The sequence below is a fragment of the Pseudomonas sp. LBUM1644 genome (assembly GCF_059716195.1).
This window is the reverse complement of sequence record NZ_CP166812.1, coordinates 4,477,442-4,934,732: the sequence shown is the minus strand read 5'-3', so window position 1 is coordinate 4,934,732 and position 457,291 is coordinate 4,477,442. Positions and strand designations below refer to the sequence as shown.

The 457,291-nt window shown below is 58.8% G+C and carries 426 protein-coding genes, 10 tRNA genes, 3 rRNA genes, 6 pseudogenes and 2 riboswitches (2 of these 447 cut by a window edge); of the genes and pseudogenes, 326 read left to right on the top strand and 119 right to left on the bottom strand.

Going from position 1 to position 457,291, the window contains the following annotated elements:
* Positions 1–560, bottom strand: partial view of an alpha/beta hydrolase gene (locus ACA052_RS22590; RefSeq protein ID WP_497646863.1) — the 5' portion only. The gene continues 385 nt to the left of window position 1, outside the view; the window shows 560 of its 945 coding nt (coding positions 1–560); its start codon is at positions 558–560; its stop codon lies beyond the left edge, outside the window.
* Between the two features lie 238 nt (positions 561–798).
* Here ACA052_RS22590 and fadD2 point away from each other — a divergent pair, with 238 nt between their 5' ends.
* Both fadD2 and fadD1 read left to right on the top strand, forming a co-directional pair.
* Positions 799–2,487, top strand: a complete 1,689-nt coding sequence (fadD2, locus tag ACA052_RS22585) for a long-chain-fatty-acid--CoA ligase FadD2 (protein WP_497646862.1) — start codon at positions 799–801, stop codon at positions 2,485–2,487.
* A 359-nt stretch (positions 2,488–2,846) separates the two neighbouring features.
* A complete protein-coding gene (gene fadD1 / locus ACA052_RS22580; protein WP_497646861.1) occupies positions 2,847–4,547 on the top strand; it encodes a long-chain-fatty-acid--CoA ligase FadD1 in 1,701 nt (566 codons plus the stop codon).
* A 122-nt stretch (positions 4,548–4,669) separates the two neighbouring features.
* On the opposite strand, the gene ACA052_RS22575 is transcribed toward fadD1, so the two are convergent.
* Positions 4,670–5,047, bottom strand: coding sequence for a hypothetical protein (locus ACA052_RS22575; RefSeq protein ID WP_462004354.1), 378 nt, complete (start codon positions 5,045–5,047; stop codon positions 4,670–4,672).
* Positions 5,048–5,247: 200 nt separating this feature from the next.
* Here ACA052_RS22575 and ACA052_RS22570 point away from each other — a divergent pair, with 200 nt between their 5' ends.
* From ACA052_RS22570 to def, 3 genes are all read left to right on the top strand, one after another.
* Entirely contained in the window at positions 5,248–5,439 is a 192-nt protein-coding gene (locus tag ACA052_RS22570; RefSeq protein WP_003227408.1) for a CsbD family protein, read from the top strand.
* Between the two features lie 173 nt (positions 5,440–5,612).
* Positions 5,613–6,569 (top strand): YihY/virulence factor BrkB family protein, encoded by a 957-nt coding sequence (locus ACA052_RS22565; protein WP_497646860.1) that lies wholly within the window; start codon positions 5,613–5,615, stop codon positions 6,567–6,569.
* The gene (gene def / locus ACA052_RS22560; protein ID WP_497646859.1) at positions 6,566–7,105 is read left to right on the top strand and encodes a peptide deformylase; all 540 of its coding nucleotides are present in this window, start codon (positions 6,566–6,568) and stop codon (positions 7,103–7,105) included. The genes ACA052_RS22565 and def overlap by 4 nt, the downstream gene beginning before the upstream one ends.
* Before the next feature lie 73 nt (positions 7,106–7,178).
* Here the strand turns inward: def and ACA052_RS22555 are convergent, their stop codons facing one another.
* The gene (locus tag ACA052_RS22555) at positions 7,179–8,000 is read right to left on the bottom strand and encodes a class I SAM-dependent methyltransferase (RefSeq protein WP_497646858.1); all 822 of its coding nucleotides are present in this window, start codon (positions 7,998–8,000) and stop codon (positions 7,179–7,181) included.
* Positions 8,001–8,060: 60 nt separating this feature from the next.
* Complete coding sequence (locus ACA052_RS22550; protein WP_497646857.1) at positions 8,061–8,498, bottom strand: GNAT family N-acetyltransferase; 438 nt, start codon at positions 8,496–8,498, stop codon at positions 8,061–8,063.
* A gap of 409 nt (positions 8,499–8,907) precedes the next feature.
* Between ACA052_RS22550 and ACA052_RS22545 the strand changes: the two genes are divergently transcribed.
* The 6 genes and pseudogenes from ACA052_RS22545 (at position 8,908) to ACA052_RS22520 (ending at position 14,274) form a co-directional block, all read left to right on the top strand.
* Entirely contained in the window at positions 8,908–9,849 is a 942-nt protein-coding gene (locus ACA052_RS22545) for a fatty acid desaturase (protein ID WP_497646856.1), read from the top strand.
* Between the two features lie 58 nt (positions 9,850–9,907).
* On the top strand, positions 9,908–10,699 hold the full coding sequence (locus ACA052_RS22540; RefSeq protein WP_497646855.1) for a phosphate/phosphite/phosphonate ABC transporter substrate-binding protein: 792 nt from the start codon (positions 9,908–9,910) through the stop codon (positions 10,697–10,699).
* A gap of 245 nt (positions 10,700–10,944) precedes the next feature.
* A complete protein-coding gene (locus tag ACA052_RS22535; protein ID WP_497646854.1) occupies positions 10,945–11,478 on the top strand; it encodes a sigma-70 family RNA polymerase sigma factor in 534 nt (177 codons plus the stop codon).
* The gene (locus ACA052_RS22530) at positions 11,475–12,488 is read left to right on the top strand and encodes an ABC transporter substrate-binding protein (RefSeq protein WP_497646853.1); all 1,014 of its coding nucleotides are present in this window, start codon (positions 11,475–11,477) and stop codon (positions 12,486–12,488) included. Before ACA052_RS22535 ends, ACA052_RS22530 begins: the two co-directional genes overlap by 4 nt.
* Positions 12,489–12,954: 466 nt before the next feature.
* Positions 12,955–13,731: pseudogene (locus ACA052_RS22525) on the top strand (PAS domain-containing protein); the annotation flags it as partial.
* A 3-nt stretch (positions 13,732–13,734) separates the two neighbouring features.
* Positions 13,735–14,274 carry a methyl-accepting chemotaxis protein gene (locus ACA052_RS22520; RefSeq protein WP_497650380.1) on the top strand — a complete coding sequence of 180 codons (540 nt, stop codon included), beginning with the start codon at positions 13,735–13,737 and terminating at the stop codon, positions 14,272–14,274.
* 116 nt (positions 14,275–14,390) lie between these two features.
* Here ACA052_RS22520 and ACA052_RS22515 read toward each other — a convergent pair whose 3' ends face one another.
* The 4 genes from ACA052_RS22515 to ACA052_RS22500 form a co-directional block, all read right to left on the bottom strand.
* Positions 14,391–14,945: a hypothetical protein gene (locus tag ACA052_RS22515; protein ID WP_497646852.1), complete on the bottom strand. Its 555-nt coding sequence runs from the start codon at positions 14,943–14,945 to the stop codon at positions 14,391–14,393.
* 153 nt (positions 14,946–15,098) lie between these two features.
* Entirely contained in the window at positions 15,099–16,523 is a 1,425-nt protein-coding gene (locus ACA052_RS22510; RefSeq protein WP_497646851.1) for an MFS transporter, read from the bottom strand.
* 96 nt (positions 16,524–16,619) lie between these two features.
* Positions 16,620–17,252, bottom strand: coding sequence for a glutathione S-transferase family protein (locus ACA052_RS22505; protein WP_497646850.1), 633 nt, complete (start codon positions 17,250–17,252; stop codon positions 16,620–16,622).
* A gap of 138 nt (positions 17,253–17,390) precedes the next feature.
* Positions 17,391–17,879, bottom strand: coding sequence for a hypothetical protein (locus ACA052_RS22500; RefSeq protein WP_497646849.1), 489 nt, complete (start codon positions 17,877–17,879; stop codon positions 17,391–17,393).
* Positions 17,880–18,206: 327 nt separating this feature from the next.
* Here ACA052_RS22500 and ACA052_RS22495 point away from each other — a divergent pair, with 327 nt between their 5' ends.
* Positions 18,207–18,575, top strand: a complete 369-nt coding sequence (locus ACA052_RS22495) for a DUF6124 family protein (protein WP_497646848.1) — start codon at positions 18,207–18,209, stop codon at positions 18,573–18,575.
* 298 nt (positions 18,576–18,873) lie between these two features.
* Positions 18,874–19,932 carry an IS110 family RNA-guided transposase gene (locus ACA052_RS22490; protein ID WP_497650263.1) on the top strand — a complete coding sequence of 353 codons (1,059 nt, stop codon included), beginning with the start codon at positions 18,874–18,876 and terminating at the stop codon, positions 19,930–19,932.
* 480 nt (positions 19,933–20,412) lie between these two features.
* Here the strand turns inward: ACA052_RS22490 and gntR are convergent, their stop codons facing one another.
* Positions 20,413–21,444, bottom strand: a complete 1,032-nt coding sequence (gene gntR / locus ACA052_RS22485) for an HTH-type transcriptional regulator GntR (protein WP_497646847.1) — start codon at positions 21,442–21,444, stop codon at positions 20,413–20,415.
* Positions 21,445–21,659: 215 nt separating this feature from the next.
* On the opposite strand from gntR, the gene ACA052_RS22480 reads away from it, so the two are divergent.
* The gene (locus ACA052_RS22480; protein WP_497646846.1) at positions 21,660–22,193 is read left to right on the top strand and encodes a gluconokinase; all 534 of its coding nucleotides are present in this window, start codon (positions 21,660–21,662) and stop codon (positions 22,191–22,193) included.
* Between the two features lie 82 nt (positions 22,194–22,275).
* Positions 22,276–23,628, top strand: a complete 1,353-nt coding sequence (locus tag ACA052_RS22475; RefSeq protein WP_497646845.1) for a GntP family permease — start codon at positions 22,276–22,278, stop codon at positions 23,626–23,628.
* Positions 23,629–23,778: 150 nt separating this feature from the next.
* Here ACA052_RS22475 and alaC read toward each other — a convergent pair whose 3' ends face one another.
* The gene (alaC, locus tag ACA052_RS22470; RefSeq protein ID WP_497646844.1) at positions 23,779–24,987 is read right to left on the bottom strand and encodes an alanine transaminase; all 1,209 of its coding nucleotides are present in this window, start codon (positions 24,985–24,987) and stop codon (positions 23,779–23,781) included.
* Positions 24,988–25,125: 138 nt separating this feature from the next.
* Here alaC and ACA052_RS22465 point away from each other — a divergent pair, with 138 nt between their 5' ends.
* The 3 genes from ACA052_RS22465 to ACA052_RS22455 all read left to right on the top strand — a co-directional run bounded on the left by ACA052_RS22465 (position 25,126) and on the right by ACA052_RS22455 (position 26,874).
* The gene (locus tag ACA052_RS22465) at positions 25,126–25,788 is read left to right on the top strand and encodes a LysE family translocator (protein ID WP_497646843.1); all 663 of its coding nucleotides are present in this window, start codon (positions 25,126–25,128) and stop codon (positions 25,786–25,788) included.
* A 67-nt stretch (positions 25,789–25,855) separates the two neighbouring features.
* A complete protein-coding gene (locus ACA052_RS22460) occupies positions 25,856–26,344 on the top strand; it encodes a GyrI-like domain-containing protein (RefSeq protein ID WP_497646842.1) in 489 nt (162 codons plus the stop codon).
* 41 nt (positions 26,345–26,385) lie between these two features.
* Entirely contained in the window at positions 26,386–26,874 is a 489-nt protein-coding gene (locus tag ACA052_RS22455; RefSeq protein ID WP_497646841.1) for a GNAT family N-acetyltransferase, read from the top strand.
* Between the two features lie 106 nt (positions 26,875–26,980).
* Here ACA052_RS22455 and ACA052_RS22450 read toward each other — a convergent pair whose 3' ends face one another.
* A complete protein-coding gene (locus tag ACA052_RS22450; protein ID WP_497646840.1) occupies positions 26,981–27,466 on the bottom strand; it encodes a GNAT family N-acetyltransferase in 486 nt (161 codons plus the stop codon).
* A 141-nt stretch (positions 27,467–27,607) separates the two neighbouring features.
* Here ACA052_RS22450 and ACA052_RS22445 point away from each other — a divergent pair, with 141 nt between their 5' ends.
* The 3 genes from ACA052_RS22445 (at position 27,608) to ACA052_RS22435 (ending at position 29,735) form a co-directional block, all read left to right on the top strand.
* Positions 27,608–28,033 (top strand): YybH family protein, encoded by a 426-nt coding sequence (locus tag ACA052_RS22445; RefSeq protein ID WP_497646839.1) that lies wholly within the window; start codon positions 27,608–27,610, stop codon positions 28,031–28,033.
* A 67-nt stretch (positions 28,034–28,100) separates the two neighbouring features.
* The gene (locus ACA052_RS22440; protein WP_497646838.1) at positions 28,101–28,445 is read left to right on the top strand and encodes a YciI family protein; all 345 of its coding nucleotides are present in this window, start codon (positions 28,101–28,103) and stop codon (positions 28,443–28,445) included.
* Between the two features lie 57 nt (positions 28,446–28,502).
* Positions 28,503–29,735 (top strand): RNA polymerase sigma factor, encoded by a 1,233-nt coding sequence (locus ACA052_RS22435; protein ID WP_497646837.1) that lies wholly within the window; start codon positions 28,503–28,505, stop codon positions 29,733–29,735.
* 75 nt (positions 29,736–29,810) lie between these two features.
* Here the strand turns inward: ACA052_RS22435 and ACA052_RS22430 are convergent, their stop codons facing one another.
* Positions 29,811–30,665, bottom strand: coding sequence for a LysR family transcriptional regulator (locus tag ACA052_RS22430; protein WP_497646836.1), 855 nt, complete (start codon positions 30,663–30,665; stop codon positions 29,811–29,813).
* Between the two features lie 90 nt (positions 30,666–30,755).
* Here ACA052_RS22430 and ACA052_RS22425 point away from each other — a divergent pair, with 90 nt between their 5' ends.
* The gene (locus ACA052_RS22425) at positions 30,756–31,193 is read left to right on the top strand and encodes a multidrug/biocide efflux PACE transporter (protein ID WP_497646835.1); all 438 of its coding nucleotides are present in this window, start codon (positions 30,756–30,758) and stop codon (positions 31,191–31,193) included.
* A 91-nt stretch (positions 31,194–31,284) separates the two neighbouring features.
* On the opposite strand, the gene ACA052_RS22420 is transcribed toward ACA052_RS22425, so the two are convergent.
* Positions 31,285–32,199 (bottom strand): LysR family transcriptional regulator, encoded by a 915-nt coding sequence (locus ACA052_RS22420; protein WP_497646834.1) that lies wholly within the window; start codon positions 32,197–32,199, stop codon positions 31,285–31,287.
* Between the two features lie 113 nt (positions 32,200–32,312).
* Between ACA052_RS22420 and ACA052_RS22415 the strand changes: the two genes are divergently transcribed.
* Positions 32,313–33,167 (top strand): NmrA family NAD(P)-binding protein, encoded by an 855-nt coding sequence (locus ACA052_RS22415; RefSeq protein ID WP_497646833.1) that lies wholly within the window; start codon positions 32,313–32,315, stop codon positions 33,165–33,167.
* Positions 33,168–33,211: 44 nt separating this feature from the next.
* Here the strand turns inward: ACA052_RS22415 and ACA052_RS22410 are convergent.
* A pseudogene (locus tag ACA052_RS22410) lies at positions 33,212–33,337 on the bottom strand (short-chain dehydrogenase); the annotation flags it as partial.
* A gap of 31 nt (positions 33,338–33,368) precedes the next feature.
* Between ACA052_RS22410 and ACA052_RS22405 the strand changes: the two are divergent.
* Positions 33,369–33,464: pseudogene (locus ACA052_RS22405) on the top strand (LysR family transcriptional regulator); the annotation flags it as partial.
* A 111-nt stretch (positions 33,465–33,575) separates the two neighbouring features.
* Here the strand turns inward: ACA052_RS22405 and ACA052_RS22400 are convergent.
* The 4 genes from ACA052_RS22400 to ACA052_RS22385 all read right to left on the bottom strand — a co-directional run bounded on the left by ACA052_RS22400 (position 33,576) and on the right by ACA052_RS22385 (position 38,332).
* Positions 33,576–34,298 carry a TylF/MycF/NovP-related O-methyltransferase gene (locus tag ACA052_RS22400; RefSeq protein WP_054044827.1) on the bottom strand — a complete coding sequence of 241 codons (723 nt, stop codon included), beginning with the start codon at positions 34,296–34,298 and terminating at the stop codon, positions 33,576–33,578.
* Positions 34,295–35,161, bottom strand: coding sequence for a 2OG-Fe(II) oxygenase family protein (locus ACA052_RS22395; RefSeq protein WP_497646832.1), 867 nt, complete (start codon positions 35,159–35,161; stop codon positions 34,295–34,297). The genes ACA052_RS22400 and ACA052_RS22395 overlap by 4 nt, the downstream gene beginning before the upstream one ends.
* A 291-nt stretch (positions 35,162–35,452) precedes the next feature.
* Positions 35,453–37,069: an inorganic phosphate transporter gene (locus ACA052_RS22390; RefSeq protein WP_497646831.1), complete on the bottom strand. Its 1,617-nt coding sequence runs from the start codon at positions 37,067–37,069 to the stop codon at positions 35,453–35,455.
* Positions 37,070–37,309: 240 nt separating this feature from the next.
* Entirely contained in the window at positions 37,310–38,332 is a 1,023-nt protein-coding gene (locus ACA052_RS22385) for a transporter (protein WP_497646830.1), read from the bottom strand.
* A 379-nt stretch (positions 38,333–38,711) separates the two neighbouring features.
* On the opposite strand from ACA052_RS22385, the gene ACA052_RS22380 reads away from it, so the two are divergent.
* Both ACA052_RS22380 and ACA052_RS22375 read left to right on the top strand, forming a co-directional pair.
* Positions 38,712–40,334 carry a methyl-accepting chemotaxis protein gene (locus ACA052_RS22380; protein ID WP_497646829.1) on the top strand — a complete coding sequence of 541 codons (1,623 nt, stop codon included), beginning with the start codon at positions 38,712–38,714 and terminating at the stop codon, positions 40,332–40,334.
* 110 nt (positions 40,335–40,444) lie between these two features.
* Positions 40,445–40,882: a hypothetical protein gene (locus tag ACA052_RS22375; RefSeq protein WP_497646828.1), complete on the top strand. Its 438-nt coding sequence runs from the start codon at positions 40,445–40,447 to the stop codon at positions 40,880–40,882.
* On the opposite strand, the gene ACA052_RS22370 is transcribed toward ACA052_RS22375, so the two are convergent.
* The 3 genes from ACA052_RS22370 to ACA052_RS22360 all read right to left on the bottom strand — a co-directional run bounded on the left by ACA052_RS22370 (position 40,879) and on the right by ACA052_RS22360 (position 43,821).
* Positions 40,879–42,057 carry a GAF domain-containing sensor histidine kinase gene (locus ACA052_RS22370; protein WP_497646827.1) on the bottom strand — a complete coding sequence of 393 codons (1,179 nt, stop codon included), beginning with the start codon at positions 42,055–42,057 and terminating at the stop codon, positions 40,879–40,881. The two genes, ACA052_RS22375 and ACA052_RS22370, sit on opposite strands and share 4 nt — an antisense overlap.
* A 134-nt stretch (positions 42,058–42,191) precedes the next feature.
* Positions 42,192–42,500, bottom strand: coding sequence for a PepSY domain-containing protein (locus tag ACA052_RS22365; RefSeq protein ID WP_497646826.1), 309 nt, complete (start codon positions 42,498–42,500; stop codon positions 42,192–42,194).
* A gap of 193 nt (positions 42,501–42,693) precedes the next feature.
* Positions 42,694–43,821 (bottom strand): glycerophosphodiester phosphodiesterase, encoded by a 1,128-nt coding sequence (locus ACA052_RS22360; RefSeq protein WP_497646825.1) that lies wholly within the window; start codon positions 43,819–43,821, stop codon positions 42,694–42,696.
* 234 nt (positions 43,822–44,055) lie between these two features.
* On the opposite strand from ACA052_RS22360, the gene ACA052_RS22355 reads away from it, so the two are divergent.
* Positions 44,056–44,382 carry a DUF2025 family protein gene (locus ACA052_RS22355; protein WP_497646824.1) on the top strand — a complete coding sequence of 109 codons (327 nt, stop codon included), beginning with the start codon at positions 44,056–44,058 and terminating at the stop codon, positions 44,380–44,382.
* A 126-nt stretch (positions 44,383–44,508) separates the two neighbouring features.
* Here the strand turns inward: ACA052_RS22355 and ACA052_RS22350 are convergent, their stop codons facing one another.
* The 4 genes from ACA052_RS22350 to ACA052_RS22335 all read right to left on the bottom strand — a co-directional run bounded on the left by ACA052_RS22350 (position 44,509) and on the right by ACA052_RS22335 (position 46,909).
* On the bottom strand, positions 44,509–44,832 hold the full coding sequence (locus tag ACA052_RS22350) for an antibiotic biosynthesis monooxygenase family protein (RefSeq protein WP_497646823.1): 324 nt from the start codon (positions 44,830–44,832) through the stop codon (positions 44,509–44,511).
* Entirely contained in the window at positions 44,829–45,536 is a 708-nt protein-coding gene (locus ACA052_RS22345) for a CTP synthase C-terminal region-related (seleno)protein (protein WP_497646822.1), read from the bottom strand. Before ACA052_RS22345 ends, ACA052_RS22350 begins: the two co-directional genes overlap by 4 nt.
* Before the next feature lie 96 nt (positions 45,537–45,632).
* The gene (locus ACA052_RS22340) at positions 45,633–46,172 is read right to left on the bottom strand and encodes a DUF1003 domain-containing protein (RefSeq protein WP_497646821.1); all 540 of its coding nucleotides are present in this window, start codon (positions 46,170–46,172) and stop codon (positions 45,633–45,635) included.
* A gap of 125 nt (positions 46,173–46,297) precedes the next feature.
* Positions 46,298–46,909: a TetR/AcrR family transcriptional regulator gene (locus ACA052_RS22335; protein WP_497646820.1), complete on the bottom strand. Its 612-nt coding sequence runs from the start codon at positions 46,907–46,909 to the stop codon at positions 46,298–46,300.
* Between the two features lie 219 nt (positions 46,910–47,128).
* On the opposite strand from ACA052_RS22335, the gene ACA052_RS22330 reads away from it, so the two are divergent.
* Positions 47,129–48,181: an MBL fold metallo-hydrolase gene (locus tag ACA052_RS22330; RefSeq protein ID WP_497646819.1), complete on the top strand. Its 1,053-nt coding sequence runs from the start codon at positions 47,129–47,131 to the stop codon at positions 48,179–48,181.
* A 136-nt stretch (positions 48,182–48,317) separates the two neighbouring features.
* Positions 48,318–49,856 (top strand): amidase family protein, encoded by a 1,539-nt coding sequence (locus ACA052_RS22325; RefSeq protein WP_497646818.1) that lies wholly within the window; start codon positions 48,318–48,320, stop codon positions 49,854–49,856.
* A 263-nt stretch (positions 49,857–50,119) separates the two neighbouring features.
* Here ACA052_RS22325 and ACA052_RS22320 read toward each other — a convergent pair whose 3' ends face one another.
* A complete protein-coding gene (locus tag ACA052_RS22320; protein WP_497646817.1) occupies positions 50,120–50,437 on the bottom strand; it encodes a helix-turn-helix domain-containing protein in 318 nt (105 codons plus the stop codon).
* Between the two features lie 93 nt (positions 50,438–50,530).
* Complete coding sequence (locus ACA052_RS22315; protein WP_497646816.1) at positions 50,531–51,298, bottom strand: AraC family transcriptional regulator; 768 nt, start codon at positions 51,296–51,298, stop codon at positions 50,531–50,533.
* Positions 51,299–51,410: 112 nt separating this feature from the next.
* Between ACA052_RS22315 and ACA052_RS22310 the strand changes: the two genes are divergently transcribed.
* On the top strand, positions 51,411–52,226 hold the full coding sequence (locus ACA052_RS22310; RefSeq protein WP_497646815.1) for a sulfite exporter TauE/SafE family protein: 816 nt from the start codon (positions 51,411–51,413) through the stop codon (positions 52,224–52,226).
* A 1-nt stretch (position 52,227) separates the two neighbouring features.
* Here ACA052_RS22310 and ACA052_RS22305 read toward each other — a convergent pair whose 3' ends face one another.
* The gene (locus ACA052_RS22305; protein ID WP_497646814.1) at positions 52,228–53,208 is read right to left on the bottom strand and encodes a hypothetical protein; all 981 of its coding nucleotides are present in this window, start codon (positions 53,206–53,208) and stop codon (positions 52,228–52,230) included.
* 330 nt (positions 53,209–53,538) lie between these two features.
* Here ACA052_RS22305 and ACA052_RS22300 point away from each other — a divergent pair, with 330 nt between their 5' ends.
* Positions 53,539–54,636 (top strand): HNH endonuclease, encoded by a 1,098-nt coding sequence (locus tag ACA052_RS22300; RefSeq protein WP_497646813.1) that lies wholly within the window; start codon positions 53,539–53,541, stop codon positions 54,634–54,636.
* A gap of 177 nt (positions 54,637–54,813) precedes the next feature.
* On the opposite strand, the gene ACA052_RS22295 is transcribed toward ACA052_RS22300, so the two are convergent.
* The 4 genes from ACA052_RS22295 to ACA052_RS22280 form a co-directional block, all read right to left on the bottom strand.
* Positions 54,814–55,347 (bottom strand): BRO-N domain-containing protein, encoded by a 534-nt coding sequence (locus ACA052_RS22295; protein ID WP_497646812.1) that lies wholly within the window; start codon positions 55,345–55,347, stop codon positions 54,814–54,816.
* Between the two features lie 1,065 nt (positions 55,348–56,412).
* Complete coding sequence (locus ACA052_RS22290; RefSeq protein WP_045057829.1) at positions 56,413–57,663, bottom strand: ribonucleotide-diphosphate reductase subunit beta; 1,251 nt, start codon at positions 57,661–57,663, stop codon at positions 56,413–56,415.
* Between the two features lie 528 nt (positions 57,664–58,191).
* On the bottom strand, positions 58,192–58,428 hold the full coding sequence (locus ACA052_RS22285) for a hypothetical protein (protein WP_497646811.1): 237 nt from the start codon (positions 58,426–58,428) through the stop codon (positions 58,192–58,194).
* 84 nt (positions 58,429–58,512) lie between these two features.
* Positions 58,513–58,776: a DUF2790 domain-containing protein gene (locus tag ACA052_RS22280; protein WP_497646810.1), complete on the bottom strand. Its 264-nt coding sequence runs from the start codon at positions 58,774–58,776 to the stop codon at positions 58,513–58,515.
* Between the two features lie 472 nt (positions 58,777–59,248).
* Here ACA052_RS22280 and acs point away from each other — a divergent pair, with 472 nt between their 5' ends.
* The 7 genes from acs (at position 59,249) to argR (ending at position 67,172) form a co-directional block, all read left to right on the top strand.
* Positions 59,249–61,204, top strand: a complete 1,956-nt coding sequence (gene acs / locus ACA052_RS22275) for an acetate--CoA ligase (RefSeq protein WP_497646809.1) — start codon at positions 59,249–59,251, stop codon at positions 61,202–61,204.
* 638 nt (positions 61,205–61,842) lie between these two features.
* Positions 61,843–62,616, top strand: coding sequence for an ABC transporter substrate-binding protein (locus ACA052_RS22270; protein WP_497646808.1), 774 nt, complete (start codon positions 61,843–61,845; stop codon positions 62,614–62,616).
* 91 nt (positions 62,617–62,707) lie between these two features.
* Positions 62,708–63,397 carry an ABC transporter permease gene (locus ACA052_RS22265; protein WP_008154330.1) on the top strand — a complete coding sequence of 230 codons (690 nt, stop codon included), beginning with the start codon at positions 62,708–62,710 and terminating at the stop codon, positions 63,395–63,397.
* Positions 63,394–64,092, top strand: coding sequence for an ABC transporter permease (locus ACA052_RS22260; protein ID WP_438661118.1), 699 nt, complete (start codon positions 63,394–63,396; stop codon positions 64,090–64,092). Before ACA052_RS22265 ends, ACA052_RS22260 begins: the two co-directional genes overlap by 4 nt.
* 1 nt (position 64,093) lies before the next feature.
* Positions 64,094–65,206 (top strand): M14 family metallopeptidase, encoded by a 1,113-nt coding sequence (locus ACA052_RS22255; RefSeq protein ID WP_497646807.1) that lies wholly within the window; start codon positions 64,094–64,096, stop codon positions 65,204–65,206.
* Positions 65,207–65,233: 27 nt separating this feature from the next.
* Complete coding sequence (locus ACA052_RS22250; RefSeq protein ID WP_045057453.1) at positions 65,234–65,998, top strand: ABC transporter ATP-binding protein; 765 nt, start codon at positions 65,234–65,236, stop codon at positions 65,996–65,998.
* Between the two features lie 193 nt (positions 65,999–66,191).
* Positions 66,192–67,172, top strand: a complete 981-nt coding sequence (gene argR, locus ACA052_RS22245; protein ID WP_059404900.1) for a transcriptional regulator ArgR — start codon at positions 66,192–66,194, stop codon at positions 67,170–67,172.
* Between the two features lie 8 nt (positions 67,173–67,180).
* Here argR and ACA052_RS22240 read toward each other — a convergent pair whose 3' ends face one another.
* Entirely contained in the window at positions 67,181–71,896 is a 4,716-nt protein-coding gene (locus ACA052_RS22240; RefSeq protein ID WP_497646806.1) for a dermonecrotic toxin domain-containing protein, read from the bottom strand.
* Positions 71,897–72,182: 286 nt separating this feature from the next.
* Here ACA052_RS22240 and ACA052_RS22235 point away from each other — a divergent pair, with 286 nt between their 5' ends.
* The 7 genes from ACA052_RS22235 (at position 72,183) to astE (ending at position 80,013) form a co-directional block, all read left to right on the top strand.
* Complete coding sequence (locus ACA052_RS22235) at positions 72,183–73,403, top strand: aspartate aminotransferase family protein (RefSeq protein ID WP_497646805.1); 1,221 nt, start codon at positions 72,183–72,185, stop codon at positions 73,401–73,403.
* A gap of 196 nt (positions 73,404–73,599) precedes the next feature.
* Positions 73,600–74,619, top strand: coding sequence for an arginine/ornithine succinyltransferase subunit alpha (gene aruF / locus ACA052_RS22230; RefSeq protein WP_497646804.1), 1,020 nt, complete (start codon positions 73,600–73,602; stop codon positions 74,617–74,619).
* Between the two features lie 85 nt (positions 74,620–74,704).
* The gene (astA, locus tag ACA052_RS22225; RefSeq protein WP_497646803.1) at positions 74,705–75,730 is read left to right on the top strand and encodes an arginine N-succinyltransferase; all 1,026 of its coding nucleotides are present in this window, start codon (positions 74,705–74,707) and stop codon (positions 75,728–75,730) included.
* Positions 75,727–77,196, top strand: coding sequence for a succinylglutamate-semialdehyde dehydrogenase (gene astD, locus ACA052_RS22220; RefSeq protein ID WP_497650379.1), 1,470 nt, complete (start codon positions 75,727–75,729; stop codon positions 77,194–77,196). Before astA ends, astD begins: the two co-directional genes overlap by 4 nt.
* Positions 77,197–77,335: 139 nt before the next feature.
* Positions 77,336–78,682 (top strand): N-succinylarginine dihydrolase, encoded by a 1,347-nt coding sequence (gene astB, locus ACA052_RS22215; RefSeq protein WP_497646802.1) that lies wholly within the window; start codon positions 77,336–77,338, stop codon positions 78,680–78,682.
* A 20-nt stretch (positions 78,683–78,702) separates the two neighbouring features.
* A complete protein-coding gene (locus tag ACA052_RS22210) occupies positions 78,703–78,990 on the top strand; it encodes a hypothetical protein (protein WP_008033108.1) in 288 nt (95 codons plus the stop codon).
* Between the two features lie 12 nt (positions 78,991–79,002).
* Positions 79,003–80,013 carry a succinylglutamate desuccinylase gene (astE, locus tag ACA052_RS22205; RefSeq protein WP_497646801.1) on the top strand — a complete coding sequence of 337 codons (1,011 nt, stop codon included), beginning with the start codon at positions 79,003–79,005 and terminating at the stop codon, positions 80,011–80,013.
* Between the two features lie 131 nt (positions 80,014–80,144).
* Here astE and ACA052_RS22200 read toward each other — a convergent pair whose 3' ends face one another.
* Entirely contained in the window at positions 80,145–80,654 is a 510-nt protein-coding gene (locus tag ACA052_RS22200; protein WP_497646800.1) for a 6,7-dimethyl-8-ribityllumazine synthase, read from the bottom strand.
* A 102-nt stretch (positions 80,655–80,756) separates the two neighbouring features.
* Positions 80,757–80,928, bottom strand: a riboswitch (FMN riboswitch).
* A 196-nt stretch (positions 80,929–81,124) separates the two neighbouring features.
* Here ACA052_RS22200 and ltaE point away from each other — a divergent pair.
* The 7 genes from ltaE to ACA052_RS22165 all read left to right on the top strand — a co-directional run bounded on the left by ltaE (position 81,125) and on the right by ACA052_RS22165 (position 87,094).
* Positions 81,125–82,129, top strand: coding sequence for a low-specificity L-threonine aldolase (gene ltaE / locus ACA052_RS22195; RefSeq protein WP_497646799.1), 1,005 nt, complete (start codon positions 81,125–81,127; stop codon positions 82,127–82,129).
* Between the two features lie 146 nt (positions 82,130–82,275).
* Positions 82,276–84,900, top strand: coding sequence for an alanine--tRNA ligase (gene alaS, locus ACA052_RS22190; RefSeq protein ID WP_497646798.1), 2,625 nt, complete (start codon positions 82,276–82,278; stop codon positions 84,898–84,900).
* A 91-nt stretch (positions 84,901–84,991) separates the two neighbouring features.
* On the top strand, positions 84,992–86,233 hold the full coding sequence (locus tag ACA052_RS22185; RefSeq protein WP_497646797.1) for an aspartate kinase: 1,242 nt from the start codon (positions 84,992–84,994) through the stop codon (positions 86,231–86,233).
* 186 nt (positions 86,234–86,419) lie between these two features.
* On the top strand, positions 86,420–86,608 hold the full coding sequence (csrA, locus tag ACA052_RS22180; RefSeq protein ID WP_002554426.1) for a carbon storage regulator CsrA: 189 nt from the start codon (positions 86,420–86,422) through the stop codon (positions 86,606–86,608).
* 62 nt (positions 86,609–86,670) lie between these two features.
* Positions 86,671–86,761, top strand: a tRNA-Ser gene (locus ACA052_RS22175).
* A 108-nt stretch (positions 86,762–86,869) separates the two neighbouring features.
* Positions 86,870–86,946, top strand: a tRNA-Arg gene (locus ACA052_RS22170).
* Positions 86,947–87,017: 71 nt separating this feature from the next.
* Positions 87,018–87,094: transfer RNA gene (locus ACA052_RS22165), tRNA-Arg, on the top strand.
* A gap of 40 nt (positions 87,095–87,134) precedes the next feature.
* Here the strand turns inward: ACA052_RS22165 and ACA052_RS22160 are convergent.
* Complete coding sequence (locus tag ACA052_RS22160) at positions 87,135–87,632, bottom strand: cell envelope protein SmpA (RefSeq protein ID WP_497646796.1); 498 nt, start codon at positions 87,630–87,632, stop codon at positions 87,135–87,137.
* 320 nt (positions 87,633–87,952) lie between these two features.
* Here ACA052_RS22160 and mgtE point away from each other — a divergent pair, with 320 nt between their 5' ends.
* Positions 87,953–89,395 (top strand): magnesium transporter, encoded by a 1,443-nt coding sequence (gene mgtE / locus ACA052_RS22155; protein WP_497646795.1) that lies wholly within the window; start codon positions 87,953–87,955, stop codon positions 89,393–89,395.
* A 99-nt stretch (positions 89,396–89,494) separates the two neighbouring features.
* Here mgtE and ACA052_RS22150 read toward each other — a convergent pair whose 3' ends face one another.
* Positions 89,495–89,821 carry an Arc family DNA-binding protein gene (locus ACA052_RS22150; protein WP_497646794.1) on the bottom strand — a complete coding sequence of 109 codons (327 nt, stop codon included), beginning with the start codon at positions 89,819–89,821 and terminating at the stop codon, positions 89,495–89,497.
* Between the two features lie 110 nt (positions 89,822–89,931).
* Here ACA052_RS22150 and ACA052_RS22145 point away from each other — a divergent pair, with 110 nt between their 5' ends.
* Entirely contained in the window at positions 89,932–90,153 is a 222-nt protein-coding gene (locus ACA052_RS22145) for a hypothetical protein (RefSeq protein WP_497650418.1), read from the top strand.
* 53 nt (positions 90,154–90,206) lie between these two features.
* Positions 90,207–90,779, top strand: a complete 573-nt coding sequence (gene phnN / locus ACA052_RS22140) for a phosphonate metabolism protein/1,5-bisphosphokinase (PRPP-forming) PhnN (RefSeq protein ID WP_497646793.1) — start codon at positions 90,207–90,209, stop codon at positions 90,777–90,779.
* Here phnN and ACA052_RS22135 read toward each other — a convergent pair.
* Positions 90,754–90,933 carry a PA3371 family protein gene (locus ACA052_RS22135; RefSeq protein WP_497646792.1) on the bottom strand — a complete coding sequence of 60 codons (180 nt, stop codon included), beginning with the start codon at positions 90,931–90,933 and terminating at the stop codon, positions 90,754–90,756. The genes phnN and ACA052_RS22135 overlap by 26 nt on opposite strands.
* Positions 90,934–90,954: 21 nt before the next feature.
* Entirely contained in the window at positions 90,955–91,176 is a 222-nt protein-coding gene (locus ACA052_RS22130) for a hypothetical protein (RefSeq protein WP_497646791.1), read from the bottom strand.
* 292 nt (positions 91,177–91,468) lie between these two features.
* Here ACA052_RS22130 and ACA052_RS22125 point away from each other — a divergent pair.
* The 6 genes from ACA052_RS22125 (at position 91,469) to rrf (ending at position 97,459) form a co-directional block, all read left to right on the top strand.
* Positions 91,469–91,545, top strand: a tRNA-Arg gene (locus ACA052_RS22125).
* Between the two features lie 686 nt (positions 91,546–92,231).
* A 16S ribosomal RNA gene (locus ACA052_RS22120) occupies positions 92,232–93,768 on the top strand.
* A 123-nt stretch (positions 93,769–93,891) separates the two neighbouring features.
* A tRNA-Ile gene (locus ACA052_RS22115) sits at positions 93,892–93,968 on the top strand.
* A 9-nt stretch (positions 93,969–93,977) separates the two neighbouring features.
* Positions 93,978–94,053: transfer RNA gene (locus ACA052_RS22110), tRNA-Ala, on the top strand.
* 239 nt (positions 94,054–94,292) lie between these two features.
* Positions 94,293–97,184: ribosomal RNA gene (locus tag ACA052_RS22105) — 23S ribosomal RNA — on the top strand.
* A 159-nt stretch (positions 97,185–97,343) separates the two neighbouring features.
* A 5S ribosomal RNA gene (rrf, locus tag ACA052_RS22100) occupies positions 97,344–97,459 on the top strand.
* Together the 16S, 23S and 5S rRNA genes with 2 tRNA genes alongside form the textbook arrangement of a ribosomal RNA operon.
* Here rrf and ACA052_RS22095 read toward each other — a convergent pair.
* Positions 97,460–97,687, bottom strand: a complete 228-nt coding sequence (locus ACA052_RS22095; protein ID WP_497650417.1) for a hypothetical protein — start codon at positions 97,685–97,687, stop codon at positions 97,460–97,462.
* Between the two features lie 101 nt (positions 97,688–97,788).
* Between ACA052_RS22095 and ACA052_RS22090 the strand changes: the two genes are divergently transcribed.
* The 4 genes from ACA052_RS22090 to ACA052_RS22075 all read left to right on the top strand — a co-directional run bounded on the left by ACA052_RS22090 (position 97,789) and on the right by ACA052_RS22075 (position 103,077).
* Positions 97,789–99,393 (top strand): response regulator, encoded by a 1,605-nt coding sequence (locus tag ACA052_RS22090; protein WP_497646790.1) that lies wholly within the window; start codon positions 97,789–97,791, stop codon positions 99,391–99,393.
* Positions 99,390–100,082 carry a sensor histidine kinase gene (locus ACA052_RS22085; protein WP_497646789.1) on the top strand — a complete coding sequence of 231 codons (693 nt, stop codon included), beginning with the start codon at positions 99,390–99,392 and terminating at the stop codon, positions 100,080–100,082. The genes ACA052_RS22090 and ACA052_RS22085 overlap by 4 nt, the downstream gene beginning before the upstream one ends.
* Positions 100,083–100,389: 307 nt before the next feature.
* Positions 100,390–101,631, top strand: coding sequence for a glutamine synthetase family protein (locus ACA052_RS22080; protein ID WP_497650378.1), 1,242 nt, complete (start codon positions 100,390–100,392; stop codon positions 101,629–101,631).
* A gap of 69 nt (positions 101,632–101,700) precedes the next feature.
* The gene (locus ACA052_RS22075) at positions 101,701–103,077 is read left to right on the top strand and encodes an MFS transporter (RefSeq protein ID WP_497646788.1); all 1,377 of its coding nucleotides are present in this window, start codon (positions 101,701–101,703) and stop codon (positions 103,075–103,077) included.
* 64 nt (positions 103,078–103,141) lie between these two features.
* Here ACA052_RS22075 and ACA052_RS22070 read toward each other — a convergent pair whose 3' ends face one another.
* The 4 genes from ACA052_RS22070 to flgA form a co-directional block, all read right to left on the bottom strand.
* Positions 103,142–103,888 (bottom strand): flagellar brake protein, encoded by a 747-nt coding sequence (locus tag ACA052_RS22070; RefSeq protein ID WP_497646787.1) that lies wholly within the window; start codon positions 103,886–103,888, stop codon positions 103,142–103,144.
* 93 nt (positions 103,889–103,981) lie between these two features.
* Positions 103,982–104,449, bottom strand: a complete 468-nt coding sequence (locus tag ACA052_RS22065; RefSeq protein WP_497646786.1) for a flagella synthesis protein FlgN — start codon at positions 104,447–104,449, stop codon at positions 103,982–103,984.
* Positions 104,450–104,497: 48 nt separating this feature from the next.
* Positions 104,498–104,824 (bottom strand): flagellar biosynthesis anti-sigma factor FlgM, encoded by a 327-nt coding sequence (flgM, locus tag ACA052_RS22060; RefSeq protein WP_497646785.1) that lies wholly within the window; start codon positions 104,822–104,824, stop codon positions 104,498–104,500.
* A 166-nt stretch (positions 104,825–104,990) separates the two neighbouring features.
* Positions 104,991–105,752, bottom strand: coding sequence for a flagellar basal body P-ring formation chaperone FlgA (gene flgA / locus ACA052_RS22055; protein ID WP_497646784.1), 762 nt, complete (start codon positions 105,750–105,752; stop codon positions 104,991–104,993).
* 82 nt (positions 105,753–105,834) lie between these two features.
* Here flgA and ACA052_RS22050 point away from each other — a divergent pair, with 82 nt between their 5' ends.
* The 6 genes from ACA052_RS22050 (at position 105,835) to flgE (ending at position 110,952) form a co-directional block, all read left to right on the top strand.
* Positions 105,835–106,767 carry a chemotaxis protein CheV gene (locus ACA052_RS22050; protein ID WP_123432838.1) on the top strand — a complete coding sequence of 311 codons (933 nt, stop codon included), beginning with the start codon at positions 105,835–105,837 and terminating at the stop codon, positions 106,765–106,767.
* Positions 106,768–106,813: 46 nt separating this feature from the next.
* The gene (cheR, locus tag ACA052_RS22045; RefSeq protein ID WP_497646783.1) at positions 106,814–107,641 is read left to right on the top strand and encodes a protein-glutamate O-methyltransferase CheR; all 828 of its coding nucleotides are present in this window, start codon (positions 106,814–106,816) and stop codon (positions 107,639–107,641) included.
* A 338-nt stretch (positions 107,642–107,979) separates the two neighbouring features.
* A complete protein-coding gene (flgB, locus tag ACA052_RS22040) occupies positions 107,980–108,387 on the top strand; it encodes a flagellar basal body rod protein FlgB (protein WP_157714477.1) in 408 nt (135 codons plus the stop codon).
* A 3-nt stretch (positions 108,388–108,390) separates the two neighbouring features.
* Positions 108,391–108,834 (top strand): flagellar basal body rod protein FlgC, encoded by a 444-nt coding sequence (gene flgC, locus ACA052_RS22035; protein ID WP_497646782.1) that lies wholly within the window; start codon positions 108,391–108,393, stop codon positions 108,832–108,834.
* A gap of 15 nt (positions 108,835–108,849) precedes the next feature.
* Positions 108,850–109,572, top strand: coding sequence for a flagellar hook assembly protein FlgD (gene flgD, locus ACA052_RS22030; RefSeq protein ID WP_497646781.1), 723 nt, complete (start codon positions 108,850–108,852; stop codon positions 109,570–109,572).
* A 30-nt stretch (positions 109,573–109,602) separates the two neighbouring features.
* Entirely contained in the window at positions 109,603–110,952 is a 1,350-nt protein-coding gene (gene flgE / locus ACA052_RS22025) for a flagellar hook protein FlgE (RefSeq protein ID WP_497646780.1), read from the top strand.
* 210 nt (positions 110,953–111,162) lie between these two features.
* Here the strand turns inward: flgE and ACA052_RS22020 are convergent, their stop codons facing one another.
* A complete protein-coding gene (locus ACA052_RS22020) occupies positions 111,163–114,057 on the bottom strand; it encodes a ribonucleoside-diphosphate reductase subunit alpha (RefSeq protein WP_497646779.1) in 2,895 nt (964 codons plus the stop codon).
* 736 nt (positions 114,058–114,793) lie between these two features.
* On the opposite strand from ACA052_RS22020, the gene ACA052_RS22015 reads away from it, so the two are divergent.
* Together ACA052_RS22015 and ACA052_RS22010 are read left to right on the top strand one after the other, a co-directional pair.
* Positions 114,794–115,516 carry a response regulator gene (locus tag ACA052_RS22015; RefSeq protein WP_497646778.1) on the top strand — a complete coding sequence of 241 codons (723 nt, stop codon included), beginning with the start codon at positions 114,794–114,796 and terminating at the stop codon, positions 115,514–115,516.
* Complete coding sequence (locus ACA052_RS22010) at positions 115,513–117,123, top strand: ATP-binding protein (RefSeq protein ID WP_497646777.1); 1,611 nt, start codon at positions 115,513–115,515, stop codon at positions 117,121–117,123. The genes ACA052_RS22015 and ACA052_RS22010 overlap by 4 nt, the downstream gene beginning before the upstream one ends.
* A 165-nt stretch (positions 117,124–117,288) precedes the next feature.
* Here the strand turns inward: ACA052_RS22010 and ACA052_RS22005 are convergent, their stop codons facing one another.
* The gene (locus ACA052_RS22005; protein WP_497646776.1) at positions 117,289–118,014 is read right to left on the bottom strand and encodes a 4'-phosphopantetheinyl transferase family protein; all 726 of its coding nucleotides are present in this window, start codon (positions 118,012–118,014) and stop codon (positions 117,289–117,291) included.
* Between the two features lie 147 nt (positions 118,015–118,161).
* Positions 118,162–118,953, bottom strand: a complete 792-nt coding sequence (locus ACA052_RS22000) for a dienelactone hydrolase family protein (RefSeq protein WP_497646775.1) — start codon at positions 118,951–118,953, stop codon at positions 118,162–118,164.
* Between the two features lie 145 nt (positions 118,954–119,098).
* Here ACA052_RS22000 and ACA052_RS21995 point away from each other — a divergent pair, with 145 nt between their 5' ends.
* The 3 genes from ACA052_RS21995 (at position 119,099) to ACA052_RS21985 (ending at position 121,513) form a co-directional block, all read left to right on the top strand.
* Positions 119,099–119,404, top strand: a complete 306-nt coding sequence (locus ACA052_RS21995) for a hypothetical protein (RefSeq protein ID WP_497646774.1) — start codon at positions 119,099–119,101, stop codon at positions 119,402–119,404.
* 88 nt (positions 119,405–119,492) lie between these two features.
* Positions 119,493–120,170 (top strand): response regulator, encoded by a 678-nt coding sequence (locus tag ACA052_RS21990; RefSeq protein WP_008029360.1) that lies wholly within the window; start codon positions 119,493–119,495, stop codon positions 120,168–120,170.
* Complete coding sequence (locus ACA052_RS21985) at positions 120,167–121,513, top strand: ATP-binding protein (protein WP_497646773.1); 1,347 nt, start codon at positions 120,167–120,169, stop codon at positions 121,511–121,513. The genes ACA052_RS21990 and ACA052_RS21985 overlap by 4 nt, the downstream gene beginning before the upstream one ends.
* A gap of 83 nt (positions 121,514–121,596) precedes the next feature.
* Here ACA052_RS21985 and ACA052_RS21980 read toward each other — a convergent pair whose 3' ends face one another.
* Positions 121,597–122,610, bottom strand: coding sequence for an AraC family transcriptional regulator (locus ACA052_RS21980; protein ID WP_497646772.1), 1,014 nt, complete (start codon positions 122,608–122,610; stop codon positions 121,597–121,599).
* Positions 122,611–122,949: 339 nt separating this feature from the next.
* On the opposite strand from ACA052_RS21980, the gene ACA052_RS21975 reads away from it, so the two are divergent.
* Positions 122,950–124,284 (top strand): dicarboxylate/amino acid:cation symporter, encoded by a 1,335-nt coding sequence (locus ACA052_RS21975; RefSeq protein WP_497646771.1) that lies wholly within the window; start codon positions 122,950–122,952, stop codon positions 124,282–124,284.
* A 345-nt stretch (positions 124,285–124,629) separates the two neighbouring features.
* A complete protein-coding gene (locus tag ACA052_RS21970; protein WP_497646770.1) occupies positions 124,630–125,811 on the top strand; it encodes a CaiB/BaiF CoA transferase family protein in 1,182 nt (393 codons plus the stop codon).
* Between the two features lie 110 nt (positions 125,812–125,921).
* On the opposite strand, the gene ACA052_RS21965 is transcribed toward ACA052_RS21970, so the two are convergent.
* Together ACA052_RS21965 and ACA052_RS21960 are read right to left on the bottom strand one after the other, a co-directional pair.
* Positions 125,922–126,416 carry a SprT family zinc-dependent metalloprotease gene (locus ACA052_RS21965; RefSeq protein WP_046046499.1) on the bottom strand — a complete coding sequence of 165 codons (495 nt, stop codon included), beginning with the start codon at positions 126,414–126,416 and terminating at the stop codon, positions 125,922–125,924.
* A gap of 158 nt (positions 126,417–126,574) precedes the next feature.
* On the bottom strand, positions 126,575–127,177 hold the full coding sequence (locus ACA052_RS21960; protein WP_497646769.1) for a Yip1 family protein: 603 nt from the start codon (positions 127,175–127,177) through the stop codon (positions 126,575–126,577).
* 361 nt (positions 127,178–127,538) lie between these two features.
* Between ACA052_RS21960 and ttcA the strand changes: the two genes are divergently transcribed.
* Together ttcA and ACA052_RS21950 are read left to right on the top strand one after the other, a co-directional pair.
* The gene (ttcA, locus tag ACA052_RS21955) at positions 127,539–128,363 is read left to right on the top strand and encodes a tRNA 2-thiocytidine(32) synthetase TtcA (protein WP_497646768.1); all 825 of its coding nucleotides are present in this window, start codon (positions 127,539–127,541) and stop codon (positions 128,361–128,363) included.
* 173 nt (positions 128,364–128,536) lie between these two features.
* Positions 128,537–129,211: a DNA-3-methyladenine glycosylase I gene (locus ACA052_RS21950; protein ID WP_497646767.1), complete on the top strand. Its 675-nt coding sequence runs from the start codon at positions 128,537–128,539 to the stop codon at positions 129,209–129,211.
* A 96-nt stretch (positions 129,212–129,307) separates the two neighbouring features.
* Here ACA052_RS21950 and ACA052_RS21945 read toward each other — a convergent pair whose 3' ends face one another.
* Genes ACA052_RS21945 through arsC form a run of 3 tightly spaced genes read right to left on the bottom strand, consistent with a single transcriptional unit; the run spans position 129,308 to position 130,681 of the window.
* A complete protein-coding gene (locus ACA052_RS21945) occupies positions 129,308–129,733 on the bottom strand; it encodes a DUF2069 domain-containing protein (RefSeq protein ID WP_497646766.1) in 426 nt (141 codons plus the stop codon).
* A gap of 1 nt (position 129,734) precedes the next feature.
* Complete coding sequence (gene wrbA / locus ACA052_RS21940) at positions 129,735–130,331, bottom strand: NAD(P)H:quinone oxidoreductase (RefSeq protein ID WP_497646765.1); 597 nt, start codon at positions 130,329–130,331, stop codon at positions 129,735–129,737.
* Positions 130,328–130,681, bottom strand: a complete 354-nt coding sequence (gene arsC, locus ACA052_RS21935) for an arsenate reductase (glutaredoxin) (RefSeq protein WP_497646764.1) — start codon at positions 130,679–130,681, stop codon at positions 130,328–130,330. Before arsC ends, wrbA begins: the two co-directional genes overlap by 4 nt.
* A 114-nt stretch (positions 130,682–130,795) precedes the next feature.
* Between arsC and ACA052_RS21930 the strand changes: the two genes are divergently transcribed.
* Complete coding sequence (locus ACA052_RS21930; RefSeq protein ID WP_497646763.1) at positions 130,796–131,263, top strand: TlpA disulfide reductase family protein; 468 nt, start codon at positions 130,796–130,798, stop codon at positions 131,261–131,263.
* 92 nt (positions 131,264–131,355) lie between these two features.
* Here the strand turns inward: ACA052_RS21930 and ACA052_RS21925 are convergent, their stop codons facing one another.
* The 4 genes from ACA052_RS21925 to ACA052_RS21910 all read right to left on the bottom strand — a co-directional run bounded on the left by ACA052_RS21925 (position 131,356) and on the right by ACA052_RS21910 (position 136,174).
* Positions 131,356–131,760, bottom strand: a complete 405-nt coding sequence (locus ACA052_RS21925) for an META domain-containing protein (protein WP_497646762.1) — start codon at positions 131,758–131,760, stop codon at positions 131,356–131,358.
* The gene (locus ACA052_RS21920) at positions 131,760–132,194 is read right to left on the bottom strand and encodes a hypothetical protein (RefSeq protein WP_497646761.1); all 435 of its coding nucleotides are present in this window, start codon (positions 132,192–132,194) and stop codon (positions 131,760–131,762) included. The genes ACA052_RS21925 and ACA052_RS21920 overlap by 1 nt, the downstream gene beginning before the upstream one ends.
* Positions 132,195–132,271: 77 nt before the next feature.
* On the bottom strand, positions 132,272–133,264 hold the full coding sequence (locus ACA052_RS21915) for a 2-hydroxyacid dehydrogenase (RefSeq protein WP_497646760.1): 993 nt from the start codon (positions 133,262–133,264) through the stop codon (positions 132,272–132,274).
* A 156-nt stretch (positions 133,265–133,420) separates the two neighbouring features.
* Complete coding sequence (locus ACA052_RS21910) at positions 133,421–136,174, bottom strand: response regulator (protein ID WP_497646759.1); 2,754 nt, start codon at positions 136,172–136,174, stop codon at positions 133,421–133,423.
* Positions 136,175–136,387: 213 nt separating this feature from the next.
* Here ACA052_RS21910 and ACA052_RS21905 point away from each other — a divergent pair, with 213 nt between their 5' ends.
* The 9 genes from ACA052_RS21905 (at position 136,388) to ACA052_RS21865 (ending at position 147,204) form a co-directional block, all read left to right on the top strand.
* Positions 136,388–137,110 (top strand): response regulator transcription factor, encoded by a 723-nt coding sequence (locus tag ACA052_RS21905; RefSeq protein ID WP_497646758.1) that lies wholly within the window; start codon positions 136,388–136,390, stop codon positions 137,108–137,110.
* Positions 137,097–138,455, top strand: coding sequence for a sensor histidine kinase (locus tag ACA052_RS21900; RefSeq protein WP_497646757.1), 1,359 nt, complete (start codon positions 137,097–137,099; stop codon positions 138,453–138,455). The genes ACA052_RS21905 and ACA052_RS21900 overlap by 14 nt, the downstream gene beginning before the upstream one ends.
* Before the next feature lie 166 nt (positions 138,456–138,621).
* On the top strand, positions 138,622–139,143 hold the full coding sequence (locus ACA052_RS21895) for a hypothetical protein (RefSeq protein ID WP_497646756.1): 522 nt from the start codon (positions 138,622–138,624) through the stop codon (positions 139,141–139,143).
* Positions 139,144–139,931: 788 nt separating this feature from the next.
* A complete protein-coding gene (locus ACA052_RS21890; protein ID WP_497646755.1) occupies positions 139,932–140,954 on the top strand; it encodes a PDDEXK nuclease domain-containing protein in 1,023 nt (340 codons plus the stop codon).
* A 105-nt stretch (positions 140,955–141,059) separates the two neighbouring features.
* Positions 141,060–141,962, top strand: coding sequence for a cysteine synthase CysM (cysM, locus tag ACA052_RS21885; RefSeq protein WP_497646754.1), 903 nt, complete (start codon positions 141,060–141,062; stop codon positions 141,960–141,962).
* Positions 141,962–143,314, top strand: coding sequence for a 23S rRNA (uracil(1939)-C(5))-methyltransferase RlmD (gene rlmD / locus ACA052_RS21880; RefSeq protein WP_497646753.1), 1,353 nt, complete (start codon positions 141,962–141,964; stop codon positions 143,312–143,314). Before cysM ends, rlmD begins: the two co-directional genes overlap by 1 nt.
* 123 nt (positions 143,315–143,437) lie before the next feature.
* Entirely contained in the window at positions 143,438–145,681 is a 2,244-nt protein-coding gene (gene relA, locus ACA052_RS21875; protein ID WP_497646752.1) for a GTP diphosphokinase, read from the top strand.
* A gap of 118 nt (positions 145,682–145,799) precedes the next feature.
* Positions 145,800–146,633, top strand: a complete 834-nt coding sequence (gene mazG, locus ACA052_RS21870; protein WP_497646751.1) for a nucleoside triphosphate pyrophosphohydrolase — start codon at positions 145,800–145,802, stop codon at positions 146,631–146,633.
* Between the two features lie 28 nt (positions 146,634–146,661).
* Positions 146,662–147,204, top strand: coding sequence for a DUF2058 domain-containing protein (locus ACA052_RS21865; protein WP_497646750.1), 543 nt, complete (start codon positions 146,662–146,664; stop codon positions 147,202–147,204).
* 70 nt (positions 147,205–147,274) lie between these two features.
* On the opposite strand, the gene ACA052_RS21860 is transcribed toward ACA052_RS21865, so the two are convergent.
* The 5 genes from ACA052_RS21860 to ACA052_RS21840 form a co-directional block, all read right to left on the bottom strand.
* Positions 147,275–147,463 carry a hypothetical protein gene (locus ACA052_RS21860; RefSeq protein ID WP_090186910.1) on the bottom strand — a complete coding sequence of 63 codons (189 nt, stop codon included), beginning with the start codon at positions 147,461–147,463 and terminating at the stop codon, positions 147,275–147,277.
* Positions 147,464–147,844: 381 nt separating this feature from the next.
* The gene (gene fabB / locus ACA052_RS21855; RefSeq protein WP_123432803.1) at positions 147,845–149,065 is read right to left on the bottom strand and encodes a beta-ketoacyl-ACP synthase I; all 1,221 of its coding nucleotides are present in this window, start codon (positions 149,063–149,065) and stop codon (positions 147,845–147,847) included.
* Positions 149,066–149,076: 11 nt separating this feature from the next.
* Complete coding sequence (gene fabA / locus ACA052_RS21850; RefSeq protein WP_042560484.1) at positions 149,077–149,592, bottom strand: 3-hydroxyacyl-[acyl-carrier-protein] dehydratase FabA; 516 nt, start codon at positions 149,590–149,592, stop codon at positions 149,077–149,079.
* Between the two features lie 247 nt (positions 149,593–149,839).
* On the bottom strand, positions 149,840–151,741 hold the full coding sequence (locus ACA052_RS21845) for an ATP-binding protein (RefSeq protein ID WP_497646749.1): 1,902 nt from the start codon (positions 151,739–151,741) through the stop codon (positions 149,840–149,842).
* Positions 151,738–152,667, bottom strand: coding sequence for an ABC transporter substrate-binding protein (locus tag ACA052_RS21840; protein WP_497646748.1), 930 nt, complete (start codon positions 152,665–152,667; stop codon positions 151,738–151,740). The genes ACA052_RS21845 and ACA052_RS21840 overlap by 4 nt, the downstream gene beginning before the upstream one ends.
* Before the next feature lie 298 nt (positions 152,668–152,965).
* Between ACA052_RS21840 and ACA052_RS21835 the strand changes: the two genes are divergently transcribed.
* From ACA052_RS21835 to ACA052_RS21795, 9 genes are all read left to right on the top strand, one after another.
* Positions 152,966–153,991, top strand: a complete 1,026-nt coding sequence (locus ACA052_RS21835) for an NAD(P)H-dependent glycerol-3-phosphate dehydrogenase (protein WP_497646747.1) — start codon at positions 152,966–152,968, stop codon at positions 153,989–153,991.
* A 19-nt stretch (positions 153,992–154,010) separates the two neighbouring features.
* Entirely contained in the window at positions 154,011–154,358 is a 348-nt protein-coding gene (locus ACA052_RS21830) for a DUF4389 domain-containing protein (protein ID WP_497646746.1), read from the top strand.
* A complete protein-coding gene (sixA, locus tag ACA052_RS21825; RefSeq protein WP_497646745.1) occupies positions 154,355–154,807 on the top strand; it encodes a phosphohistidine phosphatase SixA in 453 nt (150 codons plus the stop codon). Before ACA052_RS21830 ends, sixA begins: the two co-directional genes overlap by 4 nt.
* Before the next feature lie 147 nt (positions 154,808–154,954).
* Positions 154,955–156,622, top strand: a complete 1,668-nt coding sequence (locus tag ACA052_RS21820; RefSeq protein ID WP_497646744.1) for an AMP-binding protein — start codon at positions 154,955–154,957, stop codon at positions 156,620–156,622.
* Positions 156,623–156,655: 33 nt separating this feature from the next.
* Positions 156,656–157,099, top strand: coding sequence for a hotdog fold thioesterase (locus ACA052_RS21815; RefSeq protein WP_497646743.1), 444 nt, complete (start codon positions 156,656–156,658; stop codon positions 157,097–157,099).
* Positions 157,100–157,351: 252 nt separating this feature from the next.
* Positions 157,352–158,158, top strand: a complete 807-nt coding sequence (locus ACA052_RS21810) for an alpha/beta fold hydrolase (protein ID WP_497646742.1) — start codon at positions 157,352–157,354, stop codon at positions 158,156–158,158.
* A complete protein-coding gene (locus ACA052_RS21805; protein ID WP_497646741.1) occupies positions 158,155–159,009 on the top strand; it encodes an alpha/beta hydrolase in 855 nt (284 codons plus the stop codon). The genes ACA052_RS21810 and ACA052_RS21805 overlap by 4 nt, the downstream gene beginning before the upstream one ends.
* Before the next feature lie 151 nt (positions 159,010–159,160).
* Positions 159,161–159,967 (top strand): DUF4892 domain-containing protein, encoded by an 807-nt coding sequence (locus ACA052_RS21800; RefSeq protein WP_497646740.1) that lies wholly within the window; start codon positions 159,161–159,163, stop codon positions 159,965–159,967.
* A 68-nt stretch (positions 159,968–160,035) separates the two neighbouring features.
* Positions 160,036–161,091, top strand: a complete 1,056-nt coding sequence (locus tag ACA052_RS21795; protein WP_497646739.1) for an AI-2E family transporter — start codon at positions 160,036–160,038, stop codon at positions 161,089–161,091.
* 111 nt (positions 161,092–161,202) lie between these two features.
* On the opposite strand, the gene xopAW is transcribed toward ACA052_RS21795, so the two are convergent.
* From xopAW to ACA052_RS21780, 3 genes are all read right to left on the bottom strand, one after another.
* On the bottom strand, positions 161,203–162,054 hold the full coding sequence (xopAW, locus tag ACA052_RS21790; protein ID WP_497646738.1) for a XopAW family type III secretion system calcium-binding effector: 852 nt from the start codon (positions 162,052–162,054) through the stop codon (positions 161,203–161,205).
* 247 nt (positions 162,055–162,301) lie between these two features.
* Positions 162,302–163,354 carry a sensor histidine kinase gene (locus tag ACA052_RS21785; protein WP_497646737.1) on the bottom strand — a complete coding sequence of 351 codons (1,053 nt, stop codon included), beginning with the start codon at positions 163,352–163,354 and terminating at the stop codon, positions 162,302–162,304.
* Positions 163,354–164,112, bottom strand: a complete 759-nt coding sequence (locus tag ACA052_RS21780) for a response regulator (RefSeq protein WP_497646736.1) — start codon at positions 164,110–164,112, stop codon at positions 163,354–163,356. Before ACA052_RS21780 ends, ACA052_RS21785 begins: the two co-directional genes overlap by 1 nt.
* A gap of 293 nt (positions 164,113–164,405) precedes the next feature.
* Between ACA052_RS21780 and pyrF the strand changes: the two genes are divergently transcribed.
* Complete coding sequence (pyrF, locus tag ACA052_RS21775) at positions 164,406–165,104, top strand: orotidine-5'-phosphate decarboxylase (RefSeq protein ID WP_497646735.1); 699 nt, start codon at positions 164,406–164,408, stop codon at positions 165,102–165,104.
* Positions 165,105–165,182: 78 nt separating this feature from the next.
* Here the strand turns inward: pyrF and ACA052_RS21770 are convergent, their stop codons facing one another.
* Positions 165,183–166,187 carry an NADP-dependent oxidoreductase gene (locus ACA052_RS21770; protein WP_497646734.1) on the bottom strand — a complete coding sequence of 335 codons (1,005 nt, stop codon included), beginning with the start codon at positions 166,185–166,187 and terminating at the stop codon, positions 165,183–165,185.
* Positions 166,188–166,423: 236 nt separating this feature from the next.
* Between ACA052_RS21770 and ACA052_RS21765 the strand changes: the two genes are divergently transcribed.
* From ACA052_RS21765 to ACA052_RS21750, 4 genes and pseudogenes are all read left to right on the top strand, one after another.
* Positions 166,424–167,185, top strand: a complete 762-nt coding sequence (locus ACA052_RS21765) for an SDR family oxidoreductase (protein ID WP_497646733.1) — start codon at positions 166,424–166,426, stop codon at positions 167,183–167,185.
* A 196-nt stretch (positions 167,186–167,381) separates the two neighbouring features.
* The gene (locus ACA052_RS21760; protein ID WP_497646732.1) at positions 167,382–168,758 is read left to right on the top strand and encodes an aminotransferase-like domain-containing protein; all 1,377 of its coding nucleotides are present in this window, start codon (positions 167,382–167,384) and stop codon (positions 168,756–168,758) included.
* A gap of 108 nt (positions 168,759–168,866) precedes the next feature.
* Positions 168,867–169,970 (top strand): annotated as a pseudogene (locus ACA052_RS21755) (HAMP domain-containing protein); the annotation flags it as partial.
* Positions 169,950–170,831 (top strand): methyl-accepting chemotaxis protein, encoded by an 882-nt coding sequence (locus ACA052_RS21750; protein ID WP_497650377.1) that lies wholly within the window; start codon positions 169,950–169,952, stop codon positions 170,829–170,831. The pseudogene ACA052_RS21755 and the gene ACA052_RS21750, both read left to right, overlap by 21 nt.
* Positions 170,832–171,425: 594 nt before the next feature.
* On the opposite strand, the gene ACA052_RS21745 is transcribed toward ACA052_RS21750, so the two are convergent.
* The gene (locus ACA052_RS21745) at positions 171,426–172,196 is read right to left on the bottom strand and encodes a hypothetical protein (RefSeq protein WP_497646731.1); all 771 of its coding nucleotides are present in this window, start codon (positions 172,194–172,196) and stop codon (positions 171,426–171,428) included.
* A 381-nt stretch (positions 172,197–172,577) separates the two neighbouring features.
* Here ACA052_RS21745 and ACA052_RS21740 point away from each other — a divergent pair.
* The 4 genes from ACA052_RS21740 to ACA052_RS21725 all read left to right on the top strand — a co-directional run bounded on the left by ACA052_RS21740 (position 172,578) and on the right by ACA052_RS21725 (position 172,991).
* A tRNA-Glu gene (locus ACA052_RS21740) sits at positions 172,578–172,653 on the top strand.
* Positions 172,654–172,655: 2 nt separating this feature from the next.
* Positions 172,656–172,731: transfer RNA gene (locus ACA052_RS21735), tRNA-Gly, on the top strand.
* Positions 172,732–172,836: 105 nt separating this feature from the next.
* Positions 172,837–172,912 (top strand) — tRNA-Glu (locus ACA052_RS21730).
* A gap of 3 nt (positions 172,913–172,915) precedes the next feature.
* Positions 172,916–172,991, top strand: a tRNA-Gly gene (locus ACA052_RS21725).
* A gap of 114 nt (positions 172,992–173,105) precedes the next feature.
* Here the strand turns inward: ACA052_RS21725 and ACA052_RS21720 are convergent.
* The 3 genes from ACA052_RS21720 to ACA052_RS21710 all read right to left on the bottom strand — a co-directional run bounded on the left by ACA052_RS21720 (position 173,106) and on the right by ACA052_RS21710 (position 175,229).
* Complete coding sequence (locus tag ACA052_RS21720) at positions 173,106–173,747, bottom strand: LysE family translocator (protein WP_497646730.1); 642 nt, start codon at positions 173,745–173,747, stop codon at positions 173,106–173,108.
* A 1-nt stretch (position 173,748) separates the two neighbouring features.
* Positions 173,749–174,519 carry a 2OG-Fe(II) oxygenase gene (locus ACA052_RS21715; RefSeq protein WP_497646729.1) on the bottom strand — a complete coding sequence of 257 codons (771 nt, stop codon included), beginning with the start codon at positions 174,517–174,519 and terminating at the stop codon, positions 173,749–173,751.
* A gap of 83 nt (positions 174,520–174,602) precedes the next feature.
* A complete protein-coding gene (locus tag ACA052_RS21710; RefSeq protein WP_497646728.1) occupies positions 174,603–175,229 on the bottom strand; it encodes an alanyl-tRNA editing protein in 627 nt (208 codons plus the stop codon).
* Positions 175,230–175,319: 90 nt separating this feature from the next.
* Here ACA052_RS21710 and ACA052_RS21705 point away from each other — a divergent pair, with 90 nt between their 5' ends.
* The gene (locus tag ACA052_RS21705; protein ID WP_497646727.1) at positions 175,320–176,309 is read left to right on the top strand and encodes a LysR family transcriptional regulator; all 990 of its coding nucleotides are present in this window, start codon (positions 175,320–175,322) and stop codon (positions 176,307–176,309) included.
* A 154-nt stretch (positions 176,310–176,463) separates the two neighbouring features.
* Here the strand turns inward: ACA052_RS21705 and ACA052_RS21700 are convergent, their stop codons facing one another.
* Together ACA052_RS21700 and ACA052_RS21695 are read right to left on the bottom strand one after the other, a co-directional pair.
* A complete protein-coding gene (locus ACA052_RS21700; protein WP_497646726.1) occupies positions 176,464–176,871 on the bottom strand; it encodes a PA2817 family protein in 408 nt (135 codons plus the stop codon).
* A gap of 74 nt (positions 176,872–176,945) precedes the next feature.
* Positions 176,946–179,393: an acyl-CoA dehydrogenase gene (locus ACA052_RS21695; protein WP_497646725.1), complete on the bottom strand. Its 2,448-nt coding sequence runs from the start codon at positions 179,391–179,393 to the stop codon at positions 176,946–176,948.
* 247 nt (positions 179,394–179,640) lie between these two features.
* Between ACA052_RS21695 and ACA052_RS21690 the strand changes: the two genes are divergently transcribed.
* The 4 genes from ACA052_RS21690 (at position 179,641) to ACA052_RS21675 (ending at position 182,809) form a co-directional block, all read left to right on the top strand.
* On the top strand, positions 179,641–180,300 hold the full coding sequence (locus ACA052_RS21690; protein WP_497646724.1) for a transglutaminase-like domain-containing protein: 660 nt from the start codon (positions 179,641–179,643) through the stop codon (positions 180,298–180,300).
* Positions 180,301–180,343: 43 nt separating this feature from the next.
* Positions 180,344–180,967: a glutathione S-transferase family protein gene (locus ACA052_RS21685; protein WP_497646723.1), complete on the top strand. Its 624-nt coding sequence runs from the start codon at positions 180,344–180,346 to the stop codon at positions 180,965–180,967.
* Between the two features lie 133 nt (positions 180,968–181,100).
* Positions 181,101–182,033 (top strand): ABC transporter ATP-binding protein, encoded by a 933-nt coding sequence (locus ACA052_RS21680; RefSeq protein WP_497646722.1) that lies wholly within the window; start codon positions 181,101–181,103, stop codon positions 182,031–182,033.
* Entirely contained in the window at positions 182,030–182,809 is a 780-nt protein-coding gene (locus ACA052_RS21675; protein WP_497646721.1) for an ABC transporter permease, read from the top strand. Before ACA052_RS21680 ends, ACA052_RS21675 begins: the two co-directional genes overlap by 4 nt.
* A gap of 822 nt (positions 182,810–183,631) precedes the next feature.
* On the opposite strand, the gene ACA052_RS21670 is transcribed toward ACA052_RS21675, so the two are convergent.
* Positions 183,632–184,147, bottom strand: a complete 516-nt coding sequence (locus tag ACA052_RS21670) for a DUF2062 domain-containing protein (protein WP_497646720.1) — start codon at positions 184,145–184,147, stop codon at positions 183,632–183,634.
* 136 nt (positions 184,148–184,283) lie between these two features.
* Here ACA052_RS21670 and ACA052_RS21665 point away from each other — a divergent pair, with 136 nt between their 5' ends.
* The 12 genes and pseudogenes from ACA052_RS21665 to ACA052_RS21610 all read left to right on the top strand — a co-directional run bounded on the left by ACA052_RS21665 (position 184,284) and on the right by ACA052_RS21610 (position 195,748).
* Positions 184,284–186,518, top strand: a complete 2,235-nt coding sequence (locus tag ACA052_RS21665; protein WP_497646719.1) for a DNA internalization-related competence protein ComEC/Rec2 — start codon at positions 184,284–184,286, stop codon at positions 186,516–186,518.
* Positions 186,519–186,616: 98 nt separating this feature from the next.
* Positions 186,617–187,252 (top strand): flagellar polar localization protein PocA, encoded by a 636-nt coding sequence (gene pocA / locus ACA052_RS21660; protein ID WP_497646718.1) that lies wholly within the window; start codon positions 186,617–186,619, stop codon positions 187,250–187,252.
* A complete protein-coding gene (pocB, locus tag ACA052_RS21655; protein ID WP_497646717.1) occupies positions 187,249–187,677 on the top strand; it encodes a flagellar polar localization protein PocB in 429 nt (142 codons plus the stop codon). The genes pocA and pocB overlap by 4 nt, the downstream gene beginning before the upstream one ends.
* The gene (gene lpxK, locus ACA052_RS21650; RefSeq protein WP_497646716.1) at positions 187,677–188,687 is read left to right on the top strand and encodes a tetraacyldisaccharide 4'-kinase; all 1,011 of its coding nucleotides are present in this window, start codon (positions 187,677–187,679) and stop codon (positions 188,685–188,687) included. Before pocB ends, lpxK begins: the two co-directional genes overlap by 1 nt.
* A 25-nt stretch (positions 188,688–188,712) precedes the next feature.
* Positions 188,713–188,898 (top strand): Trm112 family protein, encoded by a 186-nt coding sequence (locus tag ACA052_RS21645; protein ID WP_007945752.1) that lies wholly within the window; start codon positions 188,713–188,715, stop codon positions 188,896–188,898.
* Positions 188,895–189,659 carry a 3-deoxy-manno-octulosonate cytidylyltransferase gene (gene kdsB / locus ACA052_RS21640; protein ID WP_497646715.1) on the top strand — a complete coding sequence of 255 codons (765 nt, stop codon included), beginning with the start codon at positions 188,895–188,897 and terminating at the stop codon, positions 189,657–189,659. Before ACA052_RS21645 ends, kdsB begins: the two co-directional genes overlap by 4 nt.
* Positions 189,659–190,123, top strand: coding sequence for a low molecular weight protein-tyrosine-phosphatase (locus ACA052_RS21635; protein ID WP_497646714.1), 465 nt, complete (start codon positions 189,659–189,661; stop codon positions 190,121–190,123). The genes kdsB and ACA052_RS21635 overlap by 1 nt, the downstream gene beginning before the upstream one ends.
* Complete coding sequence (gene murB, locus ACA052_RS21630; RefSeq protein ID WP_497646713.1) at positions 190,120–191,139, top strand: UDP-N-acetylmuramate dehydrogenase; 1,020 nt, start codon at positions 190,120–190,122, stop codon at positions 191,137–191,139. Before ACA052_RS21635 ends, murB begins: the two co-directional genes overlap by 4 nt.
* A 242-nt stretch (positions 191,140–191,381) precedes the next feature.
* Positions 191,382–191,852: a (2Fe-2S)-binding protein gene (locus ACA052_RS21625; RefSeq protein WP_497646712.1), complete on the top strand. Its 471-nt coding sequence runs from the start codon at positions 191,382–191,384 to the stop codon at positions 191,850–191,852.
* Positions 191,849–194,178, top strand: a pseudogene (locus ACA052_RS21620) (xanthine dehydrogenase family protein molybdopterin-binding subunit). Before ACA052_RS21625 ends, ACA052_RS21620 begins: the two are co-directional and overlap by 4 nt.
* Positions 194,178–195,161 (top strand): XdhC family protein, encoded by a 984-nt coding sequence (locus ACA052_RS21615; RefSeq protein ID WP_497646711.1) that lies wholly within the window; start codon positions 194,178–194,180, stop codon positions 195,159–195,161. The pseudogene ACA052_RS21620 and the gene ACA052_RS21615 overlap by 1 nt, the downstream one beginning before the upstream one ends.
* Entirely contained in the window at positions 195,158–195,748 is a 591-nt protein-coding gene (locus tag ACA052_RS21610) for a nucleotidyltransferase family protein (RefSeq protein ID WP_497646710.1), read from the top strand. The genes ACA052_RS21615 and ACA052_RS21610 overlap by 4 nt, the downstream gene beginning before the upstream one ends.
* Positions 195,749–195,897: 149 nt before the next feature.
* Here the strand turns inward: ACA052_RS21610 and rne are convergent, their stop codons facing one another.
* Positions 195,898–199,104 carry a ribonuclease E gene (gene rne / locus ACA052_RS21605; RefSeq protein ID WP_497646709.1) on the bottom strand — a complete coding sequence of 1,069 codons (3,207 nt, stop codon included), beginning with the start codon at positions 199,102–199,104 and terminating at the stop codon, positions 195,898–195,900.
* Between the two features lie 701 nt (positions 199,105–199,805).
* Here rne and rluC point away from each other — a divergent pair.
* Genes rluC through sppA form a run of 3 tightly spaced genes read left to right on the top strand, consistent with a single transcriptional unit; the run spans position 199,806 to position 202,431 of the window.
* Positions 199,806–200,768: a 23S rRNA pseudouridine(955/2504/2580) synthase RluC gene (gene rluC, locus ACA052_RS21600; protein ID WP_497646708.1), complete on the top strand. Its 963-nt coding sequence runs from the start codon at positions 199,806–199,808 to the stop codon at positions 200,766–200,768.
* The gene (locus ACA052_RS21595) at positions 200,755–201,417 is read left to right on the top strand and encodes an HAD-IA family hydrolase (protein WP_497646707.1); all 663 of its coding nucleotides are present in this window, start codon (positions 200,755–200,757) and stop codon (positions 201,415–201,417) included. Before rluC ends, ACA052_RS21595 begins: the two co-directional genes overlap by 14 nt.
* Before the next feature lie 24 nt (positions 201,418–201,441).
* On the top strand, positions 201,442–202,431 hold the full coding sequence (sppA, locus tag ACA052_RS21590) for a signal peptide peptidase SppA (protein WP_497646706.1): 990 nt from the start codon (positions 201,442–201,444) through the stop codon (positions 202,429–202,431).
* A gap of 132 nt (positions 202,432–202,563) precedes the next feature.
* Here the strand turns inward: sppA and ACA052_RS21585 are convergent, their stop codons facing one another.
* Positions 202,564–203,142, bottom strand: coding sequence for a Maf family protein (locus ACA052_RS21585; protein WP_497646705.1), 579 nt, complete (start codon positions 203,140–203,142; stop codon positions 202,564–202,566).
* A gap of 105 nt (positions 203,143–203,247) precedes the next feature.
* Between ACA052_RS21585 and ACA052_RS21580 the strand changes: the two genes are divergently transcribed.
* From ACA052_RS21580 to ACA052_RS21450, 27 genes are all read left to right on the top strand, one after another.
* Positions 203,248–203,775 (top strand): YceD family protein, encoded by a 528-nt coding sequence (locus ACA052_RS21580; protein WP_497646704.1) that lies wholly within the window; start codon positions 203,248–203,250, stop codon positions 203,773–203,775.
* A 13-nt stretch (positions 203,776–203,788) separates the two neighbouring features.
* A complete protein-coding gene (rpmF, locus tag ACA052_RS21575) occupies positions 203,789–203,971 on the top strand; it encodes a 50S ribosomal protein L32 (protein ID WP_008152339.1) in 183 nt (60 codons plus the stop codon).
* A gap of 4 nt (positions 203,972–203,975) precedes the next feature.
* Positions 203,976–204,986, top strand: coding sequence for a phosphate acyltransferase PlsX (plsX, locus tag ACA052_RS21570; protein WP_497646703.1), 1,011 nt, complete (start codon positions 203,976–203,978; stop codon positions 204,984–204,986).
* A gap of 125 nt (positions 204,987–205,111) precedes the next feature.
* On the top strand, positions 205,112–206,050 hold the full coding sequence (fabD, locus tag ACA052_RS21565) for an ACP S-malonyltransferase (protein WP_497646702.1): 939 nt from the start codon (positions 205,112–205,114) through the stop codon (positions 206,048–206,050).
* A gap of 16 nt (positions 206,051–206,066) precedes the next feature.
* Positions 206,067–206,810 (top strand): 3-oxoacyl-ACP reductase FabG, encoded by a 744-nt coding sequence (fabG, locus tag ACA052_RS21560; protein WP_201113817.1) that lies wholly within the window; start codon positions 206,067–206,069, stop codon positions 206,808–206,810.
* Between the two features lie 191 nt (positions 206,811–207,001).
* Complete coding sequence (gene acpP / locus ACA052_RS21555; RefSeq protein WP_003442511.1) at positions 207,002–207,238, top strand: acyl carrier protein; 237 nt, start codon at positions 207,002–207,004, stop codon at positions 207,236–207,238.
* Between the two features lie 108 nt (positions 207,239–207,346).
* Positions 207,347–208,591: a beta-ketoacyl-ACP synthase II gene (gene fabF / locus ACA052_RS21550; protein ID WP_497646701.1), complete on the top strand. Its 1,245-nt coding sequence runs from the start codon at positions 207,347–207,349 to the stop codon at positions 208,589–208,591.
* Positions 208,591–209,406 carry an aminodeoxychorismate lyase gene (pabC, locus tag ACA052_RS21545; protein WP_497646700.1) on the top strand — a complete coding sequence of 272 codons (816 nt, stop codon included), beginning with the start codon at positions 208,591–208,593 and terminating at the stop codon, positions 209,404–209,406. Before fabF ends, pabC begins: the two co-directional genes overlap by 1 nt.
* Before the next feature lie 3 nt (positions 209,407–209,409).
* Entirely contained in the window at positions 209,410–210,603 is a 1,194-nt protein-coding gene (gene mltG, locus ACA052_RS21540; protein ID WP_497646699.1) for an endolytic transglycosylase MltG, read from the top strand.
* Between the two features lie 19 nt (positions 210,604–210,622).
* Positions 210,623–211,255, top strand: coding sequence for a dTMP kinase (tmk, locus tag ACA052_RS21535; protein WP_497646698.1), 633 nt, complete (start codon positions 210,623–210,625; stop codon positions 211,253–211,255).
* Complete coding sequence (locus tag ACA052_RS21530) at positions 211,248–212,234, top strand: DNA polymerase III subunit delta' (RefSeq protein ID WP_497646697.1); 987 nt, start codon at positions 211,248–211,250, stop codon at positions 212,232–212,234. Before tmk ends, ACA052_RS21530 begins: the two co-directional genes overlap by 8 nt.
* Before the next feature lie 42 nt (positions 212,235–212,276).
* Positions 212,277–212,633: a PilZ domain-containing protein gene (locus ACA052_RS21525; RefSeq protein WP_157711758.1), complete on the top strand. Its 357-nt coding sequence runs from the start codon at positions 212,277–212,279 to the stop codon at positions 212,631–212,633.
* A 14-nt stretch (positions 212,634–212,647) separates the two neighbouring features.
* Entirely contained in the window at positions 212,648–213,439 is a 792-nt protein-coding gene (locus ACA052_RS21520; protein ID WP_497646696.1) for a TatD family hydrolase, read from the top strand.
* 395 nt (positions 213,440–213,834) lie between these two features.
* Positions 213,835–214,473 (top strand): TetR/AcrR family transcriptional regulator, encoded by a 639-nt coding sequence (locus tag ACA052_RS21515; RefSeq protein WP_008152317.1) that lies wholly within the window; start codon positions 213,835–213,837, stop codon positions 214,471–214,473.
* Positions 214,474–214,611: 138 nt separating this feature from the next.
* Positions 214,612–215,580: a GTP 3',8-cyclase MoaA gene (locus tag ACA052_RS21510; protein WP_497646695.1), complete on the top strand. Its 969-nt coding sequence runs from the start codon at positions 214,612–214,614 to the stop codon at positions 215,578–215,580.
* 237 nt (positions 215,581–215,817) lie between these two features.
* Complete coding sequence (locus tag ACA052_RS21505; RefSeq protein WP_497646694.1) at positions 215,818–216,426, top strand: DUF4823 domain-containing protein; 609 nt, start codon at positions 215,818–215,820, stop codon at positions 216,424–216,426.
* A gap of 16 nt (positions 216,427–216,442) precedes the next feature.
* Entirely contained in the window at positions 216,443–217,003 is a 561-nt protein-coding gene (locus ACA052_RS21500) for a DUF1285 domain-containing protein (RefSeq protein WP_497646693.1), read from the top strand.
* Positions 217,004–217,158: 155 nt separating this feature from the next.
* A complete protein-coding gene (locus ACA052_RS21495) occupies positions 217,159–217,953 on the top strand; it encodes a FadR/GntR family transcriptional regulator (protein ID WP_497646692.1) in 795 nt (264 codons plus the stop codon).
* Between the two features lie 25 nt (positions 217,954–217,978).
* A complete protein-coding gene (locus ACA052_RS21490; RefSeq protein WP_497646691.1) occupies positions 217,979–218,854 on the top strand; it encodes an SMP-30/gluconolactonase/LRE family protein in 876 nt (291 codons plus the stop codon).
* A gap of 198 nt (positions 218,855–219,052) precedes the next feature.
* A complete protein-coding gene (locus ACA052_RS21485; RefSeq protein ID WP_497646690.1) occupies positions 219,053–219,871 on the top strand; it encodes an SDR family oxidoreductase in 819 nt (272 codons plus the stop codon).
* A gap of 124 nt (positions 219,872–219,995) precedes the next feature.
* Positions 219,996–221,000: a substrate-binding domain-containing protein gene (locus tag ACA052_RS21480; RefSeq protein ID WP_497646689.1), complete on the top strand. Its 1,005-nt coding sequence runs from the start codon at positions 219,996–219,998 to the stop codon at positions 220,998–221,000.
* Positions 221,001–221,066: 66 nt separating this feature from the next.
* A complete protein-coding gene (gene araG / locus ACA052_RS21475) occupies positions 221,067–222,611 on the top strand; it encodes an L-arabinose ABC transporter ATP-binding protein AraG (protein ID WP_497646688.1) in 1,545 nt (514 codons plus the stop codon).
* 9 nt (positions 222,612–222,620) lie between these two features.
* Complete coding sequence (gene araH, locus ACA052_RS21470) at positions 222,621–223,589, top strand: L-arabinose ABC transporter permease AraH (RefSeq protein ID WP_497646687.1); 969 nt, start codon at positions 222,621–222,623, stop codon at positions 223,587–223,589.
* A gap of 239 nt (positions 223,590–223,828) precedes the next feature.
* On the top strand, positions 223,829–224,542 hold the full coding sequence (locus tag ACA052_RS21465; RefSeq protein WP_497646686.1) for a GntR family transcriptional regulator: 714 nt from the start codon (positions 223,829–223,831) through the stop codon (positions 224,540–224,542).
* Entirely contained in the window at positions 224,539–225,537 is a 999-nt protein-coding gene (locus tag ACA052_RS21460; protein WP_497646685.1) for an ADP-ribosylglycohydrolase family protein, read from the top strand. Before ACA052_RS21465 ends, ACA052_RS21460 begins: the two co-directional genes overlap by 4 nt.
* Before the next feature lie 176 nt (positions 225,538–225,713).
* Positions 225,714–227,180: a purine-cytosine permease family protein gene (locus tag ACA052_RS21455; protein ID WP_497646684.1), complete on the top strand. Its 1,467-nt coding sequence runs from the start codon at positions 225,714–225,716 to the stop codon at positions 227,178–227,180.
* Complete coding sequence (locus tag ACA052_RS21450; RefSeq protein ID WP_497646683.1) at positions 227,173–228,102, top strand: PfkB family carbohydrate kinase; 930 nt, start codon at positions 227,173–227,175, stop codon at positions 228,100–228,102. Before ACA052_RS21455 ends, ACA052_RS21450 begins: the two co-directional genes overlap by 8 nt.
* Positions 228,103–228,273: 171 nt before the next feature.
* Here the strand turns inward: ACA052_RS21450 and ACA052_RS21445 are convergent, their stop codons facing one another.
* The 3 genes from ACA052_RS21445 to ACA052_RS21435 form a co-directional block, all read right to left on the bottom strand.
* Positions 228,274–228,528 (bottom strand): hypothetical protein, encoded by a 255-nt coding sequence (locus tag ACA052_RS21445; protein WP_497646682.1) that lies wholly within the window; start codon positions 228,526–228,528, stop codon positions 228,274–228,276.
* A 49-nt stretch (positions 228,529–228,577) separates the two neighbouring features.
* Positions 228,578–228,907 (bottom strand): hypothetical protein, encoded by a 330-nt coding sequence (locus tag ACA052_RS21440; protein WP_497646681.1) that lies wholly within the window; start codon positions 228,905–228,907, stop codon positions 228,578–228,580.
* Between the two features lie 83 nt (positions 228,908–228,990).
* Positions 228,991–230,196, bottom strand: coding sequence for an MFS transporter (locus ACA052_RS21435; RefSeq protein WP_497646680.1), 1,206 nt, complete (start codon positions 230,194–230,196; stop codon positions 228,991–228,993).
* A 332-nt stretch (positions 230,197–230,528) separates the two neighbouring features.
* Between ACA052_RS21435 and ACA052_RS21430 the strand changes: the two genes are divergently transcribed.
* The 6 genes from ACA052_RS21430 (at position 230,529) to ACA052_RS21405 (ending at position 236,380) form a co-directional block, all read left to right on the top strand.
* Positions 230,529–231,011 carry a GNAT family N-acetyltransferase gene (locus ACA052_RS21430; RefSeq protein WP_497646679.1) on the top strand — a complete coding sequence of 161 codons (483 nt, stop codon included), beginning with the start codon at positions 230,529–230,531 and terminating at the stop codon, positions 231,009–231,011.
* 192 nt (positions 231,012–231,203) lie between these two features.
* On the top strand, positions 231,204–232,196 hold the full coding sequence (locus tag ACA052_RS21425; RefSeq protein WP_497646678.1) for a 2-dehydro-3-deoxygalactonokinase: 993 nt from the start codon (positions 231,204–231,206) through the stop codon (positions 232,194–232,196).
* A gap of 19 nt (positions 232,197–232,215) precedes the next feature.
* Complete coding sequence (locus ACA052_RS21420; protein WP_084323000.1) at positions 232,216–232,836, top strand: 2-dehydro-3-deoxy-6-phosphogalactonate aldolase; 621 nt, start codon at positions 232,216–232,218, stop codon at positions 232,834–232,836.
* A gap of 47 nt (positions 232,837–232,883) precedes the next feature.
* Positions 232,884–234,032, top strand: a complete 1,149-nt coding sequence (gene dgoD, locus ACA052_RS21415; protein WP_007903915.1) for a galactonate dehydratase — start codon at positions 232,884–232,886, stop codon at positions 234,030–234,032.
* 173 nt (positions 234,033–234,205) lie between these two features.
* A complete protein-coding gene (locus ACA052_RS21410; protein WP_497646677.1) occupies positions 234,206–235,516 on the top strand; it encodes an MFS transporter in 1,311 nt (436 codons plus the stop codon).
* 60 nt (positions 235,517–235,576) lie between these two features.
* Entirely contained in the window at positions 235,577–236,380 is an 804-nt protein-coding gene (locus ACA052_RS21405) for an IclR family transcriptional regulator (RefSeq protein ID WP_497646676.1), read from the top strand.
* Here the strand turns inward: ACA052_RS21405 and ACA052_RS21400 are convergent, their stop codons facing one another.
* On the bottom strand, positions 236,381–237,433 hold the full coding sequence (locus ACA052_RS21400; RefSeq protein WP_497646675.1) for an NAD(P)-dependent alcohol dehydrogenase: 1,053 nt from the start codon (positions 237,431–237,433) through the stop codon (positions 236,381–236,383).
* 191 nt (positions 237,434–237,624) lie between these two features.
* On the opposite strand from ACA052_RS21400, the gene ACA052_RS21395 reads away from it, so the two are divergent.
* The gene (locus tag ACA052_RS21395; protein ID WP_497646674.1) at positions 237,625–238,515 is read left to right on the top strand and encodes an AraC family transcriptional regulator; all 891 of its coding nucleotides are present in this window, start codon (positions 237,625–237,627) and stop codon (positions 238,513–238,515) included.
* A 176-nt stretch (positions 238,516–238,691) separates the two neighbouring features.
* On the opposite strand, the gene ACA052_RS21390 is transcribed toward ACA052_RS21395, so the two are convergent.
* Positions 238,692–240,356 carry an electron transfer flavoprotein-ubiquinone oxidoreductase gene (locus ACA052_RS21390; RefSeq protein ID WP_497646673.1) on the bottom strand — a complete coding sequence of 555 codons (1,665 nt, stop codon included), beginning with the start codon at positions 240,354–240,356 and terminating at the stop codon, positions 238,692–238,694.
* Positions 240,357–240,899: 543 nt separating this feature from the next.
* On the opposite strand from ACA052_RS21390, the gene ACA052_RS21385 reads away from it, so the two are divergent.
* From ACA052_RS21385 to flhB, 60 genes are all read left to right on the top strand, one after another.
* Entirely contained in the window at positions 240,900–241,649 is a 750-nt protein-coding gene (locus ACA052_RS21385) for an electron transfer flavoprotein subunit beta/FixA family protein (RefSeq protein WP_007945693.1), read from the top strand.
* Positions 241,650–242,579 carry an electron transfer flavoprotein subunit alpha/FixB family protein gene (locus ACA052_RS21380; RefSeq protein WP_497646672.1) on the top strand — a complete coding sequence of 310 codons (930 nt, stop codon included), beginning with the start codon at positions 241,650–241,652 and terminating at the stop codon, positions 242,577–242,579.
* Positions 242,580–242,794: 215 nt separating this feature from the next.
* A complete protein-coding gene (locus tag ACA052_RS21375) occupies positions 242,795–243,619 on the top strand; it encodes a substrate-binding periplasmic protein (protein WP_497646671.1) in 825 nt (274 codons plus the stop codon).
* A gap of 9 nt (positions 243,620–243,628) precedes the next feature.
* Complete coding sequence (locus ACA052_RS21370) at positions 243,629–243,985, top strand: DUF4398 domain-containing protein (protein WP_497646670.1); 357 nt, start codon at positions 243,629–243,631, stop codon at positions 243,983–243,985.
* Entirely contained in the window at positions 243,982–244,794 is an 813-nt protein-coding gene (locus ACA052_RS21365) for an OmpA family protein (RefSeq protein WP_497646669.1), read from the top strand. Before ACA052_RS21370 ends, ACA052_RS21365 begins: the two co-directional genes overlap by 4 nt.
* 313 nt (positions 244,795–245,107) lie before the next feature.
* Positions 245,108–246,547 carry an aminotransferase-like domain-containing protein gene (locus ACA052_RS21360; protein ID WP_059406834.1) on the top strand — a complete coding sequence of 480 codons (1,440 nt, stop codon included), beginning with the start codon at positions 245,108–245,110 and terminating at the stop codon, positions 246,545–246,547.
* 89 nt (positions 246,548–246,636) lie between these two features.
* Positions 246,637–247,107: a translation initiation factor 2 gene (locus ACA052_RS21355; protein WP_497646668.1), complete on the top strand. Its 471-nt coding sequence runs from the start codon at positions 246,637–246,639 to the stop codon at positions 247,105–247,107.
* 165 nt (positions 247,108–247,272) lie between these two features.
* A complete protein-coding gene (locus ACA052_RS21350) occupies positions 247,273–247,527 on the top strand; it encodes a YkgJ family cysteine cluster protein (protein WP_497646667.1) in 255 nt (84 codons plus the stop codon).
* A 41-nt stretch (positions 247,528–247,568) separates the two neighbouring features.
* Positions 247,569–248,174, top strand: a complete 606-nt coding sequence (locus ACA052_RS21345; RefSeq protein ID WP_497646666.1) for an START domain-containing protein — start codon at positions 247,569–247,571, stop codon at positions 248,172–248,174.
* Between the two features lie 378 nt (positions 248,175–248,552).
* Positions 248,553–249,293: a flagellar basal body rod protein FlgF gene (locus ACA052_RS21340; RefSeq protein WP_497646665.1), complete on the top strand. Its 741-nt coding sequence runs from the start codon at positions 248,553–248,555 to the stop codon at positions 249,291–249,293.
* A gap of 45 nt (positions 249,294–249,338) precedes the next feature.
* Positions 249,339–250,124: a flagellar basal-body rod protein FlgG gene (gene flgG / locus ACA052_RS21335; protein ID WP_462044807.1), complete on the top strand. Its 786-nt coding sequence runs from the start codon at positions 249,339–249,341 to the stop codon at positions 250,122–250,124.
* A 52-nt stretch (positions 250,125–250,176) separates the two neighbouring features.
* The gene (gene flgH, locus ACA052_RS21330; RefSeq protein ID WP_497646664.1) at positions 250,177–250,872 is read left to right on the top strand and encodes a flagellar basal body L-ring protein FlgH; all 696 of its coding nucleotides are present in this window, start codon (positions 250,177–250,179) and stop codon (positions 250,870–250,872) included.
* A 27-nt stretch (positions 250,873–250,899) separates the two neighbouring features.
* A complete protein-coding gene (locus ACA052_RS21325) occupies positions 250,900–251,988 on the top strand; it encodes a flagellar basal body P-ring protein FlgI (protein WP_497650376.1) in 1,089 nt (362 codons plus the stop codon).
* An 11-nt stretch (positions 251,989–251,999) separates the two neighbouring features.
* Positions 252,000–253,298: a flagellar assembly peptidoglycan hydrolase FlgJ gene (gene flgJ / locus ACA052_RS21320; protein ID WP_497646663.1), complete on the top strand. Its 1,299-nt coding sequence runs from the start codon at positions 252,000–252,002 to the stop codon at positions 253,296–253,298.
* Between the two features lie 24 nt (positions 253,299–253,322).
* Positions 253,323–255,386 carry a flagellar hook-associated protein FlgK gene (flgK, locus tag ACA052_RS21315; protein WP_497646662.1) on the top strand — a complete coding sequence of 688 codons (2,064 nt, stop codon included), beginning with the start codon at positions 253,323–253,325 and terminating at the stop codon, positions 255,384–255,386.
* Between the two features lie 13 nt (positions 255,387–255,399).
* The gene (locus ACA052_RS21310) at positions 255,400–256,971 is read left to right on the top strand and encodes a flagellar hook-associated protein 3 (RefSeq protein ID WP_497646661.1); all 1,572 of its coding nucleotides are present in this window, start codon (positions 255,400–255,402) and stop codon (positions 256,969–256,971) included.
* Positions 256,972–257,085: 114 nt separating this feature from the next.
* Entirely contained in the window at positions 257,086–260,682 is a 3,597-nt protein-coding gene (locus tag ACA052_RS21305) for a glycosyltransferase (RefSeq protein ID WP_497646660.1), read from the top strand.
* Positions 260,683–260,979: 297 nt separating this feature from the next.
* Positions 260,980–261,753, top strand: a complete 774-nt coding sequence (rfbF, locus tag ACA052_RS21300) for a glucose-1-phosphate cytidylyltransferase (RefSeq protein ID WP_497646659.1) — start codon at positions 260,980–260,982, stop codon at positions 261,751–261,753.
* Positions 261,735–262,817 (top strand): CDP-glucose 4,6-dehydratase, encoded by a 1,083-nt coding sequence (rfbG, locus tag ACA052_RS21295; protein WP_497646658.1) that lies wholly within the window; start codon positions 261,735–261,737, stop codon positions 262,815–262,817. Before rfbF ends, rfbG begins: the two co-directional genes overlap by 19 nt.
* Positions 262,814–263,374 carry a dTDP-4-dehydrorhamnose 3,5-epimerase family protein gene (locus ACA052_RS21290; RefSeq protein ID WP_497646657.1) on the top strand — a complete coding sequence of 187 codons (561 nt, stop codon included), beginning with the start codon at positions 262,814–262,816 and terminating at the stop codon, positions 263,372–263,374. Before rfbG ends, ACA052_RS21290 begins: the two co-directional genes overlap by 4 nt.
* On the top strand, positions 263,371–264,597 hold the full coding sequence (locus ACA052_RS21285) for a methyltransferase domain-containing protein (RefSeq protein ID WP_497646656.1): 1,227 nt from the start codon (positions 263,371–263,373) through the stop codon (positions 264,595–264,597). Before ACA052_RS21290 ends, ACA052_RS21285 begins: the two co-directional genes overlap by 4 nt.
* The gene (locus tag ACA052_RS21280; RefSeq protein ID WP_497646655.1) at positions 264,594–265,451 is read left to right on the top strand and encodes an NAD-dependent epimerase/dehydratase family protein; all 858 of its coding nucleotides are present in this window, start codon (positions 264,594–264,596) and stop codon (positions 265,449–265,451) included. The genes ACA052_RS21285 and ACA052_RS21280 overlap by 4 nt, the downstream gene beginning before the upstream one ends.
* Entirely contained in the window at positions 265,441–266,511 is a 1,071-nt protein-coding gene (locus ACA052_RS21275) for a class I SAM-dependent methyltransferase (protein WP_497646654.1), read from the top strand. The genes ACA052_RS21280 and ACA052_RS21275 overlap by 11 nt, the downstream gene beginning before the upstream one ends.
* Before the next feature lie 18 nt (positions 266,512–266,529).
* Complete coding sequence (locus tag ACA052_RS21270) at positions 266,530–267,267, top strand: cephalosporin hydroxylase family protein (protein ID WP_497646653.1); 738 nt, start codon at positions 266,530–266,532, stop codon at positions 267,265–267,267.
* A 54-nt stretch (positions 267,268–267,321) separates the two neighbouring features.
* Positions 267,322–270,252, top strand: coding sequence for a TIGR00180 family glycosyltransferase (locus tag ACA052_RS21265; RefSeq protein ID WP_497646652.1), 2,931 nt, complete (start codon positions 267,322–267,324; stop codon positions 270,250–270,252).
* A gap of 30 nt (positions 270,253–270,282) precedes the next feature.
* Entirely contained in the window at positions 270,283–271,284 is a 1,002-nt protein-coding gene (gene pseB, locus ACA052_RS21260; protein ID WP_497646651.1) for a UDP-N-acetylglucosamine 4,6-dehydratase (inverting), read from the top strand.
* Entirely contained in the window at positions 271,281–272,438 is a 1,158-nt protein-coding gene (pseC, locus tag ACA052_RS21255) for a UDP-4-amino-4,6-dideoxy-N-acetyl-beta-L-altrosamine transaminase (protein ID WP_497646650.1), read from the top strand. The genes pseB and pseC overlap by 4 nt, the downstream gene beginning before the upstream one ends.
* A 136-nt stretch (positions 272,439–272,574) precedes the next feature.
* Positions 272,575–273,270, top strand: a complete 696-nt coding sequence (gene pseF / locus ACA052_RS21250) for a pseudaminic acid cytidylyltransferase (RefSeq protein ID WP_497646649.1) — start codon at positions 272,575–272,577, stop codon at positions 273,268–273,270.
* Entirely contained in the window at positions 273,267–274,772 is a 1,506-nt protein-coding gene (gene pseG / locus ACA052_RS21245; protein ID WP_497646648.1) for a UDP-2,4-diacetamido-2,4,6-trideoxy-beta-L-altropyranose hydrolase, read from the top strand. The genes pseF and pseG overlap by 4 nt, the downstream gene beginning before the upstream one ends.
* On the top strand, positions 274,765–275,817 hold the full coding sequence (gene pseI / locus ACA052_RS21240; protein ID WP_497646647.1) for a pseudaminic acid synthase: 1,053 nt from the start codon (positions 274,765–274,767) through the stop codon (positions 275,815–275,817). The genes pseG and pseI overlap by 8 nt, the downstream gene beginning before the upstream one ends.
* A 228-nt stretch (positions 275,818–276,045) precedes the next feature.
* Complete coding sequence (locus tag ACA052_RS21235) at positions 276,046–276,972, top strand: ketoacyl-ACP synthase III (protein WP_497646646.1); 927 nt, start codon at positions 276,046–276,048, stop codon at positions 276,970–276,972.
* 79 nt (positions 276,973–277,051) lie between these two features.
* A complete protein-coding gene (locus ACA052_RS21230; protein WP_497646645.1) occupies positions 277,052–278,344 on the top strand; it encodes a motility associated factor glycosyltransferase family protein in 1,293 nt (430 codons plus the stop codon).
* The gene (locus ACA052_RS21225) at positions 278,341–278,613 is read left to right on the top strand and encodes a hypothetical protein (RefSeq protein ID WP_497646644.1); all 273 of its coding nucleotides are present in this window, start codon (positions 278,341–278,343) and stop codon (positions 278,611–278,613) included. The genes ACA052_RS21230 and ACA052_RS21225 overlap by 4 nt, the downstream gene beginning before the upstream one ends.
* A 237-nt stretch (positions 278,614–278,850) precedes the next feature.
* Entirely contained in the window at positions 278,851–279,702 is an 852-nt protein-coding gene (locus ACA052_RS21220; protein ID WP_497646643.1) for a flagellin domain-containing protein, read from the top strand.
* A gap of 70 nt (positions 279,703–279,772) precedes the next feature.
* Positions 279,773–280,129: a flagellar protein FlaG gene (locus tag ACA052_RS21215; RefSeq protein WP_497650375.1), complete on the top strand. Its 357-nt coding sequence runs from the start codon at positions 279,773–279,775 to the stop codon at positions 280,127–280,129.
* Positions 280,130–280,212: 83 nt separating this feature from the next.
* Complete coding sequence (gene fliD, locus ACA052_RS21210) at positions 280,213–281,652, top strand: flagellar filament capping protein FliD (protein ID WP_497646642.1); 1,440 nt, start codon at positions 280,213–280,215, stop codon at positions 281,650–281,652.
* Positions 281,653–281,785: 133 nt separating this feature from the next.
* Positions 281,786–282,184: a flagellar export chaperone FliS gene (gene fliS / locus ACA052_RS21205; protein ID WP_497646641.1), complete on the top strand. Its 399-nt coding sequence runs from the start codon at positions 281,786–281,788 to the stop codon at positions 282,182–282,184.
* A gap of 10 nt (positions 282,185–282,194) precedes the next feature.
* A complete protein-coding gene (locus tag ACA052_RS21200; protein ID WP_497646640.1) occupies positions 282,195–282,491 on the top strand; it encodes a flagellar protein FliT in 297 nt (98 codons plus the stop codon).
* A 173-nt stretch (positions 282,492–282,664) separates the two neighbouring features.
* Positions 282,665–284,140: a sigma-54 dependent transcriptional regulator gene (locus tag ACA052_RS21195; RefSeq protein WP_497646639.1), complete on the top strand. Its 1,476-nt coding sequence runs from the start codon at positions 282,665–282,667 to the stop codon at positions 284,138–284,140.
* Between the two features lie 311 nt (positions 284,141–284,451).
* Positions 284,452–287,952, top strand: coding sequence for a glycosyltransferase (locus ACA052_RS21190; protein ID WP_497646638.1), 3,501 nt, complete (start codon positions 284,452–284,454; stop codon positions 287,950–287,952).
* Between the two features lie 121 nt (positions 287,953–288,073).
* On the top strand, positions 288,074–289,279 hold the full coding sequence (locus ACA052_RS21185) for a sensor histidine kinase (RefSeq protein WP_497646637.1): 1,206 nt from the start codon (positions 288,074–288,076) through the stop codon (positions 289,277–289,279).
* A gap of 5 nt (positions 289,280–289,284) precedes the next feature.
* Positions 289,285–290,670, top strand: a complete 1,386-nt coding sequence (locus ACA052_RS21180) for a sigma-54-dependent transcriptional regulator (RefSeq protein WP_497646636.1) — start codon at positions 289,285–289,287, stop codon at positions 290,668–290,670.
* 237 nt (positions 290,671–290,907) lie between these two features.
* On the top strand, positions 290,908–291,237 hold the full coding sequence (gene fliE / locus ACA052_RS21175) for a flagellar hook-basal body complex protein FliE (protein ID WP_008072611.1): 330 nt from the start codon (positions 290,908–290,910) through the stop codon (positions 291,235–291,237).
* A gap of 14 nt (positions 291,238–291,251) precedes the next feature.
* A complete protein-coding gene (gene fliF / locus ACA052_RS21170; RefSeq protein ID WP_497646635.1) occupies positions 291,252–293,039 on the top strand; it encodes a flagellar basal-body MS-ring/collar protein FliF in 1,788 nt (595 codons plus the stop codon).
* Positions 293,032–294,051: a flagellar motor switch protein FliG gene (gene fliG / locus ACA052_RS21165; protein ID WP_007894195.1), complete on the top strand. Its 1,020-nt coding sequence runs from the start codon at positions 293,032–293,034 to the stop codon at positions 294,049–294,051. Before fliF ends, fliG begins: the two co-directional genes overlap by 8 nt.
* 7 nt (positions 294,052–294,058) lie before the next feature.
* Complete coding sequence (gene fliH, locus ACA052_RS21160) at positions 294,059–294,868, top strand: flagellar assembly protein FliH (RefSeq protein WP_497646634.1); 810 nt, start codon at positions 294,059–294,061, stop codon at positions 294,866–294,868.
* Positions 294,858–296,216, top strand: a complete 1,359-nt coding sequence (fliI, locus tag ACA052_RS21155) for a flagellar protein export ATPase FliI (protein WP_497646633.1) — start codon at positions 294,858–294,860, stop codon at positions 296,214–296,216. The genes fliH and fliI overlap by 11 nt, the downstream gene beginning before the upstream one ends.
* A 6-nt stretch (positions 296,217–296,222) precedes the next feature.
* Positions 296,223–296,672, top strand: a complete 450-nt coding sequence (gene fliJ, locus ACA052_RS21150) for a flagellar export protein FliJ (RefSeq protein WP_497646632.1) — start codon at positions 296,223–296,225, stop codon at positions 296,670–296,672.
* Between the two features lie 146 nt (positions 296,673–296,818).
* Entirely contained in the window at positions 296,819–297,124 is a 306-nt protein-coding gene (locus ACA052_RS21145; protein WP_497646631.1) for an STAS domain-containing protein, read from the top strand.
* Between the two features lie 5 nt (positions 297,125–297,129).
* The gene (locus tag ACA052_RS21140; protein WP_497650374.1) at positions 297,130–298,836 is read left to right on the top strand and encodes an ATP-binding SpoIIE family protein phosphatase; all 1,707 of its coding nucleotides are present in this window, start codon (positions 297,130–297,132) and stop codon (positions 298,834–298,836) included.
* Between the two features lie 30 nt (positions 298,837–298,866).
* Entirely contained in the window at positions 298,867–299,232 is a 366-nt protein-coding gene (locus tag ACA052_RS21135; RefSeq protein WP_497646630.1) for an Hpt domain-containing protein, read from the top strand.
* An 86-nt stretch (positions 299,233–299,318) separates the two neighbouring features.
* Positions 299,319–300,710: a flagellar hook-length control protein FliK gene (locus ACA052_RS21130; protein ID WP_497646629.1), complete on the top strand. Its 1,392-nt coding sequence runs from the start codon at positions 299,319–299,321 to the stop codon at positions 300,708–300,710.
* 913 nt (positions 300,711–301,623) lie between these two features.
* On the top strand, positions 301,624–302,124 hold the full coding sequence (gene fliL, locus ACA052_RS21125) for a flagellar basal body-associated protein FliL (RefSeq protein WP_497646628.1): 501 nt from the start codon (positions 301,624–301,626) through the stop codon (positions 302,122–302,124).
* A 9-nt stretch (positions 302,125–302,133) separates the two neighbouring features.
* Positions 302,134–303,102, top strand: a complete 969-nt coding sequence (gene fliM, locus ACA052_RS21120) for a flagellar motor switch protein FliM (protein WP_497646627.1) — start codon at positions 302,134–302,136, stop codon at positions 303,100–303,102.
* Positions 303,103–303,164: 62 nt separating this feature from the next.
* A complete protein-coding gene (gene fliN / locus ACA052_RS21115) occupies positions 303,165–303,623 on the top strand; it encodes a flagellar motor switch protein FliN (RefSeq protein ID WP_497646626.1) in 459 nt (152 codons plus the stop codon).
* The gene (gene fliO / locus ACA052_RS21110) at positions 303,624–304,070 is read left to right on the top strand and encodes a flagellar biosynthetic protein FliO (protein WP_497646625.1); all 447 of its coding nucleotides are present in this window, start codon (positions 303,624–303,626) and stop codon (positions 304,068–304,070) included. It abuts the gene before it with no gap.
* Positions 304,070–304,828: a flagellar type III secretion system pore protein FliP gene (gene fliP / locus ACA052_RS21105; protein ID WP_497646624.1), complete on the top strand. Its 759-nt coding sequence runs from the start codon at positions 304,070–304,072 to the stop codon at positions 304,826–304,828. The genes fliO and fliP overlap by 1 nt, the downstream gene beginning before the upstream one ends.
* Positions 304,825–305,094 (top strand): flagellar biosynthesis protein FliQ, encoded by a 270-nt coding sequence (fliQ, locus tag ACA052_RS21100; RefSeq protein WP_007948918.1) that lies wholly within the window; start codon positions 304,825–304,827, stop codon positions 305,092–305,094. Before fliP ends, fliQ begins: the two co-directional genes overlap by 4 nt.
* A 3-nt stretch (positions 305,095–305,097) precedes the next feature.
* Positions 305,098–305,883, top strand: coding sequence for a flagellar biosynthetic protein FliR (gene fliR / locus ACA052_RS21095; RefSeq protein WP_497646623.1), 786 nt, complete (start codon positions 305,098–305,100; stop codon positions 305,881–305,883).
* 3 nt (positions 305,884–305,886) lie between these two features.
* Entirely contained in the window at positions 305,887–307,026 is a 1,140-nt protein-coding gene (flhB, locus tag ACA052_RS21090; protein WP_497646622.1) for a flagellar biosynthesis protein FlhB, read from the top strand.
* A 253-nt stretch (positions 307,027–307,279) separates the two neighbouring features.
* Here flhB and ACA052_RS21085 read toward each other — a convergent pair whose 3' ends face one another.
* Positions 307,280–308,338, bottom strand: coding sequence for an RHS repeat-associated core domain-containing protein (locus tag ACA052_RS21085; protein WP_497646621.1), 1,059 nt, complete (start codon positions 308,336–308,338; stop codon positions 307,280–307,282).
* Positions 308,339–308,830: 492 nt separating this feature from the next.
* Here ACA052_RS21085 and flhA point away from each other — a divergent pair, with 492 nt between their 5' ends.
* The 14 genes from flhA (at position 308,831) to ACA052_RS21015 (ending at position 323,264) form a co-directional block, all read left to right on the top strand.
* Entirely contained in the window at positions 308,831–310,960 is a 2,130-nt protein-coding gene (gene flhA / locus ACA052_RS21080; RefSeq protein WP_497646620.1) for a flagellar biosynthesis protein FlhA, read from the top strand.
* An 11-nt stretch (positions 310,961–310,971) separates the two neighbouring features.
* Positions 310,972–312,300, top strand: a complete 1,329-nt coding sequence (flhF, locus tag ACA052_RS21075) for a flagellar biosynthesis GTPase FlhF (RefSeq protein ID WP_497646619.1) — start codon at positions 310,972–310,974, stop codon at positions 312,298–312,300.
* A 116-nt stretch (positions 312,301–312,416) separates the two neighbouring features.
* A complete protein-coding gene (fleN, locus tag ACA052_RS21070; protein WP_008001746.1) occupies positions 312,417–313,247 on the top strand; it encodes a flagellar synthesis regulator FleN in 831 nt (276 codons plus the stop codon).
* Positions 313,244–313,984 carry an RNA polymerase sigma factor FliA gene (gene fliA, locus ACA052_RS21065; RefSeq protein ID WP_007894214.1) on the top strand — a complete coding sequence of 247 codons (741 nt, stop codon included), beginning with the start codon at positions 313,244–313,246 and terminating at the stop codon, positions 313,982–313,984. Before fleN ends, fliA begins: the two co-directional genes overlap by 4 nt.
* Before the next feature lie 167 nt (positions 313,985–314,151).
* Complete coding sequence (locus tag ACA052_RS21060) at positions 314,152–314,523, top strand: chemotaxis response regulator CheY (RefSeq protein WP_003183998.1); 372 nt, start codon at positions 314,152–314,154, stop codon at positions 314,521–314,523.
* 22 nt (positions 314,524–314,545) lie between these two features.
* Positions 314,546–315,334 carry a protein phosphatase CheZ gene (locus tag ACA052_RS21055; RefSeq protein ID WP_497646618.1) on the top strand — a complete coding sequence of 263 codons (789 nt, stop codon included), beginning with the start codon at positions 314,546–314,548 and terminating at the stop codon, positions 315,332–315,334.
* A gap of 47 nt (positions 315,335–315,381) precedes the next feature.
* On the top strand, positions 315,382–317,613 hold the full coding sequence (locus ACA052_RS21050) for a chemotaxis protein CheA (RefSeq protein ID WP_497646617.1): 2,232 nt from the start codon (positions 315,382–315,384) through the stop codon (positions 317,611–317,613).
* A gap of 49 nt (positions 317,614–317,662) precedes the next feature.
* The gene (locus ACA052_RS21045) at positions 317,663–318,808 is read left to right on the top strand and encodes a protein-glutamate methylesterase/protein-glutamine glutaminase (protein WP_497646616.1); all 1,146 of its coding nucleotides are present in this window, start codon (positions 317,663–317,665) and stop codon (positions 318,806–318,808) included.
* Complete coding sequence (locus ACA052_RS21040) at positions 318,808–319,548, top strand: flagellar motor protein (RefSeq protein ID WP_497646615.1); 741 nt, start codon at positions 318,808–318,810, stop codon at positions 319,546–319,548. The genes ACA052_RS21045 and ACA052_RS21040 overlap by 1 nt, the downstream gene beginning before the upstream one ends.
* 16 nt (positions 319,549–319,564) lie before the next feature.
* The gene (gene motD / locus ACA052_RS21035) at positions 319,565–320,455 is read left to right on the top strand and encodes a flagellar motor protein MotD (protein ID WP_497646614.1); all 891 of its coding nucleotides are present in this window, start codon (positions 319,565–319,567) and stop codon (positions 320,453–320,455) included.
* A 43-nt stretch (positions 320,456–320,498) separates the two neighbouring features.
* Positions 320,499–321,287 (top strand): ParA family protein, encoded by a 789-nt coding sequence (locus ACA052_RS21030; RefSeq protein WP_497646613.1) that lies wholly within the window; start codon positions 320,499–320,501, stop codon positions 321,285–321,287.
* A gap of 117 nt (positions 321,288–321,404) precedes the next feature.
* Positions 321,405–322,298 (top strand): CheW domain-containing protein, encoded by an 894-nt coding sequence (locus ACA052_RS21025; protein WP_497646612.1) that lies wholly within the window; start codon positions 321,405–321,407, stop codon positions 322,296–322,298.
* Positions 322,299–322,385: 87 nt separating this feature from the next.
* Complete coding sequence (locus tag ACA052_RS21020; protein ID WP_059407544.1) at positions 322,386–322,871, top strand: chemotaxis protein CheW; 486 nt, start codon at positions 322,386–322,388, stop codon at positions 322,869–322,871.
* The gene (locus ACA052_RS21015) at positions 322,872–323,264 is read left to right on the top strand and encodes a DUF2802 domain-containing protein (protein WP_497646611.1); all 393 of its coding nucleotides are present in this window, start codon (positions 322,872–322,874) and stop codon (positions 323,262–323,264) included.
* Positions 323,265–323,358: 94 nt separating this feature from the next.
* Here the strand turns inward: ACA052_RS21015 and ACA052_RS21010 are convergent.
* Positions 323,359–323,544 (bottom strand): annotated as a pseudogene (locus ACA052_RS21010) (EscU/YscU/HrcU family type III secretion system export apparatus switch protein); the annotation flags it as partial.
* A gap of 415 nt (positions 323,545–323,959) precedes the next feature.
* Here ACA052_RS21010 and ACA052_RS21005 point away from each other — a divergent pair.
* The 4 genes from ACA052_RS21005 (at position 323,960) to solA (ending at position 327,699) form a co-directional block, all read left to right on the top strand.
* Positions 323,960–324,775, top strand: coding sequence for a pyrroline-5-carboxylate reductase family protein (locus ACA052_RS21005; RefSeq protein ID WP_497646610.1), 816 nt, complete (start codon positions 323,960–323,962; stop codon positions 324,773–324,775).
* On the top strand, positions 324,772–325,626 hold the full coding sequence (locus tag ACA052_RS21000) for a methyltransferase (protein ID WP_497646609.1): 855 nt from the start codon (positions 324,772–324,774) through the stop codon (positions 325,624–325,626). The genes ACA052_RS21005 and ACA052_RS21000 overlap by 4 nt, the downstream gene beginning before the upstream one ends.
* Positions 325,627–325,832: 206 nt before the next feature.
* Entirely contained in the window at positions 325,833–326,549 is a 717-nt protein-coding gene (locus ACA052_RS20995; RefSeq protein WP_497646608.1) for an EamA family transporter, read from the top strand.
* Positions 326,539–327,699, top strand: a complete 1,161-nt coding sequence (gene solA, locus ACA052_RS20990) for an N-methyl-L-tryptophan oxidase (protein WP_497646607.1) — start codon at positions 326,539–326,541, stop codon at positions 327,697–327,699. The genes ACA052_RS20995 and solA overlap by 11 nt, the downstream gene beginning before the upstream one ends.
* Positions 327,700–327,857: 158 nt before the next feature.
* Here solA and ACA052_RS20985 read toward each other — a convergent pair whose 3' ends face one another.
* Together ACA052_RS20985 and fliK are read right to left on the bottom strand one after the other, a co-directional pair.
* Complete coding sequence (locus ACA052_RS20985) at positions 327,858–328,187, bottom strand: EscU/YscU/HrcU family type III secretion system export apparatus switch protein (protein WP_497646606.1); 330 nt, start codon at positions 328,185–328,187, stop codon at positions 327,858–327,860.
* Entirely contained in the window at positions 328,184–329,758 is a 1,575-nt protein-coding gene (gene fliK / locus ACA052_RS20980) for a flagellar hook-length control protein FliK (protein ID WP_497646605.1), read from the bottom strand. The genes ACA052_RS20985 and fliK overlap by 4 nt, the downstream gene beginning before the upstream one ends.
* A gap of 196 nt (positions 329,759–329,954) precedes the next feature.
* Between fliK and ccmA the strand changes: the two genes are divergently transcribed.
* From ccmA to ACA052_RS20930, 10 genes are all read left to right on the top strand, one after another.
* Positions 329,955–330,590 (top strand): cytochrome c biogenesis heme-transporting ATPase CcmA, encoded by a 636-nt coding sequence (ccmA, locus tag ACA052_RS20975; protein ID WP_497646604.1) that lies wholly within the window; start codon positions 329,955–329,957, stop codon positions 330,588–330,590.
* Positions 330,587–331,255 (top strand): heme exporter protein CcmB, encoded by a 669-nt coding sequence (gene ccmB, locus ACA052_RS20970; protein WP_059407539.1) that lies wholly within the window; start codon positions 330,587–330,589, stop codon positions 331,253–331,255. Before ccmA ends, ccmB begins: the two co-directional genes overlap by 4 nt.
* Before the next feature lie 76 nt (positions 331,256–331,331).
* Complete coding sequence (locus ACA052_RS20965) at positions 331,332–332,087, top strand: heme ABC transporter permease (RefSeq protein WP_262163940.1); 756 nt, start codon at positions 331,332–331,334, stop codon at positions 332,085–332,087.
* Positions 332,084–332,260, top strand: coding sequence for a heme exporter protein CcmD (gene ccmD, locus ACA052_RS20960; protein ID WP_008145547.1), 177 nt, complete (start codon positions 332,084–332,086; stop codon positions 332,258–332,260). The genes ACA052_RS20965 and ccmD overlap by 4 nt, the downstream gene beginning before the upstream one ends.
* The gene (gene ccmE / locus ACA052_RS20955) at positions 332,257–332,712 is read left to right on the top strand and encodes a cytochrome c maturation protein CcmE (RefSeq protein WP_008026817.1); all 456 of its coding nucleotides are present in this window, start codon (positions 332,257–332,259) and stop codon (positions 332,710–332,712) included. The genes ccmD and ccmE overlap by 4 nt, the downstream gene beginning before the upstream one ends.
* 3 nt (positions 332,713–332,715) lie before the next feature.
* Complete coding sequence (locus ACA052_RS20950) at positions 332,716–334,704, top strand: heme lyase CcmF/NrfE family subunit (RefSeq protein ID WP_497646603.1); 1,989 nt, start codon at positions 332,716–332,718, stop codon at positions 334,702–334,704.
* Complete coding sequence (locus tag ACA052_RS20945; RefSeq protein WP_497646602.1) at positions 334,701–335,237, top strand: DsbE family thiol:disulfide interchange protein; 537 nt, start codon at positions 334,701–334,703, stop codon at positions 335,235–335,237. Before ACA052_RS20950 ends, ACA052_RS20945 begins: the two co-directional genes overlap by 4 nt.
* Complete coding sequence (locus ACA052_RS20940) at positions 335,234–335,704, top strand: cytochrome c-type biogenesis protein (RefSeq protein ID WP_497646601.1); 471 nt, start codon at positions 335,234–335,236, stop codon at positions 335,702–335,704. Before ACA052_RS20945 ends, ACA052_RS20940 begins: the two co-directional genes overlap by 4 nt.
* Positions 335,701–336,903 (top strand): c-type cytochrome biogenesis protein CcmI, encoded by a 1,203-nt coding sequence (ccmI, locus tag ACA052_RS20935; protein ID WP_497646600.1) that lies wholly within the window; start codon positions 335,701–335,703, stop codon positions 336,901–336,903. The genes ACA052_RS20940 and ccmI overlap by 4 nt, the downstream gene beginning before the upstream one ends.
* Positions 336,904–336,917: 14 nt before the next feature.
* A complete protein-coding gene (locus ACA052_RS20930; protein WP_497646599.1) occupies positions 336,918–337,322 on the top strand; it encodes a hypothetical protein in 405 nt (134 codons plus the stop codon).
* Positions 337,323–337,379: 57 nt separating this feature from the next.
* On the opposite strand, the gene ACA052_RS20925 is transcribed toward ACA052_RS20930, so the two are convergent.
* The 4 genes from ACA052_RS20925 to ACA052_RS20910 form a co-directional block, all read right to left on the bottom strand.
* A complete protein-coding gene (locus tag ACA052_RS20925; RefSeq protein WP_497646598.1) occupies positions 337,380–337,955 on the bottom strand; it encodes a VapC50 family PIN domain-containing toxin in 576 nt (191 codons plus the stop codon).
* Positions 337,952–338,419 (bottom strand): helix-turn-helix domain-containing protein, encoded by a 468-nt coding sequence (locus ACA052_RS20920; protein WP_497646597.1) that lies wholly within the window; start codon positions 338,417–338,419, stop codon positions 337,952–337,954. Before ACA052_RS20920 ends, ACA052_RS20925 begins: the two co-directional genes overlap by 4 nt.
* 85 nt (positions 338,420–338,504) lie before the next feature.
* On the bottom strand, positions 338,505–339,392 hold the full coding sequence (locus ACA052_RS20915; protein ID WP_497646596.1) for a LysR family transcriptional regulator: 888 nt from the start codon (positions 339,390–339,392) through the stop codon (positions 338,505–338,507).
* A gap of 132 nt (positions 339,393–339,524) precedes the next feature.
* Complete coding sequence (locus tag ACA052_RS20910) at positions 339,525–340,244, bottom strand: SDR family oxidoreductase (RefSeq protein WP_497646595.1); 720 nt, start codon at positions 340,242–340,244, stop codon at positions 339,525–339,527.
* A gap of 253 nt (positions 340,245–340,497) precedes the next feature.
* On the opposite strand from ACA052_RS20910, the gene ACA052_RS20905 reads away from it, so the two are divergent.
* A complete protein-coding gene (locus ACA052_RS20905) occupies positions 340,498–340,710 on the top strand; it encodes a type II toxin-antitoxin system HicA family toxin (protein WP_497650373.1) in 213 nt (70 codons plus the stop codon).
* Complete coding sequence (locus tag ACA052_RS20900) at positions 340,710–341,114, top strand: type II toxin-antitoxin system HicB family antitoxin (protein ID WP_497646594.1); 405 nt, start codon at positions 340,710–340,712, stop codon at positions 341,112–341,114. Before ACA052_RS20905 ends, ACA052_RS20900 begins: the two co-directional genes overlap by 1 nt.
* Positions 341,115–341,197: 83 nt before the next feature.
* On the opposite strand, the gene ACA052_RS20895 is transcribed toward ACA052_RS20900, so the two are convergent.
* Positions 341,198–342,403 carry an MFS transporter gene (locus tag ACA052_RS20895; protein WP_497646593.1) on the bottom strand — a complete coding sequence of 402 codons (1,206 nt, stop codon included), beginning with the start codon at positions 342,401–342,403 and terminating at the stop codon, positions 341,198–341,200.
* 235 nt (positions 342,404–342,638) lie between these two features.
* Here ACA052_RS20895 and ACA052_RS20890 point away from each other — a divergent pair, with 235 nt between their 5' ends.
* Positions 342,639–343,268 (top strand): hypothetical protein, encoded by a 630-nt coding sequence (locus ACA052_RS20890; protein WP_497646592.1) that lies wholly within the window; start codon positions 342,639–342,641, stop codon positions 343,266–343,268.
* 204 nt (positions 343,269–343,472) lie between these two features.
* Here ACA052_RS20890 and ACA052_RS20885 read toward each other — a convergent pair whose 3' ends face one another.
* The 8 genes from ACA052_RS20885 to gcl form a co-directional block, all read right to left on the bottom strand.
* Entirely contained in the window at positions 343,473–344,468 is a 996-nt protein-coding gene (locus tag ACA052_RS20885; protein ID WP_497646591.1) for a sulfate ABC transporter substrate-binding protein, read from the bottom strand.
* A gap of 196 nt (positions 344,469–344,664) precedes the next feature.
* Positions 344,665–345,489: an ion transporter gene (locus ACA052_RS20880; protein ID WP_497646590.1), complete on the bottom strand. Its 825-nt coding sequence runs from the start codon at positions 345,487–345,489 to the stop codon at positions 344,665–344,667.
* A 21-nt stretch (positions 345,490–345,510) separates the two neighbouring features.
* Entirely contained in the window at positions 345,511–346,425 is a 915-nt protein-coding gene (locus ACA052_RS20875) for an urea transporter (protein WP_497646589.1), read from the bottom strand.
* Between the two features lie 150 nt (positions 346,426–346,575).
* Positions 346,576–347,991 (bottom strand): pyruvate kinase, encoded by a 1,416-nt coding sequence (gene pyk, locus ACA052_RS20870; protein WP_497646588.1) that lies wholly within the window; start codon positions 347,989–347,991, stop codon positions 346,576–346,578.
* On the bottom strand, positions 347,981–349,261 hold the full coding sequence (locus ACA052_RS20865) for a glycerate kinase type-2 family protein (protein WP_497646587.1): 1,281 nt from the start codon (positions 349,259–349,261) through the stop codon (positions 347,981–347,983). The genes pyk and ACA052_RS20865 overlap by 11 nt, the downstream gene beginning before the upstream one ends.
* Before the next feature lie 148 nt (positions 349,262–349,409).
* Complete coding sequence (locus tag ACA052_RS20860) at positions 349,410–350,300, bottom strand: 2-hydroxy-3-oxopropionate reductase (protein ID WP_497646586.1); 891 nt, start codon at positions 350,298–350,300, stop codon at positions 349,410–349,412.
* 121 nt (positions 350,301–350,421) lie between these two features.
* Positions 350,422–351,204 (bottom strand): hydroxypyruvate isomerase, encoded by a 783-nt coding sequence (gene hyi, locus ACA052_RS20855; RefSeq protein WP_497646585.1) that lies wholly within the window; start codon positions 351,202–351,204, stop codon positions 350,422–350,424.
* A gap of 137 nt (positions 351,205–351,341) precedes the next feature.
* Positions 351,342–353,117, bottom strand: a complete 1,776-nt coding sequence (gene gcl, locus ACA052_RS20850; protein ID WP_497646584.1) for a glyoxylate carboligase — start codon at positions 353,115–353,117, stop codon at positions 351,342–351,344.
* A gap of 267 nt (positions 353,118–353,384) precedes the next feature.
* On the opposite strand from gcl, the gene ACA052_RS20845 reads away from it, so the two are divergent.
* Positions 353,385–353,825, top strand: coding sequence for a GlcG/HbpS family heme-binding protein (locus ACA052_RS20845; RefSeq protein WP_497646583.1), 441 nt, complete (start codon positions 353,385–353,387; stop codon positions 353,823–353,825).
* Between the two features lie 195 nt (positions 353,826–354,020).
* Positions 354,021–354,479: an REP-associated tyrosine transposase gene (locus ACA052_RS20840; RefSeq protein ID WP_497646582.1), complete on the top strand. Its 459-nt coding sequence runs from the start codon at positions 354,021–354,023 to the stop codon at positions 354,477–354,479.
* 113 nt (positions 354,480–354,592) lie between these two features.
* On the opposite strand, the gene ACA052_RS20835 is transcribed toward ACA052_RS20840, so the two are convergent.
* The gene (locus ACA052_RS20835) at positions 354,593–355,198 is read right to left on the bottom strand and encodes a TetR/AcrR family transcriptional regulator (protein ID WP_497650372.1); all 606 of its coding nucleotides are present in this window, start codon (positions 355,196–355,198) and stop codon (positions 354,593–354,595) included.
* Positions 355,199–355,332: 134 nt separating this feature from the next.
* On the opposite strand from ACA052_RS20835, the gene ACA052_RS20830 reads away from it, so the two are divergent.
* The gene (locus ACA052_RS20830; RefSeq protein WP_497646581.1) at positions 355,333–356,247 is read left to right on the top strand and encodes a DUF808 domain-containing protein; all 915 of its coding nucleotides are present in this window, start codon (positions 355,333–355,335) and stop codon (positions 356,245–356,247) included.
* 154 nt (positions 356,248–356,401) lie between these two features.
* Here ACA052_RS20830 and ACA052_RS20825 read toward each other — a convergent pair whose 3' ends face one another.
* A complete protein-coding gene (locus tag ACA052_RS20825; RefSeq protein ID WP_497646580.1) occupies positions 356,402–357,190 on the bottom strand; it encodes an MlaA family lipoprotein in 789 nt (262 codons plus the stop codon).
* A complete protein-coding gene (locus tag ACA052_RS20820) occupies positions 357,183–358,481 on the bottom strand; it encodes a serine/threonine protein kinase (protein ID WP_497646579.1) in 1,299 nt (432 codons plus the stop codon). Before ACA052_RS20820 ends, ACA052_RS20825 begins: the two co-directional genes overlap by 8 nt.
* Before the next feature lie 224 nt (positions 358,482–358,705).
* Between ACA052_RS20820 and ACA052_RS20815 the strand changes: the two genes are divergently transcribed.
* Entirely contained in the window at positions 358,706–359,077 is a 372-nt protein-coding gene (locus ACA052_RS20815) for a hypothetical protein (RefSeq protein WP_497646578.1), read from the top strand.
* Positions 359,078–359,171: 94 nt separating this feature from the next.
* Here the strand turns inward: ACA052_RS20815 and ACA052_RS20810 are convergent, their stop codons facing one another.
* Positions 359,172–360,770 carry a glycoside hydrolase family 17 protein gene (locus ACA052_RS20810; RefSeq protein WP_497646577.1) on the bottom strand — a complete coding sequence of 533 codons (1,599 nt, stop codon included), beginning with the start codon at positions 360,768–360,770 and terminating at the stop codon, positions 359,172–359,174.
* Between the two features lie 301 nt (positions 360,771–361,071).
* Between ACA052_RS20810 and ACA052_RS20805 the strand changes: the two genes are divergently transcribed.
* The 3 genes from ACA052_RS20805 (at position 361,072) to ACA052_RS20795 (ending at position 364,185) form a co-directional block, all read left to right on the top strand.
* Positions 361,072–361,923, top strand: a complete 852-nt coding sequence (locus tag ACA052_RS20805; protein ID WP_497646576.1) for a glycine betaine ABC transporter substrate-binding protein — start codon at positions 361,072–361,074, stop codon at positions 361,921–361,923.
* A gap of 295 nt (positions 361,924–362,218) precedes the next feature.
* The gene (locus ACA052_RS20800; RefSeq protein ID WP_084320609.1) at positions 362,219–362,530 is read left to right on the top strand and encodes a DUF485 domain-containing protein; all 312 of its coding nucleotides are present in this window, start codon (positions 362,219–362,221) and stop codon (positions 362,528–362,530) included.
* Entirely contained in the window at positions 362,527–364,185 is a 1,659-nt protein-coding gene (locus ACA052_RS20795) for a cation acetate symporter (protein WP_497646575.1), read from the top strand. The genes ACA052_RS20800 and ACA052_RS20795 overlap by 4 nt, the downstream gene beginning before the upstream one ends.
* Before the next feature lie 449 nt (positions 364,186–364,634).
* On the opposite strand, the gene gltA is transcribed toward ACA052_RS20795, so the two are convergent.
* A complete protein-coding gene (gene gltA, locus ACA052_RS20790; RefSeq protein ID WP_003222994.1) occupies positions 364,635–365,924 on the bottom strand; it encodes a citrate synthase in 1,290 nt (429 codons plus the stop codon).
* Positions 365,925–366,287: 363 nt separating this feature from the next.
* Here gltA and sdhC point away from each other — a divergent pair, with 363 nt between their 5' ends.
* From sdhC to ACA052_RS20730, 12 genes are all read left to right on the top strand, one after another.
* Positions 366,288–366,662 carry a succinate dehydrogenase, cytochrome b556 subunit gene (gene sdhC / locus ACA052_RS20785; protein WP_497646574.1) on the top strand — a complete coding sequence of 125 codons (375 nt, stop codon included), beginning with the start codon at positions 366,288–366,290 and terminating at the stop codon, positions 366,660–366,662.
* Positions 366,656–367,024 carry a succinate dehydrogenase, hydrophobic membrane anchor protein gene (sdhD, locus tag ACA052_RS20780; RefSeq protein WP_059402221.1) on the top strand — a complete coding sequence of 123 codons (369 nt, stop codon included), beginning with the start codon at positions 366,656–366,658 and terminating at the stop codon, positions 367,022–367,024. The genes sdhC and sdhD overlap by 7 nt, the downstream gene beginning before the upstream one ends.
* 3 nt (positions 367,025–367,027) lie before the next feature.
* On the top strand, positions 367,028–368,803 hold the full coding sequence (gene sdhA, locus ACA052_RS20775) for a succinate dehydrogenase flavoprotein subunit (protein ID WP_090181632.1): 1,776 nt from the start codon (positions 367,028–367,030) through the stop codon (positions 368,801–368,803).
* Between the two features lie 11 nt (positions 368,804–368,814).
* Positions 368,815–369,519 (top strand): succinate dehydrogenase iron-sulfur subunit, encoded by a 705-nt coding sequence (locus ACA052_RS20770; RefSeq protein ID WP_010456852.1) that lies wholly within the window; start codon positions 368,815–368,817, stop codon positions 369,517–369,519.
* A gap of 261 nt (positions 369,520–369,780) precedes the next feature.
* A complete protein-coding gene (locus tag ACA052_RS20765) occupies positions 369,781–372,612 on the top strand; it encodes a 2-oxoglutarate dehydrogenase E1 component (RefSeq protein WP_497646573.1) in 2,832 nt (943 codons plus the stop codon).
* Positions 372,613–372,654: 42 nt separating this feature from the next.
* Entirely contained in the window at positions 372,655–373,875 is a 1,221-nt protein-coding gene (odhB, locus tag ACA052_RS20760; RefSeq protein ID WP_497646572.1) for a 2-oxoglutarate dehydrogenase complex dihydrolipoyllysine-residue succinyltransferase, read from the top strand.
* Between the two features lie 167 nt (positions 373,876–374,042).
* Complete coding sequence (gene lpdA, locus ACA052_RS20755) at positions 374,043–375,479, top strand: dihydrolipoyl dehydrogenase (protein WP_497646571.1); 1,437 nt, start codon at positions 374,043–374,045, stop codon at positions 375,477–375,479.
* Between the two features lie 196 nt (positions 375,480–375,675).
* Positions 375,676–376,842, top strand: coding sequence for an ADP-forming succinate--CoA ligase subunit beta (gene sucC / locus ACA052_RS20750; protein WP_008148602.1), 1,167 nt, complete (start codon positions 375,676–375,678; stop codon positions 376,840–376,842).
* Complete coding sequence (sucD, locus tag ACA052_RS20745; RefSeq protein ID WP_003210566.1) at positions 376,842–377,723, top strand: succinate--CoA ligase subunit alpha; 882 nt, start codon at positions 376,842–376,844, stop codon at positions 377,721–377,723. Before sucC ends, sucD begins: the two co-directional genes overlap by 1 nt.
* A 374-nt stretch (positions 377,724–378,097) precedes the next feature.
* Positions 378,098–379,411 (top strand): branched-chain amino acid transport system II carrier protein, encoded by a 1,314-nt coding sequence (gene brnQ / locus ACA052_RS20740; protein WP_497646570.1) that lies wholly within the window; start codon positions 378,098–378,100, stop codon positions 379,409–379,411.
* A 250-nt stretch (positions 379,412–379,661) separates the two neighbouring features.
* Positions 379,662–380,399, top strand: a complete 738-nt coding sequence (locus ACA052_RS20735; RefSeq protein ID WP_497646569.1) for a DUF599 domain-containing protein — start codon at positions 379,662–379,664, stop codon at positions 380,397–380,399.
* A complete protein-coding gene (locus ACA052_RS20730; protein WP_497646568.1) occupies positions 380,399–380,800 on the top strand; it encodes an MAPEG family protein in 402 nt (133 codons plus the stop codon). The genes ACA052_RS20735 and ACA052_RS20730 overlap by 1 nt, the downstream gene beginning before the upstream one ends.
* A gap of 67 nt (positions 380,801–380,867) precedes the next feature.
* On the opposite strand, the gene ACA052_RS20725 is transcribed toward ACA052_RS20730, so the two are convergent.
* Complete coding sequence (locus tag ACA052_RS20725; RefSeq protein ID WP_497646567.1) at positions 380,868–381,101, bottom strand: hypothetical protein; 234 nt, start codon at positions 381,099–381,101, stop codon at positions 380,868–380,870.
* Between the two features lie 158 nt (positions 381,102–381,259).
* On the opposite strand from ACA052_RS20725, the gene ACA052_RS20720 reads away from it, so the two are divergent.
* From ACA052_RS20720 to ACA052_RS20705, 4 genes are all read left to right on the top strand, one after another.
* On the top strand, positions 381,260–381,736 hold the full coding sequence (locus tag ACA052_RS20720; RefSeq protein WP_497646566.1) for a PaaI family thioesterase: 477 nt from the start codon (positions 381,260–381,262) through the stop codon (positions 381,734–381,736).
* Positions 381,733–382,200, top strand: a complete 468-nt coding sequence (locus ACA052_RS20715) for a PaaI family thioesterase (protein WP_497646565.1) — start codon at positions 381,733–381,735, stop codon at positions 382,198–382,200. The genes ACA052_RS20720 and ACA052_RS20715 overlap by 4 nt, the downstream gene beginning before the upstream one ends.
* A gap of 62 nt (positions 382,201–382,262) precedes the next feature.
* The gene (gene htpG, locus ACA052_RS20710) at positions 382,263–384,167 is read left to right on the top strand and encodes a molecular chaperone HtpG (RefSeq protein WP_497646564.1); all 1,905 of its coding nucleotides are present in this window, start codon (positions 382,263–382,265) and stop codon (positions 384,165–384,167) included.
* A 66-nt stretch (positions 384,168–384,233) separates the two neighbouring features.
* Positions 384,234–384,962, top strand: coding sequence for a dienelactone hydrolase family protein (locus ACA052_RS20705; protein ID WP_497646563.1), 729 nt, complete (start codon positions 384,234–384,236; stop codon positions 384,960–384,962).
* A 92-nt stretch (positions 384,963–385,054) separates the two neighbouring features.
* Here the strand turns inward: ACA052_RS20705 and ACA052_RS20700 are convergent, their stop codons facing one another.
* Together ACA052_RS20700 and ACA052_RS20695 are read right to left on the bottom strand one after the other, a co-directional pair.
* The gene (locus ACA052_RS20700; RefSeq protein WP_497646562.1) at positions 385,055–385,915 is read right to left on the bottom strand and encodes a pirin family protein; all 861 of its coding nucleotides are present in this window, start codon (positions 385,913–385,915) and stop codon (positions 385,055–385,057) included.
* Between the two features lie 61 nt (positions 385,916–385,976).
* Positions 385,977–386,393: an OsmC family protein gene (locus tag ACA052_RS20695; protein WP_497646561.1), complete on the bottom strand. Its 417-nt coding sequence runs from the start codon at positions 386,391–386,393 to the stop codon at positions 385,977–385,979.
* A 69-nt stretch (positions 386,394–386,462) separates the two neighbouring features.
* On the opposite strand from ACA052_RS20695, the gene ACA052_RS20690 reads away from it, so the two are divergent.
* The 3 genes from ACA052_RS20690 to ACA052_RS20680 are packed head-to-tail and all read left to right on the top strand — an operon-like array spanning position 386,463 to position 389,214.
* Complete coding sequence (locus tag ACA052_RS20690) at positions 386,463–386,609, top strand: hypothetical protein (protein WP_497646560.1); 147 nt, start codon at positions 386,463–386,465, stop codon at positions 386,607–386,609.
* Positions 386,610–386,662: 53 nt separating this feature from the next.
* Positions 386,663–388,039 (top strand): pyridoxal-phosphate dependent enzyme, encoded by a 1,377-nt coding sequence (locus ACA052_RS20685; RefSeq protein WP_497646559.1) that lies wholly within the window; start codon positions 386,663–386,665, stop codon positions 388,037–388,039.
* Complete coding sequence (locus tag ACA052_RS20680) at positions 388,036–389,214, top strand: trans-sulfuration enzyme family protein (RefSeq protein WP_497646558.1); 1,179 nt, start codon at positions 388,036–388,038, stop codon at positions 389,212–389,214. The genes ACA052_RS20685 and ACA052_RS20680 overlap by 4 nt, the downstream gene beginning before the upstream one ends.
* A 65-nt stretch (positions 389,215–389,279) precedes the next feature.
* Here ACA052_RS20680 and ACA052_RS20675 read toward each other — a convergent pair whose 3' ends face one another.
* The 3 genes from ACA052_RS20675 to purM are packed head-to-tail and all read right to left on the bottom strand — an operon-like array spanning position 389,280 to position 391,710.
* A complete protein-coding gene (locus tag ACA052_RS20675) occupies positions 389,280–389,993 on the bottom strand; it encodes a DUF3108 domain-containing protein (RefSeq protein ID WP_497646557.1) in 714 nt (237 codons plus the stop codon).
* An 8-nt stretch (positions 389,994–390,001) separates the two neighbouring features.
* On the bottom strand, positions 390,002–390,652 hold the full coding sequence (gene purN / locus ACA052_RS20670; RefSeq protein ID WP_497646556.1) for a phosphoribosylglycinamide formyltransferase: 651 nt from the start codon (positions 390,650–390,652) through the stop codon (positions 390,002–390,004).
* Positions 390,652–391,710, bottom strand: a complete 1,059-nt coding sequence (gene purM, locus ACA052_RS20665; protein ID WP_008148639.1) for a phosphoribosylformylglycinamidine cyclo-ligase — start codon at positions 391,708–391,710, stop codon at positions 390,652–390,654. Before purM ends, purN begins: the two co-directional genes overlap by 1 nt.
* Positions 391,711–392,093: 383 nt before the next feature.
* On the opposite strand from purM, the gene ACA052_RS20660 reads away from it, so the two are divergent.
* The 6 genes from ACA052_RS20660 to ACA052_RS20635 all read left to right on the top strand — a co-directional run bounded on the left by ACA052_RS20660 (position 392,094) and on the right by ACA052_RS20635 (position 397,417).
* The gene (locus ACA052_RS20660; protein ID WP_497646555.1) at positions 392,094–393,149 is read left to right on the top strand and encodes a DUF2066 domain-containing protein; all 1,056 of its coding nucleotides are present in this window, start codon (positions 392,094–392,096) and stop codon (positions 393,147–393,149) included.
* Between the two features lie 38 nt (positions 393,150–393,187).
* Positions 393,188–394,261: an AI-2E family transporter gene (locus ACA052_RS20655; RefSeq protein ID WP_497646554.1), complete on the top strand. Its 1,074-nt coding sequence runs from the start codon at positions 393,188–393,190 to the stop codon at positions 394,259–394,261.
* Between the two features lie 230 nt (positions 394,262–394,491).
* A complete protein-coding gene (gene hda / locus ACA052_RS20650) occupies positions 394,492–395,196 on the top strand; it encodes a DnaA regulatory inactivator Hda (RefSeq protein WP_157713295.1) in 705 nt (234 codons plus the stop codon).
* Positions 395,197–395,409: 213 nt separating this feature from the next.
* Entirely contained in the window at positions 395,410–396,045 is a 636-nt protein-coding gene (locus tag ACA052_RS20645) for a C40 family peptidase (protein ID WP_497646553.1), read from the top strand.
* A gap of 163 nt (positions 396,046–396,208) precedes the next feature.
* Positions 396,209–396,745 (top strand): C40 family peptidase, encoded by a 537-nt coding sequence (locus ACA052_RS20640; RefSeq protein WP_497646552.1) that lies wholly within the window; start codon positions 396,209–396,211, stop codon positions 396,743–396,745.
* An 18-nt stretch (positions 396,746–396,763) separates the two neighbouring features.
* On the top strand, positions 396,764–397,417 hold the full coding sequence (locus ACA052_RS20635; RefSeq protein WP_497646551.1) for an O-methyltransferase: 654 nt from the start codon (positions 396,764–396,766) through the stop codon (positions 397,415–397,417).
* 262 nt (positions 397,418–397,679) lie between these two features.
* Here ACA052_RS20635 and ACA052_RS20630 read toward each other — a convergent pair whose 3' ends face one another.
* Both ACA052_RS20630 and ACA052_RS20625 read right to left on the bottom strand, forming a co-directional pair.
* Entirely contained in the window at positions 397,680–398,993 is a 1,314-nt protein-coding gene (locus tag ACA052_RS20630; protein ID WP_497646550.1) for a PQQ-dependent sugar dehydrogenase, read from the bottom strand.
* A 66-nt stretch (positions 398,994–399,059) separates the two neighbouring features.
* Entirely contained in the window at positions 399,060–399,644 is a 585-nt protein-coding gene (locus ACA052_RS20625; RefSeq protein WP_497646549.1) for a hypothetical protein, read from the bottom strand.
* Between the two features lie 154 nt (positions 399,645–399,798).
* Positions 399,799–400,032, top strand: a riboswitch (cobalamin riboswitch).
* A gap of 82 nt (positions 400,033–400,114) precedes the next feature.
* On the opposite strand from ACA052_RS20625, the gene cobO reads away from it, so the two are divergent.
* The 14 genes from cobO (at position 400,115) to ACA052_RS20555 (ending at position 411,713) form a co-directional block, all read left to right on the top strand.
* A complete protein-coding gene (cobO, locus tag ACA052_RS20620; RefSeq protein ID WP_497646548.1) occupies positions 400,115–400,726 on the top strand; it encodes a cob(I)yrinic acid a,c-diamide adenosyltransferase in 612 nt (203 codons plus the stop codon).
* Positions 400,723–402,105 (top strand): cobyrinic acid a,c-diamide synthase CobB, encoded by a 1,383-nt coding sequence (locus ACA052_RS20615; RefSeq protein ID WP_497646547.1) that lies wholly within the window; start codon positions 400,723–400,725, stop codon positions 402,103–402,105. The genes cobO and ACA052_RS20615 overlap by 4 nt, the downstream gene beginning before the upstream one ends.
* Positions 402,102–402,752: a 5,6-dimethylbenzimidazole synthase gene (gene bluB, locus ACA052_RS20610; protein WP_497646546.1), complete on the top strand. Its 651-nt coding sequence runs from the start codon at positions 402,102–402,104 to the stop codon at positions 402,750–402,752. The genes ACA052_RS20615 and bluB overlap by 4 nt, the downstream gene beginning before the upstream one ends.
* Entirely contained in the window at positions 402,749–403,657 is a 909-nt protein-coding gene (cbiB, locus tag ACA052_RS20605) for an adenosylcobinamide-phosphate synthase CbiB (RefSeq protein WP_497646545.1), read from the top strand. The genes bluB and cbiB overlap by 4 nt, the downstream gene beginning before the upstream one ends.
* A complete protein-coding gene (gene cobD / locus ACA052_RS20600; protein ID WP_497646544.1) occupies positions 403,650–404,642 on the top strand; it encodes a threonine-phosphate decarboxylase CobD in 993 nt (330 codons plus the stop codon). Before cbiB ends, cobD begins: the two co-directional genes overlap by 8 nt.
* Complete coding sequence (locus tag ACA052_RS20595; RefSeq protein WP_497646543.1) at positions 404,639–406,090, top strand: cobyric acid synthase; 1,452 nt, start codon at positions 404,639–404,641, stop codon at positions 406,088–406,090. Before cobD ends, ACA052_RS20595 begins: the two co-directional genes overlap by 4 nt.
* Before the next feature lie 151 nt (positions 406,091–406,241).
* Entirely contained in the window at positions 406,242–406,763 is a 522-nt protein-coding gene (cobU, locus tag ACA052_RS20590) for a bifunctional adenosylcobinamide kinase/adenosylcobinamide-phosphate guanylyltransferase (RefSeq protein ID WP_497646542.1), read from the top strand.
* Positions 406,760–407,815: a nicotinate-nucleotide--dimethylbenzimidazole phosphoribosyltransferase gene (cobT, locus tag ACA052_RS20585; protein ID WP_497646541.1), complete on the top strand. Its 1,056-nt coding sequence runs from the start codon at positions 406,760–406,762 to the stop codon at positions 407,813–407,815. Before cobU ends, cobT begins: the two co-directional genes overlap by 4 nt.
* Positions 407,812–408,387, top strand: a complete 576-nt coding sequence (gene cobC / locus ACA052_RS20580; RefSeq protein WP_497646540.1) for an alpha-ribazole phosphatase family protein — start codon at positions 407,812–407,814, stop codon at positions 408,385–408,387. The genes cobT and cobC overlap by 4 nt, the downstream gene beginning before the upstream one ends.
* Before the next feature lie 2 nt (positions 408,388–408,389).
* Positions 408,390–409,121, top strand: coding sequence for an adenosylcobinamide-GDP ribazoletransferase (locus ACA052_RS20575; RefSeq protein ID WP_497646539.1), 732 nt, complete (start codon positions 408,390–408,392; stop codon positions 409,119–409,121).
* 185 nt (positions 409,122–409,306) lie between these two features.
* Positions 409,307–409,711 carry a MarR family winged helix-turn-helix transcriptional regulator gene (locus ACA052_RS20570; protein WP_497646538.1) on the top strand — a complete coding sequence of 135 codons (405 nt, stop codon included), beginning with the start codon at positions 409,307–409,309 and terminating at the stop codon, positions 409,709–409,711.
* 52 nt (positions 409,712–409,763) lie between these two features.
* Positions 409,764–410,972, top strand: a complete 1,209-nt coding sequence (locus ACA052_RS20565) for an MFS transporter (RefSeq protein WP_497646537.1) — start codon at positions 409,764–409,766, stop codon at positions 410,970–410,972.
* Complete coding sequence (locus tag ACA052_RS20560) at positions 410,969–411,091, top strand: hypothetical protein (RefSeq protein ID WP_497646536.1); 123 nt, start codon at positions 410,969–410,971, stop codon at positions 411,089–411,091. The genes ACA052_RS20565 and ACA052_RS20560 overlap by 4 nt, the downstream gene beginning before the upstream one ends.
* A 55-nt stretch (positions 411,092–411,146) precedes the next feature.
* Positions 411,147–411,713 carry a glutathione peroxidase gene (locus ACA052_RS20555; protein WP_497646535.1) on the top strand — a complete coding sequence of 189 codons (567 nt, stop codon included), beginning with the start codon at positions 411,147–411,149 and terminating at the stop codon, positions 411,711–411,713.
* A gap of 89 nt (positions 411,714–411,802) precedes the next feature.
* Here ACA052_RS20555 and ACA052_RS20550 read toward each other — a convergent pair whose 3' ends face one another.
* From ACA052_RS20550 to ACA052_RS20540, 3 genes are all read right to left on the bottom strand, one after another.
* Positions 411,803–413,086 (bottom strand): OmpP1/FadL family transporter, encoded by a 1,284-nt coding sequence (locus ACA052_RS20550; protein WP_497646534.1) that lies wholly within the window; start codon positions 413,084–413,086, stop codon positions 411,803–411,805.
* 146 nt (positions 413,087–413,232) lie between these two features.
* A complete protein-coding gene (locus ACA052_RS20545) occupies positions 413,233–413,715 on the bottom strand; it encodes a hypothetical protein (RefSeq protein WP_497646533.1) in 483 nt (160 codons plus the stop codon).
* Positions 413,716–413,992: 277 nt separating this feature from the next.
* Positions 413,993–414,217 carry a hypothetical protein gene (locus ACA052_RS20540; protein ID WP_157710856.1) on the bottom strand — a complete coding sequence of 75 codons (225 nt, stop codon included), beginning with the start codon at positions 414,215–414,217 and terminating at the stop codon, positions 413,993–413,995.
* A gap of 940 nt (positions 414,218–415,157) precedes the next feature.
* Between ACA052_RS20540 and ACA052_RS20535 the strand changes: the two genes are divergently transcribed.
* Both ACA052_RS20535 and ACA052_RS20530 read left to right on the top strand, forming a co-directional pair.
* Entirely contained in the window at positions 415,158–415,481 is a 324-nt protein-coding gene (locus tag ACA052_RS20535; protein ID WP_497646532.1) for a sel1 repeat family protein, read from the top strand.
* Between the two features lie 175 nt (positions 415,482–415,656).
* Positions 415,657–417,021 carry a DNA recombination protein RmuC gene (locus ACA052_RS20530; RefSeq protein ID WP_497650371.1) on the top strand — a complete coding sequence of 455 codons (1,365 nt, stop codon included), beginning with the start codon at positions 415,657–415,659 and terminating at the stop codon, positions 417,019–417,021.
* 90 nt (positions 417,022–417,111) lie between these two features.
* Here ACA052_RS20530 and ACA052_RS20525 read toward each other — a convergent pair whose 3' ends face one another.
* Both ACA052_RS20525 and ACA052_RS20520 read right to left on the bottom strand, forming a co-directional pair.
* Positions 417,112–420,582 carry a hybrid sensor histidine kinase/response regulator gene (locus tag ACA052_RS20525; protein ID WP_497646531.1) on the bottom strand — a complete coding sequence of 1,157 codons (3,471 nt, stop codon included), beginning with the start codon at positions 420,580–420,582 and terminating at the stop codon, positions 417,112–417,114.
* A gap of 240 nt (positions 420,583–420,822) precedes the next feature.
* Positions 420,823–421,362 carry a TetR/AcrR family transcriptional regulator gene (locus tag ACA052_RS20520; protein WP_497646530.1) on the bottom strand — a complete coding sequence of 180 codons (540 nt, stop codon included), beginning with the start codon at positions 421,360–421,362 and terminating at the stop codon, positions 420,823–420,825.
* Positions 421,363–421,453: 91 nt separating this feature from the next.
* On the opposite strand from ACA052_RS20520, the gene ACA052_RS20515 reads away from it, so the two are divergent.
* The 3 genes from ACA052_RS20515 to ACA052_RS20505 all read left to right on the top strand — a co-directional run bounded on the left by ACA052_RS20515 (position 421,454) and on the right by ACA052_RS20505 (position 425,860).
* On the top strand, positions 421,454–422,653 hold the full coding sequence (locus tag ACA052_RS20515) for an MFS transporter (RefSeq protein ID WP_497646529.1): 1,200 nt from the start codon (positions 421,454–421,456) through the stop codon (positions 422,651–422,653).
* A gap of 75 nt (positions 422,654–422,728) precedes the next feature.
* Positions 422,729–423,880 (top strand): TDT family transporter, encoded by a 1,152-nt coding sequence (locus tag ACA052_RS20510; protein ID WP_497646528.1) that lies wholly within the window; start codon positions 422,729–422,731, stop codon positions 423,878–423,880.
* A gap of 105 nt (positions 423,881–423,985) precedes the next feature.
* Entirely contained in the window at positions 423,986–425,860 is a 1,875-nt protein-coding gene (locus ACA052_RS20505) for an MFS transporter (protein WP_497646527.1), read from the top strand.
* 131 nt (positions 425,861–425,991) lie between these two features.
* Here the strand turns inward: ACA052_RS20505 and ACA052_RS20500 are convergent, their stop codons facing one another.
* The 5 genes from ACA052_RS20500 to ACA052_RS20480 form a co-directional block, all read right to left on the bottom strand.
* On the bottom strand, positions 425,992–426,918 hold the full coding sequence (locus ACA052_RS20500; protein WP_497646526.1) for a GGDEF domain-containing protein: 927 nt from the start codon (positions 426,916–426,918) through the stop codon (positions 425,992–425,994).
* A 374-nt stretch (positions 426,919–427,292) separates the two neighbouring features.
* Positions 427,293–428,033, bottom strand: coding sequence for a YciK family oxidoreductase (locus ACA052_RS20495; RefSeq protein WP_497646525.1), 741 nt, complete (start codon positions 428,031–428,033; stop codon positions 427,293–427,295).
* Between the two features lie 114 nt (positions 428,034–428,147).
* The gene (gene mupP, locus ACA052_RS20490; protein ID WP_497646524.1) at positions 428,148–428,819 is read right to left on the bottom strand and encodes an N-acetylmuramic acid 6-phosphate phosphatase MupP; all 672 of its coding nucleotides are present in this window, start codon (positions 428,817–428,819) and stop codon (positions 428,148–428,150) included.
* 4 nt (positions 428,820–428,823) lie between these two features.
* Positions 428,824–429,522: a bifunctional 2-polyprenyl-6-hydroxyphenol methylase/3-demethylubiquinol 3-O-methyltransferase UbiG gene (gene ubiG / locus ACA052_RS20485; RefSeq protein WP_033055822.1), complete on the bottom strand. Its 699-nt coding sequence runs from the start codon at positions 429,520–429,522 to the stop codon at positions 428,824–428,826.
* Between the two features lie 57 nt (positions 429,523–429,579).
* Positions 429,580–430,914, bottom strand: coding sequence for a TRZ/ATZ family hydrolase (locus tag ACA052_RS20480; protein ID WP_497646523.1), 1,335 nt, complete (start codon positions 430,912–430,914; stop codon positions 429,580–429,582).
* Between the two features lie 108 nt (positions 430,915–431,022).
* Here ACA052_RS20480 and mtnA point away from each other — a divergent pair, with 108 nt between their 5' ends.
* From mtnA to ACA052_RS20370, 22 genes are all read left to right on the top strand, one after another.
* Complete coding sequence (gene mtnA, locus ACA052_RS20475) at positions 431,023–432,099, top strand: S-methyl-5-thioribose-1-phosphate isomerase (RefSeq protein WP_497646522.1); 1,077 nt, start codon at positions 431,023–431,025, stop codon at positions 432,097–432,099.
* Positions 432,100–432,546: 447 nt separating this feature from the next.
* Positions 432,547–435,210 (top strand): DNA gyrase subunit A, encoded by a 2,664-nt coding sequence (gyrA, locus tag ACA052_RS20470; RefSeq protein WP_497646521.1) that lies wholly within the window; start codon positions 432,547–432,549, stop codon positions 435,208–435,210.
* A 368-nt stretch (positions 435,211–435,578) separates the two neighbouring features.
* The gene (serC, locus tag ACA052_RS20465) at positions 435,579–436,664 is read left to right on the top strand and encodes a 3-phosphoserine/phosphohydroxythreonine transaminase (protein ID WP_497646520.1); all 1,086 of its coding nucleotides are present in this window, start codon (positions 435,579–435,581) and stop codon (positions 436,662–436,664) included.
* Positions 436,664–437,758: a prephenate dehydratase gene (gene pheA, locus ACA052_RS20460; protein WP_028620536.1), complete on the top strand. Its 1,095-nt coding sequence runs from the start codon at positions 436,664–436,666 to the stop codon at positions 437,756–437,758. Before serC ends, pheA begins: the two co-directional genes overlap by 1 nt.
* A 10-nt stretch (positions 437,759–437,768) precedes the next feature.
* The gene (hisC, locus tag ACA052_RS20455; protein WP_497646519.1) at positions 437,769–438,881 is read left to right on the top strand and encodes a histidinol-phosphate transaminase; all 1,113 of its coding nucleotides are present in this window, start codon (positions 437,769–437,771) and stop codon (positions 438,879–438,881) included.
* A 25-nt stretch (positions 438,882–438,906) separates the two neighbouring features.
* A complete protein-coding gene (locus tag ACA052_RS20450; RefSeq protein ID WP_497650370.1) occupies positions 438,907–441,114 on the top strand; it encodes a bifunctional prephenate dehydrogenase/3-phosphoshikimate 1-carboxyvinyltransferase in 2,208 nt (735 codons plus the stop codon).
* On the top strand, positions 441,111–441,800 hold the full coding sequence (gene cmk, locus ACA052_RS20445) for a (d)CMP kinase (RefSeq protein WP_084322379.1): 690 nt from the start codon (positions 441,111–441,113) through the stop codon (positions 441,798–441,800). Before ACA052_RS20450 ends, cmk begins: the two co-directional genes overlap by 4 nt.
* 119 nt (positions 441,801–441,919) lie before the next feature.
* Positions 441,920–443,614 carry a 30S ribosomal protein S1 gene (rpsA, locus tag ACA052_RS20440; protein WP_497646518.1) on the top strand — a complete coding sequence of 565 codons (1,695 nt, stop codon included), beginning with the start codon at positions 441,920–441,922 and terminating at the stop codon, positions 443,612–443,614.
* A 417-nt stretch (positions 443,615–444,031) separates the two neighbouring features.
* On the top strand, positions 444,032–444,310 hold the full coding sequence (locus ACA052_RS20435; protein WP_497646517.1) for a hypothetical protein: 279 nt from the start codon (positions 444,032–444,034) through the stop codon (positions 444,308–444,310).
* Positions 444,311–444,461: 151 nt separating this feature from the next.
* Positions 444,462–444,758, top strand: coding sequence for an integration host factor subunit beta (gene ihfB, locus ACA052_RS20430; RefSeq protein WP_003369729.1), 297 nt, complete (start codon positions 444,462–444,464; stop codon positions 444,756–444,758).
* A gap of 27 nt (positions 444,759–444,785) precedes the next feature.
* Positions 444,786–445,025 (top strand): LapA family protein, encoded by a 240-nt coding sequence (locus ACA052_RS20425; RefSeq protein WP_497646516.1) that lies wholly within the window; start codon positions 444,786–444,788, stop codon positions 445,023–445,025.
* Between the two features lie 165 nt (positions 445,026–445,190).
* Positions 445,191–446,267, top strand: coding sequence for a dTDP-glucose 4,6-dehydratase (gene rfbB, locus ACA052_RS20420; RefSeq protein ID WP_497646515.1), 1,077 nt, complete (start codon positions 445,191–445,193; stop codon positions 446,265–446,267).
* Positions 446,264–447,157 carry a dTDP-4-dehydrorhamnose reductase gene (gene rfbD / locus ACA052_RS20415; protein ID WP_497646514.1) on the top strand — a complete coding sequence of 298 codons (894 nt, stop codon included), beginning with the start codon at positions 446,264–446,266 and terminating at the stop codon, positions 447,155–447,157. Before rfbB ends, rfbD begins: the two co-directional genes overlap by 4 nt.
* On the top strand, positions 447,154–448,044 hold the full coding sequence (gene rfbA, locus ACA052_RS20410; RefSeq protein WP_497646513.1) for a glucose-1-phosphate thymidylyltransferase RfbA: 891 nt from the start codon (positions 447,154–447,156) through the stop codon (positions 448,042–448,044). Before rfbD ends, rfbA begins: the two co-directional genes overlap by 4 nt.
* A 432-nt stretch (positions 448,045–448,476) precedes the next feature.
* Complete coding sequence (locus ACA052_RS20405; RefSeq protein ID WP_497646512.1) at positions 448,477–449,919, top strand: mannose-1-phosphate guanylyltransferase/mannose-6-phosphate isomerase; 1,443 nt, start codon at positions 448,477–448,479, stop codon at positions 449,917–449,919.
* A 126-nt stretch (positions 449,920–450,045) separates the two neighbouring features.
* Positions 450,046–451,407: a phosphohexomutase domain-containing protein gene (locus ACA052_RS20400; RefSeq protein WP_497646511.1), complete on the top strand. Its 1,362-nt coding sequence runs from the start codon at positions 450,046–450,048 to the stop codon at positions 451,405–451,407.
* A gap of 262 nt (positions 451,408–451,669) precedes the next feature.
* Positions 451,670–452,779, top strand: coding sequence for a GDP-mannose 4,6-dehydratase (gmd, locus tag ACA052_RS20395; protein ID WP_497646510.1), 1,110 nt, complete (start codon positions 451,670–451,672; stop codon positions 452,777–452,779).
* Complete coding sequence (locus tag ACA052_RS20390; protein WP_497646509.1) at positions 452,772–453,719, top strand: NAD-dependent epimerase/dehydratase family protein; 948 nt, start codon at positions 452,772–452,774, stop codon at positions 453,717–453,719. Before gmd ends, ACA052_RS20390 begins: the two co-directional genes overlap by 8 nt.
* Positions 453,716–454,933, top strand: coding sequence for a glycosyltransferase (locus tag ACA052_RS20385; protein WP_497646508.1), 1,218 nt, complete (start codon positions 453,716–453,718; stop codon positions 454,931–454,933). The genes ACA052_RS20390 and ACA052_RS20385 overlap by 4 nt, the downstream gene beginning before the upstream one ends.
* Positions 454,930–455,757 carry an ABC transporter permease gene (locus tag ACA052_RS20380; RefSeq protein ID WP_497646507.1) on the top strand — a complete coding sequence of 276 codons (828 nt, stop codon included), beginning with the start codon at positions 454,930–454,932 and terminating at the stop codon, positions 455,755–455,757. The genes ACA052_RS20385 and ACA052_RS20380 overlap by 4 nt, the downstream gene beginning before the upstream one ends.
* Positions 455,758–455,759: 2 nt before the next feature.
* The gene (locus ACA052_RS20375; RefSeq protein ID WP_497646506.1) at positions 455,760–456,467 is read left to right on the top strand and encodes an ABC transporter ATP-binding protein; all 708 of its coding nucleotides are present in this window, start codon (positions 455,760–455,762) and stop codon (positions 456,465–456,467) included.
* Between the two features lie 811 nt (positions 456,468–457,278).
* On the top strand, positions 457,279–457,291 hold the beginning of the coding sequence (locus tag ACA052_RS20370) for a class I SAM-dependent methyltransferase (RefSeq protein ID WP_497646505.1). It continues 989 nt past the right edge of the window; only the first 13 of its 1,002 coding nucleotides appear in the window; the start codon lies at positions 457,279–457,281; the stop codon falls past the right edge of the window.

The window sequence follows — 457,291 nt, the reverse complement described above, 5'->3', positions numbered from 1 at the left end:
CGGGTGCGTGCCGGCTTGAATTTGTTGTTGAACGAGCCGAACGACAACCATTCGATCAGCGCGCTGCGCCCCTTGGGTCCCTGGCGCAGCTTTTCGAGACGGGCGATTTGCCGCGCCGCACGGTAAAGCGTGATGGGTTGGAAGTTCGAACCGCTGAGCACAGCCCCATGCAGGCTGGCGCTGTGGTGCAGCAGGTAGGCCTGGGCAATGTAGCTGCCCATGCTGTGGCCCAATAGCACGATCGGCATGCCGGGATGCTGTTGGCCGATGTGCTGATTCAGGCTCGCCAGGTCGCCGACCACCTTGCACCAGCCATCATCGTCAGCGAAATGCCCCAGTGTCCCGTTTTCGGCAGTTTTGCCATGTCCACGCAGGTCCGGTGCATAAATGCCGTAGCCCTGATTGCAGAGTTTTTCTGCCAGGCGAGCGTAGCGACCGCTGTGTTCGGCCATGCCGTGGGCCAGCAGGATGACGGCCTTGAGCGGGCCAGCAGGCAGCCACTGGTTGACGAAGAGGCGGCTGCGGTCACTCGCGGTCAGCCAGAAAGTGTCGTGGATCATGGCGATTCCTTTGCATGCATGGGCACGGGCTGGTTGCATTGTATAGCGCATCCCGTCGCTGGCGTCTGATCAGGCCACGCCACGGCAGGAAGATTCACACGGTCAATGACGCCCATTGGCATATTTGCCTGATTCGCCATAGCTGCTAGTGTCCGTGAAGCTCCGCTTTTCTCTCCTGGTTTTTATAGGAAGGACAGAAAGCGGCCCCGGATAGGTTCAGGTAAAGAGGACAAGAACAATGCAACCTGATTTCTGGAATGACAAACGCCCGGCCGGCGTGCCCCTGGATATCGACGTTGGGGCCTACAAGTCGGTGATTGAGGTGTTCGAACGTTCCTGCAAGAAATTTGCTGATCGCCCGGCCTTCAGCAACATGGGCGTCACCCTGACCTACGCCGAACTGGAACGCTACAGCCTGGCGTTCGCCGGTTACCTGCAAGCCCACACCGATCTGGTGCCGGGGGATCGCATCGCGGTGCAGATGCCCAACGTCCTGCATTACCCGATTGCCGTGTTTGGCGCATTGCGCGCCGGGCTGATCGTCGTCAATACCAATCCGCTGTATACCGCGCGGGAGATGCGTCATCAGTTCAAGGATTCCGGTGCCCGGGCGCTGGTGTACCTGAACATGTTCGGCGCCAAAGTCCAGGAAGTGCTTCCCGACACCGACATTCAGTACCTGATCGAAGCCAGGATGGGCGACCTGATGCCGAGCGCCAAGGGTTGGCTGGTCAATACCCTGGTGAGCAAGGTCAAGAAAATGGTCCCTGCCTATAACTTGCCCCAGGCCATTTCCTTCAAGAGCGCGTTGCGTCAGGGCCGGGGCTTGGGTATCAAGCCGCTGAAAGTCGGCCTCGACGACATCGCGGTGCTGCAATACACCGGCGGCACGACTGGCCTGGCCAAGGGGGCGATGCTGACTCACGGCAACCTGGTGGCCAACATGCAGCAAGTGCGTGCGTGCCTGGAGCAGTTCGGCAAAGACGGCCAGCCATTGCTGCGCGAAGGGCAGGAGGTGATGATCGCGCCGCTGCCGCTGTACCATATCTATGCGTTCACCGCGAATTGCATGTGCATGATGGTCTCGGGCAACCACAACGTACTGATCACCAATCCGCGGGACATCGGTGGCTTCATCAAGGAATTGAAGAACTGGCGGTTCTCGGCACTGCTGGGGCTCAATACGCTGTTCGTCGCGCTGATGGACCATCCGGACTTCAAGACCCTGGATTTCTCCAGCCTCAAACTCACCAACTCTGGCGGCACTGCGCTGGTCAAGGCCACCGCCGAACGCTGGGAACAGCTCACCGGGTGCCGTATCACCGAAGGCTACGGCCTGACCGAAACCTCGCCGGTGGCCTGCACCAACCCGTACGGCGACCAGTCGCGACTCGGTACGGTCGGCCTGCCGGTGCCGGGTACTGCGCTGAAGGTCATCAATGACGAAGGCGTCGAGCAACCGTTGGGCGAGCGCGGCGAACTGTGCATCAAGGGCCCGCAGATCATGAAGGGCTACTGGCAGAAACCCGAAGCCACTGCCGAAGTGCTGGATGCCGAGGGCTGGTTCAAGTCCGGCGACATCGCGGTGATCGACCCGGACGGTTTTGTGCGCATCGTCGACCGCAAGAAGGACATGATCATTGTGTCGGGTTTCAACGTGTACCCGAACGAGATCGAAGACGTGGTGATGGCTCACCCGAAAGTCGCCAACTGCGCAGTGATCGGCGTGCCGGACGAGCGTTCGGGGGAAGCGGTGAAGTTGTTCGTGGTGGCCCGTGAATCGGGGGTCAGCCTTGAAGAACTGAAGGCGTACTGCAAGGAGAACTTCACGGCCTACAAAGTACCCAAGCACATTGTGTTGCGTGAGTCGTTGCCGATGACACCGGTGGGCAAGATCTTGCGGCGGGAGTTGCGGGATATTGCGTAACCGGTCGTAGACCGGGGCGGTCCCAAAAGATCGCAGCCTTCGGCAGCTCCTACAGGGGATCGCAATCCATGTAGGAGCTGCCGAAGGCTGCGATCTTTTGCTTTGAGTCCCCAATTTACGGGGCTTTCAAGGAGGTATAGATTTTTTACTCTAAAATGACCGTCTGCCATTCTTGAGTCACAAAAGTGACCGTAGAGGCCGCTTTTGGCCCTAGTCGACCCATAGCAAAGCTGCTACTCTCGGCGCGCTTTGTGACTTCTCGGCCTACGTAAAAAAGCCAGACTCACCTATTAAACAAACACCAATAATAATCGCATCAAATGCGGTATTGAATTCGCGTTGCTGAGGAGTGGGCTTCCATGATCGAAGACTTTTGGAAGGATAAGTACCCAGCTGGGATTGCTGCCGACATCAATCCAGACGAGTATCCGAATATTCAGGCAGTGTTGAAGCAGTCCTGCCAACGCTTCGCCGACAAGCCGGCATTCAGCAACCTGGGCAAGACACTCACCTACGGTGAACTGTATGAATTGTCGGGTGCTTTCGCCGCTTACCTGCAACAGCATACCGACTTGCAGCCGGGCGATCGAATCGCCGTGCAACTGCCCAACGTGTTGCAGTACCCGGTCGCCGTCTTCGGTGCTATCCGCGCCGGGCTGATCGTGGTCAACACCAACCCGCTGTACACCGCGCGGGAAATGGAACACCAATTCAACGACTCCGGTGCCAAAGCCCTGGTCTGCCTGGCCAACATGGCTCATCTGGCCCAGACCGTCGTGCCGAAAACCGGCGTCAAGCACGTCATCGTCACCGAAGTGGCCGACCTGCTGCCACCGCTCAAGCGCCTGCTGGTCAACAGCGTCATCAAGTACGTGAAGAAGATGGTCCCGGCGTATCACTTGCCCAAAGCCATCAAGTTCAACGACGTGTTGAGCAAAGGTCACGGCCAGCCAGTGGCTGAAGCCAACCCGGCCAGCAGCGACGTTGCGGTGTTGCAATACACCGGCGGCACCACCGGCGTAGCCAAGGGCGCAATGCTGACCCACCGCAACCTCGTGGCCAACATGCTGCAATGCAAGGCGCTGATGGGGTCCAATCTTCACGAAGGCTGCGAGATCCTGATCACGCCGCTGCCGCTGTACCACATTTATGCGTTCACCTTTCATTGCATGGCGATGATGCTGATCGGCAACCACAACATCCTGATCAGCAACCCGCGTGACTTGCCGGCGATGGTCAAGGAACTGTCGAAGTGGAAGTTCAGCGGCTTCGTCGGCCTGAACACGCTGTTTGTCGCTCTGTGCAATAACGAAGGCTTCCGCAAGCTGGATTTCTCGGCACTGAAGGTCACCCTGTCCGGTGGCATGGCCCTGCAACTGGCCGCGGCCGAGCGCTGGAAAGCGGTCACCGGTTGCGCCATCTGCGAAGGTTACGGCATGACCGAAACCAGCCCGGTGGCCACCGTGAATCCGATCCAGAACATCCAGATCGGCACTATCGGTATCCCGGTGCCGTCGACCCAGTGCAAAGTCATCGACGATGCCGGCGTGGAACAACCATTGGGTGCCATCGGCGAGTTGTGCGTGAAAGGTCCGCAGGTCATGAAGGGTTACTGGCAGCGTCAGGAAGCCACTGATGAAATCCTCGACAGCGAAGGCTGGTTGAAGACCGGTGACATCGCGCTGATCCAGGCGGATGGCTACATGCGCATCGTTGATCGCAAGAAAGACATGATCCTGGTGTCCGGTTTCAACGTGTACCCGAACGAACTCGAAGACGTGCTCGCGACCCTGCCGGGTGTGCTGCAATGTGCTGCCATCGGTATACCGGACGAGAAGTCGGGCGAAGCGATCAAGATCTTCATCGTCGCCAAGCCGGGCGTGACCCTGACCAAGGAGCAGGTGATGGAGCACATGCGTGCCAACGTCACCGGCTACAAGGTGCCGCGCTCGGTGGAATTCCGCGATGCGCTGCCGACTACCAACGTCGGCAAGATCCTGCGCCGCGAGCTGCGGGATGAAGAGCTGAAGAAGTTAGCCGCCAAGAAAGTCGGCGCCTGACCCACAAAAAGCCCCGCAGATGCGGGGCTTTTTGTTGAAGATCAAAAGATCGCAGCCTTCGGCAGCTCCTACATTGGAATGCGATCCCTGTAGGAGCTGCCGAAGGCTGCGATCTTTTGCTTTTAAAGTCGGAACTGCGCGAAATTGACGTTGGTGCCCGCCGGCCGCATGTCCTGCAGGTAGGAGTCCTTGTCGGCACTCAACTCCAGGCTCAAAGCAGCTTTACGCTTGCCTTCGTTGCGCACCACCAACCCTTCGAGCTTCTCGCGCAGGAACACCGTCGGCACTTTCAGGTGCAGCAGCTCGTCGGTGTCGGGGGTGTGCATCAGCAAGTGAATCCACTCGTACTGACCAACGGCCAGACGTGCCACCGGGATATCGAACCACCAGATGTTGCGGTTGCGGTTCAATTCGGTGAAGTGGCAGTTGTTGACGCCAAGCACAGCACCGCCGAGTTCCTGGTTTCTGCGGGCAATGGCCTGCTTTTTATCGAGTTTCATAACATTCCTACGGGATTGGATCTTCAGCGCCATGGCCTGAATACGTTGCGCATTCTCGGGGGTTGCTCGGCAAACATAAAGCCCAACCTGCCCGTATCGATGAAATGTCCTGCTGAAAATAAATGAAACTCCCTGCAAACGCCTCCGGTCAATCCTTGTGTAACGACTTTTCTCATTGATTTGTTCACAGGAGACACACCATGAGCAGCACTGGCGATAAAGTAAAAGGCATGGCCAACGAAGCTGTCGGCAACGTCAAGCAAGGCGTTGGCAAGGCGACTGACAACACCAAACTGCAAGCCGAAGGCAAAGTGCAGGAAAAGAAAGGCGAAGCCCAGCAAGCGGTCGGCAAAGCCAAGGACGCGATCAAGAAAGGCGTCGACAAGGCGTGATCCGGCCTGCAGTGAGCACAAGAAACGGCCATCCACGGATGGCCGTTTTTGTGTCAGCCTGAACTTGCGCACGGAAATTGTTTCAAAGTCGCCAAGTAGGCTACTTTGATGTAGGAAACGGCCCCTGAGTCGCCACGATTTCAACCCATTTTGCGGCGAAAGGAGACGCTCTAATGTTTTTCCCTCACATGAAAGGCTTGCGCCTGCACCGTGTCATGGTGCGCACGGTTACCGAGTTCGTCGACGACGAGATGTCGACCTATGCTTCGGCGCTGGCCTACCAGATGCTGTTCTCGCTATTCCCCTTCATTCTGTTCCTGATCGCCCTTATCGGTTTCCTGCACTTGCCGGACTTCTTCTCCTGGCTGCGCCTGCAGTCGGAACTTGTCCTGCCGCCCCAGGCGCTGGAGCAGGTGAACCCGGTCATCGACCAACTCCAGCAATCCAAGGGTGGTTTGCTGTCGATTGGTATCGTGATTGCGCTGTGGACTGCGTCAGCCGGTGTGCGGTTGATGATGAGCGCGATGAACGCCGCCTATGACGTGGTCGAAGGCCGGCCCGCGTGGAAGCGATTTCCGCTGTCGATTATCTACACGGTCGGCATCGCCGGCATGCTGTTGGTTGCCGCCGCGCTGATGGTGCTCGGGCCTCAGGTCATGGGCTGGATCGCCGCGCAAGTTGGCATGGAAGATTTCATCGTGACCCTCTGGACCATCGTGCGCTGGCCAGTGGTCGTGATTCTGCTGATGGTGGCCGTGGCGCTGATCTATTACGTCATGCCCGACGTCAAACAGGAGTTTCGCTTTATCACCCCAGGCTCAGTGCTGGCGGTGGTGGTGTGGATCCTCGCTTCCGTGGGCTTCGGCCTGTACGTCAAGGAGTTCGCCAACTACAACGCCATGTATGGCAGTATCGGCGCGATCATCGTGCTGTTGCTGTACTTCTATATTTCCGCCGCGGTGCTATTGCTCGGCGCCGAGATGAACGCGGTGATCGAACACATGTCGACCGAGGGCAAGAATGATGGTGAAAAAGTCCCGGGCGAACTCGACCACGAACCCAAACACCACGTTTCGGGACTGGGTCGGGACCACTCGATCAAGCCGACCACTGATGAAGTCATAAAATGATCCGTGAAATTCTTAAAATGGGCGATGAACGCCTGCTGCGTATCGCGCCGCCGGTGCCCGCCGAAATGTTCGACAGCCCCGAGTTGTGGCAACTGATCGACGACATGTTCCAGACCATGGAAAGCGTCGGCGGGGTTGGCCTTGCCGCGCCGCAGATCGGTGTCGACCTGCAACTGGTGATCTTCGGTTTCGAGCACAGCGAGCGCTATCCGGATGCTGAAGCGGTGCCGCAGACCATTCTGATCAATCCGCTGATTACACCGCTGAGCCCGACGCGGGAAGAGGGATTCGAAGGTTGCCTGTCGGTGCCCGGCCTGCGCGGCGCAGTGGATCGTTATCAGCAGATTCGCTATGAAGGTTTCGATCCCAAGGGCAATCCGATCGTGCGCATCGCCTCGGGGTTTCATGCGCGGGTGGTGCAGCACGAATGCGATCACCTGATCGGCCGGTTGTATCCGTCGCGGATTACCGACTTCAGCAAATTCGGCTTCACCGAAGTCATGTTTCCGGATCTTGATCCCAACGCCGACGATTGAAATCGTTAAAAGATCGCAGCCTTCGGCAGCTCCTACAGGAGTTGCCGAAGGCTGCGATCTTTTGATCCTGACTTTATTTCCCCGGTTTAACGAACCGCAACGTCATCCGGTCAGACTCGCCAATCGCCACATACTTTGCGCGATCCTTGTCCCCCAACGTCAACGCCGGCGGCAAGGTCCAGACGCCTTCCGGGTAGTCCTTGGTGTCCTTCGGATTGGCATTGATCTCGCTCTGACTCTCAAGCTTGAACCCTGCATCCGTCGCCAGCTTCACCACGTACTCGGTGGTCAGGTAGCCGCTGTGTTTGATGTCCTCCAGCGACGCCCCATCCTTGGCCCGGTGATCGACCACACCGAGCACACCGCCCGGTTTCAGTACCTTGAAGAACGCCTCGAACATCCGCGGTGAGGTGTCCGCCAGTACCCAATTGTGCACATTGCGAAAGGTCAGCACGGTGTCCGCCGAGCCAGGTTTGCCGAACACCGGGTTCTTGGGGTCGAACTCCTGCACCTGGGCCTTGGCGTATTGCGTGGGATCCGCAGCGAATTTGGCCTTGAGCTTTTCCTCGTTCTTGCGCGCGTAATCACTCACCGTCGGCGCCTGGACCGCGGCCACATACTGCCCATGCTCCTTGAGCAGCGGCGCTAGCAATTCGCTGTACCAGCCGTTGCCCGGGGTGATTTCAACAACGGTCTGCTTCGGCCCCAAACCAAAGAATTGCAGCGTCTGCTGCGGATGACGGTAGCCGTCGCGCGCGACGTTCTCCGGAGCTCGCCAAGGGCCTTTGAGCACCTTTGCGTATTGCTCGGCGGACACCGATAGGGTTTCGTCGGCCTGACTCATGGCAGGGGCCAGCAGAGCGGTAAGCGTCAAAGCCAGAAGAGCAGGTTTCATGAAGCATTCCTGAGAAGTCGAAGTCGATCCCGAGGCTAGCACGCAGCAATCAGCGGCCGATCACACATTATCGACGGACGACCTCACCAACGGTTCTAAGCCCATGGCGATCATCGGTTTGCTGCGCGCATAACGGGTCAGGCGTTCGACCATGGCGCACGGCATTGGCGGGTCGAAGGAAAACCCTCGGCGTTCATAAAAGCCACGCAAGTCCGGATGGCAAAACAACCAGACCGGGTGGTCGAGACCTTTTACCGCTTCGGTAATCAACGCCGCCGCAACCCCTTGTTCGCGGCAGGCCGGATCGACGAACAAACCGGTCAACCAATGTCCGCCAGAGACCGGTCGCAAACACAACGCAGCAATTATTTCGTCGCGGCGTGCGACCCACAGTTGAGCGTCGCGGACCGCTTTCATCGATGACTGGTGGGCGCGATAAAACTTGTTCATCAACGGCCACAAGGGCTCGGCGAGCAAGGTGTATTGGGGGTCGGGCATGGTCGTGGGCTGTCGGTGTGCAAAGCGGGCGATTATAAAAGAACGCGCGCGTGGGGATAGGTGTATACCTGATCTCACATCCCGTATGAGTGGAGTACGTATCATGGCCAAAGGCATGGATTCAAAGAAAGCAGCAAAGAAAAAACCGGCAAAAACCGCCGATGAAAAACGCGCAGACAAGAAGGCCAAGAAGGTGGATGTGTTCGGCCATTGAGCCTGATACCCCTGTAGGAGCTGCCGAAGGCTGCGATCTTTTGATCTTGATTTTTTCGGGATCGCTGAAACACAAGGTCAAAAGATCGCAGCCTGCGGCAGCTCCTACAGGGGGAGTTTGAAATAGAAAAATAATCTGCAAGATTTCCCGCGGCCATTGCACAGAAGGGGATTGGTCCCCGATCTGAGCAACGCCATGCCCTATTACTTCGATAATACCCACCGAGAAGAAATCGAAACCCTGCGTCGGCGCCTGACCGCGCGAACCGAATGGCCGACCTGGTTGCTGCTGGTCGGCGTGTATGTCGGCTGGTTCAGCATCGTGCTGAACAGTGATCGATTGGGCAGCGCGTGGAGTACCTTGCTGTTGATTCCGCTGGTGGTGCTCTGGTTGTCGGTGCAGCACGAATTGCTGCACGGGCACCCCACTCGCTGGCAATGGCTGAACAAAATCCTCGGCTACGCACCGTTCGCCGTCTGGTATCCCTACACCCTCTATCGCGACAGCCATTTGCTGCATCACCGCGACGAAGACCTGACCCTCCCCGGAATCGACCCGGAAAGCCGTTACCTGAGCGCCGAACAGTGGCAGGGCAGTTCGCTGTTCGAACAAAGCCTGCACTGGCTGAACAAAACCGTGCTTGGGCGCTTTTTTCTCGGTGCGCCTCTGGCCTTGCTGGGGCTGGCTCGGGAAGAGCTGCGGCGTCTGAAATCGGGCGATCGACAGGCCTGGCTGATGTGGTTGAGCCATGGTGCGCTGACGGTGTTGATGCTGACTTTCATCGCCCGCTACAGCGTGTTGCCGGTCTGGCATTACCTGTTGCTGATCAGCGTGCCGGCGCTGTCGATTGCCATGATTCGCTCCTACTATGAACACCGGCCGCATGCGCAACCGGAGCAACGCACCGTGCTCAATGAAGCCGCCTGGCCATGGCGCTGGTTGTTCCTGAACCTCAATCTGCACCTGGTGCATCACGACTTGCCAGGCCTGCCCTGGTTCGACTTGCCCCGCGCCTATCACGCGCGCCGTGAGCAGTGGCTGACACGCAGCGGCGGGTTTCTGGTGCAGGGTTATGGTCAGTTGTGGCGCGAACATGGGGTGCGGGCGATCGACAGCCCAAGGCATCCGTTTCACTGATTTTTTATGATCAACGCTAGCCCTTGTAGGAGCGAGCACTGTTGTTTGGGATATTTCGATGACTCAACACATCGCTGAATTACTGATGTACATCGCCCCCGAACCGATTCGTCAGGCCAACGAGCGTTGGCTGACGCGAATCCTCGAGCAATTGGGCATCATTCGTCGCAACGCCGAAAGCCTCTCGCTGATGGACCTGTGGCTGTCCCCGGATTTGCTGCTGACCCAAACCTGCGGCTATCCGTTGATGACCGCCTTGCGCGGCCAGGTCCGGGTGGTCGGTCGGCCTCGCTATGAACTGCCGGACAGCTGCGGCGGCAATCATTGCAGCCTGCTGCTGAGTCGCGCCGATGATCCGCGCCGGACCTTGCCCGCGTTTCGCGGCAGTCGTGGGGTGATCAACGGTGAAGACTCCAACAGCGGCATGAACCTGCTGCGCCAACGATTGGCGCCGTTGCATCACGACGGGCAGTTCTTCGCCCGTGTCGGTGTCAGTGGCAGCCACCGCGAAAGCCTGCGCTGGCTGCGTGAAGACAAGGCCGACCTCGCGGCCATCGACAGCGTGACCTTTGCATACCTCGCGCGGCACGCCGAAGAGGAAGTGTCGGGATTGCGTGTGGTGACGCGCAGTGCATTCGGCCCGACCTTGCCTTACATCACCGTTGCGACTGCCAGCGATGAACAGGTCGAGGCGCTGCGGCAGGTGATGAACGAGGCGTTGAGGGCGTTGCCAGACGTCGTGGAAATCCTGGGTTTGCGCGAGGTGCTGCCGGCCAGCGAGAGCGACTATCAGGTCATTCTCGATTATCAGCAGGAAGCTGAGGCGTTGGGGTTCGGGCGGTTGCGTTAGGTATTGGAAAAGATCGCAGCCTACGGCAGCTCCTACAGGGGTTAGTGCAACCCGATATTGATCCTGTAGGAGCTGCCGAAGGCTGCGATCTTGGCGATTAAATGAGCGCTGAAAATGGTTGACCGCTTATTCTTTTATATAATATAAAAATGCATTTTAAGTATTATTAAAGCATAAGTCTCCTTGCTAGGATTCGCCTCACCGGACCTCCGGACATTCAGCGACCCCTAACCCTTGGAGCCTCTATGTCCGGCACCGATTTATCCCATCGCAATGACGTGGGCGGATTGTTCCGTGCGCATTACCCCTGGCTGTGCGCTCGCTTGCGTCAGTTCCTGGGGGCCAATTCCGGCGTCGAAGACATTGCCGCCGAGACCTTCGTGCAGTTGCTCGAATCACCAGGATTGACCCCGATCCGCGAGCCTCGCGCCTTGCTCATCACCATCGCTCGCCGGCTGATCTATCGACTCTGGCGTCACCGCGATCTGGAACGTCAACACCTGGACCAACTGCAACACATTGATCAGCGGCCTGTGACCTCGCCAGAGGTTTTGCTGCAACTGACCCAGGCCTTGCATGGCCTCGACCTCACGCTGCAGCGGTTGCCGGGAAAAGTCCGGGCAACCTTCCTGTTGTCGCGAATCGACGGCCTGACGTACCCGCAAATCGCCGCCGAGCTGGGCATTTCCCAGCGTTCGGTCAGCGTCTACATGACCCGCTCCCAGGCGTTGTGCGCCCAGCACAGCGCCAATGAACCCTTGCACCAGAGGTCCGCATGAAATCAATCAAACACCTGCTCGGCAGTTTGCTGCTGGCCCTGAGCCTCGTGGCAAGCCACGCTCCCGCGGCGGAAAAGAACGCGCCCATTCACTTCGGCGACATCACGTGGGAGAGCGGCAGCCTGATCACCGAGATCCTGCGGTTGATCGTCGAGAAGGGTTACGGCTACCCGACCGACACACTGCCGGGCAGCACCGTCAGCCTCGAAGCGGCGCTGGCCAAGAACGACATTCAAGTGATCGGTGAAGAGTGGGCCGGGCGCAGTCCGGCCTGGGTCAAAGCGGCCTCGGAAGGCAAAGTGTTTGGCTTGGGCGACACGGTCAAAGGCGCCACCGAAGGCTGGTGGGTGCCGGAATACGTGATCAAGGGCGACCCGGAGCGCGGGATAAAACCCCTGGCACCGGAGTTGAAGTCCGTCGCTGACCTGGCGCGCTACAAGGACGTGTTTCGCGACCCCGAAGACCCAAGCCGCGGACGCTTTCTCAACAGCCCGACCGGCTGGACTTCGGAGATCGTCAACAGCCAGAAACTCAAGGCCTATGACCTGACCGCCAGTTTCGTCAACTTCCGCACAGGCTCCGGGGCGGCGCTGGATGCTGAAGTCGCTTCATCGATCCGTCGTGGCAAACCGGTGCTGTTTTACTACTGGTCACCGACACCGTTGTTGGGTCGTTTCAAACTGGTGAAGCTCGAAGAACCGCCATTCGACTCCGAGGCCTGGAAGACCCTGGCCGATGCCAACAATCCGAATCCCAAGGGAACCCGCTCGATGCCAGCCAGTTTGGCCATCGGTGTTTCCGCACCGTTCAAGACGCAATATCCGGATCTGGTGGCGTTCTTCGAGAAAGTTGATTTTCCGATCGATCTGCTGAACCAGACGCTGGCGCAGATGAGCGAAAAGCGCGAAAAACCGCGTCAGGTGGCGGAGACGTTTTTGCGGGATCAGCCGCAAATCTGGAAAGGTTGGGTGCCGGGGGAGGTGGCTAGCAAAGTGAGTGCAAGTCTGTAATTCAGCGGTGTCAGGAAAACGGCCTTCGCGGGCAAGCCTCGCTCCTACAAGGATTGCGCTAATCCGTAGGAGCGAGGCTGCCCGCGATGGTCTAAAGACTTACACCGGGCCTTGCTTAGCCAAGACGGCTGTCTATGCTCCTTCGTAACTAACTGTGTCGGCCGCTTGTGCAGACGACAGGGCGAGAGTGCGCAACCCAAGGCACCGTGCTTTACGACAGGGAGATGTTAGTTAAATGGACGTTACTTATCACAACGTTAGGGCTGGCCCGGCTCCGGGCTATCAAGAGAAGGATGTCTTGATAAGAGCGTCTCTCAATGGACTCTCCGATTGAACATCAGTTATCACCTGACAATGCCTCCAGTGGAGGTATGCGTGTGCCTGTTCCGTGGAACGTCGTGGTGGATACGTTGAAAGACCGAAGAACTTTCATCAATCAGAAGAACGCGCTTAGGGTGATACGACCATGTTTAACCTACATCACAAGGCTGACCTGCTGGAAATCGAACGATTCAACTGTGCGTTGACCGAGGCCAATGCGAAGTTGGCCGCTGTCAGCCGCTCGATGGCGATGATTGAGTTCACACCCGAAGGCATCGTGCTCGAGGCCAATGAAAATTTTTGCAACGTCATGGGTTACAGCGCCGAAGAAGTGCGTGGCAAACATCACCGTGTCTTCTGTGAAGAAGCGTTTTATCGCAGTGAGGAGTATGCGAAGTTGTGGCGTGACCTGGCGCGTGGCGAACCGGTCAGCGGTACGTTCCTGCGGTTGAACAAGAGTGGCAAAGAAGTCTGGCTCGAAGCCAGTTACATGCCGGTATTAGGCGCTGATCGCTTGGTCAAAAGCATCATCAAGGTTGCGTCGGACATCACCGCCAGAGTCAATAAAGAGCACGAAAACGAAAGCCTGCTCGCCGCCATCGGTCGCTCCATGGCCGTGATCGAATTCACTCCGGAAGGCAAGGTGATGACGGCCAACGAAAACTTCCTGAAAACCATGCACTACTCGCTCAACGAAGTGGTTGGCCAACACCACAGCCTGTTTTGCCATCGAGCCGAAGCCGATTCACAGGCTTACAAAGCCTTTTGGGCGTCACTCAATCGTGGTGAATACCACTCGCACCGTTTCGAGCGCAAAGATAAGTACGGCCATACGGTATTTCTGGAAGCTTCCTACAACCCATTGTTCGACGCCAAAGGCCGGCTGTACAAAGTGGTCAAGTTCGCCAGCGACATTACGAACCAGGTGACCACGCTGCAAACCGCCGCGGAATCGGCCCACAGCACTTCGGTGCAGAATGACGCCTGTGCGCAGAAAGGTTCGCAGGTGGTGCAGCAAACAGTGCAAATCATCCAGGACATTTCGAAAGATTTGAACGAAGCGGCGCTGAGTATCGACGCGGTCAGCAAACAGTCCGACATCATCGGCACCATCGTTCAGACCATTCGTGGCATTGCCGATCAAACCAACTTGCTGGCGCTCAACGCAGCGATAGAAGCGGCCAGGGCAGGGGAGCATGGGCGCGGTTTTGCGGTGGTGGCGGATGAAGTCCGCAGCCTCGCGGCACGCACCAGCCAGGCGACGCTGGAGATCGTTGAAGTGGTGCGCAAAAACCATGACTTGTCGCTGAGTGCCGTGTCGAGCATGCAGTCGAGCTTGAGTCGAACCGGTCTTGGCGTGGAGCTGGCAAACGAGGCGGGCGAGGTCATCCTGGAAATCCAGCAGGGCTCGCGGCACGTGGTGGACGCGATCAGCCAGTTCAGCTCGTCGTTGCAGTTGAACTGACTGATTTACTGTAGGCGCTGCCGCAGGCTGCGATCTTTCGATCTCGATTTTTTAAGATCAAAAGATCGCAGCCTGCGGCAGCTCCTACACAAGCAGAGCGTGTTGTTTCAGTTCGATTAGAGCGAGGCCAGGAACTTGTCGACCACCTGGCTGCTGCCTTTTTCACTGTCACTGCTGCTGTCTTGATTCTCGGTCTTCGCCAGCTTCAACTTGTCTTCCATACGCTGGGCGATCTCTTTGCCGACGGCCAGTTGTTGTTCCGGCGGCATTGCATTCACCTCCTCTTCCGTCAGCCCCATCTCTTGCAGAATGCTGTCGTGCAAGCGTTGCTCCGGCGATTTGCTCATGTAGTCCTTGAACTCGGTCATGGCCGAACTATCGCTGGACTTTGACGTACTCGAGGCATCGGTCGCTTGTAGCGTCACGCGGGTTTTGGCGAACGCTTCATCCACGTTGTCACTGATTTTGCTGGCGGCACTGACCTGTTGCGTGGCCTGTTTAGCAATGAGTGCCTCAATGCGCCCATCGCTTTTCACGGTTTGCCCCTGAAGCGTGTTTTGCAGGTTCTGCACGAGATTGGCTTGGAGGCCACTGGCGGCGTCTGCGGTCGGTTCGTCACCGGGGCGCTTGGGAAGTGGAGTCACTAACGTTTGTTTGGCACTGACCAACATGTTGAGTAGACCTTGTAGGTGTTTGCGGGTACAGCGGCTGGAGCAATTAGCGTGCCGTCGTCCAAACCCCCTGTTTCAGGGGGTTTGACGTCAGTTCAATGGAGTCGGCGGTAAACCCTTGCCGTTTGGCGGCAGTCGCGAACCGCCGCCGCTTCAGCGATGGGCGATGTTTTCCAGCGCCAGGTTGCGGGTGCGCGGGCCGAACCAGCCGATGGTCAGCATTACGATCAACATGCTGCTGACAATGAACGCCAACACCCCGGGCGTGCCAAAGTGTTCGAGGAAAATCCCGATCAGCAGACTGCTGAACACCGTCGACAACCGGCTGAAGGAATAACAGAACCCGACTGCCCGGGCGCGGATATTGGTGGGGAACAATTCGCTTTGGTAGGAGTGATAACTGAAGCTCAGCCACGCGTTGCAAAAGGTGATCATCACCCCGCAGAAGATCAGGCCGAAGGCGCTGGTCTGCAAGGCGAACAGCGTGCCGAACGTCATGGCGCCCAGTGCCGAGCCGACGATCTGCCACTTGTTCTCGAAGCGGTTGGCGAACTTCACGAACAACAGCGGCCCCAACGGGTAGGCGAGGGTGATGATGAACGCGTACATCAGGCTGTGCGTCACGCTCACGCCCTGGCCGGAAAGCAGTGCCGGCAGCCAGTTGCCAAAGCCGAAGAAACCGATGGCCTGGAACACGTGAAACACGATCAGCATCAACGCCCGACGACGGTACGGCGGCTGCCAGATATCAGCGAAACGCCCGGTGCCCTGAATATCCACCGCTGCCGGCTCCGGCTCATCCAGTGGCTTGCCTTGATCCTTCACGCAGCGCGCTTCAATGCCTTCAAGAATCTTGCTGGCCTCGTCGAACCGCCCATGCTGGGCCAGCCAACGCGGCGACTCCGGCAGGCGCTTGCGCAGCCACCAGATGAACAACGCGAACACCGCACTCGCCAACACCACCCAACGCCAGCCGGACACACCGAACGGCGCTTGCGGCACCAGCCACCACGACATCAACGCCACTGCCGGCACCGACAAAAACTGCACAAAAAAAGCGAAGGCAAACGCCGAACTGCGCATACGCTTGGGCACCAGTTCCGAGAGGTACGCGTCGATGGTCACCAATTCAATGCCCAACCCGATGCCCACCAGAAAGCGCATGCAGATAATGCCCAACGCCGAACTCTGGACCCCCATTGCGACAGTCGCGAGCGTGTACCAAATCAGCGCGAAGGTGAAGATTGCGCGTCGGCCGAAACGGTCGGCCATCGGGCTCAGAAGGCTGGCGCCGAGAAACAACCCGAGAAACGTCGCCGAGGCGAATGCCGCCTGATCGGAGAAACCGAAAACACCCTGGCTGCCGGTGGCGAAGATGCCGTCGCGAATCAGTCCCGGACTGATGTAGGCGGTCTGGAACAGGTCATAGAGCTCAAAAAAACCACCGATAGAGAGCAGCGCCACCAGTCGCCAGATCGTGGAGACGGCGGGGAGTCGGTCGATACGGGCGGAAATCTGTGCGGCGCGAACGGGGTCTATGCCGTCCGGTTCGGCGACGGAGGGACTGTGAGCAGACATATGCAGATCCATTTTTTATTGATGGAAGAGCTTAGCCTGCTATCGGATATCAATGTTTGTAAATCTCGGCGCCTGTCTCAGTAACGTGCAAGCCGCTCAAGCCAGGCCATTGCAGCCGTGCTTAAGGAATCCCGGACGTTGGGCCAACCGTTGGAAATATTCGTCGATGGCCGGGAAGTCGGGGCGCTCCATAGGCGTCATCAGCCAACGGTTGACCGACAGCCCGATGACAATGTCAGCCAGCGTGAAATGCGGCCCGGCAACATAGGCTTTAGTGACCGCGAGCTGATGCTCAAGGATCGCCATCTTCTGGTTCCAGCCTCGTACGCCGACGGCAATCCGGTGCGCGTCCTGGAATTCCGGGTCTTTGCGCACCAGCGCCGTGAAGGCGTAGCTCCATGACGGATTGAGTTCGGTGGCTTGCCAGTCCATCCACTGCTCGACCCGGGCGCGCGCTGCAGGATCGTGCGGCAGCAGATTGGTGTCTTGGTGTTTACCGGCCAGATAGCGGCAGATGGTGTTGGATTCCCACAGCACGCCGGCCTCGTCGATGAGCACCGGCACTTGCGCGTTGGGGTTGAGCCTGAGGAACTCCGGCGTGTGGGTCGACGCGTAACCGCTGCCCCAGTCTTCACGTTCGTAGGAAACGCCCAGCTCCTCGCACGTCCAAAGGACTTTTCGGACATTGATGGAAGAGGCTTTACCCAGGATCTTCAGTGCATGTTCCATTGAGCTACTCCGTTAGCGATTTGACGCTTCAGGAATCTAACAGAATGCCGGCCACACTAGGCGATCAGCGGGATGAGAATACCCTCAAGATTAGTTGAAAACCCACGAAGTGGCGTTTATCGAGTTGACGGGGCGTGCTTAACCGGGCGGTAACAGGTCGGTCCAGATTGGTGTAGAGCAAGCACTGGGAATGTGCTGATTGAGGAAGGGTTGCCTGAGTATCCAACCCTGAAGCTGTTGGTCGATGAATACCGGGGTGGGTTCAATGCACTCACCCTTGGGCGCAACCCTGACTTGATCCACCGAAACAAACAGTGGACCGGGCAGATCGAACACCGTCCTGGATCGGCTTTCAACGCCCGTGTCCTTTCTGGCAAAACATACATTTTTTCGGCCGGTGAGATCTGTGGTCATGACGCCAGCTTCTTCGACGCTTGCATGCCAAACGCTCATCACCACGGCTGGCCCTTGATTATTCGGGTGAGCGGCGAGACAGCTTTTGATCGCCGGCATGAAACGAGGATCGCTTAAAAAATCAATCCAGTCGTCCGGCTCTGAAGCCTGCACATGAATTGTCTGTCCTAGCGAGAACGCAAGCAGGGAGGCCAGGATGATGATCTTGCGCATGTGAGAATCCGCCGGGAATGGAGATTGCGGATTCTGCACTCGAGTCGTATGAGAGGGAGGGTAAAAGGTGTTTCGAAATACGGATAAGCGGAACCGTACTGCATTGTAGGAAGGGGCCGAAGGAAAGCGGTTTCAGCAGATTTCCAAAGGCTACAGTTTCTTGCGCCATTGCCTACAACTACGCCAGAATCCGCCGGCTTGTGCGTCTGGTCACCGGGTTCTATCGTCCCGTGTCGCTGCCAATTCAGCGATCGGGTCTAGCAGCCTGCGTACTTTAGATGCAGAGCGTCCACCGTTCGTGATCCGTTCACGTTATGGCGGCTGTGCGTGGGAAGACCTTCGGGTCTACCGGTTCTAGAGTCCCGGTCTGCTAGCCCGCGCACAGCTGCCACCTTACTTTCGCCTAGCAGCGAATCGTGGCAGCTCCATGACTCTAGGAGCAACGCCATGCTCAAACCAACCCCAACCCCCCCTCGTAAACCCAGCCCAATGTTCTTCATCGCTCCCGACATCAATAACGAAACACTGCTGGCGCACGCCTGCGAATCGCTGGCCTCGGCGAGTGTCATGACCAATGACTTTGCAACCTTTCTGGAAAATCCCCACCGCAATACCGCACTGGCAATTGCACAGATCATCATGCTGGCGGAACTGGCGGTGAACCGGGTGCTGGATAACCTCGATCCACAGGACTAAACACACCGCGCCCCTGTAGGAGCTGCCGGAGGCTGCGATCTTTTGATCTTGACCTTAAAAGCAAGATCAAAAGATCGCAGCCTTCGGCAGCTCCTACAGGGGGTGCGAGAGCGTCAGGTGCTTTCGCGCACCTTTTGCTCGATATCGGCATATCCACCATTCCGCAATATGTAATTGGATGGACTCGCCCAAGCCGAGGCGTCAATGCGCCACGGTGGCAGTCTAAACAGCCAACGACAGCGAGGGCGAGTCCATGAAAAATCATAGTTCGATTGATCAATCCCTGTCTTCTTCCGATTTGTCGGCCTGCACAACCTTAGCGGTCGATCTGGCCAAGCAGGTCTTTCAGGTCGCCGGCGAAGATGTCCTCGGCCAAGTGCGCTACGAGCAGCGGATCAAGTCTCGCGAGGCGTTTTATGAATTTCTCCAACAGTTGGCGCCTCATGTCGTGGTTTTGATGGAGACCGGTCCGGGTGCTCAAGCCTGGGCCCGGCAGCTGCAAAACCAAGGCAATCTGGCGCGGATTCTTCCAGCCGGTTTGGTGGCCACACATCGCAGCGGACCTAAAAATGATCGCAACGATGCGCTGGCAATTCTGCGGGCTGGTCGCGATGAAAAAATCTGCGCAGTACCGGTCAAAAGCGTTGCAGCGCTGGCAATGCAGGCGCTGCATCGCGCCCGTCAGGGCTATGTGCGTCGGCGCACGGCAGTCAGTAATCAGATGCGCGGCCTGCTGCTTGAGCACGGCGTGGCCTTGTCGCAGGGCGATGTTGCGATCAGCCAGAAAACTCCGCGGATACTGGAAGATGCTACCCAGCCAGTGCCGGGCCTGCTGCGTGAACTGATCGACGAATTGTTGGCCGAGTGGCGCCATTTGGGCGAGCGCATCAGCGTGCTGACGGGACGCCTGGAAGTGGCTGCCAACGCCGACATGACGGCGAAGCGACTGATGACTGTGCGCGGCATCGGCCCAGTCACGGCCACGGCACTGGTGGCCAAGGAAACCAAGCCTGAGCGATTTCCCAATGCCCGCAAGTTTGCCGCGTACTTTGGCATGGTGCCTGACCAGCACAGCAGCGGGGATACGGTCCGGCTGGGGGACATGACCAAGCGAGGTGATGTTTATTTACGCAGCCTGATGATCCAGGGAGCCCATGCGGTGCTGCAACAACTACGACCTGACTCCCAGCAACCCGATGACCTCCGTTTGTTGCGCTGGATGAGCCGGCTGGGCCGTAAGGAGGCTGCGATCAGGCTAGCCAACCGCAACCTGCGAATCGTCTGGGTGCTTTTACAGAATGACCAGACTTATCGTCGCCACGCTGGTGATGGCCAGCAAGCGACGATGAGCCACTGAGCAACAGAGTTCTGCCACCGAGGTACTAACTGTCCGACCCTTGCTGAAAAAAATTGACCCCAGGTAAGACCGGCGTGGATTGATGCCTAAGCTGCTACTGGCCTTCGAGGCCTGACTGTAATCGGCATACCACGAGCTTTTCCAATTTTGGCCAGAAGCCGACGACGGCTTCCACGAATAGGCCTGATACATAGATGCAACGGGGCGACGGTTTTTCAAAAGCGGGTAGACAGTGGGGGCGAGTCCATACATAGCAGCTGGCGAAGCCTGCGTTCGGCTGCGCAGCAGTCGTGAAATCAGCCGACGCGGTGATTCAGGAAGACCATACGCACAGGTTTTACGACTGCTGCGCAGCCGAACGCAGGCTCCGCCAGCTGCTACAGAGAGCGCATTTCGCGAGTCCTGCGCCACCTCAGGTTAATCGGGTGCTGGATAACCTCGACCCACAAGACTAAACGCACGCGATTAGATGCGAGGACGTCAGCTGCTTTCGCGCACCTTCAGCTCAAACCCCATGTCCTGCACCGGTTTCGCCACGGTGTTGCCGGCCAGCAAGGTCAGCATCAGTTCCGCCGAACGACGGCCAATGGCCTCGCGCGGGGTGCTGATACTGCTCAGGCGCGGCACCATGTGCGACGAGGCCGGCAGGTCGTTGAAACCGAGGATCGCCACTTGTTCGGGGATCTTGATCCCGCAGCGCATTGCCTCAAGCAATGCGCCCTGCGCCAGGTCGTCGTTGCCAAAGAAGATCGCATCGACATCGGGATGACTGGCGATCAGTTGCAGGAACAGCTCTCCGCCCAACCCGACGGAGGAGGCACGAGGCGTCAGCACTTCCAGGCCCGGGTCATACAAACCGGCCTTTTGCAGGGCTTTGCGGAAACCTTCGCCACGCAGCAACGTGCGTTGATCCAGTTGCGCGCCAATGTAGGCCAGGCGCTTGCGACCGCGCGACAGCAAATGCTCCGCGGCTGTTTCACCGGCAGCCAGTTGCGAAAAGCCCACGCAATTCACACCCGCCGCACTGTCCAGCTCCATCATGTACACGCACGGAATGTTGCTCGCCTCGATCATCCGCCGTGAGCTTTCTGTACGGTCAAACCCGGTCAGCAGCAAGCCGCGCGGCTGATACGCCATGTAATTGCGCAGCAGGTTTTCTTCTTCATCGCGTGAGTAATGGAAGTTGCCGATCAGCACTTCGAAGCCCTTGGGGCGCAACACCTGATGAATGGCTTCCAGCGTATCGATGAACAGCAAGTTGGACAGCGACGGCACCAGCACCACCACCGAATGGCTCTGCGCCGAGGCCAAAGCGCGGGCGGCGGGGTTGACCACGTAGTTGAGTTCAAGTGCTGCTTTCTGGACTTTTTCCGCCAGTTCGGTGGCCACCGTGCTGACGCCACGCAAGGCGCGGGAGGCGGTGATCGGGCTGACGCCGGCCAGTCGGGCGACTTCATTGAGGGTGGGACGGCCAGTGGTGCGAGTATTTTTATCGTTTTTAGGGGCGGTCATCGGGCGGCTTGCCAAACAAAATTCAAGGCACTAAGGTAGCGCTGTCCCGAAGCAGCTGCAAATGCGTAAGCGAGTTTTGCCTGAACCTCGCTTTTCGGCGTTGGGAACGAACATGCTGCAACCCACAAAAATGACAAGAAGGCGTCGGCAACTTCTGCTTTTGATCTAGTGTCATAACTGGCAAAGGTAGCGCTGTCTGCGCGCTGAGGTGTTACATGAATCATCCCATCACCGCCCTGGTCATCATGGGTGTTGCCGGTTGCGGCAAGACATGCGTCAGCGAAGCCCTGTGCGAGCTCAGCGGCGCAACGGCCATTGAAGGCGATACTTTCCACCCTGCCGCCAATATCGAAAAGATGAGCGCGGGTATCCCCCTGGACGACGACGACCGTGCCGGCTGGCTCGACAGCTTGTGCGATGAACTGCGCCGCGTCGACGCCACGGGCCAGCGCCCGGTGTTGACCTGCTCGGCCCTCAAACACATTTACCGCGAACGCCTGCGCAGTGCCTTGCCAGGCCTGGGCTTCGTATTCCTTGAACTCACGCCTGAAGTCGCCGCCGATCGTGTCTCCCATCGGCCGGGCCACTTCATGCCGTCGACATTGATCGACAGCCAGTTCGCAACCCTTGAATCACCGGTTGGCGAGCCCTTGACCCTGGCTCTGGACGCGTCGAACCACAGCGTCGACCAATTGGCGAAGCAGGCGCACATCTGGTGGCTGGCCCATGGCCTGAAACAAGCCGTATGAGTGCCGCTGAAAAAGATAGCGCTGTCCTGATGGCGCGCGAATTACCCGCTTTAATAACAACAACAACCAGGAGACACCCCTAATGTTTGGCATGTCCCACGAGACGTTCCTGCTGCTCGATGCAGTGGTCACGGTCATCGGGCTTATTGTCCTGATCACCAAGTTCAAGTTGCACCCGTTCATTGCCCTGATCATCGCCGCGGCCTTTCTCGGGCTGACCTCCGGCATGCCGATCGGCACCATCATCAAAGCGTTCCAGGACGGCTTCGGTGGCGTGCTGGGCTTCGTCGGGATCATCCTCGCGCTGGGCACGATGCTCGGCAAAATGATGGCCGAGTCGGGTGGGGCGGATCAAATTGCCCAGACCCTGATCCGGGCGTTCGGCAAGGATAAGGTGCAGTGGGCGATGATGTTCGCGGCCTTCCTGGTCGGCATTCCGCTGTTCTTCGAAATCGGTTTTGTCTTGCTGATCCCGCTGGTGTTCATCGTTGCCCGGCGTACGGGCGTGTCGATCATCAAGATCGGCATTCCGCTGCTGGCCGGCCTGTCCGCCGTGCACGGCCTGGTGCCACCGCACCCGGGCCCGTTGCTGGCCATCGGCGTGTTCGGTGCCGACATCGGTAAAACCATTCTGTACGGACTGATCGTTGCACTGCCGACGGCCATTATTGCCGGCCCGATCTACGGCACGTTCATTGCCAAATACATCCCCGGCCATCCTAATCAGGAGCTGGTGGATCAACTGGCGCGCGAGCCGGATTCTGCTGAACTGCCGAGCTTCGGCATCACCCTGATCACCGTGCTGCTGCCAGTGTTCCTGATGTTGCTCAAGACCTTTGCTGACGTGGTGCTTCCGGACGGCAATTTCTTGCGCACGTTCATGGACCTGGTCGGTCACCCGATTTCGGCACTGTTGCTGGCCTTGCTGCTGTCGCTGTACACCTTTGGCCACAAGCAAGGCATGGGTTCCAGCAAGATTCTGAAATTGCTCGACGCAAGCCTCGCGCCGACCGCCGCGATCATTCTGATCATTGGTGCCGGTGGTGGCTTCAAGCAGATGCTGGTGACCAGCGGCGTGGGTGACGTGATCGGCCACATGGCGGTGAACGCACAGATCTCACCGATCCTGCTGGCGTGGCTGGTGGCGGCAGTGATTCGTGTAGCGACCGGTTCGGCAACCGTGGCAACCATTACGGGCGCAGGCATTGTGGTGCCGGTGGTGGGGATGATTCCCGGTGTGAACCGCGAGCTGCTGGTGCTGGCGACCGGCGCCGGTTCGTTGATCCTGTCTCACGTCAACGACGCGGGTTTCTGGCTGGTGAAGCAGTACTTCAACATGACCGTGGCGGAAACCTTCAAGACCTGGACGGCGATGGAAACCATCCTGTCCATCGTTGCGTTGGGCTTTATCCTGCTGCTGTCGATGTTCGTCTGACACGATTGCCTGGCACAAAAAAACCGCAGCGATGCGGTTTTTTTGTGGCCTATTCCCCCTGTAGGAGCTGCCGCAGGCTGCGATCTTTTGATCTTGACCTTAAAGCAAGATCAAAAGATCGCAGCCTGCGGCAGCTCCTACAGGGAACGGTTATTTGGTCACTAGCCCATCCGCCCGGAACATCCCGCGAATCCCGCGCACGGCCTGACGAATCCGGTCCTGGTTTTCGATCAGTGCGAAGCGCACATGATCATCCCCATATTCCCCAAACCCGACACCCGGCGAGACGCAGACTTTCGCTTCGGCGAGCAGTTTCTTGGCGAACTCCAGAGAACCCAAATGCGCATACGCCTCAGGGATCTTGGCCCAGACGTACATCGCCGCTTTCGGGTTCTCAACCATCCAGCCCAGTTCATGCAGGCCTTTGACCAACACGTTGCGTCGCTGGCGGTACTGTTCGGCGATGTCCTTGACGCACTGCTGATCGCCTTCCAGCGCCGCAATCGCCGCGACTTGCAGTGGCGTGAAGGTGCCGTAGTCGTGGTAACTCTTGATCCGCGCCAGGGCGTTGACCAGCTCAGCGTTGCCGACCATGAAACCGATGCGCCAGCCGGCCATGTTGTAGCTCTTGGACAGGGTGAAAAACTCCACCGCGATATCCTTGGCGCCGGGCACCTGCATGATCGACGGGGCTTTCCAGCCGTCGTAGACGATGTCGGCGTAGGCCAGGTCATGCACCACCAGCACGTCGTACTGCTTGGCGAGGGCGATCACTCGCTCGAAGAAGTCGAGCTCCACGCACTGCGCGGTCGGGTTGGACGGGAAGCCGAGGATCATCATTTTCGGTTTCGGGATCGAGCCACGAATCGCTCGTTCCAGCTCGGCGAAGAAATCCACGCCTGGAATCAATGGCACCGAACGCACTTGGGCGCCGGCAATCACGGCGCCGTAGATGTGAATCGGGTAGCTCGGGTTGGGCACCAGTACCGTGTCGCCCTGATCGAGCGTCGCCAGCATCAGATGCGCCAGGCCTTCCTTGGAACCGATGGTGACAATGGCCTCGGTTTCCGGGTCGATGTCGACCTCGTAGCGATCCTTGTACCAGTTGGAAATCGCCCGGCGCAGGCGCGGAATACCCTTGGACGTCGAGTAACCGTGGGTGTCTTCGCGTTGGGCGACGGTGACGAGTTTTTCGACGATGTGCGGCGGCGTCGGGCCGTCGGGATTGCCCATGCTGAAGTCGATGATGTCTTCGCCACGACGACGGGCGGCCATCTTCAGCTCGGCAGTGATGTTGAATACGTAAGGAGGGAGTCGATCTATGCGCGCAAAGCGGCGCGGCGAACCTGGGTTAGCCATTGTTGCCTCGGTAACGTGAGCGCCCGGAACCGTCCGAGCGACGCTGGCCACTGCGGTGGCCTGTTGCGGAAGATAAGGGCTGGTATGGCAAACTGTCCAGCGACGATGTAAACAAATTTTTCCGAAGGAAATGTGTGGATGGAATTTACCAGTGGCTTCCTGCTGAGCCTTTCGCTGTGCCTGGATATCGGCGTGGCCAATATCGCGATGATCACGTTGGCCATGCAGCGCGGCTATTTCCAGGGGTTTGCGCTGGGATTGGGCACCTGTGTTGGCGACCTGATCTACGCGGTGCTGGCATTGGCCGGCATGACCGTTTTGCTGCAATACGAAAGCGTGCGCTGGGTGCTGTGGATCGGTGGTTCGGCGCTGCTGATTTATTTCGCGGCGAAGATGATCTATTCGGCGATTCACCACGAGGCGGTGTTGGCCCAGACCGCCGAAGCCGGCCACAACTCTCACCGCAAAGAGTTTTTCCGTGGCATTTTTCTCGCGATGTCGTCACCCAGCGCCATCCTCTGGTTCGCAGCGGTCGGTGGCACCCTGATTGCACGCTCCGGCACGTCAGGCCCGGTCAGTTCGGCGCTGTTCCTGAGCGGGTTCTTCTTCGCGGGGCTGCTCTGGAGTGCAGGCCTGTGCTTCGCCGCGAGCCATGGCGGCAAGTTGCTGGGCGACAAATTGCTGCGTTACTCGTACATGGCATCGGCAGCGATCTTCTGCTATTTCGCGGTGTACGTGATCCTATCGGGGTACAACGAGTTTGTCGGCGCGGGCGCCGTCGAGCAGTTGCACGCACTGTAGGTGGGCGAATCGGGTTTGGCTTCTATACTCCCAGCCAAACCCACTTTTTTGATCCAGGAGTCGAGTCATGGAAGAGCAAACAGGCGTCGAACCCACTGGGCCACGCTTCGAACACGGGCACTTCCTGCTGATTGCGGGGTTTGGTGGACGTTTTACCCAGCAAACCACGGCAAGCATTCCCGACCTCTGGGAACAATTCAAACCTCACATCGGTAATGTTCCGGGGCAGGTTGGCGAAGCGACTTACGGCATCTGCTGCAACCCCGACGGCAAGGGTGGTTTCGAATACATCGCCGGTGTCGAAATCAGCAAACTCGACGACTTGCCGGACAAGTACCGCTGGGTCGAGGTTCAACCGCAGAAATATGCAGTGTTCGAACACCAAGGCCCGCTGAAAACGTTGCCCGAGACCTTCCATTACATCTGGAAAACCTGGCTGCCACAGTCCGGTTTTCACGCAGCGGACGCTCCGGAGTTCGAACGCTATAGCGCAGACTTCAACCCGAAGCTCAACACCGGCGTATTGGAAATCTGGCTGCCGATCAAGGCGCAATAACTTATGATCGCCAGCCTTTCCATCGCTGATTCCGAGCTGCCATGAACACCGTCATCCGCCACGTCACGCCTGCTGATCTGGACCGTTGCTACGCCATCGAAACCGTCGCCTACGAAGGCGACGAAGCCGCTACCCGCGAGAAAATTGCCACCCGCATCGCCACGTGGCCCGAGGGCTTTATCGTGGCTGAAGTCGACGGCGTTGTAGCCGGGTTCATCAATTCCGGTGCGGCGTTTCAGGTGGAAATGTCGGACGAGGCGTTCAAGGAATTGATCGGCCACGACCCGGCCGGTCCGCACGTGGTGATCATGTCGGTGGTGGTGCATCCGGACTATCAGGGGCAAGGTTTGGCCAAGCGTCTGATGGGGGAGTTCATCGAGCGGATGCGTGCGCTGGGCAAGACCAGCATCCACCTGATGTGCAAAGAAAGGCACATCCCGCTCTACGCCGGGTTCGGTTTTGCCTACATCAAGCCATCAGCGTCCGACCATGGCGGCATGGCCTGGCACGAGATGACGCTAAACCTGTAAACCCGATCCCTGTAGGAGCTGCCGCAGGCTGCGATCTTTTGATTTTGCTTTTTTAAAAAACACCATCAAAAGATCGCAGCCTGCGGCAGCTCCTACAAGGTGCACTTCAGAAAACCAGGCCCATTCGCCGTTCATAGCCGATCCGGCCCTTGTACGCTTCGCCGCTGTCGACCCAGCCGAATTTTTCATAAAGCGCGATGGCTGCAGCATTGTCCGCATCCACCGACAATTCCAGCGCTTTTATTTCCGGAAACGCCTGACGCGCCACCTCGGGCAGCGCTTGCAGGCAGGCCTTGCCGTAGCCCTTGCCCTGGGCGTGCTGATCGACCTGCAGCGCATGCAGCGTGGCGCTGTGTTCATCGGCCCAGGCGGGTAATACCGGCGGGCGCTTGAGCAGCAGGAAAGCGACGGGGATGTCTTCGGCCAACAGGGCAAATCCTTTGACGCCAGGTCCCGGTTTGGACAACAGGCTGTGCAAGGCACCGTGGATGTCGCCGGAGAACCTGATTTGTTCTTTGTGCACTTCGATGGCCTCGACCTGCTGGCGCTGCAGCGCATTCAGGCTTTCGTAAGGCACGAGTCGGGTTGTCACTGGAGTGTCCTTTTTCCTACACAAATGAGTCTCGAATTCTAGCGAGTTTGTGTGCATGGATTATTTTTATTTCGGCTGTCGATTTGGCGTTTCACCAGGCGACTAAGGGTGTCTCACAACAAAAAAACACGGAGAACCACCATGAGCGCAACCACCGAAATCCAGACCTTGATCGACCGTTATCGCCAGGCAGTCATCGCCAAGGATGTCGAGAAAATCATGACGTTTTACGCCGACGACATCGTCTCGTACGACGCCGTCAAGGCCCTGCAATTCCGGGGCAAGGCCGCCTACCGCGCCCATTGGCAGGACTGCATGGAAATGTGCCAGGGCCCGCACAAGTTCGACTTTGACCACATGAACATCGTGGCCGACGAACACATCGCTTTCGCACACTGGCTGGCCCATTGCGGCGGCACCAACGACAAAGGCGAAACCCAGGCCTGCTGGATGCGCGTCACCGCCTGCTATCGTCGTGAGGCGGGACAATGGCGCATCGTCCACGAACACTGGTCGGCCCCGTTCGACATGGTGAGCGGGACCGCGCTGTTCAACCTGGAACCCTGATCGTCGGGAAATTCACCAAAGCGTCCGTCAGCAGCCATAGTTGATCAGTTCGATCCGGGAGAATCCCATGAAGTACTTATGCCTGGTCTACAGCAACGAACATGAGCTGCACAGCCAGCCTGACAGCCCCCATGATGCCGAGTGCATGGCCTACGCCGAGTCGATCCAGGGCAGCGGCCGGATGGTGGCGGCCGAGGCGCTCGAGTCGGTGCAGACCGCGACCACCGTGCGCATGCGTAACGGGAAAATGTCGATCACCGACGGACCGTTCGCCGAAACCAAGGAGCAGTTGGCCGGCTTCTACCTGATCGATGCCAAGGACCTGAACGAAGCAATCCAGCTCGCCGGCAACATTCCGGCGGCGCGCGTCGGCTGTGTCGAGGTGCGTCCGGTTCGCCAGTTGAATGCCTGAGTAAAATCACCACAGGAGAGCCCATGAATCCACAGCCATTGCAGGCATGCCTGACTGATGCCTGATGTGTCGGTAACGGCTCGGGTCGAGCAGGTTTACCGCGAAGATTCGCGGCGAATACTGGCGACCCTGATCCGCCTGCTCGGCGATTTCGATCTTGCCGAAGAGGCCTTGCACGAGGCGTTTTTCGTCGCAGTCGAGCGTTGGCAGCGGGACGGCGTGCCGGACAATCCGCGCACCTGGCTGGTGTCCACCGGGCGCTTCAAGGCGATCGATGTGTTGCGTCGGCGGGCGCGCTTCAGGGCGTCCCAGCCAATGCTGAACGCGCAACTGGAGACGCTCGAGCAGGCCGATTGGAGTGACGAAGACGTGGAAGATGATCGCCTGCGCCTGATCTTCACCTGCTGTCACCCGGCACTCGCGGCGGACGCCCAGGTACCGTTGACGCTGCGCGAAGTCTGCGACCTGACCACCGAGGAAATCGCCCGGGCGTTTCTCTCGGCACCGGCGACCATCGCCCAGCGCATCGTGCGCGCCAAAGCCAAGATTCGTGATGCAAAAATCCCTTATCAAGTGCCGACCCTGGCCGAATTGCCTGAACGTCTCGACAGCGTTCTGCGGGTGATTTACCTGGTGTTCAACGAAGGGTATTCGGCGTCCATCGGTGCTGAATTGACCCGGGAAGAGTTGACCCGCGAGGCGATTCGGCTCGGACGATTGCTCATGGAGCTGTTGCCTGAACCGGAGGTAATGGGGTTACTGGCGCTGATGCTGCTGCATGAATCGCGGCGCCCGGCGCGGGCCTCGTCGAGTGGTGAGCTGATTGTGCTGGATGAGCAGGACCGTTCGTTGTGGGATGCCGGGTTGATTGCCGAAGGCTGTGCGCTGATTGAACGGGCGCTGACGACGCAGCGATTCGGGCCGTACTGCCTGCAAGCGGCGATTGCCGCGGTGCATGCTGAGGCACCGACGGCGGGGGAGACAGACTGGGCGCAAATTGTCGGTTTGTATGAGGTGCTGCTGGTTGCGGTGCCTTCGCCGGTGATCGAGCTGAACCGTGCGGCAGCGATCTCCAAACGGGATGGGCCGTTGGCGGCGCTGACCTTGGTTGAAGGGATTCTGGGGCGGGGGGATTTGCTGGACTACCACCTGGCGCATTCGGCGCGGGCGGAATTCTGTCGGCAGCTGGGGCGGGTTGAAGAGGCGAGGGCAGCGTATGGGCGGGCGCTGGAGTTGACGCAGCAGGTGCCGGAGCGGCGGTTTATCGAGGCGCGGATCAGGGCTTTGTAGCAAAAAGATCGCAGCCTGCGGCAGCTCCTACAGGAGATCGCATGTAGGAGCTGCCGCAGGCTGCGATCTTTTGATCTACTCCAGCATCTTGTTCAATAGCCAACTCCCCGCCGGCCCCGGTGGATGCAGCCGCGACCACAGTGCATCGACAAACACCGGTTTTGGCCAGCCACGCACCTGCAGTTCCACCAACGTCCCGGTATCAAACCGTCCCACTAACCAACGCGGCAAAGGCGCCCAGCCAAACCCGCCCTGAGCCATTTCCAGCAGCATCAGATAACTCGGCGCCGACCACACTCGCCCTTTCGCCCGGCTTTCATACGGATTGACGATCGTCGCCAGGCGCAGCTCCCGATGTTGCTGCAGCACCTCCTGATCGATTCGGCTCAATGCGGCCAACGGATGTTCGCGGGACACAAACAAAGCGATTTCGGTCTTTTCCTCCACCGTCGAGCTGACCAGGTCCGGCGGATAAATATCCTGCATCTCGGCGAAGGCCACATGCGCCCGACCGCTTTGCACCAGCGCAATCAAGTCATCGCACTCGGCGATCAGGCATTCAAGTTCCAGGTCTGGATAACGCTGCTCGAACGCACTGAGCGCCGCTTCGAACCGGTCGGACTGATAGGTATCGGAAATTGCTACCGTCAGCTTCGGCTCAACCCCTTGCGACAGTTGGCTGGCGGTCATTTCCAGGCGGCTGGTGGCGGCCAGGATCTCTTCGGCCCGTTGCAACATCACGTGCCCCGCGGGGGTGAGGCTGGGCTTGCGGCTGCTGCGGTCGAAGAGGACCAGGTCCAGATCGATCTCAAGGCTGGCAACCGCGGCGCTGATGGTCGACTGACTGCGCCCCAGTTTGCGTGCCGCCGCGGAAAACGAGCCTTGCGTCGCCGCTTGCACAAACGCTTGCAACACTTCCTGAGAGGCCATGAACTATCGCCTTGATCGATGGTTATTGGTTATGAAGTATCGGTGTGAGGGCGGATCATGGCAACCACAGTCACTCAGAGGAGCCTGACCATGAGCGTCAACAAATCCATTACTGAACGTATTTTCCAGGCCATTGGTTTCGAACTGCTGGCCATCCTGATCTGTACGCCACTGCTGGCGTGGATCATGGACAAACCGATGCTCGACATGGGCATTGTCACCGTGGTGATCGCCGCACTGGCCCTGGCCTGGAACGTGGTGTTCAACGGCCTGTTCGACCGGGTGCTCAAGCGTTTCGAGATTGCGCATACCGCCTGGGTTCGGGTGATCCATGCGCTGCTGTTCGAAGGCGGACTGGTCGCGGTCGGCGTTCCACTGATTGCCTGGTGGCTGAACATCAGCCTGTGGCAGGCGTTCCTGCTGGATATCGGGGTGTTGCTGTTTTTCCTGCCGTACACCTACGTTTATCACTGGGTGTATGACGTGGTGCGCGAGCGGCTTGTCATGCGCAATGTTTGCGAAGGTTAAAAGCCAAAAGATCGCAGCCTGCGGCAGCTCCTACAATTGAAATGCGATCCCCTGTAGGAGCTGCCGCAGGCTGCGATCTTTTGATCCTGACCTACCGCGCAATACAAAGCTCACTGACAAAGTCCATGAACGCCCGCACCTTGGCCGCCGGTAAATGCCGCGAAGGGTACAAGGCATACAACGGAAAACGCTCGTCGGGCCAGTCAGGAAACAACTCCACCAAGCGTCCCTCCTTCAAGGCCGGCGCTATACCCAGGTCCAACACCTGGGCGATGGCCTGGCCGCTTTCGCAGACGCTGTGCAGCGTCCCGACATCATTGACCAGCAATCGGCAATGGGGCTGCACATGGAGCACCGGGCGCCCCGGCCGATGAAATTCCCAGCCGAACGGCCGAGCGGTTTGCGGATCACGAAACTGCATGCACACATGCCGGTCGTCTTCCATGTCCTGCGGTGTCAGCGGTCGACCGTGTTTCTTCAGATACGCCGGTGAGGCGAGCGTCAGTACCCGCACCTCCAATAGCTTGCGCGCGACCAATGACGAGGACGCCGGATGGCCGAAACGCACGGCGAGATCAAAGCCGTCCGCAACCATGTCGCCCAGTTGGTCGCGGGTTTGCAGCTCCAGGTACAGCTCGGGATAACGCGTCATGAATTGCCCCAGCGCCGGCCCCAGGATCAGCCGCGAAAAGTACGGGTCCATGTTGACCCGTAACCGTCCCCTGACCTGAACCGCACTGGTGGATACCGAATGGGCAGCCTCTTCGAGACTGGCGAGCAGCGGCGCGATTTCGCCGTAGAAACGCCGACCTTCATCGGTCAGGGTGACGGTTCGTGTGGTGCGGTCGAACAGGCGAATGCCCAGGCGCTTTTCCAACCGGGCAATGGCCCGGCTCACGCCCGATGGTGTCAACTCCAGGGCTTCGGCGGCCCGAACAAAACTGCCGCCATCAACCACCGCGCTGAATACACTCATGCCGCTGGCGAGATTGGCATCAAAGCTCATTAGTGATTCCAGATCATTTGTGCAATGACATTCATGCTATCGGAGAACCTGTGTATTTCGCTGAATATTCTCCCCATCGCGACCAACGTCGTCTTCGAGCAGGAGAACAGTTCATGTACGCAGTCATGGGAATTACCGGTCAGGTGGGCGGCGAAGTTGCCCGTACGTTGTTGGCCGCTGGCCACACCGTGCGCGCCGTGGTGCGCAGTGTCGATAAAGGCGCAGTGTGGGCGCAACGCGGGTGTGAAGTGGCCATCGCTGATATTGATGATCGTGCCGCAATGGCGCAGGCATTCACTGGGGTGGTGGGGGTTTTTGTGATGATGCCGTCGAACTTCGACCCTTCACCCGGCTTCCCCGAAGCCCGACAAGTGGTGGACAACATTCGTCAGGCACTTGAAACAGCGGGGCCTGGCAACGTGGTGTGTCTGTCAACCATTGGCGCCCAAGCCTCCCAGCCAAACTTGCTGAACCAGCTGCAATTGCTGGAACAGGCGCTGGCCACGCTGGAATCGCCCGTCACCTTTTTGCGCCCGGCCTGGTTCATGGAAAACGCCCAATGGGATGTCGAGCACGCGACGGGCTCAGGGATGATTCCGAGTTTCCTGCAACCACTGGATAAACCGGTGCCGATGATCGCCACGGCGGATGTCGGGCGGGTGGCTGCCGAATTGTTGCAGGAGGCAGCGCGAGGTCAACGCATCGTCGAACTGGAAGGTCCACAGCGCATCACCCCTCTGCAATTGGGCGCCGGTTTCAGCGAACTGCTGGGTAAACCGGTGCGGATGCAACACGTGCCGCGAGCGTCCTGGCAGGCGTTGTTCGAGAGCCAAGGCATGCGCAATCCACTGCCGCGCATGCAGATGATCGATGGGTTCAACGAAGGTTGGATCGAGTTTGAAGGCGAGCCACGCAAAGGCAGGGTGGAGTTGCTGGCGGTGTTGAAGGGACTGCTTTCTCGTCGTTGAAGCATGAACGGGCTGAAGATCAGCCCGTTCGAAACCGCTGCGATTTACAAAAACATCCCGCCCGACGCCTCAACCCGTTGCCCGTTGATCCACTGGCTACCCGGCGCCAGCAGCAGCGCAATCGCGGCGCCGATATCGTCCGGCTGGCCGACGCGGCCCAATGCGGTATTGCACGGTCGGAAGGTTTTTTTGTACGAGCAAGAGGTCTCGTTGCTCTACGCCCGGCAACGGCATTTGCCGCTGCGGGTGCGAGCGTTCATGGACTGGCTGGCACACATCATCCAGTCCACAACCTGAAAAACAACACACGTCCCCTGTAGGAGCGAGCTTGCTCGCGATGGTGTGTCAGGCGCATTGATGTCGACTGACACTCCTTCGCGAGCAAGCTCGCTCCTACAAAGTGATGTGTCAGACGTGGAAGTAGCCTACGCAGCTATCAAACGGCAAACGCTTCAGTTCGATCTTGTTCAGGTCGAGCACTTCGCGCAGGGCTTTAGTTTCGCCCGGGAAGTTGCGGTAAGCGACTTCGTCCAGCACCACGACCGCACCTTTTGGCATGTACGGCAGGAAAGTTTCCAGTGCGACTTTGGTCGATTCGTACAGGTCGGTGTCAAGGATCAGCATGGCCACGACCAGGTCCGGACGGGTCTTGACCCACTCAGGCACGGTCTTGACGATGTCGCCCTTGACCAGCTCGCAGCGCGGGATACGGTTGACCGGGCGCAGCAGGTCGTTGGCGTCGATCATGTCCTGGATCAGCGACTGGTCGGTGTCGGAGAACATGGTCTCGTTGACGTCGGCCGGGTCTTCTTTCTTGTCGATGCTTTGGAAGCCTTCGAAGGTGTCAAAGCCCACGATCGAACGGTTGATCGCGTACGGTTCGAGAATCATCGACAAGTGCATGTAGAGCATCAGCGAGTTGCCCTTGTACACGCCGCACTCGATGATCGCGCCCGGTACTTCGGCGACTTTCTTGAACAGCTCCATGCGCGACAGGGCAGCGGTCACGCCGATGCGGTTGGCGAACACGAACGGCGCGTCGGCTACATACTCGGCATCGACCCGTTTCAGGACGTTGGCACGGGTTTCGTTGTACTGGGCCTCTGCAGGCGTGATGCGACGCTTGGTCATGCTTCGATTCCTTGGAAATTAGAAAAGTCGTGGGCGTGGAAATAGTCTTTGAAGCCTGCGCCGACGTCCGGGCACGCGCTGTCGACGTTGATCGCGCCGCGCTTGTGCTTGAGGTCGTCGAGGTGCATCAGGCGGAAGTCCACGCTGAAGCGGGTTTGATTGGTGTGGTTGGCAACCGTGCCATGCAGGTGCGAGCCAGAGAAGATCAGCATTTCACCGGTGTTGCCGGCGACGCGCAGTTCAGACGCTGCATTGATCTCTTCCAGCGGCACCGGGTGCACGCGGACTTCCTCCTTGAGGTTGTCCTTGGCTTTGTGCCGCTGGTTGCTGATCCAGTCGTTGAGGCTCCATTCACTGGAGGTGTTCTTCACCGGCACGTCGAAGTAGCCGCCGTTGATCATCATGGTCTGGTCGGGGCGAATGGTATGCACCGGCATCCAGGTGTTGATCTGGCAATCGACGCTGCCGTACCACGTGTCGCGATGCGGCTTGTACGCGTAGCTGACACCGGCGTGCAGGTAGTCGTAGTTCGGCACCACGCGAATGCGCGGCACGTCGAAAATATACTCGTGCGGGTCAACGCCGATCTCGTCGATGAACGACAGGATCAGGTCCTTGGCGCGCTGGCTGTTGGTGAACTGGCCCTTGAGGCGCGTCACCAGTACCACGAATTCTTCCACCGGCATCAGCGTGTGCAGCGCCTGGTGATTAGTCTCGCCGTCGAAAGCGGCGGTGATGCTTTCCTGAGCGAACGCACACAGCTCTTTGGCGGCGCGCAGCTGAGTGTTCAGGAAAATATCGCCGGCGTAGATGGCTTCTTTGAAGTCAGCTTTGTGCTGAAGCTGATTGATATACAGATTCACGGTTCCTCTCCTGAATGCATCGAGTCTCTTAAGAATCGGCAACACGTTAACAAACTGAAGTGCGATCCGGCGGGTAGTGGATCAATAAAAGCGCAATCCCCTGAATTTGCGACGAAATGCTTTCTCCAGGCAAAAAAAATCCCGGCTCGCAAGGGCCGGGACTGGCCCCTGTAGGAGCTGCCGAAGGCTGCGATCCGTTGATCTTGCTTTTCAAGATCAAGATCAAAAGATCGCAGCCTGCGGCAGCTCCTACAGGGATCGGTGTTCGCCAAGCCACGCCTGGCCGTCGGATCAGAAGATTTGGGTGAACAGCCAATACAGGCTGCCCGACAACAGAATTGCCGCTGGCAAGGTCAGCACCCAGGCCATCAGCAGGTTGCGGATGGTCTTCATCTGCAACCCGCCACCGTTGGCGACCATGGTCCCGGCGACGCCCGAAGACAGCACGTGAGTGGTCGAGACCGGCAGCCCGAACATGTCAGCCGCGCCGATGGTCAGCATCGCGACGGTTTCCGCCGAGGCGCCTTGGGCGTAGGTCAGGTGCGTCTTGCCGATCTTCTCGCCGACCGTCACCACGATGCGCTTCCAGCCGACCATGGTGCCGAGCCCGAGCGCAATGGCCACGGCGATTTTCACCCACAGCGGAATGAACCGCGTCGAGTTGTCGATCTGCTGCTTGAACAGTTGCAGCTTGCCGCTGGTGTCGGCGTCGAAGTTGCCGACCTTGTTCTTGTCCATCAGGCGAATGGTTTCGCTGGTCAGGTACATGTCGTTACGCACGTTACCCACAGCCTCGGCCGGGACTTTGGACAGCGAGCCGTAGCCCTTGACCTGCGCGCCAATACTGCCGGTGAGGGCGGCCAGGGCCGGGACCAGCTGCGGCGTGGCTTCCTTGCTGCGCACGTACTCGGAGAGCACCGGACGCGGGTCGGCGGGTGACGGCTGCGGTGACACTTTCACCAGCGCCTGCTGGGTGACTTCGGCGACGGCGGCAAACTGCAGCGCCTGATCGGCCGGCATGGTGCGGTTCAGGGCGTAGGCCATTGGCAGCGTGCCGACCAGGATCAACATGATCAGGCCCATGCCTTTTTGACCGTCGTTGGAGCCGTGGGCAAACGAAACGCCGGTGCAGGTCACAATCAGCATGCCGCGAATCCACCACGGTGGCGGGGTGTTGCCTTCCGGCGCTTTATACAGCGAGCGGTTCTTGACGAAGGCACGCAAGGCCAGCAGCAACAGGGCGGCGAATCCGAAACCGACCAGCGGCGATAGCAGCAACGCATAACCGATCTTGGTCGCCTGCGCCCAATCCACGCCGCTGGTACCGTCGCGACCATGCATCAGGGCATTGGCCACGCCGACGCCGATGATCGAGCCGATCAGGGTGTGCGAGGAAGACGCCGGCAAGCCCAGCCACCAGGTGCCGAGGTTCCACAGGATCGCGGCGATCAGCAGGGCGAAGATCATCGCGAAACCGGCGGAAGAGCCGACTTGCAGAATCAGCTCCACCGGCAACAGCGCGATGATGCCAAACGCAACCGCGCCGCTCGAGAGCAGCACCCCCAGGAAGTTGAAGAATCCTGACCAGGCCACCGCGAAATTCGGTGGCATCGAGTTGGTGTAGATCACCGTGGCGACCGCGTTGGCGGTGTCGTGGAAACCGTTGACGAACTCGAAGCCCAGCGCAATCAGCAACGCCACGCCCAACAGCAGAAACGGTGTCCAGGTGGTCACCACCGTGCCGAGTTCGTGCATGTCGTGCATCAGGCTGTAGGCGGTGAACAACAGCCCGATGGCCAGCACGCCAAAAAAAATCACCAGGGTGAACAGGCCGGGTTTTTTATCGAACTGGGGTTTGCCGCTACGGGCGGGAGCCTGCGCTTCGGTGGTGTAGGAAGGAGTAGCCATGACGGACAATCCTGAGGAGGGAAGGAGTGTTGGTCATGATCGTTGCTGAATGTTACAGGGAGACTGCGTCAGGTCAGGGTTTAGGTTTTTTGTCGATCCGTTGATCTGAATCCAATGCCGTCCCCTGTAGGAGCGAGCTTGCTCGCGAAAGTCGGGAACGATAACGCGTAAAACCAGATACCCAGCGACGCCCTCGGGTTTTTCGCGAGCAAGCTCGCTCCTACAGAGGCGTGTGTCCGGTCAATAATCCTGACGCTTTCGAAACGCCCAGCGCCCGGCAATCACGGTGAACGTCGCCACCAGCGCCACCAGAATCCAGAACCCTTCCGGATCCCCCGAAAGCGGCACCCCGCCCACGTTCATCCCAAAGAAACCGGCGATGATGTTGATCGGCAATGCCAGCACCGTCACCACCGTCAGGGTGAACAGCGTCCGGTTGCTCTGCTCATTCAGGTTGGCGGCGATTTCTTCCTGCAACAGTTTGATCCGCTCTCCCAACGCCGTGAGGTCGTTGATGATCAGCGCAAACTCCTCGGTGGATTTACGCAGCTCCTTCACGTCTTCCTTTTGCAGCCACTGGGGCGGGCGATTGAGCAGGCGCAGCAACGAGCCCGGCTCCAGCGCCAGCAGCCGTTGCAGGCGCACCAGCACCCGGCGATTGGCACCCAGCTCCGCACGGTTGGTCGACAGCCGTGAAGACAGCAACTCATCCTCGATCTGATCCACGCTGAGGCTGGTCTTGCGCACGATCTGCGTCAGCACCTCGCCCTGATCGCGCAGCAAGTGCACCAGCAACTCCAGCGGCGAACGAAAACACTCGCCGGCTTTCACCGACGAACGCAGCTTGTCCACCGAGTGCAGCGGTTGCAGGCGCGCGCTGATGATCAGCCGACTGCGGGCGCACACCCACAGCGTCGATACATCGGAGGAAATCATGCTGCTGAGGTTGAACACCACATCGTTGACCACCGCCAGCAGCGCTGAATCCACATGCTCGATGCGCGTTGAGCGGGAGCCTTCGTGCAAGGCTTCGAAAAACTCATCCGGCAACTCCAGATTGCTTTTCATCCAGCGCTCGCACGCGGCGTGAGCCAGATTCAAATGCAGCCAGAGAAACTCGTCGCTGTCGGTAGGTGTTTGCAGGCATTGCAACGCCATCGCCGAATCAATCTCCCGCCCACGCTCGCCGGGACGAAAACTGAAACCGTAAAGCAGGCCGAACAGGTCCGGGTCGCGATGGCTTTGATCGATGCTGTGGTTCATGAGGTCTCGCAGAGGAGGTGCCAGATTCGGTGTCGGCTTCTGTAGGAGCTGCCGCAGTCTGCGATCTTTTGATCTTGATCTTTAAAAGCAAAAGATCGCAGCCTTCGGCAGCTCCTACAGGTCGCGGTGCGGTGGGGTTCGCAGGTTCACGTGAGCCGCATCATCGCAAGGAGTCTTGACGGTTTTGTGACAGATCAATGGCGGCCAAATAGTGGCCACGCCAGTGGTCGGAATTAATTCAAGAACCGCTCTGGCACGCCGATTACGCAGACGTTGACTTGCACGGCCTTGGCCCATAGCCAAGACCGCAGACAGGGATGTCCAGACACCTTTCACGCCTTGTTGCGGCGTGCCTCATCCCTGTCATGAGAATCACTCGATGCTGCAAAAATCCCTGAGAGCACAAATCCTCGCCTTGTTGAGCGGCAGCCTGTTGGCGATGTTGCTGATCGCCCTGGCCTGCTTTCATTTCCTGTCCAGCGGCGTTCAGAGCTACGCCAATCTGATCGATGGTCCGTTGCACACTTCACAGCTGATCGACGAAGCCAACCTGCAATTCAAGGTGCAGGTTCAGGAATGGAAAAACGTCCTGCTGCGCGGCAAGCAACCGGCCGACCTGGACAAATACTGGAAGCAGTTCGAAGACCGTCAGCGCGATGTACAAGGCATCCTCGGCGAACTGGCCACGCAGAAAGGCATCGAGCCGCAACTGAAAACCCGCATCGAACGCCTGCGTGACGAACACCGCCAGTTGGGCAGCGCTTACCAGAAGGGGCGCGATGCTTACGTGGCGGCGGGTTCCGATCCGACGGCCGGCGACACTGCGGTCAAAGGCGTGGACCGTGCGACCAGCGATCAGATGAGTGAGCTGGTCAGCGAGCTGCGCAAGCAGGGCGCCGAGCAGTCGACGCTGATCAGCGCCAGCGCCGACCGTACGGTGTTGCTGGGGATCATCGTGATGCTCGCCTCGGGCCTGTTGATTGGCCTGTTAAGCCTGTGGCTGGTCAACCGCAACCTGGTCGAACCGATTCGCAAACTGATCGAGTACGTGGCGCAATTGAGCCAGGGCAAGTTTGCCGAACGCGTGGCCAGCACCCGTCAGGACGAGTTGGGCAAGTTGGCGGTAGCGGCCAACACCCTGCGCGATTTCCTCGCCGAAACCTTCACCCGTTTGCAGCGCAGCGCCAAGGATCTGGATAGCGCCAGCGGTGAGCTGAATTCGATCGCCAGCCTGATGGCCTGCGGCACCAACGAGCAGTTCAACCGCACCGACCAGGTGGCCACGGCCATGAACGAAATGTCCGCCACCGCGCAGGAAGTCGCGCGTCACGCCGCCGATGCAGCGCGCGCGGCCGACGACGCCGACCAGTCCGCCCAGCAGGGCGAAAAAGTCATGCAGGGCACCATTCACACCATCACTCAAATGCGCGGCGAAATCGCCAACACCGCGACGGTCATTCGCCAGCTGGAAACCGACAGCGGACGCATCGGCAAGGTGCTGGAAGTGATTCGCGGCATCGCCGAACAGACCAACTTGCTGGCGCTCAACGCCGCCATTGAAGCGGCCCGTGCCGGTGAAGCCGGGCGCGGTTTTGCGGTGGTGGCCGACGAAGTCCGCAGCCTGGCCCAGCGCACGGCAGCGTCGATCATCGAGATCAACCAAATCATTCAAACCGTGCAAACCGGTGCGGTGGACGCGGCCCAGGCGATTGAAAGCGGCCAGTCGCGTAGCGAGGAAAGCGTGCAGCAAGTGACCGAGGCTGGCGCGATGCTGGAGCGCATCACCCATGCCGTGGAAGCGATACGCGACATGAACCGCCAGATCGCCACAGCCGCTGAGGAGCAGACCTCAGTGGCCGAAGACATCTCGCGTAACCTCACCGAAATCACCAGCATCGCCAGTACCAACCTGGACAACGTGCAACGAACCGAAGCGGCCAGCCACAACCTGAACGGGCTGTCGAGCCAGTTGAATGAAGTAACGGCACGGTTAAGCGCGTAATGGAAAGTGCTGTGTACCGGTTCGGGTACCGAGTCGGTACACAGTCGATCTCAAGTCCATGCAGCCAATGTCGATGACGGGTTAACCTGAACCCACATTGGAAAACAGCCATGGTCAGCATCACGTCGGTATCGATCGCCCAACCTCTCTCGACCGCTTCGAGCAAAGTCGCTGTCAGCGACAGCACCGAAGACACTTCCGTAACAGCAACCACTGACAGTTCCGGCGATAGCACCAAGGTGTCCGCCGGTGGCGCGCCTGCGTCGAGCGGCAGCGGCTCCAACAGCAGCGAAGAATCCGATTCGGTGAAGGAATTGCGAAAGCAGATCGCCGAGCTGCAAAAGCAAATGCAGGAGCAACAACAGCAACTGCAAGCAGCACAGGCTAAACAGGAAAGCGCCGATGCGAAGGCCGCCGACGTGGCAGCGGCCCAGTCGCAGATTGCGAGCACATCGGGGGCATTGCAGACAGCAACGGCGGCCCTGTTGCAGGCGTTGCAGGATTCCGATTCCAGCACGTCGGGTTCGCTGGTCAGTACGTCGGCTTAAACCGCGGCGGGCAGGCTGAAAGTAAACAGCGTGCCGTTTTGCACTGTCGATGCCACGTGCAGGCGGCCACCGTGGGACTGCGCAATCTGGCTGGCAATGTACAAGCCCAATCCCAGGCCGGCCTGCGGTGTATCGCGGGTCGGTCGCGAGTAGGGCTGGAACAGATGGGGCAGCACCGCTTCGGGAATCTGGCCCTGATTTTTTACCGCCAGCATCAACGCACCCTGATCGACCCGGGCGGTGATCTCCACTTCACCCTGTTCATCGCCGTGGGTAATGGCATTGGCCAGGAGGTTGGAGAGCAATTGCGCGACGCGCTCGCGATCGCACTGTACGCCCCGCAAATCGCTAATCGACGTGCGAATGGTTCGGTCGGGGTGCACGCTTTGTATTTCTGAAATCACATGCAGCAACGCCTCTTTGAGGTCCGGACATGGCGCGACGTTGACCGGGATGCCGTTGCCCAGGCGTCCACGAGCAAAGTCCAGCACGTCGTCGACCAGTTGCGCGGCGCGGTTGGCGCTGGTGAGAATGTGCCGCACTAGTTTATCGCTGGCCGGATTGGGGAATTTGCGCTGGAGCGTTTCAGCCGAGGCGCCGATGGCGAACAGCGGGTTGCGCAGGTCATGGCCAAGCACGGCGATAAACTGTTCACGCAGTTCGGCGGTTTCGCGTTCGTGCTGCAACGCCGCTTCGGTCTGTTGCTGGTTTTCTTCGGCTTCGATCTGCAGCGACAGCAAGCGGGCGAAGGATTCCATGGTGCTCTGGATGGCGCTGGCCTTGAGTTCGGCGGGGTTCGGATCGAGGGCGCAGATGGTGCCGAAAAAACGCCCGTCGGTACGGAATACCGGCACCGAGATATAGCTTTCGAACTTGTACAGGCGCGGGGTGTGGTGGTCGCGGTACAGCGGATCTTCACTGGCCTTGTCGATCACCACCGACACATGGGCGCTGCGAATTTCATGGCACAGGGTGGTGACCACATCCAGCTCACCGCCGACTTTGAGACCGAAATCCAGCTGGTCGAGCACGGCGCAGGCAGTCCACGAATCTTCGGTGACGCGAGCCACGGCGGCAAAACGCAGGCCGGTCATCTCCCGGATCACTTGCAGAATGGCGGGCACGGCGCTGATCCGACCGATCGTGGCGATGTCTGCTGCCGCTGTTTGCCTCATTTCAATGATTCTCTGCGTGAACACCGTGGGGGATTCTAGCGGGGTGGCGCCGTGTTGGCGCGACTACGTTATTTGAATCGGACACGCAAAAAAGCCGCACGATCCGAAAATCGTGCGGCTTTGTGGTGTGGGCGTCAATCGTCTAGTTTGTTTTTCAGGACTTCGCCGGTGGCGGCGTTCAAATCCACGTCGAATTCAACGCCTTTGGCATCTTTCAGTTCGACTTCGTATTCGTAGATGTTGGAGTGCTTGTCCAGGTCGCTGTCGGTAATCGTCGCACCCGGGTGCAACTTCAGCACGATCTGGTTCAACTCTTCCAACGACTTGATCTTGCCATCCTTGACCAACTGAGGGATCTGGTCGACCGGAACATCAGCGGCCTGGGCCAGGCCAGCGGTGAGGGTCAGGGCAGCAGCGGTGAACAGGGCAGTCAGGGTCTTCATGAGGTTCTTTCCTTGGGCGATCCGTTTAAGTGGGGCCAGATTAACTGTGGCAACTTAATTCAGGCTTAATTCCCGGAACCGTGTTGTTTTTAAAAGCTTCGCGGGCAAGCCTCGCTCCTACACGTCTTGTTTGTGATCAACATAATCCGGTAGGAGCGAGGCTTGCCCGCGAAGGCCGCACCAAGGTCCCGGATCAATACCCGTTATTCAGCAGCAACTGCGCAACAGTCCCCGCCGCCGGCCGCTTGTAGAACTTCAACAGTTCGCTGGCGCGGTTGGTAAAGATCCCATCAACCCCAGCGTCCATCACCTTCTGGTAATCCACCGCATCGTCAATGGTGTAGACGTGCACCAATAGCCCCTGATCATGGGTGAACTGGTTCATCCACGGTTTCACCAGGTCCGAGTAGCTCTGATCGCCGCCCTTGGTCAGCGCGGCAGAAGGGCCGGTGCCGATCGCGCCCCGGGCCTTGGCGTACTCGACCCATTGCTGGAATTCGGCTTTGCTCTTCGGTTGCTGTTTGGCGTAGTAAGTCGCTTTGTCCTTGTCGCCCGACTCGGCAAACGTCGCTTTGGATTCTGGCTCGATGCTGCCTTCACCGACCCACAACAGCAGGATTTTCGGCACTTGCGGCATTTCTTTCTGCAGCAATTCGAGGCTGCTCTTCTCGAAGGTTTGCAGCACCACTTTGCCTTTGCCCTGGCCAACGGCCAGATCGCTTTTCGCCAGTTTCGAACCGGCCGGGCTCAACCAGCCGCGATCCTGGAGTTTCTCCTTGAGATCCCGCTCGATGCCGGGAAACTGCTTCGGCTCTTTGGTTTCAATGTACAGCCCCGGCTTGTGCAACGGGTTGCCTTGGGCGATGTCGATGATTTCGTCGAGGGTCAGGATCTTCAGGCCGGCGTAGGAAGGGCGCGCGCGATCCGGGTAAGCCGTGTTGAACCAGCTGCCGGCATCCAGGGTTTTGAGTTCGGCTATCGTGAATTCGTTGGCCGGGCTGTCCTTGCGCTCGGGGAACCGGGTGGCCACATCCGTGGTGCGTTGCAGCGTGTTGTCGTGCAGGGCAAACAGCACGCCGTCCTTGCTGCGTTGCAGGTCCATTTCCAGGTAATCGGCGCCCAGATCGCGCGCCAGTTTGTAGGCGGCGGCGGTGGATTCAGGGGCATCGAACGAGGCGCCGCGGTGAGCGATGACCGCCGGATGCGGGATGCCGATGCGGGTCGCCAGCGCGGTCGGGCTTGGCTCACTGGTAGCCTGTGCCTGGCCGAGACCGAGCATCAGGCTCAGCAACAGGGCGCTCTTGGTGAAGGTTGCAGGCATGGTCGAGATCCTTTCGCAGAGTTTTCAAAGAGGTCTCTTTTAACAACTGAACGCCGCTCGCGCTATCGCCAGACCGACATAAACGTGTTTAAAGCGGATTTTTCCAGCGGTTTTGTGCGGTTCTTTGCAGTACTCTTGGCGTCGGCAGATTCCCCGACAGAGGGAATCCCGTTCGCTTTGCCCTGCGTGTAAACCATCGATCACCGGTCCTCTGCGACCTTTTGTGAGGTTTATATGCGCATCACTTCCGAGCTTATCTGTCAGGCCGCCGACCAACTCAAAGGCTTCGTCGGCCTCAATCGCAAGACCGGCCATTACCTTGTTCGTTTCAGCGAAGACGCCTTCGGCATGGACGTGGCGGACGACGGCATCATGGCTGCCAGTGAATTTGTCTGGGCTCTGGGACCGGAGCAGGCGATGACGCTCAGGCGTGAGTTGATTCAGTTGTTGCTGGACCAGAATATCGATGACCGGATCAACATCACCGAGCCGTTGCGGGTGTACATGAAGCGGCGGGAAGTGCCGGAGATTTCGGCGGTGCGCAGCCTTGTGCTGGTCTGAACTTTTGCGGTGACTGTGCCGGCCCCTTCGCGAGCAAGCCCGCTCCCACATTGGTTATGTGTCGATCACAAGACCCCTGTGGGAGCGGGCTTGCTCGCGAAGGCGGCCTCAAGCACACCACATCATTTACTGCTCGAACGCATACGCCCGCTCAACCTCGCACACCCGCGTATGACACGCCGAATACCACGTCGAACGCCCACGCTCACGGATCTCGCTGTGCTCCGGATGATTTTTCCACGCCAGAATCGCCGCCTCACTGGCCCAATAGGAAACCGTGATCCCAAGCCCATCCTCGCCCCGAGCCGACTCCACCCCGAGAAACCCCGGCTGCTCACGCGCCAGTTCCACCATGCGTTCGGCCGCCTCGGCGTAACCCTGATCACCCTCCGTACGCAGCGAGGTAAAAATCACCGCGTAATAAGGCGCTGACGGTGTTTTAGCGATCATGCCGGGTGCCTCGCACACGCAGCGACCAGCGCCTGGACAAGCGGCGGAACAATGCCTTTGAGCGCTGCACGCTCAGGCTGAAACAACGTCGCGACAAAAAACGGATGACCTTGCAGCTCCACCGCGCGCAAATCCCCCTGCGAATCGTGGCCCACGGCACACAGCTGTCGGGTCAATAACTCACGTTCAAACTCGGGATTCACACCGTAGCGGCAGCGATAGCCTTCGACAATCCCGGCGCTTTCGTACGCCTTGGCGATCAACGAGCCTTCAACCAGATGAATGCTGTCGACGGCCTCCACCAGTGAACACGTCAATGGTGTGAGCAGCGCGCGTGTCGCTTCAGGGTGGGTTTCACCATGCTCGGCATCATCCCAACCCAACACGTTTCGCGCGAACTCAAGCACCGCGTGTTGAAATCCGCCACACGTACCGAGGAACGGTCGCTGCTGTTCCCGGGCAAAACGAATCGCCCGCAGCGCGCCGTCCATATCGCGATAGGGACTGGCGGGCACACACCAGAAACCGTCGAAGTCGTGCAGTGTGCTACCGGAGTTGATGCGGTCAGTGGCCAGCCACTTGAACTGCACGTCCCTGTCGGCGTGCTTGGCGGCCATGTCGAGGGCGATGGGGATTGCTTGGTGGGCGGTGACTTGCGGGTCGTAGTCACCGATCAGGGCGATGCGGATTGCGTTGGCTTCCATGAGTGATCTCGATGCTTGTTGATTCCTGGTGTCCACTTATAGTTTGGCGTTAACGCACTCGCCATAGGCGCTGTCCTGACGTTGCCGTGAGGTAGATCAAGCCTTCGGCTGATCCATGCCCACAAAGTGGTGGTGCATTTCCGACGTCAGGTTTTCGATGCGCTCGGTCAAGGCCTTGGTCATTTCGGTGAGCCGGGTGTTCTGCTCGAGCAATTCCAGCAGCTGCGCGGAGTTCTGCGCCGCTTGAGCCTGACGTTCGCTGTTGGCCACGGCCAAGGCTTCGCGGTGTTGCGCATCGGCCTCGGACTGGGCTTTGTCCCGTGCCGCCTGACGGGTCTGGGCCAACAGGATCAGCGGTGCGGCGTAAGCCGATTGCAGGCTGAACGCCAGGTTGAGCAGGATGAACGGATACAAGTCGAAGTGCGCCACGCCAAACAGATTGAGGCAAACCCACAACACCACGATCAGCGTCTGCGCGCCGAGAAAGGTCGGCGTACCGAAGAACCGCGCAAAGGCCTCGGCGCGCAGGGCAAACTTGTCATTGCCGAAGGTCGGCGCCAGATGAGCGTGAGGGCGATGGAAACGCAAGTGGTCGACTGGGGCGGCGGGTTTGGTTTCGGTGGTCGAGGTGGTCATGATGCTCTCTGCATGGCGCGGGGACTGAGGCTCACTATAGCCCCAGCGCCAGTTTCATTCTGAAACACATTGCGCTGTCGTAATCAGAGCTCACCGGTGATCGGTAAAGCGGCGGACATTGTCATTTATCGCAGCTGGTAGCACGCCAGGAACATGTCCAGTGCCGAATCCACCACGGTGTTCTGCATGTCGGGCGACAGGCCCGGGAGCCCCATGGAGATCTGCGGCCAGAACGCAAAGGACTTGAGCATCCCCTGAATCTGTTGTGCGGCAAATTCCGGGTCGACAGGTTTCAAGCGGCCATCGGCCTGGGCGGCACGAATCCACACGGTCAGGCCCTCTTCGCGTTCGCCCATTCGAGCGACCATATTCTGCGCGCGCTCGGGCGAATGGATGGTGGCGGCGATGGCTACCCGCGCCAGGTCGAGAAAGTTGTCATCGCCCAGCATCTGCAATTTCGCCATCAACATCAGGCGCATCTGCTCGCGCAGTGGCAACTCAGGGCGGTAGGACGTTTCCTGTCCAGCCGTCACCCGCGCCCATAATTGATTGAGGATTTCGGCGAACAACTCCTCCTTGCTTGGGAAGTGGTTGTACACCGTGCGCTTCGACACGCCGGCGGTGGCTGCAATCTTGTCCATGCTGGTGATCTCGAAACCGTTGGCACGGAATTCGATAATCGCCGCCTGAATGATGGCTTCGCGTTTTCGGTCGGTCAGGCGCTGTGGAGCTGTCATAAGTACGCTTCGGCAGGAAAAAATGAAGATTTACACTCGGTAGTTTACTTGTAGTCCGCTTTGATGCAACCTAGAAACTACACTGTGCAGTGTAATGTTTTGTTAATCATGCGCGGTGAAGATCAGAAAGTCCGGCTAATGCGTGCGTGCGTGCTTTGGCCATTTATCGTCCCACCGTGAAGAACCGCAGCTTTGCGTTTCTTCTGGAGTCACTCAATCATGGTCACTGCAACTTCCCCAGCGGACAACGTCCGCGAACCTGAGTCTTCCCGTCAGGTAGAGGGGCACTTCAAAAACCATGCGCCGGTGCAGCGCGAAGGCTTTCGCAAAATGCTGCGCATCATGTGGAACATGATCTTCCACAAACCGCGTAGCACTCGCCCGACCGCGCCCGTCCCGGTGCAAACCCTGACGCAAGCGGCGTTGATCGCAGCGCCTAACCACAGCGTCTACCGCCTCGGCCACTCCACCGTATTGCTGAAACTGCGGGACAAATTCTGGATCACCGACCCGGTCTTTGCCGAACGCGCCTCACCGGTGCAATGGGCTGGCCCGAAACGCTTTCACCAGCCACCGATCAGCCTCGAAGCGTTACCGCCGATCGAAGCCGTGATCCTGTCCCATGATCACTACGACCACCTCGATTATCACGCCGTCCTCAAACTGGCGGACAAGGCCAAGTACTTCCTCACGCCGCTGGGCGTCGGCGATACCCTGATCAAATGGGGCATCGACGCCAGCAAAGTGCGCCAAATGGATTGGTGGCAGGGCACCGAAGTCGATGGCATTCAGTTTATCGCCACACCCTCGCAGCACTTTTCCGGTCGCGGCCTGTTCGATGGCAACAGCACGCTGTGGGCCTCTTGGGTGATGATCGACGGCGACACACGGATCTTCTTCAGCGGCGACAGCGGCTACTTCGACGGCTTCAAACGCATCGGCGAACAGTACGGCCCGTTCGACCTGACGCTCATGGAAACCGGCGCCTACAACGTCGAGTGGCCACATGTGCACATGCAGCCGGAGCAAACCCTGCAAGCGCACATTGACCTGAAAGGTCGGTGGTTGCTGCCGATTCATAACGGCACGTTCGATCTGTCGATGCACGCCTGGTACGAACCGTTTGACCGGATACTGGCACTGGCCTGGGAGCGGAATGTGTCGATCACTACGCCGCAAATGGGTGAGGCGTTTAACGTGATGCATCCGCAGCGGGGGAGTGCGTGGTGGTATGAGGTCGAGCAGCAGGTGTACCAACAGAGTGCCGGCTGAGCGGCTACAGACGGGGGCGAATATTCATACGTGATCTGGCGACAAGTGATGACGGACATTTCCGGCGGCGTCTGTAGGCTGGGAAAACGAGTGAGCTCAATCGCTCGCTATCCGTCATCACAAGGATCTTTATCACATGGATGTAACGTTAAACGGCTGCATGACGCGGCTGGCCCAGATAGTCCTGCTTTTCATTGCGAGCGAAGCGAGCGCAGCCCATGCGCAAACGCCGGTACCCGAGTCGAAGCTGGAATATTTAAGCGTCGATGAAATCAGCCAAAGAATGGAACGCAATCAGCTGAGTGCTGTAAGTCTCGTGCATCACCTGCAAAACCGGATTGAAGCGCTGGATAAACAGGGGCTGGCGATCAATGCGATCATCGAAATCAACCCGGATGCGTTAGCCATCGCCGAGTCGCTGGATCAAGAGCGACAACGAGGACACGTCCGGGGCCCCTTGCATGGCATTCCCGTATTACTCAAAGAGAATATCAATACCTCTGACCAGATGCAGACCAGCGCCGGTTCACTGGCCATGGTCGGTCAACCCGCCGCGCAGGATGCCTTCGTCGTGCAGCGACTCAGGGCGGCGGGGGCTGTGATTCTCGGAAAAACCAACCTCAGTGAATGGGCCAGTTTTCGCGACCCCGCCATTCCCGATGGTTGGAGCAGCCGCGGCGGGCAAACCAAAAATCCGCACGTGCTGAGCGTCACGCCTTGTGGTTCCAGTTCCGGCTCCGGCGCGGCCGTTGCCGCAGGTTTTGCACCGCTGGCAGTGGGAACCGAAACCGCCGGCTCGATTATTTGCCCGGCGTCCCTCAACGGTGTGGTAGGCCTCAAGCCTACCGTGGGTTTGCTCAGTCGCAGTGGCATCGTTCCGGTGAGTCTCAAGGTCGACACACCTGGACCCATGGCGCGCACCGTTCGCGAGGCTGCGTTGATGTTAAATGCGATGACGGGCAATGACGACGCTGAACCGATCAAAAAGCCTGGCGCCATCAGTACGGTGGACTACACGGCATTGCTGCTTCCGAACTCGCTGGTCGGGCGGCGCATTGGGATTCCGGCCAAGTTCGAGACCACCGGCGAGGCGGCACAGAGCGACCCTCTGTTTTCCCGGGCGCTGGAGGTCATGCAGGCCGCAGGGGCCACATTGATCCCCGTAGAGTTCAATGATCCTGCATCGCAAACCACGGAGCAGGTGGATAAGGCCTTCTGGATGGGTAGCAAGCGTGATCTTCCACGGTATCTGGCGACACGAACCGGTCTTGCAATCCAGAATCTGGAAGAACTTGTGCAATACAACGAGAAGTTTCCCGGCGCCGAGGGTTACGGGCAAACCACGCTGCGCGCGGCCAGCAACGTTGATTTTGACGAGCGCATTTACAACGAGTCTTGGCAAAAAATTCAACGTGAAAATGCGGCGGCCATCGATGATTTGCTGGTAGTGCATCAACTGGATGCGCTGGTATTGGATGTTGGCTCACCCGGTTTGAACGTCATACCGCTGGCAGGTTATCCCGGCATCATGATGCCTTCCGGTGTAGGCGATGACGGAGTGCCTACCTCGGTGTTTTTCTTCGGAACTCGCTGGAGCGAGGCGAAGCTTCTGGCGTTGGCTTATGGTTATGAACAAGCCTCCAATATGCGGCCAAAGCCTGCGTTCAAACCGTAACGACATCGAGTGCAAAGCATCGGGTTTTGTACTTCAGGTGAACACCACCTCAATTCGCTAACGCCAGTCAGTTAGGCCCTAACGCGATCTGTAGCAGCTGGCGAAGCCTGCGTTCGGCGGCGAAGCCGTCGTGAAATCAGCCGACGCGGTGCATCAGAAACACCTCAGTCACAGGTTTCACGACGGCTTCGCCGCCGAACGCAGGCTTCGCCAGCTGCTACAGAGATACACACGCCGGATGGCCATAATGCTGGAATGCTTCGTCACTCAACCATCGCAAAATCTGTCCGTCCCACATGATCAGGCGCCGCTCCTTTCATACTCATCCCCCGCCCCGGCGCAAACCCCGGGAAGAACACCAACCCCTCGGACTCAAATCGATACGCCAACGTCAGCCGGGTAACATCCGGCACATCGCGCTCGGCCTCAAACCGCTCGATCGCGTCGACCGAGACACCGGACTCCCGGGAAAGCTCATCAACACTCCAACCCAGCATCGCCCGGGCCTGGGCGCAATGCGCGGGGGTGAATTGGAAGAGGGCGATACGTTCCAGGGTGATTTTCATCGCATAAGAGGCCATGGTGTTCTCCGGGCTCGAGAGTGCTGATTCAAAAATTACTGTGTTTTTGTACAGTTGTTTTGCGCCCGGATCAAACTCATTTTTTGATTTGTTTTATTTCGCCCCTTCCAACCAGACGGACGGCGCCTGCCCCAGTACGCGACGAAACATCGTTGAGAATGCCGCTGGGCTGTCATAACCAAAATCCAGCGCAATCCGCGTTACCGGTTCACCCCCCACCAGCCGCGCAAGGGCCAGCACCACGCAAGCGCGCTGGCGCCACTGGCTGAAACTCAGGTCAGTTTGTTGACGAAACAGGCGATTGAACGTGCGCAAACTGATGTGCAATTGATCCGCCCATTGCTGCGGCGACTGATGAGCATCCGGCCGCTGCAAAAAGCCCTGGCACAACCCGAGAAGCCGCGCATCGACAGGCAGCGGAATGTGCAACGGCAGGTGAGCACTGCGCGCGAGTTCGTGCAGCAGCAAATCGACCAACGCCCCATCGCGCCCGGTCTCGTCGTACACCAGTGGGATCTCCACAGCTTCCATCAGCAAATGCCGCATCAACGGTGAAACGCTGATCACCTGACAACGGTTGCCCAAATCCACAGCCGTCGGCTCGATATACAGGCTGCGAGTGCTCACCCCGAGCATCAACACCTCATGCGCCACCCCCGCAGGAATCCACACCGCCCGCTGCGGCGGCACCACCCAATTGCCGTCGTGCGTGCTGACCTGCATCACCCCAGTCGCGCCGTACAACAGCTGCGCCCGCCGGTGTGTATGACGGGGTAGCACATGACCGTAGGAATAATCCGTACCGATCGCCACCACCGGCCGTGGCGTCTCATCCAGCAGATTTATCGAAACATTGCGCATCGAGCAGCTTCCAACGGTTGGCGTAAACGCAAACATTATTGGCTGACTTGCTGAAGCAGGCCAAGCCGCATCGCTCTATCGTCGACCGCTCTCAAACAACGGAAGGCGCGCGATGTTCTATCTCTTGCTGACACTCTTCGGCTGCACGACCGGCGTCACCGCCGTGCTGTTCGGCTTCGGCGGCGGATTCGTCGTGGTGCCATTGCTCTATCGCATGCTCATGGCCAGCCACAGTGCCGACGACCCGATTAGCCAATCGGCGATGCACATCGCCGTGGCTACTTCGACCTGCGTGATGATCGTCAACGCGCTGGTCGCCACCGGAAATCATCACCGCGCGGGTAATCTGATTCGCCATTACCTGTGGCCGTTGGGTGGGTTCATCGGTTTGGGGGCGGTGGTCGGCGCCGTGGCTGCGATGTGGGTGAGTGGCGAGATGATTCGGTATGCCTTCATCGCGTACCTGGGCGTGACCATTGTGGACTGCCTGTTCAGACGCGGATTTCTTACGCAGTCCAACAATGAAATCCCACGTCGATTGGGGAGGGCAGAAGTGTCGGGTGGCGGCGTAGGAATCGGCGCGGTCGCTACATTTCTGGGCGTAGGCGGCAGCGTCATGACCGTGCCGTTGTTGCGTCGCTGTGGGTTGAGCATGTCACAGGCGACGTCCATGGCTAATCCACTAAGCCTGCCGGTGGCGCTGGCCGGGACGGTGACTTACATGGCGATGGCTGGATTTACCGAATTTGATCTGGGCGCGTGGTTTATCGGCTATGTGGATCTGCTGGCGTTTGCGGTTTTGACGATGGGGTCGTTGCTGGGGATTCGATTGGCCACGCCGTGGATCGGACGGATACCGGACCGAATCCATGCACGGGTTTATGTTGGATTGCTGGTGTTAGTGATGATTAGCATGAGCCTGAATTGACCTACTTCGCCTCTAACCCCGGCACCTCACGAATAATAAAGTGATCCAGGTTCTCGATATTCGCACTGAACACCCCGAACGTCTGCTCGGGGTTTTTCTTGCTCGGCACCTGCTTCAACTCCGGCGTCACGCCATAAAAGAAGCAAAACAACTCGGCATCGCTGTCGATGGCGTGCTTGATCTCTTCCAGAAACGCTTTGCGCTTGCGGTAGTTCTCGATCAACTTCTTGCTCAGGTAAACATTGACCGAATAAGGCTTCTTCTTCGCCTCATCCGCCTGCTTGAACCAGACCTTCTGCTCGAAATCGATGCGAAAGCTCTGCGTGTAATCCTTGATCTCCTTGATCTTGCCCCAGTAAATCAGCCCCTTGTTGTCCGTCAGGTATTCGATCTTCTTGAAGAACGACCCATAAGGCGCCGTGTGCTCGCCAATCTTCAGCGGCATGCGCTTGAGCAGGTCCTTGTCTTCGAAGTTCGACACGAAGCACTCCACCGGGTGGGCGAAGATGCTGGTCTTGTCGGGTGCTGATTCGTGGCTCGGGTGCTCAGCGTCATTGGTTTTGGAAGAGGGTTTCAGATCTTCCCGTACCACATCCTCCGCCACCGCCGGGTTCGACGCCTTACGCACATACTGACGCCGGGTCAGCAACAACTCCGACGGAAAATGCTCCTCGCGGCTGTCATCCGTTTCCGCATCCACACCTGATGGCGAAGCCTTGAGGCTGACATAAGGACAATCCGCCACATGCCGGGTGCTGGGCGTGTTCTTGAAGTGCGGGGTGCGAACGTAATTCACGTTCTTGGCGTTGAACGTCGTCAACACATTCGCCCCATCAAACGCCAAACGACAGGCATCGTTGGGGCACTGGAAGTGCTCCTTGGCGGAATCGAACACCATGGTTTCGTCGAAATTCAAATCGCGAACGTCATAGATCGACAACTTGTCGTCGAGGCTGAGGCAGTAGGCGAGATCGAATTTCATGGTGGGCTCGGGTCCTTGAGGGGGAATGGTATTAATAGCGGGAGGCGGGGCGGGTTGCACTGAAAGTTTTCAACACACCGCAAAATCTGCGGCAACACACCAAACCTGTGGGAGCTAGCCTGCTCGCGAAAAACCTGAGAGCACCACTGAACATCTGCTCTACGCACCATCATTCACAACCGTCCACGGCACACCGCCAAGAGCAGGCTCGCCACGTCTATCGAAACTCTAGAAATAGTGGCTATACGCCCTGTTACGTATTGAAACCCTTTGGTACTTTGGCGGTGGTAGGACTTTTCCTACGGCAATTGTCGATAAAGGACAGCGCTCGTGGTGATCAAAGCGGTTTCGAAGGAACGAATAGACAAAGCGTTGCTGGAGTTTGACCGTAAATTTCGGAGTAAGCGCGAATGGCAGGGCTGGGAAAATAATCTAGCTCACCGTTACGCCATTCACGATTGCGGTGAACTGTATCCGGCAAAGAAAATCGTCTCTCTGGCTACAGGTATTGCCGTAGAAGAATTCTCAGGCGGACACCCGACCAACAGCTACCTAGAAAAGCGAGGCTTCACTATTGTGGAGTTGCCGCGTGGCGAGAGCGCGCCCGTATTGCAGTTCACGCCGGGTGCTGTTTACGATCGAAAAACTGAAATTAATGGACCGTTCGGGGGGAGCTTGCAAAGCGGCATTGCTCCGTCCGCTACCTACCCTGCAATATTTTTGTTCACTGGCGATAGTGGTGCGCAATATGGGTATACCGACGATTGGGACAACGGCGCCTATCTTTATACCGGTGAAGGACAAAGCGGACCGATGACTTTGATCCGAGGCAACCGATCGATTGCTAATCATGCCGAGGATGGCCGAGCGCTTCACTTGTTTAAATCCCTCGGCAAAAGTAAAGGCAACGAATACGTAGGTGAGTTTTCTTGCGCCGACATGTTTGAACGGACCCAGCCGGATGTGAACGGCCAGGATCGGACGGCGATTGTTTTTCGGTTAGTTCCTGTGGGCATTCCTGGTGAACTAATTGAAGCTGAAGAACAGTACGAAGACGAGGCTGACCTTTCCGGTTCTCTGGCTGCTGCGAGGTTGGCTGCGTTGGCTGCATGTAAGCCTAACAGCGGTGATTTAGAGCAATCTGCTCCGCGTAAGATCTATCAGCGCAGCCGAAAGGTTGCGCATTATGTGCTGATGCGTGCCGAGGGTGAATGTGAGAGCTGTGAGAAACCGGCTCCTTTTATGAAAAAGGATGGCACGCCCTACCTAGAGCCCCATCACGTAAACCGGCTCTCGGACGGTGGGTTAGATCATCCACGCTATGTAGGGGCTGTATGCCCAAGTTGCCATCGGGAAATTCATTCTGGAGTGCACGGGGCGTTGGTGAATGAGAGGTTGAAGCAGCGGTTGGAAGTAATTGAAAGCTGATTGAGTGGTGTGCCAAGGCAATTGGCCCTAAATCCCCAAAGCGCTCCAGGCGCTTTCTTTCTTCTTTACGCACATAACATCGCCGAGGTTTGAAAACCCTCGGGCGATGCTGAGTGGACTGTCTACGAAAATACCTACGGAGAACTGCGAAGCTTCTTTCTGTCGATCCTAAAAAGTCTAACCTACCGAATGCTTCGACGATTGAAAAGCCTCCAAAACCTTACGCCACCAAGGCTTAACTGCTGGAACGCGCCTTCGCGTTCGATTGAGCAACAAGTAAGGCATGACCCTCAGCCGAATCCAGCCATCATCCTGCCAATGCAACAGACTCAACGACATCTCCGGCCAATCCAACAAACTCAACATCGGTCGATCCGCATTCTTCGACGGCCCCGCATCGCGCAACGCCGGCACCACTTGATGAGTTAACCATTCACGCAACAACCGATTCCCCGGCGCATAGTGATAAACCAACAACGCATAGACGCCGGACTCGCTGAGCATCAACCGTTTTTCCGGTTGCCCGTGGTACTCAATTAACAACGTGTGCCGCTGATCTTCGTCGAGTTTGCTAACCACCCGATCACTCAAATGAAAACCCATCAACCGACCAAAATCGCAGGCGCAGAACCATGCTTGGTTTTCCAGGAGGAGGGCGTGAAGGACAAGGTTGTGGCGGGAGAAAGCCTTTGCAGAGAAGGGATCAGACATAGCTGATCTCCAGAGTTCCGAGAGTGTGGGGTCGATCATGTTTAGGCATATCCATTACCTCTACGTTTAGATTTTAGAGGGCCGGAACCCAACGTAGAGTGGACTTAAGAAATCCCAACGAGCTAAGCCATCACACACCGGAACGACAAATCACCGAAAGGTGATTGCGGATCTGAGTGATTGGCCAAGCTTTCTACGTTGGGCGTTTCTTAGGCACCTGCAATGGAGCTTAGAGGTGCTTTGAATGGGCATCAATGCGGAAGTATCTGGAACTGCTGTAGGAGTTTTTGCGGGGGCATCGAGATGAGCAAGAGTTTTCCTACCTAGAAAAAACCAAAATCAGATTCTGTCTTGATTTGCTGATTCATTAAAATTGTGAGTTTGGTAGTTCTTAGGATGAATGCGGGGCACAGTCGCCCCGCATCATCGTTTACGTTAGCGGTTGCTATCAGGTGTACGTTCTACCTGCACCCAGGTGTGCCCTGGTTGAGTGGTAGGCGGTAATGATGTTCGGTCTGGGACGGTTGCAAAATTATCCTTAAGACCGCCGCGAGGGCCTTGTTCCTGATAGATACCACCATTTTTTCCGGTGTTTACACCGGGCTTTTTACCACTTGCCATGAGAAATTCTCCTATTGGCAGTTTAAGCCCGATTCGTACGAAGGTAGGCGGGATTAGCCATTTCACGTCTTGCGCTTTTAGGCATTTCGTCCTAAAAATTTGTAGACGGATGATCTGGTCTGTACACTCCGCGTCCAACCTCAATCCTAATCGGGTTGAGATGCTTTCCTTGGGGTAGGCCTTCGAAACTTTCCCCCTTGGATCGCCGTTAAATCCCAGACCGCATGCGGTCTGGGTTTCTTATTTGCGTAAGAAACTACGCAAACTCGATTCTAAGAGCCGTCCTGGCTTGAGCAAAAAATCTATTATTCTTTGTGTGCTTTGTCGCTAATAACTTGCGCAAGATTGCGCTTTGTTCATTAGTAATTTACTTATCCAAATGAAACCGTTTCACAGTTAGATGAAACGGTTCAAATTTAGATGATGTTCATCGCAGTTTTGGATTTAATCCCAGCTCAACGCCCCACCAGTCTGATACTCAATAACCCGAGTCTCAAAGAAATTCTTCTCTTTCTTCAAGTCCATAATCTCGCTCATCCAAGGGAACGGGTTCGTAGTCCCTGGATACTCTTCCTTCAACCCAATCTGCGACAAACGACGGTTAGCGATGAACTTCAGATAATCCTCCATCATCGCCGCGTTCATGCCGAGTACGCCGCGAGGCATGGTGTCACGCGCGTATTCAATCTCCAGCTGAGTCCCCTGCAGAATCATCTGCGAAGCCTCTTCCTTCATCTCCGCATCCCACAAGTGCGGGTTTTCGATTTTGATCTGGTTGATCACGTCGATGCCGAAGTTCAGGTGCATGGACTCGTCGCGCAGGATGTATTGGAACTGCTCGGCGACGCCGGTCATTTTGTTGCGGCGGCCCATGGAGAGGATTTGGGTGAAGCCGCAGTAGAAGAAGATGCCTTCCAGGACGCAGTAGTAGGCGATCAGGTTGCGCAGCAGTTCTTTGTCGGTTTCGACGGTGCCGGTTTCGAACTTCGGATCGGAGATCGAGCGGGTGTATTTGAGGCCCCAGGTGGCTTTTTTCGCGACCGATGGGATCTCGTGGTACATGTTGAAGATCTCGCCTTCATCCATGGCCAACGATTCGATGCAGTACTGGTAGGCGTGGGTGTGGATCGCCTCTTCGAAGGCCTGGCGCAGGATGTACTGGCGGCATTCCGGGTTGGTGATCAGGCGGTACACGGCCAGCACCAGGTTGTTGGCAACCAGGGAGTCGGCGGTGGAGAAGAAGCCGAGGTTGCGCATGACGATGCGGCGCTCGTCGTCGGTCAGGCCTTCCGGGTCTTTCCAGAGGGCGATGTCGGCGGTCATGTTGACTTCTTGCGGCATCCAGTGGTTTGCGCAGCCGTCCAGGTATTTCTGCCAGGCCCAGTCGTACTTGAAGGGTACGAGTTGGTTGAGGTCGGCGCGGCAGTTGATCATGCGCTTTTCGTCGACGGCGACACGGGCGGAGGCGCCTTCGAGTTCGGCGAGGCCTTCGGCGACGTCGAGATTGTCCAGGGCCGCTTTGGCACGGGCGATTGCGGCTGAGTCCGACGCGGTGACGGCGCGAGCTTCTTGAGCGGCGACGCCACCAGCGGTGTCGAGTCGGTCCATGTTGGCTTCAGTCGCGTGGCCGGCGTTGGCGCCTTTTACCACGGTCTCGCCGCTGTCTTCTTTGTCGAATTCGTCCCAGCTCAGCATGACGTGTCGTCTCCTGCGTGAGGGCCAGATGCCCGTGTGAAAACTGATAGGTTGGTTTTTCACACGACCGGTCTGGCCGCGTTGGATCTAATGGAAATCGTTTTTTGCAGCGGTACAACGCAGGCAATAAACAGAATTTTGTACGGGTGTTCTGAGGCCACTGACGGGCGCAGACAATGCGAACAGCTTCTGCGTGGGCTTCAGACTGGCTTGTTCCCCCTGTAAGGGAATATTGCAGGCCCGATTAACGCCGCATTATAGGGAAATTTTCGGTCGCGTGGTGCGACGAAATGGCACTGAGAAGGGTAGGCAGGGGACGTTTTTAGGCAGGAGTGAGGGTTTACAGGGCTTTGGCTGGTATCGCGGGTGCAGAATTTTTTTTCATAAAATTTGGCGCTCGATTATTTTTGCTCAAAAAACAATCAAAAACCGCCTTTTCCACTACATGTTGTGTTTTGAATCGGTTTTCGGTAGCTCCAGACACAACTAAGCCCGACCAACGTCGGGCTTTGAAGTCGCGCTCATTTATCAGCTGAGACGAGCTGCACCCACGTGGTCCGCACCATCGGCAGCGACCTTGGCAGCACCGATGTGATCGGCGCCATCGGAAGCGAAGGACGCCGAACCGGTAGAGTCGTAACCGGCACAAGCGACAGGCGTTTCAGCGGTGAAAGCAGCCGAGCCGGTGCGATCGTAGCCATCGGCGGCGAAGGTGTTCGCGGCCAGGATAGACAGGGTCAGAGCGAGGATCAGTTTGGTTTTCATCGTATTGGCTCCAGGTTCGGCGCTTCATCTGCCTTAATTAGCGGGCGGATGGGTCGAACCTTGGGAAAGAGAGAGGGCGGGTGATTAGCCGTTAGAGCAGCCGTTACCCATGACGCTGTAGCGCAGAATGTGGCGTTGGCCTTTCGAGTCGTCGTATTCCATTGTTGCTGGTACAACTTCACACACATTCGGGACTTCGCTCATGGAGATAACTTTGGCGATGTCCAAGTGGGTGGAGTAAGTGTATTCCTCTACCGCGGGTTGTTGCTGTGCGACATCAGTCGGGACCTCGTCTGCCATGGCGGTTGCGCACAGGCTGGAGAGGGCCAGAACTAATAAAGCTTTCATTTCGTTTTTACCTTTTAGAGGTCGAGTGGGGTCACGCAACCTTTTTGGGGTTGCGTGTGGAACTTGATTACCGGTGTTTTGATTAACTGCCTTCGTGGGGGCTGCAACTTGGTTAATCAGGGTTTGCCTTGTTGGCGAGGCGGATTCTAGGCGCGGGGTCTGGATTCATATAGGTGGGCTTTTGATAAACACCTTTGACAGTTTTCGTAACAATCCCCCCAAACCGGCCTGTACACATCCCCTGTAGGAGCTGCCGAAGGCTGCGATCTTTTGATCTTCAAGACCGCCAAGATCAAAAGATCGCAGCCTGCGGCAGCTCCTACATTGGCCGTAGATACCGTGGTTGAGCGTTTCGGCGCGGTATAGCCACATTTTGTAGGGGCTTGTTACTACCATCGTCGAATGGTTCTATAGCCCCGGCCCGGCTACAACGGAGTCATACAAAAACAACTATTCCACCGAGGTAAGAAAGATGAGTGCGGCTTCTCTGTATCCCGTTCGTCCCGAGGTAGCAGCCAACACGCTGACCGACGAGGCAACCTACAAAGCCATGTACCAGCAGTCGGTCGTCAACCCGGACGGCTTCTGGCGTGAGCAAGCCAAGCGCCTCGACTGGATCAAGCCTTTCACCACGGTGAAGCAGACGTCCTTCGACGATCACCATGTCGACATCAAATGGTTCGCCGACGGCACCCTGAACGTTTCCTACAACTGCCTCGACCGTCATCTGGCCGAGCGCGGCGATCAAGTCGCGATCATTTGGGAAGGGGATGACCCTGCCGAAAGCCGCAACATCACCTACCGCGAGCTGCACGAGCAAGTCTGCAAGTTCGCCAACGCCTTGCGCGGCCAGGATGTTCACCGCGGCGACGTGGTGACTATCTATATGCCGATGATCCCCGAAGCCGTGGTCGCCATGCTGGCCTGCACCCGGATCGGCGCGATTCACTCGGTGGTGTTCGGTGGTTTCTCGCCGGAAGCCCTGGCGGGTCGCATCATCGACTGCAAATCCAAAGTGGTGATCACCGCTGACGAAGGCATTCGTGCCGGCAAGAAAATCCCGCTCAAGTCTAACGTCGATGACGCGCTGACCAACCCGGAAACCAGCAGCATCCAGAAAGTCATTGTGTGCAAGCGCACCGGTGGCAACATCAAGTGGAACCAGCATCGCGACATCTGGTACGAAGACCTGATGAAAGTGGCGGGCAGCGTTTGCGCGCCGAAAGAGATGGGCGCCGAAGAAGCGCTGTTCATCCTTTACACCTCCGGTTCCACCGGCAAGCCGAAGGGCGTGCAGCACACCACCGGCGGTTACCTGCTTTACGCCGCCATGACCCATGAGCGCGTGTTCGACTACCGTCCGGGCGAAATCTACTGGTGCACCGCCGACGTGGGTTGGGTCACCGGCCACACCTATATCGTCTATGGCCCGCTGGCCAACGGCGCGACCACCGTGTTGTTCGAAGGCGTGCCGAACTATCCGGACATCACCCGGGTGGCGAAGATCGTCGACAAGCACAAGGTCAACATCCTCTACACCGCGCCGACCGCGATCCGCGCGATGATGGCGTCGGGCAAGGCCGCTGTTGAAGGCGCTGATGGCAGCAGCTTGCGTCTGCTGGGTTCGGTCGGTGAGCCGATCAACCCGGAAGCGTGGGATTGGTACTACAAGAACGTCGGCCAATCTCGATGCCCGATCGTCGATACCTGGTGGCAGACCGAAACCGGCGGCAACATGATGAGCCCGTTGCCGGGCGCTCACGGTCTCAAGCCGGGTTCGGCGGCACGTCCGTTTTTCGGCGTGGTGCCAGCATTGGTGGACAACCTGGGCAACATCCTCGAGGGCGTTGCCGAGGGCAACCTGGTGATTCTCGATTCGTGGCCTGGCCAGGCGCGCACGCTGTATGGCGACCATGACCGTTTCGTCGACACCTACTTCAAGACGTTCCGTGGCATGTACTTCACCGGTGACGGTGCCCGTCGTGACGAAGACGGTTACTACTGGATTACCGGTCGTGTGGATGACGTGCTCAACGTGTCCGGCCACCGCATGGGCACCGCCGAGATCGAAAGCGCGATGGTTGCGCACCCGAAAGTCGCCGAGGCTGCCGTGGTTGGTGTGCCGCACGACATCAAGGGGCAAGGCATTTATGTCTACGTCACGTTGATCGGTGGTGAGGAACCGACCGAGCAATTACGCCTGGAACTGAAAAACTGGGTGCGCAAGGAGATCGGCCCAATTGCTTCGCCGGACGTGATCCAGTGGGCGCCGGGGCTGCCGAAAACGCGTTCGGGCAAGATCATGCGCCGGATTCTGCGCAAGATCGCTACGGCGGAATACGATGGGTTGGGTGATATCTCGACGCTGGCGGATCCGGGTGTGGTGCAGCATTTGATTGATACGCACAAGACGATGAACGTTGCATAAGTAGCGCTTCTTGAGTCATCAAAGCCCTGCCAGGTGGTGAGCCTGGTGGGGCTTTTTTATGAGCAACATCAAAAGATCGCAGCCTTCGGCAGCTCCTACAGGAGAATGCGTTTCCCTGTAGGAGCTGCCGAAGGCTGCGATCTTTTGATGTTCAACCAATATTTATCGGTTCACCTGTCAGCCGATTCCCACTGTTACCGCCGCCCTTCAAGTAACTGAATGTGTAACCGCTCGCTCGGATACGGGGCATTGGGAAACGCAAAGCCCTATCCTCGGGCTTCTCCACGCCCTCAAAAAAATAAGAACTAACGCTGCACTTGCCGGATTAGAAGGCTTTGCCAATAATAGGCCCGCAATTTGCAGCATAGATCGGTTAACTGTCTTTTGCCTTTGCATGAATTTGCAAGGCTGTCAACGTGCCCAAACGGCTTTCTCGGTGCATCTGTAATTTGTTGTCGCATTGAAGAAATATCGGCTTCGGGCCTGTCGTTAGAATGCCGATCACTCGCTCGTCGTTGTCCGTGTTGAAAACAACACGCGATTCCTAGGACGCAGCAACCGCTTTTCCGGTTCACCCATTCGCATATTGGGCTGTTGCTCACTCTGCCGTTTTAGCCCTTTACCGATGGAGTCCCAACATGAAGAAACTCGTGCTGCTCGGCGCCCTGGCACTGTCCGTGCTGTCCTTGCCAACCTTCGCCGATGAAAAGCCTCTGAAAATTGGTATCGAAGCGGCTTACCCTCCGTTCGCCTCCAAAGCGCCGGACGGCAGCATCGTTGGTTTCGACTACGACATCGGCAACGCTCTGTGCGAACAGATGCAGGTCAAGTGCGTGTGGGTCGAGCAAGAGTTCGACGGTCTGATCCCGGCACTCAAAGTGCGCAAGATCGACGCGATCCTGTCGTCCATGTCGATCACTGAAGATCGCAAGAAGTCCGTCGACTTCACCAACAAGTACTACAACACCCCGGCGCGCCTGGTCATGAAGGCTGGCACAGTTGTCAGCGACAACCTGACCGAGCTCAAGGGCAAGAACATCGGCGTGCAACGTGGTTCGATCCACGAGCGTTTCGCCCGCGAAGTCCTGGCCCCGCTGGGTGCCGAGATCAAGCCTTACGGTTCGCAGAACGAAATCTACCTCGACGTGGCCGCCGGTCGCCTCGACGGCACCGTGGCAGACGCTACGCTGCTGGATGACGGTTTCCTGAAAACCGACGCTGGCAAAGGTTTCGCTTTCGTCGGCCCGGCCTTCACCGACGTCAAATACTTCGGTGATGGCGTGGGTATCGCGGTTCGCAAAGGCGACGCGTTGAAAGACAAGATCAACGGTGCGATCGCTGCCATTCGCGAGAACGGCAAGTACAAGCAAATCCAGGACAAGTACTTCGCCTTCGATATCTACGGCAAGTAACACGTCCGAGCGACAAGTCCGAAATGGCGCAAGCAACAGGATCACTGAGGTTTGCGCCATTTTTTCATCCCAACTTTCGAGGACCTGAATCATGTTGAAAGGCTACGGGGCTGTCATCCTCGATGGCGCATGGCTGACGCTTCAGCTCGCCTTGTCGTCCATGGTCTTGGCCATTGTTCTGGGTCTGATCGGCGTTGCGCTGCGTCTGTCCCCAATCCGCTGGCTGGCCTGGCTGGGCGACCTGTATTCCACGGTGATCCGCGGGATTCCCGACCTGGTGCTGATCCTGCTGATTTTCTACGGTGGTCAGGACCTGCTCAACCGCGTCGCACCCATGCTTGGTTTTGACGATTACATCGACCTGAACCCGTTGGCCGCCGGTATCGGCACCCTGGGCTTCATCTTCGGTGCGTACCTGTCGGAAACGTTCCGCGGCGCCTTCATGGCAATCCCGAAGGGGCAGGCAGAAGCCGGCATGGCGTACGGCATGAGCAGTTTTCAGGTGTTCTTCCGGGTGTTGGTGCCGCAGATGATTCGCCTGGCGATTCCGGGTTTCACCAATAACTGGCTGGTACTCACCAAGGCCACCGCGCTGATTTCGGTGGTGGGTCTGCAAGACATGATGTTCAAGGCCAAGCAGGCGGCAGATGCCACCCGCGAGCCTTTCACCTTCTTCCTCGCAGTGGCGGCGATGTACCTGGTGATTACCAGCGTCTCGTTGCTGGCATTGCGTCACCTTGAGAAGCGCTACTCGGTAGGCGTAAGGGCGGCTGATCTATGATCTTCGACTACAACGTCATTTGGGAGGCCCTGCCGCTGTACTTCGGCGGTCTGGTAACCACCCTCAAATTGCTCGCGCTGTCGCTGTTTTTCGGCCTGCTGTGTGCCTTGCCGCTGGGCTTGATGCGCGTCTCGAAAAACGCTGTCGTCAACATGACGGCCTGGCTCTACACCTATGTGATCCGCGGCACGCCGATGCTGGTGCAGCTATTTTTGATCTACTACGGTCTGGCGCAATTCGAAGCGGTACGTGAAAGCTTCTTGTGGCCTTGGCTGTCCAGCGCCACGTTCTGTGCGTGCCTGGCCTTCGCCATCAACACCAGCGCCTATACCGCTGAAATCATCGCCGGCAGCCTGCGCGCTACGCCGAACGGTGAGATCGAAGCCGCCAAGGCGATGGGCATGTCGCGCTACAAAATGTACAAGCGCATCCTGCTGCCATCGGCCCTGCGCCGGGCGCTGCCGCAGTACAGCAACGAAGTGATCATGATGCTGCAGACCACCAGTCTGGCGTCCATCGTGACCCTGATCGACATAACCGGTGCCGCGCGCACGGTCAACGCCCAGTTCTACTTGCCGTTCGAAGCCTACATCACGGCAGGTGTGTTCTATCTCTGCCTGACCTTCATTCTGGTGAAACTGTTCAAACTGGCCGAGCGCCGCTGGCTGGGCTATCTGGCCCCGCGGAAGCATTGATATGGAACGCATCGATCATGCATTGCCGTGGAGCCATCTGGGCAGCGAACGTCAGATTTCCGTGTTCCGCTTCGGGAGTGGCGAGCGCAAGGCCTACATTCAGGCCAGCCTGCACGCCGATGAATTACCGGGGATGCGCGTAGCCTGGGAGCTGAAAAAGCGCCTGGCCGAACTCGAAGCCCAAGGCTTGCTCAACGGCGTGATCGAACTGGTGCCAGTGGCCAATCCACTGGGCCTCGGTCAACTGCTGCAAGGCAACCATCAAGGTCGTTTCGAGGCGGGCAGCGGCAAGAACTTCAACCGGGATTTCGTCGAGCTGAGCGCGCCGGTGGCCGCCGAACTTGATGGGCATCTGGGTGATGATCCTCACGCCAATATCCGGCTCATCCGTCAGGCTATGAGCGATCATCTGGCGGCGTTGCCAGAGGCGAGCAGTCAGTTGCAAGGCATGCAGCGCATCCTGCTCAGCCATGCCTGCACCGCCGACGTCGTGCTGGATCTGCATTGCGACGCCGAAGCGGCGCTGCACATGTACGCCTTGCCGCAACACTGGCCGCAATGGCGTTCGTTGGCCGCGCACCTGGACGTGAAGGTTGGCTTGCTGGCGGAAGATTCCGGCGGCAGCTCTTTCGACGAAGCCTGTTCGTTGCCGTGGTTGCGTCTGTCGCGTCAATTCCCGGAAGCGCAGATTCCACTGGCCTGCCTGGCGACTACCATTGAACTGGGCGGTCAGGCCGATACCGGTCGCGCGGATGCCGAAGCTTACGCCGAAGGCATTCTCGCGTTCCTCGCCGAGCAAGGCTTGATCAGCGGCGAATGGCCGAAACCTGCGCAAGACGCGTGCGAGGGCATGCCGTTCGAGGGCACCGAATTGCTGTTCGCGCCGCATCCTGGCGTGATCAGTTTCCTGCGTGAACCCGGTGAGTGGATCGAAGCCGGCGACGAAATTTTCGAAGTGATCGATCCGTTATCGGATCGGGTCAGCACGGTGTGTGCTGGTACGTCCGGGGTGCTGTTTGCCATTGAGCGGCTGCGTTATGCCCAACCCGGTTTCTGGCTGGCCAAGGTGGCGGGGCGCGAAGCGCTGCGTCACGGGCGCTTGCTCAACGACTGACTGACTGTTTTTGTGAGAACCGACCGCATGTACAAACTTGAAGTCCAAGACCTGCATAAACGCTATGGCAGTCACGAAGTGCTCAAGGGCGTGTCCCTGAAAGCGGCGGCTGGCGATGTGATCAGCATCATCGGCTCCAGTGGCTCCGGCAAAAGTACCTTCCTGCGTTGCATCAACCTGCTGGAGCAGCCGCATGCGGGCAGGATTCTTCTCAACAACGAAGAGCTGAAACTGGTGGCGAACAAGGACGGCGCAATGAAAGCCGCCGACCCGAAACAGCTGCAACGCATGCGTTCGCGTCTGTCGATGGTGTTCCAGCATTTCAACCTCTGGTCGCACATGACTGCGCTGGAAAACATCATGGAAGCGCCGGTCCACGTACTCGGCATGTCCAAGGCCGAAGCCCGCGAGAAAGCCGAGCACTACCTGAACAAGGTTGGCGTGGCGCATCGTAAAGATGCTTACCCGGGCCACATGTCCGGCGGCGAACAGCAGCGCGTGGCCATTGCCCGTGCGCTGGCGATGGAACCCGAGGTGATGCTGTTCGACGAACCGACCTCGGCACTCGACCCGGAACTGGTCGGCGACGTCCTGAAAGTGATGCAGGCCCTGGCCCTCGAAGGCCGGACCATGGTCGTGGTGACACACGAAATGGGCTTCGCCCGTGAAGTGTCGAACCAGCTGGTGTTCCTGCACAAAGGTATCGTCGAAGAAAGCGGCAACCCGCGTGAGGTGCTGGTGAACCCGCAATCCGAACGCCTGCAGCAGTTCCTGTCGGGCAGCCTGAAGTAAACCGAACTCCCGTTGTGCATCCCTGTAGGCGCTGTCGAGTGAGACGAGGCTGCGATCTTTTGATTTGAACAATCAAGGTCAAAAGATCGCAGCCTCGTTACACTCGACAGCTCCTACAGGGGGACTCGCGTTCATTTTCGGGCTAGCATTGGCCCATGCCTTCATCACTGTTCTTCGTTTCGGATTGCCCACAATGACTGCCCATCGAATTGGTTTCCTGATTTGGCCCAGCACTAAAGCACTGACGCTTGCGCTGGCTGAGGAGGCCTTGCGTGTTGCCCAGCGTGTGCATCCGGACGTGGTCTACGAACTCTCGTTCTTGCAGGCCGAACCACCGGCCGAAGGCGCCTGGCAATTGCCCGGTGAGCCGTGGGCCGGCAAGCTCGAAAACTTCCAGAAACTGTTCCTGCTCGCCGATGAGCCGCCGACCAGCCTCGCACCGGCACTCAGCAGTTCGTTGAAACAACTGGTGCGAGCCGGTTGTGTGATCGGCGGTTTGTCCGCCGGTGTCTACCCATTGGCGCAACTCGGCTTGCTCGACGGTTATCGCGCTGCCGTGCATTGGCGCTGGCAGGACGATTTTGCCGAGCGCTTCCCGAAAGTCATTGCCACCAGCCATCTATTCGACTGGGATCGTGATCGCCTGACTGCGTGCGGCGGCCTGTCGGTGCTCGACTTGTTGCTGGCGGTGCTGGCCCGTGATCACGGCGCCGAACTCGCTGGCGCAGTGTCCGAAGAACTGGTGGTCGAGCGCATTCGTGAGGGCGGCGAGCGTCAACGCATTCCGCTGCAGAATCGTCTCGGTTCCAGCCACCCGAAGCTCACCCAAGCGGTATTGCTGATGGAAGCCAATATCGAAGAACCGCTGACCACCGACGAAATCGCGCAGCACGTGTGCGTGTCCCGTCGGCAGCTGGAGCGGATCTTCAAGCAATACCTCAACCGTGTGCCGAGCCAGTACTACCTGGAATTGCGCCTGAACAAGGCCCGGCAGATGTTGATGCAAACCAGCAAGTCGATCATTCAGATCGGCCTGTCCTGTGGCTTCTCCTCGGGGCCGCACTTCTCCAGCGCCTATCGCAACTTCTTCGGTGCCACGCCGCGGGAAGATCGCAACCAGCGGCGCAGCAGCAGCCCGTTCGAGTTGTCGTCGGTGCCTTCGGAGCGTGGCTGAGGGCGGCTTTATTCGTCGACTTCAGAACCGTCTGTGGAAGAAATTTCCATTTCGCCTCGGTTGATCACCTCTTCGACACCGAAATCCACGCTCGTACGTTCGTAGTAGCTGATCAGCCGTAGCAGGCTTGCCTCGGAAAACGGGTTGCCTCTGAAGCTGATGTTCTCCGTGGTGGTCGTGGGTGCTTCCAATACATCAGCGGACACTTCAGTGATCGCGTTTGTGCTCAGGTCAGCCCAATCCAGTTCTTCCAGCTCGAACAGACCCCGAGGGATCTCCGTGATGCCCGTGTCATGCAGCAGCACGGTAGCGAGTTCCTTCATTTGGCTCAGGTCGGGCGCTTGCCCCAGCGGATTGAGGCCCAGGTCCAGGTAATCGAGCTTATCCATTGTCGCTAATGCATTGGCCGATTCCGCTGACAATGTGATTCGGCAGCCTGGCAGGGACAGTGATCGCAGACGACCCATTTTGAACACTGCGCCGGGAATGTTGCTCAGGTTGAAGTCACGCAGCCTCAGGCTTTTGAGATTGGGAAAACCCTCCAGGAAACGCCCGATACGTGTCACGCCAGCGACACCTGACAGGTCCAGTGCTGACACATGACTGAAGTCGGCATTCAGGGTTGGAAGCTCTCCATTTATTTCCGAGATGACCCTGAGCTCAAAGGTGGGCTCAAGCGCATTATTGAAATCATCCAGTTCGCTTTCATGCCGCCAGCACAGTTCTACCGCCTGTTTGAACTCGTCGCGGTTTGCATGCTCGACAAGCAGCTGCTGCGCATTGAAGGGTTCGCCGGTCAGCGGGTGTTGCTGTGGCAGGTCGGCGGTCCAGGCAGACAGATCGGTACCGAGTCGGGTGTATTCCGTTTCCAGGCGGCTCAACTCGATGCGGCCGTCGTCCAGTGTGCCGGGTAACTCATAGACGAATTCGCTGGCCTGCTCGACTTCCATGTGCGGGTACAGTGCCCGGACTCGCGCGGTATCTGCTTCGGGGGCATAGACACCCAAATCGTATGAGGTTTCGAAGTACTGTTGTTTGATGAGTTGGTGCTCTTTGGCGAGCAGCGGGTTATGCGAAAGGTGTATTCCGCGTTTGTCGTACACCGCGCTGTCGAACAGCCCGGCAGGCAGCTCCGTAATTCTGTTGTTCATCAGCATGAGCGTGTCGAGCTTCGGGTGTTTCAGGCTGTTGGCGGGGACTTCGCCCAGGCCGGTGTCACTCAGGTCCAAGTGCACGAGTTCGGGCATCGAACCAATGTCGGGTACCACCTCAAAAGGATTTTTGTAGAGGTCCAGCATCACCAGTTTTTTCAGCGAAGACAGCTTTGACCAAGTGACGTCGTCAAACGTGACAGCGCAATCGTTGAGTATCAGAGCGTCGAGATTCGCCATTTTCGGTATGGCGTCGGGCAGGGTGCCCAAGGAAAAGCGACGTAAGTCGAGGCGACGAAGGTCATTGAACCGTTGCAGAAAGCCGTGGATGCCTTGCTCCGCATGAGTACCTTCAAGGGCAACCAGTGAGACGTGAGCAAAGTCGGCCGTCAGTACCGGCAGATCGCCCAGAATCGGCTCCGCAAATCGCAGTGTATATCGGTCACTGTTGTCAGGTGAGTCCAGGTCTCTGTCCGATTGTCGGCGCCAGCTGCGCTGTATTTCTTGAGCCAGCAATCGGCGACTTTGTTGGACGGCCTGCCGATCCAGATCATTAAGCGGGAGTCCGGTTTCGGGGTGGACGGTGGGGGCATTCTTCAACCAGTTTTCGAGGTCAAGATGCAATCGCTCAAGTTCGCGGGCCAGGCGAGAAAGTTCTACGCGAGCGCCATCGGGGTGGCGCTGCAAATGGGCGACAACGGACTGCAGTTCTTCGCGGGTAAGGCTGGGATAAACCTCGAGAACCCGGTCGTTGAGTGTCGGTGTGTTGGATTGAATGCGGTTGTAACCCTCCGTTCCACCGGGCAGACGCATGGTGGTTGGGTCATAGAAGGGTTTTCGCTGGGGATTTTTTGCAAACAGTTTACGCAACGCCGGTTGATCCAGTGCGTGCTCTGCAACGCGCCGCTTGAGGGCCTGCGCGTTTTCGCGGGAAAGGCCCAGTGCATGGCGATCGGCTTCCGGCAGTGCTTGCAGTAGGGCGGTGTAAAAATCACCGGGCAGTTGACTGCTCTCGTGAATCTGATAAGTGCCATCGTCGGCGCGCACCAGTGTTTTAAGCGTCGGTGAATCGGCACGGCCAACGCTGTCGCGCAGCACGCCGTCAGGTGAATAATCCCTCACCTCGATGCGCAGGGTGTCCGGCCAGCCGGGCAGTGATTCCAGACGGTGTAACGCCAGACGATGGGTATCCAGGGTTTCCAGCGCATCGGAATAAAGTCCCTCGTAGGCGCGGCTCGCCCGTACCGCTCCCATGGCTTTTTGCGCCACGTCCATGAGGCGCCGGGGCACACGTCCATTGTGCAGTTGCAGCAGTTCGGAGCCTGTTGCATTGCTGACCAGTTCTTGCGCGACATCGGTGGGTAATCCCGGCACATCGGCGATCAGTCGCTGAGCGGCTCGATTGTCTGTTGCTTCAAGTGCCCGGTAGCGAGATTCGAACAGTAACCCGCGCTGTGTCAGGGCTTGATAGTGCTCGGGGTCTGCGCTGCCGATCTGTTCGCTGAGTGTCTGGATGTCCCGATCGATCTTGAAACGCTTGATCACGTCGGTCAGCAGTGACGGTGGGGGCAGGTTATCGACATGCATCTCGCGCAAGACGTTGTCGTGATAGCCGCTGATGCGCAGGATTTGCTCGCGCTCGACCGCATTGAATGACTCGACGCTATGGCCGATTCGACGCATGACGGTGTCCCGATCCCAGGTTAGCGGTCGCTCCAGCATGGTCTGCCAGGCGCCGTGGCCGTTGTGGCGCAGAGGCGGCTGATAAGCCTCGGCGCGCTCGGGATGCTGGATCTCGAATTGCCCGGTCTGGCTGTTGCGTTCTACGGCATAGCGCTTGCCTTCAATGGGCAGCAGTTTTTTGCCCTCATGCCGGTACAGACCGAGAAGGTCGGGTTTGGCCGTTGTAGGCAGGTTGGCGGAGTGCTCGTAGGGTGAAAGGTCCGGTTTCCAGTAGCGGGTTTTGCGGCCGGATGCCTTGACCGGGGTGAACCGGGCGAAAAACGCCAGCGTGTCCTCGGACAGCAAAGGCTTGAGTTCTCCAACGGCAATCATGCCTCCAACGACGAATGTCCCCAGTTGGACGGCCGACTCAACGACGCCCATCAAGTGCCCGAACGCTTCCTTTCTCAAGCCCTCGGCCCAGTCCACGATGCCTTCGAAGGTTTCGTCGAGTGCCTGGTAGGCCATGTAGGCCAGCATCAGCTCTCCCAAAAACGGTACAAAGGGCAGGGCCACGAACGCCGCCACTTCAAGGATTGTCGACGCGACTTTGCTGAAGGTGTCCCACAGCGCCCATCGTGCGTTTTGGTCGGCGCGCGCGGTGGAGACCGCGAGCGCGCTGGCGTCATTGAGGATTTTGTCCAGCTGTCGTTGATACAGGTGGTTCCACACACCCGCTATGAACGGGGTCATTGAAAATCTCAGGCTGGGCCTGTCGATGGGCGTCTCGCGCCAGCTCGGCAACGGGTCGCCCTGCATGTGTTGGTGCCAGGTCACAGCCTGCAAGCGGCGGTTGAGGTCGGCGAAAAAATGCCCGCGTTCCTGATGGTCAACGAACCGACTGAAGAATGTTTGATAGGCGGGCGAACGCAGCTTGCGGGTCAGCTCGGTCATGAACGCCAAGGTGTCCGGGTACTGCTTGAGCGGATGCTCCGGATCATCGGGGATGTAGGCGATGATCGGTGTGGGCTTGCTGGCGCGGCTAGCGTTGGTACCGAAAATGACAATGCCGGTCAGCGACGAAGACATCATTGTCAGGTCGTGGCAGTGGAGCCGCGCACCGTCCAGGGGAACGTCCGGTAGTCCTTCCAGTAATCGGTAAATCGAGTTGTAGGCGTTGTCATCAATGTCCCGTCGCGCGTGGCTCAGTCGCATCGCAGACTTGAAGGCGGCTTTGTGCGTTCGGAGCACATCCGGCTTCAGAACGGCGGCCACTACCCGGTTGGTCAGCCCCAGATTGTCTTTGAGATAGACGTTGTACTGGCCACCAATGTCCAACTCGCGGCACAAACGGACAAAACCCTGAATCGTTATTTTTCGGGAGACTGCCGGCAGCGTATCGAACTGGCCATTGGGCGACGGTTCGGTGATGAAGGTCGAATCGCGCTCGTAAGCCTGTGACTCGGCCTCCGATGCCTGAAAGTTGTGCAGCGCGGCATCCAGCAGTGACACCGTCCATGTCCGCGCGGCGCCGGACTTGATCGGGAATAAGGGAATGGATTGGGGGATGTATAGACGCAGGAAAGTGGTCTTGACGTCCAGGTCCAGGCCGAAGCGGCTTTTCAGCGCCTCACTCAAGAGCGGTTCGGCGAAGTCCCGGGCGTTCTGCAGTTTATCGAGCCTTGCCTCCAGGCGATTACGCTGGGTCCAGTGGTCCTCGCTGGCGGTTTTCAGTGCCAGCTGTTGTTGGCGGGTGGCTGTGGCATGCCAGTCCGGTACTTCCAACACAGCGCTTTTCAGTGCGCTGCGCGTAGCGGGCGATGCTTTCAAGACCCAGGCGGGCAGATTGTTGGACGCATGCTGGTAGTGAGCGTCTGGCTGAGCAATTAGCTCGGATTCATGTTTCGTCATTGCGCTAGTCCCTTAGCGTTTGGATGGAAGCCAAGGAAAACAAAGGACGAAGGTCGGTGTGCGGTACATATTTACCGCACTTCTCGACGAGCCTGCCTATAACCTGTGCCGCCAGTTAAACTGCGCCTTTGCGACCCTATATGTCGCATTGCCGTAAACCCGGCTGAAACCGGGGTTTGCGCTATAAGAAGTTGTCGCTTGGCGGCAAGGCCGGGCTGAAAACTGTCCTTACAATCCCCCCATCGCTCGCCAGTTTCAGGCGGGTGTTCCTCTTCAGGAGACTCCGATGTCCGTTGAGCACGCTGCGGTAGAACGCGCCGATTTCGACCAGGTAATGGTTCCCAACTATGCGCCTGCCGCATTCATTCCTGTGCGTGGCGCCGGTTCCCGCGTTTGGGACCAGTCTGGCCGCGAGCTGATTGACTTCGCCGGCGGCATTGCCGTTAACGTATTGGGCCATGCGCACCCGGCGCTGGTCGGTGCCTTGACCGAACAGGCGAACAAGCTGTGGCACGTGTCGAACGTGTTCACCAATGAGCCGGCCCTGCGCCTGGCGCATAAGCTGATCGATGCGACGTTTGCCGAGCGTGCGTTCTTCTGCAACTCCGGCGCCGAAGCCAACGAGGCCGCCTTCAAGCTGGCCCGTCGTGTCGGCTTCGATCGGTTTGGCAGCGAGAAGTACGAAATCATCGCCGCCCTGAACAGCTTCCACGGCCGCACCCTGTTCACCGTGAACGTCGGTGGCCAGTCGAAATACTCCGACGGCTTCGGTCCGAAAATCACCGGTATCACTCACGTACCGTTCAATGATCTGGCTGCGCTGAAAGCCGCCATTTCCGACAAGACCTGCGCTGTGGTGCTGGAGCCGATCCAGGGCGAGAGCGGTGTTATCCCGGCCGAACTTGAATACCTGCAAGGCGCCCGTGAACTGTGCACCGCGCACAACGCGCTGCTGATTTTCGACGAAGTGCAAACCGGCATGGGCCGCAGCGGCAAGCTGTTCGCTTACCAGCATTACGGCGTGACCCCGGACATCCTGACCAGCGCCAAGAGCCTGGGCGGCGGTTTCCCGATCGCGGCTATGCTGACCACCGAAGACCTGGCCAAACACCTGGTTGTCGGCACCCACGGCACCACGTATGGCGGCAACCCGCTGGCGTGCGCTGTCGCTGAAGCCGTGATCGACGTGGTCAATACCCCTGAAGTGCTGGCCGGCGTCAACGCCAAGCACGACAAGTTCAAGGCGCGCCTGGAGCAGATCGGCGAGAAATACGGCCTGTTCACCCAGGTCCGTGGCCTGGGCCTGTTGATCGGTTGCGTACTGAGCGATGCCTGGAAAGGCAAAGCCAAGGACATCTTCAACGCCGCTGAAAAAGAAGGCCTGATGATTCTGCAAGCCGGCCCGGACGTGGTGCGTTTCGCGCCAAGCCTGGTCGTTGAAGACGCCGATATCGATGCCGGCCTGGATCGTTTCGAGCGTGCTGCAGCGAAATTGACGCAAGCCTGATAGCCCCTTCGACGCCTGACCATTCAGGCGTCGAACCCAATTTTTATGCCAGCCCCGCTTTACTGTAGGAGCGAGCTTGCTCGCGATGGTGTGTCAGTCGACATCAATGTGGCTGACACACCATCGCGAGCAAGCTCGCTCCTACAAGGGGCCGGCTTATTTTCCTCAAAGAGTTTTACGAGAAAGGAGTGACACCATGCTGGTGATGCGCCCCGCGCAAATGGCTGATCTGGGCGAGGTACAGCGTCTGGCTGCGGACAGCCCGATTGGTGTCACTTCCTTGCCGGATGACGTTGAACGCCTGAGCGACAAGATTGCCGCGTCTGAAGCCTCGTTCGCCGCTGAAGTCAGCTTCAACGGTGAAGAGAGTTATTTCTTCGTCCTCGAAGACACTGCCACCGGCAAACTGGTCGGTTGCTCGGCGATCGTTGCCTCGGCTGGTTACTCGGAGCCGTTCTACAGTTTTCGCAATGAAACCTTCGTCCACGCTTCCCGCGAGCTGAAGATTCATAACAAGATCCACGTGCTCTCCCAGTGCCACGACCTGACCGGCAACAGCTTGCTGACCAGTTTCTACGTGCAACGCGAGTTGGTCGGTTCGCCTTGGGCGGAACTCAACTCCCGTGGGCGCCTGCTGTTCGTGGCCAGCCATCCGGAGCGTTTTGCCGATTCCGTGGTGACTGAGATCGTCGGCTACAGCGACGAAAATGGCGATTCACCGTTCTGGGATGCCATCGGTCGCAACTTCTTCGACCTCAACTACGCCGAAGCCGAACGTTTGTGCGGCTTGAAGAGCCGGACCTTCCTCGCCGAGCTGATGCCGCATTACCCGATTTACGTGCCACTGCTGCCGGACACCGCTCAAGAAGCGATGGGCCAGGTGCACCCCCGGGCGCAGATCACTTTCGACATCCTGATGCGCGAAGGCTTCGAGACCGATCACTACATCGATATTTTCGACGGCGGCCCAACCTTGCACGCGCGCGTCTCGGGGATCCGATCGATTGCCCAGAGCCGTGTGGTGCCGGTGAAAATCGGTGAGCCAGTCAAAGGTGTCGGTCGTCAGTACCTGGTGGCCAATGCGCAGTTGCAGGATTACCGCGCGGTATTGCTCGAGCTCGATTACGCGCCGGGCAAACCCGTGACCCTGGATCTGGAAACGGCCGAAGCCCTGGGCGTCGGTGAAGGTGCCAGCGTGCGCCTGGTAGCGGTTTGACGCCTGCGTTAGATCGCTAGAGAGCATTACCTGGAAAGCAGCGAAGTTTCGCGGGTGGCGTTGGCGGCCCGTTTGAGGAGATAGCATGATCGTTCGTCCCGTACGCAGCAGCGATTTACCCGCTCTGATCGACCTGGCCCGCAGCACCGGCACCGGCCTGACCACCTTGCCGGCCAATGAAGAGCGTCTGGCCCATCGGGTCGGTTGGGCCGAGAAGACCTTTCGCGGCGAAGCCGGGCGGGGCGATGCGGACTACCTGTTCGTGCTCGAAGATGATGACGGTCGTGTGGTGGGCATTTCCGCCATTGCTGGCGCTGTTGGCCTGCGTGAGCCGTGGTACAACTTCCGGGTCGGCCTGACCGTCAGCGCTTCGCAAGAGCTGAACATCTATCGCGAAATTCCGACGCTGTTCCTGGCCAACGACCTGACCGGAAACTCTGAACTGTGCTCGCTGTTCCTGCACGCCGATTACCGCACGGGCCTCAACGGCCGCATGCTGGCCAAGGCGCGGATGCTGTTCATCGCCGAGTTCCCGCAGCTGTTCGGCAACAAGATCATCGCCGAGATGCGCGGTGTGTCCGACGAAGCCGGGCGTTCGCCGTTCTGGGAGAGCCTCGGTCGGCACTTCTTCAAAATGGAATTCAGCCAGGCCGATTACCTGACGGGCGTAGGTAACAAGGCGTTCATCGCCGAGTTGATGCCGAAATTCCCGCTGTATACCTGCTTCCTGTCGCCGGACGCACGCAACGTCATTGGCCAGGTTCACCCGGACACCGAGCCCGCACTGGCCATGCTCAAGAGCGAAGGCTTCAGCTACCAAGGCTATGTCGACATCTTCGACGCCGGCCCTGCCGTGGAATGCGAAACCGGCAAGATCCGCGCGGTTCGCGACAGCCAGGCGCTGGTGCTGGCCATCGGCACACCGGGTGACGACGCTACGCCATTCCTGATTCACAACCGCAAGCGCGAAGACTGCCGGATGACTGCCGCGCCAGCACGCTTCGCCGCCGGCACGCTGGTGGTTGATCCACTGACCGCCAAACGCCTTCAACTCAACGCCGGCGATCAAGTACGCGCCGTTCCGTTGTCTGCTGCTCGGGAGTCGAAATAATGAATTCGCTATACATCGCAGGTGAATGGCTGGCCGGTCAGGGCGAAGCGTTCCAGTCGCTGAACCCGGTCACCCAGCAAGTAGTGTGGGCCGGTGAGGGCGCCACTGCCGCTCAGGTTGAATCCGCCGTGCAAGCCGCGCGTCAGGCATTCCCGGGCTGGGCCCGTCGCACCCTGGAAGAGCGCATCACCGTGCTGGAGGCTTTTGCCGCCGCGCTGAAAAATCACGCTGACGAACTGGCTCGTACCATCGGTGAAGAAACCGGCAAGCCACTGTGGGAAGCCGCGACTGAAGTGACCAGCATGGTCAACAAGATTGCGATCTCGGTGCAAAGCTACCGCGAACGCACGGGCGAGAAGAGCGGCCCATTGGGCGACGCCACCGCCGTGCTGCGCCACAAGCCGCACGGAGTGGTCGCGGTATTCGGCCCCTACAACTTCCCTGGTCACCTGCCGAACGGTCACATCGTTCCGGCACTGCTGGCCGGCAACAGTGTGCTGTTCAAACCAAGCGAACTGACCCCGAAAGTCGCCGAGTTGACGGTCAAGTGCTGGATCGAAGCCGGTTTGCCGGCTGGCGTATTGAATCTGCTGCAAGGCGCTCGCGAAACCGGTATCGCCCTGGCGGCGAACCCGGGCATCGACGGCTTGTTCTTTACCGGTTCCAGCCGCACCGGCAATCATCTGCACCAGCAATTCGCCGGTCGCCCGGACAAGATCCTCGCCCTGGAAATGGGCGGTAACAACCCGCTGGTAGTGGATCAGGTCGCAGACCTTGATGCTGCCGTTTACACCATCATCCAGTCGGCGTTCATTTCTGCTGGCCAGCGTTGCACTTGCGCGCGCCGCTTGCTGGTGCCGCAAGGTGCCTGGGGCGATACGCTACTGGCGCGCCTGGTAGCGGTCAGCTCGACGATTGAAGTCGGTGCCTTCGACCAACAACCGGCGCCGTTCATGGGCTCGGTGATTTCCCTCGGCGCTGCGAAAGCCTTGATGGACGCACAAGAGCATTTGCTGGCCAACGGCGCGGTCGCGCTGCTGGAAATGACTCAGCCTCAGGCGCAAGCCGCGTTGCTGACGCCAGGCATTCTGGACGTGACGGCCGTAGCCGATCGTCCTGACGAAGAGCTGTTCGGTCCACTGCTGCAAGTGATCCGCTACGCTGATTTTGAAGCGGCCATCGCGGAAGCCAACGATACCGACTATGGCCTGGCAGCAGGTTTGCTGTCGGACTCGGAAGCGCGATATCAGCAGTTCTGGCTGGAAAGCCGTGCCGGTATCGTCAACTGGAACAAGCAGCTGACCGGTGCTGCGAGCAGCGCGCCCTTCGGCGGCGTCGGTGCCTCGGGCAACCATCGCGCCAGCGCTTACTACGCCGCAGATTATTGCGCGTACCCGGTGGCCTCGCTGGAAACCCCGAGCCTGACCTTGCCAGCGACCCTGACGCCCGGCGTGCGGATGTCGTAAGACCGCTTTCGCGAGCAAGCTTCGCTCCTACAGGATTGTGCAAAACCTGTAGGAGCGAGGCTTGCCCGCGAAGGCCGCGACGCGGTCTCAAAGATAGTTACTGAAGCCTATAACAACAGATTCTCGTGGAGCCTCGCTGATGAAATCCTATGAAGTCAATTTTGACGGTCTAGTGGGGCCGACCCATAACTACGGCGGCCTGTCCTACGGCAACGTCGCGTCCCAGAGCAACAGCCAGCAATCTTCGAACCCGAAAGAAGCCGCGCTGCAAGGTCTGGCGAAAATGAAAGCGCTGATGGAAATGGGCTTTCAGCAAGGCGTTCTCGCCCCACAGGAACGTCCTGACGTGGCCGCACTGCGTCGCTTGGGTTTCAGCGGCACCGACGCCCAAGTCATCGAACAAGCCGCCAAAGACGCCATGCCGTTGCTGGTTGCCAGTTGCTCGGCGTCGAGCATGTGGGTAGCCAACGCCGCCACGGTCAGCCCGAGCGCCGACACCGCCGACGGTCGCGTGCATTTCACCGCCGCCAACCTCAACTGCAAATACCACCGCAGCATCGAACACCCGACCACCAGCCGCGTGCTGGGGGCGATGTTCGCTGATCAGAAGCACTTCGCGCACCACGCCGCTTTGCCGGCTGTCGCGCAGTTCGGTGACGAAGGCGCGGCCAACCACACCCGGTTCTGCCGTGAATACGGTGAAGCCGGCGTCGAGTTCTTCGTGTTCGGCCGCAGTGCGTTCGACACCCGTTACCCGGCGCCGCAGAAATACCCGGCGCGCCAAACCCTCGAAGCCTCGCAAGCGGTTGCGCGCCTGCATGGCTTGAGCGATGACGGCGTGGTCTACGCTCAGCAGAACCCGTCGGTGATCGATCAGGGCGTGTTCCACAACGACGTGATCGCGGTGGGTAACGGTGAGGTGCTGTTCTATCACGAGGACGCGTTCCTCGACACCGAGCAGATGCTGGCCGAACTGCAAGGCAAGCTCGCCAAAGTGGGCGGGAAATTTCAGTCGGTGTGCGTACCTCGTTCGGCGGTCACCGTCGAAGACGCCGTTCGTTCCTACCTGTTCAATAGTCAGTTGCTGACTCGTCCTGACGGTTCGATGCTGTTGATCGTGCCGGAAGAGTGCCGTGGCAACGAGCGTGTCTGGCAGTACCTGCAAGGCCTGACCAGCTCTGGCGGCCTGATTCAAGAGGTCAAGGTTTTCGATCTGAAACAAAGCATGCAGAACGGCGGTGGCCCGGCTTGCCTGCGCTTGCGTGTCGCGCTGAATGAAACCGAACTGGCGGCCGTCAACCCAGGCGTTATCATGACGGCTCCGTTGTACGGCACGCTGACCGAATGGGTCGACAAGCACTACCGCGACCGCATGACCGAAAACGATCTCGCGGACCCGCAATTGCTGCTTGAGTGCCGGACGGCACTGGATGAACTGACGCAAATCCTTAAACTGGGCGCGGTTTATCCCTTCCAGATCAATTGAACGTCGAGAGCGTAAAAAACATGAGCGATACCCTGCAGCTGATCCTTGAAGACACTGACGGCACGCAACTGGAAACTTCCTGCACCCGCGTCGCGGTCATTTGGCAAGGCAAAGAGCTGTGGATTCAGCATGACGGCCGCGGCCAACTGCTGATCGGCGTGGACGTCGAAGAAGGTGACGCTGAATACGCAAACCTGCTGCTGCGCCCATTGGCAACTAATCTGGTAAGTCTGCAACTGGAAATGGAACCGGCTGAAGTCGGTGACGAAGACCACGTGCACGGCCCGGATTGCGCACACGACCACTAAGGAAACCGCGCTATGCTCGCCCTCGGCAAACTGCTTGAACTGACCCTCGCCGGCCGCGAACCGGCGGAGAAGACTCAACTGACTGTCGAAGGCGTGCGCATGCGCTGGTTGAGCGAAGGTGCGCTGGAAGTCCGGCCACCTGAAGCTCGCGACAACGGCCTGGACCTGCTGCTGTCGGCCGGTATCCATGGTAACGAAACAGCGCCGATCGAGTTGCTCGACCGCCTGTTGCATGACATTGCCCGCGGAGATTTGAAGCCGCGTGCCCGTATTCTGTTCCTGTTCGGCAACCCCGAAGCGATTCGCAAAGGCGAGCGTTTCGTCGAGCAGGACGTCAATCGACTGTTCAATGGCCGTCACGAACAAACCAGCGGTTCAGAAGCCCTTCGCGCCTGTGAGCTGGAGCGGCTGGCGGCCAGTTTCTTCAGCCTGCCGGATCGCGAGCGTCTGCACTACGACTTGCACACGGCGATTCGTGGTTCAAAAATCGAGCAGTTCGCGCTGTATCCCTGGAAAGAAGGCCGTCAGCATTCCCGTCAGGAGTTGGCCCGCCTGCGCGCGGCCGGGATGGAAGCGGTGCTGTTGCAGAACAAACCGTCCATCGTTTTCAGCTCCTACACCTACGACAAACTGGGTGCCGAATCTTTTACCCTGGAGCTGGGCAAGGCACGGCCGTTCGGGCAGAACGCCGGGGTCAATGTCGAACGGCTGGAAACCCGCCTGAAGCAGATTATCGAAGGCAACGAGCCGGCCGTCACCGAAGCGGCGCTGGACGGTTTGCAGTTGTTCAGCGTGGCGCGGGAAATCATCAAGCACAGCGATAGCTTCCATCTGAACTTGCCAGCGGACATCGAGAACTTTTCGGAGTTGGAAGTGGGTTATCTGCTGGCCGAAGACATCGCCCAGACCCGCTGGATAATTGAGGAGAAGGGCACCCGGATCATTTTCCCGAACCCCAAGGTGAAGAATGGCCTGCGTGCCGGCATCCTGATCGTGCCGACCACTGACGAAAACCTCGCCTAACAAACGCCACCCCTGTAGGAGCTGCCGAAGGCTGCGATCTTTTGATCTTATTTAAAATCAAAAGATCGCAGCCTCGTTTCACTCGACAGCTCCTACAAGCGCCTACAAGCGCCTACAAGCTCAGGCTTGAATCAGACCGCTACTGCGCGGTGTTCATTACGGCGCAACGCCCGCATCTTGTGCAGCGTATCCGCGCAAGTCTTCGCCGCTTCCTGGCCCTTATGCACAAAGTGCTCGAAGAAAAATTTCTGATGCTCTTCGCCGGCATGGAAGTGGTGCGGGGTCAACACCACCGAGAAGACGGGCACTTCGGTTTCCAGTTGAACCTGCATCAGGCCGCTGATCACCGACTGGGCAACGAATTCGTGGCGATAGATGCCGCCGTCAACCACCAGGCCTGCGGCAACGATACCGGCATAACGACCGGACTTGGCCAGCAGCTTGGCGTGTAGCGGGATTTCAAAGGCGCCGCCGACTTCAAAGAAATCGATCTCCGATTCCTGATAGCCCTGAGCGATCATTTCGGCGACGAAGCCCTTACGGCTCTGATCGACGATTTCCTTGTGCCAGCAAGCCTGGATGAACGCAACGCGTTCGCCCTGATGGTTTTTGCTTTTGCTATCGATTGCGGTGGGTTGCATGTTCTGATTCCTGTTTATGTAAAAAACAGGGCTTATGAATCGAATGGGATTTAAGGGTGCGCACGCTCGCACGAATGCCTGCGGACGGCCCTTTGGCGCCAATCCCGTTCTCTCTTCATCCGGACTATGACCGTCGGCCCCGGGATCACACCGGGTCTGCTGACCTTGCCGCCGGACACTACCAAAGTCGAGTCTGACGCCAAGCGCTCGCGGGCTATGCGCGTTGCGCGCAATTACCGCCGGTGGGGAGTTGCACCCCGCCCTGAGAACGTTTTGCCGACAGATTGTCTGGCGGCGCAGCGTTTTTACCACATATTTCCGAGCTGTGCATCGCTGCTATCTGATGATTGCCATCGACTTTTTCGCTGGCTTGGGATGCCTTTTGCGACCCAAGGGTTGATTATTCGTCGTCATGACCGCAGTAATTCCTTCTTGAAAGGGATTTTCCCCTGCTTACCGAGGCCAGATTCATGAGCGTTATCGATCTTCGCAGCGACACTGTCACCCAACCGTCCGCCGGGATGCTCGACGCAATGGCCACAGCGGCCACCGGTGACGACGTTTACGGCGAGGATCCAACGGTCAACCATCTGGAAGCTGAACTGGCAAAACGACTGGGTTTTGCTGCCGCGCTCTTCGTCCCGACGGGCACCATGAGCAACCTGCTGGGCCTGATGGCCCACTGCGAACGCGGTGACGAGTACATCGTCGGTCAACAGGCCCACACCTATAAGTACGAAGGCGGCGGTGCGGCAGTGCTCGGTTCAATTCAGCCACAGCCACTGGAGGTGCAGGCCGATGGTTCGCTGGACCTGGCGCACGTCGCCGCTGCGATCAAACCGGACGACTTCCACTTCGCGCGTACCCGTTTGCTGGCGTTGGAAAACACCATGCAGGGCAAGGTCCTGCCATTGGATTACCTGGCCAAGGCACGCAGTTTTACCCGCGAGCATGGGCTGCAACTGCACCTGGACGGCGCGCGGCTGTACAACGCTGCCGTTAAACTGGGTGTTGATGCCCGGGAAATAACCCGGTATTTCGATTCCGTTTCGGTCTGCTTGTCCAAAGGCCTGGGCGCCCCCGTCGGTTCGGTGCTGTGTGGTTCGGCCGAGTTGATCGGCAAGGCAAGACGCCTGCGCAAAATGGTCGGCGGCGGCATGCGTCAGGTCGGCATTCTGGCGGCAGCAGGTCTGTATGCCCTGGATAACAACGTCCAGCGGCTGGCCGATGACCACGCCAATGCCCAGCTTCTGGCTGAAGGCTTGCGCGCGGCGGGCTATGAAGTCGAACCTGTACAGACCAACATGGTTTACGTGGCGATGGGCGATAAGGCCGACGCTATCAAGGCCTTCGCCGCTGAGCGGGGGATCAAGCTGAGCGCTGCCGCACGCCTGCGGATGGTCACGCATATGGACGTCAGCCGCGCGCAAATCGAGCAAGTCGTCGCGACATTCGTCGAGTTTTCTCGTAACTGATAGCGTTAGCGGTCCAATTGACCGTTTCTATCGTATAAACACGCTGTACCCCGCGCGCAGGGCCGATATAATGCGGCCCTTTGCCGTCGCTTCGTCTGTTGACGTTTCGCACAGGCCTTTGGCCGCAGCCTCCGTGGAAGAACCTAATGAAAAGCGCAGAAATCCGTGAAGCCTTCCTTCGCTTCTTCGAAGAGCAAGGCCACACCCGTGTAGCCTCCAGCTCTTTGATTCCGGGCAACGACCCAACCCTGCTGTTCACTAACGCGGGGATGAACCAATTCAAGGACTGTTTCCTGGGCCAGGAAAAGCGCGCGTACACCCGCGCTGTCAGCAGCCAGAAATGCGTGCGGGCTGGCGGTAAGCACAACGACCTGGAAAACGTCGGTTATACCGCTCGTCACCACACTTTCTTCGAAATGCTGGGTAACTTCAGCTTCGGTGACTACTTCAAGCGTGACGCGATCACCTACGCCTGGAACTTCCTGACCTCCGAGCAGTGGTTGAACCTGCCGAAGGAAAAGCTCTGGGTCACCGTCTACGCCAGCGATGACGAGGCGTACGACATCTGGACCAAGGAGATCGGGGTTCCGGCCGAGCGCATGGTTCGCATCGGCGACAACAAGGGCGCGCCATACGCCTCCGACAACTTCTGGACCATGGGCGATACCGGCCCGTGCGGTCCTTGCACCGAGATTTTCTACGATCACGGCGCCGACATCTGGGGCGGCCCACCGGGCTCGCCGGAAGAAGACGGCGATCGTTACATCGAAATCTGGAACAACGTATTCATGCAGTTCAACCGCACCGCCGATGGCGTGTTGCACCCGTTGCCAGCACCGTCGGTCGACACCGGCATGGGCCTGGAGCGGATCAGTGCCGTGCTGCAGCACGTTCACTCGAACTATGAAATCGACCTGTTCCAGAGCCTGCTGAACGCAGCGGCCAAGGCCATCGGTTGCACCAACGACGCACAGGCGTCGCTGAAAGTCGTGGCTGACCACATTCGTTCGTGCGGCTTCCTGATTGCCGACGGCGTGCTGCCGTCCAACGAAGGTCGTGGCTACGTGCTGCGCCGGATCATTCGTCGCGCCTGCCGTCACGGCAACAAACTGGGCGCCAAGGGCAGCTTCTTCTACCAGATCGTTGCGGCCCTGGTCGCCGAGATGGGCGAAGCGTTCCCTGAGCTGAAATCCCAACAGGCGCACATCGAGCGCGTCCTGAAAGCTGAGGAAGAGCAGTTCTCCAAAACCTTGGAGCACGGCCTGAAAATTCTCGAGCAGGATCTGTCCGAGCTCAAAGGTGACGTGGTTCCGGGCGACGTGGTGTTCAAACTCTACGACACCTACGGTTTCCCGATGGACCTGACCGGCGACATCGCTCGCGAGCGCAGCCTGTCCATCGACGAAGAAGGCTTCGAACGCGAAATGGAAGCCCAGCGCGTCCGTGCCCGTTCCGCCAGCTCTTTCGGCATGGACTACAACAGCCTGGTCAAGGTTGATGTCGCCACGGAATTTACCGGTTACAAAGCTACCAGCGGTTCGGCGAAAGTCGTTGCTCTCTATAAAGAAGGGCAGTCGGTAGACGTACTCAGCGAAGGCGAAGAGGGCGTTGTCGTTCTGAATCAGACACCGTTCTACGCGGAATCCGGTGGTCAGATTGGCGACTGCGGCTATCTGCAGGCCGGCAACAGCCGTTTCGACGTGCGCGACACCACCAAGACTGGCGGCGCGTTCCTGCACCACGGTGTGTTGGCCTCGGGCAGCCTGATCGTTGGTGCGCCGGTTGAAGCTCACGTCGAAGCCGATGTGCGTCACGCGACTTCGCTTAACCACTCGGCGACTCACTTGCTGCACGCCGCATTGCGTCAGGTGCTGGGTGAACACGTTCAGCAGAAAGGCTCGTTGGTCGACAGTCAGCGCCTGCGCTTTGACTTCAGCCACTTCGAAGCCATCAAGCCTGAGCAATTGAAGGCACTGGAAGACATCGTCAACGCCGAGATTCGCAAGAACTCCGCCGTTGAAACCGAAGAAACCGACATCGAGACCGCCAAGCAAAAAGGCGCCATGGCGCTGTTCGGCGAGAAATATGGCGATAACGTGCGCGTGCTGAGCATGGGCGGTGATTTCTCCGTCGAACTGTGCGGCGGTATTCACGCCAACCGTACCGGCGACATCGGCCTGCTGAAAATCATCAGCGAAGGCGGTGTGGCTTCCGGCGTACGTCGTATCGAAGCGGTCACAGGGGCTGCGGCATTAGCCTACTTGAACGCTGCCGAAGAACAACTCAAGGAAGCGGCCAATCTGGTCAAGGGCAGCCGCGATAACCTGATCGACAAGCTGTCGGCTGTGCTGGAGCGCAACCGTCTGCTGGAGAAGCAACTCGAGCAGTTGCAGGCCAAGGCAGCCAGTGCAGCGGGCGACGATCTGTCGGCTTCCGCTCTGGATGTCAAAGGTGTGAAAGTGCTGGCCGTGCGTCTGGACGGTCAGGATGGCAAGGCGCTGCTGGCGCTGGTCGATCAACTGAAAAACAAACTCGGTCGCGCAGTGATCCTGCTCGGCAGTGTCCATGAGGAAAAGGTCGTTCTGGTTGCAGGCGTAACCAAAGACCTGACTGGCCAACTCAAAGCCGGTGATTTGATGAAGCAAGCCGCTGCGGCAGTGGGCGGGAAGGGCGGTGGTCGTCCAGACATGGCGCAAGGCGGCGGTACCGACGCTGGCGCACTGGATGCCGCATTGGCCCTGACCGTTCCATTTGTAGAGCAGGGTCTATAAGGCAGTATGTTCGGCCCGCAGTCTAGTGGCGGGCCGGAATGCTGTTTGAGTGATTATTTGGGCGCCCGTCATGGGCAGAGGCGGCTTTGAAATGGCTTTGATCGTACAGAAATTTGGAGGCACCTCAGTCGGCACTGTCGAGAGAATCGGGCAGGTCGCCGACAAGGTTAAGAAATTCCGCGATGCCGGCGATGACCTGGTGGTTGTGCTGTCTGCAATGAGCGGCGAAACCAACCGTCTGATCGATCTGGCCAAGCAAATCAGTGGCGACGACCAACCGGTTCCGCGTGAGCTGGATGTGATCGTCTCCACCGGCGAGCAGGTGACGATTGCACTGTTGGCCATGGCGCTGATCAAGCGCGGCGTGCCAGCGGTGTCTTACACCGGCAATCAGGTACGGATTCTGACGGACAGCGCGCACAATAAAGCGCGTATCTTGCAGATTGATGACCAGAAGATTCGCGGTGATCTGAAGGCAGGTCGTGTGGTGGTTGTCGCCGGTTTCCAGGGCGTCGACGAGCACGGCAACATCACCACCCTCGGGCGTGGCGGTTCCGACACCACCGGCGTGGCCCTGGCAGCAGCCTTGAAGGCTGACGAATGCCAGATCTACACCGATGTCGACGGCGTCTACACCACCGACCCGCGTGTGGTGTCCGTGGCTCAGCGCCTGGACAAGATTACCTTCGAAGAGATGCTGGAAATGGCCAGCCTCGGTTCGAAGGTGTTGCAGATCCGTGCGGTCGAGTTCGCCGGCAAGTACAACGTTCCGCTGCGCGTACTGCACAGCTTCAAGGAGGGTCCGGGCACCCTCATTACTATTGATGAAGAGGAAACCATGGAACAGCCGATCATTTCCGGCATCGCTTTCAACCGCGATGAAGCCAAGCTGACCATCCGTGGCGTGCCAGACACCCCGGGCGTTGCGTTCAAGATTCTCGGTCCGATCAGCGGCGCGAACATCGAAGTCGACATGATCGTGCAGAATGTCGCGCACGATAACACCACCGACTTCACCTTCACCGTGCACCGCAATGACTTCCAGGCCGCACAAACCGTGCTGGAAAACACTGCTCGCGAGATCGGTGCCCGTGAAGTGGTTGGCGACATCAAGATCGCCAAGGTTTCGATCGTCGGCGTCGGCATGCGTTCTCACGCAGGCGTGGCCAGCCGTATGTTCGAATCCCTGGCCAAGGAAAGCATCAACATCCAGATGATCTCGACTTCGGAAATCAAAGTCTCCGTAGTGATCGAAGAGAAGTACCTGGAACTGGCTGTGCGCGCTCTGCACACAGCTTTCGAACTGGACGCGCCGGCCCGTCAGGGCGAGTGATGCGTTTGCCAAAGGGCGCGGTCTGACCGCGCCTTTTGTTTTTTGCAAGGCGCGACCCAGGAACTGTTCTTTTGCTCGCGCTGGTCAATACTCAGGCATGTAGGGCTGCGACCTTTCAGGTTGTAGGTCGAGTGCCTTTTTTTTGCAGACTGTTGTCCCTGAAATGAAATGCGTGAGGAGAAAGGTATGCTGATTCTGACTCGTCGGTGCGCAGAAAGCCTGATTATTGGTGATGGCGAAATCACTGTGACCGTGCTCGGCGTCAAAGGAAATCAAGTGCGTATCGGTGTCAACGCCCCGAAAGAGGTTGCTGTCCACCGTGAGGAAATCTACCTGCGTATAAAGAAAGAGAAGGACGAAGAACCAAGCCATTAATTTTTATCGTTTTTTATGTTTGCAAACGGGGAAAAGGTTGGTTAAGATACGCCCCGTGTTGCGGAGAGCTGGCCGAGTGGCCGAAGGCGCTCCCCTGCTAAGGGAGTACACCTCACAAGGGTGTCGGGGGTTCGAATCCCCCGTTCTCCGCCATTATTTGCGTAGTACGTTGTAATCTGGCTTCTTCGGTAAGTTGTTGAAATTACTAGAAAAAAGCGCTTTACAAAAAGATTCAACGGCCTATAATGCGCGGCAACAAATGCACTCGTAGCTCAGCTGGATAGAGTACTCGGCTACGAACCGAGCGGTCACAGGTTCGAATCCTGTCGAGTGCACCATTTAAGAGTTGTTTGCAGTAATGTGAATGACTTGGCTTCAACCAGTTGTGATCTGGTATAAAACCACAAATGCACTCGTAGCTCAGCTGGATAGAGTACTCGGCTACGAACCGAGCGGTCACAGGTTCGAATCCTGTCGAGTGCACCAAACACCAAAAAGCCCGCGTTTAACGCGGGCTTTTTGCCGTCTAGGATTTGGCTTTTCCTTTGGTGCATCCTCTCTCGTCGAACTCGACATGTGCGCTACGACCTCGCTTGGTGTCGTATCGATAGCTCGTGGCCGAATTCCGAATACTGACCTTGTCTGGCTTGCCCAAAGCGCTCTCGACGTCCTGCTGACTCATGCCGGCGACAACGCGCTGATTGATGATGGCTTCACGACGTTCCCGGGCGCTGATCAGGTTTCCACATTTATCCTCGCTCTGGCCGACCACGGTCGGCTCTCTCCTGTTGATTTTCTTGGCTGATGTTTCACGAATGTCGGCCTCTGGCATCAGGGCCGTCGTGCTGCCTGGAGTGAAAGTGCGTACCTCCTGAAGCGAAAGGCTTTCTCCAGGGCTACAGCTCAGCGTGGTGAAGGTAATGCGTCCGTCGACCGCTTCGCATCGGTGAATGTTCGTCGCAAGCGCCCAGGGTGGCGGGCAGAGTAGGGTAATCAGCAAAAAACAATGTGTTTTGGATAGCATCCAGCGTCCTCCATGACGGTCCATCTCCAGAGTAGCCCTTACATTTTTCGACTGCGGTGTGTTTTCTTTTCAGGATGAGTCGTCGCATTTTCATGTATCAGGACAGTGCTCAGGTTTGTCTCGCAAGCGCTTGTTTCAGCCATGATTTTTTAACATTTAAAAATGCTAGCCGGTGTATCATTGCGGCCGTCAGCCCCGCCGGGGCTTGTGGAATACCTCCATGGACTTACCCAGTAGTTACTCAGTAAACCGTTTTTCCAATCATGAATTGACTGATTGATCCTTCCGGCGTGCCCCGCTGCTGGGAGTGGAGTTCGCCTATGTCTGAAGTTGAAGTAAAGAAAACGCAAGAAAGCCTGCAGGACCGCCTCGCTCAAGTGATTGAGCTGTTGCAGCGCCAGCGGGTGGTTGAAGATCTGACTCACCGCCAGGAAGGTCCGCATCACGACCGGGTCGAAAACCTGGTCCACCGGCAGAACCTCGTCGAATTGCAACGCAAGCTCGATGACCTGCACTCCGCTGACGTCGCCTATATCCTTGAAGCCCTGCCGCTGGACGATCGTCTGTCGCTCTGGCAATTGGTCAAGGCTGATCGCGACGGCGACATTCTTCTCGAAGTATCCGACTCTGTTCGTGAAACCCTGATCGCCGACATGGACGATCACGAGCTCCTGGCTGCGGCCAAGGACATGGACGCCGACGAACTTGCTGACCTGGCCTCTGAGCTGCCGCGAGACGTTGTCCACGAGTTGATGGAAACCCTCGATGGTCAGCAGCGTGAGCGCGTGCGCTCTGCCTTGTCTTACGACGAGGAGCAGGTCGGTGCGCTGATGGACTTCGAGATGGTTACCATCCGCGAAGATGTCAGTCTTGAAGTGGTACTGCGCTATCTGCGTCGCCTGAAAGAATTGCCCGGCCACACCGACAAATTGTTTGTGGTCGATTATGACGGCGTACTCAAGGGCGTTTTGCCGATCAAACGTTTGCTGGTGAACGACCCGGAAAAACAAGTTTCGGAAGTCATGGCAAGCGACCCGGTTAGTTTTCATCCGGATGAGGATGCCTATGATGCTGCCCAGGCGTTCGAGCGTTATGACCTGATTTCGGCCCCTGTGGTCGACAAAAACGGCAAGCTGATCGGCCGTCTGACCATAGATGAGATGGTCGATCTGATTCGTGAAGAGAGCGAAAACGAAGTTCTCAACATGGCAGGTCTGCGTGAAGAGGAAGATATTTTCGCATCGGTCTGGAAATCCCTTCGCAACCGCTGGGCCTGGCTGGCGGTAAACCTGATTACTGCGTTTATCGCGTCACGGGTAATCGGACTGTTTGAAGGCTCGATCGAGAAGTTAGTGGCGCTCGCGGCATTAATGCCGATTGTGGCGGGTATTGGTGGCAACTCGGGTAACCAGACCATCACCATGATCGTTCGGGCGATGGCGCTGGATCAGGTGAGCACCGGCAATACTTCGCGCTTGATGCGTAAGGAGTTGGCGGTCGGCCTGATTAATGGCCTGGTCTGGGGCGGGGTGATCGGCGTTGTTGCCTACTTGCTATATGGCAGCTGGTCTCTGGGCGTGGTAATGACCGCCGCCATGACGCTCAACCTTTTGCTTGCTGCGCTGATGGGGGTTTTGATCCCGATGACCTTGGCACGACTCGGGCGTGACCCAGCAATGGGCGCCAGCGTGATGATCACCGCCATGACCGATAGCGGCGGGTTTTTCATATTCCTGGGGTTAGCAACCATCTTTCTGCTCTGATCGCTTTTTTTGAAAACCCGCCAATCGGCGGGTTTTTTTTGATCGAATTTCAGGCAAAAAAAAGCCAGCAATTACGCTGGCTTTGGATTTTCGGATGAATCAGGACGGGTCTGCGGCCAGTTCGGCGTCATGGGCAATCAGCGAAACAAGTGCGTTCTGCTGACGGTGAGAAAGTTGGCGAAAGCGTTGCAGCAGTTCTCGTTCGTGCAATGACAGCTCGGGGCTGTCCAGGCGCATGCTCAACTCTTCCCCCAACGCGCCTTCCTGAATGAGGCTCTGTTCAAGGCGCGCGATGATTTCGGAGTTCATGCTGCGATGATGATTGCGAGCCACCTCGGCAATGCGTTCACGCATTCCGTCTGGCAGACGTACGACGAACTTGTCAGCCGTACGGCTGGAATAAATTGCCTGTTTCAATGGGCGCATATATTTAACCGGTTAGTTCAGGGGAGCGGTTCTCGGGATTGGCCGCAGGATGTCTGATAGGACAAGCGCTCTGGCCAAATGTTCAACCTGAATTGATAGAGGCTCGCATCATGCCTCAAATTAGCCAGATCATTGGCGTCAATTCTGTGACAAATATTGAACTGGATAAAGGCGTTATGCCAGCACCAATTATCAGAAATGCGGACTGGTTTGAAAAGTCCGGCCTCGTCCGCATCACTGATCGCATCGCTCGCCCGACGGGTACTGCCTGCGCAGGCTTGAAGGTGCATGCTAAGCGGATTCGATCAATGTTCCTTACCTATACAGGATAGTGGCAAATGGCCGATTTACTAGGGGCAGACGTTCAGTGGAGGGCGAATTCAGGATGGATGGCAGGCTAATTTTTTTGATGGGGCCTTCCGGGTCTGGTAAGGACAGTCTTATTGACGCCGCTAGAGAACAATTGCGCGCACTTAATTGCGAAGTGGTACGTAGAGTCATCACTCGCTCGGCAGAGTCGGTGGGTGAGGATGCTATTGGCGTTTCCCGAGATGAGTTCGAGCGACGCAAGCTTGAGGGCTGCTTTGCGCTGTCCTGGAAAGCCAATGGTCTGGGTTATGGAATTCCGACTGAAATTGATCTATGGCTTAAAGGCGGCCGACATGTTCTGGTCAACGGCTCCCGTGGCCATTTTGCTGAAGCGATATCGCGGTATCCCACGTTATTGCCAGTTCTTTTGGTAGTCGAGAGCGATGTTCTGCGACAACGTATATCGCTGCGTGGGCGGGAAAGTTCTGCGGAGATTGATGCGAGGCTGCTGCGCAATGGGTTATTCACGGCGAACGCCACAATCGGCGGTACGAAGGTTTATCGGCTCGACAACTCGGGAGACCTCGCTGGCACGGTTACTAATCTGTTGGATTTGCTGAGGGTTAGCGCAGTACGGGATCGAACTTGATCCTGCGTCCTGCGACCAGCGCCAGTACGAATAACGCACCAAATACGCAGCAAGCGATCAGGGCGAGGGTACTAAGGGTGTCCCTGTCCATGGATAGATGAGTAATGCCGCTCAGTAAGGCAAGGATGAAAAATCCAGCGGCTGATTTGGACATGCTGCGCTCCTATGAAGTGATTCAAAATACCAGGTGCCCGGAAGTCTGAGTCGTCGGCGGGCTATCGTCACTGCTGACGAGAACTCGCTGTTCATTCATGACCGCCAGTTGTGGGGCTCGTTGTAGCTGGAGATAGTGCGGCATGCGTTGGGCAACCGGTTCTGCTCCGCTCTCAGGGGCAAAATGAAAGCCCAACAAAACCGTCAGGGCGATCGCATTTGAGAGTAAAAGGGCGCTATTCATCAGAGTTGGCCTCCGTTGTTCTTTGAGAACAGCTAAAGCAGCCTGTATGCCAAGAGCTTAACGTCTATTAAAGTCTTCAAAAACAATAGGTTAGGATATTTTTGTCGGGTGTCATCATTGCATTTTGCAATGATATCTTTTCCCAGAGGGTGCAATTTGCACGATTATCGCATTCGTGTGGCGATTAGGAGTGTGCCTACACTTAATAGCGCAACGGACGACATGACAAATGCAGGGTTGGCCGTTAACATGCACGCCGTCTATTGCCTTGCCGTCCTGGCAGGCGGCTTGTGTCTCAGTAGCTCAATTGGATAGAGCATCCCCCTCCTAAGGGGAAGGTTGGCAGTTCGAACCTGCCCTGGGACACCATTTTCATTCAGAATCTCCTACGTTACGGATACTTCCACTGGATCCTCATCGGGGTGTGGCGGAAGGGCGTAGGAGTGTTTCTGAAAGCAAAAAGCCCCGTATTACCCCTCTTCTCCGGCTGATCTCCTGTTAGTCAGGTGTCCTTTCGGTTTCGTCTATATAGATGCAGCGATTTTGAGATCCTGATAGAAAAGCAAAATCAGCGCTTGACGGCAGATTCTGAGCCTCTATAATTCGCCCCACTTCCGGCGCAGTCGAAACGGAAAACTCCTTGGTAAACAAAGAGTTACGCAGTTTTCGACAGTGAGTTGCTTCAGGTCATCGAAGCCGAAAGGGAGTTGAAAAAGAGGTGTTGACAGCAGCGAGTTACGCTGTAGAATTCGCCTCCCGCTGACGAGAGATCGAAAGCGCAAGTGGTTGAAGTTGCAGAGGAAACTTTGAAAACTTCGAAAAATAACCGCTTGACAGCAACAGAGGCTGCTGTAGAATGCGCGCCTCGGTTGAGACGAAAGATCTTAACCAACCGCTCTTTAACAACTGAATCAAGCAATTCGTGTGGGTGCTTGTGGAGTCAGACTGATAGTCAACAAGATTATCAGCATCACAAGTTACTCCGCGAGAAATCAAAGATGTAACCAACGATTGCTGAGCCAAGTTTAGGGTTTCTTAAAAACCCAAAGATGTTTGAACTGAAGAGTTTGATCATGGCTCAGATTGAACGCTGGCGGCAGGCCTAACACATGCAAGTCGAGCGGTAGAGAGAAGCTTGCTTCTCTTGAGAGCGGCGGACGGGTGAGTAATGCCTAGGAATCTGCCTGGTAGTGGGGGATAACGCTCGGAAACGGACGCTAATACCGCATACGTCCTACGGGAGAAAGCAGGGGACCTTCGGGCCTTGCGCTATCAGATGAGCCTAGGTCGGATTAGCTAGTTGGTGAGGTAATGGCTCACCAAGGCGACGATCCGTAACTGGTCTGAGAGGATGATCAGTCACACTGGAACTGAGACACGGTCCAGACTCCTACGGGAGGCAGCAGTGGGGAATATTGGACAATGGGCGAAAGCCTGATCCAGCCATGCCGCGTGTGTGAAGAAGGTCTTCGGATTGTAAAGCACTTTAAGTTGGGAGGAAGGGCAGTACATTAATACTGTGCTGTTTTGACGTTACCGACAGAATAAGCACCGGCTAACTCTGTGCCAGCAGCCGCGGTAATACAGAGGGTGCAAGCGTTAATCGGAATTACTGGGCGTAAAGCGCGCGTAGGTGGTTCGTTAAGTTGGATGTGAAATCCCCGGGCTCAACCTGGGAACTGCATTCAAAACTGTCGAGCTAGAGTATGGTAGAGGGTGGTGGAATTTCCTGTGTAGCGGTGAAATGCGTAGATATAGGAAGGAACACCAGTGGCGAAGGCGACCACCTGGACTGATACTGACACTGAGGTGCGAAAGCGTGGGGAGCAAACAGGATTAGATACCCTGGTAGTCCACGCCGTAAACGATGTCAACTAGCCGTTGGGAGCCTTGAGCTCTTAGTGGCGCAGCTAACGCATTAAGTTGACCGCCTGGGGAGTACGGCCGCAAGGTTAAAACTCAAATGAATTGACGGGGGCCCGCACAAGCGGTGGAGCATGTGGTTTAATTCGAAGCAACGCGAAGAACCTTACCAGGCCTTGACATCCAATGAACTTTCCAGAGATGGATTGGTGCCTTCGGGAACATTGAGACAGGTGCTGCATGGCTGTCGTCAGCTCGTGTCGTGAGATGTTGGGTTAAGTCCCGTAACGAGCGCAACCCTTGTCCTTAGTTACCAGCACGTAATGGTGGGCACTCTAAGGAGACTGCCGGTGACAAACCGGAGGAAGGTGGGGATGACGTCAAGTCATCATGGCCCTTACGGCCTGGGCTACACACGTGCTACAATGGTCGGTACAGAGGGTTGCCAAGCCGCGAGGTGGAGCTAATCCCAGAAAACCGATCGTAGTCCGGATCGCAGTCTGCAACTCGACTGCGTGAAGTCGGAATCGCTAGTAATCGCGAATCAGAATGTCGCGGTGAATACGTTCCCGGGCCTTGTACACACCGCCCGTCACACCATGGGAGTGGGTTGCACCAGAAGTAGCTAGTCTAACCTTCGGGAGGACGGTTACCACGGTGTGATTCATGACTGGGGTGAAGTCGTAACAAGGTAGCCGTAGGGGAACCTGCGGCTGGATCACCTCCTTAATCGACGACATCAGCTGCTCCATAAGTTCCCACACGAATTGCTTGATTCATTGAAGAAGACGATAGAAGCAGCTTTAAGCTCCAAGCTGATAGCTCAACGCTAACAGTTACGCGCTCGAAATTGGGTCTGTAGCTCAGTTGGTTAGAGCGCACCCCTGATAAGGGTGAGGTCGGCAGTTCGAATCTGCCCAGACCCACCAATTTTGTATGGGGCCATAGCTCAGCTGGGAGAGCGCCTGCCTTGCACGCAGGAGGTCAACGGTTCGATCCCGTTTGGCTCCACCATTAACTGCTTCTGCTGTTAGAGTTTAGAAATGAATATTCCAGCGTGAATATTGATTTCTAGTCTTTGATTAGATCGTTCTTTAAAAATTTGGGTATGTGATAGAAAGATAGACTGGACGTTACTTTCACTGGTAACGGATCAGGCTAAGGTAAAATTTGTGAGTTGCTCTTAATTGAGTATTATCGAATTTTCGGCGAATGTCGTCTTCACAGTATAACCAGATTGCTTGGGGTTATATGGTCAAGTGAAGAAGCGCATACGGTGGATGCCTTGGCAGTCAGAGGCGATGAAAGACGTGGTAGCCTGCGAAAAGCTTCGGGGAGTCGGCAAACAGACTTTGATCCGGAGATGTCTGAATGGGGGAACCCAGCCATCATAAGATGGTTATCTTAAGCTGAATACATAGGCTTAAGAGGCGAACCAGGGGAACTGAAACATCTAAGTACCCTGAGGAAAAGAAATCAACCGAGATTCCCTTAGTAGTGGCGAGCGAACGGGGACTAGCCCTTAAGTGGCTTTGAGATTAGCGGAACGTTCTGGAAAGTACGGCCATAGTGGGTGATAGCCCTGTACGCGAAAATCTCTTAGTCATGAAATCGAGTAGGACGGAGCACGAGAAACTTTGTCTGAATATGGGGGGACCATCCTCCAAGGCTAAATACTACTGACTGACCGATAGTGAACTAGTACCGTGAGGGAAAGGCGAAAAGAACCCCGGAGAGGGGAGTGAAATAGATCCTGAAACCGTATGCGTACAAGCAGTGGGAGCCCACTTTGTTGGGTGACTGCGTACCTTTTGTATAATGGGTCAGCGACTTATTTTCAGTGGCGAGCTTAACCGAATAGGGGAGGCGTAGCGAAAGCGAGTCTTAATAGGGCGTCTAGTCGCTGGGAATAGACCCGAAACCGGGCGATCTATCCATGGGCAGGTTGAAGGTTGGGTAACACTAACTGGAGGACCGAACCGACTACCGTTGAAAAGTTAGCGGATGACCTGTGGATCGGAGTGAAAGGCTAATCAAGCTCGGAGATAGCTGGTTCTCCTCGAAAGCTATTTAGGTAGCGCCTCATGTATCACTGTAGGGGGTAGAGCACTGTTTCGGCTAGGGGGTCATCCCGACTTACCAAACCGATGCAAACTCCGAATACCTACAAGTGCCGAGCATGGGAGACACACGGCGGGTGCTAACGTCCGTCGTGAAAAGGGAAACAACCCAGACCGTCAGCTAAGGTCCCAAAGTTATGGTTAAGTGGGAAACGATGTGGGAAGGCTTAGACAGCTAGGAGGTTGGCTTAGAAGCAGCCACCCTTTAAAGAAAGCGTAATAGCTCACTAGTCGAGTCGGCCTGCGCGGAAGATGTAACGGGGCTCAAACCATACACCGAAGCTACGGGTATCACTTAGGTGATGCGGTAGAGGAGCGTTCTGTAAGCCTGTGAAGGTGAGTTGAGAAGCTTGCTGGAGGTATCAGAAGTGCGAATGCTGACATGAGTAACGACAATGGGTGTGAAAAACACCCACGCCGAAAGACCAAGGTTTCCTGCGCAACGTTAATCGACGCAGGGTTAGTCGGTCCCTAAGGCGAGGCTGAAAAGCGTAGTCGATGGAAAACAGGTTAATATTCCTGTACTTCTGGTTATTGCGATGGAGGGACGGAGAAGGCTAGGCCAGCTTGGCGTTGGTTGTCCAAGTTTAAGGTGGTAGGCTGGAATCTTAGGTAAATCCGGGATTCTAAGGCCGAGAGCTGATGACGAGTTACCCTTTGGGTGACGAAGTGGTTGATGCCATGCTTCCAAGAAAAGCTTCTAAGCTTCAGGTAACCAGGAACCGTACCCCAAACCGACACAGGTGGTTGGGTAGAGAATACCAAGGCGCTTGAGAGAACTCGGGTGAAGGAACTAGGCAAAATGGCACCGTAACTTCGGGAGAAGGTGCGCCGGTGAGGGTGAAGCATTTACTGCGTAAGCCCATGCCGGTCGAAGATACCAGGCCGCTGCGACTGTTTATTAAAAACACAGCACTCTGCAAACACGAAAGTGGACGTATAGGGTGTGACGCCTGCCCGGTGCCGGAAGGTTAATTGATGGGGTTAGCTAACGCGAAGCTCTTGATCGAAGCCCCGGTAAACGGCGGCCGTAACTATAACGGTCCTAAGGTAGCGAAATTCCTTGTCGGGTAAGTTCCGACCTGCACGAATGGCGTAACGATGGCGGCGCTGTCTCCACCCGAGACTCAGTGAAATTGAAATCGCTGTGAAGATGCAGTGTATCCGCGGCTAGACGGAAAGACCCCGTGAACCTTTACTATAGCTTTGCACTGGACTTTGAATTTGCTTGTGTAGGATAGGTGGGAGGCTTTGAAGCGTGGACGCCAGTTCGCGTGGAGCCAACCTTGAAATACCACCCTGGCAACTTTGAGGTTCTAACTCAGGTCCGTTATCCGGATCGAGGACAGTGTATGGTGGGTAGTTTGACTGGGGCGGTCTCCTCCTAAAGAGTAACGGAGGAGTACGAAGGTGCGCTCAGACCGGTCGGAAATCGGTCGTAGAGTATAAAGGCAAAAGCGCGCTTGACTGCGAGACAGACACGTCGAGCAGGTACGAAAGTAGGTCTTAGTGATCCGGTGGTTCTGTATGGAAGGGCCATCGCTCAACGGATAAAAGGTACTCCGGGGATAACAGGCTGATACCGCCCAAGAGTTCATATCGACGGCGGTGTTTGGCACCTCGATGTCGGCTCATCACATCCTGGGGCTGAAGCCGGTCCCAAGGGTATGGCTGTTCGCCATTTAAAGTGGTACGCGAGCTGGGTTTAGAACGTCGTGAGACAGTTCGGTCCCTATCTGCCGTGGACGTTTGAGATTTGAGAGGGGCTGCTCCTAGTACGAGAGGACCGGAGTGGACGAACCTCTGGTGTTCCGGTTGTCACGCCAGTGGCATTGCCGGGTAGCTATGTTCGGAATAGATAACCGCTGAAAGCATCTAAGCGGGAAACTAGCCTCAAGATGAGATCTCACTGGGACCTTGAGTCCCCTGAAGGGCCGTCGAAGACTACGACGTTGATAGGTTGGGTGTGTAAGCGCTGTGAGGCGTTGAGCTAACCAATACTAATTGCCCGTGAGGCTTGACCATATAACACCCAAGCAATTTGTGAACTCGAAAGAGGCCAGATTGCGGTGTGTGAAGACGAAACGAACCGAAAGTTCGAGATACTCACAAAGCACCAAGATCTATCACATACCCATTCGCTGGAGCGTGATCCGCAAGGAGAACGACCTGGCTACCGAATTTCTTGACGACCATAGAGCATTGGAACCACCTGATCCCATCCCGAACTCAGCAGTGAAACGATGCATCGCCGATGGTAGTGTGGGGTTTCCCCATGTGAGAGTAGGTCATCGTCAAGATTAAATTCCGAAACCCCTATCTGCGTATGCAGGTAGGGGTTTTGTTTTGCCCGCAGGAAAGTTTGCCTGCGCCGGAGCGGCGGTGCCGGTCTTGGCGCGGAAGATCCGGTTGCGTTTATCCACCGGGGCAAACAGCTCGTGACAAGCGTCAGCACTTTCGGACCTCTCAAGGAACAGGAAGCCGCCAGGGCGCAGCGCGAAGTGGAACATCTGGAGGATTTCGCACATTTAGAGGGTGCTTGCGTAGCAGGAGTTCTCAAGGGAATGGTACTTCTGGCCGATAACCCGAACGGTCATGGTCTTCTACTTAATTTGCCTGGAAATCTTCGATGCTGTCGTATCACCAAAAGAGCTTTCTGATCGTCGACGATTTCTCGGATTTCCGCAGTTCCGTCAGGTCCATGCTCCGGGAGTTGGGCATCAAGGACGTCGATACCGCGGATACCGGTGAGCAGGCGCTGCGCATGTGCTCGCAAAAGTCTTACGATTTTATCCTGCAGGATTTTCACCTGGGGGATGGCAAGAAGAACGGCCAGCAGGTACTCGAAGACCTGATGATCGAAAAGCTCATCAGCCACGAGGCCGTATTCGTCATGGTCACCGCCGAGACGAGCCAGGCCATGGTGCTCAGCGCCCTGGAGCACGAACCTGATGCCTACCTGACGAAACCCTTCAACCGATCCGGCCTGGCCCAGCGCCTGGATCGGCTGGAGCAACGCAAGAACCTGCTCAAGCCTATCCTGCAAGCACTCGATCGGGGCAAGCCACTCGAGGTGCTCAACGCCTGCATCGAGTTGTGCAAGAAAGACATCCGATATTCACCGCTGTGCCTGCGTTATCGCGCGGACGCGTTGCGCGACTTGAATCAGAACGAAGCACTGGAGCGTCTGTACGACAGCATTATTGCTGACCGCCCTTTGCCGTGGGCGTTTGCCGGATTGGGCAAGTTGCTGTTCAAGCGCGGCCAGGTCAGTCAGGCCAAAGGCATTTACGAAAAAGCCCTTAAAGTGTTTCCGATGATGCCGGCGCTGTACGACGGTATGGCCGACGTGCTGGTCGTCGAGGGGGACACCAAGGCCGCCCAAAAAGTGTTGGAAGAGGCGATTCGCCTGTCGCCGCTGGCGGTTCGCCGGCAAGCGCTGCTGGGCAAACTGGCGATGTCCAACGAAGATTTCGAAACCGCCTCCAAGGCTTATCGCCAAGCCGTATCGCAGGGCGCGCAGTCACGTTTCAAGGACGCCGAAAGCAACTTGGGCCTGGCTCACGCGTTAATCAGCAAGGGCAGCGATAAAGGTCTGGATACCCGCACGCGACTGGAAATCAACACGACCCTCAGTATGGTGGCCAAGGAGAATCCGAGCGATCCAGGTTTGCAGATCCGTGCGCGGCTGATGAAAGCCACCAGTCTGCTGCTCAACGATGCTGAAACCGCCGAAAAGCTCACCGAACAGGCGATGATGCGCCTCGATGGCATGGAGCAATTCATGAGCCCCGAAGCGGCGCTGTTGGTGGCCAAGCAGTTGCAAATGCTCGGCCAGGCGAGCGCTGGAGCGTCTATGTTGAAAAGCTGTGCGGAAATTTATGGTGACGATCCTGTGGTGATGCAAGGGATCGCCAAATTGACCGATGACCCGGCGATTCTCAGTTCCAGCAACATGGCCGCCGACCTCAACCGTCAAGGCGTACGGGTGTACAAGTCCGGTAACTTGCCGGAGGCCCGCGCGGTATTTCGCAAAGCCCTGGCGATGCAGCCGAAAAACATCAGCATCGCGCTCAACATGGCGCAGTCGCTGCTCCATGGCACTGACACCCGTGTGCCTTCGGCCGAAATGGAAGAATGTAGGGCTTGCCTGAAACTGGTCGGCATGATGCCCGACACCGACGCGCGTTATCCGCGCTACCAAAAACTGAAAATCAAGGCGTTCGGTGGATGAGCCAGGACAACCCCGCATTGGATTTTTCGACGGTGATTGCCTCCACCGTGCACGACATGAAGAACTCGCTGGCCATGCTGATGCAGGCCCACAGCCAGTGGCTGGCACGTTTACCCGATCCTGAGCACCACAGTCCCGAGCAGGGCGTCATCGAGTACGAGTTCGCTCATCTCAATGGCATGCTGGTGCAGTTACTGGGCTTGTACAAACTGGGCGTCAACCAGATGCCGTTGCAGCCGGCTTACCACGAGCTGGACGATTTCATCGAAGCGCAACTGGCCTCCCATCAAGAGGTCTTTGCCAGCCGCGGGATCATCGCAACCTATGAAGTGGACCCGTTGAGCCCCCTGGGCTTTTTCGACCGGGAACTGGTCGCCTCGGTGCTGGGCAACAGCATCAACAATGCCATCCGTTACGCCCGCCACGCGCTGCTGATTACCGTCAGTGACGAGGCCGGGCAGTTGGTCTTGACCATCAACGATGATGGCGAGGGTTATTCGCCCGAGATGATCGAGCGTCAGGCTGATTACGTGCAGGGCATCAACCACAGCACGGGCAGTACCGGGCTGGGCTTGTACTTCGCCGGGCGGATTGCCGCGCTGCATCAGCGTAATGGTGTGGGCGGACGCACCGAAATCAGCAATGGCGGCTCTTTGGGCGGCGGAAAATTCAGCCTCTACCTCCCCTGACGAACACTTCCCCTATAGGAGCTGCCGCAGGCTGCGATCTTTTGATCTTGTTTTTAAAAAGCAACGTCAAAAGATCGCAGCCTGCGGCAGCTCCTACAGGGGGGGGGCGTGAATTCTTTGTGTGGGGTGCTTGATATTCCGAACACGCGGAGCCTATTTTGTACGCGTCGCCGTTCGCGGCTCGTACAACAACAAGGATTGCGTCATGACTACCGACGGCCAGGGCTCACTCGCGCAGCGATTGACGGGCATCAATGAGATCGAATGCGTCACGCCGGATTTGAATGGAGTACCCCGGGGCAAGGTGATGACCGCCGAGGGGTTCCTCGAAGGGCGGCGCTTGCAGATGGCGCGGGGTGTGCTGCTGCAATGCATCATGGGCGGATATCCGCCAGCGCGCTTTTACGGGAGTGATGATGGCGATCTCGCCCTCGTCCCCGATCCAGCGCAAATCCATCGCTTGCCCTGGAGCGAGCAGTCACGAGCTTTCGCCATTTGCGATGCAGATGAATTGACCGGTGAGAGCTCTCGTCTTTCGACACGCGGCCAACTCAAGGCCGTGATCGCCCGTTATGCCACGCTCGGTCTGTCACCCGTGGTGGCAACCGAGCTCGAATTCTTCATCTTTGCGCCCAATACCGACCCGACTCAACCGTTCGTGCCACCGGTCGGTCTGGATGGTCGCCGCGAGGAAGGTCATTCGGCATTCAGCGTCAGTTCCAACAACGGTTTGCGGCCGTTCTTCAGTGAAGTGTATGAATGCATGTCCGCACTGGGTTTGCCACGCGACACGTTCATGCACGAGATGGGTGTCAGCCAGTTCGAGATCAACCTGTTGCACGGCGATCCGTTGCTGTTGGCCGACCAGACGTTCCTGTTCAAACACCTGCTGAAAGAAGTCGCACTCAAGCACGGATTGACGGTGGTGTGCATGGCCAAGCCGCTGGCACATACACCGGGCAGTTCGATGCATATTCACCAGAGCATCGTCGACATCGGCACCGGCCGTAACGTGTTCAGCGACGAGGACGGCCAGCCGACCGCGACCTTCCGTCACTTCATCGGTGGCCTGCAGGCTGGCATGGCGGACTTCACCGCCCTCTTCGCGCCGAACGTGAACTCCTATCAGCGTCTGTGCCATCCGTTCGCCTCACCGAACAATGCCTGTTGGTCCCACGATAATCGCGCCGCCGGGTTGCGCATTCCCGCCAGTTCGCCGGCCGCTCGTCGGGTCGAAAACCGTTTGCCGGGCGCCGATGCCAACCCGTATCTGGCGATTGCAGCGAGCCTGGCAGCCGGGTTGTATGGCATCGTCAACGAACTGGAGCCGAGCGAGCCGATCCAGGGTGAATTCGAAGTGCCGGACAATCTTTCATTGCCGTGTACCTTGCATGCCGCCCTTGAGCGTCTGAAACGTAGCCAATTGGCGAAGGAACTGTTCGGCAAGGAGTTCATCGAAGGCTACGTCGCTTCGAAGACCATGGAGTTGACCAGTTTCTTCGATGAAATTACTCCCTGGGAGCGACGTGTCCTCGCCGCCCAGGCCTGACGAACCTTCGTCTTCGGGCTATCGTTTGATTAGTCCGTTTCTCACTGCAAGGAGCCGCTCGGAACGCCGATGCGCCAAATCTGGAAACCTTTTCGAGCGCTTTATTTTGCCTCGCTGATGATGTTGATCGGCTCTGGCTTGCTGAGTACTTACCTGGGCTTGCGCCTGGCGGCTGATCACGTCGACAGCCTGTGGGTCGGCGCGCTGATGGCGGCGAACTATTTCGGTCTCGTCCTGGGCGGCAAGATCGGTCACCGTTTGATTGCCCGGGTCGGGCATATTCGAGCCTACTCGGCCTGCGCGGGGATTGTCGGTGCAGCGGTGCTTGGTCACGGCCTGATCGACTGGCTGCCGGCCTGGATATTCCTGCGGGTCATCGTCGGCCTCGGCATGATGTGCCAGTACATGGTCATCGAAAGCTGGCTCAATGAGCAGGCCGAAGCCTCACAGCGCGGGGCGGTGTTCAGCGGCTATATGATCGCCTCGTACCTGGGGCTGGTGCTGGGTCAGCTGATTTTGGTCATGCACCCGGCGCTGGGCCTGGAACTGTTGATGCTGGTCGCGTTGTGCTTCGCGCTGTGCCTGGTGCCGGTGGCCCTGACTCGCCGGATTCACCCGGCACCGCTGCATCCCGCGCCGATGGAGCCGCGGTTCTTCATCAAGCGCGTGCCGCAGTCGTTGAGCACGGTGCTGGGGGCAGGGCTGATCATTGGTTCTTTTTACGGTCTGGCGCCGCTTTATGCCTCTCAGCAAGGGTTATCCACGGAGCAGGTCGGTCTGTTCATGGGTAGCTGCGTTTTCGCCGGGCTGATGGTGCAGTGGCCGTTGGGCTGGCTGTCCGACCGTTATGATCGGGCGTTGTTGATTCGCTGTTTTGCGACCGTCCTGGCCGTGGCTGCGTTGCCGTTGGCAATCATGCAACAGGTGTCACTGGAGATATTGTTCATCGCCGGGTTTGTGTGTTCGCTGGTCATGTTCTGCCTGTATCCGCTGGCGGTGGCCTTCTCCAATGACCACGTCGAAGGCGATCGTCGCGTGTCCCTGACCGCAATGCTGCTGGTGACCTACGGCGTCGGCGCCAGTATCGGGCCGTTGGTGGCCGGGGTGCTGATGAAGCTGTTCGGCAGTCATATGCTGTATGCGTTCTTCAGTTTTTTCGCGTTGGTGCTGGTGTGGCGGATCCGCCCGAAAGCGGTCACCAACCTGCATCAGGTCGACGACGCACCGCTGCATCACGTGGCCATGCCGGACAGTATGTCGAGTTCGCCGCTGGTGGCGTGCCTTGACCCGCGTGTCGACGAGCAAGTGGTACACGATCAGATGCAGAACCCGATCAACCCCGAGCCTGAGCCTGAGTCGGGACCCGAGTCAGAGCCCGACGCCGATTCGGATCCGAAAGACCCTGACGCGGGGCGCGAGCAAAGCTTTACCGAGGCGAGGCCCTGAATCCAGGGCATAAAAAAACGGGCAGTCACCGTAAGGGACTGCCCGTTTTCATTGAAGGATTTTATTACATGTCGTCTTTGTCAAAGCGCCGTGCTTCGCGCTGAAGCTGATAGACGAAGCGCTCGACCTGACGCTGTACCAGCCCGCTCATGTTGTGAAAGCGTACGCCGGCAAACGTCGTGGAGATTTTTTCTTCGAAGTGCAAGTACCGCAATTCGACCGGCGCCGTCATGTTGCCAAAAGGCAAGGAGGCCATGAAGCGGTCGTAGACCTGACCCAGTTGCAGGCGGCCAGTGATGTCACCTTCGAAGCGCAACTTGCAACCGGTCGCGGAAATGTCCAGCAGCTTGCCGCCGATAGGTGACTTGAGTTTCTCACCACCGATCTCGACATCGACCAGTTGCGCAAGCTTCAACGCAGCCCGGAAGGCATTGCGACGCTGGTGGTAGACGACTTCGTCGGGCAGAGGGCCCCGATAGCAGCGGGTGTTATTGGACTCGTCGATGCTCAGTGGCGCGTTGCTTTCCCAGGCAATGCGCACACCGTCATGAAACCCTTCAATCCGGAACGATTCGCCGGCCAGCAAATAGCGCTCGCCGTCGCGGGGCACCATTTCATCCAGGGCAATCATGTTGTTTTCACGGTCGACGTCTACCAGATAAGTCTGGAAGCGCTGGTTGCGCTCGTGGAACGTGATGATCAGCGGGTCATGGCTTTCCTGCAGCTGCCGCAGGTTGCCAGCGATTTCCATGGGCGTCGCGAGCACCTTGGGTGGCTGCGGAGTATCTTCCGCGGTTAAGGCATTAGACACGGTTCATCAATCTCCACACAAAATATGACTGCGGCTGGCCATCATATTGCCAGCATGTGACGCGTCTTGATAGGGCAAGCTCATCGGATGGACTTAAGCCTGACTGAGCGGGCGTGGCATGGCAAGCTTGGAGGTTGATCCACGGGCGTCGTAAAGCGCTGGCGGTTCGCCGCCGGTGAGGATTTTCAGCTGATTGGCCGTGGCGGCCTGCTGTACCAGGATCGATTGGCCATTGTTGACGTTGATGGCTTGGCACTGGGCCAAAAGTTGCGTGAGCACGTCGCTCTGCTCCAGCAGCTGGTCACCGATGCTCGAATGGCTGGCGAGTTGCTCCAGTCCATTGCGATTGGCAGGCAGACTCAGGCTGGCGAGAATTTCACTGCGCTTGCGGCCATGCTGCTCGAGCAAGATGATCAATGCCTGTTTCTGCGCCAGAATTTCTTCTAGCAGTTGCATCTCCCGACCGTGCAGCGCGAGTGACTCGGTCTGCAGCAACGCCAGCAATTGTTGCGCTGGAGCAAAGTCGTCGGTGATCAGTTGCAGTAAATTAGTGTCGTGCATGGCTGGCCTTGGGTTTTAAGCGTCCAAAAGCCTGGCGCCGGCCTTGGCCTAGCGCTGGGCTTCGAAGTTGAGCAGTTTGCTGGCTACACGGTTGCTGTCGACTTTATAGCTGCCATCGGCAATCGCTGCTTTCAACTCGGCCACGCGGGCGTTGTCGACGGCAGGCTGATCGCGCAGCTTGTCAGTGACCTTCTGCAACTGTTGAGCCTCATCGCTGAAATGTACCGATTCCCCGCTCTTGACGGTACTGGCCTGTTCGGCCGGGGTAGTCAGCGGCGCGGATTTGCCGGCTTCGGCAGTGTCCTTGGCAGCGCTGGTACGTGTACCACCGGTAAGTGACGAGGAGCTGTTCAACCGGCTGAAATCGATGACCATGATAAAAAACCTCTGGGTATTTGGACGCTTGCCATGTTTTCGGCCATACCCGGAAAAACTTTAGGCCCAATTATCAATGAGCTTGCGCGCGTCAACGCTTGCCCTGCATGGGGCACAGTTTAGGGAACAGTCGGTCTGTTCGCCACATCCACACCAACAGAAAGCCCTACATGGCCACTTCCACCTGACCCGGCGCGATGACTTGCGCCTTGATCACCCGTTGGGAGTTGAGGTTTTTCACCCGGATCTGTTCACGCAAACCGCCGTTGGACAATGCTTCCCCCGGCATGCGCACGCTGAGCGTACCACTGCGCGCGGTAATCACCACTTGGTCACCCTTGCTGATCACTTCCGCCTGTTCCATGTGCACCAAGGTAATGACTTGGTCGGCGACCATTGGTCGGGTCAATTTTTGCCCGATCGCCTGGTCGACCGACGTCAGGTAGCCCTGGCTGATCAGGCTGATGTCGCGCTCGCGCAGCGCCACGTCTTGAGGTTCGATAATGCCGGCGCGGCGCAGGGGGCGGGTGGTGGTCACAATGTCGCGAAACAGGCGCACTTGAGCGGGTACGAAGACCGTCCAGGGTGACGCCCCCTCGCAGCGAACCTTGACCGTAACCCGACCCAGTGGCTTGGCCGGACTCTCGAGGGTGGCTGTCAATTCCTTGTCGCACATGGGCATGCGCAGACGCGGATCAAGCTGGTTGACTTCGATTTCGTAACGGCCTTCCGTTTGACTCGTAGCCAGATAGTCCTCTACGGTGAATTCAAGAAAGCCCTGAGTGACGCCGATAAGCATGTCAGGCAAGGTAACCGCGTCAGCAAGGGCAGGGCTGCCAGCGTTGAACAGGCAAACGGCCGACATCGCGCAAAGCACTTTGCGCAAGTTTGATGTCAGGCGTCGAAAAAATGTCGGTTCTGTGTTCATAAGAGTTAAAAAGCAAGCGCCGTGCCGTTTAGTGATGAAGGTGCGTCGCAACACACTTAAGCGTTGGTGTAGGAGTCTGTGCATGGCTGGGGTAATGGATGCGGTAAACCAGCGCACGCAACTGGTGGGGCAGAATCGCCTTGAGCTGTTGTTGTTCCGTCTCGACGGCCAGCAGCTCTACGGGATCAATGTGTTCAAGGTTCGCGAGGTGCTGCAATGCCCCAAGCTGACCCTGATGCCCAAGTCCAGTCCTGTCGTGTGCGGTGTGGCAAACATCCGGGGGGCGACCATTCCGATTCTGGATCTGGCGATGGCGACCGGTTCCGGCGCGCTGAAGGATCAAAGCAATCCTTTCGTGATCATCACGGAGTACAACACCAAGACCCAGGGTTTCCTGGTGCGGTCGGTGGAACGTATCGTCAACATGAACTGGGAGGAGATTCATCCGCCACCCAAGGGCACGGGGCGCGACCATTACCTGACGGCTGTGACTCGGGTCGACAATCAGTTAGTCGAAATCATCGACGTCGAGAAAGTGCTGGCAGAAGTGGCGCCGACACCGGAAGCGATTTCGGTGGGCGTGGTGGATGTCGAAACCCAGCACAAGGCGCTGTCCCTGAAAGTATTGACGGTCGATGACTCGTCGGTGGCGCGCAAGCAAGTCACCCGTTGCCTGCAGACGGTCGGCGTCGAAGTGGTGGCGTTGAACGACGGCAAGCAAGCGCTGGATTACCTGCGCAAGCTGGTCGACGAGGGCAAGAAGCCGGAAGAAGAGTTCCTGATGATGATTTCCGACATTGAGATGCCGGAAATGGACGGGTACACCCTGACGGCCGAGATCCGCAACGACCCTCGCATGCAAAAGCTTCATATCATCCTGCATACTTCGTTGTCGGGCGTATTCAATCAGGCGATGGTCAAGAAAGTCGGAGCCGATGACTTCCTTGCCAAATTCCGTCCTGATGACCTGGCATCCCGGGTAGTCGACCGGATCAAAGCAGCAGACATCAGCTAGGGGCCTTCTGCTCCTGGTGATAAACACGATTTAAGAGGCGGCATCATTGTCTACGGGTAATTTGGATTTCGAACAATTCCGGGTATTTCTGGAAAAAGCCTGTGGCATTTTGCTCGGTGAAAACAAGCAGTACCTGGTCTCGAGCCGTCTCAACAAGCTGATGGAACAGCAGGGCATCAAGTCTTTGGGTGAGTTGGTCCAGCGCATCCAGACCCAGCCGCGCAGCGGTTTGCGCGAAATGGTGGTGGATGCCATGACCACCAATGAAACCCTGTGGTTTCGTGACACCTATCCGTTTGAAGTCTTGAAGAACAAGGTGTTGCCCGAAGCGATCAAGGCGGCCCCTGGCCAGCGTCTGCGGATCTGGTCGGCGGCGTGCTCATCGGGTCAGGAACCGTATTCGCTGTCGATGTCCATCGATGAGTTCGAACGGGTCAACCTGGGTCAGTTGAAGATGGGTGTGCAGATTGTTGCCACTGACCTGTCCGGCACCATGCTGACCAATTGCAAGACCGGCGAGTACGACAGCCTGGCGATCGGCCGGGGTCTGTCGCCCGAGCGCCTCCAGCGTTACTTCGACCCGAAAGGGCCGGGCCGCTGGGCAATCAAGGCACCGATCAAAAGTCGGGTGGACTTTCGTTCGTTCAACCTGCTGGACAGCTATGCCAGCCTCGGCAAGTTCGACATCGTGTTCTGCCGCAACGTATTGATCTACTTCTCTGCCGAGGTGAAGAAAGACATTCTGTTGCGCATCCACAGCACGTTGAAGCCGGGCGGGTATCTGTTCCTCGGCGCGTCCGAAGCGCTGAACGGTTTGCCGGACCACTACCAGATGGTCCAGTGCAGCCCGGGAATTATTTACCAGGCGAAGTGATGCAAGTGCGGCAGTCAAAAAAAAGCGGGAGCCCAAGGCTCCCGTTTTTTTTTGCCTGCCGCACTTGCATCACGTAGGAGCTGCCGCAGGCTGCGATCTTTTGATCTTGTATTTTTAAGAGCGAGATCAAGATCAAAAGATCGCAGCCTGCGGCAGCTTCTACAGGGAGGAGGGGAAAGCGGCAGAAAAGCGGCAGGCGGCGGAAAACGGTTGCCGCTTTTCTGGCATTGCCGCGTTGCCACCGCCCGCAAAGCCACGGTTTATGGGCTTTTTTGAATTGGCACGCCGCTTGCTATGTTCAACCTACGAAAAATCAGGTCACCCGAAGGTTTCCCGGCATGAGCATCAGTTTCGATAAAGCGCTCGGTATCCACGAACAAGCCCTGGGCTTCCGCGCTCAGCGTGCCGAAGTCCTGGCCAACAACATCGCCAACGCCGATACCCCGAACTACAAGGCTCGGGATCTGGACTTCTCGAAAGTGCTCGCCGAGCAGAACGAGAAAACCAAGAACGGTACTTTCGCCTTGAACATGACCAACAGCCGCCATATCGAAGCTGAAGGCCTGGGCAATGGCGACGAGTCGCTGCTGTATCGCACGCCGATGCAACCGTCGATCGACCAGAACACCGTGGACGCCCAACTGGAGCAGTCGAACTACGCGGAAAACGCGGTCAACTTCCAGGCCAGCTTCACCCTGCTCAACAGCAAATTCAAAGGGCTGGTGTCAGCCCTTCGCGGAGAGTAAGCCATGTCTCTATCCAGTGTTTTCAACATTGCCGGTAGCGGCATGAGTGCCCAGACCACTCGCTTGAACACCGTGGCCTCGAACATCGCCAACGCCGAAACCGTCTCGTCGAGCATCGACAAGACCTATCGTGCGCGGCACCCGGTGTTCGCCACCATGTTCCAGGGCGGCCAGAGCGGCGGCAGCGATTCGTTGTTCCAGAGCCAGGACGCGGCCGGTCAAGGCGTACAAGTGCTTGGCGTGGTCGAAGACCAGAGCAACCTTGAAGCGCGCTATGAGCCGAACCATCCGGCGGCCGACGCCAAGGGCTACGTCTACTACCCGAACGTCAACGTGGTGGAAGAAATGGCTGACATGATTTCCGCGAGCCGTTCGTTCCAGACCAACGCCGAAATGATGAACACCGCCAAAACCATGATGCAGAAGGTCCTGACCCTCGGTCAGTGATAAGGGGCGACTTTCATGAGTATTACCGATACCACCAGCAGCTTGAGCCTCAACGACATCCTGGCCAACTCCTCAGTCAAGACCAACACCAGCGCCGACGGCCTGGCGTCGGCGACCAACAGTGCCACGGGCAAACAGTCCCTGGGCAAGGACGCGTTCCTGCAATTGCTGGTCACCCAGCTGAAAAACCAGAACCCGCTCGAACCGCAGGACAACGGTGCGTTCGTCGCCCAGTTGGCGCAGTTCAGTAGTCTGGAAGGCATCACCACGCTCAACGACACGGTGAGCGGCATTGCCGGCAACTACAACTCGTCCCAGGCCTTGCAGGCTTCGTCGCTGGTGGGCCGTTCGGTCATCGCGCCGGGCGACAAGGCAGTGGTCGACACGTCCAAGAGCCTCAACGGCTCGGTCGTGGTGCCAGGTTCGGTGGCCGGGGTCACCCTCAAGATTGCGGACAAGGACGGCAAGGTTGTCCGCACCATCGATATGGGCAGTCAGTCCGCCGGCAATGCCAGTTTCATCTGGGACGGCAAGGACGATGCGGGCACCACCGCCGCACCGGGCACCTACACCTTTACTGCGTCGACCACCATCGACAGCCAGGCGGTATCGCTGGTCACCAATCTGCCGGCGACCGTCAACAGCGTCACCATCAGCCAGACGGGCGGTGAGCTGATGCTCAACCTGGCCGGGCTGGGCAGCATTGCCCTGTCCAAAGTTCAAACCATTGGTATATAGAGCCGACTAACCGGCACAAAGGAGTGGAATATGTCTTTCAATATCGGCCTTAGCGGTCTCTATGCAGCCAACAAACAACTGGACGTTACCGGCAACAACATCGCCAACGTCGCGACCACCGGTTTCAAGTCGTCCCGTGCAGAATTCGAAGACGTTTACTCGGCCACCAAGCTGGGCACCGGCAGCAAGACTGTTGGTAACGGCGTGCGTCTGGCCAACGTGTCCCAGCAGTTCACCCAGGGTGACATCAACAACACCGGTAACGTGCTGGACATGGGCATCAACGGCTCCGGCTTTTTCGTGCTGAACGACAGTGGTTCGCTGTCCTACACCCGTTCCGGTACGTTCAAGGTCGACAAGGACGGTTACATCACCAACACCGACTACTCTGCTCGTCTGCAAGGTTACGGTGTGGATTCCAATGGCAAGATCGTCAATGGCGTGTTGACCGACCTGCGTATCGACACCTCCAACCTGGCGCCGAAATCGACCAGCTCTGTGTCGTCGACCATCAACCTGAACTCCTCGGCGGATGTAATCGATCAGGCCGTGGTGGCCAACAAGTTCGATCCGACCAAGCCCGCGACCTTCACCAAGCAGTTCAGCACCCCGATTTTCGATACGCAGGGCAACCAGCACACCATGGATCAATTCATGGTCAAGACTGCAGGCAACACGTGGGATACCTACACCCTGATCGATGGTCGCAACCCGGATGGCAGCGACCCTGCTATTGCGGCTAATGCGCCGGTCCCTTCGACCATGACGTTCGACACGTCAGGTAAGCTGCTTTCGGTCAGCACACCGGCACCGGTCACTATTCCGCCGACCGTTCCGACACCTGCGCCTACCATCAGCAGCGATCTGAAGATCACCAACTGGACACCAGGCACTGTGACCGGCGGCGTCTGGACAGCCAACGGTGCGGCCGCCAACCCGGCAGGCGTGTCCATTGCCATGGCCAACACCACCCAGTTCAACGCCGACACCGCGCGTTCGATTCCTGCGCAGAATGGCTACGCTACCGGCCAGATCACTAACCTGACCATCGACGGCAGCGGTGTGTTGCTGGCCAACTTCAGCAACAACCAGACCAAGGCTATCGGCCAGATCTCCCTGGCGAGCTTTACCAACGAACAAGGCTTGCAGCCGGTTGGTGGCACCAGCTGGAAGGAAACCTACATTTCCGGCATCCCAGGCTACGATGCGCCGCAAACCGGCACTCTGGGCGAGATTCACTCCAACTCCCTGGAAGAGTCCAACGTCAACCTGACCAACGAACTGGTCGACCTGATCAAGGCGCAGAGCAACTACCAGGCGAACGCGAAGACCATCTCCACTCAAAGCACCATCATGCAGACCATCATTCAGATGACTTGATGTTGTTGGGTTGTAGCGCTTGACAAGAAGCCCCTCGAAAGAGGGGCTTTTTTGTGGTCAAAAGATCGCAGCCTTCGGCAGCTCCTACAGGTAATCGCATGCCCCTGTAGGAGCTGCCGAAGGCTGCGATCTTTTGATCTTAAAGAGAGGGCAAAAGAAAACCCCCGACAAGCCAGGGGGCTGTCGGGGGTTTGGTATTACCGGCTCAGCTTATTGGCAAGCTTCGCAATCCGGCTCGTCGATGGCGCAAGCCTTTGGCACTGGAGCAGGGCCGGCCGGTGCTGCCAGGACCGAGTCTTCACCGTGGTTGCCGCCGCTGGAAACAGCGTTCAGCTTGCCGGTGTTGATGGTCGACTTCTCGGTGCTGGTCGCGGCCAGGGCACGGAGGTAGTAAGTGGTTTTCAGGCCACGGTACCAGGCCATGCGGTAGGTCACGTCCAGCTTCTTGCCCGAAGCGCCAGCGATGTACAGGTTCAGCGACTGAGCCTGGTCGATCCACTTCTGGCGACGGCTTGCCGCGTCGACGATCCACTTGGTGTCCACTTCGAACGCGGTGGCGTAGAGCTCTTTGAGTTCTTGCGGGATGCGCTCGATCTGCTGCACCGAACCGTCGTAGTACTTCAGGTCGTTGATCATGACCGAGTCCCACAGGCCACGGGCTTTCAGGTCGCGAACCAGGTACGGGTTGATCACGGTGAATTCGCCCGACAGGTTCGATTTCACGTAGAGGTTCTGGTAGGTCGGTTCGATCGACTGCGATACGCCAGTGATGTTGGCGATGGTCGCGGTCGGTGCGATGGCCATGATGTTGGAGTTACGAATGCCTTTCTGTACACGGGCGCGAACCGGTGCCCAGTCCAGGGATTCGTTCAGGTCAACGTCGATGTACTTCTGGCCACGTTGCTCGATCAGGATCTGTTGCGAATCCAGCGGCAGGATGCCTTTGGACCACAGCGAACCCTGGAACGTCTCGTAGGCGCCACGCTCGTCAGCCAGGTCGCAGGAAGCCTGGATCGCGAAGTAGCTGACCGCTTCCATCGACTTGTCGGCGAACTCGACGGCAGCGTCGGAACCGTAAGGGATGTGCTGCAGGTACAAAGCGTCCTGGAAGCCCATGATGCCCAGGCCGACCGGACGGTGCTTGAAGTTGGAGTTCTTCGCTTGTGGCACCGAGTAGTAGTTGATGTCGATCACGTTATCGAGCATGCGGACTGCGGTGTTCACGGTGCGTTCCAGCTTGGCGGTGTCCAGCTTGCCGTTGACGATGTGGTTCGGCAGGTTGATCGAGCCCAGGTTGCAAACGGCGATCTCGTCCTTGTTGGTGTTCAAGGTGATCTCGGTGCACAGGTTCGAGCTGTGGACCACACCAACGTGCTGCTGCGGGCTACGCAGGTTGCACGGGTCTTTGAAGGTCAGCCATGGGTGGCCGGTTTCAAACAGCATGGACAGCATTTTGCGCCACAGGTCTTTGGCCTGGATGGTCTTGAACAGCTTGATCTTGCCCGGGTACTGGGACAGTGCTTCGTAGTACTCGTAACGCTCTTCGAAGGCTTTGCCGGTCAGGTCGTGCAGGTCCGGCACTTCGGAAGGCGAGAACAGGGTCCACGGACCATCATCGAAGACGCGCTTCATGAACAGGTCAGGGATCCAGTTGGCGGTGTTCATGTCGTGGGTACGACGACGATCATCGCCGGTGTTCTTGCGCAGCTCGATGAACTCTTCGATGTCCATGTGCCAGGTTTCCAGGTAGGCACAGACAGCGCCTTTGCGCTTGCCACCCTGGTTAACGGCGACGGCGGTGTCGTTCACCACTTTCAGGAACGGCACAACGCCTTGGGATTTGCCGTTGGTGCCCTTGATGTACGAGCCCAGCGCACGAACCGGCGTCCAGTCGTTGCCCAGGCCGCCCGCGAATTTCGACAACATGGCGTTGTCGTGGATCGCGTGGTAGATGCCCGACAGGTCATCCGGTACGGTGGTCAGGTAGCAGCTCGACAGCTGTGGACGCAGCGTGCCGGCGTTGAACAGGGTTGGGGTCGAGGACATGTAGTCGAAGGACGACAACAGGTTGTAGAACTCGATCGCACGGTCTTCCTTGTTCTTCTCTTCGATCGCCAGGCCCATGGCCACGCGCATGAAGAAAATCTGCGGCAGTTCGAAACGCACGCCATCCTTGTGGATGAAGTAACGGTCGTACAGGGTTTGCAGGCCCAGGTAAGTGAACTGCTGGTCGCGTTCGTGGTTGATCGCCTTGCCGAGTTTTTCCAGGTCGAAGGTGGCCAGGACCGGGTTCAGCAATTCGAATTCGATGCCCTTGGCGATGTACGAAGGCAGGGCCTTGGCGTACAGGTCGACCATTTCGTGGTGGGTCGCGCTTTCAGCGACTTCCAGGAAGCTCAAGCCTTCGGCACGCAGGGTGTCCATCAGCAGGCGGGCGGTGACGAACGAGTAGTTCGGCTCACGCTCGACCAGGGTACGGGCGGTCATCACCAGGGCGGTGTTGACGTCGGTCAGGGCCACGCCGTCGTACAGGTTTTTCAGGGTTTCGCGCTGGATCAGGTCGCCGTCGACTTCTTCCAGGCCTTCGCACGCTTCGGTGACGATGGTGTTCAGGCGACCCATGTCCAGCGGTGCAAAAGTGCCATCGGCGCGGGTGATGCGGATCGATGGGTGAGCGTTGACCGCTTCTTCTGCCGGGGCGTGGGCGGCGCGTTGTTTCGAACGGCCGTCGCGGTAGATCACGTAGTCGCGGGCTACTTTCTGCTCGCCGGCACGCATCAGGGCCAGTTCAACCTGGTCCTGGATTTCTTCGATGTGGATGGTGCCGCCCGATGGCATGCGACGCTTGAAGGTCGCGGTGACTTGTTCGGTCAGGCGGGCAACGGTGTCGTGGATTCGCGACGAAGCGGCAGCGGTGCCGCCTTCAACTGCGAGAAACGCTTTGGTGATGGCGACGGTGATTTTGTCATCGGTGTAAGGAACGACAGTGCCGTTACGCTTGATCACGCGCAGCTGGCCAGGCGCGGTGGCGGACAGATCCGAAGTCGAATCAGCGGCCTGCGGCAAGGTGCCCTGCGGGTTCTCGCGAGTTGTGTCGGTTTGCATGGGGGAGTGTCTCCACATTCTCTATGTTTGTTTGGGCACCATCACGGTGCCCACCGTTCCGTCCTGAAGCACTACAACCGGCAGGGCCGGGCATACCAACTTCGGGACAGATCAGGAAGGGGGCTATTGGGGCGCCGCTTCCATGCCGAAGTCTTTGGTCCCAGGCTTTGAGCCTGACACCGGGATCCTTTTGGGTGGCAGCAATTGACTGCAACACCCGTACCGTCAGCGCCGTTTTCGGCTCAAGAACAGTAGCCATCCGCACGCGCGGTTTGGTCTTTAGAAAATACGTTTGGTTCAACCGGACAGAGGCTAATAAAGCGCTTGAAATAGGTGTCCGGTTTGTGTTTGGTTTTTGGCTTAAAACCCTACATGTAGGGTTTTTTTGGCGCCGGGGTACAAGATAATGCGTTTTGGAGGGTGTTGCAACGTACTACCTGTGGATAAACCTGTGCGTAAATTGTGTGTGAAACAGGGAACCGGCGTGTAGGCCGCGACGCTGCTGGAGCGGACCGTTTTTCAGCGAATTTCAATGATTGAAAACAGCCGTGCGGATTTTTAAGGGCGCGAACCCTATCACAAAAAACAGCGCGTCCAAACGCATTTGCCGGCTTGTGTTCTCGGCGAGCGGCGTTTATACAATCGGCCCGTGTTTACGCATTCTTATCCTCCCCATTCATTACAAAAAGACGGGCGGATCCTTCCTTATTAGTGTTTGGCAATGTAGAGGTCACCCGTGGAGCAAGAAGCCTGGCAGGTATTGATTGTCGAGGACGACCAGCGACTGGCCGAACTGACGCGCGATTACCTGGAAGCCAATGGCCTGCGCGTTTCCATCGAAGGCAACGGCGCGCTCGCAGCGGCCCGCATCATCAAGGAGCAGCCGGACCTGGTGATCCTCGACCTCATGCTCCCCGGCGAAGACGGCCTGAGCATCTGCCGCAAGGTTCGCGACAAGTACGACGGCCCGATCCTGATGTTGACCGCCCGCACCGACGACACCGACCAGATCCTCGGCCTGGACCTGGGCGCTGACGACTATGTGTGTAAACCCGTTCGCCCACGCCTGCTGCTGGCGCGCATCCAGGCCCTGTTGCGACGCAGTGAAGCCCCGGAAGTGGCCCCGGAAAAACAGCGACGCCTGCAGTTTGGCCCGCTGGTGGTGGACAACGCGCTGCGTGAAGCGTGGCTGAACGATGCCGGCATCGAACTGACCAGCGCCGAGTTCGACCTGCTGTGGCTGCTGGTGGCGAATGCGGGGCGCATTCTGTCCCGGGAAGAAATATTCACCGCACTGCGCGGCATCGGTTATGACGGCCAGGACCGCTCCATCGACGTACGCATCTCGCGCATCCGGCCGAAGATCGGCGATGACCCGGACCATCCGCGACTGATCAAGACGGTTCGCAGCAAAGGTTATCTGTTCGTGCCTGAAGCCTGCGTAGACCCGTCGCTGTGAATTCGATCTTCCTGCGCATTTATGGCGGCATGTGCGCAGCGCTGGTGCTGGTGGCGGTGCTCGGTGTGCTGGCCTTGCACATGCTCAATCAGGTGCGCAGCGAGCAATACCGTGAACACCTGGCCCACGGCACGTTCTCGCTGATGGCCGACAACCTGCAACCGATGAACGAAACCGAGCGCCACCGTGCCTTGGTGGGGTGGGAACGCTTGCTGGGGATTCCGCTGGGTCTGAAAACCTTCGCCCAGACCGAGCTTGATGTCACGCAGCGCACCCGCGTGCTGCGCGGTCAGGCGCTGGTGGAGCAGACCGGTCCGCACGCGGCGGTGGTTTACCGGTTGGTCAGCGACAAGGAACAGCTTGTACTCACGGGGGAAGTCCAGCAGATCAGCGAGCAATTGGCCCGGGCGACCATTTACCTGCTGGCCGATGAGTTGGTGCGCGTCCCGGTGGCCGATCAGCCCAAGCGCCTGGCGCAATTGAAGCAAGACAAAGGGTTCGGGTTCGACTTGCGGCTGGTCACGGTCGACGAGGCGGACATGGACGAAGATCAGAGTCGCCGGGTGTCCGAGGGTGACACGGTGATGGCGCTGGGCAAGGGCGGCGATTCGATCCGGGTATTTGCCGGGATGGTCGGGACGCCCTGGGTCCTGGAAATCGGTCCGCTGTACCAGATGAATCCGTATCCGCCGGAATGGCTGGTGTTAATTGCGGCCCTCGGCCTGACCCTGATCGGTTTGATCGTCTACCTGTTGGTGCGTCAACTGGAGCGCCGATTGCGCGGGCTCGAAGCCGCGGCCACGCGCATTGCCAAAGGCAGCCTGGAAACCCGGGTACCGGCACGCGGCGCGGACTCGGTGGGGCGCCTGGCTTCGGCGTTCAACGGGATGGCCGAACACTTGCAGCAGTTGCTGGCGATTCAGCGCGAACTGGTGCGCGCCGTGTCCCACGAATTGCGCACCCCGGTGGCGCGCCTGCGTTTTGGCCTGGAGATGATCGGTTCGGCGACGACGCCGCAGGCGCTGGAGAAATACTGTGAAGGCATGGACCATGACATCGAGGATCTCGACCGACTGGTGGACGAAATGCTCACCTACGCGCGACTGGAGCAGGGTTCGCCGGCGCTGAATTTCCAGCGGATCGATCTGGATGCGCTGGTCAATCAAGTCATTGAGGAATTGGCGCCGCTTCGGGCCGACGTGACGGTCCAGCGCGGCTTATGCCTGTCGGCGGCCGATTGTGACGACGCGTGGGTCGAGGCCGAGCCGCGTTATTTACATCGGGCGATACAAAATCTGGTGAGCAACGCCATGCGTCACGCAACGTCCAGGGTGACCGTCAGTTATCAGGTGGGCCAGCAGCGCTGCCGGGTGGATATCGAGGATGACGGGCCGGGCGTGCCGGAGTTGGCGTGGGAGAAAATCTTCACGCCGTTCCTGCGCCTTGATGACAGCCGCACCCGCGCCTCGGGCGGGCATGGGCTGGGGTTGTCCATCGTGCGGCGGATCATCCATTGGCACGATGGGCGGGCGTTGATCAGCAAGAGCAAGAGTTTGGGCGGGGCGTGTTTTAGCTTGAGCTGGCCGAGGAATCAGGAGAAGCGTTGAGGCTTGGCACATAACCTGTAGCAGCTGCCGAAGGCTGCGTTCGGCTGCGAAGCAGACGCTTAATGATGCACCGCGGTGTTCCAGACAAACCCAGTGCGCAGGATTTACGACTGCTGCGTCCGAACGCGGCCCGAACCGAACGCAGGCTTCGCCAGCTGCTACAGGTCAGGCCTTGATACTGACCAGACTCAACAACTGCCCATCCTTCACCCCAAACTGTGCATCCAGCTCGGTACCGTCGCGCCATTCACTGGACAGGTCAGTGAGTAGTCGCAGGCGTACTTGACCGCTCTCGGCCCATTCCAGCACCTCGGCATGTTCAAAATAGAAGCGCTTCTGAACGATCGGGTACAGCGCCTTGAACAGGCTTTCCTTCACCGAAAACGTCAGCGTCACCAACAGCGCCAGCTGTTCACGGCGCCCGGCAGCCATGCGCTGCAACTCGGGCGGGGTGAGGATTTCCCCGGCCAGGCGTTCGGCCCGTTCAGGGTTGAGCAGGTTTTCCATGTCCATCCCCAATCCGCGCCAATGGCTTTTCTTCGCTACAATCGCCGCGGCCCGGCCGGTGCTGTGGGTGATCGAGCCGGCGATGTGCGACGGCCACACCGGCGCCCGGTCTTCGCCGATGGCCGGGCTGAAGTTCAGACCTTCCAGTTGTTGTAACGCGGCCCGCGCGCACACCCGTCCGGCGAGAAATTCCGCCTGGCGCTTGGCGACTGAGCGCTGGATGGTGGGCGGCGGCTCGATGGCGCTGCGCTGGAAATCGTCGCTGGCCAGTTGCGTGGTATCGAAGTGGGTACTCAGCAGCACCGCATCGGGCAGCACATGCGGTAGCGGCCAATGGGCATCGAGCGGGGTGCAGCAGGCGGGCAGGGCGGGGATGGGATTCATGTCGGGCATTTTGCCGGGTTGTCACGTGTGAGGGTAGTGTCAGTTGGACCGCGTAACGGCCTTCGCCGGCAAGCCTCGCTCCTACAGTTTCGATGCAGTCTGTACGAGCGAGGCTTGCCGGCGAAGGCCGTTACTCGGTCCAGAGTCTTAACCAAAAATCTTCTTGAAGAACGCCTTCATGTCCGCCCACGAACTTTCATCGGCGGCCTTGTTGTAACCAATGTCCGGCCCACCATGATCGCCATGGCTCAAACGATCCGCATCCGGATTGCTGAACCCGTGTTTGGCGCCGTCCAGGCTGACGAATTTATAGTCGGCGCCAGCCTTGTCCATCTCGGCCTTGAAGGCCGCGACGATTTCCGGGGTGATCATGCTGTCCTTGGCGCCATGTTCGACGAGGATTTTCGCTTTGACACTGCCCGGCGTAGCGGGGGTGTTGGTCGCCAGCGCACCGTGGAAACTCACCACGCCGGCCAGCGGCACGCCTTGGCGCGCCGCATTCAGGACCACGCCGCCGCCGAAGCAATAACCGATGGCCGCGAGTTTGTTCGGGTCGGTTTGCGGCTGTTTCTTCAGCAAGTCGAGCCCGGCCTGGAACCGTGCGCTGGCCGCGGTACTGTCCTTCAACACGGCCTGCATGAACGCCATGGCGTCCTTCGGATGCTCGGTGTTCTTGCCGTCACCATACATGTCGATGGCCAGCGCGCTGTAACCCAGCCCGGCAAGATCACGGGCCCGGCGCTTGGCGTAATCGTTCAGCCCCCAGAATTCATGCACCACCACGATACCGGGGCGCGGGCCTTTAATGGCGTCGTCGTAGGCGTAGTAGCCGATCATTTTGGTGCCGTCGGCACTTTGGTAGGGAATTTCCTGGGTCTTGATAGCGGCCTGGCTGAGGCCGCTCAATGCCAGGAACACAAGGGCGAGAAAAACACGCATGGTCGGTCTCCTGCGAGAAAGTCATCAACAGAGCCTAGTCGATTTGATTCAGCTCAGGTTCAGAGTGCGTTCAGGGTGAGTTCAGGGCCGGGTGCGTAACCTTGCCCGTACCCAAAAAGCACCTGGCGCATGAGGAAATTCCCTAATGACTGGCTTTAAAAACCTGCTTCTGGCTTTCACCGTCCTGAGCGCGAGTACCGCGGCGCTTGCTTCCGACGAGATTTTCGCCAGCCCTGCTCTTGGGAAGACCAGCGACAAGGTCAAAAAGTCCCACAGCCTGATTAGCTCGAACATTGAAGCCGTGGTTGACCATGACAGCGTCTGGGGCGCACGTCTGCGGCAACCCAACAGCGGGGGTAGTTACCAGGCCTCTTACGACAACGTGTCGGTCTCGCACAATGGCATTAAACTCCGTGAGGAAGACCTCATGGGTCGCTACGATCTTTCCTGACCGGAGGGTGGCAGCCAGCCGTTGCACTGTTGTTCATCGTGATACGCCGTTGTACCTCTGGAGATGATGATTTGCCCGGGAGAGCGTTATGAAACTGCTGGTCGTCGAAGATGAAGCGCTGTTGCGCCATCACCTGCAAACCCGCCTGACGGATAGCGGCCATGTGGTCGAGTCCGTGGCCAATGCCGAAGAGGCGCTGTACCAGACCGAGCAGTTCAACCATGACCTGGCGGTGATCGACCTCGGCCTGCCGGGCATGGGCGGGCTCGACCTGATCCGTCAGCTGCGCTCGCGGGGCAAGACGTTTCCGATCCTGATCCTCACCGCGCGTGGCAACTGGCAGGACAAGGTCGAAGGCCTGGCCGCCGGTGCCGACGATTACGTGGTCAAGCCGTTCCAGTTCGAGGAGCTCGATGCGCGCCTCAATGCGTTGCTGCGCCGCTCCAGCGGTTTTACCCAGTCGACCATTGTCGCCGGGCCGTTGTTGCTCGACCTCAATCGCAAGCAGGCGTCGCTCGATGAACAACCGCTGGCGCTGACCGCTTACGAGTACCGGATCCTTGAGTACCTGATGCGCCATCATCAGCAAGTGGTGGCTAAGGATCGCTTGATGGAACAACTCTACCCGGACGACGACGAACGTGACCCGAACGTCATCGAAGTATTGGTCGGCCGCCTGCGCCGCAAACTCGAAGGCCCCGCCGGGTTCAAGCCGATCGATACCGTGCGCGGCCTCGGCTACCTGTTCAACGAGCGCTGCACTTGATTCGTTCTCTTCGCGTTCGCTTGATGCTCGCCGCCACCCTCCTGGCGGTGTTGTTCATGCTGGCGTTGCTGCCGGCGATGCAGGGCGCGTTCAGCCTGGCGTTGCAGGATTCGATCGAGCAGCGCCTGGCGTCCGATGTCACGACGCTCATCTCCGCCGCCCGGGTGGAGAGCAACCACTTGCAGATGCCCGCGCAATTACCCGATGAGCGCTTCAACCTCACCGACAGCCGTTTGCTCGGCTACATCTACGACCGCGAAGGTCACTTGGTCTGGCGCTCGAAGGGCACCCAGGAAGAGCACATCAACTACACACCGCGTTATGACGGGCGCGGTAACGAGTTCGCGAGAATTCGCGAAGCCAATGGCCAGGAATTCTTCGTCTACGACGTCGAGGTCAAACTGCTCGGTGGCAAAAGTGCGGCGTTCAGCATCGTCGCGCTGCAACCGGTGCGCGAATACGAAGTTACCCTCGAAGGGTTGCGGGAAAATCTTTACCTGGGGTTTGGCGCCGCCTTGCTGGTGTTGCTCGCCTTGCTCTGGATCGGCCTGACGTGGGGCTTGCAGGCGTTGCGCCGGCTGAGTCAGGAACTCGACGAGATTGAAAGCGGCACCCGCGAAAGCCTCAGCGAGCAACACCCGCGCGAATTGCTGCGCCTGACCGGCTCTCTCAACCGCCTGTTGCACAGCGAACGCGAACAGCGCACCCGCTATCGCGATTCACTCGACGACCTGGCCCACAGCCTGAAAACCCCGTTGACCGTGTTGCAGGGCGTCAGCGAAGACATGGCGCAGCGCCCGGAAGATCGCGATCAAGCCTGGGTGCTGCAAACCCAGATCGAACGCATGAGCCAGCAGATCAGCTATCAATTGCAACGCGCCAGCCTGCGCAAAAGTGGCCTGGTGCGCCATCAGGTGCGCCTGCGGCCGGTGCTGCAAAGCCTTTGCGACACCCTGGACAAGGTCTATCGCGACAAACGCGTGAAGGTTGCTTTCGATCTGCCGGATCCGTGTTACGTGCCGATCGAGCAGGGCGCCTTGCTGGAGATGATGGGCAACCTGCTGGAAAACGCCTATCGGCTGTGCCTTGGCGAAGTGCGCATCAGCGTGCGTGAAACCCTCGCAGGCCTCGAGTTGTGCGTTGAGGACGATGGCCCCGGTGTGCCATCGGACCAGCGTGCGCGGATTCTCCAGCGGGGTGAACGGCTGGATCGTCAGCATCCGGGGCAGGGGATCGGGTTGGCGGTGGTCAAGGACATCATTGAGAGTTACAGCGCCAAACTGACCCTGGGCGATTCACCGATGGGCGGGGCGGCGTTCCGGATACATTTCCCGGTAGCTTGATAGAAAAGATCGCAGCCTTCGGCAGCTCCTACATGGATTGGCGTACACCTGTAGGAGCTGCCGAAGGCTGCGATCTTTTGATCCTAATTTTCCTGCGCGCGATAAGCCCCCGGCGTCAATCCAGTCCACTTCTTGAACGCCCGGTGAAACGCCGAAGGCTCGGAAAACCCCAATTGCTCGGCTATCTGTTGCAACGACAGATCCGCTCGTCCCAAGTGATAAATCGCAATATCCCGGCGCAACTGGTCCTTCAACTCCTGAAAACTCGAACCCTCTTCACGCAGATGCCGACGCAGCGTCTGCGGGCTGATGTGCAGGTGCGCGGCCACCGCTTCCAGGTCTGGCCAGCGTGAACTGTCGCGGCTGAGCAAGCGCCGCAACTGGCTGCTAAGGCTGTCGCCGTCATCGGGGCGCGACAACAGGTCGGCGGGCGAATGTTCTAGAAAATGCTTGAGGGTGCGCTCATCCTGTAACAACGGCATGTTCAGGTAGCGACTGTGAAACAGCAGGCTGCTCTGCGTCGTCGTGCTTTTTCCCGTGGAGAATTCCATCGGACAAGGGAACAGCAAATCGTATTCGGCGCCGTGTACAGGTTTCGGGTAGCTGAAGGTGGCCTGTTCCAGTCGAATCCGCTGGCCGATCAGCCAGCTGCCGAGGCGATGCCAGACCATCAGCTGGCTCTCGGTGAGGAAATGGTCCGGGTCCTGGAATTTCGAATCATCCAGGCTGAGGCGGATCATTTCGTCTTCCCGGGTCAGGGTCAGGCGCGGACCCTCAGGGAATAGGCTATAAAACAATAAGCCGCGATGAAGTGCCTTTTCGAGGGTACGGCAGTGAATCACGGCGTGACACATCATCGCGAAACTCCCGGTTTTGCTCGGGACCGGTCCAAACCCGAGGTACTCGTCGTCGAGTGCCAGCCACAAACCCTGGATCAATCGAGTGAACTGCTCCGGCGCAATTCGCGCACGCGGCTCCTCGAGCAACTCGGGGCTGATGCCGAGTTGTTGCAGCAGGTTTGAATAGTCATATCCCAGCCGGCGCGCTCCGCCGAGGACTGCACGGGCGAAATGACTGGCAATGGTGCGTTCGCGCATAGAAGGCAGGTCCGTCATTGAACGGCGGATAGTAGACGGGGTTGTCGGGCAGGAACAAGGCGGATATCCGCCAAATTGCAGGACGTGATTTGGGAGATGGGCGGAAATCCGCCAGTGTGCGGTAACCGTGGAGAGGCAAGGTAAAAGCTGTAACCCTTAATGTCAAAAGGCTTTCAGGCAATTCGGCAAAGGTGGCACGGGCCTTGCGATACAACGAGCAGATGCCTGCCGTCGCGCGGCTCGAAAAAACAAATCCCTCCAGAAGCAGGAGGGTTCGCAATTCAGGTGTCATGGACAACAGATGGATGTTGTCAGCGGGCACTCTTGAGGAACTTTGCAATGACTACTCGTCAGCCACTGTATAAATCCCTGTATTTCCAGGTGATCGTTGCCATCGCCATCGGCATCCTGGTCGGTCACTTCTATCCGCAGACTGGTGTGGCCCTCAAGCCGCTGGGTGACGGGTTCATCAAACTGATCAAAATGATCATCGCTCCGATCATCTTCTGCACCGTCGTCAGCGGTATCGCGGGCATGCAGAGCATGAAGTCGGTCGGCAAGACCGGCGGTTACGCGTTGCTCTACTTCGAAATCGTTTCGACCATCGCCTTGCTGGTGGGTCTGGTGGTGGTCAACGTCGTGCAGCCGGGTGCCGGCATGCACATCGATGTGGCCACTCTGGATGCCTCCAAAGTTGCTCAATATGTAGCGGCCGGTGCTGACCAAAGCGTCATTGGCTTCCTGCTGAACGTGATCCCCAACACCATCTTCGGCGCGTTCGCGACCGGCGATATCCTGCAAGTGCTGATGTTCTCGGTGATCTTCGGTTTCGCCCTGCATCGCCTGGGTGCCTACGGCAAGCCGATCCTGGACTTCATCGATCGCTTCGCCCACGTGATGTTCAACATCATCAACATGATCATGAAGCTCGCGCCACTCGGCGCCCTGGGCGCCATGGCCTTCACCATCGGTGCGTACGGTGTGGGTTCGCTGGTGCAACTGGGTCAGTTGATGGCCTGCTTCTACATCACTTGCCTGGTGTTCGTCCTCGTTGTGTTGGGCGGTATCGCTCGCGCTCACGGCTTCAGCGTGCTGAAAGTGATTCGCTACATCCGTGAAGAACTGCTGATCGTGCTGGGTACTTCCTCTTCGGAGTCGGTGCTGCCACGCATGCTGATCAAAATGGAACGCCTGGGCGCGAAGAAATCCGTGGTAGGCCTGGTGATTCCGACCGGTTACTCGTTCAACCTCGACGGTACGGCGATCTACCTGACCATGGCGGCCGTGTTCATCGCTCAGGCAACCGACACCCACATGGACATCACTCACCAGATCACCCTGCTGGTGGTGTTGCTGCTGTCGTCCAAAGGTGCTGCTGGCGTGACCGGTAGCGGCTTCATCGTACTGGCGGCCACCCTGTCCGCGGTGGGGCACTTGCCGGTTGCCGGTCTGGCGCTGATCCTCGGCATCGACCGTTTCATGTCCGAAGCCCGTGCGCTGACCAACCTGGTGGGTAACGCGGTTGCCACACTGGTGGTGGCCAAGTGGGTCAAGGAGCTGGACGTTGACGTGATGCACGCCGAGCTGGCTTCCGGCGGTCGCGGTATCTCCGACGAGCGCGTTGAAGACGACCTGGGTGTTGCCGAAGGCCCAACCCCGAGCAACGTCAAGTAAGATTCACCGAATGAAAAAAACCGTGCCGAAAGGAATATTGGGTAAAACACGCTTTATGTAGCAGCTGGCGCAGCCTGCGTCCGGCTGCGCAGCAGTCGTAAAATCAAGCGATGCGGTGTTTCAGGAAAACCCCGTATTCAGGTTTTACGACTGCTGCGCAGCCGGACGCAGGCTTCGCCAGCTGCTACAGACCGTGTTACGGCTTAACAGATCGACACTACCCGCTTCGGCGGGTTTTTTTTTGCCTGCGATTTGAGCGTAACGGTCAGCGTATCTGACGTATCAGGTGATTGCTGCCATGCCGTGCGCTGCCTAGTCTGGAGGCATCGCTCAAGGAGAACACCCATGCTCGGTCCACTGGCATCACTCAAGGTTCTGGATTTCTCGACACTGCTGCCGGGGCCGTTCGCCTCGTTATTGCTGGCGGACATGGGCGCCGAGGTGTTGCGCATCGAGTCGCCGACCCGCATGGACCTGCTGCGGGTGCTGCCTCCGCACGATCAGGGCGTCTCCGCCAGCCACGCCTGGCTCAATCGCAACAAGCGCAGCCTGGCCCTGGACCTCAAGCAGCCCGAGGCGCTGGAGGTGATCAAGCAACTGCTGCAGGACCACGACATTGTGCTGGAGCAGTTCCGTCCCGGGGTCATGGCGCGACTGGGCCTGGGCTATGAAGCGTTGAAGGCGATCAATCCGAAACTGATCTATGTCTCGATCACCGGTTATGGGCAGACCGGCCCGTACAAGGACCGCGCAGGCCATGACATCAATTATCTGGCGCTGGCGGGGCTGGCGAGCTATACCGGCCGCGCCGACAGTGGGCCATTGCCCTTGGGCATGCAGGTGGCGGACATCGCCGGAGGTTCGCTGCATGGCGTTATCGGACTGTTGGCGGCGGTGATCGCCCGGCAGCAGAGCGGGCAGGGGCAGCATCTGGACGTGAGCATGACCGACTGCGCGTTCAGCCTGAACGCCATGGCCGGCGCCGGGTATCTGGCCTGTGGTACGGAGCCGGGGCGGGAGGAACAGATGCTCAACGGCGGCAGCTTCTACGATTACTACCGTTCGCGTGATGGCCGGTGGTTGTCGGTGGGCAGCCTGGAGCCGGCGTTCATGCAGCCACTTTGCACGGCGCTGGGGCGCCCGGAACTGGCGGCCAAAGGCCTGTCACCCCAACTCGCCGAGCAACAGGTGCTGAAGAATGAGTTGAAAGCCGAATTCGAAAAACATGACTTTGCCCAGCTGTGCGAACTGTTTGCCGGGGTCGATGCCTGTGTTGAACCGGTGTTGAGTGTGGGCGAGGCCGTGCGGCATCCGCAGTTGAAGGCGCGGGAGGTGGTGACTGAAGTGCCTCGGGGTGATGGTTCTGCGCAGGCGCAGATAGCGTGTCCGTTGAAGTTTTCCGATGGGCTGCCCGAGCCTCGGCACATTGGCGCGGCGTTGGGGCTGCATACGGATCAGGTGTTGGGGGAGTTGGGGTTCAGTGCTGAGCGGATCGAGGAACTGCGGCGTGCCAAGGTGGTTGTGTAGCGCTTTCTCTGGCCTCTTCGCGGGCAAGCCTCGCTCCTACAGGGACGGCGCAAGTCCGTAGGAGCGAGGCTTGCCCGCGAAGGCTTCCTCAAAAACACCACAATTCTGACCTACTCGACCCGCATCTCCCCGCTAAACACCAACGTGCTGCGGCATCGGCGACACAAATACCGCCGCCCCTGCCGCACCAGCCCATGGCGCTGGGCTGAAAACGGGAAATCGCTGTCTACGCACGGGCACTTATAGATATAGCGCGTCACACTGCGGCGTTTGACGTCATACGTATGGCAACGATTGGGCGGCAGTTCATAGACACCGCGCATGATCAATTGCCATTCTTCGCCATGGGGCTGGATACGGTCGCCGAACAGCTGATGGGCGATCAGGTGCGCGACCTCATGGGCCACGGTTTGCTTGAGGAAGTCTTCAGTGTTTTCGCGGTACAACTGGGGATTGAAGCGCAGCAGGTTCTCGTGCAAATGCGCGACACCGGCTTTTTGGCCGCGCAGCTTGAGGCTCACCACGGGGCGTTTGAAAGGTCGTTTGAAAAAGGATTCGGCTAGCTGGTAACAGTCTTCGACGCGGGTATTGAGTTGCTCGGGCATGCTTGATGGATCTCCAGAGACGTCGAGTATGCCGCAACCCTCGGGCGTTGCGAATCGCTCAGGCGCCGAATGGTCGTCGCCCGGTTCTGCGCTGGACAGCAGAAGGCCGCCTTGCGGCGGCCTGTGCTGGCAGATCTGCTTTTTTGGTGAACGTGTCGCTAATTAGTATAGACCGGCCCCACGCCGAGTCCCCAGACAATCACCGTGAACGCCATGATGGCTACCAGCACCACCAGGCCGACGGCGAGCACCGAACTTGAAAACAGAAATCCCTCGTCAGATGGAATGTTCATGAAAGTGGGTAGCCCCACGTACAGCAGGTAAACCGTGTAGCAGATGGCCGCCGTCCCGACGATCATCCCTAGCCACATGTGTGGGTACAGTGCCGCGAGGCCGCCGACGAACAGCGGGGTCGCGGTATACGTCGCAAACGCTACGCAGCGCGCCAGACTTGGGTTGGCGTCATACGTGCGAGCCATCCAGTGGATGAACGCACCCATCACTGCAACACCGCCCAGCATCGCCACGTAAGACATGATCGTCATCCATAGCGCGCTTTCCTGCGTCAGCATCACCGGCGCTCGGCTGCCAATCACCCAACCGACCTGCGTGGTGCCGATAAACGCCGACACGGCGGGGATCGCCGCCAGAATCAGCGTGTGCGTCAGGTACATGTGGCTGATACTTTCCTCCTGATCGCCACGAATTTCTTTCCATTCCTGGTCTGGGTGGGTGAATAGCCCCACTACGTGATGGATCATGCCAGTCACTCCTCTTGTTTTTACCGTCGCCCCCCAGTGGAGCGCTTACGGGCCAAAGCGGCCAAGTAAGTAATAGGTCTGGATATGTATGTGACCTTATGTCGCAGTATAGAAAGGACTTACCCACGCAGGTGATAGGGGCTTAGAGCAAATCGCGCTGTAAACGCCCCTCGTAATCGCAGTTGTGTCTTATGTAGGAGCTGCCGAAGGCTGCGATCTTTTGATCTGGGCAATTTCAAGTGGCCCCGAAGATCAAGATTAAAAGATCGCAGCCTTCGGCAGCTCCTACAGGGGGCACTTCGCCGGCGGGGGAATTTTGCGTAAAATGCCGGCCTTTCGTCACACCTCACGGATTCGCGTCATGGGCACTCTTACGGTCAACCAGAACAAACTGCAAAAGCGCATTCGCCGTCAGGCCGGTGAGGCTATTGCCGATTTCAACATGATTGAAGACGGCGACAAGGTCATGGTCTGCCTTTCCGGTGGCAAAGACAGCTACACCCTGCTCGACGTGCTGATGCATTTGCAGAAGGTCGCCCCGATCAAATTCGAGATCGTGGCCGTGAACATGGACCAGAAACAGCCGGGGTTCCCCGAGCACGTGCTGCCGGCCTACCTCAAGGCGTTGGGTGTCGAGTATCACATCGTCGAGAAAGACACGTACTCGGTGGTCAAGGAGCTGATCCCGGAAGGCAAGACCACCTGCTCGCTGTGTTCACGCTTGCGTCGCGGCACGCTCTACACGTTTGCCGACGAAATCGGCGCGACCAAAATGGCCCTCGGTCATCACCGCGACGACATCGTCGAGACATTCTTCCTCAACATGTTCTTCAACGGTTCGCTTAAAGCGATGCCGCCGAAGCTGCGCGCCGACGATGGCCGTAACGTAGTGATCCGCCCGCTGGCCTACTGCAATGAGAAAGACATCCAGGCGTACTCGGACCTCAAGCAATTCCCGATCATCCCGTGCAACCTGTGTGGTTCCCAGGAAAACCTGCAGCGCCAAGTGGTCAAGGACATGCTGCAAGAGTGGGAACGCAAGACGCCGGGCCGCACCGAGAGCATTTTCCGCAGTTTGCAGAATGTGATCCCGTCGCAATTGGCGGACCGCAATCTGTTCGACTTCACCAACTTGCGTATCGACGAAACCGCCCTGTCGCGCTTCGTCAATGTCGTAAACCTCTGACCACAAATTAATGTGGGAGCAGGCTTGCTCAGGACCCTGTAGGAGCTGCCGAAGGCTGCGATCTTTTGATTTTGTTTCTTTTTCAAGATCAAAAGATCGCAGCCTTCGGCAGCTCCTACAGAACCCGGAGCGCGCTTGCTTCCACAGGTTTTTCGTTAACCTCAGGAGAGGGCATGCGTGATTACAAGTGGCTGCACGAGTACTGCCTGAACCGCTTCGGTTCAGCAGCTGAACTGGAAGCCCATCTGCCCGTTCCCAAGACCCCGGCTCAATTGCGCAAAATCAGTGATGATCGCTATCTCTCGACCATGGCCCTGCGCGTGTTCCGCGCCGGGCTCAAGCACAGTCTGGTGGATGCGAAATGGCCGGCGTTCGAAGAAGTGTTTTTCAAGTTCGATCCGGAAAAAGTCGTGCTGATGAGCGCCGAACACCTTGAGCGCCTGATGCAGGACGCGCGAATCATCCGTCATCTGGGCAAGCTCAAGAGTGTGCCGCGCAATGCGCAGTTCCTGCTGGATGTGGCGCACGAGCAAGGCAGTTTCGGCGCGTTGATCGCCGATTGGCCGGTGACCGATATCGTTGGGCTGTGGACGTTCTTGAAAAAGCGTGGCCATCAGTTGGGCGGGTTGTCGGCACCGCGCTTCTTGCGGATGGTCGGAAAGGACACGTTTGTTCCGAGCTACGACGTTGTGGCGGGTTTGAATGCACAGAAGATTGTCGACAAGGTGCCGACCAGTCAGCGAGATCTGGCGTTGGTGCAGGATGTGTTCAACCAGTGGCATGAACAGAGTGGTGGGCGGGCGATGAGCCAGATTTCGATGATGTTGGCTTATACCGTCAATCATTGATATTGGGGGTGACCCCAAAAGATCGCAGCCTGCGGCAGCTCCTACAGGGGAACGCATTCCAATGTAGGAGCTGCCGAAAGCTGCGATCTTTTTCTGTCAGGCGGCGGAGATCTCGCCTTCACCCGACAACTTGCGATTCAACTGAAACCGCCACCGCACAAACAACAGCGCCGAGCAGAACACCGCCAGGCTCGCGCCCATTTCCAGCAAGCCAAACAGCTGCCGGTTCGGGTCATACGCGGCCAGCGCGCCCTTGATGAAATACAGGTTCACCACAAAGCACATCCACGAATGCCCTCGCGCACTGCCGACAAGCATTCCTGGCGCTAACAACAGCAACGGCACCAGTTCGATCAGCAATATCACCCACGGCCGCGCACCATGCAGGTCGGCGACCACCAGGTAGTAGACGCAGAGCAATCCCACCAGACCGAGAAAGCACAGCAGACTGATGACGCGCATCGCCCGGACTCGCGGTTCGAGCCATTGGATGGAAGGCAAAATCTTCGGCTTCTTCGCCACGTCAGTTCCCCAGCTTTTGCGCGGTTTTTGCCAGTCGCAGACCCAAGGCACGACACAGTGCCACTTCGTGCTCGTTCAACCCGCTTTTGCCGTCGGCTCCGGCGTGATGGCTGGCGCCATAGGGCGTGCCACCGCCACGGGTTTCCAGCAACGCGGACTCGCTGTAAGGCAGGCCAGTGATCAGCATGCCGTGGTGCAGCAGCGGCAACATCATCGACAGCAGCGTGGTTTCCTGGCCGCCGTGCAGGCTGGCGGTGGAGGTGAAGACCCCGGCCGGTTTGCCGACGAGTGCGCCGGTCAGCCACAGGTTGCTGGTGCCATCGAGAAAGTACTTGAGCGGCGCCGCCATATTGCCGAAACGCGTCGGGCTGCCGAGGGCCAGGCCCGCGCAGTTTTTCAGGTCGTCAAGGCTGGCGTACAGCGCGCCTTCGTCCGGGATGTCCGGCGATACGGCTTCACACTCGGTAGAGATCGCCGGCACGGTGCGCAGGCGCGCTTCCATCCCGGCCTGCTCGACACCCCGGGCAATCTGCCGGGCCATTTCGTTGGTCGAGCCGCTACGGCTGTAATACAGAACCAGAACGTATGGCGCGGTCACGGCAGCAACTCCAGCACATTCTCCGGCGGACGGCCGATGATGGCTTTGTCGCCGACTTCGAGTATCGGTCGCTCCATGAGTTTGGGATGGGCGGCGATGGCGGCGATCAATTGCGCCTCGCTCAGGCTGCTGTCGGCCAGGTTGAGGGTTTTAAATTCCTCTTCGCCGGTGCGCAACAGTTGCCGGGCGCTGATGCCGAGTTTGGTCAGCAGGCTCTGGATTTGCGCCGCGTCCAGCGGGGTTTCCAGATAGCGGACCACCGTCGGGATCAGGCCACGGGCTTCGAGCAGTTCGAGCGCACCGCGGGATTTCGAGCAGCGCGGGTTGTGATAAAGCGTCAGATCGGTCATGTGCGGGTCGCATCTTGCGTAAGGTGGCGGCTATTCTAACTGTGCAGCGCGCAATCCAGAACCTTGGGAGGCGATGGGTCGCAGGCGCAATCATTTTTTGACAGGGATAACGACATGGCACGACGACTGGCAGCGGCATTGGCGATCATCGGCACGTTGATGCTGGGGGGCTGCGGCAACGACTATGGCATTGACCAGAACGGCCACAAAGTCGCCGCCGATCGACTGGATAAACAATGGCTGGTGCTCAATTACTGGGCCGAATGGTGTGGGCCATGCCGGACCGAGATCCCGCAGTTGAACGCGTTGGCCGATCAGCTCAAGGCCAAGAAGATCGGCGTGTTCGGGGTCAACTTTGACAATGTGCAGGGTGAAGAGCTGAAAAGCGCCAGCGACAAACTCGGCATCCAGTTCACCGTGCTTGCTTCGGACCCGGCGGAGCTTTTTGAATTGCCCCGCAGCGAGGCGCTGCCGGTGACTTACATCATCGATAACAAGGGCAAGGTGCGGGAACAGTTGATGGGCGAGCAGACAGCGGCGGGGGTGATGGCGAAGCTTGAGGCGTTGCAGGCTAAAAATTAAGTCAAAAGATCGCAGCCTTCGGCAGCTCCTACATGGATTGCCGAACACCTGTAGGAGCTGCCGCAGGCTGCGATTTTTTCAGGGCTGAACAATCAACCCTCTTCAAGCCACCAACGCAGCGGCTTGCCTTCCGCCGGCCAGAAGCGCATCTGGTCGATCGGCGAAATATCCCAGCGCTGTACAGCTTCCAGCGCTTGCAGGAAGCGTGTTTCCTGCTCCATCACTGCCGGGGCACACAGTTTGCGCGTGCTGCCGATTTTACCGAAGCTCAGCTTGTCGCCTTCGAGCGTGTACGGCGCGAACCAATGGTTGCAGCCGCCATTACCGTAGGCCCGACCGTCTTCGCCGAGGGTGACGGTCAGGTGGCTGTAGTCCATCAACGGACGTTCGCCGATCCACTCAAGAATGTAGCTGCGGTTCTGTTGCAATTGCACCGGCTCGGCGGCGCAGCCCAGCAGGCTGGCGCCGACCAAGGCGGTCAGAGCGAGGCGTTTCATCACGCAGGCTCCTGGCATTTCGGGCACAGGTGCTTCTCGCCGACGGTGGTCCAGCCCAACTCAGCGATCCGCGCGGTGGCGGCAGGCTTTTCAGCCTTGTTGCCGAGCTTGGCGTCGACCGCGAACTCGAAGCTCAACTCTTTGGCGCAGCTGTCGCAGTTGACTTTCCAGGTGTGGATCGCCAATTCGCCGAACACCGGGCCACTGGCCACCGCGACCCATTGACCGGGCGGGTTGATCAAGTGGCGCACCGTTTCGACGGTCAGGCGCATGGACAAGTCCTTGCTGCCTTTGAGGGTCACTACCAGCACGTCGTTATTACGAATCGAGCCGCCGTTGCCGGTGACTTGATAACGCCCCGGCACCAGGGCGCGGCATTCGGTGAGGGTGTGTTGCGGGTTCATCAGGCTGTAGCGGAAATCGTGTTCGACCATGGGTCCTCCAAATATGCGCGGCATGCTAGCACGGACATCAACGCAGCATGGCGCGGGCAGATGACCTTCGATCTGGTTCAGTTGTCCTTCACCAGATTCTCCGGCGCGCCCGCCGCCCAGGCTGCGATGTTGTGCAGGGTGGTCTGGGCAATGGCGCCCAGCGCTTCCCGGGTCAGGAACGCCTGGTGCGCCGTCACGATCACGTTCGGGAAGGTCAGCAGGCGCGCCAGCACATCGTCCTGTAGCGGCAAGTCGGAACGGTCCTCGAAGAACAGCTGCGCCTCTTCTTCATACACATCCAGTCCCAAATAACCGAGTTGGCCGTCCTTCAGCGCGTCGATCAGCGCCGGGGTGTCCACCAGACCGCCACGCCCAGTGTTGATCAACATCGCGCCGGGCTGCATGTGCGCCAGTGACTCGCGGTTGATCAAATGCTTGCTGTGCTCATTGAGCGGGCAGTGCAGGCTGATGATCTGCGACTCGGCCAGCAACTCCGGCAAACTCAGGTAACGGGCGCCGAGCGCCTCGACTTGCGGGTTGGGCCAGGGGTCATAGGCCAGCAACCGGCAGCCGAAGCCGTTCATGATTTTCGCGAAGGTCGCGCCGATCTGCCCGGTGCCGACCACGCCTACGGTCTTACCGACCAGGTCGAAGCCGGTCAATCCGTGGAGGCTGAAATCACCTTCGCGGGTACGGTTGTAGGCGCGATGCAGGCGGCGGTTAAGCGCCAGGATCAGCGCCACCGCATGTTCGGCCACGGCGTGCGGCGAATAGGCCGGGACCCGCACAATCGCCAGTCCCAGAAGCTTCGCCACCGCCAGGTCAACATGGTTGTAACCGGCCGAGCGCAAGGCGATCAGGCGAGTACCGCCGGCGGCCAGGCGTTCGAGCACCGGAGCGCTGAGGTCATCATTGATGAAGGCGCACACCACTTCGTGATACTCCGCCAGCGCCACCGTATCGAGGCTCAGTCGCGCCGATTGAAAGTGCAACTCGATGCCGGGCGGCAAGTCGGCGGCCAGAAAACTGTCACGGTCGTAGGTCTGGCTGCTGAAAAGAATCGTGCGCATGGTGTCCTCCTGGAAGTTTCAAACGTTCACGCTTTCATGCTTTTGTAGCAGCTGCCGAGGCACGAGGCTGCGTTGCGTGGCCGCAGGACCGCCCGACGGGGGCCGCTTCGCAGCCCAACGCAGCCTCGTGCCTCGGCAGCTGCTACAAAAATTACATCACGCATTAATACGAGCCTGGGCGGCCAGTCGGTTGATCGCCCGGTCGAGCTCTTCGAGGGCACTGTAGGCTCGCGGGTCCTGTTGCTTGAGCAAGGTTTCACTGCGCTGGCAGGCGGCGCGCAGTTGCGGCACGCCACAATATCGGGTCGCGCCGTGCAAGCGATGAACGCGCTCGATCAGCGCATTGTGATCGTCCGTATCGCGGGCAAAACGAATCGCTTCACGGTCGGCTTCCAGCGAGGCAAGCAACATCGCCAGCATGTCCGCCGCCAGATCGGCTTTGCCGGCGGCCAGGCGCAAACCTTCTTCGTGATCCAGTACCTGCAACTCCGGAGCGCCGATGTGGCTCTCGCCGGACCGCTCCGGCCCGTGATTACGTAGCGCGAGGCCGCTCCACTTCAGCACCACCTGCGCCAGTTGCCGCTCGCTGATCGGCTTGGTCAGGTAGTCGTCCATGCCGCTCTGCAGCAGCGCGCGTTTTTCGTTGGCCATGGCGTGAGCGGTGAGGGCGACGATCGGCAGTGGTGTGCAATGCCGCTCACTCTCCCACTGGCGGATCGCTTCGGTGCTCTGACGGCCGTCCATGCCAGGCATTTGCACGTCCATCAACACCAGGTCGAAGGTTTCGTTCTGCACCGCTTTGACGGCGGCGTAACCGCTTTCCACCGCGAGTACCTTGGCGCCCATATCTTCGAGAAGGGTTTGCACCAGCAGCAGGTTGGCCGGGTTGTCGTCGACACAAAGGACTTTCGGCGCACGGCTCGACACGGGTTCGGCGGGGTCGCTGCGTTGCTGGCGCGGGTTGACCAGATCGGACAAGGCGCGCCGCAGCTTGCGGGTACAGGCCGGTTTGGCCTGGAGCTGGCTGTGTGGGTTCGGTACCGAGAGATGAAACAGGGTCTGCTCGGTGGTCGGGCACAACACCAGCACTTTGCAGCCCAGGTGTTCGAGATCCCAGATGTGCTGATTAAGGCGTTCCGGCGGCATGTCGTTGCTGGTAATGCCGAGCACCGCCAGGTTAATCGCCTGGTCAGTCTGATGCGCGCCCATCACGCCATTGGCCAAGCTTTCCAGGGTATTGAACGGCGTCACTTCCAGGCCGCAGTCTTCCAATTGATGTTGCAATGCCTGACGCGCCAGTTCATGGTTTTCGACCACCGCTACCCGACGCCCGAGCAGCGGCGGGCCGGGCAGGTCTTCGGCGTCGTCGCGGGTCTTGGGCAAGCTGAGGCTGATCCAGAATTCCGAGCCTTCCCCCGGCGTGCTGTCAACGCCGATCTCGCCCCCCATCTGTTCGATCAACCGCTTGGAAATCACCAACCCCAGACCGGTGCCGCCGGGTTGCCGGGACAGCGAATTGTCGGCCTGGCTGAACGCCTGGAACAGCGCGCGCACGTCCTGGTTCGACAGGCCGATGCCGGTGTCCTGAATGCTGATGCGCAGTTGCACGCTGTCTTCATGTTCTTCTTCGAGCATGGCCCGGGCGACGATGGTGCCTTCACGGGTGAACTTGATTGCATTGCTCACCAGGTTGGTGAGGATCTGCTTGAGGCGCAGCGGATCGCCGACCAGCGACAGCGGCGTGTCGCGATACACCAGGCTCACCAGTTCCAGCTGCTTGGCGTGCGCGGCGGGGGCCAGAATGGTCAGCGTGTCCTGGAGCAAGTCGCGCAGGTTGAACGGAATATGGTCGAGCACCAGTTTGCCAGCCTCGATTTTCGAGAAATCGAGAATCTCGTTGATGATCCCCAGCAGGCTGTCGGCGGATTTTTCGATGGTACCCAGATAGTCGAGTTGGCGCGGGGTCAGTTCGCTTTTTTGCAGCAGGTGGGTGAAGCCGAGAATGCCGTTGAGCGGGGTGCGGATTTCATGGCTCATGTTGGCCAGGAACTCGGATTTGATCCGGCTCGCCTCCAGCGCTTCCTTGCGTGCGAGGTCCAGCTCGATGTTCTGGATTTCGATGGTTTCCAGATTTTGGCGCACATCCTCGGTGGCCTGATCAACACTGTGTTGCAATTCTTCCTGCGCGTTTTGCAGGGTGCTGGCCATGCGGTTGATGCCGGACGCCAGTTCATCCAGCTCCTGGCTGCCGAGGGGCGGCAGGCGGGTTTCCAGGTGACCATCTTTAAGCTGCGCCACCGCTTGCTTGATCTGGCTCAGCGGTCGATTGATGGTTCGGCCCATGCGCAACGCCAGCAATGCCGCTCCGCCAAGACCCGCGCCGATCAACAACAGGCTGGCGAACAGGCTGCGGTAACCGCGCAGCAGCATGCCGTTGTGGGACAGTTCAAGTTCGACCCAGCCCAGCAGGCGGTCGGCTTCATCGGGAATCAGGTCACCGGCCAGGTTGCGATGTTTGCCGAACACCGGCAGCAGGTAACGGGTCGCGTCATTGCCGCTGCGGCGCAACATCTGCGAGCTGTTGCCGACCGGTGCCTGGTTGAGCATCGTCGGGCCGGCATGGGCCAGCAACGTGCGGTCGGGGGCGAGGAACGACACGGCGCGTACGTCCGATTGTTCCAGCGATTGGGTGGCGATGCGCTCCAGCAATTCGTTGTTCTTGTGACCCATGGCCGGGGCCACCAGCGGTGCCAGTTGCTCGGCGATCATTTCGCCGCGCTGCATGAGTTGGGATTGCAGGTCGGATTGCTGCATCCAGGTGAAATAGCCGCCCAGGACCAACGCCATCAGGGTGGTCGGCAACAGGGTCAGCAACAGCACGCGGCCTTTAATTCCCAGTTTCTTGAGCACGCATCTCTCCTGCATCCAGCGATTAATGACCTGCACGTACATCCGGCACGCACCAGCACCGCAGTGTAGCGATTTGCATGCGGGCAATCTTCGTAAAATTGATGTCGTCATTCGTCGCTTGGCCCCGCACTTTTACCCGCCGGGCCATCCGTGGGTTGCCCATGGCGAAGCAATCTTGAATAATCAACAACTGAGAATTATTTGCAGATAGTCATGACTCCCATCTCTGTTGCTCATCCCCGGATTCTTTCCATCGAAGACGACCTCGTTCTGGGAGCTTATGTCCATGAGCATCTGGGGCGTTGCGGTTTTCAGGTGACCTGGTGCCAGAACGGCCAGGAAGGGCTGGACATCGCACGTGAGCAAGCCTTCGATGTGGTGTTGATGGATATCCTGCTGCCGGGGCTAAACGGGTTGAACATCCTGACCCAATTGCGTCAGAGCCATTCCACGCCGGTGGTGTTGATGTCGGCCCTCGGCGCCGAGGCGGACCGCATCAGCGGCTTTCGACTGGGCGCAGATGATTACCTGCCCAAACCCTTCAGCATGGTTGAGCTGCGGGTGCGCATCGAAGCGATCCTGCGACGGGTGGCGCTTGATCGTCGGCCAGCGCCGGTGCTGATCGAGCCTTTGACGGACAACCTGCGTTTTGATGATGAACTCTGCGACGTATTTTTTGGCGAGCAGGCTGCCAGCCTGACCCGCAGCGAGTACCGATTGCTGGAAACGCTGAACCGCAACGCTGATGAAGTGCTGAGCAAAGCCTTCCTTTATCAGCACGTTCTGCAACGCGGGTACGCGGCGCATGACCGCAGCCTGGATATGCACATCAGCCAGATCCGCCGCAAACTCAAGGCCATCGGCTACACCGAGCGGGAAGTGCGCACGGTGTGGGGCAAGGGTTACGTATTGAGTGCTGCCGATGAAATGGTCTGACCTGCCAGGCCGGCACTCGCTGTTCTGGAAGCTTGCCTGTTTGCTGGTGGCGTTCTGTCTGCTGATGATCTGGTTGAGTTGGTCCTGGGGTCGCTATATGGAAGAGCGCAACCAGTTCCTGTCGGATCAGGCTCGAGGCACGCTGACGGGGTATGCCGCCGAGGCTGAGCAGGCGTGGCGTCAGCGACAGAGCACGGGCGTCGATGCGTGGCTGCAAGGTATGAAGCAGCGTGAAACAGGTTGGGTGGGCGTCATTGGCGGTAATTTGCAGTCGTTGAGCAGCCAGCCGCTCACCAACAACGACATCGAGCACCTGACTTTCCTGCGTGGCCTCGATTGGCCGATCCACAAGCGAAACCTGCCGTGGATGCGCGTGCCGTTTCCCGGCGACCCGTCCGCCGGCAGCCTGGTCATTGAACTGCCAAAGCGCTTCGCGCCCGGGCAATACCGGGTGTTCTGGCGAGTGATCACCAACGGCGTGATTCCCGGACTTTTCACCTTATTGCTCTGCATCGGGCTGTATCGATTGCTGGTAGTCCCGCTCAATACCTTGCGCGAACAGGCCAATGCCTGGCGTGCAGATCAGTTGAATGTGCGGCTGTCGCACCGCACCACCAATCGTTCGGACGAATTGGGAGAACTGGGCAGGGCGTTCGACCACATGGCCGAGCGCCTGCAAAGCACCGTGGCCTTGCAACAACAATTGTTGCGCGATCTTTCCCACGAATTACGCACGCCACTAAGTCGCCTGCGGGTAGCCAGTGAAAGTGAGCAAAGCCTGGAGCAATTGCGCGAGCGCATTGGCCGCGAGGTCGATGGCATGCAACGGCTGGTGGAAGACACCCTGCAACTGGCCTGGCTCGACACCGAACGCACCCGGTTGCCGGATGAAGCGATCCAGGTCCAGGCGCTGTGGGAAATGCTCACGGAAAACGCCTGTTATGAAAGCTGTTGGCCGGAGGGGCAGTTGCAGTGTTCGGTGGATTCGTCCTGCTGGGTTCGCGGGCATCTCAATACGCTGGCCCAGGCGCTGGAAAACATCCTGCGTAATGCGATTCGACATTCTCCCGAGGGTGGTGTCGTGCATCTTGGCAGTCGGCGGGAGGGGGATTACTGGCATCTGTGGCTGGAAGATCAGGGTGGCGGGGTGGATGACGCGGATCTGGAGCGGATTTTCCTGCCATTTACTCGTCTTGACGGTTCGCGGCCGGGGGATGGCGGGTTTGGATTGGGCTTGAGTATCGCGAGGAATGCAGTGCGGCGGCAGGGCGGCAGTTTGAGTGCGGAGAATGGTGGGGAAGGTCTGCGGTTGAATATGCGTTTGGTGGCGGAATCGCCGGTTTAGTACTAAAAGAAGCACTGCGTAAATACATTCATACATCTTCATCGGATATATCCTACGAGGTGAGAAGTATTGAAGTAGGAAGTTTCTGAAAATAACATTGCACCCTCAAGCCTTTGAAGTGGCGGTCGATATTCAACTTGCGGCTACAACCCAAGGAGGAATGTCGATGAATGTATTAATAAGAATGCCCGTTTTATCAATGCAGGCTGATGCCTATTTTATTAAAAATCCTAACGAGATAACAAACACTCATACAATAACCAGTGCTCAAGATGCTGCTGATGTGTTGAGTTTGACAGGCGAATCTTCGATTGATGAGTTGAAGGGCTTGATAAGAGGGTGCGATTTTACATCGATAAGCACCAACGAACTCGTGACGGTCGGATTGAGACTTTATGAACTGGATCTAATAGATAAGCATGTGTTTGGTGCCTTTATATCTGGAAATATGGCGTTTGATAAATTTGGTCATCAGACTGAAAGAAACGTTAAATTCAATTCGATCGCCATGTTTAATCAGATGCTGGATGACAACAAAGTATACGCCCGCGCATGGCCTATATATGCCCAGCAAGAGTCATTCAAGTTCGTAACGAGAGAGTTGCTCGCCGTGAATCAGGTTGTAAACGCACTGGCCTATTTTGCCAATTCAGCTGAAAATGACTTGTCAGTCAATCTCAAAGTTTAAATCAACCGATGTCCGAAAAATGCCCGGACATCGGCGACCTATTCTTTATCGAGCGTAACGCACGGTTCCGGAATATTGCCTATTGACGGAAAGCGTATTTTTGTGACGGATTCGGTAAGTTCCAAGAGGCCCAAGTGTTGAAGCTGTATTGCCGTTGCCACCGGCGACTTTCGTCCAGATTGAACCTATTAGCCTGTCAATGTATAGGTCTGGTGGAGCGCCCGCGCCTATGGCAGCGATAGTGGCCGAAATATTGGCTTGGCGACACCCGTTTGCTCCCGTGATTGTAAAAGGCCCCTGTGCAATAACTTCGGAGGTGGGCGCTGTGTTGCCACTATAGGTATTGAGAATGCTTGTACACGCCGCAGAAGCCTGGCCTGCTGCGAGCATCAGGCTTGCGAAAGAAAGCGCAAGAAATGTCTTCATGTTTATGTTTTCCGTAAGTAACAACCGATTGGATAGCAGGGGCGTCCCCTTGTTGAACGCTGAGCGCATCACAAAAGACTATCCATGGAACCCGTTACGCACTAGTTCATGCCTGCGCTACGACTCGCGAGAAAAATCCGATGGTCGTGCATAGCATGCCTGCAATCTTTTCGCGGGCACGCCTCGTTCCTACAGATCGGCGGGTGCATTCCGTAGTTGCTCTCCCTCATCAATAACCTTTTTCAGATTTTGCCGGAGCGTTCGCTGCTTTCTGTATGACATTTGCCAAATGGTATCAGTGGCAATTTGAAGCCTCGTTGACCGTTTAAGCTCTGGCTTTTACTCGTATCAAGGAATTGGGCATGAATGCATCGAACTTTACCGGCAACGCCACCGACGACCGCTTCAATGAAATGCTTGCGCTGATTCACGGTGCCAGGCAACAGGCGATTCAGACGGTAAATACTCAACTGATCGAATTGTATTGGCAGGTCGGTGCCTACATCAGTTGCAAGCTTGAACGGGCTGAATGGGGCGATTCCGTGGTCAGTCAACTGGCCGAACATCTGGCTCTGAGTCAGCCGGGGTTACGTGGTTTTACCCGATCTAATTTGTTCCGCATGCGCCAGTTCTATGAGACTTACCACGCTGACGAGAAAGTCGCGCCACTGGTGCGACAATTATCCTGGTCGCACAACCTGATCATTTTCAGCCAGAGCAAACGCCCGGAAGAGAGGGAGTTCTATGTGCGTATGGCCGTTCAGGAAAAGTGGTCGAAGCGCGAATTGGAGCGCCAGTTCAAGACATCACTGTTCGAACGCAGCATGACCGAACCGGCAAAAGCCTCCGCAGCGCTGAAACAAACTCACCCTTCGGCGCTTGAGATATTCCGCGATGCCTACATGGTCGAGTTTCTAGACCTGCCCGGTGCCCACGCGGAAACTGATCTGCATAAGGGTTTGCTGGCACGCCTCAAGGAGTTCCTGATCGAGCTTGGCCGCGACTTCTGCTTTGTCGGTTCCGAATACCCCCTGCAGGTGGGCGGGCGGGATTTTGCGCTGGATCTGTTGTTCTTTCACCGTGGGCTCAACTGCCTCGTGGCCATTGAACTCAAGGTCGGTCGATTCGAGCCGGAGTATTTGGGCAAGCTGGACTTCTATCTGGAGGCGCTGGATCGCGATGAGTGCAAGCCCCACGAAAACCCTGCAATTGGTGTATTGCTCTGTGCCAACAAAGACGATGAGGTGGTCGAGTACGCCCTTAACCGCAGCCTTTCGCCAGCGTTGGTTGCTGAATATCAGGTCCAGCTTCCGGACAAACAGTTGCTTCAGGCCAAGCTGCATGAGTTTTATGCAATGAATGTCGTGCAAACAGAAGACTGCTGAGTTGGCTTATTCCCATAAGCCATAAGCACCGCACTTTGCGTGATATGGCCTGCGAACGTTTGCCGGTATGATAGGCGCCCCCGCAGTCTGGATTGCGAATACGCCATGACCTTGCAGTACCCAACCATCGCCGATTGCGTCGGCAACACTCCGCTGGTCCGTTTGCAGCGCCTGCCGGGCGCCACCAGCAATACCCTTTTGCTCAAGCTCGAAGGGAACAACCCGGCGGGTTCGGTCAAGGACCGGCCGGCGCTGTCGATGATCACCCGTGCCGAATTGCGCGGGCAGATTCACGCCGGCGATACGCTGATCGAAGCGACCTCGGGTAACACCGGGATTGCGCTGGCCATGGCCGCCGCAATCAAGGGTTACAAGATGATCCTGATCATGCCGGACAACTCCAGCGCCGAGCGCAAAGCCGCGATGACGGCCTATGGCGCCGAGCTGATTCTGGTGACCCAGGAAGAGGGCATGGAAGGTGCGCGCGACCTCGCTCAGCGAATGGAAGCCGAAGGCCGTGGCAAGGTGCTGGATCAGTTCGCCAACGGCGACAACCCGGAGGCGCACTACACCACCACCGGCCCGGAAATCTGGCATCAGACCGAGGGCACCATCACCCATTTCGTCAGTTCGATGGGCACTACCGGCACCATCATGGGCGTCTCGCGCTACTTGAAAGAGCAGAGTGACAACGTGCAGATCATCGGCCTGCAACCGATGGAAGGCTCGGCGATTCCGGGCATCCGTCGCTGGCCGCAGGAATACCTGCCGAAGATTTATCAAGCCGAACGCGTGGACCGGATCGTCGACATGGCGCAAAGCGAAGCCGAGGACGTGACCCGTCGCCTGGCTCGCGAAGAAGGGATATTCTGCGGCGTGTCCTCCGGCGGTGCGGTAGCAGCGATGCTGCGCTTGTCCCAAGAAGTTGAAAACGCGGTGATCGTCGCGATCATTTGCGACCGTGGCGACCGTTACTTGTCGACCGGCATATTCGACGCGCCCAACTGATGGCCAAGCATGAGAGAGGCCTGCGCTTCCAGCCCACCGGCGGCAGCAAGGTCCCGCAAATTCCGACCGGCAAAAAGCAGCGCCTGAGCATCGAGCGCCTGGCCAATGACGGTCGCGGTATCGCTTTTTTCGAAGGTCGCACCTGGTTTGTCATCGGCGCCCTGGCCGGTGAAGAAATCGAGGCGCGGGTTCTCGGCGCCCACGGCAAAGTGGTCGAGGCGCGCACCGAGCGAGTATTCACGGCCAGCGCACTGCGCCGCCCGGCGCCTTGCCCGCATGCCGGCCGTTGTGGCGGTTGCAGCGTGCAGCATCTGCCGCACAACGAACAACTCGCCCTGAAACAACGCATGCTTGCCGAGCAACTGTCGAAGGTCGCCGGTGTCGAACCCGAAGAGTGGGCAGCGCCATTGAGCGGTCCGGAATTCGGTTACCGCCGTCGCGCCCGTATCGCGGTGCGCTGGGACATGAAAGCGAAAAAACTCGAGGTCGGTTTCCGCGCGGCAGGCAGTCAGGACATCGTTGCGATCAACGAATGCCCGGTGCTGGTACAGCCGTTGCAACCGATCATGACCCGTCTGCCGGAAATGCTCCGTCGCTTGAGCAAGCCTCAGGCGCTGGGCCATGTGGAATTGTTCAGCGGTTCATCGCTGGCGGTATTGCTGCGGCACATGGCGCCGTTATCCGACGCCGACATGACGATTCTCAAGGATTTCTGCGCCTTCCATGAAGCCCAGTTGTGGCTGCACGGTGACGGTGAACCGCAACCCGTCGAGGCCGGTCAGTCGTTGGGTTATCGTCTTGAACAGTGGGATCTGGATCTGGCGTACCGGCCGGGAGATTTCATCCAGGTCAACGCTGGCGTTAATGAGGCAATGGTTGCCCAGGCGCTGGACTGGCTGAAACCGAACGCCGATGAACGCGTTCTCGATCTATTCTGTGGGTTAGGCAACTTTGCCTTGCCGTTGGCCAAGGCTGTTCGCGAAGTGGTGGCGGTGGAAGGTGTGCAGGCAATGGTCGAGCGGGCAGAAGCGAACGCTGCTGCTAACCATCTGCATAACGCACGGTTTTTTCAGGCCGATTTATCCCAGCCTTTGACCGATGCCGAATGGGCCCGCGAAGGCTTTTCTGCGGTACTCTTGGATCCACCGCGCGATGGCGCTTTCGAGGCCGTGCGCAAGTTGGCGTCCCTGGGTGCCAAACGGTTGGTGTATGTGTCGTGCAACCCGGCAACGCTGGCGCGCGATACGGTGGAATTGATCAAGCAGGGCTACCGGTTAAAACGTGCCGGGATTCTCGATATGTTTCCTCAAACGGCACATGTCGAAGCCATGGCGTTATTTGAAGCGAGCTAGGAAGGCTCGTCTGGTCCGACTGGCCCGCCCGTGCAGCCGCGCACCAGCCCAGCGTGGGCTCACGGGCAACGAAGGTCAGCGATTTTGACGCATTGAATCTGCGTCGTAGGGAAGGTAAGCAAGATGGTACAGGTGAGAGCACACCAGCCGATCAACACCGACGGCAGTATCAATCTCGAGGCTTGGCTCGATCACGCGGTCAGTGTCGATCTGGCACTGGATCGCGAAGCCTTGAAGGACGCGTGCGAGTTCGCTCGTACGTCCGAACAACAAGCCAATGCGGCGAAGAATCTATGGTCTGAAGGGACCTCGAGTTTCCGCACGGGCCTTGAGATCGCCGAGATTCTCGCCGACCTCAAACTCGATCAGGATTCGCTGGTCGCGGCAGTGTTGTACCGTGGCGTGCGCGAAGGCCAGATCCAATTGCCGGCCGTCAGCCAGCGCTTCGGTCCGGTGGTCGCCAAACTCATCGATGGCGTGCTGCGCATGGCGGCGATTAGCGCCAGCCTGAGCCCACGACAATCGCTGGTGCTAGGCACGCAGGGCCAGGTGGAAAACCTGCGCAAGATGTTGGTGGCCATGGTCGACGACGTGCGCGTCGCGCTGATCAAGCTGGCCGAGCGAACCTGCGCGATCCGTGCGGTGAAAACCGCCGACGACGAGAAGCGCAACCGCGTTGCCCGTGAAGTCTTCGACATCTACGCGCCGCTCGCCCACCGCCTCGGTATTGGCCACATCAAGTGGGAGCTGGAGGACTTGTCCTTCCGTTACCTCGAGCCCGATCAGTACAAGCAAATTGCCAAGTTGCTGCACGAGCGGCGTCTGGATCGCGAGCGCTTCATCGCCGATGTGATGAGCCAACTCAAGAATGAATTGCAGGCCACCGGCGTCGATGCCGATATCAGCGGCCGGGCCAAACACATCTATTCAATCTGGCGCAAAATGCAGCGCAAGGGTCTGGAATTCAGCCAGATCTACGACGTGCGCGCCGTTCGCGTGCTGGTGCCGGAAATGCGCGATTGCTACACCGCGCTCGGCATCGTCCACACCTTGTGGCGGCACATTCCGAAAGAATTCGACGACTACATCGCCAACCCGAAAGAGAACGGCTACCGCTCGTTGCACACGGCGGTCATCGGGCCTGAGGGCAAGGTGCTGGAAGTGCAGATCCGCACCCATGCCATGCACGAAGAAGCCGAGTTGGGCGTGTGCGCGCACTGGAAGTACAAGGGCACCGACGTTAAATCCGGCTCCAACCACTACGAAGAGAAAATCTCCTGGCTGCGTCAGGTGCTCGAGTGGCACGAAGAGTTGGGCGACATCGGCGGCCTGGCGGAACAGCTGCGGGTCGACATCGAGCCGGATCGGGTCTACATCTTCACTCCGGATGGCCACGCCATCGACTTGCCGAAAGGCTCGACGCCGCTGGATTTCGCCTACCGCGTGCACACCGAAATCGGTCACAACTGCCGTGGCGCGAAGATCAATGGGCGCATTGTGCCGCTCAACTATAGCCTGCAAACCGGTGAGCAGGTCGAGATCATCACCAGCAAGCACGGCACCCCGAGCCGCGACTGGCTGAACTCGAACCTGGGTTACGTCACCACCTCGCGAGCGCGGGCGAAGATCGTTCACTGGTTCAAACTGCAGGCTCGGGACCAGAACGTCGCGGCCGGTAAAACCCTGCTCGAACGCGAACTCACCCGTCTCGGCCTGCCAGCGGTAGATTTCGACAAGCTGGCCGAAAAGGCCAACATGAAGACCGCCGAGGACATGTTCGCCGCGTTGGGCGCCGGCGATTTGCGCCTGGCGCAACTGGTCAACCTGGCCCAGCAACTGGTCGAACCGGAACGCGGCAGCGAACAGCTGGAGCTGATCCCGCGCAAAGCCACCGGCTACAAGCCGGGCAAGCGCGGCGACATTCAGATCCAGGGCGTCGGCAACCTCATGACCCAGATGGCGGGCTGCTGCCAGCCGCTTCCGGGGGATGCGATCGTCGGTTACATCACCCAGGGCCGTGGCGTCAGTATTCACCGTCAGGACTGCGCCTCGGTGCTGCAACTGGGCGGTCGCGAGCCGGAACGGATTATCCAGGTCAGCTGGGGCCCGGTACCGGTGCTCACCTACCCGGTGGACATCATCATCCGCGCCTACGACCGGTCCGGTTTGCTGCGTGACGTGTCGCAGGTGCTGCTCAACGAGCGGATCAACGTGCTGGCGGTCAACACCCGCTCGAATAAGGAGGACAACACCGCGTTGATGTCCCTGACCATCGAGATTCCGGGGCTGGATGCGCTGGGGCGGCTGCTGGGGCGTATTTCCCAATTGCCGAACATCATCGAAACCCGGCGTAACCGCACCCCGTAAGTGGTGCCCCTGTGTAGGAGCTGCCGCAGGCTGCGATCTTTTGATCTTGTTTTATACAATCAAAAGAGCGCAGCCTGCGGCAGCTCCTACAGGGACCGGGTTTTAACGAGAGAATTTGATGTACAGCCTTGAAGACTTATTGCACCTGATGAACCGCCTGCGTGACCCGCAGTTTGGTTGCCCGTGGGACATCAAGCAAACCTACGCCACCATCGTCCCGCACACGCTCGAGGAAGCCTACGAAGTGGCCGACGCCATCGAGCGTGGCGACTTCGATCACTTGCAGGGTGAGTTGGGCGATTTACTGTTCCAGGTGGTTTATTACAGCCAACTGGCTCGGGAAGAAGGGCGCTTCGAATTTGCAGGCGTCATCGACGGCATTACTCGCAAGCTGATCCGCCGTCATCCTCACGTGTTCCCCACTGGCGACCTGTACGCACCGCTGGATGTTCCGCGCCTGAGTGAAGAGCAAGTCAAGCAACGCTGGGAAGAGATCAAGGCCGAAGAACGCGCCGAGAAGTCATCCGCGCCCGAGCAATTGTCGCTGCTTGATGACGTGCCCGCCGCATTGCCGGCGCTGTCTCGCTCGGCAAAATTGCAGAAGCGTGCAGGGCAGGTCGGTTTCGACTGGCCGGATGCCTTGCCGGTGCTGGACAAGGTCCGCGAAGAGCTCGATGAAGTGCTTGAAGCCATGGCCGATAGCGACTCGGTTGCGATTGCCGATGAAATCGGGGATCTGCTGTTTTCCGTGGTCAATCTGGCGCGTCATCTCAAGGTCGACCCGGAAACTGCATTGCGTGGCGCCAACAGCAAGTTCGAAAGACGCTTCCGTTTTATCGAACAGGCATTGCGCGACACCCACCGTCCCATGGAAGATTGCACCCTCGAAGAGTTGGACGCCCTGTGGGGCGAAGCCAAACGTCAGGAAAAGAATTTGCCCAGCTGCGGTTGAGCAGTGGCCTAAGTGAGAAATAAGCACCATGAGCATTTCCCTTCGCGACCAGTTGCTCAAAGCAGGGCTGGTCAACCAAAAGCAGGCCAAACAGGTCGGCAAAGAGAAGCAGAAGCAGCAGCGTCTGGTCCATAAAGGCCAGATCGAGCAGGACGACACCCAACAGCGTCTGGCGCAGGAAGCACTGGCCGAGAAGGTCAAACGTGACCAGGAACTGAACCGTCAGCAGCAAGAGAAGGTTGAAGCCAAGGCGCGCGCCGCGCAGGTCAAGCAGTTGATCGAAGTCTCGCGCCTGCCGAAGCTGACGACCGAGGACTACTACAACTTTGTCGACGACAAGAAGGTCAAGCGCCTCTCCGTCAACACACTGATGCGCAATAAGCTCAGCAATGGTTCGCTGGCGATCGTGCACCATGCCGGCGGCTACGAAGTGATCCCCCGTGAAGCGGCCCTGAAGATCCAGGAACGCGATCCACAGCGCATCGTGCAGTTGAACGTGCAGACGGAAGAAGCGGCTGCTGAAGATGATCCGTACGCGGCCTATCAGATCCCGGACGATCTGATGTGGTAAGCCGTTAGAGGCTGCAACAACGACAAACCCCGCTCATGGCGGGGTTTGTTGTTTTCAATGCTGTCATTGCTTATGCGGATCGGAGCTCTCGTTGCTGCTCCAGTTTTTCCAGTTCGGCCTTGTAGCTGTGGGCGTCGGTTTCGGAATGAAACATCCCCACCAGCATGTCCTGTTGGTGTACATCCCAGATCCGGATACCGGCGGCTACGCCTTCATGGGATTTATGTGAATCGTCGCGTTCAGTTACTTTTACAGTCATCTGCTAGCTCCAATCTCTTTGATATCTGCAGCAAGGCGTGTGCAGGTCTCTGTTATATGTTTGGTTAGCTTGCTAAGTAAATGACTGAGTTTGGTAACTAACAATTGCGAATTTTGCAACAGTGCTGCAGCCCGCCAAATACGCGACATTCGGTCGCAGGCCACTGAGTTTCATGACAAAAGCTTCATGTTCGGGCGCCACACAAACCCTGTAGGAGCTGCCGCAGGCTGCGATCTTTTGATCTTGATTTGTGATTTCTAAAGATCAAAAGATCAAAAGATCGCAGCCTGCGGCAGCTCCTACAGGGAAAATTTTCCCAGGCACAAAAAAACGCCCCGAACCAGTCGGGGCGTTTTTATGTGCGGCGTAGAACTGGGTGTATTACTTACCCGCCCAGCGCTTCAGTACCAGCGTGGCGTTGGTGCCGCCGAAGCCGAAGCTGTTGCTCATCACGGTGTTGATGGTGGCGTTTTCGCGAGTCTTGGTCAGGATCGGCATGTCTGCCACTTCCGGGTCCAGTTCGTCGATGTTGGCGGAACCCGCCATGAAGTTGCCTTCCATCATCAGCATGCAGTAGATCGCTTCGTGAACGCCGGCGGCGCCCAGGGAGTGACCCGACAGGCTCTTGGTGGAGCTGATGGCCGGAGCCTTATCGCCGAATACTTCACGCACACCTTTCATTTCCGCGACGTCGCCGACCGGAGTCGAAGTGCCGTGGGTGTTCAGGTAGTCGATCGGAGCGTCAACGGTGGACATGGCCATCTGCATGCAGCGGATGGCGCCTTCGCCGCTTGGCGCGACCATGTCGTAGCCGTCGGACGTTGCGCCGTAACCAACGATTTCGGCGTAGATCTTCGCGCCGCGAGCCAGAGCGTGTTCCAGCTCTTCGACCACGACCATGCCGCCACCGCCGGCGATGACGAAACCGTCACGCTTGGCGTCGTAGGCACGAGAAGCTTTTTCCGGGGTTTCGTTGTACTGGCTGGACAGCGCGCCCATGGCGTCGAACAGGAACGATTGGCTCCAATGCTCTTCTTCACCGCCGCCGGCGAACACGATGTCCTGCTTGCCCATCTGGATCTGTTCCATCGCGGTACCGATGCAGTGAGCACTGGTGGCGCAGGCGGAAGCGATGGAGTAGTTCAGGCCCTTGATCTTGAACGGGGTGGCCAGGCAAGCGGAAACGGTGCTGCTCATGGTCCGCGTAACGCGGTAGGGGCCAACGCGCTTCACGCCTTTCTCGCGCAGGATGTCCAGCGCTTCCATCTGGTTCAGCGTGGAGGCGCCACCGGAACCGGCGATCAGGCCGGTACGCGGGTTGGAGACTTGCTCATCGGTCAGACCGGAGTCGGTGATGGCGTCTTTCATGGCCAGGTAGGCGTAAGCCGCCGCGTGGCCGACGAAGCGATAGATCTTGCGATCGATCAGCTCTTCGAGGGGAAGGTCAATGGAGCCGGAAACCTGGCTACGCAGACCCATTTCGGCATATTCCGGGTTGAACCGGATGCCAGGGCGACTTGCACGCAGGTTAGCGGAGACGGTCTCTTTGTCATTGCCCAGGCACGAAACGATGCCCAGACCAGTGATAACGACGCGGCGCATGCGGATAACCCTTAGAAGTTTTCAGTGGAGGTGAACACGCCGACCCGGAGGCCTTCGGCGGTGTAGATTTCGCGGCCGTCGACACTGACCGAACCATCGGCAATGGCCAGGTTCAGCTTGCCCTTCAGCACGCGCTTGATCTGAATGTTATACGTAACTTTCTTGGCGGTCGGCAGGACCTGACCAAAGAACTTCACTTCGCCCGAACCCAGGGCGCGGCCGCGGCCCGGCAGACCTTGCCAGCCCAGGAAGAAGCCGACCAGTTGCCACATGGCGTCGAGGCCCAGGCAGCCAGGCATCACCGGATCACCCTCGAAGTGGCAGGCGAAGAACCACAGGTCCGGAGTGATATCCAGCTCGGCGACCAATTCACCTTTGCCATACTTGCCACCTTCTTCGCTGATATGGGTGATGCGATCCACCATCAGCATGTTCGGGGCGGGCAGTTGCGCGTTACCTGGGCCGAACAGCTCACCGCGACTGCAGCGCAGCAGGTCTTCCCGGGTAAAGGCGTTTTGTTTGGTCATGCGAGCTCCTCAATAATCCCATGCGGCAGGTGGGGCAAATCTTCCCGGCCGATCGAAGCGGTCATGCCTCGAGTCAGCAGCCTACTCATAGACTATTGCGTTGTGGTGAAAGTCACAGCACCAAGGACATGAATGTACACTTGTGCACTGAAATTATTATTCAAGCCCCTTTTCGGGCCTGTTCGGGTGCCTAAGACTGCCGCACTTTCGCCTTTCACGCCAGTCGCAGATGGTCGAAAGGCCTGCACTACTGCACCCAGCGCTGCAGAATTTGCTGCAGATCAGTGCGTTTGAAGGGCTTGGCCAGGTAATCGTTCATTCCCGCGGATAAACAGGCTTCGCGGTCGCCCTGCAAGGCATTGGCGGTCAGTGCGATGATCGGCAAATCTACACAACCGGGCAGTTGGCGAATCTGCCTCGTCGCCTCGTAGCCGTCGATAATCGGCAGTCGGCAGTCCATCAGAATCGCTTCGAAAATCAGGCTCTCGGCGCTGCGCACCGCCTGCGCGCCATCGGTGGCAACGCTGACAGTAAAGCCCAGACTGCGCAACATTGCTTCAATGACCGTCTGATTGACCGGGTTGTCCTCGACCAGCAGCACATTGCGCCCCTCACCATCGCCGCTGCCGGTCGGCGTGCGCGGCACCCGCACTGGCAGCGTCTGTTTATAGAGCGCCAGGGGGATTTCCAGGGTGAACACCGAGCCATGACCTTCTTCGCTCTGGGCACGTAAGGTGCCGCCCATGCGTTCGGCCAGGGTGCGGGCAATCGGCAGGCCCAGGCCGGTGCCGCCGTAACGCCTTGAAATAGAACTGTCGGCCTGCTGGAACGCGTTGAACATCAATTCCAGGCTCTCGGCCGAGATGCCGATCCCGCTGTCGCGCACGGTGCAGGTGAACCACAGCAACTCATGATCCAGCGACTGCCATTGCGGTTCGATGGAGACGAGACCCTTTTCGGTGAATTTCAGCGCGTTGCCGACCAGATTCACCAGGATCTGCCGGATCCGCGTCGGGTCGCCTTGCACCTGCAGCGCGCGCATGTCTTCGGGGAGCCGCAGTTGCAAATCGAGCCCGCGTTGTACCGCAGTGTGCTGGAACGCCTGGGCGCAACTGCTGATCAGGTCCGCGAGGTTGAACGGAATGTGCTCGAGTTCCAGTTCCGAACGCTCGATGCGCGAGAAGTCGAGAATGTCGTTGATGACTTTGAGCAGGTGTTCAGTGGACTCCGAAGCCAGTGCCGCATATTCGACCTGCTCCTCGGTCATCTCGGTGGTTTCCAGCAGCTGCAGCATGCCCAGCACTCCGTTCATCGGCGTGCGCAGTTCGTGGCTCATCATCGCCAGGAAATCCGACTTGGCGTTGTTGGCATTTTCTGCTTCCTCGCGGGTCTGGATCAACTGCGCCATCGCCTGGTGCTGTTCACGACTGGCTTGTTCGAGGCCGTGGGCAAGGTTGTTGATGTGTTGCGACAGCGCCCCCAGTTCGGTGTCATCGACGATTGGCAATGGGGTTTTGTAGTCACCTTCCTGAATCGCCTTGACCGCATTGCCGATGTCACGGATCGGCTGCGACAGGCTGCCGGCCAGGCGCCGGGCCACGAGAAAGGTAAACAGCAGGGCGAACAGCGCGAGAATCCCGGCCTTGAGCAGGATTTCCTGCTGGCGTTGATTGAACGCGTCATTGGACAGGCCGACGATCACCCGTCCCAGATAGTCCTCGGCGGGAGCAATAGTGGTGGCTTTGCTGTTCTGGAAAAAATCATTGTGCAGCTGGATTTGTTGCAACCGCACCGGGGCCTGGAACACTTCGACCTGTTGCGAACGGTTGTGGGTTTCCGACGGTTGCTCGACGTACACCAGAATCCGGTTGGCGCTGTCCTGCACTTCCAGAAAGCGCACGTTCGGCGTGGCCAGGGTGGCCTTGAGCAAACTGTCGAGGACCTCGTTGTTACCCGAGATCACCCCATATTCGGTGGCGGGTGCCAGTTGGTTGGCGATCAGCTGGCCGGTGTGGTTGAGTTCCTGGCGCAGGTCCTGAATGCGCACGAAGGTGAAGAAACTGATCAACAGCAACGTCAACAACAGGGCCGGGCCGAGGCTGATGATCTGAGTGCGCGTGTTGATGTCCCAACGGCGGCGGAAGGTCATGGGCGGCGTTCTCCTTCGGCCAACTGTGTAGCGACAGACGTTTCATTTATTGGCTCAATACCTAATGAACGCGCCACTTGCGCGTTGCCCAAGACTTTGAAGTGTTGCGGATAGTGGGCGCGCGGCCAGGTGGCCGGCGGCCGGTCGAGCAGTTCGTCGAGAGTCGCCAGCCAGTCGCTCTGATCGCTGTAGGTACTGGCCAGGCTGCCAGCCTTGACGAATCCGGCGTTGGGGCCGATGAGCGCCAGTTGCCGCGCGTAACTGCTGAGCAGCAGGTTTTTTGCGGTTTTCGGGTTGTACAGATCGGGGTCGTCAAGACCTAGCAACACATCGCTGTTTTTCAGCAAGTCCTGCAACGGCTTGCTGTCATTGGTGTTGTCCCAGCGCTCGGGGACGACTTCCAAGCCGAGGGGTTGGGCAGCCTGACGCAATTCTTTCAGCAGGAATTCACTGTGGCTGTCGTAGAGCACGCCGATCCGTCGGACCTGTGGCAGCAGGACTCGGGTCAGGCGCAATTGCCGGTCCAGCGGCGGATCGCTCCAGAGCAGGCTGAGGTATTGGGGCAAGGCAGTGCCGATATGTTGCCGGGCTTGCAGGCGACTGATGCGCAGCACCAACGTCGCCGGGCCTTGGTCGACTTGAAGGCGCCAGTCGAGGCTCGGCAGATCGAGCAGTATCAAGCGGCTGTCGGCCGGCAATTTGTCCGGTACAGGCAAGCTGCCCAATGACTGGTAGCGCACACTGTCGGATGGACGCAACTCGCTCAAGGCCTTGGCGAAAGATTGCACCCCGGGGCCGTCCTCGGCACCGATCAGCAGAATGTCTGCCGCGTTTGTCGGCAGGCTGCTCAACAAGCCGGCAAACAGCAGGCACACCACGGCCAGCTGGCGACCAAAGGTAGGTGTCTTGCCTATCCCGTTGCACATTTAGAATGCCAGCTCTGTGAGAAAGTCGTCAGCCAGCAACGACGAGCTGAAAACCAGCGCCAGTACCTGCGGCGAGCGGGTGGGAAGTGAGCCAAAAGACACGACACAGCCTTGATAGCGATTACCTGCCGCGCATGTTAACCGAGCCGGTCGACTTTTCCAGTCACGATGCCGGCATTTTCCTCGGTTTTGTTGGTCTTCTTTCTACAAGTGTCGGTAATTGTTGCGGGGGCTGGCCGCCACTGGGCCGCTCCGTATAATGCCGACATCGCCATTGGTATGGATTAACGGATTGCATATGACTGAACAGCGCCCAATTGCGGTCCTGGGAGGCGGAAGTTTTGGTACCGCCGTGGCAAATCTTCTGGCCGAGAACGGGCATCAGGTCCGGCAATGGATGCGTGATCCGGAACAGGCCGAGTCCATTCGGGTCAATCGCGAGAACCCGCGTTACCTTAAAGGCATCAAGATTCTTCCGGCCGTAGAGCCGGTCACTGACTTGCAAGCCACACTGGAAGCCTGCGACTTGTGCTTCGTCGCACTGCCCTCCAGCGCGTTGCGTTCGGTACTGGTCCCACATGCCGAGCGTTTGAGCGGTAAATTGCTGGTGAGCCTGACCAAAGGCATCGAAGCCCACACGTTCAAGCTGATGAGCGAGATCCTCGAAGAGATCGCCCCGCAAGCGCGCATCGGCGTGTTGTCCGGGCCGAACCTGGCCCGTGAAATCGCCGAACACGCGTTGACCGCCACGGTGGTCGCCAGCGAAGACGAAGAACTCTGCCAACGGGTCCAGGAGGCTTTGCACGGTCGGACCTTTCGGGTGTACGCCAGCGCCGACCGCTTCGGCGTCGAGTTGGGCGGGGCGCTGAAAAACGTGTACGCGATCATCGCCGGCATGGCGGTGGCGCTGGGCATGGGCGAAAACACCAAGAGCATGCTGATCACCCGGGCGCTGGCGGAAATGACCCGTTTCGCGGTGAATCAGGGCGCCAACCCGATGACGTTTCTTGGCCTGGCGGGCGTGGGCGATTTGATCGTCACTTGCTCCTCGCCGAAAAGCCGAAACTACCAGGTCGGGTTCGCCCTCGGTCAAGGCTTGAGCCTGGAAGATGCGGTGACGCGCCTGGGCGAAGTCGCCGAAGGCGTGAACACCCTCAAGGTGTTGAAAGCCAAGGCCCAGGAAGTCGGGGTGTACATGCCGCTGGTCGCCGGCCTGCACGCGATCCTGTTCGAAGGGCGCACGCTGAATCAGGTGATTGAGCTGTTGATGCGCGGCGAGCCGAAAACCGATGTCGACTTTATTTCTACCAGCGGTTTCAACTGATTATCAGGGAGCGCGAGACATGAACGATCCGAAAGTAGAAGCCAGTTACGAATCCATCCTGCTGCGCGTGCTGTGGATGATCGTCTTCCTGTTGGTCTGGCAGGTGGCGCAATTCATTCTCGGCGCCGTGGTACTGGTGCAGCTGGTCTATCGTTTGATTTATGGCGCCCCGAGCGCCAGCCTGATGAACTTCGGCGACAGCCTGAGCCAGTTCCTGGCGCAGATCGGTCGTTTCGGCACGTTCCACAGCGACCAGAAACCCTGGCCGTTCGCCGACTGGCCGACGCCGCGTACACCGGAAGGTGAAGCGCCGCACGTCGTGGCGCCCGCCCCGCATCCGGTCCGAGATGAGGAACCCAAGCTATGAAACTCTGGGTATTGCGTCATGGTGAAGCCGAACCATTCGGCTCGCGTCCCGACTCCGAGCGGGCACTGACCCCGCACGGTCGCGAAGAAGTGCTGAAAAGTGCGGCCAAGCTGATCGGTGAGCCTATTACAGCGATCTACGCCAGCCCCTATCTGCGAGCGCAACAGACCGCGCAACTGGTGCGGGAAGCCTTGGGCTTTCAGCCGGATATTCGCACTGTCGAATGGCTGACTCCCGGCTACAGCCCGCAATCGGTGTCAGAGCAATTGGTCTCTGTGGACCGCGCATTGCTGGTCAGTCACAACCCGCTGGTGGGCAATTTGCTGGGGTACCTGCAGCACGGTCATGTGCAACAACCGGAAGCGGTGAAAACCGCCGGCCTTGCCGAGCTTGAAGGTGATTTGCCGCTGGCCGGGGCGATGAAACTCAACGGTATCAAGCACCCGTAAAGCAAAAGATCGCAGCCTGCATGGCTCTCTGTAGGAGCTGCCGCAGGCTGCGATCTTTTGATCCTGGTTTTTCTATCAAATAATCGACCAAGCAACTGCTCGGTTGACTACGCTTGCTCCAGACCAATAAAAACAGGAGCGAGTTGTATGTCTGCTGCTTTTCGTTTGCCGCTGGACGTCTTTTATGAGCGTGAAGCCCGCCATCCCCGCCAGCGCTTCCTGGTCCAGCCCACGGGCGCTGGACAGGTCGAGACCCTGACCTGGGAAGACGTTGGTCACCAGGCGCGCTGCGCCGCGCACTGGCTGCGAGCGCGTGAATTGCCGCAGGGCAGCCACATTGCCCTGATCTCGAAAAACTGCGCCCATTGGATCATCGCCGACCTGGCGATCTGGATGGCCGGGCACGTCTCCGTGCCGCTGTACCCGAACCTGACAGCCGAGTCCGTGGCTCAAGTGCTCGAACACTCGGAGGCGGTGCTGGCGTTCATCGGCAAGCTCGACGACTGGCCTGGCATGTCCCGGGGTGTCAGCTCGGACCTGCCGACCATCAGCCTGCCGTTGCACCCTCAAGGCACTTTCGATTTCAGCTGGGCCGACCTGCAACGCAGCTCTCCAATCCAGGACAATCCCAAACCCGCCGCCGATCAATTGGCAACCATCATTTATACCTCCGGCACCACGGGCATGCCCAAAGGCGTGATGCACAGCTTCGGCACTCTGGGGTTTGCCACCACGCGTGGTACGCAGCTGTTTGGCCTCAACGAGTCGGATCGACTGCTGTCCTACCTGCCGCTGTGCCATGTCGCCGAGCGGATGTTCGTCGAGCTGGCGTCGATCTACACCGGGCAAAGCGTGTTCTTCGCCGAGAGCCTCGATACCTTCCTCACCGATTTGCAGCGTGCGCGGCCCACCGCGCTGTTCGGCGTGCCGCGGATCTGGACCAAGTTCCAGATGGGCGTCTTCAGCAAGATCCCGGCAAAGCGTCTCGACTTCCTGCTCGGCCTGCCCATTATCGGCAAGCGAGTCGGGCACAAGGTATTAGCCGGGCTTGGGCTCGATGCCTTGCGCATTGCCTTGTCCGGCGCCGCGCCGGTGCCGCAGACGTTGCTGCTCTGGTACCGCAAGCTGGGGCTGGATGTGCTGGAGGTCTATGGCATGACCGAAAGCTGCGGTTATTCACACATTGGCCTGCCGGGCCAGAACAAACCGGGGTGGATTGGCAAGCCATGTCCGGAAGTCGAGGTGCGGATCGCCGAGTCGGGCGAGGTGATGGTGCGTAGTGGCGCGACCATGCTCGGGTATTTCAAGGAACCTGGAAAAACCGCCGAAACCATCACCGCGGACGGTTTTCTGCACACCGGTGACAAGGGCGAGGAAGACGCCGAAGGCAACCTGCGCCTGACCGGACGGCTGAAGGAGATCTTCAAGACCAGCAAAGGTAAATACGTGGCTCCGGCGCCGATCGAAAATCGTCTGGCGGTGCATTCGCGGATTGAACAGGTGTGCGTGGTCGGCGATGGCTTGAGCGCGCCGCTGGGCTTGTGCGTGCTCTCGGCGATCGGGCAGCAGGACGCGGGCGGAACTGCGCGCGCCGGCCTGCATTCGAGCCTGGAGAAACTGCTGGAAGAGGTCAACGGCGCCCTCGACAAACATGAGCGGCTACGCCGGCTCGTTGTCGTCAAGGACAGTTGGGCTGTGGAAAACGGCTTTCTGACGCCGACCCTGAAGATCAAGCGCAATATGATCGAAGCGGCATACGGGGGGCGGTTCGAAGAATGGAGCGAGCGCAGTGAGGCGGTGCTGTGGCAGGATTGAGTCACGAACAAAACCCACAAAGGAATATCAGCGATGAGTCTGTGGCGCACCACTCCCAACATCGAGCAGTTGAACGCGATCCAGAAAAACACCATCGGTGAAGTGTTGGATATTCGCTTCGAAGCCTGCGATGAAGAATCCCTGGCCGCGAGCATGGTCATCGACCACCGTACTCACCAGCCCTATGGCTTGCTGCACGGCGGCGCCTCGGTGGTGCTGGCCGAAACCGTCGGCTCGATGGCCAGTTATTTGTGCATCGACGCCAGCAAGTTCTACTGCGTCGGTCTGGAAATCAACGCCAACCATTTGCGCGGCTTGCGCAGCGGGCGGGTAACAGCAGTGGCCAAGCCGATCCACATCGGTCGCACGACGCATGTCTGGGATATCCGCTTGACCAGTGATGAGGGCAAGGCCAGTTGTGTGTCGCGGTTAACCATGGCGGTCGTGCCGTTGGGTGAGAATCCACCTGCACGCTGAAACGCCATCCCTGTAGCAGCTGGCGCAGCCTGCGTCCGACTGCGCAGCAGTCGTAAAACCATTCACCGCAGTGGTTCAGAAAGATTGCGGTTGCGGTATTTACGACTGCTGCGCAGTCGGACGCAGGCTGCGCCAGCTGCTACACAGATATTCATTGGCCGGACTGTCATCATTCCTGTCAGTTACGGTCATTGCTGTAGGACGTCGTCTTACGGACAATCAAGCTTCGTTTTCGTTGATGGATCGACCGGTATGTCGCAACAGATATTTTTCGCCCACGCCAATGGATTCCCTTCGGGGACTTACGGCAAATTGTTCGCGGCGCTGGCGCCCGAGTATCAGGTGACGCATCTGGAGCAGCATGCGCATGACCCGCGTTTTCCGGCGGATGACAACTGGCACAACCTGGTGGATGAGCTGATTCATCACCTGAAACAGCAACCGGAACCCGTGTGGGGTGTCGGGCATTCCTTTGGCGGCGTACTGCATCTGCATGCGGCGTTGTGTTGTCCCGAACTGTACCGCGGCGTGGTAATGCTCGATTCGCCGGTACTGACCCGTGCCGATCAATGGGTCATCCGCGCCGCCAAGCGCTTTGGTTTCATCGACCGTCTGACCCCCGCTGGCCGCACATTGGGGCGCCGGGAAGAGTTTGCCGACCTGGAAGCCGCCCGGCTGTATTTCGCCGGCAAAACCTTGTTCCGTGGATTTGACCCGGAGTGCTTCGACGCGTACCTGCAACACGGTTTGCAAAAGGTGGGCGACAAGCTGCGCCTGCGCTTCGACCCGGCCACGGAAATCAGCATCTATCGCGGTGTTCCCCACATCAGTCCCGGTCGCGCGCGGCAGCTCAAAGTGCCGCTGGCGGTCGTGCGTGGGCACAAGAGCCGCGTGGTCATGCGTCATCACGCCAGCAGCGTCGGACGCATGCCGTTGGGTGAGTCCCTGACCATGCACGGTGGCCACATGTTTCCCCTCGAACGTCCACAAGACACCGCCACGCTCCTGAAAAATCTGTTCAGTCGCTGGGAAGGTCGTCGTCAGCAGGATTGCGCATGAGCCATGTCGTCGAAGAAGTTCGCCTGAGCCTGCCGCACATTGAGCTGGCGGCGCACTTGTTCGGCCCTGAAGACGGCCTGCCGGTCATCGCGTTACATGGCTGGCTCGACAACGCCAACAGCTTCGCTCGACTGGCACCGAAACTCAAAGGCCTGCGGATCATCGCACTGGACATGGCCGGCCACGGTCACTCCGGGCATCGCCCGACCGGTGCCGGCTACGCGATGTGGGACTATGCCCACGACGTGCTGCAGGTTGCCGAACAGCTGGGACTAAAAAGATTTGCGCTGATGGGCCACTCGATGGGCGCGATCGCTTCGTTGATCATTGCCGGGTCAATGCCGGAACGTGTCACCCATCTGGCCTTGATCGACGGCATCATTCCTCCTACAGACAAGGGCGAAAATGCGGCTGAGCGTATGGGCATGGCCCTGCAAGCGCAGCTTGATCTGCGGGAAAAGCGCAAACCGGTTTACACCACTCAGGACCGCGCCATAGAGGCGCGCATGAAAGGTGTGGTGGCTGTCAGTCGTGAAGCCGCCGAACTGCTGGCCCAGCGAGGGCTGATGCCGGTGCCGGGCGGCTATACCTGGCGCACCGATAATCGGCTCACGCTGCCATCGCCGCTACGTCTTACAACCGAACAGGCGATGGCCTTCGTCCAGCGGGTCAGTTGTCCTGCGTTATTGGTGGTGGCGGCCGACGGCATGCTCGCCAAACATCCCGAGTTGCTGGAACGTCTACCCTTTAGCCGAGAACAGCTGCCTGGCGGCCATCATTTGCACCTGAATGACGAACCCGGCGCCGACCTTGTCGCAGACTGTTTCAATCGGTTCTTCGCCGTTCCTTGACTTGCACCGGGCAACTGTCGAGGCTGGGCGGCTTGAAATGGGAGACAACCATGATAGACCTCTACACCGCTGCGACCCCGAATGGCCTCAAGGTCTCTGATGTCCGCGTCGTCAAAGGCGCCCAGGCCATGCTGATCCGATGAGCCTATCCATGCGTTCATTCAGTGTGCTGGCGCTATGTTGTTTCAGCCCCTTGTTGTTTGCCGCCGACCTTGCGGGCAGTCAGGACCTGCCGATCGTGCCGCGCATGGCCGATGCGCAAATTGTCGACTATCGCCCGGCTGTGGAACTTGAGCGGATCTACCCGCTGGGATCGATCCGCAAGATCAGCGGCCAGTTGCGTTTCGACGGGCAGGTCACCGCGCGTGGGCAGACCACTTCCGTCACGTACGAATTGCCACCGGAGCATTCCTCCACCGAAGCCTTCACTGCCGCTCGCGAAGCGTTGCAGAAGCAGGGTGCCGAGTTGCTGTTCTGGTGCCAGGCCCGTGATTGCGGTGAAAGCAGCCTGTGGGCCAATGAGGTCTTCGGCAACGCCAAGCTCTATGGTGCTGACGATCAACAGGCGTACCTGCTGTTGCGGCTGGCGGCGCCAAAGGACAGCACGCTGGTGGCGCTCTACAGCATCACGCGCGGTAATCGCAAAGCTTATCTGCACGTCGAGCAGTTCGATGCCGCTGCGCCGCTGGGTGATTTGCTGCCGACTTCAGCGACCCTGTTACGCCAACTCAAAAGCACCGGCGAACTCGATTTACCCAAACTGACCGCTGCCCCTGACGATACCTGGCTGCGCTTGCTCTCACGCGGCTTGAATCTGGACACGACCCTGCGGGTTACTGTGTCCGGGACGAACGCCGAAGCCTGGCGCCAGGCGTTGATTGCACAGGGCGTGCGGGCGGCCCGGATGGAAACCGGCAGCGTCGACGGCACCGGTCTGCGCCTAGAACTGTTGCGATAAGCTTCACCAGGTGAACGCGCCAGCCGCGCTCGCCTACTCTTTTGCAGACTGACTTTTTCGAGACCTGGATGATCAATAACGATCGGCTGTTGGTGCAGATCCTGCTCCTGGTGTTGTTTGGCGCGAGCTTTTGGGTGATGGCGCCGTTCTGGTCAGCGTTGTTCTGGGGCGCAGTGCTGGCATTTGCCAGTTGGCCCCTGATGCGCTTGCTGACCCGATTACTGAAGGGGCGCGAGGCCTTGGCGGCGGCATTGCTGACGCTTGGCTGGATGTTGCTGGTGGCGGTGCCACTGGTGTGGCTGGGCTTCAACCTGGCGGATCACGTGCGCGATGCCACGGCGTTCATCAAGGATGTGCAGGTCGACGGTCTGCCCGAGGCGCCGACCTGGCTGGGCAGTATTCCCTTGGTGGGCGAGCGGTTGGTGGTGATCTGGAACAGCATCGATCAGCAGGGCGCGGCCATGATGGTTTCGCTCAAGCCTTATCTGGGACAGGTGGGTAACTGGTTGCTGGCGCGCAGTGCGCAGATTGGCGGCGGGATTCTCGAGCTGACGCTGAGCATTGTCTTCGTGTTCTTTTTCTACCGCGACGGGCCGCGACTGGCGGCATTTGTCCATGGGTTGCTGGAGCGGCTGATCGGTAACCGTGCCGGGTATTACATCGAGCTGGTGGCGGGCACGGTTCAGCGGGTGGTGAACGGTGTGATCGGGACGGCGGCGGCTCAGGCGGTCCTGGCATTGATCGGGTTCTTGATTGCCGGCGTGCCTGGGGCTCTGGTACTTGGCATCGTGACGTTTTTACTGAGCCTGATTCCGATGGGGCCACCGTTGGTGTGGATTCCGGCGACAGCCTGGCTGGCGTGGAAGGGCGAGTATGGAATGGCAGTGTTTCTCGGGATCTGGGGCACGTTCATCATCAGCGGGGTCGATAACGTACTTAAACCGTACCTGATCAGCCGCGGTGGGAATCTGCCGCTGGTGATCGTGTTGCTGGGTGTGTTTGGCGGCTTGATTGCGTTCGGGTTTATTGGCTTGTTCATCGGCCCGACCTTGTTGGCGGTGGCTTACAGCCTGCTGACCGACTGGAGCAAGAGCCAGGCGCGGGTTGAAGAACGCCGGCCTTGAGTTTCTTTTATGGGGCTTAGGGCCTCTTCGCGGGCAAGTCGGATCGCCGCACCGCTCGCTCCTACAAGTATCTGTCGTGTAGGAGCGAGGCTTGCCCGCGAAGCTTTTGACTTAAGTGGCCACGTTGAGGTATTTGCCCACGGTCGCCACCTTGTCGAGCGAATACTGCTTGCTCAGGTTAGCGATCATTTTGTTCAGCGCTTCGGAAGCATTCGACTGATCGGTGGAACTGTCGGATTTTTTCTCGCGACCGGCTTGTAGCGCGATTTTCAGTTCGTCACTGCTGACGCCCCCGCTCTTGTCGCTATCCAGCACTTTGAGCAACGCGGCGCTGGTGTCGGTGTTGGTCGATGAAGTGCTGTCACTGGCCTGCAACGCGCTGCTCAATTCGGTGGCGGTGACACTGCCGTCGCTGTCTGCATCCAGTTGGCTGAACAGTTCGTCGCTGGACACCTGCTGTGGCGGTGGTGGAGGCGGGGCCAGGCTGGCAGCGAGTTCGTCCTTGCTGACGGTGCCGTCTTCGTTCTTGTCCAGGGCCGAGAAGATTTCCTTGCTGTCGGCACTGCTGCCAGCACTGGTCAGGCCGTTGCTCAATTCGTCGCTGCTGATGGCGCCGTCACCGTCGGCGTCGAGGGCACTGATCAGCGCATCGGCGAGTTCGGTGCTCGGTGCCTGGTCCCCCGGCGGTGGCGGCGGAGGCGCCATCGCGGCCATTTCTTCGCTGCTCAGGCTGCCGCTGTCGTCACTGTCCAGGTCGGCGAAATTTTTGCTCAGGCTGACCAGCAGGCCGTCGTCGGTTTTCTGCGACAGGGCGCTTTTCAGCTCGTCCTGATCCACTGCGCCGTCGCTGTTGGTATCGAGTTTGGCGAGCAGCTCTTTCTGAAATTGCTGACTGCGGGCGTTATTGGTTGTGGTGCTGCTGGTGCTGGTATAACTCGTGTAGTTGCTGACGCTACCGATCATTGGACTCACTCCTTGGAATGGGAAACCGGTGGGTGCACCGGCTTATGCAGCCTCAAGGGGCAAGGTGTCGTGGGTGTGTGGGGTTTGTACCGATGACTACACAGAGCACGATGAGATCATGTAGCAGCTGGCGAAGCCTGCGTTCGGCTGCGAAGCAGTCGTAAATCCGGTATACACGGTATCCCTGAAAGACCGCGCTGACCGATTTTACGACTGCTGCGCAGCCGGACGCAGGCTTCGCCAGCTGCTACAAGGATCGGGGTAACTGGATGACTGCGGTCAGGCCTCCACCGGGCGTTTCTTCCAGGCTCAATTGTCCGCCCAGTCGTTCGGCCGCCTCGCGGGCAATGGTCATGCCTAGACCCACTCCACCCGAATTACGATTACGCGAACCTTCCAGGCGGAAGAACGGTTCGAACACGACTTCACGCTTATCCGCCGCGATCCCCGGCCCGTGGTCGATGACCCGGATCACCAGTTGCTCACGATGGTCTTCGAGCGAGATCAACCCTTGCCCGGCATAGCGCAGGGCATTGTCCAGCAGATTGTTGATACACGAACGCAACGCCATCGGCTGCACCTGCAACGGCGCGCAGTGGCCGCTGACCTGAACATCGGCGCCTTGATCCTGGGCGTTCTCGCACAACGACTCCACCAACGCCTGCACGTCCATCCACTGCCGGGCCTCGCTGGTGCGCTGTTCATGCAGGTAGGTCAGGGTGGCGTCGAGCATGCTGATCATGTCATCCAGATCCTGTCGCATCTGGCCTTGCAGTTTGTCGTCGTCGATCTGCTCCAACCGCAACTTCAACCGTGACAACGGCGTACGCAGATCGTGGGACACGGCACCCAGCATCCGTGAGCGCTGCTGCACTTGTTCGCGAATACGTTGCTGCATCTTGTTGAACGTGTGCGCTGCCTGCCGCGCTTCCCGTGGGCCGGATTCATCCAGAGGCGGGCTGTCGAGGTTTTCGCTCAGGCGCTCGGCAGCGTCACTCAGGCGCTGGATCGGCCGGCTGAGCAGTTTGGCGCCGTACCAGGCGGCAATAATCAGCGAGACCAACTGAAACGTCAGCGGCACCAAGGGGCCGCCGAACCACGGCCGGGGTGGTCTGTTTTCGAAACGAGGGTCCATCGGAGGCCGTTGCCCGTCGAAGTTTTCGGCAAACTCCGGCGGCGGCGGAGGCGGCGGCGGGCCGTAATGGTGGAACCAGGCAAACGCCAAAAGGTGCGCCAGGATAATCGCTACCAGCAGCACGCCAAACAGGCGGCCGAACAGCGTATCGAAGCGCGCACGCATCAGCCGATGTCTCGTGCGTCGAACAGATAACCCTCACCGCGAACCGTTTTGATCAACTGAGGCGCTTTCGGGTCATCGCCGAGTTTCTGGCGCAGGCGCGAGACCAGCAGGTCAATGCTGCGATCAAAGGCTTCGATCGAGCGACCGCGGGCGGCATCCAGCAATTGTTCACGGCTGAGAACCCGGCGCGGACGCTCAATGAAGACCCAGAGCAAGCGGAATTCGGCATTGGAAAGTGGCACCACCAGGCCATCGGCTGCGATCAACTGGCGCAGCACGCTGTTCAGGCGCCAGTTGTCGAAGCGGATGTTGGCGCGCTGTTCGGTGCGATCGTCGCGCACCCGGCGCAGAATGGTCTGGATCCGTGCCACCAGTTCGCGCGGCTCGAACGGCTTGGCCATGTAATCGTCGGCGCCCAGTTCCAGGCCGATGATCCGGTCGGTGGGTTCGCAGCGGGCGGTGAGCATCAGGATCGGGATATCCGAATCGGCGCGCAGCCAGCGGCACAGCGACAAACCATCTTCGCCGGGCAGCATCAGGTCCAGTACCACCACGTCGAAATGTTCAGCCTGCATCGCCAGACGCATGGCAGCGCCATCGGTGACGCCACTGGCATGGATGTTGAACCGGGCGAGGTAGTCGATCATCAGCTCGCGGATCGGGACGTCATCGTCGACGATCAGGGCGCGAATGCTCCAGCGTTTGTCGTCGCCGGGCGCTTTTTGATCGTCGTTAACGGTAGCTTGGGTGTTGTGCATGCGTGCGTTCATCTGCCAGGTAGGCTGCCAACCACAAAGATAGGCTGCGAGGTTGTGGTTTCAGCATAGGCGTCCGGCCCGGAGGCGGGAAGAGCTGTAAGGACGTGTTGCGACTGCCGAGGGTAGTGATGAAGGATGTTGTGGGCGTGTCGTGAGTGTATCGGGCTCGACACAATTGGCCAAAGGGCTAGTCTTGCTTGAGCGCCGACGACGAAATACCGATCATCGGGTCCCGCAGCCGCGCTGGTTCCGCTACAATGCGCGCCGATTTCGTCCTGCCTGAGAGCCCGCACATGTCCGTCTGCCAGACTCCTATCATCGTCGCCCTGGATTTCCCCACCCGTGACGCCGCACTGAAGCTGGCCGACCAGTTGGACCCGAAACTGTGCCGCGTTAAAGTCGGTAAGGAACTGTTCACCAGTTGCGCCTCGGAAATCGTCGGCACCCTGCGCGACAAGGGTTTCGAGGTGTTCCTGGACCTCAAGTTCCACGACATCCCGAACACCACCGCCATGGCCGTGAAAGCGGCGGCGGAAATGGGCGTGTGGATGGTCAACGTGCACTGCTCCGGTGGCCTGCGCATGATGGCCGCCTGCCGCGAAGTGCTCGACCAGCGTACCGGCTCGAAACCACTGCTGATCGGCGTGACCGTGCTGACCAGCATGGAGCGCGAAGACCTGGCGGGCATCGGCCTGGACATCGAGCCGCAGGAGCAGGTACTGCGCCTGGCCGCGTTGGCGGAAAAAGCCGGGATGGATGGTCTGGTGTGCTCGGCCCTGGAAGCCCAGGCCTTGAAATCGGCGCATCCGTCGCTGCAACTGGTGACCCCAGGGATTCGTCCGGCGGGCAGCGCCCAGGACGACCAGCGCCGCATTTTGACGCCGCGTCAGGCGCTGGATGCGGGTTCGGATTATCTGGTGATCGGCCGTCCGATCAGCCAGGCGGCGGATCCGGCCAAAGCGTTGGCTGCCGTAGTCGCCGAACTGGCGTAAAAAGATCGCAGCCTTCGGCAGCTCCTACATGAGACCTTGTAGGAGCTGGCGTAGCCTGCGATCTTTTGATCTACCGCTTTAAACCTTCAACACCAACTTGCCGAAATTCTCCCCGCTGAACAACTTCATCAGCGTCTCCGGGAACGTCTCAAGTCCTTCGACGATGTCTTCCTTGCTCTTGAGCTGCCCCTTGGCCATCCAGCCGGCCATTTCCTGCCCGGCAGCGGCGAATTGCGCGGCGTAGTCCATCACCACAAAGCCTTCCATCCGTGCGCGGTTGACCAGCAGCGCCAGGTAATTGGCCGGGCCTTTGACCGCTTCCTTGTTGTTGTATTGGCTGATGGCGCCACAAATCACCACTCGCGCCTTCATGTTCAGACGGCTCAGCACCGCGTCGAGAATATCGCCGCCGACGTTATCGAAATACACGTCGACACCTTTCGGGCACTCGCGCTTGAGACCGGCGATGACGTCTTCGTTCTTGTAGTCGATGGCGCCATCGAAACCCAGTTCGTCGATCAGGAACTGGCACTTGTCCGCGCCACCGGCGATGCCGACCACGCGGCAACCTTTGATCTTGGCAATCTGCCCGGCAATGCTGCCCACTGCGCCAGCGGCGCCTGAGAGCACGACGGTGTCACCGGCCTTGGGTGCGCCGACGTCGAGCAGGGCGAAGTAGGCGGTCATCCCGGTCATGCCCAATGCGGACAAGTAACGCGGCAGCGGCGCCAGTTTCGGATCGACTTTATAGAAGCCGCGTGGCTCGCCGAGGAAATAATCCTGCACGCCCAGCGCGCCATTGACATAGTCCCCGACGGCGAAGCCCGGATTGTTCGACGCCACGACTTTGCCTACACCCAATGCGCGCATCACCTCGCCGATACCGACGGGCGGGATGTAGGACTTGCCCTCGTTCATCCAGCCACGCATGGCCGGGTCCAGGGACAGGTATTCGTTTTTGACCAGGATCTGACCCGCGGCCGGTTCGCCGACCGGAACTTCCTGATAGGTGAACGTCTCGCGGGTCGCCGGGCCCACTGGACGTTTGGCGAGCAGGAATTGGCGATTGGTCTGGGTAGTCATGACAGGCACTCAAGATGAATGAAGCCTTGTTGATAGACCTTCATGATCGATGCCGCAAGTTTGGCTGATGCGGCGAATGCATATCGATCCAGTGCAGTGATAGTCACGCTGGTGGTTCTATCACTGCAACTCATGTGTAACCAACCGGCCTTCTGATAGTGCTGCCGTGGTACGGGTCCCTGTGACTAGACTGGGAACACGCGATCCCCCGCATTCTTGTTTTCGAGGACCTAGCAATGAGCATGACGTTTTCCGGCCGAGTCGCCGTTGTGACCGGCGCTGCCAATGGTATTGGCCGTGCGACTGCCCAGGCGTTCGCCGCCGAAGGGTTGAAAGTGGTCGTCGCCGATCTGGACACGGCGGGCGGCGAGGGCACAGTGGCACTGATTCGTACGGCGGGGGGCGAAGCGACCTTCGTGCGCTGTAATGTCACGCTGGAAAGCGATGTAAAAAATCTGATGGACGAAGTGGTGAATACCTACGGCCGTCTCGACTATGCGTTCAACAATGCTGGCATCGAGATCGAAAAGGGCAAGCTGGCCGAAGGCACGGCCGATGAGTTCGACGCGATCATGGGCGTCAATGTCAAAGGCGTCTGGCTGTGCATGAAATACCAACTACCGTTGCTGCTGGCGCAAGGGGGCGGTGCAATCGTCAACACCGCGTCGGTAGCCGGTCTCGGCGCTGCGCCGAAAATGAGCATTTACGCGGCTTCCAAGCACGCAGTGATTGGCCTGACCAAATCGGCTGCCATTGAATACGCCAAGAAAAAGATTCGGGTGAATGCGGTATGCCCGGCGGTGATCGATACCGACATGTTCCGCCGTGCCTATGAAGCGGACCCGAAGAAAGGCGAGTTCGCCAGCGCCATGCACCCGGTGGGTCGTATCGGCAAGGTCGAGGAAATCGCCAGTGCGGTGTTGTACCTGTGCAGTGATGGCGCCGCGTTCACCACGGGTCACTCGTTGGCGGTGGATGGTGGTGTCACGGCGTTTTGAAGAATCAACGTCAAAAGATCGCAGCCTGCGGCAGATCCTCTGTAGGAGCTGCCGAAGGTTCGGGCCGCGTTCGGACGATCTTTTGATTGTGTTTCAAATGGTTAGAACCGCGGGTTTTGACGGCGTTGTCGCACAACCCGTCCGGCGCTCCTGTGATTAACTGACTCCTGCAAAACGAACAGGAGTTTGCTTGCTCATGGAGTTGAGAATCGATCGACAGGCATTGGTGCCGGTCGTACAGCAAATCGTCGACGCGCTAACCGGCTGGCTCCATTGCAGCAAGGTGCCGCCGGGAACGCGATTACCGTCCGTGCGGCAAATCGCGCGAATCAATTTGCTCAGTCAACACAGCGTGGTTGAGGCGTGCGAGCGTCTAGTGGTTCAAGGGTTGCTGGCTTCGCGTCATGGGGCCGGTTTCTTTGTTGCCGCTGCGCCACTGGCTGCTCAGGGTCAACAGGATTCTCCATGGTTCGAGGACGTGGAGGCCAAACAAGACAGTCATCTGCAACTGGGCAATGGCGGACTTCCCGACAGCTGGCGTGAGACCGACGACCTGAGCTACGCGATCCGTCATGTCACCCGTACCGACATGGCCGGTCTATTCAGCTACGGCACGCCGCTGGGCCTGCCAGCCCTGCGTCAACAAATCCTCAAGCGCCTGAAACAGCTGGATATCGTGGTGGAGGACCATTGCGTCCTGACGACGGCGGGCGCCAGTCAGGGGCTCGACCTGATCGTGCGCACCTTGTTCAAGCCGGGTGATTGCGTGGTTGTGGAAAATCCCGGCTATCCCTCGCTGTTCGATCTGCTCCGGTTGCACGGTGTCAGCATGATCGAAGTCCCCAGGACCCCTCGCGGGCCAGACATCGGAGCGCTGGAGGTGCTTTTGCAGCAGTACAAGCCTCGTGGATTGTTCATCAACAGTTTCTTTCACAATCCGACGGGAAGCTGCCTCACGACGGTGGTGGCGCAGCGGGTCCTGCAACTGGCCAAAACCCATGGCGTGCAGGTCATCGAGGACGACGTCCTGGCAGATCTGCACAGCGGCCCCGGTACGCGGCTCGCTGCGCTGGAGGCCAATGTGATTTACGTCGGCAGCTATTCCAAAACGCTCAGCAGTTCGTTGCGGGTTGGCTTTGTGGTGGCCAACGCCGAGGTTATTTCGCGGCTGGCCGAGATCAAGATGATCAGCAGTATGGGCGCTTCACGGTTTGGCGAGTCGGTGTTGGCATGCCTGTTGATCAGTGGTGCCTATCGCAAGTTGGTACAGCGCCAGCGCCAGCGTCTGAGCAGCGATAGGGCGGCGGCGCTGCAGGCGCTCGAAGATGCCGATTGGGAGGTCTTCGGTAAACCCGTTGGAGGCCTGTTTATCTGGGCGCGATCGCGGATGTCCGACTACGCTCAGGTGCGTTCGCAGGCCCGGCGCTTTGGTATCTTGCTTGCGCCTGCGGCAGCATTCAGTCCCACGGGTGAAACCAGCGACTGGCAACGCATCAATGTAGCCTGTGCCTGTGATCCACGCGCCCGGGCGTTTTTTCAGGCCACCGCTCGGGATCGACCTAAAGCGTTCTGAAAACGACGCGTGCGTAGCTTTTTGCCATTATTCCGACGCCAGAGACTTGTGTTGGCAAAGGCCCGTTGCGAATCTGCGTCAACTCACAATGGCAGGGGACTAAGCGCAATGATTTCGGCCGTGCAAGGACGTTTTGCCAACCTCGGTATGGCGAAAAAAATGGGTGTCGGGTTTGTACTGGTGCTGCTGCTGACAGCCTTGGTGGCCGCTATCGGCGTATGGTCCCTGCAAACCATCAGTCATCGCTTCGATGGTCTCAAGCAGATGTCGTCGCTCAACAGCGGTTTGCTCAAGGTGAGACTGCTTGAGCAGGAATACGCGTTGCACGGCAATCCGAAAACCGCCGATACCTTGCACCAGGGCGTTGACGCCTTGATTGCCCTGGCGACCCAGCTGAAAGAAGCGTCTGCGGCCAACGTGCCGGTGATGAATGACGTCGAGCAGTCCCTGGGGGCCTATCGCAAGGCCTTTGACGAGTTCGTCTCGCTCAGCCAGGCCAAGGACCTGGCACTGGAAATGGCCAGTTGGTCGGTGTCCAGCGTGGCCAATAACCTTGACGTGTTGCAGGCCGGACTCGCCGACGACGGCGCCTATGCCTTGAAAGAATCCGAGGGCAAGGACGGTTCGCAATTTATTGAGCAAGCCAGTCAGGTCAGCCAGGTGTCGCGGTTGATGTTGCAAGCCATGAACGAAGCGCGTGTGCGCCTGGATCAGAGCCGCAAGGGTGACGACAGCGCAGGGCAGGGCAAGATCGAGCAGGCCGACCAGGCGCTGACCCAGGCGGAGCAGTTAAAAACCACGGTCAAGGATGAGGGCTATCAGACTGTCCTTAATGAAGTCACCGGCCACATCGGCAGTTTCAGCGAAAAACTCACGGAGTACACCGGCCTGCTGGCACAGGAAAAAACGGTCTATGAGCAACTGCATCAACGCGCCGCTCAGGTGATGGAGCGGGTTGATCAGGCTTATGTCGCCGAAGATCACTCGATGCAGGCGGAGCTGAAAAAGAATTCGCTGTTGATCATCGGTTCGTCGGCATTGGCTTTGCTGGTCGGATTGATTGCTGCGTTGGTGATTACCCGTTTGATTGTGGCGCCGTTGCGCAGTGTGATTCGAGTGGCGCAGCAGATCGCCGCTGGCGACTTGAGTGCGACCGTTGAAGTGACCCGCCGAGACGAGATCGGCCAATTGATGCAGGCCATGCAGCAAATGGGCGCGGGCCTGAGCAGTATTGTCAGCGGTTTGCAGGCCGGCATCGAGCAGTTGGCCAGCTCGGCACAATCGCTTTCGGCAGTGACTGAGCAGACCAATCTTGAGGTCAGTAGCCAGAAGGAAGAAACCGAGCAGGTCGCTACGGCGATGAATCAGATGACCGCTACCGTGCACGATGTTGCGCTTAACGCGGAAGAAGCCGCCCAGGCGGCGCAGACAGCGGATGGCAAAGTCGAAAGTGGCCAGGCGGTGGTGCGTCAGAGCATGGCGCGGATCGAGCAACTGGCGGACTCGGCCAGTTCGGCCAGTGCCAGCATTGAAAGCCTCAGCGCAGAAATCCAGAACATCGGCACGGTGCTGAGCGTCATCAAGAGTGTGGCAGAGCAGACCAATCTGTTGGCGCTCAATGCGGCCATCGAAGCGGCTCGGGCAGGCGAGCAGGGTCGGGGCTTTGCGGTGGTGGCCGATGAAGTGCGGGCACTGGCCAAGCGCACTCAACAATCGACGGAGGAGATCGAACGACTGGTCAGCGCCTTGCGCTCGGCCGCACAGTCTTCTGTGCAGCAGATTCAGAGCAGTGGCGAGTTGGTGAAGCTGGCGGTGAGTGATGCGTTGCAGACTGAGAGTGCGCTGGGGAGTATTGCGGTGGCTGTATCGTTGATTCAGCAGATGAATCAGCAGATTGCGGCCGCCGCCGAGGAGCAGAGTTCGGTGGCGGAGGAGATTAATCGCAGTGTGACGAGTATTCGCGCGAGTGCGGATCAGTCATCGTTGGCAATGCAGGGGAATGCGGTTTCCAGTAATGAGTTGGCGCAGTTGGGGGTTGAGTTGAAGGGGATGGTGGGGCACTTTCGGCTTTGATTTTTGATTTTTGATTTTTGATTTTTGATGGGGTACATATCCGTTGCTGCGGTAACGGCCGCTTGGGGTTTCGCGCTTACGGCGACTCACTTTTTTTTCAAACGCCAAAAAAAGGTAAGCAAAAAAAGGCTCGCCCCGAGCGTCCGGCCCCTCGCTAAGGCTCGGCGTTCCTTCGCTCCGGTATCCATCCGGGGACACTGCCCTCCGGTCTGCTTCGCGACGACCTACATGCAGCGTGTTCGACTGTGTCGAACGGCGCTGCGCGCCACTCCCCGGATGCACACCTCCACTCAGCCTCCCGATATAGGGCGGGTGGATCAAGATCAAGAGCTGCAGGCGAGCTAACGCTCGGCCTGATGAGTGGTGAAAAGCGGGCGTTCGCCTTTGACTCTGTAGGAGCTGCCGAAGGCTGCGATCTTTTGATCTTGGCGGCCTGCCAGCCGACCAGTCCCCCCAGCTGTACCCAAGTTCCTGTGGGAGCCGGGCTTGCCCGCGAAGGCGGCCTGACAGTCGACCTGCTTTCTTGGATGTACTCACGTGTCAAATCCAACTCAAAAAAAAGCCACCTTCCGGTGGCTTTCCTGTTTTTGCTGATCAGTCGTAGATCACTCTCTTTTTCCAGTCCGCATCGGCCTCGACGTCTTTGAGGCCTACGTTCAACTGGTTGGCTTCGGCTTCAACCGAGGCGATGTTGTCCATCACCATGGCATTGGCACGCGCCAGGAGTTTTTCCAGGTACTCCAGTTGTTCGGCATACACCTGCGGCTCTTGCTGTTTGCGCAGGTATTGCACGCCGCGTTCGAACGCCAGGCGGGCCTGGCCAGGCTGGTTTTGTTGCAGGTATTGCTGGCCGAGGTGGTTGAAGAACTCGATATGCAGCAGGACCAGGATATGGCGAACTTCACGGATCCAGCGTTTGGCTTCGTTGGTCGGCAGGTAGCCATCCTGTGCAGCGCGGGTGATTTGGCCGTGCAGGGCTTCGAGCAGGAAGCGGACGTCCTTGGCTTTGGCTTCGGTCTGGATCGGCGCTGGCGGGTTATTGACCGGGATCGATTCGCCTTGGGCGGCAAGGGCCGTCAGCTCGGTAATGCGTGCCCTGAGGTTGCTGCTGGTTTTTTCCAGGTTGAGCAAGCGTTGGCAAACGTTCAGTTCCAGGCGGGTCAACAGCAGCTTGAGCGCCGGAGTCATCAACTGGCCAGGGAACGTCTCGGTGATTTCACCGCAGCGACGCAGGCGATCGTTGAGCTCTACCTTGGCGCGGGCCTTTTCCAGTTTGTTGTTTTCCACCACATGGTTCATGTAGCCAATGGCGATCAATAGTGCGATCCCGGCTACGACTAGCAGGGTGATCATGAGTGGTGTCAACGGTAAGACCTCTTCATAGGGTTCGCGTGCGAGTGTAGTGGCTTTGCCAGTGAAGCGCATAGCGCCGCTCGGCGTGTTGAGCCGGCTACCTCTCCGTCTATATCGGCCGCGTTGCTGCTTATATAAGTAATGGTGTGCGAGGTGCACATTGCCACCATCTTCGCGTGGGTGGACTATAACGTCTTGGCGGGTGTCAGAATATACACGTCAGATGCCGGGGGGGCGAAAAGCCGGATCCGCGTCTCAAAGCAGGGCGAAGTCATTGATTTAAATAAATTTATATCAGGGGGTTGACGACCCCTCAATCCATCCATAGAATGCGCGCCACTTACAGCGTAAAGCACAGAGCGAAACGCGGTAGGAAGTGAATGTTGTACGTGTGTCCCCTTCGTCTAGTGGCCTAGGACACCGCCCTTTCACGGCGGTAACAGGGGTTCGAGTCCCCTAGGGGACGCCAATGCGGGAATAGCTCAGTTGGTAGAGCACGACCTTGCCAAGGTCGGGGTCGCGAGTTCGAGTCTCGTTTCCCGCTCCAATTTTAAACAGCGTTGCTTTCGGGCAGCGCTGAGTGAAACCAGAACCGGTATCTTCGGATACGGATTTGGGCACTGAAATACACACCATGTGTTTCAGTTAGCGTGTCCCCTTCGTCTAGTGGCCTAGGACACCGCCCTTTCACGGCGGTAACAGGGGTTCGAGTCCCCTAGGGGACGCCATTTGCGGGAATAGCTCAGTTGGTAGAGCACGACCTTGCCAAGGTCGGGGTCGCGAGTTCGAGTCTCGTTTCCCGCTCCATATTTAACAAAAACGCCGCTCATTGAGCGGCGTTTTTGTGTGCGCGTTATTTGCATTTCATCCTGAAAAAGGCCCGCCAGTCAGACTGTGCGGGCGTTTTGTAAGGCCGGGTTTTTACATCGACAGAATCAGTCGCCCCGCAAACAGGATCAGGATCACTCCCATGCTCCGCTCGAACCAGTGCCCCAAGCGCATGAACAGCAACCGCACCCTGCTGCTTGAGAAGAACAGCGCAACGATGACAAACCACAGGGCGTTCACGAAACACATCCAGACACCGTAGAGCGCCTGAATCTTGAGCGGTGTCGTGGCGCTGATGATGGTGGTGAAGATCGCGAGAAAAAACAGCGTGGCCTTGGGATTGGTGGCGTTGGTCAGAAAACCAGTGGTGAACGCCCTCAGCAGCGTTTGCTCGACCACCGGATCGTCGGTGCCGTTGTCGCCCTCCAGCACGGTTTTAGGTTTGCTGCGCAGCAGGCTGACACCGAGATACAAAATGTAGGCACCGCCCACGACCTTGGCCACGGTCAACAACCAGGGGGTCGTGTGCATCAGCGCGCCGACGCCAAGCAAGGTGTAAAGCACGTGCACGGAAATGCCTGCGCCAATGCCCAATGCTGTGCAGATTCCCACCATTCGCCCGAATCGCACGCTCTGGCGGATGGTGACGGCAAAGTCCGGACCGGGTGCGACCACGGCCAGGAAGTGGATGATCGCCAACGCCAGGAACTCGCCCAGGTAATTTGAAAACTGCATCTCAACTCCAGAAGGTCAGGGGTGAAGCATTGCCGCGATAACCGACAAAAAATGAAAGGCTCAGGCGCGGATCGGCCACGCCTGGTGTCACCGAGTGCATGCGGCGTGAATTGAACATGATGAAATCCCCCGGATCGGGATGGATCTCCAGGGTCGGTGGGCCGAGCAGGGACGGGTCGATGCCGTAGCTGCTGCCGCGCATTTCGTCGAACTGGTCCGGGGAAATATCGTCGTCCCAGATCTGCAGCGCGCCACCCTCGGTTGGCATGTTCAGGTAAACATTGCAGGCGAACTGCGCCTCCAGGCTTCGCGCCTGGAAACTGTCCGGGGCATCCTTGGCAAAAATGTCGTGATGAGCCAGGAAGCACACGCCGGGTTTCACCACCCTTGAAAGCCCGACGTACATCTTGCGACCGTAGAGATTCTCCAGGTGCGCACCCGCCGGCCAGGATTCGTCGAGCATGCAGCGCAGGGTGTCGATCGGGGATGAGTAGGGCGCGCAGCGATTGCGCAACTCCGCGATGTTGCGGGTGGCCCGCTCGAAGTAATCTTCAATTAGCAGCGGCTGGTTTTCCGCTTCATAAAACGCCATGCCGATGCGACCGATACTCGGCGCGTTGATGTAACCCTCGAAGCCAGGAGCAAGGATCTTGTCGCCGATCTGAATCGCCAGCGGTCGGGGCAGAAAGCCTTTGACGCGGAGGGCGAGGACTTCTTCGTTGGCCAGTTTTTTTATGCACGTCTCATCGAGACGCTCGACGTCAAGCATCATGTCTCAGGTCCATCTATCAGAGAGTCAACGGGAGGCGCGAATGCGCGCTCCCCCGGCATCAGGCGATGACACCGCCCAACGAGTCAGTCCACGCTGTAGTGAACTGACAGCGTGCCTTTCTTCTGCGAAAGGGAGGCGATCGTGACCGTGCCCAAATCCTTCAGGCTACGTACATGGGTGCCGCCGCAACCATAGGCAGGCAGTTCACCGAAACCGATTTCTCGGGCGCCTTCGCGCAACGACGTCAGGCGCGGCCAGTCATCGGCGATCCACTGCTCAATGCCAAACTGAACGGCCTGTGCATCAACTTCCTGCGCGGACTCTGCCGGTTTGAATTGCACTCGACCTTCGCCCGGCCAGTGATGCGCCTTGATGGGCATCCAGCCCAAGGCCTGCACGAAGTGGCCGATCAGATGGCCGGCGGAGTGCATGCGGGTATTGAACTGGCGACGTTGTTCGTCGACCCGAATCTGGGTCATGCCGAGCTTCACCGGTTGATCGACGAAATGGATGATCCGGTCCGGATCCTGCACGACCCGCAGCACCTGGCTTTCGCCGATCCAACCGGTATCGCAGGGTTGTCCGCCGCCCTGCGGGTGAAACAATGTGGCGCGCAGTACCACGGCGAATTCGTTCTCATGGGGCGTGCACGCCAGGACTTCCACATTGGCCTTGAGGTCATCGCTATGGAAAAAGAGGCGAAGCGTCATATTCCAGCCCTTATCAGAATTTCTGTTTTTTATTATAGGGAGGGTGGAATTGCGTGATAATCCGTTCAAATCTCAAAGGACTGTTGCGTCGTGAGCATAAATCTTCCACTGCCGCTGCTCGGTGAAATGGCGATTTTCGTCAAGGTTGTCGAGACCGGCAGTTTCTCCGAGGCTGCTCGTCAGTTGGGTTCTTCACCTTCGGCGGTCAGTCGTAGCATTTCCCGTCTGGAGAAAGCGCTCGCCACCCGTCTGCTGCAACGGACTACGCGCAAGCTGCGCTTGAGCGACGGTGGCGAGGAAGTATTCAAGCGTTGCCAGGACATGGTCAGTGCGGCCAAGTCGGTGATGGAAATCAGCGGCCAGTTCACCCAGGAAGCGGAAGGGCTGATACGTGTCAGCGTGCCGAAGGCCGTGGGGCGTTTTGTGATTCATCCGCACATGCCCGAATTTCTTCGGCGTTATCCCAAAGTGGATGTGGAATTGATGCTTGAAGACCGGCAGGTGGATTTGATCGATGACAATGTCGACCTGGCGATTCGCATTACTGATCGGCCACCCGCCGGGCTGGTCGGGCGGCAATTGCTGACCATCGACCATATGCTCTGTGCCACGCCGCAGTACCTGGCCGAACACGGCACACCGACCCATCCCCATGACTTGCTCAATCACAGTTGCATCTACCTGGGCGAAACGCCGAGCGATGCGCGCTGGAAATTCAAGAAAGGCACCAAAGCCGTGACAGTCGGTGTGCGTGGGCGTTATGCCGCCAATCACACCGGTGTGCGATTGGGCGCCGTGTTGCAGCACATCGGCATCGGCAGCTTGCCGTATTTCACTGCGCGTTATGCGCTGGAGCAGGGGTTGATCGTGCAGGTGCTGCCGGACTGGACCTTTCTGGCCTCATACCATGGTGGCGCTTGGTTGCTGCATTCGCCAACCCGATACCTGCCGCCGAAGTTGCGGGCGTTTATCGATTATCTGGTGGAATGCCTGGAGAAGGAACCGACCTTGAGTAAGCCGGGGGCGCAGGGTAAGGTCGCGGCGGAGTATGAGTTGCCCGAGAGTGATGGGTTGTATTGAACACAAGATCAAAAGATCGCAGCCTGCGGCAGCTCCTACATTGGAATCTCGCTCACCCTGTAGGAGCTGCCGAAGGCTGCGATCTTTTGATCTGCGAGACAAAAAAAGGCCCACATGTTCAACCATGCGGGCCTTTTGTATTTCCGGTCGTGGATCAGTGCTTGCTGTCGTCGTTCGACATCGCCAGCAGTTGTTTTTCCTGATTCCAGTCGAACGGTTCATCGTTCTGTTCGGCTTCGAAACGACGCTCTTCCAGCGCCTGATACAAGTCGATTTCGTCATCGGGCATGTAATGCAGGCAGTCGCCGGCGAAGTACCACAGCAGGTCGCGCGGGACCAGGTGGGCGATTTGCGGGTAGCGGGTGATCACCTGGCACAGAATGTCCTGGCCCAGGTATTGGCTTTCGATCGGGTCGATCGGCAGCAAGGCACGCAGTTCGTCAAAGCGCTCCAGGAACAAGGCATGGCTTTCTTCGGGAACCTGCTCGGCCTCACCTACGGCGACCAGGATGCTGCGCAGGTGGTCGAGCAAAACGAGATGATCGGCAACGATGTTGGACACGAGATAAGTCCTCAAGAGCAAAACAGGCGCAGGAGTATAAAGCTCCGGCGCCTCTTTTTACAGGCTGGGCTGGATCAGCGGACCTTGCCGTCAGCCAGCGTCAGCTGCTCTTTGTCGAAATCATCGACATCAATTACCTTGCGCCGCGCCATTTCGGCTTCACGCAAGGTCTGCGCTTCCACGGGCTGCAACACGCCAGCCTCCAGCGCTGCGTCGATGACGTGTTCCCCGGCGGCCGGTTTGACTTGGCCACTTTTGAGGGCGACATGCAGTTTTTTCTGCAATGGCTGCGCCGCATTCAGCAGGTTGCAGGCGTGTTGCAGGGCGCCGACCGCGTCATCCGCCGATTGCGGACGGTAGCAACCACCGAGCAATTCCTCCAATGTCGGATCGCCCTTGGCGCGGCCGATGACGGCGGCGACTTCGGCACCGAGTTTGTCCGACGGTCCTTTGTGACGGCGGCCGAACGGGAACACGATCACTCGCAACAGACAACCCAGCACTTTATTCGGGAAGTTGGTCAGCAGTTCATCCAGCGCGCGTTCGGACTGGCCAAGGCTTTCCTCCATGGCCCACGTAAACAGCGGTGCCATGTGATCCGGCGAGTCGAGGTCGTGGTAGCGCTTGAGCGCCGCCGAAGCCAGGTACATGTTGCTGAGCACATCCCCCAGCCGTGCCGACAGACGTTCGCGGCGTTTCAGTTCACCCCCCAGCAGCATCATGCTGAGGTCGGCGAGCATGGCAAACGCAGCAGCCTGACGATTGAGCGCACGGAAGTAGCCCTGACTGAGCTTGTTGCCCGGCGCATGTTCCAGGTGCCCAAAGCCCAGGTTCAGCACCAGGGTGCTGGCGGCGTTGCTGACCGCGAAACCGATGTGCTTGAGCAGCAGGCCATCGAACTCGGTGAGGGCCTGGTCCTTGTCTTCCCGGCCGGCGAGGGCCATTTCCTTGAGCACGAAGGGATGGCAGCGAATCGCCCCCTGGCCGAAGATCATCAGGTTGCGCGAGAGAATGTTCGCGCCTTCCACGGTGATGAAGATGGGCGCGCCATTCCAGTTGCGACCGAGGTAGTTGTTCGGCCCCATGATGATCGCCTTGCCGCCGTGCACATCCATGGCGTGGCTGATGCACTCGCGGCCGCGTTCGGTGAGGTGATACTTGAGAATCGCCGACAGCACCGACGGTTTCTCGCCCAGATCCACCGCGTTGGCGGTCAGCATGCGCGCGGCGTCCATCATCCAGGCGTTACCGCCGATGCGCGCCATGGCTTCCTGAATGCCTTCGAACGCGGCCAAGGGAACGTTGAATTGCTCACGCACCTGCGCGTATTGGCCGGTCACCAGACTGGTGAACTTCGCCGCGCCAGTGCCCACCGCCGGCAGCGAAATCGAACGCCCGACCGACAGGCAATTCATCAGCATCATCCAGCCTTTGCCGAGCATTTCCTGACCGCCGATGAGGAAGTCCAAAGGAACGAACACGTCCTTGCCGGCGTTCGGCCCGTTCATGAAGGCCGCGCCCAATGGCAGGTGGCGACGGCCGATCTCAACGCCTTCAGTGTCGGTCGGGATTAAAGCCAGGCTGATGCCCAAGTCTTCTTCGTCACCCAGCAAATGATCCGGGTCATACGCCTTGAAGGCCAGGCCGAGCAGGGTGGCGACCGGACCCAGCGTGATGTAGCGCTTTTCCCAGTTCAGGCGCAGGCCGAGGGTTTCCTTGCCTTCCCATTGACCTTTGCAGATCACCCCGGTGTCGGGCATGGAGCCGGCGTCGGAGCCAGCCAATGGCCCGGTCAATGCGAAGCACGGAATGTCGTCGCCGCGTGCCAGTCGTGGCAGGTAATGGTTGCGTTGTTCGTCAGTGCCGTAATGCAGCAGCAGTTCGGCCGGGCCGAGGGAGTTGGGGACCATCACGGTGGAGGCGAGGTCGCCGCTACGGGTCGCCAGTTTCATCGCGACCTGGGAGTGGGCGTAGGCAGAGAAACCCTTGCCGCCAAACTCCTTGGGAATGATCAGGGCGAAGAAGCCGTTTTCCTTGATGTGGGTCCAGGCTGCGGCAGGCAGATCCATGGTTTGACCGATCTGCCAGTCGCTGACCATGGCGCAGAGTTCTTCGGTCGGGCCGTCGATGAAGGCCTGTTCTTCTTCGCTCAATTGCGCTTTTGGATAGGACAGCAGTTTGTCCCAGTCGGGGCGACCACTGAACAGTTCCCCATCCCACCACACCGTGCCGGCGTCGATGGCGTCACGTTCGGTTTCCGACATCGGTGGCAGGGTTTTCTGGAACCAGCTGAACAGTGGCGCGCTGAAGAATTTACGGCGCAGGTCGGGGAGCAACAACGGTGCTGCGACCGCCGCGATCAACACCCAGAAAATCAGCAGCAGCCAACCCGGAGCGTGGCTGAACGCGCCCATCGCAACGACGTAGACCGCCACGATGCCCAGGGCGGGCAGCGGGGCGATACGCCGGTGAGCCAGGTACGCAATCCCGATAACCAGAACCAGTATCCACAACAGCAGCATATTCAATCCTCCGTGAAACAGGGCAAAAACAACCTTCAGAGCTTAGACGGCATCCGCGAAACGCGGTGGTCAGAGCGCTGTGATTGAAATCGTGGGAAACCTTGGATGAGTTTTGTAGGACCGGTTGCCATCGAACCGCGCAAATCGTTCGTTGGGCGGACGGCAAACGTCCAAGTTTGGCCGAAACGTCGTTACACCTGTGCTGAGCCTGTCGCTAGACTCGTGGCTTCCAAAGGAGATTGTCCTCATGCACGAGTACCTGAGTCCCGGCCGCTTCATCGATAGTGACCATCCGTCGGTGGTGGAGTTCGCCGAAAAGCATCGCGGTAACCGTCGCGACCCGCTCGAGCAGGCGATCAATCTCTATTACGCCGTGCGTGAGACCGTGCGTTACAACCCTTATACGTTCAGCCGCGATCCAGACACTTTGTGTGGCAGTTATGCGCTGGCCGCCGGGGAAAGTTATTGCGTGCCCAAAGCGACGCTGCTGGCAGGCGCAGCCCGGCACTGCGGGATTCCCGCGCGGATCGGTCTGGCGGATGTGCGCAATCATTTGTCGACCCCACGTTTGCTGGCGTTGCTCAAGAGTGACGTGTTCGCCATGCATGGTTATACAGAGCTGTACCTGAACGGCCGCTGGGTCAAAGCCACCCCGGCGTTCAACCAGCAGCTCTGCGAATTGTTCAACGTTGCGCCGCTGGAATTCGACGGGATCAACGACAGCGTGTTCCATCCCTTCAATCGCGCCGGCGAGCAATTGATGGAATACCTGATCGATCACGGCCAGTTTGCCGACGTGCCTGAAGTGTTCTTTTTCGAGCACCTGGAAAAGTGCTATCCGCACCTGTTCAGCCAGACACTGCCGCCGCTGCTGGGGGATATGCAGAGCGATTTGAGTCGCGCCTGATCCGGCGTATGCTGCCTGCGCATTCATCCATAAAGAGGCGGTCATGCTGAAGATCTGGGGTCGGAAAAATTCGTCGAATGTCAGAAAGCCTTTGTGGGCCGCGCAAGAGCTCGGCCTGGCCTATGAAGCCATCGATGCGGGCGGCGCCTTTGGCGTGGTCGACACGCCTGAATATCGTGCGATGAATCCCAATGGTCGCGTGCCGGTGATTGAAGACGACGGGTTCGTGCTGTGGGAATCCAACGCTATCGTGCGTTACCTGATGGCCGTCCACGCCAGCGGCACCGCGTGGTACCCCAGCGATCTGAAGGCCCGTGCCTCGGCCGATAAGTGGATGGACTGGACCACATCGAGTTTTGCCGGCCCGTTCCGTACGGTGTTCTGGGGCGTGCTGCGCACCCCGGAAGACAAGCAGGACTGGCCCGCCATCAACGCCGCCATCAAGGAATGCGACGAGTTGCTGGCGATGGCCGATCAGGCGCTGGCCGCCAAGCCGTACCTGTCGGGCGATGAAATCGGCATGGGCGACATCCCGTTGGGCAGCTTCATTTATGCCTGGTTCGAGATGCCGATCGAGCGTGCGCCGCAGCCTCATCTGGAAGCCTGGTATGCACGCCTGAAACAGCGTCCGGCGTATCAGAAAGCGGTCATGACCGCGTTGACTTAATACTCACTATCGACACACTTGACTGTACTTGTGTGGCGACGACAAGCACCATTGCGCTCATGCGCCGTGGCTGTGTTCGTCGCCACTCGCCCTTGTTCGTCCCTTTCCCCCCATCTTGGTGCGTAAATCCGATATGAGTTCCGCTCTGTCCATCCGGCAGCTAACCAAAACCTACGGCAACGGTTTCCAGGCCCTGAGTGGTATCGATCTGGACGTCGCCGAAGGTGACTTTTTCGCTTTGCTCGGCCCCAACGGCGCCGGCAAATCCACGACCATCGGCATTCTCTCGACCCTGGTGAACAAATCCAGCGGAACGGTGAATATCTTCGGTCACGACCTGGACAAGAATCCTGCGCAGCTCAAGCGCTCAATTGGCGTGGTGCCTCAGGAATTCAACTTCAACCAGTTCGAAAAGACCTTCGATATTGTGGTGACCCAGGCCGGTTACTACGGTATCCCGCCGAAAATCGCCAAGGAACGCGCGGAGCAGTACCTGACCCAGCTCGGTCTGTGGGACAAGCGCGATACGCCGTCGCGTTCGCTGTCCGGCGGCATGAAGCGTCGACTGATGATCGCCCGTGCGCTGGTTCACGAACCGCGCCTGCTGATCCTCGACGAACCGACGGCGGGGGTGGACATCGAACTGCGTCGCTCGATGTGGACCTTCCTCACCGAGCTGAACAAGAAAGGCATCACCATCATCCTCACCACACACTACCTGGAAGAGGCTGAACAGTTGTGCCGCAACATCGGGATCATCGACCACGGCACCATCGTCGAAAACACCAGCATGAAGCAGTTGCTCGGCCAACTGCATGTGGAAACCTTCCTGCTCGACCTCAAGAACACCTTGAGCACGCCACCGCAGTTGCTCGGTTATCCGACGAAGCTGCTCGACAGTCACACCATTGAGGTTCAGGTCGACAAGGCCATGGGCATCACGGCGCTGTTCACTCAGTTGGCGCAGCAAAACATCGAAGTACTGAGCCTGCGTAACAAAACCAATCGCCTTGAGGAGCTGTTCGTGTCCCTGGTGGAGAAAAATCTGTCGAAGGTGGCGTTATGAGTTCCGAGCTGCAACCCAACCTCGTTGCCCTCAATACCATCGTCTACCGTGAGGTGCGGCGCTTTACCCGGATCTGGCCGCAGACGTTGCTGCCGCCGGCGATCACCATGGTTTTGTACTTTGTGATCTTCGGCAATCTGATCGGTCGGCAGATCGGTGATATGGGTGGTTTCACCTATATGGAATACATCGTGCCGGGGCTGATCATGATGTCGGTGATCACCAACTCCTATGGCAACGTGGTCTCGAGTTTCTTTGGCAGTAAGTTCCAGCGTTCGATCGAAGAGTTGATGGTGTCGCCGGTGTCGCCGCATACCATTCTGATCGGCTACACCTTGGGTGGTGTGCTGCGTGGTTTGATGGTCGGGATTATCGTGACGTTGCTGTCGCTGTTTTTCACCCATTTGCAGGTGCATCACCTGGGTGTGACCATTTTGGTGGTGGTGCTGACGGCGACGATCTTCTCGCTGTTGGGCTTTATCAACGCTGTGTTTGCGCGCAACTTCGATGACATCTCGATTATTCCGACTTTCGTTTTGACGCCGCTGACGTATTTGGGTGGGGTGTTTTACTCGATTACATTGCTGCCGCCGTTTTGGCAGACGGTGTCGTTGGCGAACCCGGTGTTGCACATGGTTAACGCCTTTCGCTACGGCATCCTTGGCGTTTCGGACATCAAGATCAGTGTGGCGATTACCTTTATGGTGGTGGCGACGGTGGCGCTTTATATTAGTTGCGCTCGGCTGCTGGTGAGTGGGCGCGGGATGCGTACTTGATTGTTCTTGTTGGATGCTCGCTGAAGTTGTGGGTTGGGCGGATTTGATTTGATTTGATTTTGATGGTGGGCATATCCGTTATTTTTGTAGCGGCGGCTAATGGTTCCGCCCTTACGGCGGGTCACTTGGAAAAGCGCCAAGTAACCAAGCGCTCTTGCCCCTTTCGTTCGGTGCCTCGCTGTGGCTCGGCATGCCCTCGCTCCGGTCCTGCTCCGTGGGCCCGCCGCCATCGGCCATCCATGGCCGGGGGCGGCTAACCCGGCATCCATGCCGGGTTGCCCACTGCGCAGAACCTCCACTCGGCCTCACGAGGGGGCGGTGCGTCAAGATCAAGAGCTACAGGCGAGCTAACGCTCGGCCTTGAGTGGTGAACATCAAAAGCCGTATGCCGATCTGCTTTATGTGGGAGCGAGCCTGCTCGCGAAGGCGGCCTGACAGCCGACCAGTTCTTGCGGGTATACGCGTTCTCACTGTAGGAGCTGCCGCAGGCTGCGATCTTTTGATCTGGCTGTTGCTTTAGATTTTGATCTGCCTGCCCCTTTCCCAGAGGCCGAACGCAGGCGTTGCGCAGGGGGCACCGCGGCAAGGATGCCGCGGTAGCCGCCCCCGGAGCAATGCCGGAGTGAGGGCATGCCGAGCCATAGCGAGGCACCGAATGGAGGGGCAAAGCCTTTTGCTTCCTTTTCGCTGGGCCGGCATTCCGGCGTTTGGAAAAGGGAGTCGCTGTAAAAGCGAAACCGCCAGCAGCCGCTACCGCAGAAACGGATATGCCCCCAATCAACCAAAAAAAACGGCCTCCCAAGCAGAGGCCGTTTTACATTCTCACATTCGTCTTTGCTTGCGCCGCTTCCATTGCCGCGCAACCCACCAGCGCCAGTACAACATGGTCAGGCAATAGGCGAGGGCGCCCAAGACCAGCCCCACGACCACCGAACCCAGCAAAAACGGCTGCCACAACGTAGACAGCTCACCGCTAATCCATTCCCACGTCAGCTCATCCGGCAGGTGGCGGGACGGGACGTCCATCAACCAGGCACCGGTCTGGTAAGTGCAAAAGAATACGGCCGGCATGGTGATCGGGTTGGTCAGCCAGACCAGGCTCACCGCAATCGGCATATTGCCGCGCACCATGATCGCGAGGATGGCGGCTACCAGCATTTGCAACGGGATCGGCAGGAATGCCGCGAACAAACCCACCGCCATGGCCCGGGCGACGGAGTGGCGATTGAGGTGCCAGAGGTTCGGGTCATGCAGCAGCGTACCGAGAAAGCGTAAGGATTTGTGTTCCCTGATGCTCTTCGGGTCTGGCATGTAACGTTTGAATAAGCGCCGGGGCATAGGGCTTCTCGGTCGGTTAAGGCGGCAAGTATGTCTTGATTCTATGAGCTACCCATTCAGACTTTGTGACAATTAATAACGACGCTCGTGCGTTCGGCCGGCTATGCCTAGGGAGGGAACTCTCAAGGACGGACGTATGCGCACAGGGATGATAGCGCTGGCGTTGGGTCTGTTGGCCTTGCGTTTTTTACCGGTGTTACCACCGGTCTGGTTATGGATGTTGCTTGCGGTAGTGGGTTTGATGGCGTTGCCGTTTAAAACTTATCCACTGGCGTTTTTCCTGTTCGGCTTCAGTTGGGCGTGCGCGAACGCGCAGTGGGCGCTGAATGATCGACTGCCGCAAACACTTGACGGCGAGACGCGCTGGATCGAAGGACGGGTGACGGGGTTGCCGCAAGATGCCGACGGTGTGGTGCGATTCGAGCTGACAGACAGTCAGTCACGGCGTACGAAGCTCCCCCGGCATCTGCGCCTGGCCTGGTACAACGGACTCTCCGTCAACAGCGGCGAGCGCTGGCGACTGGCGGTGAAACTCAAGCGGCCTGCCGGACTGCTCAATCCTCATGCTTTCGATTACGACGCCTGGCTGCTGGCGCAACACATTGGCGCAACGGGCACGGTCAAGGATGGCGTGAGGCTGAGCGAAGCCCGTTGGGCCTGGCGTGACGGTATCCGCCAGCGTTTGCAGGCCGTTGATGCGCAGGGCCGAACCGGTGCGTTGCTCGCGTTGGTGCTGGGGGATGGCGCAGGACTCAGTCGTGAGGACTGGCAGGTATTGCAAGACACCGGCACCGTGCACCTGTTAGTGATATCGGGTCAGCACATCGGCTTGCTCGCGGGGCTGGTGTACCTGCTGATCGCCGGTCTGGCACGTTATGGTCTGTGGCCGAACCGCTTGCCCTGGCTGCCTTGGGCGTGTGCGCTCGCCTTCACCGCGGCGCTCGGTTACGGGCTGCTGGCCGGCTTTGAAGTGCCGGTGCGCCGGGCGTGCGTGATGATCGGCCTGGTGCTGTTGTGGCGCCTGCGCTTTCGTCACTTGGGGGCTTGGTGGCCGCTGCTGCTGGCGCTCAATGGCGTTTTGCTGCTGGACCCGCTGGCGAGCCTGTTACCGGGTTTCTGGTTGTCTTTCGCGGCGGTAGCGGTGTTGATCTTCACCTTCGGTGGCCGGTTGGGCCCTTGGCGCTGGTGGCAAACCTGGACCCGTGCCCAATGGCTGATCGCAATCGGCTTGTGCCCGCTGTTGCTGGTGCTCGGATTGCCGATCAGCCTCAGCGGGCCGCTGGCCAATCTGCTGGCCGTGCCTTGGATCAGTCTGGTGGTGTTGCCGCCAGCGCTGCTCGGGACGTTATTGTTGCCCATTCCCTATGTGGGTGAAGGGCTGTTGTGGCTGGCGGGCGGACTGATCGATTGGCTGTTCAAAGGCCTGGCGTTGATGGCCGGTGAATTGCCGGCGTGGGTGCCAGTCGCGGTGCCGTGGTGGATCTTTATGCTCGGCGCGCTGGGTGCCGTTCTTTTGTTGCTGCCCCGAGGTGTGCCGTTGCGGCCGCTGGGTTGGCCATTGCTATTGTTGCTGGTTTTTCCACCCCGCGAATCCATGCCAGAAGGTATTGCCGACATACTGCAACTGGATGTCGGCCAGGGCTTGGCCATCCTGGTGCGCACCCGCCATCACACCTTGCTGTATGACGCCGGACCGCGTTTCGGTGATTTCGACCTGGGCGCGCGCGTGGTGTTGCCAACCTTGCGCAAACTGGGTGTGGACGAGATCGACCTGATGCTGATCAGCCACGCCGACGCCGATCATGCCGGCGGGGCTCGGGCCGTTGCCGACGGCTTGCCAGTGAAACGGGTGCTGAGTGGTGACCCCGAGGCGCTGCCCGCGCAATTGCAGGCGCAGCGCTGTGAAAGCGGCCAACGCTGGAATTGGGACGGTGTGAGCTTTCAGCTTTGGCAATGGGCGTCAGCCAGTGACAGCAATCAAAAGTCCTGCGTGTTGCAAATCGAGGCGAACGGCGAGCGGATACTGCTGACCGGCGATATTGACACCACCGCCGAGCGAGCCCTGCTCGACAGCCCTCTCGCGGTGCCCACCGATTGGTTGCAGTCACCGCATCACGGCAGCCGCAGTTCCTCTTCAATGGCGCTGTTGGCGGTGTTGCAACCCGGTGCGGTGCTGATCTCCCGTGGCCAGGGCAATTCGTTTGGCCACCCGCATTCCACGGTCATTGCACGTTATAGAAAACGCGGCATGGCGATCTTCGACAGTGCCGGGCAGGGCGCCATTCGTCTGCAACTCGGACACTTCAAGCCACCCTGGACGATGCGTCTGGAACGCCGCTTCTGGCGCGATCCGCCAGCGCTCGGCCATTAGCCGCGAGTGATGAAAGGCCGACCGGATGCGACATCACGGTCTTCGGTGCGCCGACCCCCTATGTTAGAGTGGCGCACTTTTTCGAGGGGACTGTCACTGTGTGGGAATTGGTCAAATCCGGCGGATGGATGATGATACCGATCATTCTGAGTTCCATCGCGGCCATGGCGATCGTCGCCGAGCGTCTCTGGACCCTGCGCGCCAGCCGTGTGACCCCGGAGCACTTGCTCGGGCAGGTCTGGGTGTGGATCAAGGACAAGCAACTCAATAAGGAAAAACTCAAGGAACTGCGCGCCAACTCGCCGTTGGGCGAGATTCTTGCCGCCGGCCTGGCCAATTCCAGGCATGGTCGCGAGATCATGAAAGAGTGCATCGAAGAGGCTGCGGCGCGGGTCATCCACGAACTCGAACGCTACATCAATGCCTTGGGCACCATTGCCGCCATGGCCCCCTTGCTAGGCTTGCTGGGGACCGTGCTGGGCATGATCGATATCTTCAGTTCGTTCATGGGCACGGGCATGACTACCAACGCCGCGGTGCTGGCCGGCGGTATTTCCAAAGCCTTGATCACCACAGCGTCGGGTTTGATCGTCGGTATTCCCTCGGTGTTCTTCCACCGTTTCCTGCAACGGCGTATCGATGAACTCGTCGTGGGCATGGAGCAGGAAGCCATCAAGCTCGTTGAAGTGGTGCAGGGCGATCGCGACGTTGATCTGGCTGAGGGCAAAGCGTGAAATTCCGCCGCAAGCAACGGGAGAACGTGGACATCAACCTCGTGTCGCTGATCGACGTGGTGTTTGTCCTGCTGCTGTTTTTCGTGGTGACCACGACCTTTACCCGTGAAACCCAGTTGCGCGTCGACCTGCCGGAAGCCGTCAGCGGTTCGCCGGCCGAAGACCAGACCAAACAGCTGGACATCGCCATCAGCGCCGACGGGACGTTCTCGGTGAACAATCAGGTGTTGCCCAAGAGCGACCTGGCCACCGTGATGGACGCGCTGCAGAAAGAATCCAACGGTGATACCAACAGGCCACTGGCGATCAGTGCCGATGGCAAGACTCAGCATCAAAGCGTTATTACCGCCATGGACGCCGCCGGCAAGCTCGGTTTCAGTCATTTGCGCATGACCACAGTCGAGGCGGCGCCGCCCGCACCCTGATGGCCATGTCCGATCGCTTGCTCGCCGCGTGGTACGAGGGTCATCCGGCCCTGAAACTCTTGCAGCCACTGGAGTGGCTGTATCGGCGCGTCGTCATGGGCAAGCGCAAGCGTTTCCTGGCGGGCGCGGGTGAGATCTATCAGCCACCCGTGCCGCTGATCGTGGTCGGCAACATCACCGTGGGCGGCACCGGCAAGACGCCGCTGATTCTGTGGATGATCCAGCACTGCCAGCGCAGTGGTTTGCGAGTCGGCGTGGTCAGTCGGGGTTACGGCGCCAAACCGCCGCAGTTGCCCTGGCGCGTCGAGGCGGATCAAAGCGCCGGCATCGCGGGCGACGAACCGCTGTTGATCGTGCAGCGCACCGGCGTGCCATTGATGATCGACCCGGATCGCAGCAGCGCCGTCAAAGCATTGTTGGCGAGTGAGCCGCTGGACCTGATCCTTTCCGACGATGGCATGCAGCATTACCGGCTGGCCCGAGACCTTGAGTTGGTGCTGATCGACGCCGCCCGTGGCCTGGGCAATCAGCGCTGCCTGCCTGCCGGACCCTTGCGCGAACCGGTCGAACGCCTGCAAAGCGTCGATGCGGTGCTGTACAACGGCGCCGCCCAGGATCGCGATAACGGTTTTGCTTTCCAGCTGCAACCCACGGAACTGGTCAATCTGCAAAGCGGCGAGCGGCGTCCCCTCGACCACTTTCCCGCCGGTCAGGCCTTGCATGCCGTGGCCGGGATCGGCAATCCGCAGCGTTTCTTCACAACCCTCGAAACGCTACACTGGCAGCCAGTTCCCCATGCGTTTGCCGACCACGCCGAATACAGCGTGCAGGCGTTGAGTTTTACACCGTCATTGCCATTGGTAATGACCGAAAAGGACGCGGTGAAGTGCCGTGCCTTCGCCGCCGCCGACTGGTGGTACCTGGCGGTCGATGCCGCGCCATCGCCGGCCTTTGTGGCCTGGTTCAATACGCAGCTGATGCGCCTGTTGCCGGATCGTCTTTTGCCTTAAATCCGTTTTTATCCAGGGAATGCTCATGGACACCAAATTGCTCGACATCCTCGCTTGCCCGGTCTGCAAAGGCCCGCTCAAGCTCAGCGCCGACAAAACCGAGCTGATCAGCAAGGGCGCCGGCCTGGCGTACCCGATTCGCGATGGCATTCCGGTGATGCTCGAAACCGAAGCCCGTACCTTGACCACCGACGAGCGTCTGGATAAATGACCACCGCCTTTACCGTTGTCATCCCATCGCGTTACGCCTCCACTCGTCTGCCGGGCAAACCGCTGCTGCTGATCGCCGGCAAGCCGATGATCCAGCACGTGTGGGAGCAGGCGAGCAAAAGCAGCGCCGAGCGCGTGGTGGTTGCCACTGACGATGCGCGCATTGTCGAGGCGTGTCATGCGTTTGGCGCCGAAGTGGTGCTGACCCGCGAAGATCACAATTCCGGCACCGATCGCCTGGCCGAAGTCGCCGCGAAACTGGGCCTGGCCCCTGACGCCATCGTGGTCAATGTCCAGGGTGACGAACCGCTGATCCCGCCGAGCGTGATCGATCAGGTGGCCGCCAACCTGGCCGCCCACACTGAAGCGCGCATGGCCACATTGGCCGAGCCGATCGAAGACGTTGAAACCCTGTTCAACCCCAACGTGGTCAAGGTCGTCAGCGACCTCAACGGCCTGGCGCTGACGTTCAGTCGCGCGACCTTGCCTTGGGCGCGGGATGCGTTTGCAAAAAATCGCGAAACGTTGCCAGAAGGCGTGCCCTACCGCCGCCACATAGGCATCTATGCCTACCGCGCCGGTTTCCTGCATGACTTCGTCAGCTGGGGCCCATGCTGGCTGGAAAACACCGAATCCCTAGAGCAACTGCGTGCCTTGTGGCACGGCGTGCGGATTCACGTCGCCGATGCGGCGATCGCCCCGCCAACCGGCGTCGACACCGTTGAAGACCTCGAGCGCGTTCGTCGTCTACTGGAGGCCTGATGCGGATTTTGTTCGTATGCCTGGGCAATATCTGCCGTTCACCTACGGCTGAAGGCGTGCTGCGGCACAAACTGCGCGAAGCGGGGCTGGCCGATCAAATCGAAGTCGCCTCCGCCGGCACCGGTGACTGGCACGTCGGCAAGGCGCCGGACCGACGCAGTCAGGCCGCGGCCAGGCTGCGCGGTTACGACCTGTCCGCCCAGCGCGGCCAGCAAGTGACCCGTGCCGATTTCGCCACCTACGACTTGATCCTGGCGATGGACCACAGCAATCTGCGCAATCTCCAAGCCATGCAACCGGCCAGGAGTAAAGCCGAGCTGGACCTGTTTCTGCGTCGCTACCAGTCGGAAGTCGATGAAGTACCGGACCCGTATTACGACGGCGACCAGGGCTTTGACCTCGTGCTGGACCTGATCGAACGCGCGAGCGACCAGCTGGTGATCGATTTGAAAGGCCGTTTATGAGTTTGCAGGTACAACAGCAGGTTTCGCTCAAGCCTTACAACAGCTTTGGCGTGGATGTTCAGGCTCGTTTGTTTGCGCAAGCCCACAGCGATGACGATGTGCGTGAAGCGCTGGCCTATGCAGCGGAACATGATGTACCGCTGCTGGTGATTGGCGGCGGCAGCAATTTGCTGCTGACGGCCGATATCCAGTCGCTGGTGTTGCGCATGGCAACCCGGGGGATTCGCATCCTGAGCGATGACGGCAGCAAAGTCGTCATTGAAGCCGAAGCGGGCGAGCCTTGGCATCCGTTCGTGCAGCACACCCTCGCGCAGGGTTTGTCGGGCCTGGAGAACCTCAGCTTGATTCCCGGCACCGTGGGCGCGGCACCGATGCAGAACATCGGCGCCTATGGTGTGGAGATCAAGGACGTGTTCGCCGGCCTGACCGCGCTGGATCGCCAGACCGGCGAGCTGCGCGACTTCACGCTTGCAGAGTGCAACTTCGCCTACCGTGACAGCCTGTTCAAGCAGGACCCAGGGCGCTGGTTGATTCTGCGTGTCCGTTTCACCCTGGACCGCGCCGCGCATTTGCACCTGGAATACGGCCCGGTGCGTCAACGCCTGACCGAGCAAGGCATCGATCACCCGACCGCCTCCGATGTCAGCCAGGCCATTTGCAGCATCCGCAACGAAAAACTGCCGGACCCGGCCGTGCTCGGCAATGCCGGCAGCTTCTTCAAGAATCCGCTGGTGCCCGCAGCGCTGGTCGCCCGGCTCAAAGGTGAATACCCGGACCTGGTGGCTTACGCGCAACCCGATGGGCAAATGAAACTGGCCGCGGGCTGGCTAATCGAACGGGCGGGCTGGAAGGGTTTTCGTGATGCCGACGCCGGTGTGCATAAGCTGCAAGCGCTGGTGCTGGTCAACTACGGCAGCGCCAGCGGCCTGCAATTGCTGAACCTGGCGCAGCGCATTCAGAAAGATATATCCGAGCGTTTCCATGTCGACCTGGAAATGGAGCCGAATCAGTATTGAATCTACGCTTCAAGGACTGATCTCAAAGCCCTGCACACTGATAACTGTGCAGGGCTTTTTTGTTAATGCCGGGTTAACGTAGCCACCCGACGATGCAAGCATTTCTCCATCAAAGGCCCGATGCAGACGCTCCCGTCCGCATAAGAGAGCCTCCTTAGCCTGAGCCGATCTGCGTGTTGCCAACCGCCACCCCCGGCGGCAGATTGCTCGACCCGATAACCTGAAAATATGCGGGCGTGCCCATGATTACCCTGAAGCTCAACGGTCAAGACCATCAACTCGACGTCACCGAGGACATGCCGCTGCTCTGGGCAATCCGCGACGTGGCCGGTTACAACGGCACCAAGTTCGGCTGCGGCATGGGCCTGTGCGGTGCCTGCACCATTCATATCGAAGGCGCCCCGGCGCGCAGTTGCATCACGCCGATTGGTTCGGTGGTCGGCCAGAACGTGACCACCATCGACAACCTGCACGCCGACCCGGTCGGGCAGGTCGTCCAGCAAGCCTGGCTCGACACCGCCGTCGCTCAGTGCGGTTTCTGCCAGGGCGGGCAGATCATGTCGGCGACAGCCTTGCTCAAGAGCAATCCGCACCCCAGCGACGAACAGATTGAAGAGGCGATGGTCGGCAATATTTGCCGTTGCGGCACTTATAACCGCATCAAGACCGCCATCCGCCAGGCGTCCACTCACCTGAAGGAGGCCAAGGCATGAGCCAGTTACCCAATGATTTCGCGCTGAGCAATCTCAGCCACCTCAGCCGGCGTGGCTTCCTCAGGGGCGTCGGTGCCACCAGCGTGCTGGTGCTGGCGGCAAGCTGGGGCTGGCAGGACGCTTTTGCCGAAGAGGCAGTGAAGAAGTTCGGTGCCGACGGCATGCCCCACGGCGCGATCGATGATCCCAAGGTTTACGTCAGCATCGCCGCCGATGGCACGGTGACCGTGGTCTGCAACCGTTCGGAAATGGGCCAGGGTGTGCGCACCAGCCTGACCATGGTGGTGGCCGATGAACTGGACGCCGACTGGGCAATGGTGAAGGTGCAGCAGGCACCGGGTGACGAAGTGCGCTTCGGCAACCAGGACACCGATGGCTCGCGCAGCATGCGCCACTGGTACGAACCGATGCGCCGTTGTGGGGCTGCCGCGCGAACCATGCTTGAGCAAGCGGCGGCCGAGCAGTGGAAAGTGCCGGTCGGCGAGTGTCATGCACAACTGCACAAAGTCATTCATCAACCGACCGGGCGAGAACTGGGTTATGGCGCGCTGGCCGCCGCTGCCAGTGCGCTGGCGGTGCCGGCCCGTGACAGCGTGCGGCTCAAGCAGCCCGCGGAATTTCGCTATATCGGCAAGGAGGGCACCAAGGCTATCGACGGTGCCGACATCGTCAACGGCCGGGCAGTCTACGGCGCCGATGTGCACTTCGATGGCATGCTCTACCCACCATTGCGCGCCCGGCGGTGTACGGCGGCAAGGTCAAGTCCGTCGACTCGATAGCCGCGATGAAAGTCCCCGGTGTGATCAAAGTCATCCAGATCGAAGGCCGTCCGCTGCCGTCGGAGTTCCAGCCGCTGGGCGGCGTGGCGGTGGTCGCGAGCAATACCTGGGCGGCGATCAAGGGGCGCGAGGCGCTGAAAATCGAATGGGATGACGGCCCCAACGCCAGTTATGACTCGATCGCTTACCGCAAGGAGCTGGAAGCCGCGTCCCTCAAGCCGGGCAAGGTGGTGCGCAACACCGGCAACATCGACGAGGCCATGGGCAGCGCCGACAGCACCCTCGAAGCCTCCTACTACTTGCCCCACCTGGCACAGGCGCCAATGGAGCCGATGGTCGCCATCGCCCGCTTCAAGGACGGCGTGTGTGAAGCCTGGGGGCCCAGTCAGGCGCCGCAAGTCACCCGTACCCGAATCGGAGAACGCCTCGGCATCCCGTTCGATAACGTCACCTTCAACGTCACGTTGCTGGGCGGCGGTTTCGGGCGTAAGTCCAAGCCGGACTTCATTATCGAAGCGGCCATCCTCGCCAAGGAATTCCCTGGTAAAGCGGTGCGGGTGCAATGGACCCGCGAAGACGACATCCATTGCTCCTACTTCCACACGGTGTCGGCGGAATACCTGAAGGCCAGCCTGAACAAGGACGGCCTGCCGTCGGGCTGGTTGCACCGCACCGTGGCACCGAGCATCACCGCGCTGTTTGCGCCGGGCATGAACCACGAGGCGGCGTTCGAGTTGGGCATGGGTTTCACCAACATGGCCTATGCGATCCCTAACGTGCGTCTGGAAAACCCTGAAGCGACGATCCACACCCGGGTCGGCTGGTACCGTTCGGTATCGAACATTCCTCACGGCTTCGCGATTCAGAGCTTCGTCGATGAACTGGCGCACAAGGCCGGGCAGGACCCGCTGAAATACCAGATCAAACTGCTCGGTCCGGATCGTCAGATCGATCCGCGCACCTTGAGTGAGGAGTGGAACTACGGCGAATCGCCCGAGCGTTATCCAATCGATACCGCTCGTCTGCGCACGGTGCTGGAAACCGCTGCCAAAGCCGCCGGGTGGGGGCGTGAACTACCCAAGGGCCGTGGCCTGGGCCTGGCGGTGCATTACAGCTTCGTCACCTATGTGGCGGCGGTGATCGAAGTCGAGGTCAAGGACGATGGCACGTTGATCGTGCACAAGGCTGACATCGCGGTGGATTGCGGTCCGCAGATCAACCCCGAGCGGATTCGCTCGCAGTTTGAAGGCGCCTGCGTGATGGGACTGGGCAACGCCGTATTGGGGGAAATCAGCTTCAAGGACGGCAAGGTCCAGCAGGACAACTTCCACATGTACGAAGTGGCACGCATGTCGCTGGCGCCGAAGGAGGTCGCCGTGCATCTGGTGACGCCGCCGGGCAACGTCCCGTTGGGCGGTGTCGGTGAACCGGGTGTGCCGCCGATCGCGCCGGCGCTGTGCAACGCGATCTTCGCGGCCACGGGGAAGCGCATCCGTAACTTGCCGGTTCGCTATCAACTGCAAGGTTGGCAGAAGGCCGGGGCCTGATGGACAGCGTCGATCTGAATGTCCTGCGCAGTGTGCTGGAGTGGCGCCGCGCCGGTCATCGCGTGGTGTTGTACAGCGTGGTCCAGACCTGGGGCACCGCGCCCCGGGCCCCCGGTGCGATGCTGGCGCTACGTGAAGATGGCGTGGTGATTGGCTCGGTGTCCGGTGGCTGTGTCGAGGATGATTTGATTGCCCGGTTGCATGATGGCCGGATTCCGGCCGACGGGCCGCCGGTGCAATTGATTACCTATGGCGTCACCCGGGAGGAGGCCGCCCGGTTTGGCCTGCCGTGCGGCGGAACGTTGCGTTTGACCGAGGAGCGTGTCGGCGATTCAGCCTGGGTTGCCGAGTTGTTGGCACGCTGCGAGGCCCATGAAATTGTGGCTCGCTCACTGGATATTGCGAGCGGCACCGTGGTCCTGCAATCGGCAAGCAAGTCCGACCTGCTGACGTTTGACGGGCAGACCTTGCGCGCCATCTACGGTCCGCGCTGGCGATTGTTGCTGATCGGCGCCGGGCAACTGTCGCGGTATGTCGCGGAAATGGCCCGTCTGCTGGATTTCGAAGTATTGATCTGCGATCCACGCACCGAGTTCGTCTATGGCTGGGAAGAGCAACATGGGCGATTTGTTTCCGGCATGCCCGATGAAGCGGTGCTGAACATTCAGACCGACGAACGCACCGCCATTGTCGCCCTGACCCACGATCCTCGACTGGATGACATGGCGCTGCTGACCGCCCTGGATTCCAAGGCTTTCTATGTAGGAGCACTGGGGTCACGGGTCAACAGCCTGAAGCGCCGGGACAACCTGGCTCAGCTAGGCTTGTCACAGCAGGCCATCGATCGCCTGCACGGCCCTATCGGGTTGCACATCGGTAGCCATAGTCCGGCGGAAATCGCGTTGTCGCTGATGGCGGAAATCGTGGCGATCAAGAATGGCGTGGCACTGAAGCAGAAGAAACTGTTGCAGGAGGACCTATGAGTGGGCCAATCGGCGTGATCGTGTTGGCGGCGGGGCTGGGCATTCGGTTTCGGCAAATTGCCGGCGCCGAGAAGGACAAGCTGCTGGCTGACTGCACCGGTCGGGATGGAGCGGTTCGTTCCGTGATTGAACACGTGTTGGTCAACCTGCCAACTGCAGTTGAAAAGCGTGTGCTGGTGACTACCGAGGCTCGACCGCAAGTGATTCGCATGGCACAGGCGTATGGTTTCGAGAGTGTGCTGATCGATTCGACTGGCATGGGCGACAGCATTGCGGCCGGGGTGGCGGCGTGTCCGCAGCTCGCTGGTTGGTTGATTGTGTTGGGCGACATGCCGTTTATTTTGCCATCCACGATCGAGCGGGTGCGCGCAGGGATTGCTGATAATGGGATCAGCGTCCCGGTGATCAATGGCGAGTACGGACATCCAGTGGGTTTCGGGCGTTCGTTTGGACCGGGATTGATGGCGTTGTCCGGGGATCGAGGGGCAAAGCCGTTGTTTGCATCGGCGAGGGTGGTGGAGGTGGCGGTGGATGATCCTGGGGCGTTGTGGGACGTGGATGTGCCGACGAAGTTGGTGTTTGTGTAAAGATCAAAAGATCGCAGCCTTCGGCAGCTCCTACAGGGGATTGCATACTGTAGGAGCTGCCGCAGGCTGCGATCTTTTGATCTTCTGATTTTGGACATAAAAAAGCCCCGCCTGGATCACCAAGCGGGGCTTTTTAGTGGCCGATGGAATCAGACGAGGGGTTTAGGCTCGTGCTCTTTTTCCAGGGCTTGCTCGTGTTGCTCAACCGCTTCCTGAACGGAACGCGGTGCTTCGTCGATCACCGATGCAACCGGCTCTGCAGCAGGTTCAGCCGCCTCAACCGCTTCAGCCGGAGCAGCAACGGCAGCCAGTTCGGCTTCCTTCTGCAGGCGCTCGGCTTCACGCTTGCGACGACGCACTTCACGCGGATCGTTCGGTGCACGGCCATTTTCGGTCAGGGCGCTGACTGGGGCGGCTTCAACCACTGGCTCAGCCACTTTGGCTACCACAGGGGCTTCAACCACCGGAGCAGGCTCTGGTTCGGCAACAACAACCACTGGCTCGGCAACCGCTACTTCAGCGACTGGCGCTGGCGCTTCGACCACTGCTGGCTCGGCAACCCAGTTGAACGCGGTTTGTTCTTCGCGAACTTCACGAACCGTTTCAGTCACTGTTTCAGCAACGGTTTCAACAGCCGGCTCTGCAAACACGGCAGGCGCTTCAGCAACCACCACAGGTTCAGCGGCAGCTTCAACGTGAGGCTGTGCTTCTTGAACCGGTGCCACTTCGATTTCCGGAGCGGCGGTTACTTCGACAGGCGTGGTCGCTTCAACGACCGGCGCTTCTACTGGAGCAGTTTCCAGGGTGGCGGCCGTGGCGCGTTCGGCTTGCTCGTTGGCCTGTGCTTCAGCAGGTGCGCTGATCACAGTGCTGGCAACGGCTGCAGTTACCGCCAGGCCAGCAGCCAGGTCGGCAGTGCTTGGCGCTTCGTTGCCTTCGCCAGCTTCGTTACCTTCGGCGGATTCGGATTCTTCCGAACCTTCAATCACATTGCCGTTGGCATCGCGTTGACGCTCACGACGGTTGCTGCGACGACGTTGGCCACGGGAGCGGCGGCGTGGACGATCGCCTTCGGCGCCATCCTGACCGTCTTCCTGCAGTTGCTCTTCGTTGCCGGTCAGCTCTTCTTCGGCAACGGCGGCAACAGCTTGCTCGGCACGCGGTTGACGTTCTTCACGCGGTGGGCGTGGAGCGCGTTCTTCACGTGGCTGGCGAGCTGGACGCTCTTCAGCGGTAGCCGTTGCAGTAGCGGTAGCTGCAGCAGCGGCCGGAGCAGCATCCAGAGGCTCGCGCAGTTCACGAACCGGACGCTCTTCACGATCGCCACGTGGCTTGCGATCTTCGCGAGGCGCGCGCGGTGCACGTTCTTCACGAGGTGCACGAGGGGCGCGTTCTTCGCGGGCAACGGCTACCGCTGGCGTTTCTTCACGAGCTTCACGTGGTTGACGCTCTTCGCGTGGCTCACGTGGTGCGCGTTCTTCACGCGGAGCACGCTCCTCACGAGGCTTGCGTTCTTCATCGCGGCGACCATTACGGTTACGGCTCTGTTGACGACCGTTGCGACGCTCTTCGTTGCGGGCCGGACGTTCGGTGGTCACTGGTTTTTCAACCACAACCGGAGCGGCAGGCTCTTCCTTGGTCGCGAACAGGCTGACCAGCGACTTCACCAGACCTTTGAACAGGCTCGGCTCAGGCGCGGCAACCGGTGCGGCGACTGGGGTGGCAGCGACGACTTCGGTCGGAACCGGAGCGTTGGCGCGGGCCGGAGCGGTCTTGACCGCGGCTTCCTGGCGAACCAGGGTGCGGGTCGCAGCGGCTGGCTGGACTTCTTCGACTTCGGCAGCGGCAGCAGCGATTTCGTAGCTGGACTGGTTGATGCTGGCTTCCGGGCTGTCATCGCGCAGACGCTGAACTTCGAAGTGCGGCGTTTCGAGGTGATCGTTCGGCAGAATGACGATGCGGGCACGGGTGCGCAGTTCGATCTTGGTGATCGAGTTGCGTTTTTCGTTGAGCAGGAAAGCTGCAACCGGAATCGGCACTTGTGCGCGGACTTCGGCGGTGCGGTCTTTCAGGGCTTCTTCTTCGATCAGGCGCAGGATCGCCAGCGACAGCGATTCGACGTCACGGATGATGCCGGTGCCGTTGCAACGCGGGCAAACGATGCCGCTGCTTTCGCCCAGGGACGGACGCAGGCGTTGGCGGGACATTTCCAGCAGGCCGAAGCGCGAGATGCGACCGACTTGCACGCGAGCGCGATCGGCTTCCAGGCATTCGCGGACTTTCTCTTCCACGGCGCGCTGGTTCTTGGCAGGGGTCATGTCGATGAAGTCGATGACGATCAGGCCGCCGATGTCGCGCAGGCGCAACTGACGGGCGATTTCTTCGGCGGCTTCAAGGTTGGTCTGCAGGGCGGTTTCTTCGATGTCGCTGCCTTTGGTGGCGCGCGCCGAGTTGATGTCGATGGACACCAGGGCTTCGGTCGGATCGATAACGATGGAACCACCGGAAGGCAGTTCAACGACGCGCTGGAAAGCGGTCTCGATCTGGCTTTCGATCTGGAAACGGTTGAACAGCGGAACGCTGTCTTCGTACAGCTTGATCTTGCTGGCGTACTGCGGCATTACCTGGCGGATGAAGGTCAGGGCTTCGTCCTGGGCTTCAACGCTGTCGATCAGCACTTCGCCGATGTCCTGGCGCAGGTAATCGCGGATGGCGCGGATGATCACGTTGCTTTCCTGGTAGATCAGGAACGGCGCGGAGCGATCCAGCGAGGCTTCTTTGATGGCGGTCCAGAGTTGCAGCAGGTAGTCGAGGTCCCACTGCATTTCTTCGCTGCTGCGGCCAAGGCCTGCAGTACGAACGATCAGGCCCATGTCGGCTGGCGCAACCAGGCCGTTCAGGGCTTCACGCAGTTCGTTGCGCTCTTCACCTTCGATGCGACGGGAGATACCGCCGGCACGCGGGTTGTTCGGCATCAGAACCAGGTAACGACCGGCCAGGCTGATGAAGGTGGTCAGGGCGGCGCCCTTGTTGCCACGTTCTTCTTTTTCGACCTGAACGATGACTTCCTGGCCTTCGCTCAGGACGTCCTTGATGTTGACGCGGCCTTCAGGGGCTTTCTTGAAGTATTCGCGGGAGATTTCTTTGAGGGGCAGGAAGCCGTGGCGCTCGGAGCCGAAATCGACAAAGGCAGCCTCAAGGCTTGGTTCGATGCGAGTAATCCGGCCTTTATAGATGTTGGCCTTTTTTTGCTCGCGTGCACCGGATTCGATGTCCAGGTCGTAGAGGCGTTGGCCATCTACCAGTGCAACACGCAACTCTTCGGGTTGAGTTGCGTTAATCAGCATTCTTTTCATGTAGTACCGTCGGTTTCCGGGCTGCCGGAAACGGCGTTCGGCACACACGACTTCTCACGGTCGGTGTCAGGTGCGTCAGGAGTGGTTGGACACTCCAGTGTCTAGCGATGGCGGCCAATGTGGGCCGGCGTCGCGACGTACGCGTCCTGCTTGCTGTGGCTACTTAAGCACTCAGTCAGGAGGAGGAATCAACCAGCGGCTGTGGACGAGATGAAGCGTCTTGATAAAGCCTATTGCTACACAGTCCAGCGGTTGTGCATCTCCACCCTACACGTATCCCTGATAATTCGGGTGCTGCCGCGCGCAGAATCCGCAGCGGGTTGGCATTTACCGTGAGCTCCGAAAGGGGGAGGTCACGCATCATGGCTAATTTAGGCGTTGTTTCCGAAGCGTTCGCTCGGGGTCATTTGCAGCTGACTGCACTTTGTGAACTGGCCGTGAATATTGGCTCGCAAGGCGAGTGAAAACTCTGCTTTGCCGCTTGATTCAGGCCTCATGTCACCTGCGCTCGTTACACCTGCAAACTCCACCGTTACGTAGCGAAAGCCCCGTAGGACGGCCTCGCGTCCTGGTGAATTGCGTTGGTCAGGGCCGGTTTTTGACCGTTAGTCCGCTGTCCAGGCCGCTTTTGGCGGCGTTCGCGACTATAGCAGCAATGATTAAGTGCTTCAATTCCATAAAAAATTGTTATCATCCGCGGCATGACGACTACAGCCCCTTCGACCCCAGCCGTACAACTGCTGGAGGTCTCGCCGGAATATGCCGGCCAACGTATTGACAACTTCCTTCTCGCTCGGCTCAAAGGCGTGCCCAAGACCTTGATTTACCGCATTTTGCGCAAGGGCGAAGTGCGGGTGAACAAAGGTCGGATCAAGCCCGAATACAAGCTGCAGGCGGGCGATATCGTGCGCGTGCCGCCGGTTCGCGTGCCTGAGCGCGATGAGCCCGTGCCGCTGGCTCAAGGCCTGTTGCAACGGCTCGAAGCCTCGATTGTCTTCGAAGACAAGGCGCTGATCGTGATCAACAAGCCTTGTGGCATTGCCGTTCATGGCGGCAGTGGCTTGACGTACGGCGTGATCGAAGCCTTTCGTCAGTTGCGTCCGGATTGCAAGGAGCTTGAGCTGGTTCACCGTCTCGATCGTGACACCTCCGGCCTGCTGATGATCGCCAAGAAGCGCAGCATGCTGCGTCACTTGCACACGGCATTGCGCGGCGATGGCGTCGATAAGCGCTATATGGCGCTGGTTCGCGGTAACTGGGCGACCTCGATCAAGCAAGTCCGTGCATCGCTGGGCAAGAGCAATCTGCGCTCTGGCGAGCGCATGGTCGAGGTCGACGAGGAGGAGGGCAAGGAGTCCGTGACCGTGTTCAAGGTGTTGCGTCGTTTTGGCGACTTTGCCACCCTGATCGAAGCCAAGCCGATCACCGGTCGGACTCACCAGATTCGCGTCCATACCCTGCACGCCGGGCATTGCATCGCCGGCGACACCAAGTATGGCGATGAAACCTTCAGTAAAGAAATTCGCGACCTCGGCGGCAAGCGCCTGTTCCTCCACGCCTATATGCTGACCGTACCGTTGCCAGATGGCGGCGAGCTGAAGTTGCAGGCCCCCGTGGATGAAATGTGGGCCAAGACCGTGGAGCGACTGAGTGCACCCCTCTGATTACAAGCTGCTGATTTTTGATTGGGATGGCACGCTGGCCGATTCCATTGGTCGGATTGTCGAGGCGATGCATGTCGCGTCGGAGCGCTCAGGTTTTCAGTTGCGCGATGATTTTGCCGTCAAAGGCATCATCGGCCTGGGCTTGCCGGAAGCGATCCGCACGTTGTACCCCGAGATCAGCGATACCGGACTGGTAGCGTTTCGCGAGCATTATGCGGACCACTACATTGCGGCGGAAGCGGTGCCTTCGCCGTTGTTTGAAGGCGTTGTCGAGTCGATGGAGGCGTTCCGTGCCGAGGGTTATCACTTGGCGGTCGCCACCGGCAAGGCCCGTCGCGGGCTGGATCGGGTGCTGAAAGCGCACGGTTGGGAGCGTTATTTCGACATCACCCGTGCCGCCGATGAAACCGCCAGCAAGCCCCATCCGCTGATGCTTGAGCAGATCCTCGCCCATTGCGAGGTTCGCCCGGAGCAAGCGTTGATGGTTGGCGACTCATCATTTGATCTGCAGATGGCGCGCAACGCCGGAATGGATTCAGTGGCGGTCAGTTACGGCGCCCAATCGATTGACGCGCTGAAGCTGTTCGAGCCGGCCTTGTCGATTGATCGCTTTTCAGAATTGCATGCCTGGCTGAATCAGCAGGCTTAATCAGATTTTGCTGGGGAAGATGTCATGACCGACGAATGGAAAGCGCCCGCGAAGGCGAGCGCAGAGAGCGGTGACGATAAAAGCTGGAAGCTTCTGGAAAAGACCCTGCTGGCCAGTGTGCAAGAGCAGCGCCGGTCGCGCCGCTGGGGGATTTTCTTCAAGCTGCTGACCTTTGTTTACCTGTTTGGCGCGTTGATCCTGTTCACGCCGCTGATGGACATGGAAAAAGCCGCCACCCGCAGTGCCCACTACACCGCGTTGATCGACGTGACCGGCATGATTGCCGACAAGGAGCCTGCCAGCGCTGACAACATTGTCGGCAGCCTGCGTGCAGCTTTCGAGGACGAGAAGGTCAAGGGTGTCATCCTGCGCATCAACAGCCCGGGCGGCAGTCCGGTGCAGTCGGGCTACGTCTATGACGAAATTCGCCGGTTGCGCGGCCTGCACCCGGACACCAAGGTTTATGCGGTGATTTCGGACCTGGGTGCTTCCGGTGCTTATTACATCGCCAGTGCCGCGGACCAGATCTACGCCGACAAGGCGAGCCTGGTGGGCTCCATTGGCGTGACGGCGGCCGGCTACGGGTTCGTCGGTACCATGGAGAAGCTCGGTGTAGAGCGTCGGACCTACACCTCTGGCGAGCATAAATCGTTCCTCGATCCGTTCCAGCCGCAGAAGCCTGAAGAAACTCAGTTCTGGCAGGGAGTGCTGGATACCACGCATCAACAGTTCATCAACAGCGTCAAGCAGGGTCGTGGTGACCGCCTCAAGGACAAAGAGCATCCGGAACTGTTCTCCGGATTGGTCTGGAACGGTGAGCAAGCGCTGCCGCTGGGTCTGATCGATGGCCTGGGGAATGCCAGCTCGGTCGCGCGGGACGTCATTGGCGAGAAAGAGTTGGTGGACTTCACTGTGCAGGAGTCGCCGTTCGATCGCTTCTCGAAAAAGCTCGGTGCCAGCGTGGCTGAGCAATTAGCCATGTGGATGGGCTTTCACGGTCCTTCGCTGCGCTGATTCTTGGGCGGCATTAAAAAAAACCGGCTTTGGCCGGTTTTTTTAAGATCAAAAGATCGCAGCCTGCGGCAGCTCCTACAGGGGATTCGCGTCCATTTGCAGGAGCTGCCGCAGGCTGCGATCTTTTGATCTTCAGGGGATTTGCGCACCTTCAGCCAGCAGCATGTCGATCAGGCGAATCAGCGGCAGGCCGATCAGGCTGGTGGCGTCATGGCCTTCGGTGCTTTGAAACAGGCTCACCCCCAGTCCTTCGGCCTTGAAGCTGCCTGCGCAGTCGTAGGGCTGTTCGGCGCGCAGGTAGCGTTCAATGCGTGTCGTGTCGAGTGTGCGCATGTGCACGGTGAATGGCACGCAGTCGACCTGGCAGTGTCCGGTCTGGCTGTTGAGCAGGGCGACGCCGGTCAGGAAGGTCACGCTGGCGCCGCTTGAGGCCAGCAATTGCTCGCGGGCCTTTTCGAACGTGTGGGGTTTGCCGATAATCCTGTCGCCGAGCACGGCTACCTGATCGGAGCCAATGATCAGATGAGCGGGGTGTCTGCCTGCGAGGGCCTGTGCTTTTTCCTTGGCGAGGCGCTTTACCAGCTCGATGGCAGACTCTTTCGGGCGATGACTTTCGTCGATATCCGGCGAGCTGCAAGTGAACGGCAGCTGCAAGCGGGCCAGCAATTCCCGGCGATACACCGAGCTCGAAGCAAGTAATAAAGGCAGCATGCGCATCTCCAGAAGACAGGCGCGAATTCTAGCGAGGCTTCCAAGTGACGGACAGGGCTGAATTTCCTTTGACATGGCTGGGGGCATCCCTATAATGCTGCGCCTATGTTGAATGACCCGATTCCACCTCACGTTGACCCGCGCAAATTGGCTGATCGTGGCACCACCCTTCAAGGTGAACTGCTGCTGGCCGATTTGAAGAGACTCTGCGACCCGCTTTCCGACACTGTCGGTACGGTGCAGGCTAAATTCGTTTTTGAACGAGATGAACGTAAGTCTGTGGTAATCCACAGCTTTATCGACACCGAAGTCAAAATGGTTTGCCAGCGTTGTCTTGAGCTGGTCACCCTGCCGATCCACAGCGAATGCAGTTATGCTGTGGTGAAGGAGGGTGCGAATACCCAGTCGTTGCCGAAAGGTTATGACGTGCTGGAACTGGGCGAAGATCCTTTGGATCTGCAGTCACTGATCGAGGAGGAGCTTCTGCTCGCCTTGCCCATTGTGCCTGCTCATCATCCGGAAGAATGCCAGCAGCCGGCGGGTCTCGATGAGCCCGAACCGAGCGAGGACGAGGTAACGCGGTCCAACCCGTTCAGTGTATTGGCGCAGTTAAAGCGTGACCCAAACGTTTAGGAGTTAATCAATTATGGCTGTTCAGCAGAACAAAAAATCCCGCTCTGCCCGTGACATGCGTCGTTCGCACGACGCCCTGACGGCAAGCACTCTGTCTGTAGAAAAAACCACCGGTGAAATTCACCTGCGTCACCACGTATCGCCAGAAGGCGTATACCGTGGCCGTAAAGTGATCGACAAGGGCGCTGACGAGTAATCACTTGTCTGCTCAAGTCATCGCGATTGACGCAATGGGCGGGGACTTCGGTCCCCGCAGCATTGTTCAGGCCAGCCTTGCTTGTCTGAATGCTACGCCCTCGCTGCACCTGACCCTTGTCGGTCAACCCTCCCTTCTTGAAGAATTGCTCTCCGGCCAATCGGCTGTGGATCGCTCGCGCCTGACGATTGCTCCAGCGTCCGAAGTCATCACCATGGACGAAAAGCCTGCCCAGGCCTTGCGTGGCAAGCCTGATTCGTCGATGCGCGTGGCGCTCGAGTTGCTGCGCGACGGCAAAGTCCAGGCCTGCGTCAGCGCCGGTAACACCGGTGCGCTGATGGCGCTGTCGCGATTCGTGCTCAAGACCCTGCCGGGCATTGATCGGCCAGCCATGGTGGCGGCGATACCGACGCAGAAGGGTTATTGTCAGTTACTTGATTTGGGCGCTAACGTCGATTGCAGTGCCGAGCACTTGTTGCAGTTCGCGGTGATGGGCTCGGTGGCGGCGGAAACCCTGGGCATCGTCCGTCCGCGCGTGGCGCTGCTGAACATTGGAACCGAAGACATCAAGGGCAACCAACAGGTCAAGCTCGCTGCTACCTTGTTGCAGGCGGCCCGCGGCATCAATTACATCGGTTTTGTCGAAGGCGACGGTTTGTACCGTGGCGAAGCGGATGTCGTGGTGTGCGACGGTTTCGTCGGTAATATCTTGCTGAAGTCCAGCGAAGGCCTGGCGACCATGATTGCCGGGCGGATAGAAGCACTGTTCAAGAAAAATGCTGCGTCGCGACTGGTCGGCGCGCTGGCGTTACCGTTGATGAAGCGTCTGCAAGCCGATCTGGCGCCCGCGCGGCATAACGGCGCAAGTTTCCTTGGGTTGCAGGGCATTGTGGTGAAAAGTCACGGTTCGGCGGGGGTCCAGGGCTTCCAGAGTGCGATCTCTCGCGCGTTGATCGAGATTCAGGAAAACCTGCCGGAACGGATTCACGGTCGTCTGGAGGATTTGTTGCTTTAGGCGTTTTCGTCGGACAATGCTTAAATGTGACCGCTCAGTTCAATTGGCCATCCAACTGTCAGTTTCTTGCGTCCCTCCGACGGGACGTCAATTCTCCGACGACAAGATCATTAGGGGCTTGTTACATGTCTGCTTCCCTCGCATTCGTCTTTCCAGGACAGGGTTCGCAGTCCCTCGGCATGCTGGCCGAGTTGGGCGCACAACATCCGGTTGTCCTCGAAACATTCAAAGAAGCATCCGACGCTCTCGGTTACGACCTGTGGGCACTGACCCAGCAGGGGCCGGAAGAGCAACTCAATCAAACCGATAAAACCCAGCCGGCCATTCTGACCGCCTCGATCGCTTTGTGGCGTCTGTGGCTGGCGGAAGGCGGGGCGCGTCCGGCTTACGTGGCCGGGCACAGCCTGGGCGAGTACAGCGCGCTTGTCGCTGCGGGCAGCCTGAGCCTGGGCGACGCAGTGAAGCTGGTTGAACGTCGCGGTCAGTTGATGCAGGAAGCCGTTCCGGCCGGGCAGGGCGGCATGGCTGCCATCCTCGGTCTGGACGATGCTGATGTACTGGCAGCCTGCGCTGAAGCGGCGCAAGGCGAAGTGGTCAGCGCGGTCAACTTCAACTCCCCGGGTCAAGTGGTCATCGCCGGTGCCAAGGCTGCGGTCGAGCGCGCCATCGAAGGCTGCAAGGCGCGTGGTGCCAAGCGCGCCATGCCGTTGCCGGTCAGCGTGCCGTCGCACTGTGAGCTGATGCGTCCGGCCGCCGAGCGCTTCGCCGAATCGATTGCAGCGATTGACTGGCAAACTCCGCAGATCCCTGTGGTACAAAACGTCAGCGCCAACGTGCCGGCCGATCTGGAAACCCTCAAGCGCGATCTGCTTGAGCAGCTCTACAAACCTGTACGCTGGGTCGAATCGGTCCAGGCGCTGGCCGCCAAGGGCGCGACCCAGTTGGTAGAATGTGGTCCGGGCAAAGTGTTGGCCGGCCTGAACAAACGTTGCGCCGAAGGCGTGTCGACATCCAACCTCAATACCCCAGATGCGTTCGCTGCCGCCCGTGCAGCGCTGGTCTGAATCAGGAGAAGCTTGCATGAGTCTGCAAGGTAAAGTTGCACTGGTCACCGGTGCGAGCCGCGGTATCGGCCAGGCCATCGCCCTGGAGTTGGGTCGTCAGGGCGCCATCGTCATTGGCACCGCGACCTCCGCCTCGGGTGCCGAGCGCATCGCCGCTACCCTGAAAGAAAACGGTATCCAAGGCACTGGCCTGGAGCTCAATGTCACCAGCGACGAGTCCGTGGCGACCGTTCTGGCGAGCATTCAGGAGCAGTTCGGTGCGCCGGCGATCCTGGTCAACAATGCCGGTATCACCCGCGATAACCTGATGATGCGTATGAAAGACGACGAGTGGCATGACGTCGTCGATACCAACCTGAACAGTCTGTTCCGCCTGTCCAAGGGCGTTTTGCGTGGTATGACCAAAGCCCGTTGGGGACGAATTATCAGTATTGGCTCGGTAGTGGGTGCCATGGGCAACGCAGGCCAAGTAAACTACGCTGCGGCCAAGGCCGGTCTGGAAGGTTTCAGCCGTGCACTGGCGCGTGAAGTCGGTTCGCGTTCGATTACGGTAAACTCGGTGGCCCCAGGGTTCATCGACACCGATATGACCCGCGAACTGCCCGAGGCACAGCGTGAAGCCTTGCAGACGCAAATTCCGCTGGGCCGTTTGGGACAAGCACAAGAGATCGCGTCTGTGGTCGCTTTTCTTGCTTCCGACGGTGCGGCTTACGTTACTGGGGCTACAATCCCGGTGAACGGCGGGATGTACATGAGTTAAATGTGACGGATTGCTTCAAAAAAATGTCATACGAGCTGTCTAAAATCCGTTATAAAGCTGCAATCTATTTATAGGCAGAGGGCCACCGGGTTTGAGGAGTGAAGCTTTCAGTTGAAATGCTGAAAAGTCTTTCTATACACTTACCCACTGGCCAGCTGCCTGAATTTGTCCATTAGGAGTGAAAACAAGGTATGAGCACCATCGAAGAGCGCGTCAAGAAAATCGTTGCTGAGCAACTGGGCGTTAAAGAAGAAGAAGTGGTCAACACTGCTTCCTTCGTTGAAGACCTGGGTGCCGACTCCCTTGACACCGTTGAGCTGGTGATGGCTCTGGAAGAGGAATTCGAGACCGAAATCCCTGACGAAGAAGCTGAGAAGATCACTACTGTACAAGCCGCAATCGATTACGTTACTAACCACCAGGCTTAATAGCTTGTAATCGTTGCTTGCTGTCATGGAAAAACCGCACTGCCATCACGGCGTGCGGTTTTTTCTTTAGGCCTGATGCAAAGTCGTCATTTGAAAAAGGAGAGTGCTGTGTCGCGTAGACGCGTCGTAGTCACCGGTATGGGTATGTTGTCGCCACTGGGCACGGATGTGCCGAGCAGTTGGCAGGGCATTCTGGCTGGCCGCAGTGGCATTGGTCTGATCGAACACACCGACCTTTCTGCCTATTCCACCCGTTTTGGCGGCTCGGTAAAGGGCTTCAATGTCGAGGAATACCTGTCGGTCAAGGAAGCTCGCAAGCTCGACCTGTTCATTCAGTACGGTCTGGCCGCAGGTTTTCAGGCTGTACGTAACGCAGGTCTCGAAGTCACCGATGCCAACCGTGAGCGCATCGGCGTGGCCATGGGTTCGGGCATTGGCGGTCTGACCAATATCGAAGAAACCAGCCGCACCCTGCATGATTCCGGCCCACGACGGATATCTCCGTTTTTCGTGCCTGGCTCGATCATCAATATGATTTCCGGTTTCCTGTCGATCCATCTGGGTGCACAGGGACCCAACTACGCCATCGCCACCGCGTGTACTACCGGTACGCACTGTATCGGCATGGCGGCACGCAACATCATGTACGACGAAGCCGATGTGATGATTGCCGGCGGTGCCGAGATGGCCGCGTGCGGTCTGGGCATGGGCGGCTTTGGTGCCTCTCGCGCGCTGTCGACCCGCAACGACGAGCCGGCCCGTGCCAGTCGTCCCTGGGACAAGGGCCGTGACGGCTTCGTCCTGTCCGACGGTGCCGGTGCGCTGGTTCTCGAGGAGCTGGAACACGCCAAGGCTCGCGGCGCGACCATCTACGCCGAGCTGATTGGTTTCGGCACCAGCGGCGACGCCTACCACATGACGTCGCCTCCGGCCGATGGCGCAGGCGCGGCGCGCTGCATCACCAATGCCTTGCGCGACGCGAAGATCAATGGCGACCAGGTGCAGTACGTCAACGCCCACGGCACTTCGACTTCGGCGGGCGACCTCGCCGAAGCCTGCGCGATCAAGTCGGTATTCGGCGATCACGCCTACAAGCTGGCGGTCAGTTCCACCAAGTCCATGACCGGTCACCTGTTGGGTGCGGCGGGCGCGGTTGAAGCGATCTTCAGTGTGCTGGCAATCAACAGCCAGGTAGCGCCACCGACCATCAACCTCGATGAGCCGGACGAAGGCTGCGACCTCGACTTCGTGCCGCACACCGCGCGCAACATGGACATCGATGTGGTGCTTTCCAATTCGTTCGGGTTTGGTGGTACCAACGGCTCGCTGGTATTCCGCCGGTTCGCTGACTGATGGAAAGCTGGGTCGACGGTCAACCGGCTGACGCTCTGTCGCTGAAGGATCGCGGCCTGGCTTACGGTGATGGACTGTTCGAGACCATTGCCGTGCGCGACGGGCAGCCGCTGTTGCTGGACCGGCATTTGTCGCGTCTGGCGCAAGGCTGTTCGCGACTGGCGATTGTTGCCGACCACCCGTTGATCCGCAGCGAGCTGTTGGCCTACGCCGCAGCGCTGGGTGAGGGCGTGCTCAAGCTCATCCTCACGCGCGGCGACAGCCTGCGCGGTTACGCTCCCGACCCTTCGGCGCAGGCCCGACGCATTCTGCAAGGCAATCCTCCTGCGGCGTATCCTGCCCTGCATGGCGAGCAGGGTGTTCGGCTGTTTCCTTGTGTCACACGACTGTCCAGGCAACCTTTGCTCGCCGGTCTCAAACACCTGAATCGGCTTGAGCAAGTCCTTGCCCGTTCCGAATGGCAGGACACCGAGCATGCCGAAGGCTTGATGCTCGATCAGGCCGGGCGCGTGATCGAAGGTGTGTTCAGTAATCTGTTCCTGGTCCGCGATGGCGTCTTGATCACCGCCGATCTCAAACGCTGCGGTGTCGCCGGCGTGATGCGCGCTGAATTATTGTTTCAAGCCGAGTCGTTGGGGATCCCTACGCAAATCACCGACATCACCCTCGATCAGCTGCAATGGGCTGAAGAAGTCTTTATCTGCAACAGTGTGTACGGCGTCTGGCCGGTGCGCGCCTATGCTGCACTGAGCTGGCCGGTTGGGCCGCTCACCCGTAAACTCCAAACCATTGCCCGCGCGCTACTGGATGCTTGATACGTGAGACGTAAATTCTTGCTGCTGCTGGAAACCGGATTGGTTCTGGCAGGGCTGTGTTTGGGCGCTTCGGCCTGGAAAATCCATTCGGCGCTGGAACAGCCGCTGAACATCACCCAGGAAGAACTGCTGGATGTGCCCAAAGGCACGACCCCCACCCGCACCTTCTATCGACTCGAAGCCGATGGCGTCATCAAGGACGCGTTTTGGCTGCGCGTGTATTGGCGTTTCAATCTGGCCAGGCAACCCTTGCACAGTGGCGAATACCGGATGCAGCCCGGCATGACCGTCGAAGGCCTGATCGACTTGTGGAAGCGTGGGGAAATGGTTCAGTACAGCCTGACCCTGGTCGAAGGCTGGAATTTCCATCAAGTGCGTGCGGCGTTGGCCAAGGCTGAAAAACTGGATCAGTCCCTGAGCGGTTTGAGTGACAGCGAAGTGATGGCCAAGCTCGGCCACTCCGGCATTTTCCCGGAAGGACGTTTCTTCCCGGACACCTACCGCTACGTGCGTGGCATGAGCGACGCCGAGCTGCTGAAAAAAGCTTACGATCGCCTCGATGAAGTCCTCGCCAAGGAATGGGATCAGCGCGCCGCCGATGTGCCGTACACCGAACCTTATCAGGCGTTGATCATGGCTTCGCTGGTGGAAAAGGAAACCGGCGTGCCACAGGAGCGTGGGCAAATTGCTGGCGTGTTTGTGCGGCGCATGGCGATTGGCATGCTGCTGCAAACCGACCCGACCGTGATCTACGGTCTCGGTGATCGCTACAACGGCAAGTTGACGCGCGCTCATCTCAAGGAAGCGACCCCGTACAATACCTACATGATTTCCGGTTTGCCGCCGACTCCGATTGCGATGGTCGGGCGCGAAGCGATCCATGCCGCGCTGAACCCGGTGGCCGGCAACAGCCTGTATTTCGTGGCTCGCGGCGATGGCAGCCACGAGTTCTCCGACGACCTGGATGCACACAACAACGCCGTGCGCGAATTCCAGCTCAAGCGTCGCGCCGATTACCGTTCCAGCCCGGCGCCTGTGACCGCGCCAGGCGCGCCAGACACTCCGCAAGCTCAGGACCCGATCCCGGCGGCTTCGCCTGACACCGCGCCTGAAGAATTGCCGCCTGTAGCGCCGCAAGAACCCGCGCCTGCGCCCGTGCCCGAACCGGATGCACCCGCGCCGCAAAGCCCGCAATGACTCTGACTAAGGACTGCCTGTGACTGGCTTGTTTATTACCCTGGAAGGCCCGGAAGGCGCCGGCAAGAGCACCAATCGCGAATACCTGGCAGAGCGCCTGCGCGCCGCCGGTATCGAGGTCGTGCTGACCCGCGAGCCGGGCGGTACGCCGTTGGCCGAGCGCATTCGCGAGGTGCTGCTGGCACCGGTCGACGAAGTCATGAATCCGGACACCGAGTTGCTGTTGGTTTTCGCCGCGCGGGCCCAGCATCTGGCCGAGGTGATTCGCCCGGCACTGGCCCGCGGAGCCGTGGTGTTGTGTGACCGTTTTACCGATTCGACGTATGCCTATCAGGGGGGAGGGCGCGGCTTGTCGCTGGAGCGGATCGCGGCGCTGGAAGCCTTCGTCCAGGGCGACCTGCGACCGGACCTGACGCTGATTTTCGATCTGCCTGTCGAAGTCGGGCTGGCCCGGGCCAGTGCTCGTGGGCGGCTGGACCGTTTCGAACTCGAAGGCCGAACCTTCTTTGATGCCGTGCGCAGTGCGTTCCTCAAGCGCGCTGAAGCCGATCCCACGCGTTATGAGCTGGTCGATGCCGCCCAACCGCTGGCACAGGTTCAGCAGTCGCTGGATACCTTGCTCCCGCGTTTGCTGGAGTTGACTCGTGGCTGAAGCCTATCCGTGGCAGGACAGCCTCTGGCAGCAGTTGGCCGGTCGCAAGCAGCATGCTCACGCCTATCTGCTGCATGGTCCGGCCGGGATCGGCAAGCGGGCGTTGGCCGAGCGGTTAATGGCCAGTTTGCTGTGCCAGCGTCCGACCGCGCAGGACGCTTGCGGCGAATGCAAATCCTGCCTGTTGCTGAAGGCTGGCAGCCACCCCGACAACTACATCCTCGAGCCGGAAGAAGCCGACAAGGCAATCAAGGTCGATCAGGTGCGAGATCTGGTCAGCTTCGTGGTGCAGACCTCGCAGATGGGCGGCCGCAAAGTGGTACTGATCGAGCCGGTCGAGTCGATGAACGTCAACGCCGCCAACGCGTTGCTCAAAAGTCTTGAAGAACCTTCCGGCGACACTGTTTTGCTGTTGGTCAGCCACCAGACCAGCCGTCTGTTGCCAACCATCAAGAGCCGTTGTGTGCAGCAGGCGTGTCCACTGCCGAGCGAGGCGATGAGTCTGGCCTGGCTGGCGAAGGCGTTGCCGGACTGCTCGGAAGAAGAACGCATCGAACTGTTGACCCTGGCCGCCGGTTCACCATTGGCCGCGGTCAATTTGCAGGCCCAAGGTGTACGCGAACAGCGCGCGCAGGTGGTCGACGGGGTGAAAAAATTGCTCAAGCAGCAGCAATCGCCGACCCAGCTCGCCGAAGGCTGGAATGCCATTCCGCTGTTGTTGCTGTTCGACTGGTTCTGCGATTGGTCGAGCCTGATTCTGCGCTATCAGCTGACCCAGGATGAAGAAGGGTTGGGGCTGGCGGACATGCGCAAAGTCATTCAGTACCTGGCGCAGAAAACCAGCCAGGACAAAGTCCTGAATATTCAGGACTGGATCCTCGCCCAGCGCCAGAAAGTCATGAGCAAGGCCAATCTCAATCGGGTGCTGTTGCTGGAAGCGCTACTGGTGCAGTGGGCGTCTTTACCTATCCAGAAGTGAACGTCTGAGCCTAGACTCTGAATATCAGCAGTGGAGGTCAGCATGAATGAAGCCGTCAACCAGGGACCGCGCAACGGCATCTTGTCCCTGACCATCAAGGACAAGTCCGTGCTTTACGCGGCCTACATGCCGTTCATCAAGAACGGTGGCCTGTTTATCCCGACCAACAAGAGCTACAAGTTGGGCGATGAAGTCTTCATGCTGCTGAACCTGATGGACGAGGCCGAAAAAATTCCGGTCGCCGGCAAGGTCGCCTGGATCACCCCCAAAGGCGCTCAGGGCAACCGGGCCGCCGGGGTCGGCGTGCAATTCAACGATGGCGACAATGCCGCGCGCAGTCGAATCGAAACCCACCTGGCCGGAGCCCTGAAATCCGACCGTCCCACTCATACGATGTAAGTTGCAGCCCTTTTATGCTCGTAGATTCCCATTGTCACCTTGATCGTCTCGACCTCACCGCCCACGACGGCTCACTGGATGCCGCCCTCGATGCGGCGCGTCAACGCGGGGTCGGGCACTTTCTGTGCATCGGCGTCAGCGTCGAAAACGCGGCGGACGTCAAAGCCCTGGCCGAACGTTATGACGATGTCGACTGCTCCGTAGGCGTACATCCGCTGGATGTGCAGCCGGGTGCCGCGCCGGCGCTGGATTGGTTGCTGCAGGAGCTCAACCATCCGCGTGTGGTGGCGATTGGTGAAACCGGTCTGGATTATCACTACGAACCGGAAGCGGCGGAGTTGCAGCAGGCTTCGTTTCGCCTGCACCTGCAAGCCGCTCAGCAGACTGGCAAGCCGGTGATCATTCATACCCGAGGCGCCCGCGCCGATACGTTGAACCTCCTGCGTGAAGCCGCGCTGCCTAACGCGGGCGTACTGCATTGCTTCACCGAAGACTGGGAGATGGCCAAAGCGGCGCTGGACATGGGTTACTACATTTCCCTGTCCGGCATCGTCACTTTCCGCAATGCCGATGCGTTGCGGGATGTGGCGAGCAAAGTGCCGGCAGACCGTTTACTGGTGGAAACCGATTCACCGTATCTGGCACCGATTCCTTATCGGGGCAAACCGAACTTGCCGCAATATGTGCGGGAAGTGGCAGAATTCCTGGCGATGCTGCGCGGTGAGTCCTATGAGCGGTTTGCCGAGCAGACCACCGAGAACTTCAAACGATTGTTTCCGTTGGCGCACGTCAGGGCATCGGCGTAACGCCGGGAAAGATCGCAGCCTGCGGCAGCTTCTACGGGGTTTTGGTCGCCTGAATCGCAGGCAAAAAAAACCCGGGTTCTGGGGGGTGAATCCGGGTTAAGACCATTAGGAGTAAAACAATGGTACGCGGTCCGTTGGTACCAATATCGGCGCGACACTTGGGGGAGATGCCCCGCCGACAGTTGAAGTATTGATCAGTATTGCGCCGAGTCCAGTTTACCGAGCGCGGTTTTTAAACAATTTTGGAATACGTCCGCTTCGGAAGCGTTCTCATCAACTGACGACTTTGCGGGAAATCATCAAGAAACACAGATATGGACGGATGATCCGTGCATTTTTGCGCAAGTTAGGCATAATACGCGGCTTCGAATTTTGACCCCTACAGACCTTTTCTTATGCATAAAGAACCTCGTAAGGTCCGTGAGTTTCGTCGCCGCGAGCAAGAAATTCTCGATACCGCGCTCAAGCTGTTCCTCGACCAAGGTGAAGACAGTGTCACCGTCGAGATGATTGCTGATGCCGTCGGTATCGGCAAAGGCACGATCTACAAGCACTTCAAATCCAAGGCGGAGATCTATTTGCGCCTGATGCTCGATTACGAGCGCGATTTGAACGAGCTGTTGCATTCGGCCGATGTCGACAAGGACAAGGAAGCACTGTCCCGGGCCTACTTCGAATTCCGCATGCGCGACCCGCAGCGCTATCGGTTGTTCGATCGCCTGGAAGAGAAGGTGGTCAAGGGCAACCAGGTGCCGGAGATGGTCGAGGAGTTGCACAAGATTCGTGCCTCGAACTTCGAACGCCTGACGTTGCTGATCAAGGGGCGCATCAGTGAAGGCAAGCTCGAAGACGTGCCGCCTTACTTCCACTACTGCGCGTCCTGGGCGTTGGTGCACGGCGCGGTCGCGCTGTATCACTCGCCGTTCTGGAGCAATGTGCTCGAAGATCAGGAAGGCTTCTTCCAGTTTCTGATGGACATCGGCGTGCGCATGGGGAACAAGCGCAAGCGTGATACCGACACGCCGAGCAGCTGAGCCATTCAGTTGCCTTATTGCGCCATGATTTCGCAACATGGCGCAGTACCTCAGGAATATACTCAGGCATAGGACTTGCTAAAACTTGATTTGTGAGTCAAGTTTTACGTCGTCCGATTTCCTTGTGCCGGAGTGACCATGATCGTTGACCGTCAAGGCAGGCGTTTCCGCAATTTGCGAATCAGCCTGACCTCAGCCTGCAATTACGCGTGTACCTACTGCGTGCCCAACGGCAAGCGGCTGGTGGCTGCGCAGGATGAATTGTCGGCCGAAGCCATGGCGCGCGGTGTGGCGTATTTGATCGAAGCCGCCGGTATCGAACGCTTGCGCATCACCGGTGGCGAGCCGCTGGTCAGCCCTAAGCTCGAAGCCTTCATGACGGCTGTCGGGAAGATGGGCCTGGAGGACATCAGCCTGACCACCAATGGTCAGCTGCTGGCGAAGAAACTACCGCTGCTGGTGGACGCCGGCATTCGTCGCATCAACGTTTCCCTCGATACCCTGGATGCCAGCGCATTCCGCAGCATTGCACGCGGCGGCGACCTGGCGACGGTGCTCGACGGCATGGACCAGGCCAGTGCGGCGGGCCTGAAGATCAAGGTCAACATGGTCCCGTTGCGCGGACAGAATCTCGATCAAGTGATGCCGTTGCTCGATTACTGTCTGGAGCGTGGCTATGAGCTTCGCTTCATCGAGCTGATGCGCATGGGCCACCTGGCCAGCGACAACAATGCGTTCCTGCAACAATTCGTCAGCCTTCAGCAATTGCTGAGTCTGATCGGCGAGCGCTACGAATACCTTCAGGCCAACGCGCCGGTCGATGCCACCGCCGTGCGTTACCAAATTCCGGGGCAGGGCTACTTCGGCGTGATCGCCAACGAAAGCGTTCCATTCTGCCGGACCTGCTCGCGGCTGCGGTTGTCGTCTACGGGCTGGTTGCATGGCTGCCTGTCGTCGAGCAACCGTCACTATGTGGGTGATCTGTTGGACAAGCCTCGTCATCAGGCACTGCCTGCTTTGCAGCGACTGCTGGTCAAAGCGTTGGGCGACAAGCAGGAAGTGGCGTTCTCGGGTGGTGCGACGGTCATGAAAATCATCGGCGGCTGAATCCGATTCCTGTAGCAGCTGCCGAAGGCTGCGTTCGGCTGCGAAGCAGCCGTAAAACCTATAAGCACAATATTTCTGACACACCGCATCGCGTGGTCTCGCGACTGCTTCACAGCCGAACGCAGCCGAACGCAGCCTTCGGCAGCTGCTACAAGGTTGTGCTCCTCCATAGCTGGCGCGGAAGCTGCATCCCATGGCCATTCGCCGGTTTTCCGTCACCGGCCTCTGGAGGGTAGGATGCGTAGCCTGGTTTTGCTGCTGGCCGTTTTGGCGCTTGGTGGCTGCATGAATGTCAGCGATATGGCTGAAGGGACTCGCTACCACATGAGCGACGCTGGGCTGCTGGATCACAGCGACAGTCGCCGCGTGAACAACCTGCGCATCCAGCCGGATTCGTTCGTCTACATCGCCCAGGGTGCCTTCGTGCCGCCAGGCAGTGCAACCTATCCACGGCCGAACGTGATCGCTGAAGTCGCGTTCGATGGCTTTATCGAATACTTCCCGATGGTCCGCCGCGCGCGCATGCCCGAAGGTCTCGATGAGGCCATGGGTGAAGCTCGTGCAGCCGGGGCCCATTACCTGCTCTATACCCGTTTCGCCAAGTCTGACGACCGTATTGGCAACTCGGACGAATGGCTCGACCAGGAAGCCGTGGATCGCCTCGGGGTCGACACTGGCGTGATTCAGATCATGTTGATCGAGACCAGCACCCAGTATTTGATTGATACTGCGCGTATCAAGAGTCGTGGCGGTTTACTGACATTCCACGACACCAAGCCAGAAGACCTGATGGGCCCGCCGCTTGAGCAATACGCGCGCAGCCTGCTGGGGCTCAGCGACCAGTAGACCTAAGGAGAACGCCATGAGTGGCCCGGAAAAAGCCCACGACCTGTTGGGGCAAATCCCCAAAACCAAAGGCTTGCCGCCGGTCCATTTGTGGAATCCCGACTTTTGCGGCGATATCGACATGCGCATTGCCCGCGACGGCACCTGGTATTACCTGGGCACGCCGATCGGGCGCAAACCGATGGTCAAGCTGTTCTCCACCATCATTCGCCGCGACGGCGATGATTATTTCCTGATCACCCCGGTCGAGAAAGTCGGCATCAAGGTCGACGATGCACCGTTTGTGGCGATTGCCGTGGACGTGGAAGGCGAGGGTGAAGCCCAGGTCTTGCGTTTCACGACCAACGTCGATGAAAGCGCCGAGGCCGGCGCCGAACACCCGATTCGCGTGGTGATCGATCCGGTGACGCAAGAGCCCGCGCCTTACGTTCATGTACGCACCAACCTTGAAGCACTCATCCATCGCAACGTGTTCTACCAACTGGTGGAGCTGGCCGTGACCCGTGAAATCGACGGGCAGCGCTGGCTAGGCGTGTGGAGCCGTAGCGAGTTCTTCCCTATCGGGCTTGAGCCCTGAAAAGATCGCAGCCTCCGGCAGCTCCTACAATGAAATGTGTACTCCTGTAGGAGCTGCCGAAAGCTGCGATCTTTTTTATCCACCAAAATTCAAATTGACACTCAATCGTATGATGATTAGCGTGGGCCTCCATAACGAATGCCGTTGAGGTGCTCATGTCCAGCAGTTTTCATGCGTCCACGGTCGATTGGCTGGGTTGCTGGATCGCCACCGGCCAGGTAAAGCCCGGCGAGACTCTCAAGGTTGAAGCCGACCTGGGTGAGCAACTGGGTGTCAGCCGTACCGTCATCCGTGAAGCCATCAAGACCCTGGTCGCCAAAGGCATGCTCGAAGTCGGGCCGAAAGTCGGCACGCGCGTATTGCCGGTGCGTCGCTGGAACCTTTTCGATCCGCAAGTTGTGGGCTGGCTATCGCGCAGCGGCTTGCCGGAGAACTTCGTCGACGACCTGCTCGACCTGCGTCGCACCATCGAACCGATGGCCGTGCGCTGGGCATGCGAGCGCGCTACCGTCGAACAGGTTCAAGCCATCCTCCAGGCTTACAACGCCCTGGAAAGGGCAGTGGACAGCGGCGTCGATTACAACCGCGCCGACCAGTTCTTCCACGAGTGCATCCTTGCGGCCAGCCACAACCAATTCATCGAACAAATGGTGCCGGCGCTTGGCGCGTTGTTGGCGGTGTCTTTCGAGGTGTCCGCCGCCGACCCCGATGAGTTGCGCCGCACGTTACCGATTCACAAAGACATGGCCGACGCCATCGCCGCCCGGGATGCCGCGCGGGGTGTGTGGGCCTGCATGACCCTGATCGATAACGCTGACCTGGCGATCAAGCGTTTCTACCCGCAAGTCATGGCAGACAGGTGTAGGAGCGAGCTTGCTCGCGAAGGGGTGTCAGTCGACACCAATGTTGCTGACACACCATCGCGAGCAAGCTCGCTCCTACACCATTAAAAACAAGAATAATGCAGGAGGTTTCATGACGTGGAATGCAGTTACCGAACACCGTGCGCGGCTCGGCGAAGGCCCGTTCTGGGATGTGCCGACTCAAGCACTGTACTGGGTCGATATCGCCGGCAAGCAAGCGCTGCGATTGATCGGCGCCAACGTGCAAATCTGGGAAATGCCGGAACACATATCCGCGTTCATTCCCTGCGAAAGCGGCGATGCCCTGGTCACACTCAGCAGTGGGGTCTATCGGTTGGACCTCGATTCCCCGGGGCTTGAGCCGCGACTGACACTGTTCTGCGTCGCCGACCCGCAACCTGGCAATCGCGCCAATGAAGCGCGCTGTGATGCACAGGGCCGGCTCTGGCTCGGCACGATGCAAAACAATATTGGCGAACAGGGCGAAGACCTGCCCATCGAGCGGCGTTCGGGCGGGCTGTTCCGCATTGATCGCGATGCCCGCGTCACACCGTTGCTCCGAGGGTTGGGGATTCCCAACACCTTGCTGTGGAGCGATGACGCTACCACCGTGTATTTCGGCGACAGTCTCGACAGCACGCTGCATCAGTTTTTCATTCGCGCCGACGGCAACCTCGACCCGGCGCAGGTCTGGTTTGGACCCCATCGGCGCGGCGGCCCCGATGGTTCGGCGATGGATGCCGAGGGGTATGCCTGGAACGCCCGTTGGGATGGCAGTTGTCTGCTGCGACTGACACCGGACGGGCAGGTCGACCGAGTGATCGAACTGCCGGTGAGTCGCCCGACCAGTTGCGTGTTTGGCGGTGCAGACCTGAAAACGCTCTACATCACCAGCGCCGCGAGCCCGCTCAATCATCCACTGGACGGCGCGGTGTTATCGATTCAGGTCGATGTCGCCGGTAAACGTTGCACACGTTTTGCTGGTTAGATCCCAAAATATGGGATGTAAAATTATATATTGAGATTATTCGGCGGTCGGGTTTATAGTCGGCGCCATCAGTTACACGCACTCACACTTAAAAAAACAAAACAGGTGAAGTGATGCAGCGATTTTCCACACAGTTTTTTCACCGGACATCGACAGATGCCCGGTTTTTGTCGTGCCTGAAAAGGGGAGTTTTGATCCATGGCTGAACCTCTCTCCCTGCCACCGGTGCCTGAACCGCCCAAGGGTGAACGCCTGAAAAACAAGGTCGTGCTGTTGACCGGTGCCGCTCAGGGGATCGGCGAAGCCATCGTTGCGACGTTCGCGTCCCAGCAGGCGAAATTGCTCATCAGCGATATTCAGGGCGATAAAGTCGAAAAAGTCGCGGCCCACTGGCGCGACAAAGGCTTTGATGTTCAAGCGATCAAGGCAGACGTTTCCAACCAGCAGGACCTGCATGCGATGGCCAGGTTGGCCGTCGAACGTCATGGCCGGATCGACGTGCTGGTCAACTGCGCCGGCGTCAATGTGTTCCGCGATCCGCTGGAAATGACCGAAGAGGACTGGCGTCGTTGTTTCGCCATCGATCTGGACGGCGCCTGGTTCGGCTGCAAAGCAGTGCTGCCACAGATGATCGAGCAGGGCATCGGCAGCATCATCAACATCGCCTCGACCCATTCGACCCACATCATCCCGGGCTGCTTCCCGTACCCGGTGGCAAAGCACGGCTTGCTCGGTTTGACCCGTGCCTTGGGCATCGAGTACGCACCCAAGGGCATCCGTGTGAACGCGATTGCGCCGGGCTACATCGAAACCCAACTCAACGTCGATTACTGGAACGGCTTTGCCGATCCGCATGCCGAGCGTCAACGGGCATTCGATCTGCATCCGCCGCGCCGGATCGGTCAGCCCATCGAAGTGGCAATGACCGCCGTATTCCTGGCCAGCGATGAAGCACCGTTCATCAATGCCTCGTGCATCACCATCGATGGTGGTCGCTCGGTGATGTACCACGACTGAGCACATTAAGTTTCAGGCGCGGAACTCCGTCTGAAATCCAATCATCATACGATATGACTATTGGCTACAACCTCTACACCGGCTTTCAAAATAACGCTCAAAAAAAATAACAAGGAGTCAGCTTATGAATCGTCGTCGTGGGATCCGTTCCCTGTGCTGTGCCGCTTTGGCGGTTACCGCGGTCAGCCTCAGCAGCACGTTGCTGGCGGCCGAGGAAGTGAAGATCGGTTTTCTGGTCAAGCAAGCAGAAGAGCCCTGGTTCCAGACCGAATGGGCATTCGCGGAAAAGGCTGGTAAAGACAAAGGCTTCACCGTCATCAAGATTGCCGTGCCTGACGGTGAGAAAACCCTCTCCGCCATCGACAGCCTTGCCGCCAACGGCGCCAAGGGCTTCGTGATCTGCCCGCCGGACGTGTCCCTTGGCCCGGCCATCATGGCCAAGGCCAAGGCCAACGGCATGAAAGTGATTGCCGTCGATGACCGTTTTGTCGACGCCAGCGGCAAGTTCATGGAAGACGTGCCTTACCTCGGCATGGCGGCGTTCGAAGTCGGCCAGAAACAGGGCAACGCCATGGCTGCTGAAGCGAAAAACCGCAAATGGGACTGGAAAGACACCTACGCGGTGATCAACACGTTCAATGAGCTCGACACCGGCAAGAAACGTACTGACGGTTCCATTGATGCCCTGAAAAAGGCTGGCATGCCGGCCGACCATATTCTGACCTCGGCCCTGAAAACCCTCGACGTACCGGGCAGCATGGACGCCACCAACTCGGCGCTGGTGAAACTGCCCGGCGCGGCGAAAAACCTGATCATCGGCGGCATGAACGACAACACCGTGCTGGGCGGTGTACGCGCCACCGAGAGCGCCGGGTTTGCCGCGGCCAACGTGATCGGTATCGGCATCAACGGCACCGACGCCATCGGCGAACTGAAAAAGCCTAACAGCGGCTTCTTCGGCTCGATGCTGCCAAGCCCGCACATCGAGGGCTACAACACCGCGAACATGATGTTCGAGTGGGTCACCACCGGCAAAGAACCCCCAAAATACACCGCGATGGACGACGTGACCCTGATCACTCGCGAGAACTTCAAGCAGGAACTGGAAAAGATCGGCCTCTGGAATTGAGGGCCGGTTGATTTCATCGGCGGCCCTGGCGACGGGGCTGCCTGATCTGTGTGATGAGGTGGGTTTATGCAAGCGCAAGTACAGACACAACAAGACAGCGTCGGCGGCAGCTTGCGCTTCAACGGGATCGGCAAAACCTTTCCCGGGGTGAAAGCGCTGGATGGCATCAGTTTCATTGCCCATCCCGGGCAGGTTCACGCCTTGATGGGCGAGAACGGTGCCGGCAAATCGACGCTGTTGAAAATCCTCGGCGGTGCTTACACGCCGAGCAGCGGCGACCTGCAAATCGGCGAGCGGACGATGGTCTTCAAATCCACCGCCGACAGTATTGGCAGCGGCGTTGCAGTGATCCATCAAGAGCTGCACCTGGTCCCGGAGATGACCGTGGCAGAAAACCTGTTCCTCGGTCATCTGCCCGCCAGTTTCGGCCTGATCAATCGCGGTGCCTTGCGCCAACAGGCGCTGGCCTGTCTCAAGGGACTGGCCGATGAAATCGATCCGCAACAGAAAGTAGGGCGCTTGTCCCTCGGTCAACGGCAACTGGTGGAAATCGCCAAGGCGTTGTCCCGAGGCGCGCATGTGATTGCGTTCGACGAGCCGACCAGTAGCCTCTCGGCGCGGGAGATCGATCGCTTGATGACGATCATCGGTCGCCTGCGCGATGAAGGCAAAGTGGTGCTGTACGTCTCCCATCGCATGGAAGAAGTGTTCCGCATCTGCAACGCGGTGACGGTGTTCAAGGACGGCCGCTTCGTACGCACTTTCGAGGACATGAGCGAACTGACCCACGACCAGTTGGTGACCTGCATGGTCGGTCGCGACATTCAGGATATCTACGATTATCGTCCGCGCAAGCGTGGCGCAGTGGCGCTCAAAGTTGACGGTCTGCTCGGTCCCGGGTTGCGCGAGCCGGTGAGTTTCGAGGTGCACAAAGGTGAAATCCTGGGGCTGTTCGGTCTGGTCGGCGCGGGTCGTACGGAGCTGTTCCGCATGCTCAGCGGTCTTGAACGCAACACATCCGGACGCCTGGAATTGCGCGGTCATGAACTGAAACTGCGCTCGCCCCGGGATGCGATCGCGGCGGGGATTCTGCTCTGCCCCGAGGACCGCAAGAAGGAGGGCATCATGCCGCTCTCCAGTGTCGCCGAGAACATCAACATCAGCGCCCGCGGCGCCCATTCCACGTTCGGTTGCCTGTTGCGCAGCCTGTGGGAGAAGGGCAACGCCGACAAGCAGATCAAGGCGCTGAAAGTGAAAACACCCAACGCGTCGCAGAAGATCATGTACCTGTCCGGCGGCAATCAGCAGAAGGCCATCCTCGGTCGCTGGCTGTCGATGCCGATGAAAGTCCTGTTGCTCGACGAGCCGACCCGTGGCATCGACATCGGAGCCAAAGCCGAGATCTATCAAATCATTCACACCCTGGCCGAAAGTGGCATCGCGGTGATCGTGGTCTCCAGTGACTTGATGGAAGTGATGGGTATTTCCGACCGCATCCTGGTGCTCTGTGAAGGCGCGATGCGCGGCGAACTGTCCCGCGACGAGGCCAATGAATCCAACCTGCTGCAACTGGCTTTGCCGCGCCAACGCGCTGACGGCGTGGCGAACTGAGAGGTGACTATGACAATCCAAAACAACGCTTTGCCGACTGCGCGCAAACCCCTGGACCTGCGGCGCTTTCTCGATGACTGGGTGATGCTGCTGGCGGCCGTCGGGATCTTCGTGCTCTGCACGCTGCTGATCGACAACTTCCTTTCGCCGCTGAACATGCGCGGCCTGGGCCTGGCAATTTCCACCACCGGGATCGCCGCGTGCACCATGTTGTACTGCTTGGCGTCCGGGCATTTCGACTTGTCGGTGGGCTCGGTGATTGCCTGCGCCGGCGTGGTCGCGGCGGTGGTGATGCGTGACACCGACAGCGTATTTCTCGGTGTGGTGGCCGCGCTGTTCATGGGGCTGATTGTCGGACTGATCAACGGGATCGTGATCGCCAAGCTGCGGGTCAATGCGTTGATTACCACGCTGGCGACCATGCAGATCGTTCGTGGGCTGGCTTACATTTTTGCCAATGGCAAAGCGGTGGGCGTATCACAGGAGTCGTTCTTCGTTTTCGGTAACGGGCAGTTGTTTGGTGTGCCGGTGCCGATTTTGATCACCATCGTGTGCTTCCTGTTCTTCGGCTGGCTGCTGAACTACACCACCTACGGTCGCAACACCATGGCGATTGGCGGTAATCAGGAGGCGGCGTTGCTGGCCGGGGTCAACGTTGACCGGACCAAGATCATCATCTTTGCCGTGCACGGCGTGATCGGGGCGTTGGCCGGGGTGATTCTGGCATCGCGCATGACCTCGGGTCAGCCGATGATCGGCCAGGGTTTCGAGCTGACGGTGATTTCGGCGTGTGTGTTGGGCGGGGTATCGTTGAGCGGCGGGATTGGCATGATTCGGCATGTGATTGCCGGGGTGTTGATTCTGGCGATTATCGAGAATGCGATGAACCTGAAGAATATCGATACGTTTTATCAGTATGTGATTCGGGGTTCGATCTTGCTGCTGGCCGTTGTGATCGACCGACTCAAGCAACGCTGAGATTTGTGTTGTCTGGGCTGACGTCTTCGCGGGCAAGCCACGTTCCCACAGGGTTTCGCGTAACCCTGTGGGAGCGGGCTTGCTCGCGAAAGCGGTGGGTCTGACACATTGATGTTGGATGTGCCTGCGCCTTCGCGAGCAAGCCCGCTCCCACAGGGATTTGTTTAATCCCGCTCCTTCTGTCATCTCCCTTAAATATTCCTTGCCTGCCGCAGCCCGTTTCGGTTATCAATTTGTACATGATTAGACAGGTACGATTTGACAAGAAACAACGGGTGGTCGACGAGCTCATCCGGCGTATCGAGAGCGGCCTCATGGAGGACGGCTTTCTGTTGCCGGGCGAGCATCAGTTGGCTCAGGAATTCAAAGTCAGCCGCGGTACGCTGCGTGAAGCCCTGGCCGAGCTGAAACGGCGCAACTACATTGCGACCCAAAGCGGTGTCGGTTCCATCGTCACGTTCGACGGTGTGGTGCTGGATCAGCGCAGCGGCTGGGCGCAGGCACTGGCCGACAGCGGGGCGATGATCAACACCGAAGTGCTGCGGCTGGAGGCGGTTACGCGTCCCGACCTGCTGCCGCGTTTCGGCACCGTCCAGTTCATCACCCTGGACCGGCGCCGCCGTTCCAACGACGGCACGCTGGTTTCCCTCGAACGCTCATTGATGCCCGCTACCGGAGGCCTGGAAAGCTTGCCGCGCGTGGGCCTTATCGACAATTCCCTGACCATCACCCTGGCCGCCTACGGCTACATCGGCGAGCGCGGCGATCAATGGATCGGCGCCGAACCCTTGAGCGCCGAAGATGCCGAACTGCTCGGTCGACCGGTCGGCACCGTATTTCTCAAAGCCTTGCGCACCACCTATGACCGGCAAAACCGGTTCATGGAGCAAGTCGAAAGCTTGCTCGATCCGGTACATTTTCGCCTGCACCTGCCATTTGGAAACCCACAATGACCGCGCTCAATCGTGCCTTGGGTGCGTTTTACGGACTGGCCCTGGGTGACGCGCTGGGCATGCCGACTCAATCCCTGAGTCGCGCTGAAATCAAGGCGCGTTTCGGTGAAATCACCGATCTGCAAGACGCTGGCCCGGAGCAGCCGATCGCCGCCAACATGCCCAAGGGCTCGATCACCGACGACACTGAACAGGCGATCCTGGTCGGTCAGTTGTTGATCGATGGCCAGGGCCGGATCGACCCGGCCGTGCTGGCCCAGCGGTTGATCGAATGGGAGGCCGAGATGCGGGCCAAGGGCTCGCAGGATTTGCTGGGTCCGTCGACCAAACGGGCGATCGAGATGATCCTCGCCGGCCATTCGGCGGAAGAAGCGGGGCGCTATGGCACCACCAACGGCGCGGCGATGCGCATTACGCCCGTCGGTATTTCGGCGGATGTCAGCGACCCGCAACGTTTCATCAACGCCGTGGTGCAGGCTTGTCAGGTGACCCACAACACTACGTTAGGTATTTCCAGCGCGGCGGCGGTGGCGGCGGTGATCTCGGCCGGGATCAATGGCATGGATTTGGGCGAGGCCCTGAACCTCGGCCAGCAAATCGCTCTGCAAGCTGAAAGCCGCGGTCATTGGGTCGCGGGTGGACGCATCGCCTCGCGCATCAGCTGGGCACGAAGCATCAGCGTCGACAGCGACAACGCGTTGCTGGCGGATCTGCTGTATGACGTGATCGGCACGTCGGTGGCTTCACAGGAATCGGTGGTGGTCTCGTTTGCCTTGGCGCAACAAGTCGCCATCGGGGAAATGAACGCGTTCGACGCGGTGTGCATGGCCGCGAGCCTGGGCGGTGACACCGACACCATCGCGGCGATTCTCGGCGCCATGCTCGGGGCCTGCCTGGGGCTGGAGAGTTGGCCGGTGGCGATGATCGACAAGGTCAAAACAGTCAATGGGCTGGAGCTGGAACCCCTCGTGAAAGGACTCCTCACCCTCCGCTGAGGCGCACACCTGTAGGAGCTGCCGAAGGCTGCGATCTTTTGATCTTGATCTTCGGCAATCTCAAGGCTGCCAAAGAGCGAAAGATCAAAAGATCGCAGCCTTCGGCAGCTCCTGCGAGGGGGCGCCAAGTGTCCGTTTTGCCCACAACCATAACAAAGGCAACAGGAGCATTTTTCATGAGTTCATCCAACGCCGGGCCAAGCGCCGGGCAACTTGAAACCCGCGGCATCGAACCGGTGCCGGAAGCCGAGTGCAACGGGCATCCGCTGCAACTGTTCTGGGTCTGGTTCGCCGCCAACATCTCCATCCTCGGCCTGCCACTGGGCGCCACGTTGGTCGCGTTTCGCGGCTTGGCCATCTGGCAAGCGATCATCGTCGCAATCCTTGGCGCTGCCGGTTCTTTCGCCGTGGTCGGGATCATCTCCATCGCCGGTCGTCGTGGCCGGGCACCGAGCCTGACCCTGTCGCGAGCTATCTTCGGCGTACGCGGCAACATCGGCCCGACCCTGGTTTCGCTGATGTCGCGCCTGGGCTGGGAAACCGTCAACACCACCACCGCCGCGTTCGTGTTGCTGTCGCTGTGCTCGATCCTGTTCGGCTCTCCGGTGGAAGCCAAAAGCGCGCCGGTCCTGACCCTGGTTTTCATCGCGATATTCGTGTTGCTGACGTTGTCGGTGTCCGGCCTTGGTCATGCGACGTTGCTGGTGATCCAGAAGTGGGCGACTTACGTGTTCGGCGCGCTGAACATTCTGGTCGGTGGTTTCCTCTGCGCCACCATCGACTGGAGCGCCGTGTTCAACGCCACTCCGGCCCCGCTTAGCGCAATGATCATCGGCGTCGGCACCATGGCCGCCGGCACCGGGATCGGATGGGCCAACGCCGGTGCCGACATGTCGCGCTATCAGCACCGCAGCGTCAAAGCCGTGCGCCTGGTGGCATCAGCGGCGTTCGGCGCGGGGATTCCGCTGGTATTGCTGATCACCCTCGGCGGCCTGCTGTCGGTGGGCAACAATGACCTGGCCTCGGCCACTGACCCGATCATTGCGATCCGCGACATGCTGCCGACCTGGATGGCCGTGCCTTACCTGATCACTGCGTTCGGCGGGCTGCTGCTTTCAAACAACCTGTCGGTGTACTCCGCTGGCTTGACCACGCTGACGCTCGGCCTGAAGGTCAAGCGCGTCTATGCGGTGGTGGTCGATATCGTCGCCATTTTCGCCGGCTCGATCTACTTCATGCTGATCGCCGACAGTTTCTACGGCCCGTTCATTACCTTCATTTCATTGTTGGCGGTGCCTATCACGGCCTGGGTCGGGATCTTCGTCATCGACCTGATTCACCGTCATTACTACAGCCCGAAAGACCTGTTAGACGTCAGCCCGAGCAGTGCCTACTGGTATCGCGGCGGTGTCGAGTGGCGTGCGTTCGGCGCATGGGCGGTGGCGATTGTGTTGGGTTTCAGCTTCACCACCATCGGCACAACCGAACAGACCGTCTGGTTCCGCGGCTTCCTGTCCGACTCGTGGCTGGGGCATAACGGCCTGGGCTGGATCGTGACGTTCCTGGTCGCCGGTGGACTCTATTGTGTACTCGGTGGGGCCAAGGATCGCCGCGCTGCACGGGTTGAGAATGCTCATGCCTAAGTTGCTGCATACCGGCCAGGTCATTATCGACCTGGTCATGGCCGTGGATAAATTGCCCCAGGCGGGCGGCGACGTGCTGGCGCAATCCGCCAGTTTCGAAGCCGGCGGCGGCTTCAACGTGATGGCCGCCGCTGCGCGCAATGGGTTGCCGGTGGTGTACCTCGGCCGTCATGGCACCGGTCGTTTTGGCGACCTGGCTCGGGATGCGATGAAGGCTGAAGGCATTCGCCTCGGCATCGCGCACAGCGCTGAACGGGATACCGGATTGTGCGTCGCGGTGACGGATGCGTCGGCCGAGCGCAGTTTCATTTCCTATATCGGTGCCGAAGGTGAAGTGACCGCCGAGGATTTGGCCAGCGTGCCGGCCGAGGCGGGCGATTACGTCTACGTCAGCGGCTACAGCTTGTTGCAGGTCGGCAAGGCTCAGGCGCTGGTGAATTGGGTGTTGGGCTTGCCGGCAGGAATCAACGTGGTGTTCGATCCGGGACCGCTGGTGGAATCGCCGGACGCGCCGTTGATGCAGGCCCTGTTGCCGCGCATTGATCTGTGGACCAGCAACAGCGTCGAGGCGCTGCGGTTTAGCGGGGCGTCGGACATTGCCCAGGCGCTGGATCGCTTGATGGATCATCTGCCGGACGATGCGTTGATGGTCGTTCGCGATGGGCCGCAAGGGTGCTGGATCAGTCAGCATGGTAACCGGGAGCATGTACCGGGTTTCAAGGTCGAGGCCGTGGACAGTAATGGCGCTGGTGATGCGCATGCCGGGGTGTTTGTGGCCGGATTGGCGCGAGGGTTGCCAGCGGTTGACGCGGCACGGCGGGCGAATGCGGCCGCGGCGTTGGCAGTGACTCGGTGGGGGCCGGCGACTTCTCCGGGGACAGCTGAAGTAGATGCGTTAATCAACGAGACTTTTGGCGGCTGATCTGACCCCTTCGCGGGCTTACCCGCGAAGAGGCCCTCCCATTCAACACAAATCGATACCCTAACCAGCCCGGGATTTCCTGCTTCTTGTAGGAGTTGGCGAGGCCTGCGATCTTTTGATCTTCACGTGTTCAAAGGCAAAAGATCGCAGCCTGCGGCAGCTCCTACAGTGTTAGATATCCAGCTTACGCGCCGCCTCAACCCCCGCCGCGCTTAGTTTTATCGGCAGTTGCAACGCGTGTTCGCCAGCCTCGTTACAGGTCACATGACCGTGCTGAATCAAACCGCGATCCTGCAGCGTGGCGAGGGTGCTGGCCACGACTTTCTCCCCCCGGTAATTGTCCAGGACCTCTTTGCCCAACCCGCCAGGGTGAGCGTGCAGCAGGCGGGTCAGGACTTCTTTCTCAAGGTTTTTATCGACGTTCATGGTTACCTCTTCATGGATGTGGACAGGTCTTGCCTCTCGCATCGGCGAATTATTGGCTGGCACCGCCTTCGGAGCCCGAACCACCGGTGGTGGTTTTCGAGCCGATGCCGGGGCCGGCGTTATCAGGTGTCTGGGTGTCCGGCGTGTTCATTCCGCCTTGTCGGCCCGTGTCGTTGCCCTGGAGACGAGGATCAGTGCCGGTGGCCGGCGGCAGGTTGTTGTCGATGCTCTCGCCATTGGTGTTGATGCCCGGTGCACTCTGGATGGCGGGCGACTTGGGCGCTTCGACCGGGTTGGTCGGGCCAGTGCCAGAAGCGGCGATCGCGGCAGAGGACAACAGGGCAGTGAGAGCGAGGGAAGTCAGCCTGGACGTGATCATGGTGGCGTCTCCATTAATTAGAGTCCTTACCTGATGTTGGTCCGCCCCTGATTTGGATTGGTGCCTGATGAACGACGAACGGTCTAGGCCTGTTGCAGGGTTTTAGTCGTCACTACCCGGCGCCAGATCAGGCGGCCCACCGTGATCAGCCAGTTCAGCAGCGCGACGGCGAGCACTGTTAATAGAAGTGTCGTCATCCCGTGTTCAACAATGATTTTCCCCGCCAGCAACGGAAAGCCGAACACGCCGATGAAGTAGGACAAACTGAACAGCAGCAACGATTGCGAGGTGGTGCCGTTCGGCGCTTCATTCGCCGCCAAACCGTTGATCACGGAATACGTCAGGCCGTAACCGACGCCGAGCATCATCGCTGCCAGCACATAGCTGAAGCTGTTGTCGACCACGAAACCGAACAGCACGATCGAGCCCATCATCAGTCCCGACAGCAGGCAAGACGCCCAAAACGGATCGCGTTTGACCACGAAACCGGCGATCAACATTCGGCCACTGATCGCCGCGCCCATGAAGCCGAAAAAGAACAGCGAGTAATCCAGCGAACGAGACGCCGCGTAACTGGTTTGAAAACTCGACAAGCCGCCAAATACACAGCCGCCAAGGCCGACCATCATGATGGGAAACACCGCACGCGACGACAGCACTTGAGCGCCAGTGCGCCAGGAAATGCGAGCGGCCACGGCGGCGGGAGAGGGCGTTTTGTTCAACTGCGAACCCAGCCGCCAAAACAGCAACACGCCGATCAGGCTGGCCAGTGCGGCGAGGTAAAACGCTGCCGTGACGGGATAGCCGAGCGCGCTGGCGGCGCGGCCCAGCAAAGGCCCGCTGCCGATCCCGGTCATCATGCTGCCCGACAGCAGCGCAAAGTATTTCGCGCGTTGGGCGGGCGTTACCAGGCTCGCGACGATGATCGGCCCCAAGGTATAAAACACGCCCCAACCCAGCCCCAGCAGCAGCCCGAAAAACAGCAACAGATTGCCCAAGCCTGGCGTCAGCGCAAAGCCCAGACAGGCGGCCACCAGCAGCACGCCGAACAGTGCTATCGAGCGCGCCGCGCCGAGCAAATCGGACAAGTGCCCGGAGACAATCACCGCTGCAAACGTACTGAGCATCGCCGCCGAAATCACGCTGCCGGCATCGTGCTCGTTGCCACCCCGGGAGCTGATCAACAACGACAACAAAAACGTCGAGCCGTAGGACAGCGACAACAAATAACTGGCGAGGCAGAACAGGCCGAACAACCTGCCTGAAATCTGAGGTGTTGCGATAGACATGACGCGGTTCCTTGACCCGATAAATCAGCTGTTGATCTATTTACCATGCAAGGCGCCAATATTAAGTCCGAGGTTATCGATTCCAGGATTACCGCCGGGCGGAGTAATGAACATCACCCTGTAGCAGCTGGCGAAGCCTGCGTTCGGCTGCGCAGCAGTCGTAAAACCTGAATGCGCGGTTTTCCTGAAACAGCGCACCGTCTGATTTCATGACTGCTTCGCAGCCGAACGCAGGCTTCGCCAGCTGCTACACAGTCTCGATAAATTCCCATGTGACGAGCGCCTCGTGCCGACTTAGTATGGCGTTTTCCACTTTTGACGAAGGCACGTCCATGACGATCGAGATCCGCCCGGCGACCCCCAGCGATGCACCGCAAATCCTCGGGTTCATCACTGAACTGGCCGACTATGAACGTGCCCGCCACGAAGTCATCGCCAGCGTCGCCGACATTGAACGCAGCCTGTTCAGCGAAGGCGCCACCGCTCACGGCCTGATCTGCCTGCGCGACGGTTTGCCCATCGGCTTCGCGGTGTTTTTCTTCAGCTATTCCACCTGGCTCGGCAGCAATTGCCTGTACCTCGAAGACCTCTACATCACCCCCGAACAACGCGGCGGGGGAGCCGGCAAAACCTTGTTGCGCCACCTCGCCAAAATCGCCTGCGCCAATGACTGCGGACGGTTTGAATGGAGCGTGCTGGACTGGAACAAACCGGCGATTGATTTCTATAAGTCGTTGGGCGCGCAGCCGCAGGAAGAATGGGTGAGGTATCGGATGGATGGGGCGGTGTTGCGGGATTTTGCTGCGGGTCATTGAATCGTTAAAAGATCGCAGCCTTCGGCAGCTCCTACAGGGTGCACACCATCCCCCTGTAGGAGCTGCCGAAGGCTGCGATCTTTTTTTAAGTAAATCCCAAAATATGGGAGTGATATTTATATATTGAGATTTGCCAGCCTCCGGGTTTATAGTCCAGCGCACTCACTGCCAATAAACAGAACAGGTGAAGCGATGCTGGCGCAATTGATCGCGCTCGATTGGGGGACAACCTCATTACGTGCTTACAAACTGGCCGCAGGTGGCCATGTGCTCGAACAGCGTTCGCTGTCGTGCGGCATCATGCAGCTGCCGAAAACGCCGCGAGTGATTGCCGGTCACGAATGCATCGACGGTTTTGAACTGGCGTTTGATGAGGCCTGCGGCGACTGGCTCGACGCCCAGCCCGATTTACCCGTGATTGCCTGTGGCATGGTCGGCAGCGCTCAAGGCTGGCGCGAAGCGGCTTACCGCGATACCCCGGCGAACGTCGCCAACCTCGGAACTTGCCTACAAACCGTTCGCAGTATTCGCGGGGTCGATGTGCACATAGTGCCCGGCGTGATTCAGCGTTCGCGCCTGCCGAATGTGATGCGAGGCGAAGAAACCCAAGTGCTGGGTGTGTTGCAAAACCTGCCGAGTGGCACGGGCAACGATCTATTGATCGGCTTGCCGGGCAGTCATTCGAAATGGGTGGAAGTGGCCGACGGCTGCATCGTGCATTTCGATACGTTCATGACCGGCGAAGTCTTCGCCGTGCTCAGTGAGCACAGCATTCTCGGGCGCACCCAACAGCGCGGTGCGTCGTTTGATGGCGACGCGTTCGACCGTGGTGTGCAAGTGGCGCTTTCGGCGGACGGCGAAATCGGTCCGCTGTCGACGCTGTTCAGTGCCCGCAGCCTGGGGCTGACCGGCGAACTGAGTGCCACGGCTCAACCGGATTATCTGTCCGGCCTGCTGATCGGCCATGAACTGTCGGCGCTGGCCACGGTTCTGCGGCATCGGCGCCACAGTGTTCACCTGCCTTCGATCATCCTCATCGGTAATTCTCAACTCTGTGCCCGTTACAGGCGGGCCCTCGATGCCTGCGGCTTCACGCGCGTGACGCTGGCCGAACAAGCCACCGAACGCGGGTTATGGCAGCTGGCGGTCGCCGCCGGCCTGATCACCGCACACCCATCCCGTTAAACCTGACTGGAGGTCTGACATGCTCAAGCAAGCATTGGCGCAAAACGGTCTGATCGCGATTCTGCGTGGCCTGCGCCCGCAAGAAGCGGCGGCCATCGGTGAAGTTCTTTATGCCGCCGGATTTCGCGTCATCGAAGTGCCGCTCAATTCCCCCGAGCCGTACGAAAGTATCCGCATCCTGCGCAGTACCTTGCCCGCTGATTGCCTGATCGGTGCGGGAACGGTGTTGACGCCGGAACAGGTCGAGCAGGTGAAGGCGGCGGGTGGCCAGGTGATCGTCATGCCCCACAGCGATCCCAAGGTGTTGCGCGCAGCGAAAGCGGCGGGGTTGTTCCTGTCGCCGGGGGTGGCGACGCCGACCGAGGCGTTTGCCGCGCTGGCCGAAGGCGCGGATGTGCTGAAGATGTTCCCGGCCGAGCAAATGGGCCCTGCCGTCGTCAAAGCCTGGCTTGCGGTATTGCCTGCGGGAACGATTCTGGCACCGGTCGGCGGGATCACGCCGGACAACATGCAGGTGTTTATCGACGCGGGCGTCAAAGGCTTCGGCCTCGGTTCCGGGTTGTTCAAACCCGGCATGACAGCGCAAGAAGTGGCCGTGAACGCCAAGGCGTATGTCGCTGCATGGAACGCTCTGCGTTAAGACTTTCTGGCGCCGAGCGCGCTGCATCTAATAAAAGAGACAATGAGATGAAAATCACCAAACTGACCACCTTCATCGTTCCCCCACGCTGGTGCTTCCTCAAGGTAGAAACCGACGAGGGCGTCACCGGTTGGGGTGAGCCCGTGGTCGAGGGCCGCGCCCACACCGTGGCGGCTGCCGTTGAAGAATTGTCCGACTACCTGATCGGCAAGGACCCACGCAATATCGAAGACATCTGGACCGTGCTTTATCGCGGCGGCTTCTACCGTGGCGGCGCGATCCACATGAGCGCGCTGGCCGGTATCGACCAGGCGCTGTGGGACATCAAGGGCAAGGCCTTGGGCGTGTCGGTCAGCGATTTGCTCGGTGGCCAGGTGCGCGACAAGATTCGGGTGTATTCGTGGATCGGCGGCGATCGGCCGGCGGACACTGCTCGCGCGGCGAAAGAAGCGGTATCGCGTGGTTTCACTGCGGTGAAAATGAACGGCACCGAAGAGCTGCAATTTCTCGATTCTTTCGAGAAAGTCGACCTGGCCCTGGCTAACGTGGCCGCGGTGCGTGACGCGGTTGGCCCGAACGTCGGCATCGGCGTCGACTTCCATGGCCGGGTGCACAAGCCCATGGCCAAGGTGCTGATGAAAGAACTCGATCCGTACAAACTGATGTTCATCGAAGAACCGGTGCTCAGCGAAAACTACGAAGCGCTGAAAGAACTGGCACCGCTGACCAGCACGCCGATTGCCCTCGGCGAGCGCCTATTCTCCCGTTGGGATTTCAAGCGCGTGCTCAGCGAAGGTTATGTCGACATCATCCAGCCGGATGCGTCCCACGCCGGCGGCATCACCGAGACCCGCAAGATCGCCAACATGGCCGAAGCCTATGACGTGGCGCTGGCGCTGCATTGTCCGCTCGGGCCGATTGCACTGGCGGCGTGCCTGCAATTGGATGCTGTCTGCTACAACGCGTTCATCCAGGAGCAGAGCCTGGGCATTCACTACAACGAGAGCAACGACCTGCTGGATTACGTGAAAGATCCGCGGGTGTTCGATTACGACAAAGGCTTCGTGAAAATCCCCAATGGCCCAGGCCTGGGCATCGAGATCAACGAGGAATACGTCATCGAACGTGCGGCCGTCGGCCACCGCTGGCGCAACCCGATCTGGCGCCATGCCGATGGCAGTTTTGCCGAGTGGTGAGTTCTTTCTGACCCACCACTACCCCCTGTGGGAGCGGGCTTGCTCGCGAAGGCGGCATCACATTCAACATTGATGTCGACGGACACACCGCTTTCGCGAGCAAGCCCGCTCCCACAGTGGGGATGTGCACGCCTTTAAATCGACCTCAATAAACATAAGAAGAGGTACTCCCCATGCAACCGCAAACCCTCGCAGGGCAGGCGTCGTTGGTGACGCCCAGTCGCAAGCGTTTTTTCATCATGGTCCTGCTGTTCATCACCGTGGTGATCAACTACCTGGACCGCAGTAACCTCTCCATCGCGGCCCCGGCGCTGACCAGCGAACTGGGGATTGATCCCATCCATGTCGGGCTGATCTTCTCGGCATTTGGCTGGACCTACGCCGCCATGCAGATCCCCGGCGGCTGGCTGGTGGATCGGGTTCCGCCGCGCATCCTCTACAGCGTCGCGTTGCTGCTGTGGTCGGTGGCCACGGTGATGCTCGGGTTCGCCGCCAGTTTCATCGCGTTGTTCGTGCTGCGCATGGCAGTGGGGGCACTTGAAGCGCCGGCGTATCCGATCAACAGCCGCGTGGTAACGACCTGGTTTCCCGAGCGCGAGCGCGCCACCGCCATTGGTTTCTACACCTCCGGGCAGTTTGTCGGGTTGGCGTTCCTGACGCCGGTACTCGCCTGGTTGCAGCATGAGTTTGGCTGGCACATGGTGTTCGTCAGCACCGGTGCAGTGGGCATTCTCTGGGCGGTGATCTGGTACGCCGTGTATCGCGAGCCACGGGATTTCAAAGGCGCCAACGAGGCGGAAATCGACCTGATTCGTGAAGGTGGCGGGTTGGTGGATATCCAGGCCGAACAAGCCAAGGCCAAGGCGAAATTCAGCTGGACCGACCTCGGCATCGTCCTGAGCCAACGCAAGTTGTGGGGCATCTACCTCGGTCAGTTCTGCCTCAACTCGACACTGTGGTTTTTCCTGACGTGGTTTCCGACTTACCTGGTGAAATATCGCGGCATGGACTTCATCAAGTCCGGTCTGTTGGCGTCGCTGCCCTTTCTCGCGGCCTTCGTCGGCGTACTCTGTTCCGGGTTCTTCTCTGACGTGCTGATTCGTCGCGGCTACACAGTGGGTTTCGCCCGCAAGCTGCCAATCATTGGCGGCCTGCTGATTTCCACTTCAATCATCGGCGCCAACTTCGTTGAATCGACGCCGCTGGTGATAGCCTTCCTCGCCTTGGCGTTCTTCGGCAACGGGTTGGCTTCGATCACCTGGTCGCTGGTTTCAACCTTGGCGCCGGCACGTTTGTTGGGGCTGACCGGCGGAGTGTTCAACTTCATTGGCAACCTGTCGGCGATTACGACGCCGATCGTCATCGGTTTCCTCGCGACCGGTGATTCGTTTGCCCCGGCGATTACCTACATCTCGGTTCTTGCGTTGATTGGTGCGCTTTCCTACATCTTGCTGGTCGGCAAAGTCGAGCGTATCAAGTTGTAGTCGCTGCCATCGGGCGACCATAATGCCGCCCGTTCACTCGCTCAACGGTAAAGGCTGGATATGCAGGAAGACGCCCCAAAAATCGCCAAGGACGCCGCGCCGACCGGCACCCAGACACTGCTTCGTGGCTTGGGTGTGGTTCAGGCCGTGGCCAGTGGCGCCCGCGATCTCAAGGAGATTGCACGGCTGATCGGCACGACGCGCAGCACCACTCATCGTCTGGCCAGCTGCCTGGTGGACGAGCGTTACCTGCGCGTGGTGCCGCAAGTCGGTTATCTGTTGGGGCCCAAGCTCATAGAGTTGGGTTTCCAGGCGCGTGAAGAACTGCCGCTGGTGACCCTGGCCGGGCCGTATCTGGATGAGTTGTCGGCGTTGACCGGTGACACCATTCACCTGGCGATTCGCGAAGGTGACGAGGTGCTGTACCTGCACAAGAATCCGGGGCGCAATGGCCCGGAAATGCGTTCGCGGGTCGGCCATCGCATGCCATTGGCTCGCACCGGTATCGGCAAGGCGCTGATGCTGGATGACACGCAGGAAGAATGGCAACGGCTGTACGAAGTCAGCTTGCCGGCGGGTGGGAAAAATCTGTTTTGGCCACAGCACCCGGAGCAATCCTGGGAGCAGTTTCAGCAGCGCATGGTCGAGTACGTCGCGGGCGGTTACGCCTTTGATCTGGAAGACAACGAGCCGTCGATCCGCTGTGTAGCGGCGCCGATCCGTGATGCCAGCAAGCGCATCGTCGCCGGCATCAGCATCGCCAGCACCGTGCCCTACATGCCGCTGGAAAAAATGGCCGAGCTGATTCCCCTGATCAAAGGGGTCACGGCCCGGCTCTCGGCGGAACTTGGCGCTAAGGCCTGATCAGACTTTCAGCGTCGCCATGTCGATCACGAAGCGGTACTTCACATCACCGGCAATCATGCGGGCGTAAGCCTCGTTGATCTGACGGATGTCGAGCATTTCGATGTCGCAGGTGATGTTGTGCTCGGCGCAGAAATCCAGCACTTCCTGGGTTTCAGCGATGCCGCCGATCAGCGAGCCGGCCAACACACGACGGCTCATCACCAGTTTGCCGGCATGCACCGGTGGATCGACCGGTTCGATCAGGCCCACCAGTATGTGCACGCCGTCGAAACGCAGGGTGTCGAGGTAGGGATTGAGGTCGTGCTGCACTGGAATGGTGTCCAGCAGGAAGTCGAAATGTCCGGCAGCTGCCTTCATTTGTTCGGCATCGGTGGACACGATCACGTGGTCCGCGCCCTGGCGACGACCTTCTTCAGCCTTGCTCGCCGAGCGGGTGAACAGCGTCACTTCCGCGCCCATGGCCTTGGCGAACTTGATGCCCATGTGGCCGAGGCCGCCCATGCCGAGAATCCCGACCTTGTCGCCCGCTTTCACGCCGTAGTGCTTGAGCGGCGAGTAGGTGGTGATGCCGGCGCAGAGAATCGGCGCGGCGCTGGCCAGGTCGAGTTTTTCCGGGATGCGCACCACGAAGTGCTCGCTGACCACGATGCTGTCGGAGTAGCCGCCCATGGTGTTGCTGCCATCAACCCGGTCCGGGGTTGCGTAAGTCATGGTCGGACCTTCGAGGCAGTATTGTTCAAGGTTGGACTGGCAGGCTTCGCAACTGCGGCACGAATCGACCATACAGCCGACGCCGACCAGATCGCCGACTTTATGTTGGGTGACGTTCGCACCGACGGCGGTAACTTTGCCTACGATCTCGTGGCCGGGCATCAGTGGGTAAACGGCAATGCCCCACTCGTTGCGTGCCTGATGGATGTCGGAATGGCAGACGCCACAGTAGAGAATATCGATCGCAACATCGTCGGCCCGCAGGCTGCGGCGTTCGAATTTCACGGGGGCGAGGGGAGTGGTGGCCGACTGGGCGGCGTATCCGATGGCGGTGTACATGAGGAACCTCGCAAAAGCAGTGACAGGTGAGGTGGGGCATTCTGGGCGCGATACCTGTCAGCGGCCATGGCGATTCCTCCGGGTGTTATGCCTAATCCTCCGGGATCAAACGTTGAACGATCGCATTAGCGATCAGACCTGCGATGATGTTTTCATCCCTTTTTCCGCGACTTTTTTTGTGAAGGTCTCTCATGTTGTTGACCCGTCATCTTGACGCCAATGCCACGCTGGTTTCGTTGATTGAGCCTCTGACCACTCGCGATGGTTTCGCGCCCACCGCCTTGCCGGGGGTGCAGGTTTTGCGCGCCAGTTGCGATGTCGCCCGTGGCCCGCAGATCTACGAGCCAAGCCTGGTGATCATCGCCCAAGGCAGCAAATTGGCGTATCTGGGCCCGCGTGCGCTGGAATACGGCGCCGGGCATTATTTGATTCAGGCACTGCCTGTGCCTTTTGAGTGCGAAACGTTTTCGGCACCGGATGGGCCGATGCTCGGGGTTTCCATCGCCATCGATCGGGCGCTGCTGGGTGAGTTGGTGTTAGCCATGGGGCGGGTGCCGGGGCGCACTATCGCTGCCCAGACGCCGGAGTCCATGACCTCGGCAGTGCTCGACGATGCCATGCGCGGTTGCGTGGAACGGTTGCTGCGCTGCCTGCACGATCCGCTGGAATGCCAGATCATGGGTCAGGCGCGTTTGCGTGAATTGCTGTTCGTCGCCTTGCGCGGGCCGCAAGCCGATGTGCTGCGGGCGCTGGTGGAGCAACAGGGGCAATTCGCCCGGATTGCCGCCTCCCTCAACCATTTGCATGGGCATTTCACCGAACCGTTGAACGTCGAGACACTGGCCAGTTGCGCGAACATGAGTGCGTCGACCTTTCACGAGCATTTCAAGCGCAGCACCTTGTTGTCCCCGGTGCAGTACTTGAAGCGCTTGCGCTTGCTCAAGGCGCAGACGTTGCTGGTAGCCGAAGGGTTGGGCGTGGCGCAAGTGGCGCATCGAGTGGGGTATCAGAGCACGTCGCAGTTCAGTCGGGAGTACAAGCGCTACTTCGAGCGTAATCCTGGCGACGAACGCGCTGCCTGATTCACCGATGACCCCTTGTAGGAGCGAGCTTGCTCGCGATGGAGTGTCATTCAGCGTGATTTCGTCTGACACACCATCGCGAGCAAGCTTGCTCCTACAGGGATCTTTGTCGGGGTATAAATCGCAGGCAACAAAAAGGCCCCCATTTCGGGAGCCTCGATGTTCAGGCAGTTGACTTACATGTTCGGGTAAGTCGGGCCGCCAGCACCTTCCGGTGCCACCCACGTGATGTTCTGTGCAGGGTCCTTGATGTCGCAGGTCTTGCAGTGAACGCAGTTCTGGGCGTTGATCTGGAAGCGTTTTTCGCCGTCTTCCTTGGTCACCACTTCGTACACGCCGGCCGGGCAGTAACGCTGGGCAGGCTCATCGTACAGTGGCAGGTTCTTGCTGATCGGGATGCTCGGGTCGGTCAGCTTCAGGTGGCACGGCTGTTCTTCTTCGTGGTTGGTACCGGAGATGAATACCGAGCTGAGTTTGTCGAAGCTGATCTTGCCGTCTGGTTTCGGGTAGTCGATCTTCTTGCAGTCGGCCGCGAGTTTCAGGCAAGCGTAGTCCGGCTTGGTGTCGTGCAAGGTGAACGGCAGTTTGCCGCCGAAGATGTTCTGGTCCAGCCAGTTGAAACCACCGCCGACGATAGCACCGAACTTGTGGATCGCCGGGCCGAAGTTACGGCTGGCGAACAGTTCGTCGTAAAGCCAGCTCTTCTTGAACGCATCGACGTAAGTGGTCAGCTCCTCGGTACCGTCTTTTTCAGCGAACAGCGCCTCGGCCACGGATTCAGCGGCGAGCATGCCGGACTTCATCGCGGTGTGGCTGCCTTTGATCTTGGCGAAGTTCAGGGTGCCGAGGTCGCAACCGATCAGCGCGCCGCCCTTGAAGACCATTTTCGGCAGCGAGTTCAGGCCACCCTTGCAGATGGCGCGAGCGCCGTAACTGATGCGCTTGCCGCCTTCCAGGTACTGCTTGAGCACCGGGTGGTGCTTGAGGCGCTGGAACTCGTCGAACGGCGACAGGTAGGTGTTGCTGTAGGACAGATCGACGATCAGGCCGACGACCACCTGGTTGTTTTCCAGGTGATAGAGGAACGAGCCACCGGTGTTCTCGGTGCCCATGATGTCCAGCGGCCAACCGGCGGTGTGCACCACCAGGCCTGGCTGATGCTTGGCAGGGTCGATTTCCCAGATTTCTTTCAGGCCGATGCCGTAGTGCTGGGCGTCGGCATCGCTGTCGAGGTTGAAGCGCTTGATCAGTTGCTTGCCGATGTGGCCACGGCAACCTTCGGCGAACAGCGTGTACTTGCCACGCAGTTCCATGCCTGGGGTGTACAGGCCTTCTTTCGGATGGCCTTCGCGGTCAACACCGAGGTCGCCGGTGATGATCCCGCGAACCACGCCGTTCTCGTCGAACAGCGCTTCCTGAGCGGCGAAGCCTGGGTAGATTTCTACGCCAAGGTTCTCGGCCTGCTGGGCCAGCCAGCGGCACAGGTTGCCCAGGGAGATGATGTAGTTGCCTTCGTTGTGCATGGTCTTGGGCACAAAGAGGTCAGGAATTTTCTGCGCGCTGTCAGCGTTCTTGAGGACGAAAATGTCATCGCGAGTGACCGGCGTGTTCAGCGGGGCGCCAAGTTCTTTCCAGTCCGGGAACAATTCGTTCAGGGCGCGTGGTTCGAACACGGCACCGGACAGGATGTGAGCACCGACCTCGGAGCCTTTTTCGACCACGCAGACGCTGATTTCCTTACCGGCTTCGGCGGCCTTCTGCTTCAATCGGCAGGCAGCGGAAAGACCAGCGGGGCCGGCACCGACGATGACCACGTCGAATTCCATGTATTCGCGTTCCACAGGTTATCTCCTACTCAAGGCTCAACAGTTTTTTTTCTAATTGGAGGTTTGGTGTCGCATCCATGAACCCCTGCACGAGCGGGGGAGAGGACAATCGATGAACCACCTTTCTCTCTGGGTGGCGCATTATATCTACACCACTCCCAGCGTCCAATACAAACGTTTGTTTGAATCGGCTCCAGGCCAGATAAATCAAAGTCACCCGGCTTATGAACGGCCATTTTGCCGTATTGACCAGAATAGGCGTTCCGGTCAAGATACGGTCGGTTTTGCGCTCGCCGTAGGCTGACTATAGGTTTCAAGAGCACCTCTAAAGACAGGGCGATGGCAGTACCGGATGATGCGTTGCGATCTTTGAGCGCGCAGTCTACACGTCGCGATAATGAATGACTCCTCGGTCACCACTGACGAACGGTCATACCCTCATGAGCGCGTTCACCGGATTCTGTGCCAGCGTTTTTAGAGGTGCCCTTGCGCCGATGAGCATCAACCGCCAGGTTCGCCTAGGCGACTTTCTTTTCACCGGAGAGTAACGAGGAATCCATGAAGGTTCTTGTAGCTGTCAAACGCGTTGTGGATTACAACGTCAAGGTCCGCGTCAAGGCGGACAATTCCGGCGTCGACCTCGCTAACGTGAAGATGTCGATGAACCCGTTCTGCGAAATCGCAGTGGAAGAAGCCGTACGCCTGAAAGAGAAAGGCGTTGCGACTGAAATCGTCGTCGTCTCCGTCGGCCCGTCCACTGCTCAAGAGCAACTGCGCACCGCGCTGGCTCTGGGTGCCGATCGCGCCATCCTCGTCGAATCCGCCGAAGACCTGACGTCCCTGGCCGTTGCCAAACTGTTGAAAGCGGTTGTCGACAAGGAACAGCCTCAGCTGGTGATCCTTGGCAAACAAGCCATCGACAGCGACAACAACCAGACGGGCCAAATGCTCGCTGCATTGAGCGGCTACGGTCAGGGCACCTTCGCGTCGAAAGTCGAAATCAGCGGCGACAGCGTTGCCGTGACTCGCGAAGTCGACGGCGGGGCGCAGACGGTTTCCCTGAAACTGCCAGCCATCGTCACCACCGACCTGCGTTTGAACGAGCCGCGCTACGCGTCCCTGCCAAACATCATGAAAGCCAAGAAAAAGCCTCTCGAAGTGCTGACTCCGGACGCTTTGGGCGTTTCCACCGCCTCCACCAACAAGACCGTGAAAGTCGAAGCGCCTGCTGCACGCAGCGCGGGTATCAAGGTCAAGTCGGTGGCTGAACTGGTCGAGAAACTGAAAAACGAAGCGAAGGTAATCTAAATGACTATCTTGGTTATTGCAGAACACGACAACAAAGTAGTGGCCCCGGCCACACTGAACACCGTTGCTGCTGCCGCCAAAATCGGTGGTGACATCCACGTTCTGGTTGCTGGCCTTGGCGTTGGCGCCGTGGCTGAAGCCGCTGCGAAAATCGCTGGCGTGGCTAAAGTGCTGGTGGCCGACAACGCCGCCTACGCTCACCAACTGCCGGAAAACGTAGCTCCGCTGGTGGCCGAACTGGGCGCTGGCTACAGCCATATCCTGGCTGCCGCTACCTCCAACGGCAAAAACATCCTGCCGCGCGTTGCCGCTCAGCTGGACGTTGACCAGATCTCCGAGATCATCTCGGTCGAAAGCGCTGACACCTTCAAGCGCCCGATCTACGCCGGTAACGCGATCGCAACCGTTCAATCGAACGCCGCGGTCAAAGTGATCACCGTGCGTGCCACCGGTTTCGACCCGGTAGCTGCTGAAGGCGGTTCGGCTTCGGTTGAAGCGGTTGCTGCTGCTCACGACGCTGGCACTTCCAGCTTCGTCGGCGAAGAACTGGCCAAGTCCGATCGTCCGGAACTGACCGCTGCCAAGATCGTCGTTTCCGGCGGTCGTGGCATGCAGAACGGCGACAACTTCAAACACCTGTACGCCTTGGCTGACAAGCTGGGCGCCGCTGTCGGTGCTTCCCGCGCCGCGGTCGACGCAGGTTTTGTACCCAACGATATGCAGGTCGGTCAGACCGGCAAGATCGTTGCTCCACAGCTGTACATCGCGGTCGGTATCTCCGGCGCGATCCAGCACCTGGCCGGCATGAAAGACTCCAAGGTGATCGTTGCGATCAACAAGGACGAAGAAGCGCCGATCTTCCAGGTGGCCGATTACGGCCTGGTGGCGGACCTGTTCGAAGCCATCCCCGAGTTCGAGAAGCTGGTCTAATCCAGCCGCTTGACCTATAAAGAGCCCGACCTTTTGGTCGGGCTTTTTTTTGTTCTTCTGTAGGAGCTGTGTAGGAGCTGCCGAGTGAAACGAGGCTGCGATCTTTTGATTTTTCTTTTTAAAAATAAGATCAAAAGATCGCAGCCTCGTTTCACTCGGCAGCTCCTACACAGTTCCACAGGGGATATAACCGAGTTTGAGTGGAGAGGATTGCCATGGATCTGCGCGGAGCGTTCAGTTGGTCACTGCTGCTGGGCCTGATGACATTACCCGGGCTGTCCATCGCAGCGGGCAAGTGCGAACGCCTGGTCGTCACCGGCAGTCCGGATGCGCCACCCTATCTGTGGCAAGACCCGCAAAACCCCAAGCACCTGATCGGCGCCAGTGCCGATCTGTTGCAGCAAGTGGCAGGGCAGTTGGGCATCAAGGTCGAGCTGCTTTACGCCGGCAAACGTGCCCAGGCTCTTGATGAAGTGCGTAGCGGGCGCATGGACATGCTGGCCGATGCGCCGCTGACGGTCAGCGGGCTGGAAACCCTGGATTACATTCATCCGCCGTTGCTGGAAAACGATTATCTGGTCTGGACCCGCAAAGACTCGGCATTGGTCTACAACGAAGCGCAGGACCTTCACGGACATCCCGGCGCTTTGTCGGAAAAGTCTCGAATGACCTCGGCATTTGGCACGTTCGCCGAGCAGCAATTAACCCTCGCGCGTACTCCGAACCTGACCCAGGCCTTTCAGAAATTGCTCATGGGCGAGGTGGAATTTGTCCTGGCTGGACGCTACTCGGGCATGGCGGCCGCGCAGGCATTGAGCATGGCCAACGACCTGGTCGCACGTCCACAACCGGTCGACAAACCCGGTCTGTACCTTGCGCTTTCCCATAACTCCGCCTGCAACGATCCGTGGTTGCGCGGACAGCTGGCCAAAAAGATGACAGAATTGCCCGCGTCCGGACTGACGGAGGCTGTGCTGCAACGCAATATCGAGCGTTGGAAATCACAGCAGCAACAACCCGCCAGTACCCCAAAACAGTAGGGATTTTTAGTGAGTATTCGACCTCTTTTCGCTGCCCTGGCCGTTCTGGCTCTGGCGGGTTGTGCAGCCGATCCGGCGCCGAATGAACAAATACGATTGACTGAACAGGCACTTGAACAAGCCAAGGCCGTGGGCGCCACTGCCGACGACGTGCCGGAAATGAAGCTGGCCGAAGAAAAATTCACCCGTGCCCAGGGCGACATGACCGATCAGTCCTACAAACATGCGCGCATGCGGGCCGAACAGGCCGAGCTGGACGCGCGCCTGGCCGAGGCCAAAGTGCTGACCCTCAAGAGCGAGGAGCAGTTGAACGTGCTCAACACCCGCATCACCCGTCTGCGCAAGCAGCTGGGAGATGCCCAATGAGCCTCAAGTCCACAGTGCTCGGCGGTTTGATCCTTGCCGGTTGCGCCAGCCTTTATGGTTGCGCGGGCCAGCACAGCGAGGCCGCGTTGCAGCAGGCCGGCACTGACTTCCAGAAGGTCAAGGAAGATTCCAATGTGTTGCGTATCGCGCCCAAGGATGTGATTCGCGCCGGTGAGTCCCTGGCCCGTGCGGATCGACTGTCCAGCTACTGGGGCAGCGGTTCGGATGTGCTGCAATACGCTTATCTTAGCCAGCGTTACAGCGAAATCGCCCGAGAGCACACCAATCAAGTGCTCAACGAAGAGCGTGCGGCGAAGCTCGAACTGGAGCGTCAGCGCCTTCAACTCGCCCTGCGCGAATCCAAACTGCTGAGCGTGCAGCAGCAGGGCAAGTGGCTTGAAGAACAGATCGTTGCGCTGGCCACGACTCAGACCGACCGTGGTTTGGTGATGACGCTGGGCGATGTGCTGTTCGACACGGGCGAGGCGGAGTTGAAAAACTCCGCAAACCGCGTGGTGCTGAAAATCGTGCAGTTCCTGCAGCTCAACCCCAAGCGTGTGGTGCGTATCGAAGGCTACACCGACAGCACCGGCGGTAAACAGGACAACCTCAAGCTGTCGCGTGACCGTGCGCAATCGGTGGCGGACGTGCTGATGGACCTTGGCATCGATGACAAACGCATCCAGGTCGAAGGTTATGGCGACGAGTACCCGGTGGACGTGAACGCTTCCGAGCGAGGTCGTGCACAGAACCGTCGGGTGGAAATTGTGTTCTCCGACGAAAAAGGCCAGCTCGGCGCCGCCCGCTGAGTCCGGCATGCATCCTGTAGGAGCTGCCGAGAGAAACGAGGCTGCGATCTTTTGATCTTTCGCTTGGGACGCAAGTGAACCGGAAAGATCGCAGCCTCGTTTCACTCGACAGCTCCTACACAGCTCCGACAACCCGGCCTGCCAGACAGCGCCGGGTTTTTTTGCGCCTGCCATTTGCCTCGAAAGCAGTACAGATTTTGCTGACACTGCACTGTACTGTCGACTATTGTGGCAACTGTCCCCGTACACTTCTAAACTGTTCCGGTATTGTTTTACACAAGAATAAAATGCCCGTGAAATCGAGTGCTGCGTCATGACCAATCTCTTGCTCTACCAACGTATTGCTCAGCAACTGGCCGAAGACATCCGTCGCGGTGTCTATCAACCGGGAGAGCGCGTGCCTTCGGTGCGCAAGATGAGCTCGCAGCTAAACGTCAGCCATGCCACGGTGTTGCAGGCTTACGCCAATCTCGAAGATCAGGGGCTGATCCGTGCCCGGCCGCAGTCGGGTTACTACGTGCACCAGACGCCGGCGCTGACGGCGCCGACGCCGGATATCGCGCGGGTCGAGCGCCCCGGCCTGGTCACTCGCAGCAGCATCATTCAGCAAGTGTTGGTCGAATCTCGTCGCGAGGGTGTATTTCCCTTGGGCGCGGCAGTACCGAGCGTGGATTATCTGCCGGTGCGAGCGCTGCACCAGCAACTGGCCAAAGTCACCCGTTTCCATAGCCCGCGCGCTTTCAGCTACATGTTCAGCCCCGGTTTCGAGCCGTTGCGTCGGCAAGTGGCGATCCGCATGCGTGACGCCGGCGTGGTGGTCGATCCGTCCGAGGTGGTGATCACCCATGGCTGCGTCGATGCGTTACAGATGTCGCTGCGCGTGCTGACCCGGCCCGGTGACTTGATCGCGGCCGAGTCGCCGACCTATTACGGGTTGCTGCAACTGGCAGACCTGCTGGGCCTGAAAGTCATTGAGATCCCCAGCGATCCAGCCACCGGCATGAGCCTCGAAGCGCTGCAACTGGCGGCCAACCAATGGTCGATCAAGGCGTTGGTGCTGACCACTCGTCTGAGCAATCCTTTGGGCGGCACCATGCCAGAAGAACGGCAGAAGCAACTGCTGCGCCTGGCTTCTGATTTCGATATCCAGATTGTCGAAGATGATATCTACGGCGAATTGATGTTTGAGCAGGGTCGCACCAAATCCCTCAAGGCGTATGACCGGCTGGATCGGGTGATCTATTGCTCGAGCTTCTCCAAAACCCTCTCGCCGGGGGTGCGTATTGGCTGGATGATCGCCGGCAAGTACCAGCAGGAAATCCAGCGCTTGCAAACGTTCAGTACGCATTCCGCCTGCAGCGTCACGCAGATGGGCATCGCGGCTTATCTGGAAAATGGTGGATACGACCGTCACTTGCGTTACATCCGCCAGGAATACCGTAAAAACCTCAGCGCTTTCCAGCTGGCAGTGCAGCAGTATTTCCCGGAAGGCACGCAGATGACGCGGCCAACCGGCGGTTTCATTCTGTGGGTCAGTTTGCCTGGGCGGGTCAACACCCAGGAGTTGCACGTGCGGGCCTTGCAGCAAGGCATCAGCATCGCGCCGGGGCTGATTTTCAGTAATACCGAGCAGTTCAATCACTGCATCCGGTTGAACTGCGGTACACCCTGGAACCGTGAGGCCGAGCGCGCGTTGATGACCCTTGGCATGCTGGCTACCCAGCTCTGCCAGGAGATGGCAGGCGGAATTTGAGAGGATGGGCAGGTTCTTCCTGCCCGAGCTTGTCTTGTTGCGTCCAACAGGCGAGCATACGGCCCTCTGCCGTTAGCGCTGTTGTGTCCATGAAACCTATTTTTCTCGCCGTCTGGCTATCGATCTGCCTGTTGATGACTGTTCGCGCCGAAGGCGTCATGGCGGCTGCCGTTCAGGAAAAACCGGCCGCCAGCACTGCGTCGAAAAAAACGGCACAGACCAAAAAAGCCGCGCCGGTCAAAAAGAATCCGGCAACTGTCAAGAAACGTCCACCGATTGCCTCCAAATCGAAACCGGCCAGTGAGGTGGTGAAAACCCCACTGCCTTCGGCCAACCTCGATTTGAGCCTGCCCAAGGACATGGCCGAGGAACTGAAACCGATCGGCACGGTGCCGTTGCCCAAACACGATACGGTGTTACCGCAAATGTTCGGTGACAAGGGCAATGCACCGTTTCAGCTCAACGGAAGGCTGATCAACAACGAAATGCAGTTGCAACTGCGCAATGAAGAGCGTCGTGAGGTGGAAGGTGCTGCACTTGAATTCGAGTTCAAGCGGTAATTCCTTCCCATCCGTGACCCGCCAGCCAGACGCTTTGTCGGAGACTGGTCAGTCACCTTCGTTTCAGCGAAAAAACCCGGCTTCAGGTAATTTTAAACAACTGTTTTAGCGGTTACTCTGTGCCCCGTCCTTTAACACATCGCCCGTCGCGAGGAGCTCGTCGTCATGAAATGCCGTGAAGGCTGTGGCGCTTGTTGCATTGCCCCTTCCATCAGTTCACCGATTCCCGGAATGCCCAATGGCAAAGCTGCCGGAGAACGTTGCCTGCAACTTTCTGTCGATAATCTGTGCAGTATTTTCGGAAAACCGGAGCGTCCAGCGGTTTGCTCCGCATTTGAAGCCGATATCGAGGTGTGTGGCGGCAGCAGTGAAGAGGCCGTCAGGCTGCTTGGCTGGTGGGAACAAATGACGGCGGCGTGATGTGTTCAACAAACGGAATTTCAACAATAAGGAATAAGATTATGGGTTCGCTGCATCGTTTGGCTGTGCTGTGTGGTTTGACGGTTGTTCTGGGTACGTCGGCCGCTCAGGCCGAAGACTGGAAGGTGGCCAAGAATGAGGACGGCATCAAGGTGTCCTTGAGCGAAGTGGCCGGCTCTGACTACAAGGCTTATCAGGGCGTTACCCTGATGAAAACCACCATGGCCAAACTGCGTGCGTTGCAGGAGGACGTGGCAGGAGCCTGCGCCTGGATTCATGAGTGCAAGATGCAGAAGCTGCTCAAGCACGAAGGTGATCAGAGCTGGACTTACACCCAGTTCAATACGCCGTGGCCGGTCACGCCGCGCGATTCGGTATTGCATGTCACCACCGTCGAAGGCGCCGATGGCAGCCTGACCCGTAAGCTCGAAGGCGTGCCGAAGTACATTCCTGAAGAAAAGGGTTTTGTGCGGGTGGCCAAGGTCGACGGTTTCTGGAAGTTCGTGCCCAAGGGCGACCAGATTGAAGTGACCTACCAGGTGCACACCGAGCCGGGCGGCAGCATACCGTCGATGGTCGCCAACAAGTTTGTGGTCGATGCGCCGTTCAATACTTTGAAAGCTTTGAAGGAACGCGCTGAGAAGTAATCGCGCAGTTTTTTTTCATCGATTGGGGGCATATCCGTTTTTTTGGTAAAGGCTGATGTTGGTTTCGCTTTTACAGCGACTCCCTTTTTGCAAACCGTTTGAAAAAGGGACTCGCTGTAAAAGCGAAACCGCCAGCAGCCGTTACTGCAGAAATGGATATGTACCCCAACCCAACCCAACGATCAGGCCGGTAATTGCCGTAAGCGGCACAACACCGCCGGTTTTTCGACTTTGACACAATCCCCATTTCTCCTCCGACCCCCTCAAACCCTTTGTTTCCCAGCCCCCACGCCGCCAAAAAAAAGTTGGTCTGCAAATTGCTTATGGTCCAGCAGTACAGCAGTGGGCGGCAAACGTCCGGCATGCAGAGGAAAGAGTGTGGACAAGTACCTTTATGTGGCAATGACCGGCGCCAGCCAGAATGCACTGGCGCAGAAGGCTCATGCCAACAACCTGGCGAACATCTCCACGAACGGCTTCCAGAAAGACCTGGAGCAGGCGCGTTCGATGCCCGTGTTTGGTGACAGCTTTCCGGCGCGTGCGTTTGCCATGTCCGAGCGTCCGGCCACCGACTTCTCGCCGGGCGCCTTGATCGAAACCGGTCGCGACCTCGACGTCGCCGTGCAAGGCAGTGGCTGGCTTGCCGTGCAGAACCCGGACGGTGGCGAAAGCTATGTGCGCACCGGCAGCCTGAACGTTGACGCCCTGGGCGTGCTGCGTGCCGGCAACGGTATGCCGGTGATCGGCAATGGCGGTCCGATTGCCGTGCCGCCCGAGCAGCAAATCGAAGTGGGCGAGGATGGCACCATCAGCATCCGTGCGATGGGCGAAGGTCCGCGCGTGATGGCCGAAGTCGACCGCATCAAGCTGGTCAATCCTGATTTCAAGAACATGACCAAGGGGCTGGATGGTTCGATCCACACCAAGGACGGCCAGCCGGCGCAAGCCGATGCCGGCGTGAAGCTGATCTCCGGTTTCCTGGAGTCGAGCAACGTCAATGCCGTGGAAGAAATGACCTCGGTGCTGGCTTTGTCCAAGCAGTTCGAGCTGCACATCAAGATGATGAACACCGCCAAAGACGATGACCAGGCCATGGCTCGGGTCTTGCAGATCAGCTAATTATCAGAACGTCGCGCCGTAAAACAGGCGCACGAGGAGAATCGAATGCTTCCGGCTCTATGGGTTGCCAAAACAGGTCTGTCCGCCCAGGACACCAACCTGACGACCATTTCCAACAACCTGGCGAACGTGTCGACCACGGGTTTCAAACGTGACCGCGCCGAGTTCCAGGACTTGCTCTACCAGATCAAACGCCAGCCTGGCGCCCAGTCGACCCAGGACAGCGAACTGCCGTCGGGTCTGCAACTGGGTACCGGCGTGCGCATTGTCGGCACCCAGAAAAACTTCACCGCTGGCAGCCTGCAAACCACCGAGCAGCCGTTGGACCTGGCGGTCGACGGTCGCGGTTTCTTCCAGATTCTGCAGCCGGACGGCACCACGTCCTACACCCGTGACGGTACGTTCCACCTGGACTCCAATGGCCAGATCGTGAACGCCAGCGGCTTCGCCCTGGAACCGGCCATTGTCATCCCGAACGATGCCCAGACCTTCACGGTCGGCCGCGACGGTACCGTGTCCATCACCGTTGCCGGCAACCCGGCCTCCCAGGTGATCGGTAACCTGCAAACCGCCGACTTCATCAACCCGGCCGGTCTGCAAGCGGTGGGTAACAACCTGTTCCTGGAAACCGCTGCCAGCGGCGCGCCGCAAGTCGGTACGCCGGGCCTCGCCGGTTTCGGCACCACGCTGCAGAACACCCTGGAAACGTCCAACGTCAGCACCGTTGAGGAGATGGTCAACATGATCACCACTCAGCGCGCCTACGAGATGAACTCCAAGGTGATCTCCACCGCCGACCAGATGCTCTCGTTCGTAACGCAGAATCTGTAATCAAGTCTATGAGGCGGCCATGAGGTCGCCTGCAACACCGTGAGGTAGGGTCATGAATCGCTTCGTTTCTGTTCTGGCATTGAGTGGGATCGCCGTGCTCGCGGGCTGTGTTCCTACGACACCCAAGCCCAATGATCCCTACTACGCCCCGGTGATGCCGCGAACGCCGTTGCCGGCTGCCGCGAATAACGGCTCGATCTACCAGGCCGGTTTCGAACAGAACCTGTATGGCGACCGCAAGGCGTTCCGGGTCGGTGACATCATCACCATTACCCTGAACGAGAAGACCCAGGCGAGCAAAAACGCCAACTCGCAAATTGGCAAGAACAGCAAGGCCAGCATCGGCCTCAGTTCGCTGTTTGGCTCCACGCCCAATACCAACAACCCGTTCGGCAGTGGTGACCTGAGTCTGGATGCCAGCTATGAAGGCGATCGTGCAACCAAAGGCGACAGTAAGGCAGCGCAGGGCAACACCCTGACCGGTTCTATCACCGTGACCGTGGCCGACGTATTGCCCAACGGCATCATCGCTGTACGTGGCGAGAAGTGGATGACCCTCAATACCGGCGACGAGTTGGTACGGATTGCCGGTCTGGTCCGCGCCGACGATATCTCTACGGACAACACCGTGTCGTCGACCCGCGTCGCCGATGCACGCATCACCTACTCGGGCACCGGTTCGTTTGCCGATGCGAGTCAGCCAGGCTGGTTCGACCGTTTCTTCCTCAGCCCGCTGTTCCCTTTCTAGGTGGCTACGTTGAATTTCAAAAGCCTGATGGTGGCCGCACTTTTGCTGTCCGCGGCCTTCAACGCTCAAGCCGAGCGGCTGAAGGACATCGCCAGTATTTCCGGCGTGCGTTCCAACCAATTGATCGGCTACGGCCTGGTGGTCGGGCTTAACGGTACCGGCGACCAGACGACGCAAACGCCATTCACCCTGCAAACCTTCAACAACATGCTCTCGCAGTTCGGCATCAAGGTGCCGCCGGGTTCGGGCAACGTGCAGTTGAAGAACGTCGCGGCGGTGTCGATCAGCGCCGACTTGCCGGCGTTCGCCAAGCCGGGTCAGCAGGTCGACATCACCGTGTCGTCCATTGGTAACTCCAAGAGCTTGCGCGGCGGCACCTTGCTGCTGACGCCGCTCAAAGGTATCGACGGCAACGTTTATGCAATTGCCCAGGGCAACCTGGTCGTCGGCGGTTTTGATGCCGAAGGTCGCGACGGTTCGAAGATCACCGTCAACGTTCCGTCGGCAGGTCGCATCCCGGGCGGTGCATCGGTCGAGCGAGCGGTGCCGAGCGGTTTCAACCAGGGCAACAGCTTGACCCTGAACCTCAATCGTTCGGATTTCACCACTGCCAAACGCATCGTCGACAAGATCAACAACATGCTTGGCCCTGGTGTTGCCCAGGCCATCGACGGTGGTTCAATTCGCGTCAGTGCGCCGCTCGATCCAAGCCAGCGGGTCGACTACCTGTCGATCCTCGAAAACCTTGAAGTTGATCCGGGCCAGGCGGTGGCGAAAGTCATCATCAACTCCCGTACCGGCACCATCGTGATCGGGCAGAACGTCAAGGTTTCACCGGCCGCCGTGACTCATGGCAGCTTGACCGTGACCATCACCGAAGACCCGATCGTCAGCCAACCCGGCCCTCTGTCCAATGGTCAGACGGCGGTCGTGCCGCGCTCGCGGGTCAACGCCCAGCAAGAAGCCAAGCCGATGTTCAAGTTTGGCCCGGGCACCACCCTCGACGAAATCGTACGTGCGGTGAATCAGGTAGGCGCCGCGCCGGGTGACTTGATGGCGATCCTTGAAGCACTGAAGCAGGCTGGCGCGTTGCAAGCCGACCTGATCGTGATCTGAGGACGGCGACCATGGATATGCGCAAGAGCGGTCTGGTCAGCAGTAGCGACTCGGGTTCCTATTCGGACCTCAATCGACTGAACCAACTTAAGGTCGGCGACAAGGACAGCGACGGCAACATGCGCAAGGTGGCGCAGGAATTCGAGTCGCTGTTCCTCGGTGAAATGCTCAAGTCCATGCGCTCGGCCACCGAAGCGCTGGGCCAGGACAATCCGCTGAACACGCCCGCCGCCAAGCAATACCAGGAAATGTACGATCAGCAACTGGCCGTTTCCATGTCCCGCGAAGGCGGCGGTATCGGTTTGGCAGACGTGCTGATGCGTCAGATGTCGAAGAACAAACCGTTGGCGCCGGGTGAAGCTGCGGCGGCGTCGGCAGCTAAACAGGCTGCTGCGAAAGCTGCGGTTGAAACGCCGATTGCCGCCGGTACGACCGCCACTAACGGGCCGCTGTCGCGTCTCAACGGGGAGCGTCCGTTGTGGGCGTCGCGCTCCGTGCGTTCACCGCAAGCGGCGGGCGAGGGCGCACATCGCAACGACATGGCACTGATCAATCAGCGACGCCTGGCGCTGCCGCCGAAACTGGCTGATCGCTTGCTCGCAGGCCTGGTTCCGTCGGCCTCGACCAGCGCAACGACTGCCGCGAACGCGCTGAATAAAACCCAATTGCCGTCGAGTGCCAAGACCGGTGCCGGTCCATTGTTCAATGGCGACTGGCTGGCCTCGCAAACAGATTCGACCTCCACCGGGCGCATGCAGGTCTACGGCCGTGCCATGGCTCAGATACCGCTGGCGCCGGCGAAGAAAGCCTTCAGTTCCGCCGACGAATTCGTCAACACCATGCTGCCAATGGCCAAGGAAGCCGCCGACCGCATCGGTGTCGATCCGCGTTACCTGGTGGCTCAGGCGGCCCTGGAAACCGGTTGGGGCAAATCGGTCATGCGCGCCCAGGATGGCAGCAGCAGCCACAACCTGTTCGGCATCAAGGCCGGCAGCAGCTGGAAGGGCGATTCGGCGCGGGCGATTACCAGCGAGTTCAGGAATGGCGAGATGGTCAAGGAGACGGCCGAGTTCCGTTCCTACGGCTCGTACAAGGACAGCTTCCATGACCTCGTGACGCTGCTGCAAACCAATAATCGCTATCAAGATGTTGTGAAGTCGGCCGATAACCCAGAACAGTTTGTACGCGAACTGCAAAAGGCCGGTTATGCAACCGACCCGGAATACGCTAGCAAGATTTCGCAGATAGCCAAGCAGATGACGAGTTATCAGAACTACGCTGCGGCGGGCGCCTCCACTACGCCTCTTTGAGGCATAAGTTATAAGGTCTGAACCATGAGTTTGCTCAATATCGGGATGTCGGGTCTGGCCGCTGGCCAATCCTCGCTGATGACTACCGGCAACAACATTGCCAACGTCGATACCGCCGGGTACTCCCGCCAGCAAACCGTGCAGGGCACCAAGGCCTCGCAGCAGTTCGGCAATGTTTACATCGGCACCGGGACGACCCTGGCCGATGTCCGTCGGGTGTACAACAGCTACCTCGATGCGCAACTGCAAACCAGCACTTCGCTCAACAGTGATTCGGCTGCCTACCTGGGCCAGGTCACGCCACTCGATACCTTGCTCTCGGACAGCGGCACTGGCCTGAACGGTGCCCTGACCAAGTTTTTCGCGTCGGTGCAGAACGTCAACGCCAAGCCGGGGGACGATGCATCCCGCCAGTTGCTGCTCAGCGATGCCCAGGCCTTGAGCAATCGTTTCAACTCGATGTCCAGCCAGTTGAACTCGCAGAACGCGAGCATCAACGGCAACCTCACGAACATGGCCGATCAGGTCAACAAACTGGCCGCGACCGTGGCGCAGTTGAACCAGAAGATTTCCGAAGTCTCCAGCTCCGGCGGCATGCCGAATGATTTGCTCGATGCCCGTAACGAGACCGTCCGCCAGCTGTCGACCTTTACCGGTGCGCAAGTGGTCGAGCGCGAAGGGAACATCGACATTTACCTGGGTAGCGGCCAGCCACTGGTGATGGGCAACACCGTCAACAAGCTTGAAGTGGTGCCGACCAAAGACGATCCAGGTCGCCTGGGCCTGCAACTCAATCGTGGCTCGAGCACTATCGATATCACGTCGATCATGACCGGCGGCGAAATCGGTGGCCTGCTGCGTTATCGCAGCACCGTGCTGGACCCGGCCATGAACGAACTGGGCCGCGTGGCCCTGGTCGTCGCCGACCAGATGAACAGCCTCCAGGCGCAAGGCATCGACAAGAACGGTGACTTCGGCTCGAACCTGTTCAACAGCATCAACAGTGCCGCACAAGTAGCTCAACGCAGCGTGGCCTCCACCGGCAACAGCGTTGGCTCGGGCACCTTCGGTGTGAACATCGAGGACTCGGGCAAGCTGACGATCAATGATTACAAGGTGACGTTCACCAGCGCCACCGACTTCAACGTCCAGCGCCTGCCGGACAACACCGACATGGGCACGTTCAGCACGGCGCCACCGGCAACGGCACCGGTCATCGATGGCTTCTCGTTGAGTTTTGGTGGTGGCACGGCTGCCGCGGGCGATACCTACCGGATCACGCCGACGCGTAACGCGGCGGCGAACATCAAGACCGAGATGACCGACTCCAAGCGCTTGGCCATCGCCGCGCCGCTGAGCGCGGCCATCACGCCGGGCGGCAGTGGCACGCTGACTATTTCGTCCAGCGGTCAACCTGCACTGACGACGCAGTTCGATATCTACGATGCGGCGACCACCAAGATCATGCAGGACGGGTTGAAGAACTCGACGCCGGTCAAAGTAGTGTTCGGTGCTTCCGGTGGTTCGACCCAGACCTATCAACTGCTCGATGCCAAGGGCAACCTGCTCAGCAGCGGCAATATCGTGCCGAACCAGAACAACACCCTGAGCCTGAAAATTCCGCTGGTCGACGCCAGCGGCGCAGCGATCATGGACCCGGGGCCACCTTCGGTACAGCGTACCGTCGCGTTCGACATGACCGTCGCGGGCTCGCCGGGCACGGCGTCGGCGATCGACATCTCGCTCGCTCAAGCGGGTACCCTGGACAACCGCAACGGCACTGCTCTGGCCGGCTTGCAGACCAAGCAGACTGTGGACACCGGTTCCGCCAGCAAGGGTATTTCCCTGAACGACGCCTACGGCAAACTGGTCGAAGGCGTGGGCTCCAAAGCGGCCCAGGGCAAACTCGACAGCGCTGCGACGGGTGCGATCCTGGCCAACGCCAAGGGCGCCCGGGATTCGCTGTCGGGGGTCGACCTCGACGAGGAAACCGGCAACCTGGTCAAGTATCAGCAGTACTACACCGCCTCTTCGCAGATCATCAAGGCTGCGCAGGAAATCTTCAGCACACTGATCAACAGTCTTTAAGGAGTCGTAGCCCATGCGCATTTCTACCGGCCAGTTTTACGAGTCCTCGGCTGCAAACTATCAAAAGAATTTCGCCAACGCGGTCAAGAGCAGCGAAGAGGCGAGCAGCCTGGTTCGCGTCAACACCGCTGCCGATGATCCGGTCGGTGCCTCGCGTCTGTTGCAATTGGGTCAGCAGGCTTCGATGCTCGACCAGTACGGCGCCAACACCAACACGATCAAGGCGACCCTGGGCCAGACCGAGTCGGTCATGACCAGCATCAACAACGTGCTGCAGCGCGCCCGGGAATTGGCGATTGGTGTCGGTAACAGCGGTTACACCGATGCCGACCGTCAGGCCAACGCTTCGGAGTTGGGCCAGATCGAAGAGCAACTACTGAGCCTGATGAACTCCAAGGACGAAAACGGCACCTACATTTTCTCCGGTTCCAAGGGCGATACCGCGCCGTTCTCGCGCAACACCGACGGCACCTACAGCTACAACGGCGACCAGGTGACCCTCGATCTGCCTGTCGGCGATACCATGTCGATGGCCACCAACAGCACCGGTTGGGACGTTTTCCAGCAGGCGATCAATACCAGCCGCAGCCAGGTCACCATGACCGCGCCTGTGATAGATGATGGCCGCGTGGCCCTGTCCAACGGTCAGGTGTCTTCGAACGTCACCTACAACAGCAAATTCCGCAGCGGCGAGCCGTACACGGTGAGTTTCGTCAGCGGCACCCAGCTGAAAATCACTGACTCGGGCGGTACCGACGTCACCGCCGAAGCCAGTCAGGGTGGTGTTTTTGACTCGACAGGCTCCCAGACCCAAGGCGTCACTTTCCGCGGTGTCGAACTGAACCTCAACATCAACCTGCAAGCCGGTGATAATGCCGCTACCGTGCTGCCTGGCCATACCTTCACCCTGGCTGCCAAACCCGATTCCTTCACGGCGACCCGCAGTCCAGGCAACCCGACGACAGCGCAGGTCACCTCGAGCACCATTACCAACTCGGCGAATTACCACGCCAGTTTCCCGACGGGTTCGGCTGTGCTGAAGTTCACCAGCGCCACGGCGTTTGAGCTGTATGCGGCGCCGTTGACCGCCAGCAGCAAGCCGGTGTCCACCGGGACCATGGTCGGCAACGTTGCCACTGCATCGGGTGTCAGTTTCACCATGACCGGCGCACCGGCGCCGGGGCCGAACGATCAATTCAATATTGCCGTCAATACTCATGAAACCCAGAACATCCTGGAGACCGTGAGCCAGTTGAAGAGCGCATTGAACACGCCAACCAACGGCAATCCGCTCCTGATCCAGAAGCAGCAAGCCGCCGTGGCTTCGGGCGTTGCCAACCTGGCCAGTGGCAACGATCAGTTGTCCAGCGCCTTGAGTTCGGTGGGTGGGCGTGGTTCGGCCCTGGATACTCAAACCGAGATCAACCAAAGCCTGAGCATGGCCAACAAGACGACCCAGTCGTCGATCCGCGATTCCGATCCGGCGGAAGTGATGACGCGTCTGACCTTGCAGCAAACCATGCTGCAGGCCTCGCAACTGGCGTTCAGCAAAATTACGCAGTTGGGTTTGTTCAACAAGATCTAAAGGCGTCGGGCGCGGAAGCGCCCGGCCGTCATTCGCCGAATACCAATCGCCTTTTTTCAGCGGTTCCAGGGGCTCACTCGGCCGGGTGAGCATCCGCCGCTTGAGAGTCCCGCCGTGAATCCAGTCTCGTTAGTCAGCCTCGTCATTCCCGCCTTCAATCCCCGCTTTTTCGACCGGGCCCTGCGCAGTGCCCTGAACCAGCAATACGCCAACCTTGAAATTATTGTGTGCGACGACAGTCGGGGCGATGAAATCCAGCAGGTTGTCGAGTCGCTGACGGGCGATGCCGCGCTGCGCGTGCGTTATGTGCGAAACCCACGCACATTGGGTTTTGTCGGCAACCTGCTGGCGTGCCTGGACGAAGCCAAAGGCGAGTTCATCAAGTTTCTGTGCGATGACGATCAATTGTCGCCTTCTTGCATCGAACGCCAGGCGAAGGTGTTGGCTGAGAATGCCGACATCAACCTGGTGCTGGCTCAGCGCACGTTCTGGGATGCAGACGATCACCCGTTGCCGCCGCGGTTGGAGAACAGCACGCTGTCGCCTGTTTGCGGAATCTTCAAGGGCGATGACCTGCTGGCGATTTTCGAGAACTTCCCGGTCAACTTCCTCGGCGGATTCAGTAATGCGCTGTTCCGCCGCGAGGATGTCCAGGAGCTCATGCCCGCCCTGACGCAACCCGGCCATTGCTTTGTTGCATCACTCGATCTGGCCTTGTTCATCTGCCTGATGCGGCGGGGCAACATGGCGCAGCTCAACTATGTGTTGAGTGTCGAGCGACTGCATCCGCAGCGATTGAGTCGCCAGCAATCGATGAAAGACGCGGCCGAGGTGGAAAAGCACTGGCTGGTGCAGATGCTCAAGGTTCGCGGTGGCGAAGGTGCGCCTGCGGGCGGCTGGGTGCGGTGCCTGCCACTGAGCCGCCATAAAGAAGAACCGCGCGTCTGGGACGAATTACCCCTGGCTCGAACCCTGGGCGCCAACCAGGCCGGCCTGGAATATCGGGTGGGCGTCGCCAGCGAGAGTTTTTCCGAGCTCTACGCTCAATGGCTGGCGTGTCGCACGCTCAACGACACTCAACGGCGCCAATTGCCGGAAACCCTGGCCGGTTGGTCGCGGCAACCGAAAATCGTACCGATCATCATTGATGACCAGGCCAGCCGTGCCGGTCTGGATCTCACGCTCCGCAGCCTTGCCGGACAGCTCTATGCGCCGGACCTGACCCTGGTATTGTCCAGCGCCTGTACCGAAGCGCTACTCGACGAGCGGGTGTTCAATTTACCGCTGCAGGACGACGGGTTCGAGCAGATCAACGGGCTGCTGGCACAACTCGACGGGGTCGACTGGTTCTATGTGCTGCGTGCCGGCGATCGTCTGGTAGAGCCGGCGCTGTTGCTGCTGGCCGAGCGCATCAGCGTCTCGCCGAGTGCCTTGTGCCTCTACAGCGATGAAGGCGGATTGCGCGACGGTGAGTCGGAAGATCCGGTCTTCAAGCCGGATTTCAATCTGGACCTGATGCGCAGTTATCCCTACGTCGGGCGCTCGCTGGCGTTTCAGCGCGAGCGCTTCCTGGCACTCGGCGGTTTCAATTCGAGCTACGGCGAACTGGCGCCGCACGATGTGCTGTGGCGTATGGTCGAAAATGACGGCGTCGAAGTCGTCGAACATATTGCCGAGGTGATGCTGGAATCGACGTTCAGCCTCGCGCAGTGGCTGGCACTGCCGGAAGTCATTGAGCTCAACCCACAGGTGGTGGAAGCGCATCTTCAGCGATTGGGCGTTGCCCATGAGATTCGCCAGGGCAGTTACACCTCGCTCAATCGTGTCGATTACCGGCACGCAGCGCGGCCGTTGGTGTCGATCATTATTGTCTGCAAAGACCAGTTGGCCGCCGTGCAGCGTTGTGTTGAAACACTCCTCGAGAAAACCGCCTACAGCGAATACGAGTTGCTGTTGGTCGACAATGGCAGCGAATCACCGCAGACCCTCGAGTGGCTGGGCGGTATGGCGCAACTGGGCAGCGACCGGTTGCGGGTGGAGGCGTTTGCGCCGCAAGGGAATGTTGCGGCAACGCGCAACTTCGCGGCGCAGCACGCCCGTGGTGAATACTTGCTGGTCCTCGACCCGTACGCGGTGATCACCCGTGGCGACTGGCTGGATGAGCTGCTCAATCATGCGCAGCGTCCGGAAGTCGGTGTAGTCGGGGCCAAGCTGTTCAATCCTGACGGTCTGGTGGTGCATGCCGGCCTGATTCTGGGCCTGCAAGGGCCGGCCGGGTCACCGTTTTTCGGCGACCCGCTGAATTCGGCCGGCTATATGCACCGCTTGCAGGTGGTTCAGGACATGAGCGCGGTCGGTGCCAACTGCCTGATGGTGCGCAAAGCGCTGTTCGACAGTCTGGGTGGTTTCCAGGCGCAGGACTTTGCCTTGACCCTCAACGAGGTGGACCTGTGTCTGCGGGTCCGTCAAAGCGGCTATCTGGTGGTGTGGACACCGTATGCCCAACTGGCCCTCGGGACGGCGCCTGCGACCGAAGTTGACGAGGCCGGACTGGCGCTTCGAACGCTGGAGCAGCAAGCGTTTTACCGACACTGGCTACCCATCATTGCCCGCGATCCGGCCTACAATCCGAACCTGATGTTGAATACGCCGGGGGGTTCCAGTTTCGGTCTGGAGCCAGGCTTGCGCACCGGGTGGAGCCCGTTTTCCACTCGGCAAGTGCCCAAGGTCATGGCCCTGCCAATCAACTCCTCTGCGGTCGGACACTATCGCGCGATCCAGCCGCTGATCGAGTTGGAGAAAGCAGGCCGGGCGACCGGGCGGATTTACTATGACCTGCCATCGGTCATTGAAATCGAGCGTGAGTCGCCGGACGTCATCATTTTGCAGGGGCGCTACAGCGAGGGACCGATCAACGATATCGCCGCCTTCAAGCCCTACACCAATGCCCGACTGATTTTCGAGCTGGATGACTATGTCATCAAGGCGTCGAAGAAGAACCTGCACGTGCGCAATATGCCGGACAACGTCGAGATGGAACGGCTGGTTCGTCGGGGCATCGGCTTGTGCGATCGGGTCGTGGTGTCGACTCAACCACTGGCCGAGGCGCTGTCGTCCATGCACCACGACATTCGCGTCGTGCCGAACATGCTCGCCACACATCTTTGGAGTGATCTGCGCAGTCAGCGCCGGACCTCGAAAAAACCACGGATTGGCTGGGGTGGCGGTACCAGTCACTCAGGTGACCTGGCGATCATTGCCGATGTGGTTCGCGAACTGGCCAACGAGGTCGACTGGGTATTCTTCGGCATGTGTCCGGAGGAGTTGCTGCCTTACGTGTATGAATTCCACGGGGTGATCGACCTGAGCATCTACCCGGCGAAGCTGGCCAGTCTGAACCTGGACCTGGCGCTGGCACCGCTGGAGTTCCATATCTTCAACGACTGCAAGAGCAACCTGCGTTTGCTGGAGTACGGCGCGTGCGGCTATCCGGTCGTCTGTACCGATACCGAGGCTTACCGGGGTTATCTGCCCTGCACGCGGGTGATCAGCAACTCCACCGATGAGTGGTTGCAAGCCATTCGCATGCACCTGGCCGACCCGGACGCCAGCTACCGCATGGGCGATGAATTGCGCGAGGCGGTACTGCGCGATTTCATGCTGCGCGGCGATAACGTGCGCTACTGGGAGAACGGCTGGCTGGCCGATTGACCCTGTAGGAGCTGCCGCAGGCTGCGATCTTTTGATCTTGATCTGATCAATGAAAATCAAGATCAAGATCAAAAGATCGCAGCCTGCGGCAGCTCCTACGCCAGTTCCAGTTCCAGTTACCGTTTATGGTGTCAGTGTTAGCTGGCGCGTTTCCTGCAAGTCCCCTGAAAATCGCCATAAATCTAGCATGTGCGACGCAGCCAGAAGGTCATGGGTGCTGCCTCATGCGATTTATCCAGATGGTCGCAAAGCCTTGTCGGGCTTGGGCTGGCCCTGTGACGAACAAGAGGGGAAACGATGAAGGCAGTTATTCTGGCGGGTGGCCTGGGCACGCGGATCAGCGAAGAGTCGCACCTCAAGCCCAAGCCAATGATCGAGATCGGTGGCAAGCCAATTCTCTGGCACATCATGAAGCAATATTCCGCACACGGAATTCACGACTTCGTGATTTGCCTGGGCTACAAGGGCTATGCGATCAAGGATTTCTTCGCCAACTACTTCCTGCACACCTCTGACGTTACGTTCGACATGTGCAACAACCGCATGGACGTTCACCAGAACTACAGCGAGCCGTGGCGCGTGACCCTGATCGATACCGGCGAAGACACCATGACCGGTGGCCGCCTGCGTCGCGCCGCCCGTTACCTGGAAGGCGAGCAGGCATTCTGCTTCACCTACGGCGACGGCGTCTCGGACCTCAATATCGGGGCGCTGGTGGACTTCCACTTGACGCACGGCAAGCTCGCGACCGTCACCGCCGTACAGCCACCGGGCCGCTACGGCGCCCTGGAGCGCGACGGTGACAGCGTAAAAGGCTTCATTGAAAAACCACGCGGTGATGGCGGCTGGATCAATGGCGGTTTCTTTGTGCTGTCGCCCAAAGTGCTGCCGTACATCGCCGACGACCAGACTTCCTGGGAAGCCGAGCCGCTGGCGGCGCTGGCCAACGAACAGCAGCTGCAAGCGTTCCAGCACGATGGCTTCTGGCATCCGATGGACACCCTGCGCGACAAAAACCACCTTGAACACCTGTGGATGAGCGGGGAGGCCCCATGGAAGCAATGGGACTGAGCCCGGAGTTCTGGCGCGGCAAGCGGGTTTTGCTGACGGGCCACACCGGTTTCAAAGGCAGTTGGTTGACGTTGTGGCTGCAAAGCCTCGGTGCCGAGGTCAGCGGCTTTTCCCTGGACCCGTCGACCGAGCCGAGTCTGTTCGAACTGGCGCGTGTTCACGAGGGTATCAACGACCAGCGCGGCGACCTGCGTGACCTGGGCGCGCTACTGGAACTGATCGCTGAAACCCAACCGGAAATCGTCCTGCACCTGGCGGCCCAACCGCTGGTGCGCGAAGGCTATCGTGACCCGCTGGGGACCTACTCCAGCAATGTCATGGGCACGCTCAATCTGCTCGAAGCGATTCGCCAGGTCGGCGGCGTTCGTGCCTGCGTGCTGGTGACCACCGACAAGGTCTACGCCAATCAGGAATGGTTGTGGCCCTACCGTGAAAACGAAGCCCTCGGCGGACACGATCCTTACAGCAGCAGCAAGGCCTGCTGTGAATTGCTCGCGCAGTCTTACGCGGCGTCGTTCTTTCCGGCCGAGAAACATGCCGAACACGGCCTGGCCCTGGCCACGGCGCGCGCCGGCAACGTGCTGGGCGGCGGCGACTTTGCGCCTGAGCGTTTGATTCCGGATGTGCTGAAAGCCTGGACGGCCGACGAACCGGTCACCCTGCGTTATCCGCAAGCCGTACGTCCGTGGCAGCACGCACTGGAACCGCTGGCCGGTTACCTGCAACTGGCTGCCGGGCTCTACGAGCAAGGTCCGAAGTTTGCCGGTGCATGGAACTTCGGCCCGAGCGAAGCGGACATGTGCAGCGTCGGCGAAGTGGTCGAGTTGCTCGCCAACCGCTGGCCGCAAGCCCGTGGCTTGCGCATCGAACCGAGTGAATTGCATGAAGCGGGACTGCTGCGCCTGGACAGCAGCCGCGCTCGCCAATTGTTGGCCTGGCAACCGCGCTGGTCGTTGCAACAGTGCCTGACCCAAACCCTCGATTGGCACCTGGCCTGGCAGAACGGTGACGACATGCGCGCCATCACCCTGGGTCAATTGAACCTGTACCGAGGCGCGCTGTGAGTGAGTTTCTGTTGAAGCCGTTGCCGCTGGCCGGCCTGTTCAGCGTGCAACACAAACGCTTCGAAGATGAACGCGGGCATTTCGCGCGGCTGTTTTGCGAAGGCAGCCTGAGCGCGTTCGGCCAGCCGTTTCATATCCGTCAGATCAACCATTCCTGCACCCGCGAACGCGGCAGTGTGCGCGGCCTGCATTATCAGAACGCCAGCGCGCCGGAAGCCAAGTTGATCACCTGCCTGCGCGGTGAAGTCTGGGATGTGGCGGTGGACTTGCGCCCCGACTCCGAGACGTTCCTGCACTGGCACGCCGAACACCTGCGGGCCGGCGACGGTCGCAGCCTGTTGATCCCGGCAGGGTTCGCCCATGGTTTCCAGACCCTTACCGACGACGCCGAATTGCTCTACCTGCACAGCGCGGACTACACGCCGGCGCACGAGGGTGGTTTGAGCGTCAACGATCCACGGCTGGCCATCGCCTGGCCGTTGCCTGTCAATAATCTGTCGGCCAGGGATTCCAGCCATCCCTTGCTCGATGACCACTTCGCTGGAGTGCGTGTATGAACTGCCGTGGTTGCGGGACTTCCCTGGCCTTGCCGCTGATCGACCTCGGCACCTCGCCGCCGTCCAACGCCTACGTGCGCGCCGATCAGCTGGAGCAGGCCGAGCAATGGGTGCCCTTGAAGGTGGCCGTGTGTCAGCAATGCTGGCTCGTGCAGACCGAGGATTACACCAGCGCCGACAGCCTGTTCGACGCCGAGTACGCCTATTTCAGTTCGTTCTCCAGCACCTGGCTCGCCCACGCCGAGCAGTACGTGGCGAAGATGGTCGAGCGATTTGGCCTGACGCCTGACAGCCGCGTGGTGGAAATCGCCGCCAACGACGGCTACCTGTTGCAGTACGTGGCCGGGCGCGGCATTCCTTGCCTGGGCGTGGAGCCAACCCGCAGCACCGCACAAGCGGCGCGGGAAAAAGGCCTGGACATCCGTGAGCTGTTCTTCGGTCGTGACACCGCAGCGCAATTGGTCGGTGAAGGCTGGTCGGCGGACCTGATGGCCGCCAACAACGTGCTGGCCCATGTACCGGACATCAATGATTTCCTCGGTGGTTTCGCGACGTTGCTCAAGCCGACCGGCGTGGCGACGTTCGAGTTTCCGCAACTGCTGACGCTGATGGCGGGCCAGCAGTTCGACACGCTGTATCACGAGCATTATTCGTACCTGTCATTGACGTCCGTGCAGACGTTGTGCGCGCGCAACGGCCTGGAAGTGTTCGACGTCAGTCAGCTGTCGACTCACGGCGGATCGCTGCGGGTCTTCGTCCAGCGCGCCGAGGGCGTTCGCCGCGAGGTGCAGCCGGCGGTGGCTCAGCAGCTGCAAGCCGAACTCGACGCCGGGGTGAAAACCCCTGCGTACTACGCGACCCTCGCGCCTAACGCCGAACGCATCAAACACGAACTGCTGCGCTTCCTGTTGCAGGCCAAGGCTGACGGCAAACGCGTGGTCGGTTACGGCGCTGCCGCCAAGGGCAACACCTTGCTCAACTATGCCGGGGTCAAGCCGGACCTGCTGGCCTGGGTCGCCGATGCCAATCCGCACAAGCAGGGCAAGTACCTGCCGGGCAGTCGCATCCCGATTGTTTCGCCGGCACAGATCGACATCGAGAAACCCGATTACGTGTTGGTCCTGCCATGGAACCTGCTGCACGAAGTCAGTCAGCAACTGGCCCAGATGCGGCAGTGGGACGGCCGTTTCGTGATCGCCGTGCCTGAGTTGACCGTCCTGTGAAAGTCCTGGTGACCGGTGCCACCGGATTCGTCGGCCGCCATCTGGTCGCAGCGTTGCTCGCCCGTGGTTGCGAAGTTCGGGCCGTGGCGCGCAATGCAGAGACCGCAGCAAGCCTGTCGTGGATCAATGCGGTGGAATTCATCTCAGCGGATATTCACGCCGATGACCTGGACCTCGCCGCGTTGACCGAGGGTGTCGATGCCTTGGCGCATCTGGCCTGGCCAGGGTTACCGAACTATCAGGCGCTGTTTCACTTCGAGCACAGCCTGATGGCCGATTACCGGTTCATCAAGGGCGCGGTCGAGGCGGGCGTGTCGCAAGTGCTGGTCACCGGGACCTGTTTTGAATACGGCATGCAGAGCGGACCGCTCAGTGAGCAGACCGAACCGCAGCCGAGCAATCCGTACGGCTTGGCAAAGAACACGCTGCGCCTGTTCGTCGAAAACCTGCAGCGGGTTCAACCGTTCACCCTGCAATGGGCGCGGCTGTTTTACCTGCACGGCGAGGGGCAAAACCCCAACAGCCTGCTGGCGGCGCTGGACCGGGCGATCGATGCCGGTGACGACAGCTTCAACATGTCGGCCGGTGAACAGTTGCGTGATTACCTGGCGATCGATACCGCCGCCGCTTACCTCGCCGCGATCCTGCACCAGCGCGACTTCGATGGCGTGATCAATTGCGCCAGCGGCCGACCGGTTTCGGTGCGGGCACTGGTCGAGCAGCGGCTTCGCGAACGCGGCGCGTCGATCCATTTGAACCTGGGTCATTACCCATACCCGACCCATGAACCGATGGCGTTCTGGGGCGTGGCGGACCGTTTGCAACAGCTACTGGGAGCAGAGCATGAGGCATGAGTTGTATTGGGTATCCGACCTGCCGGTGTTGCAGAACCGCACCTTCGCCGACCCGGCGTCGGCCAAGGCCTCGGCGTGCGCCGACATGGTGCTGGTGCAGGATGAAAAGAGCGGGTTGATCTTCAACCAGGCCTTCGATGCCGACAAGCTCAGCTACGATGCCGACTACCAGAACGAGCAGGCGCATTCCGGCCAGTTCCAGAAGCACCTGAGTGACGTCGAAGGCATCATTGCCCGGCATTTCAAGGGGCAGGAACTGATCGAAGTCGGCTGCGGCAAAGGCTACTTCCTGGAGCTGCTCAAAGGTCTGGGCTACGCCATCACCGGCATCGACCCGGCCTACGAAGGCAGCAACGCCGACGTGATCAAGGCGCCGTTTACTCGCGGCCTGGGCCTGGCGGCAGACGCCATTGTCCTGCGCCATGTGCTGGAACACATTCAGGACCCGGTGAGCTTTCTGGCCGAGATGGCCGACGCCAATCAGGGCGGGCAGATCTACATCGAAGTGCCGTGCTTCGACTGGATCCTCGAGCACCGCGCCTGGTTCGACCTGTTCTACGAGCACGTCAATTATTTCCGCCTCGATGACCTGCGCCGGATGTTCGGCACCGTGCATGAGGCCGGCCACCTGTTCGGTGGCCAATACCTGTACATCGTCGCGGACCTGGCCACCTTGCGCCTGACCCCGGAACAACCGGTGCCGCGCCTGGAATTGCCTGATGGCTTTACCCAGAGCCTCGAGCGCGCAGTGCAGATTATTCAAGCCGCACCAGAACAAGGTTCGGCGATCTGGGGCGCGTCATCCAAAGGCGTGATCTATTCGCTGTTCCTGCAACGGGCCGGCGTGGCGGTGGATCGCGTGGTGGATATCAACCCGGCCAAACAGGGGCGCTATCTGCCCCTGAGTGGCGTGCGCGTGTCCTCGCCGCAAGAAGCCATGGACGCCTTGCCCGAAGGCGCCCACCTGTTTGTGATGAACTCCAACTACCTCGAAGAAATCAAGCGGATGACCGGTGGACACTACGTCTATCACGCCGTCGACAGCGCTTCGTTCCAGTGACTATTGAGATTCTAAAAAATGACCGACAACACCATCAATAAAGCGTTCGAAGCCCAATGTCAGGCAGAAATCGCAGCTCAGGGCGATGACCAGAAACTGACGGGCCTGGCCCAGGATTTCTTCAATCAATCGGCCAAGCACAAGTACAGCTACCACTTCTCGTGGATGGGCCGTCCGATCATCCAGCTGCCGCAAGACATGATGGCGATGCAGGAAATCATCTGGCAGGTCAAACCGGACCTGGTGATTGAATGTGGCATCGCCCACGGCGGTTCGATCATCTACTACGCATCCTTGCTGGAGCTGCAAGGTCACGGTGAAGTGCTGGGCATCGACCTCGATATTCGTCCGCACAACCGCGACGCCATCGAAAGCCACCCGATGAGCAAGCGCATCAAAATGATCGAAGGTTCGAGCATCGACCCGGCCATCGCCGAGCAAGTGCGTGTGGCCGCCGAAGGCAAGAAAGTCATCCTGGTGCTGGATTCGAACCACACCCACGACCACGTGCTGGAAGAGCTGCGCCTGTACGCGCCACTGGTGTCGGTGGACAGCTACTGCGTGGTCATGGACACCGTGGTCGAAGACATGCCGGCCGATTTCTTCCCGGATCGTCCTTGGGGCCCGGGCGACAACCCGAAGACCGCGGTATGGAAATACCTGGAAGAGAACGCTGACTTCGAGATCGATCGTCAGTTGCAGAACAAGCTGCTGATCACCGTGGCGCCGGACGGCTATCTGCGTCGCGTTCGCTAAGCAACGACATCATTGTTGAGTTCATCGGGCGCTGCGCCGGTTGTGGGGAAGAAAATGCAAGGCAAGTATGGTTCTGAAAGCGGATTACCACTGAACGAGTTGTTGACGGTGGTGCTGGTCACCCACAACCGTCCGGCCTTTGTGCGCCGGGCAGTCAAGTTTTACAGCGCCTTGCCTTGCAGGATTTTGCTGCTGGACTCTTCGACCCAGGTCACCAATGGCATCGAGGGTGTGTTCCCTTCGGTCGACTATCGGCATGTGCCGCAGTTCGGCTATCAGGGCCTGCGGGCCAAGCTCGACTATGGCGTGCAACAGGTCACTACGCCGTACATGATATTTGCCGCCGACGATGATTTCATCGTGCATGACGCGATCCAGGCTTCGGTTTCGTTCCTGGAGTCGAACCCGGATTACGGCATGTGCCACGGCTACTGCCTGATGTACCTGACCCTGGCGAGCAGCGTGAGCTACTACCGCCGTGACAAGAAGGTCTGTGAAGACTACTCGGCCGAGCGCGCTCAGGACCGGGTCATCGACTTCATGCAGCAGTACATTCCGCCGTTCTATGCGGTTCACCGCGTGGAGCTGTTGCGCGACTGGTACGCGATCATGCCGGAAGACACCAGCTTCGAATGGCAGGAAATCGGCCATGCGTACTACATGCTGGCCACGTCCAAGGCGCGCATGTTGCCGATCCCTTACGTGGTGCGTGAGGTCAACTACCTGGCCTCGGAGCACAAGACCGAGGTGTTCAGCACCCTGACCGCCAGCGACGCCAAATCGGTGGCGGAGCGTGAGGCGTTCGCCGAGTTGCTGTCGACGTTGCCGAGCGCGCTGACCGGTCTCGATCCGGCGCAGGGCAAGCAGTTGGCACTGGACAGTTTCGAGGCCATGGGCGACTGCCTGCGCACCGGGCGCTCGCTGACCGCCGAACCGATTATCGAGTCGCGCTGGACCAACGTGCAGAAGGGGCCAGATCGTACCTTCGGGCTTCATCAGTACGTTGAGCTGCCTTACTACAATCAGCCGTTCTTCGATCTGTTGAGCCAATACGAGTTTCTGCTGCACGCCATGCCGGCCGGCCGCGTTCAGCTGCAAGGGCTCGAAGGCATCTGGGCGGATCAGGAAGACATGATGCGGCCACGCAACAACGACACCGCCGAAAGCGTTGTCGATCGGTTGTGGCATGCGTACGAAGCGGGTCGGTTCAACCGTCAGGTGGTCAAGCGTCTGGCGCAGCAGTTGGAACTGCTGGGCGAAGCCGACGGAGCGCGGGACATGTTCGCCTGGGCCGAGCGCCTGGACGCGGTGTCGACCCAAGGCAATGAAGAGGCGTTCGGTGCCATGCGCTCCGGTCGCTTGCTCAAGTGGCTGGCGGCGCGTGCGCCGGACGCTGATGAAGTCGCCGCGACCTCGCGTTACCTGGCTGAACACAGCGGCGGCCCACAGTTCGGCATTCTGGTGCTGGACCTCGACAACGACGCCGCCAAGTTGCAGATGACCCTCGACAGTTTGCTGGAAGGTCGCAACCACGCCTTCAAGATCGTGGTGTTCACCACGGGCGAACCGCTGGCCGCAACGACCGAACACAACACGCTGCACTTTGTTCGCGTGACACCGGTTAACTATGTCGACAAGCTCAATCAGGTCGCGCGTCAATCGACGTGCGACTGGTTGCTGCTGACCGAGGCGGGTGATGAGTTCACCGCTGGCGGCCTGTTGCGTGCTGGTCTGGAACTGCTCGCCGCGCCGGAATGCCGCGCGGTGGCGTCGGACGAAATTCAGCGCGACGCTCATGGCGCGCTGGTTGACGTGTTCCGTCCCGGCTTCAATCTCGATTTGCTGCAAAGCCTGCCAACGCTGATGGCGCGACACTGGCTGATCCGCAAGGATGTGCTGCTGGCCGCAGGTGGCTATCAGGCCGACTTCAGCAAGGCGCTGGAATTCGACCTGTTGCTGCGCATCATCGAAGACGGTGGCCTGGCCTGGCTGGCGCATTTGGACGAACCGCTGCTGATCGCCCGGGCACCGGTGCTGGCAGACAATGCCCACGAACGCCAGGCGTTGATCCGACACCTCGCGACCCGTGGCTACAAGGCGCAAGTCAGCTCGGAAGAACCGGGTACTTACCGTATCGACTACCGTCACCCGGAACGTCCGCTGGTGTCGATCATCGTTCCAAGCCAGGACAACCTGGAGCAGTTGCAACGTTGCCTGACCGGCATCGTCCAACGCACCCGCTATACCCGTTACGAAGTGCTGATCGCCGATAACGCGAGCCAGTCCCCGGAACTCGTGCAATGGTTGGACGGTCTCGGGCAGCCGGGCGATCGGGTCCGTGTGCTGCGCACGCAAGAGCGCCTCAGCACGTCGGCGTTGTTCAACGAAGCCAGTCAGCAGGCCCAGGGTGAATACCTGGTGCTGTTGGCGGCGGACGGCGAGGTGGTCAACCCGAACTGGCTCGAATCCCTGCTCAACCAGGCCCAGCGTCCGGAAGTCGGCGTGGTCGGTGCCAAGTTGCAGGACCGCGACGGCAACGTGACCCAGGCCGGTCTGATCCTGGGCATGAACGACGGTGTCGGTTCGGCCTTTGTCGGCGAGCCGAAAGACGCCAAGGGCTACCTGAATCGCCTGGTGCTGGAGCAAAACTACTCGGCCGTTTCCGCCGTGTGCCTGATGATCCGTAAAGCGTTGTTCGACGAGGTCGGTGGTCTGGACGAAGACGCGTTCGCCGACGCTTTCGCTGATGTCGACCTGTGCCTCAAGGCTGGTCAGGCGGGTTATCTGGTGGTGTGGACGCCGCAAGTGCAGGTCATTCACCCAGGCACCTTGCCCGACGCGCCGCAGGCCCTGCAGGCCTTGCGTGAAAAATGGGTCGGGCCGTTTGAGCATGATCTGGCGTACAACAAGAACCTCGCCTTGACCGGCAAGGGTTTCACCCTTGGCAACGCCTCCAGCGTGGACTGGGCGCGGTTGCTGGTTTAAGTCTGGTCTACAGGTAGAAGGATTCGCGGCATGTTCAACGGTAAATCGATTTTCATCTCCGGGGGCACCGGCTCGTTCGGTCGCAACTTCATCCGCCGCTTGCTGGAGCAATACCAGCCCAAGCGCGTGGTGGTGTTCTCCCGTGATGAGCTCAAGCAATACGAAATGCAGCAGACGTTCAATGCGCCGTGCATGCGTTACTTCCTGGGCGACGTGCGCGATGCCGAGCGTTTGCGCCAGGCCATGCGCGGCATTGACTACGTGGTGCACGCCGCGGCCCTGAAGCAAGTGCCGGCGGCCGAGTACAACCCGACCGAATGCATCCGCACCAACGTCAATGGTGCGGAAAACATCATCGCCGCGGCCATCGACAATGGCGTCAAGCAAGTCGTCGCGCTGTCCACCGACAAGGCGGCCAGCCCGATCAACCTGTACGGCGCGACCAAGTTGCTGTCGGACAAACTGTTCGTGGCCGCCAACAACATTGCCGGCGAACAGCAGACCCGATTTGCCGTGGTGCGCTACGGCAACGTGGCCGGCTCGCGCGGCTCGGTCGTACCGTTTTTCAGCAAGCTGATTACAGAGGGCGCGACAGAGTTGCCGATTACCGATGAACGCATGACGCGCTTCTGGATCACCCTCGATCACGGTGTGCAGTTCGTGCTCGACAGCTTCGCCCGCATGCATGGCGGCGAAGTGTTCGTGCCGAAGATTCCGTCCATCCGTATCGTCGATCTGGCGCGGGGCATGGCCGAGCAGTTGCCGCACAAAAATGTCGGCATTCGCCCGGGCGAAAAACTCCACGAGCTGATGGTGCCGCTGGACGATGCGCGCATGACCCTGGAGTTCGACGATCACTACACGATTCAACCGTCGATTCGCTTCACCAGCGTCGACGTGGATTTTGCCGTGGACAAACTGGGCGAGCAGGGCAGGCCGGTGAGCGAAGATTTCGAGTACCGCTCCGACACCAACCCGCACTTCCTTTCTGTTGGCCAGATTGCTGACCTGCACGCGGAGCTGTCGGCATGATTCCCTATGGTCGGCAAAGCCTCGACCAGGCAGACATCGATGCGGTGGTTGCCGTGTTGCAGTCTGACTGGCTGACTCAAGGGCCGACCATCGAGCGTTTCGAGCAGGCGATGGCCGAGCGTTGCCAGGCCGATTACGCGGTGGCTGTGTGCAACGCCACTGCGGCGTTGCACATTGCTTGCCTGGCGGCGGGGCTTGGGCCGGGCGACCGGTTGTGGACCACGCCCAACACTTTTCTGGCGTCGGCCAATTGCGGTCGCTACTGCGGCGCCGACGTGGATTTCGTCGACATCGATCCGCTGACCTGGAACCTCGACGCCTATGCGCTGGCTGCAAAACTGGAACAGGCAGAGCGCGACGGCACCTTGCCCAAGGTGCTGGTGGCGGTAGCGTTCTCCGGCCAGAGCTGCGACATGCGCATGATCGGCGCGCTAGCGGAGCGTTATGGCTTCACCGTGATCGAAGACGCCTCCCATGCGGTCGGTGCGACCTATGCCGGACGACCGGTGGGCTGTGGTGAATTCGCGGCCATGACGGTGTTCAGTTTTCACCCGGTGAAGATCATCACCAGCGCCGAAGGCGGCATGGTCCTGACCAATCGCCCGGAACTGGCCGAGCGCTTGCAGCGCCTGCGCAGCCACGGCATGACCCGCGACCCGCAGCAGATGACCGAAGCCAGTCACGGTCCCTGGTACTACCAGCAAGTGGAACTGGGCTTCAATTACCGGATCACCGATCTGCAAGCGGCGCTTGGCCTGTCGCAACTGAACAAACTGGACGGCTTCATCGAACGGCGCCGGGAACTGGCGGCGCGTTATGACCGCTTGCTCGCGTACTTGCCGCTGACCTTGCCGAGTGCTCAACCCGAGGCTGAGTCGGCCTGGCATCTATACGTGGTGCGGTTGCAGACGGATCGGATCAACCTCAGCCACCGGCAGGTGTTCGAAGGCTTGCGGGCCGTCGGCGTCGGTGTAAACCTGCATTACATTCCGGTGCATTTGCAGCCGTACTATCGCGACCTGGGTTTCGCCGCGGGTGATTTCCCGCAGGCCGAGCGTTACTACGCCGAGGCGATCAGCCTGCCGCTGTTTCCTTTGCTGAGCGATGAACAACAGGACTACGTGGTCGAGCAACTGCGCCGACTGGTCCTGTAGGAGCTGCCGAAGGCTGCGATCTTTTGATCTTGCTTTTTCGCGAGATCGCTGAAGATCAAGATCAAAAGATCGCAGCCTTCGGCAGCTCCTACGGGGAGAGCACCAGGCCTTTGAGAGAGCAGGAGGAAAAACACAATTGAACAACGTCGCAATTATCCCGGCTCGCGGCGGCAGTAAACGCATACCGCGCAAGAACCTCAAGCTGTTCGACGGTGTGCCAATGATCGTGCGTTCGATCCGCACAGCGCTCGAGTCGGCACTGTTCGACCAGGTGATCGTCAGCACCGACGATGAAGAAATCGCCGAGGTGGCGCGGGCGCACGGGGCGCAGGTGCCGTTCATGCGGCCCGCGGCATTGGCCGATGATTTCACCGGTACCGCGGCGGTCGTCGTGCATGCTTTGAATGAACTGCCGGCGTTCGATTTTGCCTGTTGCCTCTACGCGACCGCGCCGCTGTTGCAGGCGCGGTATCTACGTCAGGGGCATGAGTTGTTGGTGCAGCATCCCGACAAGTCGTTCGCGTTTTCCGTCGCCCGTTTCGGTTTTCCGGTCCAGCGTGCCTTGACCCTCGACGAGCAGGGCGCGCTGACGTCGCTTTACCCGGAATTTCGCACGACGCGCTCGCAGGATTTGCCCGAAGCTTTTCAGGACGCCGGCCAATTCTATTGGGGGCGCAGTGAAGCCTGGTTGCGTGGCGATGTATTGTTTTCGCCGGCGAGTTTGCCGGTGATCCTGCCGCGACACTTGGTTCAGGACATCGATACCTCCGAAGACTGGACGCGTGCCGAATACCTGTACGCCGCGCTCAAGGCCGGTGGTGAATTGCAATGAGAGTGCTGATCCGTTCCGACGCGTCGCCCACCATTGGCAGTGGCCATATCGCGCGCTTGTTGCCGCTGGCCAGAACCTTGCGCCAGCAGGGCTCATACGTTGCGTTTGCGTGTCGTCTGCTGCCGGGGCATCGACTGGAGGCATTGGCGGCCGAAGGTTTCGAAACCTTTGCGCTGCCAGATCGTTACCCTGGTGAGGATCCGCAGCAGGCCATCGAATCCATGCTGCCGTGGCAGGCGGACATAGACGCATTGGCGCAAGCGCTGGAGCAACATCCAGCGTTTGACTGGATCATCGTCGATCACTACGGCCTCGATCATCATTGGCAGACGGCGGCCCGTCGTTGGGCTCCGCGGATTGCCGCTGTGGATGACCTGGCGACTCGCACCTACGACGTCGATCTGCTGCTCAATCAGAACATGTCCGGCACGCCAGAGGCTTACGCTTCGCTGCTGACGCCTGATTGCCAGACCTTGCTCGGTCCCCGTTTTGCGCTGCTGCGCGATGAATTCTGCGGGCCGGCAATCGAGATCAAGTCTCAGGCGAAGCAGGTTCTGGTGAACTTCGGCGGCTTCGATGTGGCGATGCAGACGCATCACGCGATGCTGGCACTGGCGGATTTTCATGAATTGGAAGTCGATTTTGTGGCGGGTGCCGCTAACCCTGCCTGGGATCAGATGCAGGCTATGGCGGCGAATCACCCGAACTGGCGCTTGCACGGTTTTGTCAGCGACTTCTACCGATTGATGACTGAGGCTGACCTGTTCGTCGGCGCCGGCGGTGGCACCAGTTGGGAGCGGGCGGCCATGGGGCTGCCAACCATCTGCATTGCGGTCTCGAATAATCAGCAAGCCAACGGTGAAGCCATGGCAACTTCGGGGGCTCATGTTTATCTGGGCCCCCGGGAGCAGGTCAGCGTCGAACAGCTACGTCAGGCGATCGGCTTTGTCGCGGGCAATCAGGGCATACGCCAGAGTCTGGCCGAACGCTCGCGGCAACTGGTCGATGGCCGAGGGGCGGCGCGCGTTGCAGCAGCGCTGGCCGGTGCAGTGTTGCAGGTGCGTCCGGCCACGGCAGACGATTCGCGGTTGTTGTTCGACGGGCGCAATGCCGAGGCGGTGCGGCGCTGGTCGCTGGAAACCGGGGTGATCGAATGGCAGCAACATCAAAACTGGCTGACGGCCAGTTTGAGCAATGACCAGCGCTTGTTGTTGATCGCCGAAGCCGATGACGGCCCGGTCGGGGTGCTGCGTTACGACTTGCGTGGCTTCGAAGCCGAAGTCTCGATTTACCTGTTCGAAGGGCGGTTCGGCCTGGGCTGGGGCAGGGCGTTGCTGGCGCGAGGCGAAGCTTTTGTGACGGCCCACTGGCCGCAATTGAAAGCCATCACCGCGCAGGTTTTACCGGCCAATCAACCCTCTCTGAAAATCTTTCGTGAAGCAGGTTTCACTCAGCGTGCCTGCGCGTTCACACGCGTTTTAAAGGAACACCGCAATGACTAGTTTCATGATCGGTCACCGCATGATCGGTGCGGATGCGCCGCCGTTCATCATTGCCGAGATGAGCGGCAACCATAACCAGTCCCTTGAAGTGGCGCTGCAGATCGTCGAAGCCGCGGCCAAGGCCGGTGCGCATGCCTTGAAGCTGCAAACCTACACCGCCGAGACCATGACTCTGGACCTGTCCGAAGGTGAATTCTTCATCAAGGACCCCAACAGTCTGTGGGCCGGAACGTCGCTGTACGCGCTGTACGAGAAAGCACATACGCCCTGGGAATGGCACGCTCCGATTTTCGCTCGGGCCAAGGAGCTGGGCATGCTCGCGTTCTCGACACCGTTCGATGACAGCGCTGTCGATTTTCTCGAAAGCCTCGACGTACCGGCCTACAAGATTGCCAGTTTCGAGAACACCGACCTGCCGCTGATTCGGCGGGTCGCGGCGACCGGCAAGCCGTTGATCATTTCCACGGGCATGGCCAGCATCGCTGAACTCGACGAAACCGTGCGTGCCGCCCGCGAGGCCGGTTGCAAGGATCTGGTGTTGCTCAAGTGCACCAGCACTTACCCGGCGACGCCAGCCAATAGCAATGTGCGGACGATTCCGCACTTGCGTGAATTGTTTGGCTGTGAAGTCGGCCTGTCCGATCACTCCATGGGCGTGGGTGTGTCCGTGGCCGCCGTGGCGCTGGGGGCGACGGTGGTGGAAAAGCACTTCACCCTCGACCGTGCCGCCGGTGGCGTGGACGCCAGTTTTTCACTGGAACCTGCCGAGCTGGCCAGCCTGGTGCTCGAAACCGAACGCGCCTGGCAAGCCATGGGGCAGGTGCATTACGGCGTCACCGAGGCTGAGCGCAAGTCGCTGGTGTATCGCCGTTCGTTGTACGTCACGCAGGACATGGCGGCCGGAGAGCCTTTCACCGCGGCTAATGTGCGCGCCATTCGTCCTGGCCTGGGGTTGGCCCCTAAACACGCGGAAACCCTTCTGGGGCGCCGTGCGCGCCACGCCATCAAGCGCGGGACACCGCTGGACTGGTCGTTGGTCGAATAACGCCTGATCGCCCTGATTCGGCAAAATAGCGTGACCTGCGAGTCATAACGCGCATCTTCACTGTATTGTATTGATCGGGAAGGTGGCGCCTGGCCTGTTTTTGGCCCAGTGATAGCCTTTTACGCTTCCCGTTGTCGCCTTATTGAGGCGACGATTTCCTTTGTTCGTCGGCGCCCCTCGAATCATTACGAGCGGTGGTATTGGGCTGTTTATTATTGGGAAGCCGTAATGATTGGCATAAAAAGCATTGCGAGCTACGTTCCTGTAGCCGGCGTGGACAATTACGCACAAGGTGCAAAATTCGAGAAGGATGAAGAATTCATCCTGGGCAAGATCGGTTCGGCCTTCCTGCCACGCAAAGACGATGGGCAGGAAACTTCGGACCTGTGTGTCGAAGCAGCCAACGCGCTGTTCGCCAACAACCCCGATTTGAAACGTGAAGCCATTGACGTGGTGATCGTCGTCACCCAGAACGGCGATGAAGAAGGCTTGCCACACACCGCCGCCATTGTTCAGGACAAACTGGGCCTGCCGACGACCGTGGCGGCATTTGATATTTCCCTGGGCTGCTCCGGCTACGTCTATGGCATCTACGCGATGAAGGGCTTCATGGAAGCCACGGGCCTGAAGAATGGCCTGCTGATTACTGCCGATCCGTATTCGAAGATCGTCGACCCGGAAGACCGCAACACCACCATGCTCTTCGGCGACGCTGCCACCGCGACCTGGATGGGTGAAAACGCACCCTGGCAGTTGGGCAAGGCCAAGTTCGGCACCGACGGTTCCGGTGCGCCGCACCTGAAAGTCACCGATGGCGTGTTTTATATGAACGGCCGTCAGGTGTTCAACTTCGCGCTGCTCAAAGTCCCGGCGCATTTGCATGAACTGCTGGCCGACTCGCAGCTGACGGCTGCCGATATCGATGCCTTCTGCATTCACCAGGGCAGCGCGGCGATTGTCGACGCGGTGGCGCGACGCTTCGAAGGCGAGCCGGAAAAATTCATCAAGGACATGGTCGAGACCGGTAATACCGTGTCGTCGAGCATCCCGTTGCTGCTGGAAAAACACGTCCTCGATTCCAGCTGGAAGCGCGTGGCGTTGAGCGGTTTTGGTGTCGGTCTGTCTTGGGGTTCGGCGATTATTTATCGTCCTTGACCTGAACTTTGAGGGATAAAAAATAGCGCTCAAGGTGTAATCTTGAGCGCTATTTTTTTTGTATGGCGAGCGAGGCGATATGAGCGACAGCTTTGACCACAATGCTCAGGTGATAGAGCGACGCTGGCCGGCGCTGTTTGCGCGGTTGATGACCGAAGGCAGCATGCAAGAGCAGGCCGAACTGGTGGAAGGTTTGGGCTCGACCTTGAGCATCGCCGGCATTCAGCTCACCAGTCGCCATGACCGCACGCGTGAAGCTCGCCTGCAGGCCGCCAGTCTGCCCCCGGCCAGCCCGGTGGTGCATGTCTATGGCACAGGGTTGGGTGACTTGCCGACCGTGTTGCTGGAAAGCGCCGACCCTCAGCGTGTGTTCGTGCATATCCTCAACGGGGCGATTTTCAAGTTGACCCTGCAGCTGCTCGATCAGCGCCACTGGCTCAGTGATCCACGGGTCGAGTTGAGGTACGCCGGTGAGTCGCCGGACATCTACATGCCGTTTTTTGCCTTGCCCTCCGAGATGCTACTGGCTGACGATTTCAACGCCAAGATTCGTGATCGGCTGATCAGTGAAGTGCACCTGGCCTTCAACAATCGCGAGTTCGATCCGCAGTCCCCGGAAATTATCCAGCGGCTGGAAGAGAGTCTTGAACTGGTCAGCCAGGATGCCGATGTCGCCGAACTGTTCGCGACCTGCCCGGGGCGGGAGGTCTACGTCATCGCCACGGGGCCCAGCCTCGAACAGCACTTCGAGCAACTGCGGGCCCTGCGCGAGCAGGAGCCACGGCCGTTGTTCATCAGCGTCGATACCGCCTATCGACCGCTGCGCGAGCATGGCATCGCGCCGGACGTGGTGGTCAGTATCGACCAGCGCATCGGCTTCAAGCATCTGCCGCCCGAGGACACAGGCAACATCCCTCTGGTTTACCTGCCCCTGAGCGATCCACAGGTGCTGGCGGCCTGGCAAGGGGCCCGTTACGTCGGGTATTCCGCCAGCCCGGTCTATGCCGCTCTGCGTCAGCAACTCCCCAAGGCTGAACTGTACGTCGGCGGCAGCGTGATTCATCCAGCGGTGGACCTGGCGGTAAAAATGGGCGCGGACCGGATCACGCTGTTCGGCGCCGACTTTGCGTTCCCCATGAATAAAACCCATGCCGGCTGGAGCGATGGCGATTTGGGGCCTGGTGTCAGCCAGGCCAGGCACTGGGTACTCGACGGGAATGGTCAGCGGGTCAGCACGCAGTTGAATTTCCGCAGTTACCTGTGCGAACTGGAGCGCTACATCGCCGGGCACCCGCAGGTACGCTTTTTCAACAGCAGTCGGGCAGGCGCGATGATTGTTGGTACGACGTTCAATCAGGAGTTCGTGCAGTGAACGGGTTTGCACAATGCGTCATCGATTGCCGCCACTGTGCGGGGCTGTTCCGTCTTGGGCGTGATGTCGAGGCGGCGCTGAACATGGTCGATGTCTTCGAAAAGTCGCAGGACCTGTTCAGTCAAATGCCTCAGGCGATCCAGCAGCAGTGGGCGCAATTACTGATGTCGATGTTCGCCGCTCAGGAAGCGCAGGACTGGTTGGGACTGGCTGATTCGATTGAGTATGAATTGGTCGAGTTGCTGGAAGCCGGTCAGTCTCACCTCTAGGCAGCCTCTGCCGGCTGACGCGATTCAAGGTCGCCGGCAATTCTCTGGCGTCATTTTTCTCTCGTGGGTGTCTTGCAAGCCTTTGTTTTCGTAGGGGTGGCAGTGTGATGGCAATTTTTTTTTAAAAAGCCCTCAAGCAACCTGCAATCGCGACGATAACTACTACGAAGGTTCTCTAGGCCATACCCGGCGGTTGCCAGGGCCGGAAGCCAGTACCCAACCAACGAGGAATTCATCATGCCATTAGGCGTAAACACTAACGTTGCATCCCTGAACGTTCAAAAGAACCTGGGCCGTGCTTCGGATGCTCTGTCGACCTCCATGACTCGCTTGTCTTCCGGCCTGAAAATCAACAGCGCTAAAGACGACGCCGCCGGCCTGCAGATCGCTACCCGTATGACCAGCCAGATCCGTGGTCAGACCGTAGCAATCAAGAACGCCAACGATGGTATCTCGATGGCTCAGACCGCTGAAGGCGCTCTGCAAGAGACCACCAACATTCTGCAGCGTATGCGTGAACTGGCTGTACAGGCACGCAACGGTACCAACATCACTGCTGACCGTACCGCAACCAACGCCGAGTTCACCCAGCTGTCCGACGAGCTGACTCGTATTGCCCAAAGCACCAACTTGAACGGCAAAAACCTGCTGGACGGTTCCGCTGGCAGCATGACTCTGCAAGTGGGTTCCAACACCGGTACCGCTAACCAGATCACCCTGACCCTGAGCAGCAGCTTCGCCGCTTCCAGCTTGTCCGTAGGTTCGGGTACTACCGTTCTGACGGGTGCTACCAGTGCTGCAGCGTTCTCGGCCATCGACGGTGCAATCACCGCGATCGACAAAGCTCTGGACACGGTCAACGCCGTTCGCGCCAACCTTGGTGCTTCGCAAAACCGTCTGACCAGCACCATCTCCAACCTGCAGAACGTCAACGAAAACGCCACCGCTGCACTGGGTCGCGTACAAGACACTGACTTCGCTGCTGAAACTGCCAACCTGACCAAACAGCAAACTCTGCAACAAGCTTCCACCGCTGTTCTGGCTCAAGCCAACCAGTTGCCTTCCGCTGTACTGAAGCTGCTTCAGTAATTCGGTTGAGTTTTAGCGGGGGAGTGCGCTTGTCGTGCTCTCTCGCTTTTTAGTTTCAGGAGTGATGGATATGGACATGAGCGTAAAGCTGAACTTGTCTTACCTGGCTGCTCATCCGGCGAACGCGGCGGCTGCTCACCCGGCAGGCGTGTCTCACAGCGCAAGCGATAGCGTTCAGCCGGTGGCTGAAAGTAAAGACTCGGATCCGAACAAGCTTAAGAAGGCTGTGCAGGAAATCGAGAAGTTCGTCCAGTCGATCAAGCGCAATCTGGAGTTCTCGATTGATGAGGCGTCCGGAAAAGTGGTTGTGAAAGTGATTGCCACGGAATCCGGTGAAGTGGTGCGACAGATCCCTTCGGAAGAAGTGTTGAAGCTGGCGGAAAGTTTGACCACTGCGAGCAATGTGCTGTTTGATGCCAAAGCCTGACAGCTGGCATGAATCGTGTTTGTGCGTTGATGTGACGGCGTGACCGGTCAAAAGACCGGCGGCAGACATTAAGGGAGATGTACATGGCAAGTCCAATTACAGGTACGGGTCTTGGCTCCAACCTGGACATCAATGCGATCGTTACTGCGTTGGTCAACGCCGACAAATCGGCCAAGCAGAACCAGATCACCACCCAGACCACGCTCAATACATCGAAAATTTCCGGTGTAGGCACGCTGAAAAGTGCCCTGGCCGCCTATCAGGCCGCCATGGACAAGCTAAGCAGTGCAACAAGCCCTGCATTCAGCGGTTTTGCCGCCACTTCGTCGGCCGCAACCGTCTTGACCGCGACCTCTGATAACACTGCCGTCAACGGTACCTACAACATTAAGGTCACCAACCTGGCTACCAGCTCCAAAGTTGCCAGTGCTTCTTTCGCAGGCGGTGCGACCAGTGCCATTCCGACTGGTACGTTGAAAATCAGTCAAAATGGCACTGACTACAACGTTGCAATACCTGCCGGTGCTACGTTGCAGACCACTCGTGACGCGATCAACACCACACTGAGTGCCCAAGGTATTTCGGCCAACATCGTCACCGACAGCACTGGCTCGCGCCTGGTGATCGGGTCGACCACGACCGGCAAGGGCTCGGACCTGGTCGTCAGCGGTATTGCAGGTTTGAATATTAACGGCGCGCAGTTGATGGGGACTATCCCCGATCCTGCAAACCCGGGGCAGACACTGCCGGATCCGGCCAGTGCCGGTACCATTGGTGCATTAGCCGTTGATGCGAACCTGACCATTGATGGTCTGCCAGTGACCAGCAAAACCAACACCATCAGCGGGTCGGTAGGCGGATTGAGCCTGACCCTGGCAGCGGCGGGCACTTCGACTGTCACTGTGGCGACCAACGCGACAGGCTTGCAGACTTCGATCCAGTCGTTTGTCGATGCCTACAACACGTTGGTGAAAACGGTTAACTCGCTGACTCAGGCTACTGCCGACAAAGATGGCAAGTTGACGGTCTCTGCGCCAATGACCGGCGATTCGCTACCGCGCTCGTTGATTGCCGATATCCGTAAAGAGCTGACTACTCCAGGCCCTGGCGGACAGTTGTCGGTGCTCGCGCAATTGGGTATCACCACCGATCAGAAGACCGGCACGCTGAACTTTGACTCCGCCAAGTTCAGCACGGCGATGAAAGACAAGTCGCTGGGCAGTCAGGTGCAAACACTGTTCACCGGTACTAACAGCACGAACGGCCTGCTGGCCCGGATGAAGACGGCGATCAGTCCGTACGCGCAGACTGGCGGCATCCTGGATCAGCGCAATACGAGCCTGAACAAACAGAAAACCAACCTGAGTACTCAGCAGGTTGCACTGGACTTGCGTGTTACCACGATGACAGCAACGTTGACCGCCAAGTACAACGCGATGGACCTGTTGGTCGGGCAGATGAAGGCGACGGCGAGCAACATTACTTCGTTCTTCGACACCCTGAACGCTCAAGCCAAAGCCTGATCGTTAAATTTGTGGCGTAAAAAAACCCGGCTGCGTTTTAACGCGCCGGGTTTTTGTCTTCTGCTTTAAAGTTTTTTGACTCGCAGACGATATATTGGTTAGGCGAGCCCTAGAGTTGTGATGAGGTAAGAACATGAATCCGATGTTGGCCCTTCGGCAATATCAGAAAGTTGGAGCGCAAGCTCAGGTCTCCGAGGCCAGTCCGTACCGCTTGGTGCAGATGCTGATGGAGGGTGGGCTGGATCGCATTGCCCAGGCCAAAGGGGCCATGGAGCGTAACGATATTCCGGGTAAAGGCGTCCTGATCAGCAAGGCCATTGGTATCATTGGCGGCCTGCGTGAGGGCCTGGATCTTGAGAACAAGGCTGACGAAGTTGAGCGCCTGGACAATCTCTACATCTACATGATGAAGCGTCTGGCAGAGGCGAACATCAAGACCGACCCGGCCATTCTCGATGAGGTCGCCGATTTGCTTCGCACCGTCAAGGACGGCTGGGATGGCATCGCCGAGCCGACGAGTCCGCAGTTTTAAGGAGATCACCATGAGTCTTGTATTGCAGCGAATCGAGCAGACCCGAGAAGCGTTGGTCGGTGCGTTGGCCGAACGCAACTGGGAAGCCATCGGTGAATTGGACCTGGCTTGCCGTTCCTGCATGGAAGACGTCTTGAGTGAGGCAATACTGGATGAGGCCGCGTTGCGCGTTAACCTCGAGGAGTTGCTGGGGGTGTACAAGCAGCTTCTTGCGGCGGCAACCGGAGAAAGGCAGGCGATAGTCGACGAGATGTCGCAGATCCATCAAGCACAGAACGCGGCAAAGGTTTACCATCTGTTTGGTTAATTAATCCTCTGTTAATCCAAACATAGTGCGCCATAAATTTGACTGTGCACGGTTTTTTGACTTAACTAGTGGCTGGTTCCAGATTTCAGGCGTCTACAGGCGTAACGTGTCTGCAAGCGTCTAGCTTGCCCCATCATTTCGGGCATTGAGTTGACTAGGGAAGTTGCTATTGCATGTGGCGTGAAACCAAAATTCTGCTGATTGATGACGATAGCGTCCGCCGCCGCGATTTGGCGGTGATTCTAAATTTTCTCGGTGAAGAAAATTTACCCTGCGGTAGCCATGACTGGCAGCAGGCTGTCGGCTCTTTGTCATCTAGTCGTGAAGTGATCTGTGTCCTTATCGGGACGGTCAATGCGCCTGGCGCACTTCCGGGACTTTTAAAGACACTCTCAACCTGGGATGAGTTCCTTCCGGTTTTGTTAATGGGCGATAATTCTTCCGTTGACCTGCCGGACGACCAGCGTCGTCGAGTGCTTTCGACCCTCGAAATGCCGCCCAGCTACAGCAAGCTGCTCGACTCGCTGCACCGTGCCCAGGTCTATCGTGAGATGTACGACCAGGCCCGTGAGCGCGGTCGTCACCGTGAACCCAATCTTTTCCGCAGTCTTGTCGGCACCAGCCGGGCGATTCAACATGTCCGCCAGATGATGCAGCAAGTCGCCGACACCGATGCCAGCGTGCTGATCCTCGGTGAGTCTGGCACCGGCAAGGAAGTGGTTGCGCGCAACCTGCACTATCACTCCAAGCGTCGCGAAGCGCCGTTCGTACCCGTCAACTGCGGGGCGATCCCGGCCGAGTTGCTGGAAAGCGAATTGTTCGGCCACGAGAAGGGCGCCTTTACCGGGGCGATCACCAGCCGTGCCGGACGTTTTGAACTGGCTAACGGCGGCACACTGTTCCTCGACGAAATCGGCGACATGCCGCTGCCGATGCAGGTCAAGTTGCTGCGCGTGTTGCAGGAGCGCACCTTCGAGCGCGTGGGTAGCAACAAGACCCAGAGCGTCGATGTGCGGATCATTGCGGCGACCCACAAGAATCTCGAAAGCATGATCGAGATCGGCACCTTCCGCGAAGACTTGTACTATCGCCTGAACGTGTTCCCGATCGAGATGGCGCCACTGCGTGAGCGCGTCGAAGACATTCCGTTGCTGATGAACGAGTTGATCTCGCGCATGGAGCACGAGAAGCGGGGTTCGATCCGTTTCAATTCCGCGGCAATCATGTCGCTGTGCCGTCATGGCTGGCCGGGCAACGTTCGCGAACTCGCCAACCTGGTGGAACGCATGGCAATCATGCATCCCTACGGGGTGATCGGCGTGGTCGAGTTGCCGAAGAAATTCCGTTATGTCGATGACGAAGACGAGCAACTGGTCGACAGCCTGCGCAGCGATCTCGAAGAGCGCGTGGCCATCAACGGCCATACACCGGATTTCGCTGCCGGCGCGATGTTGCCGCCGGAAGGCCTGGACCTCAAGGACTACCTCGGTGGCCTGGAGCAAGGGCTGATTCAGCAGGCGCTGGATGATGCCAATGGCATCGTGGCGCGCGCCGCTGAACGGCTGCGTATTCGTCGCACCACACTGGTGGAGAAGATGCGCAAGTACGGCATGAGTCGTCGTGAGGGTGATGAACAGGCGGATGATTGACGCCTGTTTTTCTAGCTCTTCATAGAGGCGGTTTTTTTTAGGTTCTTTACGGATTACCGGGAAAACCGCTTTTAATCTTCACTCGCTGGCGATCCGGGGGGCAATCCCCCGCCAGCCCACCACTAACGTCGATTCTTGAAGTTGGAACGCTTCCTGCTTTGCCCCTCCTCTGGTTAGTAAAGAACAACATTTCATTGGCGGTTGTGTGCCGGGGCATTTTCACGTGCTGATGTCCAATGTGCTGCGCCACGCCGAAGGGCCCTTGCCCTCAGCGAGTTCTGCCTTCGCCCCCTATTCAAATTGGTGTGAACATGACAAATACCCCGTCAGCCCAAGGCGCTTACCTGGCTTCTGAAACCCGGCCCATCAATGCACCCAGTAGCGAAGGCGCGTTCGTCGAGGCGTGCGAAGCGCTGGTCGTGCAGCAGCCATCTCTCGAAGACGGCGAACCGCCAGTCGGCGTGGTCATCCATGCGTATCACCCTGATGTGCTGCGGGACATTTTGGTCCGTTTGATTAGCCTGCATGAACGCCTGCACCTCTACGTCACCTGCGTGGCCGGCCGTGACGATACGGTCCATGCCCAGTTGGCGGCGAGCGGGCTGAGTTATTCGCTGTACCGCGTGCCCGACCACGGGAGGGATGTTTTGCCATTCCTGCAGGTGCTGCCGTTTTTACGTGCCGATAACATTCACACACTGGTCAAGCTGCATACCCAGCACCCGGTGCGGCTGAACGTGGCGAACGCCTTGGCCGATGACCTTTTCGATGACCTGCTAAGCCCCGTTCGCTTCCGCCAATCGTTGGAACACCTTGCCGACCCGGCGCGCCATCCCCTGCTCGGCACCGAGAAGTATTGGCTACCGGTCAGCAAAAACCTTGATGAAAGCACCCGCGCACATTTGGTCGCCCTGTCCGAGCGTGCCGGCTTTGACCCACAAGGAATCGACGCTGCGCATTTCTTTGCCGGCACGATGTTTTTTGTGCGCACCGAAGCGCTGGCTCCCCTGGAGCGGATGCACCTGACGGGCAAAGATTTCGAAACTGAAAGCGGCCAGCTTCAAGGCACCCTGGCACACGCCCTGGAACGCTTTTTCGGCGTGCTGGCGAATGCCGGCCAACAGCAGCGCAATATTGACCTGTATCAGCGCTGGCTGGACACCCGGCAACTGGCTGCCGCCGAGCTCGAAGGTCTGCCGGCGCGACTTGCGAGCTGGCCGCAGCAACCGGACGTGTTGTTGGTGTTGACCGATACCACCGGCGACATTGCGATGTTGCGTTCCAGCCTGGAAAGCATCGACCGCCAGCTTTACGGGGCGGCAGCCATTGTGGTGCTGTCGAATGCCGAACCGGTAGGGGTGACGCCGGCCGACAATCTGGTCTGGCTGCCGCTGGCTGAATCCTGGCCGAGCCAGCTCAATGAGCTGCTGCAGGGCATCCAGGTCGACTGGTGCTACCTGCTGCGGGGCGGCGACCAACTTGATCCTCATGCGCTGCTATTGCTCGCCGAAGGCATCGCCCTGAACCCCGGCATCAGCGCTTGCTACAGCGATGAAGACTCGCTGACCGCAACCGGCTGCCAGGACCCGGTATTCAAGCCGGACCTGAACCTGGATCTGTTGCGCAGTTATCCGTATGTCGGCCGAGCCTTGGCGTTCAGTCGCGAGGCCGTGCTGGCTGCTGATGGCTTCGATCCCGCTTTCACCGAACTGGCGCCCCATGACCTGCTGTATCGGCTGGTTGAAACTCATGGGCTGGGTACCGTCGGGCACCTCGCTGATGTGCTGGTGCACCAGGCAATCAACTTCGGCCAGTGGCTCGGCGAACCCCAAGTCATCGCGCACTCCGCGGCGATCGTCGAGGCGCACTTGCAGCGCCTGGGCGTGGCGCATGAACTGCGCGCAGGACCTGTGCCGGTGGTCAATCGCGTGGTTTACCAACACGCCGAGCAGCCGTTGGTGTCCATCCTGATTCCCACCAAGGACTGCCTGCCGATGCTGCTCCGCTGCATCGAAAGCATCATGGAGAAAACCCGCTATACGAATTACGAACTGATCATCATCGACAACAACAGTGAAACCGCCGAAGCCCGGGATTGGTTCGGGGGGATGGAGAGCTTGAACGACCCCAAGGTGCGCATCCTGCGTTACCCGCACCCTTTCAACTATTCGGCGATCAACAACTTTGCCGTCAGCCAGGCCCATGGCGATTACCTGGTGCTGCTCAACAATGACACCGCGATCATTGATGGGGACTGGCTTGGCGCACTGCTCCATCACGCCCAGCGGCCGGAAGTAGGGATAGTCGGCGCCAAATTATTATTCCCCAACGGGACTATTCAACATGCAGGTGTGGTACTCGGCTTGCGTGGCGTCGCAGACCACCCATTCTTCGGCGACCCAATGCAGTCCAACGGTTACCTTCATCGTTTGCAGGTTGACCAGAACTACAGCGCGGTAACCGCCGCCTGCCTGATGATCCGCACCGAGCTGTACCGTGAGGTGGGCGGGATGGACGAGGCCGGCCTGACGGTGTGCTTTAACGACGTAGATTTGTGCCTGAAAGTCGGCCAGGCCGGGCGACTGATTGTCTGGACGCCTTTTTCGGTGCTCATGCACGAATCCAACGTGAGCCAGAACCAAGTCGACACGACGAAGCTGGAAGCCAAGCGCGAACGCTTCAAGCGCGAACAAGCGGTGATGTACCAGCGTTGGCTGCCGCTGCTCGCCAACGACCAGGCCTACAACCGCAACCTGACCCTGGAAGGCAGCGGCTTCGGCGCCGAATGCCGCAGCGAGGCCGGCTGGCAACCGTTCGCCAGTCGCGCGGTGCCTTACGCGCTGTGCTACCCCGGCGACTCTTCCGGTTGCGGACATTATCGGGTGCGCCAGCCCTTCGCTGCGATGAAAGCCGCGCAGCTGGTCGAGGGTGCGGTGAGCGACTGGGCGCTTCAACCGGTAGAGCTGGAGCGCCTGGCGCCGGACACGATCATTTTCCAGCGGCAATACACGACGCCTCAGCTGGAATTCATGCAGAACACCAAGGCATTCTCCAAGGCCTTCAAGGTTTACGAGCTGGACGACTACATTCTCGACATGCCCACCGGCAACTCAAGCCGCGACCTGCCTCCCAAAGACATTGCCAAGCGCTTGAAGAAAGCCGTGGGTTTGTGCGACCGGCTGGTGGTGTCGACGCAGCCGCTGGCCAATGCACTTAAGGGTTATAACGCCGACATTCGCGTGGTCGAGAACCGGCTGCCAAGCCAGTGGTGGAGCGGCCTGAACAGCCATCGCCAACAAGGCCGCAAGCCTCGGGTCGGCTGGGCGGGCGGTTCGGGCCACGGCGCGGACTTGCACCTCATTGCCGAAGTGGTTCGTGAACTGGCAGGGGAAGTGGAGTGGGTGTTTATGGGCATGTGCCCACCAGCACTGCGTCCCTATGTCCACGAGTTCCATCGAGGCGTGAATATCGAGAAATACCCGGCACGCTTGGCCAGCTTAAACCTGGACCTGGCGTTGGCACCTCTGAAAGACACTGTTTTCAACGCCTGCAAAAGCAATCTGCGGTTATTGGAATACGGCGCTTGTGGCTTCCCGGTGATCTGCTCCGACATCCTCTGTTATCGCGGCGACTTCCCGGTGACCAGGGTCAGGAACAAGGCGAAAGACTGGATTGCCGCTATTCGCGAACATCTTGCTGAACCCGACGCCAACGCTGCAGCCGGAGATGCCCTGCGCAACGTGGTACTCGATAACTGGATGCTCAGGGACGAACACCTGCTGGCGTGGCGAAACGCCTGGCTGGCGGATTGAATAAGAGGCCAGCGTTGCGCGCTGGCCTTTTTTTAGGCACGGGTATTGCTATGTCCCTCGCAACGTTCCATTTAACTGACGGTCAGCCCAGCGAGAGAGCACGATGCCCCAAGCCGCCCAGATGTCTCCTGTCCCTGACGCTTCGGGGCAACCGTCGTCCGTAGAGCAGGCAAGCCGGCTTGGCCTTGAGCAGGCGTTCGCACTCTTCAGCCAGATGTCGAGCCAGTTGACCGACTCCTACAGCATGCTCGAAGCCCGGGTCACCGAGCTCAAGGGTGAGCTGGCGGTCGTCAGTGCTCAACGCATGCAGGAACTGGCGGAAAAAGAACGCCTGGCCAACCGTCTGCAAAACCTCCTCGATCTGTTGCCCGGCGGCGTCATCGTTATCGACGCCCAGGGCATCGTGCGTGAAGCCAACCCCGCCGCCTGTGAATTGCTCGGCCTGCCCCTCGAAGGCGAGTTGTGGCGCCAAGTGATCGCGCGTTGCTTTGCACCGCGTGAAGACGACGGTCACGAAATCTCCCTCAAGGACGGTCGGCGTCTCTCCATCGCCACTCGTTCGCTGGATGCCGAGCCCGGTCAGTTGGTGTTGCTCAATGACCTGACTGAAACCCGTCACCTGCAAGATCAACTGGCCCGGCACGAACGCCTGTCGTCCCTCGGGCGGATGGTGGCATCGCTGGCTCATCAGATCCGTACGCCGTTATCCGCTGCGTTGCTCTACGCCAGTCATTTGACTGAGCAGGAGTTGCCAGTCGCCACTCAGCAACGATTTGCCGGACGTTTGAAAGAGCGTCTGCATGAGCTGGAACATCAGGTTCGCGACATGCTGGTGTTCGCGCGCGGCGAGTTGCCGCTGACCGATCGCGTCACGCCGAAAGTGTTGATGCAATCGCTGCAAGCGGCGGCGTTGACCCACGTACAAGACCTGCCGATCCGCTGGCAGTGCGACAGTCATTCGGGCGAGTTGTTGTGCAATCGCGACACGCTGGTCGGGGCAATCCTGAACCTGATCGAGAACGCCATCCAGGCCAGTGCCGGCGAGGTGCGCCTGAAGGTCCACCTCTACACCCGAGGCAACAACCTGCGCCTGTGCGTCAGTGACAGCGGCAGCGGCATCGAGACCAAGGTGCTGGCGCGTTTGGGTGAACCATTCTTTACCACTAAAACCACGGGAACCGGCCTTGGCCTGACCGTCGTCAAAGCCGTGGCGCGTGCCCATCAGGGAGAATTGCAGCTGCGCTCGCGGCTGGGGCGCGGCACTTGCGCGCAGGTGATCCTGCCGCTGTTTTCTGATGAGAAACGCAGCGCTCGGGGAGCAGAGTGAAGGTCATGGGGATCAAGGTTCTACTGGTCGAGGACGACCGCGCGCTACGCGAGGCGTTGACTGACACGCTGTTGCTGGCCGGGCACAATTACAAAGCCGTCGGTTCGGCGGAAGAGGCGCTGGAAGCGGTCGCAAGCGAGGCCTTTAACCTGGTGCTCAGCGACGTCAATATGCCGGGCATGGACGGCCATCAGTTGCTCGGACTGTTGCGCGCTCGTCAGCCGCAATTGCCTGTATTGCTGATGACTGCTCACGGTGCCGTCGAGCGCGCGGTCGATGCGATGCGCCAGGGCGCGGCGGATTATCTAGTCAAGCCGTTCGAGCCCAAGGCGTTGCTCGATCTGGTGGCGCGGCATGCGCTAGGCAGTATCGGCGTTGCCGAAAGCGAAGGGCCGGTGGCGTTCGAACCGGCCAGCGCGCAACTGCTGGAATTGGCCGCGAGGGTCGCGCGCAGTGATTCAACGGTGTTGATCTCCGGTGAGTCCGGGACCGGCAAAGAAGTGTTGGCGCGGTACATTCATCAACATTCCCATCGCGCCAGTCAGCCGTTCATTGCGATCAACTGCGCCGCCATTCCCGACAACATGCTGGAAGCCACGCTGTTCGGTCATGAAAAGGGCTCGTTTACCGGCGCCATCGCGGCGCAGGCCGGCAAGTTCGAACAGGCTGACGGCGGGACCATTCTGCTCGACGAAATTTCTGAAATGCCCCTCGGTCTCCAGGCCAAGTTACTGCGTGTGCTGCAAGAGCGCGAAGTGGAGCGCGTGGGCGCGCGCAAGCCGATCACGCTGGATATTCGCGTCGTCGCGACCACCAACCGTGACCTGGCCGGGGAAGTGGCGGCGGGGCGTTTCCGTGAAGACCTTTACTACCGTCTCTCGGTGTTTCCACTGGCCTGGCGTCCGTTGCGCGAGCGCACCGCCGACATCCTGCCGCTGGCCGAGCGCCTGCTGGCCAAACACGTCAATAAAATGAAGCACGCCGCGGCGAGGCTCTCGCCCGAGGCTCAGGCCTGCCTGATCGGTTATCCATGGCCGGGCAACGTGCGCGAGCTGGATAACGCCATTCAGCGGGCGTTGATTCTGCAGCAGGGCGGGTTGATCCAGCCGCAGGATTTCTGCCTGGCCGGGCCGGTCGCCTGTGCGCCGTTGCCGGCATTGGCAGCAGCGCCCGTGCGGGCTGTAGAGGTTGAATCCGAGACCGTCGGTGCGCTGGGCGATGACCTGCGTCGCCGTGAGTTCCAGATGATCATCGACACGCTGCGCGCCGAGCGCGGCCGTCGCAAGGAAGCTGCCGAACGCTTGGGCATCAGCCCGCGTACGCTGCGCTACAAGCTGGCGCAAATGCGTGATGCCGGGATGGACGTCGAAGCCTACCTGTTCGCCACCTGATTTCATTTTGTAGGAGCGAGCTTGCTCGCGATGGTCTTGAGGGCGCCGCGCTTAACCAGAAGACCCGCGTCATCGTTGACGACCATCGCGAGCAAGCTCGCTCCTGCAGAGATTGGAATGAGAGCTCGGGACGGGCTTTTGTTTAGATAGGCCACGGAGCTGGCACCCTTGTTGCTAACACCTCACTACCCGCCGAGTGAGTGTCAAAAAATTGCGGGTCGCCAACGAGAGTAGACCATGAGCCAAGGTATTGAATTTAATCGGTTGATGCTGGACATGCGTTCCATGCAAATGGATGCCATGTCTGCGCCGAAATCGACTGCCGCAGTCCCTGAACTGGGTGGCAGCAGCTTTTCCGACATGCTCGGTCAGGCGGTCAATAAAGTGAACGACACCCAGCAGGCGTCGAATCAATTGGCCAGTGCCTTCGAGATTGGCAAAAGCGGCGTCGACCTGACGGACGTGATGATTTCTTCGCAGAAGGCCAGCGTGTCCTTTCAGGCGTTGACCCAAGTGCGCAACAAGCTGGTTCAGGCATACCAAGACATCATGCAGATGCCGGTTTAAGGACGAATTGAGTCATGGCAGAAGCAATCGCCGATAACGTTCCGGCCAAGGCCACCCCGATTGACGGTAAACCGCCGCTCTTCGGGTTGTCCTTCCTGGAAAACCTCTCAGAGATGACCATGCTGCGTCAGGTGGGCCTGTTGGTCGGCCTGGCTGCGAGCGTGGCGATTGGCTTTGCCGTGGTGTTGTGGTCCCAGCAGCCGGACTACCGCCCTCTGTACGGCAGCCTTGCCGGCATGGACGCCAAACAGGTCATGGATACCCTGGCCGCTGCCGATATCCCTTATACCGTTGAACCCAATTCCGGTGCCTTGCTGGTCAAGGCCGATGACTTGTCCCGTGCGCGGCTCAAACTCGCGGGCGCTGGTGTCACTCCCAGCGACGGCAACATCGGTTTTGAAATCCTCGACAAGGACCAGGGCCTGGGGACCAGCCAGTTCATGGAAGCGACCCGTTATCGTCGCGGCCTCGAAGGTGAACTGGCCCGCACCATTTCCAGCCTGAACAACGTCAAGGGTGCCCGCGTGCACCTGGCGATTCCGAAAAGCTCGGTATTCGTGCGCGACGAGCGCAAGCCAAGCGCTTCGGTTCTGGTGGAACTGTACTCCGGTCGTTCGCTGGAACCAGGCCAGGTACTGGCGATCATCAACCTGGTCGCCACCAGTGTTCCCGAGCTGAGCAAATCGCAGATCACCGTCGTCGACCAGAAGGGCACGCTGCTGTCGGATCAGGCGGAAAATTCCGAACTGACCATGGCCGGCAAGCAATTCGATTACAGCCGCCGCATGGAAAGCATGCTCACCCAGCGTGTGCACAACATCCTGCAACCGGTACTGGGCAACGACCGCTATAAAGCCGAAGTTTCGGCTGATGTGGATTTCAGCGCTGTCGAGTCGACCTCCGAGCAGTTCAACCCGGATCAACCGGCGTTGCGCAGCGAGCAGTCGGTCAATGAGCAGCGCACCGCCAGCAACGGTCCGCAAGGCGTGCCGGGTGCCCTGAGCAACCAGCCGCCAGCGCCGGCTTCCGCACCGCAAACCACCGGCGGCGCTACCGCGTCGGCTGGCATGGTGCAGCCAGGCCAGCCACTGATTGATGCCAATGGCCAGCAAATCATGGACCCGGCCACCGGGCAGCCGATGCTGGCGCCATACCCGGCCGACAAGCGTCAACAATCCACCAAGAACTTCGAGCTGGATCGCTCCATCAGCCACACCAAACAACAACAGGGCCGTTTGAATCGCCTGTCGGTGTCGGTGGTGGTCGATGATCAGGTCAAGATCAACGCTGCCAACGGTGAAACCACCCGCGCACCGTGGAGCGCCGACGAATTGGCGCGCTTCACGCGCTTGGTGCAAGACGCCGTCGGCTTCGACGCCAGCCGTGGCGACAGCGTCAGCGTAATCAACATGCCGTTCTCCGCCGAGCGCGGTGAAGTGATTGCCGATATTCCGTTCTACTCCCAGCCGTGGTTCTGGGACATCGTCAAGCAAGTGCTGGGTGTGTTGTTCATCCTGGTGCTGGTCTTCGGTGTGCTGCGTCCGGTGCTCAACAACATCACCGGTGGCGGCAAAGGCAAACAGCTGGCTGGCATCGGCAGCGACGTGGAACTCGGTGGCATGGGCGGCCTGGACGGCGAACTGGCCAACGACCGCGTCAGCCTCGGCGGCCCGCAGAGCATTCTGCTGCCGAGCCCGAGCGAAGGCTATGACGCACAGTTGAACGCAATCAAGAGTCTGGTGGCAGAAGATCCGGGTCGCGTGGCCCAGGTCGTGAAAGAGTGGATTAACGCAGATGAGTGATAACCGAGCCGTTGCCGCCAAACTGACCAAGGTCGACAAAGCCGCGATTCTGCTGCTGTCCCTCGGTTCGACCGATGCTGCCCAAGTGCTGCGTCACATGGGGCCCAAAGAGGTCCAGCGTGTGGGTGTCGCGATGGCCCAGATGGGCAACGTGCACCGCGAGCAGGTCGAGCAGGTCATGAGCGAGTTCGTCGACATCGTCGGCGACCAGACCAGCCTGGGCGTCGGCTCCGACGACTACGTGCGCAAAATGCTCACCCAGGCACTGGGCGAAGACAAGGCCAACGGCCTGATCGACCGCATCCTGCTGGGCGGCAACACCAGTGGCCTCGACAGCCTGAAGTGGATGGAACCGCGCGCCGTCGCCGACGTGATCCGCTACGAGCACCCGCAGATCCAGGCGATCGTCGTGGCGTACCTCGACCCCGATCAAGCCGGCGAAGTGTTGGGCAACTTCGACCACAAGGTGCGTCTGGACATCATTCTGCGAGTCTCCTCGCTGAACACCGTGCAGCCGGCAGCCTTGAAAGAACTCAACCAGATTCTCGAGAAGCAGTTCTCCGGCAACTCGAACGCTTCGCGCACGACCCTGGGTGGCATCAAGCGCGCAGCCGACATCATGAACTTCCTCGACAGTTCGATCGAAGGTCAGTTGATGGATTCGATCCGCGAAGTCGACGAAGACCTGTCCGGTCAGATCGAAGACCTTATGTTCGTGTTCAACAACCTGTCCGATGTCGACGACCGTGGCATTCAGGCCCTGTTGCGCGAAGTGTCCTCCGACGTGCTGGTGCTGGCCCTCAAGGGTTCGGACGAAGGCGTCAAGGAAAAGATCTTCAAGAACATGTCCAAACGAGCCGCCGAACTGTTGCGCGACGACCTCGAGGCCAAGGGCCCGGTGCGCGTCAGCGACGTGGAAACCGCGCAGAAAGAAATCCTCACCATTGCCCGCCGTATGGCCGAAGCCGGAGAAATCGTTCTCGGCGGGAAGGGCGGCGAAGAGATGATCTAAGGTCACTATGTCGTCCAAACATGATGAGTCCAAGACCGACCTGATTCGTGCCAAGGACGTCGGTGGTTTCGACGTTTGGTCGCTGCCCAGTTTCGACCCTTTTGTCCCGGAGCCCGAGCCAGAACCTGAGCCCGAGCCTCCGGAAATGGAAGAAGTGCCGCTGGAAGAAGTCCAGCCACTGACCCTGGAAGAACTGGAAAGCATTCGCCAGGAAGCCTACAACGAAGGCTTCGCTACCGGCGAAAGAGAAGGGTTCCACAGCACCACGCTCAAGGTCCGTCAGGAAGCCGAAGTGGCGCTGGCGGCCAAGATTGCCAGTCTGGAGCAACTGATGGGGCACCTGTTCGAACCCATCGCCGAGCAGGACACCCTGATTGAAAAGTCGTTGGTCGACCTGGTGCAGCACATCACCAAGCAGGTGATTCAGCGCGAACTGGCCATCGACTCGACGCAGATCGAACACGTCATGCGCGAGGCCCTCAAGCTCTTGCCGCTGGGCGTTGGCAATGTGCGGCTGTACATCAATCCCCAGGATTTCGAACAGGTCAAAGCCCTGCGCGAACGTCATGAGGAAACCTGGCGCATCGTCGAGGACGAGGCTCTGTTGCCTGGCGGTTGCCGGGTCGAGACCGAACACAGTCGGATCGACGCCACCGTCGAAACTCGCGTCGCTCGGGTAATGGATAAGCTGTTCGATCAGTTGCATGAACAAGCGCTGCACCCCGCCGAGCCGGACATGAGCCTTGAACTGGCGATGGCAACCAAGCCTGCAGTCACAACGCCAGAACCTGAGCCGGACGCCCCTGATGCGCCTTGATCGCACCAGCTTCTCCAAGCGCCTCGGCAGCTATGCCGAGGCCACGGAGCTGGCCGGCGCACCGATCCTCGAAGGTCGTTTGCTGCGCATGGTCGGTCTCACGCTTGAAGCCGAAGGCCTGCGCGCGGCCATGGGCAGTCGCTGCATGGTCATTAACGACGACAGCTATCACCCGGTGCAGGTCGAAGCCGAAGTCATGGGCTTCTCCGGCAGCAAAGTCTTCCTGATGCCGGTCGGCAGCGTCGCCGGCATCGCTCCAGGTGCGCGCGTAGTGCCGATGGCTGATACCGGTCGCCTGCCGATGGGCATGAGCATGCTCGGTCGCGTGCTTGATGGCGCCGGTCGTGCCCTGGACGGCAAGGGCGGGATGAAGGCTGAAGACTGGGTGCCGATGGACGGCCCGACCATCAATCCGCTCAAGCGCGAACCGATCAGCGAGCCGCTGGACGTGGGCATTCGCTCCATCAACGGTTTGTTGACGGTCGGTCGCGGGCAGCGGCTTGGGTTGTTCGCGGGTACAGGCGTCGGCAAGAGTGTGCTGCTGGGCATGATGACCCGCTTCACCGAGGCCGATATCATCGTCGTCGGGCTGATCGGTGAGCGGGGTCGTGAAGTTAAAGAATTCATCGAGCACATCCTCGGTGAAGAAGGGCTCAAGCGTTCGGTGGTGGTCGCGTCCCCCGCCGACGACGCGCCGCTGATGCGTCTGCGCGCCGCCATGTACTGCACCCGGATCGCCGAGTATTTCCGCGACAAGGGCAAGAACGTCCTGTTGCTCATGGACTCCCTGACCCGTTTTGCCCAGGCCCAGCGGGAAATTGCCCTGGCCATCGGCGAACCGCCCGCGACCAAGGGCTATCCGCCTTCCGTGTTCGCCAAATTGCCGAAACTGGTGGAGCGCGCCGGTAACGCCGAGAAGGGCGGCGGCTCGATCACGGCGTTCTACACCGTATTGTCCGAAGGCGACGACCAGCAGGATCCGATTGCCGATGCGGCGCGGGGCGTGCTCGACGGGCATATCGTGCTGTCCCGGCGACTGGCGGAAGAAGGCCATTACCCGGCCATCGACATCGAAGCGTCCATCAGCCGGGTCATGCCGTCGGTGGTGACGAAGGAGCACATGGCTCGCGCCCAGTATTTCAAGCAGTTGTGGTCGCGCTATCAACAGAGTCGAGACCTGATCAGCGTCGGTGCCTACGTCGCCGGCGGTGACCGGGAAACCGATCTGGCGATCTCCCTGCAACCGCAACTGGTCAAATACCTGCGCCAGGGCCTGAACGACAGCATCAGCCTGGGCGAGAGCGAAGCCTATCTGGGCTCGATCTTCGCACCTGCGGCAGGCGGCTAATCGACCATGGCCCAGAGTCGGGCAGGGCGTTTGGCGCCGGTGGTGCAAATGGCCGAAAAGACCGAGAAAACCGCCGCCCAACGGTTGGGCCACTTTCAAGGCCAGGTTCGCCTGGCTGAAAGCAAACTCGCCGACCTTGAAGCGTTTCGCCTCGATTATCAGGAACAGTGGATCGTGCGCGGCAGCAGCGGCGTGTCGGGGCAATGGTTGCTGGGTTACCAGGGGTTTCTCGCGCAACTGGGCACCGCCATCGACCAGCAGCGACAAAGCCTGGCCTGGCATCAGAACAATCTGAACAAGGCGCGGGAATCCTGGCAGCAGGCGTTCGCCCGGGTCGAAGGTTTGCGCAAGCTGGTGCAACGCTATGCGGATGAGGCACGGCAACTGGAAGACAAGCGTGAGCAGAAACTGCTGGACGAGTTGTCCCAGCGGCTGCCGCGGCATGACCCATATTAAAAGATCGCAGCCTTCGGCAGCTCCTACATGTGAATGCATTTCCCTGTAGGAGCTGCCGCAGGCTGCGATCTTTTGATCTTGCTCCGGCCTTCACCAAATGCTAAACCTTGTACAAGCACGTTCCTCAAAGACAAGGAAGCCGTTCAATGTCAGTCGTTACAGAAATCTCCCAGGATGGGCAAAAGCTGACGATCTCGATCAAGGGACGATTCGACTTCGCCAAGCATCAGGAATTTCGTGAGGCTTACGAAAACCTTCAGCCCAAACCCGAATCCTTCGAGGTGAACCTGAAGGACGCCACTTACCTCGACAGTTCAGCGCTCGGCATGCTGTTGCTGCTGCGTGATCATGCTGGCGGCGAGAATGCCGAGATCACCTTGAGCCACGCCAACGCCGATGTGCGCAAGATTCTCGCCATCTCCAATTTCGAACAGATATTCGACGTCGCGTGAGCGCCGTGCTTCCCGCGTTCGAGTCGCTGACGATACTGATCGCTGAAGACAGCGCGGCTGATCGCCTGTTGTTGTCGAGCATCGTCCGGCGCCAGGGGCATGAAGTGCTGACGGCCGCCAACGGTGCCGAGGCGGTCGACGTGTTCCGTCAGCAACGTCCGCAATTGGTGTTGATGGACGCGATGATGCCGGTCATGGACGGTTTCGAGGCGGCGCAGCAGATCAAGGCGCTGGCCGGGGAAACCTTGGTGCCGATCATCTTCCTGACCTCGCTGAGTGAGAACGAGGCGCTGGCCCGGTGTCTGGAGGTCGGGGGCGACGATTTTTTGGCAAAGCCTTACAACCAGGTGATTCTCGGCGCCAAGATCAAGGCCATGGACCGTTTGCGACGGTTGCAGGCCACCGTTCTGCAGCAGCGAGACCAGATCGCCAGGCACCATGATTACCTGCTCAACGAGCAACGCGTGGCCAAGGCCGTGTTTGACAAGGTGGCCCACTCTGGCTGCCTGAACGCCCCCAACATCCGCTACCTGCAATCGCCCTATGCATTATTCAACGGTGATTTGCTGCTGGCTGCGTTCACGCCGTCCGGTGATATGCATGTGTTGCTCGGCGATTTCACCGGCCATGGTTTGCCGGCAGCGGTCGGCGCCATGCCCCTGGCCGAAGTGTTCTACGGGATGACGGCTAAAGGTTACGGCTTGTCGGAAACCTTGCGCGAGATGAACGCCAAGCTCAAGCGCATCTTGCCCGTGGACATGTTCTGTTGTGCGACGCTGTTGTCCCTGAGTTTTCAGCGGCGCTCGGTGGAAGTCTGGAACGGCGGGATGCCGGACGGTTACCTGCACAATGTTGTCAGTGGTACGCGCACACCGCTGAAAGCGCGGCATCTGCCGCTCGGCGTATTGAGCGCGCAAACGTTTGATGATCGCACTGAAGTGTTTCCGATGGCCGTGGGCGATCGGGTCTTCCTGTTATCCGACGGGGTGATCGATACCTGCGATGCCAACGAACAGTTGTTTGGCGTAGAGCGATTGCAGCAGGTGTTTGCCGCCAATCGTCAGCCCGACGAGCTGTTCGAGGAGATTGAACAGGCGCTGCGGGATTTTCGTGGCGAGGCCCGCGACGATGTCAGCATGGTCGAGGTCCGCTTGCTGGCAGCTGAGCAGCTATCACCGCCGGCGCTGGTCTATTCCGACAGCGGCCAGTCCTGCCCGCTGGACTGGTCAGCGAGCTTCGAGTTTCGCGCCGCCACGCTCAAGCGCTTCAATCCGCTGCCGTATCTTCTGCAATTGCTGCTTGAGGTGCATGGTCTGCGGGCGCAAAGCGGAGCGTTATACAGCGTTCTGGCCGAGCTCTATTCCAATGCGCTGGAACACGGCGTACTGGGCCTGGACTCGAGCCTCAAGCGCGATGCCCTGGGTTTTACCCGCTATTATCAACAGCGCAATGCGCGCCTGGAGGCGTTGCAGGAAGGTTTTGTGCGCGTGCATTTGCAGGTGACGCCAAAAGGCGAGGGCGGTTGCCTGACGGTGCGCGTCGAAGACAGTGGCCAGGGGTTCGATGTGCAGAAGGTGATGGCGCGTCCCCTCGATGGTGTCCGTTTGTCGGGGCGTGGGGTCAGCCTGATCCGCCAACTGGGCCGCAACGCCAGTTGGTCCGACGATGGTCGAAGTGCCCGCGTGGAGTTTTTCTGGGAGGCTCTGGCATAATTCACGCATTCTTGATCAAGGAGTGAGCAAGTGGCTGACACACATCTGGACCGAAACGTGCTGAGCGCGTTGCAGGAAGTCATGGAGGACGAGTATCCGACGTTACTGGATACCTTCCTCGCCGATTCCGAAGAGCGGCTGAAACTGTTGCGCAAGGCTGGCGATACCGCGCTGCTGATGAACACTGCCCATAGTTTCAAGGGCAGCAGCAGTAACATGGGCGCCCTTCGCCTGGCGGAGCTGTGCCATGAACTGGAGCAGCGAGCCAAGCACCAACGCCTGGCGGACATTGAGAAACTGGTCGGAGAAATCGACGGCGAATTTGCCATCGTCCGACCGCTCTATGAGGCGGAGCGCCAGCGCTCTCTCGACGCCAATGCCGCCATCCGGCGCTAATAACGCCTGCGAACAAAAGCTGGCTCGACCTTTGCAGTAATCTCGGTCAACTGTACCTACGATCCCAGTGCAGCGGAGACCGTGTCATGCCCGTTACCCCCAATATCCTTCTACAGGCCGCCGCGCAGGCCAAGACTCAAGCCGCTTCCGCCAATACTCCGGCGGTGGCCGCTGAGCCCGGGGACAAGGCGTCCAGCTTCGCTCAGGTCTATGCCAATCAAGCCCAGAACAAACCTGCTGCCGTAAGTAACGCGCCGGCCAAGCCAGCGCGCGATCAAGCCCCGGATAGCGCCGGCAAAAAAGAGCTGAGCAGCGACAAGCCTGCCGCCGCGGAACCGGCGGTTGCCGATAGCGGCAATTCCTTGCCCGCCGATAAACTGGCGCCGGCCGATGACCAGGCTGCCAGCGACGATACGTCGGAGACACTTGAAGCCCCAGTTACCGATGCCGCGCCTGTTGACCCGGCGCTCGATCCCGCATTGATGCAGGCATTGCAATCAACGGTGACGGCGCCAGTGCCGACTACTCCACCGGTGGAAGCCATCGTGCAAGCTCCGGTCGAGGCGCCAATTGCTGCGGCAACGGCGGCGGCTGTAGCGGCACCGACTGTTACCACCGCGCCCGTCGCCAGCACCGATACCGATTTCGACCCGGAAGCCGATCCCCTTGATGCGCTGCCGGCCGTGCGTATGGCTATGGAGCAGAGCGGGCACGTTTCCGCGTCCAGTCAGTCTCAGCCCAAAGCGGCAGCAACGTCGGCCCAGGCCCAGGCCGATGGCGAACAAACGTCGGCGCAAAACTTTGCCGCCGGCATGGCGAGCATGCTTGATGTGCAAGCCGACAAGGACAGCACTAGCCAGGGTGGCGACAAGGCCTTCAGTGGTTTGATCGATGACGGCCTCAAGGACCTGAAGTCGGCCAGCAGCGATACCCGTGTCGATGACTTCGCCAACCGCCTGGCGGCACTGACTCAGGCTGCCACGCCGAAAACCGCCAATGCATTGCCGGTGAACCAGCCGATCGCCATGCATCAGAGCGGCTGGACCGAAGAAGTGGTGAATCGGGTCATGTACCTGTCCAGCGCCAATCTCAAGGCGGCGGACATTCAATTGCAGCCGGCTGAGTTGGGGCGCCTGGATATTCGGGTCAACATGGTTCCGGATCAGCAGACTCAAGTGACGTTCATGAGTGCGCATCCGAGCGTTCGTGAGGCGCTGGACGGGCAGATGCATCGCTTGCGTGACATGTTTGCGCAGCAGGGGATGGGTCAGGTCGACGTCAATGTTTCCGATCAGTCTCGTGGCTGGCAGGGCCAGGGGCAGGATCAGTCGCAGCAGGGCCAAGGCCAGGGTGGGCGTACCAACGCCAGTGGTGGTCGTCTCGATTCCATGGATGACGAGGTTGCGCCAGCAGTTGCCGAAGTGGCGGTCAGTACGACTAGCGTGATTGGTTCGAGCGCCGTTGATTATTACGCCTGATCACATGCACAAACGCTGGGGGGCATATCCGTTTTTGGGTGATGGCTGATATGGGTTCCGCCCTTACGGCGGGTCACTTTGGAAAAGCACCAAAGTAACCAAAGTGCTTCTGCCCCTTTCGTTCGGTGCCTCGCTGTGGCTCGGCATACCCTCGCTCCGGTCCTGCTCCGTGGGCCCGCCGCGATCGGCCATCCATGGCCGTGCGCGGCTAACCCGGCATCCATGCCGGGTTGCCCACTGCGCAGAACCTCCACTCGGCCTCTCGAGGGGGCGGTGCGTCAAGATCAAGAGCTACAGGCGAGCTAACGCTCGGCCTTGAGTGGTGAAGATCAAAAGCGGTACGCCGATCTGCTGTATGTGGGAGCGAGCCTGCTCGCGAAGGCGGCCTGACAGCCGACCAGTTCTTGCGGGTATACGCGTTCTCACTGTAGGAGCTGCCGCAGGCTGCGATCTTTTGATCTGGCTGTTGCTTTAGATTTTGATCTGCCTGCCCCTTTCCCAGAGGCCGAACGCAGGCGTTGCGCAGGGGGCACCGCGGCAAGGATGCCGCGGTAGCCGCCCCCGGCCATGGATGGCCGATGGCGGCGGGCCCCCGGAGCAATGCCGGAGTGAGGGCATGCCGAGCCTTAGCGAGGCACCGAATGGAGGGGCAAAGCCTTATGGTTGCTTTTTGGCGTTTGAAAAAGGGACTCGCTGTAAGAGCGAAACCGCCAGCAGCCGCTACCGCAGAAACGGATATGTACCCCAAACCAAACCAAACCTATTCCAATAAGTGAACAACATTACGCCCCCACATGGGTTTCGTGGTGGCCGAACACCCACTGTCTCCCATCCCCCCAGACACTTCTGGCATAACACTTGCTCTTGCCTTGCCGTGCGACTGTGAAAACCCGAATAGTGACGGATTATTGGCATGGCGAAGAGCGACGCAGCAGTAAAAGACCCCGCAACCAAAGGCAAACTCAAGCTGATCATAGTGATCGTGGTGGCCCTGCTGCTGGCGATCGGCTTGTCCGTGGGGGCGACCTGGTACTTCATGCACAGCGCCCAGAGCAAGCCTGTCGCCGCGGCTGATGCAGCCCCGCTCGGCAAGCAGCCAGCGATTTTCGAGCCAATGGCACCCGCCTTCGTGGCCAACTACAACCAGAACGGCCGTCAGCGCTACATGCAAGTGAGCATCACCATGCAGGGCCGCAACCAGGCCGATCTGGAAGCGCTCAAAGTTCACATGCCAGTGATCCGCAATAACCTGGTCATGCTGTTCTCCGGGCAGGACTTCGCGACCCTGGCGTCGCCGGTCGGCCAGGAGATGTTGCGTCAGAAAGCCACGGCCAGCGTCCAGGAAGTGGCGCAGAAAGAACTCGGCAAAGTGGTCATCGAACAGTTGCTTTTCACTAATTTCGTACTGCAGTAGGAACACGACATGGCCGTGCAAGACCTGCTGTCCCAGGATGAGATCGATGCGCTGTTGCATGGCGTCGACGATGGTCTGGTACAGACCGATATCGCTGCCGAACCCGGCACCGTCAAAAGCTACGACCTGACCAGCCAGGATCGCATCGTCCGTGGACGCATGCCGACCCTGGAAATGATCAACGAGCGTTTCGCCCGCTACACCCGCATCAGCATGTTCAACATGCTGCGCCGTTCGGCAGACGTGGCCGTCGGTGGCGTGCAGGTGATGAAGTTTGGCGAATACGTGCACTCGCTGTACGTGCCGACCAGCCTCAACCTGGTCAAGATCAAACCGTTGCGCGGCACGGCGTTGTTCATCCTCGACGCCAAGCTGGTGTTCAAGCTGGTGGACAACTTCTTCGGCGGCGACGGCCGTCACGCGAAGATCGAGGGGCGTGAATTCACCCCGACCGAACTGCGTGTGGTGCGCATGGTGCTCGAGCAGGCCTTCGTCGATTTGAAGGAAGCCTGGCAGGCGATCATGGAAGTCAACTTCGAGTACATCAACTCGGAAGTGAACCCGGCCATGGCCAACATCGTCGGCCCGAGCGAAGCCGTTGTGGTGTCGACGTTCCACATCGAACTTGATGGCGGTGGCGGCGACCTGCACGTGACCATGCCGTACTCGATGATCGAGCCGGTGCGCGAAATGCTCGACGCCGGTTTCCAGTCGGACCTCGACGATCAGGACGAGCGCTGGGTCAACGCCTTGCGCCAGGACGTGCTGGACGTGGACGTGCCGATCGGGGCCACGGTCGCCCGCCGCCAGTTGCGCCTGCGGGACATTCTGCACATGCAGCCGGGGGACATTATCCCGGTCGAGATGCCGGACGAAATGATCATGCGCGCCAACGGCGTGCCTGCGTTCAAGGTCAAGATGGGCTCGCACAAAGGCAACCTCGCGTTGCAAGTGATCGAGCCGATCGAGCGCCGCTGAGCGGCGCCTCCCAATTCGCTTTAACCGCACCTAATTGAATTTTTGCCCGCCGAGGACAAATGATGGCTGACGATATGAATACCCAGGACGACCAGGCGCTGGCCGATGAATGGGCTGCTGCCCTGGAAGAAACCGGTGATGCCGGCCAGGATGACATCGATGCCTTGCTGGCCGCCGACGCCGCCAGTTCGCCGTCCAGCCGACTGCCGATGGAAGAGTTCGGCAGCGTGCCGAAGAACAACGACCCGGTCAGCCTGGAAGGCCCCAACCTGGACGTGATTCTCGACATCCCGGTGTCGATTTCCATGGAAGTCGGCAGTACCGACATCAACATCCGCAACCTGCTGCAACTCAACCAAGGCTCGGTGATCGAGCTTGATCGCCTGGCCGGTGAGCCGCTGGACGTGCTGGTCAACGGCACGCTCATCGCTCACGGCGAAGTGGTTGTGGTCAACGAGAAGTTCGGCATCCGCCTGACTGACGTGATCAGCCCAAGCGAACGTATCAAGAAGCTGCGCTAGGTGAAAAAGGTTCTGGGGTTTGTGCTGGCACTGCCGTTCAGCGTTCTGGCAGCCGAGCCGGTGGCGACGGCTGCCACCGCCGCTGCGCCAGCGGTCAGCAGTGGCGTGGCCGGGCAATTGACGCAACTGGTATTCGGCTTGCTGCTGGTGCTAGGGCTGATTTTCTTCCTCGCCTGGCTGCTCCGCCGGGTCCAGCAGGCAGGACCCGCGGGCAAAGGGCAAGTGATCGAGCTGATCGGTTCCCGCGCGCTCGGTCCTCGTGACCGATTGATGCTGGTGCAGGTCGGCAACGAGCAGATTCTGCTCGGCCTGAGCCCTGGAACCATTACCGCGTTGCATGTGCTCAAGGAGCCGGTGCAAGTGCCGAGCGGTACCGAAAAAGCGACTCCGGAGTTTGCCCAGCGTCTATTGGAGATGCTCGGCAAGGATCAGAAGGATAAGAAGTAATGGGTGCGCTACGCATCGTCTTGACGCTGGCCCTGATGCTGGCGGCGCCGCTGGCGTTGGCCGCCGATCCGTTGTCGATCCCGGCGATCACGTTGGGCACCAATGCCAACGGCGCTCAGGAATACTCGGTCAGCCTGCAGATCCTGCTGATCATGACCGCGCTGAGCTTTATTCCAGCGTTTGTCATGCTGATGACCAGTTTCACCCGGATCATCATTGTCTTCTCGATCCTGCGTCAGGCCCTGGGTCTGCAACAAACACCGTCGAACCAGATCCTCACCGGCATGGCGCTGTTCCTGACCCTGTTCATCATGGCGCCGGTATTCGACCGGGTAAACCAGGATGCCTTGCAGCCGTACCTGGCGGAAAAAATGACCGCTCAGGATGCCGTGGCCAAGGCCCAGGTGCCGATCAAGGACTTCATGCTGGCGCAGACACGCAGCAGCGATCTTGAGCTGTTCATGCGCTTGTCCAAACGCACGGATATCGCTTCGCCGGATCAGGCGCCATTGACCATCCTGGTCCCGGCCTTCGTCACGTCCGAATTGAAAACCGCGTTCCAGATCGGCTTCATGATCTTCATTCCGTTCCTGATCATCGACTTGGTCGTGGCCAGTGTGTTGATGGCCATGGGCATGATGATGCTCTCGCCGCTGATCATTTCCCTGCCGTTCAAAATCATGCTGTTTGTGCTGGTAGATGGCTGGGCGTTGATCATTGGCACCTTGGCCAGCAGCTTCGGCGGTGTCTCGCCATGACGCCAGAAGTTGCGGTCGACATCTTCCGCGAAGCGCTGTGGCTGACCACCATGATGGTCGCTGTGCTGGTGATCCCGAGCTTGCTGGTGGGTTTGCTGGTCGCGATGTTCCAGGCCGCCACGCAGATCAACGAACAGACCCTGAGCTTCCTCCCGCGTTTGCTGGTGATGCTGGTGACGCTGATCGTGGCCGGCCCTTGGCTGGTGCAGACCTTCATGGAATACATCCTGCAGTTGTACGGCAGCATTCCTCAGGTCATTGGCTAAGCCATGCCGTCGTTGCTGCAGCTGACCGATACCCAGATCAGTACCTGGGTGGCGACGTTCATGTTGCCGCTGTTTCGCGTCGGTGCCGTATTGATGGTCATGCCGGTATTCGGTACGACCCTGGTGCCCAAGCGCGTACGTCTTTATTTCGCCCTGGCGATTACCGTGGTGATCGCGCCCGGCCTGCCGCCGATGCCACCGGTCAATGCGCTGGACTTGAGCGGATTGCTGCTGATTGCCGAGCAGATTCTCGTCGGCGCGGTGCTGGGGTTTTCCTTGCAGCTGTTCTTCCAGGCCTTCGTGGTCGCCGGGCAAATCGTCGCGATTCAGATGGGCATGGGCTTCGCGTCCATGGTTGACCCCACCAACGGCGTGTCGGTGGCGGTGATCGGGCAGTTCTTCACCATGCTCGTGACCCTGATGTTCCTGTCGATGAACGGTCATCTGGTGGTGTTCGAAGTCCTCACAGAAAGCTTCACCACGTTGCCAGTTGGCAGCGGCTTGATGGTCAATCATTTCTGGGAACTGGCCGGCAAACTGGGCTGGGTGCTCGGGGCCGCGTTGATGCTGGTCTTGCCGGCCATCACCGCGCTGCTGGTGGTCAACATCGCTTTTGGCGTGATGACCCGCGCCGCACCGCAGCTGAACATCTTTTCCATCGGCTTCCCGCTGATCCTGGTGCTGGGCCTGTTTATTGTGTGGGTCGGGCTGGCGGACATTCTCAATCAGTATCAACCGCTGGCCTCCGAGGCCCTGCAGTTTTTACGCGAACTGGCGCGGGCGAGCTGAGCCATGGCTGAGAGCGAAAGCGGTCAGGACAAAACAGAAGACCCCACGGACAAACGCAAAAAAGACTCCCGGGATAAAGGCGAGATCGCGCGCTCCAAGGAGCTCAATACCCTGGCGATCATGCTCGCGGGTGCCGGCGCCTTGCTGATTTTCGGCGGCGCATTGGCGCAGGACATGATGGAGCTGATGCGCATCAACTTTTCGCTCTCGCGGGAAGTGATCCTGGATCAGCGCAGCATGGGCACTTTTCTGCTGCACTCCGGGCAGATCGCGCTGGTAGCCATCCAGCCCGTGATGATCACCTTGCTGCTGGCGGCGGTGATCGGCCCGATCTCGCTCGGCGGCTGGTTGTTTGCGGCGGGCTCCATGGCGCCGAAATTCAGCCGCATGAACCCTGGCGCGGGGCTGAAGCGGATGTTCTCGCCCAAGGCATTGGTGGAGTTGCTCAAGGCCCTGGCGAAGTTTTTTATCGTGCTGACTGTGGCGCTGGCCGTGTTGTCTTCAGACATCGACGACTTGCTGCGCATCGCCCATGAGCCGCTGGATCAAGCGATTACACACAGCCTGCAAGTGGTCGGCTGGAGCACGTTGTGGATGGCCTGCGGCCTGATCATCATTGCGGCCGTGGATGTGCCGGTGCAGCTGTGGGAAAGCCACAAGAAACTGCTGATGACCAAGCAGGAAGTGCGCGACGAGCATAAGGATCAGGAAGGGCGGCCCGAGGTCAAACAGCGGATTCGCCAGCTGCAACGCGAAATGTCCCAGCGCCGGATGATGGCGGCGATTCCCGACGCGGACGTGGTCATCACCAACCCGACCCACTACGCCGTGGCGCTCAAGTACGACCCCGACAAGGGCGGGGCGCCGATGTTGATCGCCAAGGGCAGTGATTTCCTGGCGCTGAAAATCCGTGAAATCGCCGTGGCGAATGAAGTGTTGTTGCTGGAGTCGCCGGCGTTGGCACGGTCGATTTATTACTCCACGGAACTCGACCAGGAAATTCCCGGCGGTCTCTACCTCGCCGTCGCCCAAGTACTGGCCTACGTTTACCAGATCCGACAGCACCGGGCTGGCAAGGGCAAGCGGCCGGATCCGATTAAGGATGATTTGCCCATTCCGCCGGATTTGCGCCGCGATTCTTGATAAATCCAAAGCAAAAGATCGTCCGAACGCGGCCCGAGCCTTCGGCAGCTCCTACAGGGTGTACGCAATACCTGTGTAGGAGCTGCCGAAGGCTGCGATCTTTTGATCTTCCGGGCTTGCAAACACCTCTATCCCGCCTCCGAAAAAGTTGCGCTTAAATAACCCCCCCCCCTTTTTTTAGAAATTCTACTACTCCACCGAATTGGATCCGGAAAGCATCCGGCTAGGCGTAAGTTGTTGATCTAGCCTGTCTTTAAGTGCGCCGCAAATTAGCTATTGCTGCGTCCATTACTTTGTCTAATTTACCGAAAAATAATTTTTGGGAGGTGGGTGATAAAGGTGGTAGTCCACTTGCAGAGCCAAGCTCAAGCTCGCTTATACCTCCGAGCTCGGCGCGGCCAGCTATTCCTAATCTGCCGTACCTGACGAAACTTCTTTCTAGCTGTTCAGTCACGTATTGCTCGCGGGTTTCGTGGAGGGTTGTCTCGATATTTGCAACGGCTGATTTCGCATCTGTGAAGGCTTGGGGGATTGGGGCGTCTCGCTCCGTTATTCCTAGACTTTTTACTTTCTGTAAGGAGATTCTTTTTAAGCTGATGCTACTGTTCTTTGCGGCTTGCAGTTGTTCCAGAGCATTGAGTGGAAAAGGCATTGGGGAGGTCGTGGACGATAATTCCGTCAGTTTTTTAAGTTGCCGGGTTGTAGCCGCTCTAGCAATTGCTCGATCCCTCCAAGCTGCAAGTTTCACAATCATGCGCAAGGAAACATGTCCGTTCGAATCGTCCTGATTGACCGGGTCTCCAAGGCAATACATATACGGATTCAACCCACCTTCCCCAAACGGACTCCAACTATCCGGACTATTAAACCGCATCAACACCGGATTAAACGCCCGGTACCCATTGCCCAATAAATAATGCCCGGTCACCGGATCCAGCCTTTCACCGTTGAAGCCAAGCAGGCTGAGTAATCCGTTTTCAACGTTTCGCTGCCCGTAGGGCAAATAGGCGATGGGTTGTTGGGAGTGCTTGGCCTCCAGCGCGTACAGCACCGAGCGCTGCTGGTCGGTTACCAGCAGCGTGGCATCGAGTGCATCGCCCTCGCCCTGCCGTTGCGCCAGAAGCTGGTCGCCGTGCTGGACGATTGAATAGCGCATCGCTCCCTGTATCTCTGTGGCCAGCCGGCTTTTGCAATAAAAGCGCTGATGCTCGGGCGCGCTGGGCGGCGAATGGGCAATCAACCGGTCCAAGGCGTCGTAGCGGTAATGGCAGGTCTGGGTTTCGCGCCGTGGTTGCATGAGTGAATGCTCCAAAGGTCCGAAGGACTGGCGCTCAGTATTGGCGGTTTCGCCAGGGTCGGGTACTAGCAGAACTGATAGGTAGGTTGGTGCAGGCCCGTTCGATTGACGACTGCGCTGAACTCGACGCGCGATTTCTGCGCTGACGCTTGTAGCAGCTGTCGAGCCCGCGAGGCTGCGTTCGAGCCGGGGGTGCGCTCGACCAAAGTCCTCGTGGGGTTTTTACGACTGCTGCGCAGCCGGACGCAGCCTCGCGGGCTCGACAGCTGCTACATGAGGTCAGCGGTGAGTCCAGACATTCCTGATCTCAAAATCAAAAGATCGCAGCCTTCGGCCGCTCCTACAGGTGTACGCATTTCAATGTAGGAGCTGCCGAAGGCTGCGATCTTTTTTGTAGGCGAAATTTCTCTATTTCAAACCCCGGCAAAAGTTGGAAAGCTTCTTGCAGTACCCGCTCTGCGCCTGCTTCAGGCGTCAAAAGTTTGCTTTAAGGCACGGGGAAAACCGGTGGATCGCTCTCAGTTACTCAACACTGCTCGCACAAACGTTGCCGACTTAAGTCGGGGCAATCTGGGCGTGCCGTTGTTGCTGCTGGTCATGCTGGCGATGATGATGCTGCCGGTGCCGCCGTTCCTGCTTGACGTGTTTTTCACGTTCAACATCGCGTTGTCGATTGTGGTGTTGCTGGTCTGCGTGTACGCCTTGCGGCCGCTGGATTTTGCGGTGTTCCCGACCATTCTGCTGGTGGCGACACTGCTGCGACTGGCGCTGAACGTGGCCTCCACGCGGGTGGTGATGCTCCACGGTCAGGACGGCCATGCTGCCGCCGGCAAGGTGATCCAGGCCTTCGGTGAGGTGGTAATCGGCGGTAACTACGTGGTCGGTATCGTGGTCTTCGCGATTTTGATGATCATCAACTTCGTCGTGGTGACCAAGGGTGCCGGGCGGATTTCCGAGGTGAGCGCGCGTTTCACCCTCGATGCGATGCCCGGCAAACAGATGGCCATCGACGCCGACTTGAACGCCGGCCTGATCGATCAGAACCAGGCCAAGTTGCGCCGGATGGAAGTGGCACAGGAAGCCGAGTTCTACGGTTCCATGGACGGCGCCAGCAAGTTCGTCCGTGGTGATGCCATCGCCGGCCTGTTGATTCTGTTCATCAACCTTATCGGCGGCATGGCGGTTGGTATTTTCCAGCACGGCATGAGCTTCGGCGATGCCGGCAAGGTTTACGCGCTGTTGACCATTGGTGACGGTTTGGTGGCGCAATTGCCATCACTGTTGTTATCCACAGCCGCCGCGATCATGGTGACCCGTGCTTCCGGCTCGGAAGACATGGGCAAGCAAATCAATCGCCAGATGTTCGCCTCGCCTAAAGCGTTGGCGGTGGCGGCCGGTCTGATGGCAGTCATGGGCCTGGTGCCCGGCATGCCGCACTTCTCCTTTCTCAGCATGGCGGCCCTCGCGGCCGGCGGCGCGTACCTGTTCTGGAAAAAGCAGAACGTCGTCAAGGTTCAGGCCCTGCAAGAGGTCAAGCGCCAGCAGGAACTGCTGCCATCGCCAGCCCGCGCCCAGGAAACCAAGGAACTTGGCTGGGACGACGTCACCCCAATCGACATGATTGGCCTGGAAGTGGGCTATCGCCTGATTCCGCTGGTGGACCGCAACCAGGGTGGCCAGCTGCTGGCGCGGATCAAAGGTGTGCGCAAGAAGCTGTCCCAGGACCTGGGCTTCCTGATGCCAACTGTGCATATCCGTGACAACCTTGACTTGGCGCCTAGCGCCTATCGCCTGACCCTGATGGGCGTGATCCTGGCGGAGGCGGAGATTTATCCGGACCGCGAACTGGCGATCAACCCCGGGCAGGTCTACGGTTCGCTCAACGGCATAACCGCCAAAGATCCGGCTTTTGGGCTGGAGGCTGTCTGGATCGAAATCAGCCAGCGCGCGCAGGCGCAATCCCTCGGTTACACCGTGGTCGATGCCAGTACGGTGGTGGCAACCCACTTGAACCAAATTCTGTACAAGCACTCCAGTGAACTGATCGGTCACGAAGAAGTGCAGCAACTCATGCAGTTGCTGGCGAAAAGCTCGCCGAAACTGGCGGAAGAGTTGGTGCCGGGCGTGGTGTCGCTGTCGCAATTGCTCAAGGTCCTGCAAGCACTGTTGGCTGAACAAGTGCCGGTGCGCGACATTCGCAGCATCGCCGAAGCCATCGCCAACAATGCTGCCAAGAGTCAAGATACTGCCGCATTGGTCGCCGCCGTACGCGTCGGCGTATCCCGTGCAATCGTCCAAAGCATTGTAGGGACTGAGTCCGAGCTGCCAGTTATCACCTTGGAGCCAAGGTTGGAACAAATATTGCTCAATAGTCTGCAGAAGGCAGGACAAGGCTCGGAAGAGGGCGTTCTGCTGGAGCCAAGCATGGCTGAGAAACTGCAGCGCTCGTTGATCGAAGCGGCGCAGCGTCAGGAAATGCAAGGTCAACCGGTGATTCTGCTGGTAGCCGGTCCGGTTCGCGCGATGTTGTCGCGATTCGGCCGACTGGCAGTCCCGGGTTTGCATGTGTTGGCTTACCAGGAAATTCCTGACAACAAGCAAGTGACCATCGTTGCGACAGTAGGGCCCAACGGCTGAGGTAGTGGTTTATGCAAGTTAAGCGTTTTTTCGCCGCCGATATGCGTCAGGCCATGAAACTGGTTCGTGATGAGCTGGGCGCTGATGCCGCCATTATTGGCAACCGCCGGATCGCCGGTGGTGTCGAGCTGACGGCCGCTCTGGATTACAAACTGTCGGCGTTGGCCCCGCGTGTTCCGAACATGGAACTCGAGGATGAGCTGCGCAAGACCCAGTCGCGGATCGTGACCGCCCAGGCCGAGCTGAGCCTGCGTGGCGATGGCGAGAGCGACAAGAGCACCAACCGCCAGTTGTTCGCCGGTCTGCCGCTGACCGCCGCCGAGCCGCTGATCGAACCGACCTACGCCGAACCCCGTCGTGCTGCGCCGACCCCTGCGCCGACCTCGACGGGCGTTGATCCCCGGGCGTTCGACTCGATGCGTTTCGAACTCAACAGCCTGCGCGAGCTGATGGAAGTTCAGCTGGGCTCCCTGGCCTGGAATCAGCTGCAAGGCAGCCGTCCGGCCCAGGCCAATCTCTGGCGTCGCCTGCAACGCATCGGCCTGTCCGGGCCGTTGTCGCGCGATCTGCTGGCGATGATTACCGACATTGAAGAACCCCGCCAGGCCTGGCGCATGTTGCTGGCGCACCTGGCGCGGATGATCTCCACTCCGGAAGTCGAGCCTCTGGAGGAGGGCGGAGTCATTGCCATGGTCGGCCCTGCCGGCATGGGCAAGACCACCACCCTGGCCAAGCTCGCGGCCCGTTACGTGCTCAAGTACGGCGCGCAAAACATCGCGCTGGTGAGCATGGACAGCTACCGTATCGGTGCCCAGGAGCAGCTCAAGACCCTCGGCCGTATTCTCAATGTGTCGGTGACCCACGTCGATCCGGGCCAGTCATTGGTTCAGGCACTGGATCCCTTGCTGCGCAAGCGCGTGGTGCTGATCGATACCGCCGGCCTGCAAGCCAGCGATCCAGCCCTGCGCATGCAGCTCGAGAGCCTGGCCGGGCGTGGTATACGATCGAAAAATTATCTGGTCCTGGCAACCACCAGCCAGAAACAGGTTCTAACGGCCGCTTATCACAGTTACAAGCGCTGCGGGCTCGCTGGCTGCATCCTGACTAAACTGGATGAAACGGCAAGCCTGGGCGAAGTGTTGAGCCTGGCCATCAGTCATGACTTGCCGGTGGCGTACCTGACCGATGGCCCGCGGATTCCGGATGATTTGCATCTGCCGCGCCGTCATCAGTTGGTCAGTCGCGCCGTCAGCGTGCAAATGCAGGAAGAACCCAGCGAAGAAGCCATGGCTGACATGTTCGCTGATATTTACCACAGCCCGACCAAGCAGGTTGGCTGAGGTATTAATGAACAGTTTTTGTACCTACATCGATGGTCTGCCATGCATTGTTCCGTTTGTGAACGCGCAGCCAGTAATGTGGCCTCCGTCTATGCAAGACAAGGTAAAGAAATAACATGGGCAGCATGCATCCCGTACAGGTGATCGCGGTGACCGGCGGCAAAGGTGGCGTCGGCAAGACTAACGTGTCAGTGAATTTGTCACTGGCCCTGGCTGAGCTCGGCCGTCGCGTCATGCTGTTGGACGCCGACCTGGGGCTGGCAAATGTCGACGTCCTGCTGGGACTGACACCCAAACGTACCCTGGCCGACGTGATCGAAGGCCGCTGCGAGCTGCGCGACGTTCTGTTGCAGGGCCCTGGCGGCATCCGCATCGTCCCGGCAGCGTCCGGCACCCAGAGCATGGTTCATCTGAGCCCGGCTCAACACGCCGGCCTGATCCAGGCATTCAGCGATATCGGCGACAACCTCGACGTGCTGGTGATCGACACCGCTGCGGGCATTGGTGACTCGGTGGTCAGTTTCGTCCGCGCCGCCCAGGAAGTCCTGCTGGTGGTGTGCGATGAACCGACCTCGATCACAGACGCCTACGCCCTGATCAAACTGCTTAACCGCGATTACGGCATGAACCGCTTCCGCGTCCTGGCCAACATGGCCCAGAGCCCGCAGGAAGGTCGCAACCTGTTCGCCAAGTTGACCAAGGTCACGGATCGCTTCCTCGACGTCGCCCTACAATACGTCGGTGCGGTGCCGTACGACGAAAGCGTGCGCAAGGCCGTGCAAAAGCAACGTGCCGTGTATGAAGCCTTTCCGCGTTCCAAGTGCTCGCTGGCCTTCAAGGCGATTGCACAGAAGGTCGATACCTGGCCGCTGCCTGCCAACCCGCGTGGGCACCTGGAGTTTTTCGTCGAGCGCCTCGTGCAACAAACGGCAGGACCGGTTCTATGACAGCCAGCGGTTACAACCTCTACAAGAAGTCGGCACGTGACGCGCAGTACGAGCTGATCGAGCGTTACGCGCCACTGGTTAAACGCATTGCCTATCACTTGCTGGCGCGTCTGCCGGCCAGTGTCCAGGTCGAAGACCTGATCCAGGCCGGGATGATCGGTCTGCTGGAAGTGTCGACCAAATACGACGCCAGCAAAGGCGCGAGTTTCGAGACGTACGCGGGCATTCGAATCCGCGGCGCCATGCTCGATGAAGTCCGCAAGGGGGACTGGGCGCCACGTTCGGTCCACCGCAATACCCGGATGGTCAGCGACGCCATTCGCTCGATTGAAGCTAAAACCGGTCGTGACGCTAAAGATCACGAGGTTGCGGCCGAACTCCAATTGAGTCTCGACGATTATTACGGGATTTTGAACGACACCCTGGGCAGCCGTTTATTCAGTTTCGACGATCTGTTGCAGGACGGCGAACACGAAGGGCTGCACGAGGATGGCGCGAGTGCTCATCTCGAGCCGTCACGCGATCTGGAAGATGAACGCTTCCAGGCAGCGCTGGCGGACGCGATTGCCAATTTGCCGGAGCGTGAGCGACTGGTGTTGGCGCTGTACTACGACGAAGAGCTGAATCTCAAGGAAATCGGTGAAGTCCTGGGGGTCAGCGAATCTCGGGTCAGCCAGTTACACAGCCAGTGCGCGGCCCGTTTGCGGGGGCGTTTGGGGGAGTGGCGAGCGCGCTGAAGGCAGTGTGGGGACACTGCGAACGTGGCTGGTGTGGTGTTGAACTGCGCCGGTCTCGATCTGTTGTGCTCCAGACAGTCATTGAGTGCTTTGCCGGATTGATTGAAATGGCGCGTCCAGGTGCTGGGCGCGTTTAAGACTGCTTGGAGGTCGAATTGGACAAGAACATGAAAATCCTCATCGTTGATGACTTCTCAACGATGCGGCGGATCATAAAAAACCTGTTGCGTGACCTTGGGTTCACCAACACGGTCGAGGCCGACGATGGCACTACTGCCATTCCGGTTCTCAACAGCGGGAGCATCGACTTTCTGGTAACGGACTGGAACATGCCTGGCATGACCGGTATCGACCTGCTGCGCCACGTGCGCGCCGATGAAAAGCTCAAGCACCTGCCGGTGCTGATGGTGACCGCTGAAGCCAAGCGCGAGCAGATCATCGAAGCGGCCCAGGCCGGTGTAAACGGCTATGTGGTCAAACCCTTCACGGCCCAGGCGTTGAAAGAAAAAATCGAGAAGATTTTCGAACGCATCGGTTGATGGACTGCGCCACGGGGGAGCTATGGAGCATAAAGAATCTTCACAGGGCGATTTTGAATCGACCCTGAAAAAACACGCCGTCGAACTGGTCGCGAGCCTTGAAAAAGGCAGGTTCGGCGATGCGGTGCAACTGATCCATGAGCTCAATCAGACCCGTGACCGTGGCCTGTACCAGGAAGTGGGCAAGCTCACCCGTGAGCTGCATAGCGCGATCGTCAATTTCCAGATTGACCCGAACATGCCGCAAGCCGAGGAAGTGTCACAGATCACCGACGCCACCGAGCGCCTGGGGTATGTGGTCAAGCTGACCGAGGCGGCGGCCAACCGCACCATGGATCTGGTGGAAAACTCCACGCCGCTGGTCAACAGCCTGAGCGAAGAAGCCCAGGCCTTGAGCGCGGACTGGGGTCGGTTCATGCGTCGCGAAGTCGGAGCCGAAGAGTTCCGCGAGCTGGCCCGTCGCGTCGACGGTTTCCTGACGCGCAGCAGTGAAGACAACCGCGCCGTGTCGAGCAACCTCAACGACATTCTGCTGGCCCAGGATTACCAGGACCTCACCGGTCAGGTGATCAAGCGTGTGACCCAATTGGTCACCGAAGTTGAAAGCAACCTGCTCAAGCTCGTGCTGATGGCCAGTCAGGTGGACCGCTTTGCGGGCATCGAACATGACCGTGATGCGATGCTTGCAGAAAAAGATCCGCAAAAACATCTCTCTCAGGGTGAAGGTCCGCAGATTCATGCCGATAAAAGAGAAGACGTTGTGTCCGGTCAGGACGATGTGGACGATTTGCTATCCAGCCTAGGGTTTTAGAATTTTAGGTATTTTAGGTTTTTAAACCTGTTAGGAGCACCCCATACATGAGCTTCGGCGCCGATGAAGAGATCCTTCAGGATTTCCTGGTTGAGGCCGGCGAGATTCTAGAGCAACTGTCCGAACAGCTGGTCGAGCTTGAAAGCCGACCGGATGATGCGGACTTGCTCAATGCAATTTTTCGCGGTTTTCACACTGTAAAAGGGGGCGCCGGCTTCCTCCAGCTCAACGAGCTGGTGGAGTGCTGTCACATCGCCGAGAACGTGTTCGACATCCTGCGCAAGGGTGAGCGTCGCGTCGACTCGGAACTGATGGACGTGGTTCTCGAAGCGCTGGACGCGGTGAACAGCATGTTTACCGAAGTCCGTGAACGCAGCCCGATCACGGCCGCGACACCTGAATTGCTCGCTGCCCTGGCCCGTCTGGCCGAGCCGCAAACCGCTGATGAGTCGGCCCCGGTTGCCGAAGTGTTCGAAGCGCCGGCGGCTGAAGGCGAATCGGGCGACATCACTGATAACGAATTCGAACAACTGCTGGACTCGCTGAATGCCGTCAAGGCTCAGGCCGAGGCCCCGGCTCCGCTGCCCGCGGGCAATGCAGCAACCAGCGACGAAATTACCGATGCCGAGTTTGAGTCACTGCTCGATCAGTTGCACGGCAAAGGCCAGTTCGCCGTCGACGCGGTAGCCGCGCCTGCGGCCCCGGCTGCCCCGAAAGCGCCAGGCGACAGTTCCGACATTACCGACGACGAGTTTGAAGCACTGCTTGATCAGCTGCATGGCAAGGGTAACTTTGCTGTCGAAGCGCTGGAATCGGCGATTGCCTCGGTACCGACCCCGGCTGCGCCAAAGGCAGCAGCGGCCGGCGGCGATCTGATCTCGGATCACGAGTTCGAATCGCTGCTCGACGAATTGCACGGCAAAGGCAAGTTCACTGAAGTCGGTACCGGCTCTGCGTCTTCTTCGGTAGCCGCGCCAGTCGCCAAAGCGCCGGCACCCGTCGCCAAAGCGCCCGCGCCAAAAGCCGAGGCACCGAAGCCTGCTGCCGCTGCTGCACCGGCGCCTGCCCGTGCACCCGCTGCGCCGCCTGCGGAAAAGCCAGCCAGCGAAGCCGAGACCACCGTGCGGGTCGACACCGCGCGTCTCGACGAAATCATGAACATGGTCGGCGAATTGGTGCTGGTGCGTAACCGCCTGGTCCGCCTCGGTGCCAACAGCGCCGATGAAGCCATGTCCAAGGCCGTATCCAACCTCGACGTGGTCACGGCCGACCTGCAAACCGCGGTCATGAAGACCCGGATGCAACCGATCAAGAAGGTCTTCGGGCGCTTCCCGCGCCTGGTTCGCGACCTGGCTCGCCAGCTCAAGAAAGAGATCAACCTGGAGCTGGTCGGCGAAGAAACCGACCTCGACAAGAACCTCGTCGAGGCCCTGGCCGACCCGCTGGTCCACTTGGTGCGCAACGCGGTCGACCACGGCATCGAGTCGCCGGAAGAACGCGAAGCGTCGGGCAAGTCCCGCGGCGGCAAGGTGATCCTGGCGGCTGAACAGGAAGGCGACCATATCCTGCTGTCGATCTCCGATGACGGCAAAGGCATGGACCCGAACGTCCTGCGTTCCATTGCCGTTAAACGCGGAGTGATGGACAAGGACGCGGCCGATCGCTTGAGCGACACCGAGTGCTACAACCTGATTTTCGCGCCAGGGTTCTCGACCAAAACCGAGATTTCCGACGTGTCGGGTCGTGGCGTGGGCATGGACGTGGTGAAAACCAAGATTTCCCAGCTCAACGGCTCGATCAACATCTACTCGGCCAAGGGCCAGGGCTCGAAAATCGTCATCAAGGTCCCGTTGACCCTGGCGATCATGCCGACGCTGATGGTCATGCTCGGCAACCAGGCGTTCGCGTTCCCGCTGGTGAACGTCAACGAGATCTTCCACCTCGACCTGTCGCGCACCAACGTGGTGGACGGCCAGGAAGTGGTGATCGTGCGGGACAAGGCGCTGCCACTGTTCTACCTCAAGCGCTGGCTGGTCAGCTCCGCCGCTCACGAAGAGCAGCGCGAAGGCCATGTGGTGATCCTTTCGGTGGGCACCCAGCGGATCGGCTTCGTCGTCGATCAGCTGGTTGGCCAGGAAGAAGTGGTCATCAAGCCTTTGGGCAAAATGCTCCAGGGAACCCCGGGCATGTCCGGCGCCACCATCACCGGTGACGGCCGTATTGCGCTGATTCTCGATGTTCCGAGCATGCTCAAGCGTTACGCCGCACGGCGTATTTGATTCTGGTGGGGCGGGGCGACTGAGCCTCGCTCTGTCTAACGGAGTGTTTATGGCAGTCAAAGTCCTGGTGGTGGATGATTCGGGGTTTTTCCGCCGCCGCGTCTCGGAAATTCTTTCAGCGGATCCGAATATCCAGGTCGTCGGCACGGCGACCAACGGAAAAGAGGCGATCGATCAGGCCCTGGCCCTCAAGCCCGACGTGATCACCATGGACTACGAGATGCCCATGATGGACGGCATCACGGCCGTGCGGCATATCATGCAGCGCTGCCCGACGCCGGTTTTGATGTTCTCGTCGCTGACCCACGAAGGCGCCCGGGTCACCCTGGATGCGCTGGACGCCGGTGCAGTGGATTTCCTGCCGAAGAATTTCGAAGACATCTCGCGCAATCCCGAGAAGGTCAAGCAACTGCTGTGCGAGAAGATTCTGAGCATCTCGCGCAGTAACCGTCGTGCCAATGCCTACAGTGCTCCGGTACCGGTCGCCGCGCCTGCACCGACACCGCCGCCTTCGAGCATTGGCAGCTACGGCAGCAGTGCACCGGCACGTCCGGCTCCGACACCGATTCCGGCCCCGGCGCGTACGTACGCACCGGCCTCCTCGGGTCCGTCGTCGCCTGCGCCGAAACGCAAGGCCTACAAGCTGGTTGCCATCGGCACGTCCACCGGTGGCCCGGTTGCGCTGCAGCGGGTCCTGACCCAGTTGCCGGCCAACTTCCCCGCGCCGATCGTCTTGATCCAACACATGCCGGCCGCCTTCACCAAGGCCTTCGCCGAGCGCCTGGACAAACTCTGCCGCATTCACGTCAAGGAAGCCGAGGATGGTGACATCCTGCGTCCGGGCCTGGCGTTGCTGGCACCGGGTGGCAAGCAAATGATGATCGACGGCCGTGGCGCGGTAAAAATCCTCCCGGGCGACGAGCGCCTGAATTACAAACCCTGCGTGGACATCACTTTCGGTTCCGCGGCCAAGTCCTACGGTGACAAAGTTCTGGCGGTCGTGCTGACCGGCATGGGCGCCGACGGTCGCGAAGGCGCGCGCCTGCTCAAGCAGGGCGGCAGCGCGATCTGGGCCCAGGACGAAGCCAGTTGCGTGATCTACGGCATGCCGATGGCCATCGTCAAAGCCGAACTCGCCGACGCGGTGTACAGCCTCGATGACATTGGCAAGCATTTGGTCGAGGCGTGTATCTGATGGATGTTCTAAGCCTTATCGGGATCATCATGGCGTTCGTCGCCATCATTGGCGGCAACTACCTTGAAGGCGGTCACCTTGGCGCCCTGGCCAACGGCCCGGCGGCGTTGATCGTACTGGGCGGGACCATCGGCGCAGCGCTGCTGCAATCGCCGATGAGCGCCTTCAAGCGTGCCATGCAGATACTCGGCTGGATCCTGTTTCCGCCTCGCGTGGACCTGGCCGGTGGTATCGATCGTGTTGTGAACTGGAGCCTGACGGCGCGCAAGGAAGGACTGCTCGGTCTGGAAGGCGTGGCCGATTCCGAACCCGACAGCTATTCGCGCAAGGGTCTGCAACTGCTGGTTGACGGCGCCGAGCCTGAAGCGATTCGCAGCATTCTGGAAGTGGATTTCTATACCCAGGAAAGCCGCGACATCGAAGCCGCGAAAGTTTTCGAAAGCATGGGCGGCTACGCGCCGACCATCGGCATCATCGGTGCCGTGATGGGCCTGATCCATGTCATGGGCAACCTGGGCGATCCATCGCAACTGGGCAGCGGCATCGCCGTGGCCTTCGTCGCGACCATCTACGGCGTGGCCAGTGCGAACCTGGTGTTGCTGCCGATTGCCTCGAAACTCAAGTCTGTTGCGCTGCGCCAGTCGCGTTATCGCGAAATGTTGCTGGAAGGCATCCTGTCGATCGCCGAAGGTGAAAACCCTCGCTCTATCGAGCTGAAGCTTCAGGGCTTCATGGACTGATTGGGGGTAATGGATTATGGCTCGTCGCCGGCAACCTGAAGAACACGTCAACCATGAACGCTGGCTCGTTTCCTACGCCGACTTCATCACGTTGCTGTTCGCGTTCTTTGTGGTGATGTACTCGATTTCTTCGATCAACGAAGGCAAGTACAAAGTCATCTCCCAGGCGCTGATCGGTGTCTTTACCGACGCTGATCGCTCGCTCAAGCCGATTCCGATTGGCGAAGAGCGGCCCAAGACCGTGACCCCGGCCAAGCCGCTGGTCAAGGACAGCGAGCAGGTCGATGCCGGTGTTGCCGGTGCCAGCGATCCTCTGAAAAGCATCGCCGATGACATCAGCGCCGCGTTCGGCGACCTGATCAGCTCCAACCAGATGACCGTGCGCGGCAATGAGCTATGGGTCGAGATCGAACTCAATTCCAGCCTGTTGTTCGGCAGCGGCGATGCCATGCCCAGCGACATGGCGTTCAATATCATCGACAAGGTCGCCGGCGTTCTGAAGCCGTTCGACAACCCGATTCACGTCGAGGGTTTCACCGACGATCAACCGATCCGTACCTCGCAATACCCGACCAACTGGGAGCTGTCGTCAGCCCGTTCCGCCAGTATCGTGCGCATGTTGGCGATGCAGGGTGTGAACCCGGGTCGCCTGGCGTCGGTGGGCTACGGTGAGTTCCAGCCAGTGGCCAACAATGCCACTGCCGAAGGCCGGGCGCGCAACCGACGGGTCGTGCTGGTGGTATCGCGAAATCTTGATGTCCGTCGCAGCCTTACCGGCACCGGCACGGCGAATGCAAAACCGGATGCCGCATTGAAGCGTGCTGGCACACAAACTGCACCGACCCCGGTCAAGCCGCCGGGACGAGAGAGCGCCGTCAATTCTCCGTCACCCGCATTAACACGCTGAGCTATTTCTCGGTCGATCTCGTCGACCGGGAGGAACATTCCGAATGAGAGTCTGGGCCGTTGCCAATCAAAAGGGTGGTGTTGGTAAAACCACTTCCTCTATCGCTTTAGCCGGGTTACTGGCCGAGGCGGGCAAGCGCGTGGTTGTGGTCGATCTCGACCCCCACGGCTCGATGACCAGCTACTTTGGCTACGACCCTGACACCCTGGAACACAGTAGCTACGACCTTTTCCTGCATAAGGGCAGCGTGCCGCAAGGCTTGCCTGGCCAGTTGTTGTTGCCGACCAGTCACGAAAGCATTTCTTTATTGCCGTCGAGCACCGCGCTGGCGACCCTTGAGCGCCAGTCGCCGGGCCAGAGTGGTTTGGGCCTGGTGATTGCCAAGAGCCTGGCGCAACTGTGGCAAGACTTCGATTACGCCGTGATCGACAGCCCGCCGTTGCTCGGAGTGCTGATGGTCAATGCCTTGGCGGCGAGCCAGCAGTTGGTGATCCCGGTGCAGACCGAACACCTGGCCGTCAAGGGCCTGGAGCGCATGGTCAATACGCTGGCAATGATCAATCGCTCACGCAAGCAGGCGCTGCCGTTTACCATCATCCCGACCCTGTTTGACCGCCGCACGCAAGCGTCCTTGGGGACGCTGCGCGTCTTGCGTGACAAATACCCGGAAGAAATCTGGCAGGGCTACATTCCGGTCGACACGCGCTTGCGTGATGCCAGCCGCGCCGGGCTGACGCCTTCGCAATTCGACGGCAAAAGCCGTGGTGTCCTCGCTTACCGCGCACTGCTCAAGCACCTGCTTGCCCAACAGCTCGTCCCGCAGGTGGCCTGACATGAACCCAATCCCTGTAGGAACTGCCGCAGGCTGCGATCTTTTGATCTTGTTGTGCAGCATCTTTGAAACCGCTAAAAGATCGCAGCCTTCGGCAGCTCCTACAGGGGGGCGCGCATGAATCGGCCGGTGAAGATCACCTCGCGTCCGCAATTGGCGCTGCAGTCTTATCTGGACAACTTGCTGATGGAGGCAACTGAAGAGTTGCCGGTGGAAGTCGAAGCACTTCCCGAAGTTGCCGAAGTTCTAAAGGTTGTCGAGGTTGTCGAGGTTGAAGCCGCGCTAGACGAATTCCAGGCGGCGGTGCTTGAAGAGCAGGCCCGTGATGCGCAGAAACCTGCGGTGGTTGCTGTACCGATGATCACTCCGGTTGAGAATGCCGCAATTACGCTGATCGAAGCACCGGCACCGGTCCTCTCGCCCATATCGACCATTGCGCCGCTGCTGCAAACCCTGGTTCCACCGGTCGTCGAAGTCCATCTGCCGCCGAGCAACACGCCGCCACCGGTGGAAACCGACGGGCGCCCGTCATGGGCTGCCGAGCCTTTCGAATGCCTGTTGTTCGACGTCGCCGGGTTGACGCTCGCCGTGCCGCTGGTGTGCCTGGGCTCGATTTATTCACTGGCCGGGCATGAGCTGACACCGCTGTTCGGTCAGCCGGAATGGTTCCTCGGGATCCTGCCGAGCCAGGCCGGTAACCTGAAAGTCCTCGACACCGCGCGTTGGGTCATGCCCGATCGTTATCGCGACGATTTCCGTCAGGGCCTGCAATACGTTATTTCCGTTCAGGGCTACGAGTGGGGGTTGGCGGTGCATCAGGTCAGCCGCTCATTGCGCCTGGACCCGAACGAAATCAAATGGAGAAGTCACCGAGGTCAGCGGCCATGGCTCGCCGGCACGGTGATTGAGCACATGTGCGCCTTGCTGGACGTTGCCGCGCTGGCCGAGTTGATCGCCAGTGGCGGGGCAAAGCACATGGGCGGCAGTAAGCCGCTACACAAATTGACATAGCAGCCGACATAACAAGTACGCGATGGCATTGTTGAATGCCGCCAACAGAACACACACCGCCAGAAGCGGTATTTCGAGGGGTCAGGTATGAGTAATCACGCGACGAATGCAAAGGGTTCCGAAGATCCGATCCTGCAATGGGTAACCTTCAAACTGGACAATGAAACCTACGGCATCAACGTGATGCGCGTTCAGGAAGTCCTGCGCTACACCGAAATCGCCCCGGTCCCGGGTGCTCCGAGTTATGTGCTGGGCATCATCAACCTGCGCGGTAACGTGGTCACCGTGATCGACACCCGTCAGCGCTTCGGCCTGATGAATGCCGAGATCAGTGACAACACCCGTATCGTCATCATCGAAGCCGACAAGCAAGTGGTCGGGATCATGGTCGATAGCGTGGCTGAAGTGGTTTACCTGCGTCAGTCGGAAATCGAAACCGCGCCAAACGTCGGTAACGAAGAATCCGCCAAGTTCATTCAAGGCGTGTGCAACAAGAACAACGAATTGCTGATCCTGGTCGAGCTGGACAAGATGATGAGCGAAGAAGAATGGTCGGACCTGGAGAACATCTGATTGATTCTTGAGGTAGCGGTCATTGTCCTGTTCCTGTTCTGGGCAGGCACGCTGGCGATGTTCCTGGCGTACATACGCGGCCAACGGCTGATCGCCGCGCAACAGGCCGAGGGCGATGCGCTGCGCGATCAGCGCATCAAGGACCTGGCCAAGCGCGTCGATAATTATCAGGGCGGCATCGTGCGCATGGGTGAAGACCTGCACGAACTGCGCGCAGTGGTCGCGCCGTTGCCGGACAAACTGGCGCAGCTTGAGCAGCGGGACCCGTCGAGCCTGTCGTTTGCCCAAGCGGCGCGATTGGTGGGGATGGGGGCTACCGTTGATGAACTGACTCAGTCTTGCGGGTTGACCCAGGCTGAGGCGGAGTTGATGCGTAAGTTGCACAAGAACTGAGACGATCAAAAGATCGCAGCCTTCGGCAGCTCCTACACGTAACCCCCTGTAGGAGCTGCCGAAGGCTGCGATCTTTTGCTTCTAAATCACCAAATCAATAGTCGTCCCCACGCTCTGTAACATCCTTCTCCACCATCCCCGCCTCCGGATCATGCCCCGCCGGAAACTTGCCCTTCAGATTCCACGCGAACGCGATGATCTCGGCGATCGTGCGGTACAACTCTTCCGGAATACTCTCCCCCAGCTCCATCCGCGCCAGCAGTTTCACCACCTTGGCGTCTCATAGATAGACATTCCTGACGTCATCCCTGAGCTATTTTGCCGAGGTAAATTGGGCTTTCATCCAATACGACCCCTGAACGACTAATTTCTTGCCGTATAAAATGTCATCTTGAGTGTTTCAGAATGATTCTGAATGCTATGTCGTCTCGAAAACCAAGTCCTACTCTTAGAAGTCCTAAATAGACTTCTACAGTCAGTTCAGTCCTACAAAATTAAGTGCGAGCTTTCCTACAAGTACTGCCGTTTTTAAACGTCATGTTGTTGTCGGATTCAATGCAGTCATAATCTTTGAGTTGACAGAATAAATTGCAAATCTTTAAGTTGGATTGTAAAGGAGGCAATGAAACAACCACGTAAATAAGCTGGAAATTATATTTTTTGGACGTTATCACTGCGGTGAGAGGGAGGGGCTCATGCAAAATGTCTTTGTTTTAGGTGCTGGAAATATGGGTGGAGCAATAATATTTGGGTTGAGAAAAAAGTTCGGCGCAATTCGTTTGAAGCCAGTCGAAATTAACGTTGATCGATCCGCATACTTTACAGCCTGTGGGTTCGAAGTTAGTAAAAATATCACCAATATTGACAGTAACGATATTGTCGTTATAGCTGTGCCGCCCCACAATTTTCAGTGTGCAGTTCGTGATAACCCGTTATTGCGTTCTCATGGTGGGCCAGTCATATCCGTAATGGCTGGTATCACGGCCAAGTTACTTTATGAAACGTTAGGCGATATACGACTTATCCGCTCGATACCAAATACGCCGTCAGAAGTCCAAGAAGGAATCACTGTTTATTACGCTCGAGAAGATGCTGATAGTGATTTGATAGCTGCTGCAGAAATGATATTCGGGGCGATAGGCGAATACATACGAGTTGATGATGAAAGCCAGATCGATTCAGGTACAGCGCTCGCGGGAGGCGGTCCTGCACTGGTCGCGTATTTTGCCAATGCATTACAGATGTACGCGGAGGATGAGGGGTTTGACTGCGAGACCGCCTGGAAAATTTCCACGCAGTTGTTATTTGGTACCTCAATGTTGTTGAGGTCAACTGGGAAAGCTTCGATGCAACTTTGTAAAGAAGTTCAAACATCAGGTGGAACAACTGAACGAGCAATCCATGTTTTTGATCAGAATGACTTGAGTGGAATTATTTCTTCTGCTTTAACGGCTGCAGCCAAACATTCGGTGGCGCTGGGAAGCAGTTTCTCTGTTAAAGGATTGATATGAATATTGAACAGTCAAATCAGATAGGTCCTGGACATAATGATGTATCCGGACGACGCGATAACTTGTATAGCATTTATTTTGGTATGGGGCACTGTATAAAACTTATTGATGATCCCAAGGTTTTTAGAGTGAGCCCCGCAGGTATTGCATTTGGGTCACTGTTGGCGCGCTACTTAAATTATGAATGCATGGGTGCCAGATTTTTGGATCTTGGTACCGGAAGTGGTGTGCATTCTTTGCTGCTAAAAAGTTTGGGCGTAAAATCGGTCACTGGAACTGACATTTCTAAGGATGCGGTCTTTGTAGCAAAGAGAAACGAGCTGTGCAATTTCAGTATGAGCACTATTGAATTTGCTTGTGCAGATCTTTTTCAAGGGGTTTCAGACGGATCGGCAAAGTACGATGTTATTTTGTTTAATCCGCCAGGTTGGAGAACACCTTCTGATGACTTCCTCAAAGCACTCAAGAAGTCAATTAGTATAGATGGTCTTTCAATCGATTCTATGTTTTATGGCGATAGAACCCTCGAAAGGTTTTTTGAGGCTCTGCCTGGTCATTTGGTTGATGGTGGCAAGGTCATAATAGGCCTTAATTCCTTGGTCGGTATTCGGCAGGTTATTAATAGACTCCGAGAATTGCACGAAGAAGAATATTTAATTAGTTGTAGGCTTTTAGAGCGACATGATTTTCCATTGTTTTTTTATACAGGGGAATGGGCAAAGATAAAAAATCTACTGATTGAAGAAGTGTTGAATTGGACGCGAAAAGATGAGGCTTACTGTAGTATTAGGAAAAATGGTGAGATTGTCTGGTCGTATGAAATAGTTGAACTAATTTTGTGGAAACGATAGGAGTGTTACTTTCAAGTGAGAGGCGACATTTTTTTTTAGGGGCGCTTAGCGGGATATTGGCGAATGTGCTATTGGGACTATCCTCTGTCTTTTGGAAATATATTGGATCTTTGAGCGCGCTTACGTTAGTTGGATACAGAGTCTACCTGTCTTTGCTTGCAGCTTTCATTGTCGTCTACGCATGCAGGACGATGAGGTCTTTACGCGTGCAGTTTAATTTAAGGTTGTTTTTCCTACATGCAGTTGCGGCCCTACTGATAGCAATAAACTGGGGTGTATTTATATGGGCTTCTATCCATGGTCGGGTGCTAGAAAGCAGTATCGGTTATTTAATAGCGCCAATTTTAAGCGTAGTCATAGGTGTTGTGGTTTATAAAGAGCGTGTTTCGGCGATCAAATCGGTCGCTATGGCTGTCATGATCACTGGTGTATTGGTTCTTTTGACGTTAAGTAATGGTCTTGATGAAAGAGTTTATTTGTCTATTGGCATCAGTTGGGGCTTTTATTCGTGCCTGAAAAAGATGACATCTTTAAATATATTTAGTGGTCTGCTTTTGGAGTCTTCTGTGCTTGCGGTATTTTGCACCATGGTTTTGTTTGTCTCAAACTTTAGTATGAATATTCCTGCCGATTTTGGTATGTGGCGGACATTGATGGTTTTTTGTTGCGGATTGGTGTCAATTATTCCTTTGGCGTTGTATTCGTTTTCAGCTAAAAAACTTTCTATGACTTATATAGGGTTAATACAGTTTGTGCTGCCAATTACGCAGTTTTTTGTAGCAGCGATCATTTATAAGCAAATAGTTTCACCGTTGATTTTAGCGATGCTTCTGACTGTCATGAGTGGATTGTTATTGGTTGTGGTTGAGCCCGTGATTAGAAAAGTTTTTTTTACGAAGAAAGGGTGGCGAGATGAAACGTAAGTACAGTGTGGTTGTTATTGGTCTAGGTATTGTTGGGAGTGCTTCGCTGTGGCGACTCTCGCGTTTAAATTGTGATGTGCTTGGCGTTGACTCTGGGGCGCCTATAAATCTCATGGGCTCATCACATGGTGCTTCCAGAATTTTTAGACGTGCTTATTGGGAAGGCCAATCTTACTTGCCTTTGCTTTCATTGTCTGATCATTTATGGCATGAGCTTGCCTGCTCCTCTAGTAGGCGTCTGATTTTCAACACTGGAGGACTGTTTGTTGGTCCGGTTGCCTCAGGAGTGGTCCCAAAAAGTGCCGCAAGCGCCTTAAAAGGCGATATTAAGCATAGGATTTTTTCTGGGACGCAGATTGCGCGGACTTTTCCCGAATTTCATATCCTGGAAGGTATGGAGGCAGTTTATGAAGAGGGGGCATACACTATTGCAGCGGATGACTCGAAATTGCATATGGTCAACTTGGCCGTGAGAAATGGCGCTGAGGTCCGGTTTGGGACTTCAGTGACGAGCATTTTTCGGACCTCCGAAGGCTTGGCAGTTCAACTGGGTCGAGGTGATGTTGTCCACACAAAACGAGTGATCCTGTCGACAGGTTTTGGTATGAGTACTTCTCTAATTAATGATCTTTCAGGCTTGCTCCAGCCGAAAAGTGTCCCGATCTACTGGTTTAAGCCAAAAATAGAGCGAGGTTTAGATTTAACAAAAAACTTCCCCGCTTTTTTGTATCAATTGCCAGACGGGCGCCTGCTCTACGGTACGCCAGAAATTGGCAAGGAGGAGTCGGGTATTAAGATTGGTTTTCATAATCATCAACAAGTCCCATTTGTTCCTGAGACGCATATTCAACCTGTAGTGCAAGCTGATATTGAACAGATTTCTGATTGTGTAGAACAGTTGTTTCCAGGTTTGCATTCGACTCCATATACATCTAAAAAGTGCATATACACGATGAGTCAGGATGGGTCGTTCATATTAGGTGAGTCCGTGGATTTGCCGGGTGTTTTTTATGTTTCAGCATGCTCCGGTCATGGATTCAAGTTTGCGACGGGTCTAGGCGATGTACTTGCGAAAGCTGTATTGAATGGGCGGTTTGATGAAGAGATTTCGATATTCAGTGTAAGCAGGTTCTCCGCTAGCGCCAAGTGAAAATGCTTGTCAGAAAAAGTGCTGATAGATTCTTTTTTTGAGTTTGATTAAGTTTTACATGGTTGAGAAAATAGAAATTCCGGTTTTAGATAAATGTGTTTATTAATATAGAGACGGGTAGGGGGTTGGTTAAGTTAAACAGATAAGCACTACATCAATTAATAATCATCCCCACGATCCGTTACATCCTTCTCCACCATCCCCGCCTCCGGATCATGCCCCGCCGGAAACTTGCCCTTCAGATTCCACGCGAACGCGATGATCTCGGCGATCGTGCGGTACAACTCTTCCGGAATACTCTCCCCCAGCTCCATCCGCGCCAGCAGTTTCACCAACTCGGCGTTCTCGTAGATCGGCACTTCATAGTCGCGGGCAATCTTCAGTATGGCTTCGGCCAGTGCTTCGTCACCTTTAGCCGTGAGGGTAGGAGCGTGGGTGCCGTCGTATTTGAGGGCGATGGCCTGGCGTGGGGCGTTGGGGTTGCTCATGCGGTTTCGTCGACCCAGCGTTGTTCGAGGCGGGTTTGCGGGCCTTGTGGCGGTGTCCCGAGGTGGCAATCGAGATCGCCGACATTAAGGCCAGACGCCAGCAAGCGTTCGCGTAACCCGGCCAGATTGCTTTCGATCAGGCTGGCGGTGTACGGCCGTTCGGCCCAGAGCTGACTGGACAGGCTGCCCTTGATCAATTGCGCCTGAACTTGCAGCGGGCCTAACGGCTCCATGTCGAACGCCAGGTCGACCCGCCACAGCTGCTGTTTTGGCTCGCGTTCGTCGCGGCGTTCGTGCGGTTGTTCTTTCTCGGGCGCTTCCTCGCGCTGGAACTTGACCTGCAACGGCACGATGTCTTGCAGGTTGCGCATCGGGATTTCCAGCTGCCAGGTACTGAGCAGGCGTCCGTCGTCAGTGACGCCGGTCTGCTCCAGGCTCGACAGTTGGTGGCTTTGCAGGCGCGAAACCGCTGCAGCGGCCAGTCGCAACAAGTGCTCCAGATCGCCTTCGCCGTCCATACTCTGCAACAAGCGTTCAGGTATTGGAAAACTGCTGGGCAGCGGTTTCGCGCTGACCTGGCCGAGCATGCCCAGAGCACTGCGCACGAAACTCGGCATGGCCTGGGCCAACGTGTTGGCGGCGATGATTGCGTTCAAATTGGTGTTGGCCGGCAATCCTTGCGTCAGTTGGGCGATCAGCTTGAGCAAATCGCCCTTCATGTCCGGCGCCAGTGTCGGGTTTTGCCCGGTCAGCAGTTTTGCTTCGAGGAACAGGCCGCTATTCGCCAGCGCCTGGGCCAGACCTTTTGGCGAACTTAGCTGCTGAACGTCCGGCAAACCGGCGAGCAGTTTCTCTACAGCCACCCGCAGGTCGCTGGAAGTCTGATCCGACTGCGGCAGGTTCTGCAGGACTTTGATCAGGCCATCCAGCGAACCTTGGCGGCTTTGCTGGCTGACCAGTTGCTGTGTCACCGCCAATTGCTCCTGACGACTGCTCAAAGGCATGAACTTCAGCGTCTGCGTGTCCTGCACCAAAGCGCTCAACAACGTGCCGATGCGCAGTGGCGTCGGGCTGTCGATGCTCAACGTGCTGCCGCTCAACGCGGTGTTGAGCAGGCTGACCATCGAACGAAACACCGTCGGCTGGCCCGGCACCTGCGGCATGACTTGCGAGGTCAGGACTTTGCCTTGCAGCAAGGTGCCGACCGGCAGTTGCGCGGTGTCGATACGGGTGAGGGTGGCGACGCTCGAGGCGATGGCCTGTTGCACCGTGATCGCCAGGTTGCTCGCCGACGGCTGGGTGATTGCCAGGCTGGTGCCTTGTGGCAACGGCTGCGTGCTGGTGGCCTGGACCGTGGTCTGACGGCCGCTGTCGAGGGTCACCTTGAGCAACAATTGAAACGTCTGGTCCGCCTGCTTCAGCGACAGCACTTCGGCTTTCGCCGTCTGACCGGCGGTGATCAGTCCTTCCATCGGCGTCAGTAATTTGAGCAGATCGCCACTCACTACCAGCGGCCGCGTGGTCGCGGACGTGGTTTGCGGTACCGGAAGGATGTTCATTTCGCCTGTCATACGCGGTCACAACCTGAGGAAATTGCACTCTTTAGAGTAGGGCATGGCATGTATAATGCCGCCCGTCTTTCGGGGAGTGGCGAAAACATTGCAATTGTTTGACGCAGCTCTCTAGAACAGGCCGCCAATGCATCTATGCTGCATCTCTTTAGCGGCCGCTCCGCCGCCGACTTGAACCGTAAAGGCCCGTGATCTCTTGACCAGTCCTGTCCTGCAAACCGTTGCCCTCGCTTGTGAGCGAGACCTTCGGCTGCTCTTCGAAAATCTCGAATTGAGACTGGCCAGTGGCGAAATGGTACAGATCAGCGGCCCCAACGGCAGTGGCAAGACCAGCCTTTTGCGGCTGCTGTCCGGCCTGATGCAGCCGACCGCCGGTAAAGTGTTGCTCAACGGCCAGCCGCTGAACGAACAACGCAGTGAGCTGGCGCGCAACCTGCTGTGGATCGGCCATGCCGCCGGCATCAAAGACCTGCTGACCCCGGAAGAGAATTTGAGCTGGCTCTGCGCGCTGCATCAACCGGCCTCCCACGACGCCATAGGGCAAGCGCTGGCGGCTGTCGGCCTGCGCGGTTTCGAAGATGTTCCTTGCCACACCCTTTCCGCCGGCCAGCAACGTCGCGTGGCGTTGGCGCGCCTGTATCTGGACAGCCCGCCGCTGTGGATCCTCGACGAGCCGTTTACCGCGCTCGACAAACAAGGCGTGGCGCAACTCGAAGAACACCTGGCCACCCACTGCGAGCGCGGGGGCATGGTGGTGTTGACCACGCACCACACGCTGACCCGGATGCCAGCCGGCTATCGCGACATTGATCTGGGGAACTGGGCCGTATGAGTGTTTTCGGCCTGCTGGTCGCCCGTGAGGCTCGCTTGCTGTTTCGCCGCCCTGCGGAGTTGGCCAATCCGCTGGTGTTCTTCGCGATTGTGGTTTCGCTGTTCCCGTTGGCCGTGGGTCCTGAGTCTCAATTGTTGCAAACCTTGTCTCCGGGGCTGGTCTGGGTAGCGGCCCTTTTATCGGTCTTGCTCTCGCTGGACGGGCTTTTCCGCAGTGATTTCGAAGATGGATCACTTGAACAGTGGGTCCTTTCGCCGCACCCCCTGCCTCTTCTGGTATTGGCCAAGGTGCTGGCACACTGGTCGTTTTCTGGCCTGGCACTGGTTTTGCTCGCTCCACTGCTGGCATTGATGCTCGGTTTGCCAACCGCCTGTCTGCCGGTGTTGCTGCTGTCGTTGTTGCTGGGTACACCGGTGCTGAGCCTGCTCGGTGCAGTGGGCGCGGCCCTGACGGTGGGATTGAAACGTGGCGGCCTGTTGCTGGCGCTGCTGATTCTGCCGCTGTATATCCCGGTGTTGATTCTCGGCAGTGGCGCCTTGCAGGCGGCGTTGCAGGGCATGCCGGCGACCGGTTATCTGTTGTGGCTTGGTAGCCTGACCGCCCTGGCGATAACCCTGACACCCTTTGCAATAGCCGCTGGCCTGAAGATCAGCGTCGGCGAATAATGAGGTCTGGTTATTTTTTAGCCAGTAAAGACCCTTGGCTTTTCATAGCGAAGAGCAACCGTGATTGGAAACAGTAATGAACTGGACCTGGTTTCATAAGCTCGGCTCGCCCAAATGGTTTTACGGCATCAGTGGCAAACTGCTGCCGTGGCTGAGCGTCGCGGCGTTGCTGCTGATCGGCGTTGGCGTCGTCTGGGGCCTGGCCTTCGCGCCGCCGGACTACCAGCAAGGCAACAGCTTTCGCATCATCTACATCCACGTTCCAGCCGCCATGCTGGCGCAGTCCTGCTACGTGATGCTGGCCGTGTGCGGCGTTGTCGGGCTGGTGTGGAAGATGAAACTGGCCGACGTCGCCCTGCAATGCGCCGCGCCCATCGGTGCCTGGATGACCGCCGTGGCGCTGGTCACTGGCGCGATCTGGGGCAAACCGACCTGGGGCTCGTGGTGGGTCTGGGATGCGCGATTGACATCCATGCTGATTCTGCTGTTCCTGTACTTCGGTCTCATTGCGCTGGGCAACGCGATCAGCAATCGTGACAGCGCCGCCAAGGCCTGCGCGGTGCTGGCGATTGTCGGCGTGATCAATATCCCGATCATCAAATACTCGGTGGAGTGGTGGAACACCCTGCACCAGGGCGCGACGTTCACCCTCACTGAAAAACCGGCAATGCCGGCCGAGATGTGGCTGCCATTGCTGCTGACGGTGCTGGGTTTCTACTGCTTCTTCGGCGCGGTGCTGCTGCTGCGTATGCGCCTGGAAGTGCTCAAGCGTGAAGCCCGGGCGAGCTGGGTCAAGGCCGAAGTGCAGAACAGTCTGGAGGCCGCTCGATGAGTTTTGCTTCATTCGGCGACTTCCTCGCCATGGGCCATCACGCCCTGTATGTCTGGTCAGCCTATGGCATTTGCCTGGCGGTGCTGGCCCTTAACGTGGCGGCGCCAATCCTGGCCCGCAAGCGGTATCTGCAACAAGAGGCGCGTCGTTTGCGCCGGGAGAACGGCAAGTGAATCCGCTGCGTAAAAAGCGACTTATCATCATTCTCGCGATCCTGGTCGGGGTCGGCGCTGCCGTCGGCCTGGCCCTGAGCGCCCTGCAGCAGAACATCAATCTGTTTTATACCCCGACCCAGATCGCCAACGGCGAAGCGCCGCAGGACACGCGAATCCGCGCCGGCGGTATGGTCGAGAAAGGTTCGCTGCAACGTTCCGGCGATTCCCTGGACGTGAAGTTCATCGTCACCGACTTCAACAAGTCCGTGACCATCAGCTACCGCGGCATCCTTCCAGACCTGTTCCGCGAAGGGCAGGGCATCGTCGCACTCGGCAAGCTCAATGCTGACGGCGTGGTGGTGGCCGATGAAGTGCTGGCCAAGCACGATGAGAAATACATGCCGCCGGAAGTGACCAAGGCCCTGAAAGACAGCGGCCAGTCGGCACCCACTCCCGCCAAAGAGGGCTAACTGATGACATCTGGAATCTTCATTCCCGAACTGGGCCAACTGGCTATGATCCTGGCGCTGTGTTTCGCGCTGGTTCAGGCCATCGTGCCGTTACTCGGTGCCTGGCGCGGTGACCGCTTGTGGATGAGCCTCGCCCAGCCGGCCGCGTGGGGGCAGTTCACCTTTCTGGTGTTCGCCTTCGGTTGCCTGACCTACGCGTTCATGACCGACGACTTCTCCGTCGCCTACGTGGCCAGCAACTCCAACAGCGCTTTGCCGTGGTACTACAAGTTCAGCGCGGTGTGGGGCGCGCACGAAGGGTCGTTGCTGCTCTGGGCGTTGATCCTCGGCGGCTGGACATTTGCCGTGTCGGTGTTCTCCCGGCAATTGCCGCAAGTGATGCTGGCCCGCGTGTTGGCGGTGATGGGCATGATCAGCACCGGTTTCCTGATGTTCCTGATCCTCACGTCCAACCCCTTCGCCCGCATCCTGCCGCAGATTCCGGCGGACGGTCGTGACCTCAACCCGCTGCTGCAAGACATCGGCCTGATCGTCCACCCGCCAATGCTGTACATGGGGTATGTCGGTTTCTCCGTGGCCTTCGCGTTCGCCATCGCCGCATTATTGGGCGGTCGCCTTGATGCGGCATGGGCGCGCTGGTCGCGTCCTTGGACCATCGTCGCCTGGGCCTTCCTCGGCATTGGCATCACCCTCGGTTCGTGGTGGGCTTATTACGAACTCGGCTGGGGCGGGTGGTGGTTCTGGGACCCGGTGGAAAACGCCTCGTTCATGCCATGGCTGGTCGGTACAGCGCTGATTCACTCACTGGCGGTCACGGAAAAACGTGGCGTGTTCAAGAGCTGGACCGTGTTGCTGGCGATCGCTGCGTTCTCGTTGAGCCTGCTCGGGACCTTCCTCGTGCGTTCCGGTGTGCTGACTTCGGTTCACGCCTTTGCGTCGGACCCTGAGCGCGGCGTGTTCATCCTGATTTTCCTGCTGTTCGTGGTCGGCGGCTCGCTGACGCTGTTCGCCCTGCGCGCGCCCGTGGTCAAAAGCCATGTCGGCTTCAACCTCTGGTCCCGGGAAACCCTGCTGCTGGGCAACAACCTGGTGCTGGTCGTGGCGGCGTCGATGATCCTGCTCGGCACCTTGTACCCGCTGATTCTGGATGCGATGACCGGCGCCAAGCTGTCGGTTGGCCCGCCGTACTTCAACGCGCTGTTCATTCCTTTGATGGCGTTGCTGATGGTGGTGATGGCGGTCGGCATGCTGGTGCGCTGGAAAGACACCCCGGTCAAATGGCTGATGAGCATGTTGACCCCGGTGCTGCTCGGCAGCGCCGCGTTGGCGGTGGTGGCCGGCGTCGCTTATGGCGACTTCAACTGGGCCGTCATCGCGACGTTCATGCTCGCGGCCTGGGTGTTGCTGGCCGGCGTGCGTGACATCCTCGACAAGACTCGCCACAAAGGCCTGATTAAAGGCCTGCCAACATTGACCCGCAGTTACTGGGGCATGCAAGTCGCTCACCTCGGCATCGCCGTGTGTGCCCTCGGTGTCGTGCTGTCGAGCCAGAACAGTGCCGAGCGCGATTTGCGCCTGGCTCCGGGCGAGTCCATGGACCTCGCGGGTTACCACTTCGTGTTCGAAGGCGCGAAGCACTTCGAAGGCCCGAACTTCACCTCTGACAAAGGCACCGTGCGGGTGATTCGCGACGGCAAGGAAGTCAGCGTGCTGCACCCGGAAAAGCGTCTTTACACCGTGCAGAACTCGGTCATGACCGAAGCCGGGATCGACGCCGGTTTCACCCGTGATCTCTACGTCGCACTCGGCGAACCGCTGGGTGATGGCGCCTGGGCCGTACGCGTCCACGTCAAACCGTTTGTGCGCTGGATCTGGTTTGGCGGGTTGCTCACCGGTCTGGGCGGTTTGCTGGCGGCGCTGGATCGCCGTTATCGGGTCAAGGTAAAAAGCCGTGTGCGCGAAGCACTGGGCATGACTGGAGCCACTGCATGAGACGTTGGTTGATGCTGTTGCCACTGGCGATTTTTCTGGTGGTGGCTGTTTTCCTTTATCGCGGGCTTTACCTGGACCCGGCCGAACTGCCTTCGGCAATGATCAACAAACCGTTCCCGGAGTTTTCCCTGCCGGCGGTGCAGGGCGACAAGACCCTGACCAAGGCCGACATTCTCGGTAAGCCGGCGCTGGTCAACGTCTGGGGCACCTGGTGCATTTCCTGCCGGGTCGAGCACCCGGTGTTGAACAAGCTGGCCCAGCAGGGCGTGGTGATTTACGGCATCAACTACAAAGACGTCAACACGGACGCCTTGAAGTGGCTGGTGGAATTCCACAACCCGTACCAACTGGACATCCGTGACGATGAGGGCTCCCTGGGCTTGAACCTCGGTGTGTACGGCGCCCCGGAAACCTTCTTCATCGACGCCAAGGGCATCATCCGCGACAAATTCGTTGGCGTGATCGACGAGCAGGTATGGCGTGAAAAACTGGCGGCCAAGTATCAGGCGCTGGTCGACGAGGCCAAGCCATGAAGCGCTGGATCGCCGCCGTCGTTTTGGGTTTGAGCATGGCCGGCGTAGCGCATGCCGCCATCGACACTTACGAGTTCGCCAAAGAGAGTGATCGCGAGCGTTTTCGCGAGTTGACTAAAGAGTTGCGTTGCCCAAAGTGCCAGAATCAGGACATCGCCGATTCCAACGCCCCCATCGCCGCCGACCTGCGCAAAGAGATTTTCCGCATGCTCGGCGAAGGGAAGGACAACCAGCAGATCATCGATTTCATGGTCGACCGCTACGGTGATTTCGTCCGCTACAAACCTGCTCTGAACGCCAAGACTGCTTTGCTCTGGTTCGGCCCGGCCGGCTTGCTGCTGGGTGGTTTTGTGATCATCGCCGTGATCGTCCGCCGTCGTCGCGTGCAACGCGCTGACACACCGGACACGCTTTCCTCTGATGAGCGCGAGCGCCTCGACCAACTGTTGGATAAAAACCAAGAATGATTGATTTCTGGCTCGCTGCAGGTCTGCTACTTCTGGTTGCCCTGAGTTTTCTGTTGATCCCCGTTCTGCGTGGCCGTCGTGCCCAACTCGAAGAGGATCGTACTGCCCTGAACGTCGCGCTGTATCAGGAGCGCGTGGCTGAGCTGCAGACTCAACAAGAGGAGGGTGTGCTCGACGCTGCGCAAATGGACTCCGGTCGCGCTGAAGCAGCCCGTGAATTGCTGGCGGACACCGAAGGTGTTGCGGCACCGCGCGTGTCGCGTCTGGGCAAGCCGCTGCCACTGCTGGCGGCGATCCTGGTGCCGGTGTTGGGCCTTGGCCTTTACCTGCATTTCGGCGCCAGCGACAAAGTCGAGCTGACGCGCGAATTCGCCCAGGCGCCGCAGTCGATGGAAGAGATGACCCGTCGCCTGGAACGGGCAGTCGCGGCGCAGCCGGATTCGGCTGAAGGCCTGTATTTCCTGGGGCGTACGTACATGGCGCAGGATCGCCCTGGCGACGCGGCGAAAATCTTCGAGCGCACCGTGAACCTGGCCGGTCGCCAACCGGAGTTGCTTGGCCAGTGGGCTCAAGCCCAGTATTTCGCCGACGGCAAAAAGTGGTCGGACAAGGTGCAGGCGCTGACGGACGAAGCGCTGAAAGCCGATCCGAAAGAAGTCACCAGCCTTGGCCTGCTCGGCATTGCGGCCTTCGAAGGCCAGCGTTACCAGGACGCTATCGACTACTGGAATCGCCTGCTGGCGCAACTACCACCAGACGACAACTCCCGAGACGCGTTGCAAGGCGGAATCACCCGAGCCACCGAAAAACTGCAAGCCAGCGGTGGCAAGGTTGCCCCGGCACCGGCGGCCAAAGCGGCAGCGCTGCTTAACGTCACCGTCGATCTGGCGCCCGAGCTGAAAGACAAAGTGCAACCGGGCGACAGCGTGTTCATCTTTGCCCGCGCCACCTCAGGCCCGCCCGCACCACTGGCCGCCAAGCGCTTGACCGTGGCCGACCTGCCGGCAACCGTCGAACTGGGTGATGCCGACGCAATGATGCCGCAGTTGAAACTGTCGAACTTCCCTGAAGTCCAACTGGTTGCGCGCATTTCCCGTGCCGGCCAACCGACTGCCGGCGAATGGATCGGTCGCAGCCAGCCCTTGGCCAGCAGCAGCACCGCGCCGCAAAAACTGACCATCGACAGCCCGGATAAATAACAGGAACCCTCGCCATGACCGCTATCGCCCGTATTACCCTGCTCAGTCTGGTTCTGGGGTTAAGCGCGTGTGCGGTCCAGCGGCCGGAGCCGACATCACTGCCACCGATCCCGCCGTCGCAGCCCAGCCCGACGCCGTCTCCTGCACCCACGCCGAGCAAGCCGAGCATTCCGGCCAAGCCCGCCAAACCGCTGCCGCGCACCTCTGCCAGCTTCGCGCCGCCGCCGGGTGGCGAAAGCCATTGGGACCCGAAAATGGGCGTTTATGTGCTCGATGACCAGCCCAATACCTTCTATCGCCAGCGCACCTACTACCGTTGGAACAATGGCTGGAGCCGGTCGATCAGCCCGAACGGGCCTTGGGAGGAGACGGACATCCATGGCGTGCCTGGAGGACTGGGCAGGCAATTCGGGCAGTAAATGAAAACGGCGATCTCAGGATCGCCGTATTGCTATCTGGAGTATGGAAATGACGTTTTAGAGCATCGCGCGGTACTCGGCCAATGCCTTGCTTGACTGAACCAATCCCTGGCGCACCAGAAGCTCAAGGTAGGTGCCAACATCCATCGGCGGCAGCTTTAACTGTTGACGCTGCCGTTGCGCCGCCGCGACCACTGCTGTCGGGTCCAGATCGAAAAGGTTATCGACGAACTCGTCAGGGTGCTGAGCTTCGATACCGAAGGGACTGAGTGCGGTGCAGGGGAAATCTTTCTGGTTGAAGGTGACGATGACGCTGGCATTGCAGTGAATGGCAGCGGCCAGGACATGTCGATCATCAACATCGGGTAGCGTTAGCCCTTCAATCAGCTCTTCGTAACCGGACACGCAGGCGTCGGGTAATGCCTGATTCATCAGTTCGGACGTGCGATCCAATTGCCCCGCGGTCAGATCCGGACGGTTTTTTAGCAAATTGCGTTTCCATTCGTTGTGTATCTCCAGGGTCCATTTCGCTCTGAAACGTCCGGAGAGTGCAAGCCACATCAAAAAATCTCTCAGGGGGGCGGGGTACAGCACACATGCGTCATATACAGCAGTAAAAGAGGAGTGCCTCACTCGTATCCTGTCCTTAACGCTTGTGCCTGCTCGGCGAGAAGCGTCATTGCTCGCTCGCTGGTGGTGTCGCGCCGGGTTTTATAGTCCATCAAATCAGCAAAGCGCACACGTCGGTGCTTGCCGGTTTTATGGTAGGACAACTCGCCAGACTCCAGTAGTTTGATCAGGTGCGGACGTGAGACGTTGAGCAAGTCTGCCGCTTCCTGAGTGGTGAGTTCCGCATGAACCGGGACCACTTTGACGGCGTTGCCCGCCGCCAGCTCGGCCAGGATGTCAACCAACAACCGGAGTGCCGAGGTAGGTAGTTCGACCGTGTGAGCTTCGTTATGCTCATCAAAAATCTGAATGAGTTGAGTGTCGAACTGAGTCGCCAAATAAGCCGCCAAGGCGTGTTGACCTTCAATAGCAGCTTGTATCTCGCGCTCCAGGGGCAAGTTGATCGGCGGGTGAATGAGGTTTGACATGATGATTTCCAGTTGCCTGAATTAGCAATGCTTGAAGGCTATTCGAATTATTCGAAAATCGCAATAAACGAAACTGACGGGCTTTTTAAACCTCTTTCACCAATCCCCCCCGCACATACTCCACAAATGCCCGAGCTTTTGCGCTGGCCATTCGCCCGGTAGGAAATACCGCCCACAGTTCCTGCTTCGGCAGTGTCCATTCCTTCATCACTTCCCGGACCGCCCCGCTGGCCAGCTCCGGCGCAAACATCCACTCCGACGCCATGGTCAGCCCCTGATGGGCGAGTACCGATTCACGCAGGCCTTCGGCAGCACTGATGCGAATCCTGCCGTTGACCATGAAGGGTTGTTCTTCGTCAGCTTTTTTGAATGGCCAGCTGGCGCCACCGCCCAAGGTGTAGATGATCGCCTGATGCTTGCCCAGATCGGCAGGGCAGGTTGGTTCACCGTGTTTTTCGAAGTACGCCGGCGTACCCAATACCACACGCCGGCATTCGGCGATCTTGCGCGCGGTGTAGCTCGAGTCGCTCAAGGCGCCCATTCGCAGGGCGACGTCGACGCCTTCTTCCACCAGATTAACGTTGCGATCATCGAGCATCAGGTCGATGTTCAGTTCCGGGTTTTGATCGAGGAATGGGCCGAGGTGCGGGACGATGTGCATCCGGCCAAAGGTCACGGCGGCGCAAATGCGCAGGTTGCCTGTCAGCCCGTTGGCGGCACCGCGAGCTGCATTGTCAGCTTCGTCGGCTTCTTCGATGGCACGCTTGGAGCGTTCGAAAAACGCCAGGCCGGCTTCAGTGGGTGTCAGCCCACGGGTCGAGCGCAATAGCAGCCGCACCGCAAGCCGCGCTTCCAGTTGCGCGATGGTCTTCGAGACGGCTGGCTGGCCGATGTCCAGGCGTCGTGCGGCGGCGGAAAATGAGCCGGTTTCCACCACATAGATGAAGGTTTCCATTGCGGCCAAGCGGTCCATCTTAAGTCCTTGTAGAGATCAAAATGTGGGAGCGAGCCTGCTCGCGAAAGCGGACTTTCATTCAACATCTATATTGGATGTTCCGCCAATTTCGCGAGCAGGCTCGCTCCCACAGGGGGTTGGTGTTATTGGTCAGAACGCGGCTTTGCCTATCGAAGAACCGCCATCGACAAACAACGTTTGCCCTGTGATAAACCCGCTCTGTTCGGACAACAAAAACGCAATCGCCGCCGCGATCTCCTGAGGCTGTCCCAGGCGCGCCATCGGCACGCCGGCCAGATAACGCGCCTCGCCTTCGCTGCCTGGCGGGTTGTTGGCGCGGAACAGTTCCGTTTCGGTCGGTCCCGGCGCCACTGCGTTGACCGTCACGCCGGTTTGCGCCAGTTCCAGCGCCCAGGATCGCGTGAAGCTGATCAACGCGGCTTTCGCCGCTGCATAGGCCGTGCGTTGAGTGATGCCAAGCACGGTCAAACTGGAAATGTTGACCACCCGACCCCAACCCTTGGCCCGCATGTTCGGCAGCAGTGCCTGAGTGGCTTGCAAGGCTGAATGCAGGTTGACTCGCATCACGTCGTCGAAGGTGTCCAGATCGATTTCCCCCAGAACCTGCGGGCGTACCAGGCCGACGTTATTCACGAGACCATCAAACTCATAGGTCCTGGCCAGATCTGCCAGCACTTCCTGAGTCAGCACTCTGTCGCTCAAATCCAGCGGAAACAGAATGCCCGGAAAGCTCAAGTCCGGCGTCCGGGCAATGCCGACCACCCGGTGTCCCGCGCGATCCAGATGCTCGGCCACCGCGCGGCCAATGCCTTTGCTGGCGCCGGTGATGAGAAAAGTACGTCGGGTCATTGCAAGCTCCTTGTCTTGAGAGGGGTGGCCGCGAATCGCATCCAGCATCGCTTCAGGCTCAGGCGGCTGAGTGTAATCCGGGATGATTTCGGTGTAACCGTGCATTCAGCGCAAAAGATTCATTCCTGGGAAGAATGCGCTCGACCGCAATCACACGCTGTAAAACAACCGAGCGTCCAGATCGGGGTTTTTGTGCTTGAATAAAGATAACTCTAGAGTTACTTTTATAGGGGCCGTCGCAAGGAGGCTGGTGGTGCAAAGCAGGTTATTGATCAAGGAACTTGAGGAGGCGGGATGGACGCTGGATCGGATTACTGCCAGCCATCATCTTTTCACCCACCGATACAACCCGTACACGATTCCCGTCCCTCACCCGAAAAAGGATTTACCGATCGGGACGGTTAAAAGCATCAGGAGGCGAGCCGGGCTGTACTGCCCGCCAGCCAGTAACGCAGGAGATCCATAATGCAATATCCAATCTGTATCGAGTGGGGCGACGAGAACACCGCCATCGGTATTCAGATCCCCGATATCCCGGGTGCCGTGACGGCCGGGGATACGTTTGAAGACGCCTATAACGCGGCGGTCGAGATTGCTCACATCATGCTTCAGGAGATTGCGGCTGATGGGGACTCCATTCCCATGCCTTCGTCTGCGGCTACGCACCGTGGCAATGCCGATTTTGCCGAGATGGGCTGGGGCATGCTGGAGCTGGACATCTCGCCGTATATGGGCAAAACCGAGAAGGTCAACGTGACGCTGCCCGGTTATGTGATCCAGCGGATTGACCGCTATGTGCGTGAGCACAATGTGAAAAGCCGCTCCTCTTTCCTGGCGGATGCGGCGATGGAGAAGTTGGTTCGACATTGAGTGGTGTCAGTCATATCGCCATCGCGGGTAAGCCTCGCTCCGACACTGTAGGAGCGAGGCTTGCCCGCGATGCTTTTAATGGCTCACGCCGTCACCAGCGCGCGCTTCTGTGAAACGCTCAAGAACCGCAACAGTGCCAGCAGTGGAAACACGCTGCCGACAATCACGATCCACATCCAGCCGCCATGTTCATACACCGCACTGGCCACCGAGGAACCAAACGCGCCGCCGATGAAGATGCTGGTCATGTACAGCGCGTTCAAACGACTGCGGCTTTTGGCGTCGAGCGCGTAGACCGCACGTTGGCCGAGGACCATGTTCATCTGCACGCAGAAATCGAGTACCACGCCGGTGACGGCGAGGCCGATGACGCTGTAGACCGGATGGATGAACGCCGGCAGGAAGCTCAGGCTGGCGAACAGCAAGGCCAGCAGCGACGCGATGCGAGTGTGGCCGGCGTCGGCCAGTCGACCGGCGATCGGCGCGGCGATGGCACCGATGGCACCGACCAGGGCGAAGAGTGCGATCTGGGTTTGCGACAAGCTATGATTGCGCGCCAGTTCCAGCGGCACGGCAGTCCAGAACAGGCTGAAGGTGGCGAACATGCAACCCTGATAAAAGGCGCGCTGGCGCAATACCGGTTGTTGGCGCAACAGCGTCCACAGCGAGCCCAGCAACTGGCCATAGGTCGCGCTGTGATCAGGCTGGCGCTTGGGAATCGTCAGGGCCAGCACGATGCTGATCGCGGCCATCAACACCGCCGCGATCACAAACATCGCGCGCCAGCCAAAGTGGTCAGCCACCAGGCTGGACACCGGTCGCGCCAACAGAATCCCCAGCAGCAAGCCGCCCATGATCCCGCCGACCACGCGGCCACGGGATTCTTCCGGCGCCAGGTGTGCGGCCAGCGGGATCAGGATCTGCACCGACACCGAACTGAACCCCACCAACAGCGATATCAACAAAAATACGTTCGGCTGATCGGTGAATGCTGCGCCCAGCAGACTGGCAATCGCCACCACCGTGGTGATGATCATCAACCGGCGGTTTTCCAGCAGGTCACCCAGCGGCACGAGAAAGAACAGGCCCAGCGCATAACCAATCTGAGTCAGCGAAACAATCAGGCTGGCCATGGTGCTGGTCAGGCCGATGTCCGGCGCGATCAGACCAATAATCGGTTGGGCGTAGTAAATGTTGGCCACGATAGCGCCGCAGCAGAAGGCAAAGAGCAACACCATGCCTTTGGTCATCGTCGTTGCGCCGCGGGGCACCTGGTTTGCTGGGTTCATAACGTTTCTCGCTGAACGGAAGGGAATGCGCGCAGGCTAAAGACAGATCGGATTAGGCAGAAGAGGGCTTTGGGTGATAGCAATCATTCCTTTGCGGAATGACTGACGGACGTGCGTGATGTCCATCGATGAGCCTTGCGTCAAAACATTGAGGTCCGATGATACATTCACTTACATCCTGTTCGATAGCGTGCTTATGTTCTCTCCTCACGTTTCATAACCGGAAGGCACTTCCATGAATGCGATGTTTCGTCACCTGATTCGCAGCGCTTCAGCGTTAACCTTGATCACCCTGTTCACCGCAGGTATCGCCCAGGCCGCCGACGCGCCGGGCATGCGCGTCGGCGTGCGCGGCGAAATAACGGGAGTCAGCCCTGATGTGTTGAAAGTACACGTTAACAGCGGTGAAAACGTAGTGATCCACCTGACCAACGACACCAAAGTCCGCGCTGTCACCCTGGCCAATATCGAAGACATCAAGCCCGGCAGCTACATCGGCTCGGCAGCCATTCCGCAGGATGATGGCACGCTCAAGGCGCTGGAAGTCCACGTCTTTCCACCGGAACTGGCCGGTAGCGGCGACGGCCATCGGCCTTTTGACCTGGCCAAGGGCAGCAGCATGACCAACGGCAGCGTGGGCGATCTGGTGGTCAGCAATGGCCGGGTCTTGACCGTTAACTACAAGGGCGGGCAGCAGAAGATTCTGGTGCCCGAAGATGTGCCGATCGTGAACCTGCTGCCGGGGGATCGCAGCTTGCTGAAGGTGGGGGTGAAGATCGTGACGTTCGTCACCCAGAGTGCGGACGGAACGCTCACTGCGCAATCCATATCGGCCGGCAAGGACGGCGTAACCCCGCCGATGTAACCGCGCCCCCCTGTAGGAGCTGCCGAAGGCTGCGATCTTTTGATCTTGAGCTTGATTTTCAGCGGTTCCGAATGGTCAAGATCAAAAGATCGCAGCCTTCGGCAGCTCCTACAGGTACCGTGCGTGCAGTCACACAGAGGCCGTGCTTGCAGCCACAAAAAAGGCGACCTTCGCAGGTCGCCTTTTTCATAGGGCTATCAGCGTTTACTGCGCGTAAATCTGGTCAAAGATCCCGCCATCGTTGAAGTGAGTCTTCTGCACGGTGCGCCAGTCACCAAAGGTCTTCTCGACCGACAGGAAGTCCACTTTCGGGAAACGATCGGTGTACTTTGCCAGCACCGCTGGATCCCGCGGACGCAGGTAGTTGGCGGCTGCAATTTCCTGACCTTCCGGCGACCACAGGTACTTCAGGTATTCTTCGGCGGCCGCGCGGGTGCCTTTCTTCTCGACCACTTTATCGACCACTGACACCGGCGGCTCGGCTTCAGCGGAAACGCTTGGGTAGATCACTTCAAACTGGTCACGACCGAACTCGCGGGCAATCATTTCCGCTTCGTTTTCGAAGGTCACCAGCACGTCGCCGATCTGGTTGGTCATGAACGTGGTAGTGGCTGCACGGCCACCGGTGTCCAGCACTGGTGCCTGTTTGAACAGTTTGCCGACGAAAGCCTTGGCCTTGTTCTCGTCACCACCGTTCTTCAGTACATAACCCCAGGCCGAGAGGTAGGTGTAGCGGCCGTTGCCTGAAGTCTTCGGGTTCGGCACGATGACTTGCACGCCATCCTTGAGCAGGTCCGGCCAGTCTTTCAGGGCTTTCGGGTTGCCTTTGCGCACGATGAACACCGTGGCCGATGTGAATGGCGCGCTGTTGTTTGGCAGACGCGTGACCCAGTTGTCCGGCACCAGTTTGCCGTTATCCGCCAGCGCATTGATGTCGGTCGCCATGTTCATGGTAATGACGTCAGCCGGCAGGCCGTCGATCACGGAACGTGCCTGTTTGCTCGAACCACCGAAGGACATCTGCAACGTGATGTTTTCGTTGTGCTCGGCTTGCCAGTGTTTCTGGAAGGCAGCGTTGTAGTCCTTGTAGAAATCGCGCATCACGTCGTAGGAAACGTTAAGCAGGGTAGGTGCGGCCTGAGCCACGCTGGTCAATGCCAGGCCAGCGGCCAGAAGTGAGGCGCCAAAGAGTTTTTTCACCACGAATTCCTTGTTCTATGTAGGAGCTGCCGCAGGCTGCGATCTTTTGATTTTGCTGTTTAGAGATCAGAGTCAAAAGATCGCAGCCTGCGGCAGCTCCTACAGGTTGTTTACCATTGAAAGAGGTGTTGCCACCGTTTTGCCAGCGACTATAGCCGGGCTTGCATAGTCCTTTAAAGATTAAAAAGCACTTTGCTTATTCCAGTTTTTTGAACAACTGATTACCACAGCGTGAGCAAAACGCGGCGCCGTGTTCATGGCTGTTTTTCTTGCACACCGGGCAGTCGTGTTGCAACTGCTCGCCGCGCATGGCGTTGGCCAGTTCAGCAGTGAAAATACCGGTCGGCACAGCAATGATCGAATAACCGGTGATCATGACCAATGACGAAATCACCTGGCCGAGCGGTGTCTTCGGCACGATGTCGCCGAAGCCCACGGTGGTCAACGTCACGATCGCCCAATAGATGCCTTTGGGAATGCTGGTGAAGCCGTGTTCCGGGCCTTCGATCACGTACATCAGCGTGCCGAACACCGTCACCAGCGTGCAGACGCTGACCAGAAACACCACGATCTTCTGCTTGCTGCCGCGCAGCGCCGACATCAAATAGTTGGCTTGTTTAAGGTAGGGGCTGAGTTTGAGCACGCGGAATATCCGCAGCATCCGGATGATCCGGATAATCAGCAGATACTGCGCATCGGCGTAATACAGCGCCAGGACGCCGGGCACGATGGCCAGCAAATCCACCAGCCCATAGAAACTGAACGCGTAGCGCAGCGGCTTGGGCGAACAGTACAGGCGCAAGCCGTATTCGATGGCGAAGATGATCGTGAAGCCCCACTCGATGTACGCCAGCACGTCGGCGTAGTTCTGGTGGATGGCGTCGATGCTGTCGAGCATCACAATCACAATGCTCGCGAGAATGATCAACAGCAGGATGCCGTCGAAGCGACGTCCGGCCTTGGTGTCGCTTTGGAAAACCATGACGTAAAGCTCTTTACGCCAGTTTTTGCTGCTGTCCATGGATACCGCCTGAACCGAGAATCAGCGAAGCCTAGGTTGATTCTCCCCGAGAGCGCAAGGCGCGCTTTCAAGAGTGGCTTTGCCGAACATTTGCACGGTGCTACGGATCACCCAGCAAGCGAGGATGAACGGCGCGGTCAACGTGGGCAGACCGACGGCGGCAAACACCGGCGTCAGCAACAGCGCCATGCCAATGCCCACCAGTGGCAGCCACGGCTGGCGACGCTGCGAGGTGAAGGCGAGGGCGGCAAGGACGGCGTTATAGCCACCGAGGCCGAGCAGTGCGGTGTAGAAGTCGTGGTGCAGCAGGCTCCAGCTCATGCCCGCGACAGACGCCAGCACCGCCCAGCAGAAGGCGCGGCGATCAGCGATCAGCAAACCGGCGGCAATCATCGCACCGGCCAGTGGATGACCGAGGAACATCACCTGGCCGAGGCCTTTGAGGGGGGCGGCGAGCATGTTCAGCGTGTTGATTTCGATCAAATGCGCCTGGGTCGAAGGCGTGGCGAAGCACAGCAACACCCAGCTCAGGCCCACGAAAGGCGAGGTGTACGCGGGCAGGTATTGGCTGAAACGGATGCGTTTCAGCCATTGCTGGGTGAGCATGGCACTCAGGCCACCGGCAGCGATGATCAACAGCGGCAGCATCGCGGACCAGGGGAAGTACAGGCTCAGCAGCAAACCGAGCAAAACACCGTTGTAGCTGAAGACCCCGGCTTGGCGGTCAGACTTGGCGTAATTGCGTCGTTGCGCGGTAAGCAAACCGGCGACGCCGCCCAGCAATGCGCCGCCGAGCAAGGTCGGTGCGGTAAAAAGAATCGCCAACAGGCACAGCAGACCGCACAGCGGATGACGCTGCAGGAAGATCTGGCTGAAGCCGTTGAGCAGGGCCGTGGCCCAATCGGGGCAGTGGGTGTTGAAGTGGTTGGCAGGCATGATGAAGTCTGTGGTGTTTCAGTTAAACCGTGTCGCCACCTTCGCGAGCAGGCTCACTCCCACACTGAATCTTCGTTCAGTCGCGGAATCTGTGAGCAACACAGATCCACTGTGGGAGCGAGCCTGCTCGCGAAGAGGCCGGGAAGGACGCTAAATTAACGTCTCAATGCGCAAGGAGTTAGTCGACCCAGGCTGCCCAAACGGCACACCCGCCGTGATCAATAATGTGTCCCCGCGCTTGGCCATCCCTTGGGCCTGTGCAATCTCCAGCGCCGTCGAACACACCTCGTCCACCTGCCGTAACCGATCATTGACCACCGAATGCACGCCCCACGCGACCGTCAACCGGCGCGCTGTCTGAAGGTTCGGCGTCAGGTTCAGAATCGGCACCGTTGGCCGCTCCCGCGCCGCCCGCAGGCTCGACGTCCCGGACTCGCTGTAATTCACCAGCACCGCCACCGGCAGCACGTTACTGATGCGGCGGATCGCGCAGCTGATCGCATCGGAAACAGTCGCCTCGGCTTTCGGCCGGCTCACATCCAGTTGCGCCTGGTAATCCGGGCCGTTTTCCACCTGGCGAATGATTTTGCTCATCATCTGCACGGCTTCCATCGGGTATTCGCCGGACGCGGTTTCCGCCGACAGCATGACCGCGTCTGCACCTTCGGCCACGGCGTTGGCAACGTCGGTCACCTCGGCGCGGGTCGGCGCGGGAGAGAAGCGCATCGACTCCAGCATCTGCGTCGCCACCACCACCGGTTTACCCAATTCGCGGCACAGGCTGATGATGTTTTTCTGAATCTGCGGCACGCTCTCGGCCGGCACTTCGACGCCGAGGTCGCCACGAGCGACCATGATCGCGTCGCTCAATTCAGCGATTTCCCGCAGATGAATGACCGCCGACGGCTTCTCGATCTTGGCCATCAAAAATGCCTTGTCGCCAATCAATTCACGGGCCTCGCGAATGTCTTCCGGGCGCTGCACGAACGACAGGGCTACCCAGTCCACGCCCAACTCCAGACCGAAGCTCAGGTCACGTCGATCCTTGGCGGTCAGCGGGCTCAGTTCCAGCACCGCTTGTGGCACGTTCACGCCTTTGCGGTCCGACAGTTCGCCGCCATTGAGCACCGTGGTGGCGATGGCGTCGGCATGTTTGGTGACCACGCGCAGGCGCAATTTGCCGTCGTCCAGCAGCAGGTCCATGCCTGGCTCCAGCGCCGCGATGATTTCCGGGTGCGGCAGATTAACCCGACGTTGATCGCCCGGCGTCGGGTCCAGGTCCAGGCGCAGGGCCTGACCACGGACCAGTTGCACCTTGCCTTCGGCGAATTTGCCGACCCGCAGTTTCGGGCCTTGCAAGTCCATCAGAATGCCCAGCGGATAATTCAGCTGGCGCTCGACTTCACGAATCCACTGATAGCGCTGGGCGTGGTCGGCATGATCGCCGTGGCTGAAGTTCAGGCGGAAGATGTTGACCCCGGCCTGCACCAGTTCACGGATGTCTTCGATCCCGTCGGTAGCCGGGCCGAGGGTGGCGAGTATTTTGACCTTTTTGTCAGGCGTCATGTTTAGGGCTCTCGAGAATCAGAATGGCACGGAAGTCGTTGACGTTGGTGCGGGTCGGCTCGGTGACGATCAGTGCGTCCAGTGCCTCGAAATAGCCGTAGCCATTGTTGTTATCGAGTTCATCGCTGGCGCTCAGGCCGAGGGCGGCGGCGCGGGCGTAACTGTCCGGGGTCATGATCGCGCCGGCGTTGTCTTCGGAGCCATCGATGCCATCGGTGTCGCCAGCCAGTGCATAAACGCCGGGCAGGCCTTTCAGGCTGTCGGTCAGGCTGAGCAGGAATTCGGCGTTGCGTCCGCCTCGGCCATTGCCGCGCACGGTAACCGTGGTTTCACCGCCCGAGAGGATCACGCACGGCGCGGCCAACGGTTGGCCGTGCAAGACCACTTGCCGCGCGATGCCGGCGTGGACCTTGGCCACTTCGCGGGATTCGCCTTCCAGATCGCCGAGAATCAACGGACTGAAACCGGCCTGGCGGGCTTTAACCGCAGCGGCTTCGAGTGACTGTTGAGGGCGGGCAATCAACTGGAAATGGCTGCGCTCGAGACTTGGGTCGCCGGGTTTGACGGTTTCCGATTCCGGGCTTTGCAGCCAGTGACGCACCGACGCCGGGGCTTCTATGCCATAGCGTTTGAGGATCGCCAGGGCTTCGGCCGAGGTACTAGGGTCGGCCACGGTGGGGCCGGAGGCGATGACCGTGGCGAGGTCGCCCGGTACATCGGAAATCGCATAGGTATACACAGTGGCGGGCCAGCAGGCCTTGCCGAGGCGGCCGCCCTTGATCGCCGAGAGGTGCTTGCGTACGCAATTCATCTCGCCAATGGTCGCGCCGGATTTGAGCAGGGCTTTGTTGATCGATTGCTTGTCGGCCAGCGTGATGCCGGCAGCGGGTAACGCCAGCAATGCCGAGCCACCGCCGGAGAGCAGGAAAATTACGTGGTCGTCTTCGGTCAGGTTGCTGACCAGTTCAAATACGCGCTTGGCGACGGCCTGGCCGGCGGCATCCGGCACCGGGTGCGCGGCTTCAACGACTTCGATTTTTTCGCACGGGGCGCCGTGACCGTAGCGCGTCACCACCAGGCCGGACACTTCACCCTGCCAGCAGCGCTCGACCACCTGGGCCATGGCGGCGGCGGCCTTGCCAGCGCCGATGACGATCACGCGACCGCTGCGATCAGCGGGCAAATGCGCTTCGAGGACTTGCTGCGGATGGGCCGCGTCGATGGCTGTGGCAAACAGCTCGCGCAGGAATTGTTGCGGATCGACCGACATGGCGGGCTCCCGGAATTCTTGTTGTTGGGTTTGATGCGGACTCTGTGGGAGCGAGCCTGCTCGCGAAAGCGGTGTGTCAGTCAACCTGGATGTTGAATGTCAGGGCCTCTTCGCGAGCAGGCTCGCTCCCACAGGGGTTGTGCAGGGCTTACTTATCGCGAATCGAGAAATTCGCCATATGCTCCAGTCCCTTGATCAGCGCCGAGTGGTCCCAGTTGCTGCCACCAATCGCCGCGCACGTGCTGAATACTTGCTGGGTGTTGGCGGTGTTCGGCAGGTTGATGTTCAGTTCCTTGGCGCCTTGCAGGGCCAGGTTGAGGTCCTTCTGGTGCAGGCTGATGCGGAAGCCCGGATCGAAAGTGCCTTTGATCATGCGCTCGCCGTGCACTTCGAGAATCTTCGACGAAGCGAAACCGCCCATCAGTGCTTCACGCACCTTGGCGGGATCAGCACCGTTTTTCGAGGCGAACAGCAGGGCTTCGGCCACGGCCTGGATGTTCAGCGCCACGATGATCTGGTTCGCCACTTTCGCGGTTTGACCGTCGCCGTTACCACCGACCAGGGTGATGTTCTTGCCCATGGCCTGGAACAGCGGCAAGGCGCGTTCGAAGGCATCGGCATCGCCGCCGATCATGATGCTCAGGGTGGCAGCCTTGGCACCGACTTCACCGCCGGATACTGGAGCGTCGAGGTACTGGGCGCCTTTTTCGTTGATCTTGGCGGCGAACGCTTTGGTGGCGGTGGGCGAGATCGAACTCATGTCGATGACGATTTTGCCTTTGCCCACACCGGCCGCAATGCCGTCGGCGCGGAACAGCACGTCATCGACCTGCGGGGTGTCCGGCACCATGACGATGATGAATTCGGCTTCTTGCGCGACTTCTTTCGGGTTCGCCAGGGCGACGGCGCCAGCGGCCACCAGGTCGGCAGGCGCGGCGTCGTGGTGCGCTGACAGGAACAGGCTGTGACCGGCTTTCTGCAGGTTCAACGCCATTGGGTGGCCCATGATGCCAGTGCCGATAAATCCGATTTTAGCCATGAGAAAATCCTCTTGTATTTATGTGGCCCCCTGTAGGAGCTGCCGCAGGCTGCGATCTTTTGATCTTCAGGTTTTTAAAATCAAAAGATCGCAGCCTTCGGCAGCTCCTACAGGAATAGCGTTAGATCGCGTTATGGGTTTTCAGCCAGCCCAGGCCTGCTTCAGTAGTGGTCAGCGGCTTGTATTCACAGCCGATCCAACCCTGATAACCGATGCGGTCCAGGTGCTCGAACAGGAAGCGGTAGTTGATTTCACCGGTGCCCGGTTCGTTGCGCCCAGGGTTATCGGCCAACTGGATATGGTTGATCTCGCCCAGGTGCGCGGCCATGGTGCGGGCCAGGTCGCCCTCCATGATTTGCATGTGGTAGATGTCGTATTGCAGGAACAGATGGGCGCTACCAACCTGCTCGCGAATCGACAGGGCTTGCGCCGTGTTGTTCAGGTAGAAACCCGGGATGTCGCGGGTGTTGATCGCTTCCATCACCAGCTTGATGCCCGCCGCTTGCAGCTTGTCGGCGGCGTACTTGAGGTTGGCGACGAAGGTTTTTTCCACGGTGGGATCGTCGACGCCTTGTGGGCGAATACCGGCCAGGCAGTTGACCTGGGTGTTGCCGAGCACTTGCGCATAGGCGATCGCCAGATCGACACCGGCGCGAAACTCTTCGACCCGGTCCGGCAGGCACGCGATACCGCGCTCGCCCTTGGCCCAGTCACCGGCCGGCAGGTTGAACAACACTTGGGTCAGACCGTTGGCGTCGAGCTTGGCCTTGATCTCGGCGGAGCTGAAGTCATAAGGGAACAGGTACTCGACACCACTGAAGCCGGCCTTGGCGGCCGCTTCGAAACGGGCAAGAAAATCCTGCTCAGTGAACAGCATGGACAGGTTGGCTGCGAAACGCGGCATGGTGGTCTCCCGTGCAAATTTAGAATGATGGCTCTGTAGGAGCTGCCGCAGGCTGCGATCTTTTGATCTTTCATTTTTGAAAAACCAAAGATCAAAAGATCGCAGCCTGCGGCAGCTCCTACAGGTATCAGGTCAATTTAATCGAGCAACGAAATCGCCGTCGGTGCGTCGTTGCCGACCAGCGCCAGGTCTTCGAATTCGTTGACGGCGTTGATCTCGGTGCCCATGGAAATGTTGGTCACGCGCTCCAGAATGATCTCGACGATCACCGGCACCTTGAACTCTTCGATCAGTTCCTGGGCCCTGCGCAGGGCTGGCTGGATCTGAGCCGGTTCGAACACACGCAGTGCCTTGCAACCGAGGCCCTCGGCGACTGCGACGTGATCGACACCGTAACCGTTGAGTTCCGGAGCGTTCAGGTTGTCGAAGGACAGCTGCACGCAGTAGTCCATGTCGAAACCACGCTGAGCCTGACGAATCAGCCCCAGGTACGAGTTGTTGACCACCACGTGGATGTACGGCAGCTTGAACTGCGCGCCCACCGCCAATTCTTCAATCATGAACTGGAAGTCATAGTCGCCCGACAGTGCCACGACCTTGCGAGTCGGATCAGCCTTGACCACGCCGAGCGCTGCCGGAATGGTCCAGCCCAACGGGCCGGCCTGACCGCAGTTGATCCAGTGACGCGGCTTGTAGACGTGCAGGAACTGCGCGCCGGCAATTTGCGACAGACCAATGGTGCTGACGTAGCAGGTGTCTTTGCCGAACACCTGGTTCATCTCTTCGTAAACACGCTGCGGCTTGACCGGCACGTTGTCGAAGTGGGTTTTACGCTGCAGGCTGGCTTTGCGCTGCTGGCAATCTTGCAGCCAGGCGCTGCGGTTTTTCAGCTTGCCGGCAGCTTGCCATTCGCGAGCAACTTCGATGAACACGGTCAGCGCGGCAGCGGCGTCGGACACGATGCCCAGGTCCGGGTTGAACACGCGGCCGATTTGCGTCGGCTCAATGTCGACGTGAATGAACTTGCGGCCTTCGGTGTAGACATCAATCGAACCGGTGTGACGGTTGGCCCAACGGTTACCGACGCCCAGCACCACGTCTGACTTGAGCAGGGTGGCGTTACCGTAGCGGTGCGAAGTCTGCAGACCGACCATGCCGACCATCAGCGGGTGATCGTCCGGGATCGTGCCCCAGCCCATCAGGGTCGGAATCACTGGAATGCCGGTCAGCTCGGCGAATTCCACCAGCAACTCGCTGGCGTCGGCATTGATGATGCCGCCGCCGGCAACCAGCAATGGGCGCTCAGCCTGATCGAGCATGGCCAGGGCCTTCTCGATCTGCACGCGGTTAGCGGTTGGCTTGGCCAGTGGCAGTGGTTCGTAGGCCTCGATGTCGAATTCGATTTCAGCCATCTGCACGTCGAATGGCAGATCGATCAGCACCGGGCCTGGACGGCCGGAGCGCATTTCGTAGAAGGCTTTCTGGAAGGCGTAAGGCACTTGGCCCGGTTCCATGACGGTGGTCGCCCACTTGGTCACTGGCTTGACGATGGCGGTGATGTCGACGGCCTGGAAGTCTTCCTTGTGCATACGGGCGCGGGGCGCTTGCCCGGTGATGCACAGAATCGGGATCGAGTCGGCCGAGGCGCTGTAGAGCCCGGTGACCATGTCCGTACCCGCCGGGCCGGAAGTGCCGATGCACACGCCGATGTTGCCGGCCTTGGTGCGGGTGTATCCCTCGGCCATGTGCGAGGCGCCTTCAACGTGGCGAGCGAGGACGTGATCGATGCCACCGACCTTTTGCAAGGCGGAGTACAGCGGGTTGATCGCGGCGCCCGGGATGCCAAAAGCGGTATCAACCCCTTCACGGCGCATCACCAGAACGGCGGCTTCGATTGCTCTCATTTTGCTCATGGTTTTGTGCCTCTTACGTTTTGTAATTGTATACAAGTGGCTTTGCGCAGAGTGTATTCACGGCGGACGGCGCAGGTCAATCCATTTTCTCAAGCGGTTGTTTCATTTGTCGGAAGCCCGATCTACTGTGGCTTTTCGTCGCATGTGACGCTTTTCGATAATTATTGTATACAAAAAAATTACTCATTGTGTTCTATTTGTTGCATCGGACTTCTGGAAAAAAAAGAAGGCCAACCGCTTTCCCTATAACAAAATGAGGACGGCACCATGAGCGCTTTAACCTTGAAAGTTGCAGTCAACCTGACCAGTCAGGCCATCTCCGCCGCTCGGGCAATCTGCGCAGCTCCCTTGACCATCGCCGTGCTGGATGCCGGCGGGCACTTGGTCAGCCTGCAACGTGAAGACGGCGCCAGCCTTCTACGCCCGCAAATCGCCATCGGCAAAGCCTGGGGCGCCATCGCCTTGGGCAAAGGCTCACGCTTACTGGCGCTGGACGCCCAGCAACGCCCGGCATTCATCGCTGCCTTGAACAGTCTGGGGCAGGGCAGTGTCGTGCCGGCACCGGGTGGTGTATTGATCCGGGATCAGGAGGGGAATGTGCTGGGGGCGGTGGGCATCAGCGGGGATCTGTCGGATGTTGACGAGCAGTGCGCGATCAATGCGATCGAGGCGTTGGGGTTGCGGGCGGATGCGGGGGTGACCGCTTGATTTGTGGTGAATGATTGACCGCTTTCGCGAGCAAGCCCGCTCCCACACTGATCTTCGCAACACTGGAGATCCACTGTGGGAGCGGGCTTGCTCGCGAAGGCGGCTTCCCAGACACATCCAGCCAAAGTCTGCCCTCACCCTCAAGCATTACCCTGTCTAGTCTTCTCATGAGCTCACAATGAGAGAGGCAAAGGAATGCCTGAACTATCAGCATCACACCGCTTGCGCATCGGCCGCTACGCCGAACAAAACCGGATCTATCTACTGACGGCTAACACCCTCAAGCGGGAACCTGTTTTCAGGGATTTCAACTTAGGTAGATTGGTTGTTCATCAATTCAAGCAAGCACGGGACCAGGGGTTTGCCGATTCCTTGGCCTTTGTCGTGATGCCGGACCATTTTCATTGGCTTGTTCAATTGCAAAAAGGGTCGCTGGCTCAATTGATGTGTCAGACCAAATCGTTAAGCACTCGAACAATCAACGCTGCCACTGGCAGGACGGGCAGTCTGTGGCAGCAGAGTTTTCATGATCATGCTTTGCGGCGAGAGGAGAATTTGGTGAAACTTGCTCGTTACGTTGTCGCCAACCCATTGCGGGCGGGTCTTGTAGAGCGCGTTGGTGACTACCCACTGTGGGATGCTATTTGGGTTTGAACTGAAACCGAGTTGCCCCTTTCGCGAGCAGGCTCGCTCCCACATTGGATTTGTGAACACCACAGATTATCTGTGGGAGCGAGCCTGCTCGCGAATGGCTGCGCCGCGGTCTATCAGTCCGGCTCACACCCCTTCAGCACCAACCGGATAATCGTCTGCGCCGCCGCTTCATAATCCTCTTCATCCAGCTTGGTTTTGCCGGTAATGGCGGTGATCTGCCAGTCAAAATCAGCATAGGTCTGGGTGGCGGCCCAGATGCTGAACATCAGGTGGTTGGGGTCGATGGGGGCGATCTGGCCGCGGTCGATCCAGGTCTGGATGCAGTCGATATTATGCTTGGCCTGGCCGTTTAGCTGTTCGACCAGGTCAGGGCTCAGGTGGGGAGCACCGTGCATGATTTCGCTGGCGAACACCTTCGAGGCAAAAGGCAAATCGCGGGATATACGGATTTTCGAGCGAATGTAGCCGCTCAACACTTCGCTGGGCACGCCGTCGGCGTTGAACGGCGTCGAAGCCTGCAGGATCGGCTCGATAATGCTTTCCAGGACCTCGCGGTAGAGGTTTTCCTTGGATTTGAAATAGTAATAGACGTTCGGCTTGGGTAATCCCGCCTTGGCTGCGATGTCACTGGTTTTGGTCGCAGCGAAGCCCTTGTCGGCAAATTCTTCACTGGCGGCACGCAGGATCAGTTCTTTGTTGCGCTCGCGGATAGTGCTCATAAACCAGGTGATTCCTTGCCTGTTCTGGCGGTTGCGCATGGTAGCACCGGCCTCGCGCGCCGCTCAAGAATGCCCCGTGTGCCAGCGGGCCGCGCTATGCTGCGCAGCATTCATTCAAGAAGGACACCCGATTCATGGCAGGAAGCAGTTTGCTGGTGCTGATCGACGATATCGCCGTCGTACTCGACGACGTGGCATTGATGACCAAAATGGCGGCGAAGAAGACCGCTGGCGTCCTCGGCGACGATCTGGCGCTCAATGCGCAACAGGTCAGTGGCGTGCGTGCGGAGCGGGAAATTCCGGTGGTGTGGGCGGTGGCCAAGGGCTCGTTCCGCAACAAACTGATCCTGGTGCCGTCGGCATTGGCCATCAGTGCCTTCATTCCGTGGTTGGTCACGCCGCTGTTGATGATTGGCGGTGCTTACCTGTGCTTCGAGGGTTTCGAAAAACTGGCTCACAAATTCCTGCACAGCCACGCTGAAGACCAGGCCGACCATGCGGAGCTGGTTGAGGCCGTGGCCGATCCGGCGGTCGATCTGGTGGCGTTCGAGCAGGACAAGATCAAAGGCGCTGTTCGCACCGATTTCATCCTTTCGGCAGAAATCATCGCCATTACGTTGGGGACGGTGGCGGGTGCCTCGCTGACCCAGCAAGTCATTGTGCTGTCGGGGATTGCCATCGTCATGACCGTCGGTGTCTATGGCCTGGTAGCGGGCATCGTCAAACTCGATGACCTCGGTTTGTGGCTGACGCAGAAACCTGGGCAGTTGGCCAAAAGCATCGGCGGCGGGATTTTGCGTGCGGCGCCGTACATGATGAAAAGCCTGTCGGTGATCGGCACGGCGGCGATGTTCCTGGTGGGCGGCGGGATTCTCACGCATGGCGTGCCAGTGGTTCATCACTGGATTGAAAGCGTCAGCGCCGGGGCGGGCGGAGCAGGATTTATCGTGCCGACGTTGCTGAATGCGGTGGCGGGGATTGTGGCGGGTGCGGTTGTGTTGGCGGGTGTGATGTTGGTGAGCAAAATCTGGAAAGCGCTGAGAGGCTGAAAAGATCGCAGCCTGCGGCAGCTCCTACAGGTTTTGGGCATGCCGCAGACACTGTTGGAGCTGCCGAAGGCTGCGATCTTGGCGATGTAAGCTACGCCAAATGAAAAAAGGCCATTCGATTCGCATCGAATGGCCTTTTTTGTAGTCGCCGGAATTACTCGGCGATCTGCAACTTGCGCGACTCGGTGTACACGTAACGCACTTTCTCGTACTCGAACGGCGAGTTCAGCTGGCCGTAGCGGAAACTGGTCTGGTAGCGCTTGTCGATACCGCGCAGGATCCAGATTTCCGGGTGGTTTTCGCTGACTTGGGCGACGTTCAGGAAGTTGATGGCCGATTCCGCCGTGAAGTCGACTGCCAGACCGCCGGTGTCGCGGATGTTCGACGGGCCGAGGATTGGCAGCACGAAGTAGGCGCCGCCCGGTACGCCGTAGAAGCCCAACGTTTGGCCGAAGTCTTCGTTCTGGCGCGGCAGGCCCATGGCGGTTGCCGGGTCCCACAGGCCAGCGATACCGATAGTGGTATTGAGCAACAGCCGCCCGGTGATCTCCATCGAGCGCTGGCCCTTGAATTGCAGCAGGCTGTTCAGCAGGTTCGGTACGTCACCGAGGTTGTTGAAAAAGTTGCTGACGCCGGTGCGCAGGAAGCTCGGCGTGATGTAGCGATAGCCGTCGACTACGGGCAGGAACACCCATTGGTCGAAACGGTAGTTGAAGTGATAAACCCGGCGGTTCCACTCTTCCAGCGGGTCGTAGACCGCCAGTGCGCTGAGCGTCGAGCGCTCGAATTCGCGCTGGTCCAGGCCCGGGTTGATTTTCAGTTTGCTCAGCGGCTCCTTGAAGCCGTCACTGTCGATCACGACAGGTGCATTGGCCTTGCTGTTGTCGGCATTGGCGACGCCTGCACAGAGTAACGCTGCGATAAGCAGGAGGTATTTAGCCACGGAAGAACTCCAGCATGGCGTCGCTGTTGACGCGGTAGTTAAGGTTGCCGCAATGGCCACCCAATGGATAAACGGTCAAGCGGTCGCCGAATGTCTTGCGCAGGAAACCGAGGTCGCCAGGGCCGAGGATCACGTCGTCAGCGTTGTGCATGACCGCGATTTTCGGGCTGTCGTGCAGGTAATCCTTCAATGCATACAAACTCACCTGGTCAATCAATTGCAGCAGGCTGCCGCCGTCGGTGCGGGCGCGCCACATCGGGATGACCTGTTCGGTGATGTAGCAGTCGAAGTCGCATTGCAGCGCACGCTTGAGGAACGGCGTGAGGCTGGTGCCTTCGGTGATCGGGTATTTCGGAGGGGTGATCAGGCCGCGACGGTTGATCAGGTCCGAGGTGAACGCGATGTCCGCCGCCGAGAAGCGGAACGAGGTGCCGATCAACATGGCCATCTGTTCGTTGGTCAGGTGTTGCTTGGACTGCTGGAAGTCGTAGAGCAGGGCATCGTTGAGGTCGATGTAGCCTTTCTGCTGGAAGTATCGGGTCAGTTTGTTCAGCACCAGCTCATAGAACGTGGTGCTGTTGTTGATGCCCTTGACCTCGGTCTGGACCAGCTTGTCCAGGTTGGTGATCGAGGTGTAGAGGTTGACCGGCGGGTTGAGCAGCAGGACTTTCTTGAAGTTGAAGCTGCGGCGGGTTTCGTCGAGGTGTGCGACGAACGCCGCGTCCAGCGCGCCCAGGCTGTAGCCGGTCAGGTAGTAATCAGTGACGGCGACGTTCGGGTTTTGTGCCCGCACAGCTTGCATCACCCGGTACATGTCTTCGGCGTCTTCCTTGGTGATGCCCGGGGTGGCAAAGCGTGAAGCGGCGCTCATGAAGTCGAAGCTGGTGGGCGACGACAGCTGCACCACGTGGTAGCCGGCCTTGTAGTAGAGCTTTTTCAGGTATTCGTTGAGGCTGCTGTCATAGCGCGCACCAGTGCCGGCGATCAGGAAGATCAGCGGCGCGGCTTTGTCTTGCGTGGCGATGCGGTAGGTGAGCTTCTTGACCGGCCAGAAGTTGTCCGGCAGTTCGAAGGCACGCTCCGGGCGCAGTGTAATGCTGCGTGTCTGCTGATCGATGTCATCGTCCAGCGGCAGCTCGGGACGCAAGTCCGGAGGTGTCGTGGCGATGGTCGCCTCGAACGGGTTGGTCAAGGGGTAGCCATAACTGGCGGCGTCGATATCGACCGCCAGTGCAGACGCACTCAAAATAAGGCCGCCAAACAGGGCGGCGAAGCGCAAGGAACGGAGCATGACTAGATCCCTTAGAGAAAGGTGCCGAATGAAGTTCGCAGGCTATGACCATCGGATTTGCGCCAAAGTGCCATGCATCGGCACCAAACAGGCCTAATTCTGAGTAATAGTAGCTGGACGATACACTTTGCAGCGATTGGATGACCAGTTAACTGTTGTTAAGGCTTGCGTCAGGCTGTCGGGAGATTAAGCTGGCCGCCGTTTTTCGTGATTTGGAGTGCTTCATGTCCCGCCGTTTACCCGTGATTCTGTTGCTTGTTTTGCTGCCGTTGTGGCTTGCCGCCAGTTATGGCGCACGTTATGGCTTCATGGAGGATGCGCAATGGGTCGGCCTCTGCGTGGATGAAGCGAGCCGTTGGGAATGCCAGGTTCGTTCGAACCTGGGCTTGATGATTCACTTTGGTGTATTGGTATGGGCGGCATTGGCCGCTGCCGTGATCGGTTTTGTGTTGCCGGGGCGGGCAGGGTGGTGGCTGGCAGTGCTGGCGCTGGTGCTCGGGTTCCCGGCGCTGGCGTTGTACAACACGACGTTGGCGGTATTTGCGGTGGTGATTGCCGCTTTGCGTCTGGTCCGGGCTTCCCGTAGCGCCGGATAAAAAAAATCGCAGCCTGCGGCAGCTCCTACAGGTAAACGCATAGTCCTGTGTAGGAGCTGCCGCAGGCTGCGATTTTTTGATCTTGCTTAGAAGGTTATCCGCGAACCCGCAAACTGCGCCACAACGCCGCCACCATCAATACACTCACCAGCGCCCAACCCCAGGCCTGCTGGTTCTGCAAGCCTTCACGGAACAGCTGCGGCGCAACGCCGGCGCCGATGATGAAGGTCAGCAGGGCGATTTCACGGCGCGGCACGCTCACCGGGCGGCACAGGTAGACCAGCGCCGGGACGATGAAGGCGACGCTCGGAAAGCTGCGGTAGCGCGGATCAAACACCAACTCCAACATCGACACTGCGGCGGCAAACCCTGCTACCGCCAGCAACCAGCCAGCTCGACGTTCCAGCGCAATGAATGCCCGTTCACGCCAGCCGGTGCGTGCGCTTAGCGTCAACGCTGCGTGGGCCAGCACCAATAGATTCAACGCCGTGAGCAGCGCGACCCACAACCATTCACTGGTAAAGCGGGTGGTGACCCGAGCCAGATCGCCCCAGGCGCCAATCGAGCAAGCGGCCAACGCACCCAGCAGCGGCAGGACCAACGCTGCGCGAGTGCTGCGAACACGGCCGCCAAGGATCAGCGTACCGAGGAAGATCAAGCCACCCACCGCCAGCCATTGCGACCAGTACGGCACGTTCGATACCGGCCCGGCCAGCACCCCCTTGTCCTGACGATCGGCATCGAACAGCCCCCAGTAACCACCGACCGCGCCTTCACTGGCACGTTTCCACGGCTGGTCGAAGGCTTCGATCAGGTTGTAATGCCAACCTTGCTGTTCGGCGATGATGACAAACGCGCGAATGAACTTGGCTTCATTGACCCGGCTCGGTAGCGCAGTTTCACGTTGGCGGCCTTCGCTGGGCCAGCCAGTTTCGCCAATCATCACGTCCTTGGGCGCAAATTTGTTGCCGAACACCTGGCGCACTTCGCTGACATGTTTCAGCGCGGCGTCGATGCTGGATGGATCATCTTCCCAATAAGGCAGCAAGTGGATGGTCAGGAAGTCCACCGCCGGCGCGACTTCCGGGTGCTTGAGCCAGAACTCCCAGACGTCGGCATAAGTAACAGGCTGTTTGACCCGGCTTTTGACCTTGTTGATCAACTTCGCCAATTGCGCGCCGGTGACTTCTTTGCGCAACAGGGCTTCGTTACCGACGATTACCGACGTCACCACGTCCGGGTTGGCGTTGGCGGAGGCAATCAGCAGGTCGACTTCCTTTTCGGTGTCCACCGGATTGCTGTTGACCCAGGCACCGATCATCAACTTCAAACCATGCTTGCGTGCCAGTTCGGGCAGGGCCTCGAGGCCGGTCATGGAGTAGGTGCGGATGCATTCAAAGCGGGTAGCCAGCAGCGCGAGGTCGGCGTCCATGCGCTCAGGCCGCAACTTGAAGGGTTGATCGAACGGCGACTGATCCTTATCAAACGGGGTGTAGGACGCGCATTGCAATTTGGGCTTGTGCGTCTCGTTGGCCACGTCAGCCAGGACCACCGGTTTGCCGAGGCCGTACCAGAAACCACCCAGGGCAAAAAGCCCCAGCAGGCAGGCAAATAGATAAGCAAAAAAAGGAAAGCGTGATGTCGCGGGCATGGTCAGGCCGTCTGGGAGCAAAGCCGCGCATGTTACCTGCATTTGCCGCGCGCTTGGTGGCCTGCAGTGTTTTGACATGCAAAGTTCGGGCGGGTTGGCCGGCTGGCTTCCGATGGTCTAGCTTAATGGCGTTCTGATGTCGTTTCTCGATGCCTTGAGGTCGCTGACAGCACAGGTCGCGGATGGCGTCAGGTTGATTATCGACGCATCAGTGCTCTCATAGATAAATCGCGCTGATGTTCGAACGAGTTTGCGGTGAGGCGTGATGGGGGCGCTGTGCACCATAACAATACGTTGACGCGACTCGGCACCCGTCGAGCGCAGCACTTTCGGGGAAGTAACGATGAAGATGCGACGACTTTTAGGCGCAGGTGCCGCTCTGGTGCTTGCGATTGGCTCCACGATGGCCAGTGCCGAGAGCAAAACCCTGAGCATCGGTTACGTTGATGGTTGGTCCGACAGCGTCGCGACCACCCACGTGGCGGCCGAAGTGATCAAGCAGAAGCTGGGTTATGACGTGAAGCTGCAAGCCGTCGCCACCGGGATCATGTGGCAGGGTGTGGCCACAGGCAAACTGGACGCCATGCTGTCTGCCTGGCTGCCAGTCACTCACGGCGAATATTGGACCAAGAACAAGGACCAGGTCGTCGACTACGGCCCGAACTTCAAAGACGCAAAAATTGGCTTGATCGTGCCTGAGTACGTCAAGGCCAAGACCATTGACGATCTGAAAACCGATGAGAGTTTCAAGAAGCGCATCGTCGGCATCGACGCCGGTTCGGGTGTGATGCTCAAAACCGAGCAGGCGATCAAGGACTACGACCTGACCGGCTATCAACTCAAGGCCAGTTCCGGCGCCGGCATGATTGCCGAGCTGACCCGTGCCGAGAAGAAAAACGAATCCATTGCAGTCACCGGTTGGGTGCCGCACTGGATGTTCGCCAAATGGAAACTGCGCTTCCTCGACGATCCGAAAGGCGTTTATGGCGCGGCTGAAACCGTAAACAACATCGGCAGCAAAGATCTGGCAACCAAGGCACCGGAAGTGGCCAAGTTCCTGAAGAACTTCCAGTGGGCGTCTAAAGATGAGATCGGCGAGGTCATGCTGGCGATCCAGGACGGTGCCAAACCTGAAGCAGCGGCGAAGGATTGGGTCGCCAAACACCCTGAACGCGTTGCAGACTGGATCAAATGATTTGAGCTGACGCATCTGGTCAGCACCTTTCAAGGCCGCTTGGCATCAGTGCCAAGCGGCTTTTTTTTTTCCATGTGGGAGCGGGCTTGCTCGCGAAGGCGTCGTGTCAGCCAACGTTGATATCGACTGACACGACGCCTTCGCGAGCAAGCCCGCTCCCACATTTATTTAATGTGTGCCGGAAATTGGCAATTCTGTCATGTCGTTCTAATACTAAGGTCGTCTGGAACCTGTACCGCAGCCGCATAGAGTGGATACCGTTCCAACAATAATCTGTGCTGCGAGGATAAAAACAATGAACGACAGCATTTACCTCTCGATTCAAAACAGCCCGCGCTTCAAGGAGCTGGTTAGTAAGAGGGAACGATTCGCCTGGATTCTTTCGGCAATCATGCTTGGGCTTTACTCCGGATTCATCCTTTTGATTGCTTACGGGCCGCATATTCTGGGGGCGAAAATCAGCCCCGAGTCTTCGATTACCTGGGGGATACCGATTGGTGTCGGGCTGATTCTCTCGGCCTTTGTCCTGACTGCAATCTACGTGCGACGCGCCAATGGCGAATTCGACGACCTGAACAATGCGATTCTCAAGGAGGCTCAGCAATGATCCGGCGTCTAATGGCTCTATTGAGCATCGCAGCCTTTGCACCTGGCGCCTGGGCAGCTGAAGCCCTGACCGGCGAAGTGCACAAGCAACCGCTCAACGTTTCCGCGATCCTGATGTTCGTCGCGTTCGTCGGTTTGACTCTGTGCATCACCTACTGGGCTTCCAAACGCAACAAGTCGGCGGCCGACTACTATGCGGCGGGCGGCAAGATCACCGGTTTCCAGAACGGTCTGGCGATTGCCGGTGACTATATGTCGGCGGCGTCCTTCCTGGGTATTTCCGCCCTGGTGTTCACCTCTGGCTACGATGGCCTGATCTACTCGATCGGCTTCCTGGTGGGCTGGCCGATCATTCTGTTTCTGATCGCCGAGCGCTTGCGTAACCTGGGTAAGTACACCTTTGCCGACGTCGCGTCCTACCGCCTCGGGCAAACCCAGATCCGCACGCTGTCCGCTTGCGGTTCGCTGGTGGTGGTGGCGTTCTATCTGATCGCGCAAATGGTCGGTGCCGGCAAGCTGATTCAGCTGCTGTTCGGTCTCGACTACTACGTTGCGGTGATCCTGGTCGGTATCCTGATGTGCCTCTATGTGTTGTTCGGCGGCATGCTGGCGACCACCTGGGTGCAAATCATCAAGGCGGTTTTGTTGCTGTCGGGCGCCTCGTTCATGGCGCTGATGGTGATGAAGCACGTCAACTTCGACTTCAACATGCTGTTTTCCGAAGCGATCAAGGTTCACCCTAAAGGTGAGGCGATCATGAGCCCGGGCGGTCTGGTCAAGGATCCGGTCTCGGCGTTCTCCCTGGGCCTGGCCCTGATGTTCGGTACGGCTGGCCTGCCGCACATTCTGATGCGCTTCTTCACCGTAAGTGACGCAAAAGAAGCTCGCAAGAGCGTGCTGTACGCAACCGGCTTCATCGGCTACTTCTACATCCTGACGTTCATCATCGGCTTCGGCGCGATCCTGCTGGTCAGCACCAACCCGGCGTTTAAAGATGCGGCTGGCGCGTTGTTGGGCGGTAACAACATGGCGGCGGTGCACCTGGCCAACGCAGTGGGTGGCAGTATCTTCCTGGGCTTCATCTCGGCGGTAGCGTTCGCGACCATCCTGGCTGTTGTGGCCGGTTTGACCCTGGCCGGTGCCACGGCGGTGTCTCACGACCTTTACGCCAGCGTGATCAAGAAGGGTAAGGCCAACGACAAGGATGAGATCCGCGTTTCGAAAATCACCACCATTTTTCTCGGGGTGTTGGCGATCGGTCTGGGTATTTTGTTCGAAAGCCAGAACATCGCGTTCATGGTGGGCCTGGCGTTCTCCATCGCGGCAAGCTGTAACTTCCCGGTGCTGCTGCTTTCCATGTACTGGAAGAAGCTGACCACTCGTGGTGCGATGATCGGTGGCTGGATGGGGCTGATCAGTGCTGTTGGCTTGATGGTGCTTGGGCCAACCATCTGGGTGCAGATCATGCATCACGAGAAGGCTATCTTCCCGTATGAGTATCCAGCGCTGTTCTCGATGGCGATTGCCTTTGTCGGGATCTGGTTCTTCTCGATTACTGACAAGTCAACCGCTGCAGACAAAGAGCGGGCGCTGTTCTTCCCGCAATTTGTTCGTTCGCAGACAGGGTTGGGGTCGAGTGGGGCGGTTTCGCACTAAGGCTTCACGCTTTTATATATAAGCGACGTCGAATAGAAATGCCCCGGTCGAGAGATTGGGGCATTTTTTTTGGGCGGTTATCGGACTCAGGGCGTGAAGGGGCGGGCAGATCAAGATCGAGATCTAAAGCCAAGGCAACGGCAAGATCAAAAGATCGCAGCCTGCGGCAGCTCCTACAAAGATCGGTGTAGGAGCTGCCGAAGGCTGCGATCTTTTGATCTTGGCGCGCCGGCCCCTCGAGGGCATGCCGAGCCTGGGCGAGGCGCCGAACGAAAGGGGCAGAAACCCTTAGTTGCTTGGGGTTTTTCCAAGTGACTCGCTGTAAAAGCGAAATCGCCAGCGGCCACTACCCAAAAAACGGATATGCCCCCCAATCGCCACAAACAAAAACGGCCTCTATATAAGAGGCCGTTCCCGGTACAACTCAAGACGTTATCGCAAGACAGGTCTTATTTGCGGTCTTCCAGCTTGGTAATGTCACGCGACTCATAGCCGGTGTACAACTGGCGCGGGCGGCCAATCTTGTACGGGCTGGAGAGCATTTCTTTCCAGTGGGAGATCCAGCCGACGGTCCGCGCCAGGGCGAAGATCACGGTGAACATGCTGGTTGGAATGCCGATCGCCTTGAGGATGATCCCCGAGTAGAAGTCGACGTTCGGGTACAGCGAGCGTTCAATGAAGTACGGGTCGGTCAGGGCGATCTCTTCCAGGCGCATGGCCAGTTCGAGTTGCGGATCGTTGTTGATGCCCAGTTCCTTCAGCACTTCGTCGCAGGTCTGCTTCATCACGGTGGCGCGTGGGTCGCGGTTTTTGTAAACCCGGTGACCGAAGCCCATCAGTTTGAACGGATCGTTCTTGTCCTTGGCCTTGGCGATGAACTTGTCGATGTTCGAGACATCGCCAATTTCGTCGAGCATGGTCAGAACAGCTTCGTTCGCGCCGCCGTGGGCAGGGCCCCACAGTGCAGCGATGCCGGCGGCAATACAGGCGAACGGGTTGGCTCCCGACGAACCTGCCAGACGTACGGTAGAAGTCGATGCGTTCTGCTCGTGGTCGGCATGGAGGATGAAGATCCGGTCCATGGCCTTGGCGAGCACCGGGCTGATCGGTTTGATCTCGCACGGAGTGTTGAACATCATGTGCAGGAAGTTTTCCGCGTATGTCAGGTCGTTGCGCGGGTACATCATGGGCTGGCCCATGGAGTACTTGTAAACCATCGCGGCCAGGGTCGGCATCTTGGCAACCAGGCGGATCGCGGAGATTTCGCGATGCTGCGGGTTATTAATGTCGAGGGAGTCGTGGTAGAAGGCCGAGAGGGCGCCGACTACGCCGCACATGACGGCCATTGGGTGGGCGTCGCGACGGAAGCCGTTGAAGAACGTCTTCAACTGCTCGTGAACCATGGTGTGGTTTTTCACGGTGCTGACGAACTGGGCCTTCTGTTCTGCGGTCGGCAATTCGCCGTTGAGCAGCAGATAGCAGGTTTCCAGATAGTCCGACTTTTCAGCCAGCTGTTCGATCGGGTAGCCGCGGTGCAGCAGAATGCCGTTGTCGCCGTCGATATAGGTGATCTTCGACTCGCAGGAAGCTGTCGACATGAAACCAGGGTCAAAGGTGAAACGGCCCGTGGCCGTCAGGCCCCGAACGTCGATAACATCGGGACCAACGGTGCCGGTTAAAATGGGCAGCTCGACGGGGGCTGCGCCCTCGATGATCAACTGCGCTTTTTTGTCAGCCATGTGGCCTCCTATTTATGCTTGAAATCATCAGACAGACCCCCCACGCAGGGCCCGCACCACTATAGTGAGATAAATTCGAATGTCAATTTGCCTAAAGTCTTGCTCCAGAAGGCTTTAACCGGACTTTTTCCTCGAATTTGACTGCCATTTACGCCTTTTATCCAACTTGTGCAATGAGCTATTTGGGGTAGGTGAACGCGTTGTCATTAGTAGCCTAACTGTCTATACTCGGCCTCCGACCGCCAGGGGCTTTTGGGCCTGCTTTATTGGGGGTCGCACTCCCTGGGTGGTGGGTACCTGACCAGTGCACTCCCCAACAACTTTGCCCTGATTGTTAGGGGCTCTTCAGTGTGAAAAAAAGCCGTGAATAGCCAACGACCTGTAAACCTAGACCTAAGGACCATCAAACTCCCAGTCACTGCTTACACGTCCATTCTTCACCGAGTCTCCGGAATCATCCTCTTTATCAGCCTGGCCATCATGCTTTATGCATTGGACAAGTCGCTGAGCTCTGAAGAAGGTTTCGGCCAGGTGAAAGCGTGTCTGACCAGTCCGCTAGCCAAGCTAGTGATTTGGGGCATCCTGTCCGCCTTGCTGTATCACCTGGTTGCCGGTGTGCGCCATTTGATCATGGACATGGGCATCGGCGAGTCGCTTGAAGGCGGCAAACTGGGCTCGAAAATCGTTATCGCCGTTTCCGTGGTGGTAATCGTTCTGGCAGGAGTTTGGATATGGTAACTAACGTCACGAACCTGTCGCGTTCGGGCCTCTATGACTGGATGGCACAGCGTGTGTCTGCGGTCGTTCTCGCGGCTTACTTCATTTTCCTGATCGGATACGTCGTCGCCCATCCTGGCCTCGGCTACGCCCAATGGCATGAACTGTTCGCAAGCAACTGGATGCGTATTTTCAGTCTCCTGGCGCTCGTTGCCCTCGGCGCTCACGCCTGGGTCGGCATGTGGACCATCGCGACCGACTACCTGACGCCAATGGCGTTCGGCAAGTCTGCGACTGCAATACGTTTCCTCTTCCAGGCAGTATGCGGCGTCGCGATGTTCGCGTACTTCGTCTGGGGTGTGCAGATTCTTTGGGGTATCTGATTCATGTCTACTACAGTTAATACGCTTTCGTTCGACGCCATCATCATTGGCGGCGGCGGTGCTGGCATGCGCGCTGCTCTGCAGCTGGCACAGGGTGGTCACAAGACTGCCGTAGTTACCAAGGTTTTCCCGACTCGTTCGCACACTGTATCCGCCCAGGGTGGCATTACCTGCGCCATCGCCTCGGCCGATCCGAACGATGACTGGCGCTGGCACATGTACGATACCGTCAAGGGTTCCGACTACATCGGTGACCAGGACGCTATCGAATACATGTGTTCCGTTGGCCCGGAAGCAGTCTTCGAGCTCGAGCACATGGGCTTGCCGTTCTCCCGTACCGAACAGGGCCGCATCTATCAGCGTCCGTTCGGCGGTCAGTCCAAAGACTTCGGTAAAGGTGGCCAGGCTGCACGTACTTGCGCCGCTGCCGACCGTACCGGTCACGCACTGCTGCACACCCTGTACCAGGCCAACCTCAAGGCCGGCACCGTATTCCTCAACGAATACTACGGCGTCGACCTGGTGAAGAACGAAGACGGTGCCTTTGTCGGCATGATCGTCATCTGCATCGAAACCGGCGAAACCTCGTACGTCCGCGCTAACGCCACCGTTTTGGCGACCGGCGGTGCAGGTCGTATCTACTCGTCCACCACCAACGCCCTGATCAACACCGGTGACGGCGTCGGCATGGCCCTGCGTGCTGGCGTGCCGGTACAAGACATCGAAATGTGGCAGTTCCACCCGACCGGCATCGCCGGCGCCGGTGTACTGGTTACAGAAGGTTGCCGTGGTGAAGGTGGTTACCTGATCAACAAGCATGGCGAGCGTTTCATGGAGCGTTATGCTCCGAACGCCAAAGACCTTGCAGGTCGTGACGTTGTTGCTCGCTCGATGGTGAAAGAAATCATCGCCGGCAACGGTTGCGGTCCGGATGGCGACCACGTAATGCTGAAACTCGATCACCTTGGTGAAGAAGTTCTGCACAGCCGTCTGCCAGGCATCATGGAACTGTCCAAGACCTTCGCTCACGTCGATCCAGCCGTGGCGCCGATTCCGGTCGTTCCAACCTGCCACTATATGATGGGCGGCGTGCCAACCAACATTCATGGCCAGGCAATCACCCAGGACGCTGACGGCGTTGACCAGATCATCCCGGGCCTGTTCGCTGTAGGCGAAGTGGCCTGCGTATCGGTTCACGGTGCCAACCGTCTGGGCGGCAACTCGCTGCTCGACCTGGTGGTATTCGGCCGTGCGGCCGGCCTGTTCCTGGAACAGACTCTGAAAGAAGGCGTTGATTACGCCCGTCCTCGCCAGTCCGACATCGACGCTGCCCTGGCACGTCTCGATGGCCTGAACTCGCGTACCGAAGGCGAAGACGTCGCTACCCTGCGTAAAGAGCTGCAAAGCTGCATGCAGAATTACTTCGGTGTATTCCGTACCGGCGAATACATGCAGAAGGGTATCGCTCAGTTGGCTGATCTGCGTGGCCGTATCGCCAACGTCAAGATCAACGACAAGAGCCAGGCGTTCAACACCGCTCGTATCGAAGCGCTGGAACTGCAGAACCTGCTGGAAGTGGCCGAAGCCACCGCCATCGCTGCAGAGATCCGCAAAGAGTCCCGCGGTGCTCACGCCCGTGAAGACTACGAAGACCGCGACGACGAAAACTGGCTGTGCCACACCCTGTACTTCCCGGGTGACAAGCGCGTCACCAAGCGTGCTGTGAACTTCTCGCCGAAGACTGTTCCGACTTTTGAACCTAAGATTCGGACTTATTAAGGGTGGCCGCCATGTTGCAAGTCAGTGTTTATCGCTACAACCCTGATCAGGACGCTGCGCCGTTCATGCAGGAATTCCAGGTCGATACCGGTGGTAAAGACCTGATGGTGCTGGACGTGCTGGCCCTGATCAAAGAGCAGGACGAAGGTTTCTCCTATCGTCGCTCTTGCCGTGAAGGTGTTTGCGGTTCCGACGGCATGAACATCAACGGCAAAAACGGCCTGGCGTGTGTCACGCCGCTGTCTTCTGTCGTAAAAGGTAACAAGCTGATCGTTCGTCCGCTGCCAGGTTTGCCGGTTATCCGTGACCTGGTCGTCGATATGAGCATCTTCTACAAGCAATACGAGAAGGTTAAGCCATACCTGCAGAACGACACGCCGGCCCCGGCCATCGAACGTCTGCAGACCCCGGAAGAGCGTGAAAAGCTGGACGGTCTGTACGAGTGCATCCTGTGCGCTTGCTGCTCGACTTCCTGCCCATCCTTCTGGTGGAACCCGGACAAGTTCCTGGGTCCAGCTGCACTGCTGCAAGCGTATCGCTTCCTGGCAGACAGCCGCGACACCAAGACTGCCGAGCGTCTGGCTTCGCTGGATGACCCGTTCAGCGTATTCCGCTGCCGCGGGATCATGAACTGCGTCAACGTCTGCCCGAAAGGCCTGAACCCGACTAAGGCCATCGGACACGTACGTAACATGCTGCTGCAAAGCGGCGTGTGATTCAGCTGCTGTACCCGTAACACCGCTGTACCGTAGATGCTACGGCGCAGGCTTCAACCGGCGCCGTAGTTTTAACCTGAGCAGCAGCCCATAAAGCTGCGGCTCTTATTTTGAAGAAATGAGACAAGCAGGGGCATCCGGGCTGGTACCCGGACTATCAGCGTGATCCTAAGTGGCTTGTTTTGGTCGCTGCATTCGGACTTCTGCAAGTTTGCTCGGTGTCGACGCCGGTGGTGTTCCCCTAACCGAGGGTGACCAAGCATGCAAGAAAGCGTGATGCAGCGCATGTGGAACAGCGCCTACCTATCCGGTAGTAACGCTGCCTATGTGGAAGAGCTCTACGAGCTCTACCTGCACGACCCTAACGCTGTGCCAGAAGAGTGGCGCACCTATTTCCAGAAGTTGCCTGCTGACGGCAACACTGCCACCGATGTTTCGCACTCCACAATTCGCGATCATTTCGTCTTGCTGGCAAAGAACCAGCGCCGCGCACAACCGGTTTCCGCCGGCAGCGTGAGCAGTGAGCACGAGAAGAAGCAAGTTGAAGTGCTGCGATTGATCCAGGCCTACCGTATGCGTGGCCACCAGGCAGCCCAGCTTGACCCGCTGGGGCTGTGGCAGCGTCCTGCACCTGCAGACCTGTCGATCAATCATTACGGCTTGACCAATGCCGATCTTGATACGACCTTCCGTGCCGGCGACCTGTTCATCGGCAAAGAGGAAGCGAGCCTACGCGAAATTCACGAAGCGTTGCAGCAGACATATTGCCGCACCATCGGCGCTGAATTCACGCATATCACCGATTCCGAGCAGCGCCAGTGGTTCCAGCAGCGTCTGGAAAGCGTGCGCGGCCGTCCGACGTACTCCGCCGACATCAAGAGCCACCTGCTTGAGCGCGTCACCGCCGGCGAAGGCCTGGAAAAATACCTGGGCACCAAATACCCGGGTACCAAGCGTTTCGGTCTGGAAGGCGGCGAGAGCCTGATTCCGATGCTCGACGAGTTGATCCAGCGTTCCGGTTCCTACGGCACCAAGGAAATCGTGATCGGCATGGCCCACCGTGGCCGTCTCAACGTACTGGTCAACACCTTCGGCAAGAACCCGCGCGAGCTGTTCGACGAGTTCGAAGGCAAGAAGAAGGTCGAGCTGGGTTCCGGTGACGTCAAGTATCACCAGGGCTTCTCGTCCAACGTGATGACCGCCGGCGGTGAAGTTCACCTGGCCATGGCATTCAACCCGTCCCACCTGGAAATCGTTTCCCCGGTGGTCGAAGGTTCGGTTCGCGCCCGTCAGGATCGTCGTAACGACCCTACCGGCGAGAAGGTTCTGCCGATCTCCATCCACGGTGACGCGGCATTCGCCGGTCAGGGCGTGGTCATGGAAACCTTCCAGATGTCGCAGACCCGCGGTTTCAAGACCGGCGGCACTGTGCACATCGTGATCAACAACCAGGTCGGTTTCACCATCAGCAACCCGCTGGACGCCCGCTCTACCGAGTACGCGACCGACGTTGCAAAAATGATCCAGGCGCCGATCCTCCATGTGAATGGTGATGATCCGGAAGCCGTATTGTTCGTGACCCAGCTGGCCATCGACTACCGCATGCAGTTCAAGCGTGACGTGGTCATCGACATGTTCTGCTACCGTCGTCGCGGCCACAACGAGGCCGACGAACCTAGCGGTACCCAGCCTCTGATGTATCAGCAGATCGCCAAGCAGCGCACCACCCGTGAGCTGTACGCCGATCGCCTGACCCAGGGCGGTGTGCTGGACGCAGAGCGTGTTCAGGCGAAGATCGATGAATACCGCAACGCGCTGGACAACGGTCTGCATGTTGTAAAAAGCCTGGTCAAAGAGCCGAACAAAGAGTTGTTCGTGGACTGGCGTCCGTACCTGGGCCACGCCTGGACTGCGCGTCACGACACGAGCTTCGACTTGAAAACCTTGCAGGAACTGTCCGCCAAGCTGCTGGAAATTCCAGAAGGCTTCGTGGTTCAGCGCCAGGTTGCCAAGATCTACGAAGACCGTCAGAAGATGCAAGCCGGCGGCCTGCCGATCAACTGGGGTTACGCCGAAACCATGGCGTACGCGACTCTGGCGTTCGAAGGTCACCCGATTCGCATGACGGGTCAGGACATCGGTCGCGGTACGTTCTCGCACCGTCACGCTGTCTTGCACAACCAGAAAGATGCGGGCACCTACATTCCGCTGCAGAATCTGTACAAAGGTCAGCCGCGTTTCGACCTGTACGATTCGTTCCTGTCCGAAGAAGCCGTTCTGGCGTTCGAATACGGTTATTCCACCACCACGCCTGAGGCGCTGGTGATCTGGGAAGCCCAGTTCGGCGACTTTGCCAACGGTGCCCAGGTGGTTATCGACCAGTTCATCACCAGTGGCGAGCACAAGTGGGGCCGTCTGTGCGGTCTGACCATGCTGCTGCCGCACGGTTACGAAGGTCAGGGACCGGAGCACTCTTCGGCTCGTCTGGAGCGTTACCTGCAGCTGTGCGCCGAGCACAACATTCAGGTGTGCTTGCCGACGACGCCTGCCCAGATCTACCACTTGCTGCGCCGTCAGGTGATTCGCCCGCTGCGCAAACCATTGGTAGTCCTGACTCCGAAGTCGTTGCTGCGTCACAAACTGGCCATCTCGACTCTGGAAGACCTGGCTGAAGGTTCGTTCCAGACCGTTATCCCGGAAATCGATGTTCAAGACCCGAAAAAGGTCGAGCGCATTGTTCTGTGCAGCGGCAAGGTCTACTACGACTTGCTGGAAAAACGCCGTGCCGAAGGTCGTGACGACATCGCCGTCGTGCGTATCGAGCAGCTGTACCCATTCCCTGAGGACGACTTGAACGAAGTCCTGGCTCCTTACACCAACCTCAAACATATCGTTTGGTGTCAGGAAGAGCCGATGAACCAGGGTGCGTGGTACTGCAGCCAACACCACATGCGTCGCATCGTCGGCAATCACAACAAAGCGCTCGTTCTCGAGTACGCCGGTCGTGATGCTTCCGCTGCACCTGCTTGTGGTTATGCATCGATGCACGCCGAGCAGCAGGAAAAACTGCTGAAAGACGCCTTTACTGTTTAACGCCTTCGCGCACCTGAAACCGAATTTAAGGACCCACAGATAATGGCTATCGAAATCAAAGCCCCCACTTTCCCGGAATCGGTTGCCGATGGCACCGTTGCCACCTGGCACAAACAACCGGGCGACGCCGTCAAGCGTGATGACCTGATCGTCGACATCGAAACCGACAAGGTTGTGCTGGAAGTGTTGGCGACTGCCGACGGCGTGCTGGGCGCAATCGTCAAGAACGAAGGCGACACCGTTCTGTCCGACGAAGTCCTGGGCTCCATCGAAGCGGGCGGTGCTGCTGCCGCTCCAGCTGCTGCCGCTGCTCCGGCCGCTGCACAAGCTGCTGCTCCTGCCGCCGAAGGCGAAGACGATCCTGTTGCTGCACCGGCTGCTCGCAAGCTGGCTGAAGAAAACGGCATCAACATCGCTTCCGTTGCCGGCACTGGCAAAGGCGGTCGTGTGACCAAGGAAGACGTGGTAGCGGCTGTTGCTGCCAAGAAAGCCGCGCCGGCTGCCGCGCCTGCCAAGGCCGCTGCTCCGGCCGCTGCTGCTCCGGTGTTCGCTGCTGGCGACCGCATCGAGAAGCGCGTACCGATGACCCGTGTGCGGGCCACCGTTGCCAAGCGTCTGGTTGAAGCTCAGTCGAACATGGCGATGCTGACCACGTTCAACGAAGTCGACATGACCGAAGTCATGGCCCTGCGCTCGAAGTACAAGGACCTGTTCGAGAAGTCCCACAACGGCGTACGCCTGGGCTTCATGTCGTTCTTCGTCAAAGCAGCCACCGAAGCGCTGAAACGCTACCCGGCGGTCAACGCGTCGATCGACGGTGCCGACATCGTTTACCACGGCTACGCCGACGTTGGTGTTGCTGTTTCCAGCGACCGCGGCCTGGTTGTACCGGTTCTGCGTAACGCCGAACTGATGAGCCTGGCTGAAATCGAAGGCGGCATCGCTGCTTTCGGCAAGAAAGCCCGTGACGGCAAACTGTCGATGGACGAAATGACCGGCGGCACGTTCACCATCACCAACGGTGGTACCTTCGGTTCGATGATGTCGACCCCGATCGTCAACCCGCCGCAAGCGGCTATCCTGGGCATGCACAACATTCTGCAGCGCCCTATGGCGATCAACGGTCAGGTCGTTATCCGTCCGATGATGTACCTGGCTCTGTCCTACGATCACCGTCTGATCGATGGCAAAGAAGCTGTGACCTTCCTGGTTACCATCAAGAACCTGCTGGAAGACCCGGCTCGCCTCCTTCTGGATATCTGATAGAGAGGCAGCAGCAAGCCTCAAGCTACAAGCTGAAAGAAGCAGCTTGGTTTGAGGTTTGTCGCATCGCATACGGCCACGAGCTGCAAGCTACAGGTTGCAAGGTAAATGCAGCTTGGCTTGCCGCTTGAAGCTTGAAGCTTGAAGCTAAAAGAGGATTCTTTTACATGTCGCAGAAATTTGACGTAGTAGTGATCGGCGCAGGCCCTGGCGGCTACGTGGCTGCCATTAAAGCAGCCCAGTTGGGCCTCACCACTGCCTGCATCGAGAAGTACACCGACAAGGAAGGCAAACTGGCCCTTGGCGGTACTTGCCTGAACGTCGGCTGCATTCCATCCAAGGCGCTGCTGGACAGCTCCTGGAAGTACAAGGAAGCCAAAGAAGGCTTCGCTATCCACGGTATCAATCACGCTGGCGTGACCATGGATGTGGCAGCAATGGTTGGCCGTAAAGCCAACATCGTCAAAGGCCTGACCTCTGGCGTCGCCACCCTGTTCAAAGCCAACGGTGTGACCTCCATTGAAGGTCACGGCAAGCTGCTGGCCGGCAAGAAAGTTGAAGTCACCAAGCCTGACGGTTCGGTAGAAATCATCGAAGCCGAAAACGTGATTCTGGCGCCAGGCTCGCGTCCGATCGACATTCCGCCGGCTCCGGTCGACCAGAATGTGATCGTCGATTCGACGGGTGCGCTGGAGTTCCAGACCGTACCCAAGCGTCTGGGCGTGATCGGCGCTGGCGTGATCGGTCTGGAACTGGGTTCGGTCTGGTCCCGTCTGGGCGCCGAAGTGACCGTTCTCGAAGCGCTGGACACCTTCCTGATGGCGGCTGACGCTGCTGTTTCCAAGGAAGCGCTGAAAACCCTGACCAAACAAGGTCTGGACATCAAGCTGGGCGCTCGCGTCACCGGTTCCAAAGTGAACGGTGACGAAGTCGTTGTGAACTACACCGATGCCAATGGCGAACAGAACATCACTTTCGACAAACTGATCGTAGCCGTTGGTCGCCGTCCGGTGACCACTGATCTGCTGTCCGCTGATTGCGGCGTGACCCTCGACGAGCGCGGTTTTGTGCACGTTGACGATCACTGCGCTACCACCGTACCGGGCGTTTACGCCATCGGTGACGTGGTTCGCGGCATGATGCTGGCACACAAGGCCTCGGAAGAGGGCATCATGGTTGTCGAGCGCATCAAGGGCCACAAAGCCCAGATGAACTATGACTTGATCCCGTCTGTTATTTATACTCACCCGGAAATCGCGTGGGTCGGTAAAACCGAGCAGGCCTTGAAAGCGGAAGGCGTTGAAGTTAACGTCGGCACTTTCCCGTTCGCAGCCAGTGGCCGTGCCATGGCAGCCAACGATACCGGCGGTTTCGTGAAAGTCATTGCCGATGCCAAGACAGATCGCGTACTGGGCGTCCACGTGATTGGCCCGAGCGCTGCAGAACTGGTTCAGCAGGGCGCGATCGGTATGGAATTCGGCACCAGCGCTGAAGACCTGGGCATGATGGTTTTCTCCCATCCGACCCTGTCCGAAGCCTTGCACGAAGCAGCTCTGGCTGTGAATGGCGGCGCCATCCACATCGCCAACCGCAAGAAGCGTTAAGACAATAAGAAACCACGGCGGTATAGCCCGTCGTGAGCCTTGCACGCAAGACTCACCGCGGAAAATCCGCTGGACGCAGTCTTGCGTAGCTGCACCGGTTGTCCGGAAAGGCTACGCAAGCAGCAGTCACAGGTGGTGCGGCACTTGAACAAGTGCAGCACCGAATGCGCAGTACCTAACGAAGACGGTAATAAGCATGAATCTTCACGAGTATCAGGGTAAGCAGCTGTTCGCTGAGTACGGCCTGCCAGTATCCCAGGGTTTCGCCGTAGACACCCCGGAAGCAGCAGCAGAAGCTTGCGACAAAATCGGTGGCACCGAGTGGGTTGTCAAAGCCCAGGTCCACGCTGGTGGTCGCGGTAAAGCGGGCGGCGTAAAGCTGGTTCGCAGCAAAGAAGACGCTAAGGCCTTCGCACAGCAGTGGCTGGGCAAGCGTCTGGTGACTTACCAGACTGACGCCAATGGTCAGCCAGTCACCAAGATCCTGGTTGAATCGTGCACTGATATCGCTAAAGAGCTGTACCTGGGCGCTGTCGTTGACCGTTCGAGCCGTCGCATCGTGTTCATGGCTTCCACCGAAGGTGGCGTGGACATCGAGAAAATCGCTCACGATACCCCTGAGAAAATCCTCAAGGCTACTATCGATCCACTGGTTGGCGCTCAGCCATTCCAGGGTCGCGAGCTGGCATTCCAGCTGGGCCTGGAAGGCAAGCAAGTTGCTCAGTTCGCCAAGATCTTCGTAGGTCTGGCCAAGCTGTTCAAGGATCACGACCTGGCTCTGCTGGAAGTGAACCCGCTGGTGATCAAGGCTGACGGCGATCTGCATTGCCTCGATGCCAAGATCAACATCGACGCCAACGCCATGTACCGTCAGCCTAAGCTGAAGACTTTCCACGATCCGTCGCAAGACGATCCGCGCGAAGCGCACGCTGCCAAGTTCGAACTGAACTACGTAGCGCTGGAAGGCAACATCGGTTGCATGGTCAACGGTGCTGGCCTGGCCATGGGTACCATGGACATCGTCAACCTGCATGGCGGCAAACCAGCCAACTTCCTCGACGTGGGCGGCGGTGCTACCAAAGAACGCGTTACCGAAGCATTCAAGATCATCCTGTCCGACACTAACGTCGCTGCAGTATTGGTCAACATCTTCGGCGGCATCGTTCGCTGCGACATGATTGCCGAAGGCATCATCGGCGCTGTGAAAGAAGTCGGCGTGAAAATCCCGGTTGTTGTTCGCCTTGAAGGCAACAACGCTGAGCTGGGCGCTAAAGTACTGGCAGAAAGCGGTTTGAACATCATCGCTGCTACCAGCCTGACCGACGCTGCTCAACAAGTCGTTAAAGCTGCGGAGGGCAAATAATGAGCGTCCTGATCAATAAAGACACCAAAGTTATCTGCCAGGGTATTACCGGTTCGCAAGGTAGTTTCCACACCCAGCAAGCCATCGAATACGGCACCAAGATGGTGGGTGGTGTAACTCCTGGTAAAGGCGGTACCGAACACCTGGGCCTGCCAGTGTTCAACACCGTGAAAGATGCTGTAGCTGCCACTGGCGCCACCGCCAGCGTGATCTACGTTCCAGCTCCTTTCTGCAAGGATTCCATCCTGGAAGCAGCATTCGGCGGCATCAAGCTGATCGTTTGCATCACTGAGGGCATTCCTACCCTGGATATGCTGGATGCCAAGGTCAAGTGCGACGAGCTGGGCGTAGTCCTGATCGGTCCTAACTGCCCAGGCGTGATCACTCCAGGCGAATGCAAGATCGGCATCATGCCAGGTCACATTCACTTGCCAGGCAAGGTCGGTATCGTTTCCCGTTCCGGCACCCTGACCTACGAAGCTGTGAAGCAGACTACTGACGCCGGTTTCGGTCAGTCGACTTGCGTCGGCATCGGCGGTGACCCGATCCCAGGCTCGAACTTCATCGATATCCTGAAGCTGTTCCAGGAAGACCCGAAGACCGAAGCGATCGTCATGATCGGCGAGATCGGCGGTTCGGCTGAAGAAGAAGCGGCTGCCTACATCAAGGCACACGTGACCAAGCCGGTTGTTTCCTACATCGCTGGTGTGACTGCCCCTGCGGGCAAGCGCATGGGCCATGCTGGCGCAATCATCTCTGGCGGCAAAGGCACTGCAGACGAGAAGTTTGCTGCCCTGGAAGACGCAGGCGTTAAAACCGTGCGTTCGCTGGCAGACATCGGCAAGGCTTTGTCCGAGCTGACCGGTTGGGCTGTCAAGTAAGCCACGCGCTTAGCTGACGCTTCACCAAACAAAGGCCACCTTCGGGTGGCCTTTGTTGTTTCCAAAGATCAAAAGATCGCAGCCTTCGGCAGCTCCTACATAGAGCGCATTCCCCTGTAGGAGCTGCCGAAGGCTGCGATCTTTTGATCTTTTAATACGTAAACGCGACAAAGAAGTGTCGCAGATCGGATAGTTCGCCCCCTAACAGTGCGTTTATTGCCCAAATTCGTTAGGCTAGCCGCCATTTTTGCGTCCGCAGCCCACAAGGCCGCCGCGCGCTAAACGGGTCAGTCCTATACGGACCGACAGCATTTCCCTCACCCAATAGGGAAATCCATCTCTAAATTCCGATTCAGTAGTGTGGTATTTCCTTAATGAAAGTGTTGAAAGGCCAGGACATCCTGGCACTTGGTTTTATGACGTTTGCCCTGTTTGTCGGGGCTGGCAACATTATCTTCCCGCCTATCGTCGGTTTGCAGTCCGGGCCTCATGTCTGGATGGCGGCGCTGGGCTTTCTGATCACCGCGGTCGGTCTGCCGGTGATCACCGTGGTTGCCCTGGCCAAGGTCGGCGGCGCCATGGATGCCTTGAGCAGCCCGATCGGCAAAGTCGCCGGTGGCCTGCTGGCCGCCGCGTGCTATCTCGCCGTGGGCCCGCTGTTCGCGACACCACGCACGGCGACCGTGTCCTTCGAAGTGGGTCTCGCGCCGTTGACCGGTGAAAGTCCGCTGGCGTTGTTTCTCTATAGCTCGGTGTATTTCCTGCTGGTGTTCTTCATCTCGCTCTACCCGGGCCGTTTGCTGGATACCGTAGGACGTTTTCTTGCACCGCTGAAGATCATCGCCCTGGCTGCACTGGGTATCGCCGCGTTTGCCTTGCCGGCTGGCGACATCGGCGTAGCCACCCCGGAATACGTGGCAGCACCGTTTTCCCAAGGCTTCATTAATGGTTACCTGACCATGGATACCCTGGGCGCACTGGTGTTCGGCATCGTTATCGTCAACGCGATCCGCTCCCGTGGCGTGGACTCGCCAGCGCTGATCACCCGTTACGCGATCATTGCCGGATTGATTGCCGGTGTCGGCCTGGCGCTCGTCTATGTCAGCCTGTTCCGCCTGGGTTCGGGCAGCCATGAAGTGGCGGCCGGTGCTACCAACGGCGCGGCGGTATTGCACGCTTACGTGCAGCACACCTTCGGTTCCCTGGGCAGCGGTTTCCTTGCTGTGCTGATTTCCCTGGCTTGCCTGGTAACAGCGGTCGGCCTGACCTGTGCGTGCGCCGAGTACTTCAGTCGCGTGCTGCCACTGTCCTACAAAACGTTGGTCATTATCCTCGCCGTGTTCTCCCTGCTGGTGTCCAACCTGGGCCTCACCAAGCTGATTGCCTTCTCGATCCCGGTACTGACGGCGATTTACCCGCCGTGCATCGCCTTGGTGGCTTTGAGCTTCTGCAAAGACTTCTGGCATGAGCAGGGCCGCATTGTCGGTCCGGTGATGCTGGTGTCGTTCATCTTTGGTTTGATTGATGCTCTAAAGGGCGCAGGCCTGGCAGGCTGGATGCCGACAGAGCTTTCCCACCTGCCACTGAGCGAGCAGGGCCTGGCGTGGCTGGTGCCGTCGGTCATGACGCTGGTGGTCGCGGTGGCCTGCGACCGTCTGCTGGGCAAGCGCGAAGAAGCCCTGGCTTAAGCCGCTGCAAGGCCCGTCACGAGCGGGACTCGAGCACACATGGAAATGCCCCGTATCAATCGATACGGGGCATTTTTTATGGGCATGAGGCAGTGTCTTTTTCCTTGAACTAACGTCGAACCACTCGTAGGAGCGAGGCTTGCCCGCGAAGAGGGAATAACATTCAGCCTATTAGTAGACTGACACACCGTCTTCGCGGGCAAGCCTCGCTCCTACAGTTTCACCATCGCCAATACATCAAAGGACCTGCATGTCGTTCATCCACGCCAACCTGATCCATCTCCTCGCCGCACTCTGGTTCGTCATCTGCTGGGGCGGTTACACCCGTTATGCCTCATGGAAAGGCCGCGACACCGCGTGCCTGGCCAGCGTGCTGCACTTGTACCGCGAAGACTGGATGCGCCGCATGCTGCTGCGCGATAACCGTATTGCCGACGCCAGCGTGATCGGCAACCTGGAGCGCAACGCCTCGTTCTTCGCCTCAAGCACCCTGATTATCCTGGCCGGTATTCTCACCGTCCTCGGTGCATCCGAAAGGGCCGTCTCGTTGTTGGCAGACATTCCGATGGTGCAACAGGCGTCCCAGGGGATGTCGGAAATCAAATTGCTGTGCCTGGCGCTGGTGTTTGTCTATGCGTTCTTCACGTTCAGCTGGTGTATGCGTCAGTACAACTTCGCCGCCATTCTGGTGGGCTCGGCGCCGATGGTCGGCGAGCGCCATGTTTCCGAACAGGAGCGTAAGGCTTTCGCGGCCCGTGCGGCCCGAGTTATCTCCATGGCCGCCAACCAGTTCAACTTCGGCCTGCGGTCCTACTATTTCGGTATGACCATGCTGGCCTGGTTCGTCAGTCCCTGGTTGTTCATGTTGATGAGTACCGGGGTGGTGCTGGTGTTGTATCGACGGGAGTTTCATTCCGACGTTCTCGACGTGATGGTCTATACCCCTACAGAGGCGCCATTGCCCGAAGCCAACAAAGAGGTTGCTTGATGAGTATTCCGTTCTGGTGCGTGTTTATCAGTGCCTTGCTGATCTATGTGGCTCGCATGCCAGTGGCCAAGGCCATGAAAGAGCAGGGCGGTTACAACAATCATTTGCCACGTCAGCAACAGGCGCAACTAACCGGCTTGGGTGCCCGTGCGGTGGCGGCACATCAGAACTGTTTTGAAGCATTCATATTGTTTGCGGTGGGGGTCTTGATGGCGCACACCACGCAGACGGCGGGATGGCTGATTGATACGCTGGCAATCATCTTTGTGATGACACGCGTCATTTACTTACTGTGCTATTGGGGTGATCTCGCCTGGCAGCGGAGTCTGGTGTGGTTTATCGGTCTGGTGTGTTCGTTGCTATTGATGATTAGTCCGACTTTTAGAGCTTTTTTACTGTAACTGCACAAACTGACAGGCAAAAGAAAACCCGCATTTGGCGGGTTTTCTTATCGCACTAAAAACTGTTTTAGTTTTTAGGTGCTTCTTTCGCAGCGGCTTCGTTCGATTCTGCCTGAGCTTTGGCAGCATCGGCGTTTTCTTTCGCTGCGTCGTTCACTTTATCCTGAGCTTTATTCATGTCTTGCTGAGCTTGCTCAGCATGTTTGTCGGCTTCTTGAGCTTTGTCCTCGGATTTTTTATCGCAGGCTGCGAGACCGAGGGAAGCGGTCAACATCAAGGCAATAGCTAAAGTCTTACGCATGGGGTGTTTCTCCTTATGGAAAATATCTACTGGCCTTTCGAGCACAGCCCATAGCGTTAAGTTCCTCAATTCGTTCAGATATATAAGATTATTCCTACGGGAACTTTTGCTGAATACGCCTAGTGCGATGTCCGAATATTATGAAGAGTCTTTAACAAATGGCCGAAAACCCCGTTTTTGAGCGTGCGACGCGATTTATGTCGGCGTTGCGACATTGTCAGGTGCTCGGGCTGCGGCTTCACAGCGTCAGCAGTGAGGGCCTGACCGTCATGCTGCCGTACAGCCCACAAATCGTCGGCAATCCGCAAACCGGTGTGATCCACGGTGGCGCGCTGACCACACTGATGGACACGGCTTGCGGCATGTCCACCCTCTGCGTCTTGCCGGAATTCGAGGTCTGTCCGACCCTCGACCTGCGTATCGACTACATGCACGCTGCCGAACCCGATAAAGATGTCTATGGTTTCGCCCAGTGCTACCGGGTGACGACTGATGTGATATTCACCCGGGGTTTTGCCTATCAGGATGATCCCCTGCAACCCATCGCCCATGTGGTGGGCACCTTCATGCGCATGGGCACGGCCATCAAAGGCACCAAAGGTTTTGGCGGCGTCATCGCCGGAGGTGCGAAATGACCGACTTCAAGTCGCAACTGCAACGCGCGCATGAACAGGGAGACTACGCTTCGCTGTTGCAGCTGCTTCCCTACGCCAAGCTGATCGGTATCGAATGTTCCCGGGTCGGGGATGAATTGCTGTTTCGCCTCCCGGCCAACAAAGACAACATTGGTAACCCTTTATTGCCGGCGATTCATGGCGGTGTGATCGCCGGATTCATGGAACTGTCTGCTGCGCTGCACTTGCTGATTTGCACCGGTTCGCCGGGTATCCCGAAGATCATCGACTTCTCGCTCGACTACCTGCGCGCCGGGCAGTTTCGCGATACGTGGGCGCGCTGTCAGGTTTGTCGCCAGGGCCGTCGGGTGGCCAACGTCGCCATTACGGCCTGGCAAACCACCGAAGCCGAACCCATTGCCACGGCCCGGGCACATTTCAAAATTGAAGAGCCCTTGAAATCCGAGTCACAGCCCCAACCTTGATGACATCCCGCCGCTAACCCTTTCGGGCGCGGCCACTGCCATCCAATTGGAGTTTGATGACCATGAGCGTGGAAACTCAAAAGGAAACCCTGGGCTTCCAGACCGAGGTGAAGCAACTGCTGCACCTCATGATCCATTCGCTGTATTCCAACAAGGAAATTTTCCTTCGCGAATTGATCTCGAACGCCTCTGATGCTGTCGACAAATTACGCTTCGAAGCCCTGTCCAAGCCTGAACTGCTGGAAGGTGGCGCCGAACTGAAAATCCGTGTGAGCTTCGACAAGGACGCCAAGACCGTCACCCTCGAAGACAACGGCATCGGCATGAGCCGTGAAGATGCGATTACCCACCTGGGGACTATCGCCAAATCCGGCACCGCCGATTTCATGAAACACCTCTCTGGCGATCAGAAAAAAGACTCGCACCTGATCGGTCAATTCGGTGTCGGTTTCTACTCCGCGTTCATCGTCGCCGATAAAGTTGACGTGTTCAGTCGCCGTGCCGGTGCTGCCGCCAGCGAAGGCGTGCATTGGTCGTCCAAAGGCGAGGGTGACTTCGAAGTCGCCACCGTTGAGAAAGCCGAACGCGGCACCCGTATCGTCCTGCACCTGAAGTCGGGTGAAGACGAGTTTGCCGATGGCTGGCGCCTGCGCAATATCATCAAGAAGTACTCCGACCACATCGCTTTGCCGATCGAGTTGCCGAAAGAAGTGGCAGCCGCTGAAGGCGAGGAAAAACCTGCCGTTGAATGGGAAACCGTCAACCGCGCCAGTGCCCTGTGGACCCGTCCGCGTACCGAGATCAAGGACGAGGAATACCAGGAGTTCTACAAACACATCGCTCACGACCATCAGAACCCGCTGAGCTGGAGCCACAACAAGGTCGAAGGCAAGCTCGAATACAGCTCGCTGCTGTACGTGCCGCCCCGTGCTCCGTTCGACTTGTACCAGCGTGAAGCGCCGAAAGGCCTGAAGCTGTACGTGCAGCGCGTGTTCGTCATGGACCAGGCCGAGTCGTTCCTGCCGCTGTATCTGCGCTTTATCAAGGGTGTGGTTGATTCCAACGACCTGTCGCTGAACGTGTCGCGGGAAATCCTGCAGAAAGACCCGATCATCGACTCCATGAAATCGGCGCTGACCAAGCGTGTGCTGGACATGCTGGAAAAACTGGCGAAGAACGAGCCTGAGCAATACAAAGGTTTCTGGAAGAACTTCGGTCAGGTCATGAAAGAAGGCCCGGCAGAAGACTTCGCCAACAAAGAGAAAATCGCCGGCCTGCTGCGCTTCGCGTCCACCCAGGGCGAGGAAGGCGAGCAAGTCGTGGGTCTGGCCGAATACCTGGCTCGCGCCAAGGAAGGTCAGGACAAGATTTACTACCTGACCGGCGAAACCTACGCCCAAGTCAAAAACAGCCCGCACCTGGAAGTCTTCCGCAAGAAAGGCATCGAAGTGTTGCTGCTGACCGATCGTATCGATGAGTGGCTGATGAGCTACCTCAGCGACTTCGATGGCAAGAGCTTTGTCGACGTGGCACGCGGTGACCTGGACCTGGGCAACCTGGACTCGGAAGAGGACAAGAAAGCCGCGGAAGAAGTCGCCAAGTCCAAAGAAGGACTGGTTGAACGCCTGAAAACAGCACTGGGCGACTCCGTTGCCGAAGTGCGGGTTTCCCACCGTCTGACCGATTCCCCGGCGATTCTGGCCATCGGCGAGCAGGACCTGGGCATGCAGATGCGTCAGATCCTGGAAGCCAGCGGTCAGAAGGTTCCGGATTCGAAGCCTATCTTCGAATTCAACCCGGCTCACCCGCTGATCGAGAAGCTCGACAACGAGCAGAGCGACGAGCGCTTCGGCGACCTGTCGCACATTCTCTTCGATCAGGCAGCCCTGGCTGCCGGCGACAGCTTGAAGGACCCGGCCGCGTATGTGCGCCGCCTCAACAAGCTGCTGGTTGAACTGTCGGCTTAACTGCGTTGTACAAAAACCCGCTTCGGCGGGTTTTTTCATTCTGGTGTCTTTTACTGGGAGTTAGTCATGAGTCAAATCAAGGTTCGTTCGGTTGCTTATCAGATTGATGGCCAGTCTTATGAAAGCCGTCTGGCGTTCGATGCCGACCACCAAGGCCCGCGTCCGGGTCTGTTGATGGCGCCGAACTGGATGGGCATCAGCGCCGGTGCCGAGGAGATCGCCAAGTCGGTGGCGTCCAAGGGTTACGTGGTGTTGATCGCGGACGTCTATGGCCAATCGGTTCGTCCTCAGAACGGTGACGAGGCGGGCGCGGCGATGATGCCGCTGAAGAATGACCGCGCGTTGCTGCGCAAGCGCTTGCAAGCGGCATTCGCGCAACTGCAGAGCCAGGGCGAGGCGGCGGTCGATCCCTCGAAACTGGCGACGTTCGGTTTCTGCTTCGGCGGTTGCTGTGCCCTGGACCTGGTGCGCACGGGTGCACCCGTGAAAGCGGCCGTGTCGTTTCACGGAAGCCTGGACTCACCGAATCCGGCCGATGCCAAGAACATCAAAGGCTCGGTGCTGGTGCTGCATGGCGCTGCCGATCCATTGGTGCCGAAAGAGCAACTGCCAGCGTTTGAAGATGAGATGAATGCGGCGGGTGTGGATTGGCAGTTGCTGAGCTATGGCGGTGCGGTGCATTCGTTTACTGACCCGCATGCGAATGTGCCGGGCAAGATGATGTATGACGCGAAGACGGCCGCTCGGGCGTTTACATCGATGCATAACTTGCTGGATGAAGTGTTTAAAGGCTGATAGTTCCTAAGATCAAAAGATCGCAGCCTGCGGCAGCTCCTACACGGACCCATGTAGGAGCTGCCGCAGGCTGCGATCTTTTGACTTTGCATCTAAGGCAGTTCAATCCGCTCGATTTCCCCTGGCACCGTCGGCCAATCCCCAGCCGCCCAGCGCCGACGCGCTTCATCGATCACCGTCGGATCGCTCGCCACGAAATTCCAGTTGATTCGCCGTGGCCCGTCCAGTGGCGCACCGCCAAACAACACCGCATGACAGTCGCTCTCGGCGAACAAGGTCATCTCTTCGCCGGTCGGTAAAACCACCAGCGAATTCAATTCCAGCGGTTCGCCCTCAAGCTGCGCTTCGCCACTCAACACATACAGCGCCCGTTCCTCATGTTCGGCGGGAATCAGCAATGTCGTCGCCGTTTGCAGGTTCAATTCCGCGTACAACGTAGGAGAAAGCACCGGCACCGGCGATTCCAGACAAAAGCCTGAGCCCGCAATCATGCGGATTTTCACCCCCAGGTTATCGCTGACCGGCAGTGTGGCGGCCGGGTGATGGCTGTAATGGCCCGGGCCTGTTTCATGAGCCTTTGGCGAAGCCAGCCAAATCTGCAAGCCGTGCATCGTGAATCCGCTGTTCTTCAACGCCTCCGGGGTGCGTTCGACGTGGGCAATTGCGCTGCCCGCCGTCATCCAGCTGACATCACCGGCTTCCACCACCTGATCGGAGCCGAGGCTGTCCTTATGCTGGATCTGCCCCTGAAACAGGTAGGTGAGGGTGGAGAGGCCGATGTGCGGGTGCTGACGAATGTTCATGCCTTTACCCGCCGGATAGCGGGTTTCGAGCATGTGATCAAAAAACACAAAAGGCCCGACGCTGCGGCATTTGGCCGACGGCAGTGGGCGAAGAATCGGTTGGCCTTCGACATCTTCGGCGCGAGGGCGGATCACGAGCGGAGTGTTCATGGTGCATTCCAGGCTGAGCGGGTGACGCATGGAGCATAACCCGCTTGTGCAGCCCTTGCCGCTACTGGCTGAAGGCGCCTTCGGCCAGGTGGGTTTCGATACTGACTTCGGTGGTGGTCATCAGTTTGTGGACCGGGCAGCGGTCCGCCACGCGATGCAGCTCTTCACGCTCGGCGTCGGTGAGCACGCCCTTGAGCGTCAGTTTGACGTGCAGCGCATATTTGCCCTTTTGCTCTTCGCTGTTGTCGCGTTTGACCTCGACCGTCACGCCCGTCAGCGGGATGTTTTTCTTCTTGGCGTACATTTTCAGGGTCAATGCTTTGCAAGCACCGAGGGCGGCGTCGAAGTAATCATGGGGCTCCGGTGCCGAACCTTCGCCACCGACGGATTGAGGTACATCGGCGAAGAGTTCGTGCTCATCGATCTGCACGCTGTGACGAAAACCTTCGCTGGAGATGGTATTGACGGTGACTGACATGGAAAAACCTCGCAGGCAGTAGGAAAGTCATTCGATCAAAAAAGACCTTGAAGTTATAGAGCATTCCTCGTGACGGGCGTTCCACTATTTGCACCGGGGTCTCTGATTACGCCGAATCGTTATGGCGATGCGACCGGTTGGCTGCGCATGGTTGCGGGTGGCGCGATCCCGGCCTATGGTCCAAGCGACGCATTGCTGGCGACTGGCGCGCGATGATTCGCCGCAGGTTGCTGTCCATCCAGCGGGGTTTCCCGCATTAAGGTGACGACATGCCGAACGACTCCCGTCCTGCCGTGCTTGAACTGATCGGAAACACGCCGCTGGTCCGCGTCAGCCGCTTCGATACCGGTCCGTGCACGCTGTTCCTCAAGCTCGAATCACAGAACCCCGGCGGATCGATCAAGGACCGCATCGGCCTGGCAATGATCGACGCCGCCGAGCGCGATGGCCGTCTGCGCCCCGGTGGCACCATCGTCGAAGCCACCGCCGGCAACACCGGGCTCGGCCTGGCCCTGGTCGGTCGTGCCAAGGGCTACCGGGTGGTGTTGGTGGTGCCGGACAAGATGTCCACCGAGAAGGTCTTGCACTTGAAGGCCATGGGCGCCGAGGTGCACATCACCCGTTCCGACGTCGGCAAGGGCCATCCCGATTACTATCAGGACGTCGCGGCGCGGCTTGCGCAGGAAATTCCCGACGCTTTCTTTGCCGATCAATTCAACAACCCGGCCAACCCGCTGGCCCACGAGTGCAGCACCGCGCCGGAGATCTGGGCGCAGACTCAACACGATCTGGATGCCATCGTCGTCGGCGTCGGCTCGGCCGGCACGCTCACCGGGTTGACCCGTTTCTTCAAACGCGTGCAGCCAAACCTGGAAATGGTGCTGGCCGATCCAATCGGGTCGGTAATGGCCGAATACAGCCGCAGCGGCAACCTCATTACGCCCGGTTCGTGGGCGGTGGAGGGCATCGGTGAAGACTTCATTCCATCAATTGCCGATCTCTCAAGTGTGCGCCACGCCTATTCGATCAGTGACGAGGAAAGCTTCGATCATGCCCGCCAACTGCTGCGCGCCGAGGGTATTCTCGGCGGCTCCTCTACGGGCACCTTGCTGGCGGCGGCCTTGCGCTACTGCCGCGAGCAGCCCGAGCCGAAGCGCGTGGTCAGCTTTGTTTGCGACACCGGCACTCGCTACCTGTCGAAGGTGTACAACGACCAATGGATGAACGATCAGGGTTTGCTTGCGCGTAAGCCGTATGGCGATCTGCGTGACGTGATCGCGCGGCGTTTCGAAGATGGCCGGGTGGTCAGCGTAGGCCCGGACGACACGCTGCTCACAGCCTTCCAGCGCATGCGCCTGGCGGACGTCTCGCAACTGCCGGTGCTGGCGGACGGGCAGCGGCTGGTCGGCGTGATCGACGAGTCCGATATTTTGCTGGGCATGCAGGAAGGCGCGTCGAATTTCCGCCTGACCGTGGCCAGCGCAATGACTGACAAGCTGCAAACCCTGCCGCCCGGTGCCAGCCTGGCCGAACTACGGGCCGAGCTCGACCGTGGGCTGGTGGCGATCATCGCCGACGCCTCAGGCTTCCATGGCTTGGTTACTCGAGTCGACATGCTCAATCATTTACGGAGATCCCTTACATGAGTCAGCACGATGAAAATGCGCCGCCACGGGGTTTCGCCACCCGTGTCATCCATGCCGGACAGACGCCGGACCCCACCACCGGGGCGCTGATGCCACCGATTTACGCCAATTCCACTTACTTGCAGCAGAGCCCTGGTGTGCACAAGGGTTTCGACTACGGGCGCTCGCACAATCCAACACGTTTTGCGCTGGAGCGTTGTGTGGCCGACCTCGAGGGCGGCACGCAGGCGTTCGCCTTCGCTTCCGGGCTGGCGACTATCTCGACCGTGCTTGAGCTGCTCGATACCGGCTCGCACATTGTTTCCGGCAATGACCTGTACGGCGGCACCTTCCGCTTGTTCGACAAAGTGCGTCGGCGCAGTGCCGGGCATCGCTTCACCTTTGTCGATCTGACTGACCTGTCGGCCTTCGAGGCGGCGCTACAGGACGACACGCGCATGGTCTGTGTCGAGACGCCAAGCAATCCCTTGTTGCGCCTGACCGACCTCGCCGCCATTGCGCGTATCTGCCGCGACCGAGGCATCATCTGCGTGGCCGACAACACCTTTGCCAGCCCGTGGATCCAGCGTCCCCTGGAGCTGGGCTTCGATATCGTGGTGCATTCGACGACCAAGTACCTGAACGGCCACTCCGACGTCATCGGCGGCATCGCGGTGGTCGGGCAGAACGCGGAACTGGCCGAGCGCCTGGGCTTCTTGCAGAACGCGGTCGGCGCTATCGCCGGGCCATTCGACGCCTTCCTCACGCTACGTGGCGTGAAGACGCTGGCGCTGCGCATGGAGCGCCACTGCAGCAATGCGCTGGAGCTGGCGCAATGGCTGGAGCGTCAACCGCAAGTGGCGCGTGTCTACTACCCGGGCCTGCCGTCACACCCGCAGCACGAACTGGCGCGGCAGCAGATGCGCGGTTTCGGCGGGATGATTTCTCTCGACCTGAACAGTGACCTGGCGGGCGCCAAGCGTTTCCTGGAGAGCATGCAGATCTTTGCCCTGGCCGAGAGCCTGGGCGGGGTGGAAAGCCTGATCGAGCACCCGGCGATCATGACCCACGCCACAATCCCGGCAGACACCCGCGCCGAGCTGGGCATTGGCGATGCGCTGGTGCGATTGTCTGTAGGTGTCGAGGATGTGGAAGACCTGCGCGCCGACCTGGCTCAGGGCCTGGCGCGGATCTGACAATACATTAGGCATAAAAAAATCCGGAATCCTCATCGGATTCCGGATTTTCGTGTCGACCCGGATCAGCTGCCTTTGACAGCCTTGCCGTTGACCGTACCGTCGAGGAGCATGATGTTGTACTCCTTGCCGTCGGTTTCAACCTGTTGCAGGCGAACCAGCAAGTAATCCCAGTCCTTGGCGAACCACAGCACGGTGATGCGCTTGCTTTGTGTGGGGTCGCGCACGCGCTCGACCTTGATTGCCTCAATCTGGCCAGCCTTGGTGTCGACCTTCTCCGAACCCAGCACGCGGAAGTCATAGGTATCGACTTCGCCATCATCGACGACCTGATAGCTCATGCTTTTCTTGCCGGCCGCGACGTCATGCTGCAGCGCAAGTTGATAGGTGGACTTGTCGACCATGCCGCGATTCAGCGGGATCTTGACCGGGTCACCACGATCGGTGCCGGTGACCATTTTGGTGGTCCAGTCGAAATCCAGATCGGCTTTCTTGGCTTTGCCCAAGCCGCCACGTTCGAAGTGATAGGACTGTGGCAGCAGTGTGTCCTTGTCGAGGGTCAGGGTGCTTTCCTCGGACAGGCTGGCAATCATCATCGACGCCTTGAAGCTGAGTTTCCAGACGCCGTTGGCTTGCTTGGTCAGGCTGCGTTCAGCCGTGCCGCTCATCGGCAGTTGTTTCCAGTCGGCGGTGTAGCTGGCGGAGAAGGGTTGAAGTTCTGCAGCCTGCGCAAAGGGCAGGGCGAGCAGAGCGCAAGCGAAGAGCAGGGCGCGACGCATAAAATCTCCTAGGTTCGAATCAAGTGGCCGCTGGCCGCGAGTATCTGGCCATCCAGTAAAGCACCTTGTTCACCGAGTGATAAACGACCTTCGGCAAACCAGCGTATGGCCATCGGGTAGATCAGGTGTTCCTGAGCGTGAACCCGCTGCGCCAGACTCTGCGGCGAATCCTGCAACTCTACCGGTATTACTGCCTGTACGACCAGTGGTCCGCCATCGAGTTCCTCGGTGACGAAATGCACGGAGCAGCCGTGCTCGGTGTCGCCGGCCTCCAAAGCGCGCTGATGAGTGTGTAACCCTTTGTATTTGGGCAACAGCGAGGGATGGATGTTGAGCAGGCGCCCCTGATAGTGGCGCACGAAGTCTGCGCTGAGAATGCGCATGAAACCGGCCAGTACCACGAGTTTTGGATTGAACGCGTCGATCAGTTCGATCAGCGCGGCATCGAAGGCTTCGCGGCCTTCGAACGCCTTGTGATCCAGGGAGCGGGTGTCGATACCTGCGTCCCTGGCGCGTTGCAGACCGTAGGCGTCGGCGCGGTTGGAAATCACCGCAGCGATGCGGACCGGGCTGTCGCCGGTCCGCGTGCTGTCGATCAAGGCCTGCAAGTTACTGCCGGTGCCAGACAACAGCACCACGACATCACAGGTGACGGACATTAGTGCGCCTTAAGGTTCTTCAGTTCGACCTGAGCCGCGCCTTCGGCAGCGGTGGAGATCTGGCCGATGACCCAAGGCTGCTCGCCGGCTTCGCGCAATACGTTCAACGCGGTTTCAACGTGCTCTTGAGCCACGCAGATGACCATGCCGACGCCGCAGTTCAGCACGCGGTGCATTTCGTTTTCGTCGACGTTGCCTTTCTCTTGCAGCCAGTCGAACACCGCAGGGCGGGTCCAGCTCGCCACGTCAACCACCGCTTGTGCGCCTTTTGGCAGCACGCGCGGGATGTTGTCCAGCAGGCCACCACCGGTGATGTGGGCCATGGCTTTGACCGCGCCGGTTTCCTTGATCAGTTTGAGCAGCGGCTTCACGTAGATACGGGTCGGGGCCATCAACAGGTCGGTCAGCGGCTTGCCGTCGAGCTGGATGTTTTCGATGTCTGCACCGGACACTTCGATGATCTTGCGGATCAGCGAGTAGCCGTTGGAGTGCGGGCCGGAAGACGGCAGGGCGAGCAATGCGTCACCGGCAGCGACTTTGGAACCGTCGATGATTTCGGATTTTTCCACGACGCCAACACAGAAGCCGGCCAGGTCGTAGTCTTCGCCTTCGTACATGCCAGGCATTTCAGCGGTTTCGCCGCCGACCAGGGAGCAGCCGGACAGTTCACAGCCAGCGCCGATGCCGGTCACGACCTGGGTCGCGGTTTCGACGTTCAGTTTGCCGGTGGCGTAGTAGTCGAGGAAGAACAGCGGCTCGGCGCCACAGACCACCAGATCGTTGACGCACATGGCCACCAGGTCGATGCCGATGCTGTCGTGCTTGTTCAGGTTCAGTGCCAGGCGCAGTTTGGTGCCGACGCCGTCAGTACCAGAAACCAGCACAGGCTGCTTGTAGCCGGCCGGGATTTCGCAGAGGGCGCCGAAACCGCCCAGGCCGCCCATGACTTCCGGGCGCGCAGTGCGCTTGGCGACGCTCTTGATGCGTTCGACCAATGCTTCACCGGCGTCGATGTCTACACCGGCGTCCTTGTAGCTCAGGGAGGGTTGCTTGCTCATGATCCAGGCCTTTAGGGGGGATTCAGGGGTAACGACCGAGTCCAGTGGGACCGCCGAAACAGACGAAGGCGAGTGCCATGCGCGAATTTCAGGGTGCCCGGCTGTTGCCGGTCTGCGAAGGCGCGCGATTTTATCAGGCTTGAGGGGCAGCGGCCATCCTCACGCCGACGGCAGGGGCATATCGCATTAAAAAAATTGATATTGCGCGTTTTGGTGGGGTCTTACATGGCTGTATAAGGTATCGCTATTAACCGTCTATCGTTAGGACAGTGCGAAAACTTAGTTGGATCGTGGTGAATGTTTTGCGCAGGGATGTGGTCACAGCCTTGCCCGATCTTCTTCATGCGGTCTGTTCCAGCCGCTCTTGTCGTCAGGAATCCTCCATGCGTTTTTGTAAATTCTTGTTTGTGGGTTGTTTGTCTCTTTTCAGCCTGGCGAGTCATGCCGAAACCGTCAAAGGCCTTTATCAAGTTCGCGAGCCCGTCAGCAGCCAGACCCAGGAGGAGCGCGATCAAGCGACGCAGCGCGCGTTGGATACCCTGGTGCTGCGCCTGACCGGCGACCCCAAGGCTGCGCAAAACCCGGGGCTGGCGGCGGTGCGCAAAGATCCGCAACAAATCATTAGTCAATACGGCTTTGAGGCCGGCCCGCCGGAAGTGCTGAAAGTCGATTTCGACCCGGCGACCACCGAGCAGGCGCTGCGGCGCGCCGGGCTGTCGCTGTGGGGCGCCAATCGGCCGTCGATCCTCGGCTGGTGGCTGAACGACTCCACCGAGGGCTCGAGCCTGGTGGGCGATGGCCAGGCCAGTGCTGCACCGTTGCGTCGCGCGGCACAACACCGGGGCTTGCCGTTGCGTCTGCCGTTGGCGGACTTGAGTGAACAGCTGGTAGCGACGGCGCCGAATCTTGAAGGTACGGACGCAACACCCCTGCGCGCAGCGTCGGAACGATACAACGCGGATGCCTTGCTGGCGGTGCATGCCCATGAAGAGGGTGGCCAATGGCAAGCCAAGTGGCATTTGTTTCTGGGCGATCAGAAGGAAGCGGGGAGTGTGCAGGGCGCGGATCAGGCCGCCGTCGCCGATGCGGTGATGCTGGCGGTCAGTGAGCGCCTGGCACCGCGATTTGTGGTCAAGGCGGGTGTTTCGGGCGAGCAGTTGCTGGAAGTGCAAGGCATGAACCTGGAGCACTACGCGGCGCTCGGGCGTTTGTTGGAACCGTTTGGTGCGCGCCTGCAAAGCGTCGATGGCGACCGCATTCTCTATCGGGTCAATGGCAGTGCCGAACAGTTGCGGGCGCAGTTGTCGCTGGCGAAATTGCAGGAGGTCCCGGCCGGTCAGGCACCGGCGCCAACGGCTCCGGTTCAGCCGGCCGAGGGTTCGGCACCGGTTGTAGCGCCAGCTCCGGCGCCTGTGCCGCAGTTGCGATTCCGTTGGTAAGGTTTTCTTTCTTTATATAGATGCATAGGGAGTTGTACATGGCCGATACGCGGCGTTGGTTCTGGTTGGGTGGGGTTGTCCTGCTCTGCGCGTTTGTCTGGCTGTTGCATCCAATCTTGACGCCGTTCCTGGTGGCGCTGCTGTTGGCCTATCTGTTCGATCCGCTGGTGGATCGGCTGGAAAAGGCCGGGTTATCGCGGACCTGGGGCGTGATCGCGGTGTTTGCACTGTTCGCGCTGATCTTCACGACATTGCTGCTGGTGTTGGTGCCGATGCTCGCCAGGCAGCTTTTTCGTCTGTACGAGTTGGCGCCGCAGATGCTCGACTGGTTGCAACACACCGCGTTGCCGTGGGCGCAATCGAAATTCGGGCTGTCGGATAATTTCTGGAAGTTCGACAAGTTGAAGGCTGCGATCAGTGAACACATGGGCCAGACCAGTGACATTGTCGGCGTGGTGCTTAGCCAGGCAACGGCTTCCGGGCTGGCATTGATCGGCTGGCTGGCGAATCTGGTGCTGATTCCGGTGGTGAGTTTCTACTTGCTACGGGATTGGGACGTCATGATGGCCAAGGTCCGCAGCCTGCTGCCCCGTGATCGCGAAGAGCGCGTGGTTTCCCTGGCGGGGGAATGCCATGAAGTGCTCGGGGCGTTTGTCCGCGGGCAGTTACTGGTGATGCTGGCGTTGGGTGTGATCTACGCGGCGGGCTTGATGCTGGTCGGATTGGAGTTGGGGCTGTTGATTGGCCTGATTGCCGGTCTGGCGGCGATCGTGCCCTACATGGGGTTTGTGATTGGCATTGGCGCGGCGTTGATTGCCGGCCTGTTTCAGTTTGGTGGCGACTTGTATCCCATGATCGGCATCGTCGCGGTGTTCATGATCGGCCAGGCGCTGGAAGGCATGGTGCTGACGCCATTGCTGGTGGGCGACCGGATCGGTCTACATCCTGTGGCGGTGATTTTTGCGATTCTGGCGGGCGGTGAACTGTTCGGGTTTACCGGCGTATTGCTGGCGCTGCCGGTGGCGGCGGTCATCATGGTGCTGGTGCGTCATGTGCATGATTTGTATAAAGATTCTGATATGTACAGTGGCGTCGACGAACCGGAACTGTAAGAACGGTCGATGACCCTTGGCGGGCAGCCTGGTTTGATGCCAGGTGAGCCCGCTTCCTTCGCGCAGCTGTCACATGCGCCGCCAAAGAAACTGTCATAAAACCAGTGCGTTAACGCAAACCTTTGATTTTGCTTGTGGTCTGTCGCATTGTGCGGGCAGCTTCACGGGTATAAACTTCGCAAACTTTACACAGAGGCCACTAACGGTTCCGTTGGAACTGTTCAGTCAGCATGAAACCGATTCAGCTGCCCCTAGGTGTGCGTCTGCGTGATGACGCTACCTTTATCAACTACTACCCAGGCGCCAATGCCGCAGCACTCGGCTATGTCGAGCGGCTATGCGAAGCCGACGCCGGCTGGACCGAAAGCCTGATTTATCTCTGGGGCAAGGACGGGGTAGGGCGTACCCACTTGTTGCAGGCCGCTTGCCTGCGCTTTGAACAGTTGGGGGAGCCGGCGGTGTACCTGCCGTTGGCCGAGTTGCTGGATCGCGGCACCGAAATTCTCGATAACCTCGAACAATACGAACTGGTCTGCCTGGATGATCTGCAGGCGGTAGCCGGGCGTGCGGATTGGGAAGAGGCGCTGTTCCATCTGTTCAATCGTTTACGTGATAGCGGTCGACGCCTTCTGATCGCTGCGTCGACCTCCCCGCGTGAATTGCCGGTGAAGCTGGCGGACCTGAAATCCCGTCTCACACTGGCACTGATCTTCCAGATGCGCCCGCTTTCCGACGAAGACAAATTACGTGCATTGCAACTGCGCGCGTCGCGTCGCGGCCTGCACCTGACCGATGAAGTCGGGCATTTTATCCTGACCCGTGGCACTCGCAGCATGAGCGCACTTTTCGAGCTGCTCGAGCGTCTCGATCAGGCCTCACTTCAAGCCCAGCGCAAGCTGACCATTCCGTTTCTAAAAGAGACGCTGGGCTGGTAAAACCCAAGCCCTACAGGGTTTTTGGCATATTTCAGGCGCCAAAAAATCCGCTTTCCTACAGGCTGTAGGCCGCGCAAGTGTCTAAATGGGGCTTTAGCGCTTAGATGTAAACGCGAAACCGGAAAGTCACATAAAGTTCGATTGAATTTGCAAATGAGGATGATAGCGGGCATAGTCTCGGCTTCTTTACAACTATCAGCCACGGTCGTGCCCATGCTAAATCGCTTTGCACCCCTCGTGCCTCTCGCACTTGTCACCCTGTTGTTCGGTTGCGCCGCTCACTCTCCAGTGTCCGAGCAGGCCCCTCAACAGCAGGTTAATAATTCTGTTACCGCCCAGTCTTCCGCTCTTTACCAGGAAGAACTGGCTACCGAAAAAGAACTGGCAGACTTCGCTGATGGCAAGTCCTACCAGCTTCCGGCTCTCGCTGACAGCATCCTCGAACGCGGCATGTCCCTGATCGGTACCCGTTACCGTTTCGGCGGCACCTCCGAAGCCGGCTTTGATTGCAGCGGCTTCATCGGTTACCTGTTCCGTGAAGAAGCCGGCATGAACCTGCCGCGCTCTACGCGTGAAATGATCAACGTCGACGCTCCGCTGGTTTCTCGCAGCAAGCTGGAACCTGGCGATTTGCTGTTTTTCGCCACCAATGGTCGTCGCGGTCGCGTCAGTCACGCCGGGATCTACCTGGGTGACAACCAGTTCATCCATTCCAGCAGCCGCCGTAGCGGTGGCGTCCGCATCGACAGCCTGGGCGATAGCTACTGGAATAAAACCTTCATCGAAGCCAAGCGCGCACTCGCGATGGCCCCGACTGCCGCCCCGGAAATCGTCACGGCGCGTAAGTAAGCGGACAGTTTGTAAGGTGAACTTAAAGTCTTACTTGAAGTTTGCCGCGTAGCCGCTAGAATCCAGATCTATTATTGATGGCAAACCGCCTGCGTCCTGCGCAGGCGGTTTTCTTTTCTGCGTCCCCGCAGAAAAAGCCGCAGCCAGATCAGGATGTTCTGCCATGACGAACTCGGCCCGCCTCGCAATCATGTTCTTCGCAGCGCTGCTCAGCGCCTGCGCCAGCCGCACACCGCCCCCTGCGCCGGTGGTTCGCGCTCCGATCGTTTTCAGCTCCGCCCAACCCTTTTCGCCCGAAGCGGAAGACGTGCTGTTTCGAGCGTTGGGCCTGGTGGGCACACCTTATCGCTGGGGCGGCAACACGCCGGATTCGGGCTTCGATTGCAGCGGATTGATCGGCTATGTTTACCGTGATGTCACGGGCATCTCTCTGCCACGTACCACGCGCGAGATGATCAGCATGCAGGCGGCCGATGTCGGCAAGGAAGGCCTGCAGACCGGCGACCTGATTTTCTTCGCCACCAATGGCGGCTCGCAGGTCAGCCACGCCGGTATCTATGTCGGCGAAGGTCGTTTCGTCCATGCGCCAGCCACTGGCGGCACGGTCAAGCTCGACAGCCTGTCCAAGGCGTATTGGCAGAAAGCCTACCTGAGCGCCAAGCGTGTCTTGCAGCCCGAGCACTTGGCGCGCAACCCGTAACAGCCAGAGGTTGTGGTCATGACCGCACGCACGCTCAATCTCGACGATTCCCTGTACCAATACCTGCTCGACGTCTCCCTGAGGGAGACGCCGCTGCTCAAGCGTTTGCGCGATGAAACCCAGGCGCTGCCCATGGCTCGCTGGCAGGTGGCGCCAGAGCAGGGGCAATTTCTCGCGTTATTGGTGAAGCTCACGGGGGCGAAGCGTTTGCTGGAAGTCGGTACCTTTACCGGTTACAGCGCCTTGTGCATGGCGGCGGCATTGCCGGATGACGGTTCACTGATCTGCTGTGATGTTCCCGGCGACTACAACGCCACCGCACGCCGTTACTGGCAGGCGGCGGGGCTTGCCGATCGAATTGATCTGCGCCTGGCGCCGGCGCTGGAGACGCTCAGCCAGTTGAATCAGCCAGGGCACTTTGATTTGATTTTCATTGATGCCGACAAGGCCAACTATCCCGCTTACCTGGAGCACGCCTTGCGTTTGCTGCGGGTTGGTGGTCTGGCGGTGTTCGATAACACGCTGTGGAGCGGGCGGGTGCTTGAGGAGAGTCCTGAAAGCGAGGACACCCGAGCCATCCAGGCACTCAATTGCGCGCTAAAGGATGACTCGCGTGTGGATCTATCGTTGCTGCCGTTAGGTGATGGACTGACACTTTGCCGTAAGCGATAAACGCCGATCCCCTCTACGAGCGAGCTTGCTCGCGAAGGCGTCATCCCATTCAGCATCAGCATTGACTGACCCACCGCTATCGCGAGCAGGCTCACTCCTAACGGGAGATTTTGGACGTACACAAATCCCAGGCTGCCAACAAAACCTGTGGGAGCGGGCTTGCTCGCGAAGGCGTCATCACATTCAACATCAGTGATGACTGACCCACCGCTTTCGCGAGCAAGCCCGCTCCCACATTGGATATGTGTAGGCAGTTGGAGATTTACTTAACCGCAGAAACCCGCCACACCTTGTTCCCCACATCATCCGCCACCAGCAGATCACCCTGCTGATCAATCACCACGCCCACCGGCCGGCCCATCGCATCGTCCTCGGCGTTGAGGAAGCCGGTAAGCACATCCACCGGCGGTCCGTTCGGTTTGCCGGCGCTGAACGGTACGAATATCACTTTGTAGCCGCTGTGCGGGTTGCGGTTCCATGAGCCGTGCTGGCCGATGAAGGCTCCTTCCCTGAATTGAGTGGGGAGGGTGTTGCCTTCAGCAAACGTCAGGCCCAGCGACGCAGTATGCGGGCCGACGGCATAGTCCGGGGCAATCGCCTTGGCTACCAGGTCAGGGTTTTGCGGGTCCACGCGGATGTCGACGTGCTGGCCGTAATAGCTGAACGGCCAGCCGTAGAACGCGCCGTCCTTGACCGAGGTGATGTAGTCGGGCACCAGGTCGCTGCCGATTTCGTCTCGCTCGTTAACCGCTGTCCACAATGCGCCACTGTGCGGTTCCCAGGCCATGCCGTTCGGGTTGCGCAGGCCGGAAGCGAAGATCCGGTGGTTGCCGGTGGCCCGGTCCACTTCCCAGATCGCTGCGCGACCTTCTTCCTTATCCAAACCGTTTTCGGCGACATTGCTGTTGGAACCCACCGTGACGTACAACTTACTGCCGTCCTTGCTGGCGATGACGTTTTTGGTCCAGTGGTGATTCAGCGTGCCGCCCGGCAAGTCGACCACTTTGACCGGTTGCGACTTGATCGTTGTATCGCCGCTTTCATAGTGGAAACGCAGCAAGCGGTCCGTGTCGGCCACGTACAGATCATTGCCGACCAGGGTCATGCCAAAAGGCGAGTTAAGGTTTTCCAGGAACACCGTGCGGGTTTCGGCGATGCCGTCATGGTCCGTGTCCCGCAGCAACGTGATGCGGTTCGGACTCGGTACGCCGGCACCGGCGCGGCCCATGACTTTTTTCATGACCCAGCCTTTAACACCTTTGCCGTCATCGGGTTTCGGCGGTGCGTTGGTTTCGGCTACCAATATGTCGCCATTGGGCAACACGTAGAGCCATCGCGGATGGTCGAGGCCTTCTGCAAAAGCCGCCACCTGAGTCCCTGTGGCGGCCGTGGGGGTTGCGCCGGCCGGCCAGCCGACCGCCGGGGCGATGTTCATGGTCGGCAACAAAGTTTTGTTGGGTTCTGGCAGTTTGGGCGACGGGCCGGTGCCGTCGGAAACTTGCAGGCTGGAGGTTTCACCACAGGCGGCGAGCCCTCCGGCGAGCGCGATGACGAGAACGAGCTGGGGCTTACGCATGCTGGTTTTCCCTATGAATGCCTTATCTATTCATAGAGGAGCTGAAAGGTTCGAAGGTTCAACAGGTCAGCCGCGGGCTTCCTTGAACAGCACGGCAATGCCCGGGTGATAGTTGCCTGCTTCATTGCGCAACTTGCGGTAGGCGTAGGGGAAATACCAGGCGACGGCGCAGCTGTGTTCCTTCTGCAGGTCGTCGACCATGTCCTGGAGTTCCTCCGGCTTTGCGCCATGCTGGGCTTTTTGCGGCGCGACAAACAGGCAACCGAGTTTCAGGTCGCTGGCATAGCTGATTTTCTTCGCGTCGCTGGTGATGTCGATCAGGGCCTGGGTCAGGTGAAGGCTGTTGACCTGCGGCCAGCGCTGCGTGACCTGAAGGTAAGCGCGTTCTTCCGCGGTGGCGATAAACAGGTCGGCGCGGCCATTGCGCTCGCCTTCTTCGGTCTGTTTGCGGGTCGGCGATTGTTGCAGCGTGACCATTTCCGCCATCCAGGCCGCTGCGGAAAGCAGCCCGAGGTTGGCTTTTTCATCGAACCAGTACGGGGTGTCGTTATCGCCGCGCACGGCGTTGTAACGGTCGATACAGTCAAACCAGCGTTCGAGCACCGGGCGTAGGAATTCCAGCTTCGGATTGCTGATGATCATGCCTTGCATGTTGCTCACCCTTGTTATTTTGATTGTAGGTTGTGGCTCTTTGATATCATTGCTGGCAGCGTGGCACAACAATGACGTCGGCCGATTGACCGGCGGCAGTATATCGTTCGCCAGCGTTCTGTCTTCAATTGACGCTCCACCCCCAACACTCTAACCTTCGCGGCTTGTTTCAGGTGCTCTGTGACCCTGGTCGACAGAGTGAAACAGGGAAGCCGGTGAGTGGGCTCATTTCACAATGACGAGCCACGATCCCGGCGCTGCCCCCGCAACGGTAAATGAGTGAAGACTGCGCCTTGAGCCACTGTGTCGATTGTCGGCATGGGAAGGCGCGCAGTCAGGCGTATCGCCGCTCATGAGCCCGGAGACCGGCCTGACTCATCCAGCGGCATCACGGTGGGCGATGCCAGGCTTTTTGCCGTCTATTCTTGTGCCTGCCCGCCGTTATTCCAGCCTCAACGGAGAGCTCCCCCATGACTGATACCCCCGATCGTGACGAACGCCATCTGGCGCGCATGCAGCGCAAAAAGGCCGTGATCGACGAACGCATCGCCAATTCCCCGAATGAATGCGGCCTGCTGCTGGTGCTGACCGGCAACGGCAAAGGCAAAAGTAGCTCGGCGTTTGGCATGCTCGCCCGGTCCATGGGCCACGGCATGCAGTGCGGCGTGGTGCAGTTCATCAAGGGGCGCAACAGCACCGGCGAAGAGTTGTTCTTTCGGCGCTTTCCGGAGCAGGTGCGTTTTCATGTGATGGGTGAGGGTTTTACCTGGGAAACCCAGGATCGCCAGCGTGATATCGCTGCCGCCGAAGCCGCGTGGGCCGTGTCGCAGCAATTGCTGCGCGATCCGTCGATCGGCCTGGTAGTGCTCGATGAATTGAACATCGCGCTCAAACACGGCTATCTCGACCTCGATATGGTGCTCAGCGATTTGCAGGCCCGTCCGCCGATGCAGCACGTTGTCGTCACGGGTCGCGGCGCCAAACCGGAAATGATCGAACTGGCGGATACCGTCACCGAAATGGACGTGATCAAGCACGCGTTCCAGGCCGGGATCAAAGCGCAAAAAGGCGTCGAACTGTGAATCAACCACGTCATTGCCCGGCGGTTCTCATAGCCGCGCCGGCCTCCGGCCAGGGCAAGACCACCGTCACTGCTGCGCTGGCCCGTTTGCATCGCAATCAGGGGCGCAAGGTCCGTGTGTTCAAATGTGGCCCGGACTTTCTCGACCCGATGATTCTCGAGCGCGCCAGCGGTGCGCCGGTCTATCAACTGGACATGTGGATGGTCGGCGAGCAGGAAAGTCGTCGGCTGTTGTGGGAAGCCGCCGGTGAGGCGGACCTGATCCTCATCGAAGGCGTCATGGGCCTCTTCGACGGTACGCCGTCCAGCGCTGACCTGGCGCGGCACTTCGGTGTGCCGGTGCTCGGTGTGATCGACGGCACCGCCATGGCCCAGACTTTTGGTGCGCTGGCATTGGGGCTTGCAAAGTATCAGCCGGACTTGCCGTTTGCCGGCGTGTTGGCCAACCGCGTCGGCACCTTGCGTCACGCACAATTGCTCGAAGGCAGTTTGACCGAAGGCTTGCGTTGGTACGGCGCGTTGTCGCGGGAAACCGGGATCGAATTGCCGAGCCGCCATCTCGGTCTGGTCCAGGCCAGTGAGTTGAACGATCTCGATGTGCGCCTCGATGCAGCAGCCGATGCCTTGGCCAGTAGCTGTGAAGTCGCGCTACCACCGGCAGTGGAATTTGCCGCCCCGGATGTGATCGCTGTCGAGCCTTTGCTGGCCGGTGTGCGGATTGCCGTGGCCCGTGACGAAGCGTTTGCCTTCACCTACGGCGCAAGCCTGGATTTGCTGCGAGCCATGGGCGCCGAGTTGCTGTTTTTCTCGCCGATCCGTGATGCGCAGTTGCCGGAGGCTGACAGCCTTTATCTTCCCGGTGGTTATCCGGAATTGCACCATGTGGCGCTGTCGCAGAACAGCTCGATGCTCGACGCTATTCGCGCTCACCATGGCGCAGGCAAACCGCTGCTGGCGGAGTGTGGCGGCATGTTGTACCTGCTCGATTCATTGACTGATGTCGAAGGCACTCGCGCTGAGTTGGTGGGTTTGCTGACGGGGGATGCGGTGATGCAAAAGCGCCTCGCCGCGTTGGCCTTGCAGGCGGTTGAGTTGCCGGAAGGCTCGTTGCGCGGGCACACCTATCACCATTCACTGACCAGCACCGAGCTTGAGCCGATTGCTCGAGGGTTGAGCCCGAATGGTGGGCGCGGGGCGGAGGCGGTTTATCGTCAGGGGCGGATGACGGCCTCTTATGTGCATTTTTATTTTCCGTCGAATCCATCGGCGATTGCCGCACTGTTTGCGCCTGACCTTGAGGCCGCCTTCGCGAGCAAGCCCGCTCCCACATTGGATCACCTAAACCCTGTGGGAGCGGGCTTGCTCGCGAAGAGGCCATGACCGACAACGCATTCTCCGAAGCCGAACGCGCAGCGGTTTACCGAGTCATCGCCGAACGCCGCGACATGCGTCACTTCAGCGGCGGCACGGTCGAACCCGAACTGCTGCGGCGCCTGCTCGAAGCCGCACATCAGGCCCCGAGCGTCGGCCTGATGCAGCCCTGGCGCTTCATTCGCATCAGTGACCGAGCCCTGCGCGGCAAGATCCAGTGGCTGGTGGAAGAGGAGCGTATTCGTACCGCCGAAGCCCTCGGCGAGCGCACCGACGAATTCATGAAGCTCAAGGTCGAGGGCATCAGCGACTGCGCCGAAGTGCTGGTCGCTGCGCTGATGGACGATCGCGAGCGACATGTCTTCGGCCGCCGCACCTTGCCGGAAATGGACATGGCCTCGCTGTCCTGCGCGATCCAGAACCTGTGGTTGGCGTCCCGCGCCGAAGGACTGGGCATGGGTTGGGTCTCGCTGTTCGAACCGCAAGCCCTGGCAGACCTGCTGGGTTTGCCAGCCGGCGCCAAACCGCTGGCCGTTCTCTGTTTGGGACCGGTCAAGGAATTCTATCCAGCGCCGATGCTGGTGCTCGAAGGCTGGGCAGAGGCGCGTCCGCTCAGCGAATTGTTGTATGAGAATTATTGGGGAGTGAGTCAATGAGTGTGGCGTTGTTGAGTGTCGCCGCGGTTGCGCTGGATGCGCTGCTGGGTGAACCCAAACGCTGGCATCCGCTGGTGGCGTTCGGCCGGTTTGCCGACCGCATCGAACAGCGTTTCAACAGCGGCGGTCGCGGCTGGCGCAGTCATGGCGTCACCGCTTGGGTGCTCGCCGTCCTGCCGCTGACGTTGCTGGCCACAGCACTTTCCTGGGCGCCCTATGTCGGCTGGATCGTCGAGATTCTCGCCCTTTATTGCGCCCTCGGCATGCGCAGTCTCGGCGAGCACGTCGAGCCGGTGGCCAAAGCCTTGCGCAGCGATGACCTGGAACAAGCGCGTAAGCGCGTGGGGTATCTGGTCAGCCGTCAGACCAGCGAACTGGATAAAACCGAAGTCGCCCGCGCGGCCACCGAATCGGTCCTGGAAAACGGCAGTGATGCAGTGTTTGCCGCGCTGTTCTGGTTTGCGGTGGCCGGCGCGCCCGGCGTGGTGCTCTACCGATTGAGCAATACGCTGGATGCGATGTGGGGCTATCGCAACGAACGTTTTGAACGTTTCGGCTGGGCCGCGGCAAAGATCGACGACGTCCTCAACTACATTCCGGCGCGCCTGGTGGCATTGACCTACGCGCTGCTGGGCAAAACCCGATTGGCACTCAAATGCTGGCGCAGCCAGGGCCCGACCTGGGACAGTCCGAATGCCGGTCCGGTGATGGCGGCCGGTGCCGGTGCACTCGGCGTGGAGTTGGGTGGGGCGGCGATTTATCACGGCGAACTGCACCAGCGTCCGTCTCTGGGCGAAGGCGTGCCGGCGGATGCCGACTCCATCGACCGTGGCTGGCAATTGGTCCAGCGCGGCGTATGGTTATGGCTGCTGATTCTCTGCGTGGGGGCAGAATTTTATGCTTGAGCACGGTGGTCGGTTACGTAAAGCGGCGCTCGAATACGGCATTGCCGAAGCCGATTGGCTCGACCTGTCCAGCGGCCTCGCGCCTTGGCCGTTTCCGGTGCCGGAGATTGCGTTGCGGGCCTGGGCGCGTTTGCCGGAAACCGATGACGGTCTGGAGCAGGCCGCTTGCGACTACTACGGTGCCGTGCAGGTGTTGCCAGTCGCCGGTTCGCAAATGGCCATCCAGTTGCTGCCGCGTTTGCGTCGGGCCGGCAAGGTCGGCGTAGTGTCGCCGTGTTATGCCGAACACGCCGAAGCCTGGCGACGCAATGGCTACATCGTGCGTGAAGTGCTGGAGCAGGAAGTCGACTTTTATCTCGACAGCCTCGACGTGCTGGTGGTGGTCAACCCGAACAACCCCACCGGCCTGAGCCTGCCCCCGAGTCGCTTGCTCGACTGGCACGCGCGGCTTGCCCAGCGCGGTGGCTGGCTGGTGGTGGACGAGGCGTTCATGGACAACACGCCAGCACTGAGCCTGGCACCTATTGCCAATCAGGTGGGTTTGATTGTGCTGCGTTCCTTCGGCAAATTTTTCGGCCTGGCCGGTGTGCGGCTAGGCTTTGTGCTGGCCGAGCGCAAGTTGCTCAAATTGCTGGCCGAACAAGTGGGGCCATGGGCGGTCAGCGGCCCGACCCGTGTGGTCGGCCAGGCGTGCCTGCTGGATACCGAAGGGCATGTCCGGCAACGGCAGCGCACCGCGCAGGCGAGTGAACGCCTGGCGCTGCTGCTTGAGCAGCACGGTTTCAAACCCCAGGGCGGTTGCGCGCTGTTTCAATGGCTGATAACCGACCGCGCCGAACATCTGCATGAGTTCATGGCCCGACGCGGCATCCTGCTGCGGTTGTTCACCCACAACACCAGCCTGCGTTTTGGCTTGCCCGGCGACGAAGCCGAATGGGCTCGCCTCGCACAAGCGTTCGATGCCTACGCCGGGGAAGCACAATGACTACGCTGATGGTGCAGGGCACGACGTCCGACGCCGGTAAAAGCACCTTGGTGACGGCGCTCTGCCGTTGGGTCACGCGCCAAGGCGTGCGTGTCGTGCCATTCAAGCCGCAAAACATGGCGCTCAACAGCGCGGTGACGGCGGACGGTGGCGAGATCGGTCGTGCGCAAGCGGTGCAGGCCCAGGCGGCCAATCTGCAACCGCACACCGACATGAACCCGGTACTGCTCAAACCCAACAGCGATACCGGCGCCCAGGTGATCATTCATGGGCGCGCCGTCACCACGATGAACGCTGTCGCCTACCACGACTACAAAGCCATCGCGATGCAAGCGGTACTGGCTTCCCATCAACGGTTGAGCGCAGCGTATCCGGTGGTGATGGTCGAAGGTGCCGGCTCGCCGGCCGAGATCAATCTGCGCGCCGGTGACATCGCCAACATGGGCTTCGCCGAAGCCGTCGATTGCCCGGTGTTGCTGATTGCCGACATCAATCGTGGCGGCGTCTTCGCGCATTTGGTGGGCACCCTGGAACTGTTGTCGCCGAGCGAGCAGGCGCGGGTCAAAGGTTTCATCATCAATCGCTTTCGCGGTGACATCGCCCTGCTGCAACCGGGCCTGGATTGGCTGGAAGCGCGCACCGGCAAACCGGTGATCGGCGTGCTGCCTTACGTGATGGATCTGCATCTGGAAGCGGAGGACGGCATCGACCAGCGTCAGACCGAAAAGGCTGCGCAAGTGCTGAAAGTGGTGGTGCCGGTTTTACCGCGGATCAGTAACCACACCGATTTCGATCCGCTGCGCCTGCACCCGCAAGTGGACCTGCAATTCATCGGCCCTGGTCAGTCGATTCCGCCCGCGGACCTGATGATTCTCCCCGGCTCGAAAAGCGTGCGCAGCGACCTCGCTTACCTGCGTGCCAGCGGCTGGGACAGCGCCATTGCCCGTCACCTGCGTTACGGTGGCAAAGTGTTGGGGATTTGCGGTGGCCTGCAAATGCTCGGTGAGCAGGTGCATGACCCGTTGGGCCTTGAAGGCGCGCCGGGTTCCAGTGCCGGCCTGGGGTTGCTGGCGTTCGAAACGCAGCTCGAAGAAGAGAAGCAATTGCGCAATGTGCGCGGGCATTTGGCGTTGGAAAACGCTGAAGTCAGCGGCTACGAAATTCACGCCGGCGTGACCACCGGGCCGGCGTTGGAAAACGCCGCCGTGCAGCTGGATGACGGTCGCTGCGACGGTGCGCAAAGTGTCGACGGGCAGATTTTCGGTACGTACTTGCATGGGTTGTTCGAGTCGCCGACCGCGTGCAGCGCGTTGTTGCGCTGGGCGGGTTTGCAGGCTGTGCAGGAAGTCGATTACCACGCGTTGCGCGAGCGTGATATCGAGCGGCTGGCGGATCTGGTGGAACAGCATCTGGATACGCGGCTGTTGCGTGAACTCTGCGGATTATGAGGTGACTGGTCCAGCCTCTTCGCGAGCAAGCCCGCTCCCACATTGGATTGGCGCCTAACACCAATCCTATGTTCACTGGAGACCCAATGTGGGGGCGGGCTTGCTCGCGAAGACGGAATTGGCGACACCCCACATTTGAAAGGAATGAACCATGCTGCAACTGATCCTCGGCGGCGCCCGCTCCGGCAAAAGTCGCCTGGCCGAAAAACTCGCGTCCGACAGCACGCTGGCCGTGACCTACATCGCCACCAGCCAACCCCTCGACGGTGAAATGAGCGAACGGGTGGCCCATCACCGCGCCCGTCGTCCGGCCGAATGGGCGTTGATCGAAGAGCCGCTGGAACTGGCCCGCGTGCTGCGCGAAAGCGCCAGCGAAGGGCGCTGCCTGCTGGTGGATTGCCTGACCCTGTGGTTGACCAACTTGCTAATGCTCGACGATCCCCAGCGGCTGACGGTCGAGCGCGATGCATTGCTCGATTGCCTGGCGTCGTTGCCGGGAGAAATCATTTTTGTCAGCAACGAGACCGGAATGGGTGTCGTGCCGCTGGGCGAATTGACTCGCCGCTATGTCGATGAAGCCGGTTGGCTGCATCAAGCTTTGGCCGAGCGCTGTCAGCGAGTCATCCTGACCGTCGCCGGCCTGCCCCTGACTTTGAAAGGAACTGCGTTATGACTCAATCCTGGTGGCTGAACCCGTGCAAGCCAGTCGATGCCCAAGCGGTCGAACAGGCGCAGGCCCGTCAACTGCAGTTGACCAAGCCGGCCGGTTCCCTCGGTCGACTGGAGTCGATGGCGGTGCAATTGGCGGGGTTGCAGGGGCGGGTCAAGCCGAGTCTGGATCAGCTGTGGATCGCGATTTTTGCCGGTGACCATGGCGTGGTCGCCGAAGGGGTGTCGGCGTTTCCACAGGAAGTCACCGGGCAGATGTTGCACAACTTCGTCAACGGCGGCGCGGCGATCAGCGTGTTAGCGCGACAGCTCGGAGCCTCCCTGGAAGTGGTGGACCTTGGTACGGTCACGCCGACGTTGAACCTGCCCGGCGTGCGCCACCTGAATATCGGCCCGGGCACGATGAATTTTGTGCAAGGCCCGGCGATGACGCCTGCCCAGGGCGAACGCGCCTTGCAGGCCGGTCGCGACAGCGTGCAGCGCGCTATCGCGGCGGGCGCGCAGTTGTTCATCGGGGGTGAGATGGGCATTGGCAACACCACGTCGGCCAGCGCGTTGGCGTGTGCTTTGCTCGATTGCCCGGTGGTGCATCTGGCCGGTCCGGGCACCGGGCTGGACGCGGCGGGGGTCAGTCATAAAGCCGAGGTCATCGAGCGCGCCTTAGCCTTGCACAGCGCTCAGCGCGGCGATGCGTTGCGCACCCTGTTCAACCTCGGCGGTTTTGAAATCGCCGCGCTGGTGGGCGCGTACCTGGCCTGTGCCCAGGAAGGTGTCGCGGCGCTGGTAGACGGTTTCATTTGCAGCGTCGCGGCGTTGGTGGCGGTGCGTTTGAACCCTGAATGCCGTCAGTGGCTGTTGTTCGGTCATTGCGGCGCGGAGCCGGGTCATCGCCATGTGCTGGAAACCCTGAACGCCGAACCGTTGCTGGATCTCGGCCTGCGTTTGGGTGAGGGCAGCGGCGCTGCGCTGGCCGTGCCGCTGCTGCGTCTGGCCTGCGACCTTCACGGGCAGATGGCAACCTTTGCCGAAGCCGCGGTGGCGGATCGCCCGGCATGACCTTGCGCCTGGATCTGTTACGCCACGGCGAAACCGAACTCGGCGGCGGCTTGCGTGGCAGCCTCGACGATGCGCTGACCGGCAAGGGGTGGGCGCAGATGCGTGCGGCGGTGATCGAGCAGGGACCTTGGGATCGCCTGGTCAGCTCGCCGTTGCAGCGTTGCGCGCGGTTCGCACAAGAACTCGGTGCGCAACTGGGGTTGCCGGTGCAGTTGGAGAAGGATTTGCAAGAGCTGCACTTCGGCGCGTGGGAAGGGCACAGTGCGGTCGCGTTGATGGAAACCGATGCCGAGGCATTGGGGTTGTTCTGGGCTGACCCCTATTCGTTTACGCCGCCTCAGGGTGAGCCGGTCGAGGATTTTTCGGCGCGCGTGCTGGCGGCGGTCGGGCGCTTGCAGGCGGCCTATGCCGGCGAGCGGGTGTTGCTGATCAGTCATGGCGGTGTGATGCGTTTATTGTTGGCGCAGGCGCGGGGATTGCCCCGGGAGCAGTTGCTCAACGTTGAAGTCGGCCATGGTGCGCTGTTTTCGGTGAGCGTCGAGACCGGCGTCATTCTCAAGGAAGTGCGCTGATCATGTTCCCGTTCTGGATCGCCCTGCAATTCTTGAGCAGTCTGCCGGTTCGCCTGCCGGGCATGCCGACGCCTCAGGAGTTGGGGCGGTCGCTGCTGTTTTATCCGCTGGTGGGGCTGCTGTTTGGCGGGATCTTGTGGGCGTTGAACTGGCTGTTGCTCGGCACGCCGTTGCTGCTGCACGCGGCGTTATTGCTGACCGTGTGGGTGTTGCTCAGCGGTGCGCTGCACCTGGACGGCCTGGCCGATAGCGCCGATGCATGGCTCGGCGGGTTCGGCGACCGTGAGCGCACGTTGATCATCATGAAAGACCCGCGCAGCGGTCCGATCGCGGTGGTGACACTGGTGCTGGTGTTGCTGCTCAAGTTCGCCGCGTTGCTGGCGTTGATCGAGCAGCAGAACGCGGTCGTCCTGATCATCGTTCCTTTGATTGGCCGCGGCGCAATGCTGGGATTGTTCCTGACCACGCCTTATGTGCGTGCCGGGGGTTTGGGACAGGCGTTGGCCGATCATCTTCCGCGTTTGGCTGGCAAATGGGTGTTGGCGGCCGGCGCGTTGGCCTGTGTTCTGATTGCGGGCTTCAGCGCTGTATGGGCACTTGGGGTGGCGGCGATTGTTTTTGTCTGGTTGCGGCAGGTGATGCTGCGGCGATTGGGTGGCACCACGGGTGACACGGCGGGGGCGTTGCTGGAGTTGCTGGAAATGGCGGTGTTGGTGGGGCTGGCGTTGACCTGATGTCCATGGGGGGGCTGGCCCCTTCGCGAGCAAGCCCGCTCCCACATTAGATCTCCAGCGGACATGGATTTTGTGTTCGATGCCGATCAAATGTGGGAGCGGGCTTGCTCGCGAAGGCGGTCTGCCAGACACTTCAATAATCCCTGTAACTTGATTTAACACACTCGCGGGTATATACACGCACCATGCTCGACTCCCAATGCTTATGCATCAACCTGCGTCGCGCCGCTCGTGGCGTCAGCAGGCATTACGACGGCGCTCTCGACGGCTTCGGCATCAACGTTGCCCAGTATTCTTTGCTGTGCAATCTGCAGCGTCTTGACCAACCGAGTATTTCCACCCTGGCCGAGGCCATGGGCCTGGATCGCAGCACCCTCGGGCGCAATTTGCGCGTGCTGGAAGGTGAAGGCTTGCTGATGCTGGTCGAGGGCGAAGACATGCGCAATCGCATCGTGATCCTTACCGAGGCCGGTGTTGAACGGCTCGCAGCCGCATTGCCGGCGTGGGAAGCGGCGCAGCAGCGATTGATTGATCGCTTGGGCGCCGAGAAACGCAAAACCTTGTTGAGACTGCTGGACGAACTGGCTTGATGCCGGTTTGCTCGATCTTAAGCGGGTATATACCCGCTACCGGAGAATAAGAATGACATCGATGTGGCGTACGTGCGGTTGGGTGTTGGTGGGGAGTGCGCTGATCCTTGCGTTGTCTTTGGGCGTTCGACATGGTTTTGGACTGTTTCTGGCGCCGATGAGTGCCGAGTTCGGCTGGGGGCGTGAGACGTTTGCGTTTGCCATTGCCTTGCAGAACCTGATCTGGGGCCTGGCGCAGCCGTTCACCGGTGCGCTGGCCGACCGCTTCGGTGCGGCGAAAGTCGTGCTGGTCGGTGGCGTCCTGTATGCAGTGGGCCTGGTGTGCATGGGGATGTCCGATTCGGCCGTGACCTTGTCCCTGAGCGCCGGTCTGTTGATCGGTCTCGGGCTGTCGGGCACCTCGTTCTCGGTGATTCTCGGTGTGGTCGGCCGCGCAGTGCCGCCGGAAAAGCGCAGCATGGGCATGGGGATCGCCAGCGCCGCCGGTTCTTTCGGCCAGTTCGCGATGCTGCCGGGCACGCTGGGGCTGATCGGCTGGCTCGGCTGGTCCGCGGCATTGCTGGTGTTGGGCCTGCTGGTGGCCCTGATCGTGCCACTGGTGAGCATGCTCAAGGACACGCCATTGCCCGTGCTCGGCCATGAACAGACCTTGTCCGAAGCGCTGCGCGAGGCGTGCTCACACTCGGGGTTCTGGCTGCTGGCGTTCGGTTTTTTTGTCTGCGGTTTCCAAGTGGTCTTCATCGGCGTGCATTTGCCGGCGTACCTGGTGGATCAGCATCTCCCGGCGACGGTGGGCACCACGGTGCTGGCGCTGATCGGGCTGTTTAATATTTTCGGGACTTACACGGCCGGCTGGCTCGGCGGGCGGATGTCCAAGCCGCGTTTGCTCACCGGCCTGTATCTGCTGCGGGCGGTGGTCATCGGATTGTTCCTTTGGGCGCCGGTGACGACCACCACTGCATACCTGTTTGGCATGGCGATGGGCTTTTTGTGGCTGTCCACCGTGCCCTTGACCAACGGCACTGTGGCGACCTTGTTTGGTGTGCGAAACCTGTCCATGCTCGGTGGGATTGTTTTCCTGTTCCACCAGCTCGGATCGTTCCTCGGCGGCTGGTTGGGCGGGGTGGTGTATGACAGAACCGGGAGCTATGACTTGATCTGGCACGTAGCGATTGTCTTGAGCCTGGTGGCCGCGGCCCTCAACTGGCCGGTGCGTGAGCAGCCAGTGGCGCGGCTGGACACCCGCATGAGTGTCGCATGAGCAGTCTCTGGTCGCGCCTTGCTGTAGCAGCCGGATGCGCCTTGCTATTGGCCTTGGCGTGGTGGGGTTGGCAGCGGGGCGGGCTGGCATTGATGCAATTGGGCATGGGTGCTTGCTAGCAGGGTATGAGGGCGAGTAATTTCGTTTTTGACGATATCTCAAGGAAGCACCGACATGCTGATGCGCTGGTTGGCAGTTCCCGCGTTACTGGTAGCGTTTACCGGGCTGGCTCAGGCAACCGAGTGCCCGGACCTTTTGCAGGGCTCGTTACCCAAGCTGCGCGCCAAAGAAACCATCGACCTGTGCCAACGGTTTGAGGGTAAACCGCTGGTGGTGGTCAATACGGCGAGCTTCTGTGGCTTCGCCCCTCAGTTCAAAGGCCTTGAGGCGCTGAATCAACGTTATAAGGACCAGGGGCTGGAGGTGCTCGGCGTTCCGTCGAATGACTTCAAGCAAGAGTCCAAGGACGGCGCAGAAACGGCCAAGGTCTGCTACGTGAACTACGGCGTGACCTTTACCATGACCGAACCGCAGAAAGTCCGCGGCGATGAGGCGACTCACTTGTTCAAGATCCTCGCCAAGCAGTCCAGCGCACCCAAGTGGAATTTTTATAAGTACGTGGTCGATCGCCAGGGCAAAGTGATCGCCAGTTTCTCCAGCCTGACCAAACCCGATGATCCGGACTTCATCGCTGCGGTGGAGAAGGCCCTGGCGTCGCCGCCATTGGCTTCCACCCCCTGATCGACGCCCACTAAAAAGCCCCGCCTCTGTACAAGAGAGCGGGGCTTTTTCAATTCAGGCGGCGAGGGGTTCAGGTTCGCCGTGAATCATCAGAAGCGGTATGTCGCGCCAACACCGAAACCGTTTGCCCAGTTTTCATACTTGGCGTTGTAGCTCTGGTTGCGAGGAGCACCGTTGTTGTCGTTGACCTTGACCGACTCTTCGCGCAGGTACGAGTACGCTACGTCGATGGTCAGGTCGTCGGTCGGGCTCCAGCCGGCGCCCAGGCTGAATACCTTGCGGTCACCAGTCGGGATGCGTGGGGAGCGGTTTTCGTTGTTGGTCGGTGCCTGGTCAACGGAGAAACCGGTACGCAATACCCACTGCTTGTTCAACTGATAGGAAGCACCGATGGCGTGAGCCCAGGTGTCGTGCCAGTTCTGTTCTTCGGTGATAGTGCCGAACAGGGGGTTCAGGCCAGCAGGAACACCGCTGTTCTCGACGCTGATTTCCTTCAGGCGGCTCCAGCGAGTCCAGGTGCTGCCTGCATAGAGGGTCCACTGGTCGTCCAGCTGATGAGTGACCGAGAAGTCGACCGACTCAGGCGTGGTGATATCCAGCGAAGCGTCATACTTCTGGTTCGGGCTCTGACGCAGGGCAGCGAGGCCGACGTAGTTGACTTTGGTGTCACCGTCGAGCTTGTACTTCACTTTCGAGTGATAGGTCAGGCCAACGCGAGTGGAGTCGGTGGCTTGAACCAGGATACCGATGTTGTAGCCCAGCGCAGTGTCGTCACCCTTGATTTTGACTTGACCGTCCGGTGCGGCTGGGTTTGGGCTCAGCGACAGGTTCGATTCCAGGGTACCGTCGATACGGTTGATGGTCGGACCGAAACCGATCGACACCTTGTCGTTGAAGGCGTAGCTGACGGTTGGCTGCAGAGTCACGATTTTGACTTCGCTTTTGGTGCCGAAGTATTTGCCGGCGAAGCCGTTCTCGTAGTCGGTCACCAGGCCGAACGGAGCGTAGACGCCGAAACCGACTGCCCACTGGTCATCGATTGGCTTTACGTAGTAGCCCATGGGCACGCCCATGAAAGGGACCATGTCACCTTTGTTGGTACCACTATTCGGGCGGGAGCTGGCATCACTGATGTCAGTGTGCGCGTCGATAAACGCAACACCACCGGTCACTTGTTCGCGCTTGAGGCGAGCCATGCCGGCAGGGTTGCCAAAAACGGTGGATGCGTCGTCGGCAGAAGAAGATCGCCCGGCAAAACCTGACCCCATCCCGCTGATACTTTGTTCGTTCAGGGCAAAGCCACTTGCGAAGATTTGGGTGGATGCCAAGGTAACGGCGAGGCTAAGGGTGGTTTTGAGCATTACTTTTTTCATTATTAGAACTCCTGGTGATCACCGGGGCGAAAATTACCAACATTTTCGTCCCAGCGCTATAGGCTGTATGGCTTGATTTAGAGCGGTTTTGTAGGACAATCCGACCAGATTCGCGACCTGTTGTGCGATCTTGTGAAAATGGTGGATCAGCAGGCGACCTGATTCAGCGGTGAAACACAGGTTTGCCAGGCGTAGGTGAAGTCTCTGAGTCGTCCTTGAGGCTGAAAGGTCTGGCGCCAGATGCGCGCCATACCCAGCAGATCATCGGCTTCGGGGAGCTGGGTGTTCTGTTCTTCTACCAGCAGCCAGGCGATGGCAGTGGCGTAACGCAGGTTGACGGTCAACTCGAGGTGCGGACCACTCAGGAACGCATGTTGGCTTGCCAGGCCGCGCACGAGGCTCGCGCGTTCCGGGTCCAGTGCGAGGTAGTGATCCCAAAGTGCCTGGTGGCGGGGTTCGGCGATTCGGTACAGGCCGTGTCCACGACGATCATGTAACGCGGTACCAAGGGCAGACTGGCTGGCGGCGATGCCCAGCAGCAGGGATTCGGCAGTTGCGCTGTGGCGTCCCAGGTAGATCAAGGTGGGGCGGATCACATAGCGGCACAGTTCGCTGGCAGCGATACCCATAAAACCCTCGAAACATGAAATAGGCGGCGAGACCTGAAGGTAGCGTTGGCAGCGATGAATCGACTCAGGCTCGCCGGAAAGCGGATCAAGCCGCTTGAGTTGAAGTGTAGTGTCATATTCGCGCTGTAAAGGTCTGTTTTTAAAATATTTCCGGCTTCGAGTTATAACCGTTATACCGGTTAGTGCTTAGGCGACGTCGACCAAAAGAGAAATATCGGGCAATAAAAAGCCCCGCTTTTTGAGCGGGGCCTTTGAGGTTTTCAGTCGTACTGGCGTATCAGGCAATCAGTGCCTGACGGGTACGATCGATCACGGCCTGCAGCGGTTCGGCGCTGGAGTATTGATCGGGGTACAGGCGTTCACTGTGACGAGCGATGCCGTGTTCGTTGACCAGAGTGAAGCTGAAGCAGCCTTTGCGAGCGGCCATGATCAGGCAGTTCATTGGTGCAAAAGCGTTGGTTAGGGTGCGAATGGCATCCTGAGTGTGGATTTGAGTATTCATGTATGGGTGTTCCTACAAGCGACACGGATAAGAACCGTGCAAAATTTAAACGTTCCAGTGACGACGACCACCATTGGTCGAACGAAGAACCCGACTGGAACAAAGCAGCCAGTTTGAAGCGCTGATAATTGGCGCGCTTGGGCTGGCAGGTAGGTACTTAGGAGGGCAGGCAACACATCAAGGGCAAAGGTTCTGGGCCCGGGGTGAAGATCCTGATCAATTTGCAGGCTGGTTCGGTCAGAGTAAGTGAGCTTCGCAACACCCTTCGCTTTCGATTCAAAGGCTGTGTTGACGCAAGGTTTACCTGGAAACCATCGAGGTGGTCGATCCCGCTTGTTCGGTTGAGGCTTCCTTTGGGAAGGCTGTCCGGGGGGATTTGTTCGACCAGAATTGACTTTCAGCTTGGTACTAACGCCGCGGATAGTAACGGATTGAATCCAGGAAAGGAAGTGTGTTAGCGAAAAAGATCGATTGCGCCCCGTTATAGCCCAGGATTCCGACCGCTGGTCATCCCCGTTCGTCGACCTTCAACGCGCCTGGTTCAAGGGTTTGGCTAGATATATCCACAGGCCTGAGGATCAATTGCGCCGAAAAAGCGCATGGATATAACCGCATCGAAGGTAGTTGTGCACACAAGTCGGGCAGCTTGTCACCCCCCTGTCATCTTCCCTTCAACTGCAGTGGGTGCCTGTAACCAAAATTTAAGTCAATGAAAAACATCGGTTTTTTTTACTGGTGAAAAAATCGTCAGTTTGACTGCAGGCCCCATTCCACAGGGCTTTGCGAGAGTTCAAGGGCGGTTGTCCACTGAGTTATCCACAGCTTCTGTGGATTGTCCCGAGCGCTTGCTCTAGCACGGGCGTGCAGGGTTTTTTTAGGCTTTACCTGTAAGAAAAAAAGAGTAGAGTGGCGCGCCTTCCGATCTGCCCTACAGTGCGTTATGAAGTTTCGTTCAGTATCAATCTCCACAACCTCTACGCCCCCCACTGTTATTCCTCCCAAGCGATTTTCGATGCGTGTGGCCGAGTGGCTGCTCGACAGCCCGCACTTGGGCGAAAACTCCAACGTCAAACATTTCGCCGGACGCTTGCTCAAGCAGCCGGCGCGTGAAGGCGTCGTGGCCGCGCAAAGCCGTCTCGGCCAACTGATGTGCCGTGAGTGCGGGAATGCCCGGGACCGCCGCATTGGTCAGGATCTGTTACGTCAGGCCGCGCGGGCAGGTGATCGGCGCGCCCAACAGGAACTGGGCCTGATCGAAGACTGAGCTGTCCAAGACCTGACGCCTTGGTTAACCTTCAAGCTTTATCTCATCGACAGGAATCGCTATGGCTATGGATTTGACCAGCCTGTTGCTGGGTCTGGCGGGCGCGGCATTGCCCTTGCTGGTACTGGCCTGGCAAATTCAGCGGCGGGCGAGCGCCACGCAGTCAGCGTCGGCGCTGCTGGAAGAGCGTCTGGCCATGGCCCTTTTGGCGCAGGACGGCTTGAACGCCCAACTTGAAGCCAGTCGCGACGAAATTGCTGATCTGGGGCAGGCCAACACCGCCAAACAGGCAGACCTGGCTGCCCTGCGCCGTGAAGTCGAACTGCTGCAGATCGAACGCGACGACGCGCGCGATGCCTCCCACGCCTGGAATCTGGAACGCGCCGGTAAAGACGCCGAATTGCGCCGCCTGGACGCCCAGGCTGCCTCGCTCACTGCCGAGTTGCGCGAGCAGCAGGAAAGCCACCAGCAGCGCCTCAACGACCTGCAGGGCTCACGCGATGAGTTGCGCGCGCAGTTTGCCGAGCTGGCGGGGAAGATCTTCGACGAGCGCGAGCAGCGCTTTGCCGAAACCAGTCAGCAGCGGCTGGGGCAATTGCTCGATCCATTGAAGGAACGTATCCAGTCTTTCGAGAAGCGCGTCGAGGAAAGTTACCAGGCTGAAGCCCGCGAGCGCTTTTCCCTGGCCAAGGAACTGGAGCGGCTGCAACAGCTCAACTTGCGCCTGAGTGACGAAGCCAACAACCTGACCCGCGCCTTGAAAGGGCAGAAGACCCAGGGCAACTGGGGCGAGCTGATTCTCGAGCGAGTGCTTGAACACGCCGGGCTGGAAAAGGGCCGCGAGTACCAGACCCAAGTCAATCTGAAGGGCGCGGACGGCGAGCGGTTCCAGCCGGACGTGATCATTTATCTGCCGGGTGACAAGCAGGTCGTGGTCGATTCCAAGGTCAGTCTCACGGCTTATCAGCAATACGTGGCAGCGGAAGACGATGCCATCGGCCAGATCGCCATCAAGCAGCACGTGCTGTCGCTGCGCAATCATGTCAAAGGCCTGGCCGGCAAGGATTACAAGCGTCTCGACGGCTTGCACAGCCTGGATTTCGTCTTGCTATTCGTGCCGATCGAAGCGGCGTTTTCCGCCGCGTTGCAGGCTGAGCCGACCCTGTTCCAGGAGGCATTCGACCGCAATATCGTGATCGTCAGCCCGACCACATTACTGGCGACCCTGCGCGTCATCGACAGCCTGTGGAAGCAGGAGCGCCAGAGCCAGAATGCCCGGGAAATCGCCGAGCGTGCCGGGTGGCTGTACGACAAGTTCGTGCTGTTTATCCAGGACCTGGATGAAGTCGGCAATCGCCTGCAGCAACTGGACAAGGCCTACAGCTCGGCGCGCAACAAGCTGACAGAGGGGCGGGGCAATCTGGTCAGCCGCAGTGAGCAGCTGAAGTTGCTGGGTGCGCGGGCGAGCAAGAGCTTGCCCGCCGATTTGCTGGAACGGGCGATGACGGATGTGGATGGGTTGGCTGAGTTACCCGAGTAGGAGCGAGCTTGCTCGCGATGGTGGCACAAGCATCGCGGGGTATCAGGCTGTAAGCGTTTTCGTTGACGACCATCGCGAGCAAGCTCGCTCCTACAACGGCAAATGTCGACTCAACAACGCCCGCAACGCTGCGGGTTTCACCGGTTTGGCCAGGTAATCCAGCCCCGCCGCGTGCACTTGGGCCACTGTTTCCGGCCGCGCGTCGGCGCTGATCACTACCCCTGGCACCGGCTCTCCCAATCGGGTCCGCAGCCACGCCATCAACTCAGTCCCGGTTTCTCCATCGTCCAGATGGTAATCCACCAGTGCCAATTGCGGACGCACACCCTCGCTTAGCAGCGCCGCACATTCATCGCGATTGCGTGCCGTCCAGACCTGGCAACCCCAGCGGGTCAGCAGGCTGTTCATGCCGATCAGGATGCTGTCTTCATTGTCGATGCACAGGACCTGCGCGCCGCCGGGCAATTTGCCGTTGAGTGCGGCGACCTTGGTCGGCACCGCGGTTTGCGCTCGAGCCAACGGCACGCTGACGCTGAAGACACTGCCTCGCCCCGGCCAGGAACGAACCTGCAGGGTGTGACCCAGCACGCGACACAAGCCATCCGCAATCGCCAGGCCCAGGCCCAGTCCTTTCTCGGCACGGGTCTGATGACTGTCGAGACGTTTGAATTCTTCGAAAATCACCTGCTGTTTATCTTCCGGAATGCCCGGCCCACGGTCCCAGACCTCCAGGCACAACTCGCCCTTGCGTCGCCGCACACCCAGCAATACCGGGCCCTTGGCGTAACGGAAAGCATTGGTCAGAAAATTCTGCAGGATCCGGCGCAACAGTTTGATGTCGCTGTTGACCCGCAAAGTGCTGCCCCGGACGCGAAATGTCAGTCCCTGGTCCTGGGCGAGTGCCTTGAACTCGGCCCCCAGCATGTCGAACAACTCATTGAGCGCGAACGGTTTGGAATCAGGGTTGATCTTGCCGTTCTCCAAGCGGGAAATGTCCAGCAGATCGCTGATCAGATCCTCGGCCGAGCGCAGCGAGGAGTCCAGGTGATGCACCAGTTTCTGAGCTTCACTCGACAAGCCATCGTCTTGGTGGGAAAGGGCGGCGGAAAACAAACGAGCAGCGTTCAGAGGTTGCATCAAGTCATGGCTGACAGCGGCCAGGAAACGGGTTTTCGACTGGTTCGCCGACTCGGCAGTGCCCTTGGCTTCGGTCAGGGCCACGTTGAGTTGCGACAGTTCGTGGGTCCGCGCGGTGACCCGTTGTTCCAGGCCCTCGTTGGCTTCGGTCAGTGCCTGTTCGGCTTCGCGGAACGCGGTAATGTCGGTGAAGCTCATCACAAACCCGCCGCCGGGCATTGGATTGCCAATCAGCTCAATCACACGACCATTAGGGAAAAGTCTTTCAGACGTATGGGCGCGGCCCTGACGCATCCAGTGCAGGCGGCGGGCGACGTGGACTTCGGCTTCGCCGGGACCGCACAAACCGCGCTCGGCGTTGTAGCGAATGATGTCGGCAATCGGGCGGCCGACGCTGATCAAACCATCCGGGTAGTTGAACAGCTCCAGGTAACGCCGGTTCCAGGCGACCAGTTTCAGCGACTGGTCGACCACGCTGATGCCCTGGGTGATGTTCTCGATGGCCCCTTGCAGCAAGGCGCGGTTGAATTGCAGGACTTCCGAGGCTTCGTCGGCGATACGCACGACATCCTCCAGTTGCATCTCCCGTCCTTCGATGGCGGCTTTTACGACGGCGCGGGTCGACGAGGCACCCAGCACACCGGCCAGCAAACGTTCGGTGTGGGCGATCCATTCACTGTCGGCATTCTGGTTCGGGTTGAAGCCTTTGCCTTGGCGGTAGGCGAAGCGGATGAAACTCTGGCGGGCGCGTTCTTCACCGACGAAGCGGGCGGCCAGTTGCAGCAAATCGTCTATTTGTACCGACAGCATCGAACGGGCGCTCGGGCGGGCGCTGATTTCCTGGCCGATGAAACGGCCGGCCTGCCAGTGTTCCGAGACCCGTGTGCGTGATAACACCGACACCCAGGCGAACAGGGTGAAGTTGGCCGCCAGTGACAACACTACGCCTTGGGTCAGAGGGGTGAGCGGCAGTTTTAGCGGGTTGCTGTGCAGCCAGGCGAGGCCGGGGAACGTGCTCAGCGACCAACCGAGGCTATGGGCGGCAATCGGCAGGATCAGCGTGTAGAACCAGAGGAATGTCCCGGCGGCGAGGCCGGCGAACACACCGCGGCGGTTGGCCTGTTTCCAATACAGCGCGCCAAGCATCGCCGGCGCGAGTTGCGTCACGGCGGCGAAGGCGATCTGGCCGATGGTCGCCAGGCTCGCGGTCGACCCCAGCAGGCGGTAACTGACATACGCCAGCAGCAGAATCACCACAATGCTTACGCGGCGTACCGAGAGCATCCACTGGCGGAACACTTCGAATGGCCGCTCGGCGTTGTTGCGTCGCAGCAACCACGGCAACAGCATGTCGTTGGAGACCATGGTCGACAGCGCGACGCTGGCCACGATGACCATCCCGGTCGCCGCGGAGGCGCCCCCGATAAAGGCCAGCAGTGCCAAGGCCGGATGAGCCTGGGCCAGAGGCAGGCTGATGACGAAGGAGTCCGGCAGCACCGAGCTCGGCAGCATCATCTGACCCGCCAATGCGATCGGTACTACAAACAACGCAGCCAATGCGAGGTAGGCCGGGAACACCCACTTGGCCAGGCGCAGGTCCTGCGGATCGATGTTCTCCACCACGGTCACATGAAACTGCCGGGGCAGGCAGATGATGGCCATCATGGCCACGCCGGTCTGCACCACCATTGACGGCCAATTCACGGTTTCTTTCCAGTACTCCTCCAGGCGCGGAGCGAGCATGGCCTGGTTGAACAGGTCGTCGAAACCGTCATACAGGCCGTAGGTCACAAACGCGCCGACCGCCAGAAAAGCGAACAGCTTGACCAGCGCCTCAAACGCTATCGCCAGCACCATGCCGCGGTGGTGTTCGGTGGCGTCGAGGTTGCGGGTACCGAACACAATGGTGAACAGCGCCAGCACCAGCGACACGATCAGCGCCGTGTCTTGCGCGCGAACACCCATGGCGTCGGCGCCGGCGCCGATCAGCAGGTTCACCCCCAGCACGATGCCTTTGAGTTGCAGCGCGATGTAGGGCAAGACACCCACCAGGCAGATCAGCGCCACCACCACCGCCAGTGACTGCGATTTGCCGTAGCGCGCGGCGATGAAGTCGGCAATCGAGGTGATGTTCTCCTGCTTGCTGATCATCACCATTTTTTGCAGGACCCACGGCGCGCAGACCAGCAGCAGGATCGGCCCGAGGTAGATGGGCAGGAATGACCAGAGTTGTTCGGCGGCCTGACCCACGGCGCCGAAGAAGGTCCAGCTGGTGCAGTAAACCGCCAGCGACAGGCTGTACACCCAGGCACGCACCCGCGGCGGCAATGGCGCGCTGCGGCGGTCGCCGTAGAAGGCGATGGCGAACATGATGGCCATATAGGCGAGGGCGACGGCGGCGATCAGCCCGCTGGACAGCGACATGGGAACTCCCGACAAAATGACACCCGGGACTCCCGCCCGGTCAGACAGTCTCGCACGATGGCAGGGGTTAGTCAGTGTCGACCAAGGTCGTGGCGCGGCGGGGTGTCACAGGCGGTGTGTCAGTTGGTTTTGTGTGGGTAATTTGGGCCCCTTCGCGAGCAAGCCCGCTCCCACATTGGACCGCATTCATCTAGGAGAACTCGGTTCAATGTGGGAGCGGGCTTGCTCGCGAAGGCGGCCTCACTGACTGAGCGCAATCTCGATCAACCGGTGCAACTCCTCAACCTCCAGCGGCGCCTGCGAAAACAGGATACGGAACACGGAAGGCGCCGCCACCAGGTTGATCAGCCGGTCGACACTCGGCTTCGGCTGATCCGGATAGCGATCCAGTATCGTCCGCAACTGCCCGCCGATGAGCGCCGCGCAAAAGCCTGGCGTCGGGCTCGACTGCACATCACGCAACATATTGCGTCCGGGTTCGGAGCTCATTTCGTCCAGGTACTGTTCGGCCCAGGCGCGCACGTCACCGGACAGGCTTCCGGTATTGGCCGGCTCGGTCTCGGGCTGCAGGCGGGCGAGGGCGACATCCGCCAGCAACACCGACAAATCGCCCCAACGCCGGTAAATGGTCGACGGCGTAACCCCCGCGCGAGCGGCGATTTGTGGCACGGTCACACTGGCGCGATCCTGCTCTTCGAGAAGCGCGCGGACTGCCGAATGAACCGACTCCTGCACCCGGGCGCTTCTGCCGCCTGGGCGTAAACCTTCTTTAATAGCCATGCGTCAGACCTTAACACAAAGAATTTGCTTTAAGCGTGAGCCAGTAGCACATTCGACAAAAGCGAAAAATTAGCTTTAGCGGAGTGTGCCCATGTCCCGTCCTACTTCCAACCGGTCCAGCCTGTGGTTTCTGGCGATCACCTTACTCAGTTTTCTCGCGGCTTCCACCGCGCCGACGCCGTTGTATCACTTGTATCAGCAACAGCTGCAGTTTTCGGCGGCGACCCTGACCATCATCTTCGGTGTGTACGCCATCAGTTTGCTGGTGGCGTTGCTGACGGTGGGTTCGCTGTCAGATCACCTGGGGCGCAGACCGGTGATATTTACCGCGGTGGTGCTGAACATTCTGGCGATGTTGCTGTTCATCAACGCCAACAGTGTCGCCTGGTTGATCAGTGCCCGGGTGCTTCAGGGGTTTGCGACGGGGATGGCCACGGCGGTATTGAGTGCTGCGCTGCTGGACACCGATCGCCAGCAAGGGCCATTGGTCAATAGTGTTGCGCCGCTGCTGGGTATGGCGGTCGGCGCAATGGGTTGCGGTTTATTGGCCGAGTTTGCGCCGCTGCCGTTGCAGTTGACCTATTGGGTGCTGTTCGCGTTGTTTGTGATACAGGCGTTGTACGTCTGGCGTCTGCCGGAAAGCGTGAGCCCGCAGCCGGGGGCGTGGGCCTCGCTGCGCCCGACCCTACACGTGCCGGTGCAGGCACGCTCGACGTTGTGGCGGGTCCTGCCGCTCAATATCTCGACCTGGGCCCTCGGCGGTTTTTACGCATCGCTCGCCCCCTCGCTGGTGCGCACGGCCACCGGTTCAACGTCGAACCTGATAGGCGGATCGGCGGTGGCGGCATTGACGCTGACCGGCGCGCTGATGATCTTCACCCTGCGCAATCGGCCTGCCGCAACCGCGCTGTTGTTGGGCGGCACATTGCTGCCAACGGGCGTCGTCTTGCTGTTGCTGGGCGTGCACAGCGCCAGCCTGCCCTTGTTTTTCCTCGGCACCTTGGTAGCCGGTTGCGGATTCGGCTCCGGTTTCATGGGGTCGGTGCGCAGTCTGGTACCGCTGGCGCTGCCTCATGAACGGGCAGGGTTGATGTCGGCGTTCTATGTGCTCAGTTACCTGGCGTTTTGTTTGCCGTCGTTGCTGGCGGGGAATCTGACGCGCACGTTTGGCCTGGTCGCGACGACGGACGGATACGGTGTCGTGCTGATCGTTCTTTCTGTTGCGGCTTTGCTCGGGCTGATACGCCAGCGTTCGTTGCCGCCGCTTATCTGCAAAACAGATAACAGTTAGAGATATTACCCGTTATATAGATATTCGATCGGGATCTATGATGAATTCCACCTCACCAGAGGACAGGAGTTCGCCATGACATGCCCCAACACTGCCAGACCCGGCATTAAGCCCTTCACACATTTACAGCATCCGCGGGAAGTGATCCGCCAGTTCACCCCGAACTGGTTTGCCGCGACCATGGGCACCGGTGTCCTGGCGTTGGCACTGGCGCAGTTGCCGGTCGCGATCCCCGGTTTACACGCCGTCGCGGAAGGCCTTTGGCTGTTCAATATCGTTCTGTTCGCTGTGTTCACGGCGGTGTACGCAGCGCGCTGGGTGATGTTTTTCGACGAGGCGCGACGGATCTTCGGCCACTCCACGGTTTCGATGTTCTTTGGCACCATCCCCATGGGGCTGGCGACCATCATCAATGGCTTCCTGGTGTTCGGTCTGCCGCGATGGGGCGATGGCGTGATCCCCGTCGCCGAAATGCTGTGGTGGCTGGATGTGGCGCTGTCGCTGGCCTGTGGCGTGCTGATTCCCTACATGATGTTCACCCGTCAGGAACACAGCATCGACCAGATGACCGCCGTTTGGCTGTTGCCCGTGGTGGCGGCGGAAGTGGCGGCCGCCAGCGGTGGTCTGCTGGCACCGCACTTGGCCGAGGCCCATTCGCAACTGGTGGTGTTGGTGACCAGCTACGTGCTTTGGGCGTTTTCCCTACCGGTCGCGTTCAGCATTCTGACCATTCTGTTGTTGCGCATGGCGCTGCACAAATTGCCCCACGAAAACATGGCCGCGTCGAGCTGGCTGGCGCTCGGCCCGATTGGCACCGGGGCGCTGGGCATGTTGCTGCTGGGCGCCGACGCGCCGGCCATCTTCGCCGCCAACGCCTTGCCTGGCATCGGTGAAATCGCTGCCGGGCTAGGGTTGGTGGCGGGGATCACGCTGTGGGGCTTTGGCCTATGGTGGATGCTGATCGCGCTGTTGATCACCGGGCGCTACCTGCGCGCCGGGATTCCGTTCAACCTCGGTTGGTGGGGTTTCACCTTTCCGTTGGGCGTCTATTCTTTGGCGACGTTGAAACTGGCCAGCACCTTGAACCTGACGTTTTTCAGTGTCTTTGGTTGCGTGTTGGTCGCGTTGCTGGCAGTGATGTGGCTGATCGTCGCCAAACGTACCGTCCAGGGTGCATGGCGCGGCGAGTTGTTTGTTTCGCCCTGCATTGCAGGATTGAAGAAATAACTGGCCAGGATTAGGTAATGTGTGGCCTGGATCGGCGTTCGACATTCCAGTAACAGCCACGCCACTCTCTACCCACACTTTATGCCAATCAGGGACACACGGAAGATGAGTCACCCCTCACAGTTCACCTTGCTTCGCACCCGGCGCTTCCTGCCGTTTTTCGTGACCCAGTCACTTGGGGCGTTCAACGACAACATCTTCAAGCAGTCGTTGATCCTCGCCATTTTGTACAAATTGACGATCGAGGGTGACCGCTCGATCTGGGTCAACCTCTGTGCGCTGCTGTTCATCCTGCCGTTTTTTCTGTTTTCGGCGCTGGCCGGGCAATTCGGTGAAAAGTTCGCCAAGGACACGCTGATCCGCCTGATCAAGCTTGGGGAAATCGCCATCATGGCGGTCGGCGCGGTCGGTTTCCTGTTCGATCACTTGTCGCTGATGCTGGTGGCGCTGTTCGCCATGGGCACGCACTCGGCGCTGTTCGGTCCGGTGAAGTACTCGATCCTGCCCCAAGCCTTGCGTGACGAAGAGTTGGTGGGTGGCAACGGACTGGTGGAAATGGGCACCTTCCTGGCCATCCTCGCCGGGACGATCGGTGCCGGGGTCATGATGTCGTCCGTGCATTACGCGCCCATCGTTTCCACGGCAATCATCGGTATTGCGGTGCTCGGTTATCTGGCGAGTCGCAGCATTCCGCGCGCGGCGGCCTCGGCGCCGGAAATGCGCTTGAACTGGAACATTTTCAGCCAGTCCTGGGCCACCTTGAAACTGGGCCTGGGCCAGACCCCAGCCGTGTCACGCTCGATTATCGGCAACTCGTGGTTCTGGTTTGTGGGGGCGATTTACCTGACGCAGATCCCGGCTTATGCCAAGGACTGGATGCACGGTGACGAGACCGTGGTCACGCTGATTCTTACTGTGTTCTCGGTCGGTATCGCACTCGGTTCGATGCTTTGCGAGAAACTGTCCGGGCGCAAAGTCGAGATCGGCCTGGTACCGTTCGGCTCGTTCGGCCTGACGGTGTTCGGTTTGCTGTTGTGGTGGCATTCCGGGGGAATCCCGGCCAGCGTCGAGGGCCATGGCTGGATCGCGGTCCTCGGTTTTGGCCACGCCTGGCTGGTGTTGATGGACGTCCTCGGCTTGGGGATCTTCGGTGGTTTCTACATCGTGCCACTGTACGCACTGATCCAGTCCCGCACCCCCGAAAAGGAGCGGGCACGGGTGATTGCCGCCAACAACATCCTTAATGCGCTGTTCATGGTGGTGTCGGCGATTGTCTCGATCATTTTGCTCAGCGTGGTCAAGCTGTCGATCCCGCAGCTATTCCTGGTGGTCTCGTTGCTGAACATTGGCGTCAACGCCTACATCTTCAAAATTGTCCCCGAGTTCAGCATGCGCTTCATGATCTGGCTGCTCAGCCACTCCATGTACCGCGTCGAACATCGCAACCTGGAGCTGATTCCGGATGAGGGCGCGGCATTGCTGGTCTGCAACCATGTGTCGTTTGTCGATGCCTTGCTGATTGGTGGTGCGGTGCGTCGGCCGATTCGCTTTGTGATGTACTACAAAATCTACAACCTGCCGGTGCTGAACTTCATCTTTCGCACGGCCGGGACGATTCCGATAGCGGGGCGTCAGGAAGACATTCAGATTTACGAAAAAGCCTTCACCCGGATCGCCCAGTATCTGAAGGATGGAGAACTGGTGTGCATCTTTCCCGAAGGTAAATTGACCGTTGACGGTGAGATCAATGAGTTCAGGGGTGGGCTGACACGGATTCTCGAAGAGACACCGGTGCCGGTGATTCCGTTGGCGTTGCAGGGGTTATGGGGGAGTTTCTTCAGCCGCGATCCGGGCAAGGGATTGTTTCGTCGACTGTGGTCACGGGTGACGCTGGTGGCAGGGCCGGCGGTGGCCGTCGACGCGGCAGAACCGGCCAGGCTGCAAGACTTAGTTGGAGAGTTACGCGGCGCAGTCCGCTGACGACCATTCACTGTAGGAGCGAGCTTGCTCGCGATGGTCGATAACGATTACGCGTGTTAACGGGTTAAACGCGGCGCTCTCGAGTCCATCGCGAGCAAGCTCGCTCCTACAATTGTCCGGAGTTATTTCCGTTAGCCTGCCATCGCCAACCGGTTGCGCCCCTCGCGCTTGGCGACATACAGCGCACTGTCGGCGCGTCGCAACAGGCTCTCTACAGACTCGCCGGGCAACAAGGTCGAACAGCCGAGGCTGACCGTCAGCTCAATCAACTTTCCATCGGCCTTATAGTCCTCGGCCTGCGCCGCAAAACGCAGGCGTTCGCCGACCATCGCGGCGGCTTCCCGGCTGGTGTTGGACAGCAGGATCAAAAACTCTTCGCCGCCAAACCGGAACACCATGTCCACGTTGCGCAACTGGCTTTTGATCGAAGCGGCGACAGCCTTGAGCACCTCGTCTCCGGCACTGTGTCCGTGGGTGTCATTGATGTGTTTGAAGTGGTCGATGTCGAGCATCAACAGCGACAGGGGCTGCATATGGCGTCGGGACATCTCGACTTCCCGCTGCAGCGTCTGATCCATGGCGATGCGGTTGCCGGTGTCCGTGAGCGGGTCGCGCAATGCACTTTGAGTGGCCACGCGGTACAGCAAGGCATTGCGCATCGGAAACAGCAACGACGACAGCGAGGACTCAAGGTTGCCCTGTTCCTGCTCGCTGAAGCGCTGGTTACGGCGGAATACCAGTTCGCCCAAGTGCTCGCCCTGGTGGCTGAGGCTGTAACTGATCGAGTGGTGTCCGCGGTGGCCGAACTCCAGGCGCAAGTCGCTGGACTTGTGCTCGTAGCACAAGGCGTCCAAGGGTACCAATTTCTGAATTTCGCGAAAGAACAGCCCGAGAATGCGCTGCGGCTCAAGACTGGTCTGCAGTTGCAGACTCAGTTGCTGGCGCAATTGTGCAAGGCTGACGGGCCTTTCTGGAAGAAGGGGCTGTTGACCAAAGCCCAGGCGTTGCAATTTGGCGCTATCGAAGTCAATTGCGTTGGTCTGGGAAGGTGATTTCATATGGCAATGCGCCCCTAAGCAGTAAGGCTGTCTTACAGGCTGGGTGAGAGCGGCTTTGGGCTGCGCGTCGTACTGGTCCGTCAGTCCCGTAGGACATTTCGTACAAGTCTAATCTGCTTTTCGGAAGATTAGTAACTATCGACTCAAGCGCTGCGCCATCTGCTTTCACACGGCGTGTCTGAGCAATGTTAGAGCGAAAGTCGTGCCATTCGGTTCAGTTGGATAAAAAACGTTCTAAATCAATATTTTGAAGATTTCGCTGAAGGGTGCGGTCAGCTTCGGCGGCATTTGTTTGACTTGAGATGGGTAGAGTTGCAACGCTCTTTGAGTACCGCGACGGAAATTCGTCGCGGCACAAATGCGACGCGTGGCGTTTATTGCGCGTTGAACGCATGGCCGTTAATGCCCGTGCTATCCGGTCCCATCAGATAGAGGTAGACCGGCATGATCTCCTCGGGCGTCGGGTTGTTCAGCGGGTTCTCACCCGGATACGCCTGAGCGCGCATGCTGGTGCGGGTGGCGCCAGGGTTGATGCTGTTGGAGCGCACCGGTGCCACGGTCTCGACTTCGTCGGCCAGGGTTTGCATCAGGCCTTCGGTGGCGAACTTGGAGACACCATAAGCGCCCCAATACGCACGTCCCTTGCGGCCGACGCTGCTGGAGGTGAACACCACCGAGGCATCCTGGGACAGCTTGAGCAGCGGCAACAAGGTGCTGGTGAGCATGAACATGGCGTTGACGTTGATGTGCATGACGCGCATGAAATTTTCGCCGGAGAGCTGCTCGATCGGCGTGCGTGGGCCGATGATCGACGCGTTGTGGAGCAGGCCGTCGAGGTGGCCGAATTCGGTTTCGATCATTGCTGCCAGCTCATCGTATTGATGGGGCAGGGCGGTTTCGAGGTTGAACGGGATGACCGCCGGTTGCGGATGACCGGCAGCCTCGATCTCGTCGTAGACCTGAGTCAGGTTGGCTTCGGTCTTGCCCAGCAACAGCACGGTAGCGCCGTGCGCGGCGTATGTTTTCGCAGCGGCAGCGCCAATGCCGCGACCAGCGCCGGTGACCAGGATGACCCGATCCTTGAGCAATTCAGGGCGGGCGGAATAATCAAACATAAAAAACCTCAACAATCCATTAACAGGCTGGAAAAGATCGCAGCCTGCGGCAGCTCCTACGCCGATCGCGTTCCCCTGTAGGAGCTGCCGCAGGCTGCGATCTTTTGACTCTAATCAGCAACTACACAAAGCGCTATCCAACACCTTGCGCAACTCCAGCGGGTGGTCCACCACCACATCCGCGCCCCAATGCCGCGGGTTATCGTCTGGATGGATGTAGCCATAAGTCACGGCGGCGGTCTTGGTGCCGGCATCGCGACCGGACTCGATATCGCGCAAGTCGTCGCCCACGAACAGCACGCTGGCCGGGTCCAGGTCGAGCATCTTGCACGCCAGGATCAATGGCTCCGGGTCCGGTTTGCTGTTCTTCACGTGATCCGGGCAAATCAGCAGCGCCGAACGCTCGGCCAGCCCCAGTTGCTGCATGATCGGCTCGGCAAAACGCAGTGGCTTGTTGGTGACCACGCCCCAGATCAGGTTGGCTTTCTCGATATCCGCCAACAGCTCGCCCATGCCGTCGAACAGTTTGCTGTGCACTGCGCAGCCGACCAGGTAGCGCTCCAGGAACTCCAGGCGCAACTCCTCGAAACCCGGCGATTCCGGGTCCATGGAAAAGGTCACCGCGACCATTGCCCTGGCGCCACCGGAGATTTCGTCGCGGATATGCTGGTCATTCATCGGCGGCAAGCCGCGATCGGCGCGCATCGCCTGACAGATCGCAATGAAGTCCGGCGCCGTGTCGAGCAGCGTGCCGTCCATGTCGAAAAGGACTGCTCTGATACGCATCGGCTTACTCCTCGCGCAGGGTCTGGATCATGTAATTGACGTCCACGTCCGACGCCAGTTTGTAGTGCTTGGTCAGCGGGTTGTACGTCAGGCCGATGATGTCCTTGACGGTCAGGCCGGCCATGCGGCTCCAGGCACCCAGCTCGGAAGGGCGGATGAATTTCTTGAAGTCGTGGGTGCCGCGCGGCAGCAGCTTCATGATGTATTCGGCACCGACGATGGCGAACAGGTACGCCTTCGGATTGCGGTTGATGGTGGAGAAAAACACCTGGCCGCCAGGCTTGACCATGCGGAAGCAGGCGCGGATCACCGAGGACGGGTCCGGCACGTGCTCGAGCATTTCCAGGCAGGTGACCACGTCGAACTGCTCGGGCATTTCTTCTGCCAGGGCTTCGGCGGTGATCTGCCGGTACTCGACGCTCACGCCCGATTCCAGCTGATGCAACTGCGCGACCGCCAATGGCGCTTCGCCCATGTCGATGCCCATCACGGTCGCGCCGCGTTGGGCCATGGCTTCGCTGAGGATGCCGCCGCCGCAACCGACGTCGAGGACTTTCTTGCCGGCCAGGTTGACCCGTTCATCAATCCAGTTGACCCGCAGCGGGTTGATGTCGTGCAGCGGTTTGAACTCGCTTTCACGGTCCCACCAGCGATGGGCCAGCGCTTCGAATTTAGCGATTTCGGCGTAGTCGACGTTGCTCATGGTTAAGTCCTCTAAAACTTGAAAAATTTTGTCGCCCCGGTGTTCAGTCCGGGGTGCTTACGATTCGGTATGGCCACTGATGCGCTGGCCCCAGGCCTTGGCGCTGGCGCACAGCTGTTCTTCGTCCAGGCGGGTCAGGCGGCGGTCGTCGAGCAGTTGCTTGCCGGCGACCCACAGGTGTTTCACGCAATCGCGGCCGGTGGCATATATAAGTTGCGAAACCGGGTCGTAGACCGGTTGCTGCGCCAGGCCGGAGAGGTCGAACGCGACGATGTCCGCGGCTTTGCCCACTTCCAGTGAGCCGACTTCCGCCTCGATTCCCAGCGCACGGGCACCGTTGAGCGTGGCCATGCGCAAGGCGCGATGGGCGTCCAGTGCGGTGGCCGAGCCGGCAACGGCTTTGGCCAGCAACGCGGCGGTACGGGTTTCGCCGAGCAGGTCGAGGTCATTGTTGCTGGCCGCGCCATCGGTGCCGATGCCCACATTGACCCCGGCCTGCCACAAGCGCTCGACCGGGCAGAAACCACTGGCCAGCTTCAGGTTCGACTCCGGGCAATGAATCACGCTGGAGTTGCTTTCTACCAGCAATACCAGGTCTTCATCGCTGATCTGCGTCATATGCACGGCCTGGAAACGTGGTCCCAGCAAGCCCAGGCGAGCGAGTCGCGCCAGCGGGCGTTCGCCACGCTGCTCGAGCGATTGCTGCACTTCAAAAGCCGTTTCATGCACGTGCATGTGAATCGAAGCGTCCAGCTCTTCGGCGATCACCCGGATTTTCTCCAGGTTTTCATCGCCCACGGTGTAGGGCGCGTGGGGGCCGAACGTGATTTTGATGCGCTCATGATGCTTGAGGTCGTTGAACAATTCGACGCCCTGACGAATGGCTTCGTCCGCCGTGCTGGCGCCCGGGATCGGGAAGTCGAGGATCGGGATGGCGATTTGCGCGCGGATGCCGCTGTTATGGACACGCTCGCTGGCAACCTTCGGAAAGAAATACATGTCAGAGAAGCAGGTGATGCCACCTTTGATCTGTTCGGCGATCGCCAGATCGGTGCCATCGCGCACAAAAGCCTCATCGACCCACTTGGCTTCGGCGGGCCAGATGTGGTTTTCCAGCCAAGTCATCAACGGCAGATCGTCGGCCAGGCCGCGGAACAGCGTCATCGCCGCATGCCCGTGGGCATTGATCAGGCCCGGGCTGAGCAGTACGTCGGGCAGCTCCCGGACTTCGGTTGCGTTAAGCTTCAGCGCGGCGGAACGTGGGCCGATGAAGACGATGCGCCCGTCGCGGATGCCCAGCGCATGTTCCTTGAGGACAACGCCAGCGGGTTCGACGGGTACCAGCCAGGTCGGCAGCAATAACAGGTCGAGCGCAACGGCAGTGTTCGGCATCGAGGGTCGGTCCCGGGGCTTTTGTAAAAGATGGCGAAGTATACCCGAGCGTCTTCGCGGGGGGATCGCTATAATCGGCGGCTTTTGTGCTTGAGTGCGGGGTGAAGGATGCGCGATCGACTGTTGGCTGCTGAGAAGGTGAAGGCCATCGATTGGCGTGATGGCGCCCTGTATCTGCTGGATCAGCGTATTTTGCCGTTCGAGGAAACGTGGATCGCCTATACCAGCGCCGCTGGCGTGGCCGAGGCGATTCGTTCGATGGTCGTGCGCGGCGCGCCGGCCATTGGCATCAGCGCTGCGTATGCCATGGTGCTTTCAGCCCGCGCCCGAATTGCCGAGGGCGGTGACTGGCAGGCAGCGTGGGAAGAGGATTACGCGTTGCTGGCCGACGCCCGTCCAACGGCAGTGAATCTGTTCTGGGCCCTGAGTCGCATGCGTGACCGCCTTGATCGACTGAAAAAGCACAGCGACCCGTTGGCCGCGCTCGAGGCTGAGGCCATCGCCATTCACGAAAGTGATCGCGAAGCCAACCTGACCATGGCGCAACTCGGTGTGGACTTGATCCGCAAACACCAGGGCAATGCCCAGACGATCCTGACCCACTGCAACACCGGCGCCCTGGCCACAGGTGGCTTCGGCACGGCGTTGGGGGTGATTCGCGGGGCGTTCATCGAGGGCATGGTCGAGCGTGTCTACGCCGATGAAACCCGTCCATGGCTGCAAGGTTCGCGCTTGACCGCCTGGGAACTGGCCAACGAAGGCATTCCTGTGACAGTCAATGCCGACGCCGCGGCGGCCCACATCATGAAAACCAAAGGCATCACCTGGGTGATCGTCGGCGCCGACCGGATCACCGCCAATGGCGACGTGGCCAACAAGATCGGCACCTATCAGCTGGCGGTGAACGCCATGCACCACGGCGTGCGCTTCATGGTGGTCGCGCCGAGTTCGACCATCGACATGAACCTGGCCAGTGGCGACGACATTCCTATCGAGGAGCGTGATGGCCGTGAGTTGCTGGAGGTGGGCGGCACGCGGGTCGGGGCGGATGTGGATGCGTTCAACCCGGTGTTCGACGTGACCCCGGCGGACCTGATCGACGCGATCGTCACTGAAAAAGGCATCGTCGAACGGCCCGATACGGCGAAAATGACGCAGTTGATGTGCCGCAAACGCCTGCACTAGGTTGACGCAAACCCCTGTAGGAGCTGCCGAAGGCTGCGATCTTTTGATCCTGATCTTCGGCTCCTCGGCGATTGCAAAGATCAAAATCAAAAGATCGCAGCCTTCGGCAGCTCCTACAGGTCGGTCAGATCGGTGCTGAATGTTCAATAAAACATCAGTGCTTGCCGGCTTATCCTGGCTCTAAGCCTCTCACGTCCCCTTCAAGCCTGTCACCGGTCAACTAACTATGCTCCATGCTCGTCAGGGGGATAGGTGCGTGGCGGCTCTTGTGATAACATTCGGCGGTTTCCAAGGTAGCCCGATGTGGCTACCTTTACTGCGCAGATCCATGGCATAACTCGTTGATTTGTCGTAAGTCGGTGCATGGCACTCAGCCTGCAGCGGCGAGCTTCGTTCGTCCCATATGGATGTGACGAAGTTTCACCAGAAAAAGGAATCAGGCTTCTCATGGGCGAACTGGCCAAAGAAATCCTCCCGGTCAATATCGAAGACGAGCTGAAGCAGTCCTACCTCGACTACGCGATGAGCGTAATTGTCGGGCGGGCACTGCCGGATGCGCGCGATGGCTTGAAGCCCGTGCACCGGCGTGTGCTGTTCGCGATGAGCGAGCTGGGCAACGACTTCAACAAGCCGTACAAGAAATCTGCCCGTGTTGTCGGTGACGTGATCGGTAAGTATCACCCGCACGGTGATACCGCGGTGTACGACACCATCGTTCGGATGGCGCAGCCATTCTCGCTGCGCTACCTGCTGGTAGACGGCCAGGGCAACTTCGGTTCGGTGGACGGCGATAACGCCGCGGCCATGCGATACACCGAAGTGCGCATGACCAAGCTGGCGCACGAGCTGCTGGCTGACCTGCACAAAGAAACCGTGGACTGGGTGCCGAACTACGACGGCACCGAAATGATCCCGGCGGTCATGCCGACCCGTATTCCCAACCTGCTGGTCAACGGCTCCAGCGGTATCGCCGTGGGCATGGCGACCAACATCCCGCCGCACAACCTCGGTGAAGTCATCGACGGTTGCCTGGCCCTCATCGACAACCCTGAGTTGACCATCGATGAGCTGATGCAATACATCCCCGGTCCGGACTTCCCGACCGCCGCGATCATCAACGGTCGCGCCGGCATCATCGAAGCCTACCGCACCGGTCGCGGGCGCATTTACATGCGCGCCCGCTCGATGATCGAAGACATCGACAAGGTCGGTGGTCGTCAGCAGATCGTCATCACCGAACTTCCTTACCAGCTGAACAAGGCTCGTCTGATCGAGAAGATCGCCGAGCTGGTTAAAGAGAAGAAGCTGGAAGGCATCACCGAGCTGCGTGACGAGTCCGACAAGGACGGCATGCGCGTCGTGATCGAGCTGCGTCGCGGCGAAGTGCCTGAGGTGATCCTCAACAACCTCTACGCCCAGACTCAACTGCAAGCGGTGTTTGGTATCAACATCGTTGCACTGATCGACGGCCGTCCACGGATCCTGAACCTCAAGGACCTGCTGGAAGCCTTCGTTCGTCACCGTCGAGAAGTCGTTACCCGTCGTACCGTGTTCGAACTGCGTAAAGCGCGCGAACGTGGCCACATCCTTGAAGGTCAAGCGGTTGCCCTGTCGAACATCGACCCGGTCATCGCCCTGATCAAGGCCTCGCCAACTCCATCGGAAGCCAAGGAAGCGCTGATCAAGACGGCGTGGGAATCTTCTGCGGTGGTTGCGATGGTGGAACGCGCTGGCGCCGACTCTTGCCGTCCAGAGACCCTGGACCCGCAATACGGCCTGCGCGAAGGCAAGTACTTCCTGTCGCCGGAGCAGGCGCAAGCCATTCTGGAACTGCGTCTGCACCGCCTGACCGGTCTGGAACACGAAAAACTGCTGGCCGAGTATCAAGAGATCCTCAACCAGATCGGCGAGCTGATCCGCATCCTCAACAGCGCCACGCGCCTGATGGAAGTGATCCGCGAAGAGCTGGAAGTGATCCGCGCCGAATACGGCGACGTGCGTCGCACCGAGATTCTTGATGCCCGTCTCGACCTGACCCTGGGTGACATGATCCCGGAAGAAGAGCGCGTCGTGACCATTTCCCACGGTGGCTACGCCAAGACCCAGCCATTGGCTGCGTACCAGGCCCAGCGTCGTGGCGGTAAAGGCAAATCGGCGACCGGCGTCAAGGATGAGGACTACATTGCTCACCTGCTGGTCGCCAACAGCCACACCACGCTGCTGCTGTTCTCCAGCAAAGGCAAAGTGTACTGGCTGAAAACCTACGAAATCCCGGAAGCGTCCCGCGCTGCCCGTGGTCGTCCGCTGGTCAACCTGCTGCCGCTGGACAGTGATGAATACATCACCACCATGCTGCCGGTCGACGAGTACACCGAAGGTCACTTCATCTTCATGGCGACTGCCAAAGGCACCGTGAAGAAGACCCCGCTGGAATCCTTCAGCCGTCAACGCAGCGTCGGCCTGATCGCGCTGGAGCTGGACGAAGGTGACGTATTGATCTCTGCCGCCATTACCGATGGCGAGCGCGAAGTCATGCTGTTCTCCGACGGCGGCAAGGTGACTCGCTTCAAGGAAACCGACGTTCGCGCCATGGGCCGTACCGCTCGCGGTGTTCGCGGCATGCGTCTGCCGGAAGGCCAGAAGCTGATTTCCATGTTGATCCCGGAAGAAGGCAGTGAAATTCTGACGGCTTCGGCTCGCGGTTTCGGCAAGCGCACGGCGATCTCCGAGTTCCCTGAGTACAAGCGTGGCGGTCAGGGCGTGATCGCCATGGTCAGCAACGACCGCAACGGCCGTCTGGTCGGCGCGGTTCAGGTGCTCGACGGCGAGGAGATCATGCTGATTTCCGACCAGGGCACGTTGGTTCGTACGCGTGTCGACGAGGTCTCCAGCCTGGGTCGTAACACCCAGGGCGTGACCCTGATCAAGCTGGCCAGCGATGAAACGCTGGTAGGTCTGGAACGGGTTCAGGAACCTTCGGAAGTCGAAGGCGAAGAACTGGAAGGTGAAGAGGGTGAAGAAGGTGCAGTGTTCGACGGTGAAGTCGTGATCGACGACGCTGTTGAAGACCAGCAACTCGACGCCGCCGCCGACGAAGAACCACAGGAATAAGCGGGCAAGCAGGGGGCGGATGAAAATTCGCCCCCTTCTTGTTTCTCCTGTTTGAATATAGGACCTGTTGGACCTGTTGGACCTGTAGGGCCTGTAGGAGCTGCCGAGTGAAACGAGGCTGCGATCTTTTGATCTTTTTTTAGATCAGGATCAAAAGATCGCAGCCTCGTTTCACTCGGCAGCTCCTACAGTTGTCCGGATGTCCGGATGTTCAGATGTCCGGATGTCCGGATGTCCGGATGTCCGGATGTCCGGATGTCCAGATGTCCGGATGTCCGGATGTCCAGATGTCCAGATGTCCAGATGTCCAGATGTCCAGATGTTCAGAATTATTGCGTGATTACCACCAAATCAGAGCGAGATTGGATGTGAGCAAGAGAGCCTATAACTTCTGTGCCGGTCCTGCGGCGCTTCCCGAAGCTGTCCTGACGCGCGCTCAGGGTGAACTCCTTGACTGGCACGGCAAGGGCCTGTCGGTCATGGAAATGAGCCATCGCAGTGATGAGTTCGTGTCCATCGCTACCAAGGCCGAGCAGGATCTACGTGATCTGCTGGATATCCCCTCGAACTATAAAGTGCTGTTTCTGCAAGGTGGCGCCAGCCAGCAATTTGCTCAGATCCCTCTGAACCTGTTGCCGGAAGGTGGTACAGCCGACTATATCGACACCGGTATCTGGTCGCAGAAAGCTATCGAAGAAGCTTCGCGCTACGGCCACGTCAACGTTGCCGCGACGTCCAAGCCTTACGACTATTTCGCTATTCCCGGTCAGAACGAATGGAACCTGTCTGCCGATGCGGCCTACGTTCACTACGCACCGAACGAAACCATCGGTGGCCTGGAATTCCAGTGGGTCCCGGAAACCGGTGACGTCCCGCTGGTCGCTGACATGTCCTCGGACATCCTCTCGCGTCCAATCGATGTTTCGAGCTTTGGCATGATCTACGCCGGCGCCCAGAAAAACATCGGCCCGAGCGGCATCGTCGTCAACATCGTTCGCGAAGACCTGCTGGGCCACGCCCGTTCCCTGTGCCCGACCATGCTCAACTACAAGGTCGCGGCCGATAACGGCTCGATGTACAACACGCCGCCAACCCTGGCCTGGTACCTCTCGGGTCTGGTATTCGAGTGGCTGAAGGAGCAGGGTGGTGTTGCAGCCATCGGCAAGCTCAATGACGTGAAACAGCGCACGCTGTACGACTTCATCGACGCCAGCGGCCTCTACAGCAACCCGATCAACAAGTCGGACCGCTCGTGGATGAACGTGCCGTTCCGCCTGGCGGACGACCGTCTCGACAAGCCATTCCTGGCCGGCGCCGACGAACGTGGCCTGTTGAACCTCAAGGGTCACCGTTCCGTGGGCGGCATGCGCGCCTCCATCTATAACGCCGTCGACATCGTTGCGATCAACGCACTGGTTTCGTACATGGCAGAGTTCGAGAAGGAACACGGCTAATGTCTGAGCAAGAACTCAAGGCACTGCGCGTTCGCATTGACGCCCTGGACACCAAAGTCCTGGAGTTGATCAGTGAGCGCGCACGCTGCGCCCAGGAAGTTGCGCGAGTAAAGATGGCCTCGCTGGCCGAAGGCGAAGTGCCTGTGTTCTATCGTCCTGAGCGCGAAGCTCAGGTGCTCAAGCGTGTGATGGAGCGTAACCAGGGGCCGCTGGGTAACGAAGAAATGGCGCGGTTGTTCCGCGAAATCATGTCCTCGTGCCTGGCCCTCGAGCAGCCGCTGAAAGTGGCTTACCTGGGCCCTGAAGGCACCTTCACTCAAGCGGCGGCCATGAAGCATTTCGGTCACGCTGTGATCAGCAAGCCGATGGCGGCCATCGACGAAGTGTTCCGTGAAGTGGCAGCCGGCGCGGTGAATTTTGGCGTGGTCCCGGTGGAAAACTCCACCGAAGGCGCGGTCAACCATACCCTCGACAGCTTCCTCGAGCACGACATGGTCATCTGTGGCGAAGTCGAGTTGCGGATTCACCATCACCTGTTGGTCGGTGAAAACACCAAGACTGACAGCATCAGCCGCATCTATTCCCACGCCCAGTCCCTGGCCCAGTGCCGCAAGTGGCTGGACGCCCATTACCCGAATGTCGAGCGCGTGGCGGTGTCCAGCAACGCCGAAGCCGCCAAGCGGGTCAAGGGTGAGTGGAACTCGGCGGCGATTGCCGGCGACATGGCGGCAGGCCTGTACGGGTTGACCCGCCTGGCCGAGAAAATCGAGGATCGCCCGGACAACTCCACGCGATTCCTGATGATCGGTAGCCAGGAAGTACCGCCGACTGGCGACGACAAGACCTCGATCATCGTCTCCATGAGCAACAAGCCGGGTGCGCTGCACGAGTTGCTGGTGCCGTTCCACGACAACGGTATCGACCTGACGCGCATCGAGACTCGTCCTTCGCGCAGCGGTAAATGGACTTACGTGTTCTTCATCGACTTCGTCGGCCACCACCGCGACCCGTTGATAAAAGGTGTGCTGGAAAAGATCAGTCAGGAAGCAGTAGCACTCAAAGTGCTGGGTTCCTACCCAAAAGCAGTTCTTTAAGGGGTAGCAAATGAGTGGCGACTTCCTCGCTCTGGCACAGCCGGGCGTGCAACAACTTTCGCCTTACGTTCCGGGCAAACCCGTGGACGAACTGGCACGCGAGCTGGGCATCGATCCGGCTGGCATCGTCAAATTGGCGAGCAACGAAAACCCGCTAGGCGCCAGTCCCAAGGCGCTGACGGCGATTCGAGAAGCGCTGGCCGAACTGACCCGCTATCCGGACGGCAACGGTTTTGCGCTCAAGACCCTGCTGGCCGAACAGTGCCGCGTCGAGCTGAACCAGGTGACGTTGGGTAACGGTTCCAATGACATTCTGGAGCTGGTGGCGCGTGCCTATTTGGCGCCGGGCCTGAATGCCGTATTCAGCGAGCATGCGTTTGCGGTCTATCCGATCGCCACGCAAGCGGTCGGCGCTACGGCCAAAGTGATCCCGGCCAAAGACTGGGGTCATGATCTGTCGGCCATGCTGGCCGCGATCGACGCCGATACTCGTGTGGTCTTCATCGCCAACCCGAACAACCCGACCGGGACCTGGTTTGGCGCCGAAGCGCTGGATGAATTCCTGCAGGATGTGCCGGAGCACGTGCTGGTGGTGCTGGACGAGGCCTACATCGAGTACGCCGAAGGCAGCGACTTGCCGGATGGCCTGGACTTCCTGGCGGCGTACCCGAACCTGCTGGTGTCGCGCACCTTCTCCAAGGCCTATGGCCTGGCGGCGCTACGGGTCGGTTATGGCTTGTCCACCGCGGTCGTCGCGGATGTGCTGAACCGCGTGCGTCAGCCGTTCAACGTCAACAGCCTGGCCCTGGCCGCTGCGTGCGCTGCGCTGCAAGACGCGGAATACCTGGCTGAAAGCCGCCACCTGAACGAAGCCGGCATGCAACAACTCGAGGCGGGCTTCCGTGAGTTGGGTTTGAGCTGGATTCCGTCCAAGGGCAACTTCATTTGTGTCGACCTCGGTCGCGTGGCTTTGCCGGTCTTCCAGGGTTTGCTGCGCGAAGGCGTGATCGTGCGCCCGGTGGCCAACTACGGCATGCCAAACCACCTGCGCATCACCATCGGCCTGCCGGCGGAAAACAGCCGCTTCCTCGAGGCGCTGACCAAGGTTCTGCCTCGTGGTTGATGTCACTGCACCGTCTGCTGCACCTATGATCGAGCGCCTGGTGGTGGTCGGCTTGGGGTTGATCGGCGGTTCGTTTGCCAAGGGTTTGCGTGAAAGTGGCCTGTGTCGCGAAGTGGTCGGGGTCGATCTCGACCCGCAATCGCGCAAGCTCGCGGTCGAGCTGGGCGTGGTCGATCGCTGCGAAGAAGACCTGGCCGTTGCTTGCCAGGGGGCTGACGTGATTCAGCTCGCCGTACCGATCCTCGCCATGGAAAAAATGCTCGGCCTCTTGGCCGCCATGGACTTGGGGCAGGCCATCCTTACCGACGTCGGCAGCGCCAAAGGCAACGTGGTGCGTGCGGCAACCGAAGCGTTTGGCAGCATGCCGTCGCGTTTCGTGCCCGGGCACCCGATTGCCGGTTCCGAGCAGAGCGGGGTGGAAGCCTCCAACGCCGAGCTGTTCCGTCGCCATAAAGTGATTTTGACGCCGCTGGATCAAACCGATCCGGCCGCGCTGGCAGTGGTCGACCGCTTGTGGCGCGAATTGGGCGCCGATGTCGAGCACATGCAGGTCGAGCGTCACGACGAAGTATTGGCAGCAACCAGCCATTTGCCGCACTTGCTGGCGTTCGGTTTGGTCGACTCGCTAGCCAAGCGCAATGAAAACCTTGAGATCTTCCGTTACGCTGCGGGCGGTTTCCGCGATTTCACAAGAATCGCCGGGAGCGACCCGGTCATGTGGCACGATATCTTCCTCGCCAATCGCGAAGCTGTCCTGCGCACACTCGATACATTTCGCAGCGACCTCGACGCCTTGCGCGACGCGGTCGATGCAGGGGATGGGCACCAATTGTTGGGCGTATTCACTCGCGCCCGGGTTGCCCGCGAACATTTCAGTAAAATCCTGGCCCGCCGGGCTTATGTGGACGCTATGAACTCCAACGACCTGATTTTCCTGGCACAACCTGGTGGCCGCCTGACTGGGCGGATTCGTGTACCGGGCGATAAATCGATTTCCCACCGTTCGATCATGCTCGGCTCCCTGGCCGAAGGCGTCACCGAAGTCGAAGGCTTCCTTGAGGGCGAAGACGCCCTGGCGACCTTGCAGGCCTTCCGCGACATGGGCGTGGTGATCGAAGGTCCGCACCACGGTCGCGTGACCATTCACGGCGTCGGCCTGCATGGCCTGAAGCCTGCGCCGGGCCCGATCTATCTGGGCAACTCCGGCACCTCGATGCGCCTGCTGTCCGGCCTGTTGGCTGCGCAGAATTTCGACAGCACCCTGACGGGTGACGCTTCGCTGTCCAAGCGTCCGATGAATCGCGTGGCCAATCCACTGCGTGAAATGGGCGCCGTGATCGAGACCGCTGCCGAAGGTCGCCCACCGATGACCATCCGTGGCGGCAACAAGCTCAAAGGCCTGACCTACACCATGCCGATGGCCAGTGCCCAGGTTAAATCCTGCCTGCTGTTGGCCGGTCTTTACGCCGAAGGCAAGACCACGGTCACCGAGCCGGCTCCGACTCGCGACCATACCGAGCGCATGCTGCGGGGCTTCGGCTACCCGGTCACCGTCAACGGCGCGACCGCGTCGGTCGAGTCCGGGCATAAGCTGACCGCGACCCATATTGAAGTGCCGGGCGATATCTCGTCTTCGGCATTCTTCCTGGTGGCCGCGTCGATCGCCGAAGGCTCCGAGCTGGTGCTCGAGCACGTCGGCATCAACCCGACCCGTACCGGCGTGATCGACATCCTGCGTCTGATGGGCGCGGACATCACCCTGGAAAACCAGCGTGAAGTCGGCGGCGAGCCTGTGGCTGACCTGCGCGTACGTGCAGCTAAACTCAAAGGTATCGAGATTCCCGAAGAGCTGGTTCCACTGGCTATCGACGAATTCCCGGTACTGTTCGTGGCGGCGGCCTGTGCCGAAGGGCGCACTATCCTGCGCGGCGCCGAAGAACTGCGCGTCAAGGAGTCGGACCGGATCCAGGTCATGGCTGATGGCTTGCTGGCACTGGGCGTCAAATGCGAACCGACCCCGGACGGCATCATCATCGACGGCGGCCTGATCGGCGGCGGCGAAGTGCATGGCCACGGCGATCACCGGATTGCCATGGCCTTCAGCGTTGCCTCGTTGCGCGCCACTGCACCGATTCGCATCCATGACTGCGCCAACGTCGCTACGTCGTTCCCGAACTTCCTGGCGCTGTGCGCGCAGGTCGGCATTCGTGTTGCACAAGAGGCTCAGTCGTGAATATCAAGCCACCGGTCATCACCATCGACGGCCCGAGCGGGTCGGGCAAAGGCACCATCGCCGGGATTCTGGCCAAGCGTCTGGGCTGGTGCCTGCTCGATTCCGGTGCGCTGTACCGCCTGCTGGCATTTGCCGCGCGTAACCATGGCGTGGACCTGACCAATGAAGAATCGCTGAAGCTACTCGCGGCGCATCTGGACGTGCAGTTCGTCGGAGCGACCGAAGGTCATCCGCAGCGAATCATCCTCGAAGGTGACGATGTCACTGATGATTTGCGCAACGAACAGGTCGGCGCATGGGCCTCGCAAGTGGCCGCGTTGCCGGCCGTGCGCGATGCCCTGCTGCAGCGCCAGCGGGCGTTTCAGGAGGCGCCGGGCCTGGTGGCCGATGGTCGCGACATGGGCACCGTGGTGTTCCCGGATGCACCGCTGAAGATATTCCTCACTGCCAGTGCCGAGGAGCGTGCGCGCCGTCGATACTTGCAGTTGAAGGGCAAAGTCGATGGTGTTAGTCTGTCGAGTCTGCTAGATGAGATACGTGTCCGCGATGAGCGTGACACCCAGCGAGCGGTAGCCCCGCTCAAGCCGGCGGCTGACGCCATACAGCTGGATTCCACGGAATTATCCATCGATCAGGTGCTGGAACGCATCATGAGCGAGATCGCCATTCGCGATATCGCCGGGTGACCAAGAAGGCCGCGGGGGACCAGTCATAGTCTCGCAGCGCTTCTTTTAAATGAAACTAACCCACACCGTCTGGGGTGTGGAGATGGGCGTATTCTTCGCCCTCATCAACAGGAATTAAAATGAGCGAAAGCTTTGCGGAACTCTTTGAAGAAAGCCTAAAAACCCTGAACCTTCAGGCAGGCTCCATCATCACCGGTGTTATCGTTGATATCGATTACCAAGCTCGCTGGGTAACCGTTCACGCTGGCCTGAAGTCTGAAGCACTCATCCCGCTTGAGCAGTTCTACAACGACGCTGGCGATCTGACTATCAATGTCGGTGACGAAGTTCACGTTGCGCTGGACTCGGTTGAAGACGGCTTTGGCGAAACCAAGCTGTCCCGTGAAAAAGCCAAGCGCGCTGAGTGCTGGATTGTTCTGGAAGCTGCCTTCGCAGCCGAGGAAGTGGTCAAGGGCGTTATCAACGGTAAGGTTAAAGGCGGCTTCACTGTCGACGTTAACGGCATCCGTGCGTTCCTGCCAGGTTCCCTGGTTGACGTCCGTCCTGTGCGCGATACCACGCACCTGGAAGGCAAAGAGCTGGAATTCAAGGTCATCAAGCTCGACCAGAAACGCAACAACGTTGTCGTTTCCCGTCGCAGCGTCCTCGAAGCCGAGAACTCCGCCGAGCGTGAAGCTCTGCTGGAATCCCTGCAGGAAGGTCAACAAGTCAAAGGTATCGTCAAGAACCTCACCGATTACGGCGCATTCGTCGATCTGGGTGGCGTCGATGGCCTGCTGCACATTACCGACATGGCTTGGAAGCGTATCAAGCATCCTTCCGAAATCGTCAACGTTGGCGACGAGATCGATGTCAAGGTTCTGAAGTACGATCGCGAACGCAATCGTGTTTCCCTGGGCCTCAAGCAACTGGGCGAAGATCCATGGGTTGCTATCAAAGCCCGTTACCCAGAAAGCACCCGCGTTACCGCTCGTGTAACCAACCTGACCGACTACGGCTGCTTCGCTGAGCTGGAAGAAGGCGTTGAAGGCCTGGTACACGTTTCCGAAATGGACTGGACCAACAAGAACATCCACCCTTCGAAAGTCGTACAAGTCGGCGACGAAGTGGAAGTTATGGTTCTGGACATCGACGAAGAGCGTCGTCGTATCTCCCTCGGCATCAAACAGTGCAAATCTAACCCATGGGAAGATTTCTCTGGCCAGTTCAACAAGGGCGATAAAATCTCCGGCACCATCAAGTCGATCACCGATTTCGGTATCTTCATTGGTCTGGACGGCGGCATCGACGGTCTGGTTCACCTGTCCGACATCTCCTGGAACGAAGTGGGCGAAGAAGCCGTTCGCCGCTTCAAGAAAGGCGACGAGCTGGACACCGTTATCCTGTCGGTTGACCCAGAGCGCGAGCGCATCTCCCTGGGTATCAAGCAACTGGAAAGCGATCCGTTCTCCGAGTACGTTCAAGAGAACGACAAAGGCGCAATCGTTAAAGGCATCGTGAAAGAAGTTGACGCTAAAGGCGCCATCATCACTCTGGCCGACGATATCGAAGCGACTCTGAAAGCCTCCGAAATCAGCCGTGACCGCGTTGAAGACGCGCGCAACGTTCTGAAAGAAGGCCAGGAAGTAGAAGCCAAGATCATCAGCGTTGACCGCAAGAGCCGCGTAATCCAGCTCTCCATCAAGTCGAAAGACGATGCTGAAGAGAAAGAAGCAATCCAGAGCCTGCGCGACAAGCCAGCTTCGGATACTCCTGCTGCTGGTCCTACCACTCTGGGCGACCTGTTGCGTGCACAAATGGAAAAACAGAACTAAGTTCTGTCAGACCATAGAAAAAGGGCGACTTCGGTCGCCCTTTTTTGTGCCTGAAATTTGATGCTCCCGCCAACCACCCAAGCGCCATCACGCGCTCAATTCCGAAACCCCAAGCGAAACACCCACCCCTTGTAGCAGCTGGCGCAGCCTGCGTCCGGCTGCGCAGCAGTCGTAAATCCTGCGCACGCGGTCTTCCCGAGGTATCGCGCCGGCTGATCTCACGACTGCTGCGCAGCCGAACGCAGGCTTCGCCAGCTGCTACAAAATCGCGTTACACGTCCGAGCGCAGTGCATAGGCCATGAAACCAACGGTCCCAACTCGCTGTCCCTTTCTTTAATCGGATCAATCGCTTATTTGCAGCTAGTCTTTAGCCTCAAGCGAACGAGCCGGGCAGGGTGCCTGGCATAGGGAAGTGAATGAACAAGCTCATTGTCGCAATAGCAGTACTGACATTGGCGGGCTGTACCACCAACGCCAAGACTCATGCGGTGCGTGGGGTCAGTGGCATCGAGATCGATTGTTCGGGGTTAGGGTCCAGTTGGGAGCGGTGCCAGAAGAGGGCGGCCAAGGAATGCAAGGCCACGGGCTACAAGGTCGTGGCAAGGTCCGATGATGCCAAAGATGAGGATGAATTCCCCTTTGGTTTCAATCCGGCAGGCTTTTTCACACGCACCATGTTGGTTATCTGTCGGTGATTGTGCAGGGTGGGCCAAGTGTTCCGCTGCTCCGAAATCGGGCACCTCACGGTCGATAAAGATATGTCATGGCCCGGGCTGTTCAAATTCATCGAGGCGTGCTAAAACCTTTGAAGCGCTGATCTAGCTGCTTGAAAAAGAAGGGAAAAATATGACGAAGTCGGAGTTGATCGAACGAATTGTCACCCATCAAGGGCTGCTCTCATCCAAGGATGTGGAGCTGGCTATCAAGACCATGCTCGAACAAATGTCCCAATGTCTGGCCACCGGTGATCGCATCGAAATCCGTGGTTTTGGCAGCTTCTCACTGCACTACCGCGCGCCGCGCGTAGGTCGCAATCCGAAAACCGGTCAATCCGTCAGCCTCGACGGCAAGTTCGTGCCGCATTTCAAGCCAGGCAAAGAACTGCGTGATCGTGTGAACGAGGATGAGGAGGAAGGGCTTTGACAGTGACCGCCATTCAGGGAGTCGCTCATGCGTAATCTCAAACGCATATTCCTCGGTGTAGTGATCCTGCTGCTGGTTTTGGCTGTCCTGGCGTTTGTTCTCGAAAATCAGCAATCGGTGTCCTTGCTGTTTCTCGGCTGGGCAGGGCCACAACTTCCGGTATCTGTGATCATGGTGATTGCGCTGCTGATCGGTATGGTGATCGGGCCAATTCTGGGTTGGTTTTTGGGGCGGTCGTCCAGAGTTTCGCGCAAGCGCCTTGTTTGATCGTTTAAAGGGTGCGTTGCGCGTGGTATTCGCTCCAATGTTTATCCATATCCATTAGTAGAATCCGTATGAAGCTGTACTATGCTGCGCTTGTTGCTATGGCGGCATATTGCCGGTTCGGTTCACACTGACTCCCCGTCAGTAACTTCAAGGGTATGGCTATACGTGAAAATTCTAGTCACTGGCGGCGCAGGATTTATCGGTTCGGCAGTCATTCGCCACATCATCTCCAACACTTCTGATTCTGTGGTCAATGTCGATAAGCTGACTTACGCCGGCAACCTTGAGTCGCTGGCAGGGGTTAGCCAGAGCTCGCGTTATGTGTTCGAGCATGTCGACATCTGCGACCGTGAGCAGATCGACCGCATCCTGCGTGAACACCAACCGGATGCCATCATGCATTTGGCTGCAGAGTCTCATGTAGATCGCTCAATCACCGGTCCCTCTGAATTCATCCAGACCAACATCGTCGGCACCTACACCCTGCTGGAAGCCGCACGCCACTATTGGGCCGCGCTGGACGATTCACGCAAAGCCGTCTTCCGCTTTCACCATATTTCGACTGACGAGGTTTACGGCGACCTCGAAGGTCCTGAAGACCTGTTCACCGAAACCACACCCTATCAACCAAGTTCGCCGTATTCGGCCAGCAAGGCGAGTTCCGATCACCTGGTTCGCGCCTGGAGCCGTACCTACGGCCTGCCAACGCTCGTCACCAACTGCTCGAACAACTACGGTCCGTGCCACTTCCCTGAGAAGTTGATCCCCTTGATCATTCTCAATGCGCTGGAGGGCAAGCCGCTGCCGGTTTATGGCAAAGGCAATCAGGTCCGTGACTGGCTGTACGTCGAAGATCACGCGCGCGCTTTGTACAAAGTGGTGACTGAAGGGGTTGTCGGCGAGACCTATAACATCGGTGGCCATAACGAAAAGCAAAACATAGAAGTGGTGCATACCCTGTGTGCGTTGCTGGATGAACTGCGTCCAGAATCGGCTCATCGTCCACATGCCAGCCTGATCACCTATGTTCAGGATCGTCCTGGTCACGACCTGCGCTATGCAATCGATGCCAGCAAAATCCAGCGTGAACTGGGTTGGACTCCGGAAGAAACCTTTGAAACCGGTATCCGCAAAACCGTCGAGTGGTACCTCGAAAACACCGAGTGGGTAGCGCACGTAAAAAGCGGCAGCTATCAGAAGTGGATTGATCAGAATTACGCTTATCGCTCGAGCACAGTATGAAAATATTGCTCCTGGGAAAGAGCGGCCAAGTGGGCTGGGAGCTCCAACGCTCGCTTGCGCCCCTTGGCGAGCTGATTGCTCTGGATCGGCATCCTGCAGGCGAATTATCCGGCGATCTGACTGATCTCGACGCATTGCGCTCGACGATCCGTCGGGTCAGCCCCGATGTCATTGTCAACGCTGCGGCCTACACCGCTGTCGATAAAGCAGAATCAGAGCCCGAGCTGGCCGACCTGGTAAACGCCCGAGCGACCCAAGTCATGGCCGAAGAAGCTGCCACATTGGGCGCATGGCTCGTTCATTATTCGACTGACTACGTCTTCAGTGGTGAAGGTTCAACGCCATGGCGCGAACTGGATGCGGTTGCACCCTTGAATCACTACGGTGCGAGCAAGCTCGCGGGTGAGGGGGCGATTATCGCGTCCGGCTGCAAGCACCTGATCTTCCGCACAAGCTGGGTCTATGGTTCTCGCGGCAACAACTTTGCGAAAACCATGCTGCGTCTGGCCAAGGACCGCGAGACACTGGGTGTTGTCGCGGACCAGATCGGCGCGCCTACCGGTGCGGACTTGATCGCTGACGTGACAGCGCTAGCCATTCACAAAGTCATGCAATTCCCCGAGCTGGCGGGCTTGTATCATCTGGCCGCCAGTGGCGAAGTGTCGTGGCACGGATACGCCCAGTACGTGATTGAGTTCGCCCAGGCGCATGGCGAGCAGCTTGCCACCATCGCAATCAATCCGATCGAGACGACAGCTTATCCAACACCTGCGCGTCGTCCTTTGAATTCACGTCTGGATACACAAAAGCTAAGGGCCAATTTCTCTCTTCACCTGCCGGATTGGCAAAGTGGTGTCACTCGAATGCTTAGGGAGTTTCTGAACAAATGACCACGACAAATCGTAAGGGCATCATCCTCGCCGGCGGCTCAGGCACTCGTTTGCACCCTTTGACCCTTGGTGTGTCAAAGCAGATGCTGCCGATCTACGACAAGCCAATGATCTTTTATCCGTTGTCGGTACTGATGCTCGCGGGCATGCGCGAGATTCTGATCATCTCGACACCTGACGACTTGCCAAACTTTCGCAAGCTGCTGGGAGATGGCAGCCTGTACGGCATCAAGCTGTCCTACGCCGAACAACCCAGCCCGGATGGCCTGGCGCAGGCTTTTATTATCGGCGAAGAGTTCATCGGCGAAGATCCTTGCTGCCTGGTCCTCGGCGACAACATTTTTTACGGTCAGAGTTTCTCGGAAAACCTGCGCTCCGCCAGCAATCAACCGCACGGCGCGACAGTGTTCGGGTATCACGTGTCTGATCCGGAACGTTTCGGCGTGGTGGAATTCGATTCCGCTGGTCGTGCGCTGAGCATTGAAGAGAAACCGCAGAAACCCAAGTCGAACTATGTGGTGACCGGCCTGTATTTCTACGACAACCAGGTCGTGGAGATCGCCAAGAGCATCAAGCCGTCAGCGCGTGGTGAGCTGGAAATCACCGACGTCAACCGGGTTTATCTTGAGCAAAATGCCCTGAACGTCGAAATTCTTGGACGCGGATTCGCTTGGCTGGACACCGGTACTCACGACTCGCTCCTCGAGGCCAGTCACTTCGTGCACACCATTGAGAAGCGTCAGGGTTTGAAGGTCGCTTGCCTTGAGGAGATTGCATACAACAGCGGGTGGATAACCGCAGATGAGCTGTCGGTTCAAGCTGATCGGCTTGGGAAGACGGGGTATGGGCAGTACTTGCAGAAACTGCTGGTTGCGTCTGGTCGTTGAATTTGAGCTATGTGAGCGGAAGATTGTCATCGCTTGAAACACTTGTTTGTTTTCAAACGATTTTTGTCTCCTGCCTGCCGCATGAGTTATTAATTTCCGGCGCTACCTGTAGAATGGCCGGCAGAATTATCTGACTCGTTAAGCATTGCATTCCTAATTGATCGGATCTGCCCTCCCTTCCAAGGAAGCCGCCATATGTCGATATCAGCTCCCAAATAAAGGGGCAAGCTGGTATATCCGATAAATGACAGGGCAGATCGATCAGAGAGGCGCTAGGCACAGAGCCGATGGGTTTGGATCGAAGTCGAGCTGTCACCTTGCAATTGCTTCGAGCAAAAAAATTGCATCGATTACGATGCAGCAACGACCGGAAATATAACTGAGCCCCACTTTCTGGATGCACTTTCCAGGAGGGGGATTAAGGATTAGAGCATGGAACTGATTCCCGTAATTTTGTCTGGTGGAGTGGGCAGCCGGTTGTGGCCGGTATCTCGAGAAGCCCATCCAAAGCCTTTCATGGATCTGCCAGACGGTCAGAATCTAATCCAGAAAACCTTCCTACGTGCTTCGCGCCTGGAAAGTGTCGTGGAAGTTCTTACGGTGACAAACCGCGAACTCCTGTTCAAGACCGAAGATGAGTACGGTGCTGTCAACACAGCCAAGCATGCTCAAGGTTTTATCCTGGAGCCTTTCGGGCGCAACACGGCTGCTGCCGTTGCCGCCGCTGCGCTTCAGTTGGAAACCACGCACGGTCCCGATGCTCAAATGTTGGTGCTGGCCGCTGACCATCTAATCAAAGACGAAACAGCGTTTGCCGCGGCCGTAGCCAGTGCGATGGCGCTGGCCGCCGATGGCTGGCTGGTCACGTTCGGTATTCAGCCGACGTATCCTGAAACAGGTTTTGGTTACATCGAAGCGCAAAAAAATGCCCCTCTGAAGGGTGGCCTGAAGGTCGCGCGCTTTGTCGAGAAACCTAATCTCGAGACCGCTCAAGATTACGTCAGTGCCGGGAATTACTATTGGAACTCCGGGATGTTCTGCTTCCGGGTGGGCACTGTCCTCGAAGAACTTCGCCTGCATGCTCCAGACGTCGTCGAAGCAGTCAGCAAAACGATTGAAATCTCCCGCCTTACGTCGTCCGCCAAATACCGTTGCCTAGCGCTCGATGCCGATGCATTCGCAGAGGTACCGGATATCTCCATCGACTACGCATTGATGGAACGTTCCTCCAAGGTAGCGACCGTTCCTTGTGATATTGGCTGGAGTGACATCGGTTCCTGGAATGCAGTCAGCGAGCTGACTGAGCCTGACGAGAACGGTAACCGTTTTGAAGGCGAGGTTCTGTCACATAACTCTCGCAATAACTACGTAAATAGCGAAGGTCGACTGACCGCTCTGGTGGGTGTCGAGGATTTGTTGGTGATCGACACCCCAGACGCGGTGATGATTGCCCACAAAGACCACGCCCAAGACGTAAAACATATCGTCAATCAGCTCAAAGCCTGCAGTCACACGGTTCATTTGCTTCACCGCACTGTGCATCGCCCTTGGGGCACCTACACCACGCTTGAGAATGGCGAGCGCTTCAAAATCAAGCGTATTGTGGTGAAGCCGAAGGCTTCTCTGTCCCTGCAAATGCATCACCACAGAAGCGAGCACTGGATCGTGGTCAGCGGCATGGCAGTCGTCGTCAACGATCAGAAAGAGCTGATGTTGAACACCAACGAGTCCACATTTATTCGTGCTGGACATCAGCACCGTCTGATGAACCCGGGTGTTATCGATCTAGTGCTAATCGAAGTGCAGAGCGGTGACTATCTGGGCGAAGATGACATCGTGCGTTTTGAAGATAACTACGGTCGCGTCGATAAGTAACGACACTGAACCCGATGCGAGCCCCGCCCTTGGAGGGGGTAGCGCGCCAGCGGCATCAGGCCCTGGCGGTCCATTTTTGCCGTTGCCGCCTCAAGGCGGCTTCGGATACTTCAGTTAGTGAGTAGAATGTATCCTCCTATCGTGACGCAGTGCTTCAAAGCCTATGACATTCGTGGTCAGGTTCCGACTCAACTCAATGAAGACATCGCCTACCGCATAGGTCGTGCTCTCGTAGTCGAGTTGCGGGGGCAAACCTTTGTGGTCGGTCAGGACATGAGGCTCGAGAGCCCACCCCTGGCCATGGCGCTGATACGAGGGATTACCGAGGCCGGCGCTGATGTGATCGACATTGGGCTTTGTGGCACCGAGGAAGTCTATTTCGCGACCAGTCACTACAAGGTCGACGGCGGCGTGATGATCACTGCCAGTCACAACCCCAAAGGCTACAACGGCATGAAGCTGGTCAAGGCCGAGTCCCGCCCTATCAGCGGCGACACTGGCCTCGACGCCATCCGCCAGCGTGTCGATCAGGGTAACCTAGGCAACGTCGCGGCAGAAAAAGGTGCAGTTCGCCAAGCGTTCGCCAAAACCGCTTACATCGACCATTTGCTTACCTACGTCGACGTCAGCACCTTGAAACCCATCAAGATCCTTGCTGACCCGGGTAACGGCGCTGCCGGCCCCGTGCTGCGCGCGCTGGCTGCGAGGCTGCCACTGCAATGGGTATTTATCAACGAAGTACCCGATGGCCACTTTCCGAACGGCGTACCTAATCCACTGCTGCCGGAGAACCGCGAACTGACTCGCCAAGCGCTTCTGGACAACCAGTGCGACTTAGGTTTGGCTTGGGACGGTGACTTTGATCGCTGCTTTTTCTTCGATGCTGATGGGCGATTCATCGAGGGTTATTACCTCGTCGGCCTGCTGGCCGAGATGCTGCTGAAACAACACCCTGGCAGCAAAATCATTCATGACCCGCGTTTGACCTGGAACACCATTGACCAAGTTGAGCAGGGGGGTGGTGTGCCGGTACTTTGCAAGACAGGTCATGCCTTTATCAAGGAGCGCATGCGTCTTGAAGATGCGGTCTATGGTGGCGAGATGAGTGCCCATCACTATTTCCGCGACTTCGCTTATTGCGACAGCGGCATGATCCCCTGGTTGCTAGTCACTGCGTTGATGTCCTCAACAGGAAAGACTCTGGCGCAACTGGTGGATGAGCGTATCGAGGCATATCCGTGCTCTGGCGAAATAAACTATCATGTTGAGAATGTGGCGGAGACGCTTCAAAAAGTACTGTCCCATTATTCTGCCCTAAATCCTGATCTTGATAAAACAGACGGCATAAGTCTCGATTTTTCAGATTGGCGCTTCAATCTACGCGGTTCAAATACTGAACCATTGCTACGATTGAATGTTGAATCTCGCGGTAATTCAGAACTTATGCGTATGCGATTGGCCGAAATTGAATCGTTAATTCAAAAATGAAAATGTAAATAGTTGTGTAGTTATTTTAAGGGTTTAACGAACATTGGATGCAAGGGAGTCACCTTGATGTATGTTGAGGACGCGCCCAGTTGGTTAGCTCACTACCGCATATCTAGCTGATGTCATTTTGCAATTGTGGCGTGCAGGTTGTGATGCAGAGGAGGCGGGTCAGATTTGTTTAGACTTTTCTAAAATTTGGTTATGATAGCTATCTGCAAAATTGGGTCTGCTTTTTTTGCTTGTACCCAACATTGAACGAAAATTGATCGAGGATTATGTTTTGACAAAGAAAAAAGCGCTAATTACTGGGATTACGGGCCAAGACGGCGCCTACCTGGCAGAGTTTTTGCTTGCCAAAGGGTACGAAGTCCACGGTATTCGCCGCCGAGCCTCTATGTTCAACACTCATCGTATTGATCATCTTTATCATGATCCTCACAGTCAAGGTTTTGATCTAACGCTGCATTATGGCGACCTGACCGATTCTTCGAGTTTGATTCGAATTGTCCAACAGGTAAAACCGGATGAAATTTATAACTTAGCTGCGCAAAGTCACGTTGCAGTTTCATTTGAAGAGCCTGAATACACCGCTAACTCCGATGCGTTGGGGACGCTGCGTCTTTTGGAAGCAATTCGAATCGCAGGTCTTGAAAAGACTACTCGATTCTATCAGGCCTCAACATCTGAGCTTTATGGCTTGGTGCAAGAAATTCCGCAGAAAGAAACCACTCCATTCTATCCTCGGTCTCCCTATGCCGCAGCGAAAATGTATGCCTACTGGATCACGATAAACTACCGTGAATCTTATGGTATGTATGCTTGTAACGGAATTTTGTTTAACCACGAGTCTCCTATTCGTGGCGAAACCTTTGTTACCCGGAAAATTACGCGGGCTTTGGCTCGGATAAAACTTGGCCTGCAAGAATGTCTGTATCTCGGCAATATGGACGCATTGCGGGACTGGGGGCATGCTCGTGATTATGTAGAAATGCAATGGCTTATGCTGCAGCAAGAGTCGGCAGAAGATTTTGTTATTGCTACGGGCGAGCAGCATTCGGTGCGAGAGTTTGTAGAACTTGCCGCCGCCGAAATCGATATTAAAATTCGCTGGGAAGGCAAGGGCGTAGAAGAAAAAGGTTTCGATGTGGATAGCGGGAAATGCATCGTGTCGATCGATCCAGTGTACTTCCGACCTGCAGAAGTAGAAACGCTTCTTGGCGATCCTACAAAAGCCAAGGAAAAGCTTGGTTGGGTTCCAACAACCTCCTTCAGCGAGCTTGTTAAAGAGATGATGCAGTCGGATCTGAAAGAGGCTCAGAGAGACGAACTGGTGAAGCAGCACGGATTTAAATACTTCAATCACCATGAATAATATTTCATTGGATTCTTCCATCCTTATTACAGGCGCGGGCGGCGGACTGGGGAAAGCGTTGGTCGCCTCGCTTCAAAAAAAAGGATATAAAAATATACTGACTCCGTCGAGGCAGGTCTTAGACCTGCTTGACTCCCAGGCAGTCCTTAATTATTTTTCAGAGCACAAGCCCCAAATTGTGCTTCATCTTGCTTCTGTTGTTTTTGGTCTTCTAGGTAACCTTGAAAACCAAATGCGTTCTTTGGTGGAAAATACTCAGATCAACTCCAATCTGTTTTCTGCCATAAATGTGCATCCAGTTGAGTATGTTTTTTTTGCTGGAACAGTTGCCGCATATTCGTATCCATATGTTCAAGTTCCTCTCAAAGAAACCGATTTTTTTGGGGGGCTTCCACACGGAGGGGAATTTGGATACGCGATGTCCAAGAGGCATGCGTATGCCTATCTGCGGATTCTCTCAGAGACAAAGGGCGTTAACTTTACATACGGAGTCTTTACAAATCTGTATGGTGAAAATGACCGCTTCAACGAGAATAGTGGTCATGTAATTCCTTCACTGATCATGAAAGCTCATCGTGCTAGTCAAGCGGGTGAGCCGTTCTATGTATGGGGTGATGGTTCGGCTCAGAGAGATTTCTTGCATTTTGATGATGCTGCTGAGGCAATTGTATTATGCATGAACTCTAAAAATGCATCGTCGCTGATTAACATTTCAAGTGGTAAAGCCGCCACTATTCGTGAATTGACTGAGCTGGTTGCTGGAGAGGCAGGTATTACTGATGTCAGGTATCAATCTGATAAGCCTGTCGGTATTCAGTCTAGAGTCGTTGATAACAAACTTTTAGTTGCACTAGGGTTTGCGCAGTCAATAAGCTTGAAGAGCGGAATAGAAAACTTGTACAAATGGTATTCGGACAATGTGAAAGGAGTTCGAGTGTGAACAGCAGGAAAATGGCAATAGTTTCAAGTTATTCGGAAAGTTGTGGTAATGCCGCTTTCACGAGAATACTGCATGATAGCATTGAGCATTTCCGTGAGGATATGCAGGTTGAAGTGGTTGAGCTTGATTTGAAGTTGCTGCAATCAATCAATCGCCAGGTCAGAACCAAGGGGGATGAGCATATTGTAGAGATATGCGATCGTCTTAAAAAATACGACTTGGTAAACATCCAGATGGAAGCTGGGCTATATGGCACTTTGCCGGGAGATATTGTCGGTCGCTTTCGAAAGCTGGTATCGGCTAATCCTAATACTAGCGTAACTCTACATTCGCCACGATTGATCTCATCAGCTCAGTCTGGGTCGCGCGGTGCGATTAAGAAACTGCTACGTTTCGACATCAAGGGTGGCTTGCGCGATTTGATTGGCGATAAGTACGCGCAAGTGCACTTGAATATCAATAAAAAAATAATCGCTGCTGCAATTAAGCAAAACGCACAGTTGATCGTGCACACATCCAGATCGGAAAAACAAATAAAAGACTTTTTTTCCTATACCAATATAGTGGTTCATCCATTAAAGATGATTCCCGTGGATTATGTGAAAGATACCAGTACTTTTGAACGGATTGTGCATCAAGCAAACTTTGCTGAGGGCGATCGTCTGGTTGGTATGTTCGGTTATATTAGTGCTTACAAAGGGCACGTGGATGCGTTGAAAGCTCTCGAGCAACTGCCTGAAAATTACAAGTTGCTTATTTTTGGTCGCCAGCATCCACAGACTCTCAAGGCTAATGGTAAGACTGACGAGTACTTGGATCATTTGGTTAGTCTTGTCAAAAAAAGTAAAGTACTAAAAAATCGTGTCTTTTTTATGGGTGAACTGAACGATAAAGATTTTTTAGATGTTGTTAGCAGTGTCGATATTGCTTGGTTACCGTATTATGAAAACGGCCAGGATGGCTCCGGTATTGCGTCAATTTGCGTAGATTTGTGCCCTAAAGTGCTCTGCTCAACTTCTTTTGCTTTTGATGAGCTGTTCAAGCTTGTTACCTACAATAACGTTATGCGTTTTGATATCGGCAATATTCTTGAAATGGCACTGAAAACCGAGATGTTTTTGCGTACCGAAAGACATGATGGCCCATATTGTGATGAGTCCACTTATAGTTTGAAATCACAGGCTGAAACATATATTGGCGGGGGTGCGGTTTGAAGGTTGAACGGTCTCCTGTATTTTTAGGATCCCAGCGGAAGGCCTTCCTGGACGGTGTCAATGACATCGCCCAGGGATTACAAAGACTTGGTTTGGCGTTCTTTTTTGCATGGGGAGATACCAAGGCCAGATACCGTCGTAGCGTGCTTGGTCCATTCTGGATGGTGTTAAGTACTGCAGTAAGTGTTGCTGGCCTAGGTTTTCTTTGGAGCATGTTACTTAAAGATGACCCGATCAAGTTGGTGCCTTCGCTTACGGTAGGGTTGGTTGTTTGGCAGTTTATATCAGGCTGCATTCTTGAGGCGCCATCTATTTTTTCTAGAAATGCGCATTTCATTAGAAATATAAAGATTCCATTTTTTATTTTTCCAATGCAATTAGTTATGCGGCAACTCATAAATTTTGGACACAACGCGGTAGTGGTTATTGTTGTCGTGCTTTATTTTTCTCCGACACTACATATTAACCAGCTATTGATTATCCCTGGTCTTCTTTTGGTTGTTGGAAACTTATGCTGGATAATATTGCTGATAGCAATGCTGGGCTCAAGGTTTCGTGATTTTGAGCAAATTATCGGGGCAGTAATGCCTTTGATGTTCTTCCTGAGTCCAGTTATTTATCGTCCAAGCCAGCTTAGTTTCGGTCAGCAAATAGTATGGATGAATCCTTTTAGTTATTTTATAACTTTGATTCGAGACCCGATCTCCGGAAATGTTCCACCACTCTTTGTTTACCAAGTTTCAATTGTTGCCTTGCTGATCGGTAGCCTATTTACGGTGTATCAATTTGGAAAACAGCGTAAAAATATTTCATTTTGGGTTTAGTCATGGCGCACATAACGTTTGATAACGTAACCGTAAAGTACCCGATATATAATGGGGCAGCCAAGTCTTTAAAAAAGACACTGGTTGATGTCAGTACTGGCGGATTTTTGTCTAAAGATCCGGGCGAAGTTTTGACCATCAAAGCCTTGGATAAAGTAAGCTTCAAGTTGTCTGACGGTGATTCGATTGGATTAATCGGTCACAATGGAGCGGGAAAAACTACTCTTTTGAGAACCATGGCCGGTATTTATTCGCCAATTTCAGGTTCTGTTAGCACAGAAGGGAGAATTTCTACTATTATTGAGCTGGGCGCTGGTCTTGATTCAGAGCTCTCTGGTTATGAGAATATTTACCGACTAGGTTTATTACTCGGTATGAGTAAGTCTCACGTGCAGAATCTTATTCCCTCGATCGAAGATTTCACAGAGCTCGGAAACTTTCTAGAGGCGCCGGTGCGCACATACTCATCTGGCATGCTGATGCGCTTGATGTTTGCTGTGAGTACATCGAATCAACCCGAAATATTGTTAGTTGACGAGATGTTTGGTACTGGCGACAAAGGCTTTCAAGAAAAAGCTCAAGCTCGTATGGAAAGTATAATATCCTCGGCCAAGATTTTCGTATTTGCTTCCCACTCTGAAGATTTGATTAAAAGATTTTGTAATCGAATTTTCGAATTGAAGCATGGTTCTGTTCGTGAAATAAGTTAGTCATTAGGCACTATGTTTTTTAAGCGACCCATCAATCTCACTTTTAAATTGGTGGGATTGGTATCCTATTGTTTGCTGCCGCTGATTTCTTAGCTGTTGCATTGCACCTCTGCCCGCAACGATATTTAGTAAGGATATCCATAGCGGGTTTCGTCTTCCCAGCTTTTTCTGGAGCCGCTCCCTCATTCACGCCCCCCTAGGCAAGCGGTTGTGACCTCTGGCTCTAATGCACCAAGTATACGGCTCCGATTTGTCGTTTGATTCAGTGTGGTTTACGGGCTACTTGAGAAAAATGCTGGGGCAGCGCGAGTCTCCTACGCGCATCGTTGTTAATCTTGAAAAGGAAACGCGGTGGCTATGACAGCGCCTATTCGGGAGTAAGTCTTAGCAAACGGCTTGTTCGGTAATGCCTCAGTTGGAGCGGTTCAATGACGCGGAACGCATTTCCGTGACTTTCAACGAATCAGAGCAGGATGTTGCGCCAGCCCAACGGCGTGGCAATTTCAAACAGAGGCCCGCTGATCTCCCTCGCATCAAGGTAAGCATGGGCTGGCGTCTTCATTTGGCGGCTGCAAACATGCTATCGGCGGGCGAGCATGCCAAAATGAGACTACCGCTGGGATGTCGTGCATACCTTTCCTGTCTCCTTTACGAGACCGACATGGCTAGATTTCAAGATTTATGCAGCAAGGGAGGGCTGTCATCCATCGGCTGGTCAGCCGTGTTGCACGGATTAGCATCGAGAATTTCTATTTATTTGGTATTTCAAAGCTGATAAGTTTTCCTTTTCGGAATCATAAGAGATTGCCAAATGGATAGTAGGC

Excerpts from the sequence above, each read along its gene's own strand:
- ACA052_RS22090 (WP_497646790.1), top strand. The coding sequence starts at position 97,789 with ATGCTGTCGTATCACCAAAAGAGCTTTCTGATCGTCGACGATTTCTCG.
- ACA052_RS21410 (WP_497646677.1), top strand. The coding sequence starts at position 234,206 with ATGCAACCGCAAACCCTCGCAGGGCAGGCGTCGTTGGTGACGCCCAGT.
- ACA052_RS22295 (WP_497646812.1), bottom strand. The coding sequence starts at position 55,347 with ATGTCTGATCCCTTCTCTGCAAAGGCTTTCTCCCGCCACAACCTTGTC.
- ACA052_RS20705 (WP_497646563.1), top strand. The coding sequence starts at position 384,234 with ATGAGTCAAATCAAGGTTCGTTCGGTTGCTTATCAGATTGATGGCCAG.
- ACA052_RS20660 (WP_497646555.1), top strand. The coding sequence starts at position 392,094 with ATGCGTTTTTGTAAATTCTTGTTTGTGGGTTGTTTGTCTCTTTTCAGC.
- ACA052_RS21865 (WP_497646750.1), top strand. The coding sequence starts at position 146,662 with ATGAGCATTTCCCTTCGCGACCAGTTGCTCAAAGCAGGGCTGGTCAAC.
- rfbD (WP_497646514.1), top strand. The coding sequence starts at position 446,264 with ATGAAAATATTGCTCCTGGGAAAGAGCGGCCAAGTGGGCTGGGAGCTC.
- ACA052_RS22080 (WP_497650378.1), top strand. The coding sequence starts at position 100,390 with ATGACCGCCGAGGGGTTCCTCGAAGGGCGGCGCTTGCAGATGGCGCGG.
- ACA052_RS20450 (WP_497650370.1), top strand. The coding sequence starts at position 438,907 with ATGATCGAGCGCCTGGTGGTGGTCGGCTTGGGGTTGATCGGCGGTTCG.
- pheA (WP_028620536.1), top strand. The coding sequence starts at position 436,664 with ATGTCTGAGCAAGAACTCAAGGCACTGCGCGTTCGCATTGACGCCCTG.
- ACA052_RS22280 (WP_497646810.1), bottom strand. The coding sequence starts at position 58,776 with ATGAAAGCTTTATTAGTTCTGGCCCTCTCCAGCCTGTGCGCAACCGCC.
- ACA052_RS21490 (WP_497646691.1), top strand. The coding sequence starts at position 217,979 with ATGACGTGGAATGCAGTTACCGAACACCGTGCGCGGCTCGGCGAAGGC.
- ACA052_RS21465 (WP_497646686.1), top strand. The coding sequence starts at position 223,829 with ATGATTAGACAGGTACGATTTGACAAGAAACAACGGGTGGTCGACGAG.
- ACA052_RS20695 (WP_497646561.1), bottom strand. The coding sequence starts at position 386,393 with ATGTCAGTCACCGTCAATACCATCTCCAGCGAAGGTTTTCGTCACAGC.
- ACA052_RS21030 (WP_497646613.1), top strand. The coding sequence starts at position 320,499 with ATGAGAGTCTGGGCCGTTGCCAATCAAAAGGGTGGTGTTGGTAAAACC.
- ACA052_RS20910 (WP_497646595.1), bottom strand. The coding sequence starts at position 340,244 with ATGACCCGACGTACTTTTCTCATCACCGGCGCCAGCAAAGGCATTGGC.
- lpdA (WP_497646571.1), top strand. The coding sequence starts at position 374,043 with ATGTCGCAGAAATTTGACGTAGTAGTGATCGGCGCAGGCCCTGGCGGC.
- ACA052_RS22270 (WP_497646808.1), top strand. The coding sequence starts at position 61,843 with ATGAAGAAACTCGTGCTGCTCGGCGCCCTGGCACTGTCCGTGCTGTCC.
- ACA052_RS21765 (WP_497646733.1), top strand. The coding sequence starts at position 166,424 with ATGAGCATGACGTTTTCCGGCCGAGTCGCCGTTGTGACCGGCGCTGCC.
- ACA052_RS21635 (WP_497646714.1), top strand. The coding sequence starts at position 189,659 with ATGCGGATTTTGTTCGTATGCCTGGGCAATATCTGCCGTTCACCTACG.
- ACA052_RS21400 (WP_497646675.1), bottom strand. The coding sequence starts at position 237,433 with ATGTACACCGCCATCGGATACGCCGCCCAGTCGGCCACCACTCCCCTC.
- ACA052_RS21000 (WP_497646609.1), top strand. The coding sequence starts at position 324,772 with ATGAATATTGAACAGTCAAATCAGATAGGTCCTGGACATAATGATGTA.
- fabB (WP_123432803.1), bottom strand. The coding sequence starts at position 149,065 with ATGCGCCGCGTCGTTATCACTGGTCTGGGCATCGTTTCGTGCCTGGGC.
- pseG (WP_497646648.1), top strand. The coding sequence starts at position 273,267 with ATGAGAGTGCTGATCCGTTCCGACGCGTCGCCCACCATTGGCAGTGGC.
- def (WP_497646859.1), top strand. The coding sequence starts at position 6,566 with ATGATCCGTGAAATTCTTAAAATGGGCGATGAACGCCTGCTGCGTATC.
- ACA052_RS20845 (WP_497646583.1), top strand. The coding sequence starts at position 353,385 with ATGAGCGCTTTAACCTTGAAAGTTGCAGTCAACCTGACCAGTCAGGCC.
- ACA052_RS21960 (WP_497646769.1), bottom strand. The coding sequence starts at position 127,177 with ATGATCCATCACGTAGTGGGGCTATTCACCCACCCAGACCAGGAATGG.
- ACA052_RS21670 (WP_497646720.1), bottom strand. The coding sequence starts at position 184,147 with ATGCCCCGGCGCTTATTCAAACGTTACATGCCAGACCCGAAGAGCATC.
- solA (WP_497646607.1), top strand. The coding sequence starts at position 326,539 with ATGAAACGTAAGTACAGTGTGGTTGTTATTGGTCTAGGTATTGTTGGG.
- ACA052_RS22385 (WP_497646830.1), bottom strand. The coding sequence starts at position 38,332 with ATGAACCACAGCATCGATCAAAGCCATCGCGACCCGGACCTGTTCGGC.
- ACA052_RS21965 (WP_046046499.1), bottom strand. The coding sequence starts at position 126,416 with ATGCCCGAGCAACTCAATACCCGCGTCGAAGACTGTTACCAGCTAGCC.
- flgB (WP_157714477.1), top strand. The coding sequence starts at position 107,980 with ATGAGCATCAGTTTCGATAAAGCGCTCGGTATCCACGAACAAGCCCTG.
- ACA052_RS20770 (WP_010456852.1), top strand. The coding sequence starts at position 368,815 with ATGTTGCAAGTCAGTGTTTATCGCTACAACCCTGATCAGGACGCTGCG.
- ACA052_RS21970 (WP_497646770.1), top strand. The coding sequence starts at position 124,630 with ATGCTCGGTCCACTGGCATCACTCAAGGTTCTGGATTTCTCGACACTG.
- dgoD (WP_007903915.1), top strand. The coding sequence starts at position 232,884 with ATGAAAATCACCAAACTGACCACCTTCATCGTTCCCCCACGCTGGTGC.
- ACA052_RS21920 (WP_497646761.1), bottom strand. The coding sequence starts at position 132,194 with ATGGTCGAACACGATTTCCGCTACAGCCTGATGAACCCGCAACACACC.
- ACA052_RS21025 (WP_497646612.1), top strand. The coding sequence starts at position 321,405 with ATGAATCGGCCGGTGAAGATCACCTCGCGTCCGCAATTGGCGCTGCAG.
- ACA052_RS21500 (WP_497646693.1), top strand. The coding sequence starts at position 216,443 with ATGAGTGGCCCGGAAAAAGCCCACGACCTGTTGGGGCAAATCCCCAAA.
- ACA052_RS22505 (WP_497646850.1), bottom strand. The coding sequence starts at position 17,252 with ATGGAACATGCACTGAAGATCCTGGGTAAAGCCTCTTCCATCAATGTC.
- pyk (WP_497646588.1), bottom strand. The coding sequence starts at position 347,991 with ATGACGCCTGACAAAAAGGTCAAAATACTCGCCACCCTCGGCCCGGCT.
- ACA052_RS22445 (WP_497646839.1), top strand. The coding sequence starts at position 27,608 with ATGAGCGCAACCACCGAAATCCAGACCTTGATCGACCGTTATCGCCAG.
- pseB (WP_497646651.1), top strand. The coding sequence starts at position 270,283 with ATGTTCAACGGTAAATCGATTTTCATCTCCGGGGGCACCGGCTCGTTC.
- astA (WP_497646803.1), top strand. The coding sequence starts at position 74,705 with ATGATCGTTCGTCCCGTACGCAGCAGCGATTTACCCGCTCTGATCGAC.
- ACA052_RS21060 (WP_003183998.1), top strand. The coding sequence starts at position 314,152 with ATGAAAATCCTCATCGTTGATGACTTCTCAACGATGCGGCGGATCATA.
- ACA052_RS21385 (WP_007945693.1), top strand. The coding sequence starts at position 240,900 with ATGAAGGTTCTTGTAGCTGTCAAACGCGTTGTGGATTACAACGTCAAG.
- ACA052_RS21915 (WP_497646760.1), bottom strand. The coding sequence starts at position 133,264 with ATGCGCACGATTCTTTTCAGCAGCCAGACCTACGACCGTGACAGTTTT.
- rlmD (WP_497646753.1), top strand. The coding sequence starts at position 141,962 with ATGGCCAAGCATGAGAGAGGCCTGCGCTTCCAGCCCACCGGCGGCAGC.
- ACA052_RS20435 (WP_497646517.1), top strand. The coding sequence starts at position 444,032 with ATGAACAAGCTCATTGTCGCAATAGCAGTACTGACATTGGCGGGCTGT.
- ACA052_RS20505 (WP_497646527.1), top strand. The coding sequence starts at position 423,986 with ATGAGTCACCCCTCACAGTTCACCTTGCTTCGCACCCGGCGCTTCCTG.
- ACA052_RS22430 (WP_497646836.1), bottom strand. The coding sequence starts at position 30,665 with ATGGCCTCTCAGGAAGTGTTGCAAGCGTTTGTGCAAGCGGCGACGCAA.
- ACA052_RS21425 (WP_497646678.1), top strand. The coding sequence starts at position 231,204 with ATGCTGGCGCAATTGATCGCGCTCGATTGGGGGACAACCTCATTACGT.
- cobC (WP_497646540.1), top strand. The coding sequence starts at position 407,812 with ATGACCTTGCGCCTGGATCTGTTACGCCACGGCGAAACCGAACTCGGC.
- ACA052_RS21190 (WP_497646638.1), top strand. The coding sequence starts at position 284,452 with ATGACAAATACCCCGTCAGCCCAAGGCGCTTACCTGGCTTCTGAAACC.
- ACA052_RS20535 (WP_497646532.1), top strand. The coding sequence starts at position 415,158 with ATGAAGTTTCGTTCAGTATCAATCTCCACAACCTCTACGCCCCCCACT.
- cysM (WP_497646754.1), top strand. The coding sequence starts at position 141,060 with ATGACCTTGCAGTACCCAACCATCGCCGATTGCGTCGGCAACACTCCG.
- ACA052_RS21220 (WP_497646643.1), top strand. The coding sequence starts at position 278,851 with ATGCCATTAGGCGTAAACACTAACGTTGCATCCCTGAACGTTCAAAAG.
- ACA052_RS20890 (WP_497646592.1), top strand. The coding sequence starts at position 342,639 with ATGAATGCGATGTTTCGTCACCTGATTCGCAGCGCTTCAGCGTTAACC.
- ACA052_RS22440 (WP_497646838.1), top strand. The coding sequence starts at position 28,101 with ATGAAGTACTTATGCCTGGTCTACAGCAACGAACATGAGCTGCACAGC.
- argR (WP_059404900.1), top strand. The coding sequence starts at position 66,192 with ATGACTGCCCATCGAATTGGTTTCCTGATTTGGCCCAGCACTAAAGCA.
- ACA052_RS20765 (WP_497646573.1), top strand. The coding sequence starts at position 369,781 with ATGCAAGAAAGCGTGATGCAGCGCATGTGGAACAGCGCCTACCTATCC.
- rfbG (WP_497646658.1), top strand. The coding sequence starts at position 261,735 with ATGGAAGCAATGGGACTGAGCCCGGAGTTCTGGCGCGGCAAGCGGGTT.
- ACA052_RS22545 (WP_497646856.1), top strand. The coding sequence starts at position 8,908 with ATGCCCTATTACTTCGATAATACCCACCGAGAAGAAATCGAAACCCTG.
- relA (WP_497646752.1), top strand. The coding sequence starts at position 143,438 with ATGGTACAGGTGAGAGCACACCAGCCGATCAACACCGACGGCAGTATC.
- ACA052_RS21990 (WP_008029360.1), top strand. The coding sequence starts at position 119,493 with ATGAAACTGCTGGTCGTCGAAGATGAAGCGCTGTTGCGCCATCACCTG.
- ACA052_RS22330 (WP_497646819.1), top strand. The coding sequence starts at position 47,129 with ATGGTCACTGCAACTTCCCCAGCGGACAACGTCCGCGAACCTGAGTCT.
- ACA052_RS21040 (WP_497646615.1), top strand. The coding sequence starts at position 318,808 with ATGGATGTTCTAAGCCTTATCGGGATCATCATGGCGTTCGTCGCCATC.
- ACA052_RS21395 (WP_497646674.1), top strand. The coding sequence starts at position 237,625 with ATGTTGTTGACCCGTCATCTTGACGCCAATGCCACGCTGGTTTCGTTG.
- ACA052_RS22480 (WP_497646846.1), top strand. The coding sequence starts at position 21,660 with ATGAATCATCCCATCACCGCCCTGGTCATCATGGGTGTTGCCGGTTGC.
- ACA052_RS22415 (WP_497646833.1), top strand. The coding sequence starts at position 32,313 with ATGTACGCAGTCATGGGAATTACCGGTCAGGTGGGCGGCGAAGTTGCC.
- fabA (WP_042560484.1), bottom strand. The coding sequence starts at position 149,592 with ATGACCAAACAAAACGCCTTTACCCGGGAAGACCTGCTGCGCTGCAGT.
- ccmB (WP_059407539.1), top strand. The coding sequence starts at position 330,587 with ATGAGTGTTTTCGGCCTGCTGGTCGCCCGTGAGGCTCGCTTGCTGTTT.
- ACA052_RS21800 (WP_497646740.1), top strand. The coding sequence starts at position 159,161 with ATGCGTTCATTCAGTGTGCTGGCGCTATGTTGTTTCAGCCCCTTGTTG.
- ACA052_RS22535 (WP_497646854.1), top strand. The coding sequence starts at position 10,945 with ATGTCCGGCACCGATTTATCCCATCGCAATGACGTGGGCGGATTGTTC.
- ACA052_RS22005 (WP_497646776.1), bottom strand. The coding sequence starts at position 118,014 with ATGAATCCCATCCCCGCCCTGCCCGCCTGCTGCACCCCGCTCGATGCC.
- sucC (WP_008148602.1), top strand. The coding sequence starts at position 375,676 with ATGAATCTTCACGAGTATCAGGGTAAGCAGCTGTTCGCTGAGTACGGC.
- ACA052_RS22460 (WP_497646842.1), top strand. The coding sequence starts at position 25,856 with ATGGAAGAGCAAACAGGCGTCGAACCCACTGGGCCACGCTTCGAACAC.
- ACA052_RS20875 (WP_497646589.1), bottom strand. The coding sequence starts at position 346,425 with ATGCCTGCCAACCACTTCAACACCCACTGCCCCGATTGGGCCACGGCC.
- ACA052_RS21180 (WP_497646636.1), top strand. The coding sequence starts at position 289,285 with ATGGGGATCAAGGTTCTACTGGTCGAGGACGACCGCGCGCTACGCGAG.
- ACA052_RS21695 (WP_497646725.1), bottom strand. The coding sequence starts at position 179,393 with ATGCTGCTGTTGTGGATACTGGTTCTGGTTATCGGGATTGCGTACCTG.
- sdhA (WP_090181632.1), top strand. The coding sequence starts at position 367,028 with ATGTCTACTACAGTTAATACGCTTTCGTTCGACGCCATCATCATTGGC.
- fliE (WP_008072611.1), top strand. The coding sequence starts at position 290,908 with ATGAGCCAAGGTATTGAATTTAATCGGTTGATGCTGGACATGCGTTCC.
- ACA052_RS21310 (WP_497646661.1), top strand. The coding sequence starts at position 255,400 with ATGCGCATTTCTACCGGCCAGTTTTACGAGTCCTCGGCTGCAAACTAT.
- ACA052_RS22260 (WP_438661118.1), top strand. The coding sequence starts at position 63,394 with ATGATCTTCGACTACAACGTCATTTGGGAGGCCCTGCCGCTGTACTTC.
- arsC (WP_497646764.1), bottom strand. The coding sequence starts at position 130,681 with ATGACCGATCTGACGCTTTATCACAACCCGCGCTGCTCGAAATCCCGC.
- ACA052_RS21715 (WP_497646729.1), bottom strand. The coding sequence starts at position 174,519 with ATGATGCTTGACGTCGAGCGTCTCGATGAGACGTGCATAAAAAAACTG.
- aruF (WP_497646804.1), top strand. The coding sequence starts at position 73,600 with ATGCTGGTGATGCGCCCCGCGCAAATGGCTGATCTGGGCGAGGTACAG.
- ACA052_RS22350 (WP_497646823.1), bottom strand. The coding sequence starts at position 44,832 with ATGATCGCTAAAACACCGTCAGCGCCTTATTACGCGGTGATTTTTACC.
- ACA052_RS22160 (WP_497646796.1), bottom strand. The coding sequence starts at position 87,632 with ATGCTATCCAAAACACATTGTTTTTTGCTGATTACCCTACTCTGCCCG.
- fliH (WP_497646634.1), top strand. The coding sequence starts at position 294,059 with ATGTCGTCCAAACATGATGAGTCCAAGACCGACCTGATTCGTGCCAAG.
- ACA052_RS21975 (WP_497646771.1), top strand. The coding sequence starts at position 122,950 with ATGACTACTCGTCAGCCACTGTATAAATCCCTGTATTTCCAGGTGATC.
- ACA052_RS21860 (WP_090186910.1), bottom strand. The coding sequence starts at position 147,463 with ATGACTGTAAAAGTAACTGAACGCGACGATTCACATAAATCCCATGAA.
- ACA052_RS21005 (WP_497646610.1), top strand. The coding sequence starts at position 323,960 with ATGCAAAATGTCTTTGTTTTAGGTGCTGGAAATATGGGTGGAGCAATA.
- odhB (WP_497646572.1), top strand. The coding sequence starts at position 372,655 with ATGGCTATCGAAATCAAAGCCCCCACTTTCCCGGAATCGGTTGCCGAT.
- ACA052_RS21645 (WP_007945752.1), top strand. The coding sequence starts at position 188,713 with ATGGACACCAAATTGCTCGACATCCTCGCTTGCCCGGTCTGCAAAGGC.
- ccmD (WP_008145547.1), top strand. The coding sequence starts at position 332,084 with ATGAGTTTTGCTTCATTCGGCGACTTCCTCGCCATGGGCCATCACGCC.
- ACA052_RS22325 (WP_497646818.1), top strand. The coding sequence starts at position 48,318 with ATGGATGTAACGTTAAACGGCTGCATGACGCGGCTGGCCCAGATAGTC.
- fliG (WP_007894195.1), top strand. The coding sequence starts at position 293,032 with ATGAGTGATAACCGAGCCGTTGCCGCCAAACTGACCAAGGTCGACAAA.
- ACA052_RS20525 (WP_497646531.1), bottom strand. The coding sequence starts at position 420,582 with ATGTCGCTGTCCAGCGGGCTGATCGCCGCCGTCGCCCTCGCCTATATG.
- ACA052_RS21610 (WP_497646710.1), top strand. The coding sequence starts at position 195,158 with ATGAGTGGGCCAATCGGCGTGATCGTGTTGGCGGCGGGGCTGGGCATT.
- phnN (WP_497646793.1), top strand. The coding sequence starts at position 90,207 with ATGGATGGCAGGCTAATTTTTTTGATGGGGCCTTCCGGGTCTGGTAAG.
- ACA052_RS22240 (WP_497646806.1), bottom strand. The coding sequence starts at position 71,896 with ATGACGAAACATGAATCCGAGCTAATTGCTCAGCCAGACGCTCACTAC.
- hisC (WP_497646519.1), top strand. The coding sequence starts at position 437,769 with ATGAGTGGCGACTTCCTCGCTCTGGCACAGCCGGGCGTGCAACAACTT.
- flgM (WP_497646785.1), bottom strand. The coding sequence starts at position 104,824 with ATGGTCATCGATTTCAGCCGGTTGAACAGCTCCTCGTCACTTACCGGT.
- ACA052_RS21365 (WP_497646669.1), top strand. The coding sequence starts at position 243,982 with ATGAGCCTCAAGTCCACAGTGCTCGGCGGTTTGATCCTTGCCGGTTGC.
- rfbA (WP_497646513.1), top strand. The coding sequence starts at position 447,154 with ATGACCACGACAAATCGTAAGGGCATCATCCTCGCCGGCGGCTCAGGC.
- mazG (WP_497646751.1), top strand. The coding sequence starts at position 145,800 with ATGTACAGCCTTGAAGACTTATTGCACCTGATGAACCGCCTGCGTGAC.
- ACA052_RS20640 (WP_497646552.1), top strand. The coding sequence starts at position 396,209 with ATGACGAACTCGGCCCGCCTCGCAATCATGTTCTTCGCAGCGCTGCTC.
- ACA052_RS21360 (WP_059406834.1), top strand. The coding sequence starts at position 245,108 with ATGACCAATCTCTTGCTCTACCAACGTATTGCTCAGCAACTGGCCGAA.
- murB (WP_497646713.1), top strand. The coding sequence starts at position 190,120 with ATGAGTTTGCAGGTACAACAGCAGGTTTCGCTCAAGCCTTACAACAGC.
- flgH (WP_497646664.1), top strand. The coding sequence starts at position 250,177 with ATGAATCGCTTCGTTTCTGTTCTGGCATTGAGTGGGATCGCCGTGCTC.
- ACA052_RS21720 (WP_497646730.1), bottom strand. The coding sequence starts at position 173,747 with ATGCAGTTTTCAAATTACCTGGGCGAGTTCCTGGCGTTGGCGATCATC.
- ACA052_RS22085 (WP_497646789.1), top strand. The coding sequence starts at position 99,390 with ATGAGCCAGGACAACCCCGCATTGGATTTTTCGACGGTGATTGCCTCC.
- pseI (WP_497646647.1), top strand. The coding sequence starts at position 274,765 with ATGACTAGTTTCATGATCGGTCACCGCATGATCGGTGCGGATGCGCCG.
- cobT (WP_497646541.1), top strand. The coding sequence starts at position 406,760 with ATGACTCAATCCTGGTGGCTGAACCCGTGCAAGCCAGTCGATGCCCAA.
- ACA052_RS22265 (WP_008154330.1), top strand. The coding sequence starts at position 62,708 with ATGTTGAAAGGCTACGGGGCTGTCATCCTCGATGGCGCATGGCTGACG.
- flgD (WP_497646781.1), top strand. The coding sequence starts at position 108,850 with ATGAGTATTACCGATACCACCAGCAGCTTGAGCCTCAACGACATCCTG.
- ACA052_RS20375 (WP_497646506.1), top strand. The coding sequence starts at position 455,760 with ATGGCGCACATAACGTTTGATAACGTAACCGTAAAGTACCCGATATAT.
- ACA052_RS20860 (WP_497646586.1), bottom strand. The coding sequence starts at position 350,300 with ATGGCTAAAATCGGATTTATCGGCACTGGCATCATGGGCCACCCAATG.
- ACA052_RS21905 (WP_497646758.1), top strand. The coding sequence starts at position 136,388 with ATGACTCCCATCTCTGTTGCTCATCCCCGGATTCTTTCCATCGAAGAC.
- ACA052_RS20945 (WP_497646602.1), top strand. The coding sequence starts at position 334,701 with ATGAGACGTTGGTTGATGCTGTTGCCACTGGCGATTTTTCTGGTGGTG.
- ACA052_RS20715 (WP_497646565.1), top strand. The coding sequence starts at position 381,733 with ATGACCGACTTCAAGTCGCAACTGCAACGCGCGCATGAACAGGGAGAC.
- fliF (WP_497646635.1), top strand. The coding sequence starts at position 291,252 with ATGGCAGAAGCAATCGCCGATAACGTTCCGGCCAAGGCCACCCCGATT.
- ACA052_RS22515 (WP_497646852.1), bottom strand. The coding sequence starts at position 14,945 with ATGTTGGTCAGTGCCAAACAAACGTTAGTGACTCCACTTCCCAAGCGC.
- fabD (WP_497646702.1), top strand. The coding sequence starts at position 205,112 with ATGTCTGCTTCCCTCGCATTCGTCTTTCCAGGACAGGGTTCGCAGTCC.
- ACA052_RS22315 (WP_497646816.1), bottom strand. The coding sequence starts at position 51,298 with ATGCGCAATGTTTCGATAAATCTGCTGGATGAGACGCCACGGCCGGTG.
- ttcA (WP_497646768.1), top strand. The coding sequence starts at position 127,539 with ATGGGCACTCTTACGGTCAACCAGAACAAACTGCAAAAGCGCATTCGC.
- cbiB (WP_497646545.1), top strand. The coding sequence starts at position 402,749 with ATGAGTGTGGCGTTGTTGAGTGTCGCCGCGGTTGCGCTGGATGCGCTG.
- acpP (WP_003442511.1), top strand. The coding sequence starts at position 207,002 with ATGAGCACCATCGAAGAGCGCGTCAAGAAAATCGTTGCTGAGCAACTG.
- ACA052_RS20540 (WP_157710856.1), bottom strand. The coding sequence starts at position 414,217 with ATGAATACTCAAATCCACACTCAGGATGCCATTCGCACCCTAACCAAC.
- ACA052_RS20595 (WP_497646543.1), top strand. The coding sequence starts at position 404,639 with ATGACTACGCTGATGGTGCAGGGCACGACGTCCGACGCCGGTAAAAGC.
- ACA052_RS21810 (WP_497646742.1), top strand. The coding sequence starts at position 157,352 with ATGTCGCAACAGATATTTTTCGCCCACGCCAATGGATTCCCTTCGGGG.
- ACA052_RS21455 (WP_497646684.1), top strand. The coding sequence starts at position 225,714 with ATGAGTTCATCCAACGCCGGGCCAAGCGCCGGGCAACTTGAAACCCGC.
- ltaE (WP_497646799.1), top strand. The coding sequence starts at position 81,125 with ATGAGCGTTATCGATCTTCGCAGCGACACTGTCACCCAACCGTCCGCC.
- ACA052_RS22075 (WP_497646788.1), top strand. The coding sequence starts at position 101,701 with ATGCGCCAAATCTGGAAACCTTTTCGAGCGCTTTATTTTGCCTCGCTG.
- hda (WP_157713295.1), top strand. The coding sequence starts at position 394,492 with ATGAAACCGATTCAGCTGCCCCTAGGTGTGCGTCTGCGTGATGACGCT.
- ACA052_RS22425 (WP_497646835.1), top strand. The coding sequence starts at position 30,756 with ATGAGCGTCAACAAATCCATTACTGAACGTATTTTCCAGGCCATTGGT.
- ACA052_RS22365 (WP_497646826.1), bottom strand. The coding sequence starts at position 42,500 with ATGAAGACCCTGACTGCCCTGTTCACCGCTGCTGCCCTGACCCTCACC.
- ACA052_RS20625 (WP_497646549.1), bottom strand. The coding sequence starts at position 399,644 with ATGCAAGGCATGATCATCAGCAATCCGAAGCTGGAATTCCTACGCCCG.
- ACA052_RS21380 (WP_497646672.1), top strand. The coding sequence starts at position 241,650 with ATGACTATCTTGGTTATTGCAGAACACGACAACAAAGTAGTGGCCCCG.
- mgtE (WP_497646795.1), top strand. The coding sequence starts at position 87,953 with ATGTCTGAAGTTGAAGTAAAGAAAACGCAAGAAAGCCTGCAGGACCGC.
- brnQ (WP_497646570.1), top strand. The coding sequence starts at position 378,098 with ATGAAAGTGTTGAAAGGCCAGGACATCCTGGCACTTGGTTTTATGACG.
- ACA052_RS20835 (WP_497650372.1), bottom strand. The coding sequence starts at position 355,198 with ATGAGCACTATCCGCGAGCGCAACAAAGAACTGATCCTGCGTGCCGCC.
- ACA052_RS22065 (WP_497646786.1), bottom strand. The coding sequence starts at position 104,449 with ATGCACGACACTAATTTACTGCAACTGATCACCGACGACTTTGCTCCA.
- ACA052_RS22360 (WP_497646825.1), bottom strand. The coding sequence starts at position 43,821 with ATGCCTGCAACCTTCACCAAGAGCGCCCTGTTGCTGAGCCTGATGCTC.
- mupP (WP_497646524.1), bottom strand. The coding sequence starts at position 428,819 with ATGCGTATCAGAGCAGTCCTTTTCGACATGGACGGCACGCTGCTCGAC.
- ACA052_RS20815 (WP_497646578.1), top strand. The coding sequence starts at position 358,706 with ATGTCCCGCCGTTTACCCGTGATTCTGTTGCTTGTTTTGCTGCCGTTG.
- gcl (WP_497646584.1), bottom strand. The coding sequence starts at position 353,117 with ATGAGCAAAATGAGAGCAATCGAAGCCGCCGTTCTGGTGATGCGCCGT.
- flgA (WP_497646784.1), bottom strand. The coding sequence starts at position 105,752 with ATGAACACAGAACCGACATTTTTTCGACGCCTGACATCAAACTTGCGC.
- bluB (WP_497646546.1), top strand. The coding sequence starts at position 402,102 with ATGACCGACAACGCATTCTCCGAAGCCGAACGCGCAGCGGTTTACCGA.
- ACA052_RS22305 (WP_497646814.1), bottom strand. The coding sequence starts at position 53,208 with ATGAAATTCGATCTCGCCTACTGCCTCAGCCTCGACGACAAGTTGTCG.
- ACA052_RS20920 (WP_497646597.1), bottom strand. The coding sequence starts at position 338,419 with ATGTCAAACCTCATTCACCCGCCGATCAACTTGCCCCTGGAGCGCGAG.
- sppA (WP_497646706.1), top strand. The coding sequence starts at position 201,442 with ATGACCGACGAATGGAAAGCGCCCGCGAAGGCGAGCGCAGAGAGCGGT.
- ACA052_RS21145 (WP_497646631.1), top strand. The coding sequence starts at position 296,819 with ATGTCAGTCGTTACAGAAATCTCCCAGGATGGGCAAAAGCTGACGATC.
- ACA052_RS21840 (WP_497646748.1), bottom strand. The coding sequence starts at position 152,667 with ATGTGCAACGGGATAGGCAAGACACCTACCTTTGGTCGCCAGCTGGCC.
- ACA052_RS21845 (WP_497646749.1), bottom strand. The coding sequence starts at position 151,741 with ATGACCTTCCGCCGCCGTTGGGACATCAACACGCGCACTCAGATCATC.
- fliR (WP_497646623.1), top strand. The coding sequence starts at position 305,098 with ATGCCGTCGTTGCTGCAGCTGACCGATACCCAGATCAGTACCTGGGTG.
- cobU (WP_497646542.1), top strand. The coding sequence starts at position 406,242 with ATGCTGCAACTGATCCTCGGCGGCGCCCGCTCCGGCAAAAGTCGCCTG.
- fliM (WP_497646627.1), top strand. The coding sequence starts at position 302,134 with ATGGCCGTGCAAGACCTGCTGTCCCAGGATGAGATCGATGCGCTGTTG.
- ACA052_RS20950 (WP_497646603.1), top strand. The coding sequence starts at position 332,716 with ATGACATCTGGAATCTTCATTCCCGAACTGGGCCAACTGGCTATGATC.
- ACA052_RS20840 (WP_497646582.1), top strand. The coding sequence starts at position 354,021 with ATGCCTGAACTATCAGCATCACACCGCTTGCGCATCGGCCGCTACGCC.
- ACA052_RS22475 (WP_497646845.1), top strand. The coding sequence starts at position 22,276 with ATGTTTGGCATGTCCCACGAGACGTTCCTGCTGCTCGATGCAGTGGTC.
- ACA052_RS21375 (WP_497646671.1), top strand. The coding sequence starts at position 242,795 with ATGGATCTGCGCGGAGCGTTCAGTTGGTCACTGCTGCTGGGCCTGATG.
- ACA052_RS20865 (WP_497646587.1), bottom strand. The coding sequence starts at position 349,261 with ATGTCGGTCGATCCGCAACAATTCCTGCGCGAGCTGTTTGCCACAGCC.
- ACA052_RS21355 (WP_497646668.1), top strand. The coding sequence starts at position 246,637 with ATGAAACCTATTTTTCTCGCCGTCTGGCTATCGATCTGCCTGTTGATG.
- ACA052_RS22530 (WP_497646853.1), top strand. The coding sequence starts at position 11,475 with ATGAAATCAATCAAACACCTGCTCGGCAGTTTGCTGCTGGCCCTGAGC.
- ACA052_RS22130 (WP_497646791.1), bottom strand. The coding sequence starts at position 91,176 with ATGAATAGCGCCCTTTTACTCTCAAATGCGATCGCCCTGACGGTTTTG.
- hyi (WP_497646585.1), bottom strand. The coding sequence starts at position 351,204 with ATGCCGCGTTTCGCAGCCAACCTGTCCATGCTGTTCACTGAGCAGGAT.
- gltA (WP_003222994.1), bottom strand. The coding sequence starts at position 365,924 with ATGGCTGACAAAAAAGCGCAGTTGATCATCGAGGGCGCAGCCCCCGTC.
- rluC (WP_497646708.1), top strand. The coding sequence starts at position 199,806 with ATGACGACTACAGCCCCTTCGACCCCAGCCGTACAACTGCTGGAGGTC.
- ACA052_RS21995 (WP_497646774.1), top strand. The coding sequence starts at position 119,099 with ATGACTGGCTTTAAAAACCTGCTTCTGGCTTTCACCGTCCTGAGCGCG.
- ACA052_RS20930 (WP_497646599.1), top strand. The coding sequence starts at position 336,918 with ATGACCGCTATCGCCCGTATTACCCTGCTCAGTCTGGTTCTGGGGTTA.
- ACA052_RS20510 (WP_497646528.1), top strand. The coding sequence starts at position 422,729 with ATGACATGCCCCAACACTGCCAGACCCGGCATTAAGCCCTTCACACAT.
- ACA052_RS20555 (WP_497646535.1), top strand. The coding sequence starts at position 411,147 with ATGCTGATGCGCTGGTTGGCAGTTCCCGCGTTACTGGTAGCGTTTACC.
- ACA052_RS20810 (WP_497646577.1), bottom strand. The coding sequence starts at position 360,770 with ATGCAGGTAACATGCGCGGCTTTGCTCCCAGACGGCCTGACCATGCCC.
- ACA052_RS21515 (WP_008152317.1), top strand. The coding sequence starts at position 213,835 with ATGCATAAAGAACCTCGTAAGGTCCGTGAGTTTCGTCGCCGCGAGCAA.
- purN (WP_497646556.1), bottom strand. The coding sequence starts at position 390,652 with ATGTCCGTCACCTGTGATGTCGTGGTGCTGTTGTCTGGCACCGGCAGT.
- fliN (WP_497646626.1), top strand. The coding sequence starts at position 303,165 with ATGGCTGACGATATGAATACCCAGGACGACCAGGCGCTGGCCGATGAA.
- flgJ (WP_497646663.1), top strand. The coding sequence starts at position 252,000 with ATGGATATGCGCAAGAGCGGTCTGGTCAGCAGTAGCGACTCGGGTTCC.
- ACA052_RS21420 (WP_084323000.1), top strand. The coding sequence starts at position 232,216 with ATGCTCAAGCAAGCATTGGCGCAAAACGGTCTGATCGCGATTCTGCGT.
- ACA052_RS22370 (WP_497646827.1), bottom strand. The coding sequence starts at position 42,057 with ATGAGGCAAACAGCGGCAGCAGACATCGCCACGATCGGTCGGATCAGC.
- ACA052_RS21675 (WP_497646721.1), top strand. The coding sequence starts at position 182,030 with ATGAGTTCCGAGCTGCAACCCAACCTCGTTGCCCTCAATACCATCGTC.
- ACA052_RS20645 (WP_497646553.1), top strand. The coding sequence starts at position 395,410 with ATGCTAAATCGCTTTGCACCCCTCGTGCCTCTCGCACTTGTCACCCTG.
- ACA052_RS22185 (WP_497646797.1), top strand. The coding sequence starts at position 84,992 with ATGGCTTTGATCGTACAGAAATTTGGAGGCACCTCAGTCGGCACTGTC.
- ACA052_RS21045 (WP_497646616.1), top strand. The coding sequence starts at position 317,663 with ATGGCAGTCAAAGTCCTGGTGGTGGATGATTCGGGGTTTTTCCGCCGC.
- ACA052_RS21235 (WP_497646646.1), top strand. The coding sequence starts at position 276,046 with ATGATTGGCATAAAAAGCATTGCGAGCTACGTTCCTGTAGCCGGCGTG.
- acs (WP_497646809.1), top strand. The coding sequence starts at position 59,249 with ATGAGTGCGGCTTCTCTGTATCCCGTTCGTCCCGAGGTAGCAGCCAAC.
- ACA052_RS22500 (WP_497646849.1), bottom strand. The coding sequence starts at position 17,879 with ATGCGCAAGATCATCATCCTGGCCTCCCTGCTTGCGTTCTCGCTAGGA.
- ACA052_RS21795 (WP_497646739.1), top strand. The coding sequence starts at position 160,036 with ATGATCAATAACGATCGGCTGTTGGTGCAGATCCTGCTCCTGGTGTTG.
- rne (WP_497646709.1), bottom strand. The coding sequence starts at position 199,104 with ATGAAAAGAATGCTGATTAACGCAACTCAACCCGAAGAGTTGCGTGTT.
- ACA052_RS21625 (WP_497646712.1), top strand. The coding sequence starts at position 191,382 with ATGATTACCCTGAAGCTCAACGGTCAAGACCATCAACTCGACGTCACC.
- ACA052_RS22020 (WP_497646779.1), bottom strand. The coding sequence starts at position 114,057 with ATGCAAACCGACACAACTCGCGAGAACCCGCAGGGCACCTTGCCGCAG.
- ACA052_RS22465 (WP_497646843.1), top strand. The coding sequence starts at position 25,126 with ATGGAATTTACCAGTGGCTTCCTGCTGAGCCTTTCGCTGTGCCTGGAT.
- cobD (WP_497646544.1), top strand. The coding sequence starts at position 403,650 with ATGCTTGAGCACGGTGGTCGGTTACGTAAAGCGGCGCTCGAATACGGC.
- araG (WP_497646688.1), top strand. The coding sequence starts at position 221,067 with ATGCAAGCGCAAGTACAGACACAACAAGACAGCGTCGGCGGCAGCTTG.
- ACA052_RS22510 (WP_497646851.1), bottom strand. The coding sequence starts at position 16,523 with ATGTCTGCTCACAGTCCCTCCGTCGCCGAACCGGACGGCATAGACCCC.
- ACA052_RS20985 (WP_497646606.1), bottom strand. The coding sequence starts at position 328,187 with ATGAGCAACCCCAACGCCCCACGCCAGGCCATCGCCCTCAAATACGAC.
- ccmI (WP_497646600.1), top strand. The coding sequence starts at position 335,701 with ATGATTGATTTCTGGCTCGCTGCAGGTCTGCTACTTCTGGTTGCCCTG.
- fabG (WP_201113817.1), top strand. The coding sequence starts at position 206,067 with ATGAGTCTGCAAGGTAAAGTTGCACTGGTCACCGGTGCGAGCCGCGGT.
- fadD2 (WP_497646862.1), top strand. The coding sequence starts at position 799 with ATGCAACCTGATTTCTGGAATGACAAACGCCCGGCCGGCGTGCCCCTG.
- mtnA (WP_497646522.1), top strand. The coding sequence starts at position 431,023 with ATGCGCGATCGACTGTTGGCTGCTGAGAAGGTGAAGGCCATCGATTGG.
- ACA052_RS22540 (WP_497646855.1), top strand. The coding sequence starts at position 9,908 with ATGACTCAACACATCGCTGAATTACTGATGTACATCGCCCCCGAACCG.
- pseC (WP_497646650.1), top strand. The coding sequence starts at position 271,281 with ATGATTCCCTATGGTCGGCAAAGCCTCGACCAGGCAGACATCGATGCG.
- ACA052_RS21900 (WP_497646757.1), top strand. The coding sequence starts at position 137,097 with ATGAAATGGTCTGACCTGCCAGGCCGGCACTCGCTGTTCTGGAAGCTT.
- ACA052_RS22145 (WP_497650418.1), top strand. The coding sequence starts at position 89,932 with ATGCCTCAAATTAGCCAGATCATTGGCGTCAATTCTGTGACAAATATT.
- gntR (WP_497646847.1), bottom strand. The coding sequence starts at position 21,444 with ATGACCGCCCCTAAAAACGATAAAAATACTCGCACCACTGGCCGTCCC.
- ACA052_RS21185 (WP_497646637.1), top strand. The coding sequence starts at position 288,074 with ATGTCTCCTGTCCCTGACGCTTCGGGGCAACCGTCGTCCGTAGAGCAG.
- ACA052_RS21585 (WP_497646705.1), bottom strand. The coding sequence starts at position 203,142 with ATGCTGCCTTTATTACTTGCTTCGAGCTCGGTGTATCGCCGGGAATTG.
- ACA052_RS21215 (WP_497650375.1), top strand. The coding sequence starts at position 279,773 with ATGGACATGAGCGTAAAGCTGAACTTGTCTTACCTGGCTGCTCATCCG.
- ACA052_RS21760 (WP_497646732.1), top strand. The coding sequence starts at position 167,382 with ATGGAGTTGAGAATCGATCGACAGGCATTGGTGCCGGTCGTACAGCAA.
- lpxK (WP_497646716.1), top strand. The coding sequence starts at position 187,677 with ATGGCCATGTCCGATCGCTTGCTCGCCGCGTGGTACGAGGGTCATCCG.
- ACA052_RS22570 (WP_003227408.1), top strand. The coding sequence starts at position 5,248 with ATGAGCAGCACTGGCGATAAAGTAAAAGGCATGGCCAACGAAGCTGTC.
- ACA052_RS20805 (WP_497646576.1), top strand. The coding sequence starts at position 361,072 with ATGAAGATGCGACGACTTTTAGGCGCAGGTGCCGCTCTGGTGCTTGCG.
- astE (WP_497646801.1), top strand. The coding sequence starts at position 79,003 with ATGCTCGCCCTCGGCAAACTGCTTGAACTGACCCTCGCCGGCCGCGAA.
- fliK (WP_497646605.1), bottom strand. The coding sequence starts at position 329,758 with ATGACAGGCGAAATGAACATCCTTCCGGTACCGCAAACCACGTCCGCG.
- flgG (WP_462044807.1), top strand. The coding sequence starts at position 249,339 with ATGCTTCCGGCTCTATGGGTTGCCAAAACAGGTCTGTCCGCCCAGGAC.
- ACA052_RS20655 (WP_497646554.1), top strand. The coding sequence starts at position 393,188 with ATGGCCGATACGCGGCGTTGGTTCTGGTTGGGTGGGGTTGTCCTGCTC.
- fliA (WP_007894214.1), top strand. The coding sequence starts at position 313,244 with ATGACAGCCAGCGGTTACAACCTCTACAAGAAGTCGGCACGTGACGCG.
- gyrA (WP_497646521.1), top strand. The coding sequence starts at position 432,547 with ATGGGCGAACTGGCCAAAGAAATCCTCCCGGTCAATATCGAAGACGAG.
- ACA052_RS20560 (WP_497646536.1), top strand. The coding sequence starts at position 410,969 with ATGAGCAGTCTCTGGTCGCGCCTTGCTGTAGCAGCCGGATGCGCCTTG.
- ACA052_RS20880 (WP_497646590.1), bottom strand. The coding sequence starts at position 345,489 with ATGGACAGCAGCAAAAACTGGCGTAAAGAGCTTTACGTCATGGTTTTC.
- astB (WP_497646802.1), top strand. The coding sequence starts at position 77,336 with ATGAAATCCTATGAAGTCAATTTTGACGGTCTAGTGGGGCCGACCCAT.
- ACA052_RS21665 (WP_497646719.1), top strand. The coding sequence starts at position 184,284 with ATGCGCACAGGGATGATAGCGCTGGCGTTGGGTCTGTTGGCCTTGCGT.
- ACA052_RS22420 (WP_497646834.1), bottom strand. The coding sequence starts at position 32,199 with ATGAGCTTTGATGCCAATCTCGCCAGCGGCATGAGTGTATTCAGCGCG.
- ACA052_RS22390 (WP_497646831.1), bottom strand. The coding sequence starts at position 37,069 with ATGGCTACTCCTTCCTACACCACCGAAGCGCAGGCTCCCGCCCGTAGC.
- alaC (WP_497646844.1), bottom strand. The coding sequence starts at position 24,987 with ATGGCTAACCCAGGTTCGCCGCGCCGCTTTGCGCGCATAGATCGACTC.
- ACA052_RS21485 (WP_497646690.1), top strand. The coding sequence starts at position 219,053 with ATGGCTGAACCTCTCTCCCTGCCACCGGTGCCTGAACCGCCCAAGGGT.
- ACA052_RS21480 (WP_497646689.1), top strand. The coding sequence starts at position 219,996 with ATGAATCGTCGTCGTGGGATCCGTTCCCTGTGCTGTGCCGCTTTGGCG.
- xopAW (WP_497646738.1), bottom strand. The coding sequence starts at position 162,054 with ATGATCGGTAGCGTCAGCAACTACACGAGTTATACCAGCACCAGCAGC.
- ACA052_RS20720 (WP_497646566.1), top strand. The coding sequence starts at position 381,260 with ATGGCCGAAAACCCCGTTTTTGAGCGTGCGACGCGATTTATGTCGGCG.
- ACA052_RS20725 (WP_497646567.1), bottom strand. The coding sequence starts at position 381,101 with ATGCGTAAGACTTTAGCTATTGCCTTGATGTTGACCGCTTCCCTCGGT.
- fliD (WP_497646642.1), top strand. The coding sequence starts at position 280,213 with ATGGCAAGTCCAATTACAGGTACGGGTCTTGGCTCCAACCTGGACATC.
- fliQ (WP_007948918.1), top strand. The coding sequence starts at position 304,825 with ATGACGCCAGAAGTTGCGGTCGACATCTTCCGCGAAGCGCTGTGGCTG.
- ACA052_RS21680 (WP_497646722.1), top strand. The coding sequence starts at position 181,101 with ATGAGTTCCGCTCTGTCCATCCGGCAGCTAACCAAAACCTACGGCAAC.
- ACA052_RS21750 (WP_497650377.1), top strand. The coding sequence starts at position 169,950 with ATGCAGGCCATGCAGCAAATGGGCGCGGGCCTGAGCAGTATTGTCAGC.
- fliI (WP_497646633.1), top strand. The coding sequence starts at position 294,858 with ATGCGCCTTGATCGCACCAGCTTCTCCAAGCGCCTCGGCAGCTATGCC.
- ACA052_RS21950 (WP_497646767.1), top strand. The coding sequence starts at position 128,537 with ATGCGTGATTACAAGTGGCTGCACGAGTACTGCCTGAACCGCTTCGGT.
- ACA052_RS20830 (WP_497646581.1), top strand. The coding sequence starts at position 355,333 with ATGGCAGGAAGCAGTTTGCTGGTGCTGATCGACGATATCGCCGTCGTA.
- ACA052_RS20965 (WP_262163940.1), top strand. The coding sequence starts at position 331,332 with ATGAACTGGACCTGGTTTCATAAGCTCGGCTCGCCCAAATGGTTTTAC.
- ACA052_RS22320 (WP_497646817.1), bottom strand. The coding sequence starts at position 50,437 with ATGGCCTCTTATGCGATGAAAATCACCCTGGAACGTATCGCCCTCTTC.
- ACA052_RS21050 (WP_497646617.1), top strand. The coding sequence starts at position 315,382 with ATGAGCTTCGGCGCCGATGAAGAGATCCTTCAGGATTTCCTGGTTGAG.
- ACA052_RS21195 (WP_497646639.1), top strand. The coding sequence starts at position 282,665 with ATGTGGCGTGAAACCAAAATTCTGCTGATTGATGACGATAGCGTCCGC.
- flhF (WP_497646619.1), top strand. The coding sequence starts at position 310,972 with ATGCAAGTTAAGCGTTTTTTCGCCGCCGATATGCGTCAGGCCATGAAA.
- ACA052_RS22235 (WP_497646805.1), top strand. The coding sequence starts at position 72,183 with ATGTCCGTTGAGCACGCTGCGGTAGAACGCGCCGATTTCGACCAGGTA.
- kdsB (WP_497646715.1), top strand. The coding sequence starts at position 188,895 with ATGACCACCGCCTTTACCGTTGTCATCCCATCGCGTTACGCCTCCACT.
- ACA052_RS21925 (WP_497646762.1), bottom strand. The coding sequence starts at position 131,760 with ATGAAACGCCTCGCTCTGACCGCCTTGGTCGGCGCCAGCCTGCTGGGC.
- ACA052_RS21525 (WP_157711758.1), top strand. The coding sequence starts at position 212,277 with ATGAATGAAGCCGTCAACCAGGGACCGCGCAACGGCATCTTGTCCCTG.
- flhB (WP_497646622.1), top strand. The coding sequence starts at position 305,887 with ATGGCTGAGAGCGAAAGCGGTCAGGACAAAACAGAAGACCCCACGGAC.
- ACA052_RS21520 (WP_497646696.1), top strand. The coding sequence starts at position 212,648 with ATGCTCGTAGATTCCCATTGTCACCTTGATCGTCTCGACCTCACCGCC.
- ACA052_RS22435 (WP_497646837.1), top strand. The coding sequence starts at position 28,503 with ATGCCTGATGTGTCGGTAACGGCTCGGGTCGAGCAGGTTTACCGCGAA.
- ACA052_RS22200 (WP_497646800.1), bottom strand. The coding sequence starts at position 80,654 with ATGCAACCCACCGCAATCGATAGCAAAAGCAAAAACCATCAGGGCGAA.
- flgC (WP_497646782.1), top strand. The coding sequence starts at position 108,391 with ATGTCTCTATCCAGTGTTTTCAACATTGCCGGTAGCGGCATGAGTGCC.
- fliP (WP_497646624.1), top strand. The coding sequence starts at position 304,070 with ATGGGTGCGCTACGCATCGTCTTGACGCTGGCCCTGATGCTGGCGGCG.
- ACA052_RS22550 (WP_497646857.1), bottom strand. The coding sequence starts at position 8,498 with ATGCCCGACCCCCAATACACCTTGCTCGCCGAGCCCTTGTGGCCGTTG.
- ACA052_RS21980 (WP_497646772.1), bottom strand. The coding sequence starts at position 122,610 with ATGCGCGAACGCACCATTGCCAGTCATTTCGCCCGTGCAGTCCTCGGC.
- ACA052_RS22355 (WP_497646824.1), top strand. The coding sequence starts at position 44,056 with ATGCGCATCACTTCCGAGCTTATCTGTCAGGCCGCCGACCAACTCAAA.
- ACA052_RS22150 (WP_497646794.1), bottom strand. The coding sequence starts at position 89,821 with ATGCGCCCATTGAAACAGGCAATTTATTCCAGCCGTACGGCTGACAAG.
- ACA052_RS21615 (WP_497646711.1), top strand. The coding sequence starts at position 194,178 with ATGGACAGCGTCGATCTGAATGTCCTGCGCAGTGTGCTGGAGTGGCGC.
- ACA052_RS21805 (WP_497646741.1), top strand. The coding sequence starts at position 158,155 with ATGAGCCATGTCGTCGAAGAAGTTCGCCTGAGCCTGCCGCACATTGAG.
- ACA052_RS20675 (WP_497646557.1), bottom strand. The coding sequence starts at position 389,993 with ATGCGTCGCGCCCTGCTCTTCGCTTGCGCTCTGCTCGCCCTGCCCTTT.
- ACA052_RS22345 (WP_497646822.1), bottom strand. The coding sequence starts at position 45,536 with ATGGAAGCCAACGCAATCCGCATCGCCCTGATCGGTGACTACGACCCG.
- ACA052_RS20730 (WP_497646568.1), top strand. The coding sequence starts at position 380,399 with ATGAGTATTCCGTTCTGGTGCGTGTTTATCAGTGCCTTGCTGATCTAT.
- ACA052_RS20520 (WP_497646530.1), bottom strand. The coding sequence starts at position 421,362 with ATGGCTATTAAAGAAGGTTTACGCCCAGGCGGCAGAAGCGCCCGGGTG.
- ACA052_RS21685 (WP_497646723.1), top strand. The coding sequence starts at position 180,344 with ATGCTGAAGATCTGGGGTCGGAAAAATTCGTCGAATGTCAGAAAGCCT.
- ACA052_RS21200 (WP_497646640.1), top strand. The coding sequence starts at position 282,195 with ATGAGTCTTGTATTGCAGCGAATCGAGCAGACCCGAGAAGCGTTGGTC.
- ACA052_RS22380 (WP_497646829.1), top strand. The coding sequence starts at position 38,712 with ATGCTGCAAAAATCCCTGAGAGCACAAATCCTCGCCTTGTTGAGCGGC.
- csrA (WP_002554426.1), top strand. The coding sequence starts at position 86,420 with ATGCTGATTCTGACTCGTCGGTGCGCAGAAAGCCTGATTATTGGTGAT.
- sdhD (WP_059402221.1), top strand. The coding sequence starts at position 366,656 with ATGGTAACTAACGTCACGAACCTGTCGCGTTCGGGCCTCTATGACTGG.
- ACA052_RS20900 (WP_497646594.1), top strand. The coding sequence starts at position 340,710 with ATGCAATATCCAATCTGTATCGAGTGGGGCGACGAGAACACCGCCATC.
- ACA052_RS21780 (WP_497646736.1), bottom strand. The coding sequence starts at position 164,112 with ATGCACAACACCCAAGCTACCGTTAACGACGATCAAAAAGCGCCCGGC.
- ACA052_RS21930 (WP_497646763.1), top strand. The coding sequence starts at position 130,796 with ATGGCACGACGACTGGCAGCGGCATTGGCGATCATCGGCACGTTGATG.
- ACA052_RS20390 (WP_497646509.1), top strand. The coding sequence starts at position 452,772 with ATGAATAATATTTCATTGGATTCTTCCATCCTTATTACAGGCGCGGGC.
- fleN (WP_008001746.1), top strand. The coding sequence starts at position 312,417 with ATGGGCAGCATGCATCCCGTACAGGTGATCGCGGTGACCGGCGGCAAA.
- ACA052_RS20700 (WP_497646562.1), bottom strand. The coding sequence starts at position 385,915 with ATGAACACTCCGCTCGTGATCCGCCCTCGCGCCGAAGATGTCGAAGGC.
- ACA052_RS22000 (WP_497646775.1), bottom strand. The coding sequence starts at position 118,953 with ATGCGTGTTTTTCTCGCCCTTGTGTTCCTGGCATTGAGCGGCCTCAGC.
- ACA052_RS22210 (WP_008033108.1), top strand. The coding sequence starts at position 78,703 with ATGAGCGATACCCTGCAGCTGATCCTTGAAGACACTGACGGCACGCAA.
- ACA052_RS20425 (WP_497646516.1), top strand. The coding sequence starts at position 444,786 with ATGCGTAATCTCAAACGCATATTCCTCGGTGTAGTGATCCTGCTGCTG.
- rpmF (WP_008152339.1), top strand. The coding sequence starts at position 203,789 with ATGGCTGTTCAGCAGAACAAAAAATCCCGCTCTGCCCGTGACATGCGT.
- ACA052_RS20735 (WP_497646569.1), top strand. The coding sequence starts at position 379,662 with ATGTCGTTCATCCACGCCAACCTGATCCATCTCCTCGCCGCACTCTGG.
- ACA052_RS20635 (WP_497646551.1), top strand. The coding sequence starts at position 396,764 with ATGACCGCACGCACGCTCAATCTCGACGATTCCCTGTACCAATACCTG.
- ACA052_RS20940 (WP_497646601.1), top strand. The coding sequence starts at position 335,234 with ATGAAGCGCTGGATCGCCGCCGTCGTTTTGGGTTTGAGCATGGCCGGC.
- ACA052_RS22285 (WP_497646811.1), bottom strand. The coding sequence starts at position 58,428 with ATGAAAACCAAACTGATCCTCGCTCTGACCCTGTCTATCCTGGCCGCG.
- ACA052_RS21020 (WP_059407544.1), top strand. The coding sequence starts at position 322,386 with ATGAGTAATCACGCGACGAATGCAAAGGGTTCCGAAGATCCGATCCTG.
- pyrF (WP_497646735.1), top strand. The coding sequence starts at position 164,406 with ATGTCCGTCTGCCAGACTCCTATCATCGTCGCCCTGGATTTCCCCACC.
- ACA052_RS21815 (WP_497646743.1), top strand. The coding sequence starts at position 156,656 with ATGAGTCTGTGGCGCACCACTCCCAACATCGAGCAGTTGAACGCGATC.
- ACA052_RS20495 (WP_497646525.1), bottom strand. The coding sequence starts at position 428,033 with ATGTTTGATTATTCCGCCCGCCCTGAATTGCTCAAGGATCGGGTCATC.
- ACA052_RS22375 (WP_497646828.1), top strand. The coding sequence starts at position 40,445 with ATGGTCAGCATCACGTCGGTATCGATCGCCCAACCTCTCTCGACCGCT.
- ACA052_RS22255 (WP_497646807.1), top strand. The coding sequence starts at position 64,094 with ATGGAACGCATCGATCATGCATTGCCGTGGAGCCATCTGGGCAGCGAA.
- ACA052_RS21895 (WP_497646756.1), top strand. The coding sequence starts at position 138,622 with ATGAATGTATTAATAAGAATGCCCGTTTTATCAATGCAGGCTGATGCC.
- ACA052_RS22050 (WP_123432838.1), top strand. The coding sequence starts at position 105,835 with ATGGCTGGGGTAATGGATGCGGTAAACCAGCGCACGCAACTGGTGGGG.
- ACA052_RS21230 (WP_497646645.1), top strand. The coding sequence starts at position 277,052 with ATGAGCGACAGCTTTGACCACAATGCTCAGGTGATAGAGCGACGCTGG.
- ubiG (WP_033055822.1), bottom strand. The coding sequence starts at position 429,522 with ATGAGCAACGTCGACTACGCCGAAATCGCTAAATTCGAAGCGCTGGCC.
- ACA052_RS20545 (WP_497646533.1), bottom strand. The coding sequence starts at position 413,715 with ATGGGTATCGCTGCCAGCGAACTGTGCCGCTATGTGATCCGCCCCACC.
- ACA052_RS21405 (WP_497646676.1), top strand. The coding sequence starts at position 235,577 with ATGCAGGAAGACGCCCCAAAAATCGCCAAGGACGCCGCGCCGACCGGC.
- ACA052_RS21505 (WP_497646694.1), top strand. The coding sequence starts at position 215,818 with ATGCGTAGCCTGGTTTTGCTGCTGGCCGTTTTGGCGCTTGGTGGCTGC.
- alaS (WP_497646798.1), top strand. The coding sequence starts at position 82,276 with ATGAAAAGCGCAGAAATCCGTGAAGCCTTCCTTCGCTTCTTCGAAGAG.
- ACA052_RS20550 (WP_497646534.1), bottom strand. The coding sequence starts at position 413,086 with ATGAAAAAAGTAATGCTCAAAACCACCCTTAGCCTCGCCGTTACCTTG.
- ACA052_RS20500 (WP_497646526.1), bottom strand. The coding sequence starts at position 426,918 with ATGAAATCACCTTCCCAGACCAACGCAATTGACTTCGATAGCGCCAAA.
- ACA052_RS21430 (WP_497646679.1), top strand. The coding sequence starts at position 230,529 with ATGACGATCGAGATCCGCCCGGCGACCCCCAGCGATGCACCGCAAATC.
- ACA052_RS21285 (WP_497646656.1), top strand. The coding sequence starts at position 263,371 with ATGAACTGCCGTGGTTGCGGGACTTCCCTGGCCTTGCCGCTGATCGAC.
- ACA052_RS20915 (WP_497646596.1), bottom strand. The coding sequence starts at position 339,392 with ATGGACCGCTTGGCCGCAATGGAAACCTTCATCTATGTGGTGGAAACC.
- ACA052_RS21710 (WP_497646728.1), bottom strand. The coding sequence starts at position 175,229 with ATGACGCTTCGCCTCTTTTTCCATAGCGATGACCTCAAGGCCAATGTG.
- ACA052_RS21770 (WP_497646734.1), bottom strand. The coding sequence starts at position 166,187 with ATGACTACCCAGACCAATCGCCAATTCCTGCTCGCCAAACGTCCAGTG.
- cobO (WP_497646548.1), top strand. The coding sequence starts at position 400,115 with ATGACTGATACCCCCGATCGTGACGAACGCCATCTGGCGCGCATGCAG.
- ACA052_RS22250 (WP_045057453.1), top strand. The coding sequence starts at position 65,234 with ATGTACAAACTTGAAGTCCAAGACCTGCATAAACGCTATGGCAGTCAC.
- ACA052_RS22335 (WP_497646820.1), bottom strand. The coding sequence starts at position 46,909 with ATGACAGCTCCACAGCGCCTGACCGACCGAAAACGCGAAGCCATCATT.
- fliS (WP_497646641.1), top strand. The coding sequence starts at position 281,786 with ATGAATCCGATGTTGGCCCTTCGGCAATATCAGAAAGTTGGAGCGCAA.
- ACA052_RS21055 (WP_497646618.1), top strand. The coding sequence starts at position 314,546 with ATGGAGCATAAAGAATCTTCACAGGGCGATTTTGAATCGACCCTGAAA.
- ACA052_RS21890 (WP_497646755.1), top strand. The coding sequence starts at position 139,932 with ATGAATGCATCGAACTTTACCGGCAACGCCACCGACGACCGCTTCAAT.
- sucD (WP_003210566.1), top strand. The coding sequence starts at position 376,842 with ATGAGCGTCCTGATCAATAAAGACACCAAAGTTATCTGCCAGGGTATT.
- ACA052_RS20515 (WP_497646529.1), top strand. The coding sequence starts at position 421,454 with ATGTCCCGTCCTACTTCCAACCGGTCCAGCCTGTGGTTTCTGGCGATC.
- rpsA (WP_497646518.1), top strand. The coding sequence starts at position 441,920 with ATGAGCGAAAGCTTTGCGGAACTCTTTGAAGAAAGCCTAAAAACCCTG.
- ACA052_RS21580 (WP_497646704.1), top strand. The coding sequence starts at position 203,248 with ATGTTGAATGACCCGATTCCACCTCACGTTGACCCGCGCAAATTGGCT.
- ACA052_RS21450 (WP_497646683.1), top strand. The coding sequence starts at position 227,173 with ATGCCTAAGTTGCTGCATACCGGCCAGGTCATTATCGACCTGGTCATG.
- ACA052_RS21830 (WP_497646746.1), top strand. The coding sequence starts at position 154,011 with ATGAACGATCCGAAAGTAGAAGCCAGTTACGAATCCATCCTGCTGCGC.
- pabC (WP_497646700.1), top strand. The coding sequence starts at position 208,591 with ATGGAAAGCTGGGTCGACGGTCAACCGGCTGACGCTCTGTCGCTGAAG.
- ACA052_RS21690 (WP_497646724.1), top strand. The coding sequence starts at position 179,641 with ATGCACGAGTACCTGAGTCCCGGCCGCTTCATCGATAGTGACCATCCG.
- ACA052_RS21785 (WP_497646737.1), bottom strand. The coding sequence starts at position 163,354 with ATGCGTGCGCGCTTCGATACGCTGTTCGGCCGCCTGTTTGGCGTGCTG.
- ACA052_RS21350 (WP_497646667.1), top strand. The coding sequence starts at position 247,273 with ATGAAATGCCGTGAAGGCTGTGGCGCTTGTTGCATTGCCCCTTCCATC.
- ACA052_RS21495 (WP_497646692.1), top strand. The coding sequence starts at position 217,159 with ATGTCCAGCAGTTTTCATGCGTCCACGGTCGATTGGCTGGGTTGCTGG.
- ACA052_RS21270 (WP_497646653.1), top strand. The coding sequence starts at position 266,530 with ATGACCGACAACACCATCAATAAAGCGTTCGAAGCCCAATGTCAGGCA.
- flgE (WP_497646780.1), top strand. The coding sequence starts at position 109,603 with ATGTCTTTCAATATCGGCCTTAGCGGTCTCTATGCAGCCAACAAACAA.
- motD (WP_497646614.1), top strand. The coding sequence starts at position 319,565 with ATGGCTCGTCGCCGGCAACCTGAAGAACACGTCAACCATGAACGCTGG.
- fliL (WP_497646628.1), top strand. The coding sequence starts at position 301,624 with ATGGCGAAGAGCGACGCAGCAGTAAAAGACCCCGCAACCAAAGGCAAA.
- ACA052_RS20400 (WP_497646511.1), top strand. The coding sequence starts at position 450,046 with ATGTATCCTCCTATCGTGACGCAGTGCTTCAAAGCCTATGACATTCGT.
- ACA052_RS22575 (WP_462004354.1), bottom strand. The coding sequence starts at position 5,047 with ATGAAACTCGATAAAAAGCAGGCCATTGCCCGCAGAAACCAGGAACTC.
- ACA052_RS20680 (WP_497646558.1), top strand. The coding sequence starts at position 388,036 with ATGAGTCAGCACGATGAAAATGCGCCGCCACGGGGTTTCGCCACCCGT.
- ACA052_RS22555 (WP_497646858.1), bottom strand. The coding sequence starts at position 8,000 with ATGAAACCTGCTCTTCTGGCTTTGACGCTTACCGCTCTGCTGGCCCCT.
- fliJ (WP_497646632.1), top strand. The coding sequence starts at position 296,223 with ATGGCCCAGAGTCGGGCAGGGCGTTTGGCGCCGGTGGTGCAAATGGCC.
- ACA052_RS21265 (WP_497646652.1), top strand. The coding sequence starts at position 267,322 with ATGCAAGGCAAGTATGGTTCTGAAAGCGGATTACCACTGAACGAGTTG.
- ACA052_RS20405 (WP_497646512.1), top strand. The coding sequence starts at position 448,477 with ATGGAACTGATTCCCGTAATTTTGTCTGGTGGAGTGGGCAGCCGGTTG.
- araH (WP_497646687.1), top strand. The coding sequence starts at position 222,621 with ATGACAATCCAAAACAACGCTTTGCCGACTGCGCGCAAACCCCTGGAC.
- ACA052_RS21445 (WP_497646682.1), bottom strand. The coding sequence starts at position 228,528 with ATGAACGTCGATAAAAACCTTGAGAAAGAAGTCCTGACCCGCCTGCTG.
- ACA052_RS20575 (WP_497646539.1), top strand. The coding sequence starts at position 408,390 with ATGTTCCCGTTCTGGATCGCCCTGCAATTCTTGAGCAGTCTGCCGGTT.
- ACA052_RS20480 (WP_497646523.1), bottom strand. The coding sequence starts at position 430,914 with ATGCCGAACACTGCCGTTGCGCTCGACCTGTTATTGCTGCCGACCTGG.
- ACA052_RS20895 (WP_497646593.1), bottom strand. The coding sequence starts at position 342,403 with ATGAACCCAGCAAACCAGGTGCCCCGCGGCGCAACGACGATGACCAAA.
- fadD1 (WP_497646861.1), top strand. The coding sequence starts at position 2,847 with ATGATCGAAGACTTTTGGAAGGATAAGTACCCAGCTGGGATTGCTGCC.
- htpG (WP_497646564.1), top strand. The coding sequence starts at position 382,263 with ATGAGCGTGGAAACTCAAAAGGAAACCCTGGGCTTCCAGACCGAGGTG.
- flgK (WP_497646662.1), top strand. The coding sequence starts at position 253,323 with ATGAGTTTGCTCAATATCGGGATGTCGGGTCTGGCCGCTGGCCAATCC.
- ACA052_RS21325 (WP_497650376.1), top strand. The coding sequence starts at position 250,900 with ATGGTGGCCGCACTTTTGCTGTCCGCGGCCTTCAACGCTCAAGCCGAG.
- ACA052_RS20685 (WP_497646559.1), top strand. The coding sequence starts at position 386,663 with ATGCCGAACGACTCCCGTCCTGCCGTGCTTGAACTGATCGGAAACACG.
- ACA052_RS21835 (WP_497646747.1), top strand. The coding sequence starts at position 152,966 with ATGACTGAACAGCGCCCAATTGCGGTCCTGGGAGGCGGAAGTTTTGGT.
- ihfB (WP_003369729.1), top strand. The coding sequence starts at position 444,462 with ATGACGAAGTCGGAGTTGATCGAACGAATTGTCACCCATCAAGGGCTG.
- ACA052_RS20820 (WP_497646579.1), bottom strand. The coding sequence starts at position 358,481 with ATGCTCCGTTCCTTGCGCTTCGCCGCCCTGTTTGGCGGCCTTATTTTG.
- ACA052_RS20795 (WP_497646575.1), top strand. The coding sequence starts at position 362,527 with ATGATCCGGCGTCTAATGGCTCTATTGAGCATCGCAGCCTTTGCACCT.
- ACA052_RS20800 (WP_084320609.1), top strand. The coding sequence starts at position 362,219 with ATGAACGACAGCATTTACCTCTCGATTCAAAACAGCCCGCGCTTCAAG.
- ACA052_RS21435 (WP_497646680.1), bottom strand. The coding sequence starts at position 230,196 with ATGTCTATCGCAACACCTCAGATTTCAGGCAGGTTGTTCGGCCTGTTC.
- rfbF (WP_497646659.1), top strand. The coding sequence starts at position 260,980 with ATGAAGGCAGTTATTCTGGCGGGTGGCCTGGGCACGCGGATCAGCGAA.
- ACA052_RS22400 (WP_054044827.1), bottom strand. The coding sequence starts at position 34,298 with ATGACCAAGCGTCGCATCACGCCTGCAGAGGCCCAGTACAACGAAACC.
- ACA052_RS22310 (WP_497646815.1), top strand. The coding sequence starts at position 51,411 with ATGTTCTATCTCTTGCTGACACTCTTCGGCTGCACGACCGGCGTCACC.
- ACA052_RS21460 (WP_497646685.1), top strand. The coding sequence starts at position 224,539 with ATGACCGCGCTCAATCGTGCCTTGGGTGCGTTTTACGGACTGGCCCTG.
- ACA052_RS20570 (WP_497646538.1), top strand. The coding sequence starts at position 409,307 with ATGCTCGACTCCCAATGCTTATGCATCAACCTGCGTCGCGCCGCTCGT.
- ACA052_RS22565 (WP_497646860.1), top strand. The coding sequence starts at position 5,613 with ATGTTTTTCCCTCACATGAAAGGCTTGCGCCTGCACCGTGTCATGGTG.
- ACA052_RS21275 (WP_497646654.1), top strand. The coding sequence starts at position 265,441 with ATGAGGCATGAGTTGTATTGGGTATCCGACCTGCCGGTGTTGCAGAAC.
- ACA052_RS21510 (WP_497646695.1), top strand. The coding sequence starts at position 214,612 with ATGATCGTTGACCGTCAAGGCAGGCGTTTCCGCAATTTGCGAATCAGC.
- ACA052_RS21820 (WP_497646744.1), top strand. The coding sequence starts at position 154,955 with ATGTCTGCTGCTTTTCGTTTGCCGCTGGACGTCTTTTATGAGCGTGAA.
- ACA052_RS22095 (WP_497650417.1), bottom strand. The coding sequence starts at position 97,687 with ATGTGCGAAATCCTCCAGATGTTCCACTTCGCGCTGCGCCCTGGCGGC.
- ACA052_RS21440 (WP_497646681.1), bottom strand. The coding sequence starts at position 228,907 with ATGATCACGTCCAGGCTGACTTCCCTCGCTCTCACTGCCCTGTTGTCC.
- ACA052_RS22290 (WP_045057829.1), bottom strand. The coding sequence starts at position 57,663 with ATGCTGAGCTGGGACGAATTCGACAAAGAAGACAGCGGCGAGACCGTG.
- ACA052_RS20630 (WP_497646550.1), bottom strand. The coding sequence starts at position 398,993 with ATGCGTAAGCCCCAGCTCGTTCTCGTCATCGCGCTCGCCGGAGGGCTC.
- ACA052_RS22340 (WP_497646821.1), bottom strand. The coding sequence starts at position 46,172 with ATGACCACCTCGACCACCGAAACCAAACCCGCCGCCCCAGTCGACCAC.
- ACA052_RS21130 (WP_497646629.1), top strand. The coding sequence starts at position 299,319 with ATGCCCGTTACCCCCAATATCCTTCTACAGGCCGCCGCGCAGGCCAAG.
- ACA052_RS21345 (WP_497646666.1), top strand. The coding sequence starts at position 247,569 with ATGGGTTCGCTGCATCGTTTGGCTGTGCTGTGTGGTTTGACGGTTGTT.
- ACA052_RS20565 (WP_497646537.1), top strand. The coding sequence starts at position 409,764 with ATGACATCGATGTGGCGTACGTGCGGTTGGGTGTTGGTGGGGAGTGCG.
- sixA (WP_497646745.1), top strand. The coding sequence starts at position 154,355 with ATGAAACTCTGGGTATTGCGTCATGGTGAAGCCGAACCATTCGGCTCG.
- purM (WP_008148639.1), bottom strand. The coding sequence starts at position 391,710 with ATGAGCAAGCAACCCTCCCTGAGCTACAAGGACGCCGGTGTAGACATC.
- ACA052_RS22135 (WP_497646792.1), bottom strand. The coding sequence starts at position 90,933 with ATGTCCAAATCAGCCGCTGGATTTTTCATCCTTGCCTTACTGAGCGGC.
- ACA052_RS22455 (WP_497646841.1), top strand. The coding sequence starts at position 26,386 with ATGAACACCGTCATCCGCCACGTCACGCCTGCTGATCTGGACCGTTGC.